Origin of the sequence: Caballeronia sp. LZ003 (assembly GCF_031451465.1) — a bacterium.
Classification (GTDB): Bacteria; Pseudomonadota; Gammaproteobacteria; order Burkholderiales; family Burkholderiaceae; genus Caballeronia.
In genome coordinates this window covers 595397-923917 of record NZ_JARUXJ010000003.1, presented here as the reverse complement: position 1 = coordinate 923917, position 328521 = coordinate 595397, and the positions used below count along the sequence as shown (strand labels likewise).

The 328521-nt window shown below is 60.7% G+C and carries 291 protein-coding genes and 5 pseudogenes; 137 read left to right on the top strand and 159 right to left on the bottom strand.

The window, feature by feature from the left end:
- Positions 1-231, top strand: a pseudogene (locus QCE79_RS21830) (hypothetical protein); the annotation flags it as partial.
- Positions 232-324: 93 nt separating this feature from the next.
- Here the strand turns inward: QCE79_RS21830 and QCE79_RS21825 are convergent.
- Positions 325-443: pseudogene (locus QCE79_RS21825) on the bottom strand (IS3 family transposase); the annotation flags it as partial.
- Between the two features lie 69 nt (positions 444-512).
- Positions 513-1394, bottom strand: coding sequence for an ATP-grasp fold amidoligase family protein (locus QCE79_RS21820; protein ID WP_309847876.1), 882 nt, complete (start codon positions 1392-1394; stop codon positions 513-515).
- A gap of 426 nt (positions 1395-1820) precedes the next feature.
- Here QCE79_RS21820 and QCE79_RS21815 point away from each other — a divergent pair, with 426 nt between their 5' ends.
- Positions 1821-2999 carry a glycosyltransferase family 4 protein gene (locus QCE79_RS21815; RefSeq protein WP_250527296.1) on the top strand — a complete coding sequence of 393 codons (1179 nt, stop codon included), beginning with the start codon at positions 1821-1823 and terminating at the stop codon, positions 2997-2999.
- A 67-nt stretch (positions 3000-3066) separates the two neighbouring features.
- On the opposite strand, the gene QCE79_RS21810 is transcribed toward QCE79_RS21815, so the two are convergent.
- From QCE79_RS21810 to QCE79_RS21800, 3 genes are all read right to left on the bottom strand, one after another.
- Entirely contained in the window at positions 3067-4440 is a 1374-nt protein-coding gene (locus QCE79_RS21810) for a UDP-glucose/GDP-mannose dehydrogenase family protein (RefSeq protein ID WP_250495276.1), read from the bottom strand.
- 65 nt (positions 4441-4505) lie between these two features.
- A complete protein-coding gene (locus QCE79_RS21805; RefSeq protein ID WP_250468029.1) occupies positions 4506-4838 on the bottom strand; it encodes a hypothetical protein in 333 nt (110 codons plus the stop codon).
- Between the two features lie 73 nt (positions 4839-4911).
- Complete coding sequence (locus QCE79_RS21800; RefSeq protein ID WP_244831387.1) at positions 4912-5637, bottom strand: Crp/Fnr family transcriptional regulator; 726 nt, start codon at positions 5635-5637, stop codon at positions 4912-4914.
- A 1282-nt stretch (positions 5638-6919) separates the two neighbouring features.
- Here QCE79_RS21800 and QCE79_RS21795 point away from each other — a divergent pair.
- From QCE79_RS21795 to QCE79_RS21785, 3 genes are all read left to right on the top strand, one after another.
- Complete coding sequence (locus QCE79_RS21795; protein ID WP_309847869.1) at positions 6920-7102, top strand: hypothetical protein; 183 nt, start codon at positions 6920-6922, stop codon at positions 7100-7102.
- Positions 7103-7164: 62 nt separating this feature from the next.
- Positions 7165-8280 (top strand): glycosyltransferase family 1 protein, encoded by a 1116-nt coding sequence (locus tag QCE79_RS21790; RefSeq protein ID WP_309847867.1) that lies wholly within the window; start codon positions 7165-7167, stop codon positions 8278-8280.
- 74 nt (positions 8281-8354) lie between these two features.
- Positions 8355-9572 (top strand): glycosyltransferase family 4 protein, encoded by a 1218-nt coding sequence (locus QCE79_RS21785; RefSeq protein ID WP_250527292.1) that lies wholly within the window; start codon positions 8355-8357, stop codon positions 9570-9572.
- 47 nt (positions 9573-9619) lie between these two features.
- On the opposite strand, the gene QCE79_RS21780 is transcribed toward QCE79_RS21785, so the two are convergent.
- Positions 9620-10879, bottom strand: a complete 1260-nt coding sequence (locus QCE79_RS21780) for an oligosaccharide flippase family protein (RefSeq protein ID WP_250468026.1) — start codon at positions 10877-10879, stop codon at positions 9620-9622.
- 522 nt (positions 10880-11401) lie between these two features.
- Between QCE79_RS21780 and QCE79_RS21775 the strand changes: the two genes are divergently transcribed.
- The 4 genes from QCE79_RS21775 to QCE79_RS21760 all read left to right on the top strand — a co-directional run bounded on the left by QCE79_RS21775 (position 11402) and on the right by QCE79_RS21760 (position 18547).
- On the top strand, positions 11402-12901 hold the full coding sequence (locus QCE79_RS21775) for a tyrosinase family protein (RefSeq protein ID WP_309847862.1): 1500 nt from the start codon (positions 11402-11404) through the stop codon (positions 12899-12901).
- 476 nt (positions 12902-13377) lie between these two features.
- Positions 13378-15687, top strand: a complete 2310-nt coding sequence (locus tag QCE79_RS21770) for a polysaccharide biosynthesis tyrosine autokinase (protein WP_244831382.1) — start codon at positions 13378-13380, stop codon at positions 15685-15687.
- A 71-nt stretch (positions 15688-15758) separates the two neighbouring features.
- Positions 15759-17249 carry a hypothetical protein gene (locus tag QCE79_RS21765; RefSeq protein WP_309847860.1) on the top strand — a complete coding sequence of 497 codons (1491 nt, stop codon included), beginning with the start codon at positions 15759-15761 and terminating at the stop codon, positions 17247-17249.
- A gap of 29 nt (positions 17250-17278) precedes the next feature.
- Positions 17279-18547 (top strand): O-antigen ligase, encoded by a 1269-nt coding sequence (locus QCE79_RS21760; protein WP_244831380.1) that lies wholly within the window; start codon positions 17279-17281, stop codon positions 18545-18547.
- A gap of 37 nt (positions 18548-18584) precedes the next feature.
- Here the strand turns inward: QCE79_RS21760 and QCE79_RS21755 are convergent, their stop codons facing one another.
- The gene (locus QCE79_RS21755; protein WP_250495270.1) at positions 18585-19913 is read right to left on the bottom strand and encodes a hypothetical protein; all 1329 of its coding nucleotides are present in this window, start codon (positions 19911-19913) and stop codon (positions 18585-18587) included.
- An 814-nt stretch (positions 19914-20727) separates the two neighbouring features.
- On the opposite strand from QCE79_RS21755, the gene QCE79_RS21750 reads away from it, so the two are divergent.
- Positions 20728-21741, top strand: coding sequence for an FUSC family protein (locus QCE79_RS21750; protein WP_309847853.1), 1014 nt, complete (start codon positions 20728-20730; stop codon positions 21739-21741).
- Here QCE79_RS21750 and QCE79_RS21745 read toward each other — a convergent pair.
- The 8 genes from QCE79_RS21745 to QCE79_RS21710 all read right to left on the bottom strand — a co-directional run bounded on the left by QCE79_RS21745 (position 21738) and on the right by QCE79_RS21710 (position 30048).
- Positions 21738-23564 carry a sigma 54-interacting transcriptional regulator gene (locus tag QCE79_RS21745; RefSeq protein WP_309848258.1) on the bottom strand — a complete coding sequence of 609 codons (1827 nt, stop codon included), beginning with the start codon at positions 23562-23564 and terminating at the stop codon, positions 21738-21740. The two genes, QCE79_RS21750 and QCE79_RS21745, sit on opposite strands and share 4 nt — an antisense overlap.
- A gap of 86 nt (positions 23565-23650) precedes the next feature.
- On the bottom strand, positions 23651-24793 hold the full coding sequence (locus QCE79_RS21740) for a branched-chain amino acid ABC transporter substrate-binding protein (protein ID WP_309847851.1): 1143 nt from the start codon (positions 24791-24793) through the stop codon (positions 23651-23653).
- Entirely contained in the window at positions 24790-25509 is a 720-nt protein-coding gene (locus QCE79_RS21735) for an HAD family hydrolase (protein ID WP_250495268.1), read from the bottom strand. The genes QCE79_RS21740 and QCE79_RS21735 overlap by 4 nt, the downstream gene beginning before the upstream one ends.
- On the bottom strand, positions 25506-26273 hold the full coding sequence (locus QCE79_RS21730) for an enoyl-CoA hydratase/isomerase family protein (protein ID WP_309847849.1): 768 nt from the start codon (positions 26271-26273) through the stop codon (positions 25506-25508). Before QCE79_RS21730 ends, QCE79_RS21735 begins: the two co-directional genes overlap by 4 nt.
- On the bottom strand, positions 26270-27619 hold the full coding sequence (locus QCE79_RS21725) for a phenylacetate--CoA ligase family protein (RefSeq protein WP_250468017.1): 1350 nt from the start codon (positions 27617-27619) through the stop codon (positions 26270-26272). The genes QCE79_RS21730 and QCE79_RS21725 overlap by 4 nt, the downstream gene beginning before the upstream one ends.
- Positions 27620-27674: 55 nt before the next feature.
- Complete coding sequence (locus QCE79_RS21720) at positions 27675-28076, bottom strand: thioesterase family protein (RefSeq protein WP_250468016.1); 402 nt, start codon at positions 28074-28076, stop codon at positions 27675-27677.
- Between the two features lie 187 nt (positions 28077-28263).
- Entirely contained in the window at positions 28264-28887 is a 624-nt protein-coding gene (locus tag QCE79_RS21715; protein WP_250468015.1) for a LysE family translocator, read from the bottom strand.
- 177 nt (positions 28888-29064) lie between these two features.
- On the bottom strand, positions 29065-30048 hold the full coding sequence (locus QCE79_RS21710) for a DNA-binding protein (protein ID WP_309847845.1): 984 nt from the start codon (positions 30046-30048) through the stop codon (positions 29065-29067).
- Between the two features lie 189 nt (positions 30049-30237).
- Here QCE79_RS21710 and QCE79_RS21705 point away from each other — a divergent pair, with 189 nt between their 5' ends.
- Entirely contained in the window at positions 30238-30963 is a 726-nt protein-coding gene (locus QCE79_RS21705) for a DeoR/GlpR family DNA-binding transcription regulator (protein ID WP_244831370.1), read from the top strand.
- Positions 30964-31017: 54 nt separating this feature from the next.
- Here QCE79_RS21705 and QCE79_RS21700 read toward each other — a convergent pair whose 3' ends face one another.
- From QCE79_RS21700 to deoC, 8 genes are all read right to left on the bottom strand, one after another.
- Positions 31018-32079: an ABC transporter permease gene (locus QCE79_RS21700; protein ID WP_309847837.1), complete on the bottom strand. Its 1062-nt coding sequence runs from the start codon at positions 32077-32079 to the stop codon at positions 31018-31020.
- Complete coding sequence (locus QCE79_RS21695; RefSeq protein ID WP_309847834.1) at positions 32076-33605, bottom strand: sugar ABC transporter ATP-binding protein; 1530 nt, start codon at positions 33603-33605, stop codon at positions 32076-32078. The genes QCE79_RS21700 and QCE79_RS21695 overlap by 4 nt, the downstream gene beginning before the upstream one ends.
- Before the next feature lie 55 nt (positions 33606-33660).
- Positions 33661-34665 carry an autoinducer 2 ABC transporter substrate-binding protein gene (locus QCE79_RS21690; protein ID WP_250468013.1) on the bottom strand — a complete coding sequence of 335 codons (1005 nt, stop codon included), beginning with the start codon at positions 34663-34665 and terminating at the stop codon, positions 33661-33663.
- 63 nt (positions 34666-34728) lie between these two features.
- Positions 34729-35772: an ABC transporter permease gene (locus QCE79_RS21685; RefSeq protein WP_250527283.1), complete on the bottom strand. Its 1044-nt coding sequence runs from the start codon at positions 35770-35772 to the stop codon at positions 34729-34731.
- Positions 35769-36701, bottom strand: coding sequence for a ribokinase (gene rbsK, locus QCE79_RS21680; RefSeq protein ID WP_309847830.1), 933 nt, complete (start codon positions 36699-36701; stop codon positions 35769-35771). Before rbsK ends, QCE79_RS21685 begins: the two co-directional genes overlap by 4 nt.
- Positions 36698-37171 carry an RbsD/FucU family protein gene (locus QCE79_RS21675; RefSeq protein ID WP_309847828.1) on the bottom strand — a complete coding sequence of 158 codons (474 nt, stop codon included), beginning with the start codon at positions 37169-37171 and terminating at the stop codon, positions 36698-36700. Before QCE79_RS21675 ends, rbsK begins: the two co-directional genes overlap by 4 nt.
- A gap of 73 nt (positions 37172-37244) precedes the next feature.
- On the bottom strand, positions 37245-39635 hold the full coding sequence (locus QCE79_RS21670) for an aldehyde dehydrogenase family protein (RefSeq protein ID WP_309847825.1): 2391 nt from the start codon (positions 39633-39635) through the stop codon (positions 37245-37247).
- Between the two features lie 32 nt (positions 39636-39667).
- Entirely contained in the window at positions 39668-40678 is a 1011-nt protein-coding gene (gene deoC, locus QCE79_RS21665; protein ID WP_250468009.1) for a deoxyribose-phosphate aldolase, read from the bottom strand.
- A gap of 170 nt (positions 40679-40848) precedes the next feature.
- Between deoC and QCE79_RS21660 the strand changes: the two genes are divergently transcribed.
- Positions 40849-41529 carry a dihydrofolate reductase family protein gene (locus QCE79_RS21660; protein WP_250468008.1) on the top strand — a complete coding sequence of 227 codons (681 nt, stop codon included), beginning with the start codon at positions 40849-40851 and terminating at the stop codon, positions 41527-41529.
- On the opposite strand, the gene QCE79_RS21655 is transcribed toward QCE79_RS21660, so the two are convergent.
- From QCE79_RS21655 to QCE79_RS21635, 5 genes are all read right to left on the bottom strand, one after another.
- Entirely contained in the window at positions 41526-42389 is an 864-nt protein-coding gene (locus QCE79_RS21655) for an alpha/beta hydrolase (RefSeq protein WP_309847821.1), read from the bottom strand. The genes QCE79_RS21660 and QCE79_RS21655 overlap by 4 nt on opposite strands.
- 113 nt (positions 42390-42502) lie before the next feature.
- Positions 42503-44224: a ubiquinone-dependent pyruvate dehydrogenase gene (gene poxB, locus QCE79_RS21650; protein ID WP_250510572.1), complete on the bottom strand. Its 1722-nt coding sequence runs from the start codon at positions 44222-44224 to the stop codon at positions 42503-42505.
- A gap of 162 nt (positions 44225-44386) precedes the next feature.
- Positions 44387-45658 carry a TRAP transporter large permease gene (locus QCE79_RS21645; RefSeq protein ID WP_244831359.1) on the bottom strand — a complete coding sequence of 424 codons (1272 nt, stop codon included), beginning with the start codon at positions 45656-45658 and terminating at the stop codon, positions 44387-44389.
- A 12-nt stretch (positions 45659-45670) separates the two neighbouring features.
- Entirely contained in the window at positions 45671-46243 is a 573-nt protein-coding gene (locus QCE79_RS21640; protein WP_244831358.1) for a TRAP transporter small permease, read from the bottom strand.
- Positions 46240-47274: a TRAP transporter substrate-binding protein gene (locus tag QCE79_RS21635; protein WP_244831357.1), complete on the bottom strand. Its 1035-nt coding sequence runs from the start codon at positions 47272-47274 to the stop codon at positions 46240-46242. The genes QCE79_RS21640 and QCE79_RS21635 overlap by 4 nt, the downstream gene beginning before the upstream one ends.
- A 328-nt stretch (positions 47275-47602) precedes the next feature.
- Here QCE79_RS21635 and QCE79_RS21630 point away from each other — a divergent pair, with 328 nt between their 5' ends.
- The 7 genes from QCE79_RS21630 to QCE79_RS21600 all read left to right on the top strand — a co-directional run bounded on the left by QCE79_RS21630 (position 47603) and on the right by QCE79_RS21600 (position 54079).
- Positions 47603-48028 (top strand): MaoC family dehydratase, encoded by a 426-nt coding sequence (locus QCE79_RS21630; RefSeq protein ID WP_244831356.1) that lies wholly within the window; start codon positions 47603-47605, stop codon positions 48026-48028.
- A gap of 4 nt (positions 48029-48032) precedes the next feature.
- The gene (locus QCE79_RS21625) at positions 48033-48836 is read left to right on the top strand and encodes an enoyl-CoA hydratase/isomerase family protein (RefSeq protein ID WP_244831355.1); all 804 of its coding nucleotides are present in this window, start codon (positions 48033-48035) and stop codon (positions 48834-48836) included.
- A complete protein-coding gene (locus QCE79_RS21620; RefSeq protein ID WP_250527277.1) occupies positions 48833-49996 on the top strand; it encodes an acyl-CoA dehydrogenase family protein in 1164 nt (387 codons plus the stop codon). Before QCE79_RS21625 ends, QCE79_RS21620 begins: the two co-directional genes overlap by 4 nt.
- Before the next feature lie 25 nt (positions 49997-50021).
- Positions 50022-51215, top strand: coding sequence for a CaiB/BaiF CoA-transferase family protein (locus tag QCE79_RS21615; RefSeq protein ID WP_250510570.1), 1194 nt, complete (start codon positions 50022-50024; stop codon positions 51213-51215).
- The gene (locus tag QCE79_RS21610) at positions 51212-51664 is read left to right on the top strand and encodes a MaoC family dehydratase (protein ID WP_244831352.1); all 453 of its coding nucleotides are present in this window, start codon (positions 51212-51214) and stop codon (positions 51662-51664) included. The genes QCE79_RS21615 and QCE79_RS21610 overlap by 4 nt, the downstream gene beginning before the upstream one ends.
- Positions 51665-51777: 113 nt before the next feature.
- Positions 51778-52674: a helix-turn-helix domain-containing protein gene (locus tag QCE79_RS21605; RefSeq protein WP_244831351.1), complete on the top strand. Its 897-nt coding sequence runs from the start codon at positions 51778-51780 to the stop codon at positions 52672-52674.
- Positions 52675-52846: 172 nt separating this feature from the next.
- The gene (locus tag QCE79_RS21600; protein ID WP_250468003.1) at positions 52847-54079 is read left to right on the top strand and encodes a glycoside hydrolase family 88 protein; all 1233 of its coding nucleotides are present in this window, start codon (positions 52847-52849) and stop codon (positions 54077-54079) included.
- Between the two features lie 40 nt (positions 54080-54119).
- On the opposite strand, the gene QCE79_RS21595 is transcribed toward QCE79_RS21600, so the two are convergent.
- The 5 genes from QCE79_RS21595 to QCE79_RS21575 all read right to left on the bottom strand — a co-directional run bounded on the left by QCE79_RS21595 (position 54120) and on the right by QCE79_RS21575 (position 58011).
- Positions 54120-54914, bottom strand: coding sequence for a transporter substrate-binding domain-containing protein (locus QCE79_RS21595; protein ID WP_244831349.1), 795 nt, complete (start codon positions 54912-54914; stop codon positions 54120-54122).
- 37 nt (positions 54915-54951) lie between these two features.
- Positions 54952-55680, bottom strand: a complete 729-nt coding sequence (locus QCE79_RS21590; RefSeq protein ID WP_244831348.1) for an amino acid ABC transporter ATP-binding protein — start codon at positions 55678-55680, stop codon at positions 54952-54954.
- The gene (locus QCE79_RS21585) at positions 55664-56317 is read right to left on the bottom strand and encodes an amino acid ABC transporter permease (RefSeq protein WP_244831347.1); all 654 of its coding nucleotides are present in this window, start codon (positions 56315-56317) and stop codon (positions 55664-55666) included. Before QCE79_RS21585 ends, QCE79_RS21590 begins: the two co-directional genes overlap by 17 nt.
- Positions 56314-57060: an amino acid ABC transporter permease gene (locus QCE79_RS21580; RefSeq protein ID WP_250468002.1), complete on the bottom strand. Its 747-nt coding sequence runs from the start codon at positions 57058-57060 to the stop codon at positions 56314-56316. Before QCE79_RS21580 ends, QCE79_RS21585 begins: the two co-directional genes overlap by 4 nt.
- 93 nt (positions 57061-57153) lie before the next feature.
- Positions 57154-58011 carry an NAD(P)-dependent oxidoreductase gene (locus QCE79_RS21575; protein WP_250510568.1) on the bottom strand — a complete coding sequence of 286 codons (858 nt, stop codon included), beginning with the start codon at positions 58009-58011 and terminating at the stop codon, positions 57154-57156.
- A gap of 158 nt (positions 58012-58169) precedes the next feature.
- Between QCE79_RS21575 and QCE79_RS21570 the strand changes: the two genes are divergently transcribed.
- Positions 58170-58946 (top strand): FadR/GntR family transcriptional regulator, encoded by a 777-nt coding sequence (locus QCE79_RS21570; RefSeq protein WP_404989398.1) that lies wholly within the window; start codon positions 58170-58172, stop codon positions 58944-58946.
- A 55-nt stretch (positions 58947-59001) separates the two neighbouring features.
- Here QCE79_RS21570 and QCE79_RS21565 read toward each other — a convergent pair whose 3' ends face one another.
- The 3 genes from QCE79_RS21565 to QCE79_RS21555 form a co-directional block, all read right to left on the bottom strand.
- The gene (locus QCE79_RS21565) at positions 59002-60345 is read right to left on the bottom strand and encodes an MFS transporter (RefSeq protein WP_244831343.1); all 1344 of its coding nucleotides are present in this window, start codon (positions 60343-60345) and stop codon (positions 59002-59004) included.
- Between the two features lie 210 nt (positions 60346-60555).
- Positions 60556-61455, bottom strand: a complete 900-nt coding sequence (locus QCE79_RS21560) for an SMP-30/gluconolactonase/LRE family protein (RefSeq protein ID WP_309847800.1) — start codon at positions 61453-61455, stop codon at positions 60556-60558.
- Complete coding sequence (locus QCE79_RS21555) at positions 61455-62282, bottom strand: NAD(P)-dependent oxidoreductase (RefSeq protein ID WP_244831341.1); 828 nt, start codon at positions 62280-62282, stop codon at positions 61455-61457. The genes QCE79_RS21560 and QCE79_RS21555 overlap by 1 nt, the downstream gene beginning before the upstream one ends.
- 185 nt (positions 62283-62467) lie before the next feature.
- Between QCE79_RS21555 and QCE79_RS21550 the strand changes: the two genes are divergently transcribed.
- Entirely contained in the window at positions 62468-63469 is a 1002-nt protein-coding gene (locus QCE79_RS21550) for a LacI family DNA-binding transcriptional regulator (protein ID WP_309847794.1), read from the top strand.
- 61 nt (positions 63470-63530) lie between these two features.
- Here QCE79_RS21550 and QCE79_RS21545 read toward each other — a convergent pair whose 3' ends face one another.
- Positions 63531-64814 (bottom strand): MFS transporter, encoded by a 1284-nt coding sequence (locus QCE79_RS21545; protein WP_244831339.1) that lies wholly within the window; start codon positions 64812-64814, stop codon positions 63531-63533.
- A 425-nt stretch (positions 64815-65239) separates the two neighbouring features.
- Between QCE79_RS21545 and QCE79_RS21540 the strand changes: the two genes are divergently transcribed.
- Positions 65240-67195, top strand: coding sequence for a Cache 3/Cache 2 fusion domain-containing protein (locus QCE79_RS21540; protein ID WP_309847791.1), 1956 nt, complete (start codon positions 65240-65242; stop codon positions 67193-67195).
- A 12-nt stretch (positions 67196-67207) separates the two neighbouring features.
- Here QCE79_RS21540 and QCE79_RS21535 read toward each other — a convergent pair whose 3' ends face one another.
- Positions 67208-67516, bottom strand: a complete 309-nt coding sequence (locus tag QCE79_RS21535; RefSeq protein ID WP_244831337.1) for a non-heme iron oxygenase ferredoxin subunit — start codon at positions 67514-67516, stop codon at positions 67208-67210.
- A 22-nt stretch (positions 67517-67538) separates the two neighbouring features.
- Positions 67539-68597 carry a fatty acid desaturase family protein gene (locus tag QCE79_RS21530; RefSeq protein WP_404989397.1) on the bottom strand — a complete coding sequence of 353 codons (1059 nt, stop codon included), beginning with the start codon at positions 68595-68597 and terminating at the stop codon, positions 67539-67541.
- A gap of 144 nt (positions 68598-68741) precedes the next feature.
- Here QCE79_RS21530 and QCE79_RS21525 point away from each other — a divergent pair, with 144 nt between their 5' ends.
- The 3 genes from QCE79_RS21525 to QCE79_RS21515 all read left to right on the top strand — a co-directional run bounded on the left by QCE79_RS21525 (position 68742) and on the right by QCE79_RS21515 (position 71836).
- Positions 68742-69794 carry a LacI family DNA-binding transcriptional regulator gene (locus tag QCE79_RS21525; protein ID WP_309847788.1) on the top strand — a complete coding sequence of 351 codons (1053 nt, stop codon included), beginning with the start codon at positions 68742-68744 and terminating at the stop codon, positions 69792-69794.
- Between the two features lie 638 nt (positions 69795-70432).
- Complete coding sequence (locus QCE79_RS21520) at positions 70433-71515, top strand: glycosyltransferase family 2 protein (RefSeq protein WP_244831334.1); 1083 nt, start codon at positions 70433-70435, stop codon at positions 71513-71515.
- A gap of 57 nt (positions 71516-71572) precedes the next feature.
- Complete coding sequence (locus QCE79_RS21515) at positions 71573-71836, top strand: hypothetical protein (RefSeq protein ID WP_244831333.1); 264 nt, start codon at positions 71573-71575, stop codon at positions 71834-71836.
- A 3-nt stretch (positions 71837-71839) separates the two neighbouring features.
- Here QCE79_RS21515 and QCE79_RS21510 read toward each other — a convergent pair whose 3' ends face one another.
- Positions 71840-73237 carry a DUF308 domain-containing protein gene (locus QCE79_RS21510; RefSeq protein ID WP_309847784.1) on the bottom strand — a complete coding sequence of 466 codons (1398 nt, stop codon included), beginning with the start codon at positions 73235-73237 and terminating at the stop codon, positions 71840-71842.
- Positions 73238-73408: 171 nt separating this feature from the next.
- Here QCE79_RS21510 and QCE79_RS21505 point away from each other — a divergent pair, with 171 nt between their 5' ends.
- The 5 genes from QCE79_RS21505 (at position 73409) to QCE79_RS21485 (ending at position 79049) form a co-directional block, all read left to right on the top strand.
- Positions 73409-73993 carry a DUF1349 domain-containing protein gene (locus QCE79_RS21505; RefSeq protein WP_244831331.1) on the top strand — a complete coding sequence of 195 codons (585 nt, stop codon included), beginning with the start codon at positions 73409-73411 and terminating at the stop codon, positions 73991-73993.
- A gap of 95 nt (positions 73994-74088) precedes the next feature.
- Positions 74089-75159 carry a LacI family DNA-binding transcriptional regulator gene (locus QCE79_RS21500; RefSeq protein WP_309847779.1) on the top strand — a complete coding sequence of 357 codons (1071 nt, stop codon included), beginning with the start codon at positions 74089-74091 and terminating at the stop codon, positions 75157-75159.
- Positions 75160-75212: 53 nt separating this feature from the next.
- A complete protein-coding gene (locus tag QCE79_RS21495; protein WP_309847776.1) occupies positions 75213-76187 on the top strand; it encodes a substrate-binding domain-containing protein in 975 nt (324 codons plus the stop codon).
- 9 nt (positions 76188-76196) lie between these two features.
- Entirely contained in the window at positions 76197-77714 is a 1518-nt protein-coding gene (locus QCE79_RS21490) for a sugar ABC transporter ATP-binding protein (protein ID WP_309847773.1), read from the top strand.
- A gap of 69 nt (positions 77715-77783) precedes the next feature.
- A complete protein-coding gene (locus tag QCE79_RS21485) occupies positions 77784-79049 on the top strand; it encodes an ABC transporter permease (protein ID WP_244831327.1) in 1266 nt (421 codons plus the stop codon).
- Between the two features lie 9 nt (positions 79050-79058).
- On the opposite strand, the gene QCE79_RS21480 is transcribed toward QCE79_RS21485, so the two are convergent.
- Positions 79059-79844, bottom strand: a complete 786-nt coding sequence (locus QCE79_RS21480) for an aldolase (protein WP_309847770.1) — start codon at positions 79842-79844, stop codon at positions 79059-79061.
- 242 nt (positions 79845-80086) lie between these two features.
- On the opposite strand from QCE79_RS21480, the gene QCE79_RS21475 reads away from it, so the two are divergent.
- Positions 80087-80290 (top strand): cold-shock protein, encoded by a 204-nt coding sequence (locus QCE79_RS21475; protein ID WP_008347993.1) that lies wholly within the window; start codon positions 80087-80089, stop codon positions 80288-80290.
- 180 nt (positions 80291-80470) lie between these two features.
- Positions 80471-80974, top strand: coding sequence for a hypothetical protein (locus QCE79_RS21470; protein WP_244831325.1), 504 nt, complete (start codon positions 80471-80473; stop codon positions 80972-80974).
- 151 nt (positions 80975-81125) lie between these two features.
- Here QCE79_RS21470 and QCE79_RS21465 read toward each other — a convergent pair whose 3' ends face one another.
- Positions 81126-81896, bottom strand: coding sequence for a sulfite exporter TauE/SafE family protein (locus QCE79_RS21465; protein WP_309847765.1), 771 nt, complete (start codon positions 81894-81896; stop codon positions 81126-81128).
- 88 nt (positions 81897-81984) lie between these two features.
- Here QCE79_RS21465 and QCE79_RS21460 point away from each other — a divergent pair, with 88 nt between their 5' ends.
- From QCE79_RS21460 to QCE79_RS21420, 9 genes are all read left to right on the top strand, one after another.
- Complete coding sequence (locus QCE79_RS21460; protein WP_309847762.1) at positions 81985-82866, top strand: LysR substrate-binding domain-containing protein; 882 nt, start codon at positions 81985-81987, stop codon at positions 82864-82866.
- An 82-nt stretch (positions 82867-82948) separates the two neighbouring features.
- Positions 82949-83251, top strand: coding sequence for a hypothetical protein (locus QCE79_RS21455; RefSeq protein ID WP_309847759.1), 303 nt, complete (start codon positions 82949-82951; stop codon positions 83249-83251).
- 94 nt (positions 83252-83345) lie between these two features.
- Positions 83346-84248, top strand: coding sequence for a LysR family transcriptional regulator (locus QCE79_RS21450; RefSeq protein WP_250510556.1), 903 nt, complete (start codon positions 83346-83348; stop codon positions 84246-84248).
- Positions 84249-84385: 137 nt separating this feature from the next.
- Positions 84386-85738 (top strand): MFS transporter, encoded by a 1353-nt coding sequence (locus QCE79_RS21445; protein WP_250467982.1) that lies wholly within the window; start codon positions 84386-84388, stop codon positions 85736-85738.
- Between the two features lie 19 nt (positions 85739-85757).
- On the top strand, positions 85758-86798 hold the full coding sequence (locus QCE79_RS21440) for an amidohydrolase family protein (protein ID WP_309847753.1): 1041 nt from the start codon (positions 85758-85760) through the stop codon (positions 86796-86798).
- Entirely contained in the window at positions 86795-87463 is a 669-nt protein-coding gene (locus QCE79_RS21435) for an RraA family protein (protein ID WP_250467980.1), read from the top strand. Before QCE79_RS21440 ends, QCE79_RS21435 begins: the two co-directional genes overlap by 4 nt.
- A gap of 71 nt (positions 87464-87534) precedes the next feature.
- Positions 87535-88182 (top strand): VC0807 family protein, encoded by a 648-nt coding sequence (locus tag QCE79_RS21430; protein ID WP_309847749.1) that lies wholly within the window; start codon positions 87535-87537, stop codon positions 88180-88182.
- Positions 88183-88462: 280 nt separating this feature from the next.
- A complete protein-coding gene (locus tag QCE79_RS21425; RefSeq protein WP_309847746.1) occupies positions 88463-92413 on the top strand; it encodes a response regulator in 3951 nt (1316 codons plus the stop codon).
- 1 nt (position 92414) lies between these two features.
- Positions 92415-93356 (top strand): diguanylate cyclase domain-containing protein, encoded by a 942-nt coding sequence (locus tag QCE79_RS21420; RefSeq protein ID WP_309847743.1) that lies wholly within the window; start codon positions 92415-92417, stop codon positions 93354-93356.
- 10 nt (positions 93357-93366) lie between these two features.
- Here the strand turns inward: QCE79_RS21420 and QCE79_RS21415 are convergent, their stop codons facing one another.
- Both QCE79_RS21415 and QCE79_RS21410 read right to left on the bottom strand, forming a co-directional pair.
- Positions 93367-93861 carry a two-component system response regulator gene (locus tag QCE79_RS21415; protein WP_250468048.1) on the bottom strand — a complete coding sequence of 165 codons (495 nt, stop codon included), beginning with the start codon at positions 93859-93861 and terminating at the stop codon, positions 93367-93369.
- A gap of 108 nt (positions 93862-93969) precedes the next feature.
- Positions 93970-94197 (bottom strand): annotated as a pseudogene (locus QCE79_RS21410) (response regulator); the annotation flags it as partial.
- A gap of 499 nt (positions 94198-94696) precedes the next feature.
- Here QCE79_RS21410 and QCE79_RS21405 point away from each other — a divergent pair.
- Positions 94697-96082, top strand: a complete 1386-nt coding sequence (locus tag QCE79_RS21405) for a sigma-54 dependent transcriptional regulator (protein WP_250510551.1) — start codon at positions 94697-94699, stop codon at positions 96080-96082.
- A gap of 17 nt (positions 96083-96099) precedes the next feature.
- Here QCE79_RS21405 and QCE79_RS21400 read toward each other — a convergent pair whose 3' ends face one another.
- Positions 96100-97287 carry an acyltransferase gene (locus tag QCE79_RS21400; protein ID WP_309848256.1) on the bottom strand — a complete coding sequence of 396 codons (1188 nt, stop codon included), beginning with the start codon at positions 97285-97287 and terminating at the stop codon, positions 96100-96102.
- A 62-nt stretch (positions 97288-97349) separates the two neighbouring features.
- Entirely contained in the window at positions 97350-97610 is a 261-nt protein-coding gene (locus QCE79_RS21395; protein ID WP_309847738.1) for a hypothetical protein, read from the bottom strand.
- A gap of 410 nt (positions 97611-98020) precedes the next feature.
- Here QCE79_RS21395 and QCE79_RS21390 point away from each other — a divergent pair, with 410 nt between their 5' ends.
- Positions 98021-98920, top strand: coding sequence for a phytanoyl-CoA dioxygenase family protein (locus tag QCE79_RS21390; protein WP_284503899.1), 900 nt, complete (start codon positions 98021-98023; stop codon positions 98918-98920).
- Between the two features lie 39 nt (positions 98921-98959).
- On the opposite strand, the gene QCE79_RS21385 is transcribed toward QCE79_RS21390, so the two are convergent.
- The 4 genes from QCE79_RS21385 to QCE79_RS21370 all read right to left on the bottom strand — a co-directional run bounded on the left by QCE79_RS21385 (position 98960) and on the right by QCE79_RS21370 (position 103141).
- On the bottom strand, positions 98960-100138 hold the full coding sequence (locus tag QCE79_RS21385; RefSeq protein ID WP_309847735.1) for an alpha/beta fold hydrolase: 1179 nt from the start codon (positions 100136-100138) through the stop codon (positions 98960-98962).
- Positions 100139-100203: 65 nt separating this feature from the next.
- The gene (locus QCE79_RS21380) at positions 100204-101559 is read right to left on the bottom strand and encodes an MFS transporter (RefSeq protein WP_309847733.1); all 1356 of its coding nucleotides are present in this window, start codon (positions 101557-101559) and stop codon (positions 100204-100206) included.
- A gap of 35 nt (positions 101560-101594) precedes the next feature.
- Complete coding sequence (locus QCE79_RS21375) at positions 101595-102455, bottom strand: TIM barrel protein (protein ID WP_309847730.1); 861 nt, start codon at positions 102453-102455, stop codon at positions 101595-101597.
- A complete protein-coding gene (locus QCE79_RS21370) occupies positions 102398-103141 on the bottom strand; it encodes an SDR family NAD(P)-dependent oxidoreductase (protein ID WP_309847728.1) in 744 nt (247 codons plus the stop codon). The genes QCE79_RS21375 and QCE79_RS21370 overlap by 58 nt, the downstream gene beginning before the upstream one ends.
- 112 nt (positions 103142-103253) lie before the next feature.
- Between QCE79_RS21370 and QCE79_RS21365 the strand changes: the two genes are divergently transcribed.
- From QCE79_RS21365 to QCE79_RS21355, 3 genes are all read left to right on the top strand, one after another.
- Positions 103254-104168 (top strand): LysR family transcriptional regulator, encoded by a 915-nt coding sequence (locus QCE79_RS21365; protein WP_250467971.1) that lies wholly within the window; start codon positions 103254-103256, stop codon positions 104166-104168.
- Positions 104169-104256: 88 nt separating this feature from the next.
- On the top strand, positions 104257-105138 hold the full coding sequence (locus QCE79_RS21360; protein WP_244831307.1) for an oxaloacetate decarboxylase: 882 nt from the start codon (positions 104257-104259) through the stop codon (positions 105136-105138).
- A 119-nt stretch (positions 105139-105257) separates the two neighbouring features.
- On the top strand, positions 105258-105551 hold the full coding sequence (locus tag QCE79_RS21355; RefSeq protein ID WP_244831306.1) for a DUF1330 domain-containing protein: 294 nt from the start codon (positions 105258-105260) through the stop codon (positions 105549-105551).
- A 59-nt stretch (positions 105552-105610) separates the two neighbouring features.
- Here the strand turns inward: QCE79_RS21355 and QCE79_RS21350 are convergent, their stop codons facing one another.
- The gene (locus QCE79_RS21350; protein WP_309847724.1) at positions 105611-106333 is read right to left on the bottom strand and encodes a haloacid dehalogenase type II; all 723 of its coding nucleotides are present in this window, start codon (positions 106331-106333) and stop codon (positions 105611-105613) included.
- 296 nt (positions 106334-106629) lie between these two features.
- On the opposite strand from QCE79_RS21350, the gene QCE79_RS21345 reads away from it, so the two are divergent.
- The gene (locus QCE79_RS21345) at positions 106630-108006 is read left to right on the top strand and encodes a gluconate:H+ symporter (RefSeq protein ID WP_309847722.1); all 1377 of its coding nucleotides are present in this window, start codon (positions 106630-106632) and stop codon (positions 108004-108006) included.
- A 15-nt stretch (positions 108007-108021) separates the two neighbouring features.
- Here the strand turns inward: QCE79_RS21345 and QCE79_RS21340 are convergent, their stop codons facing one another.
- The 9 genes from QCE79_RS21340 to QCE79_RS21300 all read right to left on the bottom strand — a co-directional run bounded on the left by QCE79_RS21340 (position 108022) and on the right by QCE79_RS21300 (position 116253).
- Positions 108022-108894 carry an oxaloacetate decarboxylase gene (locus tag QCE79_RS21340; RefSeq protein WP_244831303.1) on the bottom strand — a complete coding sequence of 291 codons (873 nt, stop codon included), beginning with the start codon at positions 108892-108894 and terminating at the stop codon, positions 108022-108024.
- 35 nt (positions 108895-108929) lie between these two features.
- Positions 108930-109547, bottom strand: a complete 618-nt coding sequence (leuD, locus tag QCE79_RS21335; RefSeq protein WP_309847719.1) for a 3-isopropylmalate dehydratase small subunit — start codon at positions 109545-109547, stop codon at positions 108930-108932.
- A complete protein-coding gene (gene leuC, locus QCE79_RS21330) occupies positions 109544-110962 on the bottom strand; it encodes a 3-isopropylmalate dehydratase large subunit (protein ID WP_309847717.1) in 1419 nt (472 codons plus the stop codon). The genes leuD and leuC overlap by 4 nt, the downstream gene beginning before the upstream one ends.
- A gap of 2 nt (positions 110963-110964) precedes the next feature.
- Positions 110965-111741, bottom strand: coding sequence for an ABC transporter permease (locus tag QCE79_RS21325; protein ID WP_244831300.1), 777 nt, complete (start codon positions 111739-111741; stop codon positions 110965-110967).
- Positions 111738-112496: an ABC transporter permease gene (locus QCE79_RS21320; RefSeq protein ID WP_250467965.1), complete on the bottom strand. Its 759-nt coding sequence runs from the start codon at positions 112494-112496 to the stop codon at positions 111738-111740. The genes QCE79_RS21325 and QCE79_RS21320 overlap by 4 nt, the downstream gene beginning before the upstream one ends.
- Positions 112493-113281: an ABC transporter ATP-binding protein gene (locus tag QCE79_RS21315; RefSeq protein WP_309847713.1), complete on the bottom strand. Its 789-nt coding sequence runs from the start codon at positions 113279-113281 to the stop codon at positions 112493-112495. Before QCE79_RS21315 ends, QCE79_RS21320 begins: the two co-directional genes overlap by 4 nt.
- 80 nt (positions 113282-113361) lie before the next feature.
- Positions 113362-114312 carry an ABC transporter substrate-binding protein gene (locus QCE79_RS21310; RefSeq protein WP_244831297.1) on the bottom strand — a complete coding sequence of 317 codons (951 nt, stop codon included), beginning with the start codon at positions 114310-114312 and terminating at the stop codon, positions 113362-113364.
- A 283-nt stretch (positions 114313-114595) separates the two neighbouring features.
- Complete coding sequence (locus QCE79_RS21305) at positions 114596-115324, bottom strand: GntR family transcriptional regulator (RefSeq protein ID WP_309847709.1); 729 nt, start codon at positions 115322-115324, stop codon at positions 114596-114598.
- A 41-nt stretch (positions 115325-115365) separates the two neighbouring features.
- Positions 115366-116253 carry a LysR substrate-binding domain-containing protein gene (locus QCE79_RS21300; protein WP_309847706.1) on the bottom strand — a complete coding sequence of 296 codons (888 nt, stop codon included), beginning with the start codon at positions 116251-116253 and terminating at the stop codon, positions 115366-115368.
- 177 nt (positions 116254-116430) lie between these two features.
- Between QCE79_RS21300 and QCE79_RS21295 the strand changes: the two genes are divergently transcribed.
- The 3 genes and pseudogenes from QCE79_RS21295 to QCE79_RS21285 all read left to right on the top strand — a co-directional run bounded on the left by QCE79_RS21295 (position 116431) and on the right by QCE79_RS21285 (position 118120).
- A complete protein-coding gene (locus QCE79_RS21295; RefSeq protein ID WP_309847704.1) occupies positions 116431-117204 on the top strand; it encodes a glutaredoxin domain-containing protein in 774 nt (257 codons plus the stop codon).
- A 211-nt stretch (positions 117205-117415) separates the two neighbouring features.
- Positions 117416-117649: pseudogene (locus QCE79_RS21290) on the top strand (GntR family transcriptional regulator); the annotation flags it as partial.
- A gap of 24 nt (positions 117650-117673) precedes the next feature.
- Positions 117674-118120, top strand: a complete 447-nt coding sequence (locus QCE79_RS21285; RefSeq protein ID WP_250510615.1) for a GntR family transcriptional regulator — start codon at positions 117674-117676, stop codon at positions 118118-118120.
- Between the two features lie 6 nt (positions 118121-118126).
- On the opposite strand, the gene QCE79_RS21280 is transcribed toward QCE79_RS21285, so the two are convergent.
- Entirely contained in the window at positions 118127-118531 is a 405-nt protein-coding gene (locus tag QCE79_RS21280; RefSeq protein WP_309847701.1) for a universal stress protein, read from the bottom strand.
- Between the two features lie 249 nt (positions 118532-118780).
- On the opposite strand from QCE79_RS21280, the gene QCE79_RS21275 reads away from it, so the two are divergent.
- Complete coding sequence (locus QCE79_RS21275; protein WP_250467957.1) at positions 118781-120058, top strand: LysR family transcriptional regulator; 1278 nt, start codon at positions 118781-118783, stop codon at positions 120056-120058.
- An 84-nt stretch (positions 120059-120142) separates the two neighbouring features.
- Positions 120143-120811: an O-methyltransferase gene (locus QCE79_RS21270; RefSeq protein ID WP_309847696.1), complete on the top strand. Its 669-nt coding sequence runs from the start codon at positions 120143-120145 to the stop codon at positions 120809-120811.
- A 17-nt stretch (positions 120812-120828) separates the two neighbouring features.
- Here the strand turns inward: QCE79_RS21270 and QCE79_RS21265 are convergent, their stop codons facing one another.
- The 3 genes from QCE79_RS21265 to QCE79_RS21255 all read right to left on the bottom strand — a co-directional run bounded on the left by QCE79_RS21265 (position 120829) and on the right by QCE79_RS21255 (position 124114).
- On the bottom strand, positions 120829-122397 hold the full coding sequence (locus tag QCE79_RS21265) for a SulP family inorganic anion transporter (protein ID WP_309847693.1): 1569 nt from the start codon (positions 122395-122397) through the stop codon (positions 120829-120831).
- A gap of 70 nt (positions 122398-122467) precedes the next feature.
- Entirely contained in the window at positions 122468-123109 is a 642-nt protein-coding gene (locus tag QCE79_RS21260) for a carbonic anhydrase (protein ID WP_309847691.1), read from the bottom strand.
- Between the two features lie 162 nt (positions 123110-123271).
- Positions 123272-124114 carry an oxidoreductase gene (locus tag QCE79_RS21255; protein WP_309847688.1) on the bottom strand — a complete coding sequence of 281 codons (843 nt, stop codon included), beginning with the start codon at positions 124112-124114 and terminating at the stop codon, positions 123272-123274.
- A 225-nt stretch (positions 124115-124339) separates the two neighbouring features.
- Here QCE79_RS21255 and QCE79_RS21250 point away from each other — a divergent pair, with 225 nt between their 5' ends.
- Both QCE79_RS21250 and QCE79_RS21245 read left to right on the top strand, forming a co-directional pair.
- Positions 124340-125248 (top strand): AraC family transcriptional regulator, encoded by a 909-nt coding sequence (locus QCE79_RS21250; protein ID WP_244831287.1) that lies wholly within the window; start codon positions 124340-124342, stop codon positions 125246-125248.
- A 52-nt stretch (positions 125249-125300) separates the two neighbouring features.
- Positions 125301-126107: an alpha/beta fold hydrolase gene (locus tag QCE79_RS21245; RefSeq protein ID WP_250493998.1), complete on the top strand. Its 807-nt coding sequence runs from the start codon at positions 125301-125303 to the stop codon at positions 126105-126107.
- 216 nt (positions 126108-126323) lie between these two features.
- Here the strand turns inward: QCE79_RS21245 and QCE79_RS21240 are convergent, their stop codons facing one another.
- Complete coding sequence (locus QCE79_RS21240) at positions 126324-127076, bottom strand: FadR/GntR family transcriptional regulator (protein ID WP_309847685.1); 753 nt, start codon at positions 127074-127076, stop codon at positions 126324-126326.
- Between the two features lie 485 nt (positions 127077-127561).
- On the opposite strand from QCE79_RS21240, the gene QCE79_RS21235 reads away from it, so the two are divergent.
- Entirely contained in the window at positions 127562-127966 is a 405-nt protein-coding gene (locus QCE79_RS21235; RefSeq protein ID WP_309847682.1) for a hypothetical protein, read from the top strand.
- Between the two features lie 48 nt (positions 127967-128014).
- On the opposite strand, the gene QCE79_RS21230 is transcribed toward QCE79_RS21235, so the two are convergent.
- A complete protein-coding gene (locus QCE79_RS21230) occupies positions 128015-128260 on the bottom strand; it encodes a hypothetical protein (protein ID WP_250467951.1) in 246 nt (81 codons plus the stop codon).
- A gap of 138 nt (positions 128261-128398) precedes the next feature.
- On the opposite strand from QCE79_RS21230, the gene QCE79_RS21225 reads away from it, so the two are divergent.
- On the top strand, positions 128399-131080 hold the full coding sequence (locus QCE79_RS21225) for an excinuclease ABC subunit UvrA (RefSeq protein WP_309847676.1): 2682 nt from the start codon (positions 128399-128401) through the stop codon (positions 131078-131080).
- A gap of 4 nt (positions 131081-131084) precedes the next feature.
- Here the strand turns inward: QCE79_RS21225 and QCE79_RS21220 are convergent, their stop codons facing one another.
- Positions 131085-131801 carry a YdcF family protein gene (locus tag QCE79_RS21220; protein WP_244831281.1) on the bottom strand — a complete coding sequence of 239 codons (717 nt, stop codon included), beginning with the start codon at positions 131799-131801 and terminating at the stop codon, positions 131085-131087.
- Positions 131802-132206: 405 nt separating this feature from the next.
- Between QCE79_RS21220 and QCE79_RS21215 the strand changes: the two genes are divergently transcribed.
- The 5 genes from QCE79_RS21215 (at position 132207) to QCE79_RS21195 (ending at position 138377) form a co-directional block, all read left to right on the top strand.
- Positions 132207-132458, top strand: a complete 252-nt coding sequence (locus tag QCE79_RS21215; RefSeq protein WP_244831941.1) for an acyl carrier protein — start codon at positions 132207-132209, stop codon at positions 132456-132458.
- The gene (locus tag QCE79_RS21210) at positions 132455-133720 is read left to right on the top strand and encodes an acyl-CoA dehydrogenase family protein (protein WP_309847672.1); all 1266 of its coding nucleotides are present in this window, start codon (positions 132455-132457) and stop codon (positions 133718-133720) included. The genes QCE79_RS21215 and QCE79_RS21210 overlap by 4 nt, the downstream gene beginning before the upstream one ends.
- A 5-nt stretch (positions 133721-133725) precedes the next feature.
- Positions 133726-134793, top strand: coding sequence for an amino acid--[acyl-carrier-protein] ligase (locus tag QCE79_RS21205; RefSeq protein ID WP_370652278.1), 1068 nt, complete (start codon positions 133726-133728; stop codon positions 134791-134793).
- On the top strand, positions 134790-135803 hold the full coding sequence (locus QCE79_RS21200; protein WP_309847669.1) for a DUF1839 family protein: 1014 nt from the start codon (positions 134790-134792) through the stop codon (positions 135801-135803). Before QCE79_RS21205 ends, QCE79_RS21200 begins: the two co-directional genes overlap by 4 nt.
- An 84-nt stretch (positions 135804-135887) precedes the next feature.
- Positions 135888-138377, top strand: coding sequence for a glycosyl hydrolase 2 galactose-binding domain-containing protein (locus tag QCE79_RS21195; protein WP_404989396.1), 2490 nt, complete (start codon positions 135888-135890; stop codon positions 138375-138377).
- A 12-nt stretch (positions 138378-138389) separates the two neighbouring features.
- Here QCE79_RS21195 and QCE79_RS21190 read toward each other — a convergent pair whose 3' ends face one another.
- The 5 genes from QCE79_RS21190 to QCE79_RS21170 form a co-directional block, all read right to left on the bottom strand.
- Entirely contained in the window at positions 138390-139556 is a 1167-nt protein-coding gene (locus QCE79_RS21190) for an ABC transporter permease (RefSeq protein ID WP_244831277.1), read from the bottom strand.
- Between the two features lie 9 nt (positions 139557-139565).
- A complete protein-coding gene (locus QCE79_RS21185; protein WP_309847661.1) occupies positions 139566-140720 on the bottom strand; it encodes an FtsX-like permease family protein in 1155 nt (384 codons plus the stop codon).
- A 3-nt stretch (positions 140721-140723) separates the two neighbouring features.
- Positions 140724-141416 (bottom strand): ABC transporter ATP-binding protein, encoded by a 693-nt coding sequence (locus tag QCE79_RS21180; protein WP_244831275.1) that lies wholly within the window; start codon positions 141414-141416, stop codon positions 140724-140726.
- A 1-nt stretch (position 141417) separates the two neighbouring features.
- Positions 141418-142626: an efflux RND transporter periplasmic adaptor subunit gene (locus QCE79_RS21175; protein WP_309847657.1), complete on the bottom strand. Its 1209-nt coding sequence runs from the start codon at positions 142624-142626 to the stop codon at positions 141418-141420.
- 196 nt (positions 142627-142822) lie between these two features.
- The gene (locus tag QCE79_RS21170; RefSeq protein WP_309847654.1) at positions 142823-143743 is read right to left on the bottom strand and encodes a LysR family transcriptional regulator; all 921 of its coding nucleotides are present in this window, start codon (positions 143741-143743) and stop codon (positions 142823-142825) included.
- A 108-nt stretch (positions 143744-143851) separates the two neighbouring features.
- Between QCE79_RS21170 and QCE79_RS21165 the strand changes: the two genes are divergently transcribed.
- From QCE79_RS21165 to QCE79_RS21155, 3 genes are all read left to right on the top strand, one after another.
- Positions 143852-144937 carry a tartrate dehydrogenase gene (locus QCE79_RS21165; protein ID WP_244831272.1) on the top strand — a complete coding sequence of 362 codons (1086 nt, stop codon included), beginning with the start codon at positions 143852-143854 and terminating at the stop codon, positions 144935-144937.
- Between the two features lie 155 nt (positions 144938-145092).
- The gene (locus tag QCE79_RS21160) at positions 145093-146412 is read left to right on the top strand and encodes an MFS transporter (protein ID WP_250493986.1); all 1320 of its coding nucleotides are present in this window, start codon (positions 145093-145095) and stop codon (positions 146410-146412) included.
- 115 nt (positions 146413-146527) lie between these two features.
- Positions 146528-147319 carry a hypothetical protein gene (locus QCE79_RS21155; protein ID WP_309847649.1) on the top strand — a complete coding sequence of 264 codons (792 nt, stop codon included), beginning with the start codon at positions 146528-146530 and terminating at the stop codon, positions 147317-147319.
- 3 nt (positions 147320-147322) lie between these two features.
- On the opposite strand, the gene QCE79_RS21150 is transcribed toward QCE79_RS21155, so the two are convergent.
- From QCE79_RS21150 to QCE79_RS21120, 7 genes are all read right to left on the bottom strand, one after another.
- Entirely contained in the window at positions 147323-148810 is a 1488-nt protein-coding gene (locus tag QCE79_RS21150) for a M81 family metallopeptidase (RefSeq protein WP_309847646.1), read from the bottom strand.
- Positions 148811-148812: 2 nt separating this feature from the next.
- Positions 148813-150072 carry a Zn-dependent hydrolase gene (locus tag QCE79_RS21145; RefSeq protein ID WP_250510524.1) on the bottom strand — a complete coding sequence of 420 codons (1260 nt, stop codon included), beginning with the start codon at positions 150070-150072 and terminating at the stop codon, positions 148813-148815.
- A gap of 49 nt (positions 150073-150121) precedes the next feature.
- Positions 150122-150820, bottom strand: a complete 699-nt coding sequence (locus QCE79_RS21140) for an ABC transporter ATP-binding protein (protein WP_404989395.1) — start codon at positions 150818-150820, stop codon at positions 150122-150124.
- Positions 150820-151587, bottom strand: a complete 768-nt coding sequence (locus QCE79_RS21135; RefSeq protein ID WP_309847641.1) for an ABC transporter ATP-binding protein — start codon at positions 151585-151587, stop codon at positions 150820-150822. The genes QCE79_RS21140 and QCE79_RS21135 overlap by 1 nt, the downstream gene beginning before the upstream one ends.
- On the bottom strand, positions 151584-152582 hold the full coding sequence (locus tag QCE79_RS21130) for a branched-chain amino acid ABC transporter permease (RefSeq protein ID WP_309848254.1): 999 nt from the start codon (positions 152580-152582) through the stop codon (positions 151584-151586). Before QCE79_RS21130 ends, QCE79_RS21135 begins: the two co-directional genes overlap by 4 nt.
- A 23-nt stretch (positions 152583-152605) precedes the next feature.
- Positions 152606-153466, bottom strand: coding sequence for a branched-chain amino acid ABC transporter permease (locus QCE79_RS21125; protein ID WP_309847638.1), 861 nt, complete (start codon positions 153464-153466; stop codon positions 152606-152608).
- A gap of 73 nt (positions 153467-153539) precedes the next feature.
- On the bottom strand, positions 153540-154748 hold the full coding sequence (locus QCE79_RS21120; RefSeq protein ID WP_250493982.1) for an ABC transporter substrate-binding protein: 1209 nt from the start codon (positions 154746-154748) through the stop codon (positions 153540-153542).
- A gap of 179 nt (positions 154749-154927) precedes the next feature.
- Here QCE79_RS21120 and QCE79_RS21115 point away from each other — a divergent pair, with 179 nt between their 5' ends.
- From QCE79_RS21115 to QCE79_RS21105, 3 genes are all read left to right on the top strand, one after another.
- Complete coding sequence (locus QCE79_RS21115; protein ID WP_250467937.1) at positions 154928-155803, top strand: FadR/GntR family transcriptional regulator; 876 nt, start codon at positions 154928-154930, stop codon at positions 155801-155803.
- A 157-nt stretch (positions 155804-155960) separates the two neighbouring features.
- On the top strand, positions 155961-157538 hold the full coding sequence (locus QCE79_RS21110; RefSeq protein WP_244831264.1) for a sensor domain-containing diguanylate cyclase: 1578 nt from the start codon (positions 155961-155963) through the stop codon (positions 157536-157538).
- A 124-nt stretch (positions 157539-157662) separates the two neighbouring features.
- The gene (locus QCE79_RS21105; protein ID WP_309847633.1) at positions 157663-158673 is read left to right on the top strand and encodes an FUSC family protein; all 1011 of its coding nucleotides are present in this window, start codon (positions 157663-157665) and stop codon (positions 158671-158673) included.
- Here the strand turns inward: QCE79_RS21105 and QCE79_RS21100 are convergent.
- The 5 genes from QCE79_RS21100 to QCE79_RS21080 all read right to left on the bottom strand — a co-directional run bounded on the left by QCE79_RS21100 (position 158670) and on the right by QCE79_RS21080 (position 166658).
- The gene (locus QCE79_RS21100) at positions 158670-159815 is read right to left on the bottom strand and encodes a DSD1 family PLP-dependent enzyme (RefSeq protein ID WP_309847630.1); all 1146 of its coding nucleotides are present in this window, start codon (positions 159813-159815) and stop codon (positions 158670-158672) included. The genes QCE79_RS21105 and QCE79_RS21100 overlap by 4 nt on opposite strands.
- 176 nt (positions 159816-159991) lie before the next feature.
- A complete protein-coding gene (locus QCE79_RS21095; RefSeq protein ID WP_250510517.1) occupies positions 159992-161281 on the bottom strand; it encodes an MFS transporter in 1290 nt (429 codons plus the stop codon).
- A 283-nt stretch (positions 161282-161564) separates the two neighbouring features.
- Positions 161565-164600: an FAD-binding and (Fe-S)-binding domain-containing protein gene (locus tag QCE79_RS21090; protein WP_309847627.1), complete on the bottom strand. Its 3036-nt coding sequence runs from the start codon at positions 164598-164600 to the stop codon at positions 161565-161567.
- A 76-nt stretch (positions 164601-164676) separates the two neighbouring features.
- Entirely contained in the window at positions 164677-165441 is a 765-nt protein-coding gene (locus QCE79_RS21085) for a 2-keto-4-pentenoate hydratase (protein ID WP_309847625.1), read from the bottom strand.
- The gene (locus QCE79_RS21080; RefSeq protein WP_244831258.1) at positions 165438-166658 is read right to left on the bottom strand and encodes an alanine--glyoxylate aminotransferase family protein; all 1221 of its coding nucleotides are present in this window, start codon (positions 166656-166658) and stop codon (positions 165438-165440) included. The genes QCE79_RS21085 and QCE79_RS21080 overlap by 4 nt, the downstream gene beginning before the upstream one ends.
- Before the next feature lie 163 nt (positions 166659-166821).
- On the opposite strand from QCE79_RS21080, the gene QCE79_RS21075 reads away from it, so the two are divergent.
- The 3 genes from QCE79_RS21075 to QCE79_RS21065 all read left to right on the top strand — a co-directional run bounded on the left by QCE79_RS21075 (position 166822) and on the right by QCE79_RS21065 (position 169088).
- Positions 166822-167568 carry a GntR family transcriptional regulator gene (locus QCE79_RS21075; RefSeq protein WP_244831257.1) on the top strand — a complete coding sequence of 249 codons (747 nt, stop codon included), beginning with the start codon at positions 166822-166824 and terminating at the stop codon, positions 167566-167568.
- 119 nt (positions 167569-167687) lie between these two features.
- Positions 167688-168056: a hypothetical protein gene (locus QCE79_RS21070; RefSeq protein ID WP_244831256.1), complete on the top strand. Its 369-nt coding sequence runs from the start codon at positions 167688-167690 to the stop codon at positions 168054-168056.
- Positions 168057-168164: 108 nt separating this feature from the next.
- On the top strand, positions 168165-169088 hold the full coding sequence (locus QCE79_RS21065) for an AlkA N-terminal domain-containing protein (protein ID WP_309847619.1): 924 nt from the start codon (positions 168165-168167) through the stop codon (positions 169086-169088).
- Between the two features lie 220 nt (positions 169089-169308).
- On the opposite strand, the gene QCE79_RS21060 is transcribed toward QCE79_RS21065, so the two are convergent.
- The 9 genes from QCE79_RS21060 to QCE79_RS21020 form a co-directional block, all read right to left on the bottom strand.
- Positions 169309-169692: a response regulator transcription factor gene (locus QCE79_RS21060; protein WP_250493974.1), complete on the bottom strand. Its 384-nt coding sequence runs from the start codon at positions 169690-169692 to the stop codon at positions 169309-169311.
- Between the two features lie 37 nt (positions 169693-169729).
- Entirely contained in the window at positions 169730-171193 is a 1464-nt protein-coding gene (locus tag QCE79_RS21055) for a winged helix-turn-helix domain-containing protein (protein ID WP_309847615.1), read from the bottom strand.
- A 54-nt stretch (positions 171194-171247) separates the two neighbouring features.
- On the bottom strand, positions 171248-171667 hold the full coding sequence (locus QCE79_RS21050; RefSeq protein WP_250493972.1) for a hypothetical protein: 420 nt from the start codon (positions 171665-171667) through the stop codon (positions 171248-171250).
- A 61-nt stretch (positions 171668-171728) separates the two neighbouring features.
- On the bottom strand, positions 171729-172685 hold the full coding sequence (locus tag QCE79_RS21045; RefSeq protein WP_309847612.1) for an AraC family transcriptional regulator: 957 nt from the start codon (positions 172683-172685) through the stop codon (positions 171729-171731).
- Between the two features lie 310 nt (positions 172686-172995).
- Positions 172996-173682, bottom strand: coding sequence for a response regulator transcription factor (locus tag QCE79_RS21040; RefSeq protein WP_244831250.1), 687 nt, complete (start codon positions 173680-173682; stop codon positions 172996-172998).
- Between the two features lie 194 nt (positions 173683-173876).
- Positions 173877-174839: an HlyD family secretion protein gene (locus QCE79_RS21035; protein WP_250467925.1), complete on the bottom strand. Its 963-nt coding sequence runs from the start codon at positions 174837-174839 to the stop codon at positions 173877-173879.
- Positions 174840-174859: 20 nt separating this feature from the next.
- A complete protein-coding gene (locus QCE79_RS21030; RefSeq protein WP_244831248.1) occupies positions 174860-175060 on the bottom strand; it encodes a DUF1656 domain-containing protein in 201 nt (66 codons plus the stop codon).
- Positions 175044-176525, bottom strand: a complete 1482-nt coding sequence (locus QCE79_RS21025) for an efflux transporter outer membrane subunit (RefSeq protein ID WP_309847605.1) — start codon at positions 176523-176525, stop codon at positions 175044-175046. The genes QCE79_RS21030 and QCE79_RS21025 overlap by 17 nt, the downstream gene beginning before the upstream one ends.
- Positions 176522-178699 (bottom strand): FUSC family protein, encoded by a 2178-nt coding sequence (locus tag QCE79_RS21020; RefSeq protein WP_309847601.1) that lies wholly within the window; start codon positions 178697-178699, stop codon positions 176522-176524. Before QCE79_RS21020 ends, QCE79_RS21025 begins: the two co-directional genes overlap by 4 nt.
- 194 nt (positions 178700-178893) lie before the next feature.
- Between QCE79_RS21020 and QCE79_RS21015 the strand changes: the two genes are divergently transcribed.
- The 8 genes and pseudogenes from QCE79_RS21015 to QCE79_RS20980 all read left to right on the top strand — a co-directional run bounded on the left by QCE79_RS21015 (position 178894) and on the right by QCE79_RS20980 (position 187723).
- Entirely contained in the window at positions 178894-179613 is a 720-nt protein-coding gene (locus tag QCE79_RS21015) for a TetR/AcrR family transcriptional regulator (protein ID WP_309847598.1), read from the top strand.
- 179 nt (positions 179614-179792) lie between these two features.
- Positions 179793-180278, top strand: a complete 486-nt coding sequence (locus QCE79_RS21010; protein ID WP_244831244.1) for a VOC family protein — start codon at positions 179793-179795, stop codon at positions 180276-180278.
- Complete coding sequence (locus QCE79_RS21005; protein ID WP_309847597.1) at positions 180275-181504, top strand: FAD binding domain-containing protein; 1230 nt, start codon at positions 180275-180277, stop codon at positions 181502-181504. The genes QCE79_RS21010 and QCE79_RS21005 overlap by 4 nt, the downstream gene beginning before the upstream one ends.
- A 16-nt stretch (positions 181505-181520) precedes the next feature.
- Positions 181521-181886 (top strand): DUF485 domain-containing protein, encoded by a 366-nt coding sequence (locus QCE79_RS21000; protein WP_309847593.1) that lies wholly within the window; start codon positions 181521-181523, stop codon positions 181884-181886.
- A pseudogene (gene actP, locus QCE79_RS20995) lies at positions 181883-183524 on the top strand (cation/acetate symporter ActP). The gene QCE79_RS21000 and the pseudogene actP overlap by 4 nt, the downstream one beginning before the upstream one ends.
- Positions 183525-183561: 37 nt before the next feature.
- Complete coding sequence (locus QCE79_RS20990; protein WP_250467918.1) at positions 183562-184665, top strand: amidohydrolase family protein; 1104 nt, start codon at positions 183562-183564, stop codon at positions 184663-184665.
- 152 nt (positions 184666-184817) lie between these two features.
- Positions 184818-185732 (top strand): helix-turn-helix transcriptional regulator, encoded by a 915-nt coding sequence (locus tag QCE79_RS20985; protein WP_250510506.1) that lies wholly within the window; start codon positions 184818-184820, stop codon positions 185730-185732.
- Positions 185733-185932: 200 nt separating this feature from the next.
- Positions 185933-187723, top strand: a complete 1791-nt coding sequence (locus tag QCE79_RS20980; protein WP_309847588.1) for a winged helix-turn-helix domain-containing protein — start codon at positions 185933-185935, stop codon at positions 187721-187723.
- On the opposite strand, the gene QCE79_RS20975 is transcribed toward QCE79_RS20980, so the two are convergent.
- From QCE79_RS20975 to QCE79_RS20960, 4 genes are all read right to left on the bottom strand, one after another.
- Entirely contained in the window at positions 187710-188531 is an 822-nt protein-coding gene (locus tag QCE79_RS20975) for an alpha/beta hydrolase (protein ID WP_309847585.1), read from the bottom strand. The genes QCE79_RS20980 and QCE79_RS20975 overlap by 14 nt on opposite strands.
- Before the next feature lie 139 nt (positions 188532-188670).
- Positions 188671-194256, bottom strand: coding sequence for an AAA family ATPase (locus QCE79_RS20970; protein ID WP_309847582.1), 5586 nt, complete (start codon positions 194254-194256; stop codon positions 188671-188673).
- Between the two features lie 38 nt (positions 194257-194294).
- Positions 194295-194936: an HD domain-containing protein gene (locus QCE79_RS20965; protein WP_244831936.1), complete on the bottom strand. Its 642-nt coding sequence runs from the start codon at positions 194934-194936 to the stop codon at positions 194295-194297.
- Positions 194937-195341: 405 nt separating this feature from the next.
- Positions 195342-196271 carry a LysR family transcriptional regulator gene (locus QCE79_RS20960; RefSeq protein ID WP_309847577.1) on the bottom strand — a complete coding sequence of 310 codons (930 nt, stop codon included), beginning with the start codon at positions 196269-196271 and terminating at the stop codon, positions 195342-195344.
- Here QCE79_RS20960 and QCE79_RS20955 point away from each other — a divergent pair.
- The 6 genes from QCE79_RS20955 (at position 196270) to QCE79_RS20930 (ending at position 202940) form a co-directional block, all read left to right on the top strand.
- Positions 196270-196428: a hypothetical protein gene (locus QCE79_RS20955; protein WP_309847575.1), complete on the top strand. Its 159-nt coding sequence runs from the start codon at positions 196270-196272 to the stop codon at positions 196426-196428. The two genes, QCE79_RS20960 and QCE79_RS20955, sit on opposite strands and share 2 nt — an antisense overlap.
- On the top strand, positions 196425-197573 hold the full coding sequence (locus QCE79_RS20950) for an FAD binding domain-containing protein (RefSeq protein WP_244831234.1): 1149 nt from the start codon (positions 196425-196427) through the stop codon (positions 197571-197573). The genes QCE79_RS20955 and QCE79_RS20950 overlap by 4 nt, the downstream gene beginning before the upstream one ends.
- A gap of 37 nt (positions 197574-197610) precedes the next feature.
- Positions 197611-198825, top strand: a complete 1215-nt coding sequence (locus tag QCE79_RS20945) for an MFS transporter (protein WP_250527207.1) — start codon at positions 197611-197613, stop codon at positions 198823-198825.
- A 163-nt stretch (positions 198826-198988) separates the two neighbouring features.
- Positions 198989-200209: a c-type cytochrome gene (locus QCE79_RS20940; protein ID WP_404989407.1), complete on the top strand. Its 1221-nt coding sequence runs from the start codon at positions 198989-198991 to the stop codon at positions 200207-200209.
- Positions 200206-200682, top strand: coding sequence for a (2Fe-2S)-binding protein (locus QCE79_RS20935; protein WP_244831231.1), 477 nt, complete (start codon positions 200206-200208; stop codon positions 200680-200682). Before QCE79_RS20940 ends, QCE79_RS20935 begins: the two co-directional genes overlap by 4 nt.
- Positions 200679-202940 (top strand): molybdopterin cofactor-binding domain-containing protein, encoded by a 2262-nt coding sequence (locus QCE79_RS20930; protein ID WP_309847565.1) that lies wholly within the window; start codon positions 200679-200681, stop codon positions 202938-202940. Before QCE79_RS20935 ends, QCE79_RS20930 begins: the two co-directional genes overlap by 4 nt.
- 99 nt (positions 202941-203039) lie before the next feature.
- Here the strand turns inward: QCE79_RS20930 and QCE79_RS20925 are convergent, their stop codons facing one another.
- Complete coding sequence (locus QCE79_RS20925; RefSeq protein ID WP_244831229.1) at positions 203040-203570, bottom strand: DsbA family protein; 531 nt, start codon at positions 203568-203570, stop codon at positions 203040-203042.
- Positions 203567-204076, bottom strand: a complete 510-nt coding sequence (locus QCE79_RS20920) for a redoxin domain-containing protein (protein WP_250467907.1) — start codon at positions 204074-204076, stop codon at positions 203567-203569. Before QCE79_RS20920 ends, QCE79_RS20925 begins: the two co-directional genes overlap by 4 nt.
- A gap of 528 nt (positions 204077-204604) precedes the next feature.
- On the opposite strand from QCE79_RS20920, the gene QCE79_RS20915 reads away from it, so the two are divergent.
- The 4 genes from QCE79_RS20915 (at position 204605) to QCE79_RS20900 (ending at position 208937) form a co-directional block, all read left to right on the top strand.
- Positions 204605-205876, top strand: coding sequence for an MFS transporter (locus QCE79_RS20915; RefSeq protein WP_309847561.1), 1272 nt, complete (start codon positions 204605-204607; stop codon positions 205874-205876).
- Between the two features lie 44 nt (positions 205877-205920).
- The gene (locus QCE79_RS20910) at positions 205921-206619 is read left to right on the top strand and encodes a VOC family protein (RefSeq protein WP_250467905.1); all 699 of its coding nucleotides are present in this window, start codon (positions 205921-205923) and stop codon (positions 206617-206619) included.
- A 171-nt stretch (positions 206620-206790) separates the two neighbouring features.
- Positions 206791-207909: a porin gene (locus QCE79_RS20905; protein WP_309847557.1), complete on the top strand. Its 1119-nt coding sequence runs from the start codon at positions 206791-206793 to the stop codon at positions 207907-207909.
- A 98-nt stretch (positions 207910-208007) separates the two neighbouring features.
- Entirely contained in the window at positions 208008-208937 is a 930-nt protein-coding gene (locus QCE79_RS20900) for a LysR substrate-binding domain-containing protein (RefSeq protein WP_309847554.1), read from the top strand.
- Between the two features lie 15 nt (positions 208938-208952).
- Here the strand turns inward: QCE79_RS20900 and QCE79_RS20895 are convergent, their stop codons facing one another.
- From QCE79_RS20895 to QCE79_RS20880, 4 genes are all read right to left on the bottom strand, one after another.
- On the bottom strand, positions 208953-209687 hold the full coding sequence (locus tag QCE79_RS20895; RefSeq protein ID WP_244831223.1) for an LrgB family protein: 735 nt from the start codon (positions 209685-209687) through the stop codon (positions 208953-208955).
- Positions 209684-210055, bottom strand: coding sequence for a CidA/LrgA family protein (locus QCE79_RS20890; RefSeq protein ID WP_309847550.1), 372 nt, complete (start codon positions 210053-210055; stop codon positions 209684-209686). The genes QCE79_RS20895 and QCE79_RS20890 overlap by 4 nt, the downstream gene beginning before the upstream one ends.
- 105 nt (positions 210056-210160) lie before the next feature.
- Positions 210161-210346: a DUF2934 domain-containing protein gene (locus QCE79_RS20885; RefSeq protein ID WP_250527200.1), complete on the bottom strand. Its 186-nt coding sequence runs from the start codon at positions 210344-210346 to the stop codon at positions 210161-210163.
- 122 nt (positions 210347-210468) lie between these two features.
- Positions 210469-210849, bottom strand: coding sequence for a hypothetical protein (locus QCE79_RS20880; RefSeq protein WP_250493945.1), 381 nt, complete (start codon positions 210847-210849; stop codon positions 210469-210471).
- 268 nt (positions 210850-211117) lie between these two features.
- Between QCE79_RS20880 and QCE79_RS20875 the strand changes: the two genes are divergently transcribed.
- The 4 genes from QCE79_RS20875 to QCE79_RS20860 all read left to right on the top strand — a co-directional run bounded on the left by QCE79_RS20875 (position 211118) and on the right by QCE79_RS20860 (position 215017).
- Entirely contained in the window at positions 211118-212020 is a 903-nt protein-coding gene (locus QCE79_RS20875; RefSeq protein WP_309847545.1) for an SDR family oxidoreductase, read from the top strand.
- Positions 212021-212132: 112 nt separating this feature from the next.
- Positions 212133-212834, top strand: coding sequence for an SDR family NAD(P)-dependent oxidoreductase (locus QCE79_RS20870; RefSeq protein ID WP_309847542.1), 702 nt, complete (start codon positions 212133-212135; stop codon positions 212832-212834).
- Between the two features lie 31 nt (positions 212835-212865).
- Entirely contained in the window at positions 212866-213786 is a 921-nt protein-coding gene (locus tag QCE79_RS20865; RefSeq protein ID WP_309847539.1) for a LysR family transcriptional regulator, read from the top strand.
- Positions 213787-214882: 1096 nt separating this feature from the next.
- The gene (locus QCE79_RS20860; RefSeq protein WP_404989394.1) at positions 214883-215017 is read left to right on the top strand and encodes a hypothetical protein; all 135 of its coding nucleotides are present in this window, start codon (positions 214883-214885) and stop codon (positions 215015-215017) included.
- A 177-nt stretch (positions 215018-215194) separates the two neighbouring features.
- Here QCE79_RS20860 and QCE79_RS20855 read toward each other — a convergent pair whose 3' ends face one another.
- The 11 genes from QCE79_RS20855 to QCE79_RS20805 all read right to left on the bottom strand — a co-directional run bounded on the left by QCE79_RS20855 (position 215195) and on the right by QCE79_RS20805 (position 229119).
- On the bottom strand, positions 215195-218104 hold the full coding sequence (locus tag QCE79_RS20855) for a winged helix-turn-helix domain-containing protein (protein WP_309847536.1): 2910 nt from the start codon (positions 218102-218104) through the stop codon (positions 215195-215197).
- A 179-nt stretch (positions 218105-218283) separates the two neighbouring features.
- A complete protein-coding gene (locus QCE79_RS20850) occupies positions 218284-218727 on the bottom strand; it encodes a DUF3331 domain-containing protein (protein WP_309847535.1) in 444 nt (147 codons plus the stop codon).
- A gap of 33 nt (positions 218728-218760) precedes the next feature.
- Positions 218761-219726 (bottom strand): MBL fold metallo-hydrolase, encoded by a 966-nt coding sequence (locus QCE79_RS20845; protein ID WP_404989393.1) that lies wholly within the window; start codon positions 219724-219726, stop codon positions 218761-218763.
- A gap of 83 nt (positions 219727-219809) precedes the next feature.
- Complete coding sequence (locus tag QCE79_RS20840; RefSeq protein ID WP_309847533.1) at positions 219810-221528, bottom strand: FAD-dependent oxidoreductase; 1719 nt, start codon at positions 221526-221528, stop codon at positions 219810-219812.
- A 22-nt stretch (positions 221529-221550) separates the two neighbouring features.
- Complete coding sequence (locus tag QCE79_RS20835; protein WP_404989392.1) at positions 221551-223089, bottom strand: alginate export family protein; 1539 nt, start codon at positions 223087-223089, stop codon at positions 221551-221553.
- The gene (locus QCE79_RS20830) at positions 223013-223948 is read right to left on the bottom strand and encodes a glyoxalase (protein WP_370652272.1); all 936 of its coding nucleotides are present in this window, start codon (positions 223946-223948) and stop codon (positions 223013-223015) included. Before QCE79_RS20830 ends, QCE79_RS20835 begins: the two co-directional genes overlap by 77 nt.
- Positions 223949-223975: 27 nt before the next feature.
- Positions 223976-224656 carry a YoaK family protein gene (locus QCE79_RS20825; RefSeq protein ID WP_250493938.1) on the bottom strand — a complete coding sequence of 227 codons (681 nt, stop codon included), beginning with the start codon at positions 224654-224656 and terminating at the stop codon, positions 223976-223978.
- 20 nt (positions 224657-224676) lie between these two features.
- Entirely contained in the window at positions 224677-224901 is a 225-nt protein-coding gene (locus QCE79_RS20820; protein ID WP_244831210.1) for a DUF1427 family protein, read from the bottom strand.
- A 111-nt stretch (positions 224902-225012) separates the two neighbouring features.
- Positions 225013-226482, bottom strand: coding sequence for a mechanosensitive ion channel family protein (locus QCE79_RS20815; RefSeq protein WP_309847524.1), 1470 nt, complete (start codon positions 226480-226482; stop codon positions 225013-225015).
- Positions 226483-226500: 18 nt separating this feature from the next.
- Entirely contained in the window at positions 226501-228387 is a 1887-nt protein-coding gene (locus QCE79_RS20810; protein ID WP_309847521.1) for an amidohydrolase, read from the bottom strand.
- A 96-nt stretch (positions 228388-228483) separates the two neighbouring features.
- Complete coding sequence (locus tag QCE79_RS20805) at positions 228484-229119, bottom strand: hydrolase (RefSeq protein WP_244831207.1); 636 nt, start codon at positions 229117-229119, stop codon at positions 228484-228486.
- A 371-nt stretch (positions 229120-229490) separates the two neighbouring features.
- Between QCE79_RS20805 and QCE79_RS20800 the strand changes: the two genes are divergently transcribed.
- On the top strand, positions 229491-230312 hold the full coding sequence (locus tag QCE79_RS20800; RefSeq protein WP_309847520.1) for an alpha/beta hydrolase: 822 nt from the start codon (positions 229491-229493) through the stop codon (positions 230310-230312).
- Between the two features lie 20 nt (positions 230313-230332).
- Here the strand turns inward: QCE79_RS20800 and QCE79_RS20795 are convergent, their stop codons facing one another.
- The 4 genes from QCE79_RS20795 to QCE79_RS20780 are packed head-to-tail and all read right to left on the bottom strand — an operon-like array spanning position 230333 to position 240138.
- The gene (locus QCE79_RS20795; protein ID WP_309847517.1) at positions 230333-231508 is read right to left on the bottom strand and encodes a hybrid sensor histidine kinase/response regulator; all 1176 of its coding nucleotides are present in this window, start codon (positions 231506-231508) and stop codon (positions 230333-230335) included.
- Positions 231505-234447 carry a PAS domain S-box protein gene (locus QCE79_RS20790; RefSeq protein WP_309847515.1) on the bottom strand — a complete coding sequence of 981 codons (2943 nt, stop codon included), beginning with the start codon at positions 234445-234447 and terminating at the stop codon, positions 231505-231507. The genes QCE79_RS20795 and QCE79_RS20790 overlap by 4 nt, the downstream gene beginning before the upstream one ends.
- Before the next feature lie 12 nt (positions 234448-234459).
- Positions 234460-239442 carry an AAA family ATPase gene (locus QCE79_RS20785; protein WP_309847513.1) on the bottom strand — a complete coding sequence of 1661 codons (4983 nt, stop codon included), beginning with the start codon at positions 239440-239442 and terminating at the stop codon, positions 234460-234462.
- 15 nt (positions 239443-239457) lie between these two features.
- On the bottom strand, positions 239458-240138 hold the full coding sequence (locus QCE79_RS20780) for a response regulator transcription factor (RefSeq protein ID WP_244831202.1): 681 nt from the start codon (positions 240136-240138) through the stop codon (positions 239458-239460).
- 265 nt (positions 240139-240403) lie between these two features.
- Here QCE79_RS20780 and QCE79_RS20775 point away from each other — a divergent pair, with 265 nt between their 5' ends.
- Together QCE79_RS20775 and QCE79_RS20770 are read left to right on the top strand one after the other, a co-directional pair.
- Positions 240404-241876 carry a winged helix-turn-helix domain-containing protein gene (locus QCE79_RS20775; protein ID WP_309847511.1) on the top strand — a complete coding sequence of 491 codons (1473 nt, stop codon included), beginning with the start codon at positions 240404-240406 and terminating at the stop codon, positions 241874-241876.
- A 73-nt stretch (positions 241877-241949) separates the two neighbouring features.
- A complete protein-coding gene (locus QCE79_RS20770) occupies positions 241950-242864 on the top strand; it encodes a LysR family transcriptional regulator (RefSeq protein ID WP_250511686.1) in 915 nt (304 codons plus the stop codon).
- Between the two features lie 6 nt (positions 242865-242870).
- Here QCE79_RS20770 and QCE79_RS20765 read toward each other — a convergent pair whose 3' ends face one another.
- Positions 242871-243656 carry an alpha/beta hydrolase gene (locus QCE79_RS20765; protein WP_309847507.1) on the bottom strand — a complete coding sequence of 262 codons (786 nt, stop codon included), beginning with the start codon at positions 243654-243656 and terminating at the stop codon, positions 242871-242873.
- A gap of 236 nt (positions 243657-243892) precedes the next feature.
- On the opposite strand from QCE79_RS20765, the gene QCE79_RS20760 reads away from it, so the two are divergent.
- From QCE79_RS20760 to QCE79_RS20740, 5 genes are all read left to right on the top strand, one after another.
- Entirely contained in the window at positions 243893-244369 is a 477-nt protein-coding gene (locus tag QCE79_RS20760; protein ID WP_309847504.1) for a nuclear transport factor 2 family protein, read from the top strand.
- Between the two features lie 101 nt (positions 244370-244470).
- Positions 244471-244602 carry a hypothetical protein gene (locus QCE79_RS20755; protein WP_255784980.1) on the top strand — a complete coding sequence of 44 codons (132 nt, stop codon included), beginning with the start codon at positions 244471-244473 and terminating at the stop codon, positions 244600-244602.
- Between the two features lie 8 nt (positions 244603-244610).
- Complete coding sequence (locus QCE79_RS20750) at positions 244611-246170, top strand: FAD-binding oxidoreductase (protein ID WP_309847502.1); 1560 nt, start codon at positions 244611-244613, stop codon at positions 246168-246170.
- On the top strand, positions 246167-246565 hold the full coding sequence (locus tag QCE79_RS20745; RefSeq protein WP_309847501.1) for a hypothetical protein: 399 nt from the start codon (positions 246167-246169) through the stop codon (positions 246563-246565). Before QCE79_RS20750 ends, QCE79_RS20745 begins: the two co-directional genes overlap by 4 nt.
- Positions 246566-246790: 225 nt before the next feature.
- Positions 246791-248998 carry a TonB-dependent siderophore receptor gene (locus QCE79_RS20740; RefSeq protein ID WP_309847499.1) on the top strand — a complete coding sequence of 736 codons (2208 nt, stop codon included), beginning with the start codon at positions 246791-246793 and terminating at the stop codon, positions 248996-248998.
- A gap of 44 nt (positions 248999-249042) precedes the next feature.
- Here the strand turns inward: QCE79_RS20740 and QCE79_RS20735 are convergent, their stop codons facing one another.
- Positions 249043-249663 (bottom strand): septal ring lytic transglycosylase RlpA family protein, encoded by a 621-nt coding sequence (locus tag QCE79_RS20735; protein WP_309847497.1) that lies wholly within the window; start codon positions 249661-249663, stop codon positions 249043-249045.
- A 43-nt stretch (positions 249664-249706) separates the two neighbouring features.
- Here QCE79_RS20735 and QCE79_RS20730 point away from each other — a divergent pair, with 43 nt between their 5' ends.
- Positions 249707-249838, top strand: a complete 132-nt coding sequence (locus QCE79_RS20730; RefSeq protein ID WP_255784979.1) for a hypothetical protein — start codon at positions 249707-249709, stop codon at positions 249836-249838.
- A gap of 58 nt (positions 249839-249896) precedes the next feature.
- Positions 249897-250685 (top strand): SDR family NAD(P)-dependent oxidoreductase, encoded by a 789-nt coding sequence (locus QCE79_RS20725; protein ID WP_250467879.1) that lies wholly within the window; start codon positions 249897-249899, stop codon positions 250683-250685.
- Positions 250686-250878: 193 nt separating this feature from the next.
- Here the strand turns inward: QCE79_RS20725 and QCE79_RS20720 are convergent, their stop codons facing one another.
- The gene (locus tag QCE79_RS20720) at positions 250879-254082 is read right to left on the bottom strand and encodes an EAL domain-containing protein (protein ID WP_309847494.1); all 3204 of its coding nucleotides are present in this window, start codon (positions 254080-254082) and stop codon (positions 250879-250881) included.
- A 385-nt stretch (positions 254083-254467) separates the two neighbouring features.
- On the bottom strand, positions 254468-255136 hold the full coding sequence (locus QCE79_RS20715; protein ID WP_244831191.1) for a TetR/AcrR family transcriptional regulator: 669 nt from the start codon (positions 255134-255136) through the stop codon (positions 254468-254470).
- A 141-nt stretch (positions 255137-255277) separates the two neighbouring features.
- Here QCE79_RS20715 and QCE79_RS20710 point away from each other — a divergent pair, with 141 nt between their 5' ends.
- Genes QCE79_RS20710 through QCE79_RS20700 form a run of 3 tightly spaced genes read left to right on the top strand, consistent with a single transcriptional unit; the run spans position 255278 to position 259488 of the window.
- A complete protein-coding gene (locus QCE79_RS20710) occupies positions 255278-256405 on the top strand; it encodes an HlyD family secretion protein (RefSeq protein ID WP_309847492.1) in 1128 nt (375 codons plus the stop codon).
- Positions 256398-257966 (top strand): MDR family MFS transporter, encoded by a 1569-nt coding sequence (locus QCE79_RS20705; protein ID WP_250527184.1) that lies wholly within the window; start codon positions 256398-256400, stop codon positions 257964-257966. Before QCE79_RS20710 ends, QCE79_RS20705 begins: the two co-directional genes overlap by 8 nt.
- Positions 257967-257985: 19 nt before the next feature.
- Entirely contained in the window at positions 257986-259488 is a 1503-nt protein-coding gene (locus tag QCE79_RS20700) for an efflux transporter outer membrane subunit (protein ID WP_309847489.1), read from the top strand.
- A 5-nt stretch (positions 259489-259493) separates the two neighbouring features.
- Here the strand turns inward: QCE79_RS20700 and QCE79_RS20695 are convergent, their stop codons facing one another.
- Positions 259494-260717, bottom strand: coding sequence for a GAF domain-containing sensor histidine kinase (locus QCE79_RS20695; protein ID WP_309847486.1), 1224 nt, complete (start codon positions 260715-260717; stop codon positions 259494-259496).
- A gap of 570 nt (positions 260718-261287) precedes the next feature.
- Between QCE79_RS20695 and QCE79_RS20690 the strand changes: the two genes are divergently transcribed.
- The gene (locus QCE79_RS20690; protein ID WP_250527182.1) at positions 261288-262415 is read left to right on the top strand and encodes a sensor histidine kinase KdpD; all 1128 of its coding nucleotides are present in this window, start codon (positions 261288-261290) and stop codon (positions 262413-262415) included.
- A gap of 14 nt (positions 262416-262429) precedes the next feature.
- Here the strand turns inward: QCE79_RS20690 and QCE79_RS20685 are convergent, their stop codons facing one another.
- The 3 genes from QCE79_RS20685 to QCE79_RS20675 all read right to left on the bottom strand — a co-directional run bounded on the left by QCE79_RS20685 (position 262430) and on the right by QCE79_RS20675 (position 264632).
- On the bottom strand, positions 262430-262822 hold the full coding sequence (locus QCE79_RS20685) for a response regulator (RefSeq protein WP_250467872.1): 393 nt from the start codon (positions 262820-262822) through the stop codon (positions 262430-262432).
- An 85-nt stretch (positions 262823-262907) separates the two neighbouring features.
- Complete coding sequence (locus QCE79_RS20680; RefSeq protein WP_250493917.1) at positions 262908-263720, bottom strand: transglutaminase family protein; 813 nt, start codon at positions 263718-263720, stop codon at positions 262908-262910.
- Between the two features lie 180 nt (positions 263721-263900).
- Complete coding sequence (locus QCE79_RS20675) at positions 263901-264632, bottom strand: GntR family transcriptional regulator (RefSeq protein ID WP_250493916.1); 732 nt, start codon at positions 264630-264632, stop codon at positions 263901-263903.
- Positions 264633-265014: 382 nt separating this feature from the next.
- On the opposite strand from QCE79_RS20675, the gene QCE79_RS20670 reads away from it, so the two are divergent.
- From QCE79_RS20670 to QCE79_RS20590, 17 genes are all read left to right on the top strand, one after another.
- Positions 265015-265902, top strand: coding sequence for an ABC transporter substrate-binding protein (locus QCE79_RS20670; protein WP_309847479.1), 888 nt, complete (start codon positions 265015-265017; stop codon positions 265900-265902).
- Between the two features lie 33 nt (positions 265903-265935).
- Positions 265936-266997 carry an ABC transporter substrate-binding protein gene (locus tag QCE79_RS20665; RefSeq protein WP_244831181.1) on the top strand — a complete coding sequence of 354 codons (1062 nt, stop codon included), beginning with the start codon at positions 265936-265938 and terminating at the stop codon, positions 266995-266997.
- The gene (locus QCE79_RS20660) at positions 266994-267905 is read left to right on the top strand and encodes an ABC transporter permease (protein ID WP_250467868.1); all 912 of its coding nucleotides are present in this window, start codon (positions 266994-266996) and stop codon (positions 267903-267905) included. The genes QCE79_RS20665 and QCE79_RS20660 overlap by 4 nt, the downstream gene beginning before the upstream one ends.
- 1 nt (position 267906) lies before the next feature.
- A complete protein-coding gene (locus tag QCE79_RS20655; RefSeq protein ID WP_309847476.1) occupies positions 267907-268737 on the top strand; it encodes an ABC transporter ATP-binding protein in 831 nt (276 codons plus the stop codon).
- Positions 268734-269609, top strand: coding sequence for a carbon-nitrogen hydrolase family protein (locus tag QCE79_RS20650; RefSeq protein WP_250511701.1), 876 nt, complete (start codon positions 268734-268736; stop codon positions 269607-269609). Before QCE79_RS20655 ends, QCE79_RS20650 begins: the two co-directional genes overlap by 4 nt.
- 35 nt (positions 269610-269644) lie before the next feature.
- On the top strand, positions 269645-271192 hold the full coding sequence (locus QCE79_RS20645; protein ID WP_309847472.1) for an amidohydrolase family protein: 1548 nt from the start codon (positions 269645-269647) through the stop codon (positions 271190-271192).
- Positions 271192-272427, top strand: coding sequence for an ArgE/DapE family deacylase (locus QCE79_RS20640; protein ID WP_404989391.1), 1236 nt, complete (start codon positions 271192-271194; stop codon positions 272425-272427). Before QCE79_RS20645 ends, QCE79_RS20640 begins: the two co-directional genes overlap by 1 nt.
- Positions 272428-272458: 31 nt before the next feature.
- A complete protein-coding gene (locus tag QCE79_RS20635) occupies positions 272459-273193 on the top strand; it encodes an aspartate/glutamate racemase family protein (protein ID WP_309847468.1) in 735 nt (244 codons plus the stop codon).
- 210 nt (positions 273194-273403) lie between these two features.
- Positions 273404-274849: a dihydropyrimidinase gene (gene hydA, locus QCE79_RS20630; RefSeq protein ID WP_309847466.1), complete on the top strand. Its 1446-nt coding sequence runs from the start codon at positions 273404-273406 to the stop codon at positions 274847-274849.
- A gap of 80 nt (positions 274850-274929) precedes the next feature.
- A complete protein-coding gene (locus tag QCE79_RS20625; protein ID WP_250527176.1) occupies positions 274930-276570 on the top strand; it encodes an ABC transporter substrate-binding protein in 1641 nt (546 codons plus the stop codon).
- Positions 276571-276643: 73 nt separating this feature from the next.
- On the top strand, positions 276644-277684 hold the full coding sequence (locus tag QCE79_RS20620) for an ABC transporter permease (protein WP_309847463.1): 1041 nt from the start codon (positions 276644-276646) through the stop codon (positions 277682-277684).
- On the top strand, positions 277681-278532 hold the full coding sequence (locus QCE79_RS20615) for an ABC transporter permease (RefSeq protein ID WP_250511705.1): 852 nt from the start codon (positions 277681-277683) through the stop codon (positions 278530-278532). Before QCE79_RS20620 ends, QCE79_RS20615 begins: the two co-directional genes overlap by 4 nt.
- Positions 278529-280196 carry an ABC transporter ATP-binding protein gene (locus QCE79_RS20610; protein ID WP_309847460.1) on the top strand — a complete coding sequence of 556 codons (1668 nt, stop codon included), beginning with the start codon at positions 278529-278531 and terminating at the stop codon, positions 280194-280196. The genes QCE79_RS20615 and QCE79_RS20610 overlap by 4 nt, the downstream gene beginning before the upstream one ends.
- Positions 280193-281119, top strand: a complete 927-nt coding sequence (locus QCE79_RS20605) for an NAD(P)-dependent oxidoreductase (protein ID WP_309847458.1) — start codon at positions 280193-280195, stop codon at positions 281117-281119. Before QCE79_RS20610 ends, QCE79_RS20605 begins: the two co-directional genes overlap by 4 nt.
- Before the next feature lie 23 nt (positions 281120-281142).
- On the top strand, positions 281143-281901 hold the full coding sequence (locus QCE79_RS20600; RefSeq protein WP_309847456.1) for a 3-oxoacyl-ACP reductase family protein: 759 nt from the start codon (positions 281143-281145) through the stop codon (positions 281899-281901).
- A 47-nt stretch (positions 281902-281948) separates the two neighbouring features.
- A complete protein-coding gene (locus QCE79_RS20595; RefSeq protein WP_309847453.1) occupies positions 281949-282851 on the top strand; it encodes a polysaccharide deacetylase family protein in 903 nt (300 codons plus the stop codon).
- A gap of 71 nt (positions 282852-282922) precedes the next feature.
- Positions 282923-283642, top strand: coding sequence for a GntR family transcriptional regulator (locus QCE79_RS20590; RefSeq protein ID WP_244831166.1), 720 nt, complete (start codon positions 282923-282925; stop codon positions 283640-283642).
- Here the strand turns inward: QCE79_RS20590 and QCE79_RS20585 are convergent.
- From QCE79_RS20585 to QCE79_RS20545, 9 genes are all read right to left on the bottom strand, one after another.
- Entirely contained in the window at positions 283639-284448 is an 810-nt protein-coding gene (locus QCE79_RS20585) for a TIM barrel protein (RefSeq protein ID WP_309847451.1), read from the bottom strand. The genes QCE79_RS20590 and QCE79_RS20585 overlap by 4 nt on opposite strands.
- Positions 284448-284867 carry a RidA family protein gene (locus QCE79_RS20580; RefSeq protein ID WP_244831164.1) on the bottom strand — a complete coding sequence of 140 codons (420 nt, stop codon included), beginning with the start codon at positions 284865-284867 and terminating at the stop codon, positions 284448-284450. Before QCE79_RS20580 ends, QCE79_RS20585 begins: the two co-directional genes overlap by 1 nt.
- A 12-nt stretch (positions 284868-284879) precedes the next feature.
- The gene (locus tag QCE79_RS20575) at positions 284880-285647 is read right to left on the bottom strand and encodes a transporter substrate-binding domain-containing protein (RefSeq protein ID WP_244831163.1); all 768 of its coding nucleotides are present in this window, start codon (positions 285645-285647) and stop codon (positions 284880-284882) included.
- A gap of 75 nt (positions 285648-285722) precedes the next feature.
- Positions 285723-286451, bottom strand: coding sequence for an amino acid ABC transporter ATP-binding protein (locus QCE79_RS20570; RefSeq protein WP_309847444.1), 729 nt, complete (start codon positions 286449-286451; stop codon positions 285723-285725).
- A complete protein-coding gene (locus tag QCE79_RS20565; RefSeq protein ID WP_244831161.1) occupies positions 286448-287122 on the bottom strand; it encodes an amino acid ABC transporter permease in 675 nt (224 codons plus the stop codon). Before QCE79_RS20565 ends, QCE79_RS20570 begins: the two co-directional genes overlap by 4 nt.
- On the bottom strand, positions 287119-287811 hold the full coding sequence (locus tag QCE79_RS20560; RefSeq protein WP_244831160.1) for an amino acid ABC transporter permease: 693 nt from the start codon (positions 287809-287811) through the stop codon (positions 287119-287121). Before QCE79_RS20560 ends, QCE79_RS20565 begins: the two co-directional genes overlap by 4 nt.
- Before the next feature lie 27 nt (positions 287812-287838).
- Positions 287839-288543 (bottom strand): substrate-binding domain-containing protein, encoded by a 705-nt coding sequence (locus QCE79_RS20555; RefSeq protein ID WP_309847440.1) that lies wholly within the window; start codon positions 288541-288543, stop codon positions 287839-287841.
- Positions 288544-288559: 16 nt separating this feature from the next.
- Complete coding sequence (locus QCE79_RS20550) at positions 288560-289222, bottom strand: aspartate/glutamate racemase family protein (protein ID WP_309847437.1); 663 nt, start codon at positions 289220-289222, stop codon at positions 288560-288562.
- An 11-nt stretch (positions 289223-289233) separates the two neighbouring features.
- A complete protein-coding gene (locus QCE79_RS20545; RefSeq protein ID WP_250527166.1) occupies positions 289234-290178 on the bottom strand; it encodes a glutamate cyclase domain-containing protein in 945 nt (314 codons plus the stop codon).
- Between the two features lie 312 nt (positions 290179-290490).
- Here QCE79_RS20545 and QCE79_RS20540 point away from each other — a divergent pair, with 312 nt between their 5' ends.
- Positions 290491-291333 (top strand): GntR family transcriptional regulator, encoded by an 843-nt coding sequence (locus QCE79_RS20540; protein ID WP_309847433.1) that lies wholly within the window; start codon positions 290491-290493, stop codon positions 291331-291333.
- A 15-nt stretch (positions 291334-291348) separates the two neighbouring features.
- On the opposite strand, the gene QCE79_RS20535 is transcribed toward QCE79_RS20540, so the two are convergent.
- A complete protein-coding gene (locus QCE79_RS20535) occupies positions 291349-292683 on the bottom strand; it encodes a PLP-dependent aminotransferase family protein (protein ID WP_309847430.1) in 1335 nt (444 codons plus the stop codon).
- Between the two features lie 93 nt (positions 292684-292776).
- Between QCE79_RS20535 and QCE79_RS20530 the strand changes: the two genes are divergently transcribed.
- On the top strand, positions 292777-293391 hold the full coding sequence (locus tag QCE79_RS20530) for a DJ-1/PfpI family protein (protein ID WP_309847428.1): 615 nt from the start codon (positions 292777-292779) through the stop codon (positions 293389-293391).
- A gap of 25 nt (positions 293392-293416) precedes the next feature.
- On the opposite strand, the gene QCE79_RS20525 is transcribed toward QCE79_RS20530, so the two are convergent.
- The 4 genes from QCE79_RS20525 to QCE79_RS20510 all read right to left on the bottom strand — a co-directional run bounded on the left by QCE79_RS20525 (position 293417) and on the right by QCE79_RS20510 (position 298034).
- The gene (locus QCE79_RS20525) at positions 293417-294646 is read right to left on the bottom strand and encodes a Gfo/Idh/MocA family oxidoreductase (protein WP_309847425.1); all 1230 of its coding nucleotides are present in this window, start codon (positions 294644-294646) and stop codon (positions 293417-293419) included.
- 48 nt (positions 294647-294694) lie between these two features.
- Positions 294695-295354 carry a YoaK family protein gene (locus QCE79_RS20520; RefSeq protein WP_309847422.1) on the bottom strand — a complete coding sequence of 220 codons (660 nt, stop codon included), beginning with the start codon at positions 295352-295354 and terminating at the stop codon, positions 294695-294697.
- A gap of 161 nt (positions 295355-295515) precedes the next feature.
- Entirely contained in the window at positions 295516-296805 is a 1290-nt protein-coding gene (locus tag QCE79_RS20515) for an MFS transporter (RefSeq protein ID WP_309847420.1), read from the bottom strand.
- Between the two features lie 221 nt (positions 296806-297026).
- On the bottom strand, positions 297027-298034 hold the full coding sequence (locus QCE79_RS20510) for an NAD(P)-dependent alcohol dehydrogenase (protein ID WP_309847418.1): 1008 nt from the start codon (positions 298032-298034) through the stop codon (positions 297027-297029).
- Between the two features lie 98 nt (positions 298035-298132).
- On the opposite strand from QCE79_RS20510, the gene QCE79_RS20505 reads away from it, so the two are divergent.
- A complete protein-coding gene (locus QCE79_RS20505; RefSeq protein ID WP_309847415.1) occupies positions 298133-299062 on the top strand; it encodes a LysR family transcriptional regulator in 930 nt (309 codons plus the stop codon).
- 23 nt (positions 299063-299085) lie between these two features.
- On the opposite strand, the gene QCE79_RS20500 is transcribed toward QCE79_RS20505, so the two are convergent.
- The 7 genes from QCE79_RS20500 to QCE79_RS20470 are packed head-to-tail and all read right to left on the bottom strand — an operon-like array spanning position 299086 to position 305216.
- The gene (locus tag QCE79_RS20500) at positions 299086-300336 is read right to left on the bottom strand and encodes an FAD-binding oxidoreductase (RefSeq protein WP_309847412.1); all 1251 of its coding nucleotides are present in this window, start codon (positions 300334-300336) and stop codon (positions 299086-299088) included.
- A gap of 40 nt (positions 300337-300376) precedes the next feature.
- Positions 300377-301633, bottom strand: a complete 1257-nt coding sequence (locus QCE79_RS20495; protein WP_309847409.1) for an FAD-dependent oxidoreductase — start codon at positions 301631-301633, stop codon at positions 300377-300379.
- Entirely contained in the window at positions 301633-302013 is a 381-nt protein-coding gene (locus QCE79_RS20490; RefSeq protein WP_244831146.1) for a RidA family protein, read from the bottom strand. The genes QCE79_RS20495 and QCE79_RS20490 overlap by 1 nt, the downstream gene beginning before the upstream one ends.
- Positions 302014-302068: 55 nt before the next feature.
- Positions 302069-302722 (bottom strand): amino acid ABC transporter permease, encoded by a 654-nt coding sequence (locus QCE79_RS20485; RefSeq protein ID WP_250493891.1) that lies wholly within the window; start codon positions 302720-302722, stop codon positions 302069-302071.
- Entirely contained in the window at positions 302719-303405 is a 687-nt protein-coding gene (locus QCE79_RS20480; RefSeq protein ID WP_244831144.1) for an amino acid ABC transporter permease, read from the bottom strand. Before QCE79_RS20480 ends, QCE79_RS20485 begins: the two co-directional genes overlap by 4 nt.
- Before the next feature lies 1 nt (position 303406).
- The gene (locus tag QCE79_RS20475) at positions 303407-304210 is read right to left on the bottom strand and encodes an amino acid ABC transporter ATP-binding protein (protein ID WP_284507916.1); all 804 of its coding nucleotides are present in this window, start codon (positions 304208-304210) and stop codon (positions 303407-303409) included.
- Positions 304211-304238: 28 nt separating this feature from the next.
- Positions 304239-305216 (bottom strand): transporter substrate-binding domain-containing protein, encoded by a 978-nt coding sequence (locus tag QCE79_RS20470; protein ID WP_244831143.1) that lies wholly within the window; start codon positions 305214-305216, stop codon positions 304239-304241.
- A 280-nt stretch (positions 305217-305496) separates the two neighbouring features.
- Between QCE79_RS20470 and QCE79_RS20465 the strand changes: the two genes are divergently transcribed.
- Positions 305497-306111, top strand: a complete 615-nt coding sequence (locus tag QCE79_RS20465; RefSeq protein WP_244831142.1) for a helix-turn-helix domain-containing protein — start codon at positions 305497-305499, stop codon at positions 306109-306111.
- Here the strand turns inward: QCE79_RS20465 and QCE79_RS20460 are convergent.
- The 5 genes from QCE79_RS20460 to QCE79_RS20440 form a co-directional block, all read right to left on the bottom strand.
- A complete protein-coding gene (locus QCE79_RS20460; RefSeq protein WP_309847402.1) occupies positions 306084-307094 on the bottom strand; it encodes a helix-turn-helix domain-containing protein in 1011 nt (336 codons plus the stop codon). The genes QCE79_RS20465 and QCE79_RS20460 overlap by 28 nt on opposite strands.
- A 36-nt stretch (positions 307095-307130) precedes the next feature.
- Entirely contained in the window at positions 307131-307916 is a 786-nt protein-coding gene (eutC, locus tag QCE79_RS20455; protein ID WP_309847399.1) for an ethanolamine ammonia-lyase subunit EutC, read from the bottom strand.
- Positions 307913-309307, bottom strand: a complete 1395-nt coding sequence (locus QCE79_RS20450; RefSeq protein ID WP_309847397.1) for an ethanolamine ammonia-lyase subunit EutB — start codon at positions 309305-309307, stop codon at positions 307913-307915. The genes eutC and QCE79_RS20450 overlap by 4 nt, the downstream gene beginning before the upstream one ends.
- A 121-nt stretch (positions 309308-309428) precedes the next feature.
- Positions 309429-310091 carry an HAD family hydrolase gene (locus QCE79_RS20445; RefSeq protein ID WP_309847395.1) on the bottom strand — a complete coding sequence of 221 codons (663 nt, stop codon included), beginning with the start codon at positions 310089-310091 and terminating at the stop codon, positions 309429-309431.
- Positions 310092-310107: 16 nt separating this feature from the next.
- A complete protein-coding gene (locus QCE79_RS20440; RefSeq protein WP_244831137.1) occupies positions 310108-310692 on the bottom strand; it encodes a hypothetical protein in 585 nt (194 codons plus the stop codon).
- A gap of 199 nt (positions 310693-310891) precedes the next feature.
- Between QCE79_RS20440 and QCE79_RS20435 the strand changes: the two genes are divergently transcribed.
- The gene (locus QCE79_RS20435; protein ID WP_250467837.1) at positions 310892-311428 is read left to right on the top strand and encodes a YbaK/EbsC family protein; all 537 of its coding nucleotides are present in this window, start codon (positions 310892-310894) and stop codon (positions 311426-311428) included.
- Between the two features lie 13 nt (positions 311429-311441).
- Here the strand turns inward: QCE79_RS20435 and QCE79_RS20430 are convergent, their stop codons facing one another.
- Positions 311442-311807, bottom strand: coding sequence for a glyoxalase superfamily protein (locus tag QCE79_RS20430; RefSeq protein WP_250493881.1), 366 nt, complete (start codon positions 311805-311807; stop codon positions 311442-311444).
- Between the two features lie 7 nt (positions 311808-311814).
- Positions 311815-312555, bottom strand: a complete 741-nt coding sequence (locus QCE79_RS20425) for a DUF2278 family protein (RefSeq protein WP_250493880.1) — start codon at positions 312553-312555, stop codon at positions 311815-311817.
- A 121-nt stretch (positions 312556-312676) separates the two neighbouring features.
- Between QCE79_RS20425 and QCE79_RS20420 the strand changes: the two genes are divergently transcribed.
- The 4 genes from QCE79_RS20420 to QCE79_RS20405 all read left to right on the top strand — a co-directional run bounded on the left by QCE79_RS20420 (position 312677) and on the right by QCE79_RS20405 (position 318080).
- On the top strand, positions 312677-314347 hold the full coding sequence (locus tag QCE79_RS20420) for a metallophosphoesterase family protein (protein ID WP_309847391.1): 1671 nt from the start codon (positions 312677-312679) through the stop codon (positions 314345-314347).
- Positions 314348-314630: 283 nt separating this feature from the next.
- Positions 314631-316853, top strand: coding sequence for a TonB-dependent siderophore receptor (locus QCE79_RS20415; RefSeq protein ID WP_309847389.1), 2223 nt, complete (start codon positions 314631-314633; stop codon positions 316851-316853).
- 60 nt (positions 316854-316913) lie between these two features.
- Positions 316914-317600: a Fe2+-dependent dioxygenase gene (locus QCE79_RS20410; protein ID WP_244831132.1), complete on the top strand. Its 687-nt coding sequence runs from the start codon at positions 316914-316916 to the stop codon at positions 317598-317600.
- A gap of 99 nt (positions 317601-317699) precedes the next feature.
- Positions 317700-318080, top strand: a complete 381-nt coding sequence (locus QCE79_RS20405) for a TraR/DksA C4-type zinc finger protein (protein ID WP_244831131.1) — start codon at positions 317700-317702, stop codon at positions 318078-318080.
- An 11-nt stretch (positions 318081-318091) separates the two neighbouring features.
- On the opposite strand, the gene QCE79_RS20400 is transcribed toward QCE79_RS20405, so the two are convergent.
- Positions 318092-318976 carry a LysR family transcriptional regulator gene (locus QCE79_RS20400; RefSeq protein WP_309847385.1) on the bottom strand — a complete coding sequence of 295 codons (885 nt, stop codon included), beginning with the start codon at positions 318974-318976 and terminating at the stop codon, positions 318092-318094.
- Between the two features lie 144 nt (positions 318977-319120).
- Between QCE79_RS20400 and QCE79_RS20395 the strand changes: the two genes are divergently transcribed.
- The 3 genes from QCE79_RS20395 to QCE79_RS20385 all read left to right on the top strand — a co-directional run bounded on the left by QCE79_RS20395 (position 319121) and on the right by QCE79_RS20385 (position 321296).
- The gene (locus QCE79_RS20395) at positions 319121-319588 is read left to right on the top strand and encodes a cupin domain-containing protein (protein WP_309847383.1); all 468 of its coding nucleotides are present in this window, start codon (positions 319121-319123) and stop codon (positions 319586-319588) included.
- Positions 319589-319759: 171 nt separating this feature from the next.
- Complete coding sequence (locus QCE79_RS20390) at positions 319760-320299, top strand: ester cyclase (RefSeq protein ID WP_309847382.1); 540 nt, start codon at positions 319760-319762, stop codon at positions 320297-320299.
- Between the two features lie 70 nt (positions 320300-320369).
- Positions 320370-321296 (top strand): LysR family transcriptional regulator, encoded by a 927-nt coding sequence (locus tag QCE79_RS20385; RefSeq protein WP_244831127.1) that lies wholly within the window; start codon positions 320370-320372, stop codon positions 321294-321296.
- Between the two features lie 18 nt (positions 321297-321314).
- Here QCE79_RS20385 and QCE79_RS20380 read toward each other — a convergent pair whose 3' ends face one another.
- The 3 genes from QCE79_RS20380 to QCE79_RS20370 all read right to left on the bottom strand — a co-directional run bounded on the left by QCE79_RS20380 (position 321315) and on the right by QCE79_RS20370 (position 324873).
- A complete protein-coding gene (locus QCE79_RS20380; RefSeq protein ID WP_309847379.1) occupies positions 321315-323162 on the bottom strand; it encodes an FUSC family protein in 1848 nt (615 codons plus the stop codon).
- 156 nt (positions 323163-323318) lie between these two features.
- Positions 323319-324107 (bottom strand): hypothetical protein, encoded by a 789-nt coding sequence (locus tag QCE79_RS20375; protein ID WP_309847378.1) that lies wholly within the window; start codon positions 324105-324107, stop codon positions 323319-323321.
- A 76-nt stretch (positions 324108-324183) separates the two neighbouring features.
- Positions 324184-324873, bottom strand: a complete 690-nt coding sequence (locus QCE79_RS20370; protein ID WP_250467827.1) for a hypothetical protein — start codon at positions 324871-324873, stop codon at positions 324184-324186.
- 320 nt (positions 324874-325193) lie between these two features.
- On the opposite strand from QCE79_RS20370, the gene QCE79_RS20365 reads away from it, so the two are divergent.
- Both QCE79_RS20365 and QCE79_RS20360 read left to right on the top strand, forming a co-directional pair.
- The gene (locus QCE79_RS20365; protein WP_244831123.1) at positions 325194-325856 is read left to right on the top strand and encodes a response regulator transcription factor; all 663 of its coding nucleotides are present in this window, start codon (positions 325194-325196) and stop codon (positions 325854-325856) included.
- Positions 325853-327169, top strand: coding sequence for an ATP-binding protein (locus tag QCE79_RS20360; protein WP_309847375.1), 1317 nt, complete (start codon positions 325853-325855; stop codon positions 327167-327169). The genes QCE79_RS20365 and QCE79_RS20360 overlap by 4 nt, the downstream gene beginning before the upstream one ends.
- A gap of 154 nt (positions 327170-327323) precedes the next feature.
- Here QCE79_RS20360 and QCE79_RS20355 read toward each other — a convergent pair.
- On the bottom strand, positions 327324-328521 hold a 1198-nt coding region (locus QCE79_RS20355; RefSeq protein ID WP_309847374.1), incomplete at its 5' end, for a type VI secretion system baseplate subunit TssF.

Sequence of the window (328521 nt, the reverse complement as noted above, 5' to 3'; positions counted from 1 at the left end):
GTGCAGATGGAGCGCGACAATCGCCCTATCAAGTCAGCGCCCTCACGCACCAATCGGGGCGAAGAGGTGCGCCCGAAGATGCGCGCCAACAACACGCGCAAGCAACGCGAACTCAAGCAGATCGACCTGAACGCGATGATGCTCAGAAGTGCCGAAATGCGGGCAGCCTCGGTGGGGAAACTGTCTTCTTTGGAAGCAGGAACCGACCCCAAACCGGACATTTCAATTTAGCCGAATATCGGACATTTCAAATTGGCCTCGACATGCGTGTTGCGGCAGTATCCTAGTGTCGTGTTTGGGATGCGGCGGAATTCTTGGACTGCCTTATATCGTCAGCCCGAGGCTCGCCCGGTATTCAATCGGACTGAGTGCGCCAAGCGAGATCTCGATCCGCTTCTCGTGTACCAGCGAATGTACGAATCAACGGCCTCAATGAATTGATCGGTGCTGCGGTACAAGCAGGCGGCGCATAGCCTTCGCCCGACGCCCGGGCAAAGGCATAAGCGACCGATCTAACCCACCCCCTTAACCTCCATCAACCTCCCCCACTCATAATCGACGATATCCGGATGCATGGGAAACACGCCTGCACCCGGCGTGAAGGTCAACTCGCCGAAGAGGATTCGATCGTCCGGCGCGTAAAGATCTACCCGCACGTATTCGAAGCCTTCCGCAAGGCTAACGGCGACCGAGATCAACTCGTCAAAGCACTGCGGTCGCGGCGCCGCGACCTCACTACGCGGATAGTGGCCGATCGCAATATCGAGCCGGTTCCAGTTCCCGTCATACATGTCGCCACGTGGATGCTCGCCAAACCGGTCCGAAATGAGCGCGATGTAAATCGTGGGCTGGCTGTCTCTTCCGTTAAAAAAGCAATGGATCTTGATGTCAGCAGGAACGGCACCGCTGGAATCGAGTAAAAGCTCTTCAAAGAAAATGCGCGGCTTGATGGTCCGATAGTGACGCTCCCGCGCTATGCGATAGAAGTCGGTGATCAGCCATTCGCGCGCAAGCGCGTCGAGCTCCTCGAAGGACGTCTCGGCCTTGTCGCGAACTAGCTTGACGAAACCACTACCGTGATTCGCCTTCATCACAAAGCTTGTCGGCAGAGAATCGAACTCCTCGCGGGTGAACCTCTCTGGTGTGGCGATTATCTCGGTCAGGTATTGCTCACCGACCTTGCGCTGAACGTAGTCGCGCACGTTGAGCTTGTCCGCAAGGTCCGCATACCGGGGGTCCGGAAAAAGACACCGGTAAAGAATCTTCTCGTTGAACGTCTCGGGAGCGCGCACGTTGGGAAAACGTCCTACCTTGTGACGATGGTAGAGCATGAGATACGCGGTATCAGGGAGCCACCCCTTTGCACCGTTGAACAGTCTCCTCGGAAGCGACATCCCTCTCTCCTTAAGAATTTCTATGTAACGCTTGCTGTGATCCATCCATTCGAGCCCACAAGCCACTGCGTCACCTTACTCGGTGACCTCGTCTTGTGAATGCACGATCATGCAAGGAAGAACTCTCGAAACTTTCGATTGGTTGACGACAGTATGAACAGCTCGAATGCTCGACGTTGTGCGCTAACCAACAGACGTACGATCTGCGTTTTTAAGCACGACGTCCGGTCATTCTTTACTGGAAACGATATACGCGGCAGGGCAAAACGCCCGAAACAATTTCACCTATTTTGAGGATTCCCTTGCAATTCGTTGGCGGCCATCGAAGTGTTAGGTACACCACAAAAATTGGGATTTCTACCTAGGACCATAAGGCCTTAAGCCCAAGAAAGTCTCCTCATTCGTTTCTCTAAACGAGGGAAAACCGTGAAAATTGCGATTGTCCATGATTGGCTCGTGGTGTCTGGAGGCGCGGAAAAAGTTCTGCAGCAAATTATCGAGTGCTTTCCAGGCGCCGAGATTTACACCATCGTTGACTTTCTTAAAGACCGCGCTTGCGTCAAGGATTGCAAAGTACACCCGTCCTTCATTCAAAAAATGCCCTTTGCAAAAAAGCGCTACAGGTCTTATCTGGCGCTAATGCCTATAGCAATCGAACAGCTCGATCTTTCAAGCTACGATCTCATCATTTCCAGCTCTTACGCGGTTGCCAAGGGAGTAATTACCGGACCGGATCAGCTTCATGTCAGCTATGTTCACTCGCCGGTTCGTTATGCCTGGGACTTACAGCATCAATATCTCAACGAAGCGGGCCTGACCAAGGGGTTGAAGTCGGTCATGGCGCGGCTTTTGCTGCACTATATTCGCGTATGGGACGCACGCTCGACCAACGGCGTGGATTATCTGATCGCCAATTCGCACTTCATCGCGCGCCGTATCAGGAAGGCATACCAACGTGACTCGACTGTGATTTATCCTCCGGTCGATGTGCGTTCACTTCCCATGCGAACACAGAAAGATGACTTCTATTTAACCGCATCGCGACTTGTACCGTACAAGCGCATCGACCTTATCGTAAAGGCGTTTTCCCGCACGCCGGAGCGGCGTCTTGTCGTGATCGGGGACGGTCCCGACATGCAAAAGATTCGTGCGTCCGCAGGTCCGAACGTCGAGATCCTCGGCTATCAGTCATTCGAGGTCTTGCGTGACCACATGCAGCGCGCGCGCGCTTTCGTGTATGCGGCCGAGGAGGACTTCGGCATATCGATCATAGAAGCCCAAGCATGCGGCACGCCGGTCGTCACGTTCGGCAAAGGCGGCGCACTGGAGACGGTGATCGGCCTGCCACGCGAACGCCCCACAGGCCTCTTCTTCAAGGAGCCAACGTGTGAGTCGCTTATCGATGCCATCGAGCGCTTTGAGCGCAACGCGCATCTGTTCGATCCGCGCGCATGCCGCGAAAATGCCGAAAGATTTTCGACCGAAAAATTCAAGGCGTCGTTTTCGGCGTTCATCGAAGTCAGGCTTGCTCGTTTCCGTGCCGAAAAAGAAGTGGCTCCTGTGCCAAGTCGAAGCAATGTAGCGGTGACCGAGTCGCAAGTGTGACCGAACACCTCGGATGCGAAAAAGGCGTTGCGAGTAATCAACCCGCAACGCCTTTATCTTTTAGCGATTACTTCGGCTCAACCGTGGGCCGACCGATGGCCTCGTAGACAAAGCCCAGCTCCGCCATATTCTCGGGATCGAACAAGTTGCGCCCATCGAAGATTAACGGCTTCTTCAAACCAGCATGCAGCGCTGCGATATCGGGGCTCTTGAACGCTTTCCATTCGGTGACGATTACAAGCGCGTCGGCGTCCTTCACTCCTTCATACTGGTTGCTACAAAATTTAAGCCTTGCGCCGTACGAAGGGTCGTCTGCCAAGTCGAGCGCGAACACCCGTTGCGCCTCATCCGAAGAAACCGGATCGTATGCACGAACGGTCGCGCCTCGCTTGAGCAACTCGGCAATCAGCCTGCGGCTCGGTGCTTCGCGCATGTCGTCGGTGTTCGGCTTGAAGGCCAGCCCCCAAACCGCAAGTGTTTTCCCCGTCAGGTCCTCGCCAAGCCGCGCGCAGACCTTGCTGACAAGCACGTCCTTTTGCGCATGATTCACCGACTCCACCGAGTTCAGTATCTGCAGATCGCGGCCGTACTCATGCGCTGTTTGAATCAATGCACGCACGTCCTTAGGGAAACACGAGCCACCGTAGCCGCAACCCGCATAAAGAAAATCGTAGCCGATGCGCGGGTCCGATCCTATACCACGCCGCACTGCCTCGATGTCCGCGCCCACCATGTCGGCAAGATTCGCCAACTCGTTCATGAACGAGATACGCGTCGCAAGCATTGCATTAGCAGCGTACTTCGTGAATTCGGCGGAGCGCACGTCCATATACATCGTACGTTCGTGGTTTCGATTGAATGGCGCATAAAGACGCGTGAGCATGGCACGCGCGCGTTCGCCCGAGGTATCGGACGCGCAGCCAAGTACGATCCGGTCCGGGCGCATGAAGTCGACAACGGCTGCGCCTTCCTTCAGAAACTCAGGATTAGACACGACCGAGAATTGATGATTTACGCCCCTGGCATCAAGCGCTTTTCGCACGGTGTCAGTGACTCTATCTGCTGTGCCGACCGGAACGGTCGACTTGTCGACGATCGTCTTGAAACCTTGCGCGTACTTGCCAATCTGCTCGGCAGCCGCTAATACGTATTGAAGGTCTGCGGAACCATCTTCATCAGGTGGCGTACCTACGCAAATGAACTGTACGTCTCCGTGCTCTACCGCCTTGGCGACGCTCGTCGTGAAGCTGATTCGTCCTGCCTTCACGTTGCCCTGAATCAGCTCCTTGAGTCCTGGCTCGTGAATGGGAATGCCGCCCCGGTTAAGCAAATCAATTTTTTCTTGGTCGACATCCATGCAAAGAACGCTGTTGCCCACTTCGGCCAGGCATGCGCCTGTAACAAGGCCAACATAGCCCGTACCAACGACGGTTACTTTCATAAGCCCGCTCACAATAGAAAAGTTAAAAGGGACCGTCTAAGCGGCGCGACGGTCAAAAGGCCTTACTAACCACTTCTTGAGACGTCGAGCATGAAATCGACGGTATGCTGGCTAAAGCGACCAATGAGCATGAGCCGACGCTGTGCTTCTTGACCGCCGTATGTTTTTGTTGCAACGATGATTACGGCCAGGCCGCTAGGCGGCTTTGCCTCATCGGCTGGAACGCCACGCGTTTCGAAGTCGTCCGGCAATTCGACTCTCGTTGGCCACGCCCTCGCGAGTATCACGCGCTTTATTACCGATCCCGCTTCGTTCCGTATCTCGACCGGCATGGTTAGATCGTTGTCGGCGGTGTCCGTCGATGACGCAGCAAGATTGAGAATGAGCACACGGGCCATCACAGCATCTCCTGTTCGGTGTCTGAAGCTCGTTGATGCACCTGCTCTTTTGCAAGCGACAAGCTCATTCTCTTTACGGGGTCGTGATCGTCGCCGGTAGCAAGCGATTGAACTCCGCCTTGATAAGACCGTAGCATTCGCAAGCACGCGCTTCGAGCGCCTTGCGATCAAGAACGCGAATGCAGCCGCGCGTCTGATACACGACGCCGTGCGAGTGCAATCTTCCGACTGCTTCGGTGACGCCTTCGCGACGCACCCCCAGCAAGTCGGCGATGTGCTGCTGCGTGACGCGCAATTGATTCGATGAAGCCCGGTCGAGCCCGACCAGAAGCCATCGACAGAGTTGACTGCTTAGCGAGTGATACCGATTGCATGCCGCGTTCTGCGCGATCTGCGTGAAGAACGCATGGATATAAAGCATGGAAAGGCGATCAAGGAGCCGCGAGCGCTGCAAGTGTTCTCGCAGCAGATGCGCGTCCATGCGGTACGCGGTGCCGCTGCATTCCACTGTGACCATCGTGGGCATGGTGTCACCTTCCGTTAAAACGGGCACGCCAACCATGCCTTCACGCCCTACCGTTGCAATCTCGACCGAGCAATTGCCGTCCAACGCATGTGACAGCGAGATGACCGCGGACGCCGGAAAGTACACATGAAGAAACGAGTCATGTGCATTGCAAAGCACCTGTCCCGCTCGCAACTCGATGATCTCGAGATCGGGTGCGAGCGCCTGCCATTCTTCCAGTGGCAACGCTCGCAACAAATGATTTCCGTGCAGATCCGATTGAAGATTCAGCATAAACTCGCTCTCGTTTTTTTGGGGCGCGTAACAACACGCGCTCTAGAAGGTGAATCAGCTATTCGTTCGAATCTCGTAGCTTTCCGCTAGCGGGCACGGTGGAGGGGTTTGCGCCCATCGGATGACGATTCTTCCGGTCTTGGCGGAATTTCGACAACCTTTCCGATCGCTGCTCCAACTTGCTGAAAAGCGACATGAGAACGACCAAAAAAACAAATGTGCACAACACCCAGACAACTGAAGCCGCACGAGCGATGAGAGCGAAGAATGCGCGCGCTCGGTCGATGATCCACATAGACGACTCCGTGAACGAAGGTTCGTAGTCCAAATCCCTTCAAGTCGAGATTGGCCAACCGCGTGCCTCTGTAGGGAGACCGTCGGCATCTCGCACTGGCGGGACGGCGGACACACGGTGGAGCGTTCGCACCGACGCGTTGTCCAATAGGGCTGTTGACTTTCCGCATGATCGTCCTTAGACGAGCGGCGCCCTACTTTGCTCTAAAGATGTTGTCGAATGCTGCGTATCAGTCGAATGCACCTCCAGAGAACAGGTCCTAGGCCTACTAACTATCGTAGATTGCTTACGAGGTTCAATGTGGTCTAGGGCACCAAAGTCCAAAGCGCTCGAAATTTCAATGCTCACATTCCATCAAAACGAAAAAAGTCTTGTTCAACCAATGAGGAGTACGATAAAACGCGTGCCAGCTGCAAAGTGCTTTATGCGATCAAGTACTCAGGTATCAGGTGCCCAGTCAGCTAGCGGAAATCGGGTCTGCTTACAACAAAAAACAACAAATACGCTCTGCCGCATTCATCAGACTAATTGGCCGACGTGCTTGATCGAGCTACATGCTTTCCGTCTGATGAGTTTCGCGCAAACCTTTGCGCGAAAACGTTAGTTGGGACCACCAATTTTAAGATGTCAAGCACATGTAAGGATGAAGCCGATTTTATCAGGGGATTTCGCCAAGCGTATAGGTAAAGCGCGGAGTCATTAAAGAGTGAACGTACGATCTAAAAAGCGGCAACGTTTTTCAGTTTTGAAACAAAACGATTCTTAGTGCTTGCTTTTTTGTACGGCATGTACGTCAGTGTTTTCCCGCACAGAGCCAAATATAGCGGCAAGAAAAACTTCCTGTGTGTCTTCATCACACCAATGCGCGTGCACCACTGACGCCAACTGCACGTGTCGCTGGGCTGGGCTCCTCCATCTCGGACTATTTTGTCCGGGACTCGCCTTCCTCGTCGTTGAGCAATGGTTATCTTCCTCGGAGAGCTTTCCATGAAAGCAGTGCAATTTGCGCTGGAGCGAATTAGGAAGTCGATTAACACCGCTGATGCCTTGAACATGCGGTCGTCCGCCGTTCTCGTATCGGACTTACGGCTTTTGGTTGAAATAGCTGAGACGGCCGAATTGGAACGTCTGACAAATGCAGGTTCACAAATTCCCGTGGCCGAACGCTAAGCCTTCGTACCACACCGTAGCCGGTGCGCACCGGAATAATTCGCAGTATTGACGGGGGGTCCATGGGGTTTACCATTAATGGCAAATTTGCATCTCAACGCATCACAGGCGTGCAACGCGTTGCATTTGAATTGACGCGGGCGGTGCAGGCGCAGGCTTCGACTCCGAGCGATCTGCCGCTCGTGGTGCCACCCGACGCCAAAGACCTTGGACTAGCCAGCCGCAAAGGGCGTTTGCCGCAGCTGCTAAAGGGAAACCTGTGGGAGCAAGTCGTTTTACCGCTCGAATCGGCGCAGGACACACTGATCAGCTTGTGCAATACCGGGCCGTTGCTCAAACGTCGTCAACTGGTGATGATTCACGATATGGCGGTTTACGACGTCCCTCAAGCATTCTCGAAGAGGTTTTCTTTTTGGTACCGATTCAAGTTTTCAGTTCTCGCTAAGCAGACCCGACTGATTCTCACCGTATCGGACTTCTCGAAACGGCGCATTTGCCACCATCTAGGCTTAGCGGAATCGCATGTCGAGGTTATTCGTCCCGGCGCGGATCACATGGATCGCATAGAGCCTGATCCAGCTATTCTCACTCGTCTATCGCTTGAGAAAGGGAAATTCTGTGTTCTGGTCGGGAGCCTGGATCCTCGCAAGAATCTGCAGCGCGTGCTCGATGCTACGAAGCTGCTCGAAAAAAAATCCGACATCAAGTTCGTCGTGGCGGGAGGAGCAAATCCGCGTGTTTTCGCCGCACAAGACGTGCAGGGCGTCGCGCAATCAGATAAGGTAAGTTGGGCAGGTTTTGTATCGGACGGCGAATTGAAGGCGCTGTATGGAAGCGCTGCCTGCCTCGTTTTCCCATCTTTGTACGAGGGTTATGGACTTCCGCCGCTGGAGGCCATGCGCTGCGGGTGTCCGGTCATTACGTCTTCGGAAGCTTCGCTTCCCGAGGTCTGTGGCGACGCGGCCATGTACTGTGATCCGTTTTCAGCCACTGATATTGCTGCGAAGATCGAAGTGATGACCACACAACACGATGTCCGCGAGTGGCATCGTCAACGCGGATACGCGCGAGCCAACCAGTTCAGGTGGGACCGCGCTGCGTATGCGCTTGCGCAAATTCTCTATGGCGAACGCCACGAAAGTGCGCTTTACTTAAAGACGCAACCTACCAAGGATTAAATAAATACCGTAGTATTACAGATGACTTGCGGAACGCTTCCTGATCAGCGATAACACCAACTACTGCGGATGCCGTGAAAATACTCATCGCGAACACTTTGTATCATCCGGATTCCGTCGGCGGGGCAGAGATATCGACGCGACTCCTTGCAGAGGGTCTCGTCAAGGCCGGAATGGAAGTGTGCGTAGTTTGCGCTACAGGCGCCGGCGTGGATCGGATCAGCAGACTTAACGGCGTAAAGGTCTACCATCTTCGCTCGGTCAATGTTTATTGGCCGCACAAACCGAAGAAGCATTCGTCTGTCGTCAAGCTCATCTGGCACGCCATCGATCTGCACAACGTGATCATGTCGCGCAAGCTCAAGAATATCATTGCGCGGGAAAAGCCCGACATAGTCAACACGAGCAACCTTTCCTGCCTCTCAATTGACATCTGGCGCGTGGCTCGTAATGCCAACGTGCCTATAGTGCATACGGCTCGCGACTACTATCTCATGTGCCCGACGTCCACCATGTTTTCCGGTGCGAAACCTTGTGAGCGTCAATGCGGCATGTGCTCGTTGTATGCGGGACCGAAGCGTGCCGCATCCGCGAGTGTGGACGTGGCCGTCGGCGTAAGCAGATTTGTCTTGCAGAAGCACGTCGATAATGGCTTCTTCCCAAGCGCGATGCGCACCGAGGTCATCAGCAATTGTTATGTTCCGCTGGACGATGCTGTTCCCATGAAGCGCGTTTCAAAGTACGAGAGCGGCCCTGTACGGCTTGGCGTGCTCGGACGCGTTTCGCCGGAAAAAGGACTTGAGGTTTTGTTCGAGCAGCTTCTTGCGGATCATTCGCTCGAATGGACGCTTGCCATCGGTGGTAAGGGCGATGCGGAATATCTCGGGGAGCTGAAAGAGAACTATGCCGACCCGCGCGTCGAATTCCTGGGGCAAGTGAAGCCTGGCGAATTTCTGGAAGCCATCGACATTCTCATCGTGCCATCGAAATGGAATGAGCCCTTTGGACGCGTGACGGTCGAAGCTTATTCACACGGCGTGCCGGTCGTGGCTGCAAACACGGGTGGAATTCCGGAGGTAATCGAGCCGGGCTCCAACCTTCTCTTCGATATGGAGCAGCCGCACACGCTTATAGACAAACTCCGCGATGCCGTGAAGCTCCTGCAGGACACGTCATTGCACGACCGCTTGCGCCAATACGCCGAAGGTTTTAGCGTTGCCGCGATGGTCGATGCCTATATCGACGTCTATCAAACTGCGTTGACTAAGCCTGTTCTCAAGAACGTCGCTTAAAGCAACCCCATCGCACAATCTATCTCGCCGAGGCGGCGCCTGCCGCTTCATTCGGGAACGCCCTGCTTCAAAAAGAACGGAACTCGCTGCATATAGAGCGTTGTCGCCATGGCGATCGCGACGTATGCCTGCACCGTGAGAAGCGCTGTAGCGGCGCCTAGTTCCGCAAAGAACGTGGATAGAACGGTCAGAAGCGCAACGTTGAGAACCGCCGCGCCCAAAAGCACGCGTCCAAACTGCGACTTCATTCCAAGAGGCAGCATGGTCTGCACGCCAAAGACATCTGCAATACCTGACAGGAACGGCACGAACGCCATGAGACGCAATACGTCGACTGTAGGCTGATAGTGCGGACCGTAAAGCAATTTCACCGCCAACGGCGCGGCTGTAAAGATGGTCAAAGAGATCAACGCAACAACCGTCCCTTGGAACGCTAGCATTTTTCTCAAGAAGGAAAAAGCCGCATCGCGCGAATGATGCATGAGATAGCTGATGCGCGGATAAGCGGCGGTTTTGAGCGGGCTCATGATCCCTATGGCGGCGCGGATCAGCTTATCGCCCGCAGCGAAGTAGCCGGCGGCAACGTTCCCGGAGATAAGGGCTAACAGCACCGTGTTGCTCGACGCGCTGTATTCATTGATGGCTGTCGCGAGGAAGACGCTCCAGCCGTCCTTGAGAGACTTTGCAATCGAATCCAGCGATACGGAAACAAAGTCGAGCTCACGACGAAAGTAAAGGTACGTCATGATGGTCAGACCCGACATCAAAGGTACGAGCGAATTGACGCCCATTGCCCAGTAGATGTCGTCTCGACTGTGCACGAGCAAGTACATCGCGGGAACGCTCAGCACGCGACTCGCAAAGACAATGGCGCCGGTGATGCGCAAGTCTTCGATGCCCTGGAAATACCACGTCGGCGTGAGCATCGCGCCAACGGCAAGGCCAAAGCCTAGGAGGAGAAGTTCGCGATCTTGTGCAAGGCGGTCAAACACGAAAGACAGGGTCAGCAAGATGGTAAAGCCGCCAATCGTGACCACACCCTGCGCGCAAAGCGTCGACCAGAAGACTCGAGAGCGCTCTTCGCGATTAGCGCGGTTGACGGAGATTTGCGGCGTAGCAGTTAAGCCAAAGCCGTAGTTCGTCAAGACAATAAAATAATTAATGAAGGCCAGCGCAAACGCGAGGCGCCCGTACCCCTCCGGTGTAAGCACGCGGGTGAGCAGGGGAAGCGTGAGCAGTGGAACCGCGTAGGTCGATACCTGAAGAAGCAACAAAACCGCAAAATTCTTCCGGAACGAAGAAGCCATATATGTACTCGAGCGTGAAGGGTTTCACGTGTCGCATTCCAGTCACGGGCGAGCACACGCGATGAGTGCGGCAAACAGCGACAGACACAGCCGCGCTAAGCAGCGCTCGAAAAATCGCATGAAAGACCATTAAGTCCTTCAAACTATCGCACTGCGTCATTCGCAAAGGTGCGCTTAGCCGGTTAAGAACACAAGTTCGAAAAATTCAAGCCCTACTATGCGGGCTTACGGGCGGGGCTGCGGCGGTATAAATTTGTTCGTGTCGAAAGCTCGGTGAAAACACTTTGTCGTGTGCGAGACCGTACGATCAGAACGGCATCGAATGCAGTAGAACTTCATATCAACACGTCAATTCCTCGGCTACGCGAACGTTCGAAGTCGCCACCCGCCCGAAGCAGGCTGATCGAGCCCTTGGCTCGTCTGATCCGCCCTTGCCTGAACCTCTTCCGACACGAAAAAGCGCACCAAGATCGCGCTTCGACGGACCCGCATTACTTAGGCAAACTACGTTATGGAGCGCTGATGTCGTATCTTAAACTTGATCGTCGCACTTTCCTGGGCGCCTCTGCGTCCGCACTACTAGTGGCTCCCTTTCCACAAGACGCGCTGGCTACCACGACATACGTACGCCTCGAATGGGAGCAATTCAAGCTGACGCCACAATATGGATCGTTCATCAACGCTCTGCAGACCATGATGGCAAACAAGACGGCCAGCAGTCCCAATTCCTGGCTGTACTGGGCGAACGTGCATGCTAATTACTGTCCGCATAAGATGCCATATTTTTTGGCTTGGCATCGCGGATATCTTTATTACCTGGAGAAGCAGTTGCGGATCGTGTCCGGTGACAACGCTCTGACGCTGCCGTACTGGGATTGGTTTCACACACCAAGCATCCCACCAGAATTCACCGATTCAGCTAGCGGCAACCCGCTTTTCTGCCCGCGGCTAAACAACAATGTGTACTCGTCGCTGGACCTGTCGCCATTCGCCGCCACGACCGTGAATTTTCAGCGCGGGACCGCTAACTCCTTCGAGGAAAAATTCGAAACCGCGCCTCACAATCCGGTGCACAACCTGATCGGCAACGTCATGGCAACAATGCAATCGCCGCGCGATCCTATTTTTTACCTGCATCATGCAAACGTGGATCGCCTCTGGCATGCATGGGCCTTGCCTGATGGCAGAACCATGCCTGTTCCGACTGCAGCTTACTGGGCAGGCACGTTCACCTATGCAACGGGATTAACCATCAAAAAGTCCGACTGTTATTCGAACCGTCGCACGCTTGGCTACGATTACGCCAACACCAATCGCCCTACCGCGCTTCCGCCGCAGGCAAATGCAGCGCACATTATTCGCGTCCAGGCGCAAATCACACCGCTTCGCTCGCGCCCGGCACTCGTGAGCCTTGCCGCCACACCCGCACGCACGCTTGCCACCGGACGACGCGCAATAGGCGGCGTGAAAGGCTTGGCACTACGAGAAGCATCGGTCAGCGTTCGCGTAACGACGGAAGCGAGTTCGACGCAAGACCTTCAGGATTTACTATCCGCAACGTCGATTGCCTCGTCCACGGACGCTAAAAGCTCATCGGCAACGCAGGCGCTAGCCGTCCCTGCAAGTCGTTATCGGTCGGTCAAGATTGTCTTCGACGGACTCGCCTTGACGCGCGCAGGCGCTGCTGGCGGATACTTCTATAACGTCTATCTCAACTTGCCAGATAAGGTCGACGCCGAAACCGCCAAATCCACCTATTTTATTGGCACGCTCGGTCCATTCGAGATAGCCGGGGCTGCGCATCATGGCGACGTCGAGCTTGAATTTCCCGCAACCGAGGCGCTTGCCAAGATGGGCGCTGGCGCGACCCGAGAGTATGTCGTTTCCTTAGTGCGCGTGAACGGATCCGAGACGGCAAAAGGCGAGGTCATGACAGTAGGCGAAGTTCGCGTCGAATTAACCAACGACGCGCCGTTTATCGTTCAGCCCGCAGTCTCGCGCAAACCGGGCGATGCCTATTAAATGCTTATGAGGCGTCGTGTTTATCGTTCTATTTTTTTAGATGAAGACGCCTCACTTATCCCTTTTCGGGCCGGTTCAGAACCGCCTGGCATGCGTTTGCCGTATGCGCGCAAATTTTGTCAATGCAACTTGCGCGAAGCGCGCTTCCGTACGTGTGTGAGGAGGACCACATTTCCAAAAAACTCTCCCAAGGTAAATTAGGTTCAGCCTCTTCAAAGGCACGATAGGCGTTAAAGCCTGGCTCTGATGTGACATTTAGAGTTCTTTATTTCGAAGGTCACTAATTTGAAAGAAAGATCGTCTAAGACGCGGCGACCAACCAAGGTCAAACGTGTCTTCGTTTGCGCGGTTCCCCGTGCTTAGCCTCGTCTTGCGATTGATCGCCGCTCACGCGTAGCGCGTTTGTGATAGTGCGGCCCGGTTTTAACCGGGCATTCGTAAGCTTTCTATCCTGTTCCACGCTCCGGGAAATACACGTGAAAGACTCCGTCGCCACACATATGCCTGATTTTAGCCACGAGCGCGGCCAGTTATCTGTGCGCGCCATGTTGGCTCTCATGAGAGATCATTACAAGGAAATTCTCCTTGTGGCGCTTGGCGTCACATTGATCGCGGTCGCGTATGCATTTCTCGCCACGCCTCAATATCAGGGCGATGCGGTGGTCAGAGTCGATCCAACGGAGCCCAATGCGCTTGGCATCGCCCTGCAGAATCAGGATGCGCAAGTATTGATGAACCCGTCTCCTGGCGCCGAAATGGCGGTCATGACGAGCCGATCCGTGCTTCAGCCGGTCATCGAAAAATATCGATTCGATGTCGCCGTGATTCCGAAGCAAATCCCTATTATCGGGTCGCTCGCAAATAAATTGGCTACGCCGGGAAGGCCCGCGTCTCCTTGGCTTGGGCTCAGCTCATTCGCGTGGGGTGGCGAGCAACTGCAGGTTGCTTCGTTCGACGTGCCGCATGAACTGGAAGAAGAGAAATTCACTTTGACGGCAGGTGCTGATGGGCATTATCAGCTTTCGGGTCCCTCCGGCGAATTGCTCATTGCGGGCGTCGCTGGCAAGCCGGCCAGCGCCAACGGTGTATCGCTCGATATCAAGAAGATCGTCGCTCGCCCGGGTACCGACTTCACTTTGATCCGCTATAACTCGCGCGATGCCGTAGCGCGTTTCACCGACCTGCTGCAAGTGCAGGACATGGCTAAAGACACGGGCGTCATCGAATTTACATTCCTCGACAGCAACCCTTGGAAAGCGGCTCAAGTGACGAACTCACTTGTCGATCAGTACATTGCCACCGCGGTGGCCGCGAAGCAACGCTCGGACAGCGCCACGTTGGAGTTCATCAATCAGGAATTGCCGAGATTGAAGGCGGATCTCAAGCGCTCGGAACTGGCGCTCAACGAATACCGTTCCAAAGCCAAGGCATTGCAACCGACCGCAGAGTCGCAAGCGTATCTTCAAGGTGGCATCGAACTGCAAAAGCAATATGCAGCTTTGCAGATGGAGAGGACTCAGCTCCTGAATCGTTTCCAGCCGAGCAGCCGCTGGATAGTGAATATCGACGATCAGCTCAACGATCTCAAGCGCGCAATGTCGACGCTGGACACGCGCTTCTCCGAGATGCCGTCCTCCGAGCGCCAGAGCCTCGATCTTGAACGTGACGCCAAAGTTGCCGAAACGATTTACCTTGGAATGGTGCAGAAGTCGGAGCAGCTCTCCGTGCGGCGTGCGAGCTCGACAGGTGGCGCGCATATTGTCGACTACGCCATCACGCCTTTGCATCAGGTCAAACCTAATCGGCTTCTCGTGATTGGTGGCGGTGTGTTTGTCGGGCTCATCTTTGGCGTGTTCTCGGTCTTCATCCGCAAGCACGTCATGACTGGCGTGACTGACCCGTCATACATCGAAGAGCTTAGCGTACCGCTCATCGGTGCTGTCTATTTCAGCCAGCATCAGATGATGTATTCGAAGAGCGCTGCCCAACGGCTCGCCTTGCCTTCCGGCTCATCGAGAATTCCGGGCAAGCGTTCAACTGGCATTGCGGCGCCCTACCGGTCCAAACGTAGAAGCGCTGATCCGTTCCGTGACGATCATCTGGCGTTGCTTGCCGCGCAATACCCGCAAGACCCGGCGGTCGAAGCGATCAGAGAGGTGTGCTCGCCCCTACTCAATGACCTCAGTCATATCCCAAACAAAGTCATCTGTCTGACCGGACCGACACCAGGCGCTGGCAAGAGCTTTATCGCGGCTAATCTCGCGGCAGTGCTTGCGGAGATCGGTCATCGCGTGCTTCTCATCGATGGCGACATGCGTCGTGGACGTCTTGCATCGCTATTCGGTCAAGGCAACGCTGGCGGCCTACATGAAGTACTGCGCGGCGATCGTGATCTACACTCGGTCGTACGTTCTGTAGGCGTGGATGGCCTTTCATTCATGTCATGCGGATCGCGCGGCGCAAATCCGGCCATGCTCTTGATGAAGACATCGTTCGATGATGTATTGAGGGACTTGAGACCGCTCTTTGACGTGATCGTCATCGACACGCCACCGATGCTCGCGGTGGGCGACGCTTCTATCGTTGCAACCAAGGCCGACGCCACTTTACTCGTGCTGCGTTCGGGCTTGCAGAGTGAGAAGGAAATTTCGGAGACGGTCAAGAAGCTTGAGAGATCCGACGCGCGCGTGCTCGGCGCGGTCTTCAACGCTATTCCGATACGCCGTAGCGACAAGAGCTATAGCTACATCATGGCGGACACCGCGGCGGCGGCACAACCGGGCTAAGCAGCGAAGCACATCGCGTTTCTTCTTGCAGCGAATGCTAGCCGCCTTAGCGACTAGCATTCGTCGCTGCCTTGCGCGGCTTGCCCGCGGCATTACAGTCTCTTTGCCTGAATACCTTGACTAACGATCCTTCGATCCCAGAAAGCGCATTTTCCAAGCTATTTGAAAAGCGACGCACGCTTTTGCGACTGGCGTGCCTTAGCGCAGCGCCGGCGCTAAGCGTTCACGCGTTGAATTCACAAGCGCAAGGCAATTGTCCAGCCCTTAGCACCGGACCGCGACGCATTACGGACCTCATCGGCTCGAATGGTTTTCCTCAGACGCCTACCGACATCTGTATGTGGCGCGAAATGGGATTGACTTGGGGCCGTGACTCGGTGGGACCTGGTCAGCCGAATTCTTCAAGCGACGCGATGAACGTCTCGAAGACGAGTCCGGGTTTCGACGTGGACTTGTCGAGCTGCATTTTAAGGAACAATCAAAACGGCGTGCATACGCTGCTCTATCTTGGCTATACGCCGAAGTGGAACGCGAGCGTTGACGGCGATTCGAAATCCGCGCCTAAGGACGTGAGCTATTGGCAGAAATATGTCGAAGCGGCCGTTAGCAAGTACAGCGCGCCTCCGTACAACGTGAAGTATTTCCAGATCTGGAATGAAGCGGCCGGGCGCTTGTCGGGGGGATCGCCGCAGGCGACTTTCTGGCACGGATCGGGATATAACAAGGACCGTAAGCTCTCGTCCAGCTATGACAGCGCCATGCAGGACTATGTAGACAAGATCCATCTCCCGGCGGCAGCCATCATTAGGAAGTACAAAGGCTATGTTGTTTATGGCGGCTGGCCCGATCAAGGCGGCGTGGATTCGTACGTGAAGTGGCTCGAATATCGCAGCGGCACTTACCAGACTCGCATGATCGACAATGTCGATTATCTCGACACTCACTACATGAGCGTCAAGGATCTGGACAGCCTTTACTCGCGTTACGTGCAGCCTGGGACGGTCCGAGGCATCTGGCAGACGGAGATCGGCGACCGCTACATGATCGATCCACATTACCTGCCTCAGTATTTTTTTTCCTTCGCGGTATGGGCGCTTAAGCGCGGGTGGGACGATCCGAACAAATATGTCTCGATGATTTATCACTGGGACGGCTACGATCCATTCCGACTCACCAAGCGTGGCACGCCACGTACCTATAACGTCCCCGGCCGCACATTGATCGTTCTCTGCTCGACGCTTCGCGGCACGCTTTCGCCCTATACAGGCCAAGTCACGGCAAGCGACGACAAGAGTCCTCAGGCGCTGTACTCGGACAACGATCTGATCCTCCTGGTGGGCTCTTCCCCAGGACAATCGACCGTACAGTTGAGCGATGGTGGCAAGCTTGCAAGCGGCGGATTGGATGCATCGCTGGTAGATGCGGTTACCGGCGCCGTGTCGACGGCTCAGGTCGAAAAGCGTCAGGGCAGTCAGATCAACGTGAGCTTTTCTACGCCTGCCGCACTCGGCACCGGCGAAAAAAAGCATCTCAGCTATCTTGTTCTGCGGCGTAAGGCCTGAGCTCAAGCATTAAATCAAGGGGACTCAGCATGGTCTACATAACGCTGATTGCGTTGTTGCTGACAGTGACGAACTTCGTGCCGTTAAGCGCGATAGGATTTCTGCCGATCCTTCTTTACGGGTGGCGTTTCTTCGGACGCTCTTACCCTTCGTTCGTCACGCCGCTCGTGGCCTTTGCCGCGTTCGCGACGATATCGACCATATTTTATGATCCCGCTTCTCTCGTCGATTTCGAATTCTATCGTCGCGATGGCAACTTTTACATCTCTTACGCGCCGATACTCGCAGGCTTCTTATACACGCACGACCTCGATCTGAACAAGCTTCTACGCCGCTTCTATATCTTCGCGGTCTGCGTCAACGCTCCGCTTTACGCTTATTATCTGGCACACGCCGGACTGCTCTCGATTCTCAAGCATCCGAGCGATAGCTACGGGAGCTTGTTCATCGCACGAAATGCGGCGGGCGGCTTCCTTGCCATGCTGCTTTGCCTGGGCATTGCAAACTACATGCATAAACCCAGCAAGCCAATGCTTGCGCTCATGGGCGCGAACTTCTTGATGCTTTGGTCGACTTACAGCCGCGGCTCGTTGCTCGGCATCGTGATGATCGTGCCTTACATTGTGCTGGGTCGCAAACGCTGGGTGCTGGCGACCATGATCGCAGGGATGATCCTGGCGTCGCTAGCGGTGGCGCAGTGGCATACGTTACCGCACATCAATTACATGGGCTACACGTTCGCGATCAGCGATCCCGACGAGAAAGTGGCGAATCTTAACATCCGCTATGAATGGTTATGGCCTCGTGCGCTGGCGTACTTCGAGCAGAGTCCTATCGTGGGAATGGGCTTTGGATCGTTCGATGATCGAATAGCCTCATACATCAATTACTTTCACCTATTCGCCCAACCGCTGCGGATCACCACGCATCATAGCGACTCGCATGCGCACAACTCGTACCTCAACTTCCTCGCGGAACTCGGGATCGTTGGACTGGTGTTGATGTTGTCGTTCTACTGGAGACTGACGGGTTGGTGTCAGCGGAAGGCACAGGAATCGTTGCTCTTGAGAGGCTCGCGCGACTTCGTTGCACTTCGCTTCGTGGAGCTTTCTTCGGTCTGCCTGATGGTCATGGCGGCCACGGAACACCGCTTGACGTCGCCATCCAACGTGTTACCGCTGGCGCTTGTGCTGTCTCTCGTGGTGTCGTCTCGCGGACTTTCTATGCGCTTTCTTCGCTCGCGCACGGCGAGAGCGCCGGTCAGAAGCGCGCTCGCCGTCCGGCCGGAACCACAGTGAACTCGACCACTGTGTTTCCGGTCACTAGCGCGGGCAATCAAGCACCAGAGCGCGCTCGGGCGAAGTTGGTGTAGCTCGAGTACACCGGGTTGATAGGCACGCCGTTGGTCATGATGCCAAAGGTGTGATCGCCGCTATCGAGCACGTAGTACATGGTCGACTGGATGTTGTGCGTCTTGCGTGCGTTGTAGAACGACTGCAAGCGCGACTGGACAAACGTGGCGCGGTAAGCATCGGTCTGCTCGGGATTCGCGTTCCACTCGGTGATCATGAAAGGAACACCGTAGCGTGCCTTGCAGTACTGCGGTAAATCGAAGTGAGGTCCCGCGCCGTCCGAACCGATGTCAAACAAGTCGCCGTACACCTCGTAGTTGTGCCATGTCGTAATGTCCCAGCGAACCTTGGGATGCCCGCTCGTACCGTCGGGCTGCATGCCGTCCCAAAGTGCATCCGATGCACCGATGTCCGCCACGCAGAAGTTGATGCCGCACTTCGCGTCCGGCTGAATGGCCTTCACACCAGCCATCAGGCCCCGCATGACGCCGCGCATGACGGGCCAGTTCGCGTTGTTGAAATCCACTACGTCCGTACCCGCACGGTTCGAATGCAGCACGGTCTGCGAGCGACGGGTGAGTTCGTTGCCACACTCGTACATGGTCACACCGTGCGGCTTGAGCGCGGCGGCCACAGTCATGCCGGTGTTGTAGGCCGTAGCGTAAGCCGCTGCCTCGCTACCGAACAGATTGCCCGAAGCGTCGGTCAAGCCTTGCTGAACGAGCGCGAGGATTTTGATACCGGTCCCATTCATGGCCGAAGCCATTTTGGCTACGGCGTTGTTCTGCTGCGTGGTGCCGTTACTGCCGAGGCGATACATGGTACAGCCCAAGGCCTTCAGAATAGAGATGGTCTCGGCGGGCGTGTAGCGGTAGTCCCAGTGACCATTCATGCCGAAGAAGGTGCCTGCCGGTGCGGCGACGTCGACGCGCGGGTCGTTACATGCGAGCCACTTGTTCGACCAGACATAGAACTGATTGCTCTTGTTTTTCTGGTAGATCTTGCCGCCCGACCAAAGGAGCATGACGACGTTTGCAATCGACACAGAGGTCTTGTTCTTGTAGACCATACCGCCTGAGAGCGTCCACACGGCTCCCGTCTTATCGATGATCGACGTTCCGTTAGGGATGGTCGTGCCATCCGCTGACGCGTTCGCTGCTGCCTTGGCAGTCGAATCCGGCAAGGCGGAGTCATCCGAAGCCTTTGCCGACGACTCCGGCAGTTCGCCCACGCCTCCGCCACCACAAGCGGACAGCATATAGGTTCCGGGCAGCGCGGTCATGCTAGCTAGAAATTTCCGTCGATTAATCATCGTTTCGCACTTCCGCCAAGTCGGGCGGAAAACTCCCTGAGGTTAGAGATGGATGTCTTCGTGCCCCCTTTAAAGAGGACTGCTAACGGATGAACCAAGGTACTTGCGCTATTTGGCAGCGTGTCGACCTTGGAAGCTCTAAGGATGGTGATCACCGATGCGCGATGCCGGAAATAACGGCCGTTGCGCGGTGACTAACCCTTGCTGCATCAAAAAACTAAGGAACTTCTGACGACTCCGAGAGACACAGTGGTTCCGCGATTTGCAGAAGACATGGCAGATACGCACCTTGTGGAGCGCAAACGCTTGCCTTAGAGGTCATACGATAAGAGGATATTACCTAAAATGACACGCCTCGTGAACCCTCGTTCGGTACTTTCTGGAAGAAAAGCAAGAAAAGGGCTGTTCGAATTAGTCTGAGCGGAACAAATGACGCTAGTCAATCGCCGCTTAAGGGCAAATTGTACCTTTTTTATTTTGATGTCATTGTTGCTAAGTAGATCTTACCTTTTGTGAATTTATTGGGCGTAAGGCCATGTCGGACGGTGGCCTCAGGCGTGAACTCTCATATCGTGGAATCATCGCGTCAAAAAATTTACCCGAGATTCGACTGTTTATACGAACGTGCGTACGCCAAAATCTGCCTTCATAAACGCGGTTTTTTCCGCTTCTATTTTTTTCTTAGCTCAAGCGCTGCATGAGAAATAAAGCGCTCCTCCGTATGGCAAACCCGCATTTCGTTCAATCGAAGCCCTCACGCCCCTAAGTGACCGCCCTATCGAATCGTTACCGACGCATTGATCGGTTCGATGCATTGCGCATCTGTCTCCAGTCTCTGATTGCAAGCGCGCTCGCTTATGCGTGCATGAAGCTGATGGGCTCGACGAGCTTGACTTGGGCCGTCTTCTCTAGTCTGTTCACCCTTCAGGCTAATTTCGACCGCAGTCTCAAACATGGCATCGGTCAGATGATTGGCGCGGTGGCCGGTACGGTTGTCGGCCTGGCGACCCTGCATGTCTTCCCGGATGCCGGCGACGCGATACTGCGGTTAGGCGTCGCCACGCTCGCAACATGCCTGATGTCGTCGATCTTCCCGACGACCAATTACAGCATCGTGGTCGCTGCCGCAATCGCGCTCGAGCCTTCGGCAGGCTTCGCGGGCGCCATGTCGCGTGCGGAGGCCATCGTGTTGGGATCTGCCATCGGCATCGTGGTATCGGTGAGCGTCTGGCCACAACTGGCGCGCTCGCGTGCGTTCGGCATCATGGGGGATCTCATCGACGATTGCCGCGCATTGCTGCATGCCTTGCCGATCTTGAGCGCCGTAGAGAACCGCGCATCCGTCGACGCCTTGCATGAGCGCTTTTTACGTCATCTCGTGGACGCTCGCGCGGTCAGTAGCGATGCTCGCGTCAAGGCGCGCTTTCGTGCAGGACCGACGCTTAGTGCGGCGCTGACAGCGTTCGAAACCTTGTGGCATGGGCTGGTACTGCTCGATCGTGTTGGGGAATCGCAATGCAAGGTGCTTCCCGAAGATGAGCGCAAGCTGCTGCGCGAAAGCGTCAACGCTGTAGGCGAATGCGCGAGCGGCTACTTGGAGCAACTCGCCGCGTACCTGCGCGACGGCGCCGCGCTTCCACCCAGCGAGCATTTTCTAAAGCCGCTCGGCGATGCATCCGCATCCGTCAAAGCGCGCTTCGTAGAGGCCGCCGAACGTCGTGATGAGGCGTCGCAACAACTGCAGGCGCTGGCTACGCTGTTATTCGCTCTCGAGCAAATCGAGGCGAACCTCAGGAACATAGGGTGGCTTTTGGAAACGAGATTCTAGAACGGCTGTCGAAGCGACCGCTCGATACGAATGCCGTGCCGCTTCATCTTCGCGTAAAGCGCGGGCTTCGATACGCGCAGCAACTTCGCGCAGGTCGTAACATTGAAGCGACATGCTTCGAGCGCATTCTCGATCGCAATGCGCTCGGCCTCCTGAAGCGACACTGGCTCTTGACGTGAAGCGTTGCGCGTATCGCTGCCTGGCTGCGCGCTCGTCGTACTGCGCAAAAACGGCGATACATCCGCAATGCAATCGCCTTCGTTCAAATTCACCATCTTCTCGACGAGATTTTCCAGCTCGCGCACGTTACCGGGCCAACCGTGAACTTCGAGCTGTTGCAGCGCGTGCTTCGAGAGCGAGGGCGTCGGCTTGTGCATCCGCGTGCAGTATCGTTCGAGGAAGAATGCCGTCATTGCCGCGATGTCTTCGCGCCGCTCGCGCAACGGCGCAATCGTGATCTCGATTACGTTGCATCGATAAAACAGGTCTTCGCGGAAGGTTTTTTCCCGCACCATGGCCGCAAGATCACGGTTGCTCGCGCAGACGATGCGAACGTCCACCGGAATGCCGCGTGTATCGCCAATACGCGTGACCTCGCGTTCCTGCAACACGCGAAGCAGTTTCGCCTGCACGTCGATAGGCAACTCCGAAATCTCGTCGAGGAATACCGTGCCGCCATCGGCGGATTCGAACTTGCCTGGACGACCATCTCGCGCCGCGCCCGTGAAGCTGCCAGGCGCATGTCCGAAGAGTTCGCTCTCGATGAGCGCATGAGGAAGCGCCGCGCAATTGATTGCGATGAACGGCAGCGTGCTGCGCACACTCGCATTGTGAATGGCCTGCGCGAAAACCTCCTTGCCGACACCGCTTTCGCCCGAGAGTAGGACGTTGGACGCGCCGCGCGCCGCCTTCTTCGCCGCATCGAGCGCGCGCTTCAAAGCGGCACTCGAACCGATCACGCTGTCGAAGGTAAAGCGCGCATGGTTGCCCGCATAGCGTCCCGCCATCTTCCGCACACGACGCATCTCACGGAACGTGTTGACGACAGACACCACTTCCCCGCAGCGGTTCTTGATGGGAATAGCCGTATCCAGTAGATGAAGATGGCGCGCTGGAGAGTCGATGATCAACTCGCGATCCACATAGCCCACGCCGGTGCGAAAGATCGGGCCAATAATCGGCTCGAAGTCGATCACCTCGTTGAGCGTCTTGCCGATACTCGCTTTCGGATCGATGCCGAGAATACGCCCCGCCACCGAGTTGACGTGGCGTAGCACATGGCCCTGCCCGATCACCATCAAGCCATCGCCGATATGGTCGATGATCGCGCGTTGCTCTTCGACGAGCGTGTCGTACACGGCGAGATCAAAGGCGCTTTGGAGAAGCACGTCGAGCGTTGCACCCAGCAGCGTGATGAGGCTTGCAGGCAAGCCCTTGCCGTTGCCGCTTGCGTCAAGCACACGCAATGCAACGAGGAAAACACGTCGCCCATGCGTCTCGACTCGCAGCGCGAACGCTTGCGCAAACGATGCGGCGTGTCCCGCGAGCGTCAGCATCACGCAGCGTCCATCCGACATCGACGTGGCCGCTTCCGCCAACGCGGCAAGCTGCGCGGACGGACAATGCGCAAAGAACGTATCGCGTGTCGCCGCGTCCGCTTTCGTGAATTCGTCGATGCTTTCCAGCACGTGCCCCGCGCGATCCAGCGTGAACAGGCATACCCGTGCTTCGTTTGCGGCAAGCACGCGCGCGCTCGTCCATCTCGTGCTGGCGAGTGCCCCTTCGAGCGTGACGGTATCGGGATCGAGCGCGACGGTGGCCATGTCTTCCTGCAAGCGGTCGGGCAACGTCATCGAATATAGCAGTTCAAAATCCCGCCGCCGCACTGCGATTTTTCAGAGCGGACGCGTCAATCCTTCTGCGCAATCGCAGTGAGCGCGCCGCTGTTCAACTGATACACCGTGACCGGCGCATCGACCCAATCGCCGTTTGCATCGAAGCGCACGGGGCCGAGAATGCTCGTGAACGCCTGCTCGCGCAGCGCTTTGACGTATACCTCGGGCTTCGACGATCCCGTTTTCTGCATCGCGTCCGCGACGACGAGCGTTGCGGCATAGAACGCGGGCGCATAGGTATCGACATCGGCGCTGAACGCACTCTTGAACTTCGTGCGAAAGGTCTTGCCGTCCGGTAACGAGTCGAGCGGCGCGCCGCCTTGCGCACAGAACATGCGCTTGTCGGCGGCTCCGGCCGATAGCTTGTCGAATTCAGGCGAGCAAATACCGTCGCCGCCTACGAGCGTTGCGTTGATGCCGAGTTCGCCCATCTGCCGCGCAAGCGTCGCGGCCTGCGCATAGTAGCCGCCATAAAACACGACCTGCGGATTACGCGACTTGATCTGCGTGAGAATGGCCTTGAAGTCGGTTGCCTTGTCCGTGCTGTATTCACGCGCGACGACCTGCAAGCCCGCCTTCTTTGCGCTGTCGACGAATACATCGGCGACGCCAACGCCATAAGCGGTGCGGTCATCGATTACCGCGGCGCGTTGTGCATTCAACACTTTCGCCGAATAAAGCGCCATGCGGCCACCCATGACGTTGTCGTTGGTCGCGAGCCGGAAGACATAGGGATAGCCGAGGTGCGTGAGTTGCGGGTTCGATGACGCGCCGGTCATCATCACCACGTGCGCATCGTTGTAGATGCGCGCGGCGGGAATGCTCACGCCCGAGTTGTAATGGCCAATGACGGCGGATACGCCATCGTCCACGAGCTTTTGCGCTACGCTCACGCCTACTTTCGGATCGCCCTGGTCGTCCATCGAGATCAGTTCGAAGCGCACGGGCTTGCCTGCAATTGTGAAAGCCTTCGCATTGAGTTCGTCGATGGCAAGCCGTACACCGCGCTCATCGTCCTTGCCGCTTTGCGCCGCGCTGCCGGTGAGCGGCCCTGCCACACCGATCTTAATCACTTCCTGCGCGTATGCCGCGCGCGTTGCGCCGACCACTGTCAATGCGCATGCCATGAACGCCATCGCCAAGTTGAATCGTTTCATATCGTTTCCCCAGTCGCAGTCAATGACAGACCTTCAAGAACGTCCCGTACCGGCGACAGCGTGTCGAATTCGAAATCGGGACGTGGCTGCCACGTTCCGAGCGTCTCTCGCGTGCGATTGATCCAGGCCACCGCCATACCAAGAGGCTTTGCTCCGTCGATATCGGCCCAGCTCGCGAGCGAACAATGCAGCACGTCGTGCGCGTTTACCGCCAGGCGGTCGAGCGCGAGCGCAAAGATCGCCTGCGATGGCTTGTAGGCCTGCGCCATCTCCGCTGTCGTCACATGCTCGAAATAGCGTGTGAGCCGCGTGCGCCGCCATAGATCGCTGTCCATGTTGGTGATCGGCATGAGCGGATAGCGCGCCGCAGCCCAATCGAGGAACGGCTCAGCATCGGCGTGTGCCGGCGATGCTTCGACCAGATGCGAGAGGAACACGTCGTTCAGCGTTTCCATCGCATGGCCTTTACGCGCGCCGGGCCAGTGCGTATCGAGGCAATCGGCGAGTGCTTGTTGCGCAACATCGCGATAGCGCGCGTAGGCCTGGCCTCGATAAAGACGCACGTTGCGGATGTCCCAATCGAGATAGATCTGGGAGACAGGTTCGTCTGCCTCGACCGAGATGCGCCGCAGGACTTCCGCCATGCCGAGCGTGCCGCCTTGATCCACATCGACGAGCGTGCCGAAGTAATCGAACGTAAGGGCTTTGGGACTCATTGCGACGTCTTCCTGTTCGCGAAGGCCTTCACGCGCTCGGCGGCATCCGGCAGCGCGAATGCCTCGATGGTGACGGCACTCTCGAGTTCGAGACTGCGAGCCAGCAAGCCCGACAGGTCGCTCGTCACCAGTTTCTTTAGCTTCGATACGGACGTCGATGAGCGTTGTGCGATACGTGCTGCAAGTTCGAGCGCGGTTTCCAGTACGGCATCGCGCGGAACCACGCGATTGACCAAACCCATCGATAGCAGCGTCTGCGCGCTCTGCCTTTCGCCGAGCAACCAAAGCTCCATCGCGCGTTGATGCCCTATCGCCTGAGGCAGCAGATGCGTGACGCCGCCCGTTACGAATTGTCCCCACTCCATCTCGGGAAAGAAGCACACGAGATCGTCCGATGCGACCACGATGTCGCAATTGAGCATCCACTCGAAGCCGCCGCCGACGGCATAACCATGCACCGCGCCGACCACGGGCTTGGCACCGAACATCAGATCGCGTGTGATGCGCTGAATGCGCCCGATATGACTGCGGATACTTTCATCGCTTTCGCTTTGGGCGTCGAACTCCTTGAGGTCGTCGCCCGCGCAAAACGCGTGTCCCGCACCGGTGAGCACGATGACGCGGCATGATGCATCGCCGAGCGCGCCTTGCAGCGCGTCGTGCAGATCGTCGAGCAATGCACCGCCGATTGCGTTCATGCGCTCTGGTCGATTTAACGTGACGATGGCAAGCGGTCCTTGCATGTGTAGCGTTACGTCGCTCATGCGAGCTCCTTGTCGATCCAGCGCGTCTTGCCTTCGGTACGCGGAAAATGTTCGAATGGCACCATCGTGACCGTTGCGCTCGCGCCTATGCGATTGCGTACGGCCGCCTCGATGTGATGCGCGGCATCGCCCCAGCGAGCGATATCGAGACCGCTCGCCGCTTCCACAGTCATCGCAATGCGGTCGTAAGGGCCATCGCCCTTGAGCACGATGCGAAACTGTCCCGAGGCCCATTGCGGCAGCGCTTCCACAGCGAGCCGGACGGCACCCGGAAAGACGTTGATGCCGCGCACGTTGAACATGTCGTCGGTGCGACCCGTCACGCGAAAACGCCATGCCGTGCGTCCATCCTCGCCGGCATCGACGGCAGTCACCGTCACCACGTCGCGGGTGCGATAACGCACGAGTGGCTGACATTGCTTGCGCAAATGCGTGCACACGAGCTCGCCCGTGACGCCCTCTTCCATGGACAAACGCGCGAGTGTCTCCGGATCGATGATCTCCGCGAACACGACATCCGCCGCATGAAACAAGAGGTCGTTGGTCCAGTCCGTCTGTCCGCCAAGAATGCTCAGAACTTCCGATAAGCCGAAGTTCGCATTGCGCACCTTGAAGCCCCACTTGTCTTCCATCGTCGCGCGTAACTCGGGGTTGTCGAGACCTGCTTCGCCACCGAACAGTCCGAGCTTCAGGCCGAGTTCGCGCGGTGTAGGTCCGCCTGTTTCGCGCAACACTTGCTCGATAAGCGCCGGATACGAAGGCGTACAAGAAATCGCGTTGATGCCAAGACTCAGAATGGAGTCGATCAACATCCGCGTGTTGCCGACGCCGAACGGCGCCACCGTCGCGCCAGTGGCTTCGAGAATGGTGTGATCGGTGAAGCCGCCGGTCCACATGCAATAGTTGAGACAGTGGATCACGCGATCATCGGGGCGCAGACCCGCCGCCCACATCGAGCGTGCGCCGACGCGTGCAATGTCCAATGCATCGCGTGTGCTGTTCGCGAGAATCAAAGGGCGCCCGGTCGTGCCCGACGTGCGATGCAAGCGCGCAATGGCGCTTTCCGCGCAGGCCACGTAATCGCCGAATGGCGACGCACCCTCCTGACTCACGCGCAACTCGTCCTTCTCCGTGAAGGGCAGGTCCTGCAGCGAATCGAGCGTGATGTCGTCGCGTTCGATCCAGCGTGCAAGCTTCGAACGATAGAACGCCGACATTGCACGCAGATACGTCCATTGCGTCGACCAGAGCGCGTCCTGATGACGACGCACGCCGGCTGACGGCAGCGTTTCGATGGCTTCGTCGAAGTACACGCCATGCGTTTGGGCAGTCACAGCCACGTCCATGTCTTTCCTCGGTTGAGCGGCCTTTGCCGCGAATTCTTCGTTATGGCGGGCACGCTCATGACGAACGGCGCTTCGCGGCGCGCGCCTCGATGACGCATCTCTCGACGATGGCCCGTGCATGGCTCGCGCTGCCGACGGGGCCGCCGTTATCGGCTGCGACAACGTCGAACCAGTACAGCGCGCCTTCGATTGCACGAAACGTCGCGGTGGCGGAGACATCGGCGCCATGTGGTGTCGGTGCGAGATGATTGAGATGCGTGGTGACGCCCACGGAGAGCTGCCCGTCGCGCAGGGAGTCGCGCATGAGTTCCGCGCAGGCGCGCTCGATAAGGGACAACAATGCGGGCGTGGATAGCACGTCGGGATAGCGCTCATCCGCTTCATGCGCGTGAGCAGAGGCGAGATCGGCGGATGAGACGGTATGCGTGAGCGTGGCGGTTCGGCCTGCTTCGATCATGGACGGCTCCGGTTTGTTATCGGAGCTATCAATGCAAGGGCTGGGCCAATCATGCGAAAGCCCCGGCTGGCGGGACTCGCCGCAAATCGCTGAATGGTCGAAAGGGCTGACCGTAAAGATTCTTAACGTTGCGAATCGAAACGGTCGTCGGCTTTGCTTAACGGGTTTCGATGCGAGATTGTGCGTATCAACGAAGCGGCAGCATCGTGAGTCCGACGATAACCAACGCAGCACCGCCGCCGCGCCGAATCATCATGAGACGGCTGTGGCTCGTGATACGCCGATGCACGGCATGCGTGACGAACGCGTAAGTCGACATCACAGTGAGCACCACGGTTGTATCGATCGCGATGAGCGTGGCGAGTTGCGGCAGTATCGGCGTATGCAGATCGACTAGCTGTGGCACGGCGGCCGCGAAGAAGCCGAGCGTGTTCGGATTGACGAGCGATACCGTAGCGGCCTCAAGAAAGATGCGCAGACAAGGCTGCCTGACGTGCGGCGTCACATGCGTGACCGCGGCTTGTGGGCCTTGTCCACGCATGGCGCGTATGCCGAGCCAGATTAGATAGAGCGCGCCCGCTAGCCGCAGACCGATGACAAGCCACGGCGATGCGTTGAGCAAGGCGCTCAAGCCGAGCATGACGCCGCTTGCCATGACGAAGCGCGAACACAGATTGCCCGAGACCGTGAAGAGCGCGGCATACAGTCCGTGACGCACGGTATTGCGCACGACGAGCATGGCATTGGGGCCCGGGGAGCCCGTGGCGGCGAGCGTTGCAATGGAGAAGGCAAGCCAGGTGGCGGTAGTCACGGCTAGCTCCCACGCGTGGCGTATGCGTCGACGGAAGAGGCTTGAATGCGTGCTGACATGCTGGCTCCCGAAACGTTTGCGATGGAAGCCATTGTTGTTCATGCGGATGCGCGCAGACACCCTCCTTGCGTTGGCATCGGATTGGCGGGAGCTGACTCACGACGCGCACTGAAGGCTTTAGCCGCCTTTCTTGCGTGCCGCGACGGTCTTTTTAACCGCGGGCTTACGCGTCGTACGCTTGGGCGTCGTCTTATCGATATCACGCATCGACTTGAGCTCGTCTTTCAACGACGCATGCGCCGTTTCCAGCGCTGCCAGTTTGCCTTGGAGCACGCCGGCATGATGACGGCCGTCGCCAACTTGCGCTTGCAAGACATCGACGGCACGGCGATGGTCCACATCGCGCTTGTCGGCCCGTTTGACCGCCTCGGCCAGTTCCTTTTGAAGCTTGGCGGTGGCGCTGCGTTCGCGATCGATTTCGAGCAGCGCGCGTTTCTCCGATGCTCTCAAACGCTCCTCGGCGCGGCTCGCCGTTTCGCGCAGCTTCTCGAGATCGCGCGAAAAGCCTTCGCGCACCTTGTCCAGTTCTCGGGCGCGTGCGCTTGCTTCGTCGTTGAGCCGTTTGATTTCGGCATCGACTGCCTTTCGCGTGGCCGCGTCTTCGGCGCGTTGCCGCTCCAACTCGCGAATCTCCGCCTGTGCGGCCGACAATGCAACCGTGCGCTGTTCCAGCGTCGTTTCCATGCGCCCCAGTTCCTCGCGCGCCGCAACTACCTTCTGCTCGGCCTCGGTGCGTTGCGCGTCAAGCTCTTCGCGTTGCGTGTTGAGTTCGGCCTGTGCCGATGTAGTTGCGCGCGTCCAAAGCGTGCCGATGAGTTCGCCAGCGGCATCGCTCAAATCCGGCGGCAGGTCCGGATGCTCGATGCGTACCCGGCTCTTCTCTCGCAACTCGGCCCAGAACTCGCCCAGCACCGATGCCGGCGTGCTCATGGTGCCGCGCCGAACCAGGCTGTAAAGGCGATTGGCCGTTGGCGGCACGCCGAATCGAAAGAACAGGAGCGTGCAGACTTCCCGGTAGAGCTCGCGCGTTTTCGGGAATTCGACTTTCAGGCGGTCAATGGCGGCGGCCAGTCGTGCGTCTTCGGAGAGCGGTTCGGACATTGCGGTTTGGTCAGTGCTTGGAGGAGCAAGAATATAGCGTAGAGCGCCCGATAATTAACGCTCGCTCGACTGCTTGGCCATATGGACGACCCCGTACTTACCCGCGCCAGCGTTCACACGCCGGTCCGCATTGTTATAATCCTTTCAACCCACGACTAAAACCTAACACCGCGAAATAGCCGTAAGCCGATGGCCAAACCCGAACGCCTGCGCGTGCTTTCAAGCGCGCTCGAAAAGCAGAACGTGATGCGCTTGCGCGATGCAGCCGCCTTGCTCGGCGTCTCCGAGATGACCGTTCGCCGCGATATCGCAGCGCATCCCGGTCAATTCACTTACCTCGGCGGCTATATCGTCAGCGCGGCGGATTTGCCCAATGCAGCAGGCTATACCATCGAGGAAGAAAAGGACCACTTCGCTCAGGCCAAGGCGATTGCATCGAGCCATGCCGCGCATCTGCTTACCGATAGCGAGACCATCTTCATCGATTGCGGCACCACACTCACCACGCTCGCGCGGCAGATTCCCACGGACATGCATCTCACCGTCGTGTGCTATTCGCTCAACGTAGCCGAGATTCTGCGCCGCAAGCCCAATGTCCGGCTGATCCTTCTTGGCGGCGTCTATGTGCCGTCATCCGAATCGTTTGCGAGCGATGAAAGCGTCGAGACGCTGAGGCGCATGGGCATCAACAAGGCGTTCATGTCGGCGGGTGGCGTGGATGAAGCGCGCGGTGTGACGTGCTGGAACTTTCACGAAGTGGCCATCAAGCAGGCGGCCATGGCAAGCGCGGTGGAGCGCCATCTCGTCGTCGATGCAAGCAAGCTCGGCAAGGTCAAGGCCGTGCGCTTCTCGCAGATTTCCGAGTTCGACTCGGTCATCACCGAGGAAGGGCAGCGCAGACGCAAGCACGCATAAAAAAGCCCGCATAACGCTATGCGGGCTCTCTGCGGCTTCTGAACGACCAACCCACTACTGCCGTCGTCCGAGCGCGAACAACGTCCCTGCGACGAGAATGAATGCGCCGATGATCACCTTCTGCCAAGTGCTCGGCACGCCCACCAGAATCAGCACGCTGTTGATGAGCGTCACGAGCACGACGCCGAGCAACGTGCCCACCACCGTTCCCGTACCACCGGTTATGCGTGCGCCGCCCAAAATCACGGCGGCGATCACATCAAGTTCCGTGCCGACCAAGTCGAAAGGATTGGCAAGCCGGTTGGTCGATACATGCAGGATGCCCGCGACGCCCGCAAGCAATCCCGTATAGCCGAACACGAACAGATGGATCGCGCGCAGGTTGTAACCGAGCCGTTCGGCGATGGTGAGACTGCCGCCCATCGCATAGACGCCGCGGCCCATCATCGTGCGATTGAGCAGCCACCATGTGACGAGCGCCGCGATCACGAGCGCGAGCACGGAGACCGGCAACACAGCACGCAAACCATCGGACGTGTGATAGAAGAAGAGCGGCAGGCGTCCGAACGTATCCATGCTGTGCGGAATGTTCATGAAGAACTGCGTGCCCACGAAAGTCAGCAACAAGCCGCGATACAAATACTGCGTGCCGATCGTTACGATCAGCGAAGGCGCCTTCAACCGATGCACGAGCATGCCATTGATGATGCCAAGCACGACGCCGCCCAGCGCGCCCGCAATCAGTATCAACGCGAACGGACACTCCGGCCACCATGCGAAGACGGCCTTGGTGATCGAATACATCGTGAGTGCCGCTATTGCCGTGAACGACACGTCGATACCGCCCGAAGCCAGCACGACGAGCGTACCCAGCGCAAAGAGCGATACGGTGGTCGCCGAATGCAACAAGTCGAACAACGTGGCGAATTGGAAGAACCGCGGGTTCAGGCCACCCACGATCAGACACGTCACGAGAATCAGACCTAGGGTGAACCACTCGGGATTGCGCATCAGCCGCGCATAAAGACTGCCCTTGCGCACGCGCGGCGCGACGTCGCTCACGGCTTGCGGAACCGGCTCGCTTCCCGTGCGGCGGATGGATTCGCTCATACTCATGCTGCCTCTGAAAGTAACGCGTGATAAAGCTCAGCCTCGCTCAGACGATCCGCGCGATACTCGCTCGAGATCCGGCCCTTCTTCATCATCAAGATACGGTCGCAGTTTTGCAGCAGTTCGGGCAAGTCGTCGCTGATCAAAATGATGCCGATGCCCTCCTTGGAAAGCCGCTGCATGATGCGGTAAATGATGTCCTTCGATCCCACGTCGACACCGACAGTCGGCCCGTGCAGGATCAGCACGCGCGGATCGATGGCAAGCCACCGCCCGATCAACACGCGTTGCTGATTGCCGCCCGAAAGAGATTGCACGGGCTTGTCGACGTCGGGCGTGGCGATCTGCAAGTCCTTCACGGTGCGCTCGGCAAGCTCCTGCGCGCGCTTGCGATCGATCTGACCGAAGCGGTCCCGCAAGCTCGAGATCATCGCGGTCACGACGTTATCGCGAATCGGTTTGTCGAGAAAAAGCCCTTCGTTCAGGCGGTCTTCCGGGACATAGCCTATGCGTTGCGTCTTCGCATCCGCCGGCGTTTGCAGGCGCACGCGCATGCCGTCGAGCGTGACCGTGCCCATGTCGGCGGGCGCGACACCTGCCAGTGCACGCGCGAGTTCGTTACGGCCCGAATCGAGCAGCCCCGTCACACCGAGTATCTCGCCCTTGTGCAGCTTGAACGATACATCGGCGAACTGGCCTTTGCGTCCGAGCGCCTGCACGTCGAGCACGATCTGCGATGCGCCTTCTTCCCCTTGCGCGCGATAGCGCTCGGTTGAAAGATGCTTGCCCGTCATGAGCTCGCTGATCTGCGCCTTCGTATAGTTTTCGATAGGACCTTGCGCCATCTTCTGGCCATCGCGCAGCACGATCACTTCGCCGCCGATTGCGTAGCACTCGTCGAGCTTGTGACTCACGAACAGCACGGCGACGCCGTCGGCACGCAAACGCGCGAGGACGGCGATGAGATTGTCCACTTCCTTTTGCGTGAGCGACGTGGTGGGCTCGTCCATGATGACGAACTTCGCTTCGCTGGCGATGGCGCGTGCGATTGCCACGAGCTGCCGCGTGGCGAGCGGCAATTGCTCGATCAAGGTCTTCTGAAAATCCGTATCGCCCGGCAAGCCCACGGCTTCCAGCGCCCGTGCAGCGGTTTCGGCAAGCGCGCGGCGATCGAACGTGCGCGCGAGCTTGCCGTTGTGTTCGGCGAGCTCGGATGTGAGCGCGACGTTCTCCGCCACGTTCATGTTCGGCAGCAGCGACAAGTCTTGATAAACGGTCTCGATACCCGCGGAAAGCGATTCGAGCGGCGATAGCCGCGCATGTCTCACGCCTTCGATCACGAGTTCGCCTTCATCGGGCGGTTGCGCACCCGAGATGATCTTGATGAGCGTGCTCTTGCCGCAGCCGTTCTCGCCGAGCAGATGATAGATCTGCCCGCGTTCAAACGAGAGGCTCACGCCACGCAGCGCATAAACGCCTGTGAAGCGCTTATGAATATCGACGACTTCGAGGAGCGGTGTCTCTTTGGTCATGGCTTATAGAAAGCAGGCAGCGCGCGGCAATGAACCACGCGCCGCGTACGTCACATCAGAACGGATACTGCTTGTAGTTGGTCTTGTCGACATCAACCCAACCGGTACCGCGCACGATCACACCCTTGCCCGGGCCCTTGCTCACGGTGACTTTGTTGTATCCGGTAATGCCGAGGTCCGTACCGTTGTCGATGGTCTTGCCTTCCACCAACATCTGCGCGACCTTGTTCATTGCGAGACCGGCGAGCTTCGGGTCCCAGAACGCGATGCCGTTGACCGCTCCGCTTTCGAGGAACTTGCCTGCTTCAGTCGGCAGGCCCGTGCCATACACGCAGATCTTGCCGACCTTGCCCGCTTCTTCCACTGCACGGCCAATGCCGATCACATCCAGCGACGACGAGCCCTGAAAGCCCGTCAGATCCGGATGCTTGCGCAGCACTTCCTTCGCGACCTGATAAGCACGCTCGCCGTCGTTATTCGTTTCAAGCTTCGGCTCGACCAGATCCATTTTCGGATATTTGGCCTTTGCATTGCCGATACCGCCATCGGCCCATTGCACTTGCGAGCGGCTGCCGAGCGAGCCCACCAGCACGGCCCACTTACCCTGGCTTCCCATGCACTTCGCAAGACGTTCGTTCAAGCCCGCACCGTAGGCGGTGTTATCGAACGCTTCGATATCCACCATGGTGTTCTTCGCGTTGTCCGCTTCATGCGTGACGACCTTGATGCCGCGATCCATCGCCTTCTTGAGCGCGGGTTCGAGCGTCGGCGGATCATACGGCACGACTGCAATCGCCGTGACTTTCTTCGCGATCAAGTCTTCGATGATCTTCAGCTGTTGCGCGGCATCGGCACGCCCCGGACCTGTCTGATACACGGAGATGTTCGGATTGTCCTTGCCGAACTGCTTTACGCCTTCGTCCATGCGATTGAACCAGTTGATGCCGGTCACTTTAACGACCGTCACGATGGTCTCGTTGTTCGCAGCTTGCGCGGCTGCAATGGCTCCTGCCGCAAGCGCGATTGCCGTGAGCGCGGTGGTGATTTTCTTGAGTTTCATAGTGCTGTCTCCTTTGCCTCTGTCACTTGGTCTCTTTATGAATCACGGGGAAATAAAAGCGTTTCAACGTCCGGTCGATGCGGGCGGATGCGGCACCTTGCTGGAAGGCTTCGCGCCGCCTATACCGAAGATTGCGCGCACGCGTTCGCCACCTGCGAATGCAAGCGATGCAAGCAGCAAGAAACCCCACGCGCAGTCACCGAAGAATTGCGACACGCCGAGCAGATTGAACAGGCTCGACAGAAACTGCAAGACGGTCGCGGCAAGAAACACGCAGACTATACGTCCATAGCCGCCAGCGGGATTCACGCCGCCCATGACCGCGATGAGGATTGCGATCAGCAAATACGAATTGCCGTAATCCCATTTCGCGCTCGACGTATGCGTCGCGCTGATGAGTCCGGCAAGCGATGCAAGCACGCCGCAAAGACCATACGTGACGATCAGCATGCGCGTGCGCGGAATGCCCGCATAAAACGCGGCCTTCGGATTCGTGCCCATGAGATACAGCCGCAGACCGAACGGCGTGCGCTTCAATATCCAACCGAGCAACAAGACGGCGGCGACGAAAATCCACAACGATATGGGTACTTGCAGGAAGGTGCCGTTACCGATGTTGGAAAGCGGATCGACATATTCCACCCGCACCGAAGCACCGTTACTCAGCACCACCGCGATACCCGTGAATAGCAGTTGCGTGCCGAGCGTGCAGAGAATGGGCGTGAGTCTCAGCTTCGCGATCACCACGCCATTTAGGATACCGCCAAGCGCACCCATTGCCACGACGATGCATACGAACACGCCGGTATAGAGCGCCGGTGAATCGTCGCCCGAGACCATTTGCGGCAGCAACATTGCCGCGACCATGCCGGACAGATTCGCGAGCCCCACTCCGGACAGGTCGATCCCGCCATTGCCCGACACCATCGACAGCATGATGCCGAGTGCGAGCAGCCCGAGTTCGGGCAACTGTCCGCCCATCGACTGAAGATTGTCGATGTCGAGAAACTGTCCTTTGGAAAGCCATGTCGCGATGATCACGACCAGCAAGTTCACGCCGACCAGAAAGTTCAGCTGGCGATCGGCGAGCCACTTCGATCCCTTCATCGCACCTCGCTCCTTTCGCCGAGCACAGCGTTGATTTCATCGAGACGCGGCATCGACGGAGCGGTGCCCGCGCGCGTCACCGAAAGGCTCGCCAGCGCGCAACCGAAGCGCACGGCAGCCAGCGCCGAATCGCCGCGTGCAAGCGCCGCTGCGAAGCCGCCTGTGAAGCCATCGCCCGCGCCTGCGGTCTCGACTACACGGCCGCAGTCGAAGGCCCGCACGAGTTCGGATTTGCCGCCCGAAGTATGCAGCAATGCGCCCTTTTCTCCGAGCGTGACGATCACCGCACGCGCGCCCTTCTTGAGCAAGACATCCGCTGCGCGGCGAGCGTCATCGACCGATTCGATCGCCACGCCCGTGAGCGCGGTTGCTTCCGTTTCATTGGGCGTGATGTAGTCGCAGAGCGGATAGATGTCGTCGGTGAGCGGAAGCGCCGGCGCGGGATTGAACACCGTTGTCACGCCATGCTTGCGCGCGAGTTCGAGACCACGACGCGCAGCGGGCAGCGGCTGTTCGAGTTGTGTGACGAACACGGATGCACGCGCGATATCCGCTTCGATCGCTTCGACGTCTTCGGGTCCAAGCGTGCCCGCAGCGCCGGCCGCCACGATGATCGCGTTGCCGCCCGTGTTTTCGTCGACGTAAATATGCGCGGCACCCGTGGCGATGTCGTCCAGCACGGTCGCACGCGATGCGATGCCTTCAGCCGCCCACGTTGCCTGTGCGATTTGGCCGAACGCGTCGTTGCCAATGCGCGTGCAGAAGATCACGTCGGCGCCCGCACGCGCGGCCGCCACGGCTTGATTTGAGCCCTTGCCACCCGGACCCATTGCAAACGCCGAGCCTGCCACGGTTTCGCCAAGCAAGGGCATGCGTTGTGCACGGAACGCGAGGTCGGTGACGTAGATGCCGAGAATGACCACGCTCATCGCGCTTCTCCTTCAGACGCGTCGGCGGCGAGCTGCACGCCCTTCTTGAAGATGAAGCAGCCATAACCGCGCGCTTCGCCCGTGGCTATCACGCAATACGCATTCTTGGCGCGTTCGTAGAACGCAAAACGTTCGATCGGCGCGAAAGCCTGTGCACGCCCTTTTGCGTCGTCCACTTCGCGTTGCGCCTCGCGTTGCACAGCAGGCAAAGTAGTTGCATTGCCAACTACTTCCATGCGGCCTGCCGGATCTTCGACGAACGTATCGAGCGGCAACACCGAAAGCACGGCACGCACCGCACGCGGCGCGCTCGCGCCATCCATGCGCAGCACCTTGCCTAACACCGTTTTCCGGGCCACCGAGTCAGCGGGAAAATGAGCGTCGCAGATCACCACTTCGTCGCCATGTCCCATCGCGGCAAGCGCGTACAGGATGTCGGCATTCAATAGTGGATCGATATTCTTCAGCACAGCGTCTCCTCCATGCATGGGCGCGCTTCGTCCCGAAGTCTTCGCCCTTCAATTCTCACATGCGTACCGTCGATCAATCGCCGTACGGCACCCAGATATTCTTCACCTGCACGGCCTGCCGCAAGAACGGCAAGCCTTCGCTCGATGCATCGTGCCAGTCGAACACGCGACCGTTATCGACGAACGTGCGTTTCAGATTACCCACCGACTCACGTTCGGCCAGCGTCGAAAGGGCCGCGCCGTGGAAGCACCAGAGCGCGTCGACATCGTCGTGCTGCGCGAGCGTTTGAGCTAGCGAGCGTACATCGCCCGTGACGATATTGAGCGCACCGCCTGGCACATCCGACGTTTCCGCGATCTGATAGAAGTCCGTCGCCATCAGCGGACACGTCTCGCTCGGCACCGCGACCACGCGATTACCCAGCGCAAGCGCAGGCGCCACCAGCGACACAAAGCCGAGCAACGGCGCTTCGTCGGGACACACCACGCCGATCACGCCGAGCGCTTCGTGCATGGCGAGCGCCACACCGTGCAAAGGCGGCGCATGCACCGCACCGTCGAATTTGTCGGACCATGCCGCATACGTAAAGAAACGCGCAATGGATGCTTCGACTTCGCGCTTCGCATCGCGTTCGCTGGACCCGGCACGCGTGACGAGTTGCCTTGCGAACTCATCGGCGCGCGCACTGAGATTCTCGGCCATGTAATACAGCACCTGCGCGCGATTATGCGCGCTTGCGGCCGTCCACTTCGTCATGCTGCGCGCAGCGGCCACCGCGTTGCGAATGTCCTTGCGATTGCCCTCGCCCACTTCGCCGACAATCTCGCCCGACGGCGAACGCACGAGCCGCGAATAGCCGCTATCGGGCCGCGCTTGCTTGCCGCCGATAAAGAGCTTCGCCGTGCGGTCGATGGTGCTGACATTGCCCGTATCGAGCAACGCATCGGGCTGTGCCGGTGTTGCCTTCGTTTCACCGCGAACCGGCAGCTTCGCCCAGGCACGCGGTTTCAGGTATTCATAGACGCCTTCGCGTCCACCTTCGCGGCCAAAGCCCGACTCGCGATATCCGCCGAAGCCCACGGCTGCGTCGAAGAGATTGGTTGCATTGATCCACACGACGCCGCATTGCAGGCGCGGCGCAACGTCCAGCGCGCGGCTGATGTTCTCGCTCCACACGCTGGCCGCGAGACCATAGCGCGTGTTGTTGGCCAGTGCGACGGCTTCCTCGGGCGTGCGAAAACTCATCGTCACGAGCACCGGACCGAAGATCTCCTCCTGTGCAAGCGTGCTTGCAGGCGCCACGTTGGTCACGAGCGTCGGCGGAAAAAACGCGCCGCCTTCGGGCAACGTGAGACGCGACGGCTGGAAGATGGCGCAGCCTTCGCTTTCGCCCTTGGCGACGAGCGAACGAATACGTTCGAGTTGCACGTCATCGACGATAGCGCTCATGTCGATGCCTTTATCGAGCGACGTCCCGACCCGCAGCGTCTCCATGCGGCGCTTGAGCTTGTCGACGAAAGCCGCTTCGATGCCTTCCTGCACGAGCAAACGCGAACCCGCGCAGCACACTTGTCCTTGATTGAACCAGATGGCGTCGACCACGCCTTCGACCGCGCTATCGAGATCGGCATCGTCGAATACGATGAAGGGCGACTTGCCGCCCAGTTCGAGCGTGAGCGATTTTCCCGAGCCCGCCGTCGTCGCGCGAATCTGCCGACCCACTTCGGTCGATCCCGTGAACGCAATCTTCGCGACACGTGGATGCTCGACGAGCGCCGCACCCGTGCGGCCATCGCCCGTCACGACATTGAGCACGCCTGCCGGCAAGCCCGCGCGATGCGCCAGTTCGGCGAAGAGCAACGCGGTAAGCGGCGTGTATTCGGCCGGCTTGAGCACCACGCAATTGCCGAGCGCGATAGCAGGCGCGATCTTCCAAGAAAGCATCAGCAGCGGAAAATTCCACGGCACGATTTGCCCGATGACACCGAGCGGCGCCCAGTCGGCGAACTCGCGATCCTGCAACTGCGCCCAACCCGCGTGATGCAGAAAATGCCTTGAAACAAGGGGGATATCGATGTCGCGCGACTCGCGAATCGGCTTGCCGTTGTCCAGCGATTCGAGCACGGCGAAGAGCCGCGCATGTCGCTGCACCATGCGCGAAAGCGCATAGAGATGCCGCGCGCGTCCCGCACCGCCAATCGCTTGCCAGCCTTCGAGCGCGGCTTGCGCGGCTGCCACGGCAGCCGCAACATCGGCATCGGTGCCTTGCGCGATGGATGCAAGTACTCGCCCTGTCGCCGGCTCGCGCGATTCGAAACGCTCGGCGTTGTCGTCATCGCGCCATGCGCCGTTGATGAAATGACCGAAACGGCCGGCGTGTTGATCGAGCCACGCGCGCACGGCGCGATCGTCTTCCGGTGCGGGTCCGTATTCCATCGAAGAAAAATATTCGGCTACGCTCATGAGGGCTGTGTGTTGGATGCGTGATGCGTGATTCAGGCGACGGGATGGCGATTGAACGACGAATACCGTCCGCTCACGTGATGTTCGAGTTGCCGCTCGATATCGGCGAGAAGGCTCGACGCGCCGATGCGGAACAACTCCGGTTCGAGCCATTCACGCCCGAGTTCTTCCTTCATGAGGATCTGATATTCGAGCGCGGTCTTGGCCGTCGAAACGCCGCCCGCAGGCTTGAAGCCGATGGCAACGCCGGTGCGCGCCAGATATTCGCGGATCATGCGCACCATGACGAGCGAGACGTCGAGCGTGGCGTTGACGCTTTCCTTCCCCGTCGATGTCTTGATGAAATCCGCGCCGGCCATCATGCAGATCATCGATGCCTTGGCGATGTTCGACAGCGTGCGGATGTCGCCCGTGCCGAGAATCGCCTTGACGTGCGCATTGCCGCAAGCGGCGCGGAAGTCGCGCATCTCGTCGTAGAGCGCCTTCCAGTTACCGGTCAACACGTACTCGCGGGTGACGACGATATCGATCTCTGCTGCGCCGTCCTTCACCGAGGCCTCTATCTCGCGCAACTTGAGTTCGTGCGGATTGAGACCAGCGGGAAAACCCGTGGAGACGGCCGCGACCGGAATGCCGCTCCCTTCGAGCGCGTTCACGGCGGCTTTGACATAGCGGTGATACACGCAAACCGCGCCTGTCCTGATCGATCCAGGCGTCATGCCGAGCGCTTCGAGCAAATCGTCTCGCACCGGGCGACGCGCCTTTGCGCAAAGACGTTCGACGCGCGCGGTGGTGTCGTCGCCGCTCAACGTGGTGAGGTCGATGCAGGTGATCGCCTTGAGCAGCCACGCGGCCTGTGCGTCCTTCTTGACCGCGCGACGCGTGCCAAGCGTGGACGCGCGGCGCAGCACGGCGGACTGATTCACGCGCAGGCCATCGAGCCATGAGAGGTCGAAGGGCACGCCAGGATTACGATCGCTCACATGCCCGGCTTGGACTTTCCCGGGCCACGCGACGACGGACTTCGTTGCAGTTTCCAGCATGAGATCGGGGTGCTGCGGTCTTGTGCGACGCACAACACGTTTTGATAGATTGATCTCATTCTAAATCACGTTTGTGAAGATCGTAACATAGGGAAAGTTCGGAGGCGCTATGGGAGGATTTAGGGCATGGGGCTTGCGGACGGTTTGCTTCCTTATACGCTGGAGTCCCCATGCATATCATTTGCCACATGATGTCCTCGCTCGATGGCCGCAGCCTTACCGACGGCTGGCATCTCGACTTTGCATCGCCGTGTTATGAAGAAACCGCCGCGACCTTCAAGGCCGATGCCTGGGCGTGCGGTCGCGTCACCATGCAAGAAATCTCGCACGGCAAGGACAAAGATTATCCGCGTGGCCTCGCCAAAGATCCTATCGAACGCACGGACCATTTCGCCAAACGCGACGCAAGCCAGTACGCAATTTCAATCGACCCTAAGGGCCGCGTGACGTGGAAGACGAACACGGCACTCGATTCACATATCGTCGAAGTGCTCGCGGAAGATGTCGATGACGACTACCTCGCCTATCTGCAATCCATCGGCGCGTCCTACGTGTTCGGCGGAAAGAAGGATATCGAGCTCGCGCGCGTCGTGGAAACGCTTGAGCGCGAGTTGAAGATTGGCACGTTGATAGTCGAAGGCGGCGGGCATGTATCGGGCGCGTTCGTCAATGCGCAACTCGTCGATGAAGTCAGCGTGCTGATCGTGCCGCTCGTCGACGGCCGCGAGGCGCATCCCTCTTCATTCGAAGTGGCGACGGACAAATGGCAAAAGCCCGCTTATCTCAAGCTCGATTCGGCGAGGACGCTCGATAACGACATGGTGTGGCTGCGTTATAAGCGCAAGGACTAGGCTAACGCATCCACGCGCGCGAGGAACGCCAGCAATTCGCCGACAATCGCTTCGGGCGCATCTTCCTGCATGAGATGCCCCGAGCACGCCACTCGGGTGAACCGCGCGCCCGGAATGCGCGAAGCCAATTCGACGCCGCGTTTCGCTGGAATCCACTGGTCTTCCTCGCCCCAAAGAACCGTCACGGGGCAACGCAAATCGCCAAAGCGTGCTTCGATTTCATCGGTATAACGCTGGTCCATCTGCGCGATCTGTCTGTAGAAAGCCGCCTGTCCGGGTTCGCCGATCCACGGCCGCGTGTAGATGCGCAGCACGTCTTCCGAAAGCGGCCGATGCGCCGCGCCTTGCACATAAGCATCGACCGTGGCGCGGTGTATGTAGGGCGGCACGCCCGCGAACGCACTCTCATGCTCACGAACGTGCAGCACGAAGGGCGATCCCCACGGCGACAGCGCGACAGGGTCGATCAGCATCAAGGAACGATAAACGGAGCCGTTCAGTAACGCGGCCCGCAACGAAGTGGCGCCACCGAAGTCGTGCGCGAGCACGTCGGGCAACGCGCCCTTCCAGTCACGCTTCCAGTGATCGAGCAATGCCGCGAGCACGCGATTCTGCACGCCGAGCGATACGTCCTGCCCCTCGCGCTTGTCCGACTCGCCGTATCCCAGAAGATCGAAGTAATGCACGCGATGCGTCCGCGCCATCACCGGCGCAATCCGCCGCCATACCTGCGATGAGAACGGCGTGCCGTGCACCATCACGAGCGGCGCGCCCTCGCCTATCGCGCCATAACGGATAGCCTGACCTTCGAAGTCGAAAACCTGATCGAGCGGCAATGCGCCCGCTGATGAATCGCTCATGGCTCGCTGTCTGCGTTGGATGTGGTCCGACAGCATAAACCACGAACGCGAAATCGGCCGCAACTCTGTTTGCAACTCGTTTTGATGATACGAGTCGCGGCCGGTTGCCTTGCTTAACGCAGATTCGTGCGCGCCAGCTCGACGATTTCGTCGCCACGGCCGCTCAAAATAGCACGCAGCATGTAGAGACTGAAGCCCTTCGCTTGCGATAGCTCGATGGTTGGCGGCATCGCCAATTCATGCTTGGCGGTGACGACATCGACGAGCGCGGGGCCGTCGTGCGCGAAGGCATCGCGCAATGCGCCTTCCAGTTGCTCCGACTCTTCCACGCGCACCGACCATATGCCCGCGCCCTTCGCAATCTGCGAGAAGTCGGTCTTGCTGAGATCGACATTGGTGTCGAGATAACCGCCCGCCTTGAGCTCCATCGACACGAAGCCGAGCAAGCTGTTATTGAACACGACGACCTTGATCGGCAGCTTCAACTGAATGGCGCTCAAGAGATCGCCTAGCAGCATGGACAAACCGCCATCGCCCGACAGTGAGACCACTTGCCGTTGCGGATGCGCGGCTTGCACGCCGAGCGACTGCGGCATTGCGTTCGCCATGGAACCGTGATTGAACGAGCCATGCAACTGACGCTTGCCATTCATCGTGAGGTAGCGCGCGGCCCACAACGTGGGCGTGCCGACATCGACGGTAAAGATGGCATCCTCGGCGGCGATGTCATCGACCAGCTTCGTGAGATATTGCGGATGAATCGGACGGCCAGGCGCGGAAGGTGTCGCGTAGTGATCGAGATCCTTGCGTGCATCTGCATAGTGCTTGAGCGCGTTGTCGAGGAAGCGTCGTTCCGTCTTGCGCGTGAGCTTGGGCAAGAGCGCCGTGAGCGTCTCCTTGATGGTGCCGACGATACCCATGTCGAGCGGCGTGCGCTTGCCGAGCTGCGCCCCGCGCCAGTCTATCTGCACGACCTTCGCGTGCGGCGGATAGAACGGCCGATAAGGGAAGTCGCAACCGAGCAGCACGAGCGTATCGCAGGACATCATGGCGTGATAGCCCGAGCTGAAGCCGATCAAGCCCGTCATGCCGACATCGAACGGATTGTCGTATTCGATGAATTGCTTGCCGCGCAACGCATGCACGACCGGCGCTCCGAGTGTATCGGCAAGCGCGACCACTTCGTCGTGCGAGCCCGCCACACCGCTGCCGCACATGATGGTCACGGCTTCGCAGCCGTTGAGCATGGCCGCGAGTGTGTCGAGTTGCGATTCGGCTGGAACGATTGCGCTCGGTTCGCTTGCGGTCCACCGTGGTTCGACTCCGGGTCCGTCGCTCAAGGCAACATCGCCCGGCAGCACGATTACCGCGACGCCGCGTTGATCGAGCGCCGCGCGCATCGCACGTTCGAGCACGCGCGGGAACTGCGATGCGTTCGACACCAGTTCGACGAAGTGACTGCATTCCTTGAAGAGCTCTTGCGGATGCGTTTCCTGAAAGTATCCGAGGCCGATTTCCGTCGATGGAATATGCGCGGCAATGGCCAGCACGGGCTGTTGGTTACGATGACAGTCGTAAAGCCCGTTGATGAGATGCAGATTGCCGGGACCGCAACTGCCCGCGCAGACGGCGAGCTTGCCGGAAGAAGCTGCGTCCGCGCCCGCGGCAAAGGCCGCGGCTTCTTCGTGGCGAGTATGCATCCAACGGATAGACCCGACTTTATCGAGGCTGTAGGCAAGCCCGTTGAGGCTGTCGCCCGTCACGCCCCAGATGCGTTCGACGCCCGCAGCGGCAAGCGTCTTTGCCAGATAATCGGCGATGGTGCTTTTGGCCATGTTCACTCCAATGACATACAGGGTTCGTTGGACGGTTGCACGTGTACTTAGACAGAAGAAATATCACAGTGCACGCTGACGCGTCGTAAACCGTGCTGTCATACCAAGGGGCCGGTCCGAAGACCAGGCCCCTGGTGAAGCGTTTTCCAAGGTCGTCGAGCGTTATTTCATCGACATCAGATGCGGCAGAAACTGCGGAATATGCGGGAAGAAAATGATCAGCAGTAAGTCGATCACGAGCGCGAGAATGAAAGGCAGAATCGCACGCGTCGCCTTTTCGACCGATACACCACCAATGGACGCCGCCGTGAAGAGGCAGAAGCCAATAGGTGGAAGATTGATGCCGATAGCCGAATTGATCAGCACGATCACGCCGAATACGACGGGATCGATATGCATCTGCACGACGAGCGGCAGGAACACCGGGATTATCACCGCGATACTCGAAATGGTTTCGAGCACCGTATGCGCCGCGATCAGAAACAGGTTGATGAGAATGAGCAGGATGATCGCGCTCGTCGTGATCGCAAGGAAACTGTTCGCCACATGCAAGGGAATTTGCGCTTCGATCAGATACCGGCCGAGCACGAAGGCAAGACCCAACAGGAACGACACGCGCGTCGTGTTCACCGACGTCTTGACGAGAATCTCCTTGAAATGCGAGAGCTTCAAGGTGCGGAAGATGAACGCGCTCACCAGCGTGACGTACACCGCCGCAACCACGCCTGCCTCGACCGGCGTGAAGATGCCGCCAAGGATGCCGCCCAGAATGATGATCGGCGTGAGCAAGGCCCAGAATGCTTCGCGAAACGTAGTCCACAACTTGCGTGCGCTGAACGGCTCGACCGCGCTGTAGTCGTTGCGCACGGCGGTCACGTAGTTCACGATCATGAACGAAGCGACCACTAGGAGCATCGGCAAGATACCGGCAATAAACATTGTGCCTACCGATACATTCGCCGTGTAAGCATAGACGAGCATGCTCATCGATACCGGCGAAAGCAGCCCGAGCGATCCCGCCGCCGATTGCAATGCCACCGCGAACGCACGCGAATAGCCCTTCTTCACCATGCCCGGAATCATCACGGAGCCGATCGCCGCCGTATCCGCCGTGGCCGATCCCGAGAGGTCCGCGAAGAACATGCTCGCGACAATCGTGACCTGTCCGATACCGCCACGCATGAAGCCGACGAGCGCTTGCGAAAACTCGATGATGCGTCGCGAAACGCCGCCCGAATCCATGATCGCGCCCGTGAGCATGAAGAACGGAATCGCGAGCAGACCCACGTTATTGAGGTTCGAGAAGAGCTGTTGCGGAATGACGAGCAGCGGCGTGCCATTGATCGACAACGCCAGCGTCGCCGCGATACCAATACAGATGGCCACCGGTACACCGAGGCCGAGCAGCCCCGCGCCTAGAGCGATTGCCCACATGATGTCTTTATCCTAGAGATGGTCGGACACGCCTTCGATCAAAGCGGCGTTGGTCTGCGTCTGCGGCGCGAGGTGCGACACGACGATGCGCACCAGCGAATGAAACACGAGCAACGCGCCGCACACGGGAATGGAAAGATACGGATAGACCATCGAGATGGGAATCGATGCGGCTGTCTCCGTGCCCATCAACGCGAGCATGTCCGAGCCATACGCGACGAACACGGCGCCGAGCGCGAGAATCGCGCAGTCCGTGAAGTCCTTGAGCAAGGGCGCGATCGCCGCCGGCACGCGATCGGCCAGCACGCGCACTTCGGGATGTGCGCGCAACTTGACGCCTGCCGCCGCACCCAGGCACGTGAGCCAGACGAAGAGATACGCCGCAGCTTCGTCGGACCACGAAAGCGAGTCGTGCAGCACGAAGCGGAACACGACCCCGAGACCGGCGACGATCACCGCTGCCAGCAAGAGGCAACTGCTGACGAACAGGTTCAGCTTCAGAACCATGTCGTCGATGAACATCAAGCCACGCGCGAGCTTTTCCATACGGGTTTCCTCCGGCACTTCCGGTGACAAAGGTGTCATTTGGATGCCACGGACGAGGCCTGCTTGGCCGCGTTCATCTCGGCGTAGAGCGCGGCGCCATCCGGAATCTTCGCAACGAGTTCGTCACGCGCGGACTTCGTGGCTTCGGCCCACGGCGCAGTGTCGACCATCGTCACTTGAATGCCCTTGGCCTTCATCGTCGCGAGTGCAGCGTCGTATTCGCGCTTGTACTCCTTCAGGTCGAAATCGGCGGCGACCGCGGCTGACTCTTGAAAAGCCTTCTGGTCAGCAGGCGACAGCTTGGTCCAGGCGCTCTTGCTCATCGCGAGCACGACGGGCAGGTAGTTCACGTGCGTCACATAGAAATGCTTGGCGACGTCGGAGAACTTGTCCTGCACGAATTGCTCGGGCGATGTGTCCGCGCCATCGACGAGGCCTTGCGACAGCGCGAGGAACAGCTGGTTATAGGCGAGCGGCGTGGGGTTCGCGCCGAGCGCCTTATAGCCCGCGATATAGCCGGGGCTTTGCATCACGCGCACCTTCAGGTCCTTCATGTCGGCAAGCGACGTGACCGGACGCTTGGTCGTGAAGAGATTGCGTTCGCCGACAGCAAGCCACGTGAGACCGACCATGTTGACCGGCTGCATCATGTCGAGGTACTTGCGGCCGACGGGTCCTTGCAGCACCTTGTTCGCCTCATCCATGCTGCTGAAGAGATAAGGCATGTCGAAAATCTGCCATTGCTTGATCGTATTGTCGATCGGCGCTTGCGCGGAGATCATGAGTTCCTGCGTGCCGGTGCGCAACGCCTGCGCCATCTGCACTTCGCCCCCGAGTTGCGATTGGGGAAAGAGCTGAATCTCGACATGGCCATGCGTGCGTTGCGCGACTTCCTTGGCGAAGACCTGCGCGGTCAGTTGATAGTGATTGTCCGGTGCGAGCGTATGCCCAAGCTTCATCACGACCTTGTCTTGCGCCATCGCACTGCCTGTTGCGGCGACGCACAATGCGGCGAGCACGGCGCTCATCGTCACGCGCAACGAGCGATGCGCCTTGAAAAGCGAATTCATGTTGTCTCCTTCCCACGTTCTTTCACGATATGGACACCGCCTTCTGCCTCTTCTTATGCCTCATGTGTCGTGCATGTCGAAGAGCGACGGGTTGACGCAAGTATTTGTGATCGCGTCAACGGTGCGTTAGGACCAGGCTCCAGATTTCTTGTACTTTTTAACGCTGGTTTCCATGCAAACGCGACGTGACGCTAAAAAGTCCAAAAGATCGCGCGAACCGTCCTACCGCGTGAACCAAGCGCATCTTTAAAGTGACTTCCACGTTGACGGTGTGTCGCTCGCAAGCGATACGCCGTGTTTACCCCACCTAATACACTGGTTCGTCAACATGGCCAAACGCCCGCACATGGACTGTTATGCAATCGGCGATACCGCCGATTTCGCAAAGACCGTATCCGAATACGACATCTATGGATTTGCCGGGATAGTCGGCGACTTTTACGCCGTGCATCTGAACGAAGAGTTCGCCAAGACCACGCGCTTCGAGAAGCGCATTGCGCAAGGCTGTCTCTCGGTCGGCTTTCTTTCGACAGTCATGGGCCATATGGCGGCGAAGGCGCCGAGTCCGGGCGCGGTGTCGTATCGCTATGACATCACGTTCAATGCGCCGGTGTTTATAGGCGATACGGTCACTGCGCGTCTCACGCTCGAAGAGAAGGATGAAGAGCGCAACGTGTGCGTATTCGTCGCCGATGTCACGCGGCAAGACGGCGTGGTCGTGGCATCGGGCAAGACTTACCTCAAGGTGCTGTGACACGATGCTGATGAACACCTCGCCCGTCATAGCGGAACAGCACGGCGCGCTGCGTCTCCTGACGCTCAACCGCGCCGATAAACTCAATGCCTTCACGCCGGAAATGCTCGCGGCGCTCGAAGCAGGACTCGACGATGCACTCGCCGACGATGCAACGCGCGTTATCGCCATCACGGGTAGCGGTCCCAAGGCCTTCGCTGCCGGCAACGATATCGAGCGACTGGTCACGCTCGACAGCGCGGGCGCGTATCGTGACATGGTAGCCGGGCAGCGCGCGTTGTTGCGCCTGCATGAAAGCGCCAAGCCGACCATCGCAATGGTCAATGGCTTCGCGCTAGGCGGCGGTTTCGAATTGGCGCTTGCCTGCGACTTCGTGATTGCATCGACGAAAGCGAGCTTCGGGTTTCCCGAGATCACGCTCAATACCATGCCAGGCTGGGGTGGCACGCAACTCGCCGTCGCCAAGATGGGGCTCGCCTGCGCCAAGCGATTCGTGTTGAGCGGGCGGCGTCATACGGCTCAGGAATGCGCGTCGTTCGGCTTTCTGCACGAGATCGTCGAACACGATGCATTGTTCGATACAGTGCGCGAGTTCGCCGAAACACTCGCCGTCTACGACCCCTTCGCAATGGAAATGGCGAAGCGCGCGCTCAATCGCGCGAACGAAATGCCCTTGTCCGCAGGACTCGACTTTGAAGCAGCGCAATACGCGGTGAATTTCACGAGTGAAGGCGCGCGCGCGGGCTTGAGGCAGTTCATGGAAAAGCGCCTTGCACGGCGCGCCTCGACCGTGACGGTGACTGAATGAGCACGATACATCGTTTGCCTCACTGGCTCGGCGAAGAGCACGCCATGATTCGTGAAGCCGTTCGCCGCTTTGCCGACAAAGAGATTGCACCGCATTCCGAGGAGCTCTGGGAGCAAGAAGCCTTTCCCTACGATATCTGGCGTCAAGCCGGCGAGCTTGGCTTCACCGGCCTGCCTTATGCGGAGCAATGGGGCGGTGGCGGTGGCGACTGGCTTTCGTTTGTCATCGTGCTAGAAGAACTGGCGCGCGTGGATTGCGCGGTCGCGAACGCCTTGATGGCCAATTCGACTGTCGCGAGTCTCTTGTCGAACTACGGCACCTCGACGCAAAAGGACCTTTATTTAAGGCCTATTCTCGAAGGCCGCCAGATCGGTTCGATCGGTTTGTCCGAGCCCGATGCGGGATCGGATGCGGCCAACATCGCCACACGTGCGCGCTTCGATGGCGAGCGCTGGGTCATCGATGGCGCGAAGACTTTCATCAGCAACTCGGGCACTGAACTCGGCGGGCCGGTGGTAATCGCGGCTGTGACCGGTACGCGTGCCGATGGCAAGAAAGAGATTTCGAACTTCATCGTGCCTTCGGACACTACTGGCTATCAAACGGGCCGCAAGCTGCGCAAGATCGGCTGGCGCGCTTCGATCACGCACGAGTTGTTCTTCGAAAACTGCGCGATTCCCGCAGAGAATTTGCTTGGTGAACGCGGCGCGGGTTTGCGTCAGACGCTCGCGCAGATCAGCACAGGCCGCATTTTAATCGGCGCGCTTGCGCTCGGCATCTTGCAAGGCTCGCTCGAACGGTCCGTCGAATACATGAAGACGCGCCGCGCGTTCGGCCGCGCGATAGCGGAGTTTCAAGGCCTGCAATTCAAGGTCGCCGACATGGCGACGCACGCGCATGCCGCACGTCTCATGCTTTACGACGCCGCCACATTGAAGGACAGCGGCGCGCCGTTCGACATGCAGGCATCGCAAGCCAAGCTCTTCGCCTCGGAACAGGCGATGCACGCAGCGCATCAGGCTTTGCAGATACACGGCGGTTACGGCGTGATGGCGGAGTATCCGGTAGCGCGCGCATTCGGCGACGCCAAGGTGCTCGAGATCGTCGAAGGGACATCCGAAATACAACGCATGATCATCGCGCGTGCGGCGCTTGCCTGATAACGCGCGGACGAAGGGGGAGTTTATGCTGGAAGGCATCAAGGTACTGAGTTTCACCCACTTTCTGCAAGGGCCCGCCGCCGTGCAGATGCTCGCCGATGTCGGTGCTGACGTCATCAAGATCGAGCCACCGGGTGGCGCGTTCGAGCGAAGCTGGACCGGCGCGGACGCTTTCGTCGAAGGCGTGAGCGTGTTCTTTCTGCTGGGCAATCGCAATCAGCGCAGCATCTCGCTCGACTTGCGTGAGGAAGCCGCGCGTGAAATCGTGTGGCGTCTGATCCGCGAAGCCGACGTATTGATAGAGAACTACCGCCCCGGTGTGCTCGACAAGATGGGCTTCGGCTATGCGCAAGTGCACGAGGTCAACCCGCGTCTCGTGTATTGCTCGTGCACGGGTTATGGATCGTCGGGTCCCTATCTCAAGCGCCCGGGACAAGACCTGCTATTACAAGCGATGAGCGGCATGACCATGCTTTCAGGTGAAGCCGATTCGCCGCCGACGCCTGTAGGCTCCGCTATTGTCGATCAACATGCAGCGGTGCTGGCAGCGTTTGGCGTGGTTGCTGCACTTCAGTCGCGCGAACGCACGGGTGTGGGTACGCGTGTCGAGAGCAATTTGCTGAACGCGGCACTGGATTTGCAGATCGAGCCTTTCACGTACTACATGAACAAGGGACCGCTCTGGCAGCGCACCCAGCCGCCAACGGGCAGCCGCTTTCATCCTGCGCCCTATGGCGTCTATAAAACGCTCGACGGTTATATCGCGATCTCGCTTACACCGACGCAGAAGCTCTCCAATGCGCTCGATGTCCCCGCGCTCGCCGAGTTCACGCATCCGAAAGACAACGTGCGGCGTCGCGATGAAATCAATCGACTGGTCTATGACGCGTTGACCAGGCGCACGACAGAAACATGGATGCGCGTCTTCGAGGAGCACGATATCTGGTTCGCGCCGGTCAACGACTACGAGCAGGTCGAGGTCGACCCTCAAGTCGCGCATAACCAGATGATCATGTCGTTCGAACACGAAGAGGCGGGACCGATACGCGTACTTGCGCATCCGGTGCGCTATGACGGCGAGGCGCCGCCCATGCGACGGCATCCGCCGCGACAGGGCGAGCACACACGTGAGGTGCTGGCCGAACTGGGTTATGACACTACGCGGATCGACGAACTGGTCGATGCCGGCATCGCGCTGACTTCGAGGAGAAATGCATGAGCGCCCAACTACACGCTGCTCCCGCAGCACCCGAACTGCTGCGCTTCGACGATGTGGAAATCGGCCGCTCGCAGGTGGACGTCCACACCGTGGTCGAATCGGCGGTCAATGCGTTCGGTCATCTGTCGGGCGATCTGAATCCCCTGCACATGGAGCAAGCGTTTGCGGAGCGCTCACCGTTCGGAAGACGCGTCGTGCACGGCCTGTTGACGGCCTCGCTCGTCTCGGCCGCACACACGCGACTGACCGGTCCGGGCTTCGCTTATGTCGGACAAGAACTGCGTTTTCTGGGGCCAGTGTTCATCGACGACACCATCACCATCAACGTGACCGTGGTGGAGAAGAAGGACGCCAAGCGAATTCTCGTGATGGACACCATGGTTCGCAATCAACGCGGCAAGGTCGTGCTGAGCGGGCTTTCCGCGCTAAAAGAACTCAAGTTCGAATGAGACGCGTCGGGGAATCCGCCAGTTACGGGCGGCGCAAGCATTCGTTAGACTTCGATGCAGCGCCGCGAAAACGAGCGCAGCACGAATGAAGCGCCGCCCGCAGGAGACGAAAGTTGAGTACCGCATGTGGTTGCCACGTTCCGGTCATCAAGATCGAGAACTACGAATATGGCGCGCACGTCAAGTCGATGGACTTCCACTTTGCGCCGCTCGAAGTCATGAAGTCGACACTGCCTTATCCGCATCGGCATGACTTCTATCACATCGCCTGGGTGGTGACGGGCACGGGTCATCATGTCATCGACTCGGTGCGTTACGAGGTGCGTCCGCAGTCGCTGTTTTTCATGGCACCAGGCCAGATACACGATTTCGTTTTATCCCCCGATACGGTCGGCTGGTCGATCAGCTTCTCATCCGAGTTCTTTTCGTTTCGCGTGCAGAACCGGCATTCGGAAACCGAAGTGCCGGTGCACGACTTCGATCAGCTTGCCGCAGCGGTCTATCTGAACGACGCGCAAGCGCATGAAATGATGCGTCTCATCGACGGCATGATGGACGAGTATCGCTCGGAACTGCACGGCCATCAGGATGCAATCTGGGCTTATCTGCGTATCTTTTTGCTCAAGGCCGCGCGCATGAGCAGCGCGGCGGCGGTCACGGAGTCGGGCACGTCGCGTAACGTGTTGTTGTCGCGCCGCTTCAAGAGCCTTCTGGAGAAGCATTTTCGCTCGATGAACGATGCCGCCGACTATGCGCGTCTGCTCAACGTGACCGAGCGCGCGCTCAACGAAGCTACGCGCGCGGCGCTCGGCAGCACGGCTGCAAAGCTGATACGCGAACGCGTCATGCTCGAAGCCAAGCGCTTGCTGCTGCATTCCGAAGTGAACGTCGCGGAGATCGCATCGCAACTCTCTTTCGACGACCCCGCTTATTTCAGCCGGTGCTTTCGCAAGCACACAGGCCGCTCACCGATCGACTATCGCCGCAGCCTCGACAAGTTGCATATTTGAACGCGCATTCGGTATTCCATGCAGAAATGTCCAACAGATCCCGCGTTTCATCCTAACGTCGCGTGAGCATGGGTTTTAAAATCGACGTGCGTGTTCAACGTATTCTGCAACCCACTTGCATGAGACAAGCGCGATGCATTAAGCGCGTCCGCTCTCGTCCACAGGAGACAAAGTGTCGAACGCTACAACCCCGCTTTCCGATATCTATTCACTCACGCAGGACCAGACACGGCTCTTTCGCGAAACGCTCGACCGCACGGCTGTAAAAGTCGCGGCCGATGAATTGAGTTTCGGTGTCGAGTTTCCGCAAGTCACGGGTCCCGATGGCGAATGGGTGCGTCTGCCCGCTTCGCTATCCGCCGGCTATGACGGCGACGCCTGGAGTCACGGCAACTGGTTCTGTGGCTTCTGGGTAGGCCTTTTGCTCACGTCGCATCTTCATACCGGCGACGCGAAATTTCTCGAATGGGCGCGTGCGCGCATGCTGCTGGTCGAACAACGCGCGGACGATCCGAACACGCATGACATCGGCTTCATCTTCGACAGCAGCGCGGTGCCCGGCCATCACATCACGGGCGATGCACGCTTTGCCGATATCGCGTTGAAGGCGGCGGACAAACTGCGCGCCCGCCTCGTCACCACGCGCGATGGCGCTTATCTCGCGTCATGGGGACCGCTCGCCGATCCGCGCGGCAGAAGTGCATCCGCAATCGATACGATGGCCAATCTCTCGCTGCTCTACTGGGCGGCGAATCATGCCGATGACGGCAGCTATCGGCATGCAGCGGACGCGCATGCCGCGATGACTGCACGCGCCTTCGTGCGTCCCGACGACTCGACGTATCACGCCGTCGAATACGATCTCGAAACGGGCGCGCGCAAACGTGGCTACACTTTTCAAGGCGCATTCGACGAGTCTGCATGGAGCCGCGGTCAGGCCTGGGCGATCTACGGGTATGCGAATTCCGCGCGCGAAACGGGCAAGCTCGCGTACATTGAACTCGCCGAGCGTCTGGCCGAATACTATCTGCGCCGTCTCGATGGCCGTCAGATTCCCCCTTGGGACTTCGACGCAACCGGCAGCGATGCCGACATCAAGGACACGGCCGCCGCCGCTATCGTCGCATCGGCTTTGCTCGAACTGGCGCGCATTCATCCATCGGCGGATGCCGCGGCAAAATGGAGCCGTCACGGAGTCGCGATGCTCGAAGCGTTGTGCCGCGATGAGTTCACCAAGGACGGCGAACACGGCCTGCTGCACAACTCCTGCTATTCGAAGCCGCACAACATTGGCGTGGATGGCGCGACCATGTTCGGCGACTTCTTCTTTGTCGAAGCCTTGTGTCGTGTCGTGCATCCGGGCAAGCTGCGCCCGCTCGACGCACCGCGCATTCCTCTAGCGTAAAGAACAATGCCGGCGACATACGCATGTCGCCGGCATTCGTTCAGCCCTTGCGGACGGCGTCGGGCAGATCGCGTCCGTGGAACTTCTTGTAGATCGCGTTGAGGTTGCCGTTCTTCTGGTTCGTGCTGACCCACTTGTCCACCCACTCTTTCAGAGCCGGTTGATCCTTGTTCATCGCAATGCCGAGATCGAAGTTCTTCTGTTCGAACTTGAGTTCGATATTGCGTGCGGGCGCACGTTTCTGCATTTCCTGAAGGTTCGACGGCGTGCTGGAGAAGATGTCGATCTGACCCGCGACCATCGACGTGATGAGCGTGGCGTCGTCTTCATAGCGCTGAATTTGCGCGCCCTTCGCTTGCTGCGTCGTCAGCGTGTCGTTGACCGTTGCACGCGTGAGCCCGATGGTCTTGCCATCTAGGTCCGCATAGTCCTTCACCTTGATGCTCTTAAGCCCACCCACGATGATGGTGATCACCGCATAGGGAATCGAGAAATCGACGACCTTTGCGCGCTCCGGCGTGATCGACAAGTCGGCGATCACGAGGTCGGCGCGCTTTGCCTGCAAGGTCGGAATGCGCGCGGCGTTAGTGATCTGCACGAGTTCGAGCTTGACGCCGAGATCTTTTGCGAGCGCGGCGGCGGTATCGACATCCGAGCCTGCGGGCTTGAGGTTCTCGTCGGCGTAGCTGAAGAGCGGCGTGCCCATTGCGATGGCAACGCGCACGACGCCGGCCTTCTTGATGTCATCGAGCTGATCGGCCATTGCGCTGTGAATGGCGCCTGCCATCATCAATGCCGCCACGCATGCGCGTGCAATGTGTTTCTGTGCTTTCAAGTGATGTCTCCGTCTTCTTGGATTGAAAAAATGCCGTTCAAAGGCCGTTGTTCAAAAACGCTCGCAATTCGGGCGTGCGTGGCGCATCGAGCATGCTGCCATCGCCCACTTCCCACACCTTGCCCTGATGCATATAGATGATGCGGTCCGCCACGCGCTTGGCGAACGCCATTTCATGCGTGACTAGCAGCATGGTCATGCCATCGGCCGCGAGGTCTTCCATGACACGCAGCACTTCTCCCGTGAGTTGCGGATCGAGCGCGGAGGTCACTTCGTCGAACAACATGACCTTGGGATTCATCGCGAGCGATCGTGCGATCGCCACGCGTTGCTGTTGTCCGCCCGACAATTGCTCGGGATAGGCATCGGCCTTCTGTCCAAGCCCGACTTGTTCGAGCACGTTGAGCGCGACGCGTCTCGCTTCGTCACGCGATAACTTCTTCACGTGCCGCAATGCGAGCATGATGTTTTCTTCGACCGTTAGGTGGGGAAAGAGGTTATAGCTTTGAAACACGATGCCGACTTCGCGCCTCAAGAGATGCAGATCCACCTTCGGATCGTCCACGCGAATGCCGCATACCTCTATCTGCCCTTGGTCGATGGTTTCCAACCGGTCGATACAGCGTAACGCCGTGCTCTTGCCGGAACCGCTCGCACCGATCACGGCGATCATCTCGCCCTTGTTGACATCGAACGAGACGCCTTTCAGCACCTGATTGGAGCCGAAGCTCTTGTAGACCTCGTCGACCTTAACGATTGCTGACATTGAGCTTATTCTCCATCGATTGGCTCCAGCGCGAAAGCGGATAGCACAGGACGAAATAGAAAGCGCCGACCAGTCCGAAGATGAGGAACGGCTGAAAGATCGAGTTGTTGATGATCTGCCCTGCGCGCGTGAGTTCGATAAAGCCGATCACGGAGGCGAGCGAAGTCATCTTGATGATCTGCACGAGAAAGCCGACCGTGGGCGGCAAGGCGAGCCGCATCGCCTGCGGGATGATGACGAGCCTCAGACTCTGCCAGCGCGACAGCGACAGGCACTCGGCGGCTTCCCATTGCGGCTTGGGCATGGCTTCGACGCAGCCGCGCCAGATGTCGCCGAGATACGCGCTCGAATAAACCATCAGCGCAAGACCCGCCGCAACGAGCGCGGGTACCTGATAGCCATACACGGATAACCCGAAGTACACGATGAACAGCAGGATCAGCAACGGAATGCCCTGAATCGCCTCGATAAACACGATGGCTGTGCGCGCGAGCCAGAGGCGCGGCGAGATGCGCGCCAGCATGACGAGGAATCCACCGATACCGCCGAGCACGAACGCAAGCATGGAGAGCACCAGCGTCCAGCCGATCGATTGCACGAGGTACACAAAATGCGATGCCGTGAATCCGCCGCTCATGCCGCACCTCCGGGAATGACGGTATCGATGCGCGGGGAGTCCGGCGGCGTCTTGCCCGCGCGTTTTGCGGCAAGACGGATGGCGCGGCGCCGCTTGAACAGATGCTCACCGACAGCCCATGCAATGAGCTTAATGATGAGCGACAGCCCGAGATAGAGCAGCGCGACGACGATATAGGTTTCGAGCGAGCGGAAGGTATCCGACTGCACGGTGTTGGCAACGGCGGTCAGTTCCTCGGCGGAGATTTGCGAAGCGATTGCCGAGGCTTGCATCATCAACAGGAACTGGCTCGTGAGCGCCGGATAGACCTTCTCGATAGAGGGCTGCAACATCACGTTCCAGCCGATGCGCCAGCGCGAAAGACCCAGGCACTCTGCTGCTTCGATCTGCCCGCGTGGCACCGATTCCAGACCCGCGCGAATGATCTCGGCGGCATAAGCGCCGATGTTGATGGTCATGGCGAGCGCAGCCGCAGCAAAGGTCGGCATGCGCAAGCCTATACTCGCCAGCCCGAAATACAGCAGGAAGATCTGCACGAGAAACGGCGTGTTGCGCACCGCCTCGATATAGATGATGCAGAGGCGCGTCAGCACCGGCACCTTCGCGCGCTTGGCAAATGCCACGAGCATGCCGAGGATAAGGCCAAAGAACACCGCCACGCACGTCATCTTGAGCGTGAGCCACGCGCCTAAAAGGAACGTCGGCCAGTACGGCAACAACGGAGCAAAGTCGAGAGAGAACATGGCGGTCGTGCCTCAGTTCGAAGGAGCGAGTCAGACACTTCTGGATGTATGACGACTGACTACGCGAGTTCGGCATTCTTCATGCCACATGCATTACACCGGATCGAAAGGACCCGTCACCGTGAACACGCCGCCCTGATACACCGCAACTGGATCGGTCGGTGCGGGCGCCGGCGTGGCTTCGACCTTGTCGCGAAACCGCTCGGACGAGTCGCGCGGCTCGAAGCCGAGTACCGACGCGTCACGGTTGTCCCACCAGGTATGCGCATTTGCCGACATGCCGAAAACGATCGTGTGTCCGACGTCCGGAGTGAACAGCGCGCGGCGCAGCAGATCATGGAAGTCGTCGTAGCTCATCCAGCTCGCCATCATGCGGCGGTCCTTGGCCTCGGGAAAAACGGAGCCGATGCGGATACTCACCGTCTCGATGCCATAGCGGTCGAAGTACAACTGCGCCATGTCCTCGCCGAACGACTTCGACAAGCCGTAGTAGCCATCGGGACGCTTGCGCGCGCTGGCATCGATTCGTTCGTCTTGCCGATAAAAGCCTGTGACGTGATTCGAGCTGGCGAATACGATGCGCTTTACGCCGTTGAGCCGCGCCGCTTCGTAGAGGTTGAAGACGCCCTTGATGTTGGCTTCGAGGATCTCTTCGAACGGACGCTCCACCGATACGCCGCCGAGATGGACAATGGCGTCGCAATCGGCGGCGAGTGCATCGACTGCTTGACGGTCTGCCAGATCGCACGGCGCGATTTCTTCGTGAGGCGCTGCATCGCCCGACAATACGCCGGGCAGATCCGACACTCGCACATGCTCTGCAAACTCCGCGACACGATGCCGAATGGCTTTACCGATACCGCCCGCCGCACCCGTGAGCAGCAAGCGGTCGAAGCGCAATTCGGGTTCGAGGGTGCCCTGCAACGGCAATGCGTCCGTCTGTGATTCCATGAGTTTTGTCTCCTGCGTGCAATGCTAGGGATTACCCTGCGCGCATTTCTTGTACGTTGTCATATCACTCTATGCCGCATATCATCATTTGCAGAATGATTTGTCAACGTGTTGAAAGACCGATTCCCAGAACCTCTGGAAAACACTAAGAGAGCGCTGTGACACTAACGCCCGAACCTTCCGTCGACGTGTTCAATGTATCCGCATCCATGGATGTCGCCGCCCCTTCTCACGGCACACGCCGCAGTCTGACCACACAGCTCGTCGATGCACTGCGCGCACAGATCGACGCGCGGGAATTGCGAGCAGGTTGCCGAATCGCGACCGAGGCGGAGATGGTGCAACGCTTCGGCGTGAGCCGCACCGTGGTGCGCGAGGCGTTATCGCGACTGCAGGCCGCGGGCCTCGTCGAGACGCGTCATGGCATCGGTACGTTCGTGTGCGAAGCGAGTACCTCGTCGCTATTGCAGCTCGATCCCGCCGACGTCGCCGGCTCCATGGATGCACTCGCGATCCTCGAATTGCGTATCAGTCTGGAAACCGAATCGGCGGGCCTTGCTGCCATGCGTTGCGATGCCGGCAGACTAGCGACCATGCGCGCGGCGCTCGCGGAGTTTGCGCGCGGCGTGGGTCAGGAAGATGGCACCGTATCGCCGGACTTTCGCTTTCATCTAGAAATCGCGCATGCCACGGGAAATCGCTATTTCGTCGAGATCATGGAGCATCTTGGTTTAAGGATGTTTCCAAGGACACGGCTAACCGCGACCGCCATTCCACACGACCATTACGCCGATTATCTGGTTCGCGTGAATCGCGAGCACGAGCAGATTGCCGATGCGATCGAACGCGGCGATGCGGACTCGGCGCGCACGGCAATGCGCTTGCACTTGATCAACAGCAGGGAGAGATTGCGAAGAGCTCAGGCCACGGCGTGAATCCAGCCGCAAAATTGAAAAGGGCCGCCGAATATTCAGGCGGCCCTTAAGCGTTTTACCTTGCCAGATTCGGCTCGGCATCGACTTCGTCGTGCGGATCGATACTCTCAAGCGCCGGGTCGTGATGCAGCAGCAATACCGCCGCGACGCCCACCATCCCCGCGCCGGCCAGGCAAAGCAGACCTGCACCAAAGCCGCCCGTGCTGTCCTTGATCCAGCCCATTGCATACGGCCCGAAGAAGCCCGCGAGATTGCCAAGCGAGTTGATTGCGGCAATACCGCCAGCCGCCGCCGCGCCCGAAAGGAACGAAGCGGGCAAGGTCCAGATAATCGGCAGACAGCCGAAAATACCGAAGCCGGCGATGGAAAGCGCAATCATCTTTGCTACCGGATTATCCAGGCCAGCTGAAGCCGCGATACCGCCTGCCGCTACCATCAATGCAATGGCCACGTGCCAGCGACGCTCGAGCTTGCGGTCCGAGTGGCGACCCCACAGCACCATGCTGATCACACCGACCGCGTAAGGCATGGCCGTGACAAAGCCAGTCTGCAAATTCGTCAAGCCGAATGCCTTGACGATCTGCGGCAAGAAGAAGCTCAAGCCGTAATTGGTTGCGTTGGCGCCGAAGTAAATCAAGGCAATGGCAAGCACGCGCGGATTAAAGATCGCTTCCTTCACGCTAAACGCATGAACCGACTCGCGATGCGCGCGCTCATGCGCCTGACGTTCGACGAGCCACTTGCGCTCGTCTTCAGCGAGCCAATGAGCGTCGGAGGGCTTGTCGGTCAGATAGAAGAACACCACGAATGCAAGCACCAATGCGGGCAGCGCTTCGATCAGGTAAAGCCATTGCCAGCCTTGCATGCCGGCCAAGCCATCCATTTGCAGCAAGGCGCCGGAAATGGGTCCGCCGATCACGGTCGAAAGCGGAATCGCGGCCATGAAGTAGCCCACCACTCGCCCGCGATACTTAGCCGGAAACCAAAGCGTTAGCAGGAAAATAATGCCGGGGAAAAAGCCCGCTTCGGCGATGCCAAGCAAAATGCGCAAGCCATAGAACACATAAGCGTTCGACAAGCCCGTTGCTTGAGCGATGTGCGGAATCCACGCCATCAAGGCCGCAAGAATGCCCCACGTGAACATGATGCGCGCGATCCAGCGGCGTGCGCCGAAACGTTCAAGCAGCAGGTTGGAAGGGACCTCGAAGAAAAAATAGGCAATGAAAAAGATACCGGCGCCAAAGCCAAACATACTCGCCGAAAAGCCGAGCGCCTTGTTCATCTGCAAGGCGGCAAAACCGACATTGACGCGATCGAGGTAAGCGATGAAGTAACACAGAATCAGGAACGGCACGAGACGAAACATCACGCGCTTCATGGTGCGAGTTTCAAGCTCCATCTATGTCTCCTCCGAATTGAATAATCGGTAGTTGGCTGGCATACGTTGGGATACTCGCGCAGCCTACTCTTTAAGCGGAGACGACAGAAGTGGTGTTTAGCCTGCCTCACGAACTTTCGTTCGCTTTAGCGCTAAATATTTGCGCGCCATTGCGGTGCGGCGCGCATTGCTAAAGGTGCGGAGCGGACTTGCCGCTCCTTAAGGCCGTCGTTATGCGACCGGTAACATCGCACCGTATGCCGGTTCGGGTAGGCCTTTGACGCCGGGATTCAGCGCGAAGACGCAGCCGTCGTCTTCGGTGGCGTTCGCACCGGGGCGAATCGACGTTACGTAGAGCGTCGAGAGGTCGCTGCCGCCGAACGCGCACATCGACGGCTTGCTGGCCGGCAATGCGATTTCACGGTCGAGTTCGCCTCGCGGCGTGAAGCGCAAAAGGCGGCCGGCGTCGTTGGCACAAGTCCAGTAACAGCCGTCGGCGTCCACGGCCGCGCCGTCGGGACGGCCCGCATAGTCATGCAGATCGGCGAAGACGCGGCGGTTACGCGGTGTGCCCGTGTCGAGATCGAAATCGAATGCCCAGATCACACGCTTGGTTGGATGCGAATCCGACAGATACATCGTGCGGCCATCCGGCGACCAGGCGAGACCGTTCTGTGTGACGAGGCCATCGACGATAGGCTCCGACAGCACGCCGTCCGTATCGAACCGGAACAGCGCGCCAGCCGGACTTGCTAGCGACATGTCCTGCACCATCGTGCCGGCCCAGAAGCGGCCCTGACGGTCGCAGCGGCCGTCGTTGAAGCGCATGCCCGGCGCGGGAAAACTCGGTGCGGCCAGCTTCGATGGTCGAATGTCTTTTGTCGACTGCATGCCGAATGCAAACAGGCCGCTCTCCATGCCCGCCACGACAGTGCCCGTCGGATCGAATGCAAAACACGCGATCTGCTCGGGCAACGTCCACTCGCTGCGCTCGCCGCTCGCGACGACGAGACGCACGAACTTGCGCGCCGGAATATCCACCCAGTAGAGCGCGCCCTCTTCCGCGCGCCACACCGGGCACTCGCCGACCGCCGCGTGTCCCGCCGCTTCGAGGCGCTCCACGCTCGCCATTACTTGCGCTCCAGCGGTTCGCCGAGGACGTATGGACCGCCTTGAAAGCGTTGCGCGGGGTCGTCGCGGTCGGCTGTCGGCGCGGTTGTGGGGAAAAGTCCGTTGAACTGTTCCGAACTGTCTTGCGGACGGAAGCCCAGAAACGCCGCGCCCGAGTTGTCCCACCACTTCACCGGATTGTTGGATGCGCCGTACACCACCGCATGGCCGACGCGGTTGGCGAAGAGCGAGCAACGCACGAGCTCGATGAAGTCGCGGTAGCTCAGATAAGTCACCAGCATGCGCGGATTCTTCGGCTCCTCGAACGACGAGCCAATGCGCAAGTTGACCGTCTCGATGCCGAAGCGATCGAAGTAGTAGCGCGACAGCGACTCGCCGAAACACTTGGTCACGCCATAGAGACTGTCCGGGCGATGCGGCGAATCCGTGTCGAGCACCTCGGTGACCGGATGAAAACCGATCGCATGATTCGAACTCGCGAACACGACGCGCTTCACGCCATGCCGGCGCGCCGCTTCGTAGATGTTGTAAGTGCCGCGAATGTTCGCTTCGATCAGATCGTCGAAGGGCGCGTCGATGGAGATGCCGCCGAGATGCACGATCGCATCGACGCCTTCCACCATGCGCATTACCGCGTCGCGGTCCGCGAGATCGACCGCGCTGACTTCCTCGTGGGAGGCTGCGTCATCGAGCGGTGCGATGTCCGAAACGCGCACGACATCGGCCCACTGCGCAAGCGCGGGCCGCAACTGGCGCCCGAGATTGCCGGCCCCGCCGGTCAGAAGCAGACGCTTGAACGGTTTGCCCGTTGCGGATGGCTGGTTCATCGAAACTCCTTGAGATACGTGAGATAAATTGAAAGCTCTATGGAAGAAAACGTTTTCGGCTTATAGTGATGCCGATACGGCCACAGCGAAGGCGCTCCTCATCGATTTTATCGATGCGACGTTTCCCGAACCGACGTCAAAATCCGTTAACATTGGAAAAAGCCAAAGTAAACGTTACCCTCCGAATGAAGAAAACTTCTACGACCATTCGCGATGTCGCCGCCGCAGCGGGCGTCTCGGTCGCGACGGTGTCCAAATACATCAACGGCGCGCAGCGCTTTTCGGCACCCGTCGAGGCCAAGCTCAAGGCGGCGATCGAAACGCTTGGCTATCGTTCGAACCCGCTTGCGCGCTCGATGATCACCGGCCGCACGCGCACTATCGGCCTCACGATTCTCGACATCAGCAATCCGCACTTCACCAACGTCGTGAAAGGCGCGAACCGCATTGCGCTCCGGCACGACTACACGCTCTTGCTCGTCGATATCGACGAAACCCAGGCCCGCGAACGTCCGCTGATCGAAGCCCTCGCGCAACGCGTGGACGGTCTGATCGTCAGTTCGCGGCTACCCGACGAAGAAGCACACTGGATGCTCGATCTCGGCAAGCCCGTCGTGCTTCTGCGCAACGCGGAAGCGCTGCCGATTCCAAGCGTCGGTATCGACAACCGCCTCGCCGCCCATATGCTCGCGCGGCACCTGCTCAACCTCGGGCACCGGCGCATTGCATACCTCGGCTTCGGCCAGGCGCGCATCAACGACGAGCGGATTCGCGGCGTGCGCGAGTGTCTCGAAGACGTGGGCCTCGAACTCGATGTCCACGACGCCCACGCGCCCACTTCGCTTGCCGGCGAACACGCCTGCTCGCGCGTGATGCTCGGCCCGAGGCGTCCCCAGGCGGTCATCTGCTACAACGACCTGATCGCGCTCGGCTTCATGAAGGAAGCCGCAACCCTCGGCATTCGCGTGCCGGAGGACGTCTCCGTCACCGGCATCGACAACGTGCCGTACGGCGCTTACGCCGCGCCCGGACTCACCACCGTCGATATCCAGAGCGAGAAGATGGGCGAACTCGCAATGCAGAAGCTCATCGATTCCCTCGCCGGTCATCCCGACCCGGGTAATTCCATGTTCGAGCCGCGCCTGATCGTGCGTGAATCGACGGCTGCGGTGACTGCTACTGCATGATGTATTCATAACGCAATATGCCGCCGGCATCTTTCGAGTGTCGGCGGCATTTTGCATGCGATCAGGATTCCAGCTTGGCCGGCGTCATTTTGGGCGTGAGCACGTGCATGATGGCGAACGCGATCAGGTAAGCCGATGCGCCGATGGCGAACAGCGCCCAATACTGACCGGTGCGTTGGAGCACTTGGCCGATCACTTCCGAGAACAGCACGCCGCCGATCGAGCCGGCCATGCCGCCGATACCGACCACTGCACCGACCGCGCGCTTCGGGAACAGGTCCGACGCCGTGGTGAACAGGTTTGCCGACCAGCCCTGGTGCGCCGCTGCAGCGAGACCGACGATAGCGACCGCGACCCACAGATTCTGCGCCAGCGAAACGAATGCAATCGGCAAAACACAACATGCACAGATGAACATGGCCGTCTTGCGCGCCGCGTTCACGCTCCAGCCCGCGCGCATCAGCGCCGATGAAATCCAGCCGCCGCCGATACTGCCCACCGTGGTGATCGCGTAGATCACGACGAGCGGCAGACCGATATGCTGCATGTCCATGCCGCGCGATTCGTTGAGCCACTTCGGCAGCCAGAACAGGTAGAACCACCACACCGGATCGGTCAGGAACTTGCCGATCAGAAACGCCCAGGTTTCACGCTTCTTGATGAGCACCTTGAAGCCGGGAGCGCCTGCATGAGCGTTGGCGGCATCGGCGATTTCGGTGTCGTCGCGTTCGATATCGTCGTCATGCGCGCTCGCGTCCGGTTGGCGATACATCACGAACCACACCACGAGCCACACGAGACCGATCGCACCGATCATCACGAACGCCGCGCGCCAGCCGAAAGCAACGGCGAGCGCCGGGATGATCGCCGGTGCGAACACCGCACCGATGTTCGCGCCGGAATTAAAAATACCAGTAGCGAGCGCGCGTTCGCGACGCGGGAACCATTCGGCCGTCGTCTTGATGGCCGCCGGGAAGTTGCCGCCTTCGCCGATACCGAGCAGCGCGCGCACCATGGCAAAGCCCATGACGGAGCCGACCGCCGCGTGCAGCATGGCAGCGATGCTCCAGACGAACATGGCGAGGCCGTAGGAGATGCGCGTACCGAGCCAGTCGACGATACGCCCGAAGCACAACAGTCCGATTGCATAGAACGCCGAGAACGCGATCACGATGCGCCCGTACTGAACCTGCGTCCAGCCGATGTCATGCTGCAGAACCGGTGCGAGCAGACCGAGAATCTGCCGGTCCATGTAGTTGATGACGGTGGCGAAGAAGAGCAGCGCACACACGGTCCAGCGATAACGGCTGGCTGCGCGCACGACGCCTACGACGGCTGTTTGCATGAATGTCTCCGTACGCGGCGGCGCTCGTCGTGCCGCGTGACTTGTTGCATTGACGGCGACGAGCGCCGTGGGCTTCGGCTCATCGCGTGACTAGAACGCGCTTGCCGGCCAGGTTTTGGAAAACGTTTTTTGAAGAATAATGGCTTCAGTGCGTGTTGCCTATCCCTGTACTTTCCCTAATGCCGCCAGAGCCGCTCCACATAAGGCCCCGCTGCCAAACGAAATGTAGTTGAAAGATTGAGTTAATCGTTTTCTGCGTTGTTTCCAACAAAGCTTGGCTCCCACGCCGGTTGAATCTGGTGTTTTACATTCAGTCATGCGGCATCTTGTCTTTTGCATGCCAAATGCGCCGCGAAACGCTAAAGGCAGGTGGCTTCGCTGCCGATAACCGTCACTTACGTCTTTCACATCGCCCAGTGCTCCCCATGCTTCGTATTCGTCTAGCCCGCTTGAACGTCGGCACCAAATTCGCCGCGCTGGCGTGTTCTCTCGCGGCCGTCGTCGTCGCCACCCTTACACTTGTCGTCACCCGCTCGGCCGGCGAGCAAGTCGATGCGCACGCGCTCGCACGCGTCGAAAGTGAAAATCGCTCGATCGCATCGATGATCGGCCTCTACAACACGGCCGTGAGCGCCGAAGTCTCGCGCTTCATGACGATGTTCTCGAATCGCCTGCCTGCTGCCTTCTCGCTCGACGAATCGCATACGGTCGACATCGGCGGCGTTGCGACGCCTGCGATCAACGCGGGCGACAAGCCACTCAACGGCGATTTCGCCATTCCCGATGCGTTTCTCGCGGAAAGCGGCGCAATCGCGACCGTTTTTGCGCGCACCGGCGACGACTTCGTGCGTGTGACGACCTCGCTCAAGAAGCAGGACGGCACGCGCGCCATCGGCACGCTGCTGGATCGCAAGGGACCGGCTTATGCACCGATTCTCGCGGGCAAGTCGTACATAGGCGTGGCGGCGCTGTTCGGCAAGCAGTACATCACCGAATACAAGCCCGTGACGGATACATCGGGCCGCGTCGTCGGTGCGCTGTTCGTGGGCGTCGATGTTTCCGCGGAAATCGCGGCGTTGCAGGACAACATCCGCAAGCTCACGATCGGTGCGACCGGCTATCACTTCGTCGTCGACGCTTCGAACGGTGCGAACCGCGGCAAGCTTCTGGTGCATCCGGACGCGCAAGGCGAGATGGCCGATGAACGCGTTGCGCCGTTCAAGGCGATGCTCGACAAACAGGAAGGCCAGCTCGATTTCGAAGGCGCCACAATCGCGGGCGCGGATGCGCGCGTGCATGGCGGCGCGAAGGAAATCGTCTTTATGACCGTGCCGCAATGGAACTGGATGATCGGTGGCATTGCGTATCGCGATGAACTGCTCGCCGATGTGCACGCGAGTCGCAACCGCTTCTTGCTGATCGGCCTCGTGGTGATCGCGGCGCTAGTCGGCGTGTTGCTCTATGCCGTGGCGAAGCTCGTCAGCCGGCCGCTCGACGACGTCACGCATGCCTCGGAACATATCGCCGCTGGCGATCTGACCGTTCGTATCGATACCACGCGCGAAGACGATATCGGCCGCCTGATGCGCGCCATCGACGGCGTTGCGCGCGGACTGGCGGGCATCGTCGCGCAGGTTCGCAGCGCATCATCCGACATGAGCGATGGCACCGCTCGCATCGCATCCGGCAGCACGGATATCGCATCGCGCATCGCGACGCAGGCTGCGAGTGTCGAGGAAACGGCCGCGAGCATGGAACAGATCACCTCGACCGTGCAGCAGAACGCGGCAAATACGGCGCAGGCGGGCACGCTGGTCGCGTCGGCATCCGAAGCTGCACGTGCGGGCGGCGAAGCCGTGGGCCGCGTGGTTTCGACGATGGGCGAGATCGATGCATCGTCACGACGTATCGCCGATATCACGGCGACCATCGAAGGCATCGCCTTTCAGACGAATATCCTTGCGCTCAATGCTGCCGTCGAAGCGGCGCGCGCGGGTGAGCATGGCAGAGGCTTCGCCGTGGTGGCATCGGAAGTGCGCGCGCTTGCGCAACGCAGTGCGGGCGCGGTGAAGGAGATCGAAGTGTTGATCAGCGAATCGGCGGGCAAGGTATCGCACGGCTACAGAATCGCCGAGGAAGCCAGTAGCACGATGAACGGCATCGTCGAACAGGTGACGCGCGTGAACGCTATCGTCGATGAGATCGGCGTGGCATCGCGGGAACAGGCGAGCGGCATCGAGCAGGTAAACATGGCCGTTATGCAGATTGGCGAAGCCACACAGCAGAATGCGGCGCTCGTCAGCGAAGCGGAACACTCGACCGTCGAGTTGCGCGATCAGGCCGAGCGCCTTGCACGCGTGGTCAGCATGTTCCGCGTTTGAGGCATCGGCGCTTCAGATCTCCACGAAGATGCGTCCGTCCTGCACTTTCGCGGGGTAAGTCTGCAAGTTGATGCACACGGGCGCACCGAGCGCGCGGCCGTCGCGAATATCGAATTGCCCGTTGTGCTTCGGGCATTCGATCACATGGTCGAACAAGAAGCCCTCGCTCAGATGAACTTGTTCGTGCGTGCACAGGCCGTCGCTTGCAAACACCTCGTCGTTCACTCGATAGATCGCGAACGTGCGGCCATCGTGATCGAAGCGTTTGACGTCTTCATCGTCGATGTCGTCCAACGCGGCGGCGTCGATCCATTGCGTCATGGGGCATGTCTCCTTTCTATACTCAGCTTTGCGTGGCGGTGGGCACCGGCCTCTCGACGTGATACGACGGGTCCCGCGTCTGCCGCATGAGCGCCGGGATGATCTCGGCATAAGCCGCGATGGAACTCGTGTAAGGCGGCGGCATGTCGTGCTTGACGGCATCGTGCAGATCCGGCAGCGCGTGATACGGCACCATCGGGAACATGTGATGTTCGACGTGATAGTTCATGTTCAGATAAAGAAAACGAAACACGTGATTCATCATCACGGTGCGGCAATTCTTGCGATGGTCGAGCACGTTCTCCGGCATGCCTGCGTGTTGCGTGAGCCCGAAGTACAGATAAAGCCATGCGCCGTAAAGACTCGGCAAGCCGATATAAAGCAGCGGCAACACACTGCGAAACGCAATGCATGTCACGATCACTGCTGCATAGATCGCGAGCCAGATGCGCGCCTCGCGCACGACCTTCGGCCATTCCGTCTCAGGCACGAAGGTCTTTTCTTCTTCACCGATATTGCCGAACGCAGACGCCACGACCTTGGGCAATTCGTTCGCTACGTGCTTCAGCGCGAAGACGTTCAGCACCAGCGCAAGCCAATCCGTCGGCAATTGCGCACCGATTTCGGGATCGCGGCCCACTACCAAGGTATCGGTGTGATGGCGCGCATGACTCCAGCGCCATACGGTCGGTCGCCGAAACACCTGAAAGGACGCCACTTGATAAAGCGCCTTGTTCATCCACGCGGTCTTGAATGCGGTGCCGTGTCCGCTCTCATGCCAGCGCGAATCGGCGGGGCCGCAGTAAAGCGTCCCGTAGAGCAGAAACGCGGGGATGGCCCATAGCGAATGCGCCTGCCATGCGAACCAGGCAAGGACGCCGCTCGCGACGATGGCTGCGTACCAAAGAACGGTGTCGCGAATGGCTCTTGCATCACTGCGTTGCGTGAGTTGCTTGAGCACGGGGCGCGGCAAAGGGCATCTATACCAGGTGCCATTGGCAAGGCCCGCGGCTTTCGCCTCTTCGCCTGCCCCGCCTATCAGCCGATAGCGCCGCCGCTGCGTCTCCTCCGATTCCATCATGTCACCCATCCGATGATTGGAATACATCATTTATTTTTATTGAAGTCGATGATATGAGCGAGCCCGTGCGTGCGCAAGGAACGCATGAATTTGCTATCTTTAAGCATCATTGCGTGCCCTCGCAAATCCATCATTTCCATCAAAATGACCAAGCGTCCCACGCTTCAGTCGGTGGCGGAAGCCGCTGGCGTCAGTTCGGCCACGGTGGATCGCGTGTTCAACGGACGCCTGACCGTGCGCGAAGGCACCGCGTTGCGCGTGATAGAAGCGGCAGAGCGCATCGGCTATCACGGTGCTCAACTGATGCGCGAACGCATGCGCGCTCAACTAGGAGCCATCGATGCCCCGCGCACGCTCGGCTTCTGTCTGCAGAAACGCGCCGACCCGTTTTATCAGGCGTTCGCGCGCATTCTGACGGAGACGGTCACGCGTCACGAACCCGAACGTTGCAAGGCAGTGATCGCGTATATGGACGAACTCGATCCCGCGTCCATCGCGCGTACGTTGCTGTCGCTTGGAGAAGAAGCGGATGCGCTCGGCGTCGTGGCGGTCGATCATCCGCATGTGACCGCGGCCATCGAAACCTTGCATGCAGCGGGCAAGCCAACGGTCACGCTATTGTCCGACCTGAGCGCGCCATTGCGTGCAGGTTATATCGGCGTGGACCCACGCAAGAGCGGCCGCACTGCCGCGTGGGCCGTGAGCAGGCTCACGCATCGCAAGGCAGGTACGGTTGGCGTATTCGTCGGCACGCCCCGCTATCTGGGACAAGAAAGCTGCGAAATCAGTTTTCGCTCTTACCTGCGTGAACATGCACCCGGGCTGCGAGTGCTCGACACGCAAATCAACCTGGAAGACAAGCAACTGGCCTATGAAGCGACGCTTGCCATGCTTGCGCGGCATGACGATCTCGCTGGTCTTTACATTCCAGGCGGCGGCGTGGGTGGCGTGATACGCGCACTGCGCGAGGAAGCAATAGGACGACACATAGTCACCGTTTGCTCCGATCTCATGCCCGACCGTCACGACGCGCTCGTGGACGGCATCATCGATCTGGTCATCGATATGCCATTGCAACAGATCGCTCAGACCGCAGTGCTTGCCATGCTTCGCGCGTTGAATACCTTGCCTGAAGAGACAGCGCAAGCAAGCCAATATCCACTTCCGGCGCAACTTTTTACGTCCGAGAACGTCTGACCGTCCTTGCATGGCATTCGCCTTGCTGAAGAGGTCATGCTTAGTGAGCTTCTCAGAGCGTTCGCCAAGCGCCGAATCTTTCAATCTGCTTTAGGTTACTTAAACAAGCGGTATCGCATGGGCGCATACGCGTTTCATAGACGCATCAACTTATATTTTGATGTGCTTAAGCGCACGGAGCGCAGCAATATGAAGGACAAACATCGATGACATTGCAAACGAATGAGATGACTAGCGCTAAAGCGCCTGAACAAAACCGACAGGTAATCGCTGCAGCTTCTTTGAAGAATGCATCGCAAGTCTGTTGGAGTCGCTGCGTCGACTAACCGACATGTCATTGTCATTACATTGTTTTTTTGACCCGGTAATATGCAGCAGAACCCGGTCCGAAACTTGGGCCTTCCTCTCTGCCCAAGCCGACAATCACAGCTTGCGGGAACCTGCTTCAATCAATCTGATCTACTGCGATTGCTCTTCGCATCACGCACAGCAAGCCGAAGCTAATGAGCATCGGCAGTCCGGCCAAACAGGCGTGCAAATCGACACGCCGGCCGCCAGAAGGAGACCGCGTAATCAGGCCAGCGCATTGGCATGCACTGGCACGCCCCTGAGCCCCTTCATCCGACGGAGCATCCGATATGCCGTTTGAAAGTGACTCTTTGCGAGACACAGAACCGCTACTGACCATCGTGGTCGCGGCGTACAACATCGAGGGATACATCGAGGAAGCACTCGAGTCCCTACTGTCGCAGCCCCATATCGACGCCATGCGCATCATCGTGGTGGACGACGGTTCTCGCGACGAGACCTATGCGGCCGCGGAAGCGATCGTGGAGCGCGATGGCGGCCGTCATATTCAGCTCATCAAGCAGCGCAATGGCGGTCTGAGCGCGGCACGCAATACCGGGCTTGCGGCAGTGCGAACGCCCTACGTCGGCTTCCTCGACGGCGACGACATCTATCTCGAGAATTTTTCGAGCAGCGTGATTCCCGCACTCAAGGAACGCGTGTGGGACCTCGTTGAATACAACGTGAAGATTATCGACGACGACGGCCGCCATATCGACGGCATCGATCTCGTCATGCATCACGCAAGCGGCGGTCACGCGATGAACCGCGCCGCGCTTCAGCACTTCGCGGACGGCTTCCATACCTTCGTCTGGGCGCGTATCTATCGCACGGACATGTTCAACGGCACGCAGTTCCCAGTGGGCCGGCACTACGAAGACATGGCGGTCGTGCCGTCCATGTACCTTCGCGCAAGCAGTATCTATCGCATTGCAGACCCGCTGATCGGTTATCGCCGACGTTTTGGGAGCATCACGCAGAAAGCGACACTCACCGACATGAAGGACCTCCGCACGAACGGGCTCGAAGCGCTCGCGCGTTGCGACGGCGGCGAGATGGACGATTACTGGCTCACGATCTTCGACAAGGCGTTTCATCGCGCATGTCATGTGTGCGCGCGGGTGGATCGCGGACAATTCAAGGCGGCATCGGAGACACTGGCGGCAATGGCGGTGGATCATCGCAGAACTCGCGCCAAGCTCTCGGAACGCAACGGTCGCGAAGTCGTAGCACTCAAGCCGTTCGATTTCAACGTGCGCGCCGATCGCTCGATCTACTTCATCAAAGGCCTGCTGAAGAAGATGCTGCGCCGCAGTCTCGACCATCATCAGCGCGAGCGCCGGCATAGTCCGACGAATCAGTTTAGCGGCTAGAAACACGCGCCCAGGCCCGCCCGCGAAGCGCTTTGCGTTTCGCGGTAAACTGTTTGCATGGAAAAATGTCCTTACTGCGAGCGAATTCGCGATGAGTGGGACTGCCATGGACAGACCTGTCGCACGTTCATCGCGCGTGCCCTGCGCCGCCAGCGCCTGGGTCTGCCCATGGTGCCCAAGGTCATTCGCAACGAAATTCCGGCCGGCGCGAGCACGGGCGAGGTCATTACGCAGCTGTCGAAGCAGCGACTGCGTGCACGCCGCGCCAACGAAGCGCGACGCGAACGCAAGGCCGCAGACGATCTCGACGAAGGCGCTTGAATCTCAGGCGTTTGCAGGCGGGTCCATCGACGAAGAGCCTTCATGCCGCCATTGACGCCGCGATTGCCGCATCTTCGCTATCGCCATGCGCGCCACCTTGAGCCAGCCATACGGACGTGGATCGGCAACCATGCTAAGCGCACGCGCATAGTCGAGCGTGAGGCCAGGAGTCCAGGCCATCGTCACTGCACGCTTTCGGATCTGCGCGGCCACCCATAGTTCGGGCGTCACCAGCATACGAAACAGCGCGCCCCAGCCCGCCCGCGCGCCATAGAGCCGCCCAGCCGCCCCTTCGAGCGCCGCCTCCAGTGCGCGCGACACGCTACTCGAACAATTGCGATGCGTGAGGTTGTACGTCGTGTCCTCGCGATACGTGCCCCAGAAGCGCGCTAGCCGCGTTGGATCGTAATTGCGAATGCGCACTCGCGTGGTCGAAGGACACCATGTCTTCGACTCGATCGGGTAGCTCGGCTGAAACACGCCTGGCACGTCGTTATCGCTCGTGGCACGCAAGAGGCGCGCAAAGTCATCGGGCGAGCGGTCGATCTCGACTGCCGGATAGAGGCTCACATATACGCCTTCAGGCGATTCGAGCGCGGCATGTCCCGTCGATATAACGCCATTGCGATCCACCGCCGCAATGTACCGGTCGACGATCAGATGCCGTTGCACCTCCCCCTTCGATGTACCCACGGGCGTCCACACATGCACGGTCAATGCGGGCTCGTTGTCCGCGGGCGGCCCGTCCCATTCGCTTGCCGGCAAGACGACTGGCGTACCGTCTTTCGTATCGCTCGCTGCGCTCGCGGCCTCGGCGCTTGCATCGCCCCAGACTGCCGGATTGCTGTTCAGCTTGCGTACGCGCGACGCGATCATCACGAGATTCCAACCTGCGAACATGAAGAGCACGCCCACGCAATACACCACGGTGCTCTTGTAATGCGTCGGGTACGGTTGAATGACGAAGACCGCCAGCAATATCTCGAAGATCGCAAAACCAAGCGCCACACGCCAACGTCGATATCGCACGACAACAGCGGATGCGGCTTGCAAGAGGCCATCCGAGAGAAAGGCCGCGCCAATGAACAACGAAAGAATGAAGTTCGCGTGATGACGTGGCCCCTGAAGCACCAGCACGGCCGCAAGGACGAACACGATACCCTTCGAATAGCGCAACCTGCGTTGCCCGCCGACGCCGGCCCATGCAACCGCAAGCGTCAGCGCGCCTTCGATCAACAACAACCAGCCAACGAGTGGGATCGGAAAGCCGAGCGAACCGTCGAGTGCATCGATGAATATGCCCAAGCCAACGACAAGCAGCAGCCATCCTGTCACCATCAGACTGCGCCAGCGTCCGCGCAAATAGTCCACGCCCAGCAGGATCATCATTAACTTGACCATGGATTTGCCTTTCGTGTCGTTGCATGAGCGCAGAGAAGCCTCGCGCATTCATGTTAGTGCAGTGCGGGCCTTAAATGAAATCGCACTGTCCGCTTCGTTAAGTACGACCATTCGATTCGGCATGAACGATGTGCCATACTGCCAACGCCCTTTCCATGTAGCGAGGCTGCCATGTTCGACCAATGTCAGTGGATCAACGAGCCCGCGCAATGGCGCATTGAAGACGGTACGCTGTTCGTCACCACGGACGCCAGCACGGACTTCTGGCGCAAGACGCACTACGGTTTCATCCGCGACAACGGCCATGTTTTCGCCGCGAGCGCGAACGGTGACTTCAGCGCCGAAGTCACCGTCGATGGCGATTTCTCCGCGCTCTACGATCAAGCGGGCCTGATGGTGCGCGAGAGCGCCGAGCGCTGGGTCAAGGCAGGCGCGGAGTACAACGACGGCGCGCTCACCTTCAGCACCGTGCTGACCAATGATTTCTCCGACTGGTCGCTTGGTTCGCCCGCCAGCGGCAATCGCTTCAGGCTGCGCATGACCGTCGCCGATGGCGTGCTCAAGATGCAGTGCAGCGCGGACGAGCGTCATTGGACCCTCATGCGTATCGCGCCCTTCGCGTCGACTACCGCGTCGCCGCACTGGCTCGTCGGACCCATGTGTTGCACGCCCGAGCGCGGCGGCCTCACCGTGCGCTTCTCCGACTTCAAGATCGGGCCGCCTATCGTAAAGGACCTGCACGATACCTCTCTGTAGCGCGGTAGCGTGCTCCGTACAAGTACTCACTTGCCCCGTTTGCGAACGCTTTCTAGAATTCTGAAACGTTTCAAAAGAAGACGGCAAAAGCACTCGTGGACTCACGTAAAAAGACTGCCAGCACCTTGAAGGACGTCGCCAGCGCGGCGGGCGTCTCGCTTGGCACGGCGTCGAAAGTGCTGGCAGGCGCCGAAGGCGTAAGCGAACTGCGACGGCAGCAAGTATGGGAAGCGGCGCGAGCGCTGGGTTATCGGCGCAACAGTCTTGCGGCGGAATTGCGCAGCAATCGTTCGACGTCCATCGGCTTCGTCGTGCCGGATCTCACGAACTCGTTCTTTATCGAACTGCTATGCGTGGTGGAGGATCATGCGCTGGCAAGCGGTTATCGGCTGCTGCTCGCGCATGCGCAGGAAGACCCCGAGCGCGAGGCCGAGCGCATACGTTTCGTGTTGTCGCGTCAGGTGGCGGGCATGATCATCATTCCGTGTCATGGCTATGCACATGCCATCGACGAATTGCGCGAGTGCGACGTGCCGCTCGTGATGGCGGACCGCGTGGACAACAGCTTTCCGGCGAACACGGTGACGACGGACAGTCGCCGCGCCGCGAGCGATGGCACGGAACATCTCATCGCGCTCGGGCATCGGCGCATTACATTCATCGTCAATGCGCTCGATCTCGTGAATAGTCGCGAACGCGCGGACGGCTATCTCGACGCCATGAAACGCGCCGGTCTTACGCGACATGCGCGCGTGGTGGTATGCGGCATGACGGATACGGAAAGCCACGCGGCAACGCTCGGGCTCTTGTCTGCAAGCGAGCGCCCTACCGCGCTTTTCACTGGTGCGAACGTGGCCACGCTTGGCGCACTGCGTGCCATACGCGATGCCGAATTGCGCCTGCCTGGAGAGATTTCCTTGCTCTCTCTCGACGACGCCCCGTGGATGTCGGTGCTTCATCCGCGTATCAGTTCGATACATCAGCCGGTAGAAGCTGTGGGGCGTGCGATCTGGCAGTTGCTCCACAAGCAGTTGCAAGGTGAAACCGGCGAGCATGTGCATCTGCGCATGAAGGCCGATCTGCTCGTGCGTGAAAGCACGGCGCCTCCGATGAAAGCCATCGATCAAGCCGCTCGAAAGCGAACGCGCAAATCCGCCACGCTATAACGTTTTATTCGCCATGCAGGGCCCGCAACCATAAGACGAAGGAGAGAGACAAAATGGACAACAAACGACGCATCGTTACCGCAAGTCTTCTCGCTATACCGCTTGCCGGCGCAGTGGGAACGTTCTCCGCACTCTTCACGCAAACCGCATTCGCGCAGCAGAAGAAGTACCGTTTCGGCTTTTCTCAGGTCACGACCGTCGAGCCGTGGCGCGTGCAGTTCAACAAGGACATGCGAGCCGAAGCGGCAAAGCATCCGGAAGTCGAACTCATCATTGCCGACGCGGGGGACCGTACCGATAAGCAAAACGCCGACATGGAGAACTTCATCGCGCAGAAGATGGACGCGATCTTCATTTCGCCCAAGGAGTCCGCGGGGCTGACGGGCGTCGTCGAAAAAGCCTTCAAGGCGGGCATTCCCGTGTTCGTGCTGGACCGCGAAGTGAACGGCGATCAATACACGGAGTTCATCGGTGGCGACAACGTACAGATCGGTCAGGAAGCGGGCAACTTCATCGTCAAGGTGATGGGCGGGTCTGGCAAGGCGCAAGGCAATCTCGTCGAGATATGGGGCGGCTTCGGTGCGCAGCCCGCGCACGATCGTCACGATGGCGCGGACAAGGCCATCGCGCCGGAGAAAGGCATCAAGCGCGTGGGCGAACGCGTGGATTGCGACTGGAAGCAGGACAAGGCCTACGACTACATGAAGACCGTGTTGCGCGTGCAGCCGAAGATCGACGTGGTCTATGCGCATAACGACCCGATGGCCTACGGCGCATATCTCGCCGCGAAGGATGCGGGACGCGAGAAGAACATCAAGTTCGTGGGCATCGACGGCTTGCCGCAAGAAGGCGCGACATGGGTCGAACAAGGCCTGCTCGCGGGCACCTTCATGTATCCGACGCCAGGCGCGGAAGGCATCCGTCAATCGCTCAAGGTGCTGAAAGGCGAGAAGGTGGAAAAGAAGCTTACGTTGCCGACGCAAGGCATCTTCAAGGACAACGCGAAGCAATATATCGCCACTCACTGAGTTCGATCGATGGCCACCGTAGCCACGCCGCTCATCGAAGCCGAAGGCCTGTCGATATCCTTTAACGGCAGCGCCGCGCTGTCGGGCGTCGACTTCGATGTCGCGGCGGGCGAGATACACGCGCTCGTCGGCGAAAATGGCGCGGGCAAGTCGAGCTTGATGAAGATCCTGGGCGGCCTCTATACGCCGGACGCGGGCAGCATCCGCGTGCGCGGCGAAGCAACGCGTCTTGTTAGCGTGAACGATGCGGCGCTCGCGGGCGTCGCCATCATTCATCAGGAATTGAATCTGGTCGACACCTTGTCGGCGGTCGACAACATCTTTCTTGGCAAGGAACTGCGTACACGTTTCGGCTTTCCGGATCGGCGCGCGATGCATGCGGCGGCAACTAAGGTCCTCGCGCAACTCGGCTTTCGTGTGCCGCCGAGTGCGCTCGTGGGCACGCTGCGTGTAGGCGAGAAACAACTCGTCGAGATTGCGAAGGCTTTGCTTGCCGATGCTCGCGTGCTCATCATGGACGAGCCCACGTCCGCGCTATCCGATACCGAGACGCAGGCGCTGCTCACCCTCACACGCGATCTGCGCGAGCGCGGCATGGGTATCGTGCTGACCAGCCATCGGCTTGGCGAAGTATTCGCGGTGGCGGATCGAGTGACCGTATTGCGCGATGGCCGGCGCATCGCGACCTTGCAGATGCCACAGGTCGAATCGTCGGCGGCGCTGGTCTCGACGATGATCGGCAAGGACTTCGCGCCGCCCGAGCGCAGCGAAGCCGAAGCGCCGCGTGAGCGCGCGTGCGCCCTCGATGTGTGCAACCTGACGCTCTGGAATACGGCTCGCGCGCTCGTGGCGGACGTGTCGTTCGCGGTGCAGGAAGGCGAGGTGTTCGGCATCTCGGGGCTGCTCGGCGCGGGCAAGACCGAGATACTGGAAGCGATCTTCGGTGTGTCGCCGTATCGTCGCAATGGAGAGATACGCGCAGCCGGTCATGCTCATGCATTCGATTCACCCGATCGCGCGGCCGCGGCGGGGCTGGCCTTCGTCACCGAAGACCGCAAGAAAGACGGCCTCGTGCTCGATCAGTCGCTCGAGGCGAACCTGCTGTTGCCCTCGCTTTCGCGCGCACCGGGCTTTCCGTTTTATCGACGCGGCAAGCTACATGCATGGGCCGATGCGCAGGCGCACGCTTCGAACGTCAAGCATCGCAGTCTCGCGCAGGATGCGAGCACCTTGTCGGGCGGCAATCAGCAGAAGCTCATCATCGGTAAATGGCTGATGACGAAGCCGCGTCTTCTTTTGCTCGATGAACCGACGCGTGGCGTCGATGTAGCAGCGAAAGCCGAGATCTATCGCCAGATTCTCGCCGCCGCGCGCGAAGGCGTCACGGTGATCGTGGCGAGTTCGGAGATCGACGAACTCATGCTGCTTAGCGACCGCATTCTCGTCATGTGCGAAGGACGCGCTCGCGGAATTTTGCCGCGCGAGCAATTTTCAGTCGATGCACTCGTCAGGATGGCGTCGCCCTGACGGCATTTTGAATGCCAAATGCTGGGATGCCGAATGCAAAACGCAACATGCAAAACGGAGAAGGACACCATGCTGCACGCCCGGGACCAAATCGCCGAGCCGGTGACCACCGCGCGCCAGCGGCGCCTGAGCGCATTGCTGACTTACCTCAAGTATTACCTCGGTTTGATTGTGTTGCTCGTGGTCGGTGCGTTCACGTCGCCTCACGCGGCCGATGGCAGCAATATCTTTTTGTCCAGCGCGAACATCTCCGACGTGTTTCGCCAGGTGGCGAACGTAGGCGTGATTTCCATCGGCATGACGCTCGTCATCATCACGGCGGGAATCGATCTCTCGGTGGGCGCGATCATGGGTCTCGGCAGCGTGCTCACGGCCATGCTGCTCACCACGGACGCCTGGAATCGCGCGGTGTCGGCATCCATAATTTTGAATGCAATCGCGGTCTTTGCGATCGCGCTCGCCGCGATGAACGTCGTCCGCGGCTTCAGGCGTGCTCGCGGCGCGCCCGCCACGCAGGCACCGCTCACGATGGACCTCGGCATAGCGCTCGTCGTGGCGGCTTTTGCATGCGCCTATATTGCGTTACATGGCGGGCATCGCATGCCGCTTATAGCCGTGCTCTGGATCGTGCCGCTTGCGGGCTTCACGCTCGGCGCGCTCAATGGCTGGATTATCACGCGCGGCCGCATGCAGCCGTTCATCGTCACGCTCGCCGCGATGGTCGGTGTGCTAGGCGCGGCGCGGCTTATCGCCGGGCAGGATACCGCCGTGTATTCGATTTACAGCGGCAGCAACGCCACCACCGATATCGAAGCGCTGCGCGCGCTGCTCTTCGACATCGTTCCCGTGCCCGCGCTGTTTTTTTTGGCGATCGCGCTGGTCGTCGGCTTCGTGATGAATCGCACGATCTTCGGCAAGTATCTGTATGCAATCGGCGGCAACGAGAAGTGCGCCGTCGTCTCCGGCCTGAACGTGGGACGCCACAAGATGGCGGCGTATGCCATCTCGGGCATGCTCTCGGCGCTCGTTGGCGTTTTGTATGCAGCGCAGTATCGACAGGGCAAGGCCGATGCCGGAATGGGCTGGGAACTGGATGCAATCGCCGCCGTGGTGATAGGCGGGACGAGTCTTTCCGGCGGCGTAGGACGCGTCTCGGGCACCGTGGCGGGCGTGCTGATCTTCGGCTTTTTGAGCAATATCCTTCTGCTCAATAGCATCGACAGCAACACGCAGCTTGTGCTGAAGGGCTTGATTATCGTGATCGCGGTATTTTTACAACAGACCGACGTCGGGCGGCGGCGCGGCTGGCTTAAGCGCCTCGTGCGCCGGTCTTGAATACTGCGCTCAGATGTCGAACGCGATACCCCGCGCCCGCAACTGCCGCATGCCGCTCGCCAGATGCGCCCGCGCGCTCTGCGCATCGCCCGCGCGCATTTGCTCGTAGGCGGCCTGCGCTACCTCATGCGGCACGGGCTTGATCGGGCGCTGCGTGTTCATCGCACGGAGCTGCACTTCGGCCGCGCGCTCGAGGTAGTAGAGATCGTCCCAGGCCTCGGCGATGCTCGCGCCCGCCACCATCACGCCATGATTCTTGAGGAAGAGTATGTCCGCGTTGCCCATTGCCGCCGCGATACGGTCGCCCTCCGTTGCATCGAGCGCGAGGCCGTTGTAGTGCTCATCCACGGCCGTGCGGCCGTAGAACTTCAGCGCCGTCTGCCCAAGCCACAGGAGCGGGGGCCCTTCGAGCAGGCAGAGCGCGGTCGCGCTCGGCATATGTGTGTGGAATGCGGCCTTCACGCGCGGCATCAGCCGATGCAGCCTCGCATGAATAAAGAATGCAGTTGCCTCGGGCTGGCCTTCACCTTCGATCACGTTGCCGTCGAAGTCGCAGATCAGCAGATGCGACGCCGTGATCTCGCTAAAGGCATAACCATAGGGATTAACCAGAAAAAGGTCGTCGTGCCCTGGCACTGTCGCGGAAAAATGATTGCATACGCCCTCCTCCAGCCCATGCAGCGCGGCTAAGCGGAAACACGCCGCGAGTTCGCAGCGAGCTTCGGCGATAGCGGGTGCATCGAGCCGATGCGCAGACGCTAAAGCGGCTGTACCGGTGACAAGCGTATGAGCCATTGCGTGTGGTCTTCTGTCTGAACGTTTTCTGCCTATAAAAACGGCAGTTCCTTAAGCAACATCGGCAAATTGATCCGTATTCGAAGGGCGATCAGGAAAAATCGCCCGTTATGAAGCGCGTATGACCATAACCTTAGCAAAAACGCGTATTGGAAAAAAACTCTTCGGCGTGGTAAAAATCTATGCCGCTCGAAATTAAGGGCGCATTTTCAACGTAACTTGTCTCAATAGGGTTTGGACAAATGGCAACAGGTACTGTTAAGTGGTTCAACGATGCAAAGGGTTTTGGTTTCATCACGCCGGATGACGGCGGCGAAGACCTGTTTGCACATTTCTCCGAAATCCAGTCAAAGGGTTTCAAGTCGCTCCAGGAGAACCAGAAGGTGAGCTTCGAAGTCAAGCAAGGCCCTAAGGGCAAGCAAGCTTCGACGATCCAGCCGCTGTAATAGCTGCTGATCTCGCCTTAGCGCAGGAACGGCCCTTCGGGGCCGTTTTTCATTGGAAACGCCACAAAATCTTAGGCGCGTCGCCGTCAGTTTTCTTAATAACTCAGTAGAATCAGCGCCAGCCGACGCGAGCCTTGGAAGTTCGCCTCACCTGCCCAAAAATCCATCTTCGTTACTTGCGTGAACTCGCGAAGCAATCGACAAATCGGCCGCGTATCGACGCGGTACACAACAAATGCATTGCTCGCGCTGCTGTGGTTTTTGACCGCAAGCGCCTACGCCGAAGGCTATGTGCCAAACGCTCGCGCCGCGCGCTTCGTCAATGCAATCGTCATGAACGACTTCCATACCGCGCAGGCAGGCGGCGGATATGTGTTTTCTTACGATAAGCAGGACACGGAAGCCACACTCGAAGCGAAGCTCGACCGTTGGCTGTCGGGCGCCGATCCGAATGCCATCGGCATGGAACCGGCCGAGAAGCAGACGCTGTTCAGCTTCTATTGGGCCGCAAGCATGATGCCCGCGAACGGTGCCTGCTTCACCGACATGGCGAACCCCGCCTGCGGCACGGATTTGTCGAAGTGGATGGCGCGCGAACTCGGCGACGATCCGCGCTTCGTGCGTGCCTATGAAGCCGCGAAGAAACCGCTCGGCCTGCCGCCGCTTCAAACTGGCGGGCATTGAGCGGCTTTGACGGCGCTGATTGCAGAGCGTGCGCGCGCGCGTCACCCGCCCACGCGATTTTTGCCGCCACGCTGGCCAGCACCGAAAGCGCACCGAGGGTTTCGAGCAAGGCATCGATCATGGCGGCTCTCCCATCGAGTAAACGGACGCATCAGGCCCGATGCGCCAACATCGGGCCGTACGTTCGTATAAAGAATGCGATCGTGATGCCAGCGCTCACCAGCATCGTACCGGCGCGAATCACAGCGGGCGGCGCGCGGCGTCCCACTTGCGCGCCGCCGTATCCACCTGCAATGGCAGCGACGAGCATCGCGATCGTTTCCGGCCAACGCACCGCTTGTGCCGCCGCGAAGGTCAGCACCGCGACCGAATTCGCCGCACTCACGAGCAAAGTGCGTGGCGCGTTGAGGCTTTTGAGGTCGCGCGAGTCGAAAAGGCCCCACACAGCCATCATCATGATCCCCACTGCGCCGCCAAAGTAGCCACCATAAACGCCAAGCACGAATTGAATCGACAACACCGCACCCGCGCCGATACGAAACCGCTGCCGCAATACCTCACCGAATTTGCGGCCGAATGCCAGCGCAAGGCTCGCGCACAACAAGAGCCACGGCAGGACAAACGAAAAGGTTCTGGATGAGGTACAGAGCAAGAGCGCCGCGCCCGCCAAGCCGCCGATAAGCGTCACGACGAGCATCTTGCGGATCGCGACCGAGCCGACTGGCGCGAGGCCATCGCGATAGGCCCACGCGCTCACCAGGCCGCCTGGAAACAGCGCGACCGTGGACGACGCATTCGCCTGAACCGGTGGCAAGCCCGCGGCGATCAGGGCGGGCAGACTGACGAACGAGCCGCCACCGGCAAGCGCGTTCATCGCTCCCGCCAGAAAGCCCGCACCGATGACGATGAGAAGAGGTTCCATCGCCCGATGCTAGCGTCGCGTGAGCGCGCATACAATCTGGCTTTTCCAATGCGAGACTTCGGCTCAACCGAAGCGACCGGAGACAAACATGCGCTTCGACCTGACCGACATGCGGCTATTTCTGACCGTGATCGAGCGTGGCAGCATTACGGCGGGCGCACAGGCCATGCATCTCGCGCTGGCATCGGCGAGTGAGCGCATCGCGGGCATGGAGTCCGCGCTCGGCGCGTCACTCTTCGAACGCAATCGACGCGGCGTGCAGACCACTGCCGCAGGCGATGCCTTCGCGCGCCATGCACGGATGATCCTTGCTCAAGTCGAGCAGATGCGCGGCGAGTTGCGCACTTATGCAACAGGTCTCAAAGGACGCATCAGGTTGCTGTCGAATACCGCTGCGCTCGCGGCGTTTCTGCCGCCGCGGCTTGCGCGCTTCCTTGCGGCTTATCCCGATCTCTCCATCGATCTCGATGAACGGCCTAGCGCCGAAATCGTGCAAGCCGTAGCGGAAGGACGTGCGGATTTAGGCATCGTCGCGGACTTCACGGACCTCGGCAATCTGCAGACGCATCTCGTGGCGGAAGATCAGCTTGTGGTGATGATGAACCGTGCGCATCGCATGGCGAATGAGCACGCAGTGGCCTTTGCGGAGATTGTCGGCGATGCATTTGTCGGTCTTACCGATGCCGCGCTCGAAATGCATCTTGCCGAACGCGCGTCGCGGCTCGGACGCCAGCTTGAATACCGCATTCATATGCGCAGTATCGACAACGTGGCGACGCTAGTGGAAGCGGGCATTGGCTTGGCGATTCTGTCGCAAGCATCCGCAGAGCTCGTTCGAAGGCCGGGTCTTGCCGTCGTGCCGCTTTCCGAACCGTGGGCAACGCGGCGCCTGCATCTGTGCGCACGCGCCTTCGATGCGCTCACGCCGCACGCGTCACTTCTCGCGCAGCAACTGATGTTGCATACGTAATGCATCATGCTGGGCGCAATCCTTGCGCATGCTAGCAGTAGGTTGTCTGATTCTTGCAGACAGCCGCTTGAAGGAGGTCATCATGAGAAATCATCGCAACGGTATGCCATGGCGCATTGCAATGGCGTTTGTCGTCGGCACGGCAAGCCTTGCCGTCACCACAGCCGCGCAGGCCGACAATCGCGCGGCGCAGAAGCTCGGGCAGATCGGCGTTATCAATCAGTCGCTTCAGCCGAAGCAGCCGAAGTCGTCGCCGGGATACTCGAACGGGCAAGCGAATTCCGCGAATGCCGCAAACGCGGCAAATACCGCTAATACGCCCACTCCTGTCACAGGCGGACCACATGTTCTGCCGGGTACGGGTGGCACGCCGCCGTCCAGATAATTGCAAGGCACATTTCCCGGGCCCTCAATGCGGCTCCCCTTTATCATGAGCGATGCCATCAATCGGAAGCGGGAGCCTGGGGAGCCTTTTTGCAATGAATCTACGGGGACTGCAATGCTTCATCGTGCTGGCTGAAGAACTGAACTTCAGCCGCGCGGCCGAGCGTTTGCATATCGCGCAGCCTGCGTTAAGCCAGCAGATTCGCGCGCTAGAGGAACGCCTTGGCAGTCAGCTCGTCGATCGTGGAAGCCGTCCCTTGCGGCTTACCGAAGCGGGCAGTTATTTTTATACCGAAGCGCGCCAAATTCTCGACCATTGCGAACAAGCGACGCAAGGCGTGCGGGCGATCGATGCCGGCACGCATGGCTGGCTCTCCGTCGGCTTTACGCGTTCGGCGATGTACAGCGTCTTGCCGCCCGCGTTGAAGGCCTTCCATGCGGCTTATCCGAAAGTCGAACTCAAGCTCTTCGAGATGCTCACCGAGGAGCAAGCCGATGCACTGCGCGATGCACGCATTCATATCGGCATTGGCAGACAAGCACCCGAACGTCCTGGCTGCACGAGACGCATCCTGCTGCATGAGCGCGTGATGGCGGTTCTGCCCGTCGATCATGCGTTCGCCGAACGTGATAGCGTGCGCGTGGATGACCTCGCGACATCGCCGCTCATTGTCTATCCGAAGCATCCGGCTGCGCAGTTTCCGCGCTTCATCGCCACGCTCTATCGCGACGCCGGCATCACGCCCATTGTCGGACATGAAGCCTACGAGATACAGACCGCGATTGCACTCGTGGCCGCGGGCCTTGGCGTAACGTATGTCGGTGAATCGGTGGCGCGGCATGGGCGCGCCGACGTCGTCTGCAAGCATCTCACGGGACCGGGCGCGAGTCAGATCACATCGTTGACAGCGAGCTTTCGTGAAGATGACAGCTCGCCGCATCTGCAAGCGTTTCTCGCTTGCCTGCCGAACGAAGCTCACGCTGACAGCGCGCTATAAGCTAAAACGCATAGAAGCATGCGCAATCCGTGTTGGACGGAGGACGGCTCACGTCCCTATCATGTCCCTTGCGTTCTGCAAACAGGAGCGCGGATTGCAAAGACGCCTGCATCGAGCAAGCGCGGCATGGAGACGACATGATTCAGCCAACGAACGCAGCAATAGCCACGAGCGACTCCCCTATAGCGAAAGCGACCATGGCCAAGGTGTATCGCCGCCTGATGCCGTTGCTCTTCGCGATGATGTTCTTCAACTATCTCGACCGCATCAACATCGGCTTTGCAGCGCTCGATATGAATCGCGCGCTGAACTTCAGTCCAGCGGTTTTCGGCTTTGCGGGCAGCGTGTTCTTCGTCGGCTACATGCTGCTCGAAGTGCCAAGCAACTTGCTCCTGCATAAGGTCGGCGCGCGACGCTGGCTTGCACGTATTCTGATCACATGGGGCGCGGTCGCGGCGGCCACTGCGTTCGTCTTCAACGATACGACCTTCTACACCGTACGTTTTCTGCTCGGCGTGATGGAAGCAGGTTTTTTGCCGGGCGTCGCCGTGTATTTGACCAAGTGGTTCCCCGAACGTTATCGGGCGCGTGCAGTGGGCGGCTATATCATCGCAGGCTCGTTTTCAGCGGTGCTGGGTGGACCGATCTCGACGACGCTCATGACCTACGGCAACGACATTCTCGGTCTGCAAGGCTGGCAGTGGATGTTCATTTGCGAAGGCGTGCCCGCCATTCTTCTCGGCATCATCACGTTGCGCGTGATGCAGGAACGTCCCGCCGATGCCGACTGGCTCACCGCTGAAGAAAAGCACTGGCTCGAAGGCACGCTCGAAACGGAACGCGCGGCGCTTGGTGGCAGCGGTCATGTTTCGATGTGGCGTGTAGCCGCCGATATTCGCGTGTGGAGCCTTGCATGTCTCTTTGGCTGCGCGCTCGTTGGCATCTATGGACTCTTTCTTTGGCTGCCGCAAATCGTGAAGAGCCTCGGCCATCTGTCGAATATCGAAGTGGGCTTTCTTTCTGCTGCACCTCCGCTCTTCGGCGTGCTCGGCACCTTTCTCATCAGCCGCAGTTCTGACCGCACGGGCGACCGCAAGAAGCATCTGGCCTTCGTCTATGGCATGAGCGCCATCGCTATTGCAGGGAGCGCTTATGCGCCCTCGCCGATCATTGCTTATGCGCTTCTGTGCGTGACTGGCCTCTTCATCTATGCGGGCAATCCGTTGTTCTGGAGTCTTGCTGCCTCGTTTCGCACGGGTGCGGCAGGCGCGGCGACCATTGCGCTCATCAATACCATCGCGCAGTTTGGCGGTCTCGTGGGACCGTGGAGCATAGGGCTCGTGCGCAACGCAACGGGCAGCTTCAAGTTCGCGCTCGTCACCATCGCCGCGTTTCTCGTGGTCGCGACGATCATCGCGCTCGTGATGCGTGTACGTCCGCCAGAAGACGAAGCCAGTACCACGCCTCGCCGCGCCCAACAAACGCTTTAAACATCGCGAGACTCATTCCATGATCATCGATTGTCACGGTCACTACACCACGTCACCGCCAGAACACGAAGCCTGGCGTACGAAGCAGATCGCCGCGCTGAAGGACGGCGTGCCCGTGCCGCCTCGTCCATCGATCAGCGACGACCAAATACGCGAGACCATCCAAAACGGGCAATTACGCGTGCAGGGCGGACGCGGTATAGACCTCACGATCTTCTCGCCGCGTGCGGCCGGCATGGGCCACCATCTCGGCGATGCAAGCGCCAACGAAGCATGGTCGAAGGAATGCAACGACCTCATTCATCGCGTGGTGTCGCTGTTCCCGCGGCAATTCATCGGCGTATGTCAGTTGCCTCAAGCACGGGGCGTCGATCCTGCAAATTGCCTTGCCGAGTTGCGACGCTGTGTCGAAGAGATGGGCTTCATCGGCTGCAATCTCAATCCCGATCCTTCGGGCGGCCACTGGTCCGGTTTGCCGATGACCGACCGCCACTGGTATCCGCTCTACGAAGCGCTCGTCGAACTCGACGTGCCTGCGATGATCCACGTGTCGTCATCGTGCAATCCCAACTTTCATGCGACGGGCGCGCACTACATCAACGGCGATACCTCGGTGTTCATGCAGTTGCTGGCGGGTAATCTCTTCAAGGACTTTCCGACGCTGAAGTTCATCATTCCGCACGGCGGCGGCGCGGTGCCGTATCACTGGGGACGTTATCGCGGGCTGGCGCAAGACATGAAGCAGCCGCGTCTCGATGAGCATTTGCTCAACAACGTGTTCTTCGATACCTGCGTTTATCACCAGCCTGGCGCCGAGTTGCTTGCCAAGGTCATTCCGGCGAAGAACATCCTTTTCGCTTCGGAGACGATCGGCGCGGTGCAGGGTATCGATCCAGAAACGGGTCATCACTACGACGATACGCGCCGCTATATCGACGGCATTACATGGCTCGCGGATGAAGACCGGCAGCGTATCTTCGAGCACAACGCGCGCATTGTTTATGCGCGTCTCGATTCACAAATCGCACGTCAAAGCTCACGGCAAGGAGTCTCGCAATGAACGCCCCCGGATGGCGGCAGAATGAATCTGCTGCGCAGGCAAGTCCCGAAGTGCTCGCGGCATTGAAGTCGCTTGCGGTATCGCTTCTCTCCGACAGCATGGCTCGCAGTTCGGGCACGATAGGACTCACGCCTTATCATCGGCCAAACACGCTGGCGGGCACGGCTGTCACGGTGCGCACGCGGCCCGGCGACAATCTGATGATTCATCGCGCGTTCGACTTTTGCCGCCCCGGCGACGTCCTCGTGATCGACGGCGGCGGAGAACTCACGCAAGCGTTGATGGGCGACATCATGTCGAGCTATGCAGAGAGCATCGGCATTGTGGGCCTCGTCATCGACGGCGCGATCCGCGATGTCGCTTCATTGCGTTCGCGCGATTTTCCGGTGTATGCACGCGGCGTGACGCATCGTGGGCCTTATAAGAACGGACCCGGTGAGATCAACGTGCCGGTGACGGTGGGCGGCATGGTCGTGTATCCGGGCGATATCATCGTCGGCGATGAAGACGGCGTGCTCGCCATCGCACAAGCCGATGCAGCCGATGTGATCGAGCGCGCGCGTCAGACCGAGCAAAAAGAAGCACAGGCTTTGCGATCCATCGCTGAAGGCACGTTCGACCGAAGCTGGATTGCCGCGCAACTCGAACGGTCGATGAAGGGCTGAAACAGCCGGTCGCGATCTTCTATACTCGGGCTCAAGGCCGCCTCATCGCGAAGGCGTCACGTCATGAGTCCATGAAAAAGATCAAACCTGCACTGGCACTGGAACTCGTCGCCAACCTGCTGCTGCCGTGGGTTGCATATCGCCTCGCCCTGCCGCATTGGGGTAACGTCGGCGCGCTCTATGCGTCCGCCGCGCCACCACTTGCATGGAGCCTATTCGAGTTCACGCGCTCACGGCGCGTCGATGCTGTCTCCGCGCTGGTGCTGTTCGGCATTGCTCTCTCTATCGTTTTGCTCGCGCTCGGCGGTAGTCCGCGCATCCTGCTCGTGCGCGAATCGCTTGCGTCGGGCGCGACGGGCGTCGTATTTCTCGTGTCGATGCTGTTCGAGCGTCCACTGATCTTCTATCTCGCGCGCGCGACCGTCGCTCGCCAACAGAAAGGCGGCGCCGTACGTTTCGAGAGTTACTGGCGCGACAGCGCAGCGCTGCGCGACTCATTGCGACTCATGACGCTCGTCTGGGGCGTTGGACTGTCCATCGAAACGGCGTTGCGGTTCTGGTTAGCGTGGAACTGGCCCGTCGAACGCTACCTCGTCGTCTCGCCTTTCATCAGCTACGCAATCTATGGCGGTCTGCTCGCATGGACGTTCTGGTTTCGGGGACGACTCGTCAACCGGCAGCGCGGAGGCGATCCGTCGCGGGATGGCTTGCTTGGCTGAACGTGCTCGCGCCTGGAATTTTGCATGCCGCATGCAGCATGTCGGCACCGTGCATGCTGCATGCAAAACACGATTCCTTCTTTTTACCGATACCCGGACAAACCGCCATCAAGATTTTTCCTGTGGCTGCCGTAAACATGTCGGATAACCGCGCACGACCCCGTACACGCCAGGCCCGCCCCTCGACGGTCTCCTCCGAAATGGCACGATAAGATACGGCAGCGTTCAGAACAGAACCCCGGCCTGCGCCATTGGCACTCGCTTAAACGGAGATTCCGGCGTGTCCAGTCGCCAATCCCTCACTTTCAGGATGACGGCCTTCATCGTGGCCGTCTGTGTCCTGCTGATCGGCACCGACGTGTGGCGCAGCGTTGCCGCACGGCGCGTGCAGCTCGAAGAAATGACCACGGCCACGGCCAACCTCGCGCGCGCCATGGCGCAGCATGCAAACGACACCTTCAAGGAAGCCGATACCACGCTCATTGGCATGGTCGAACGTGTCGAGCAGGAAGGCACCGAACCGGCCGCGCTCGAACGGCTGCATCGCTCGCTCGTGACGCGGGTCGAACAGTTGCCTCAACTCAACGGTCTTTTCATCTACGACAAAAACGGCGCGTGGCTCGTCAACTCGCGCCCGGCGCTCAGCCAACGTTTCAACAATGCCGACCGCGAGTATTTTGAATACCATCGCACGCACACCGGGCGCGGGCCGCATATCGGCTTGCCGGTGAAGAGCCGCTCGTCCGGCAAGTGGATCGTGCCGATATCGCGGCGCATCGATGCGCCCGACGGCAGCTTCGCCGGCGTGGCGCTCGCCACCATCGACGTGGCCTTCTTCTCGCGCTTCTACGACAGTCTCGACCTCGGCCAGGGCGGCGCGGCGGCGCTGGTTTCGAATGACGGCGCGATGATCGTGCGCCGACCGTTCGAGGACCGTTTCGTCGGTAAGAGCATGGTCGACACGACGCTCTTTCGCATGCATCGCGCCGATAGCCGCTCAGGAAGCTTCATAACCAGTTCGTCGCAGGATGGCGTCACGCGTCTGAACAGTTACCGCGAGCTCGAGGATTACCCGCTTTTCGTGGCGGCGGCGCTCTCACGCGACGAGATCATCGCGCCGTGGTGGCGCGACACGCTTTGGCACGCGGCGGTCACCGCATTGCTGGCACTTGCGCTCGCGCTGTTCGGCTTCAAGATCGTGCGGCAGATTACGAGCCGCATCAAGATCGAGCAGGAGCTCGCGCGCAGTCTTGCCACTACCCGCACCGTACTCGATACGGCGATCAACCCGATCATCACCGTCGACGAACGCGGCGCGATTCGCTCGTTCAACACGGCGGGAGAGAAGGTCTTCGGCTATGCCGCGAGCGAACTGATCGGACAGAACATCCGCCTGCTCGTGCCGCCGGCCTGGCTCGAAACGTATAACGAATACATAACGCAATTCACTACGGGCACCGGCGTGCCCACGGCGAATGGCGAACTCGCCGGGCTTCGCAAGGACGGCACGTCGTTCCCCGCTCATGTCTCCACGGGCGCGATGCAACTAGATGGCGCTTTGCATTTTGTATGCGTCATTACGGACATCTCGCGGCAAAAGAAGGAACGCAGTGAACTCGCCGATGCGCGCGACCAACTGTTGCTCGCGGCCGATATCGCCGAACTCGGTATCTGGTCTTGGGACATCGTTACCGGGCGGCTGCACTGGACGCCGCGCATGTTCGAGATTTACGGCTATCCGCCCGAACTACTCGACCATGGATTGAATATCGAGCACTGGCAGCAGCGCATCCACCCTGACGATCGCGACGCGACGCTGCAAAGTCTGCAGGCGGCCATCGACGGAGCGCCTGTCGTCATGCCGCCCTTTCGCATCGTTCTGGCGAATGGCGCGATCCGGCGCATTCAGAGCGGACTGCGCATTCAACGCGATGCGAGCGGCCGCGCCGTCTCGATGACCGGCGTGAATTACGACGTCACCGATCAATACGAACTCGAATACCACCTGCGTCACGCGAAGGAACAGGCCGATGCAGCGAGCGCGGCCAAATCCACCTTCCTCGCCAACATGAGCCACGAGATCCGTACGCCGATGAATGCGGTCCTCGGCATGCTGCATCTGGTGCAACTGACTTCGCTCAATCGTCGTCAGCAAGACTACGTGAGCAAAGCCGAAACCGCGGCCAAGTCGCTCCTCAACCTGCTCAACGACATTCTCGATTATTCGAAGATCGAAGCAGGCAAGCTGCAACTCGACAGTCATCCGTTCGAGCCTGAAAAGCTGATGGAAGAACTCGGCGTCGTACTCTCCGGTAATCAAGGCACGAAGGACGTGGAAGTACTGTTCGACCTCGACCCGGAATTGCCCGACACGCTCTTGGGCGACGGCTTTCGCCTGCAGCAGGTGCTCATCAACCTTGCGGGCAACGCGCTCAAGTTCACGACGGCCGGGCAGATCGTCGTGAGCGTGCACGGCATCGAAGCGGTCAAAGACGCGTCGGTGCGCGTGCGCGTGGCGGTTAGCGATAGCGGCATCGGCATCAGCGCGCTTCAGCTCGAACGCATTTTCGAAGGCTTCACGCAAGCGGAAGCATCGACTACACGCCGTTTCGGCGGCTCCGGGCTCGGACTCGTGATCTGCAAACGGCTCGTCGCGATGATGGGCGGCGAACTGCAGGTAGAGAGCGAAGTGGGCGTGGGCAGCCGCTTCTGGTTCGATATTGAATTCGGCATTCAATCAGCGGTACACAAAATACAAACGGATGACATCGACTTCGATCATCCGGTGCGCCTCCTGATCGCCGACGACAACCCCATCGCGGGCGAAATCCTGTTGCGCACGGTGCGCTCGCTGGGATGGCACGCCGATGTGGTCGAGAGCGGCATCGAAGCCGTGGAACGCATCGGCGATGCGGCACGCGACAACCAGCCTTACGACATCGCCCTGATGGATTGGCGCATGCCAGGGCTCGACGGTTTGAATGCCGCACGCCTGATCCACACGATGAAAGGCCGCGCCGCGCCGCCGCTCGTGTTGCTCGTCACCGCTTTCGGACGCGAAGTGCTGAGGGAAACGCAAGAAGGCGGCGCGCCGCCCTTCGCCGGCTTTTTGACCAAGCCGGTCACGCCCAAGCAACTCGTCGCCGCGATTCGCGTGGCAAGATCGAATGCAAACGACAAAGAGGCACTGCCTGTCCCGGCAAGCGCGCCGCGCAAGCGGCGTCTCGCCGGACTCGAACTGCTCGTAGTCGAAGACAATGCGCTCAACCGGCAAGTCGCGGAAGGTTTGTTGCGAGCGGAAGGCGCCACCGTGACGCTTGCGGAAAGCGGACGTGAAGGCGTGCATGCCGTGCTCCAGGGCAACGCGCGCTTCGACGCCGTTCTGATGGACGTGCAGATGCCCGACCTCGATGGACTCGAAGCCACCCGACTGATACGTGCGGATGGCCGCTTCGGCGCGTTGCCGATCATCGCGATGACGGCGAATGCATCGAATGCGGATCGCGACACCTGTCTCGCTGCGGGCATGAACGATCACGTCGGCAAGCCGATCGATGTCGAGCGGCTGGTGGCAGTGCTCAGTGCACGAGCCGTCGTGGAAGACGCGGCATCGAGTCATGCGGAAGACGATGACATCGTCGAGCCATCCGCGTCGCTGCTCGCGCGATTCGGCGGCAATCATGATCTGATTCGTAACGCGATTGATGGCTTTGGACCACAGACCGCCAAGCATTTGACGCGGCTTGTTGCACGGCTTGCCGCGCGCGATGTTCAGGGCGTGGCATCGGTACTGCATACGCTTAAGGGTAGCGCGGGCACTGTTGGCGCATCGGCATTGGCGAAGCTCGCTGCGCGGCTCGAAAACGATCTCAAAGCCTCGGACGATACGGCGCGCGCGCTCGCCTCCATCGACGCACAACTCGCGCGCATGCAGCAGTTGCTTGCAACGAGCGTCGAGCGCCTCACGCAGGCATTCCCGCAAAGGCATGCAAGTACGCAAGAGAAGCCGCAAATACAGCCTCTTGCCGACGAAGACTGGCGCGCGCGCCTCAACGACATTGTTGCGTTGCTCGATTCATCGAATCTTCAAGCGATTGCAATGTCCGAGAGTTTGTGGCCGCAAGCGCCGGATGACCAGCGCGTTGCCTTCGAACAATTGCTTGCGCGTGTACGCGCTCTCGACTTTGAGCGCGCATCAAGACTTGCGCGCGACATGCTGGAGCAAAACTGATATGGAAGAGCTTGAGCAATGGCTCATGCATGTGCACCGTCGTCCCAAGCTTGTAATCGCGGACGATCAGCCTGTCAATATTCGCGTGCTGTATGAACTCTTTCGCGACACGTGCGACATCTTCATGGCGACGAGCGGCGCGCAAGCTATTCAAGTCGCGCAAAACGAACTGCCCGATTTGATTCTGCTCGATGTCGTGATGGACGATCTCGACGGACACGAAGTATGCCGCCGCCTCAAGTCCGATCCGTTGACGCGCGATACACCCATCATCTTCATCACCTCGCAGGATCACGAAGACGACGAAGTCAAAGCGCTCGAACTCGGCGCCGTTGATTTCATCACTAAGCCGATCAATCCTGTCATCACGCGAGCACGCGTGCGCACGCATCTGACGCTCAAGCTGCAAGGCGACCGCTTGCGCGCAAGCGCCCTGCTGGACGGTCTTACCGGTGTCGCTAATCGACGCAAGTTCGATGAAGACTTGCTTGCGGACTGGCGGCATTGCGCACGTGAGAATTCGCCGCTTTCGTTGATCCTGTTGGATGTGGATTACTTCAAGCGCTTCAACGATCACTATGGCCATCAGGCCGGCGATGCTTGTTTAAAGACGATTGCCAAGACTTTGGGGAAGAGTCTGCGCAGGCCCTATGACAAGCTTGCGCGCTATGGCGGCGAAGAGTTCGCGTGCCTCTTGCCGAATACGAATGTCGATGGTGCCAAACTGGTCGCGCAGAACATGCTGGACGCCGTGCGTGCGTTGGCCATTGCGCATCGCCTTTCGGACGTCGATGAGCATGTGACCTTGTCGGCGGGTGTGGCCGCGGTTTCGCCATCGCGCGAACTGCTGACCTCCGCTGTGCTCATCAAGGCCGCAGACGACGCTCTTTACGAAGCAAAGCGCGCCGGACGTGCGCGCTTCGCTCTTGCACCTTTAAAATAAATCGCAGCGCTCACGCATCACGGCCTTCGCGCGAAGCCGCTGGAAACGAATGCACGCTCGCGCCGCCCGGCGATTCACGAAGCGCATTGATTTCCTCTTCGACTTTGCGCGCCGCCGTCAATGCGTTGAGCACGCGAGCCTGCAATACTGCGGGCTTTGCCGGCTTGGCGATGACATCCGCCGCACCGCTATCCAGCGTGCGCTGCTCGATTGCGACATCGCATGCTTCGACGAGTACGACTATCGGCACATGCGGATGCGAGGCTTCCAATTGGCTCAAAGTTTCGTCGATACCATTTTCGCAGCAACGTGAATCGAGCACGATCGCGGCGGGCGCATGGCGGCTTGCAAGAGCCAGCGCGGCTTTGCAATCGGCCACGATGTCCAGCGCGCCGATCGCTTCGAGCGCGTCGCGATGCGCATCGGCTGTATCGTCCGCAAGAATGCCCACGACATAGATGCTCGCTGCCTTGCGTTGAACCTGCGGCGTTGTGTCTGCGTTCACAGCTTGCGTCCGTGCTTCCGTGACTCGGCGGCGCAAGCGCAGTTGAGCACGCACACGTGCCTGCAGTCGTGCAGCAACCAGCGGCTTGATAACGTAGTCGGCCGCGCCCATGCGAAAAGCGTCGACCTCTAACGCGGGCGCGTCATGACTCGTCACGAAGATGACGGGCACGTGTGCAAGCTTAGGGTCGCGCTTAAGAACCTCGCAAACGTCGAAGCCCGTCATGTTTGGCAGATTCGCGTCGAGCAAAATCAGGTCGGGGATCGATTGGCGAGCGAGCGTCAAGGCCGCTTCCCCTGTCATGGCAAAGCGCTGATCAGGAAATTCCGCAAGCATTTCGCCCACGATGCGAATCATGGCCGGATCGTCCTCGACGAACAGCAAACGCGGCTGGCGAGAGGATGCAAGGGTGCTGAGCTGATCCATTTTCTGACTGGTATTCATCGGGCGGGCACACTCCACGACGTTACGCCTTGCCTTCAAAAATTCTGGTGTCTGGCAGACGAGTTCATTTGAGAATACAAATTATCCGATATTTCCGCCAAGGCTCAAACCAGCGCTAAAAATTCGTTCACCCGATGCGGTTCCTGAAACCAGCAAGTAAAATGTACGGCGTGTTTTCAACGTTTGCCCTTGCTCCGACAGGGCCGATCGGCAGTGCGCAAGCGTACAGACACAGATCGCAAATCGCATCCGCAAATTCTTCTCTTTCGTTTTTAATCGATTTGTACAGATCAATGCAAACATTCAAAAACGCGTTATCGTTTGCGGGGCGTTTAAGCTCTTAGGAATAAAGCGCATACTAGCGGCATATACAAATAAGATGAGAAAAGCCATGCACGGGGAAAACAGGACGCTTTATTATGCCGGGCGCACCGTATCGGAAGAACTTTCCGAGCGTTTGCATGCTCGCGGCTGGACGATTGAGCAAATCGATCCCGCCAAGCCACCTAAAGCCGCCCGTCATGGCAAGCGCGCTGCCGCCGGCATTGTCGACCTGACTAAACGCGGGCTCGCAAAAGATACGGCCGTTGTTGCCGAATTGCTTGCACTCTGCCAGATTGGCTGGGTTGCAACGGTCGACGCCGAGCATGTCGAGAATCCCGAGATCTGTCGGCTTATCCGCGACTTCTGCTTCGATTACGTGACCGTGCCTTCATCGGCGGATCGCATAGTCGATGCAGTCGGTCATGCGTATGGCATGGTCGCCTTGCACGATACGGCAAGCAGCGCGACCGGCAACGAGTCGCGTAAGGACGATGGCAAGGAAGGCAGCATGGTCGGTTCATGTGACGCCATGCAGGCGCTTTATCGATCAATCCGCAAAGTCGCCATGACGGATGCACCAGTGTTCATTTCCGGCGAATCAGGCACCGGCAAGGAATTAACGGCGGTTGCAATTCATGAACGCTCGGTACGTCGCGATCAACCATTCGTCGCAATCAACTGCGGCGCCATACCACCGCATCTGCTTCAATCCGAATTGTTCGGCTACGAGCGCGGCGCATTTACGGGCGCAAATCAACGCAAGATCGGCCGTGTGGAAGCCGCGGATGGCGGTACGCTCTTTCTCGATGAAATCGGCGATCTGCCGCTCGAGAGTCAAGCGAGTCTCTTGCGCTTTCTTCAAGAACGCAAAATTGAACGTCTTGGCGGCCAGACCTCTACGGACGTGGATGTGCGCATCATTTCGGCCACGCACGTCGATATGCAAACCGCGATGATCGAAGGCCGTTTTCGCGCGGACCTATACCACCGTTTGTGCGTCTTGCAGATCGACGAGCCCCCTTTGCGCGTACGCGGCAAGGATATCGAACTGCTCGCCAATCATATGCTCGATCGCTATAGAAAAGATGCGAGCCGACGCTTGCGTGGCTTTTCGCCGTGCGCCATCGCGGCGCTTCACAATTACGGCTGGCCGGGCAATGTGCGTGAATTGATCAATCGCGTGCGTCGCGCCATTGTCATGGCGGAAGGACGTCAGATTCTCGCTAGCGATCTCGAACTCGGCGAATACGCCGAAGCTGCGCCGACGACGCTTGCGCAAGCACGCGAAGCCGCAGAGCGGCAAGCCATTGAAGTCGCACTCTTGCGTCATCGCGGCCGCCTGGGTGAAGCGGCCGATGAGCTGGGCATTTCGCGAGTCACGCTTTATCGTATGTTGACGGCTTATGGTCTGCGCGCTAAAGCAGATCGCACGCTTGAGGCATCGAGCGCTTAAGACGCACGAGGCGATGACTAATTAAAGTGTCGGTCGAGCGCTGCCAGTAAGTGCTGCGAGAGCCGCGTCGCGCGGCCCTGAATCGCTCGATCCGATAATCTCGACAACGCATACGACGCCGCCAGCACCGCCGTCAGCGTGGCGCCGTATAGCGCCAAGGCTGTCTCGTTGCTTGTCTCCTTGAACCTTCCCTCAAAGAAATGGAAGGTCACGTAGACACAAATGAAATGCCAAAGATAAATGCCGTAGCTCTCACGGCCTAACGCGGCGGCACAGCGGCGGATCATCGACAGACTTTGTGTCTTGCGCATGATAGGCCGCGTACTTGCTTTGTGCGCGCTGCGCGTGCAAACGAACAGCAGGAAAGCTACGGCGCTACATGCCGCGAACAACGGTGCGAGAGCATGAGCTTTAGCGAGCCATACGCCGAGCATCGCGGTCACGATGGCAAAGCCAAGCGCCAGCGAAGCGTAGAGGTAAGACTTAAGTCGCGTCACTCTTTCGTCGCCCGTCAAGTGCGACCGAAAGGCATACCACGCCCACATGCCAACGATGAAGCACGGTCCCTGCACGGGCGGCCAGAAGTAACTGTACGAGTTGTTTGTCACATCGCAATCTAGCACGCCGTGGCATTCGCTCATCGATGTAATGGCAAAGGAAAGCGCTAGCAGTATTACGGTGGCGAGGAGCAGACGCTTGCGATTCATCGCCAGGAAAAACAATAGCGGTGCAATCAAGTAGAAGAGCATTTCGACGCCAATAGACCATCCTCCCGGGACCACGTTATTGATGGCCGTTGGCGAGAGCGCATGCAGGAAAAGCATGTTGAGGAGGATATCGACCGGACCATGCACGCCGAGCACCCAGGCGTGTTCGTAACCGGAGCGCGTCGCCCCGTAACTGATAAGGCCGTAAATGACGATGGCCGCATAGTAAAGCGGAGCGATGCGAAAAAAGCGCTTGATATAAAAGCGTAGCGCGACGTGGCGCGCGTCGACACATCGCGCATGGTCCATCTCGAGGGTCATGAAGATCGTGATTGCGCTGATGACGAAGAACAACTGCACGCCGTACTGCCCCATGTGCGTCAGCAGCGTCACCGCTTCCGGCAGATTGGGGAACTGAAACGATAGATGTACTGCGACAACCCCGACAATCGCGAGCGCACGACCAGCGTCGAGTGCGGCAACGCGTCCTTGCTGCATCGATATCCTCCTTGCATGCATAGCGGCCTTCACAGCCGCGAGGTGCGTGGACATAGATGACTTCAACGAGTTCCCTGATTTCTCCAGCGCGCGCAATTCGATACATGCCGAAACACCTTTGCGTAAATGTGGCCGGTGTCGTTGTTGGCGGAAAATTGTTCGAGTTGAATATGTCTTAGCGGCATGTCTGCGATTCGCAACGATACTAAAAAAATCATCGAGATTACATCGCGATTAAATCGTTGCAACCGCTTGACAGTAAAACGTTTAAGCGGGAAATGTTGCTTGCTGATTGCCGCTTTCAGCCAGGCTTTGTCCGCCAATGCCGCTCGAATCCGCCAGATGGGTGCGTTGAAAGTGCCTGTAACGCGCCAACGAATGAAAGCATGATGTATGCTCCACCGCTTAGACTAAGGTTGGCGGCTAGCACATTTGATGGACCTCGGCGCGATTGCTAGCAATTTCTTCAAGATTAGCCTCAATTTGGTATCGCTTGTTGTTCCCTCAGTAAGCGGCAGCGAACAAAGGTGAAAGCACCTTTCGCGTAAAGTTCAACCGTGTGCTGCGTGCTAAAGACTTCAAAAAATTAAAGTCGGCAAATTCAGCCAGACGTCGAGGGCCATGGGGGCGCTTTGTGCGAGACCGTACAGAACGCTGTTTTGTGTGCTGTTTCACTGTTGAAGCTTTATTCCAGTGATATGCATTTCTTTCTTTGAGCGGGGCGACAAGGGAGATGACATCGTTATCCCAAGCGCAATGCGAGGGCTTTTGGAAGGACGGATTTCTTCGTCTTGAGAAAGTTGCGGAGCATGCGGAAATTAAGACCTTGCGTACAATTGGCGACCGCCTGCTGCGCGAAAAGGCGGGATTCAAGCAAGGCATGCTGTTCGACTTTTATCCGGAAGGTGAGGGTCCGGACAAGCCTAAGCTCGCGCAATTGCATGGTCCGTCGCATTTCGAGCGAAGCCTCATGGAGAGTGAGCTGAATCGGCGCGTGCAACGTGTCGCCATGCAACTGCTCGGCCCCAAGGCACGCTTCGTGAGCGACAGCTTTTTTCATAAGCCCGCTCATACCGAGGCCGTGACACCCTGGCATCAGGATGAAGCATTCACCGACCCGCGCATCGAACATCGAGAGGTGAACTTCTGGTTCCCCTTGCAGCCGGTGTCGCTGACCAACGGGTGCATGCAGTTCATCGCCGGCTCGCATATTGGACCCGTGCTTCCGCATGGCCCCATTGGCGGCGATCCGAGCACGCATGGCCTTGAATGCGTCACGGGCTTCAATGCTGGCGAGGCGGTCGTTTGTCCGCTCGAACTCGGCGACTGCACCATTCATGCGGGACGTACGCTGCATTTCGCGGGTCCGAATCATTCGGATGCACCGCGTTATGCGTATTCGATGGTGTTTGGCTTGCCGCGACGGGCATCGAAAGAAGTCCGCAGCTTTCCCTGGAACGACAATCGCCGTCTCTCACGGCAGGCGCGTGTGAACGACTCCAGGACGCGAGACAGCTTTTGGCCATATTTGTCCCGCAAGGTGCGCGAGTTCGACTACACGAATCCTTATGAATGGCGGCTCGGCGCCGAACGCGTAGCGCGTCTTATCAAGGGTAAGCGCACCGCCGGTTGAGTATTAGAAGCATCAGGGAAAGAGGACGCGTGCGGCAGTCTAAAAGCCGAACGCGTCCTGCCTGAGAAATCGCAGAATTCGGTTAGCCACCGTGACCGGCTGTTCTTGCTGCACCCAATGCCCGGCACCTTCAATCATATGCACCGCGCGGAAATTGCTGCATGCGCGCATGCGCATCGCTTCGTATTGGCCAGGCCGCTGATACACGCCCCAGTCGCTACTTCCAGCAATGAAACATGCAGGCACGTCTATCGTGCTGCCTGACCATGTCTTAAGCGCGGCCGTGTGAGCGTCGCTAGTCGCGCAGCGATACCAGTTAAGCCCGCCTTGAAAACCGGTGCGCGAATATTCCCCCGCATAGACGTCGAGATCGCGTTCCGGCATCCATGCGCATGATGCGATCTGCTCCTCCGAAGGCATATGCGGTGCGACCGTCTCATGCATGCTCTTATCTTTCTCCATCACATAGTAAGTCGGCAACGTAGCGAGTTCTTCCGCGCTCAACGCCGCTAAAGGATGAGGATGATTTTCCGGCCAGTCCGCACTCTTCACGTGAAAATAAGCGCGCAGTAATGCGGCCATGCCTTGCGGCGCGTGCCACATGTCTTCATTCGCATCGGCACCCGAGTAATACCATTGATAGTGCTTACGGGGCGGGTCGAGCGCGTCTAGCGCCGCCAAGACAGTGGCCATCTCGTTCAATGCCGTATCGCCCGCCTCATGCAGCGCATGTTCCGATGCGGTGCCAAATGGAAATGTCGGCGGCCCCGCAAACGGCGCGCTAAGCATGACCACCGACCTGAAGACATCCGGCCTGATCAACGCGCACCAAGCTGCTACGGGCGAACCAAAATCATGGCCGATGACCGCTGCCACGCTGTGATAGCCCAAGGCACTTATAAGCCCAAGCACGTCCCGCACGAGATTTGGAAAATTGAAGTCGTCGAGATCCGTATTGAACATAGCAGCCGCGCCCGTGGTACGCCCGTAGCCGCGCTGATCGGGCGCGACGACATGATAGCCGCCATTGGCAAGCGCCGGCATCACCTTGCGCCAGCTAAAAGCAAGCTCCGGAAAGCCATGCAAGAGCACGATGCATGGTCTGCCCGGCGTTTCGAAACCTGCTTCCAGCACGTGCATGGAGAGGCCATTGCCGTTGTCGATCAGACGTGAGCGGATGCCATCGGGCAAAGGCAGATCCTTCAACGTTTCGGTCATGCATGGCTCCTGTCGAGTTCGGAGCCATTATGCTTCATGCCGCGAGGGCTGCGTTGGCGTCAGCGCTAGAGGATCGAATTACGTTTGCCGAGCTGCTCGAGCGGAACGTCATAAGTTTCCCGCATAGAAAAGATGGACACTGCGGACAACAGACACACCAGCACCGCGAATGCAGCCGGCATGACCCACGACGCCGTATTGTATTTACCTATGAGCGCGGATTCCACTAGCGGCGCAAACCCGGCCACGGCGAAGCCAAACTGCGTGCCGATCGCCATGCCGGAAAGGCGGACTTGCGTCGGAAAGCGTTCCGCGTATGTCGCCGGCCACACGGCATTCGTGATGCTATAAGCGAAGCCGCCGAGCACTACTCCCGCTGCAAAGACGAGCGCATTGCTCCCCGTCGTGATCGACCACAAAAAGATCACGACGCTAACTGCGCACAGCAAGTTTCCCGCGATAAATACAGGTCGTCGGCCGATACGGTCGGATAGCGTGGCCCATAACGGAATGGTGAAGACCGCGATGAAGTTAGCGACGATAGCCGTCCACAGCATGACCGAAGTGCTGATGGGTTGCGCCTGTGCGCGCGAAAACGAAAGCGCAAACACGGCGAACGTCGTGCCTATAGACGCAATGAGCGCGGCAAAGAAAACCTGTAGCAATTCCTTGCGATAACCCGTAAGCAGCGTCTTGAGCGGCATATTCGGCACCTCGCCATGCGAGGCTTCGCTTTCGAAGGCGGGCGTCTCTTCGAGTCGGCTACGCACGATAAAGCCGACGATCACCACCGCCACACTCAACCAGAAAGGCAAGCGCCAGCCCCACGACAGCAATTGGTCTTCAGGTAACAAAGCCGCAAGCGGCAAGACTACAGCGGGCGCAAGCACCTGACCGCCCTGCGTCCCGCTTAAAGTCCAACTCGTGTAATAACCCCGACGATGCGCTGGCGCGTGCTCGAACGACATTGAATTTGCCCCGGCTTGTTCCCCTGCTGCGGAGATGCCCTGCAAGATTCGCATCAACACGAGTAGCGCAGGTGAGAGCAGTCCCGCGGTCTGATAAGTCGGCAAGCATCCCACTAAGAACGTCGAGAGCCCCATCAAGAGCAAGGTGCCGACCATCACGACCTTTCTGCCGAGCCTGTCACCGTAGTGGCCCATGAGGAACGAGCCTAAAGGACGTGCGGCATAAGCCACGCCAAAGGTCGCCATCGATGCAAGCGTCGCGGCGGTCATGTCGCCGGGCGGGAAGAATATCTTTGGAAAGACGAGCGCGGCGACAGTGCCGTAGATAAAGAAGTCGTAGTATTCGAGCGCGCTGCCGATCCACGCCGCGATTGCGGCCTTTCTGGCATGCTTGCCGCCTGACACGCTCGATGATGTCGTCTCCGAGGTTCGACCAATCGTTTCTGTCGTCATATTGTCTCCGTGTTTTTTTATGGAAGTCGAAGCTTCTATCGTGTTACGCGAGCGCTCGTCTCAAGAAGGCTTTGACTAGCATGTTGTACGAGTATCGCGCGTTTAAGCGGATTGGTTTCGCGCTTAAGCGGCACTTCGACTGCTAGCGGAAGGTTATCGGGCAACACGGCAAGCAGCGCGCGTAAGGGCAACTCCCCTTCCCCGGGCAACAACCGATCTCCACGTGCCTCTGCAACGATGTCAGCGGGAGACGCCATTGGCGCATCACAAAGCTGAACGCTGCCGATGATTTGCGGATCAAGCGCCGCGACCTCTTCCACCGTTCCGCCTGAACGAATGAGATGAAGCGCGTCTATCAGAACAAACGCATTGGGCTTACCAGAGGACAGCACGATGTTCACAGCATCGGCTAGACGCGCGACAGGACGCCATAGCATGAACTCGACATCGAGCGACAAACCGAATGGCGCCGCGAGATCGCATAATGCGCTGAAGCGATCGATGACGCGTGCGCGGTCGGTATCGTCGATATTCACGCATGCACGGTGTGCTCCAAGTTCCGCGCCTGCCTCGAATGTGTTTTCATAGTCACCAATGGAAGTGTTGGCCGCAAGAGTAATCACTTCGATATCGGTCACCTTCACGTCGAGCTCATGCAGCAAGCGCTTGGTCGAACGCAATTCAGGTGACCTCGCAAGCAATGGATACTCGATACCGCCGTGCACGGGTGAGCAAAGACGAATGCTGATTGCTCGAAAGCCAGCGCTCGCCGCCAGTTCGATAAGATCTGGAGGACCTACGTCCAGTACCGTGAGATGAGCGAGCGACAGAGGTTTCATCAATACGTTGCCCTTCCACCCGTCAAATCGAACGCCGCGCCGGTGGAAAACGAGCATTCCTCCGTGGCGAGCCATGTCACCATCGACGCAACTTCGTCTGGACGGCCCGCGCGTCCTAGCGGAATCTTGGCGAGCACGAAGTTGCGTGCATCCTCGGTCATGCCGCGCAGCATGTCGGATTCGATTGCCGCGGGCGTCACGCAGTTGACGCGAATCTCGGTATCCGCGAGCTCCTTGCCAAGCGACTTCGTCAATGCGATCACGCCTGCCTTCGACGCGCCATAAGCACCCTGGTTCGGGTTGCCCTCCTTGCCCCCGACCGACGACAGACTCACGATACGTCCATGCCGCGCGCGACGCAGGTAAGGCAGCACTTCGCGGCAACAAATAAAAACGCCCGTAAGATTGATGTCGAGTACGCGCCGCCATGCGTCGATCGAATATGTCTCTACTGGACCGATATCTCCATTGATACCCGCAGCGTTGATCAACACATCGATTGATCCTAAGCGCTTGTGTGCTTCCTGCGCCGCGTTGGCTACACTGGCGGCATTCGTCACATCTACTTGAGAAGCGAAAGCCGCGTGAGCCTGCTCGGCCTTGGAAAAGGCAGCCTCGCTGTCGATATCCCAAAGCACGACCTTCGCACCCGACGCAACGAAGCGCTCAGCAATCGCATATCCGATACCACCAGAGCCGCCGGTGATGACACATACACGGTCCTGCAAATCCAGTTTGTTCATGGTCCCTTTGCGATAGAAATCACTCGAACCGATACTAAGGACAAACGCTGGCTTTGTCGTATGCTGAATTTCCTTTAAGCTATAACTTTTAGTTAAGCTGTACGGCGAACCGATGCGCTTCAAACTCCGCCATATGGAAGTCTTTCGTGCGGTCATGCTCACAGGCTCCATCAACGCGGCAGCCAAGTTGCTCTACGTATCGCAGCCTGCGGTGAGCAAGCTCGTGTCTCACATCGAGACGACATTGGACCTGCGCCTATTCGAGCGCTCCAAGAGCCGCCTCATTCCCACGGCCGAGGCACATGCGTTATTCAGGGAAATCGAGCAGGTTTATCAGGCTGCCGTGCGCGTGGATGAATTCGCGCGCGCGCTTTCGCTAGGGCCGTCGAGCCTTTTGCGCGTCACTTGCAGTGCATCGCTCGCAATGAGCGTCGTGGCTCCCGCGCTCGTCGATATCAAGGCCAAGCTGCCTGCACTGACCGTAGGCTGGCAGACCACACTAATGGCGGACATGCCGATGGAAATCTTGAGCAAGGAAGCAGAGGTCGCCGTTGCCGCAATGCCGGTCACGCACGAACATCTGGAAAACGTTTCGTTCATGTACGGCAGCATGGTTTGCGCCTTGCCAAGGGGGCACAGACTTGAAGCGGCATCGGTCGTGTCGCTTGCCGATCTGGTAAGCGAACCCGTGGTGCTGTTCAAGCGAGACATTCCGTTTGGAACCGTGATCGCACAGACGTGCCAGCAAGCGGGCGTCGAACTCAAGTCGACGATCGACGTGATGCGCGCCGATCAGGCACTGGCGCTCGTCGAAGGCGGGCTCGGCGTGACCATCGTCGATGATTTCGCCACGGCAGGCACAGCTCTCACCATACGCCCGCTACGCGAACACATACATTTGACGGCAAGCTTCGTTTATTCGCGCTTTGCGCCGCCATCGCGCAACGCGGTTCTATTCATGCAGGCAGTCTATAAGAATGCGCAGCGCCTAGGCCGCGCCATTCCCGATGCGCGTGTTCCCGGTTAAGCGACGACGCGCTTGACGCCAAGCGCCAAACCGCTGCACGCTTTAACATGAACCAAACGCAAAAATCTCTTACTTACGGAATCAAGCCATGACCACGTCATCCTCTCGCCGCCGCGCCGCCTTTCGCGAACTGGTCAACGCGCGCCGCGCACTGCTGTTACCGGGCGCTTTCAACGCGATGAGCGCACGCGTGGCCGTCGACCTCGGCTTCGAAGCAATTTATATAACCGGCGCAGGCGTTACGAATATGTCGCTAGGACTGCCCGATCTTGGCTTCATCAGCCTCGCGGAAGTCGCGGAACATACCTCTCGTATTCGCGATGCCGTCGATGTTCCGCTCATCGTCGATGCGGATACCGGCTTCGGCAATGCACTCAATGTGCGCCACACCGTACGCACGCTCGAGCGCGCGGGCGCGGACGCCATTCAACTCGAAGATCAGGTGATGCCTAAGAAATGCGGCCATTTCGCGGGTAAGAACGTGGTCTCGACCAGCGAAATGGTCGGCAAGATCCACGCCGCGGTCGACGCACGCGAGGACGCGAATTTCCAGATCATTGCACGCACGGATGCCTGCGCGGTGGAAGGCTTCGACCGCGCCATAGAGCGGGCGCGCGCATTTGTCGAAGCCGGGGCCGACATTCTTTTCATCGAGGCCATCGAGACGCCAGAGCAAATTGCCTCGCTAACCGAACTCGTCGAAGCGCCGCAACTCATCAATCTCGTCATCGGCGGAAAGACGCCGGTAACAGCGCGAGAGGACCTCGAGCGCCTTGGCTTTAGCCTCGTCCTTTATGCCAACGCTGCGCTGCAAGGCGCCGTGCGTGGTATGCAGACGGCGTTGTCGGCACTAAAGACACAAGGCCGTCTCGATGAAGATCCAGGCGTAGTTGCACCTTTTTCGGAACGTCAGCGGCTCGTGAACAAGCCGCTGTACGACGAGCTGGACCGCAAATACGCAGCCGATTAAAGGCTGCTCTTAGCGCTCGCATGCCTCAAGCGAGAGTTTGCTATGCTGCCTTCGACCCGGACGAGTCGCATGTGACGAAGTCGGCGCTCAATCACTCAGGTAACAAAACGGAGATAGAGATGGCAAAGGGATATTGGGTCAGCGCATACCGCAAGATCATCAACGCTGATCAGGCCGCGGAGTACGCGAAGCAGGCGACGGTTGCGATCAAGGAAGGCGGCGGACGCCCTCTCGCGCGCGGCGTGGCGTCGTTCATCCAGGGCGATGGCGTTAAGGAACGCACGGTAATCATCGAGTTCGACTCACTCGATGCTGCTAAAGCCGCTTACGACAGCAAGACCTATCAGGACGCGCTCGTTACGTTAGGCGATTCAGTGGAGCGTGATTTCCGCATTGTCGAAGGCGTTGAATAACGTCCTGCGCTTTGTTCGAAAGGCGATGACGTCCCCTCGTCATCGCCTTGAGTCGCCATTCAAGCGCCGGCTGCATCAGCCAGTTCGTTCAAGTCGTTCACGATGAAGTCCCAATCGCTTTCTGCTTTGAGGTCTGTGGTTTGTCCCGCACCGTGCTCATAAGGCCGAGCGATAAACGCAGTCTTCAGACCGCACGCTCTTGCCGCGACGAGATCGCTATTATGGGCCGCCGCCATGCACACCTCTTCAGGCTTGAGCATGAGCGCATCGACCGCACGCAGATAAGCCTGCGGCGTTGGCTTATAAGCCTGCGCTGTTTCCGCGCCGAGAATCGCATCCCATGGCAGACCACCGTGTTTCGCCATGTCCACCATTAACTTGATATTGCCGTTCGATAACGGCGCAATGATGTAGCGCGTCTTGAGGCGCGCAAGTCCTTTTATGGAATCGGGCCAAGGGTCCAGACGATGCCACGCGAGATTCAACTCATCGAGCACATGCGTTGGAACGGCATCTTTGTCGATGCCGAATTCGGGCAACACGTCGTCCAGATTTTCTCGATGCAAGACATCCAGCCTTACGAACGGTCTTTCGCCACTGCGGACTTTCTGCATTGCGGGTGCATAGCGACTGCGCCATGCATCGGCAAACGCTTCCGGCGATGCGTTCGCTTGACCGAGAGCGTTTAGAAACGACGCAGCTTCCCGCGCTATGCCGCCGCGCCAGTCCACCACGGTACCGAAAACGTCGAATACGAAAGCCTTTACTAAGGGCTGGGTCACGAGACTTCTCCGTTGGCTTTAGTTCTCAAAGCTAGTCTAGCAAGGCCACAGCTCCCTGCGCTTGGTTCTACCGCGTAAGACTGTTCGCAGTATGGCCAAAGCGCGTTGAATGAAACTGCATTCTGTCGATTGCATGCATCATGCAAGACACCGAATGCAAAACGTGACGACGCCATATTTTGACCATCGCGAAAAAAAATGCTATTACGACGAAGCCTCGCGTCTGCTCAAGAGCGGACGAAAGCAAACCGTAAGCGCTCCGGCATGCCGCCGCCGCGCGCCAGCACAAAGTCACTGTGAACCCAACGACAACTCTTGCTTCGTGGTCAGCCCACGATACTCAGCTTCTGATCGCCTGCGCGCTCGGCCTTGCGGTCATCATCCTCTCAATCGGCGTTCTCAAGCTCGCGCCGTTCCTGTCTATCCTAGTGGGTACATTCGTTGCCGGTTTCGCTGCGCATCAACCGTTGGAAGCCATTGCGCAGGCCTTTAGCAAGGGTGCGGGGGCGTTGCTCGGCGATGTCGGCATCATCATCGCGCTCGGCGCCATGCTCGGTGCGCTGATGGCCGAGTCGGGGGCAGCGGATCGGTTGGTGACGACCCTGCTCGATCTTTCCACGCCCCGCAGTCTGCCGTGGATGATGGCGCTCGTCGCGATCATCGTGGGCCTGCCGCTCTTCTTCGAAGTGGGCCTTGTAATGATGGTGCCGATCATCTTCGTGATGGCACGGCGCTCCAAGCAGCCGATCCTGCGCATCGCGATCCCCGCGCTCGCCGGCATGACGACTTTGCATGCATTATTACCGCCGCATCCAGGGCCGCTCATTGCCGTGAGCGCATTGCATGCAGATCTTGGACTAACGCTCGGGCTCGGTTTGATCGTTGCGCTGCCGGCCGTGATTCTGGCGGGTCCGCTCTACGGCATCTGGCTTTCGAAGCGCATGCACGTCGAAGAGCCAGAAGAGATGGGCAAACTCTTTACCGAGCATGCGGATGGCGCAGCGACACCGGGCTTCGCAATCTCGCTTATCACGATACTTCTACCCGTCGTGATGATGCTCGGCCGCACTATCGCCAAGCTCGCGCTTACCAAGGACACGCTGCTTTACGACACGCTCGACTTCGTAGGCGAACCGTTGATTGCGCTTGCTCTAACGGTACTCTTCGCCATCGTGATGCTCGGTTGGTCGCGCGGCATGGCGCGCGATCGCGTAGGCGGCATCTTGCGCAAGAGCCTGCCGCCAATCGCGGCGCTTCTGCTCACCATCGGCGCAGGCGGTGGACTCAAGCAGACACTCGTCGCCGCAGGCATCAGCACGACCATCGGCAAGATCGCCGTGGGCGCGCATCTGCCGCTGGTCTTGCTTGCGTGGCTGATCGCAGTGGCGCTCAGGCAAGCCACCGGATCGGCAACGGTCGCCACGACGACGACAGCCGGTATCGTGGCGCCCGTGGTTATCGGCTTGTCTGCCACGCACAACTCGTTGATGGCGCTTGCCATCGGCGCCGGCTCCGTGTTCTTCTGTCACGTCAACGACGCGGGCTTCTGGATGGTGCGCGAATATTTCGGCTTAACGCTCAAGCGCACGGTAGCCGTTTGGTCGGTCTTGCAGACCATCGTGTCGGTCGTCGGACTCGTGCTGACCCTCGCCTTGTGGACGCTGCTCAACTAGCGATGGCTTTTATCTTTACGAGGTCGCAAAGTGCTTCTCGACTTCCATCGCTTTGTCGAGCCCGACAAAGCGGTTGTATTCCTCGAAGGTCGTGAGCCGGTCTGCAATGGCATCTGTCGTGCCTTCGCGCATGAAGTCGATCATGACTTCCTTGACAGCTTTATGCATGGCAAGCATCGACTCGATTGGGGCGAGGGTGTAATCGAAGCCTATTTCGTAGGCCTCTTTCATCGAGACGAACGGACTCTTTCCCGTTCGCGCCTGATTGAAAAGAATCGGCTTGCCTAACGGCTTGAGACGACGCGTGAGCTCGCGCATGTGTTCGAGGCTTTCGGGCGCATCGGCATAGAGGCCATCCGCGCCTGCTTCGGCGTAGGCTTCGAGCCGCGCGATCGCATCGTCGATTCCGGTTACTGCAATCGCATCCGTACGGGCCACGATGAAGAAGTCCGGATCGGTGCGCGCCTCGATCATTGCGCGCAACTTGAGCACCATCTCGTCTTTCGATACGAGCTGCTTGCCCGCATAGTGTCCACATTTCTTGGGCAATGCTTGATCCTCGAGATGCAGCACCGATGCGCCCGCTTCTTCCCATAGACGGATCGTGCGCTGCACGTCGAGGATGCCGCCGTAGCCTGTATCTGCATCCGCGAATATGGGCACCGTCGTCACGCGGCAAATGCGGCGGATATGCTCGAACATTTCCGTCTGCGAGAGTACGCCGATATCCGCCTGCCCTGCAATCACGCCGGATGCAACGAAACCGCTAACGTATAGCGACTTGGCGCCGGCCTGTTCCGCTAGCATCGCGGTCAACGCATCGTGCGCGCCCATGCAAACGAATGGGCCCTCTTTGAATAATTCGCGAAAACGGGCTGAACGGGTCAAGATGATTCTCCGGCAAGTTGAATGATGTCGATGTGTCAAGCGAAGTAAGCCCAACTGCGTGCTTTTCGATCCTTCAAAAGAAAGCGCGCAATATCATCTGCAAGAAGGCGCGTCTGATCGATCTCGTCGAGTCCTTCCAGAAGCGCTCGCTGCTGTGCCGGATCGAATTCGAAGTGAATCGTTTCCAACCCATGGGCGCGAATTTCGAGCACACCGAGATCGACCTCGATGGGCGTTCCATCGCTAGCAGCAACCGCTATGCGCTCGATCTCGGCAGCGTCGAGTCGCACAGGAAGCAGTCCGTTCTGAAGACAGTTGTTATAGAAGATGTCGCCGAACGATGAAGCGATGACGCATCGAATGCCCGCTTCCTCAAGCGCCCACACCGCCATTTCGCGCGAGCTGCCACAACCGAAGTTGCTACCACCGAGGACTGTGCATGCACTTCTGAATGCGGGCTGATTGAGAACGAAGTCCTCACGTTCACCACTTTGCGGACCGTCGCCGCGATAACGCAAGGTCTCGAGCAGATAAGGTCCCAACTGTCCGCGCACGAGTTGCGAAATTCTTTCGATGCGGATGATGAGATCCGTATCGACGTTATCTCGCATGAGCGGAGCCGCTGCTCCGGAGATGATCGTCACCGCTTTCATTGCGACGCCCCTTCCGTTTGACGCACACGTGGCGCGGCGATATGCCCCGCAATGGCGCTAGCTGCGGCAACTGCAGGGCTAGCCAGATGCGTACGCGCACCGGGACCTTGCCTGCCAATGAAATTGCGATTCGAGGTCGATACGCAACGTTCGCCACGCCCAACCACGTCGCCATTTGCGCCCACGCACATCGAACAGCCCGGCTCGCGCCATTCGAAGCCAGCGGCACGGAAGATCGCATCGAGCCCTTCCTGCTCGGCTTGACGCGCCACCGTGAGCGATCCCGGCACGACCCAAGCCTTCACGTTGCTGGCGACATGCTGACCATCGACCACATGTGCTGCCGCACGCAAGTCTTCGATGCGGCTATTCGTACACGAGCCTATGAATACGCGGTCCACGCTTAGTTCATCCAGATGCTGTCCGGCACGCACGCCCATGTAGTCGATCGCATTTTCGGCGGCATGACGGCGCGATTCATCATCGAGCGATGCGGGGTCGGGTATGACATCGTCCAGCGCAATCACGTGTTCGGGACTCGTGCCCCACGTGACCTGTACGCCGATGGACGACGCATCGATACCGATTTCGCGATCGAACTGTGCCTCCGAATCGCTTGCAAGCATCCTCCAGTCGGCGACAGCCTGGTCGAACTGCTCGCCTTGCGGTGCATAAGGCTTGTCGCGCAGATAAGTGAACGTAATTTCATCGGGCGCGACGAGGCCAAACTTGGACCCCAGCTCGATGCTTAGATTGCACAGTGTGAGGCGGCCTTCCATGCTCAATGCTTCGACCGCATCGCCCGCGTATTCGACGGCATAGCCCGTGCCGCCAGCCGCGCCGATCTTTCCGATGAGATACAGAATCATGTCCTTCGCGGTCACGCCTTCGCGCAGCTTGCCATTGAAGCGCACACGCATCGTCTTTGGGCGCTTCTGTCGAATGGTTTGCGTCGCAAGCACATGCACGACCTCCGTCGAACCGATACCGAAGGCAAGCGCGCCCATTGCACCATGCGTGCATGTATGACTATCCGCGCAAACGATGGACGTTCCTGGCAAAGAAAGGCCGAGCTCCGGTCCGATCACATGCACGATGCCCTGAAGGCCTGCCTGGCCTATGTCAAAGATGGGAATCGCGTGATGCGTCATCTGCGTGCGCATCGATTCGACCATCTCGGTGCTCCAGTCGGCATCGCCTGCGCGGCGTCCTGGGGCCGTCGAAATCACATGATCGACGGTGGCGAAGGTAAGCGCGGGACTATCCACGCCAAGGCCGCGCTTTTCAAGCACGCGGACCGCTTCCACGCCGGTGAGCTCGTGCATCAGATGACGATCCACGTGCAGCAGATCGGCGCCTCCTGCGAGATGGGAAATAGTATGGCTGTCCCACAACTTGTCGAAGAGCGTGTGCATGATCAATCGCTATGCGTGAGATGACGCTGCCATTTGAGGAACATGAGATTCACCAGTGTGGCGAACACGAAAAGCATGAGCGCAAGCGCCATGATCGTGCTCGTTTCGTTGCGGTTCATGGCGATCATCAACATGCGGCCGATACCGCTTTGCGACGCGAACATCTCGCCGATAAGCGTGCCAAGCAAGGTAAGCGAAAAGCCGATGCGCAGTCCCGCTACGACTTCAGGCACGCATGCGGGCAGCAACACATGACGCGCGAAATCCATCGGGTTCATGCGGTAAGTGCGGGCCGCGCGTGCGTATATAGGCGGCATATTCTTTACCGCGTTCATGGTGAAGAGCGTAATCGGAACGATCCCGTGTATCACACCGAATACGATCTTGGCCCATAACCCGAGACCGCAAGCGAGCAGCACGACCGGATAAAGCGTGACCTTGGGAATGGAATAAAAGCCCATCATTAGCGGCTCCATCACCTCACCGGCCAAGCGTCGCACGCCAAGAAACAGACCGAGAAAAACGCCTGCTACGGCAGAGATGGCGAACGCCGAAGCAAAGGCAAGCGATGTGACATAGAGGCTTTCCGGAAAATCCGGGTCGCTGACTATATGCATTGCACGTTGGACGGTATGCAGCGGCGTGGTCAGCACATCGGGGCCAAGCCACCCGCTTGCGCCTTGCCAAAGCCCGACCAGCACCACGACGAGCACGAGCGCGTCCATCCATCGCCGCGTGTGTCGCGGCCTTGCCGTATGCGTGACGACGACAGTGCTCATGCGGCCTCCCTTCTGATGCGCCGATAGAGACGCGTTTCCGCTGTGCGTAAAAGGGCGTTGAGCGTGGCAACGAAGATCAGCATCAGGAGCATGAGGCCGTACATCGTCGAATTGTCGAACGCGTTGTAGGCGAATGCGATTTGATAACCGAAGCCCGACCCGGACAACACGAATTCACCCGCTACCACCGCGATGAACGCGTAGACCACGGTGAGCTTAATGCCTGTAAATACGAACGGAAGACTCGCGGGCAAGGTGATGAGGCGCACCTCGTCTAGCGTATTTAAGCGGCATACGCGCGCCGTGCGCAACAGCACACGAGGCACACGTTCAAGACCATTCAAAGTATTTACGGCCATGGCGACGACCGCAAAGAGAAACCCGATGCCAACCAGAGGCCAGCGGTTCAAGCCGAAGATCACGATCAAGATCGGATACAGCACGAAGACGGGCACCGCATAGTAGGAAAGCAGCAAGGGGTCCAGCACACGCCTTGCGCGCGGCAATCTGAACAGCAACACGCCGCCGATAAAGCCCACTACCACCGCAAGCGCGACAGCCAGCAATGCGCTGCTAAGCGTCTGCACGATATCCACGGTGTATTGCCCTGACGCGAGAATGTCCCAGGCGCTCACCGCCATACGCGAAGGCGGAATGAATGAGACAGGATTGATCCATGCAAAACGAGTCGCTATCTCCAGCAACAAAATGAAGCCGATGACTATTCCCACGCGCCAGCGTGCGGCAACGCTCATGACTGGCTCCCTAGCGCTTTCATGGCCTCTTCGCGCAACAGCCCCCACACTTGCGCGGTCAGTTCGCCGAAGCGCGCATCGAGTGCGATCTTGCTGTCGCGAAGACGTGGCCAGCCGGTTTCAATGGTCGATATGAAGCGTCCCGGACACGCCGACATCACACCAATGCGATCGGACAGCAGCACCGCTTCGTCGATCGAATGCGTAATGAGCATGATGGTCGCTCCCGTATCGCGCCAAAGCTTGAGCATCTCATCGCCCATGAGGAGACGTGTCTGCTGATCTAATGCGCCGAATGGTTCGTCGAGCAACATGAGACGCGGACGCACGACCATGGCGCGCGCAATGCAAACGCGTTGCCGCATTCCGCCTGAGAGTTGCGCGGGATAAACACGCGCGAAAGACTTGAGACCCATGAAAGACAATGCATGATCGACGCGCGCCTTTACTTCGTTCTCTGCCACGCCTGCGCGACGCGCGGCAAAGGCTGCGTTGTCAAAGACGTTGAGCCATGGAAAGCTCGCGTCTTCCTGAAACACGACGGCCACGCCATCTGGAACCTCGCGTCCCACTGCATGCCCTTCGAATTCGACAGTGCCGCCGCTTGCGGGATTAAGGCCTGCGAGCACATCCAGCAAAGTGGACTTACCGCAACCGGAAGGGCCGACAACCGAAAAGAATTCACCCGCGCGCAATTCCAAACTTACGGGGCCGAGCGCATGAAAAGGAGGCTTGCCTGCAATGCCGGGATAAATGCGCGTGACATCGGTCACGCGCGCTTGCACACGATCCCCCGCCTGTGTCGCAGCGTCTGTGGAAACAACGGAAATTCGCGTGCGACGTGACAATACGCTCATCGCGTGCCTCACTTTTTCGTTTGCAGATCGGCGGGAAGCAGAGACTCGTCGACGATCTTCGACCAATCGAACGGGCCTTCCGGAATGGCCTTGACGAGTATCAGGCCCTTGAGCACTTCTTCCATGCCTTTGCGATCGAAGCTTCCTTCGCTCCAGTACTTCGGATCGGACTCGAGCACGTTATTGACCGCCGACGTCGCGACAGCGGGGTCCATCTTGTATTGCTTCGCCAGAATCTGCGCCGATTCTTCACGGTGCGCGGCAATGTACTGCACCGCCTTGCGACGCGCATTGATAATTCCGCGTATCACCTCGGGATGCGACTTGAGATAGTCGGTGCGCACGATGCCCACGGTCTGTGTCTCGTTAGGCACGATATCGGAAGAGCGAAAAGCTATGCGCAACTGATCTTTTTTCCCGCTATAGGAAGGCTCCGTCATGTAAGCGACATCGACAGCGCCTTGTTGCAGCGAAGTCAGCATACCGCTAGAACTACCGACCGGCTTGCGCTGCACTTGGCCCGCGAGACCTGCACGGTCTAACGCAATCGTCACGACCGTATCCGTAGTCGACTTCGGGCTGCTATAGCCGATAGTCTTGCCCTTCATTTGTTTGATGTTGGTGATGGTGCCGTTCTTTAGTTCCACCCAGACAAGGTCGGCGAGACTCTGCACGCCGCCATGCACAATTGTCAGGTCGACACCTTGTTTGACTGCGGAAATAGCGGCCGGCAGGGCGACCTCGCCATAAGGAATCTCGGAAGCCATCGCATTGCGCACGGTGGTGCCGCCGCCTTCCGATGTGATGAAGCCCGTTACGTCCACGTTGGCTTCCTTGAAGAAGCCTTTTTCCATGGCGACCGCAAAAGGCACGCCATACATGCCGTCACCCCAATGCGTCACGGTAAGCGGCGCGGCCTGCACATGCGTCGCGCAAACGGACGCAGCAGCGAGAGACATTAAAAGAACACTACGGGCGATTCTCCGTATTCCAGACATGTAGGCGTCTCCATCCATGTTGGGCGGTCTCGCATCGTGCTTGGCGCATGCGGCCGCACTATGTTTTTAAGGTTCCTGACTAAGCGGACTATTCAGCCGCGCGCGAAATCGAGCTCGCACGTCTGCCTTAACCGTGCAAGTTAATGTATGCATTAAATTCTTTAAAGTCCAGAAATGCCGGGGGCGGACATACCCGTGTTCGAGCTGGCTCGACTCTTGTCGCGTGCCTTAGGAAGGCGCTGCTTCAAGCCTGTTGAATGCCGAATTGTTGCAGTACGCTCGTTTGGTCGCGCCAGCCGCGCTCTCGATGTGCACGATATAGCGCGCTTGCCTTTGCCGCATCGCCGCATTGAATCGCGTTGATGATGCCGTAATGCTCTTGCACGGATTTCACGGGTTGCGGATGCGGTTTGACCATTTGCGTAAAGCGTCGCACGCGATGCACTTGATCGCGACAATTCATGACCACGCTTTGCAATCGGGCATTCCCGCTAAGCGCGACAAGCGTTTCGTGAAAGACTTCGTCGGCGGCAGCCCAAGCCAACATGTCGCCGCGTTCGTATGCCGCGCTCATCGCCTCGCACGCGGTGACAAGGGGTGTGATGTCCACGCCCTTGTTCGACGCAATAAGGCTGGCAGCCGTCGATTCCAGGCTGATGAGGACCTGGTAGATGTTCCTGATGTCGGAGATGGAAGTTGGCACGATACGAATGCCATGCCTAGGCACGATCTGCACGAGTCCCTCGCCCTGCAGACGAATTGCGGCTTCGCGAATCGGCGTGCGGCTGAAGCCCAGCATCAAACCGAGTTCCTGTTCGAGCATGTAGGAACCAGGCGTCAATTCGCTTTCGATGATTCTGCGGCGTAATTCGGCGTATGCAAGCTCGGTCGTGTTGCGCTTGACGGGTTTCGTTCCGTTAGCGGTTGCGACCGGTGGCTCGTCTTGCACGATCTTTACGCGCGTGGCGCTCATGGTTTGCGTCTCCTTAGCCGATGTTAGCACCGGCAAAGACGTTATACGGCTGCCAGGTGCGCGACGAGTTTTCTGCAGGCTTCGGGCAGGGCATCGAGCGAGCGCATTCCTATCAGGAGTTCACGCACGGCCCATTTATCCGTTAAAGCGACGACGCAGAGTCCCGAAGACCTTGCATGTTGGCGTGCGACTGCATCGGGCATGACACCAAGACCAAGGCCTGCACCGATCATCAGACATTGGGCATCGTAGCCTGTCACCTGAATGCGCACGTTGACGGCGCGGCCATCTTCGTTCGCGGCTCGCGTAAGACATTGGCTTATAGCGGTACCGGCTGGCAAGACGACGAATTCGAAGTCTAGTGCTTCGGCGAAAGCTACCGAATTTCTTAGCGAAAGCGCGTGACCCGGCGGCGTGACGAGCACGAGATTGTCGGTACGATAGGGAAGCGTCTGAATAGCACGACCATGCGGCACGGCTGTAAAGACGCCTATGTCGGCCGCGTTATCGGCGATCGCGCGCACGACTTGCATACTGGGCTTTTCGTCCACTTGCAAGCGAACATTGGGATGACTGGCCGCGAAAGACTGAATATCCTGAGGCAGGAATTGCACGATGGACGAGTTGTTCGCCGCGATGCGCACCATACCGCTAAGGCCATTAGTGAAGTCGCGCATTTGCAGGGCAATATCGTCGAAATGATGCAGCGCGCTAAGCGCCAAAGCGACGAGGCGTTCACCCGCTTCGGTCGGCACTACGCCCTTATTCGTGCGATGCAATAAAGGCACGCCGAACATGGCTTCAATCTCGCTGATACGTCGACTTACCGCAGCTGCCGCAATGTGTTCACGTTCAGCCGCGGCGGCAATGGTGCCTGCCTCGGCAACCGCGACGAAGAGTCTCAGCGAAAGCGGATCGATCGAATGCATAGGGCTTGTTCAGGCCGTTGATGATCGTTAAGAGCGGCAATCGCAGTGTACTGAAAATTGACTCGTCATCGCATATCGCGATGGCGGCATGACGAAGCGTTGCTTTGCGACACTCACCGCATCAAACAGAATTAGCTCCAGGACGTCGTTGAAGGCCTTGACCTTAGGAGCATGAAAATGGAAGCCGAAGTCGCTCAAGCCACGCGTATTCGCGTGTTCTGGCAACCGGGATGTTCGTCGTGTCTGCGGACCAAGGAATTTCTCACGCGTCAAGGCATCGAATACGAATCGATTGACGTGCATAACGATCCGGAAGGCCGCGCGGCGCTCTTGGCGCTTGGTGCACGTAGCGTTCCGGTGGTCGCGCTCGGGCAGAAATACACGTTTTGCCAATCCATCAACGACGTCATCCGTTTTCTCGATCTCAAGACCACGGCAGCGCCGCCGTTGCCTCCCGAACAGCTCATCGCAAAGCTCGCGCACGTACTCGAGTCGAACGCGCGTTATGCGAGGCAGTTCGGTCTTGAGCACTTTCGAAAGCCGTTTCGTAATCGCAGCCGCACGCCGGCTGGTTTGACGTTTCACGTCTTTCGCGTCGCCGAAATGGGTGTGCGAGCCGCGCATCAGATTGAATTGCGCTTCGAGGGCTTTGACGATGTGCCGCCTGACAATTGGACCGCAGAAGACATCGCGCGTTGGGGAGAAAGCGTGCGCGTCGAACTACTAAAGTGGTGGGAACAGGAAACCGATCGCACGCTTGCCTATGACGTGCCGACTTACTACGGCCGCCGCTCAATGCACGAAGTGCTTGAACGCACCGCATGGCATAGCGCGCAACACACCCGGCAGGTAATGCTCATGCTTGAAAGCGAAGGAGTCACTGTGGACCGACCCTTGAGCGCGGACGACCTCGGGGGCCTGCCTTTGCCGGACGAAGTCTGGGACAGATAACTTCAGGCCAAGACGGAAGCGAGCAGGCCCATTCAGCCGCCCGCCTAGGGCGGCTTTTTTTAGTCTGATGCTAAGCAAATCATCCGCCTTTTCGCTGCGGCATAACGTATACGTTGAGCGATACAAGGCGCTTCTTCTCTTATAATGTAAGGCATTCCGTCCGTCTTCCAAGGCGGATTTTCGTCCATGCCCGGGCGATAACGCATCTGGAATGCCCATCATGGCTGAAGCCCGGACCGCCGAAGCGATCAGCAAGCCGCGAGAAAAATCGACCGCTACGGTCTATCAGAGAATTCGCGAGATGATCCTGCGCAACGAGCTGCGCCCGGGTACGCAATTGCTCGAGCAAGAACTGGTGCAGATGTTCGGCGTAAGCCGCACACCCGTTCGCGAGGCGCTCATCAGACTGCAAAACGAACATCTCGTACAGATCATTCCACGTCACGGTGTGCGCGTGCGCAATGTGTCGATGGCGGATCTCGAAGAAGTTTTCCAGGTGCAGACAAGTCTCGAAGCAACTGCGGTTGCAGCAGTAGCTTCGCGCAAACCAAGCGCGCGTGATATCAAACTACTCGAAAAATCCTGCGCGGATATGGAGCGCGCTTTTGCTAAAGACGATCGCGATGCGTGGGCGGCGGCATGCGAGCTTTTCTATGCGCACCTCGTCGAAATGAGCGACAACCCGAGGCTGGCGCAAATAGTCGGTGAATGTGCCGATCAAGTGCGCCGCGTGCGCGAACTCACGCTAAAGCTCATCAAGCTTGACGACGCAAGCACCAGCGTCCTGCGCGATGTCATCACCGCGTTGCGAAATGGCGATGCCACGAATGCCGAAATGCTTTGCCGTGAACATCGCGCACGGAGCCTTCAAACGCAGATCGAAGCCCTGCAACGCTACCGGATTCTCGACGTGTGAGACCGATTACGCGTGACTTGCTTCCCACACCGTGCGTGACAGAGTTTCAGTGCAAGCCCGCTCATTCGCGCGCTCCGACGCAATCAGCACTTCACGGTCGGTATGACGGCACACCACATGGCTTACGCGTCGCACGCCGATGCCAAAGAGACTGCGCTTGCCGCCACCGAGCACGATGAGATCCGCGTCGAGCTCGTCTGCAGCCTCTGCGATGATACGTCCGACGTTGTGACCATCGACGGGCGTTCTGCGCGTCTCCCAGTGAGCTTCGACCCCTGCCTCCTCCAGCATCTTGGTGCTACTGCGATAGACGACGAGCGCAAGCTGGTTGACGAGATCGACCGTATCGCAGCAAATCACATCTGCTTGCGATGCCGTCCACCACGGAGCGCTGTCGATGACATGCAGCATGGTCAGCCGGGCATTGCTTTCACGTGAACGCGCGATCGCGACGGCAACGCGGCTTCGCTGAAGCCAGGACCCACGGCGACGAGAATATGTTGGTACATGGCGCTAGCTCCTGTCGATACGTTTGTTGGTTGGTGCATGTCGTCATCATCGTCGTCAAGAATTAGCAAACAGTGAGGAAATTGCATTCTGCATGCACCACGTCGGGGCGATAAATTAAACTGATAGGCTTCTACCCTCATTGCGGCTCGAATGGACCATCGCGAACTGCTCAATCTCGCCTATCTGCGTGCTTTCCGGCTCGTTGCGCAGACGGGCAGCGCCACGCGCGCCGCCGTCGCTTTGTTCCGCGCTCAGTCAGCGGTCACGCGCTCGCTACAGGAACTCGAAGCCTCCGTTGGCGAGACGCTGCTCGAACGCCGGTCATCGGGCATGCTTCCTACGCCGGCCGGCCGCGCCGTTCTTCTGCGTTGCGAACGCATCTTCACGGAGCTGGAAACCCTTGCACAGTGGTGTGCAGCGCGCCAGTCACGGCGCCGCGCCAGCAGCGGCGACGGCCTGCCGGCGTTTCTGCTGAACACGCGGCGCCTCCAGTTGTTTTCCGCGCTGGCGCGTCATCGACATATGCCGAGCGCGGCGCAGACGCTCGGACTTAGTCAGCCCGCGGTGTCTAGCGCCATTCGCATCATGGAAACGGGCGCGGGCATGCAGCTTTTTTATCGCAGCCCGCGCGGCTTGCTGCTCACGAGCGAAGGCGAAACTTTTGTCTTGCACGTGCGTCGCGCGCTTAACGAACTGCGCCATATTCCCGACGATATCGCCGCATTGCGCGGGACGATTCAGGGCTTCGTCACGGTCGGTTCGCTGCCGCTCGGGCGTACGTTGATCCTGCCGGGCGCGATAGCGAGAGTGGCCGCGCAATATCCGGGCGTGCGCATCATCACCGACGAAAGCGCCTATGAGACGCTCGTTGCCGGCCTGCGGGCGGGCGATATCGATTTCGTGCTCGGCGCGCTTCGGCAGAACGATGCATCGAGCGGTTTGACCAACGAACGTTTCATGTCGGAGGACATGGTCGTGATCGGGCGGCGTGGTCATCCGCTTGCCGAAATCGACGGACTCACTCTTAAGGAACTCGTCTCGGCACAATGGATTTTGCCGCGCAGCCACGCCCCCGCGCGTGGCATGTTCGAGGCGCAGTTCAAGCGATGGAAAATGAAGCCGCCCATGCCGACCGTCGAAACCGCCGACCTCGCGGTCATTCGCGGTTTGCTGATGAACACCGATATGCTCGCAGCGGTCTCAGCGCAGCAATTGCATTATGAATGCGAGTCGGGCCAACTCATGGTGCTCGACATAGCGATGCAAAATACAAAACGCGATATCGGTCTGACCTTGCGCGCCGGTAGCACTCCCTCGCCAGCTGCCCGAGCGCTGATCGACGCCATTCGGCTGACGGTGGACGAGGTCGGCCATACGTTGCGGCGTGAAACGGCTCGGAAAGAGACCGGCACGACGCATCGTGTTTGAAATTTTGAATGCCACCGCGTGGTTTTTTGCATGCATGTCGGCGGGCGGAGTATCGTGGCAGTTCGCTCAAGACGAGGATTTCGGATGGACCAGCAGCAATGGGATGCGATGGACGCCTACCTGTGCCAGCAAACCCAGGCACACGACGAGGTACTCGAAGCAGCGCTCGCGGCGAGCAATGCGTCGGGACTGCCTCCCATCAATGTCGCACCGAATCAGGGCAAGCTGCTGAACCTGCTCGCACGCCTGCGTGGCGCACGCCATATCCTTGAAATAGGCACGCTAGGCGGCTACAGCACCATATGGCTCGCACGCGCCCTGCCGCCTGACGGCACGCTGCTTTCGCTTGAGGCCAATCCCGACTACGCCGAGGTGGCGCGCAAGAATCTCGAACGCGCGGGACTTGCTTCGGTTGCAACAGTCGTGGTCGGCGCGGCGGCCGCATCGCTTGAAGGGTTCCTGCGAAAAAGCATGCGCCCTTTCGACTTCATATTCATCGATGCCGACAAGAAAAGCTATCCCGAGTATCTGCGTCTCGCGTTGAGCCTTAGCAAGCCGGGCACGGCGATCGTTGGCGACAACATCATCCGTCGTGGCCGTATCGCCGATGCTGACAGCACCGAGCCCGATGTGATCGGATTGCGCGCCTATTTCGACATGCTCGCAACCGATCCACGGCTCTCCTCCACCGCCGTGCAAACGGTGGGCAGCAAGGGATGGGACGGATTCTCGCTTTCCATCGTAACGAGCTAGCAAGCGTGATTAGAAGCTCAAGCCGGGCGCCTTCTCCACTGCTGCCAGCGTGAACGCATGCGCGGCATGGCAAGCCGCGCTTCTGCAAGCGGCATTTGCCTGCACTCGACATGCATGCCTCTGGCGGGTGCTTCGCTCACGAAGTCATCGATGATCTCGCGTACGTCCGGGTCGATATGGTCCGCACGCGAAGCATCGAAAATGACAGTCGCGTTGTCAGGAATGGAGCGCAGAAGATGCTTTAGCGTGACCTTGCCGAGAAACGACACGTCCTTTCGAAACGAGAGCAGGTAATGATCGTCGTGCTGCGTCATCGTGATCGGCCGCTTGAGATTTGCGCGCACGGCAAGCACGAGACTACATGCGATGCCAAGCACAATACCCATGAGCAGATCGGTCAGCAACACGCCAGCAATTGTCACGACGAAGGGTGCAAATCGCTCGAAGCCTTGTCTGGCGATGGCGACAAACAGCGACGGCTTAACAAGCTTGAGCCCGGTGAAAATCAATATCGCAGCCAGACATGCAAGCGGGATGAGGTTGATCACGCTCGTCAACGCAAAGACGCTTGCAAGCAGCAAGACACCATGTACGAATGAAGACCAGCGACTTTGCGCGCCCGCGTGAACGTTTGCCGAGCTACGCACGATGACCGATGTAATTGGCAATGCGCCGATAGCGCCCGCCATCATGTTGCCAATGCCTTGCGCTTTCAATTCGCGATCGGGATGTGCACTACGTCTCTTGGGATCGAGTTGCTCGACCGCCTCCAGGCTCAACAAAGTTTCAAGGCTCGCGACGATGGCAAGCGTGAATGCGAGACGCCAGACATCCGGGTTGACGAATTGCGAGAAGTTGGGCAATTCAAGCGCATTCGTGAATGCTGCGAACGTTTCAAGCGAAGGCAATGCCACGCGATGTTGCGCGGGCGGCGCCAAGCCCGGCGCGAACATGTCGAGTAAAAGCGTTACGCCAATACCGAACGTCACCACGGCAAGCGGCGCGGGCACGGCGCGCACCACGGCAAAACGTCGCATGGCGCGCGTTTCCCAGCCAGCGAGCATGGCAAGGGACATCACGGCTACGGCACAAGCAGCGAAAGATACCGGACCGAAAGGCGTATCGAGCAAGCCCGGTCCGCTCGCGGCTGGTGCGCCTGCATTGGCGAAGCCCGCGGCCAGGGGTATCTGCTTGATGACGAGCAATAGGCCAATGGCCGCAAGCATGCCCTTGATCACCGACGACGGCACATACGCTGCAAAACGTCCCGCCTTGAGCAAGCCAAAGCCGAATTGAATTGCGCCCGACAAAAGCACCGCTAGTAGAAATGCAGAAAAACTGCCTAGTCCCGCGATGCCATCGACCACGATGACGATAAGCCCCGCTGCCGGTCCGCTTACGCTCAATTGCGAGCCGCTAAGCAATGCCACGACAACGCCGCCTATGATTCCGGACAAAAGCCCCGCAAAAGGCTCCACGCCCGATGCATTGGCAATGCCAAGACACAGAGGCATCGCTACGAGAAATACGACTGTGCCGGCAAACAGGTCGCGCGGGAACTGGCTTAGACGATTGCTAAGGTTCATAAGGATTTAGCCATGTGGGTGCCTGCTACGTTTAACGAATTCACGCAGCATGAAATGAGCGACGATCGAATCAGCGTCCGGCGGCTTCGACGAGTTCCGCGTACAACGGCACCATACGGGGCGCGTCATAGCCGGAAGCAAGCACTTTGATAAGCCCGTCGTGCAGGCCGAAAATCCAGCCGTGCACGAGCGGAGGCTCATCGCGATCGATTACGATCCGCGTCTGACGCAGAAGCCGCACTTGTTCGAGCACATTGAGTTCCGCAAGGCGATCAGCGCGCGCATCGAACTCTTCCAAGTCGTCGAGTTCACATCGATGCCGCTCGCCTAAAGCGCACACCGGGGCAATACGGCGGTTGACGTGCGGTATTTCATTCGAGAGCGGCAACAACGATGCTCGCACACCGCCGCATCCATAATGCCCGCATACGATCACATGATCGACCTTCAGCACTCGCACCGCATATTCAAGGACGCTCATGGTGTTGTCGTCCGACGGCGAGAACAAGTTCGCGATGTTGCGATGAACGAAAAGATCGCCGGGGTTAGCGTTCGTGATCGTTTCGGCAGGCACGCGACTATCAGAACACCCGATCCACAACACCTTGGGGCTTTGCCCCTCTGCAAGGCGTGGGAAAAATTGCGTGTCCGCCTGCGCGGTTTCGCGAGCCCAGGCAATGTTTTCCAGAAGCATGCGTTTCGGTCGATTCATGGCGTTCTCATGACGAGCATTCGATGGATTGCACCCGCGTTGCAGTGCAGCGAATCCTTACGAATCACTTTCGCCGAGAAAGTTCAGCGCCGTCCAAGAGAAAATAATTCGCCTCGCTATTTATTTCTCTTGAGATTTTCCTTGGACGACGCTAACACACGCTCAAGAAAAATCGGTCGAGCGCGACAAATGCTCCCACTTGTCGATTTCTTCGTTGAGCGCCACTAGCTTCGTTTTGACAAGAGAGATTGCATCGCTCCCAAGAAGAAGATGCGCAGGTGCATCATGGGCTTCGATGAGGCTTAGCAAGGCTTGGCCGGCCTTGGCTGGATCGCCCAATTGCTTGCCGCTCTTGGCCTCACGCGCCGCGCGGATCGGGTCGAACAGCGCGTCATAGTCTGCGATGCTGCGCTCCGTTCTGATCATCGAGCGGCCAGCCCAATCGGTACGAAACGATCCGGGCGCAACGGCCGTTACTCTTACGTTGAAGTCCTTGACCTCTTTGGCCAACGTCTCTGAAATGCCTTCCAGCGCGAATTTGCTGCCGCAATAGTATGCAATGCCCGGCATCGTGATGAAGCCGCCCATGGACGTGATGTTGATGATGTGGCCGGCACGGCGCTCCCGCATGGAAGGCAATACGGCTTTGATCATGGCGACCGCACCGAATACGTTGACATCGAACTGCCGGCGCATTTCCTCCAGCGGCGATTCTTCAAGTGTGCCTTCGTGGCCATAGCCAGCGTTATTGACGAGCACATCGATCGGGCCGTATGTGCGCATTACTTCCTCGACAACCGGGCCTATGCGGTCAAACGCCGTCACGTCGAGCACGACTCCATGTGCCGATCGGGGATTGATGGCCTCGAATTCCTTGAGGGCGTCACCATTGCGAACTGTGCCGATAACCGTGTGTCCTGCATCCAGCGCGCTTTGCGCGAAAGCGCGTCCAAAACCCGAACTCACGCCGGTGATGATAAACGTCTTGCCGTTTGTGTTTTCCATGTGAATCTCTCCTATTCGACTCGTCGCGCGCACCATGCCGCAACACCTGTCCAATATTAGAGAGCGCGCATCGTTCTTGATACGCCGGTTCTTCTCGCATGTTTGCCTAAAGCTATTGGCGTATGGATTCGCGGCTGCAAAGCTGGCAAATTAAGGGCTGTCGACACATCTTGCGGAGCCACCGTGATCACCCGCCGAACGCTAGCCACCGAAACTAGACGCCGCATGATCGAGCTGCTGATGCGGCTTGCACCTTTGGAAGGCTATAACCTCACAGCATTGCCAGACGTGCGTTTTCTGCGTTCAAACAGACCACTGCGTCGCACGCCGGTACTTTATGATCCGGGCATCGTCATCGTCTGTCAGGGCCGCAAGCGTGGCTATTTCGGCGAGCAAGTTTATCTATACGATGAGCAGCATTACCTGGCCGTGTCGGTGCCCGTACCCTTTTCCATGGAGACGGATGCCAGCGCGCAAAAACCTTTGCTTGCCATCTATTTCCGGCTCGATCTCAACGTTGCAGCAGAGTTGATCATGCAACTCGATGAACACGGCGCAACCGTAACGTCCGAACCTCACGGCATGATCTCAACGCCGCTGGACAAACAACTCGGCGCGACGGTTCTGCGCTTTCTCGAAACCATGAGTGACCCGCTCGAAGGTCCGGTTCTTGGGCCGGCTCTCGTGCGCGAGATTTATTTTCGAGTGTTGACGGGCGAACAAGGTCCTTCGGTGCGCGCGGCTTTGACACGGCAAGGTCAGTTCGGGAAAGTCGCGCGAGCATTGCGCAAGATCCATCAAAGTTTCGATGAGCCGCTCGATGTTGCGCTGCTTGCAAGCGAAGCCAACATGAGCGTGCCCGCGTTCCATTTGCATTTCAAGACCGTGACCAACACGTCACCAATGCAATATTTGAAGTCGACCCGGCTGCATCAGGCGCGGCTGCTCATGGTGCGGAACGATGTCACGGCAGCCGTCGCATCAGCGCAAGTGGGCTACGAAAGTGCTTCGCAATTCAGCCGCGAATTCAAGCGTTTGTTTGGGCGCAGTCCCGTCGATGAAGCCCAGCGTCTCAAAGACAGTTTCGCGCTGCCAGATCCCGGACCGGGTTCGGGCTACGTGTCATCGCATTGATGCGTGGATCGTCTGTTAATCTTCCACGCAGATCAATCCTGCTACCAAACGCATGAACGAAGCCTTCGTCGAACTGAACTGCGGACCCTATCCGTTGCGCATCGAATATAAGTGGATCAATCCTTCGCGCATCGATGCTCCAATCGCGGTATTTGTGCATGAGGGGCTGGGTTCAGTTGCATTGTGGAAAGACTGGCCGCAGCGGCTATGCGACCGATTGAACTGCCGTGGTCTCGTCTATTCGCGTCCTGGCTATGGACGGTCGACGCCGCGCCCTCCGCATGAAAAGTGGCCTGTGACCTTCATGCATCGTCAGGCGACGAAGATATTGCCTGCGCTTCTAGATGCGCTCAAGGTAAATGCGTTCGAACGTTCTCGCATGTGGCTCGTAGGCCATAGCGATGGCGGGACAATCGCACTGCTTTACGCAAGCACCTTTCTCGAAGCGCTTGCCGGACTGATCGTGCTTGCACCACATGTGTTCGTGGAAGCGATCACAGTCAAAGCCATAAAGGAAGTGCGAAGCGCCTATGAGCACGGTGCGTTGCGAGCGAAACTCGCTGGCTACCATGAGGACGCAGATTCCGCCTTTTATGGCTGGAACGACGCATGGCTCAATCCGGAATTTCTGCGTTGGGACATTACAGACGAAATTCGCTCGATCAAACGGCCATTGCTCGCAATACAAGGCCACGACGATGAATACGCGTCGATGCTTCAGATCGACAAGATCAAGGCGTCCGTGAATCACACTCATCTCGTCAAGCTAGCGGCTTGCGGACATTCACCGCATAGGGATGCCACTCAGGCGGTCAATGATGCAATTGCAGATTTCGTTACCCGCTCGTCTCTGCCGTGAACTCGAGCGATCAATCGAAAGGCCGTCTGCGCCATGATGCCATCGCGCAAGCCCGCACGGCGATTAAGTGACCGTGCCGCGCGTTTGGACAGATGATCGCAGTCGGTCCAATGCATCTTTTATTGCGGTTAAATCGACGTTGTTCGTCTCGAGCCAGCGAACCCTCAGGGGCTCTAACTGCTTAAACAAACCACTCGCCCGAAGCATGAATGCGGCTCAAGCCTCCGCAGGCTTAACCGCTGTTTCTTGTGACCGCCGCAAGCGTTCGCGGCTGTTCGACAAATGCATGCGCATGGCGGCGCGGGCAGCTTCCGGATCACGCCGCTCGATGGCGTCGTAGATATCCTCGTGTTCGCGGTTCACGCGATCGAGGTAACTGCCGGGGTCGTTATGCGCAAGCGCAGCGGAATTTACACGCGTGCGTGGAATGATCGTGTTGCCCAACTGGCTAAGGATGCTGTGGAAATAACGGTTGCCCGTAGCCTTGGCAAGCTCGAGGTGAAATGCGACGTCCGCGGCAACCGCGTTGCCCGTGCCTTCTGCAATGTGCCGCTCGAACTCGTCCAGAGCATGACGCATGTGCTTCAGATTCTCTTCGCTTCGCCGCATTGCCGCGAGACCTGCGGCCTCGGCTTCGAGACTGATGCGTAGTTCGAGGATGGCCATGACGTCGCGCACGGTGAGATCGCCCGCAGCTTCGATCTGGAAGCGATCGTGATCGGTCGCTGCGAGTACAAAAGTGCCAATGCCATGACGCGTTTGAACCAGGCGCCCCGCCTGAAGGCGCGATATCGATTCTCGTACGACCGTACGGCTAACGCCCAGTTGCGCCATGATCTCCGATTCGGTCGGAAGCTTGTCGCCAGGCTGAAGCGCGCCGCTGCGAATCCGTTCCGAAAGTTCGGCGACAACTTCCTCGGTCAGATTGCGAGAGCGGCGAAGACCGCCGGCTGCGAGAGCTGGTGACATAGGGCGATTGAAAAAAGTAGACGAGCCATTATAGGGGCGCAGACTCGCTTGTACGACGACTGATGCCTGATCGAATACAAAATGCCTTAAGCCCTCAATGCAAAACACAAAAAACCGTTATGGTTCAGGCAACTAAAAATGTAACAAACTGTTGATCAACCATTTCACCGAGCGTAAAGTTCAAGTACCGCTTGAAGTCAAAGCGCGTGTGTCATGTTTTGCAAGGCATGTAAGCATTCAAGGCGCGCGCCTCGCTTTCAAGAGGTCGACTTCCGATCGAAGGCTCGCGAATCCTCGTCCGCATCCGTTGGATTCGCCATCACCTCGCGCACTCGCGAGCCTCCCTGAAGCGGTTCACCGGCTTACCGCGTCGCGCCTCTCACTCTCCGATTACGCGGCAAACCGGTGTGCTTAGAGCCTCCAAGTTGCGTTCATGCGAACGCCTTCGTGGAGCGCGGCACCACGTGGCAGCAAGGAGACAAGCAATGATGCGTGAAGTGACCGGAGCTTTTTTTGGCTCCCGCAAGTTGGACGAAGCACTGGAAGACCTCAAGGCGGAGGGCATCACGAGCGACCGCGTTCGCGTCGCGAGCATGTCCGGGTTCGCCGATTTCACCGCCAGCATGGAACTGAGCACCAGTTCACCGACACAGTGGATCACCGCCGAATTTGCAGGCTATGCCGATCTAGCCGCCACCGACGGCGAGTATGGGATTGCATCGACCGGCAGCGATGACATCCTACCTGGCTTCGATAACGATGAATCCGCTGCATACGGTATAACCCGAGTATTCGTCAGCATTCGCGACGAAGCCGAAATGCGCGCCGTATGCGATATCTTCTCGCGCCTGGGCACTGATGATATCGACGCGGAAGTCGCGGCGGCCTAACCCGCCGCGATTGCATTCAATCGTTTGTATGCAATAAACGTTGCTGGATTACTGCGCTGGTGTGGTCACGGGCTTCGCTTTCTTCTTGTGCTTGAAGTGAAAACCCTTGCTCGTACCAGTGGCAGCAGAGGTATTGTCACCGCCTGCCGTCGGCGCGGCCGTCGCTGCGCCGTGCGCGTTGCCGCCGCCAGCGCCGCCATTACCGTTGCCACCTTGCGCCATCGCCGCGCCCGACGCGCCCAGCATCAAACCCGCAGTGAGGGCGATGAGTGCTGCCAGTCCATTCGTCTTCATGTCGTTCCTTTTTGCGTAGAGTCAGTCGAGTGTGTATTCACCGTGCAGGCTTTTGAATGCCGAATGCAATCGGCGAGCGGCTTGGCATGAGACCTGCTCGCCAGACATATTCGCCTGCAAAAGTCCAAAAGCCATAAGATGGATGCGCCCAAAACCAAAAGCCCAGCCAAGCCGCCTCGGCGCAATAAAGCCGAAACGCCGACTGTCTCTTCAGCAGGTTTCGTGCGCGTTCGCGGCGCGCGGGAGCATAACCTCAAAAATGTCGATGTAGACGTCCCGCGCGATGCGCTGGTCGTGTTCACAGGCGTGTCCGGATCGGGAAAGTCGTCACTTGCATTCGGAACTTTGTATGCAGAAGCGCAGCGGCGGTATTTTGAATCCGTTGCGCCCTACGCGCGGCGCCTGATCGAGCAGGTCGGCGTACCGGAAGTCGATTCCATCGAAGGATTGCCGCCCGCCGTCGCCTTGCAGCAGCAGCGTGGCACGCCCAACGCACGTTCGTCGGTGGGAAGCGTGACCACGCTTTCCAGTCTCGTTCGCATGCTGTATTCACGCACGGGTAGCTATCCGCCGAAGCAGCCCATGCTCTACGCGGAAGACTTTTCTCCCAACACGGTTCAGGGCGCGTGCCCCGTCTGCCATGGTCTCGGCCGCGTCTACGAAGTGACCGAGAAGTCGATGGTCCCCGACGACTCACTCACCATCCGCGAACGCGCCATCGCCGCATGGCCGCCAGCGTGGCACGGTCAGAATCTGCGCGACATACTCGTCACGCTGGGCTACGACGTCGACACGCCCTGGCGCGATCTGCCGAAGAAAGACCGCGACTGGATTCTCTTCACCGACGATACGCCCACCGTGCCGGTCTATGCGGGCCTCACACCCGCCGAGACACGTGCCGCACTCAAGCGTCGCGCGGAGCCGAGTTATCAGGGCACTTTCACGGGCGCGCGCCGTTATGTGCTTCATACCTTCGCCCACACGCAAAGCGCGCTCATGAAGAAGCGCGTGTCGCGCTATATGGTCGGCAGCGACTGTTCGTCGTGTCACGGCAAGCGACTGAAGCAGGAAGCGTTATCGGTGACCTTCGCGGGACTGGATATCGCGGAGTTCTCGCGTCTGCCGCTTACGCGGCTTGCGCAGATGCTCGCGCCCATTGCGCGCGGCGAATGGCCCGATCATGAAGAAGCACGCGAGCAAGACGTGCTTGCCAGGGACGTGCGGCAGGCGGCGATTGCGAAGCGTGTCGCGGCGGGTGGATCGGCGCATAAAGCATCGCCCGATGTACGGCGCACGCCCAACTTGTCCAATGAGAAGCGCGCCGCCGCCGAGCGCATAGCAGCCGATCTCGAAGAACGTCTTGCCACGTTGATCGATCTCGGCCTCGGCTATCTTGCTTTGGATCGCGCGACGCCCACCTTGTCGTCAGGCGAATTGCAGCGCTTGCGGCTAGCCACGCAACTGGCCTCGCAACTCTTCGGCGTGGTGTATGTACTCGATGAACCCTCCGCCGGTTTGCATCCCGCTGACAACGAAGCGCTCTTTGCCGCGCTGCAACGGCTCAAGGCTGCCGGTAATTCGCTTTTCGTGATCGAGCATGACATGGAGACGATGCGTCGCGCAGACTGGCTCGTCGATGTCGGTCCCGCTGCGGGCGAAGCCGGTGGACATGTGCTTTATAGCGGACCGCCCGCGGGTCTCGCATCGGTGGAGGCGTCACAAACGCGTCTGCATCTGTTCGCGTCCCATTCGAACACCGACCGCGCGCCACGCACGCCGCGCGGCTGGCTGAAGCTCGCGGGCATCACGCGAAACAATCTGCATGAGATCGACGCTGCATTTCCGCTCGGTTGCTTCACGGCGGTGACGGGTATATCGGGCTCGGGCAAGTCGAGTCTCGTCAGTCAGGCATTGCCCGAACTCGTGGCGCAACATCTGGGAAGAGCGCTCGATGAGCCCGATGAAGACGAAGCCGATCCGCTCTTCACGGTCGCCGAAGCGCCTGCGGAAGGCTCCATCGTCGAAGGCATGGACACCATACGGCGCCTCGTGCGCGTCGATCAGAAGCCGATTGGCCGCACCCCACGTTCGAATCTTGCGACTTACACGGGACTTTTCGATCACGTGCGCAAGCACTACGCCGATACGCCGCTCGCGCGCAAACGCCGTTACAGTGCCGGCCGATTTTCCTTCAATGTCGCGCAGGGGCGTTGCCCGACTTGCGAAGGCGAAGGCTTCGTGAGCGTCGAACTGTTATTTTTGCCGAGCGTGTACACGTCGTGTTCGACGTGTCACGGTTCGCGTTATAACGCCGAGACACTCGAAGTCACGTGGAATGGCAAAAACATCGCCGAGGTGCTGGCGATGAGCGTCGATGACGCCTGTCTCTTCTTCGCGGATGAGCCCAATGTGATGCGCGCGCTTGCCGTGCTGCGCGATATCGGCCTCGGTTATCTGCGGCTCGGTCAGCCTGCCACCGAACTCTCGGGCGGCGAAGCGCAGCGCATCAAGCTGGCAACCGAACTGCAGCGCGCGCATCGCGGCGACACGCTCTATATCCTCGACGAGCCCACGACCGGACTACATCCCGCCGATGTCGATCGTCTGATGGCGCAACTTCAAGGACTCGTCGACGCAGGCAATACGGTCGTGGTCGTCGAACACGACATGCGCGTCGCGGCCCAGAGCGACTGGGTCATCGATATCGGTCCGGGCGCGGGAGAAGATGGCGGCAAGATAGTCGCGGCCGGCGTGCCTGCGAGTGTGGCGACGCTGGCCGCAAGCCGCACGGCGCCTTATCTGCAAGACGCATTGACCTGAGCAATCAATACAAGCCTAGCCAGCGCCACACGTGAAACTTCAACGTGCCGAGCATCTCGTGCAATCCGCTGTCGGAATCGATCCATCCTTCCGGGTGCGGCACGAGCCATGACTTTGGATTGCGCACGAATGCAACCGCAGGCTGCGGGTGTAGGTCGAAAGCATCGAATGCGAGCAACGCGCGGCGCATATGCAGTGAGGACGTGATGAGGATGGTCGTGTCGTATTGACGCGAGCGTAGGATTTTGTACGTATTGCGCGCGTTCTCGTAAGTGTCGAGACTCTGATCTTCGAGGATGAGATCCGCAGGCTTCACGCCACGATCCACGAGCAGACCGCCGTATAGTTGCGCTTCGGTTTGTTCGTGATGCTGCGGATTTCCGCCGCTCATGATGACCTGACACTGCTTGTCCGTTTCGACACAGGTTTTGTACAGGGCGGCAGCAAGGTCGACGCGATAGATGGAATCGGCCAGTGGAACGAGATGTTTGTTGCGATCGTATTCGGTCCCACCGCCCAGCACGATGATCGCCGTACGGTCCGCGAGCCGGGGCGCCTGCTTCGACCCATAGCCGATCTGCGCGAGGCTTATCATCGGCCCTGCAAGCCAGCTACCGAAGAGCCAGAACACGGTTCCGGCCACGAGGAAGATCACGAGGCGGCGTTTGCGCCACACGATGAACAAGGCGACGAAGACAAGCAGCAGGCAGAGTAGATCCAATTACGTTTCCCGTCGTTTTAAGGTTTCAAATACCTTGCATCATGCGCATGAAACTTGCAAGGCGAGGCTATGCAGTACGAATACCGTCGTAACGCCGCGACAAGTATCAGTCTGAACGATTTGCGTGACATCAAGCGTGGTCGATATCGCACACGCAACGCGTTGTCTTCCGGGCCTCACCGTGCGCCATCGCACGGACGATCACCCCCCGTAATTCGTTAAATACGATCAAACAAGATTCGACGGTGTTGCGAGTGCTCTTGAGTCGTTTGACCAGCGATTCACCGAGTGCACCACCGCCCGTTAGCAACGGGACTGAGCACGGTCCAAAAAATCGAATATTCGTTTGATACCCGCTTCAGTCCGTTTGCACCGTTGGCCATGGTTCAAGGGAAACCAGAGAAAATGAAAACTGAATTGCGCCGCATCCTTGCCGAGTCCGCACGCCTCGACGTGTCGATCGACACTCTCTCCGACAGCGACGACCTGTACGCAGCCGGCCTCTCCTCGCTTGCAACCGTGCACGTCATGCTCGCGATCGAAGACGAGTTCGGCATCGAAATTCCGGATCAAATGCTTACGCGACGTCTGTTCTCGAGCGTCGATTCGCTCGCGGCCGCCGTCAAGGAGCTGCAAGGTTCGCAGGCGGACGCATGAACGCCGCCACGCAAGAACTCGAAGCAGCAGGACACGTTGAAGGCGACGGCGTGATCGCGCCGCGCAGCGAAAGCGAGCTGCTCGAAGCCGCGCGTCGCGTCTCGGCCATCGCCGGCAAGCATGCGGCAGCGGTCGACAAGGATGCACGCTTCCCCGTTGAAGCCGTGGCCGCAATGCGTACGGAGCGTCTCTTCTCTGCAATGGTGCCGGCAAGCTTCGGCGGCGACGGGCTCTCGCTCACGGGCGTGGCCCGCTTGTGCGAAACGCTCGCGCAAGGCTGCGCATCCGCCGCGATGATCTACGCCATGCATCAGAGTCAGGTCGTCTGCATCGTCGATCACGGCGCGAATGTGCCCTGGCAGCGCGCGTTTCTCACGCGCATGGTGAACGAGCAACTGCTGTTGGCATCGGCGACATCGGAAGAAAATATCGGCGGCAACATGCGCACGAGCGCATGTGCGGTCGATCTTGCCGATGACGTCTTCAACATCGAAAAGCTCGCGCCGACGATTTCGTATGGCACATATGCCGATTGCATTCTCGTAACCGCACGCCGTCATCCCGACGCGCCGCCGTCCGATCAGGTGCTGATCGTCGCGCCTCGTTCGACGTGCACGCTCGAATCGCGCGGTACGTGGGACACGCTCGGCATGCGCGGCACCTGCAGTCAGGGGCATCGTCTCACTGCAAGCGGCAAGGCCGAACAGATTCTGCCCTCGCCTTTCTCGAAGATCGCCGATGAAAGCATGCTGCCGGTTTCGCATACCTTGTGGTCCGCGGTGTGGATCGGTATTGCGTCGGATGCCGTGAATCGCGCGCATCAGTTCTTCCGTAATCAGGCGCGTGGCAAGCCTGGCGCATTGCCGCCTTCGGCCGCGCGTCTTTCGCAAGCCGTCACGCTCGTGCGCATGATGCAGGCGCGTCTGCGCGAATCGCTCGCCTCGGTCGAGGCTGCGCAAGCGGAACGGCTCGCAAGGCAGGCATTGCAAACCGACGACAGCGACGCACCGTTGACCGCGTCTATCGGCATTGCCTCCGATCTGAACATGCTGAAGCTCGCCATTTCGCAATCGGCCGTGCACGTCGTGCAAGAGACGCTGATGATCTGCGGCATGGCGGGTTACAAGAACGATACGCCCTTCAGCGTGGGGCGGCACTTGCGCGATCTGCACTCGGCGCCGCTCATGATCAGCAATGACCGCATTGAACTGAACACCGCGAATCTGCTGCTCGCGCAGCGTTCCGCAACCGGGACCCTATAACGATTATGAACATGCCGAACGAACAGGCCGCGCTCATGCAGGCCGAAGAACAAGCACATAACGAGACCAGTCAAGTGCCCTACGATAAATCGGATTTGACCTTGCGCGACCGGCTGATGGCCGCCGGCATTCTCATCGATACGGGCGAAGACGGCCTCTATGGCCGCAGCGCGGTGTTCGAGGATGTGGTGGACCGTCTCAACAACGCGATCACGTTGCTCGGCGCCGACCAGCACGCGGAATCGTTGCGCTTTCCGCCGGCCATGCGCCGCCGCGACTTCGAAGACAGTGAGTACCTGAAGAGCTTCCCGAACCTTGCCGGCACGATTCACTCGTTCCAGGGCAATGATCGCGGACATCATCGTCTGCTCGAAGCGCTCGACAAGATCGTGCATATCGGCGAAGAAGAAGAGCGTTCCGATGACTGGATGGATCAGCAAAAGCCGACGCGTCTCGTGCTCACGCCCGCGGCCTGTTATCCGATCTATCCGCTCGTTGCCAAGCGCGGCAACCTCGCCGAAGACGGCGCGATCTTCGATGCGTTCTCGTATTGCTTCCGTCACGAACCGTCCATCGATCCGGGCCGCATGCAGATGTTCCGCATGCGCGAATACATTCGCGTGGGCAGCCCCGAGCAAGTAATGGCATTCCGTCAGAAGTGGATCGAGCGTGGCTCGCTGCTCGTGAATCTGCTGCAACTGCCGTTCGAAATCGATCTGGCTAACGACCCGTTCTTCGGACGCGGCGGCAAGATCGTGGCCGACAGCCAGCGTGCGCAAGAACTCAAGTTCGAACTGCTCGTGCCGGTTGCAACGCCCGACCGTCCGACCGCATGTTTGTCGTTCAACTATCACATGGACCACTTCGGCGAGTTGTGGAACATCCGTCAGGGCAATGGCGAAGTGGCGCATACCGCATGCGTGGGCTTCGGCATGGAACGTACGACGCTTGCGCTCTTCCGTCATCACGGTCTCGACGTGAACGCGTGGCCTGCCGCAGTGCGTGAACTGCTGTGGGGCAATGCGGCGCCGCTCGTCGCCGATGGCCTCGGCACACTGGGCAAAGACGCATGAACGCACGCTCGCCCGAGCACGCCGTGACTGGCGCGTCCAACGAACAGTCTGCCGCTCAAGACGAAGCGAGCCGCCATGCGTTGCATCGCGGCGAGCGCGTCTGGCTGGAGACCAACTGTTACGTCGATCTGTGGATCGAGCTCTTGCACCACTACGGCTGCGATCCGCACGCCGCATTGAGCTTCACCGTGACGCAGGCGTTCGAAGGCGATCAGTTCACGTTCCCCAAGTTCTCGCTCGACGATATCTCGCGGCTTTACGGCTTGCAGGCCCAGGAGCTCGCGATTTTCGACACGCTCGAAGCTCACGTGCGCGAGCAGACCAAACGCGGTCACGTAGTGGTCGCCGAAGTGGATGCGTTCTATCTGCCCGACACGCGTGCAACCGCGTACAAGCAGTCGCATTCGAAGACGACCATTGCAGTCGACTCCATCGATGCAGCGGCAAAGCGCATCACGTACTTCCATAACGCGGGCTATTTCGCGTTATCGGGCGAGGACTATGACGGCGTGTTTCGCCTGATGCCAGACCTTGCAAGCGACGTGCATGCGCTCTTTCCGTACGTGGAGTTCGTCAAGCGCGCGCGTGCGCCGCTCGAAAGTCAGGCGCTGGTGCAACGTTCGGTCGATCTGCTCAAGCTGCGCTTGCTCGATCGTCCGACATCGAACCCCGTCTCGCAGTGGCGCGCGGAGTTTCCCGAGCATCTACGTGCATTGCTCGAACGGGATGTGTCTTACTACCATCTCTACACGTTCAACGTGATGCGCCAGCTCGGTTCGAACTTCGAGTTGCTGTCGAAGTATCTGGTGTGGCTCAATGCGCACGGCGTCGAAGTGCCTGACGCAATCCAGACGAGCGCGCAATCCATGGCGAACGAAGCGATGGTCATGCAGTTCCGCCTTGCGCGGGCGCGCATGCGTTCACGGCTCGACCCGTGTACCGACTGCCTCGATTCGCTCGAAGCATCTTACGAGAAGGTCATCGAACCGCTCGCCGCGCGTTTTCTTTGAAGCACCGGGGCCACGCTGCTCGCGTGGCCCGTGCTTCGTTCATCATGTTCATCTTCGCCCATAGAAGGAAGGAACATGCATTCCATGTCCGATATGTCCAACGCTTGCCTGCCGCAACGCCTCTCCGAAGGGTGGACGTGCACGAGCACGGCTGCGGGCGCTTGTGCGACGCCTGCATCGCTCGATGAAAGCGCGCATTGGATCGATGCGCCCGTGCCCGGCACGATTGCATCGGCGCAACGTGCAAACGGCGTTGGCGAAGATGCGCTCGCGCAGCCCTACGCGATGTCGGATCACTGGTATCGCGTGCGCTTGCAGGGTGAAGGCAAGCGGCGCGTGCGCTTCAATGGCCTCGCGACAATTGCCGAAGTGTGGCTCGATAACGACAAGCTGCTCGACTCCGATTCTATGTTCGTCGCGCACGATGTCGATCTGAATCTGCAAGGCGACGCGACGCTTTATCTGTGCTTTCGTTCCATTCAGCCTGCACTTGCCGCAAAACGCGGCCGTGCGCGCTGGCGTCCGAAGCTCGCGCAGCCAGCGACGCTGCGCAACGTACGCACGACCTTGCTTGGACACATGCCCGGATGGTGCCCGCCGATTCAGCCAGTCGGTCCGTGGCGCGCAGTGGAACTGATCGGCGAAGCGCGCAATGGCATCGAGCGTATCGAGCTTGCGCCTTCAGTCGATCGTGCCGATGGTCTGCTCGACGTCACTGTACATTTCTATCATCCGCAAGATCCGGAGAAAATGCACGTCGAATGTGGCGATGGCGAGGCCACGGCGCCGCTGCAATGGCGTGACGCGCATACGCTCACGGGACAAGTGCGCGTGCCGCAAGCGCGGCTCTGGTGGCCGCATACGCATGGCGCGCCATCGCTCTATGCCGTGACCTTGACGAGCGAAACGCTTGGTCGTATCGCGCTTGGGCAAATCGGTTTTCGACATATCGAGGTGGATCGCGGTGCGGACAAGACGGGCTTTCAGATCATCGTCAACGGCGTGCCGGTGTTCGCGCGCGGCGCATGCTGGACTTCCGCCGATATCGTCGCGCTCGACGCATCGCGCGACAAGCTCGCGGCCATCTTCACCCTGTGCCGCGATGCGGGGCTCAACATCATTCGCGTGAGCGGCATCACGCTTTATGAATCCGATACCTTTTACGAACTCGCGGACGAATTCGGCATTCTGATCTGGCAAGACTTTGCGTTTGCCAACTTCGACTATCCCTCGGACGAGGCATTCAACCGAAGCGTGCAACTCGAAGCAGAACAGTTTCTTGCGCGCACGCAGCGTTTTGCATCGCTTGCAGTGCTATGCGGCGGCAGCGAAGTGCATCAGCAAGCGGCCATGCTGGGTCTGCCGTTCGATGCCTATCAACAAGGCCTTTTCACGCAACTGCTTCCGGAAGTCATCGCCAAGCATCGCGCCGATGTGGCGTATGTCGTGAACTCACCGAGCGCCGCGCCCGGCGACAGCGTCTCGATGCCCTTCGGCACGCGCGGCGGCATCACGCATTACTACGGCGTCGGCGCATATCAGCGCCCCTTCGACGACGCGCGTCGTGCGCAAGTACGTTTCGCTTCCGAATGCCTTGCGTTCGCGAATGTCCCCGACGATGTCACGCTGCGCTCTGTACCCAATGCGGCGCGCGCGCATGAGCCCCGCTGGAAGACAAGCGTGCCACGCGATCCCGGTTCCGCATGGGACTTCGACGATGTGCGCGAGCACTATCTGCGCGAACTGTATCGCGTCGACGTGGCGCGTCTGCGTTATGAAGACCCCGAGCGCTATCTCGAACTGTCTCGCGCCGTCGTCGCCGATGTGATCGGCGCTGTGTTTTCCGAATGGCGTCGCGAAGGTTCGACCTGCGCGGGCGGCATCGTATGGAATCTGCTGGATCTGCGTCCGGGCGCGGGCTGGGGTGTGATCGATGCGCGTCACAAGCCCAAAAGCGCGCTGCATGGGCTTGCGCGCGTGCTTCAACCTATTCAGGCGCTGATTACCGACGAAGGCCTCGACGGCCTCGATGTGCATCTCGTCAACGAGACGGCTCGCGAGATACGCGCACGCGTCGAACTGTCGTGCTTGCGCGATGGCGCGGTGAAGGTCGCAGGCGGCGCGAGCGATGTCGTGCTATCTCCGCGCAGCGTGCAGCGCGTCAAATCGGCTTCGCTGCTGGGCGCGTTCTTCGACATCACCTATGCATATCGCTTCGGTCCTCGCGCGCACGATGTCACGCATGTGCTTCTGCGCGATCAGGATACCGGCGCGGTATTGTCAGAAGCTTTCCATTTTCCCGATCCTTCCATTGGCGAGCGACGTGATGTCGGGTTGAACGCGACCATCGGTCAGGATGACAAAGGCTGGTTCCTCGACGTTGCAACGACACAGCTTGCACGATGGGTGCACGTGGTCGATCCGGACTATTACGCGAGCATCGACTGGTTCCATCTTGCGCCCGGCGTGCCGCGTCGCGTGCCGCTCGTTGCGCGAAGCGCACATGTTCGCGCGGCGCCCGAAGGCGATGTGTTCGCGGTCAATGGATCGAAAGGTGCGGTGTATCGCGGTTGAGCAGTCTCGCGATTATCGGGCTCGCAGCGCATCGACGATACTCAGCCTCGCAGCACGTACGGCAGGCAGAAAGCCACCGACGAACCCCATGATCATCGAGAATAAAACCGTTTGAATAACGACCGATGGCGTGAGCACGAACCGGAACGACAGGTCCGCGAACGTCTGAAAATTGGTCGTCGAAAACGAAGCGAACTGCATGAGTGCCGCGCAGCCGAGGCCGACGAGTCCACCGGCAAGTCCCAAAAGCAGCGCTTCGAGCAGAAACGCAATCAACACATCGAAGCGCTTGAAACCTAACGCGCGAAGCGTTCCAATCTCCGCGACCCGGTTCGCGACCGAGGCATACATGGTGATCATCGCGCCGATCATCGCTGCTATCGAAAAGATAATCGAAAGCGTGATGCCGAGAATATTGATGAACGTGGATAGCGCCTTCGACTGATCGCCGTAGAACACTTGCTCGCGCTTGGCTTCATCGGCAAGACGAGGATCGACGTCGATATCCGCGCGAAAGCGGTCGAAGGCATCGCTGCGGGCAAGCCTCACGACCATCGACGAATAACTCGTGCGGCGAAACGACTGCATGAGTTGATCGACATCGCCCCATATCTCCGAATCGAAGCCGCTGCCGCCTGCATCGAAGTGGCCCACCACGGTCCAATCGCGCTGAGCGAAGCGCAAATGATCGCCAATGCGCGTGCCCGCAAAGCCCTTGGCGATACTGCTGCCGACGATGATCTCCGATGACCCGTGACTGAACATGCGCCCCGCCGTAAGCCTCACTTGCGGCCGCAGTTCGACGCCAGTCGGCGATACGCCGCGTATCACCACATTCGCTGGCGTATTCGAACCGAGCTTATAGAGCGAGATGAGCACCACGGTCTCTTTGGATGCGAAGGGCTCACCCTCGCCATTCATCGCGACAGACGGATGCATCTCCATCACGTTCGCCTGACTGCGGTCGATCGAGCTTTGAATCTCCGTTTCCGCGCCTTTGCGAATGACCACGACGTTATCGCGTTCGCCCGTGGATACGAGCGTTTTCTTGAGTCCCGCATCGAGCATGAGCACGGTCGAGAACACGAAGACGACGAGCGCGAGACCGCCGGCGGTCAACATCGTCGTGAGACGGCGAGCCCATAGATTGCGCGCGATGTATGAAACGGGAATGGCCATATGCTCGCCTTATCCGATCGCTCGCAAGCCTTCGACGATCCGCACGCGGCTCGCCTGCACCGCCGGTACGATCGCCGCCGCCAGCGCGATGACGAACGCGCAGGCAGCTTGCAGCATCATCGTTTCGTGCGAGACGCGAAAGACCGGAAACACGCCACCTGTCGCATTCTTGAAGAAATCGGCGACCGGCGGTGTCGCGAGTATACCGATTGCACCGCCCATCGTGCATATCGCCAGCGACTCGCCGAAGACGAGCACGCTAAGAAACGTGGGTCCAAATCCAAGCGCCTTGAGCGTGGCGTATTCGACGGTGCGTTCGCGTGCGCTCATGGCCATTGCATTGGCCATCACGGCCATGATGATGAGAATCACCACGTAAGAGACGACACGTATGGCCGCAATGATCTGATTAGACATCGCGACGAAGCCCAGCTGAAACGCTTGCTCGGTTTCGGTAAGCGTCTCCGCAAGCGAGTTCTTGAAGACGTTATCGACATTGCGCGTTACGGTGGCCGCCTGATCCGGATTTCCGATGCCCACGACATACACGCCGACCTGATCCACTTGACGCTTGGTGGTCTTGCGAATCGTCTCGTTGAGATACTCCCAGTGAAAGATGAGTTGCCGCGTGATGGTCGATTCGTCGCGCCCTTCCATGATGCCGCGCACCACGAAGTCCCACGTTCCTGGATAGATCGTCCCCTTGAGAGGAATGACGTCGCCCACTTTGAAGCCGTATTGCGTCGCAAGCTGTCGCCCGATGAGCACGCCCTTGCGATCGCGCTGGTAATCGGAGCGCGCTTGCGGCGTGACGATGTACTCGGGATAGAGATCCAGATAGTTGTCCGATACCGCGAATTGCGCGAAAAAATTCTTGGGGTCGCGATAGATGCCGCCGAACCAGTTCGAGCGTGCAACCAGCGTCACACCATCCACGCCGCGAATGCGATTCTCGTATGCAAGAGGCAGCGGAAACACCAGCGAGATCGCATTGCGAGTGACCAGGCGCGCGTTGGATGCCGCAGCCGCGCCCGCGTACCATGCATCAACGACCGTATGCAGCAGGCCGTATGCAAGCACCGCAATCGTGAGGCCCAGCACGGTCAGCGCCGTGCGGAGCTTGTGACGCGTGGCATTGCGCAGAATGAGCTTGAAGACGAACATGATTCAGCGCACCGCGCCGTCGATCAACTCGCCCTTCTCAAGATGCACCAGCGCCTTCGCGGCATTGGCGGCATGCGCGTCGTGCGTGACCATGATGATGGTCTTGCCAACGCGTTCATTCAGGCGTTGCAGCATCGTTAGGACTTCGGCCGCAGAGGTGCGGTCGAGATCGCCCGTGGGTTCATCGGCGACGATCAGCTTCGGGTCGGTAATCAAGGCGCGTGCAATCGCCACGCGCTGCTGCTGGCCGCCGGATAGCTCCGACGGATAGTGAGTCGTGCGCTCGCTCATGTTGACCATGTCCAGCACCATCGCGACACGTTCACGCCGTTCGGCGCGCGAGAGGCGCGTGAGCATCAGCGGCAATTCGACGTTCTCGAATGCGGTGAGCACCGGCATCAGGTTATAGAACTGGAAGATGAAGCCAACGTGAGCCGCGCGCCAGTCGGCAAGCGCGGACTCCGGCAAACGCGTGATATCGAGCCCGCCGACAAGAAGCTCGCCGCTGTCCGGCCGGTCGATGCCCGCGATCAGATTGAGCAACGTGCTCTTGCCCGAGCCGGACGGTCCCATCAACGCGACGAAGTCCCCTTCGGCGATGGACAACGAGATGTCGGTCAGCACGGGCACCGTCTGCACGCCGCGCCGGTATGACTTCACGACGTGACTGATCTGGACCAGAGGTGCAGTGCTCACGTTACTTCTTCGCCAGCGTAACGCTGGTGCCGTCTTTGATCTTGTCGTTTGGCGCGAGTACCAGCGTATCGCCTGGCTTGACGCCTTGCACCGCGAGCAGGTCGCCGATATGTTCGCCCGTTGTCACGGGCCTCTGAAGCGCCTTGTCGTTCTCGACGATGAACACGACCTGCTTGCCATCGCGCGTGACCACTGCTGCGGGCTGAACGGCCACCAGCGCCTTCTTCTGTTCGGGCGGTACGGGCTTCGAAAGGAACGCGACCTTCGCGCTCATGTCGGGCAGCACGCGTGGATCGTGTTCGACGAAGCGCACTTTCACGAGGACCGTGGCCTTCGAACGATCGACCGTTGGCACGATGCGCGATACACGTCCCGAGAAGCGAACATCGGGCAGCGCGTCGAGCTGCATTTCGCATGGTTGATCGACCATGATCTTGCCAATGTTCGACTCCGCGACATCCGCCTCGACTTCGAGCGTCTTCATGTCCGCAATCGTCACGACCGCACCCTTGCTGTCCGATGCCGACGAGAACGGCGTGATGTTATCGCCCACGTTCGCATGCTTTTCGAGCACGACGCCATCGAAAGGCGCACGAATGATGGTCTGGTCGACGGCTACGCGCGCCGCGAGCGCATTGGCTTGTGCCGACACGATCGTGGCTGCGTCGCTATTCACGGCTGCCTTGGCTTTGTCGAAGCGGGCGCGGTCGCTGTCGTGCTGAGACGCGGGAATCGCGCCTTGGGGAGCGAGGATATCGGAGCGCTTGAGACTGATCTCTGCGTCCCTCAACTCGGCGCGTTGCAACTCGAGGTTGGCTTGAGCAACTTTAACTTGCGCCTCGGCTTGTGCAAGCGAAGCGGACACATCATCGCGTTCGAGCCGCGCAATCACCTGGCCTTCCTTTACAGGCGTACCTTCGAGTACACCAAGCCATTCCACGCGGCCCTGTCCCTTCGATGCGACCGCCGCCTTGCGTTGCGGCACGACGTAGCCGGTCGCGTTGAGAAGCGTATAGCTTTGCGATGGATAAACCGACGTGACCGTAGCGGTCTCTACCGTTTGCGGCCCGGCAAAACGCAAGCCGATGCCCACGAGTACGAGAATGATCGCTGCGACGAGCACATAGCGAAGCCACGGACGCCTGCGTCGCGGGACGACGGCAGCGGAACTGCGGTCGATCTTGAGTTTGTCTAAATCGTGTTCAGCCAATTTATCTGGAGTCGCGCCGCGGGTGACCTTGGAGCCGCTTGAGGACGGCTATCCGGTCGTGGGTCGTCATGCAATGGACAGGCAACCAGTATAGCGCCCACAGGCCGCCCGCTTTCATTGCCTTTACTGGGTCGACGGAATTTTGCATGCGGTATGCCGACTACAAAATGCCATGCATTTAACGATAGTCGGAAATTCAAGTGCCGCGCGCATGCTTGAGATCGAGCGCAATGAAATCGACGAAAGCCCTTATGCGCGCGGACATCTGATGCCGTCCGGAGTACACGGCGTAGATGTCCGCATTGGGCGTCTCGTAATCGGGCAATACGGCGACGAGCCGGCCATCCGCCAGATAGTCTGCAATGTCCCATTCAGCTCGCATCAGAATGCCGTGTCCTTCGAGCGCCCATTTGACGGCGATTTCGCCATCGTTGGTCGTGAGATTGCCCTTGATGCGCACCGCCTCCGTCTTCTGCGCAGCACCCCGCACGCTCGTCAGCCGCCAAACGCCGTACGCTTCGTCGCCCTGCCGGATGCCGATGCAGTTATGCCGCGTGAGATCGTGCGGCGTCGCAGGCAAACCGTGCGTGGCGATATAGCCCGGCGCCGCGCATAGCAGCCGACGATTCGACGCGAGACGCCGCGCGACTACACGCGTATCCGGTGGCTCGCCAAAGCGAATGCAAACGTCGAATGTGTCGTCCGTGAGCGGCGGCGGCGCGACCGACAACTGCAATTGCACCGACACTTGGCGGTGCCGCGCAACGAATCGAGAAATGGCGGGCGCCACATGACTGCGCCCGAAGCCGAGCGTCGCATTCACGCGAAGCAGACCCTTTGGACTCTTCTTCGCGCTGCCAAGCAGCTCCGCAAGTTCGTCGATTTCGTCGAGAATGCGCCGCGCACGCTCCAGATAAAGCTCGCCCTCTGGCGTGAGCATCATGCGGCGCGTCGTGCGATTGACGAGTGGCACGCCTGCCCGCGCCTCCATTTGTGTCAGGCGCTTGCTTACTGCCGCTGCCGTGAGGCCCAGTTCCCGCGCCGCTGCGCTCAGGCTGCCCGATGTCGCGAGCGTCGAGAAAAAGCTCAGATCGGCCGGCTGAACGGTCTCGGCCATGCGCCCTCACTTTTGAATCAAAGTTAAAGATGCTTTGAGTTTAGCACCGGTTTCTTATCCTTAAGTTGGGTAGAGTGAGCTCACACACCCACATCGAGGAACGGAGACATGAAAACTTATCGCATCGCAACCATCCCCGGCGACGGCATCGGCAAGGAAGTCATCCCCGCTGGCCAGCAAGTGCTCGAAGCGCTTGCAAAGACGTCGCGTAATTTTGCATTCGAATTCGAGAGCTTCGACTGGGGCGCGGACTATTACCGTCAGCACGGTTCGATGATGCCCGCCGATGGCCTCGATGCCATCCGCGACAAGGACGCAATTCTCTTCGGTTCGGCAGGCGACCCCGGCGTGCCCGATCACATCACGCTGTGGGGCCTGCGCCTGAAGATCTGCCAGGGCTTCGATCAATACGCCAACGTGCGCCCGACGCGCATTCTTCCCGGCATTGACGGGCCGCTCAAGCGTTGCAAGCCCGAGGACCTCAATTGGGTGATCGTGCGCGAGAATTCCGAGGGCGAATATGCGGGTGTGGGTGGCCGCGTGCATCAGGGTCATCCGATCGAGGCGGCAACCGACGTCTCCATCCTCACGCGTGCCGGTGTCGAACGCATTATGCGTTTTGCATTCAAACTCGCGCAGTCGCGTCCGCGCAAACTGCTTACGGTCATCACCAAGAGCAATGCGCAGCGCCATGCCATGGTGATGTGGGACGAAATCGCGCTGCAGATTTCAAAGGAATTCCCGGACGTGAAGTGGGACAAGGAACTGGTCGATGCCGCCACCGCGCGCATGGTCAACCGTCCCGCCACGCTCGATACGATCGTCGCGACCAATCTGCATGCCGACATCCTGAGCGACCTGGCCGCCGCGCTCGCGGGCAGCCTCGGCATTGCACCGACCGGCAACATCGACCCGGAACGCCGCTATCCGTCGATGTTCGAGCCGATCCACGGTTCCGCTTTCGACATCATGGGCAAGGGGCTTGCCAACCCGATCGGCACTTTCTGGTCGCTCGTCATGTTGCTCGAACATCTGGGCGAAACGGAAGCCGCCAAGCGTGTCATGGATGCCGTCGAAGCCGTGACAGCCGATGAATCGCTGCATACCGGCGATCTCGGCGGCAAGGCGACGACAGCGCAAGTGACGGCTGCCGTGTGCGCGTTTGTCGAACGCGTGGAAGCCGCAGCCGCCTGAATCCGCATTTTGTATGCGATGGACCCCGGCCGCGTGCCGGGGCGCTTGACCGCGATGCAACGCACATCGCGGCAACAGGACGCTCGCGCCTAACGCCTGAGTCTTTCCGCACCGTTCCTTAGAAGAGCACCGCTCGCCTCCCAAGGAGGAGACACATGCATACCCCATCCGAGTCCGGCGTGGAAGCCCGCGTCAATCGCAAGCTGGCATTGCGCATCATTCCGTTCGTGATGCTGCTTTACTTCATCAGCTTTCTCGACCGCGTCAACGTCGGTTTTGCCGCCATGACGATGAACAAGGCCATCGGCCTCTCGCCCACCGCCTTCGGACTGGGCGGCGGATTGTTTTTCATCGGCTACTTTCTGTTCGAAGTTCCGTCGAATCTAATCTTGCATAAAGTCGGCGCGCGCATCTGGATTGCACGCGTGATGGTCACGTGGGGCATCGTCTCCGTTGCATCCGCATTCGTGGCAGGTCCGACGAGCTTCTACGTCCTGCGCTTCCTGCTCGGCGTCGCGGAGGCCGGATTCTTCCCCGGCGTGATTCTTTATCTCAGCCTCTGGTTTCCGGCCAAGCAGCGCGCCGTGGCCGCCGCATGGTTCATGGCAGCCGCGCCGATCTCGACCGCCATCGGCTCGCCGTTGTCTGGCGCGATCATGCAGATGCCGCCGATCTTCGGGCTCGCAGACTGGCAGTTGCTCTACATCATCGAAGCGATTCCGGCTATCGTGCTCGGCTTCGTCGTCCTCAAATATCTGACCGACACGCCCGCCCAGGCACATTGGCTCGCGAGCGAAGAGCGCGAATGGCTCATTGCAAGGCTGAAAAGCGAAGCCGACGCGAAGCAAGCGAATGCGGGGCATACGGAAGGCGCTTTGAATGCATTACGCGATCCGCGTGTGCTGGCGCTAGCGCTCATTTATTTCGGCACGTCGGCGGGTCTTTATACGCTCGGATTGTGGGCGCCGCTCATCATCCGTCAGTACGGTTTCAGCGCGCTGGAGACGGGGCTCATCAACGGCATTCCGAGCGTGATCGCCGTCATCGCGATGATCCTGTGGGCCCGGCATTCGGACCGCACGCAGGAACGCACGTGGCACGTGGTCATTCCATGTGCGCTGGCTTGCGTCGGCTTCTTCTTTGCAGGTCAGGCGACGACGGCGCTCTTTATCGTACTCGCGCTCATCGTGGTCAACGTGGGCATCAGCGCCGCCAAGGCTCCGCTCTGGGCCATGCCGAGCATGTTCCTCTCCGGTGCAGGCGCGGCGGCAGGCATTGCGATGATCAACTCCATCGGCAACTTGGGTGGCTTCGTGGGACCGTTCGCCATCGGCTGGCTAAAGAATTCAACCGGTAGCTATGCCGCGGGCCTGTACGTCGTGGGCGCGACGCTCGCCATGTCGGCGGTCATCACGCTAATGTTGAGCCGCAAGGCGAAGAGCGAGCGGGAGCATGCGGCGGCCGCGCGAATGTGAAGCTGCGCGGCTTTTATTTTAAGATAGCCGCTTCATCAGACTCAGCGCGTGCGCCAGAGGAAGCGAAGTGCTTTTATCGAAGAGAAAGAGTAAGACGGCTATCGGCGCGGCTGGCATGCTGCTAAGTGTATTCATTATTTTGCATGCACCTTGCGCGTGGAGTGCTTCGGCCGATGCAGGCGTTGCGAGCGGCGCGGGCATTTTGTCGGCGGACGCACTCCCTGCCGACTTCACCGGCGACGATCCTCAACACGTCAGAGACGCGCTTAGCGGCAAGCCGTCGGCCAGCCAGCCGCCTTCCATTACTAGCCGCCTGCGCGGCTTTCTGGACCGTCCGCTGCAACGCTTGCGCAAGTCCACGCAATCCGCATCCGCGACGCAGACAGCGGCGCAAGCACAGGCAAATGCGCAAGCCGATCCCACTTTTGCATTCGTTATTCCAGCGTCTTACGGCGTCCGATACCAGACGAAAAAGAAGCTGCTTAGTGTGAACGTCTCCCTTGCCGCGCCCACGCAACCGGACGCCATCCTGCTCAAGGAGACGGTGAAGGGCCAGAGCGGTCGCAAACTGGTCGTGGCGCCCGAGGCCAAGGCCAAGGGCTTCGTCCAGACTTTCGACGTGATACAGCTTGGCGTTGAAGGCCGCGCAAGAACGAACGTGCGCGGCGGTGCAATCCTGGCCGACTTCGATAAGACGCACGGCGACGGCGACTTTGCGATTCTGCTGATCTGCACGCTAGAGCCGCCGTATCTGATCGACCGCGTCGAGCATAACGACCCCACGGACGAAGAGCCGACCGACATCACGCGTAGGACATCCACGCTGCATGGTCGCGTCGATGCCGTCTGGCTCATCGATCGAAAGACAGGAACCATCGTCACCAAGCGGCTCAATCTCGTGAAATAACGCTCAAGCGACGAACGTCGCGTTCGAATCCAATGGATAAACCGGCCGCTTGAGATTGCTGAACGAGAAGAGCTCATAGTCCGAGCTCGTGACGCCCCGGCTGTCGCACTCCACCAGACCACCGGCAATCGGCACGAACACCGGCCGGCAATACATGCGCGACTTGAGGATAAGAAAGCGCGCACCGCGCGGATCGATACCGACGCTCTCGAATACACCGAGATCCCAAGGCTCATGCGTGCGTTCGGTGACAAGAATCCGCGCGGCCGGTGTCTCGATGACGGCGGCGCGGCCCATATAAGCGCGTTGGCCGGTATAAGTCGGACCGCTGATGATGTACTCGCCATTCGTCAGGGCACGCACCACGCCTGTCACCTCGAGCGGAGGCTTGCCGCGCGATGCGACGCTCGGGAGCTTGTTGCCTATGCCGACTGTGACCGTCGCGCCGATGCCAGCATCGAATAAGGTTGCCACTGCTTGCGGGTCGCATAGCGGGCCGACGACGATGCCATCGAGCCCTTGTACAAGGGCTTCTTCGAATGCGTCGGTGGTGTCGCACGTGCCGCCCGACATGCAATTGTCGCCGTGATCGAGCAGCAAGACGGGCTTGTCGGCTTCTTGCGCCAGCTTCACGCCTTCCGCGATAGATGCTGCAAGCGGTGCGCTGCGATAAACGAAGGCCTCGCGTTCATTCCAGATCTGCTGCGCGATCTGGTTCGCGACTTTTTGCGCTTTGTCGATGTCGCCATTTGTAACCACGACTACGCTAATGCAAGGCGACGCGATATCCGCGAGAGAAAAGCCCGACAGCACCGAGACTGCGAGCACTCCTTCCTCTCCCTCCGCTGCGCGTGCCGCTTCGATGGCGCGCTTCATCGCACCGCTTGCCGTCGCGCTTCTCAACGTATGCGTGAGGAGCGGCGGTTGCGCCCACGCGATGACCGGGGTCACCTTTTCATCGATGAGATTGAAAAGCAGGCGGGCCGCGTGCTCGCCGCTTTCATACATATCCACGTGCGGATAGGTCTTGAAGCTCACGATCACATTTGCATTGTCGATGATCTTCTGCGTGACGTTCGCGTGCAGATCGAGCGAGACCGCAATGGGCGCGTGCGGCACCGCCTTGCGTACACGTTCGAGCAAATCGCCTTCGCCGTCCGGCGAATTTTCCGCAACCATGGCGCCGTGCAGGTCGAGCATCACTGCGTCGCATCCTTGCGCGGCTTGGACGATAGATGCGCATATCGCGTCGTAAGCTGCTGCGGCGACCGGGCCGCTAGGATTCGCCGATGCGGAGATAGGCGTGACGATCTCCGCTTCTACGCGTTCAGCGGCGTCGATGAAAGCAGACATCGCGGTGCGCATACCCGCGTTTTTCTGATATGCGGCTTCGTTATAGCAAGGGCCGTCGTGCCCGAATGCTTCGAGCGGTGTCGCCACAGGCGAGAAAGTATTGGTCTCATGATTCATCCGGGCGATCAGAATTTTCATGCTTACGCTCCTTCTTGAGCCGGTGCATTTGCGGCACGCAGCATGACTTGAAGCAGCACGTTACAGCCTGCTTCGAGATGATCGGCCTGCGCATCCTCTATTTCATTGTGGCTGATGCCATCCTTGCACGGCACGAAGATCATGGCAGCGGGCGCGACGCGCGCAAGGTACACTGCATCGTGACCCGCGCCGCTTACCGCATCCATCGACGTATAGGCTAGTGCGTTGGCGCTGTCACGCACCGAATCGACCAGCGATGCATCGAACGGTTGCGGTGCAAAGTAGACCACTTCGTCTACCGCTACAGGCAACGACGACTTGGCGCACATGTCACGCAGGGCGGCATCCATCTCATCGAGCGTGGCGTCGTCGGCAGCGCGGAAGTCGACGGTTAGCTTCACACGGCCCGGGATCACATTGCGCGAATTCGGATGTACGTCCACCCAACCGACCGTACCGCGTCCATGCGGAGCATGCGAGATCGCAATGCGATTGACCTCGCGGATAAGATCGGCTGCCACGAGCAACGCGTCACGGCGCAGTTCCATCGGCGTAGGTCCTGCATGCGCCTCCATCCCCTCAATGGTCACGTCGTACCATCGTTGACCGAGCGCTCCCTGCACCACGCCAATCACTTTGTCATTCGCTTCGAGCACTGGCCCTTGCTCGATATGCGCTTCGAAATAAGCACCGACGCGATGCGCCGCGACGTGTTCACCCTCATAACCGATCGACGCGAGCGCATCGCGCACGGAGATGCCCTCGCGATCCTTTTGCATCAGCGCGTAATCGAGCGTGAACGCGCCAGCAAAGACGCCTGAGCCCATCATGACTGGAACGAAGCGCGACCCTTCCTCATTGGTCCAGACCGCGACTTCGAGCGGCGCGACAGTGCGTACATCGTTGTCGTTCAAGGTGCGCAGGACTTCGAGGCCGGCGAGTACGCCATAGTTGCCATCGAACTTTCCGCCTGTCGGTTGTGTGTCGATATGACTGCCGGTCATAACAGGAGGCAAGTCGTCACGCAAGCCCGCACGACGCGCGAAGATGTTGCCGATTGCATCGATGCGCACCGTACATCCAACTCCCTTCGCCCAAGCGACGAAGAGATCGCGCCCCTTCTTGTCGAGTCCGGTTAGCGCCAGGCGACACACGCCACCTTTATGCGTCGCGCCGATGCGCGCGAGTTCCATCAGGCTGTTCCAAAGTCGCGCGCCGTCGACGCGCAAGCCAGCATGCGCTGGCAGATCGAGCACTTGCATCGGAATTCCTTCGATAGTTGCAGATGAAAATTGTCAGCCTTCGATGCACTCAAACGACGCCGACACCTAGATAGCGGTCTTTAACGGAGTCGTCGGAAATGAAGACGTCGTTGCTGGCTTCGTACACGATACGGCCTTGCTCGATGATGTAATGTCGATCCGCAAGCTGAGTACAGACCTCGAGATTCTGTTCGACCAGCAGGATTGCCACGCCCGCTTCTCGAATCAGCTTGAGTTGCGCCACGATCTCTTCGACGATCACGGGTGCAAGGCCTTCCACGGGTTCATCGAGCATCAGAAGCCGCGGATGATTCATGAGCGCACGGCCGATCGCCAGCATCTGCTGCTCACCACCCGACAGTTGACCACCGCCATTCGTGCGGCGTTCCTTCAGACGAGGAAAGATGCGATAGATGTCCGTCAACTGCCAAGGCGATTGCTTACGGGCGCCAAGACGAAGATTCTCTTCCACTGAAAGCAGCTTGAAGATACCGCGATGCTCCGGAACAAAACATATCCCGCGCGCGGCAATCTTGTGCGGCTGCATTTTCGCTACTTCAATGCCTTTGAATTTCACACTGCCCTGTTGCGGGGTTACGACGCCGGCAATACTCTTTAACGTCGTCGACTTTCCCGCGCCATTGCGGCCAAGCAAAGTGACAGTCTCGCCGTCCCGAACGCTAAGCGTCACGCCTTGCAAGACGTGACTTTTCCCATAGTATCCGTGGATATTCTGTGCTTCGAGCATCAGGCACGGCCTCCGGTAATCATGTTGCCGAGATATGCGGTACGCACGCGCTCGTCGCCGCGAATATCGCCAGGCTTGCCTTCGACCAGTACCCGCCCCTGCTGCATGACCGTGATCGTGTCGGAGATATCCATCACGATATCCATGTTGTGCTCGATGAGAACGACGGTATAGTCGTCGCGCAAACTGCGGATCAGTTGCTTCATGTCGTCGAGATCGTCGATTCCCATCCCGGAAGTCGGCTCATCGAGAAAAATTGCCTTAGGACGAGCCGCGAGCGCCATGCCTACTTCAAGTCGCCGCTGCTGACCATGCGAAAGCGCGCTTGCGAACGTCGACGCGAAACGTTGCAAAGAAAGGCGCTCAAGCACGGCATCCACTGTCTCGCGATGCTCAAGCGCACCACGCGGCGGCGTCCACGCATTGAGCGCGCGCTTTGCGTCCACGCCTTGAGCCGCGAGGCGAAGATTTTCGCGCACGGTCAGATTGGCGAAGAGACTCGTTACCTGGAACGATCGCGCGATGCCACGCTTCACGCGCCGATGATCGGGCTCATGTGTGACATCGTGTCCGTCGAACATGATATTGCCTGCCGTGATGGGCACGGTGCCCGTGAGCACGTGGAATAGCGTTGTCTTGCCCGCGCCATTCGGACCGATGACCGAATGGACCGTATGGCTCGCTATACGCAAGTTCACCTCGGTCAAGGCGGCGAATTTCCCATAACGCTTGACGACATTCCTTGCTTCGAGAAGGGCCGTGCTCATGTTGCCTCTCCCTGATTGCGCCTGACGGCGCGCCAGACGCGTTCGCCAAGGCCCCACAAGCCACGCTGCATGAAAAGACTTACAGCGATCAACACGAGCCCAAGCAGGAGCAGCCAGCGCGGCCAAAGCGTGCTCAACCAATCAGCGAACAGCACATAGAAGGCCGCACCGAGAATCGATGAGAACAGATTGCCCGTACCGCCGATCACCGTCATCACGAGAATCATCTCGCTCGTGTGATAGTCGATGTTAGACAGCGGCGCGATACCGGTCATCATGGCGTGCAGCGCGCCCGCCAAACCCGTGACCGCACCGGAGATGACAAAGGCCGCGAGCTTGAAGCGCCTGACGTCGTACCCAACCGCGGCCGCTCGGGCTTCGTTGTCGCGAATAGCCAGCAATGTGCGACCGAATATCGAATGCGAGACACGCATCATCAGCCAGAATGCGAGCAAGAAAAGCACCGCCACGAACGCGTAATACTGCCAGGGTGAGGTTATCGAAAAGAGCGTCTTGCCGAAGATGGACAAAGCGGGACGGGGGATATCGAGAAGACCGTTGTCACCGCCAGTTAGATCGGGCGTCGTGTAGGCGAGAAAGTAAAACATCTGGCCGAATGCGAGCGTCAACATCACGAAATAGGCACCGCGCTGACGGATGGAAAACCATCCGACGATGGCTGCGGCAACCGCTCCGGCAAGCACCGCCCCTAATAAGGCGACGGGAGCCTGTAGACCGAATTTCGTCAGGATGAGACCCGCGCTATAGCTGCCTAGTCCAAAGAAAATGCCTTGTCCAAAAGAGAGCAACCCTGTGTGTCCCAGGAGCAGATTGCACCCCAAGGCCGCAAGCGCGCAGACAAGTACTTCGGTCGCAAGCGAACCCGAACGTATCGTCATGGGCAATATGCAAACGACCAATAAGGCAAGGAGCAAGAAGCGATAGCGATGAAGCGCTTGCCGGGGCGACGAGCTTTGCGGCGCGTCGACGTCCAGCGCGTTCGAATCCTGTTTGGAAATCAAACTGCCCTCCCGAGCAATCCATTCGGACGCAGCAATAGGACAGCGGCCATCGCGACATAGATCATGAGCCGCGCGCCTTCGGGCCATAACGTGCTCATCACGCTCTGAACAATACCGACCAACAAGCCGCCAACAAGCGCGCCAAGGAAATTACCCATGCCGCCCACCACGACAACCACGAAGGCCACGCCCAAAGCTTCGATACCCATGAATGGATCGACGCCGCGTATGGGTGCGGCAAGGACGCCTGCAAGCGCTGCCGTGCCCGCGCCGAGCGCGAACACGAGACTGAAGACCCGCGTCACATTGATACCGAGCAAGGACACCATCTCACTGGATTCACTGCCCGCGCGAACGGCGCTACCGAGCCGCGTGCCTTCGAGTACCCACCAGAGAATGGCCGCGAGCACAGCCGTGAATCCGATCACGAAAAGGCGGTATTTCGGATAGACGAAGCTGCCCCAGATCACGACGCCATTCAGCACATCCGGCACCGCTACGTTGTCGCCGAGCGGTCCCCATAGGATGATTGCGCACTCCTGCAGCACGAGTGCGAGGCCCACTGTCGCGAGAATATGAAACTCGTGCTGCTGCGCATAGACGTGCCGCAATACCATCTTTTCTACTATCCACGCAAGCACGCCTACTACAACCGGCACGACGATGAGCGCCATCCAGAAGCTCATTGACCACTGCATCGCCTGATAGCAAAAATACGCACCAAGAAGGTAGAACGCGCCGTGCGCGAAATTCACGAAGCGCAGGAGCCCGAATACGATCGACAAGCCGACCGCAAGCAGAAAATACAGCATCCCCACGCCGATGCCGTTCACGACCTGCAACAGATAAACGTTCATGGCCTTGGCTCAAAAGAGAAACGGCGCGAACGCGCTTCAGGCGCATTCGCTTCCAGCTTGTGCCTAAGCATTGTCAAGCCATCTTGCATTGCGTCTTGTCGAGCGGAAGGAACGATTGTCCTGAACTGACGATATCGGCGTAGTCGTCCTTGTCTTTCATCTTGCTCTTTGGCTTACCCTTGAGCAAATAATAATTCTTGAGCACCTGATGGTCGCCTGCGCGGATTTCCTCAGGGCCCGTCAGACCTGAATACTTCATTCCTTCCAGCGTCGCGATGACTTTCTTGGGGTCTGCCGTACCTGCCTTCACGATGCCGTCCAGCAAAATCTTGGTACAGATATACGATCCCGCAAGACTGTAGTTCGGGTTCGCCTTGAAGGCCGCATTGGCGCGCTTGACGAGATCCTGATTGAGCGGGGAATCAATTGCGTGCCAGTACTGCGCGCCGAAATACACCCCTTCGCAGATGTCCGGACCCAGCGCTTCGAACTGCTCCAGACCGGACGCCCAGGCCATGAGAATCGTGCAGTTGTTCTTCATGCCGAAGCTCACGGCTTGTCGCAACGTATCCGACGACTGTGAGCCAAAGTTCAGAATAAGCAGGACGTCCGGCTTGGCCGCGACAGCGTTGGTCAGATATCCGCTGAATTCTTTTTCGTTTAGCGAGTGATAGCTGTTGCCCACATGCTCGATGCCCTTTTCCTTGAAGATGGCTTTAGCAGCGGATAAAAGACCATCGCCAAAGACGTATTGTGGCGTGATGGTGTACCAACGCTTGGCCTTGGGGAACGTCTGAATGAGCGGTCGAACCGTCTGCTCTATTGCGCCGAAGGTCGGCACCGACCACCGAAACGTCGCGCTATTGCAGTCTTTCCCCGTGAGCTCGTCGGCGCCCGCCGTAGTGATGAAAACGCCGCCGGCCTTCTCCACTTCCTTACCCATTGCAAGCGCTTCGGACGAAAGAATGCCGCCTGCAAAATAGCGCGCGTTTTTCTGTTGGGCTATTTCCTGAACGCGACGCACCGCGGTCGCGGGCTTGCCTTCGGTATCGAGCGTGGTATATGCGAGCGGCTGACCGAGCACCTTGCCATACTGTTCGATCGCGAGCTTCATGCCGAGATCGGCGTATTTGCCGTTTGCCGCAAAGGGTCCGGACATCGGCACCGGGCAGGCAAACTGAATCGGCGAACCTTGAGCGAGCGCGCTGCGCGACATGAGCGCCTCAAACGATCCGGGAACGGCCGACAGCGCGGCCAGCTTCAACATATTTCGGCGATTCAAAATTGACGCTCCTTGAGAAGAAGACCTGCGCGGCCACCTTGCGTTTTTTTCGTGGTACGTTCATGCGTCGGTTTAGCTTCATCCTATTTATCATGATAAATAGAACGAATCCGATGCTAGGTACAATAAATTCGGGTGTCAATAAGGCAATATTCCGGGGTGTGTAAAGGAGCATCGATATGGTGATGGACCGTGCTAAGCGCGCCAGCGCGGCGGCCGGAGTCGACCCGACTCAACAGGAAGTCTCAAGGCAGCCGCTTGCCAAGCCCATCAAGCAGCCCAAGCGCGCAGACCTCGTCGCTGAGGAAATCAAACGGCTCATTACGGAAAAAGATCTCAAGCCGGGCGACAAGCTGCCGCGCGAAGTCGAGTTGCAGCAGTTGTTTTCCGTTAGCAAGAGCACGATTCGCGAAGCGCTCAAGTCTCTGGAAGTGCAAGGGCTTATCAAGGTCACGACCGGTCCTTCGGGCGGCGGCACCATCGTTGAAGTGCCGCTAGATAGAACCCTTCAGCTCTTGCAAAATTATTTGTTCTTTAAGGACGTAAGCATCGACGACATCTATACGGTGCGTCAGTTACTCGAACCCGAACTTGCTGCAGGGGCAGTGCCGCATTTGACGGAAGAGGATTTGGCCGCGCTCGAAGAAAATATAGCGAGTTGCGACGAACCCGCTTGCGCGCACGAGAGCCGGGATATTGTCAGGCAACGTCAGGAAGACGTGAATTTCCACGACATTCTCGCTGCGGCCAATCCCAATCCGTTCTTGCGGTTTAGCTGCGAGCTGATCAACGAGATGATCCGGCAACTGATCGAATTTCGAAACGATACACCGCAAGCGGAGCACGAACGTTTCGGCCGTGCAAACGTCAAGATTCACAAGGCCATCACCGAAGCAGCACGTGCGCGCGACGCTGAAAAAGTACGCGAACTGATGGTGATACACATGACGGAAGCGCCGCGCTACGTCAAACGCATGAAGGGCAAAATTCGCGGCAGGCTCATACTCGATTCAGAGATTCGCAAGCGCGTTATTAAGCGCGGCGGTAAAGCTTAAGCGAATTTCTTCTTCCGATTACAATCCTGTTGACGAGCGCGCCGCTCTCCAAGCGCGCATTTGAACCCTGTTTTTGTGGGGTTTTCGAAAGTTTCACGCTTGCAGCGTCGTGCTAATGGCGTCGCCTGAGCGAAGCGTGTCTCACGCGGAGAGATGAATGTCCCCGAGATTCGACGTCGTGCGCAAAACGGGCCGTGTGGTCCGGCGTCGGCTAGTCCGACGCAATAGCACCGCCACGATGCGCGTGGCAGATGCCTTCTCGCGCTTTCCCTTGCTTGCCGGCCTAATCGGCACGGCTATCGCTATTTCCATGGCGGTGCTTTCCTTTGCCGCGCTTTGGCAAGGCCGTGCGCAGGCGTTGCAGAACGCACATGAGGCGTCCGCCAATGTTGTTGCGACGCTCACTGCCGATATTTCACGCAATATCGAATCCATCGATCTTTCGTTGCGCACCATCGTAAGTGGAATGGAAAATCCGGCCGTGATGGCCTTGTCCGACGACTTGCGCAAGCTCGTCCTATTCGATGGCGCAACCGCAACGAATTACATAGGCGGCGCATTCGTGATGGACGGGCAAGGACGTATCGTAGTCGAGCGCGATGCATCCGTTCCTAACGAATTGCGCTTTAAAGACCGCGACTATTTCACGGCGCACGCAGCAAGAGCCGACGTCGGGCTCTATATTTCAAAGCCGTATCAATCGCGCTTGCGCAACGGCGCATATTCGCTCGCGCTAAGCCGCCGCATTAACGCACCGGATGGCTCGTTTGCGGGCGTGGCGGTGATCGCGCTCAATATCGACTATCTCAAGGCATTACTCTCGCGCGTCAATGTCGGCCGAGCGGGCTCCGTTTTCATCGTGCAGCCAGACGGCCTGATGCTTGCCCGCAAGCCTCCCTTGCCCGCTGGCGCCTCCAGCACCGTGGTTCGCTCGCCTACCTTTTCGTCGATGACGGATCAACTCAACGGCTCTTATATTTCGACTTCGCCCCTGGACGGCGTGCGCCGCATCTATACCTTTGCGCATGTGCCGGGCACGCAACTCATCGCAGCGGTCGCGCCTGCGGAAGATGATGTACTTCAAGGCTGGCGCGAACGCAGCACGATGATCGGCGGCCTGACTCTCATGTTCGGCGCTGGCTTCATCGTTCTGTCGTGGCTGCTTGCAATCTCGCTGCGTTCGCGCGCCATCGCTCAGGAAAAGTTGCAAAGGCTCGCAGGGACCGATTCACTCACCGGTCTCGCTAACCGGCGTGCGTTGGATCGCCGTCTCGACGAGGAATGGCGACGTGCGCGGCGCGCGGATCAGCCGCTTTCCGCATTGTTCGTCGATGTCGACCACTTCAAGCTCTACAACGACACCTACGGTCATGCGATGGGCGACGATGCGCTCGTCGCCGTGGCCGATTGCATACAGCATTCAGTCAAGCGACCGGGCGATATCGTCGCGCGCTACGGCGGTGAGGAATTCGTGATCGTGCTGCCTTCAGCGGCGGAGGAAGGCGCAGTGACTTTTGCTGAACGTCTTCGGATGATGGTCGAAGCGCTCGAGATTCCGAACAGCGGTTCGCCGAGAGGCTTCCTTACCGTGAGCATTGGCTGCGCGACGGCCCATCCGCGTCATAGCGATGACGCGCTCAAGTTGCTGAACAACGCGGATGCGGCGCTCTACCGTGCGAAACGCGCAGGCCGGAACCGGGCTGTCCACGAAAATAGCGCAGCGGGCGGCGGCTGACGCGCTCGAATCCTCTCTCGAGATCAATCGACCAGTCGCGCTCCATTGGCATAATGCATACAAAATATCGTCGTCCAGGGACCGCATGAACGCGTTGACCTTCATCCGTCGCGGACCTCGCGGCATGTTCAGCGTCCCCGAGGGGCGCCGGCTTGCACGTACGCTCCTGGGCTGCGCGATTAGTTACGGCGCCGCAAAACTGATCGCGCTTCCCGAAGGTTATTGGGCGCTCATCACCACGCTCGTCGTGGTCACTCAGCCCAGCCTCACGCAGGCGCTGGGAGCCGCGCGCGATCAGATCGTCGGCGCTTGCATCGGCGCGGTGGCGGGGGTGATCGGGCTCATCGCCATCGAGCATGGCGCCGCGCCGCTCGCCGTATTCGCGATCGAACTCGTGCCGCTCGCCGCGCTTGCTGCGGCGCGGCCCGCGTTGCGGCTTGCATGCATCACGCTTGTCATTGTCGTGCTGATTCCGACAGGCGGCGGGCCCTTGTTTCAGCGGCCGCTGCATCGCGTGCTGGAGATTCTCATCGGCGCGGCGTCCGCGTTCATCGTCGCGGCTATCTTGCCGAACCGCTCGCTTACGACCGCGCATCGCTGCGTGGCCGACACGCTGAGGTGTCTTGGCCAGTTAGTCGCCTTGCATCTTTCCGACGACGCAGACGACCATGAAGCCCGAGCGGCGCAGCTCGAAAAGAAGAGCGCTCAGGCGCAGCAAGCGCTCGACGATGCCCTCGAGGAAGCGGAGCGCGAGCACATCATCGTGCCCCTGCAAAGCCGCCGCGCGGATGCCATCGACAAGGCCGCGCCCTTTCTGCGGCGACTGCACAGCGACACCCTCTTTCTCGCCAAGGCAGTCTCGCGTGACCCGCAAGCGGCACGAAGCGATCATCTGCAAGAAAGCGCTGCCGCGCTGCAGACCCTCTTCGACAAGCTCGCGCAAGTGCTCGGCAACGTGCATCGGGATGACGCCGAACTCGACCACGTGCGTGCAACGTTGGAGTCGCTGAAGGACGCGTGCATGAGAAGCGAAGGCTCGCACGATGTCGCGCAGTTCGTCATCAAGCTGATCGTGTCGGATGTCGATGCGTTGATCTCGGCCATCTATCCCGCCGCGCCGTCCGCGCCGGCTTAGCGCGAAAGGCCGCGGGCATCCACCGGCCACAGGTCGACGACGCGATCACCGCGATAGCACACGTATTGATCGTAGAGGTTCACGGTGGGATCGCAATGGCCGGGCGGCAGAAGCAGACGCGCGCCGATAGCATCGCTTATGTTCACAGTCGTGCCGGCTTCCAGCATGCCGTGCTCGTCGTTGGCCGATGTGTATGCCAAAGCGGGTGCATCGTCCGATGCATGCAACCAACGCACGCTGCGCGGTAAGCCAGAATCGACCGCCAGCCCCTTCAGGCCGACATCGCAGACAGCCATGCCGGGCCGCGTCGCGCTCATGATGGTCGACAAAATGAATAATGCATGCCGCCAGCGAAGTGCGCCGTCCCAATCGAGGCGCCCATAATCCCCGTCGATGAAGAGGTAGGAACCGGGCTGCACTTCGGTATAGACGCCGCTGGCCGCGTCGAACTCGACTGTACCGGTGCCTCCGCCGGTCACGATGCCGCATGCGATTCCGCGCGCTTCGATGGCATGAACATAGGCTGCCGTGCGCTCGGCGGCGCGCTGCGCTTCTTCCTTGCGGGCGCTCCACTGCACAATGTGCTGAGCGCCGCCGTGGTATGCCTGAATGCCAGTGAAGCACAGCGCGGCTTGCGCATGAATCGCGTCGATGAGCGCGAGAAGGGCATCTTCATTGGTGACGCCGCACCGATGCTGGCCTGCATCGACTTCCGGCAGCACGTCGATCTCGACGCCCGCGCGTGCGGCGGCATCGCCGAGCGCTGCGACTTGCGGCAACGCGTCGACGCAAACGGAAAGCCGTACATGCGCGGCGAGTTCCACTGCCATCGCCAGTTTGTCGGCGCCCACGAATTCGTTGCTGATATGAATGCTTCGAACGCCCGCCGCCGCGAAGGGATAAGCCTCGGAGAGCTTCTGGCAGCATACGCCAACGGCACCCGCCTCGATCTGCTTGCGGGCAATGACGCTCGATTTATGCGCCTTCGCATGCGGTCGGAGCGCGACACCCTTCTGTTTTGCAAACGCCGCCATGGCGGCGAGATTGACGTCGAAAGCATCCAGGTCGAGAAGCAACGACGGCGTGGCAACGGCGTCGAGCGTATCGCCCGGACGGGCAGCGGGAGGAGGAGCGAACGTCATGCGGTGATCGGCCGGATTGGTAGACAAAATGCATGATAGCGCCCGACGGTGCTTTGCATATTGCATGCAAGCAGTACACACCCGCCTTCTGCCGCTTCGAAACATGCAAACGCGAAACCCGGCCACCGTGAATGCGCACGGCACCAGGTTTCACTTACAAGGTCGGCCCGGCGCGCTCAAACGTACTTTCGCGCCGGTGTTGTGCCCGGCTTCTCCTCGTCGACTTCGAGCGCTCGGTCCGGACGCATCGTGAACGAGAGGATGATGCCCGCCGCCATCAGAATCATCGACACGGTGAACGGCAGATTCCAGTTGCCGGTGCGGTCGATCAGCCAGCCGCCCACCACCGGACTGATGATCGCCGCGAGCGCCGAACCTGAATTCATAATGCCGGATGCAGTTCCCGAGTGCTTCGGCGCGATGTCCATCGGCACGGACCACATTGGACCGATCGTCATCTCATTGAAGAAGAAGCCGGCCGAGAGGCAGACCGCGGCAAGCGTGATCGAGATGTCGGACACAAGCATGATCGGCGCAAGCGAAAGAAGCGTGAGCAGCATGCAGACGCCGACCATCACGTTACGAGCCATGCGCACGTTGCCGCTCTTGCGAAGGATACGGTCCGTGAGAGAGCCGCCGAGCCAGTCGCCCAGCACGCCCGCAAAGAACACGCCTGACGCGAATAGCGCCGACTTGCCGAGTTGCATGTGATAGCTGTGCAGGAAGTATTGCGGAATCCAGCCAAGGAAGAGCCAGAGCACCCATCCATAGCAAAAGTAGACGGCGGTCACGGGTGCCATGCGGCCGAGCAGAATGCGCCACGGCACCGGCGAGCGCTGTTTCACGCCGGAATAGCTCGAAAGCGTCGCACACTCCCCTTCGGTGATACGCGGATGATCGCGCGGATTATCGCGGAAGTAGAAGACCCACACGAGCGCCCAGATGAAGCTGATGATCCCCGTGATGATGAACGCGCCGCGCCAGCTGGTCGCGACCATGAGCCACACGATCAATGGCGGCGCGACTGCATTACCAATGCGTGATGCTGCATGCGTAATACCTTGTGCAAACCCGCGCTGATCGGCCGGCATCCAGTTGGACATGGCACGCGTTGCGGTGGGAAAGGTCGCGCCTTCGCCGAGGCCGAGCAGCACGCGCGCGACGATCAGCGAAAGAAAGCCGCCGGACAAGCCGGTGAGCACTGTCGCTCCCGCCCAGATGATCGCGCAGAGCGTGAGCGTGCGGCGCGGACCGAAGCGGTCGCCCACCCATCCGCCGATGATCTGAAACACGAGATACGGATAGGCGAATGCCGAAAACACGAAGCCTACCTGCGTGTGCGACAAGCCCAGTTCGGCGCCGAACTGGCTTGCCGCGGTGCTTACATTGACACGGTCGATATAGGTGATGAAATACATCGCGCATAGCAGCAACAGCACGCGTGTGGTGGCTCGACGGAACATCATCGTCTCCTTGAGTAGTGGCGAGCGTGTCCGAGGCGTGTGGCACGATGCCAGATGCCCTTGAACGTGGCCTGCAAATCTGATCTCGGTACGTCTATGAACTGCTTCGATCGATGGCGAACGGATACGCCATGAGCGTGTTATTCCGTGCGGTCATGGAACCGTCGGATGCGTGGCTTACGCGGCGTTGTCATTGCGTGTCTCCTTTCGCGGGTCGTCGATGGCCCGTTGTCATGTTGTCGATGGTTCAACTCATATGCACGTCGTTTTGCGGGCTCAGGCGACCTCATGCAAGCGCATTGGCAAGCACCCGCGCCACGTGCAACGCTTCGGTCTGTGCACCATCCGCGATCTGATGACGGCAGCTCGTGCCATCCGCGACGATCACGGCATCGCGTGCATCTCTTGCCTTGCGTACCGCCGGCAGCGACAGTTCCGCCATCGCCTGCGAGGCTTCGTAATGCTCCGCTTCGTAACCGAAGCTGCCCGCCATGCCGCAGCATGACGATTCGATCGTCTTCACTTCCAGACCGGGAATCCACTTGAGCACGGTTTCGACCGGACGCACGGCATCGAATGCCTTTTGATGGCAATGGCCATGCAGCAACGCGCGACTGTGATCTAGCGGCTTGAGGTCGATATCGAGTCGTCCCGCAACGCGCTCGCGAACCAAAAATTCCTCGAAGAGAAAGGATGCCTCCGCGAGCTTGCGCGCGGCATCGCCGTAGCCGTAGCCGAGGAACTCGTCGCGCAGCGAGAGAAGACACGAAGGCTCGAGGCCGACAATTGCCACGCCGCGTTCGACATATGGCAGAAGCGTATCGAGCGTGCGCCGTGCTTCAGTCTTGGCTTCGTCGACGAGCCCGGCGGAAAGAAACGTCCGTCCGCAACACAACGGCCGTTCTCCCGCTTTCGTATTGAGATGAACCGTGTAGCCCGCCGCCTCGAGCACGCGCTGTGCGGCACGCGCATTGGCCGGCTCCATGTAGTTGTTGAAGGTATCGACGAAGAGCAAAACCTCCTTAGTTGCATTTGCAACTATTGTCGTCGACGCATCCGACAGAAAGGCTTTTTCAAAACGGGGAAATGCGCGTTGCGGCGCCAGGCCGAGTTTTGTCTTTAGCCAGCGCGCCAAGACCGGCATACGCGCTTCGATAGCGCCGCTCATGAACGGCCAGCGGCTTGCATAGGGCGCATAACGCGGCAGATAAGCGACAAGACGTTCACGCACGCTCACACCGTGACGTGCGGTGCGCGCAGCACGCGTTTCGATCTTGATGCGCGCCATATCGACGCCTGTCGGACAATCGCGTTTGCAGCCCTTGCACGACACGCACAGATCGAGCACGTCCTTCACGTCCTGACTCGCAAGGCCCTCTTCACCCAATTGTCCCGAGAGCGCGAGACGCAAAGTGTTGGCACGTCCACGCGTGACATGTTGCTCGTCTTTCGTAATGCGATAGCTCGGGCACATGGTTCCCGCATCGAACTTGCGGCAATGGCCATTGTTATTGCACATCTCGACTGCCTTGGCCAGTCCGTTCGAAAGATCATTGCCAGAGCCCGGCGCACCCTCCAGGCCTGTCAACGGATCACGCGTCACGTTCCAAGCCGACCAGTCGAGTTGCGGCTCGAATGCACGTTCACGATACGACGGCGGAAAGCGGAAATTCACCGTATCGTCCATTTTCGGGGGCGCCACGATTCGGTCCGGGCTCAGGCGATTGTCCGGATCGAAGAGCTGCTTGATCTCGCGAAACGCCTCGTTGGTGCGCGGCCCATATTGCCACGCAACCCATTCACCACGGCATAGTCCATCGCCGTGCTCGCCCGAGAATGCGCCTTTGTATTCGCGCACCATCGCAGCGGCTTCTTCGGCGATAGCTCGCATCTTTGATCCGCCATCGCGACGCATATCGAGGATCGGACGCACATGCAACGTGCCGACGCTCGCGTGGGCATACCAAGTGCCTTCGGTGCCATGCTTTCTGAAGACATCGGTAAGACGGCTCGTGTATTGCGCCAGATGTTCGAGCGGCACCGCGCAGTCTTCGATAAAGGACACGGGCTTGCCATCGCCCTTCATGCTCATCATGATGTTGAGGCCGGCCTTACGCACTTCCCACAGCGCTTTCTGCGGGCCGGCGTCGGGCATCTGCACGACCGAATCGGGCAGGCCGAGATCGCTCATCAGATCGACAAGGCTTGCAAGTTTCGTCACTTGTTCAGCGCGATCGGCGCCCGCGAACTCGACCAGCAAGACTGCTTCCGGCTCACCCACCAGCGCCTTTTCGATGACAGGGCGAAACGCCTGATTCGACATTGCTAGATCGATCATGGTGCGATCGACCAGTTCCACGGCAACAGGTCCGAGCTTGACGATGTGTTGCGTCATCTCCATTGCATCGTAGAAGCTCGGAAAGTTCACCACGCCAAGCGTCTTGTGTTCGGGCAAAGGCGCGAGCTTCAACGTAAGTTGCCGGCTAAAGGCAAGCGTGCCTTCCGATCCCACCAGCAGGTTCGCCAGATTCGGCTCGCCGTCTTCGCTGAAGGGCAACGGGCTTTGGCAATCGAACAGATCGAGGTTATAACCAGCCACGCGGCGCAGAACCTTGGGTATGCGTTCACGCATCTCATCGCGTTCGCGCAATGCAACGTCGCGCACGCTTTCTACGAGCTCACGCATGCGGGCATCGAGCTTCATTGCCGAGAGCTTACCGAAGCTGCCCTCGTATCCGTCAGCAAGAATCGCGTCGATGGCGAGCACGTTATGCACCATGATGCCGTATGCCATGGAGCGCGAACCGCACGAGTTATTGCCCGCCATGCCACCGATCGTGCATTGCGCGCTCGTCGAGACATCGACAGGAAACCACAAGCCATGCGGCTTGAGCCATGCATTCAAGTGATCGAGCACGACGCCCGGCTCGACTGTCACCGTTCGAGCGTCCTTGTCGAAGTGCACGATGTTGTTGAGCCACTTGCTCGTGTCGATGACGAGCGCCTCGCCTATCGTCTGACCGCACTGACTCGTCCCGGCGCCGCGCGCGAGCACGCTTGCCTTTGCCTCGCGCGCGATCTCCAAAGCAAGCCGCAAGTCTTCCTGATCCCTCGGCACGACCACACCTTGCGGCATGATCTGATAGATCGACGCGTCGGTTGCATAGCGTCCACGCGACGCGCGATCGAACAGTACATCACCCTTCAGCTCGCGTTGCAGACGCATCTGCAAAGGGGTCGGCGCCGCTGCGCGACCGGCGCGCGCGGACGCTGGCATCAGATGGATCGGCTTGACGAGTCGGTCTGTGGGGGTATTGAGCATCGTCGCTATCGGTTAGTGCTGGAGGCCTGCTTGGGCTTTTGCATGCTGAATGCTTTATGCCGGCACACCGCATGCATCATTCGAAATGCAGTTCGACGGTAGGCAGGCCGTCGATCGAGCCCACGGCGTGGCCCGCCCCATCCCGGAAGGCAAGTCCGGTGTAAGAGCCCGCCGTGATCACCGTGCCCGCGGCGAACGCGATGCCATGCGAGACCGCGTGATTGACCGTCCACGCAAGCAGACGACGCGGATCGCCCGCCGGGTTCGCCGGTGGGCCTTCGAAGAGCGGCTTGCCGTCGAATTCGAAGCTCATCGTCGGGGCGACGAACGGGAACGCTTCGTCGTAAGGCTCGCCCGCGCCGACGAGTAGCGCGCCGTGATTCTGCAGATCCGCGAGTTGCCACGGCTTCTCGACGTCGGGCCACGCAGCGAAGCGACTCGCCACCACTTCGATCGCCGCATGCACGGAACCGATCGCGCCGATGATTTCGGTATCGCTATACGGTCCGCTGCCTGCCTCGAATGCGCGATTGAATACAAAAGCCACTTCGAGTTCGAGCCCTGCTCGTCCGAAAGCCGACATCGATAGCCGCGCGCCCGAGGCATGCACGCCATCGGCCGGGAGCAACGCAGCCTGGATCGGACCATCGGGCGTCTTCGCGCCGACCTTCCACCCGCCGACGCTCGCGCCGAGTGCATGCAAAGTCGCCTTTTGCGCGGCGTAGGCTTCTTCCGCGTTCGATGGCCGCGCGTCTTCCGGCAATGCTTCGAGTTTCGCGCGATGCGCACGCGCTTCCACGAAGAGCCGCGCGAGCGCGTCGGCGTCGAAGGCCGCGCTCATGCCGCCGCCTTGAGTTCGGGTTTCGCGACGTGGCTCGTCAGATAGTCCATCGCCGCGGCCACGCCGCTCCCTTCGAGTTTGATGCCCGCGAGCTTCAGTCCCATCTCGCAGCCGGTGAGCGCGGCCATCAACGTGAGATCGTTGCAATCGCCCAGATGCCCGATGCGGAACATGCGGCCCTTCACCTTGCCGAGACCCGTGCCCAGCGACATATCGAAGTGCTCGTAGATGAGCTTGCGTACCGCATCCGCATCGACACCTTCGGGCGTCATCACACCGGTCAGCACCGGCGAATACACGGACGAATCCGCGCACTGGATTTCGAGCCCCCACGCGGTGACTGCCGCACGGCAGGCGGCCGCGAGCCGCTGATGGCGCGCGAACACGTTGTCGAGCCCTTCGCCGAGAATCATGTCGAGCGCTTCGGACAGGCCGTACAGCAGGTTGGTGTTCGGCGTGTAGGGCCAGTAGCCCTGTTTGTTCATTTCGATGATCTCTTTCCAGTCCCAGAAAGCACGCGGCAGCTTCGCCTCTTTCGATGCCTCGATCGCCTTCTGCGACACCGCGTTGAAGCTGATTCCCGGCGGCAGCATCAAGCCCTTCTGCGAGCCGGACACGGTCACGTCCACGCCCCATTCGTCATGACGATAGTCGGCGGATGCGAGACCGGAGATCGTGTCGACCATCAGAAGCGCCGGGTGGCCAGCCGCGTCGATGGCGCGCCGCACCGCCGCGATGTCCGAGGTCACGCCCGTGGACGTCTCGTTGTGAACGACGCATACCGCCTTGATCGTGCGCTGCTTGTCTTCGGCAAGGCGCGCTTCGATCATGTCGGCCTGCACGCCGCGGCGCCAGCCCTCGATGCCGGGCAAGCCCAGAAACTCCGGCTTCAGTCCGAGGTTGACCGCCATCTTTTGCCATAGGGTCGCGAAGTGGCCGGTTTCGTACATGAGGACCGTGTCGCCGGGGCTGAGCGTATTGGCGAGCGCCGCTTCCCATGCACCGGTGCCGGAAGCCGGATAAATCACCACCGGCTGGCTCGTCTTAAAGATTTTCTTGATGCCATCGAGCACCTTCAGGCCGAGTGCACCGAACTCCGGCCCGCGATGGTCGATGGTCGGATAACTCATCGCACGCAAAATGCGATCGGGCACCGGGCTGGGTCCCGGAATCTGCAGGAAGTGACGGCCAGCGGGGTGGTAATCGAGTTTCAGCATGGATGCGCATCCTCTTAAATTGAATTTTGCATGCAAAATACTGTAGCGCAGCGATGCGGCCGCGGAAAGGCTTAAATAGGCCAAATGACCTAGGGATAACCCGCTGGAGGTTTTTTCCGGCGAGCTAGGGTTAAAATTGCCGCAAACGAATTCGAGGTATTGAATGCAAAATCGCGACTTGCCTGACGCCAGTCTTTCGCCGCTCCTACAGAAGGTCGAGCGCATGCGTTTGCACGACACGGTGGTGGATCACTTACGGGAATTCATCGTGGAAGGCCTGCTTGCGCCGGGCGTGAAGCTAAACGAGCGCAAGCTTTGCGAGACGCTCGGCATTTCGCGCACGCCCTTGCGTGAAGCGCTGAAGGTGCTGGCCGCGGAAGGGTTGATCGAGATATCGCCGAACAGGGGTGCATCGGTCTCGCAGATGAGCGAACTCGAAATCCGCGAGATGTTCGAACTGATGAGCGGACTGGAGGCGTTCTCCGGCGAACTGGCTTGCGAGCGAATCACGCCGCAGGAGATCGCGGACATCAAGGCGCTTCACGCGGTCATGCTGGAATGCCGCGCGCGCAATGATTTGTCGGGCTATTACAGCCGGAATCAGGCTATTCACGACAAGATCAATGAAGCCGCGCGCAACACGGCGCTACGGCAAACCTACGTGTCGATCAACCGGCGCTTGCAGGCCATGCGCTTTCGATCGAACTTCCAGACGCCCAAGTGGGATAGCGCGATACGAGAGCACGAAGAGATGATCGAAGCGCTGGAAACGCGCGATGGCAGGCGCATGTCGACCATTCTTCGTCATCACCTGCTCGGCAAACGCGATGCCGTTCTCGCCGAGCGCACGTTGACCACGGTGAAGGCGCCGGTTGCCAGGAAGCGGACGCACACCGGTGACGCTGGCTGAAAACGCCATACTCAAGCGCATCGAACGCTGCGTTCCCCCGCGCACAGTTCGATCGGCCGAATCCTCGCAAGCTTCGCTACGATTCGCGCCAATGGCCGAAGAGCCTGACATCGGGGGACATGTTGAACACAATAAGAGGTACATGCCTGGCGCTTGGGGCGGCGCTCGTCGTTGGCGGCTTCACGCTCTATTACGACGATCAGGACGTGAGCGTCGCGCAAGCCGATACGGACCGCGCAACGGTCGATTGCCTCACGCAGCAGCTCACGCATGATGAGAAGGTCAGCATTGCCCGCCTGACCGTCGATCACGATAACGCGAACATGCGTCGCGTCTACACCGATGTTCTGTCGCGCTGCGTACTACGCGCCGATCAGTGGGACCGGCGCTCGCAACTCGTCGCGAGCGCGCGTCAAACTCTCGCCTACGATACCGAGTTCCGGCGCATGCTCAGCGAAAGCACGATGCGCATTGCACAGCGACCCTGACATCGCCTTCTCGAAGCACGACGTTGGTCGAACGACATAGGCCGCCAGGCGATGGAGTAACATCGGCAGCCATTGCGCGGCAATCGCATGCATCATTCGGCATTCAGAATGCAATCCACATCTCACGGCAATTCGACGACGATCGAGTTGCCCTTCAAGCGGCCCTTCGACTGGACTCGCCTGCTCGCCTTCATAGGCGGCCGGGCGGCGGCGGGCGTCGAGTCGGTGGAAGGCGGCGTTTATCGACGCGCGATCGAATGGCATGGCGATGAAGGCACCGTCGAAGTCAGGCCGCATGAGCGCAAACATCGCCTTGTCGTGACCGTCGACGGCAATGCGCAGCGGCATGCCGATGAACTTGCCGAACCGCTCGCTCGTATGTTCGATCTGCATGCCGATCCCCGCCGGATTGCAAGCGTGTTGTCACGCGACCCGTTGTTGGCGCCGCTACTCGATGCCTCGCCGGGGCTACGCGTGCCGGGCGCATGGTCCGGGTTCGAGTTGGTGGTCAGAACCATCGTGGGCCAGCAAGTGAGCGTGAAAGGCGCTTCGACGATCATGGGACGAATCGTGCAGCGCGCGGGACGAATGATCGATGGGCATTCGCACGAGGCCACTGCCTGGCGGTTCCCGACGCCCGCCGAGCTTGCCGCCGCGGACCTGGATAAGATCGGCATGCCCACGAAACGTGTCGAAGCCGTGCAGCGGTTTGCGAATGCGGTGTCAACAGGCGCGTTGCCGCTCGACGAACCGGACGCTGATGCCGAGGCGTTGAAGCGCGATCTGCTGGCGCTGCCGGGTATCGGTCCGTGGACAGTCGGTTATGTCGCGATGCGCGCCCTGCGCGATCCAGACGCATGGCCCGATGCCGATCTCGTGTTGATGCAGGCCATCGCGCGGCGCAATCCGGCCCTGCTCAAGCCCGCGCAGCAACGAGCGCATATCGAGCGTTGGCGGCCTTGGCGCGCTTATGCCGCAGTACATCTGTGGAATGGAGTGGCGATGGAGACTGGGGCAGCGCGAGGCGGGTAGATCGAATACCAGACGAATGTATGCGGTCGACTGCATGCAATGCCACCGGCCAAACGAAGCTCCAGGGAACCTGAATTTCGCCAAGCCACCAGACGCCATCAGGTTTGAACAAGATCGCATTCGGTCGATTGAATACCACGCAAAGGCATACGGTCGACTGCATGCAAAAGTCGCGTGCGAGCCAGATTTCAAGAAACTGATCCGCCTTCGACCGAAAGGCTTAAGCCCCTGCCGCACCCCTTCTTCCCGCAGCAATCGCAAGCTCGATCGAAACCAGCAACCCCTCTTCATCGAAAGGCTTGCGCAGAAAACCCACCGCGCCACGCTGCATGGCTCGCTGAACCGTATCGTCGTCACCGTGCGCGGACATGAACACCACCGGAATGTCCCGATGCTCGGCGTTCAATCGACGTTGCACATCGAGCCCCTGCATCCCTCGCATTTTGATATCGAGCAGAACGCACATGGCATCGTCGACGGCCGACGATGCAAGGAACTCCTCGCCCGACGAGAACATCGCGGTCGCGTAGCCAACGGCCTTGAGCAAATTGCCGACGCCGCGTCTTACCGAGGCGTCGTCATCGACGATGCAGACAAAGCTCATGTATGCCAATGCTCCCGTGGCTCGCGTCGCGGCAGATTCATCGGGAAGCGGCCGATACCAACACGAGCCTGCCGCCGCGCGCCGCAGCACCTAGCGTTCGCATGCGCGGCTCAGTGCGTGCAGACGTCACGACGCTAGCATCGTCGGACTCGCCCGACTTGCGCAACGCATAGTCGCGCGTCGTCTCCAGCAGGAAATAGTCACGAGTCGTGCTGTCGAACGAAGTCATCAGAAGACACTTCGAGGCGAGGCCGACGATCGCCTCCATGACCTCGTTTCGCGATAACCATTCGCACGCGGCGACTGTACAAGCCTCATCCAGCGAAAAGCGGTCGGGGAATACGGCGAGCCGTCGCAGCACTACGCGTTCGGCCGCGCCGAGCAGTTTGTAGCTCCAGTCGAGCGAAGCGGCCAAGGTCTGCTGCCGAGGCGGCGCAGTCCTGCGCCCGCCCGTCAGCGACTGGAACCGATCATCGAGTTCCGCGGCCAGCCTGCGTATGCCGAACACAGCCGCCCGCGCCGCGGCGAGTTCGAGTGCCAACGGAATGCCGTCGAGCCGGCGGCAGATCGTCGCGAGCATGTCGAGACTGCCGCGGTCCCGTTCGACCGACACATTTAGCGCGCTCATCTGCGCGAGAAACATCCGCACCGAGGCGCTGGCGAGAATCGCTTGCGAGGTGGACTCGACATCGGGCATGTCGAGCGGCGCGACCCGGTAGCACTTTTCGTCGTGCGTGCGCAGTGGCTCACGGCTCGTCGCCAAAATTCGCAGCGCCGCGCATGCTTCCACGAGTTGTTGGGCGAGCGACGCGGCTGCCTCGATTACATGCTCGCAGTTGTCCAGCAACAGCAGTATCTTGCGGCTCTGAAGAACCGTGATGAGCGCTTTGATCGAACCATCGCTCATGGAACGGTCGATGCCAAGTGCTTCGGCGATGGTGTCCGCGACCATGCGCGCATCGTTCACGGCCGCGAGCGAGACGAAGCACACATCGATCTGTGCGTTAGCCGCAATCGAACGCGCCGCCGCGATGCCAAGCTGCGTCTTGCCAATACCGCCCGAGCCCAGCAACGTGACGAGATGCGCTTCCTGCAAGGCACCGACGATCTCCGCAAGCGCGCTCTCGCGTCCGATCAAAGCCGCGCGATGATGCGGCAGGGCATCGAGATGCATCGCTTTCGGATCAATTGAATCGGCAGGCGCAGACACGTCGACCGCATTCGCCAGCCGATAACCTCGACCGGACACGGTATGGATAGCCTGACCGTCAGCGCCGAGGACACGCCTGAGCGTCGAAAGCTGCACATGGATGTTGTTCTCGCCGACCACCGATTTCGGCCACACGTGGCGCAGAATCTCATCCTTCGTAACCGTTTTGCCATTTGCGCGAATCAGCAATTCGAGGATGTCGAACGCGCGCGAGCCGACCTCGAGCAGTCGCCCATCCAGACGCGCCTCGCGAATTTCCAGCGACACTACGATTCGACCGATCTTGATCATGCCGCACTCACGCCTGGTTGAATAACGGAACCGCCACGTTGCGCGCATGCGCGATCAATCCTCGTACGGACGAGCATCCGCGGATACGAGACACACGAAGGCGCTCGCCTTCAGCACGCATTCCACCGAAGACAGCAAAAACAGCAGCGGCGATACGCGGAACTCGACCGGCAGCCCGAATGACATTGCCATCAGACCGATCGTGCAGAGCAACGCATAGACGATGCGCGCGACGCGGCTGCCGGTCAGCACGAACCCGACGAGCGCCAGCCACAAGAGTTTGCCGACGATGCATGCAAGCGCATCGCGCGCCGAGAGACTGATCCATAACTCGAACGGCAACTCGACGAGCGCCCATAGACCGGTCGCGAGAATCAAGCGGCGCGTCCACGCCCCAAGCGCGATGCGGCCGCTCAAGAACGTATCGGCAGAACTGGCTCGTCGTGAGGAGACTGGATCGTCGAGAAAGCGCATGACAGTGGTTCCTTGGCGGACTTCCGCGCGTAACGACGCGGCCTTTATCGAACAACACGCATTACCCGGCGACGTTCGTCTTCGTCTTCCAGCAGTACGGGGTATCGCCGACCATTCGCTTGAATACGGTCGTGAAGTGAGCCTGCGAGCGGAAGCCGCAACTCAGGGCGACATCGAGCATGTTTTGCTTCGACTCGCGCAGCAGGCGCTGCGCGTATTCCACGCGGCGGCGCAGGAGAAACTCGTGCGGCGGCATGCCCGTCGCGCGGCGAAACTGCGAGGCGAAATGCATGCGCGTGAGCCCTGTGCTGCCGGCGATATCCGCGAGGCCGATCGAATCGGCGAGATGGGCATCGATAAATTCGATCGCGCGATTGAGCCGCCACGCGGGCAAGGCGCTGGCCTCGCGCTTTTGCCGGTCGGCCAGCGTGAAGTGCCGTGCAACCAGGCGCGACACGATGGCGAAGCTGACGCTATCGGTGAACACCTTGCCCACCGCCGCGTCCTCCGATTGCGATACCGCGAGCGCCTGTCCGAGCCGTTCCAGCGCGGGGTCGCGCACGAGCTTGGGGTCGTCGATACGAATATCGCCTGCATGCGGCCGCCCGAACATGTCCTCGAAGCATTCGCTCAAGACCTGTTGCCCGACGAAAAGATGCAGCACGTCGGCAGGCGACTCGAACACGGCGCTGCAGCGCACGTCGGGCGCCGTGATCTGCACGGCCCCGGCGGCGACGCGTCCGCGCACGAGCGTCTTGCCTGCATGAGAGAACGTGAGTGACGTGCACTTGAGACTCAGTGCAATGCAATGATGCGTCGCGCTCTCGACACTCGCGACTTCCACCGGCGACTTGTCGTTGCAGGTCCATCGCGAGAGGAGAATGCCGCCGCGCGGACGGCTGCTGGCAGCGTCGTCGGGAGGTGTGCGCCATGCATGTTCCATTCCGATTCCGTTCGCCCGGCTCTTCTGCGCGACCTCGATTACGGGGTCGGGATACGACATCGACGAAATGGTCATGACCGGTCATCCAGTGAAGTTGTTTGAGCGACTTTGCATGGACTCCACGGTATCGCACGGCAATTCGTACAGCCAGTCGTACGTTGGGGTGGCTTGAATGACCGATGGTTGGTTCAGATCATACGGAGGTTTAGTCGGGGTTCGATGCGGCGCGGGCGGGTTGACTAGCGCGAGGTCTAACGCGGTGCGGTTGTTCAGACGGAGGCGGCAGGTGAGTTATACGTGGGTATAGGGTGTGAGCGGTTCGTCGTCGCGTGATTCAATAAGCACGCTGCGCAGTGCCAATCGCCCTCGCCCAAGGCCAACCATCTCAAACCCCACCCCGCGCGCGCCTCACCGGCAATGCGACTCCCAACGCCTCCGCCTTCCTCACGAAATCAGCAAGGGAGCGCGCCCCCATCTTCCGCATGGCCTGCCCGCGATAGATTTTCACGGTGATCTCGCTCAGGCCCATCTCCGCCGCGATCTGCTTGTTCATGAGGCCCGAGGCGACGAATGCCATGACCTCACGCTCACGTGCCGTCAACGTGTCGTAGCAATGCCGCAAATCCGCTACCGAACGGTTCGTCGCGCGACGCTGCGCATCGTTGGCCAGCGCCTGTTCCACTGCATCGAGCATGTCCTGATCGCGGAACGGCTTGGCCAGGAAGTCCTGCGCGCCGGCCTTCATCGCCTTGACCGTCATCGCGATATCGCCATGCCCCGTCATGAAGATGATCGGCAGACTCAGTTCGCTCGATGCAATCTGCTCCTGCACCGCAAGTCCGCTTTGTCCCTTGAGACGCACGTCGAGGATCAGGCAACTCGGCACATCCGGCATGTCGAACGCCAGAAACTCCTGCGCGGAGCCGAAGGTTTCGACCTTGAGGCCCACCGAACGCAGGAGATTGCTGACGGCTTGGCGCATCGATTCGTCGTCGTCCACCACGTACACCATGGCGCTCGCGGTGTTGTTGCTGGCGTCAGCGCTCGCATCGCTGCGCGGATGACTGCTCATCACATCTCCCTTCGTGAGCGGACAGAAGAAGATGCAAAGGCGCGCGGCCTTTTACATCGCCGAAAGCGCGCTGGAAGGAGCGGTCGAAGTGACGCGCTCCAGGAAAAGCGTGCTTCCCAAGCGATGATGCGCGAGGCCATCCACGCGACGGTACTTATTTTTCCTTAATCGTTCAAAAGGCGGCGCCGCGACGCTCACCCACGACCGCTCCCATGCGGCTGCAATGTCACCGTGCAAGTCATCCCCATCGCGAGCCTCATTCCCTCGGGAACACGATCGATATGAATCCGCACCGGCACTCGCTGCGCGAGCCGCACCCACGTAAAAATCGGGTTGACGTCGGCGAGCAAATCGCCGCTCGTCGGATTGTCACGGTCGGCGATCCCGCTTGCGAGACTATCCACGTGACCTTGAATGTCTTCGCCGCCCGATAGCAGTCTGATCGTCGCCCGATCGCCCACTTGCACGTGCGGCAGCTTCGTTTCCTCGAAGTAACCGTAGACCCAGAACGAGTGCGAGTCGATCAGCGCCATGCGCGCGGTCCCGGCCGTGGCGAAATCGCCCGGATAAAGGTTCAGGTTCGTGATGAAACCATCGGACGGCGCGCGCACCTCGCTGCGCGTCAGGTTCAGCGCGGCCGTCTCCTGCGCCACTACCGCTGCCTTCACGGCCGCCTCGGCCGCGTTGTAGGCGGCGACATCGGCGGCATGATCCGACGCCGATTGCCTCGCGAGCGATGCCGAATCCAGCCGGCTTTCGTCCGATATCACGTCGCCCGCAAGATTGGCGCGGCGCGCCGCCTGAGCGCGTTTCATCGCAAAACCGGATTCGCTCGCGGCCATGCGCGCCTTCGCCTGCGCCATTTGCGCCTGCGCACGCGCGAGATCGGCATCGGCCTGCGCCACGGCGTAATGGAAGCGAGCCGGATCGAGCACGAACAGAATGTCGCCCTTGCGCACGAGCTGGTTGTCCTTCACGCGCACGTCGCTGACGAGGCCGGAAACATCCGTCGCGACTTGCACGACCTGCGCGCGCACGCGTCCGTCGCGCGTCCAAGGCGAGTACATGTAGTCGAGCCACAGCATGCGAACCAGCACGATCGCCACGACCAGTATCGTGAGCGTGAATCCTGCGCGCAGGATGGATTGCGTTTTCATCTTGATGTCAGTGGGTGGTTTCATCGCCATGAGAGCAGCGAAGCGCCGCTGAACATCGCAGCGAAGAGCGCGACGCGAAAGAGGCTCGCGTGCCACGTAAAGCGATAAAACCCGAGCCGCGCCAGCACGAGATCGAGAACGACGAACAGCAGCACGCAGCCAGCAAGTATCGGCAGCAAGCCGGGCATGAGAAGCGAGAAGACGTCAATCTCGCGTGGCATCGGCGACTCCTTGCGTTGCTTCCCGCGGCATGGACGATGCAAAGCCGCCGCCCAGTTCCTTCATCAATAACGCCCAGGCATCGAGACGTTTCGCCCGAATCGTCGCGAGGCTTTGTTCCTGCTGCAACTGCGCATCCTGCGCGGCCAGCACGTTCAAAAACTCGGTGATGCCGCTGCGATACCCCGTGTCGGCAAGCTGAAACGACTTGCGCGCCGAATCGAGCGTGTCCTCGATCGACGCCTGCTGCTCGCCGAGCGAACGCAAGGTTACGACTTGCGTGGCAACGCCCTGCATCGCGCCGATCACGCTCTGGTTGTAGGCGTCGACGGCGGCATCGCGCGACGACACCGCGACGCCGTAGTTGCCGCGCCGCCGTCCGCCGTCGAAGATCGGCAGCGAGATCGCCGCGCCCACGCCGTGGCCCATGCCGTTGCTATCGACGAAGTTGAAGAAGCCGCCGAAAGTCGCCGCCGATCCCAGCGATGCCGTCGCCAGCAAGTTGATGTCCGGATAGAAATCCGCATGCGCCGCGTCGATGCCCTTGTCCGCTTGCAACACGCGCCAGCGCCCGGCCACCACGTCCGCGCGATGCCCGACGAGCTCGGCCGGCAGCGTCGCCGGCAGATCGACCGGCACGCTCAGCGCGAGGCCGGGACGGCGCAAGGCATCGGCATAACCCGGCCCCTTGCCCGCCAGCCCCGCAATGCCGATGCGCGAAAGCGCGAGTTGTTGCTGCGCTTCCTGCACGCGTGTCGTGCTCATGGCAAGTTGCGTCTGCGCCTGACTGACTTCGAGACCGCTGCCGACGCCCGCATGCCAGCGGCGCGTGGCGATATCGAGCGTGCGCTGCTGTTCGTTCTGCACGTCGCGATAGACATCGAGCAATGCGTATTGCAGCGACAACTGCACATAGCTGCGCACCACGGCCGTCTGCAGCTCGACTTCGGCGAAGCGCGCGTCGGCCGCCACCGCTTGCACGTTGTCGAGCGCGGCTTCGCGGATCGCGCGATTCTTGCCCCACAGATCGAGATCGTATGAAAGGTCAGCCTCGACATTGTTGCTCCACACGGTCGTGCCGCCAGGCGGCGCGGGCGTGGTGTAGCGGGCATAACGTCTGCGCTCGAAGCTGCCGTTCGCGCTGACTTGCGGCAATTCGGCCGCGCCTGCGATCTGCGCCTGAAAACGCGCCGCGTCGATCCGCTCTTGCACCGCGCGCAGCCCGGGATTGCCTGCGGTCGCGTCCTGCACCAGCGTATTCAACTGCGGGTCGTTCCATTGACGCCACCAGGCGTCGGCGGGCCATTTCGCATCGGCTTGGGTCGCGCGCAGAGCGGCACCGGCATCGAGCGTGGCGGGGTCGATCATCGACTCGTGTGGGTGGATGCCGCCGCTCGTGATGCAGGCGGAAAGAAGCAGCGCGCAGCCGCTCGACGACAAGAACCACGACAGGCGGCGCGTGTTCATGCCGGCGTCTCCTTCGTTTGCCATAACGCAAGGCTGTCATCGCGCAAGGTCAGCTCGGTGAAATGCAGCAACGCGCGCATGCGATACCGCTTGAGCGTCGCCGTATCGGTCGCGATGTTGTCTCCGAGCGGCAGCATGTCGAGCGCCCGGCGCGTCGCTATGAGCGCGTTCTGCGCGGCTTCGGGCGTCGTGTTCGAGAACACGCTCGCCAGCGCCGCAAGCCATGCGTCCTGTTCCGCCGCCCAGCCTTCCGGCAAGGTCGCGCCGAGTTGCTCGGTGTCGAGACGAATCTGAATCATCGAGCGGCCGATCTCGAGCGCCGCGAACGCCCAGCCGATCAGGCGGTCACGATTCACGCGGGCGTCGACCGGCGCGGATGCAATCTGCAAGATGAAATCGCGCAAGCTCAGTTCGAATGTATAGAGCAGGTCGGCGAGGTCGCCATTGCGCGCGTCATGCACGATCAACCCGCGAATCTGCTTCATGTACTGCGCGGAGATCCAGTCGCCCGCGCGCGGAACGAGCACCGAGAACGCGACCGCCGCCACCGCGATTCCGCCTAGCAGCGCGAAGCCGGTGTCGAGATAAGCGCTTGGGTTATAGATGGTCGGGTTCGTAATACCGACGATGAAGCAGAAGTACAAGCTGAAGCCGAGCCCGAGAATCGCCGTTTTCGGAAACGTGTTCAGATAGCTGCCGATCATCACCACGATCGCCATCGACGCCGCCAGCAACTCGAACGTCTCGATGCGCGGCAGCACGAAGAAATTAAACGCGAAGCCTGCAAGCCATCCTCCAAGACAGCCGCCGAAAATTTGCCAGCTCGCGACCGTCGGGTTCGGTGCAAGCGCGAACAACGCGCTCGTAATCGCCACCGCGACGATGGCGGTTGCGCCTCCGACCCAGCCCGAGGCGATCCACGCCGCGCCGACCGCGAGCACGGCGACGGCGGCGCGCGCACCGGCGATGGTCGCGGCCGTGCGATTAGCCGTGGCCCGCGTCCTGCCGATGCGGCCGATTGCCTGCAGCACCGACTGCGACCACGGCAAGCGGCCGATGGTGCGCGCGTCGATATAGCTTCGGCACATCAGCCGCAGATCGGCCATCGAAAAGAACAGTGCCGCGCCCGTCGTCGACACGAACTGACGATGATGCGCCGACAGATCCACGAGCGCCTGCAACAGCTTGCCGAGGCGCGTGGGCAAGGCATCCTCGAAGGCATCGAGATCGCGCATCAGCGTTTCCACCGCTTCGAGCGTGACGAGTTGCGCGTCTGCCTCGTTCGGCACGACGGCGAGCAGCGCGTCGATGAGATCGTAGACGGCCGCAAGCGCGCGCGGGTCAGCTTCGGCGGCGACCCGTACCTTCAGTTGATGCAGCGCGTGAATCCACGCGACGGTATCGAGAAAACCGCGGTCGAGATCGAGATAGACATGGTTGTGAAGACGGATAGCCGGGTCTTCGAACACGGCGCCGCTGCGCAGGCTTTCCACTTCCACACGCTCGCGAATCAGCGAGAGGAAGGTGTCGAAACCGGTAAGCGTCGCGGTGCGGTCGAGCATCGCGTGCATGGCGTTGAGCAAGTCCGTGAAGTTCTTGCGGCTGGCCGCATAGAGCGCGGGCGTGACAGAGCGCGGAAAGATCACCGCGCTGACCACGCTCGCGCAGACCACGCCGATCACCACCTCGCTCACGGTGAATACGACGTTGTCGTACACGCCATAAGGATTGGACCACGCCGGTATGGCCGTGATGGCGGTGCCGTATCCTGTCAGCACGAAACCATACGACTGAAAATTGCGGTAGTAGGACGCGCCGAACACGCACACGCCGATCCACACCGCGAGCGCGATCAAAAAAAGCCACGGCTGCTGCGGAAACAGCGCGATGAGCACGAGCCCCGCAAAGCTGCCGCACACCATGCCGAGCCCGCGATAGAAGCCACGCGCGATCACCATGCCGCTTTGCTGATGCATCATCACGATGATGCACGAGACCATGGCGGTGGCCGGCGTGCGCAGTTCGAGCCGCATGCACACGCCCATTGCAAGCGACATGGCAAGCGCCACTTTCGCGATATGCCTGAAGCGGGGTCCGTCGTCGTTCCAGTATGTCTTCAGCTCTTCCCGCCATCGAGGCAGGGCCGCGCTGCCGGCATCGGCTTGCAGGGTCATGGGGCGCTCGTCGCTTGTTCGTGCGGATATTCGCGTGGTATGGAGTCTGCTGCGAACGCGGACCAGGCAATTGCACAATCGCACGCTTTTTGCGCATGCGCTGCATGAAATGACCGGCCATGAGACGTGCTCGCGTAGTCAGGTCCGGCTAATCTTTGTATGATGCGTCCCAACACAACAGGTACCAGCCAGCCATGCCGAGAAAAGCGCGGAACAGCGAAACCCCGCCGAAGATCGAAGACGTCGAACAGGAAAAGCTCGTCACGCGCCGCTTGGCGCCGGAGGTTCGCGAACGGCAGATCGTGCTCAAGGCCGTCGATCATTTCGCCACGCATGGATTCTCCGGCAGCACGCGTGAACTCGCGCGTCAACTCGACATCACGCAGCCGCTTCTGTACCGCTATTTTCCGAGCAAGGAAGCGTTGATCGACCGCGTGTACGAAGAGGTCTATCAGTGGGACACGAGCTGGGAGAACCTCATCAAGGACCGCGACCTGCCCATTCAGGAACGCATGGTGCGGTTCTATTCGGCGTATTCGGTGGTGATCCTGCGGCGCGAGTGGATTCGCATCTTCATCTTCGCGGGACTGACGCGCGAAGGCATCAACTCGAAATATCTGACGCGTCTGCGTGAGCGCGTGTTTCTTCCGGTGATGGCGGAGATTCGTCTTGCCTATGGACTGCCCGCGCCCGCCAGCGCGCGTCAGCGGGAGATCGACCTCGAACTGATCTGGAGCCTGCACGCCAGCATTTTCTATCTCGGCGTGCGCAAGTGGATCTACGGTCTGCCCGTCACCGGCGACGTCGAGGATCACATCGCGCGTCAGGTCGACGCCTTCTTGAACGGCGTGCCCGCCGCGCTCAAACACGCAACCAAGCAGCCCGCGCGCATCAAACCGGGCGCCAAAGCCTGAGTCCGCTTCCAGGCCGGCAAACGCGCCGGCCGTTCGTCTTATTCCCATCGCATCACTCCCGCCTCGTGGTTTTTCAGGGTAAACACCGGCGATGCGCCGCTTTATCCCGCTCCCCGCTTCACCTACAATTTATCAAACGATCACTAATCGATCGATAAATAATTTGTCAGGAGCCGATGATGCCTGTTACGAAACTTGCCCACTACTCGATCCGCACGACCGATCTCGAACAGTCATGCCACTTTTACGAACGCATCCTCGGCTTCAAGCGCGGCTATCGTCCGCCCTTCGACTTTCCCGGCGCGTGGCTCTACAAAGGCGGCGACGAAGTGGACTTCGGCACGGTTCATATCATTGGCGTGGATCCGAACAATCCCGAAGGACTCACCGCATATCTCGGCGACAAGGCCTTGCCCGCGAGCGGAACGGGCACGGTCGATCACATTGCGTTTCTCGCGACGGGCGTCGAAGAGATGTGGCAGACGCTGACAAGCGAAGGCATCGCGTGGCGCGATCGCACGGTGCCAAGCCTCGGCTTGCATCAAGTGTTCATCGAAGATCCGTCGGGCGTGACTATCGAACTCAACTTCCCCGCCGAAGAACTGAGCCGCCTCACGCATGCACGACCGTCGAGCAAGCAAAACCCCGTCAGCGAAGGAGAATGAGCATGGTCCAGAGTTCCAAACGATCCAGAGCGATCATCGTCGGCGGTTCGCTCGGCGGGCTTTTCGCAGCGAACCTGCTGGTGCGTAACGGCTGGGATGTAGACGTGTTCGAGCGCGTGCCGGATGAACTCGCCGGACGCGGCGCGGGCATCGTGACGCATCCCGAACTTTTCGATGCACTCGGCGCAGCCGGCATTCAAATCGACGATGGCATCGGCGTGAAGGTGCGTTCACGCGTGACCTTCGCGCAGGACGGCGCGGTGCTGTCCGAACGCGATCTGCCGCAAACGCTGACCGCGTGGGGCAAGATGTATCACGTGCTGCGCGCTGCGCTTCCCGACGTGCACTATCACGCTGGAGTAACGGTGGCATCGGTGGAAGATGACGGCGATCGTGCAACCGTCACGCTCGGCGACGGGGCGATATTGCACGCCGATCTCGTCATCGCGGCGGATGGCTTCAAATCGGCTATTCGCGAGCGCTTGATGCCCGAAGTGAAGCTGCAATATGCCGGTTATATTGCGTGGCGCGGTCTTGTCGATGAAGCCTCGCTGTCGCGTGAAACCCGCGACGCGCTCTTCGACAAGTTCGCGTTCTGCCTGCCGCCGCGCGAGCAGATTCTCGGCTATCCCGTGGCCGGTCACGGCAATAGCACGACGCCCGGCGAGCGCCGCTACAACTTCGTGTGGTATCGCGCAACGAGCGAAGATGTCCAGCTTCCCGATCTGCTGACCGATGCATCGGGCAAGCGCTGGACCGGCGGCATTCCGCCGACGCTCATTCGCGCCGACGTGCTCGCCGACATGGAAGACGCCGCGCTCACGCTGCTCGCACCGCAATTCGGCGAAGTCGTGACGCGCGCGACGCAACCGCTCTTTCAGCCTATCTTCGATCTCGAAGTGCCGCGCATGGCCATCGGCCGCATCGCGCTGCTGGGCGATGCCGCGTTCGTTGCGCGTCCGCATTGCGGAATGGGCGTGACCAAGGCAGCCAGCGACGCCATGACACTCGTCAAGGCACTGAAGACGCACGGCGACGTGCAAGACGCGCTTGCCGGCTACAGCCTCGAACGCACGCAAGTGGGCACGGCTATCGTGCAGCACGCGCGCCATCTCGGCGCATACATGCAGGCGCAGTTGAAGACGGAAGTCGATCGCGAGATGGCCGAGCGCTACCGCACGCCCGATGCCGTCATGCGCGAGACCGCCGTTCCCGCGCGGTTCTGATGACAAAGGAGACGACGTGGATCACAGCGCCCCAACCTATGCGATGAACGCGCACATCATCGCCGAAGAACCGCCGCCGCACATGGCGAACCCATTGCTCGACGACCCGCGCTTTCAGGCGCTCGTGCAAAAACGCCGCGCCTTCTCGTGGATGCTCACGCTCCTCATGGTCACGGTGTACTTTGCCTTCATCCTCACGCTGGCATTCGCGCCCGCGTTGCTCGGCCGGCCGATTGTCGCCGGTTATCCCGCGACGTGGGGCATTCCAGTCGGCTTCGGCATGTTCGTCTTCACGTTCGGCATCGTGGCGGTGTATGTCGCGCGAGCCAACACTTTCCATGACCGCGCCGTGAACGAAATCCGGCAAGGAGCACGGCAATGAAACGTATCTCTCTTTCGCTCGGCGCGTTGATGGGCGCTGTCACTTCGATCTCTGCCGATGCCGCCGAAGTCACGTCGGCGTCACGCTCGCATAATCCGATAGCGATCGGCATGTTCCTCGTTTTCGTCGCATCGACATTGTTCATCACGCGCTGGGCGGCAAGAAAGAACCACAGCGTGTCCGATCACTACGCTGCGGGCGGCAAGATCACCGCGTTCCAGAATGGCTGGGCAATAGCGGGCGATTACATGTCGGCCGCGTCGCTGCTAGGCATCTCCGCGCTGGTCTTCACGAGCGGCTACGACGGCCTCATCTATTCCATCGGCTTTCTCGCGAGCTGGCCGATCATCCTCTTTCTGATCGCCGAACCGTTGCGCAACCTCGGCCGTTATACGCTCGCCGACGTGGTGTCCTATCGCCTGCAACAACGGCCGATTCGTGCGTTCGCCGCGTCGAGCTCCATCGTGATCGTGCTGCTATACCTCGTCTCGCAGATGGTCGGCGCGGGCAAACTCGTCGAATTGCTGTTCGGCTTCGACTACACGGCGGCGGTCGTGCTGGTCGGCGTGCTGATGGTGGTGTACGTGTTCTTCGGCGGCATGCTCGCCACCACATGGATTCAGATCATCAAGGCAGCGCTTCTGCTGGCGGGCGCGGCTTTCATGGCGTTCATGGTGTTGAGCCGCTGGCTTCAGCATGAACGCGCTCTTTGCACAGGCGATCCTCGCGCATCCGAAACACGCCGCGATCATGAGCCCTGGCGGTTTGGTATCCGATCCCGTCTCCGCCGTTTCGCTCGGCCTCGCGCTGATCTTCGGCACGGCCGGACTGCCGCATATTCTGATGCGCTTCTTCACGGTCGGCGACGCCCGCGCCGCGCGCAAGAGCATTCTGTACGCGACGGGCATCGTAGGAATCGGCTATGCGCTCATCATCGTCATCGGCTTCGGCACGATTGCGCTCGTAGCGACCGATCCGCTCTATCACAGCGCATCCGGCGGCGTGATCGGCGGCGTGAACATGGTGGCCCTGCATCTGGCGCATGCGGTGGGCGGCAACGTGTTCCTCGGCTTCATGTGCGCGGTCGCGTTCTCGACGATCCTGGCCGTGGTCGCGGGCCTGACGCTCGCCGGTTCCTCGGCGGTATCGCACGACCTGTATGCGAACGTGCTGCGCCGCGGACGCGCGACGGACCGCGAGGAAATGCGCGTGTCGCGGCTCACCACGCTCGTGCTCGGCGTGCTGGCCATCTTGCTTGGTATTGCGTTCGAGAAGCAGAACATCGCGTTTATCGTGAGTCTCACGTTCTCGATCGCGGCAAGCTCCAATTTTCCGGTGCTGTTGCTGTCGATCTACTGGCGCGGCCTTACCACGCGCGGCGCGGTGATAGGCGGTTCGCTCGGTCTGATCTCGGCCGTCACGCTCACCATCCTGAGCCCGACCGTCTGGGTCCAGGTGCTTGGTCACGCGCACGCCATCTATCCGTACGAATATCCCGCGCTCTTTTCCATGCTCGTCGCCTTCGCGAGCGTGGTCTTCTTCTCGATCACCGATCACTCGGCGCGCGCCGTGCGCGAACGTGCGCTCTATGGCAATCAGCTCGTGGACTGCGAGCTCGGCATGATCAAAAACGGCTGAGACAGGCCGATCGAAATCCATCACGGAGACATGACTCATGGATTGCACTTGCTGCATCTCGCCGAAGCGCCGTCGTCTGCTTGGAACCATGGCCGCGCTCGCGGGCGGCTTCGCTTCGGGCCTTCCGAACGCATCCGCCCGAGCCAATGCGACAGTGAAAGGCAAATCGATCGACATTCACGCGCACTATTACCCCGAAAGCTATTGCGAACTCGTCGGCAGCGACGGCGATAAATTCGGCGGCAAGTTCACCTGCGATGCGAGCACCTTCAGCTTTCAGACGCCTGCTGGCGGCCTCGGTCCGCTGCCGCTCAAATTCATCCGTATCGACGAACGGCTTGCCGATATGGACGCGTCCGGCGTCGACGTACAGGCGCTCTCGCTCAGCGTGCCGATGGCCTATTGGGCCGACCGCGCCTTCAACGCGAAGCTGGCAACGACATGGAACACGGCGGCATCCGCGGTGCACGTGCAGCATCCGACGCGCTTCGTCGTCCTCGCGACGCTGCCGATGCTGAACGCGCACGACGCCATCGACGAACTCGAACGTGCGTCCGAATTGCCGGGCGTACGCGGCGTCTATATGGGCACGAACATCAACAACCGCGATCTCGACGATCCGTTGTTCGAGCCGGTCTTCGCGCGCATCGAACAACTCGATTTGCCGGTGTTCCTGCATCCGCAACAGACGGTCGGCGGCGCGCGGCTCACCGACTTCTATCTGAGCAATCTGCTCGGCAATCCATTCGATACCGCCATTGCCGGATCGCATTTGATTCTCGGTGGCGTCATGGACAGGCATCCGCGACTCAACGTCACCTTGCCGCACGCGGGCGGCGCGTTGCCTATCCTCATGGGCCGTATCGATGCGGGCTGGAACGTGCGGCCCGAAACGCGGAGGCTTGCGCAGAAGCCGAGCAGCTATCTGCGCCGCTTCAATTACGACACGGTGTCGCATTCCGGGCCGGTGCTCGATTTCCTGATACAGAACATCGGCATAGACAGGCTCGTGCTCGGCAGCGACTACTGCTTCGATATGGGTTATGAACAGCCGGTGACGTTTCTGGACCGCCTCGAGCTGCCGCCCGAGCAGAAGAACCTGATCCTCGGCGGCAACGCGGCGCAATTGCTCAAGATATGAGATTGGCGCCCGGCGACTGAACGAAAATTAATATTTGTCGCGGACAATTTCCAAGATAATCCACGGATTCCGCCGGTTATGACCATCGCTTGATTATGGCAACGCAAACGCCGCATGCGTGAGTGCAGCGTGACGAGCAAGGGTGACGGACCATGTTCAACCAGACAGATATTTCCAGCACCACGGCGCCGCGTCAGAAAGACTCGCTCGGCTGTCTTTCGACGCAGTTGCACAAGGACCTCGAACTGCGCGCGGGCGACTTCACGTTCTATCGGAAATGCAGGCGCGAGGAAAAGACGAGCGAAGTCGTCACGCCCGCGTCCGATCGCGGCTTTCTCATCGGCGTCTCGCTCGCGGCGGGACATCGCCGGCGCATCATCACGGGTAGCCGTTCGGCGCTGCACGAGTTCAGGAAGGACTCGGTCTACATCCGCAATTTCGAGGACGACTACCGCGCCGATCTGCATGGCGCGTTCGACTTCGTGCTGATGGAATTTTCGCGGTCGTTCATCGTGAACACGGGCTATGAGCGAAACGGCACGACCATTTCCGGCTTCTCGGCGCCGCCCGGACGCGAGGACGCCATCTTCGGCCAGCTCGCGCAGGTGCTCGCGCTGACGCTGGATCGTTCGTCCGAGACCAGTGCGCTTTTCCTCGAACAACTCGGCGTCACCATCGGCACGCATCTCGTGGATCGATACGGCGACGCGACCGCGAAAGCGCTCAAGCCGGGGCCGCGTCTTTCGAGTATTCAGGAAGCGCGCGCCAAGGAGATGCTGCTCGCCAAAACCGATGACAACGTATCGCTCGAAGCCATCGCGAGTGCATGCAACTTGTCGCGCAGCTACTTCATCCGCGCGTTTCGCGAGACCACGCAGCGCACGCCGCATCAATGGGTGCTGGAGCAACGCATCGAACATGCGCGCATGCTGCTTCGCAAATCGACGTGGTCGCTTGCGGAGATCGCCATTGCATGCGGCTTCTCCGATCAAAGCCACTTCAGCCGCACGTTCTCGCAACTGGTCGGCACGCCGCCCGGAAACTGGCGCAGGCAAGCGGGTAATTGACACAGCCTTTCTTCAGTCGATACCTCGCGTCGTCACATCCATAGACTTTCATACAAAGCATCGCACTTACGTGCAATACGCATGAACGGCGCTGCGCTAACTTGATCGTGCCGAGGCTGCGCACGCCACTTTCTTATCCCGCGCCGACCTTAGCTTCTCCCTCGCGTTTCGCTCCCTTTCCCCAACCTGGAAACGTCACGATGCAAATAGGCGGATTTCAGATCGATCTGGAGATGCGCGCCTTATGGCGAAACGGCGAACTCGTGCGTCTCGGCTCGCGCGCTTTCGATATCCTCGCCGTGGTCGCGGCGGCTGGCGGCCGTCTCGTCTCGAAGGACGAGGTGATGAACGCCGTATGGCCCGACACCGTCGTCGAGGAAAACAATATTCACGTTCATCTCTCGGCGTTGCGCAAGGTGCTCGGCGCGGACCGCGACCTGATTCTCACCGTGCCCGGCCGTGGCTATCAACTCCTGCAACGCAATCCGAGCACGCCATCCGATGAAGCGCGGCTCAAGCCCGCTTGCGGCCGCCGTCTTCCGCCGCAAAAATCTGCGTTGCTCGGACGCGATACGGAAATCGCCACGATCCGCGCCATGCTGCGCAACTCGCACGTGTTGACGGTGACGGGCGCGGGCGGCATCGGCAAGACGCGGCTCGCGATCGAGGCGGCCCGTCATAGTGCCGAAGACTTTCCAGAACCGGTGTGCTTCGTCGAACTCGCCGCGTTGACGACGCGCGAGGGCGTGCTGTGTGCCATCGCGGAGAGTTGCGGCATTGCCTTGCCCGATACGCATATCGATGTAGCGCGCGTGGCCGCGACACTCGCCGGCCAGTCGAAACTCCTGCTGCTCGATAACGCCGAACATGTGGTCGGCGCCGTGGCGCAGATCGTCGATGCACTCGTCGCCGGCAACGAAAAGCTGCGCGTGCTGGTGACGAGCCGTGAGCCGTTGCGCGTGATGGCAGAGAGCATCTTCCGAGTGGAACCGCTCGACGTGCCTCCCGCCGATGCCGCGGACGCCGATATTCTCCGATGCTCCGCCGTGAGCCTCTTCATCCTGCGCGCCGATTCGTTGCAGGAAAGCGTGGCGACCGACAGCGCGGAGATCCGGCTCGTCGGTGAAATCTGCCGGCGTCTGGACGGCCTCCCGCTTGCCATCGAACTGGCCGCCGCGCGCGTCGCCGCGCTCGGCGTGGAAGGCGTCTGCCGCAGGCTGGACGACCGCATGGCGATTCTCGCGGGCGGTTACCGCACCGCGCTGCCGCGTCATCAAACCTTGCGCGCCACTTTCGACTGGAGCTTCGCGCTGCTGGACCGCGACACGCAATCCGTGTTCTGGCGGCTCGCGCTTTTTAGCGGCAGGTTCTCTTTCGAGTCGATGTGCGCGGCAGTCTGCGACGAAGAGCACACGACAGCGGACGCCATCGGCGGCATCACCGAACTGGTCGCGAAGTCGCTCGTGAGCGTCGAATTCGAGCGCGCCACCGCGCGCTATCGTCTGTCGGAATCGACGCGCGCCTATGCGCTGGAAAAGCTGCGCGCCAACGGCGAATTGCGCGAGATCATCCGCCGCAATGCGCGTCATGTTGCACGACAGATCGCGGCCACAGCCTGCGGCCTCGACGACCATCCGGCCGCCTTCCAGCACACGCTGGACGATGCGCGCGTCGCGCTCGGCTGGGCGATGTCCGTGGACGGCGATGTCCGCGTGGGTATCGAACTGGCGTCGCATCTCGTCGGCGCACTAAGCGACGCGCATCTGTTCGACGAGTGCCGCATGCGCGCCGCGCTCGCCGTCGATGCCATCGCGAAGCTGCCGGCGGGAACGGCAGACGCAGCGATCGAGAAGCGGCTGCGCGCGGCATTGACAGCGGCGGCGCCCGTGGTCCACGAGACGGCTCCGCTTCCTGCGCGACCTGCCCGCTGGCCGCTTTCCAGGCGCTTGCACAAGCCTGCGCTGACCGCCACGCCGCTTACGACTGGATGAACTCCAGCAGGTCCGCGTTGACGCGATCCGCGTGCGTGGTGCACATGCCATGCGGCGCGCCTTCGTAAATCTTCAGCTTCGCGTTCGGCATGAGCTTCGACGAGAGCTTGCCGGAATCGTCGAGCGGAACGATCTGATCGGCGTCGCCTTGCAGCACGAGCGCGGGCACCGTGACCTGCTTCAGGTCTTCGGTGAAGTCCGTCTCCGAGAACGCCTTGATGCAGTCGTACATGCCTTTGATCGAACCCAGCATGCCGAGCAGCCAGAACGAATCGATCGTGCCTTGCGACACTTTCGCGCCGGGCTTGTTGAAGCTGTAGAACGGCATCGCGAGGTCCTTGAAGAACTGCGCGCGGTTATCGTGCACGCCTTTGCGAATATCGTCGAACACGGATAGCGGCAGGCCGCCCGGGTTCGCTTCGGTCTTGAGCATGATCGGCGGCACGGCCGAGACCAGCACGACCTTCGACACGCGCTTTGCGCCATGACGCGCGATATAGCGCACCACTTCTCCGCCGCCGGTCGAATGGCCGACCATCATGATGTCTTGCAGATCCAGCGCTTCGATCAGCTCGGCAAGATCGTCGGCATAAGTGTTCATCTCGTTGCCGTTCCACGGTTGCGATGAACGGCCGTGGCCGCGACGGTCATGCGCGATCACGCGATAACCGCGTTCGGCGAGGAACATCATCTGCGCGTCCCACGCGTCGGCATCGAGCGGCCAGCCGTGAGAAAACGTGATCGCCGGGCCCGTGCCCCAGTCCTTGTAATAGATTTCCGTGCCGTCCTTGGTCGTGATGTAAGCCATGTCCGCTACTCCTTCTCGATTGATTGACCGGCCCGTGCCGGTGTGTCATGCGTGAAGGGAGTATTCGCGATTCGTGGCACGGCACGCTTGGTTATCGCCCGGCTTTTGTGGATTTGCACGATAGCTTCACGCAACGACTTCAAGCGACCGCCGACAGCGTGAAGACGAACACCGTCCCACGCGGATACGCCGGTCCCGCGGTGAGCGTCCCGCCATGCGCCTCGATGATCGACCTGCAAATGGCGAGCCCCATGCCCATGCCGGTGTCCTTCGTGGTGAAGAACGCGTCGAAGATGCGCTCGGCAATGTCTTCGCGAATGCCATCGCCGTTGTCCTGCACGGACACGATCACGGTGCCCCTGTCGTCGATGCAGGACGTGACGGCGAGCAGGCGCTGACGCGCATCGAGATGGCTCATGGCATCGGCGGCGTTCATGACGAGATTGAACAGCACCTGTTGCAGCTGCACGCGATCAGCCGTTACCGAACAACGCGCAGCCAGATCGAGCCGCACGAGGACACCGCGTTGTTCTATTTCCGCCGCCGCCAGTTCGAACACTTCGCGCACGACGTAATCGATATAGACCGGCGCGAAAATAGGCTTGGTTTCCTTCGCAAGCGTCTGCAATGCGCGGATGATATCGCCCGCCCGCTTGCCGTCCTTGACGATCTCGCGCAGGCCGCTCGATGCCTCGGCCAGATCCGGCTCGGGCCGGTTGAGCCAGCGCACGGACGCACTCGCGTTCGACACGATGGAAGCCAGCGGCTGATTGATCTCGTGCGCGATCGAAGCGGCGAGTTCGCCCATCGTCGATGCGCGCGATGCCTTCGCCAGTTCGCTCTTCGCGTTCTGCAAGGCGAGTTCGGTCATGTGCCTTTCGGTCAGGTCGGTGACCACGCCGACGAAGCTGCTCACGCCGGACGGTTCGCCCAGCACTTCGAGATGCTTGATGGCGCCGTCCGGCGCGACCACGCGAAACTTCTGCCGGAAGGGCACGCGCTTGTGCGCGGCACGCTCGACCATCTCCCGATAAAACGCGACGTCCTCGGGATGAATGCGCTCCATGATCGCGCGTGTCGCGGGACCGCTCGCTTCTATTGGCAAGCAAAACACGTTGTAGAGTTCTTTCGACCAATAGCGTTCGCCCGTCAGCGTGTTCCAGATATAGCTTCCCGAGCGGCCTATCCGCTGCCCGAGCGCGAGCGCTTCCTCGCTCATGCGCAGGGCCGCTTCCGTTTCCTTGCGACGCTTGTTTTCTTCGAGCAACTCGGCATAAAGACGCGCCGTTTCGAGCGATATGGCCGCCTGCGACGCGAGCAATTCGAGCACCGACGTGCGGCTCTCCGTGAACACGCCCGTCGTCAGATCGTTTTCCAGGTAAAGCGCGCCGACGGCATGCCCTTGCTTCACGAGCGGCAGACAGCATACGGAACGAACCGGCCTGCTGGACAAGGCTGCATCGAAGGAAAATCGCGGATCGTGCTGCGCGTCTTCCACCACCACGGGCTTACGCGTGCGCAGCGCCGTGTACAGGACCGAAGCGGGCAAATCCTCGCGCACGGGCGCTTCGCCGGCCAGCTGAACCTGTACGCCCTCGGGCGTCTCCTGTCCGCGCGCTTCGGCCACGGGCACGTTGCCTTGCATGAGAATCAGGATGCCGCTGCGCGCGCCGGCGTGAACGATGGCGAGCGTGACGAGCGTGCGGATCAGCTTGTCGAGCACGATCTCCTCGGAGAGCGCCTGCGACGACTTCAGCGCCGACAGCAAATCGAAGCGATGCTGCGCATCCTCGATTTCGACCGATGGACGGGACGCCACCGGAACCTCGGGGAGCGCTTGACGCACGGCCGTCGCGCGTGCCGGACCCGCATCGCGTTCGAGTCGGCCGACGAGCGCATGCGCGCCCCAGCGCGCATAACCGTCGATCGCGCGCCGCCGATGTTCCCGCGCGGCCGTAAAGAGCCCGTTCGCTTCGCAGCACGCGCACGCCAGCCGATGCGCGAGTGCATCGATATGACTGAAGCCGCTTTCGGACGCTGCGGCTGCCGCTTCCTCATAACGCGCCAGCGCTTCGAGCGGCTTGGCGAGCAGACGAGCGATTTCGGCTTCGACCAGCAACAGCTTGTCGAGAAACGTCGCCGGATTGAGTTTCGCCCAGACCGTAAGCTTCGCGAGATGCGGTTCGATGCGCGCAATGGCTTCGTCCGCTTCGTACATTTGCGCGAGATTGAGCGCCGAATAGAAGTGATAGTCCAGTTGATGCACGTGCGCGGGCGTCGCCCACGTCAGCTCGCCGGCTTCAGCGAGGCAATACGACGCGTTGCGGTAATCGCCATGAAAGTAGCAGGACATGCCCTTTAGCAGCCAGATCCAGAAACGCAGCGTCGTCATCTGCGTGTCGAGCAGATCGGCGTCGAAGGTCATGCGTCCGTCCACCACCGAGCCGAGATTGCCCGGCAGTCCCGGCCCGCCCGTCAGGCTGTGTACGTATCGCTTTTGCAGTTCCAGGATGTCCTCGACATCCCGGAATCTCACGCGTCGCGCGAACGACAAACCCAGGTCGATTTCGCGATCGACCTGTTCGAGCGGTGCGCCCATCGTCAGCAGATCGGAGACGATGTGATTGCATGCGTAACAACTCATCGTGAGGTCGCCGCTCGGCCTGGCGGATTCGAACGCATCGCGCGCGCAGGCCAGCACGTAGGGCAGCGGCTGGGTCCAGACGGCGACCGTATCGAGCGCCACCAGCGTGCTCGTGGCGACCGTGTTGAAGCCGCGCGATTCGACCAGCGTGCGCGCCAGCCGCGAGAACTCGAAGCCTTCCTCGTAGCGCCCGAAGAACTCGGCGACATAAACGCCGAACCACGACAGACAGTGCGCCGATGCTGCCGTGATGCCGTGGTCGATGGTCATCTGCACCATGTGGCACAGATGCAGAAAACCGAGCCGTTCATCGACGAACGATGCGGGCGCGTAGACGCTCGCGAGCAGGTTCATCTCGGACTCGATCTTCTCGTCGCGCAACGTCGGCAGGTTCGCGAGCGAGGCGATGCTTCGCGATGCAAGCGACGCGTTGAGCTTGCCATACGCGGCTTCGACATCGGCGGCTTGCGGAAAGCGCGGCAGAACCGTGCCGAACAGCCGAACGCCTTCGAGCGCGGTTTCGACGGCGGCTTCATAGTCCGACAGATGCTGCTGCATGTCGACCTTGAGCTTGTAGACCGACGCGCGCGCGACGACAGACAGGTCCTCGCGCAAGAGCGTGGCGATCTCTTTACCGGCAGCGTCGAAATCGGCGTTCAGGATGTGACACTGCACGCGCAACACGCCCATTTCATAGCTTGCGGCGTGGGCCTGCGCCGCGCCGTTCGCGTGCAGCAGCGCCTGCACGACGTCCAGATAATTCAGCGCGGAACGGATAGCGATCGCTTCTTTCGCCTGACGCGCCGCTTGCAAACAAACCGTGGCGAACACGTCGGTCTCGTCTGCATCGAGTTCGAGAAGCGCGCCCGCCGCCTGAGCGCGTTCGATATGGTGCGCCACGTCGAACGCCGATTGCAGCGTCCGCGCATTGAAGTCTCGCAGCAAAATGCGCGCGATGCGGGCGTGTTCGACACCGCGCTCGTGTTCGGGCGTCAACGCATACGCCGCCTCTTGCACGCGGTCGTGAGCGAAGGCAAAGCCCGTGCGGTCGGATACGACGAGCCCTGCTTCGAGCGCGGGTTGCAGACGCCGCGCCGACTCGACGCCATCGCCGGGATCGATCAGCATGAGTGTCGAACGGTCGAGCCGTCGTCCCATGAACGCGAGCAGCCTGAGCACCGCCTGCGCCGCTGGCGGCAGGCGCGAAAGCCGCGTCACCATCAGATCGACGACGTTATCCGACGATTCGTACTCGCCGATACGTTCCAGGTCCCACGTCCAGCGACGCGCCTCGCCGTCGTAGACGATCATCCGATGTTCCGCCAGCACGAGCAGCAGTTGCTTGATGAAGAACGGGTTGCCGCCGGTTTTTTCGTGCACCACCGCCGCGAGCGGAAAGACATGCGCGGCATCGGAATGAAGTGCGTCGGCGAGCAAGGCCACGACATTCGCCGGATCGAGCGGCCCGACAGCCAGCGAACTCACGCGCGCGCCGGCATCGGGCAACGAATCGAGGAACGCCTTGAACCGTGGCGAGCGATCCACTTCGTTATCGCGATACGCGCAGATTAGAAGCATATGACGCATATCGGCATGCGCCACGAAAGCGGCGATGAAGTTCAGCGTGGCCTCGTCGAACCAGTGAACGTCGTCGAAGAAGAGAATCAGCGGATGCGCTTCTGTCGCGAACACGGACAAGAGCCGCGAGATCAACGCCTGAAAGCGCAACTGCGCTTCCACGGGCGGCAACTCCGCTACGTCGGGCGGCTCGCCGAGCACGAGTTCCAGCTCGGGAATGAAGTTCACGATGAGTTTTCCCTGCAAACCGACCGCCTCGCAAAGCACGGCGCGCCAGCGGTCGAGTTTGCTGTCGCTCTCACCGAGAATGCGCTGAAAGAGCGAACGGATGGCCTGCATCAACGGCGCATAAGGCGCGTTCTGACCGTACTGTTCGAGCTTGCCGGAGGCGAAGAGCGCGGCACTCTGCGCGGTCGCGCGATGCACGCTGCGCACGAGTTCCGACTTGCCCGCGCCCGAATAGCCGGACACGAGGATGAGTTCGGCGGCGCCCTGTCGCGCGTTACGATCGAAGGCGTCCCGCAGCGCCTGATATTCATGCACACGTCCGAACAGACGATGCGTAAAGGCGAGATTCTTGACGTTGTCTTTCGCGGCCGGTTCGAACGGGACGATATGCTGCATCTCGTTCCAGTCGGCAAGACAGTGCCGCAGATCGGCTTCGAGACTCGACGCACTTTGATATCGTTCCGCAGGACTCTTGGCAAGCAACTTGAGTACGATTGAACCCAGCACATCGGGCAATGACGCGCGGTAGCTGCGCGGATCGGCGGGTTGCCGCGCGACGTGATTGAAGATCCATTCAACCGCATCCGCCGCTTCGAACGGCAAGTGGCCGGTCAATAGCTCGTACAGGGTCACGCCGAGAGAATAGAGATCGCTGCGCTCGTCGGCCTGTTCTTCCGCGCGTCTCGCCTGCTCCGGCGACATATACGCCAGCGTGCCGCTCAAGGTATCGGCGTGGTCGATAGACTCTGCAGCTTCGCTCGTCGAAGCGCGAAAGCCGAGCAAGCGCACCGTGCCATCGGCGCCTTCCAGCAGGTTCGAAGGCTTGATGTCGCCGTGCAGAACGCCGCGTTCGTGCGCGAGCGCGAGCGACTGCGCCGCGCCCACGGCAATACGCAGGAAACGGCCGAGTGCAATCGTGCCATCGGCGCGTGGAAGAATCGGCGCGCCACCCTGGTCTTCATAGACGAGCACCGGCCCGCGTTCGAGCCTCAAGAGCGCGAGCGGCCGCACGGCCCACGCGGAATCGAGCTTCCCGGCCGGCGCAAACTCTTGCCTGAGACGCCGCAACACGGCATCGGAAGAAGGACCAGCAGGCGCCGCGACGAGCCAGGACCGCGCGCCGTCTTGCGTTCTCGCGCGATGCCGCACGATCTCGCCATCCACGAGCAGCGCTTCGAGTACGAGCTGATCGAACCAGAGCTGATCGAAATGCACGGCGATGCCGGAGCCAAACGACGCCTTGCGCGTCCCGTCGATGAATGCCTCGGTGCTCAATTCATCTCTCCTTCGGCCATGTGCAATAGCCTTCGATTTCAGTTCGGCCAGTCCGATCCCAACACCAGCCCGCAGAAGTTCAGTCGCCGGTAGTTCGGGTCCCAGCGATCGAGCACGTCGGCGTTCACCGTGCCGAAGGTCGTATCCGGCCGATGCTCCATGCCGCGCGCATACGCTTCGATCAACTTCTTCTTGAAGCCGGTTTCCCGCGGATACGCCTGCACGATCTCATCTCGCTCAGGCTCGCTGAACTGGTCGTAACGCGCGCCCGTCACGTCCATCTGCACGCCGGCGGCGATGAGCGCGACCAGCGTCGAAAGATGTTCCGGAATGCCGGGCGTCGTATGCAGCGCGATGCCGAGCCACACCTCTTCGATCTGACGCTCGGCCACGCCGTGCTGACGCATGAAGTCGCGCGCGGCATCGGCGCTGTCCACTTCGAAACGGTTCGGCGAGTGCTGGAAGCGCGTGTTCAGTCCGACATCGTGAAACAGCGCGCCGAGGTAGAGCAGTTCGGCATCGAAGGGCCTGTTCTCGCGGTGGCCGGTCAGTGCGCCGAACAGGAACGAGCGAAGCGCGTGATGAAACATCAGGACGGATTGCGTGGCGCTGATCAGATTCGTGGCGGCCTGCGCCATCGCGGTATCGGGAATCGCCACGCCTGCAATCGTCAGCTTCATGCCCGCTCCTGTGTGTCGAGACATGGCGAGCGGTCCGTCACGACGCGCTGCATTCGCATGACGTCGAGGACCGTTCGCAGTCCGCGTTCTTTGTCAGAGGGTAGCGAAACGAATCTTTAAAGGCTTTGGCGGGTTCTAAAAAAGCCTTAAGCGCTGCGATGCGGATTGGCGCCAAGAACCGTGAACGACGGTGAATACGCGAGATGCCAGGCAGTCTCAACGCACCACGCCCGAACCACGCGCCAACTAAGCGCCAACTAGGCGCGACGGTCCTTAAAACTTCTTAATCCGATGCGCGGCGAAGCATGTCGTTCAAGCGTCTTTCCCGCGCCCACGCGCCGCCTCAGAACATTTCACGTTTTTTGCAGGACTTTAGCCGCGCTGCGTTCCTACACTGCACTCAGTTCAAGAGCCTCGGTCTTCGCCCGAAGCGCGCAGACGCGTTTCGAGAAACTGCACGAGCGCGCGCACCTTGCTGGATTGCCGGCGATTGGACAGATACGCGGCGTAGACCACGGCATCGCCCGAGTGAGGACTGGCGTCGAACTGTTCGAAGAGACGCACCACGCGGCCCGCGCGAATGTCGGGCGCGACTTGCCATTCGGGCAGCAACGCAATGCCTCGTCCGGATACGACGCTTTCGAGAAGGATGTCGAGATTATTCGACAGCAGATGACCGCGCACATCGACACGCTGTTCGTCGCCATCGCGCCGGAAGGTCCAGACCTGGCGCGTGCGATAGCCGCCGCCGTACGCGAAGCGCAGGCACTCGTGCGCGTCGAGGTCCTGCGGTGTCTGCGGCGTGCCGTTGCGGGCGAGATACGCGTGGCTTGCCACGACATGGCGCGGATTGTCCGCGAGCTTTTTGACGATGAGATTGGCGTCGCGGTCGGCGCGGCCGATGCGGATCGCAACATCGATTCGATCGAGCGCGAGGTCCGTGAAGTGATCGGCGATGACGACATCGAGAAACACGCGCGGATGCTCCGCGAGGAACGTCGCAAGATGCGGTGCGAGGCACAGGCGGCTGTACGTGGACGGCGCCGAGATCCTAAGTGTGCCCACGGGCGCCGCGCCGCTGTCGAATACGCTTTCGTCGGCTTCGGCGAGGTCGTCGAGCACTTTCGAAACCTGCTCGACATACGCGATTCCGGCATCCGTGAGGCTGACTTTGCGCGGCGTGCGCGTGAGCAGCGCGGCACCGAGCGAGTCTTCGAGCGAATCCATGAGACGCGTGACCGATGACGTGGCTACGCCCAGACGTTGCGCTGCCTTCGAGAAGCCGCCAGCGTCCGCGACTTCCAGCAGCGTCCTGACCGCGAGGAGCTTGTCCATGTTCGCCCTCAATCCACATTTCGTTGCGCCCGACGCAACGCGAACTTGCATTCTATCCATATTCAACAATCGCGACGCAACGCATAAGCTGCGTTCATCGGCTCCAGAAGGGTTCATCACCGCGCGGCGTTTAGCGGCGCAAAGGAAAGCAGCATGAACGCGTTCGATAAACCGCGTGCCGTCGTCATCGGCGGATCGCTTGGCGGCTTGCTCACGGCCAACGCCCTGCGCGCGGCAGGCTGGCATGCCGATGTTTTCGAAACTTCGCCGAACCAGCTCGAAAGCCGGGGCGGCGGAGTCGTGTTGCAGCCGGATGTGCTGGAAGCGCTCGCATTTGCGGGCGTCGCGGTGCCGAATCCGCCGGGCGTGAATTCGGGTGATCGCATCTATCTGGATCGCGAAGACCGCGTGCTCGAACAGTTCCACATGCCGCAGATGCAGACGTCGTGGAGCCTGCTCTATCGCGCGATGAAAAACGCCTTGCCCGCGCAGGCGCTTCATGCGGGCGAGACCTTCGTCGATTTCGATCAGGACGGCGAGCGCGTCGTCGCGCGCTTCGAAAGCGGCCGCAGCGTCGAGGCCGATCTGCTGATCGGCGCGGACGGTATCCGCTCGACACTCAGGCGGCGGCTCTTGCCCGAGATCGTGCCGGTCTATGCAGGTTACGTGGCGTGGCGCGGACTCGTCGAGGAACCCGACCTGCCGATTTTCGCCGCGAACATGCTGCGCGACCGCTTCGCGTTTCAGGACGGCGACGGGCACTCGGGACTTTCATACCTCATTCCCGGCGATGACGATTCGACCGTGCCCGGCGAGCGTCGCTGGAACTGGGTCTGGTATCGCAAGTACGGCGCCGAACGGCTCGGTGAACTGCTCGTCGATCGTCATGGCGAGAAGCGCGCGTTTTCGTTGCCGCCGGGTTCGACCAAGAACGCCGACATCGTTCAGTTGCGCGACGAAGCGCGGACCATGCTTGGCCCGACTTTCCGCGCACTCGTCGAATCCACGGACGATCCGTTCATGCAGCCGATCGTCGATCTGCGCTCGCCGCAAATGGTGTTCGGCCGTGCGCTGCTGCTGGGCGATGCGGCGTCCGTGCCACGGCCGCATACGGCGGGCAGCACCGCCAAGGCGGCGGCCAACGCACATGCGCTGGCGCTGGCGTTGTCGGCGGTGGCGGATGGCGGCGAGACCATCGATACCGCTTTGCGACGCTGGGAGCATCAGCAATTGCAACTCGGCCGGCGCATGACCGATCTAGGAATTTCGCTCGGCAACCGCCTGATGAAGGTCGGGCATTGAGCGCGCCGCTTTCTTCTTTTTGATTCGAGGAGTCGTCATGTCGACCCAGGCATCCACCACGACGGGCAGTAGCAGCCCCGTCAAGCTGACACGCGGGCTCATTGCGTTGTTCGCGTTCTGTTGCGGCGCTATCGTCGCGAATCTTTACTATGCGCAGCCGATCACCGAGCTAATTGCACCGGACATCCATATGTCGGGCGGCGCGGCGAGCATGATCGTGTCGCTCACGCAGATCGGCTATGCAATCGGCCTGTTCTTTCTCGTACCGCTCGGCGATCTGCTGGAAAACCGCAAGTTGATGATTATCACCGCGCTGGTGTCGATCGCGAGCCTTGCCGCCGCGGCGTTCACGCATCAGGCGGGCTTGTTTCTCGGCGTCTCGCTCCTGGTCGGCTTCAGTTCGGTTGCCGTGCAGATTCTGATTCCGCTTGCCGCGCATCTCGCGCCCGACGAGTCGCGCGGCAAGGTGGTCGGCACCATCATGAGCGGACTCTTGCTCGGGATTTTGCTGTCGCGCCCCATATCGAGCGTGGTCGCCGGTCACTTCGGCTGGCGCGCGGTATTCGGCTGTGCGGCCGTGTTGATGGCGGTCGTCACGAGCGTGCTCGCGTTGACCATTCCGCGTCGCCAGCCGGATCACAAGGCCACGTATTTCGAACTCATCGGCTCGCTTGGACACTTGATTCGCACGATGCCCGTCTTGCGGCATCGTTCGTTTTATCAGGCGCTGATGTTCGCTTCGTTCAGCCTTTTCTGGACCGCGATTCCCGTCGAGTTGACGCGTCACTTCGGACTGTCGCAAACGCAGATCGGCATCTTCGCGCTGGTCGGCGCGATAGGCGCGACGTCGGCACCGGTAGCGGGACGGCTCGCGGATGCGGGCCACACGGTGCGCGCGACGCTCATCGCGCTGGTGGTGGGCGCGCTGGCATACGCGCCGGCGTTGATTCATCCGGCATGGGGCGTGATCGGATTGGTGGCGACAGGCATCGTGCTCGACTTCGGCGTGCAGATGAACATGGTGCTCGGCCAGCGCGAGATCTATGCGCTGCACGCGGCGAGCCGCAATCGTCTCAACGCGCTTTACATGACGAGCATCTTCGTGGGCGGCGCGGTCGGATCGGCGCTGGCGAGTCCGCTTTACGAGCATGGCGGCTGGCCGCTGGTGGCAACGGTGGCAACGGCGTTTCCGTTGATCGCGCTCACGCACTATCTCGCCATCGGACGGGGACATGCGGCTCGTCACGCTTAATGAAAGCTCGTTTGCCTTAACAAGATTTCAGCGCCGCTTCAGGACATTTTCGCGGGCGGTCGATACTTTGACCGGTAGTTGCATGACCACTTCCAAAGGTGCGTGAATGACTCGCAAGTCCCGATTGCTGGCGGGCGTAAGCGTGGTGGTCGCCGCCGCGCTGATGATCGCCGCATGGCTGATGTGGCAACCGGCCATCGCACCGGTCACGCCACCCGCGCCGGCGTCGTTCGACGCAAACACGCGGCTCGCGGGCGCGCGCGTCGTCGCGTTGGGCGACTGCATCGTGTGTCACACGGCCAAGGGCGGCAAGCCGTTCGCGGGCGGCCTGCCGCTCGCCACGCCCTTCGGCACGATCTACGCGACCAACATCACGCCGGACGTTGCGACAGGCATCGGCGACTGGTCGCTCGAAGCCTTCACGCGCGCGTTGCGCCATGGAATCGCGCGCGACGGGCACCTGCTGTATCCCGCGTTTCCGTATATCCACTTCACGCGCATGCCTGACAGCGATATCGCGGCAGCCTATGCCTACCTGATGACGCGCGAACCCGTGAAAGCAAGCGCGCCCGCCAATCGGCTCATCTTTCCGTTGAACTTCCGGCCCTTGCTCGCCTTCTGGAACGTGCTCTTTTTGCGGCCGGGCCCGGAGCATCCGGATGCATCCAAAGATGCCGAATGGAATCGCGGCAAGCTGCTCGTAGATGGCCTCGGTCACTGTGCATCGTGTCATTCGCCGCTCAATCCGATCGGCGGAGAAAAGGCCGGGCATGCGTTCGATGGCGGCATCGTCGACGGCTGGGAAGCGCCCGCGCTCAACGCACTGTATGCAGCGCCGAAGCCGTGGACGCGCGAGCAACTCGTGACGTATCTGCGTACCGGTCGCGCGAGCGAACACGGCGCGGCCGCCGGCCCCATGCTGCCCGTCACGCGCGATCTCGCAACCGTGCCCGAAGAAGACGTGCAGGCAATCGCCGCGTATCTCATGTCGATACAGAAAGCACGGCCCGCCATCGCCAATGGCGTCGCGCCGGAAGGCACATCGCCCGCGATACGACGTGGCGCGACGCTCTTCGCCGCATCGTGCGCGCAATGCCACGGCCCGGCCGCGCCGATGCAGTCTATCGGCGAGCGCCCCACGCTCGCGTTCAGCAGCGCCGTCGATGCCGCGACGCCGCGCAACGCAATCCAGATGATGTTGAGCGGCAACGGCTGGCATGGCGAAGACAGCACGAACTACATGCCCGGCTTCGGCCAGATCTACGACGACCGGCAGATCGCCGATCTCGCGTCCTACATTCGGGCGACGTACTCGCAACGCGATCCGTGGACCGGCATCGACGCCATGGCGGCCAGCATCAGAAAGGAGAATCACGCGCGATGATCAACCTCACCGTCAACGGCGCGCAGCACGCGCTCGACATCGATCCTTCGACACCGCTGCTCTATGCCCTGCGCGAGAACCTGCAACTGCATGGCGCGAAGTTCGGCTGCGGCCTCGGGCAATGCGGCGCTTGCACCGTGATCGTGGATGGCGAAGCCGTGTTCTCATGCCTGATTCCTGTCGCGGCCATCGGCAAGCGGCCCGTGCGGACCATCGAGAGTCTCGGCACGATCCAGCATCCCGGCGCGCTGCAAAAAGCGTTCATCGATCATCAGGCCGCGCAGTGCGGCTACTGCATCGCCGGCATGATCATGCGCGCGCAGGCGCTCATCGACCGCAATCCGCATCCGACCGAGAGCGAACTGCTCGAACACATGGAGCCGAACCTTTGCCGGTGCGGCACGCACATGCGGATTCTCGCCGCGATCCGCGAAGTCGCGCATCTGAGCGCACCGAACGGAGGCGCGCAATGAGCGTCGCGGAAGACAGGATCGACGAGAAACGGCGGCGCTTTCTCATGTCCGGCGCGCTCGTCGTGAGCTTCAGCATGCTTCCCGGCGTGAGCGCCATGGCTCAGGAAGTGATTGCCGACGAAGGCGCCGAAGTGCACATCGGCCGGGCGACGCAGGCGCTCGCGGGCAGCCTCAAGACCAATCCGTATCTCGATTCGTGGATCAAGATCGACCGTACGGGCAAGGTTACCGTCTACACCGGCAAGGTCGAGCTAGGCACGGGCGTGCGCACCGCGCTCCTGCAGATCGCCGCCGAGGAATTGGACATGGCGCCCGCGCTCATCGACTTCCTCACCGCCGATACGGGCGCCTCGCCGGACGAAGGCCTCACCGCGGGCAGTCACACCATTGCCGATAGCGGCAGCGCGTTGCTGAACGCATCGGCACAAGTGCGCGGGCTTCTCGTCGATGCGTCCGCTCGTCATTTCGGCGTCGCCAGCAATGTGCTCCGCACGCACGATGCAGTCATCGAAGCGCCAGACGGACGACGCATGACGTACGGCGAAGCGGTCGGCATGATCGATCTGCATCGCGTGGCGTCGGCGGTCTCGCCGCTCAAGAATCCCGCGAGCTTCGACATGATCGGCACGTCGTTGCCGCGCGTGGATATTCCGCGCAAGGTCACGGGCGGCGTGAGCTATGTTCAGGACATGACGATGCCCGGCATGGTCCACGCCCGCGTGGTGATGCCGCCCGTGTACGAGGCGCGGCTCATGGAAACCGACACGCCCGCCATCATGAAGATGCCGGGCGTCATCAAGGTCATCAGAAACGGCAGCATGCTTGCCGTGGTGGCCAAAGGCGAATGGCAAGCGGTGCAGGCGCAACGCGCGCTCGCTGCGGGAAGCCAGTGGAGCGCGGGGCGTGCGTTACCTGATCCGGCCACCGTGCATCGCGATTTGAAGACGATCTCGACGCAGCATATCGAGATCGCCGATACACACGGCGCGGCCGGCGCGCCGGCAAAGACGCTCGACGCTCGCTACACGCGCCGCTACATGATGCACGGCTCGATCGGACCATCCTGCGCCGTCGCTATGTTCGAGCACGGCGCGATGACTGTATGGACGCATTCGCAAGGCGTGTATCCGTTACGCGACGGCCTCGCCGAGATGCTGTCCATGCCGAAGGAAAAGGTACGTTGCATCCATGTCGAAGGATCGGGCTGCTACGGTCACAACGGCGCGGACGATGTCGCCGCGCACGCCGCGCTCATCGCACGGGAACTGGAAGGCCAGCCCGTGCGCGTGCAATGGATGCGCGAACAGGAGCACACGTGGGACCACTACACGCCCGCGATGGTCACTGAAGTGAGCGCGTCGCTCGACGCTGGCGGGAATATCGTCGACTGGAATTATGCGCTTTGGAGCAGCTCGCATAACGAACGGATCGTGAACGCGGGCCGGTTGATTCCGGCGCAGATGCTGGAACATCCGTTCGCGCCCGCGCCTTCGACGCCGATGGTGCAGCCTGAAGGCGGCGGCGACCGCAACGCCATTCCGCTCTACACGTTCCCCAATCTTCACGTGATGAACAACTTCTCGCCGACGATGCCGCTGCATACGTCAGCCATGCGTTCGCTCGGCGCGCATATGAACGTGTTCACCATCGAGATGTTCATGGACGAACTGGCGGCGGCCGCGAACGCGGACACCGTCGCGTTCCGGCTGAAGCATATGCACGACCCGCGCGCCCGCGATGTCATCGCGCTTGCGGCGGAGAAGTTCGGCTGGCCGCGTGCGCCGCGCAAGCGCAATCACGGCGTCGGCTTCGCATTCGCCAAATACAAGAATCTGATGGCTTATGTGGCGATAGCGGTCGAGGTGTCCGTGGTCCCCGAAACCGGTCAGGTGGTGCTGGAACATGCCGAGGTCGCGGTGGATTCCGGGCAGATCGTGAATCCCGACGGTATTCGCAATCAGATCGAGGGCGGCGTGCTGCAGTCGGCGAGCTGGACGCTGTACGAGGAATTGCAGTTCGACACGAAGCGCATCCGCAGCTTCGACTGGAGCAGTTACCCGATCCTGCGATTTTCCGCCGTGCCGCGCGCGGTCAACGTGCATCTGATCGATAGACCGGGCGCGCCGTTTCTCGGTGCAGCGGAAGCGTCGATGGGACCGACCGCGGGCGCGCTCGGCAACGCGCTCTTCGACGCCACGGGGAAGCGGCTGCGCGACATGCCGCTAGCGGGCGACGGGCTGCGGCGGCGGTTGGACTAGCCGCCGCGCACGAATGCAGCGGGTTGGAACACATGCCGCTGGCTGACGAGAACTCACGCGAGGCAGCGCCCCTGGAGACTTGAGGCGCTCGTGCTTCGGTTATTGCACGCGATCGAGCACCGCCCGCAACGCTTCGAGCAAGCTCGCCGCATCGCGCTCGCCGTCATAGCGATGCCCGTTGATGAACAACGTCGGCGTGCCATTCACGCCGCTTCGCAAGCCGCCATCGAAGTCTTGCTGGATGCGCGCGTCGAAGGCGCCATCGAACGCATTCGAAAGCGCGTGCGCGGGCACGCCGAGTTGCGCCGCGTATTGCGCGAGCGCGCGATCGCCAAGCGACGCCTGGTGCTCATACAACACATCGTGCGCTTCCCAGAACTTGCCGATGCTCGCCGCGGCTTCCGCGAACTCGGCCGCATGAAGCGCATGCGCGTGCATGTCGGTCAACGGAAAATGCCGGAAGACGAACCGCAATTGCGCGCCCATGGCCGCCTGCACGGCCTTGATTACGCCGTACTCGGCGCCGCAATAGGGGCATTCGAAATCGCCGTATTCGACGAGCGTCACGGGTGCTTCGGCGTCGCCCTGAATGTGATCGAGCGGGCCGACCGGCGGAGAAAGATGGCTCATTGCGCGTCCTGTTTCGTGGATGAGTTCAATTGCTCGAGCGCGTCGAGAATTCCATCGACGCCCGGATTCACGGTGATCGGAGAAACGTAGGCCCAGCGCACCACGCCGTTGGCATCGAGCACGAACAACGCGCGCTCGGCGACGCCTTCGGCCACGCGATACACGCCGTAGCGTCGCGCCACTTCGCCTTTCGGCTCGAAGTCGGCGAGCAGCGGAAAGTGCAGCTTGCGTTGCGATGCGAACGCCGCGTGCGACCACGCGCTATCCACGGAGATGCCGACGAGCTGCGCACGCAGCCGATGGATCGACGATAGCGCGGCGTTGAAGAGACCGAGTTCATCGCCGCAAACTGGACTCCAGTCCGCCGGATAGAACGCGATGACTACCGGCGTGCCGCGCAATTCGGAGAGCGAGATTTTCTGATCCGGCGTGGCCTGCAAGGTGAAGTCCGGCGCGCTCGTGCCAATCTGAATGATGGGTGCCGCGTGAGAAAGCGAGGTGGTCATGGCCGGCTTGTTTCCTCCGATGTGGGTGAACCGCCCTGCCGCAGCGGTCGTCGTGTAAACGAGGATAGGCCGGATGGCGCTGCGTAAAAAGCTATCCGTGGGGATTGCCGGATCACGACCGAGGTGGATTTTTATAGACCTTCGTATAGTCGGCGACGCTGCCGTGCGTTTTCGGAACAGTTTTTCAAAGAATGGGTGAGTGGGCGATGCTTGAGTTGCCGCCGCAACTCCGTCTTTCTTCTTCACGTCCCTATTCTGCCGGCATTGGCGCGCCTGCTTCCGCGCCGCTTCAACCCCTCTGCATGGCAGCGAATGCAATGCTGCGTTGCCTTGAAGCCCCGTTTATCAATTTTTTTGGCATCAATAAGCTACATAACAAGTGGAGATACACCGGTGTCCTCCGGTTCAAGTGGAATCGTGAGTTCTGTTCCATCTTGAGCTGTCTGCCTTGCTGAACGCTCAACGCTGCGCACATTTACGCGTCGTGCCGAACTTCTATTGATCAACCGATAATTGGCGATTGCTTCCATGAATGTTTCAACGAACACACCAGGCGAATTCAGACGCGGATGGGCGCAGCTGATCGGCTCGACCGTCGGCCTTGGAATTGGCGTAATCGGCCTGGGCTCCTACAATCTCGGCCTGTTCGCCAGAGACCTGCAAAGTGCGGTCGGCCTGACGAAGACGCAATACGGCGCGGGCTATCTGGCATTCACGCTCGGACTCGCCATTGGCCTGCAAATGTGGGGACGGCTGCTTTCGCGTTTCGGCGCCGCCCGCACCGCAGCAGGCAGCGCCCTCGCTCTGGCTGCGTGCTTTGCAGGGATGGCGGCGTTCATCTCCACGCCCATCGCGTATATCGTGCTCGTGGGCCTGGCCGGATTCTTCGGCGGCGGCACGAGCGGCCTCACGTTCACACGGGTAATCAGCGGCTGGTTCGACCGCAGTCGCGGATTCGCGCTGGGTCTGACACAAGTCGGGCTGGGACTGTGCGGAGCCGTTTTGCCGCCGATCATCGCCATGACGATCGCCCGATCCGGCTGGCATGCCGGTTATCTGATGCTCGCGGCGATCGCGGCTATTGGTGCACCCGTCTCGCTCCTGATCCTCCGGGACAATCAGCAAGACATCTCGGGCGCTTCAAACAATCCCGAAGTCGCCGATCCGAAAGCGCTGGCGAAGGAGTTTGCCGCGGTCAAGCGAAGCCGGACTTTTTGGCTCATGTTCGTGGCCTTCACGTTGTCGACGCTATTCGTTGCAGGCAGCGCGCAGCACATGGCGCCGATGCTTCGTGAACTCGGTGCGACACCGACCTCGGCGGCGAAGTATATGAGCCTGATCGGCGTGGGCACGATCTGCGTGCGCCTGATCGTCGGTTGGCTCTCCGACCACGTGCATGCGCCGCGCCTCATGGCGTTCTCCTGCCTCGTCGGGATGGGCGGCGTCCTGTCGCTCAAACTGGGCGGCCTCGCCTTTGCACCGCTCTATGCCTTCACGGTCGGCTGGGCATTCGGCGGAGAGATCGATTTGGTCGCTTATATGTGCACTCGCTACTTCGGGTTGCGCATGTTTCCACGCGCTTATGCATGGCAGTACGGCTCGCTGTGCATCGCGGCCGGTGTGGGCCCGCTTGGTATCGGCTGGCTCGCGGATCGTCTCGGCAGCTATCAACCGGCGCTCGTGCTGTGCGCTGCGCTCGCAGCTGGCGCCGCCTTCACTTTCCTCTTGCTGCCACGTTACGACGGCACCGCTGGCGACGCGCACCGGCAAGAGAACTTCGGACTGACCTCGACCGATTGAGCAGTCACATAACGAGTACGTATTACTTCATCAGGAATGACGCAATGATCCACTTCGACCATGTCTGCCTTGCAGCGCTCAACGTCTATGAAGCCACGTTCCGGCTCAGCCGTGAAACCGGCTTAGGCAACTACGACGGCGGCTTCTTTCCACTCTACGGCATCGGCCATAAAGTCGTACCGCTCGCGCCGGATATCTATATCGAAGTGGAAGGAATCGTCGATCACACCGTTCTCCAGCGCGATCAACCTCTGCCAAGGTTTTTCGAGCAACAAACACGAAATGGCGACTGTTTCGTCGGCTGGTGCCTGCGGACCGATTCGCTCGATGAACTGAAAGCGTTCGCCCGGCATCACGGAACAGTGATCGATGAAAGCACGACCGGCAAGGATGCCGGGCGCCAGATGATGAACGGCAATCGCGGCTTTGCGCTGCAAACGCCCAGCGCGATGACAGCGTGGCCTATCGGCAAGCCAAATTTGTACTTCAAGCCCGGTAACGCTCCGCATACCGCGAGTCTGCCCGTGGAACCGGGAACTGGAAGCGTACGCGGCGAAGGTCTCGACTGGATCGAGATCGGCGAAGACGAAAGCGCGCTGGCCAACTGGCTCGGCGAGATTGCACGACCTTCCGATTTCCCGTTCGAGATTCGTTACAACGGCAAGACCTCGGGACTCTATGCGCTCGGTGTGAGAACGAGCGACGGAGAACGGGAGATCCGCCGCGCGTCCGTGCAGCTTTGAGCTTCCCGACATCGCAAACCGCGCAAAGGCAGTGACCGGCCTTTAGCCCGACGCCCACGTCCGTCTCACCGTGACGGGTGGGACAACCGCATCGACCCATTTCGTATTGCCGATATCGATCGTCGCGACCATGACGAGCCCGTTTGTCGCGCCAAAATCATGGAGTATCACGTGAAGTTCAAGCACCTCGCTGTTGCTGCAGGACTTTTGACTGGCCTGCAAGTCCCGATTGCGCATGCGCAAAGCAGCGTTACGTTGTACGGGTTGATATCGGTGGGCGTCGCTTATTCGCCGAATCAATCCGGTCATCATACGTATCAGGCCATCACCGGACAAAATCAGAGCCCGCGCTGGGGACTGCGTGGGATCGAAGATCTCGGCTCGGGCCTTAAGGCAGTATTCACGCAAGAAAACGGCTTCAATGCGTTGAACGGCGCATTGAGCAACAACGGCCGCGAGTTCGGCAGACAGGCTTTTGTCGGCCTTTCGAGCGACGCGTGGGGTACGCTTACCGCTGGCCGTCAGTACGATGCCGTCGTCGACTATCTGGGACCCAATACGGCATGGAGCTGGCTCGGGAGTATTGGCGATAGCGACAACACCTTCAACAATATTCGCATCCAGAATTCGTTGAAGTATGCGAGCCCGGACTTCCACGGTATCAAGGCCACTGCCTTGTATGGCTTCAGCAACTCATCCGGCGGCTTTGCGGACAATCGTGCCTTCAGCCTCGGCCTTCGATACGACCACGGTCCCTTCAACTGGAACGTTGCGTATGCGGAGTACGACTCGCCGTACAGCAACACCAATCAAACGGGCGCCGTCGACAACGATTACTCGCCCACGTACCTGCTATTCACGCACAGCGCGTTGCCTTCGAAGGCCTATGCCAGCAAACAAAGAATTCTCGGCACCGGCGGCTTTTATGTAGCAGGCCCGCTTCGCTTAGGCGCAATGTTCACGAACGTGGATTACAGCTATCTCGATCAGAGTCACCTGAATCTGAAAAACTTCAACGTGAGCGTCAACTACAACATTCGGCCCGACTTGCTGATCGGCACCGCTTACGTTTTCACGCGCGGAAAATACGACAATCCCGACCAGTCGCCGATGTGGCACGAGCTGAACGTCACGGTCGATTACATTCTTTCGAAGCGCACGGATATCGCCATGCTCGCCTTCGCCCAGCAAGCTGCGGGCGATGCCACGCACGCCACCGTGCTCGGCTACGGACCGTCGAGCAGCAAGCGTCAGCTCGTGGTGACGCTCGGCATTCGTCACAAGTTCTGAACGCGATCATTCGATGCACCGAGTCTGCCCTCCTCTTTCTGGATGAGTACACTGTCAGCGACGCTCGAAGGTCGCGGCGTCGAACTCATAGAGAGCACATGGACAAGCTGTTGGCATTGAGAACCTTGCTGGCGGTAGCGGAATCCGGCGGCTTCACGGCAGCCGCGCATGAACTCGGCAAGACGACGTCTTCCGTCATGCGACTGATGGACGGACTCGAAGCGTCGCTCGGCACGTCGCTTTTGACACGCACGACGCGCAGCGTCACGCTCACCGACGCCGGTGTGACCTACGTCGAGCAAGTGCGCCAGGTGCTGGCCGATCTGGCGGGCGCCGACGATAGCGTCATCGACACCGGTATCGATCCCATGGGCTCGCTGCGCGTGAGCGTATCGGCAACTTATAGCCGGCTGCATATCGCCCCGCATATCGCGACGTTTCTACGGCAGCATCCGCGCGTGAATCTGGAACTGGTCGTGTCTGACAGTCACATGGATCTGGTCAGCGAGAAGATCGATCTGGCCTTGCGCGTTGGCGTGCCGACCGCCGACCCTCGTCTCATCGTGAAGCGGCTCGGCCACAGTGCGCGATGCGTCGTGGCAAGTCCGGCGTACTTGCAGAGGCGAGGCCATCCGCACGCAGCTTCGGAACTCGTTGCACACGACTGTCTGCGGTTTGCGTATAAGCCCGGCAACCGGCAGAAGTGGGTATTCCGCTACCCTGACAGAAGCGAATCCGTCGATGTCGGCGGTCAATTGTTGACGAACAATCTCGACATGCTCGCGGGCGCGGCGCTCGGCGGGCTGGGCATCGCTCTGCTGCCGCAATGGCTCATCGGGGCGTCGGTACGCGACGGATCGTTGACTGCCTTGTTCGACGACGCCCAGGTCACGCCGGAGGGCGGCGACGCTTTCGTCTATGCGACTTACCTGCCTAACCGGCGTCATTCGCGAAAGGTGCATGCGTTCATAGACTTCGCACAGCGCGCGATTGCGGCGCCGGGTCATGCGGTCAGAACCGGGCCTTAGTCCGTCGATACCGCATCAAACAAACCGCGCCAGCATCGGCAACAACACCGGCACGACGAACGCCGTGAACACACCGTTCAGCCCCATTCCAAGCCCGGCAAACGCGCCCATCTCCTCGCTCACCTGAAACGCGCGCGCCGTTCCGATGCCGTGCGACGCCACGCCGAGCGCAAACCCGCGCGCTTCGACTTCGTTCACACGGAGAAGGTTGAGGATGCCCCGCGCGGCAACCGCACCGAAGACGCCCGTCGATATCACCAGCACCGCCGTAAGCGACGGCACACCGCCGACCTGTTTGGCAACCGCCATGGCGATAGGCGTCGTAGCCGACTTCGGCGCAAGCGATGCCACCGTCTGGCGCGATGCGCCCATGAGCGCGCCCACCGACACCGCCGAGACGATCGCCGTCAACGAGCCCGCCGCAAGGCTCACGATGATCGGCAACGCGAGCCGCCGCAGATTCGCGAGCTGCCGGTAAAGCGGCAACGCGAGCGCGACGGTCGCGGGTCCGAGCAGAAAATGCACAAACTGCGCGCCGTCGAAGTACGTGTCGTACGGCGTGTTGCTGGTCTTTAGCACGACGACGACGATCGCCACCGCGATCAACACCGGGTTTGCCAGCGGATTGAATTTGAAGGCTGCGTAGATGCGCTGCGCAATGAGGTAAGCGAGCAGCGTGATCGTGAGCCCGAGCAGCGGCGTGGCCGCCAGATAGACCCAAATACCTCCGAGGCGTGGGATCGCGGTCATGCGGCGCCTTTCGTATCGTTGGAGAGGCGGCGCTGTCGGCGCAACATCGCGCGCATGACGAGCGCGGTGACCGCAATCGCCAGCGTCGTGCTAACCGCGATGGCCACGACGACCGCGACGAGGTCTCCACTCAGCGCTTTCGCCGACACCATGATGCCGACGCCTGCAGGCACGAACAGTAGCGAAAGATGACGGAGTATTTCGAGCGCGGTGGGTTCGAGCGCGTTGGCTACCTGCGGACGTATCGCGAGAAAGCCAAGCAGCATGAGCATGCCGACGACAGGTCCAGGAACGGGAATGCTGAACAAATAGGAGACGCCTTCGCCCAGACACTGGAAGACGAGCAAGGTGGCTAGCGCTGCGAGCATGGAGTCTGTGTGGTCCGATTGAGAGAACGCGTTGCGCCCGTATTCTAGTCAATCGAACTCCGATGCGCCGCGTGACGCATCGGATGCCTTGCCTGCGAAGAGACGTTACTTGCCTTGCGTGGCGCTGGCCGTGGCAGGTTCTTCGCTCGTGGAACTCTCCGGGTCCTCGGCTTCCAGTTGAGTGCGTGCCTGCTCCCAGAATTCTTCGGCACGTCCATCGGGGCTGCCTTCTCGCTCCCATAGTTCATAGGCGCGGCGGCGAATGCGGTCCTGTTCCTTATGATCTTCCATGTCTTCTCCATGATTGGCTACGAACCGGCGCCGACGCGCTACCTAAAGTCGAAGCCCCGGCAATTGTGATTAACCTCAACAACGCTTATTGCCGCGATACCAGTCCGACCAACGAGGTCTTGTCATAGATCGCCACTTTCCAGCACGACGAAGCCGGATCGGCTGCGCGCCTGCTTGATCATCGCCGCCCGGCCGATTGCCGGCGCATGCCTGATGAACAGAGCGAGTTCGGGCTCGGATACACCTGGCACGCCGTGACGATCGCGCAAGGCGTCGTGCGTGACGGCCCCGCGGTGTTCCACGCCACGCACATTGAAGCGAAAGTTGACCGCTTCGGAAAAGCTGTCGTCGACCGCGCCGAATACGTCGGCGGAATCGATGTTCCTTTGGGCAGCGCTTTCCTCATCGACCAGACCTTTTCCCTTCAGAAACTGGGAAAACTGGCGACCCATGTCGAAGGACACGCGTTCGAAGTCCACGTTCTGAAGAAATGCGAATCTCATGGCTCTCTCCGTTGCAGCATTTGAGTTACGACAAGCAGGCGGCGTGCCGGGACGGACTTTCTCTCCGACGACTGTGCGCAAGCGCACGGCCGCAGTGCGTTTCACATGCATCGGAAGACTGTGGATCGGGCTGCGAGCGACTACCGCTGTCGGTAGGCATGGCCATTGCAGAGCCGAGCCGTAACCGTCGCGTACGCTAAATCCAGAATCAGCGCCCTGAAATGACGCCGCGAACACTCATCCCTTTTTGCAAGTAAGGAACGAAACGATGACCGCAACGAAGAACCAGTACACGATGCAGGACCCGCTCAAGCAGTACCCCGGTCCCGACTTCGAGCGCCAGCCGCAGTCCGCGCCCGGCCTCGCTCGGGACATGAAGCCGCGTCCCGATCACGGCGAGGACAGCTATCAAGGGTTCGGCCGTCTCAAGGGCCGCCGCGCACTGATCACGGGCGCCGACAGCGGCATTGGCCGCGCCGTGGCGATTGCCTTTGCGCGTGAGGGCGCGGACCTCGTCCTCAATTATTTGCCGTCCGAGGAGCCGGACGCGCGCGAAGTGCTTGAACTCGTGCAAGCCGCAGGCGTGAAGGCCGTGGCGCTGCCAGGCGACATCGGCAGCGAAGCCTTCTGCGGCGATCTCGTCAGCCGCACGGTTGCCGAACTGGGTGGACTGGATATTCTCGTCAACGTGGCGGGCAAGCAAACGTCGGTGGAAACCATCGCTGATCTGACGACGGAGCAATTCGAAGCCGCTTTCCGCACGAACGTCTTCGCGATGTTCTGGCTGTGCAAGGCGGCGCTCCCGCATTTGCCGCCGGGCGGGACCATCATCAATACGACGTCCATCCAGAGCTATCAGCCGAGCCCGTCCTTGCTGGATTATGCGCCTTCGAAGGCCGCGATCACTGCGTTCACGCATGCGCTCGCCAAACAGGTCGCATCGAAGGGCGTGCGCGTGAATGCGGTGGCGCCGGGCCCGGTGTGGACGCCGTTGCAATCGAGCGGCGGCCAGCCGCAGGACAAGATCGAGGTATTCGGTTCCGAAGTGCCGATGAAGCGGCCCGGTCAGCCCGCCGAACTCGCGCCCATTTACGTGCTGCTTGCATCGCAAGAGTCTAGTTTCGTGACTGGAGAAGTCTATGGTGTGACAGGCGGCAATCACTTGCCTTGATGCCTCGGTGCGGGCGGGCGCGATTGGCGATCAACATTTATGATGCTCGTCATGGCTCTGGCGCCTCGACGCCAGAACCGAACCGAACCATGCTCTCTTAGGCGAAGAAACCATGACCGAGATGCCCTACCGCAACGCGTTGATCATCGGAGCGGGCTCCGGCATCAGCGGATCGCTCACCCGGCTTTTGCGCGACGCCGGTCTGCCGGTCGTGATTGCCGCGCGCAACATCGACAAGCTGAAGCCGCTCGTCGATGAAACCGGCGCCATCGCCCTGACCGTCGATGCCGCCGATCCCGCTCAGGTCGAGCGGCTCTTTGCGGAAACCGAAGCGCGCATCGGCGCGCCGGAGATCGTCGTGTACAACGCGAGCGGGCGAGTGCGCGGTCCCATTGCGGAACTCGATCCGGCGGAGGTCGGGAAAGCGCTCGGCGTCACGGCGTTGGGCGCGTTCTACGCGGTGCAGGCAGCGGCGAAGCGCATGACGCCGGCGGGCAAAGGCGCCATTCTGCTGACGGGCGCGACAGCGGGCATCAAGGGCTTTGCGCTCTCCGCGCCTTTCGCGATGGGCAAGTTCGCGCTACGCGGTCTTGCGCAGAGCGCGGCGCGCGAGCTGGCGCCGAAGGGCATTCATGTCGCGCATATCGTCGTCGATGGCGGCGTGCGGGCGGAGCATCGGCCTGATCCCGTGGACAAGCCCGACAGCACGCTCGATCCGGATGCCATCGCGCAAACTTATATGGATCTGCTGCGACAGCATCGCAGTGCGTGGTCCTGGGAGATCGAGGTTCGGCCTTGGGTGGAGACGTTTTGAGGGGATTTTCCTTTCGATACCGACGCTCCCCATGAACCTCTCCTTCGAAGTCCTCCAGGCCCTCGACGCCATCGACCGCACCGGAACCTTCGCAAAAGCGGCGGAAGCGCTTCACAAAGTCCCCTCGTCGCTGACGTATCTCGTTCAGAAGCTGGAACTCGATCTCGGTGTGACGCTCTTCGACCGCACCGGGCGGCGCGCGACGCTCACGCAGGCAGGACGCCTCGTCGTCGATGAAGGCCGCCGTTTGCTCGAAGCCGCCGCCGATCTCGAACGCAAAGCCAAACGCGTGCAGCACGGCTGGGAAACGGAACTGCGGCTCGGCATCGACGAAATCATTCCATTCGACATGTTGTGGAAGCCCGTCAGCGCCTTCTACAGTCTCAAGCTCGACACGCGCCTCGTGCTCTCCAAGGAAGTGCTCGGCGGTTCGTGGGACGCGCTGCTCACGCGCCGCGCGGATCTCGTCGTCGGCGCGGCAGGCGAGCCGCCGCTCATTCCCGATCTCATCGCCAAGCCAATCGGCTCGCTCAAGCATGTGTTCGTGGTCGCGCCTAATCATCCGCTCGCGTCGGCAAAAGCGCCGCTTTCCGCCGATACCGTCGCGCAGCACCGCGCCGTTGCCATCGGCGATACCTCGCGTGAACTCGCGCCGCGCACCATCGCCATCGGGCCGAATCAGGAAGTGCTCACCGTGCCGTCGCTCGAAGCCAAACTGCACGCGCAGTTGCAAGGCATCGCGGCCGGCACCATTCCCGAATGTCTCGCCGATGAACATCTCCGGCGCGGCACGCTCGTCAGCAAGGAAGTCATCGGCATGCGAGATATCACGTACTTCTATCTCGCGTGGCGCAGCGATCGCGTCGGACGCGCGCTGCAATGGTGGGTCGATCAGCTCGATCGCCCGGACCTGATCGATGAAGCCGCGCATCAACGCATCGCGGCCGCGTGATGGCGATGCACGGCTTCCTTTCGTGCGAGGTAGCGGGTTAAAAACAGTTGCATACAGACCCGCGCTGCGATCAAACGGTATAACCCTTTAGCGGCATACAGGTGGTCGCGGAGATCGTCTGATGCGCCTATAAAACCATACACATAGATTGATCACCAGCCCAATGCTTCCCCACGCGGCCCCGATAGTGGCAACGGCAATTCCTAATGCTGCAATGACATTGAGTTCAGGCGCTTCAACCGCCGTCCAAGCGGTCAATGTCCCGCCCGCAATTACGAGCGATGCCGCGGCCGCCCATACCAGAATCATTCGCCGCGTCTTTTGGCGCCGTAGGTAGATTATCTGAAGCACTGGATACATCAATCCGACGGCGTAAAAAGTTACCCAGATGAAGTTCATATCGAATTCGGTGACATTAGCGACCGTTCTGACGTGTTCCGGAAATTGAAACCGACTGAGATCCCACGAAATTGATGATATAGGTTTTGGCGTCGAAGAGGTTGCCAATTGCCCTGAGGAAGGTAGTGAGAGCCTCTTGGGGAAATGGCCGGTGTAAGATTATTGCCGTATTCATTTCATTCCGAAGAATTGAACATTTAAAATCACTACGCATGTGCGTGGGTCGTGTTGCTCGTCAAAACAACACGACAAAACGGCTTTACTTATGTCGATTAAAACCGCGTAATCCGAAGTGTGCTCTCCTGCGACTTAATCATCTTCAGCCAGCTGGATTAAGAGGGCTTTTTAATGATTCGTTGTTTCGAATTTTATGATGTCAGCATCTACAATCTTTGTATGCGCCAATGCTAAGGCAAAAAAATAATAAAGCACAAACTCCAATCTCCACCATGAGGTTTGTCTTATTTTTTTAGTCAAAGTATTTCCCGCTTAATTGATGGCGCTCATTGAATGCAAGCGAATTTGTTGGTTAAAACATTAGTATGTATATCGGGTGTCAGCGTCTAATTGGAAAGAGCCGCTTTAAGGCCAACAAATCGATCTTTTACTTGTCAGTTAGCGTGCGTGCGTCGATCCCGAATGTCTCGCCGATGAACATCTCCGGCGCGGCACGCTCGTCAGCAAGGAAGTCATCGGCATGCGAGATATCACGTACTTCTATCTCGCGTGGCGCAGCGATCGCGTCGGACGCGCGCTGCAATGGTGGGTCGATCAGCTCGATCGCCCGGACCTGATCGATGAAGCCGCGCATCAACGCATCGCGGCCGCGTGATGGCGATGCGGTTCTGAAAGGCGTGCGGCGGACGCATCGCCGCATGGCGCTCGCGTGAGATCGGCTCAACGCCGCCTTCCATCGAATGCGCCGAATCGAACGCGTTCTTAGCGTATTCAGAGGGCACGGAGCCGCGCACAAGTTTGTCCAACTCGCGCGCCAGAGCAAGCAAGTAACTCAGCGCCTCGCTTCCCTCGAATCCGCGGAATCCGCCGAATCCGCGGAATCGCACGCGGTCTTGAGCGTGTTCAAAAGGCGCAACGCCGCGCGAAAATCGTCCCACTCGCGCCATTGCGAAAAGCGCGCGCACGCCGTTTCCAGCACCGTCATCGCCTGCGCGTTGCGCCCGCTCACATGCAAGTGACGCGCGTAGCTCGTGGCCGCGGTCAGATAGAACGAATCGCTACCCTGCATCGACGCCGTTTCCAGCGCGGACGCAAAGCAGACTTCCGCATCGAGCGACACGGCCTCGCCCGGCGGCCCCATCAGCAGAAGTTCGCCCTGCGTGCGCAAGAGTTCGCTCGCATACCACGCGTCGCCATTGTCGTTGCAACGCTTGAGCGCGCGCACGGTCGTGTCGATGGCTTCGCCGTGCCGTCCCGCCTGCCCGAGCGCACGCGCATATTGCGCGGCAAGCATGGAGCGCGGCGCGTTGAAGCCGAGCGTATCGAGTTCCTTCAACGCCGCGTCGAACGCTTGAAGGACGTCGGGCGTGATGTCATCGAGCGAAATCAGGTACGCGTCGAATGCCGCGCCGCACGCCTGCGCAACGTTCAAACCCGTGCGCATCGAAATCCCAAGCAGCATGTCGATAGCCTGCCGCGCCGCCTCCCGTTCGCGCGAGAGCAACGCCAGCGGGATGCGCGCTTCGATCAGCACATAAGCGGTCACGATAGCCTGCTCGGCGGCGCATGCATCCACGACGCACGCGTCGGCCAACCGCCGCGCCTCGTCGCGCGCGCCTTGCAGCCAGAGCACGCGCGCAAGCGTGGCCTCCCCGACGATCCGCTGATCGACCGATCTCCCAAGCGGCATACGCGTCTGCAAGCGCGCCGCATGCTGCAGAAAGTGTTCGAGCGATGCCCGCGCCTTCGCCTGTTCGCCCGCATAGTGGGAAGCAATGCCGAGCAGCCGATAGCCGAGCAGCACATCGGTCGATTCCGGCTCGGCGTCGGTGGTCTGCGAATCGGCGGCGAGTGCCGCAAAGCGCCGGGCGAACGACAACGCGCTGCGCACTTCGCCCGCGCTTTGGCTCGCGTTCCACATGCCCCAGAGCGCGCGCGCCTCGAAGACGCGATCCGCCAGCGCCAGCGACAACGCCAGCACTTCCGACCACAACGCGCGAGTCTCCTTGTCCGGACCATGCACATAGACGAGCGCGGCAGCAAGCGCCGCCTGCAGACGCATCCGCACGCGCATGCAGCGATGCGAGAAAGCTTCCGCCTCGCGTCCGGTTTGCAGCGCGGCAAGCGAGCGCCGCGCCCACACGCAGCATTCCTCGACGAGCGAGAGTTCGAACAGCAGCGAGACGAATTTCACGCACAGCGTTTCCGCCAAAATGGCATCGCCTTTGGGCGAAAGCGTCCATGTCAGCGCGGCGCGCAGGTCGCCGAGCATGTCGCGCATGCGCCGTTGCCAACCTTCGGAGTGATGTCCGCCGCCATGCTGCGCGTCGTCGTTCAAAAGGCTCGCGAAATGATTGGCGTGACCGAGCGCTACGCGTTGCCGCTCGCCGTTGTCATCGAGTTTTTGCAAAGCATAGGCGCGTGTCGATTCCAGCAGACGATACGCCGCTCGGCCGTTACCCGTCTGCCGTGCGACGAGCGATTTCTCCACGAGTCCCGATACCGCCGCGATCACATCGAACTCGCGCAATGCATCGTCGCCGACGATGGCGACCGCCGCTTCCATCGAAAAGTCCGCCACGAAAATGCCGAGGCGGCGCAGGGTCGTGCGTTCGGCGTCATCGAGTAAGGCGTGGCTCCAGTCGAGCGTCGCGCGCAAGGTCTGATGCCGTGGCAGCGCCGTGCGATTGCCGCCGGTGAGCATGCGAAAGCGGTCATCGAGATGCGCCGCAAGCGTTTCGACACCGAGTATCGTGGCGCGCGATGCAGCCAGTTCGATGGCGAGCGGTATGCCGTCCAGCCGCCGGCAAACGGTGCCGATGAGTTCCATACTGCGTTCATCGCACGAAAAGCGCAGGTCGATGGCGCGCGCGCGAGCCAGAAACAGTTGCACGGCGCTGCATCGCTTTATGTCGACGCCCGAGGCGCTTGGCGCGGGCACGCTGAGTGGCGCGACCCAGTAAAGATGCTCGCTCACCACCTTGAGCGGTTCGCGGCTCGTGGCCAGCACGCGAATGGAATCGCTCACCGTGCAAAGCGCATCGGCGAGACTCGCCGCAGGCGTGAGAACGTGTTCGCAGTTATCGAGCAGGACGAGCATGCGGCGCTCCCGCAATTCCTGCGCGATGACGGCAAGCGAGCGCGACCCCGCCGCCGGATTGATGCCGAGCGTGCCGGTGAACGCCGCCAGCACGCTTGGCAAATCTTGCGCGGGCGAAAGCGAAACGAGATACACGCCGTCGGGGAAGCGGTCGAGCGAACGCCGTCCGGCTTCGATGGCAAGCCGCGTCTTGCCGATCCCGCCCGCGCCGATCAGCGTCACATGCCGCGCCGCTTCGAGCGCGAGCAGGATATCGGCGATGGCGGTATCGCGTCCGACGAGCGGGGAGGTATTCGAAGGCAGGTTGTGTGCAACGCCGGCGTTGGCGACGCTCGTGGGCGCATCGGCCGGTTGCCTCGTCCTGACGAGCCGGTAACCGCGTCCCGAGACGGTCTGGATCAGCACGCGGTTCGCGCCCAGCACCTTGCGCAGCGCCGACATGTGCACCTGCAGATTGTTCTCTTCGACGAGCGTATCCGGCCATACCGCCGCGAGCAGGTCGTTCTTCGAGACGAGCGCGCCGTCGGCGGCCACGAGCACGGCGAGAATATCGAACGCACGGCTTCCGAGTCGAACAGGTTCGTCATCGAGCAGCAATTGCCGACGCTCGAGATCCACCTGAAGCGGTCCGATGCGAATCATGCGCAATGGTCCAGCATATGAAGGTTTGAACGTAGCCCCGGCGCCGCACCCAAAATTCTGGCGCCCGGAAAGTGCCCCCGAAGCATAGAGCACCCGCCTTCTCCCATGTTTGGAAAAAACCGGGCTTATCGTTCAATAATTTTGCACATGCGTTTTGCACATGCGGCGCAGCGTCGAACCTAGTCGGGCAACGCGGAAGCCAAGATCATGGCGCGTGCATTGCCCAACGAAGCGTTGCGCCGTTGCGGCTTGTAGACGATATCGCCACGCACGATCCCCGCGCCCGTGAGCGCGCAACGGCCAATCTTGCGCGCCTGGCAACGCACCCAGACCTGATCCGCATAGCGGCAACGCGTCGCGTCCTGCCAGAGAATCGCGATGGTTCTCGACGACAGCCGCTCCAGCACCTCGATGCGCGCATGGTCCGCAAACGGCTGCGTCTCGCGTCCGCGCATGCGCTTCAAAGCTTCCAGCGCCGCACGATGCGCCATGTCGTTGCCGCCTTGCAGCGCATCGATCACATGCGTCCAGACCGCGCCGAGCGTGAGATTCGCGATCACCTCAGCCCCTCTTGCGGCACGCGGCGGCAGGGTTCTACGTTCTGCTACGAGGGCTTCTGGCATCGCGCATCTCCGCGTGGTCAGGCGCCGGGCGCGTCAATGGCCCGGATCGCCTTCGTAGTTGACGGGCACCCACTCGTAGCGGGCGCCCTCCTTTCTCACATGTCCCAAACCCGGAAACGCGATGTGCGCCGCCGCCACGAGATCGCCCTCGCGCGCCACGAGATCGAGCGCGGCGCGACGCGAACGGCGCGCGGCCGGTGCATCGGTGTCGTACTCGACGGACGCCTGCGGATTGCGCAACTGAATGCTCGCCACGTGGATCACGTCGCCCCACGCGAGCATCGTCTTGCCGCCGCTTTCGATGCGATACGTCGTGTGTCCCGGCGTATGACCCGGCGTCGCGATGGCGCGAATGCCGGGTTCGAGTTCGACATCGCCCGAGAACGGCACGAAACGGCCCGCCGCCACGTAAGGCGCGACGGATGCGCTCGCGGCATCGAAGAAAGTCGAGAGGAACGCAGGCGCCTTCGGCTTGTTCGCGGCATCGAGCCAGTAGTCCGCCTCGGTCCGGTTCACGCGCAGCACGGCGTTTGGAAACGCCATCGCGCCATCGACGATGACGCCGCCCACGTGATCCTTATGCAGATGCGTGAGCAGAATCTCATCTACGTCTTCCGGCCGATACCCCGCCGCCCGCAGGTTCGCCATCATCCGGCCGCAGCACGCGCCGTACAACACGCCCGCGCCGGAGTCGATCAGAATCAGCTTCGCGCCCGTGTTGACGAGGAACGCGTTGATCGAGCCTTGAACCGGCGCATCGAGAAAATCGCGCTGCAAGTCCTCGGCGATTTCCTTCTTCGATACACCCTCCACCACCGTATCGATGGGAAACGGATGCGTGCCGTCGGACAGCGCCGTGACTTCGAATCGCCCGAGCATCAGGCGATAAAAGCCCGGCCCTTGCGTGCCGACCATCGGCGCGCGGGCGAATGCCGCGTCCGTCGTCATGAAGGCGCTGACGCAAAGCACGAGGCATCCGAGACTTCTCCACTTCGACATGAGCGTTTCCCTTGCACGCACCGGTTCTCACGAAGCATAGCCACGCATAAATCGGCAGACGCGCCAATCGTCCTTAAATGTTATTAATCGGCGGTGACCGACAAGCTCAGATACGCATGAATCTGACTGACCACCGCCGCGCCGTCGCCGACCGCGGAAGCCACGCGCTTGGCCGATTCCGAGCGCACGTCGCCAACCGCGAAGATGCCCGGCACGCTCGTCTCCAGCGCGAAGCGCAGCCGCGTGCCGTGTTCCGTGCGCCCCGATCCCGTCATCACGAAGCCGCGGTTGTCGAGCGCGACGCCGCTCGCCGCGAGCCAGCGCGTCTCCGGGTCCGCGCCGATGAAGAGGAACAGATGCCGCGTCGCGATGGCCTCGTCACGCGCCTCGTCCGCATGATGGACGCGAACGTGCGTGAGGCCCGCCTCGTCGCCTTCGAGGCCGCTCAACGTGCAGCGCGTGCAGAGCATCACGTTCGGCAGGGAAGCAATGCGGTCGACCAGATACCGCGACATGCTCGCGCTCAGGCTTTCGCCGCGCACGAGCACCCGCACGCTGCGCGCGAAGTTGGCAAGAAAGACGATCGCCTGACCGGCCGAATTGCCGCCGCCGATCAACACGATGTCCTGCCCCTTGACGAGCCGCGCCTCGATGGTCGACGCCCAGTAGTACGTGCCGCGCCCTTCGAAGCGGTCGAAGTCCTCGACGTCCGGCTTGCGATACGCCGCGCCGCTCGCCGCCACGATCGTGCGTGCGCTCACGCGCTGGCCATCGGTGAGCGTGACGACGAAGACGTCGTTCTCGGGCGTGACGCACGTCACCTTGCCCGGAATGGCGAGGTGCGCGCCGAACTTGAGCGCCTGCTGAAACGCGCGGGCCGCCAACGCCTGGCCCGAGATGCCGGTGGGAAAGCCGAGATAGTTTTCGATCCGCGCGCTCGCGCCCGCCTGACCGCCCGGTGCGCGCTGATCGAAGACGGCCACCGAAAGCCCTTCGGTGGCCGCATACACCGACGCCGCGAGCCCGGCCGGTCCCGCGCCGACGATAGCGACATCGTAGATATGCGAAGGCTCGAACGCCGGCACGAGTCCCAGGCACGACGCGAGTTGCGCCTCGTCCGGCGCGCGCAACACGTAGCCGTTCGGGCAGAAGACGAGCGGGAAGTCGTCCGGACCGGTCGTCATGCCGGAGAGCAGCGTCACCGCTTCGGGATCGGTGCGGGCATCGACCACGGTTGCCGGGTGCGCGTTGCGGCGCAGGAAGCCTTGCAGACGGATCAGCCGCGCATCGTCTCCATTGCCGACGATGATCGGCCCGAGCCCCTGCTCGATCAATCCGAGCCGCCGCAGGATCAGCGCACGCATGATGTGCTCGCCGAGTTGCGCGTCGGCGACGATCAGCGCGCGCAGCTTGTCGGGTTCGATGACGAGCGTTTCGGCGTCGGTGGGCGCGACGCCGTCGATCAGCGCGGGCTTGCCCGAGAGTTGCGCCATCTCGGCCATGAAATGCCCGTCGTCGTGTTCGGTGACGAGCGTGGAGCGCCCGAAGCTGTCGCGCGAAGAGATACGCACGCGCCCCTTCAGCAACACGAAAAGACCGAGCGCCACCTTGCCCGTTTCGAAGATCATGTCGCCTTTTTTGAACGACATGGGCCGCGCGAAACGCCGCACGCTTTCGATCTCGGTATCCGAGAGACGCGGAAACATTTGATGCTGACGAAATTCAAGCGAGGAAAAAGGCACTTCGAGTTCGGATGGCGTCGCGGCACGCCCGAACGGTCTCGGTAGATCGGAATCGCTCATGACTCAGGCTCCATCGAATGCTTTACCAGCCGAACTTGAGTTCGGCGCCCACGTAGTCGGCATTGCTCGCGCCGAGATCGCGCAAGGACGAGCCGACTTGAAAGTGCACGGCCTCGACCGAGGCCACGAGATTCGCCGCGACGTTATAGTCCGCGCGCACTTGCGTATAAAAGCCGGTCCAGCGCGAGCCGCGCCCGGCTGTTCCCGGCACGACCGCCGAGCCTTGTCCATAGACGGCGTCCGCGGTGGTCTCACGCCATTGCAAGCCGACGCCCGCGAGCAGCGAGAGCTTGCTGTTGGGCTTGAGCGTGAGCGACGGCTTGATATGAATCAGGTTGGTGTATCCCGTGTAGCCCGCGAGCGTGAAGTAATAGCCGTTCGGAAAGAGCGGATTGAACGTGCCGACGCGCCCATCGCCCGGATGACGATCGCCCGAGGCGGCATCGATCTGAATGCCCAGACGCGGGGTCCAGGGCGCCGCCGCCAACGTGTAACCGGCGAGCGAACCCACGGCCCATGCGCTGATCGTCTTCTCGCCGACATGACCGCTTTGATACATGCCTTCCACGTCCCAGTCGATATGCGAGACGTTGCCCGCGTATCGCATGTCGAAGACATCGCGATGCTCGTCGCCGCTGGCATCGAGAAAGCGCGCATTGCTGCGGTTATAGCGCGAGTAATACGCGGACAGATCACCCGGCCCCACGCCCTGACGTTCGACGCGCGCGCCGCTGAAGGTGAGATGACGATTGGAGACATCGTCGAAATCCGTGTTGAAGCGATACTGCACCGGCTGCGTTGCATAGGCGATCCAGCGCCACGGACCGGTCTCGTAGTCGCCCCAGAAACCGTCGAAAGCCTGCCGCACGTTCGGGCCGTCGCGCACCGATACGAAGCGCTGCAAGTCGAACGCCATCTCCTGCCGCCCCGCGCGAAACTTGACGAGCCCGCCCGCGAGCGGATGCGTGAACGTAATGAACGCCTGACGCAGATCGAGCGGATTCTTGTCGACGGAGGTCACGTTGTCCTTGCCATACGGACGCGCGTCTTCCAGTTGCGTGAACACTTGCACATAGGGGCCGAGATGCACATCGGCGTGGACTTCGAGACGTTGCAGCACGTAGGTATCGTCGCGGCCGGAGCCTAAGCCGAAGAGCGGCGCGTCGTTCATCTCGACGCGTTCTCGCAGCACCGCTCCGAGAGACACATACGCGTCCGGATTGCCGAACAGCGGAATGTACTTGAGCGCGTCGAGCGGGCGTTTCGGCACGCAAGGCAGACCGAGCACGGACCAGTCTTCCTGCCAGCGATTGAACTTGATCGCCGGGCGAGCGCACGATGCCCCTGGCGCGGCGCTGGCGTTGGTATCGTCGCCTGCGCTGCCGAGCGCCGTATCCGCCGCCGATACGGGCAGCGCCGCCGCGATCCCCGTGCCGATCAAGAACATACGCAGCGAACGCAGCGCACGGCAGCGTCTGGAACGATCAGCGGCCATCGTGGATTTCGGCGATATATCCGCCCGGGAACTCGACCATCGCCGTCTTGTAGCTTGCGCTCGCATAAGCCGGGACCAGCACCTTCGCGCCTGCCGCTTGCGCACGTTGCAGGGTCGCGGCGAGGTCATCGACGCCATAGCCGGTCGTTTCCTTGCCGAACGGAAACGGCAGCTTGCCATCGGTTACGAAGACGACCATGCGCCCAAAGTTCGAGTCGATGCGAATCTGCCGGAACGTCTCGCCCGGTTTGCCGATCACGCCCGCATCGGCACGCGCATTGTCCGAGACCACCTTGCCGTGAGAAAAGCGCAGCCAGCGGCGCACGAAGTTATTCGCTTCGTAACGCGAGACATAGACGCGGTTGTCGGGCACGCTTTGCAGCGGCGCGTAGTTCGGCGCCTTGGTGTGCCAGTAGAGCTGCATGACGAGGCCGCCCGGCCACTGGATGATCGCGTCCTTGCCGATGGGGTCGTCGAACGGTTCGACGATCACGTCCGCGCCCGCCGCGCGCGCGGCCTTCACGGCGTCGTCGATATCGGTCACGAGATAGCCCGTGCGCTCGTTGCCGAACGGATAAGGCACGGGCGTTTCGAAGCCGAACACGGACAGCATGCCCACGGGCGTCTGCACGTATTGCGAAGCCGTCTTGCTCGGCGTGGGCGTCACGGTGAAAACCGCCTTCTGCGATGCCTTGCCGCCGAAGGTCGCGAGAAAGCTCTGCACGAAGGTATCGACATCGGCGGATGCGACGTAGACGTGGGTCGTATCGTATTGCGGACCGACCGCGACTCGACCCTTGATGGCGGACGCGGCGGTAGCGTCATGCGGACCGGCATCCGCGAACGATGCGAGAGGCGCAATGCCGATGAGAAATGCCGCCGCGATGGCGCTTGAGCGAACGAGCTTGATCATATCGATACTCATTGATGTTTGAAGTGAGCGAACCATAAGTCACGCCGCCCGGGCAACGCGCGGCGGCCATGCGAGCAACAGAAGCAGCGCGATGGGCAAGATCAGGCCGTAGAACGAGAGATGCACGAAGGCGAGCGCGCCGCCCACCGCGCCGATAGCAAAGGCAAGCATGGCCGTGAGCGTGGCGCGCAAACGCGCAAGCACTTGCGGCCCTTCTGCATGATGCGAACCGCGATGCGCGAGATCGACCAGATCGAGCACGATCTGCGTGACATTGCCGGTCATCACTGTGTTGGGCAGCCCGGGCTTCTGCAAGACTTTGGGGCGCGCGTTCTGCACGCCCATTGCGGTGGCGCCCAACACGCCGCAGAGCAGCACCATGCCCGATGAAGCGTCATCGATAGGCAACGCGAGCAGTCCTGTGCCGAAGAACGCGAACAACAGCAACGCTTGCCACAGATGCAATGCTGCGGCGATGTAGGCGTCGCCACGTGCCTTCATGATCTTTGCCGCCACGCTCGCCGATCCCACGCCGACGATGAACGCCGGAAACGCCAGCAGCTTGAGCAGCACGCCTTGCCCCACGCCCGCGACCTCCGCGCCGATCAGCACGAAGTTGCCCGTCACATGCGCCGTGAAGAGGCCGAACAACGCGACGAATCCCAGCGTATCGACGTATCCCGCTATGAACGCGAGCACCGTCTCTTCATGCTCTTTCAAGGGACTTCTCCGGTGAAACCTCAGCCGCCTTCACGCGACGTGCCTGCCTTGTCCTTCGATACGACGTTCACGCTTTCGGTTTGCGCGAAGAACTGCGACTTCACGACCGGTATTGCGTGTTCGCCGAGTACCATGCCGAGCAGTCCCGCTAGCGCGATCAAAGGCGGCGCAGGTGACTGCACGCGCAAGAGCCAATAGAGCAGGCCGACCGCGAAGCCCACACCGAGTGAAATGACATAGCCCATGTTCTCTGTTCCATCCTTTCCTAAAGAAGAAACGCTGTCTCTCCCTTAAGGGAAAGCCTAGCAAGCCGATTGATAATTGGCCTTGGATAAAGCTTAAAAAACCTTAAGACCTCAAAAGGTCAATTGATGAAAACGCTTCACGCTCTCGCGAATCCATCCGAAAAGACTGCTATGTTCCGATGCCTGCCCGGCAGGCACCGCGCGCAACATCTGGTCGCTCGCACGATGCTCGGAAAGCAGCCTGCACATCTCGCTCGTGACCTCGGGACGTCGCGCGAGGATGGGCGTGAGCGCCTCCTTGTCGAGCCGGTACACGACGACGCGCGTCGTCGCACGCACGGTCACATCGCTTTGCACGCCCGCGAGAATGCCGGATTGACCGATGGAATCGCCGGGTGCAAGTCTTCGCACTTCGAGATCGTGCGATGCTTTCGGCACCGTCACGCTTGCCACGCCACGCGCAATGATGTGCAACGCCTGACCTTCGTCGCTGCCCGCTGCAAACACCGTTTCGCCCACTTCGAAAACATGACGTGTGAGGCGTTTGGAGAGCTCGTTCAGTTCGTCCGCATCGAGCGTATGAAAGATTGTCACGTCGCGCAACAACACGAGCTTCTCGTCGATGGCTTGCGTCGTTTGCCGTGGCGCCGACAACGGACGCAACACGACCGCACGCGAACCTAGATGCCGATGCGCCAGATCGAAGAGATCGCTGCGCACCGAAACTTTCTTGTCGAGCGAATCGACGTAACAAAGAATCTCGTATTCGATGGCGTCTTCGGTCGCGCGCCGCACACTTACGACCGGCGCGGGACGGCCGATAACGTCGATGCAACTCGCTGCGGCATCGCCGAGCGCATCGAGCACGACAGCGGGACGCACCGATGGATCCACCGAGAGCACGACGCTGATGCCGTTCGTATCGAACGGCTGATTCGAATTAACGATGTTCGTGCGCGCCGCGACGCTGTTCGGGATCACGACGATGTTGCCCTGCCCGTTGAGCAGGCTCGTCGCGCGCCAGTTGCTCTCGACGACCTTGCCTTCGGCATCGCCGATAGTGATCCAGTCGCCCAGACGAAACGGCTGCGTGGCGTTGAGCACGATGCCCGAGAACACATCGTTGAGCGTGCTCTGAATTGCAAGGCCGATGACAATGGCCACCGCGCCCGAGGTCGCCAGCAACCCGCGCACGGGCAACTGCAACACGAACGCGACGGCCGCGACCGCGGCAGCCAGATAGACGAGCGCACCGAGCACGTCCTGAAAGAGCCGCTCCTTGTGCCACGCCTCGGGCAGCACGATGCGGTCGAGCATGATCGTGACGAGCCGCGCGCCTTGCAGCCACCACATCAACTCCAGCACTTGCGCAAGAAGATGCCGCAGCGGTTCGTTGGGCCAGGGCGCCGCAAAGAGCGGATTCATGCCGTGCGCGAACAACACCCACGTCGATAACGCGAACATGGACGCACGAAACGCAAGCCGCATGGGCTCGCTTCTTCGGTCCATGAAGCGCCACGCGAGGAAGTCTACGACGAGTATCGCGATGCCGAAGAGCAGGCCGTCGGTCAGGGTCGGCATCGCGTCACTCGCCCTTGTTCAAAACGCGAAACAACTGCATCCCAGCGCGCCCCAGAAGCCGTTCGAGTCGCTGACAGGTATGTTCTTGCGCCACGCGAAACCGTGCGCATGCGCATGCACGTTGCAAAGATTCGCGCAACCGTCCACGCAGGCAACCGCGGTCGGCTTGTAACGGCTATAACCGCCGAACTCCGCCACCGGCGACCATGACGGACTCACCGGCAAGTCCGGGGGACCGTATGGGGTGAACTCGTCGCTCGCATAGACGACCTTGCCGCCCACCACGGTCATGACCGAATCGAGAAACTTGATGCGGCTTTCATCGACGGTGAAGAAGTCTTCCGATAGCACCGCGAAGTCCGCGAACTGCCCCGCGACGAGCGCGCCCTTGCGATCGTCCTCGCTTGAAAACCACGCGCTGCCAACGGTATAACGGCGCAATGCTTCCATGCGGTCGAGTTTGTTCGCGCCGTCGTACATGGCCGTGCCGCCGACCGTCTTGCCCGACACCATCCAATAAAGCGAGACGAACGGGTTGAAGCTCGCCACGCGCGTGGCATCGGTGCCCGCGCCCACGGGCAGACCGGCATCGAGCATGTGGCGGATTGGCGGCGTGCGCTTCACGGCTTCCTCGCCGTATCGTGCGATGAAATACTCGCCCTGATAAGCCATGCGATGCTGGATTGCGATACCGCCGCCAAGCGCCTTTACACGGTCGATATTTTTCTGCGTGATGGTCTCGCAATGATCGAAAAACCAGCGCAAGCCATCGAAGGGAATGTCGGCATTCACACGTTCGAACACATTGAGGAAGCGTTCGATCGATTCGTTATAAGTGGCATGCAGACGGAACGGCCAGCGGTTTGCAACGAGCAGACGCACTACCGCTTCGAGTTCGGTTTCGAGCGTGTCGGGCAGGTCGGGGCGCGGTTCCAGAAAGTCTTCGAAATCAGCCGCCGAGAACACCAGCATTTCGCCTGCGCCGTTCACGCGCAGGAAGTCGTCGCCTTCGCCGGGCTTCGTCATCTTCACCCACTTCGCGAAGTCTTCAATCTCCTTCTTCGCGTTCTGCGTGAAGAGGTTATACGCGATACGCACGGTCAATTCGTTGTGCTTCGCCAAGTCCATGATGACCGCGTAATCGTCGGGATAAGCCTGATATCCGCCGCCTGCATCGATCGCGCTCGTCACGCCAAGACGATTCAACTCGCGCATGAAGTGGCGCGTGGAATTGCGCTGCTCGTCGGGCGGCAGCTTCGGACCCTTGGCGAGCGTCGCGTAAAGAAGGCCCGCGTTGGGCCGCGCAATCAGCATGCCGGTCGGATTGCCGCGCTTGTCGCGCTGAATTTCGCCGCCGGGCGGATCGGCTGTTTCCTTCGTATAGCCGACCGCGCGCAACGCCGCCGCGTTGAGCAATGCGCTGTCATACAGATGCAGGATGAACACCGGCGTGTCCGGTGCAATCGCGTTGATCTCTTCGAGCGTCGGACCACGGCGCTCCGCAAACTGAAATTCGTTCCAGCCGCCGACCACGCGCACCCATTGCGGGGCGGGCGTGCGTGCAACCTGCTTCCTCAGCATGTCGAGCGCGTCCGCAAGCGACGGAACGCCATCCCAACGCAACTCCATGTTGAAGTTGAGGCCGCCGCGTATGACATGCAGATGCGAATCGTTGAGGCCGGGAATCACGGTGCGCCCGTTGAGATCAATGAGGCGCGTCGCGTCGTTCGCATGACGCATCACGACTTCACGCGATCCTGCTTCGATGACCTTGCCATCGGCAACCGCGAGTGCATCCGCGAACGAACGCTTGTCGTCCTGCGTGGCAATCTTGCCGTTGAAGAATACGGTATCGGCGCGCGCGGGCGTGCCTGAACCCGTGCCTGAGCTCGTGCTTGAATTCATGGGCGTTCTCGTGTGAGGCGTGCCGCGACGCGGCGCTTGCTGGAAGCCGGCGCGATGAACTTCGCGCCAGCCTTTTCGATACGATTGCGAGCTGAATCAGCCCGCTTCGCTTGCGTGTTCGCCGAGAATCGATTTCGCATAACGCACGCCGATGCCATACGCGCTATGCGACTTGAGAATGTCCATGCAACCTTCGTAAGTCTCGGTGCGGCCCCAGTCGCGTTGCAGTTCGAACATGAACTGAAGCGACGTCATTGGCACCGCGCCGGCCTGGATGATTCGCTGCACGGCGCGTTCGTGCGCTTCGTGCGTGATGTCGCCACAAGCATCGGTCGGGACGTAGATTTGATAGCCTTCCGCGATCATCTGCACGGTCGGAAACGTCACGCATACTTCCGTCCAAAGACCCGCGAGCACGATCTTCTTGCGGCCCGTCGCTTCGATTGCTCGGCGAAAGCCCGCGTCTTCCCACGAGTTCATCGAGGTACGGTCAACCGGCTGCTGCTCCGGAAACACGCCTTGCACTTCGGGCACCATGTCGCCGCTAAAGGTTTTGGCGGCAACGGTAGTGAGAATGGTCGGCACCTTGAACAACTTCGCCGCCTTGGCGATAGCCTGCACGTTATGCAGGATGGTGGTGCGTTCATGCGAGGTCGTGCCAAAAAACATCTGCGGCTGATAGTCGATCAGCGCAACCGCGCAGGTATCCGGGGTCAATAGTTCTTGCGGCATTTGCAGGCTCCGTTGGAAAAGATGCGGCAGTCAGGACGAACATGCCGTGCTCGGGTGAGCGGCTGGAAGGATTGAGATGGATGATAGCCACGCGTCTTCGCCGAGTCCTTGAAAAATGCCTTAATTGTTCTTAACGAATATTCGCTAAGAAAATGCACTTCGATTTTTAGCGCGTGGGATTTTCAGGAAATGAATTTCAGGACTTCGCCTTTCGCTGGCGGGAGCATGCACCGCGATTAAACCGCCTTAAGAACAATTAATCTTTTCTCAAGTTCAGGCGTCTTCCACGCGGCTAAGATGCGGTCCACGCGTCGCGCTCAAGGAATGATTCTTAGCGCACGCGCTCGACCAACATCGCTAAAGGACACGCCATGAGCACCGTAAAGACCAAGGACGGCACGAATATTTTTTATAAGGACTGGGGCAGCGGCAAGCCGGTGGTCTTCTCGCATGGCTGGCCGCTTTGCGCGGATGCATGGGACCCGCAAATGCTGTTTCTGGCGCAGAAGGGATACCGCGTCATTGCGCATGACCGTCGCGGTCATGGCCGCTCCGACCAGACTTCGGAAGGCAACGACATGGACACGTATGCGGACGATCTCGCCGCCGTGCTCGACGCGCTCGATCTGAGGGACGCCATGCTCGTCGGCCATTCGACGGGCGGCGGCGAGGTCGCGCATTACATCGGACGTCATGGCAGCGCGCGCGTCTCGAAGGCCGTGCTGATCGGAGCGGTGCCGCCGATGATGCTCAAGTCCGAGAGTAATCCGCTCGGCTTGCCGATGTCGGTGTTCGACGGCATCCGCGACAATACGGCTTCGAATCGCTCGCAATTCTTCAAGGATCTGGCCGTACCGTTTCTGGGCTACAACCGTGACGGCGCGAAGGTCATACAAGGCAACATCGACGAGTTCTGGCGGCAGGGCATGATGGGCTCGATCAAAGGCCAGTACGAGTGCATCAAGCAATTCTCGGAAGTGAACTACACCGATGATCTGAAGAAAATCGACATTCCCACGCTCGTTTTGCATGGCGACGACGATCAAATCGTGCCGATAGAAGCGTCGGGACGACGCACGGCGGAGATCGTGATGAACGCGACGCTAAAGGTTTATGCTGGCGCGCCGCACGGCATGTGCACGACGGAAGCCGATCGCGTGAATGCGGATCTACTGGCGTTCTTGCAAAGCTGATGCTGCACGTGACATGCTCGCTACGAAGCGAGCATGTCAGCCGACCGAATAGTCAGTACCGCACTTAATCCCGGATGCTTATCGGCGAATTCGAGTTTGCCGTGATGCAACGTCGCCACCGCCTTGACGAGCGCGAGCCCAAGTCCTACACCGGGCGTGCCACGGCTCGCGTCGCCGCGATAGAACCGCTCGGTGACCTTGTGCTTTTCCGCGTCGGGAATACCGGGGCCATCGTCGGATACGGATAACTCTATGCCGTCATCGCGCGCCAGGAGCGACACTTCGACCTCGCCATTTTCACGCGCGAACTTGATAGCGTTATCGATCAGATTGCCGATAGCCTGCGCCAGCAGCAAGGGATCGACCACAGCGTACAGTTCGTCCGCCTGCGTCATGGAAAGCGTCACGCCACGCAGTTCCGCCACGGGCTGATAGAACTCGACTGCATCCGAGACAATGGCGAGCAAATCGCTGGACTCGAAACCCGAGCGACGCACGCCCGCATCGATTTCGGCGAGCCGCAAGAGCGCATTGAAGATGCCGATCACGCGATCGACATCCGCAAGCGCGGGCTCCAGTTGCGCGAGCGTGGCTTCATTCCCTTCCTTGCGCAAGCCGATCATCAGCACTTCGAGACGCGAACGCAGTTCGGCAAGCGGCGTACGCAAATCATGCGCGATGGCATTCGACACATTGCGCACGCCGTTGATGACTTCGATCAGCGCTTCCTGCGCCTGCTTGCGCGTGTTGACCTCTTCCTGAAGCCGCAAATTCTGCTCGCGCTGCAACTTCTGCAAAGCCCGCAACTTGAGATGCGTATGCACTCTCGCGGCCACTTCCTCCATGTGCAATGGCTTGGTGACGAAGTCCACGGCGCCAGCGCTGAAGCCCGTGATCTTGTCCTCGGTCTGCGTGAGTGAGGTCATGAAGATGACCGGAATGTCGCGCGTGTTCGGGTTGGCCTTGAGCTGACGGCAGGTCTCGAATCCGTCGAGACCGGGCATCATCACGTCGAGCAGAATCAGATCGGGCTGCACGAGTTCGGCGCGGCCCAGCGCCTCGCGGCCATCGCGCGCAACGGTCACGCGCAGGTTGTTTCCTTCGAGCGCATCGACCACGAGGCCGAGATTCGTTGCGGTATCGTCGACAACGAGAACGACTGGCGTGGCGGTATCGGGTAAGTCTTGCGTACTCACGTGCTTGGGTCCAGATGTTCTTCGATCAGGGACAACAGCGCTTGCGATTCGTACCCGGCGGCAAGACATCGCAGACGCGTTGCGAAAATTTCATAGCGCTTGTCGAGTACCGTCAGATGCTCGGCCCGCTCGATGATGTCGCGCATCGAACCGAGCAGCGCAAAGCGATGCAGCAGCGCCATTTCCTCGGGCGGTGGCACGACGAGCGCTTCGTCGGCCCGAGCATGTCTTCCCGTGCGCGGCGCCCATTGCAACGCCAGAAGGCCGGTGATTTCCTTGAGCAGCACATGCAGGTTCAGCGGCTTTTCGATGAACACATTGGCGCCCGCCGCGAGATTGGCCTGCGCATTGCCGCGCGATGCATCGGCCGATACGGCGATCACCGGCACGTCGCGTAACGCTTCCAGCGCGCGCAGACGCTCCAGCATCTCGATGCCACCCATCACCGGCATGAGCGTATCGACGACGATCAGATCGGGCCGGTCCTCGCTCGCCATCGCGAGTCCTTCGCGGCCATTCTCTCCTTGCGATACGCGAAAGCCGCTACGTTGCAAGGTATCGACGAGCAGGATGCGATTGGCCGCGACATCGTCGAGCACGAGTATGTGACGCTCGCGGCCTTCATAGCGCGTGACACCCACCGGCAGAATCGCGGGCACGGGTTGCGCCGTGGCGCCGGGCGCGTCGAGTTCGAACCAGAACGCGCTGCCTCGGCCAAGCGAACTCGCGACGTGGATATCGCTTCCCATCATGCGCACGAGTTGCCGGCTGATGGCAAGACCGAGTCCCGCGCCGCCGCTCCGACGCGTGAGTTCGCCCGCCTGCTCGAAGGGCTGAAAGATCACATCGAGCCGGTCGGGGCTGATACCTATTCCCGTGTCCTTCACTTCGAAGCGCAGACGTCCGGGCCATATTTCCGAAACCGCGAGACTGACTTCGCCCTGATCCGTGAACTTCACTGCATTGACGAGCAGATTGAGCAACACCTGACGCAAGCGCTTTTCATCGACGCTGATCGCGCGCGGCAGATTCGGCGCCGCATGATAGTGGAGTTGCAGGCCCTTTTGCTGGGCGCGCACGCCGACGATCTCCGCGATGACATCGAGAAACGGACCGAGTGGCACATCGCGCACCTGCATTTCGAGCTTGCCCGCACCGATGCGCGCGAAGTCCAGCAAATCGTTGATGAGCATGAGAAGATGCTCGCCACTCTGTTCGATCACGCCAAGACTAGACAACTGTCTGCGGCTCAACGTTTCATCGCGTCGCAAGATTTGCGCATAGCCGAGGATGCCGTTGAGCGGCGTGCGCAATTCGTGGCTGATATTCGCGAGAAACTGATCCTTCGCCTTGTTGGCCGCTTCGGCGGCGTCGCGCGCCACGCGCACCGCATCTTCCAGTGCCTTGCGCGCCGAGATGTCCTGAATGATGGCGATGGTGTGACTCGTGTGCCCAGCAGAGTCGTATTGCAGCGCCACCGATAAATTGACCCACACGCGCTGACCGTCGCGTCTCACGAGCGGTTTCTCTTCCGAGTAATGCGAAACGCCGCCCTCGGTCAACATGAAATAGCGTTGCAGGCTTCCGGTCACGAAGTCGTCGTCGGTGACATCGCGCAGGCGCTTGCCGAGCAACGCATCGCGTTCGTATCCGACGATCTCGCAAGCACGCTGATTCACGCGCAAAAAGCGGCCTTCGAGGTCGCAATGCGCAATACCCACGGCCGCGTTCTCGAAGGTGCCGCGAAAGCGTTCCTCGCTCGCGCGTAGTTCGTTCTCGGCGTGCTTGAGCTCGGTGATGTCCACCAGACTCCCGACGAAGCGCACGGGCTTACCGTTCGCATCGCGCCTTGCCATGCCGCGTACCAGCACCTTGCGATCGCTGCCATCGCTATGCAAGAGGCGGTTCTCCATCTCGAACACGCCATCCGCATGTTCGAGGTAACGCTCGACGGCCGCTTCGGTCGCGGCCCGTTCCTGCGGATGCACCACGCTCATGTACGACTCGTAGTCGAGCAATGGCTCCTTGCCGCCATAGCCGAGCCATTCCCAAATGTTCGAGAAGCGTGCCTTGCCGTGGCGAAAATCGCCGTCGGGCATGTCGATTTCCCATACGCCGACATTCGATCCGCACATCGCCGCTTCGAATCGTGCATTGGTCTCACGCAAAATCTCCGCTTCTTCCGCGCGCCGCCGTTGCGTGACATCGCGGAACACGAACACGATGCCGAGCCCTTCGCCGCGTTCATCGACGATAGGCGAACCGCTCGCTTCCACCGGCACTTCCTGGCCGTGACGCGCGATCAGCAGATTGCGGCTCGGCAAGCCGATGTCTTCATCCGCGCGCAAGAACGACGACACCGGCTCGCGCGTGATTTCATCGACGACGCAAAAGACCTCGCCCAGCAAGCGGCCGCGTGCTTCATTGCGTGGCCAGCCCGTCAACCGTTCGGCCACCGCGTTCATGAAGTCGATGCGCCCTTCCGGGTCCGTTGCGATCACGCCATCGCCGATACTCGACAGCGTCACCGCATAGCGCTCATCGCTTTCGCGCATGCGCCGCTCGGCCGCGTATTTGTAGAGCGCCATCTCGACCACGGTGCGCAATTGCGTGTCGTCGAATGGCTTGAGCACATAACCGAACGGCTCGGCCGTGGTGGCGCGCTGCACGGTTTCCTCGTCGGCATAAGCGGTCAGGAACACGACTGGCAGCCTGAATTGCTCGCGCAGAAGCCGCGCCGCGTCGATACCGTCGAGCTCGCCTTCGAGCCGCACATCCATGAGCACGAGATCGGGACGCACTTCCTTCGCCAGCAGGAGCGCATCTTCGCCGCGCGCGGTCGAGCCGACCACCGTATGACCGTTGCGGATCATTTGCTGGGCGATATCGCGGGCGACCACTCGGTCGTCTTCCACAATCAGGATGCGTGCAGGTGCCATCGTTCGTTGAGGTCAGCTTGCTTCGGCTTCGAAGGCTATGGTGAAGACCGTGCCGCCTGCGCGGTTCACATCGACATTGCCGTGCAATTGATGCGCGAGATCATGCACGAGTTGCAGCCCGAGCGTGTCGGCCTGATCGAGCGAAAACGCGGGCGACAGTCCCACGCCATCGTCAGCGATCACGAGGCGGCAACGGTCCTTGTCCGTGATACGAAGCTCGATACGCAACAGTCCGCCGCGTCCCTCCGGAAACGCATGTTTGAGCGCATTGGACACGAGCTCGTTGATGATGAGCCCGCACGACACCGCGCGATTCATGTCGAGCTGGATATCGTCGACGACCACGTCCATGTCCACGCCGAGGCGCCGCATGTCGTAAGCCTGCGCGAGATGCTTGCACAGGTTCCTCACGTGCGGCGCCATCATGATGCGAGCGAAATTGCCAGCACGATAAAGGTTTTCGTGCACCATCGCCATCGATCGCACACGGTTGCGGCTTTCGGCGAAGAGTTCGGCTACCGCCTTGTCTTCTACACGCGAAGCCTGCAGATTGAGCAGGCTGCTGATGAGTTGCAGATTGTTCTTCACGCGATGATGCACTTCGTGAAGCAACGCTTCCTTCTCTTCGAGCATGGCCTCCTTCTGTTCGAGCGATGCGTTCTCGAGCGAAATAGCCGCCTGCGACGCAAGCAGTGTCAGCACCGTGATACGCGCTGCCGTGAACACGCCGGGCGCGAGATCGTTCTCGAGATACAGCACGCCCTTGAGCTTGGCCTGCTTGATGATGGGCACGACGAGCACCGAGCGCGCGCCGCTCGAACGCAGATACTCGTCGGCGGAGAATTCATTGGGCAACGTGGCGTCGTCGATATGCACGCGCTCCCGCATGCGCATGGCGAAGTGCACGATGGATACCGGCAATTCACGCGGCGTCATCGGAGCGCTTTCCATGCGGACCTGCACACCGTCCCTGCCGGATACAGCCTGCGCCTCGATCCAAAGTTTCTCTTCGCGCGGCAAGACGAGCACCGCGCGACGCGCGCCCGCATGTTCGAGCACGATGGTCATGAGCGTGCGCAAGAGCCGTTCGAGCACGATCTCGCCTGAGATTGCTTGCGACGCCTGCACGACGGTTTCCACATCGAAGCGTTCCGCCACGACATTCCTTGCCGTCAGGCTTTCGGCAGGGCTTTCGACGAGTTCCGGATAAAGCCGCTCCAGCGCGTGAACCTTCGCCATCGCGCCCCAGCGCAGATACGCGCGCCGTGCATGGCCCAGATAGACATGAGCGATAGTCGTGAATTCGCGTTCGATGTAAAAGCGCGCGGCCGTTTCATGGGCCAGCGCTTCGATCTGCACAAAGCGATTTTCGCGTGCGAGCGCGATAGCGTCTTCGTAATGACGCATCGCGTCGAACGGCCGGTTCTCGATGCGCGCGACTTCGCCTTCCACGAGCGCCGCCCGGCAGCCGAAATTCGCCGGACCGTGATAGGCCCAGACCTGCAACTTGCCGTGATACTCCGCCAGTGTCGCCGACACATCGTGTTTGCGCGGATCGTGCATGCGTGCAAGCACCAGCGCCGCATGAAAATAGTATTCGGCCATTTCGAAGTGGCCGGCGGAGGTCCACAAGAGCGGTCTGGCTTTATCGCCCGCGGCGGCGGCGCCCGCTATGTCATCGGCGAAATGGAGCCATTGCTGCTTGCGAATCCAGTACCAGCATGCGGCAATCGCGAGACTGGCATCGGCTTCGAGGCGGCGCTCGAACTCGGCTTCGTCGAACCCCGCGAGAAGCACGCTGTCGCCACGCAAGTGACCGATCAGCCGCAACTGCGAAGTAACGATATCGACGATAAGCCCGAACTTCGCGCTCTTCACGATCGACAGCCGCTCTTGTGCCTCGCGCTCCACGTCTGCAAGCGGTTCGCCCGCAGCCAGCAGACTCGTGATCAACGTGCAACTGCTGAAGCCCGTATAAGTCAGATCGCCGCTCTCCGTCGCGGCATCGAACGCGCGGCGCAACAAGGGCAGATTCGTGCGAATGTGCCGCGTCCACGGCGTGACGTGATACGCGAAGCACATGTAGACGCGCGCCTTGAAGCGGTCGAGCGCGCGTTCGTCGACGAGCGCAAGTCCCAGGCGCCCAAAGCCGAACCCCGCCTGATAGTCGCCGAAGATAGGACCCGTCACCATGCCGAGATAGGCATAGCCGAGCGACGATGCATCGCTGTTGCCGTGCGCCACGCTCAGATTCGCCATGCGGCACAGCACCAGGCAGACGAGGTCTTCGTCGCTGAAGAACGCGGGCGGCAGCACGGCCGTGAGCACATCGAGCGTGGCGGCGAGATCGGACGCTTCGAGCAAGGGCAGGTCGATCAGGCGTTCGATCGGCTTCGAGCCGATCTGCCGAAGCAGCGCGTCGTATTCGAGGCGCGCGGCGGCGCGTCCCGGATGCGGCTCCCACTCGATACCGACGTGCCGCAAATACTCCAGACACGTTTGCACGGCAAGCTGCATCTGATCGAGCGCGGTGTAGAGCGTGACGCGCAGGAACGTCACAGTGGCGCGATCCGGCAGCGTGTTTGCCCGCTCGGCGAGTTCGGTCAGTCGCTTGCACGCTGCTTGGGTATCGCCTGTCAGGAACTCGCACTCGGCGCGGTTGCTTTCCAGCGTGAACTTGCGCGCATAGTCGTCGTGCCATCGAGCGGTATCGAGAAGATCGCTTCCCGTCGAGAAGTACGTCAAGGCGGAACCGAACGCCGACGAAGCCTTCGCGCGCTTGCCCGCCTGCAAATTGAGCTCGACGATTCGCTCGCGCTCCGCCGCGTTATCGACCAATGCGACCGCGCGATCGTACTGGTTGACGATCTCGAAGATGTCGGCCTCGGCGTCATGCGCTTCGGTCGCATCGAACATTCGCGCGATTCGCAAGTGCGCGAGCGCGCGCTCGCCCGGCGGAATCATCGCGTAGGCTGCTTCCTGCACGCGGTCGTGAACGAATGCATAACCGTTCTCGCGCCTATACACGAGACCTGCTTCGACCGCATTGCCGAGCGCGGCGTCGATGTCGCCTACGGCATCGGCACACACTTGCGCGAGCGTCGCATCCGTTGCCGCGTTGCCGAGACACGCGAACCACTTCAGCATGTCTTGCGTCGCTTGCGGCGCGCGCGTAATGCGCTCCACCATCAGATCGACGACGCTTTCCGCAAAACGCGCCGCACGAATGCGGTCGATGTCCCAGCGCCAGACGCGTGTATCGCGGTCGAAATGCAACAGCCGTTCTTCTTCGAGAATGCGCAGGAACTGCACCACGAAAAAGGGATTGCCACCGGTCTTGTCGAATAGCAGGCTGGCGAGCGGTTCTGCTTCAGCGGCGTCGGCATGCAGCGTGTCGGTCAGCAGATTCGATACATCGCCGGGCGCAAGAGGCGCCAGCAGAATGAGATGCAGCGGCGTGCTGGTTTCGCGCACCGTCGCGAGCACGCGTGAGAGCGTGTGCGTGGGGCCCACTTCGTTGTCCCGATACGCGCCGATGAAGAGCACGTGACGCGTATCCGCGGACGCCGCCATATATTCGATCCAGCTGCTCGTGCCGGAATCGAGCCATTGGAGATCGTCGAGAAAGAGCACGAGCGTCTCGCCTGGACCACAGAACGTGCCGATGAAACGCGCGAGCACCGCTTGCAGACGCACATGTGCCTCGCGTGGCCCGAGCGCCGGCACAGCGGGTTGCGGACCGATCACACGTTCCAGGTCCGGCACGAGATCGACGATGAGTTGCGCATGCGCGCCAAGCGCATCGGCAAGACGCGCCTGCCATGACGGCAGGTCGAAGGCTTTATCGTCGAGCAGTTGGCGGATCAATTGCTGAAAAGATTGCGCGAGGGTGGCGTAGGGAATGTCGCGCTTGTATTGATCGAACTTGCCTGATGCGAAGCGCCCGTTACCGGCCACGAGCCTCTTTTGCAGGTCGCCAACGAGCGCCGATTTGCCGATACCCGAGTAGCCCGACACCAGCACGAATTCCGAGCGACCTTGCTGCGCCACGCGCTGAAATGCGTTCGCGAGCGCCGCGCTTTCGACTTCGCGTCCGTAAAGGCGTTCGGGAATGAGCAAATGTTCGGGCGCGTCGTGCTCGCCCGGCGTGAACGCTTCGATACGCTCGCTGCGTTGCCATGAATCGAGACAGCGGCGCAAATCGTGTTCGAGCCCGAGCGCGGTCTGATAGCGTTCCTCGGCGGCTTTCGCGAGAAGCCGCGCGACGATGGCGGCCAACTGTCGCGGGACGTGAGGCGCTTGTTCAACAAGTGGAATCGGCTGACGCGCGATATGACAATGCAGCCATTCGGCGGGCGACGCGGCGCGATACGGCAGCTTGCCCGCGAGCATCTCATAGAAAACGACGCCGAGCGAATACAAGTCACAGCGCGAGTCCACACCGCGATTCGTGAGCCCCGTTTGCTCGGGCGAAAGGTAAGCGAGCGCGTCCATGGTCACGGGCGCGAGTTCCGTTGCGGGACGTTCGCGCGTTGCTCTCGATGCGCGTCCGAAACCCGTGAGCGCCACTTCGCCGCTCGCTACATCGACGAGTATGTTGGCCGGTCGCAAGTCCTTGTGCATGACGCCACGCGCATGCAGCACCTTGAGCGCCGCTGCAAGATTCACCGCGATGCGCAAGCTCTCATGCACGCCGACTGTTCCCGCAGATATCGATGCAAGCGAAACACCGCCGCGATCTTCGAGCAGAAGCGTGGCCGCGCCACGCAACTCCACCAGCGCATGCGGCCGCGTGAGAACCGGGCTGTCGAGTAGCGCGCGCAGCTCGAACGCACGCGTGAGCCGCGCCTGACTCTCCACGACTTGCGCCACGTGCGCCACAGGCAGCGCCACGGCAAGCCAAGTCTGCGCGTCTTCGCGACGCCACAGCCGCGACAGGACGAACTCGCCGTCATCGCACAGGGTTCGCCGCTCGAAGTTCCGCAGTTCCAGCATGCTCGCGCCCTCCCGCTACGCTTCTGCGGTCAGCATATAGCCGGCATTGCGGACGGTCAGGAGCAGCGACTTGTCGAAGCCGGTATCGATCTTCTGACGCAGTTTGCTCACGTGCACGTCGATCACGTTGGTCTGCGGATCGAAGTGATATTCCCAGATATTTTCCAGCAGCATGGTGCGCGTCACAACTTGTTCCGCGTGGCGCATGAGATATTCGAGCAGCTTGAATTCGCGCGGCTTGAGCACGATAGCCTTGCCCGCGCGCACGACCTTGCGCGAAAGCAGGTCTATGCTCAGATCGCCTACCTTCAACGCCGTGTCCACGAGGTTTTCTTGCGAGCGTCGCGTCAATGCGTCGAGCCTCGCCGCGACTTCGCCCAGCGCAAAGGGCTTGACGACGTAATCGTCACCGCCGGCCTTGAGGCCGCGAATGCGTTCATCCACTTCGCCAAGCGCGCTCAGAATGAGGATAGGCACCTTGTTGCCGGTCGCGCGCAACGCCGAGATGATGCCGAGGCCGTCGATACCGCCCGGCAGCATGCGGTCCAAGATGATCGAATCGTAGGTCTCGCCGGCCGCGAGAAACATGCCGTCGCGGCCATTGTCCGCGCAATCGATGACATGGCCCATTTCGGCCAGACCCTTGCGCAAGAATCCGGCGACTTGCTCGTTGTCTTCGATGACCAGGATTTTCATTTTATGGCTCGTAACAGGCTCGAAGCGCACTCTGATTTTCGAGTACAGGGCTTCCCGCCGTGCATTATGCGCCCGCATGGTCCGCGCATAAATCCGGTCATTATTAAATTAAGTTAACGTGCGCGCGGAAAATGGCAAGGCATTCACGAATTACAAATGAAGGCGCGGAGTTAACTAAGCTTAATGATTTTCTCATCGGGCGCAAAGGCTGGGAAGCATAGGATCGGTTATGTGATCGGACATCCATCGCAAACGGAACGACACCATGAACGCCATTGCCGAGTTGCCCTTACCCGGATCGCACAGCGGCATTATCGATCTGGGCGGCATACGGATCGACCTCGAAGCGCGTACCTTGCACCGTCAAGGCGAGATCATGTCCGTGGGCTCGCGCGCATTCGATATTCTCGTCGTGCTGGCTAAAGCGGAAGGGCGCCTCGTCACCAAGGACGAATTGATGAGCGCGGTCTGGCCGCGCACCGTCGTCGAAGAAAACAATATCCAGGTTCACTTATCCAGCCTGCGTAAAAACCTGGGCAGCGATCGCGACATTATCGTGACCGTGCCGGGCCGTGGGTACAGACTGACAAGGCGAACTGTCAGACCTTCGTGTCCGCATGCCGAGGCGCGTTTCGCTCGACCGGAACTCATCGGGCGAGAAGACGCGCTTGCCCGTATTGCCACGATGCTCGCCGCGACGCAAGTGCTCACGCTCGTGGGCGCGGGCGGCATCGGCAAATCGGCGCTCGCGCTCGAAGCGGCGCGTTTATGGACAGCGGCGCGCGCAGAGCCGATCTTCTTCGCCGATCTCGCGCGACTCGACCACCCGCGCTCGGTGCAAGAAGCCATCGCGCGCGCATGCGGTTTGCCGGAACACGAGCCGCTCGACTTCTCGTCGCTGCCCGAGCGTGGACTGGTGTTCATCGACAATGCCGAGCATGTGATCGCGCATGCCGCGCAAATAGTCGATGCGCTCGCCGCCGCCAATGACGGCATCCGCGTTCTGGTTACGAGCCGCGAGCCATTGCGCATCATGTCCGAGACGCTCTATCGCGTCGATCCGCTCGACGTGCCGCACGCCGGATCGACGGATGCGCAAACGCTCGAACATGCTTCCGTGCGGCTCTTTCTCCGCCGTGGCCGCGCCGTGCAGCGCAATCTCGGCGACGACAGCGCGCAGATCGGCCGCATAGGGACGATATGCCGGCGGCTCGACGGCAATCCGCTTGCCATCGAACTGGCGACGGCGCGTCTTGCCGCGCTCGGCCTCGAAGATATTCATCGGCGGCTGGACGACCGCCTGTCCATGCTTGCTGGCGGATACCGCACCGCGCTGCCGCGTCATCAGACGTTGCGTGCGAATTTCGACTGGAGCTACGGGCCGCTCGCCGCGCAGGAGAAGACCTTGCTGCGCAGGATGGCCGTTTTCGAAGACTCGTTTTCGTTCGAAGCCCTGTGCGCTGTCGCATGCGATGACGGACTTGCGCTCGCAACCGTGATCGACGCCGCGAGCGAACTCGCCGCGAAATCGCTGTTGATCGTCGAATATGACGGCCCCGTTGTGCGCTACCGGTTATCGGAATCGATGCGTGCGTATGCGCTGGAAAGGCTCGCGGCGGAGGGCGACAGCACGGCAATCGCCGGGCGTCTCGCGCATTATGTGGAACATTGCGCCGACTTTTCCGGTGCCGACGAAGCGAATGAGCCCTACACCCCGCGAGGTCTCGTTGTCGAGTAAGGTTAGACGTTAAGCGAAGCGTGAGAAGATCACGCGGCACCAGGTCAATCCCGCCACGAAAGCCGAGGAACGCATGGACCGCCTGACCGGCATCGAAGTATTCGTCGCGACCGTCGATGGCGGCAGTTTCGCCGCTGCCGCGCGACGTTTCGGGTTATCGCCCGCGATGGCCGGCAAGTACGTGAGCGCAATCGAAGCCGAACTGAACGCGCGGCTTCTGCATCGCACGACGCGCAAGCTGAGTCTGACCGAGGTCGGCCAACACTATTACGAGCGATGCAAACGCATCCTCGAAGCCTACGAAGAGGCCAATCGCGAGGCGAGCGACGCACAGGACACGCCGCGTGGCGTGTTGCGAATCGCGGCGCCCGTCACGTTCGGAGCGATGCATCTCGGCGATGTCCTCGCTGCATATCTTGAGCAGCATCCGCATGTCACGATAGAAGTGTCGTTGAACGACCGCTATGTCGATCTGCTCGAAGCCGGCGTGGACGTGGCGATACGTATCGGTCGCCTCAACGACTCCGGCCTCGTCGCGCGCAGGCTCGCGCCGTGTCGAATGGTCATCTGCGCATCGCCCGGCTATGTCGAACGACACGGCACGCCGCGCAACCCCGACGACTTGCGGCAAGCGCCGCGACTCGCGTTCAGCGAAGCGGTGTCGGTGGGAGACTGGACGCTCGCCGATACGAAAGGCCGCGCACATGTCATCGACGGGCCATGCCGCATGGCCGCGAACAACACGCAGATGCTGTTGGCTGCGGCGCTTGCGGGCGCGGGTATCGCGTATGGGCCGACCTTCGTGTTCGGCGAACACATCGCGCGGGGGAATCTTGTCGCGCTGTTGCCGGACTATCGGACGCCGGAGTTGGCGATTCAGGCGGTTTATCCGAGCGCACGACATATGCCGCTGAAAGTGCGGCTTCTGCTCGATAGTTTGGTCGCCGCGTTCGGCGACGAGCCGCCTTGGGACCGCACGTCACGCTGATTCCGTTCAACGCGCTTGCAGTTCGTCGATGAACTTTTCGATAAGCGCAGCCACGGCTGCTGGCGCTTCGAGTGGCGATAAGTGCCCGATGCCGGGCAAGACATGAAGGCGCGCGTCCGCTATGCGAGGCAACAGTTCCTTCCGCAAGGTCTCGACGCGGTCCACCTGGTCGAGTTCGCCTGAGATCACCGTGACGGGAACACTGATCGACCCGACTTCATTCGTGATGTCTTCGAGCATGGCGGCGTTCGGCCACGCCGCCTTGGCTTGCGGCGCGCCACGCAAGCTGTCGGCAATCACTTGCTCGCGCAACTCGGGTGCAAGCGGACTTGCGGTGAGCACGTTATCCATGACCCATTCGACCGATTCGCGCGAGTCGTAGGCTGCGGCCATCGCGGCTCGCTGGGCATCGGGAAGCTGCATCGGCGAGGGCGGCGAGGGCGCGATAAGCACGACGCCCTGCAATCCGCGAGGCCTGCGCGATGCGAGCAATTGCGCGACCTTGCCGCCCATCGAATGGCCGATCAGGATGTAGCGATGCAAGTGCAGTGCTTCGACGACGTCTGCTGCGTCGTTTGCAAGATCGGCTATTGCGTAGGCTTGCTCGGTCGCGCTGGATTCGCCCCATCCACGATGATCGAGCGCGATGGCGTGTCGAGCGTTCGACAATGCGCCGACAACGCCGTCCCATGTCCGCGACGACCCGCCCCAGTAGTGGAGAAACACGAGTGCCGGCTCGCTGCTTCCTTGTTCCTTGACGTGAATCCTCGCTCCGCGTGTTTCGATGTTCATGGCGATGCTCCTTGGGTTAGTGACGAAAGAGCATCTTAGGTGCGATCGTCTGGATTGATAATTCGCTCAACATGATCGGCACTCGATCACGCCGGGATCGAATTCGATGCCTTGGCAAAGCGCCGGACAGCGCGAACCGTGGAAGTAAGGGAAGAAGCAGAGCACCCCGGATGCCGCTCGACACCATGCATCTCACTTAGAATCGCCATCTGGTCTTGTCGACTTGGAGCGTTTTCATGATCAAGAGAGTGCTGACGACCGGTGCAATGCTCGCGAGTATTGTCGTGACGACGCCTGCTCACGCCGATGCAATCGCCGACAAGGCCGCGATCGCGCAAAGGCTGCAAGCATGGTCAAAGGCTTTCAACGCGCGCGATGCCGAAGGCGTCTGCGATATCTTCGCGCCCGACCTGGTCTCGACCGTCCCGGAAGCGCTCGATGGCAATCGCGACACGATCTGCAAGAAGCTCGCGGTGCTGTTTGCAAAGCCCGGACTAAGCTTGAAATACGACAGCCCAGACATTCGCGAGATCATCGTTTCCGGCGATATCGCCATCGTGCGATTGTTCTGGACGCTCACCGCCCGCATGGGTGACAAAGAGAGCGTGACCGAAGAAGCAGGCATGGACATTTTCCAGCGGCAACCGGACGGTCAATGGTCCATCGCCCGCTTCATGTCGTTCAGCGCGACGCCTAACACCGTACTCGAATAAGCGAGAGCAGAACCAAGGGAATATTCCGCGCGCCCGGTTCGTTTAGATGGAGGATGCCGTGTTTTGCGGCCGCCTCGTAGCTATTCGACCTGGAGTGACCTATGAAACTCGTTCGTGCGTTTTCGCTATTGCTTGCCGTGCTTGCCCTATCCCTCGCTGGCTGTCAGACCGACGGCGCCGGTGCAAGCTCGTCGGGCACGTCATCGAGCAGCGGCAGCAGCGGCGGCTATTGACCCGCGCGGTGGCGACGCCGCCTCCGCGCGACTTTAAAAGCGCGCTGACTGCGTTCATCGACATAGTTGGCCGCGCCGCCGTGCTTTCGTCGAATGAGGCGCAGCCTGCTTATCTCGATCCTTTCGCTCCCGGCGATGCCCGTATGTGGCAAGCGTCAGCGGTCGTCATGCCATCGAGCGTGGAGCAGATCCGCGCGGTCCTGCAAGTGGCGAACCGATTCAAAGTGCCGCTGTGGAGCGTATCGACGGGACGCAACTTCGCTTACGGCGGCGCGGCGCCAAGGCTTGCGGGCAGCGTCGTGCTCGATCTGCAACGCATGAACCGCATACTCGAGATCGACGAAAAGCTGGCTTATGCGCTCGTCGAACCCGGCGTGAGTTACTACGACCTGTATCGTGAATTGAAGGCGCGTGGCACGCGTTTATGGCTCGATCCGCCAGCGGCGGGCTGGGGCAGCGTCATCGGCAACACGCTCGAGCGCGGTTATGGCACGACGTCGTATGGCGACCACGCCGCGATGCAATGCGGCATGGAAGTGGTGCTTGCAAACGGCGATGTCGTGCGCACCGGCATGGGCGCCATGAACGCGAGCCGCGACTGGCAAGTGTTCAAGCCCGGTTTCGGTCCTTCTTATGACACCATGTTCGCGCAGTCGAATCTGGGCATCGTGACCAAGCTCGGCGTGTGGCTCATGCCCGAGCCCGAGGGCTACATGATCGCGCGCTATGCCTTCGAACGCGATACCGACCTCGAACGGATCGTCGAAACGCTGCGGCCATTGAAGCTGGACGACACGATACAGAGCAGCGCTGTCATCGAAAGCGCGGTGCGCTGGGCGGCGGGCGTATCGACACGCAAGCGGTGGTACGACGGCCCCGGTGCGATGCCCGAAGCGACCATCGACGCAATGGCGCGCGACATCGACATCGGCCGCTGGAACCTGCGCTTCTGTCTTTATGGACCGCGCGAACTGGTCAACGTGCGGCGCGACATCATCCATCGGCGCTTTGCATCGATTGCCGATGCACGCCTCTTCGACATGCCCTATCGCGACGCATCCGATGAACCGACAGGCGGCGGCGATCGCAGTCAGGTCGGCATTCCCGGACTCGATGCGTTCAACATGCTGAACTGGCGTGGCGGTTCGAGCGCGCATGTCGACTTCTCGCCGATATGCCCGCCAACCGGCGCCGATGCAACCAAGCAATACATGATGGTGCGTGACCGCGCCGCACAGTTCGGCTTCGATTACTACGGCGGCTTCACGGCGGAACGGCGACACATGCATCACATCTTCGCGGCCATTTTCGACCGCGACGACAGCGCTCGAACAAATGCTGCGGGCACGCTGGTGCGCACGCTGATCGAGGATGCGGGCCAGGCCGGCTATGGCCAATATCGCACGCATCTCGCGTATATGGACCTTGCGGCTTCGCAATACGACTTCAACGACCACGCGTTGATGCGGCTCACGAACACGCTGAAAACCGCGCTCGATCCGAATGGCATTCTGTCGCCCGGCAAGCAGGGTATCTGGCCTGCCGCTTGGTCGAAGGATGCTCGATGAGACGCGCCCGCCGCGAATTCTTGACTGGCGTATCCCTGGCGGCGGCGTATGCGTGGGCCGTCGAAAGCATCGGCGATACGAAGGCGGCACGCATGCGTCTCCTCGTCGTATGCGATGAACGTTGCTCGGATAGCCGCGCGTTTGCGCATCGCGCGAGCTTGAACGGTGCGCGCGTCGTTGCATGGCGAAACGATGCCGGCTTGCTATGGCACGAACGCTTGCTTCCGGATGCATCGCTCGGCGTACCCCTTGCCGGTCTGACGACATACGCGGATGCCTTCGTTCTCTCGCGTCTTGCATGGACGTGCGGCCTGCGCATGACGAAGCTTGCATGCAATGCCGAGGCGCTCGTCGCATGGCGCATGGAGCAACTGAACCAATCCTCTGTTGATTGAAACACCGTCTATCTGCCGATCGATCGACGCAAACGCTTTCGGTTGTCGACCTGCAACACCGCTCGACGCGTTTGAAAAAACGTATATGCGAATCGTTCGCATTTCACTAAAATCGCAGCACGCATGCATCCGTCCTCTCGCGACGACCGCATTGCATCTTCTCAGCACCACACGTGGCAACGCATAGCACCTCTAACAGCGGTTCTCCTTCGGATTTTCTTCGCTATGTCAGCAACTGCTCTGTCGCGCCCGCGCGTTCGCAAAGTTTATGCGGCGGTTCTTCGACTTTTTGTCTGCGCCGTGTTGCCCGCCTCTTTGAGTATCACCGCACGAGCGCAAACGGAGCCGCAGGCATCGCCGGCCAATGCAGACACCGCGCTGCCCGCCGTAAACGTGCGCGGCGTCGCCGAAACGCTTCCCGGCGATTTCGAACCCGCATACGCGGGCGGACAGGTTGCGCGCGGCGCCCAGTTCGGCGTGCTGGGCAGTCAGAAGCTCATCGATGTTCCGTTCAGCATGACGAGTTATACGGCGAAAGCGATCGAGGATTCGCAAGCGCGCACCATCGGCGATCTGCTGGCGCACGATCCCGCCGTTCGTCCCGCATATGGCTTCGGCAACTTCTCTGAAGTATTCGTGATTCGCGGCTTCCAGCTCAACGGCGACGACATCTCGCTCAACGGCCTATACGGCATCACGCCGCGTCAGCTCGTCTCGCCTGATGTATTGGAACGCGTCGACGTATTCAAAGGCGCCAACGCGTTCCTGAACGGCGCGTCGCCGACTGGCTCGGCAATCGGCGGCGGCATCAATCTCGAACTCAAGCGCGCCGACGATAAACCGCTCACGCGCGTCACCGTCGATGGCAGCGCGTCCGGTCAGATCGGCACGCACGTCGACGTGGGTCGGCGCTTCGGCAGCGAAGGACAATTCGGCATTCGCGTGAACGGATCGATAGACGGCGGCGAAACGAGCATCGACGACGAGTTCCGCCATAACCAGACCACCGCCGTTTCGCTCGACTGGCGCGGCGACAAGCTGAGGCTGTATGGCGATTTCCTTTATCAGCGCAAGAACATCGACCAGGGCCGCTCGACGGTTTCCGTCACGGGCGACGTAGTGCCCGAGCCGCTGTCCGCCACGCACAACTTCGCGCAGCCGTGGACGCATAGCACGCTGGAAGACACGGTAGGCATCGCGCGCGCGGAATACGACTTCTTGCCTGGATGGACCGCATACGCGAGTGGCGGCATCCGGCGCACACACGAGGACGGCACGTATTCGTCACCGACCTTCAACGCGCTCACGGGCACCACGAGCACGCGCGGCGACGTATTGCGCACCACCGACGCGCTGTCCGGTGAAGCCGGCGTGCGCGGCCGCTTCGTGACGGGTCCGGTCTCGCATCTCGTCTCGGCGGGTTTTGCCATCACGAGCGTCGAAGACCGTGAGGCATTCGCCTTCAGCGGGCCCTTCCCGACGACGCTCTATGGCGGCGGCGTCGTGCCGGAACCGGCGGCGACGAGCTTCGTCGCGGGCAGTTTCTCCGATCCGGGTCTCGCGGACCGCATCCTCACGCGCAGTTTCGCAGTATCCGATACGCTCGGCTTTCTCAACGACCGCGTGCTCTTCACCATCGGCGCGCGTCATCAGCAACTGCATCAGAACAACTATACTGTCGGCACGGACGCGATCTCGAACACCTATGATCAGTCGATCAACACGCCGATCTTCGGTCTCGTCGTGAAGCCGACCAACACGATCTCCCTGTTCGCGAATCGCGCCGAGTCGCTCGCGGCAGGACAGACGGCGCCGTTCGGTGCCGCCAATGTCGGGCAGACGCTCTCGCCGAACCGCACGAAGCAATACGAAGTGGGCACGAAGTACGACACGAATCGGTTTGGCGCGGAGCTCGCGCTGTTCCAGATCGAGCAGCCCACGGCGTACACGGACAGCACGAACAACATCTTCGCCACGAACGGAACGCAACGGCATCGCGGAATCGAAATGTCGGTGTATGGCGAACCGCTCAAGGGCGTGCGCGTGCTCGCGGGCGCGACGTTGCTGAACGCGAAGCAACTCGACACGAACGGCGGCGCAACCGATGGTTATCGGCCCATTGGTGTGCCGAGTTATCTCTTCAATTTGGGCGGCGAATACGATCTGCCTTGGGTGCCCGGCCTGACGTTCAACGCGGCGTGGATCCACACGAGCAATCAGTATCTGGACGCGGCCAACCATTTATCGATACCCGCGTGGGACCGCTTCGATCTCGGCGCGCGCTATACGACGACCGTGTTCAAGCACGTAACGACGCTGCGCGCCACGGTTGAAAACGTGACGAACAAATCGTACTGGTCGTCGACGACGGGCGCCTATCTGACAATGGGAAAACCGCGTACGTTGCTGATGTCGGTGACTGCGGACTTTTGATGCCGCGCGCGCGATCTTCGTTACGCCGATAATCGCGCGCCGGTTCAGTTAGAGGAAGTCGCGCCTGCGCCCGGCTTCACCGTACCATCGGCCTGTGGAACTTCCACGGGTTTGACTTCGACGGGCGCGGTGCCGTTTTCCTTCAAGCCGAGCTTATCGGCGGTTTTCGGCGATACATCCACGATCCGGTCTTTCACGTAAGGACCGCGATCCCTGATCTCGACTACGTCGCTATTGCCGTTCTCCAGATTCGTCACGCGCGCTTTCGTACCGAGCGGAAGCGTCTTGCTTGCCGCCGAATTGGACTGCGGATTCATCGGTGTACCGTCGGCCATTTTCTTCGTGTAGAAGTTTCGGCCGTAATACGAAGCCTTGCCCTTGCGTTCCTTGCCGGAGCGGTCGAGATTCACGGGTTCCGCGGCTGCCGCTTTTGCTGTCGCATTCACGTTTGCCTGGCTATGACGCGCATGCTTCTGCGCGCGCTTATGCGCGTGTGTGTGCGTTTGCGTTTGCGTTTGCGTTTTTTCCTGCGCCGCCGGGAATGCGGCATTGAGCCAGCACGTCAGCGTGACGAAGACAAGCGCTCGAATCTTCGATCCGCTTTGCGCTCGTTCCTTCAGATGTATCGTGCTAAGGGTGTCATTCCCCATCGTACGAAGTCGCATTCGTCTCTTCTCCTTGGGCTTTGTGCAGCCATTGACGCCTCGTATGTTTGATTTTGATTATTCGTACGACGAGCATGCGATGCTCTACGTGCTTTCCATCCATTCGCTACGCGTGCCGTGGATGCACGAATCGCTCCCGAACGACAAGTTGACGCTCGATGGGACCACGCTCTAACGTAAGATCTTTGGTGCGCGATACGCGCGACCTAGATAACGATGACGGAGTCCACGCAATGAGCCATGATCTCGACAACAAAATCGCCCTCGTCACGGGAACATCGGGAATAGGTGCGTCTGTCGTCTTGCGAATGGCTGCGGGAGGCGCGCACGTCGCGGCGTTAGGCATCGATGAAACGTTGAATGCCGCCTTGCGTCGACGCGCCGAGGATGCGGGGCTGAAAGTGACCGTGCTCAAGGCGGATGTGTCGGACCCGGCGCAAGTCGAAGCGGCGATGCGCGAGACGGTCGAACTATTTGGCGGGCTCGATATCATCGTCAATTCGGCGGCCATTCATCCTTATGGCGATCTCGTCGAGACATCGCACGAGACGTTTGCGCGCTGCATGAACGTGAACGTAGGCTCGATTCATCTGACCGCACACTTCGGCGTGCCCGAAATGCGCAAGCGCGGCGGTGGCGCGATCGTCAATATATCGAGCGTTCAGGGCTTTAGTTGTCAGGCAGGCGTCGCGGCCTACGTGGCATCTAAAGGCGCGATCCATGCAATGACGCGAGCGATGGCAATCGACTTCGCACCCGACAAGATTCGCGTCACGTCGGTGAGCCCCGCATCGGTACGCACGCCGATTCTCGAACTCGCCGCGCGAACCTTCGACGGACCGGACGCGAACGTCGAGGAAGCCTTCGCGCGATTCGGCGCAGCGCATCCGCTCGGGCGGATCGGCGAACCCGAAGAAGTGGCCGAACTGGTCGCGTTCCTCGTGTCGGATCGCGCGCTTTTCATCAGCGGCTCGGATCACAAGATCGATGGCGCGTTGCTCGCGGGGCTTGGAGTTCGGTAGATGAATGGCACGTTCGCGGCTTTATGGAATCGCTGTATCAAGCGGTGGAGGTGTATAGCGGATCACGTTGCGATGAAGTTTTCGCGAAGCTTCCTCACCGCCTGACAGTGAGGCCGGCAATACGCCGGCTTCCGATGGTCGATCATCATGTCAACCGTCTACCAACTCGACGACAAGTCGCCCGGACGCGCCTTCAGGGCTCCATCGAAAGTACAGGCGTTGCGTCCAGCGCGCTGGCCCATGCAAGCAACTCGTTCGCTGGCAATGCTTGCGAGAAGAGAAAGCCTTGCAGTTCATCGCAACCGATGCCGCGCAGCGTATCCGCCTGATGTTCGCTCTCCACGCCTTCCGCAACCACACGTAAGCCCAATTCGTGCCCGAGATCGATGATCGCCTTCACGATAGCGAGATCGGCTGGCGCATCGAGCATGTCGTGCACGAACGCTCGATCTATCTTGAGACGGTCAAGCGGAAAGCGATTGAGGTAACTGAGGCTCGAATAACCGGTGCCGAAGTCATCGAGCGAGAGCTTCACGCCGAGCGCACGAATCGCGCGGATGGCCGCGACGTAGCTCTCGGCGTTATCCATGAGCACCGTTTCGGTGATCTCGAGTTCGAGAAACTGCGGCAACACGCGATACTTCGTGAGACTGCGCGCGAGCACGCCCACGAGTTCGGGATCGCGCAATTGAATCGCCGATACGTTCACGGAAGCGCTTATTTCCAGACCATCGCGCTCGCGCCACGTTGCAACCTGACGACATGCTTCGTCGATGACCCACGCGCCCATCGGAATGATGAGCCGCGTCTCTTCGGCCACGGGAATGAACTGCGAAGGCATGACGGAGCCAAGCGTCGGACTATCCCAGCGTAACAGGCCTTCGACGCTCGTCAGCATTCCGGTGCGCGCATCGAGACAAGGCTGCCACGCAATGCGCAATTCGTTGCGTTCTATCGCGGTACGCAGACATGCTTCGAGCGAGAGCCGATAACGCACGTGCTCTGCCATGTCGGCCGAAAAGAACTTCACGAGATTGCGCCCCGCCGCTTTGGCCTGATACATCGCGGAGTCGGCGTTTTGCATGAGCGTGTCGATGTCCGCGCCATCTTCCGGATACAGCGCGACGCCCACGCTGCACGATACCTGCAACGTCACGCCGCTCACTTCATGCGGCTCACGCAAGAGCGCGAAGAAACGCTCTTCGACGGTACGCAGCACATCGGCTGCGTTGGTCACGCCGTTGAGAATGACGGTGAACTCGTCGCCGCCAAGACGGCTGACCGTATCGTTGCTGCGCACGGCCTTGAGGAGACGCCGCGACACCGAACGCAGCAGACCATCGCCGATATGATGACCCAGCGAATCGTTGATATTCTTGAAGCGGTCGAGATCGATGAACAGCACCGCTACGCGTTGCCGCGTGCGTTGAGCTTGCGCGATCGCCACTTCGAGACGCGTGCCGAACAACGCGCGATTCGGCAGTTCCGTGAGCACGTCATGCTCCGCCAGAAACTGGATGCGCGCCTCACTCTTCTTGCGGTCCGTGATGTCGATCAACGTGCAGATATAGTGCGACACGCTGCTATGCTTGTCGCGCACGGTGCTGACCATGAGCCACGCTGGATAATCGCCGCCTTGCCTGCGTCGCACCTGCGCTTCGCCGTTCCACGTACCGCTGCGTTCGATTCGATTCGCAAGCCGCGCGATGATGCCGCGCTCATCGCTTGCGTCGTGTGCCGCGATAAACGCGGGCGGCTTGCCGACCACGTCATCGCTGCGATATCCGGTTGCACGATAGAACGAGGGATTCGCGGTGACGAGCCGCGCGTCGGCATCGAGAATGACGATCGCCTCCGACGATGCCTCGAACACCCTGCCCCAAAGCTCAAGACGTTGCTCCATCAGCTTGATCTGGTTGATCGGCGTAAAGGCCGTGAGAATGGCGTCGCGGCCCTGGAAATTGAGGCGGCGCGCGGAGAGCATCGCCCACGTGGGTTGCGCCGTGGCTTTCCAGTGAACCTCGAATTCGTCGATAGCCTCGCGGTCGGACAGTTGCTGGAAAAAGCGTGCACGCGTCGATGAATCGAGACCGAAGGCCCACGGGTCTGTTGCGCAACCGTTGAGCCAGAAGAGGCCGGGCGTATTCGCGTGCAGCACTTCGTGGCCAGGAACGGCGGTGACGACCATCGGCACGGGCGTGGCTTCGACGAGTGCGTATTGCGCGGCGGATGCGCGCGTCGTGGCCGCGAGTTCCTTCTGCACGTCGCGTTCGTGGTCGAGTTGCGCAAGCATCTCGTTGAAGCCACGCACCAGTTGACCGATTTCGTCCTGACTATGCCAGCTTGCACGTTGCGAATGGTCGCCCGTTCGCCGCACGATATCCATCACGCGCGCGAGCTTGCGCAAGGGCGACGAAATCTGCTGCGCGACGCAATACACCATCGCCAGAATGCCGCATAAGAGAAAGAGCGCGGTGCCCAGATGCAGCCACATGCGTGAGAACAGCATATGTACACGCACATGCAGCAGCTCGTCGAGTTGCGTGCCTGTCACGCGCCAGCTCGTGCTTGCGCTTGCGACGAGCGCTTGCTGCGCGGTATCGACGATGGATACGACAGCGGGATCGGGCGCGGCGTTGCCATCCACGACGATGCGCGCCGCGTGACGAAACGCTTCGACCGAGGTACGCATGCGTGCAAACGAAGGCGTGAGCGCTGCATCGAGTTCGTGATTCGCGGCGCCTGCTTCAGCGAAGTCGGAGCGCAGACCTTGCATGACGCCATCGAGTTGTCCTTCGAGCACGAGATAGCGCGTGCGTACTTCCTCGCGCGAGCGCGCCGGATCGAGCCCTTCGTGCAGATGTTTGCCGATGCCATCGACTGCATCGATCAGCGCCGGATAGCGCAGAATCGATTGCGACATTGCGTAGTAGCTGTCGAGGTCGGGATCGAGAATCAGGTTCGATTGATTGCCGATGCGTGTGATGAGTTCGCGGCAGGCATCGAGCGCGGCGCTGGTCGTCGCGGGCTTGGGCGGCGTTTCGTGAGAGAGCGCGTCGAGCGCTTCGCGCAAGGTCCCGTTGAGCTCGGCGCTCTTCATGTGCTCGCCGTATTGCGCTTCCGCGTTCGCGAGATCGTCGATGGACTTGCGCCATGCACCCGATGGCAGACGTTGCCCCGCGCCCGCGAATGCGACTTCGACGAGCGCGTCTTTCACCACATGCACATAGGCGTTGCCGACGATCTCCTTGTTCGAGAAATCGATGGCGAGATACTTTTCGTGGATCAGGATACCGCTGATGTAGATCACCGCGCTCAGGTCGAGCAGATAGATGAGCAGCAGCTTGTGCCCGACCCGCAGGCGCGCGAGCAGCCGGAAGAAAGGATTGCGCTTCATGGAGCGCTTCGCTTCGCGCGACTCAGCGGGATCAAGTGAACCTCGTGCAATGGTTGGCGCGCCGGCACTCGATGTGAGCCGGACCGATATCACGCGCTAACGGCCGGAGCTTATTGAACTTTAGTTATTGATCGAAGTTCACTGTTCGGGTGCTGGAGTGGGCGATTGAGGTGCGTAAAATGCGCTAAAGATGCGCGGAAATTTGCGTTTCGAGGTGCTTAGTGTCGGTTCACGAACCTCAATCTAACTCGTGTACGCCATCCCATCGGCCGCCGGCCACACTCGACGACGCCCTCCTCAATCGCAAGGCTTCCGGCGTTTCGTTCAGCTCTTCGTCGCGCCCTTCTACTCCCGCGAAGACAACATCGACGAATAACGAACGACCTCACCCCGCAATCGACGCCTCCACCGCCGCGAGATACGCCGACAAAGCGCGCCTCACTTCACGCAGATAACGGCCGGCAAGCTGCACATCGCCCATGGCGGGACGCAGCTTGATGGCAAGCGCGCCCGTCGCGAGCGCATGCAGCATGTCCACATACAACGCGCGCTCGGACGCTTTCACGCCAGGAATGCGCGCGTCGAGGACCTTGCGCAACGTGCCCGCCTTGCGCTTGTTCTTGTGATCGTCGTCGTGCGGCATGATCGACATGAGAATCAGGCAGTCGGGATGCTGCTCAAGGTACGTGATATACGGCGTCATGAAGCGGTCGATCACCGCTTCCGCCGAAATACCGCGCCAGTAATCCGTATCGAGTCCGACTAGCTCGGCTTCGATCTCGTCGGTCGCCGCCATATGGCGGTCCCACAGCGCGTTCAAGAGACTGTCGCGGTCCGGAAAGAAGTGATACATCGAGCCGATCGGCGTGCGTGCCTGCCGCGCAACGCCGTGCATGGTCACGCCAGTCAGCCCCTTTTCGACGATCAGTTCAGCCGCCGCATCGAGCACCGTCTCGATGCGCGCGCGGCCACGCGCCTGCAATGGCGCACGCGCGCTGCTGCCGCGATCGCTCGCTGTCGTGGCTTCTTCCCGTGGCGACGATGGCTTCTTCATTGTCAATCCTTTCCATGATGAAACTGGACGCGTCCGTCTAGTTTGCGTCATACTAGACGATATCGTCTAGTATCAGCGGCCCCGATTGCGTGCCTTACACGCGTAATTATCTCGCGGTCGCGTTAAACGTTGGAGAGAAACATGGCAGCAGAAGCGCCCGCCGATAGCGGCAAGATCAACGACACCACCACGCGCAAGCCTTCGCGCAAGGGCGTGCTTATCGTCGTCGGTATCGTCGCGGTGGTAGTCGGCATCGCATGGGGCGTGCGCTGGTGGACGGTCGGCCGCTTCATCGAAACCACGGACGACGCCTATCTCAAGGCCGACAGCGTGACCGTCGCGCCGAAGGTGAGCGGCTACGTCACCGAAGTGCTCGTCGCGGACAATCAGACGGTCGCCGCCGGCGCGCCGGTCGCGCGGTTGGACACGCGGCAGTATCAGGCGCAACTCGATCAGGCCAAGGCTACGCTCGACGCCCGCGCCGCCGACATCCTCCGTGCCGAGGCCGAAGTCAAACAGCAGCAGGCCAACGCAGAACAGGCGAAGGCGCAAGCGGAGGTATCGCGCGTGAGTTTGCGGCAAGCCGAAGCCGAGGTGCGCCGCTACGAGCCACTTGCCGCGAGCGGCGCGGAAACCGCCGAACGTCTTGCCAATCTCGTCAGCACGCGCGATCAGGCGCGCGCCACGCTCGCCGCGAATCTCGCGGCGGCGCGTTCGGCCAGCACGCAGATCGGTGCGACCGAAGCGCAAATCGTGCAGGCGAAGGCACAGATGGAAGCCGCACAGGCGCAACTGGATCAGTCCAGCCTCGACGTGCACGACACCACGCTTTATAGCCCGCTCGCGGGGCGCGTAGGCGACCGCAGCGTGCGCGTCGGTCAGTATGTGCAGCCGGGCACGCGGCTCATGACCATCGTCCCGGTCGAAGCGCTCTATCTCGAAGCGAACTTCAAGGAAACTCAAGTGGGCCGCATGCGCGTAGGCCAGCCGGCCACGCTGCATGTCGACGCCATCAAGGGCGCCGATCTGCATGGCGTGGTCGAGAGTTTCTCGCCGGGCACTGGCGCGCAGTTCGCGCTCTTGCCGCCGGAAAATGCCACCGGCAACTTCACGAAGATCGTGCAGCGCGTGCCGGTGCGTATTCGCGTGGATACGGGTCCGCAAACGCGCAAGGTGCTGTTGCCGGGTCTGTCCGTCACCGTCGATGTCGACACGCGCTCCGCCACCGACGACAGCCGCCATATCGCCGAAGAGAACAGTCATGACTGAGGCCCGTGCCGCGCGCGCGAGCGCCGGCGACTGGATCGCCGTCACGGCAGGCGCGCTCGGCGCGCTGATGGCCACGCTCGACATCTCCATCACCAACTCGGCGTTGCCGCAAATTCAGGGCGAAATCGGTGCGACGGGCACCGAAGGCACGTGGATCTCGACGGGCTATCTGATGTCCGAAATCGTGATGATTCCACTCGCCGCGTGGCTCACGCGCGTTTTCGGCCTGCGCAACTTCCTCCTGAGCAACGCAACGCTCTTCACCGTGTTCTCGGTGATGTGCGGTTTCTCGCACTCGTTGCCCATGATGATCGCTGGCCGCATCGGCCAAGGCTTCACCGGCGGCGCGATGATTCCCACGGCGCAGACCATCATCCGCACGCGGCTGCCGCGCGAGCAGATGCCCGTGGGCATGACCATCTTCGGGCTGATCGTGCTGCTCGGGCCGTTGCTCGGTCCCGTGCTCGGCGGCTGGCTCGCGGAGAACATTTCATGGTCGTGGTGCTTCTTTCTCAACATCCCCGTGGGCGTCGCGCTGATCGCGTTGCTGATCACCGGTCTGCCGCAGGAAAAGCCGCAGTGGGACGCCTTTTTCAAGGCGGACTGGCTCGGCATCGCGGGACTCGCCATCGGGCTGAGTTCGCTTACCGTCGTGCTCGAAGAAGGTCAGCGCAATCAGTGGTTCGAGTCGAGCGAGATCGTCTTGCTCACGTGCGTCACGGCATTCGGCTTTTTGCTGATCGCGCTGTCGCAAGTCTTCGCGAAGCGGCCTATCGTGCGGCTGTCTCTGTTGCGCAATCCGCGCTATGCAAGCGTGATTCTCATTGTCTTCGCGGTCGGCGCGGGGCTTTACTGCGTGTCGTTTCTGCTGCCGCAGTTCCTGAGCATCGTCGCGGGATACAACGCGTTGCAGTCCGGCTCGATCATGCTGGTGTCAGGCGTGCCGGCGTTTCTCATCATGCCCGTGTTGCCGCGTCTGCTCGGCAAGTTCGATTTCCGCGTGCTCGTCATCACCGGCTTGCTGTTCTTCGCGGCGAGCTGTCTGCTCGACATATCGCTGACGGCGCAAAGCGTCGGACACGACTTCTACGCCTCGCAAATTTTGCGCGGCTTCGGCCAGATGCTCGCAATGATGCCGCTCAATCAAGCCTCCATGGCCGCGGTCTCGCGCGAGGAATCCGGCGATGCCGCGGGCCTCTACAACATGGCGCGCAACCTCGGCGGATCGGTCGGGCTCGCGATCATCGGGACGGTCATCGACCGGCGTAATGACTTTCACGGCGAGGCCATCCGCGAGACGCTCACGGCCAATTCGGTGCTCGGCCAGGACCGGCTCGCGGCCAACGCGGCGGGATTTTTCGCGCAAGGCGGCGACATGGCGCACGCCAAGATGCAGGCGCTCGGGCAATTGTCCGTGCAGATCGGCCAGCAAGCCATCGTCATGACCTACTCCGAAACCTTCTTCATCCTCGCGATCGCGTTGCTGGCCTGCGTGCCGCTCGCCCTTCTGCTCAAAACGCCGCGTCATCAGGCTGGCGAAACGCCATCCGCCGGCCACTAATGTCATGAACGATTCAACGATGTCTCTCAACTCCTTCCGCAGCCGGCGCGCCGTGCCGTTCGTGCTTGCGCTCATTTGCTCCGCGTGCACGGTGGGCCCGGATTACCGTGGCGCGCCGGATATCGCGGCGGAATCGCTCAAAAGCGGGACGTTCGTGCGTACGCCGCAGCAGGGCGTCGACGTCTCGCATGCACCCGCCAAGTGGTGGCTCGCGCTGAACGACCCGAAACTGAACGATCTTGTCGATGCGGCGCTTTCCAGCAATCCCGATGTGAAAATCGCGCAGGCGAAACTGCGGCAAGCGCGCTCGCAATTGCGCGGGCAAGAGGCCAACGGCATGCCGAAGGCGTCGGCATCGGCGGCGGCGTTGCGTATGCGCTCGCCCGATCTCGGCAGCTTCGCGGCATCCAATGCGGGAGGTTCGGATCAGGGCACGGCGACATCCAGCGGGCGTGGTCCGCTCGACTTCTACACCGCCGGCTTCGACGCCTCGTGGGAACTCGATCTCTTCGGCGGCACGCGTCGCGCGGTCGAAGCGGCATCCGACGAAGCCGACGCTGTCAAAGCGGATCTCGCCGACACGCAGGTGTCGCTCGCGGCGGAAGTCGCGTCCGCCTACGTCGGCTTGCGCGACCAGCAACGACGTCTCGCGCTCGGCCGCAGCACCGCCGAATATCAGCAGCAAATGCTCACGCTCACCGAGCAGCGCCGCGCGCGCGGCACGGCGGCCGACGTGGATGTCGAGCGCCTCACGACGCAAGTGGATACCACGCGCGCGACGCTCGTGCCGTTGCAGGTGCAGATCACCGATTCGCTGGATCAACTCGCCGTGCTCACGGGCCGCGCGCCCGGCGCGCTGGACGCGCAACTCGGTGAGGCCGCGCCCTTGCCCGACCTGCCAGCTTCGGTGGCTATTGGCGAGCCATCGGCGATGCTGCAACAGCGCCCGGACATCCGCGCGGCGGAACGGCGCCTCGCATCGAGCAATGCGCAGATCGGCGAGCATGTCGCGGACTATTTTCCGAAGGTGACGTTGCTCGGCGATATCGGTTTCACGGCGTCGGACCCGGGACATTTGCTGCGCAAGCAGAATTTCTCGTGGCTCGGCGTGCCGTATCTGCAATGGAACGTGCTGGACTTCGGCCGCACGGCGGCGAGCGTGGATACCGCGAAGGCTTCGCGCGACGAAGCCGAGGCGCGTTATGAAAAGACCGTGCTGGCCGCGCTCAAGGACGCCAATTCGGCGCTCGCGCGCTACGGCTATCAGCGCGAGCATCTAGTGCGGCTCGAAGAGGTCAATGCGTCGTCGGAGCGCGCCGCCATCCTCGTGCGTCAGCGCTACAAGGCGGGCGTGTCGACCTTGATCGATCTGCTCGATGCCCAGCGCACGCAGTTCGCCGCGCAGCAGGACGTGGTTGCGGCGCAGGGCGAATTGCTCAAAGACTTCGTGTCGCTACAAAAGAGTCTTGGCCTCGGCTGGCAACAGGGCGATGACGCGAACCAGCTTGCGGCGGCGCATTGAGCCGTTTAGAAGCCAGCGTCTCGTGCGCGAACCGGAATGCGCGCGGTGAATCTCGTGCCGATCTCGGCGCTCGATTCCACTCCGAGCGTTCCGCCGTGCGCCGAGACGATCTGCTTGCAGATATAGAGCCCGAGTCCGAGCCCGCCGCCCGGTGCGCTCGTCGCGGGACGCCAATAAGGCTCGAACACTTTTGAGAGCGTCTCCGGCGCGATAGGCTCGCCGCCATTGGTCACCGACAGCGTGAGGTGATCGCGCTCTACCGCAATCTCCACCGTGACGGGCGTATCGGCGCCGCCGTGAGTCATCGCGTTGCCGAGCAGGTTTGAAAGCAACTGCTGAATGCGGACGAGATCGCAACTGACCGCGGAATCGACCTGTATGGCGCGATTCACCGCGCGCGACGGGTTCGCCACGCAAAGCTCGTCGACGACCGCGCGCAGGTAAGGCGCGATGTCATCCACCGCGACGATGCTAACCGACATGCCCGAGCCGAGACGGCCGCGCGCGAGATCGAGCACGTCGTCGATCAGCCGCGCCATGCGCGCCGCCGTCGCCTTGAGCCGATTGCCGATACCGACGAGATCCGGCTCGCTCTTGCGCCGGCTCAACAATTCGCCATTCGCGCTCACGGCGCTCAACGGATTGCGCAAATCGTGACCCAATACCGCGATGAACTGCTCCCGAAGATGCGCCGTCTCGCGCTCGTCGAACAGTTGCGCTTCAGTGGACCATTGCCGCTTTTCGCTGGCGAGCTGCATGCCGATGAGATTTGCGAACACCTCGAACATGCGCACGACGCGCGGCTCGGATACCTTCGCCGGACGCGGATCGACTGCGCAGAGGTTGCCGAAATACTCGCCGTCCGGCAAAACGATAGGCACGGAAATATAGCTTTCGAGACCGTAAATGGCGGGTGTGTGATGATCGCGATACGTGGTGTCGCTGCTGAACCGATCGACGATGATCGGCGCACGCGAGGCCCGCGATTCCGAGCAGAGCGTGGTGCGCAGTTCGAGTTGTCCGCCCGGCACCAGTCCGAAATTGATGTTGTCCTGAACGGCGCACGCCGTCCAGGTCGAGTCGGTGACGCGCGCGACGGCCGCGAAACCCATTCCAGTTTCGTCGCAGATCATCTTGAGTATCGACGGCACCGCGCCGATTCCAGCCACGGCGCCCATGTCGCGCGCCAATGCCTCTCGCGAATCCGCCGGTAAAAGTGGTCTATTCACGGCTTCCCTCCTCATCCGCGACATTGTGACAGAGCACGCTCATGCGGTACCAAAGTTTTACGGATAACCGTGCGGCAAATAGCCGATCGATCTGCGCTGCCATGCACCGCAAAGGTTTGCGCATCGCGGGTTAAACGTTATTCAGCGGGTTTGAACGTGCAAGCCGTTAATAAATACGCTGTGAGCCCGATAACAGGTGATTCCCGCTTATTTAAAGGATGCGAGGGACGTGGTGCGCGGCTCGCGTGCGAGTTGCATGATAATGAATCTTCATGCATAGAACTAAAACGATCTGGGGCCGACGAAATGCCGGCTGCGGTTATCAATCTCGCAAAGTGCACGGTGAATCCACTCACGGATTTGCAACATTGGACGCGCGGAATCAAATAACTTTTTCTCGGGAACCGGCTGCGTAGCATTGCAGCGCGAGCGCGCAAGGCGCTCTTTGGTTCGGCTCGGATCGCTCGGTCTTGTTCGAGCAATCGCGCCTTTTGACTCTCACTCTCACTGGCATAGCTGCTTCCTCCACATGGCCGGCCGGTCACGCGCGTGGCGCCAAGGACATAGGCCATGATGCACAACTTCCTCTCCAATAATCGCTCAGAGCTGGTGGAGCGGTGTCGAGCCAAGGTCGCGAGCCGCCCGACGCGCGCAGCCTCCGATGCGCAGCTCGAAAACGGCGTACCGATGTTTCTCGACCAATTGATCAAGACGCTGCGCATCGAGCAAGGCAGCGATCCGCTCGCGAGTCGCGCGGTATCGGGTGCGGCCGGCGGCATCATGACGGAATCGGAGATGGGCGCAACGGCCGGACAGCATGGTCACGCGCTGCATTTGCTCGGTTATACGATCGCTCAGGTCGTGCACGATTACGGCGATCTTTGTCAGGCCATTACCGATTTGGCGCACGAGCGCGATGTGCCATTCCAGATCAATGAATATCGGACGTTAAACCGCTGTCTCGATAACGCTATTGCGAAGGCTGTCACCGAATTCAGTTATCAACGCGCGCAAAGCACAAATCAGGAACAACAGCGCGCCGCTCAGGAACGGGCGGGTGAACTTGCACACGAACTGAGAAACGCGCTGTCCATCGCGACAACGGCCTTCGAAGCCGCAAGAACCGGAAGTCTGAGCCTGACGGGCGCCACGGGAACGGTACTTCAGCGTGGCCTGGCTTCGCTGCGCACGCTAATCGACGGCTCCATTGCGGACGTCAAGGAATTGGCGGACGGCGGGACGTCGGCGGCGACGTTTTCGTTGGCCGACTTCATTACCGAGGTAGCGCACGCGGCTGAACTGGCAGCGCAAGTGCGAGGCGTGAAATTCACGGTGTCTCCCGTCGACAGCACGCTTGCCGTCAGCGCCGACCGCGATGCGCTTTATTCGGCACTCGGCAATCTGCTGCAAAACGCGTTCAAGTTCACGCGCCCGCAAAGCGAAGTGTCGCTCAACGCTTATGCCGTGGCCGGCCGCATTCTAATGGACGTGAAAGACCATTGCGGCGGACTTCCGCCCGACTCCACGCTCACCATGTTCGAACCTTTCACGCAGCAGTCCGCCGACAAGAGCGGCCTGGGCCTGGGCTTGTCGATTTCCAAAAAGATCGTCGAGACATATGGCGGCGTGTTGAGCGTGGCGAACCTTCCGGGCGTCGGGTGCATCTTCACCATCAACCTGGCGCGCCATTCGGTTTGACGACGGCGCTCGAATCAGCGGGCGCTTTTTAGCGAACTGGCGTGAAGCGCCAGCGTTTCGAGTAGCGCGCTCAACCTGAGCGGCTTCGTGAAGTGGTAATTGAAACCGGCGCGTATCGATGCCGCGCGTTCCGCCATCGAAGACAACGCGGTCACGGCGATCAGAAGCGTCAGTTTGTGCTCGTCGGCCTGGCGCAACTGACGCGCAACCTCGCGCCCGTCCATGAGCGGCATTTCGACATCGATCAGGGCAATCTCGGGGCGCCACCGGCGAATCTCGGCCAGCGCGGCGCAACCGTTTTGGGCCGTATGGACATCGTAGCCTTCGAGCGATAGTGCTGAAGCGCAGGCCGCACGAATGGCGGCATCGTCGTCCGCAACAAGGAGACGGGGCAGGTGCTTGCGCATGATGGTGCTCGCTTTTTTAATGGCTAATACATCTATTCGAGCATTGAGCATTCCCGACCATGCAGACTATTCGTGCGGCGCGCCTCTAATAGCCCTGCTCGGGCTCGCAAACGACATGAAAATTGACGAGCGTGGTCTGCCCGAACGTGTTGCTGAGCGCGACATCGGCGGCATCGCGGCCGTACGCCATCAGCACGCGGCCAACGCGCGGCGCGTTATTGCGCGGGTCGAAGACCTGCCACGTGCCGCCGACATAGGCCTCGAACCATGCCGCGAAATCCATCGGCGCATAAGGCGGCGGCAGGCCGACATCGCTGATATAGCCGGTGCAGTAACGTGCCGGAATATTCAGCGCGCGGCACAGCGTCACCGCGAGATGCGCGAAGTCGCGGCACACGCCCACGCGCTCCTGGTAAGCCTCCCAGGCCGTCTTGGTCGGGCGCGCATGGTGATAGCCGAACGTAATGTGATGATGCGCGAAGTCGCAGATTGCCTGCACGCGGGCCGCGCCCGGCGCGGAATTGCCGAAGAGTTGCCAGGCGGCTTCCGATAGCAGATCGGTTTCGCAGTACCGGCTGCCGAGGAGAAAGACAAGGCACTCGTCGGGCAGTTCTTCCACCGCGTGTTGCCGGCCATCCACGGGACGCGTTTCGAACTCGCCCGATACATTGAGCAATGCGGAAGTCGACAGTTCGAAACGCCCCGGCGGCGCCACGATCCGGCTGCACAAATTACCGAAACCATCGCGATACTGAGTAATCGGCACCGGCGGATTGGTGGCAAGCACGTCCGCCACGATCACATCGTTGGCATGCGAGTAATGCGTGTTGAGCATCAGCATCATGGGTGTCGGCTGCGGACACTCATAGGCAAGATCGTAGCCAACGCGGAGTCTCATCGGACGTCCTTTGCTGTGATGATTCGTGTGGGGCGTCTCGACGGACGCCGCAAGCGAGGCGCTTGCAGCCACACTATACTGCGCCGCCCTGAAGTCATTAAAGCCGGAAAATTAATGTGGAGCGTGCGGTATCGCGCGGTTCAAAAGCGCGCGCCCGGCACGCATCGCACACATCGCACGCTACGCGCCACGCAGCAGGATAGCTTCGAGATCGTCCTCCTCTTCTTCCGCCGTATGCAGCCGCAGAGTAGCTTCGATGTGCGCGAGATGCTCGACCATGAGCTTTTGCGCCAGCTTGACGTTGCCGGCTTCGAGCGCATCGATCAGGCGCGCGTGCTCGTCGTGCGGACACGCCTCCGAGGTCGGCGCGTTGTAGAGCAGGATGGTCAGACACGTGAGCATCTGCAGACCGCGCATGGTGCGCTCGATGAAGCGATTGCCGCCAAGCTGCGCCAGCAACACATGAAACTCCCCCGAGAGCCGTACAGCGGTGCGCCGGTCATTGCGCTTGCGTGCATCTTCCTCGCGCGCGACATGCGCCCTCAATGACGCAATGTCCTTCTTCGTCGCGGACCGGCAAACCTTCTCGACCACGGGCAGTTCTATCTGCCGCCGCGCCTCGAAAAGTTCGCGCGCTTCTTCCACCGTCGGGCTCGCGATAAACGCGCCCCGGTTCGGCACGATAGTCACCACCAGTTCATGCGAAAGCTGTTGCAGCACCGCGCGCACCACCGTGCGGCTCACGCCGAAGATGGCGGCGAGCCGGTCTTCCGCGAGCTTCGTCCCCGGATGCAGGCGATGTTCGGCGATGGCGTTCATCAACCGTTCGTAGATGGGATTGCGTTGAACGCCATCGAATGACCCTTTGACGTCGAGTTCATTCGATGCGCTTCGTTTCTTGTCTGTGGGCATGAGGTCTTCCTGAGTCCTGCGGTATTCCTGGCGCGATTATCCGCTTAGATTGCATACGATTCAAATCGGGATTGTATGTATCAGCACTGTGAAGCGCCGAACAAACCAAGCAAAAAGCAGCATTGTTGGTGCCAAAAAGCATCGCGAAGGTGCAGCGTTACACGCCGATGGTGCGAAATGGTCCAATTGAACCGCAGCAAGTCTCGTATACAAACGTAGCTGATTTTGTAGTCAATAATCTGCATCGCTAGTAAACAAAGGCAGTCGCGGTTAACGTCAACTTACGTATGCAAAAGTGGCACGGTCTTCGCTAAAGCTCTCGGGCGATGCCTCTAAGCGCTGCGCGACGTCTCACGGAACGAACCCGACCACTGGGAACACGATGCGAAAGTTGTTGCTGGCGCACGGCGGTGCGCTTTCCAATCTGCCGCTCTTCGTCGCCATCGACGCGGGCTTGCTCGAAGCGCGCGGACTTCACGCCGAAGCACCAGAGCTGGCCGAATTCAAATCGACGGCCGCGCTGTTGCGTACCGGTGCGGCGCAACTCGGCACCACGGGCTTCACGCAAGCGTTAGTCGATCACGCGTTGCCCGATCCGCTGCGCATCGTCGGCGGCAGCGGCAAGCTCGGCATGGCGCTGGTCGGGCAAGGCGGTTTGACCGTCGAGGCACTGCGCGGCCAGCGCGTGGGCACCTTCGCCGACGACCCCATGGAAGCCCTGCTCTACGACGCCTTGCGCATTTACGGCGTCGGCATGCGCGAGGTCGAGTGTGTGCACTTCGGCTCGCTGACCGCCGCCGCCGGCGATCTGCTCGCCGGCCGCATTGCCGCGTTGACGCTGGTGGAACCGTATATCTCGCGCCTCGTGGCGCAAGGCTTCGATGTGCTCTGCGACGGCATAGAAGCATGGGGCGGCGACTATCCCGACACACTGCTCGTCGCGCGTGAAAGTTTTCTCGTGGCACAGCCGGACATCGTGCGCGAAGTGCTCGCCGGCATGCTCGAAGCGCAAGCGCTCATCGAGCGCGATCCGCACGCCGCGTTGCGCGCGAGTGCGCATCGATGGCCCGAGTTTTCGCATGACGAGTTGCTCGCCGGCATGGCGCGTCAGCCATCCGATGTCGACATTCGGCCGTTACGCGCCAGCGTGCTCGCGCGGGCATCGGCACTCGAAGCGCTTGGACGCATGCGTATCACGCCGCGCTTGAGCGACATCTTCGCCCTCGATCTGCTCGACGGCTTGCTCAAGTCCGGACCGATTTTCCAATGAAACGCCTTTGTTCAATTTGACGGGGATATCACGATGTTCAGGAAATTCATCGATAAAAACGCGGCATCGCTGCGTCTTAGCGCAATCAGCCACGAGCGGCGCGACTTTCTTGCGCGCAGTGCCTGCATGGCGGGCGGCGCGATGCTCGGCGGCGCATGGCTCACCAACGCCAGCGCGGCCGGCGGTCTCACGCTCAAGGCGACGCACGGCACGGGCCTCTGTAATTGCCCGTTCTTTCTCGTGAAGGAGCGCAATCTGGCGCAAGGCGTGACGCTCGATTTCGTGACCACGCCGACCAACGCCGACATCGCGGCGCTCTTCGGCGCGGGCGTGGTGGATGTGAGCGTCGTGCCGTACACCAACTTCATGACGCTCTACGATGCGGGCGCGCCCATCAAGGTCGTCGCGGGATCGGGCGTGCAGGGCTGCGTGATCGTCGCGCAGCCGGGCATCACGTCGGCGGAGCAGTTGCGCGGCAAGACCATCGGTACGTTCCAGGCCGATACGCTCGAAATGCTGCCCTACGACTATCTGAAGAAAGCGGGCATGAGCTTCAAGGACGTCAAGGTGCGCTACTTCGGCACGTCGCCGGAACTGGCGCAGGCGTTCATCGCGGGCAATATCGATGCGATGTGCCATATCGAGCCGTACGCCACGCAGGCGCTGAAGTCGCGCGCGGGTTCGGTCATGCTTTCCAATGGCGTCGATGTGTACGGCGCGAACTATTCCGACTGCGTGCTCGCGGTGCGCGAGAAGTTGCTGCACGAGAATCGCGATGCCGTGAAGTCGCTCATCAAGGCCATGATGGTCGCGCAGCATCAGGAAGAACAGGATCGCGCGACCGCCGTGAAGGACACCGTCGGCAAATACTTCAAGACGAGCTACGACGCCACGCTCGACGCCGCCACCAAGCAGCCGCCGATGATCGATCAGCGTGGCAACGAAGCGTTCATCCTCGGCCGCGCGGAAAATCTGAAGGAGCTTCGCTACATCAAGAAGCTGCCAGGCAAGGACATGTTCGACTGGGGGCCGCTCACCGAAGTCATCAAGGAAAACGGCGACCTGTACGCGCAATTGCAGCGAAAGACCGCATGAGCAGCCTCATGGGATACGCCACTTCCCGCCTGAAGCGCGCGAGCGACAAGACCGCCGATGGACGCGCGCGGGCGCGGCGCGCGCCGCTCCTTGCGCGCATCGTGCCGCTTCTGTGGGGCATCGCTTCGCTTGCGTGCTTCATCGCCGTGTGGGAAGCGGCCTGGGCGCTGCACTGGGCCGATCCACTCTTGCTGCCGCCGCCGCATATCTTTTTGCGCAACTTCGGCTCGCAGGCGCAGTACTTTTTGTCGAGCGATGTGATCGGCGAGCAGTCGAGCGGCACGGCCTTCGGCGCGCTGGCGATGACCATCGTCGCGACTACCTTGCGCGTGCTCGCCGGTCTCACGCTCGGCTTCGTTTGCGCGGTGGCGATGGGCGTGGCCATCCGTTACTTTCGTCTCTTCGGCAATCTCACGCTGCCCACCATCACGCTGCTTGCGCCGATCTCGCCCATTGCGTGGCTGCCTGTCGCGATCTTTCTGTTCGGCATCGGCAATGGGCCAGCGGTGTTCATGGTCTTCATCTCGCTCTTTTTCGTGATGACGGTATCGACCATCGGACAAATAGACAGCGTGAGCCGCACGCAGCTGAACGTGGCCGCCGTAATGGGCGCCACGCGCGCGCAGACGTTTCGCCATGTGATCCTGCCCGCGATTCTGCCGTCGCTTTTCATGGTGCTGCGCATGAACCTGTTCGGCGCGTGGATGGTCGTGCTGATTGCGGAGGCGACCGGCGTGGGCAGCGGGCTCGGACAAGTGGTGATGCTCTCGCGCAATACCTTCAACGCGAGCCTTTCGTTCTTCACGATGACGCTGATCGGCGTGCTCGGTTTCGCGTTCGATTACCTGTTGCGCATCGTGCAGCGCAAAGTGCTGTTTTGGGTGCCGGAAAGCGGCCTGAGGAAATGACATGACCGAACAAGCCTTTGCCGACGTTGCACCGAAGCGCCGCGGCCAGCCGCCGCTCGTGACCTGCACGGGCGTCGGCAAGACGTGGCAGACGGACGGCGAACCGTTCGTGGCTTTACGCGACATCGACCTCGAAGTAGCGCGCGGCGAGTTCGTCGTCTTTCTGGGTCCGAGCGGATGCGGCAAGAGCACGCTGCTCTTTCTCATGGCGGGACTCGAACAGGCGACCGAAGGCCGCATTGTGTGCGGCGGCGCGGAAGTGCATGCGCCGGGCACGGATCGCGGGCTCGTGTTTCAGGAGGCGTCGCTTTATCCATGGCTCACGGTTGGCGAGAACGTCACGTTCGGCTTGAAGATGCAGCATGTGCCGAAGGATCGCCGCCGCCAGGTCGCGCAGGAGATTCTCGAACGCGTGGGACTTTCCGAAGCCATCGACAAGCGGCCGGATCAGTTGTCGGGCGGCATGCGGCAGCGCGCGGCCGTGGCGCGCGCGCTTGCGCTCAAGCCGGAAATCCTGCTGCTCGATGAACCCTTCGCCGCACTCGATGTGCAAACGCGCGCCCGCATGCAGGACTTTCTGATTCAGGTGTGGCGGCAAGCGGGCGTATCGATGGTCTTCGTCACGCATCATATCGACGAAGCCATTGCGCTCGCGGATCGTATCGTCGTGTTCACGGCGCGGCCCGGGCGGATTAAGACGATCATTCCCGTCGACATGCCGCGTCCACGCGATTCGCGCAGCCCGGCCTTTCACGCGCTCGCCGATCGATTGACCGACCTGTTGCGCGACGAAGTTGACCGCGCGTTCGCGGAGCAGGAGCGCATCAAGTGACCGACGACGTGCTTCGCGTAGCCGCGATTCAATCGCCGCCCTGCACCACCGATCTCGCGCACAACGCGGCCATCGCTTTCGATGCCGTCCGCCGCGCCGCAAACGAAGGCGCGCGTCTCATCGCGCTGCCGGAACTCGCGACGGTGCCGTATTTCGCGGGCTCGCCTGCGGGACGTTATCGCGAATGGGCGAATCCCGCGCAAGGCGCTTTCGCAGATAAGTGGGCCGCGCTCGCAAAGGAATGCGATGCCGCGCTCATCGTGCCGTTCTACGAGCACGATCCCGCGAGCGGTTGCTATCACAACGCTGTGCTTGGCTTCGATGCCAAAGGCTTATCGTTGCGTGCGAATGCAAGCCCGGTTGCCCGCAAGCTGCACTTGCCCGTCGGCGACGATCCCCCGCCCGGCTATGACGAGCCCGCGCATTTCACGCCCGGCTCGGGTCTGCATGTGGTGAACGTCGGTGTCTGGCGCGTGGGCGTGCTGGTTTGCTACGACCGGCGTTTTCCCGAGTGCTGGCGCGCGCTGCGGGCACAAGGCGCGGACCTCGTGATCGTGCCGGTGGCGGGCAGCGGCGGCGACGACATGGACTTCTTCGTCGGCGAAATGCGCACGCATGCCCGCGAAAACGGCCTCGCCGTGCTGTGCGCGAACAAGGCCGGCGACGAGTTTCTCGATGACGCGCGTATCGACAACTTCGGCGAATCGTGTGTGATCGCGGCCGATGGAGCGGTGCTCGCGCGAAGGTCCGGCATGCTCGGCGCAGGCATCGTGAGCGCGACGCTCGTGCACACGGATATCGCGCGCACGCGGGGTCGGCTCAATTATTACGCGCATCGGCGGACCGATCTATACGGCACGCCGTCGTTCTGATTTTCCCCATTCACTTCGAGAGAGCAGAGAACGCGATGTCCGAATCATTGATCGTGGCAGGATGGATTGTGAAAGGCGCGGCCGACCGGCATGCGGCCGAGGTGGTGCGCGACGCGGCGCTGTATCAACGCGATGGCGTGATCGTCGAGATCGGCCCGCGCGATGCGATGGTGCAGAAGTATCCGCACGCGCTGCGCCTCGGTTCGCCCGACACGGTGCTGATGCCGGGCTTCGTCAACAGCCACCATCATGTCGGGCTCACGCCGGTGCAACTCGGCTCGCCGGACCATGCGCTCGAACTCTGGTTCGCGAGCCGCATGGGGGCACGCGATATCGACTTGTATCTGGACACGCTCTACTCCGCCTTCGAGATGATCGCCTCGGGCATCACGACCGTGCAGCATATTCACGGCTGGCGTCCCGGTCCGCTCGATGCCATCCATCGGGCCGCGTCGCGCGTGCTCGATGCGTATCGCGATCTCGGCATGCGCGCGTCGTACAGCTTCGCGGTGCGCGATCAGAACCTGCTCGTCTACGAAGCCGACGACGACTTTTGCAGCCGCCTGCCGTCCGAAACCGGCGATAAGCTGCGGGCGCATCTGCGGCGTTTTCGCATTCCGCTCGCGGATTACCTGCAACTCTTCGATACCCTCACGCGCGAGAACGAAGGCCATGCGCTAACGGCCATTCAGCTCGCGCCGGCCAACCTTCACTGGTGCAGCGACGACACGCTGCTCGCGCTCAAGGAGAAGTCGGCACGGCACGGCGTGCCCATGCACATGCATCTGGTCGAAACCGCGTATCAAAAGGAATATGCGCGGCGTCGCTCGGGCAAGACGGCAGTCGGCCATCTGAACGATCTGGGCCTGCTCGGTCCTTCGCTCACGCTCGGCCACGGTGTCTGGCTCACCGAGGCGGACATCGAGACCATCGCGCATACGGGCACCTGCATCTGCCATAACTGCAGTTCGAACTTCCGGCTGCGCAGCGGCGTCGCGCCGCTTAACGCGTTTGCGCGGCATGGCGTGACGGTCGGCATGGGGCTCGACGAAGCGGGCATCAACGAAGATCGCGACATACTTCAGGAGATGCGTCTTGCGCTCAACGTTCACCGCACGCCGGGCATGGACGACGACGTGCCGACATGCCCGCAGATTCTCAAGATGGCAAGCGAGGACGGCGCGCGTACGACGCCGTTCGGTGCGCGTATCGGCAGGCTCGAAGAGGGGCGTCTCGCCGATCTCGTGCTGATGAACTACAAGACCGCGACGTGGCCGTATCAGGACGACGACATTCCCATGCTCGACGCGTTGATGATGCGCGCCAAGACCAATGCCGTCGATGCCGTGATGATCGGTGGCGAAGTGGTGTATCGCGAAGGCCGCTTCACGCGTATGGATCGCGATGCGGTGCTCGAAGACATCGCGCGTACGCTCTCGCAGCCGCGCAGCCCTGAAGAGACCGCGCGCCGCGAATTGGGGCGCGCCGTGTTTCCGCACGTCAAGGCGTTCTATGATGGCTATCTGACCGGCGAAAGCGAGACGCCGCGCGAGCCGTTTTACGCGCCGTCGTCGCGCATCTGATGCGGAGACCGAACGTGCAGGCGCTTTTACAATCGATCGATACGCGCTTCGAAGCGCAAGTGGAATTTCTCGCGGCGCTCGTGCGCAAGCCTTCCGACAATCCGCCCGGCGACTGCGCGCAGCACGCGCACATGACTGCCGGGCTGCTCGAAGCGCTCGGCTTCGAAGTCGAACGTCACGCGGTGCCGCAAACGCTCGTCGAGGCGGCGGGCATGCAGAGCGTCACGAATCTCGTCGTGCGGCAACGCTTTGGCGTTGGACCTGTCATCGCGCTCAACGCGCATGGCGATGTGGTACCGCCCGGCGAGGGGTGGTCGAGCGACCCGTACGGCGCGCAGATTCGCGAGGGCGCGTTATACGGGCGCGGCGCGGCGGTATCGAAGTCGGATTTCGCCACGTATGCGTTCGCGTTGAAGGCGCTGGTCGAAAGCGGCGTTGACCTCAAAGGCACGATCGAGCTGCATCTCACCTACGACGAGGAAACCGGCGGTCTGCTCGGGCCGGGATGGTTGCTTGCCGAAGGCATCGTCAAGCCGGATTACGCCATCTGCGCGGGCTTCAGCTACGCCATCACGGTTGCGCACAACGGCTGCCTGCATCTGGAAGTCACGGTGAGCGGCAAGTCGGCGCATGCGGCGCGGCCCGATACCGGACACGACGCGCTCGAAGCCGCAACCGTCGTGCTGAACACGCTGTATGTGCATCGGCGCGAGTTGCAGGAGATTCGCTCGGCCACGCCCGGTATCGAGCATCCGACGCTCGTCGTCGGACTGATCGAAGGCGGCATCAACACCAATGTCGTGCCCGACCGCGTGAGGCTGCGGCTCGACCGGCGCATCGTGCCCGAGGAAGATCCGACGCGCGCGCGTGAACGCCTGGAAAGCGTCGTGCGCGATGCGGCGCGCGAACTGCCGGGCATCACCATCACCACGCGCGAAGTGCTGGCCGCGACGCCCATGCGCACGCTGCCGGGCGCGGAACGTCTCACGCACGCGTTGCAGGACGCGGCGCTCACGATCATGGGCATCGACATACCGGCCGAAGGCGTGCCGCTCTATACCGACGCGCGTCTTTATTGCGAAGCGGGCGTGCCGACCGTGATCTATGGCGCGGGGCCGCGCACGCTGCTGGAAGCGAACGGACATCGCGCGGACGAGCACGTCAAGCTCGAAGACATGCGTATTGCGACGAAGACCGTCGCGCTCGCGCTGACCCGGCTTTTGGGCGGCGCTTGAGTTCAGGCCACGAATCGAACGAAAGGAAGTCATGCGCATCAAGCTCATCAATCCCAACACGACGCAAGGCATGACCGACGCGATGGCCCGCTGCGCGCGCGCGGTCGCTTCGCCCGGCACGGAAGTCGTGGCGGTCAGTCCGACAATGGGCCCGCCTTCGATCGAAGGCCATTACGACGATGCGCTCGCCACGCCCGGCCTCCTCCTGGAAGTGGCGCGGGGCGAGCAAGAAGGCTGCGACGCGTACGTGATCGCCTGCTTCGGCGACCCCGGCCTCTACGCCGCACGCGAACTCGCGCGCGGACCGGTGATAGGCATCGCGGAAGCGGCGATGCATGCCGCGAGCGTGCTTGCGCCGGGCTTTTCCGTGGTGACGACGCTCGGACGCACGCGTGGACTTGCCTGGCATCTCGCGCAGCGCTACGGCATGGAGCGCTTTTGCCGCAACGTGCGCGCAACCGAACTCGCCGTGCTCGAACTCGAAACGCCCGGTTCGGCCGCGCGCGCCACGATCCTCGAAGAATGCCGGCGCGCACTCGACGAAGACGGCAGCGAGGCGATCGTGCTGGGCTGCGCGGGCATGGCCGATCTGTGCGCGGAGTTGCAGGACACGCTGGGCGTGCCCGTCATCGACGGTGTGACGGCCGCGCTCAAGTGGTGCGAGGCGCTCGTCACGTTGAAGCTCAATACCGCCAAGCGCGGGGAATTCGCACGGCCGCTGGCCAAGCGTTACGTCGGGGAACTCGCGGCATTCAGTCCGCTTTGATCTGGTAAGACTCAACGCCCTCCGCTTCAAACCCTTCCTTCCTCACAAAACCACGCGCGCCCGGACCGTTGAACGTCCCGGCGCGCGTTGCCGCTGATCGGCTGGAAATCTAGTCAACAACGTTGTTGACAACAAAAGTATTTTTGACACGCTATTTTTCGGTGTAGTTTACTTGAACATGTCAACAACGCCCGCTACACCGGAGCATGCATGGACGCAGAATTCGACCTCGTGATTCGCAACGCCCAAGTCGCCACCGCAAGCGATACGTTCCTCTCCAACATAGGTGTGAAGGACGGCCGCATCGTGCAGATGGGTTTGTCGCTCGGCGCGGGCAAGCGTGAAGTGGACGCGCAAGGCCGCATCACCACGCCCGGCGGCATCGACGCGCATTGCCATCTGGATCAGCCCATCGCGCCGCCCGCCCGCATGACCGACGACTTCGAGTCCGGCACGCGCTCGGCGGCCTGCGGGGGCACCACGACGATCATCCCGTTCGCGGCGCAGCAAAAAGGGCAAACGCTGCGCGCGGCCGTGGACGACTATCACCGGCGCGCGGAGGGACGGGCGAGCATCGACTACGGCTTTCACCTGATCGTCTCGGACCCGACGCCGGACGTCATGGCGAATGAGTTGCCGCAGCTCATCGCGGAGGGCTACACGTCGTTCAAGATCTACATGACCTACGACGACATGAAGCTCGACGACGGCCAGATTCTGCGGCTGCTCGCGCTGGCCCGCGCGCACGGCGCCATGGCGATGATCCACGCGGAAAACAGCGAGTGCATTGCGTGGCTCACCGAAAGCCTGCTCGACGCGGGTCTCACCGCGCCGCGCTATCACGCCGCCTCGCGTCCCATGCTCGTGGAGCGCGAAGCCACGCATCGCGCCATCAGCCTGGCCGAACTCGTCAACGTGCCAATGCTGCTCGTGCATGTCTCCGCGCGCGACGCGGTCGAGCAGATTCAATGGGCGCGAAGCCGCGGCCTCAAGGTGCTGTCCGAGACCTGCCCGCAATATCTGTTTCTCACGGCCGAGGACCTCGGCATGGACGACGGCTACGAAGGCGCGCGCTGTGTGTGCAGTCCGCCGCCGCGCGACAGCGATAGTCAGGAAGCGATCTGGAGCGCGCTCGCGGACGGCACGTTCACCGTGTTCTCGTCCGACCACGCACCCTTCTCGTTCGAAAGTCCCACGGGCAAGAAGCCGGGCGGCGAGGAAGTCGCGTTCCCGTATATTCCGAATGGCATTCCGGGCATTGAAACGAGACTGCCGCTGCTCTATTCCGAAGGCGTGATGACCGGGCGCATCTCGATCAACCGCTTCGTCGAACTCACCGCGACCAACCCCGCGAAGACCTACGGGCTGCATCCGCGCAAAGGCACCATCGCGATCGGTTCGGATGCCGATCTCGTGATCTGGGACGAGCATCCCGACGACCCCGTGCGCCTGACCAACGCCATGCTGCATCACGCCGTCGATTACACGCCATACGAAGGCCGCTCGCTCGATTGCTGGCCGGCCTACACCATCGCGGGCGGCGAAGTCGTGTGGGACGGAAGGCGCTACTTCGGCACGCCGGGACGCGGACGCTTCTTGCCGCGCGGCCTGCCCACCATCGTTCCGGCCAAACCTGCCGGCCGCGCGGCGCGATGAAGCGCGACGCGTCTGTTTCGAGTTCGCATCAACGGTTCCATCCGATTCCACCGGTCTCATCTTCACGCAAGGAGCGTGTCATGTCGCAAACCTACGACGCCAAGCCCGCGTCCGCATTGACGCGAGCGGGTTCCATCCAGCTTGCGCGGCTTATCGCGGCGGCCGCCGCGCTCGGCATCGGCGCGCTTGCCATGCCCGCCTTCGCGCAGAACAACAATTCGGTTCTGGTCGTGGCCGGGCCGCGCACGCCGGAGTCGCTGGATCAGGAATATCCGCCGACCGAAGCCAGTCACGAGGCGCGCCGCAACGTGTTCGAACGCTTGCTCACCTATGAGATGAAGCCGGGTGAAAACGGCGTGACCGTCGAGGACTTCAGCAAGCTCAAGGGTGCGCTCGCCGAAAGCTGGGAGACTTCGCCCGACAAGACTTCGATCACCTTCCATCTGCGCCCCGGCGTCAAGAGCTATGCGGGCAACACGCTCACCGCCGACGACGTCATGTGGACCTTCCAGCGCGGCTGGAATCTGAAGGCCACGTTTCGCTGGTACATGACGCAGGTGCTGAAGATCACCGACTTCGACACGGCCTTCAAGAAAATAGACGACCACACGGTGAAGGTCACGCTGCCGGGTTCGTCGCCGCTGATCGAACGGCTGTGGGTGAACAACGATCTCGGCATTATCGATTCGGTCGAGATCAAGAAGCACATCACGCCGGACGACCCGTGGGGATCGCGCTGGCTCGCGAGCCATTCGGCATCGTTCGCGCCGTATCAGGTCACGAAGTATTCGCCCGGCCAGGAAGTGGTCTACGAGAGCAACAAGAACTACTATCGCGGCGCGCCGAAGCTCACGCGTATCGTGTTCCGCGAGATGCCGACGTCGGCCAACCGCCTCGCGGCGTTGCAGGCGGGCGCCGTCGATGTGGCCGAATGGCTCGCGCCGCGCGAACAGGCCACGCTCGAAAAAATGCCCGGCGTGAAAGTGTGGAAGGTCTACGGCAACTACATTCAGCGCGTGGAAATGAACAACGCCGTTGCGCCCTTCAACAACGACAAGGTGCGTCAGGCGCTGAACTACGCGGTGCCGCGCGAGCAGATCCTCAAGTCCGTGTTCTACGGCACGGCGCGGCCCACCAAGAGCCCGGTATCGGAGATCTATCCCGCGTACACGGATCAGTACTACCACTACACCGAGGACCTCGACAAAGCGCGTGCTTTGCTGAAGGAAGCGGGTTATGAGAAGGGCTTCAAAACGCAGTTGGGCTATCCCACCGGCGACCAGACCGAGGAAGAACTGGCGATCATCCTGAAGACGGCTTTCTCGAAGATCGGCGTGGACGTGGAATTGCAGAAGCTGCCTGCATCGACGCTCGTCGAGCGCTATTCGAAGGGCACCATTCCCATGTACTTCTTCCGCGACATGGCTATCGTGCCGGATGCCGCGTACGTGACGAATCTCTGGCTCAACAGCGCGTCGCTCATCAACTATTCGCATTACAAGAATGCGGAAGTCGACAAGCTCATCAACGACAGTCTTTCGATGACCGACGAAGCCAAGCGCAAGACTTCGATGGAGCGCGTGCAGCAACTCGTGATGGGCGAAGCACCGTGGGTGTTCCTCATCAATCCGGGTTATCAGCTTGCCACGCGCGCCAACATCAAGGGCTATAGCTGGAACACGACCAACGGCAATACCTGGTACGACTTTTCCAAGAACTGAGGTCCTGACGCCGTGACGCCGCCGCGCAAGCCGGCGGCGTCTTCGCGGCGCGATCCTCCTGAAGGAGTTCGCGATGTCCCTCTTCACCGCGTGGCGTTCGGCGCCGCGACCGCTTCGCATCGTCGTCGCGCGGATCGGCATTCTCATCCCGCAGATGTTCGGCGTGATGTTCGCGACCTTCCTGCTGATCCGCCTCCTGCCGGGCGACCCCGCGTTGCTCATGCTCGGCAACATGGCGACGCCAGACGCCATTGCATCGTTGCGCGAGAAGCTGCATCTCAACGGCACGGTATGGTCGCAATTCGGCGGCTATCTCGTCGCGCTGATGCACGGCGACCTCGGCACCTCGATGTTCACCTCGAACCCCGTCACCGTGGATCTGCTGCAACGCGTGCCCGCCACCCTCGAACTCATCACCTATTCGATGATCCTCACCGTCGTGCTCGGCGTTGGAATCGCCGTGACCTCGGCGGTGCGGCCGGGCGGACTGGTGGATCGCGCGAGCCGCGTCTACGGACTTGCCGCCGGCGCGATACCGGACTTCTGGGTCGGGCTCCTCCTCATCTACGCGCTCTTTCATATGGCGGGCATTGCGCCCGCGCCGTTCGGACGCGTCGATTCATTCGTCACGCCGCCGCCCACCGTCACCGGCTTCTACACCATCGACAGCGTGATTGCCGGCGACTGGGAAGCGTGGCGCTCGGCGGTTGCGCATCTGTGGCTGCCGGTGCTCACGCTCACCATCGTCAACATGGGCGGCCTGATGAAGCTCACGCGTTCGACTTTCGACGGCATCTATCGCAGCGAGTTCATCCGCCATGCGCGCGCGTCCGGGCTTTCCGAGCCCATGCTCGTGCGAAGCGCGCTGCGCAACAGCTTGCCGCCCATCATCACCATGATCGGTTTTCTGTTCGGCTTCCTGCTTGGCGCGGCCGTGCTCGTGGAGACCATCTTCGCGTGGGGCGGCCTCGGGCAATACGCGGTGCAGGCCGTCATGAACAGCGACTATCCCGCGTTGCAGGGTTTCGTGCTCGTCGCGGCGGCCTTCATTCTGCTCGTCTACACGGCGGTGGACGTCCTCTACGGACTCGCCGATCCGAGGATCGAAATATGAAACCGATGAATGCGCTCTCCGCTTTTCGCCAGCGTCTCGACAAAGCGCTGATCTTCGGGCTTGCGCTGCTCGTGCTGCAGATCGTGCTGATCGTGTTTGCGCCGCTCATCGCGCCGCATTCGCCAATAGAAGCGGACCCGTCCAACATTCTGAAGGCGCCTTCGTGGCACTACTGGTTCGGCACCGATGTATCGGGCATGGACATTCTCTCGCGCGTGATCTACGCAACGCGCATCAACCTGCTGATCAGCGTGACGGCGGTGGCGATTGCCTTCGTGATCGGCGTGCCGATTGGTCTTTTCATCGGCTACTACCGGAATATGTTGAGCACACTCGTGATGCGCGTGTTCGACTTCATTCAGTCGTTTCCGGTGTTCGTTATCGGCATGGCGCTGGTGTCGGTCATGGGCCAGGAAATCTGGAACGTGGCGATCGTGCTCGCCGTGCTTTTCATTCCGATGTTCGCGCGCCTGATCCGCGCCGAAGTGCTCTCGTTGCGCGACCGCCCGTTCATCAGCGCGGCGCGTTGCAGCGGCGCGACGGACGCGGGCATCATGTTCCGCCACATTCTGCCGAACGCGATCACGCCAGCCATCGTGCAGGTTTCGATCAGCATCGGCATGGCGATTCTTCTAACCGCGGGTCTTTCGTTCGTCGGCGCGGGCGTGCGCATGCCGACGCCCGAATGGGGCTTGATGGTCGCCAACGGCGCGCAGCAAATGATTCTCGGCGTGTGGTGGGCGGCGCTCTTTCCGGGCCTTGCCATCATCGTGTCCGTGCTGACCTTCGCCATTCTCGGCGACGCCGTCAAACGTATTGCAGAACCCGTTTCGCGAGGTGAGCAATGAACGCGTCTTCGCGACCCGTGCTGCTGGAAGTCGAACGGCTCACCGTCTCGTTCGGCGAGACTCCCGCCCGCCGCGTTCTCGATGAAGTGAGCTTCACGCTGCGCCAGGGCGAGATTCTCGGCATCGTCGGCGAAACCGGCGCGGGCAAGTCGGTGCTGGCTCGCTCGATCATCGACCTGTTGCCGGAGGGCGGACACATCGACGGCGGGCGGGTGATGCTCGCGGGGCAATCCGTGCTCGACATGCCCGCGCGCGAGAAGCGGCGCTTTCGCGGCGGCGAGGTCGCGCTGATCGGCACCAATGCAAAGATGCTGCTCGATCCGGTGGAGACGGTCGGCGCGCAGATCGTGCGCGTGTTGCGCGTGCATGAACGCATTGGACGGCAGGCGGCGTGGCGCGAGGCGATCGAACTCTTTAAGCAAGTGGGGATCGTGAATCCGGAAGCGCGCGCGCATGCTTATCCGCACGAACTATCGGGCGGCATGGCGCAGCGCGTGGTCATTGCGATGGCGTTGATCGCCCAGCCCAAGGTCTTGCTCGCCGACGACGCCACGCTCGGTCTCGACGCGACAATCCAGTTGCAGGTGCTCGATCTGCTCGCGCAGAAGGGCCGTGATCTGGGCCTCGGCGTCGTGATGGTCACGCACGATCTCGGCGTTGTCGCCAACTATTGCGACCGCGTGGCGATCATGAAAGACGGCCGGCTGATCGAGCTCGCTTCGGTCGGACCTTTTCTGCGCAGCCCGCAAGAACCGTACAGCCGCGAGTTGCTCGATGCCGCGAAAGCGCGCCCCGCGCCGCGCGAACCCGATCTGCGCACGGACGCCGACAAGGCCGCCGCGCGCCGTCCTTTGCTCGAAGTCGAACACCTGGTGAAGACCTTCGTCTCGGACCGCAATCATGCCGTCGTGCGCGCGATCGACGATGTGTCCTTCGCCATCGCGAAGGGCGAAACCCTCGCGCTCGTCGGCGAAAGCGGCTCGGGCAAGACGACGACCGGCCAATGCTTGTTGCGTCTGCTCGATGCGGACTCCGGCGTGATTCGCTTCGATGGCGTGAACACGCTCGATCTGTCGGAGCGCGCGTTCCGGGCCGTGCGGCGGCGCATGCAGATGGTCTTCCAGGAGCCTTATGTATCGCTCAATCCGCGCTGGCAGGTCCGCGATCTGATTGCAGAGCCGTTCGCGCTCGGCGAGAAGCTCACGCGCGCCGACCGCGAGGCGCGCGTGCTGCATCTGCTCGATCTCGTGAATCTGTCGCGACGGCGCGCGACTGCGTATCCGCATGAGTTGACGGCGGGCGAACAGAAACGCGTGGGCATTGCGCGGGCGCTCGCGGCCAATCCCGACTTCGTCGTCTTCGATGAATGCACGACCGCGCTCGATATTCGCGTGCGTGCGCAGATCATCGACCTCGTGCGTAATCTGCAGGCAGAGATGGGCTTGTCCGCCTTGTTCATCACGCACGATCTGAACTCCGTGCGCTCGCTCGCGCACTATGTCGCGGTCATGCGCAACGGCAGGATCATCGAAACTGGCGAGGCTGAAACCGTATTCGAGCGGCCGGTCGAAGAGTACACGCGCAAGCTCCTGAAGGCCGAGTTGCCGATAGAGGAAGTCGCAAAGACGGTTCACCATCTCGATGTCGCGGGAGAAAGACAATGAGCGTGCCGCAGAGAATCATCGTAACGGGCGCGGCGGGGCTCGTGGGCCGCGCGGTGGTCCGGCTTTTAAACGCGCGTGGCGATGAAGTCGTCGCGATGGATCGCAGCGGCGGGTTGCGCATAGACGATGTCACCGTCGCCGAGTGCGATCTGCGCAACGTGCACGGACTGCATGCGCTGGCGCGCGGCGGCGTGTCGGGCGTCATTCATTGCGGTGCGTTTTCCGGGCCGATGGTCGCGCGCGATAACCCCGCCGCCATGTTCGACGTGAACATCGGCGGCACGGCCAACATGCTGGAAATAGCGCGCATACATGGCGCGCGCCGCTTCGTGTATTGCTCGTCGACGAGCGCTTATGGCGATACGCCGCCTGGTCCCGTCCCCGAAGACGTCGTGCTCGCGCCCGCCAGTCTTTACGGCGCAAGCAAGGTCTGCGGCGAGCAACTCGTCAGCGCCTACGCGCGGCAATACGGCGTGGATGGCGTGAGTCTGCGGCTGTCGTGGGTGTACGGCCCGCATCGCACGACCGACTGCATGATCCGCCGCATGCTTACCGACGCCATGGCGAAGCAGCCGACGCGCGTGCCGTTCGGCTTCGACTTTCATCGCCAGTACATTCATGTCGACGATGCCGCCGCCGCGCTCGTCGCCGCGCTCGATGCGCCGTCGCTGCCGCGCCGCACCTACAACATCACCGGTGGCGTGCGCGCGACGCTCGGCGAAGTGGCGGATATCGTACGCCGCGTGATGCCCGGCGCGGATATCGAACTCGCGCCCGGTCCCGATCCGCTCGACGAGAATCAGGAACGCTTCGACATTTCGGCGGCGGCCACGGACTTGGGTTACAGGCCGCGCCTCGACCTCGAAGCGGGCATTCGCGCTTACGCGCAATGGCTCGCCGAAACATCGGCCGAAACCGCATGATCGAATCAAGGAGGAGCATCAGCATGGAATCGTTCTCGCTGAAGGGCCGCACGGCGTTCGTGACCGGCGGCAACACGGGTATCGGCCGCGCCATCGTGCAACTGTTCGCGGCTCAGGGCGCGAAGGTCGGCATTTCGCATATCGGCGATGCAGCCGGCGCGCAAGCACTCGCCGACGAACTCGCCGCCAGCGGTGCAGAAGCCGCCGTGACCGAATGCGACGTCACCGATGCCAATGCCGTCGCGCGCCTGAACGCATGGAGCCGCGAGCATCTCGGCCCCGTCGATATTCTCGTGAATGCGGCGGGAATCAGCGGCGAGACGCCGTTCGTCGATCTGTCCATCGACGAATGGGACCGCATGATGGCCGTGAATCTGCGCGGCACGTTCCTCGTCACCAAGCAGTTTTTCGCGGACATGATCGCGCGGAAGTACGGCCGCGTCATCAACATCGCCTCGCAACTCGCGTACAAGGGCACGTACGACATGAGCCACTATTGCGCGTCGAAGGCGGGCGTGGTCGGCCTCACGCGCGCGCTGTCCTACGAAGGCGCGCCGCACGGCGTGACCGTCAACGCCATTGCGCCGGGCCCCGTCGAAACCGCGATGCTCGCGAGCTTCACAAACGAATGGCGCGCGATGAAGTTCGCGCAGCTTCCCGTCGGCCGCTTCGGTGAAACCGGCGAGATCGCCCCCACCGCGCTCTTGCTCGCATCGGAAACGGGCGGCGCGTATTTCATCGGTCAGACGCTCTCGCCCAATGGCGGCGACGTGATGCTTTGAGCCCGCTCATCCTTTCGAAACACCACGACACGACACAGGAGTGCAGCATGGATCTCGATCGCGATTTCATCGGTTATGGCGCGCATCCACCCCACGCGCGATGGCCGGGCAACGCGCGTATCGCCATCAACTTCGTGATGAATTACGAGGAAGGCTCGGAGCCTTCCATCGGCGATGGCGAAGCCGCCACCGAGACCTGGTTCACCGAATCGCACGGCTTGAACTCCGGCGTGCGCGGCCGCGATCTTGCAGCCGAAGGTCTCTTCGAATACGGCAGCCGCGTGGGGTTCTGGCGCCTCATGCGGCTTTTTCGGGAGCGCGGCCTGCCGCTCACCGTGTATGGCTGCGCGCTGGCGCTCGAACGCAATCCGCAGGCAGCGGAAGCCATACGCCATTCAGGCTTCGACGTGTGCAGTCACGGCTGGCGCTGGATCAAGCATTACGACCTGAGCGAGGAAGAGGAACGCGAGCATATTCGCCGCGTGATCGAGTCGCTTGAGCGCACGACGGGCGAGCGTCCGTACGGCTGGTATTGCCGCTATTCGCCTTCGGTAAACACGAGAAGGCTGCTCGTCGAGGAAGGCGGCTTTCTCTACGATTCCGACTACTACGGCGATGAATTGCCCTTCTGGAAGGTGGTTCAGGGCCAGCCGCATTTGGTGATACCCTACTCGCTGACCACGAACGACGGTCAGTTCGCCGGGTCGGTAGGCACGGCCAATCAGTGGTTCGAATTCATGCGCGACAGCTTCGACATGTTGTATAGCGAAGGCGCGACACAACCGAAGATGATGTCGGTCGGGCTGCATATGCGGCTCATCGGTCATCCGGCGCGCGCGGCGGGTCTCCAGCGTTTCCTCGATCATGTGATGAAGCACGAGGACGTGTGGGTCACGCGGCGTATCGACATTGCGAACCACTGGATCAAGGAACATCCGTTCGTGCGGTAAGCGGTCGGGCGAAGCGAGCCTGACCATCGGCATGTCTCTTTCGACATGCGCCAATCCATCAGACGCGGCACATGCTAAAAACCGTCGGCGAAACGCAGAAACTCAAGCCCCGCAAGACAGGCGACGGCGACAACACCAGCGAAGAGATTTACGAACAGATCTACGTCGCACTACTGGAGCATCGGCTCGTGCCCGGCACGAAGCTCGCCGAAGAACGTCTGGCCAGTATCTTCGGCGTGAACCGGGCACGTGTGCGCGACGCGTTGAGCCGGCTTGCATATGAACAGATCGTCGAGGTGTATCCGAAGAAAGGCTGGTTCGTCGCGAAGCCTTCGGTGGACCAGGCGCGCGATGTTTTCGAAGCGCGCAGGGTGATCGAACCCGCAGTCATTGCGCGGCTCACGCGCAGCATCACGCCTGACAAGCTCGCGCAAATGCGCGAGCACTTGCGGCTCGAAATGGACGCGCGCGAGCGTTCGGACAAGCGCGCGGTCATCCGGCTCTCGGGCGAATTTCACAATCTCGTGGCGACGCTCGCGGGTAACTCGTCGTTCACGCGCAGCGTGCGCGAACTATCGACACTGACGTGCCTCGTCATCCTGCTTTATAACGCGCCGATAACGTCGAGTTGCCGCGCCGATGAACACACCGCTATCGTCGATGCCATCGCCAAGGGCGACGGCGACAAGGCGGCGGAGTTGATGCTGCATCACCTCGATCACATTCAAAGCGCGCTCAATCTGGATGTGGTCGAGGAGGAAGTGGACCTGGAAGCGATATTCAAGCGCTAGGGTGCTTCTTTGAAGGCATTGAGCCACCCGAGCCCCGCGACCGTCGATTCACGAGGCCGATACTCGCAGCCAATCCAGCCTTCGTAACCCTGCGCCCGGATACTCGCGATCAACTCGTTCCACGGCATGTCGCCGGTGCCGGGTTCGTGGCGGCCGGGTGCGTCGGCGAATTGAATGTGCGCGACGTCGGGCGCATACAAGGCGAATTGCTCGACCACATCGAGACCGCTCATGCGGCAATGATAGGCATCGAAAAGCAGGCGCAACTTAGGTTGCGCGATCTCCTTCATCAACGCATGCGCCTCTTCGAGGCTGCGCAGAGCATAGCCCGGTACGTCGATCTGATTGAGGCATTCGAGCAGCAGCGTGACGCCGCTATCGCGCGCCGCATCCGCAGCCCACGCGAGATTTTCACGCAACGTATCGCGCACCTGTTCAACGGGCACGCCGCCTGGCGCAAGTCCAGCCATCACGTGAATGAGCCCGCACTTCAGCGCCGACGCGTAATGCAGCGCACGCAACACGCCATCGCGATACCGCGCCCGTTCGCCGGGAATGCATCCGAACCCGCTACTGCCGATACTTCCAGGCGGCGCGGCGGGCGTGTTGATCAGCACTTGCCGAAGCCCCGTGGCATCGAGCGTCGCCTTGAGAATCGCAGGCTCGAACTCATAAGGCGACGCGTACTCGACCGCGCTAAAGCCCTGCTTTGCGGCCGCCTCGAAGCGTTCGAGAAAGGGCAGCTCCGTAAAGAGCCACTTGAGGTTCGCGCAGAACCTGAGCGAAGTACCGTTCGATGTCTGCATCACTTCAGTCCGACGATCAGCTCGACTTCCACCGGCGCGCCATGCGGAAGCTGCTGCACGCCGATCGCGCTGCGTGCGTGGCCGCCGACTTCGCTGCCCAGCGCGTCGATGAGTACGCGCGAGGCCGCGTCGATCACCTTGCCCTGCGCCGTGAAGTCCGGCGAGCAGGCAACGAAGCCGGTCAACTTGAGCACGGCCGCGATTTTCTCGCGCGAGCCGAGCGCGCGCTCCAGCGCCGCGAGACACGCATGCGCGCAAAGCGCGGCCGCGGCTTCGGCGTCGGGCATCGCAATCTCTTCGCCTACCTTGCCGCGATACTTCAGTTCGCCCGCCTCGCGCGGAAGCTGTCCGCTTACGAACGCAAGATTGCCGAATAGCCGTACCGGCGTGAGCAGGGTGGAAGCATTCGATGAATTCATGTCACCGCCCGTTCAATAAACGCTGCGCGAAATGTCGATTCCGAAGTACTTCTTCCAGACCGCGTTGAGCTTGCCGTTCTGAAGATTGCTCGCAACCCACGTATCGAGCCAGCCTTGCATGGCGGCATCGTTTCGCTTGAGGCCGATGGCGAGCGGGTCTTCGGCCACCTGGAACTGATACTCGAAGTTGGATGCGGGGCTCGTCTCTTTGACGGCAAGCGCATCGGCGAGCGCAGCCACGAAGATGCTCTGCTGACCCGACGACACCGCCGTACGCTCGGTGGCCTCGTCCAGATAGCGGACGATGTTCACGTCCTTCACGCCCTTGTCCTTGATCGCCGCAACGAGATCCAGATCGGCCGTGGTGCCGCGCGCCGTAGCCACCGTCTTGCCGGCAAGACTCTCGACATCCTTCAGCGTGTTCTTGCCCGGCGCGACGACGAAGATCGGCTCGGTGGCATACGGGCGGCTGAAGCCGATCACCTTCTTGCGTTCATCGGTGACCGAGAACGACGCAACGACGATATCCGCCTTGCCCGTCAGCAAGAACGGAATGCGGTTGGGTCCGTTCACGGGGACGATATTCAGCTTCACGCCGAGGTCGTTCGCAATCAGGCGCGCGATATCGAGGTCGGTGCCGGTCTGCACGGCGTTCGCGTCGATCATGCCGTAAGGAGGATGTGTGAAGTCGATACCCACGTTGATGCTGCCGCGCGACTTGATGTCGGCGAGCGTGTCGGCGCTGGCCGCGCTATTAAGCGCGCATAAGGTCAAGGTCATTGCAAGGAATCGGGTCCAGCCGCGCTTCAGGTTCATTTCGCGTGCCTCTGGTTCAAAGGTTGATGAGTAAAAGGGTTACAGCCCGTTGCCTACGAAAATTTGAAGCTCGGCGGTTCTGGGCGCTTCGAGCATCGCGCCGCTACCCGCTTCCCAAACCACGCCGTCGTTCATAAACACCACTTTCTGCGCGACCGAACGCGCAAACGCCATCTCGTGCGTGACGATCAGCATGGTCATGCCATCGCGCGCAAGCCGTTCCATCACGCGCAGCACTTCGCCGGTGAGTTCGGGATCGAGCGCGGATGTCACTTCGTCGAACAGCATCACGGCAGGTTGCATGGCGAGCGAACGCGCAATCGCCACGCGTTGCTGCTGACCGCCCGAGAGTTCATGCGGATACGCCGATGCACGCGCGCCGAGTCCCACCTGATCGAGCACGTGTGCCGCGAGTTCTTCAGCGGCGGCGCGCGCGAGACGGCGCACCTTGAGCGGCGCGAGCGTGATGTTCTGCTTGACGGTCAGATGCGGAAACAGGTTGTAGCTCTGGAACACGATGCCCACGTCGAGCCGCAATGCGCGCAGGTCCACTTCCGTATCGCCGAGCTTGTGCCCGCATACTTCCAGCGTTCCGCCAGTGATGCGTTCGAGGCCGTTCACGCAGCGTAGCGCCGTGCTCTTGCCGGACCCCGAGCGGCCGATGAGCGCGACGACTTCGCCCTTGCGCACATCGAGATCGATACCCTTCAGCACTTCGGTCGAACCGTAAGCCTTGCGCACGCCCTTGAAAGTGACGATGTTGTTCATTGCGTCGAATCCTTGCCGAGTCTCGCACCGAAGCGGCCCATGCGTTCCAGCCGGACACTCATGCGCGCCACGGGATAACAGAGAATGAAATACACGCCAGCCGCGAGCGTGAAGATGACGAACGGCTCGAACGTGGTGTTGTTGACCATGCGCGACGTGTAGGTCAGCTCGCTCATGCCGATGACCACCGCATACGACGTGTTCTTGATGAGCGCGACGACGAAGCCAACTGTCGGTGGCACCGAAATGCGCAGCGCTTGCGGGAGGATCACGTGCACCATGCGCTGCAGATACGAGAGCGCGAGCGACTCTCCCGCTTCCCATTGCGTGGCGGGCACGGCGAGAATCGCGCCTTTCCAGATCTCGGCGAGATAGGCGCCCGCGTTGACCGCGAGCGCGACGGATGCGGCAATGACCGGCAACACGTCGAAGCCGAAGAGTCCGATGCCGAAGTACACGACGAACATCGCGACAGGCAGCGGAATGCCCTGCATCACGGTGACGTAGGCGCGGCCGAGCCTCAACGCAATGCCGCGTCCCGACACGAGCAAGAGCGCCACGGGCAAGCCGATGATCGCGCCACCCACCGCTCCCGCGACCGACAATTCGACGGTGGCGAGCGTACCCTTGAGCATGTAGGCGAGCTGGGCGTCCGTGAGGTTGAAGATCATGAACGTCCTCCGCGCGCACCCGCAAGACCCAGACGCGGAAACATGAACGCGCCTGCCGCAAGCAACGCCCAGCGCAACGCGCTGGCGAGCGCCAGATAAGCGAGCGCGATCACCATGTACGCCTCGAAACCACGAAACGTGATCGACTGAATCAGATCGGCAATGCCCGTGAGTTCCTCCGCCGATATCTGCGACATGATGGAAGTGGCGAGCATCATCAGGATGAACTGGCTCACGAGTGCGGGATACATCTTCTCCACCGCCTGCGGAATCTCGACATGCCACAACACTTGCCGCCGCGACATCGCGAGACACGACGCCGCTTCGATCTGGCCTTGCGGCACCGCTTCCAGCCCCGCGCGCATGATCTCCGCCGTGTAGGCGCTGACGTTGACCACGAGCGCTGCAATGGCTGCCTCGAACGCGGGTACGTGCAACTTGATCGCCGCGAGCCCGAAGAAAATCCAGAACACTTGCAGCACGAGCGGCGTGTTGCGGATGACCTCGACATACGCGCGAATGGCACGCGAAAGACCGGCGCCGCCATGCAGACGGCCCACGGCGAGCGCCACGCCCAAGGCGAACCCTGGCACGGTCGCGACGATGGTCATGCGTATCGTCAGCCAGATGCCGTAGAGCAGATCGCCCCAGTACTGCTGCAGGAAGCTGAAATCGAATTGATAGTTCATGGCCGGCGGAAGGCTGTGGCTGCTGAATTAATCGAGACACTCGAGGCCGAACTTCTCGTAGGCATCGCGTGCGGCGGGCGAATCGAGTGTGAGGAGCAAGGCTTCGGTTTCAGGCGTTTCGTCGGCACCCGCGAAGGCGGCGATGGAGAAGCACGTGTACGACTGCACTTCCTCGGGCAGCGGACCGGCGATCTTTACGCCCGACACCATCGCAAGTTCGCTGAGTTGTTGAATGGCCACATCCGCATCGCCGCGCGTCACGCATTCGCCCGTGAATCCCTTGGGGATGACGGTCGCGTTCGTGTCGATCTGCTGCGCGATTCCGAGCCGCCCGAGCAAGGTCGCGAAGTAGACGCCGCTCGCGCCGCTACGCGAATACGCAACGGACTTGGCCGCTAGCAGACAGCGCTTCAACTCGTCGACGGTGCGAAGCGGCGGCGCAGACGCATTGCTCGCGACCGCCACGCCTATCCCGGTGCGCACGATTGCACGCGCCCCGCGCGGGCTCAGAACACGTTGCGCGATGAGATCGTCGATGGCGGAGGTCACCGCGACCATCACGCTCGCACGCTCGCCACGCACGATGCGTTCGAGCAGCACGTTGGTGGGATCGAACGTCGCGTTCACAGCCAAGCCGTGGTGCCTCTCGAAGGCGGGCAGCACGCTTTCTGTAAGCGCGCCTTTCACGGCCAGCGTGCTCATGAGCGTAAGCGGCCTTGTCTCGTGGATCATCGGTTAGCTCCTTCTCTCAAAGACCAAGGCGGCTTTTGAGCCGCCGCACCGCGCTTTGCGGAGCGGCGAACACGGGAACACGCACCGCTTCTGTCACGAGCGCCTGCGCACGCGAAGTGGAGAAATGCGCGAGCAGGATCGCGTCGTAGCCATGCAGCTTCGCGGCTTCCTGGGCCACGAGCGCGTTGTGTGCCGATGCATCGCCCGCACGCAGCTTCGTCATGGCTTCGGCGGCCACGAACGTATCGAGCGTCGCTTGCAGATTGATGCGCGCGGCTTCCTCGGCGAACTCGGCTTCCATCGTCGGCACAGCCGGGGCGAAGGTCGCGATCATCGCGAGACGGCTGCCGCAGGCAAGCGCGTCCTGAAACATCGCGTCGTTCGGCTTGCAGACCGGCACCGGCAACTCGCGATCCGCTTTCTCTATGGCCGGACCAAACGCCGAACAGGTCGCGAGAATCGCGTCCGCGCCCGCTTCGTAGCCATAGCGCACGAGATTCACGAAGCGCTGCATCAGCGCCGGCGTGAGTTGCTCGTCCGCTGCGCGCGCGGCCGTGAGACCGTCGTCGAGCAGATTGCTCAAGCGCGCTTCGGGCCAGTCCGCTGCGAACGCGCGATGGATAGGCTCCATCGCGACCGGCGTGGCATGCAGCAATACGATCGAAAGATCCTGTCTCATGGCACGTGCCCCTAGCGCGCCACGCCCGGCGAAGACGAACGCGCGACCAGCGCCTGAATGCCGTCGATGATCGCAACGTGGTCTTCCAGCGGCAACCGGTCGATGGTCATCTGCAGCTTGCCGGGACGATCCACGCGGCTGTCGTCGATGGCCTGACCGATCTCCACGGCCGCCGCCAGCACCTTTTTCTCGAACGCGCCGTTGAAATGCGCGAGAAGCGGCTGTGCCAGCTCCGGCTTCAGCTCCGCGACCGCGCCGAGCAAGCCATACGCGCCCCAGTTGGCGACGCCAGACACGATCAGATAGTCGGCCGGCGTGCGCGCGGCGATGAGCGGCCCGTTCGGGATGTCTGTTTCGACGATCTCTTTCGGCAACACGCCCATGCCGATCTCATTGCCGCCGTCGCCGATCCCGATGGTCTTCCACGGCGCCTGCCATCCTTCGTCGGCGAAGAGGTAGTCGAGCGCGGCGGTGTCGTCGGAGATATCCCAGCCATGCTCGCGATGCGCGCGCCCGTCGGAGCCCAGCGAACAACGTTCGATGGCGATCAGATGCGTAATCGGATGCTCCGCCGTTTCGAGGCGCTTGCGCAGATCGCGCACGGCGGTGTCGTCGACATCGACCACTTCGAGCGCGACCTTGCCCGGCAACACGCGCGTCACGGCCCATGCGGCCTTGGCGCAAGGCGCATCGGTAATGACAGTCACGCGCATGCCCGCTTCGACAAAACCCGCTGCCAGTTGCGCCATGCCGTTGAGCCCGTCCGTTTCGGGCGAAGGCGGCTCGGCATGACGCACGAAAAATCCGCAGACGATGCCGATATGCGGCTCACGTTGTCCCGCAATGCTCGCGGCGGCGCGCGCCAGATTGCCCTTCGCGAAGGCGACCAGACGGCTGATGTCGCGCCGTACTTTCTGGCCGACGAGCGTTTCGATTCCTTCTATTGCGTCGCTCAACTCGTTCTCCTTTATTGGTGTGTCGTGCACGAACGGCCTGTTCGCAGGCGTGCCAGGGTCCTTCCGGGTCAGCGCCAGAATGTGTTTGGAACCTGGGTCGTCAGTGAAGAAGCCGGGTGCTTCGAATTGCTCGTCGATGAGCAACGACCCAACCTTAGCATGTGAATATACGTCGCGTATACTTTTCAAAAAAATAGTTGTTCATGTGCGCAAGAGCGTTATTGAGCAAGGCGAAGGCGTAATAGCCGACATCCTATATACTTCGCATATACGAAATTGAACGCCTGCGCCAGGGCGGGAAAACGAGAGACTATGCCGAAGCTGAAAACCGCCGCCGCGAAGACCGCCGGCAGAACCGTGTCGCGCAAGACGTCGGCGAAAGCCGCGCTCGTGTCATCCGACGATCCATCGCAATCGATACTCGATGCAGCCGAACCCGTCGCCGCCGAAAGCTCGATGAGCCAAACCGATTCGGCCGTGAACGCCATTCGCTCGCGCATCATCGATCTGACGATTTCGCCGGGCAGCCGTATAGACGAACCCATGCTGCTGAACGACTTCATGCTCGGACGCACGCCTGCGCGCGAGGCCATCAACAGGCTGGTCGCGGAAGGCTTCGTGAATATCGTGCCCAACCGCGGCGGGACCTTCGTGCGCCGGCTCGACTTCGAGGAGATCGGCGAGATTCTCGTCGCGCATCAGCTAGCCGAGAATATCCTCGCGCAGATGATGCGGTTCGAACCGGGACTGGCGGAAGACCTGACGACGATTCAGACGCAATACGTCACGCAAGTTCAGGCGCGCGCGTTTCTGAACATCACCGCGCTCAACGAGAAGTTCCACATGCGAATGAATCAGGCCGTGGGCAATGGCTTTTTCTATGAGTTTGCGCAATCGACGCACCGCCATGTCCGGCGGCTTTTGGTGCATCTCTACAAGATGGAAGCCGAATCGACGCCCGAAGAGCAGGACCTGCAGTTCGACAGGAACCTGCGTGAGCACGACAAGATCATCGAGATCGTGAAGCGCAAGGACCGCGCGGCGCTCGTGAAGTATCTGCCCGCGCATGCGCGAGCGACACAGGACAGGTTCGTGCATCTGCTCAAGAGTCGCAATGCCCCGCCGTTCGATCTCAACGTCAAGCAGTTTCCCTGACGCGCCGGTGCATCTTCAATACGCGTACTCGCCGATCACCCGCCTCACTGTCTCGAGCGAATCGCGCAGCACATCGCGCTCGACGGAACCCAGCGCCAGCCGAATGGCATGCGGCACATGCGGCGAAACCGAATAAGGTTCAGCGGTCGCCACCGAAATGCCCTCGCGCATGAGTGACGCTGCGACCTGATCGGCGCGAACCTCTTCCGCGAGCGGCAGCCACACGAAATACGACGCAGGATGACGGACGCATCGCATGCCCGCGAGGATGTCGGCGGCCATTGCCTGACGATGCTTCGCGTCGCGACGCTTCTCCGCTTCGAGCCGGCGCACGGTGCCATCGGTGAGCCATCCGCAAGCAATTGCCGTCATCACGCCCGGCGTGTTCCAAGTGGTCGCTCTTACAGCGCGTTCGATCGCTTTCATGGCGTCGGCGAATGCCACCACGAAACCCACGCGCAAGCCCGTCGCGACGCTCTTCGAAAGCCCGGAGACATAGACGGTCGACTCGGGTGCGAGCGCGGCCAGCGGTGTGGGAGGATCGTCGACGAGGAAGGCGTATGCGGCGTCCTCGATGATCAAAAGCCCGTGCTTTCTTGCAATCGCCACGAGTTGCTTGCGACGATGCGCGCTCATCACCCAGCCAAGCGGATTGTGCAGCGTGGGCATGGCGTAGACCGCCCGCACGCGGCGCCTTCTGCATAAGTGGTCCAGCGCATCCAGATCAGGCCCGGAGCCGGCCGTTGGAATCGGCGCGAGTTCGAGCCCGTGCGCCTCGGCCAGTACCTTGAAGCCGGGATACGTCAATGCATCGGCCGCGACGACATCGCCGGGACGAAGCAAGCCCACGACGGTCGCCGCGAGCCCCGCTTGCGCGCCGTTGACGATGGACACTTCGTTCGCGCTCACCGCAAGCCCGCGCGCCTTCAAATGTCGCGCCACGATTGCCCGTTCATGCGGACGGCCACCGTGAGGCTGGTAACGAAGCAGACTTTCGAGATCGCCCGAAGCGGCGAGCTGGCGCAAGGCGTTGCGCAGCAACTCGGCCTGACCCGGCAGCGACGGATAATTGAAGTTGAGATCGATCATGTCCGATCCCAACACGTGCTGATCGACACCCAGGCCCGGCGGCAGCGAGATTTCCCGCACGAAAGTGCCGCGCCCGGTCTCGCCGCGCACGAGGCCCATCGCTTCGAGTTCCGCATAGACGCGCGACGCCGTGACGAGAGCGAGGCCCTTCGTGGCCGCAAGCTGGCGATGCGTGGGCAGGCGCGTGCCCGCGCGCAAACGGCCCGCGCGGATATCGGCGGCCAAGGAATCGACGAGCGTCTTGTAGCGGGGCTGGGCCATGCGAAATGTATCCATGACAATTATTTGATTGTAATGGACTCCAGGTTTAGCATCGGCTCATTCGATCATTCAATCGCTCAACGGTGCGCCATCATGCATATCGCCATTCTCACGTTCGAAGGCTTCAACGAACTCGATTCGTTCATCGCGCTGGGCATTCTCAATCGCATCAAAAAGCCACACTGGCGCGTGTCGATTGCGACACCCGAAACGCGCGTGAAGTCGATGAACGGCGTGGTAATCGAAGGCCACATTTCCCTGCGCGAGGCGAGTGACGCGGATGCGGTCATCGTCGGAAGCGGATTGCTGACGCGCGAAGTCGTCGCCAATGCAGCGCTCATGGCGCAGATGCGGTTCGATCCGGCGCGGCAGTTACTCGGCGCGCAGTGTTCGGGCACGCTCGTGCTGGCAAAGCTCGGGTTGCTTGGGGGTGTTCCCGCTTGTACCGATCTGACGACGAAGCCGTGGGTCGAGGCAGCCGGCGTCGATGTGTTGAATCAGCCGTTTTTCGCCAACGGCAATGTGGCAACCGCTGGCGGCTGTCTTGCTTCGCAGTATCTGGCAGCTTGGGTTATTGCGCGATTCGAAGGCGTGGAAGCGGCCGAAAGCGCGCTGCATTATGTGGCGCCTGTGGCCGAGAAAGAGGACTACGTTGCGCGCGCCATGCGCAATATCACGCCGTACCTGGCGCTCTCGCCTACGCGTTGATGTGCGGCGAGAGCGCTTTGAATCTTCAAGCGCTCTCGGCCACCGCAATCGGCCGCCCTTCTCGCGCCGACCGATAAATCGCCTCCATCAACACCTGATCGCGCAGACCTTCTTCACCCGGTGTGTCGGGCTGGCGATCATCGCGCACGCACTGCGCGAAGTGGTCGATTTCGAGCATGAACTGATCCTTGAATTCGAGCCGCTGCTCTTCGACCACTTCGAAATCGTCCTTGCGTCGCGCAATGCGCATGCGCTGTCCCTTGTACGCAAACGCGTTCTCGATATCGATCCAGCCTCTCTCAAGACGGATACGCATATCCTTCGATTCATGCGCGCCGTAACTGCTTGCGCATTGCGCAATCGCGCCCGAGGGAAAGCGTAACGTGAACGCGATGGTTTCCTCCACTTCCCGATAGCGTTCGTCATCGGCGGGATTCACGATCTGCGCATAGACCTCGACGGGTTCCTCGCCGAGCACATGACGCACGCCATTCAAACAGTACAAGCCGATATCCGGCAAGGCGCCGCCGCCCGCCAGGGCCGACCTCAAACGCCATTGACCGCCGGGACCTTGCACCTGCGCATTGGTCGCCTCGATGATGCGCGCCCTTCCCAGCTCGCCCGATTGCACGAGCTTCATCGCTGCACTGTTGAAGACTTCGAATTGGCAACGGTAAGCCACCATGAGCTTGACGTTCGCCTTCGCGCAGGCGTCGATCATCTGGCGCGCCTCGTCGGCGGTGTTGGCCATCGGCTTTTCGCATAGCACATGCTTGCCGGCCTTCGCTGCTGCAATGACGTGCGGCAGATGCAAGCCGTTAGGCGTGACGACGTATACCGCTTGAATGTCGGGATTGTCGGCGAGACGCGATATGTCATCGTAGTCATGGACGGCCGCTTCGTTCACGCCGTATTGCGCGGCAACCGCCCGCGCCTTGTCTGGACTGCCCGACACCAGCCCCGCAACCCGCGCGTGCTTACTGTTCACGAACGCCGGCAAAATCTGTTCGAGCGCCAAACGTCCTAGACCGACGATTGCAAAGCCAACACGTTTGTCCGGCGACGTCGGTGCTGGCGGCGGAGGCGATGGCTTGTCCGCATCGCCCTTCCAGTTCGGGAACTCGACCTTGCCGTCCTCGACGCTGCCCACGTCGATCTCCGCGGGCGCTTGCCATTCGCCGGATGCGGGCAGCTTCGGGCCATCGGCGGTGCCGGGGCCGGTGACGGAATAGGGAGTCGTATCGTTGCCAGACATGAGTAGTTTCTCCATCGTTGAACGATTGCTGGACGAATCGAACAGCAATCAATGCGCGAGCCGTTCCGCGTGCATGGCGCTGCCATACACGGTCGCAGTGAGTGCGCAGACGAGTGCGGCAAGCGCAATGGCCGCCAGCGCACCAGGGCCGAACAGAATATTCAGCACCGTGCCCGCAGCTGCGCCGACGATCCACAATATCCAGCGCAGCATGCCGAGCGCAGCCGCGCCGAACTTGCGGCTAGCGAGTTGCCTGCCGACGCTAATGAACGTACCCGTAATGAACGTGACGCCCGGCTGATCGGCGAGCGCCTGATTGATCGCGCCCATGCCTGCCGCGACGAGACACGTCGTGAGCGGCGAGAACTGCTCGCCCGTGAGCGGCACGGCGCAAGCGAGAAGGATTGCGGTGAGCGTGAGGGACAGGGCGGCGCGCCATCGGGGAAAGCGCGTTCCAAGCCACGCGGCAAGCGTCGTGAAGGCAAGAAAGCACGCGATGACGCAGATGAGCGGAATCGTCTTTTCGAACGCGCCTTGAACAAGCGACTGACTCAGCTTGGTGGAATTGCCGGTCATATAGACCGCGAGCCATTCCTTGCTGTGAAGCATGACGAGCGCATCCGTGCCGCCAGCGATAGCAACGAGCACGAAGACCGGAAGAGGCGAACGAGCGAGCCGTTCGAGTATCGAAGAATTGGGTGAAGGCAAGGCGATGCTCCGTGACTGGCGGCATGGCGAAAGCGGTGCTCCGCGATGCAGGTGCGCGTGACGAACATCGTTCGCCAGGACCCTTTGCCTCGAGCATCGGGCGCAAGATCGATGCCCGACGCTTACCAGTCAGCTTGGCTTCTACCTTCGTTGTTACTTCTTCAGACTGGCGCGCCACGCAGCCGCATGACTTGCGTTTCACGCACGGCGACCCACAAGATCACCATGCCGAGTGCCGACAACGCGCTCGCGAGAATGAAAGCCGACGAGTAACCCGCGCCGTACTGAATCAGAAAGCCGGTAATGCTCGGCGAGAGAATGCCCGCGAGATTCGCGAGCAAATGTACGAAGCCGCCCGTTGCGCCAATGCGATCACGCGGCACGATGTCCTGCAACAGCGACCAGCACGCTTGCGGCGTCATGAAAGCGAAGAGACTCGCCACCGCGATCAACGCGACGGCAGGCGCAAGCGAACTCACGCGCGACACCAGCAACACGCAGATTGCCGCCACGCCAAGTCCCAGGATGATGACCGTCTTGCGCGCGAAGAGCACGTTGCCGGTCTTCTTGTAGAGCGCGTCGGAGATGATGCCGCCGAGCACGAAGCCCGCCGTCGCGCCGAGCCACGGCAGGATGCCGATCACGCTCATGTGCTTGATGTCGAGATGCTGATAGTCCGTGAAGTAGCTCGGCAACCAGGACAAGAAGAAGTACAGCACGTAGTTGAACGCGAAGAACGCGGCAGCCACGCCGAGCACCGGCAAAGACAGCAAATAGTGCATCACGCCCGCTTGCGAGCCTGCTTCAGCGGAACCCTCCGCGTGATGCGGCACGAGCCTGTCGCTCGCGATATGCGCGGCTTCCTCGCGCGTCACGGCAGGATGATCTTCCGGATGATCGCGAAAGCACCGCAACCAGAACGCAATCCACACGAAGCCGAGCACCGCGATCACGACGAAGGAAATGCGCCAGCCGAACTGCAAAGCGACCAGCCCGACGATCGGTGCGGCAATGGCGGCGCCCAACGGCTGACCGGCGTTCGTGAGACCCACGGCGCGGCCCGCTTCACTGCGCGGGAACCAGTTCGAGATCGACTTGTTGGTCGTCGTGCCCATTGGGCCTTCGGCGACACCGAACGCGACGCGCGCCACCATCAGCGTGGCGAAGTTACCCGCGAATGCCGTGGCGCCGCAGAACAGCGACCAGAACGCGGCAGCAATGGCGAACACCTTGCGCGGACCAAACTTGTCGGCCGCCCATCCGCCGATAAAGCAGAACACGCAGTATCCGATGAAGAAACTGCTGAACAGCACGCCGAGTTGCGCGTCGTTGATATGCAGTTCGCTCTTGACGAGCGGTGCGACCACGGAGAGCGCCGCGCGGTCCAGATAGTTGAGCATGCCGGCAAAGAACAGCAGCGCGGCGACTATCCAGCGGTAGCGGAATCGCATGTCTTCTCCTTTGGGTGCTATCGAAGCGCGTGAGGAATGCGCGCACGCGAGACCTGACGACGAATCTGTAAAGATACGTCATCATACAAGTCAGTTGCTTGCCTCGCGTCCGTGAAAACCCTACGAACCGCCGGTTTCATGCGGTCCTTCACACACAGAATGCTTTCCTTACATAGCGCCAAAAGGTGCATTACGATTGACTAGTTGTACGACAACCGGCATCAAGTGGCGTCTATCACCACTTTGCCAAAGTGGCCACCCGATTCGAGATAGGCATAGGCTTCCTGCGCGGCATCGAAGGGAAAGACGCGATCGATCACCGGTTCGATTCGGGACTGTGCGATGGCCTTGACCGCATCGGCGAGATTGGCCGTCGAGCCAGTCTGATTACCGACAATGCGCAAGGTCTTCACCATGACCTTGAGCAAGGGCATCTTCGTTTCCTCGCCGCCTATCAGCCCGACGACGAAGATCGTTCCACCGATTGCCGCCGCGTTCACCGAGCGCTCGAAAGTCGCCACGCCGACGGTTTCCACGACGAGATCCGCGCCACGCCCTTCCGTGGCTTCGAGCAACGCGACGTCCCATGCGGGCGTGGTCCGGTAGTTGATGGTGACGTCCGCGCCCAGCTTGCGCGCGCGGGCGAGCTTCTCGTCCGATGAAGACGCGATGATCACGCGCGCGCCCGCCGCCTTGGCAAGCGGCAGCGCAAACAGACTTACACCGCCCGTACCCAGCAACGCCACGGTGGACCCCGGCCGCACATTGCCCGCGACGATGGCGTTCCATGCGGTCGTCGCGGCGACCGGCAAACTTGCGGCCTGCACGAACGGCATGGCAGCGGGAATGGCGACGAGCGCGGTAGCGGGCACGACCGCATATTCCGCGAGCGAGCCTGGCATGGTGACGCCGCGAAGACGCTCGCCGTTCGCTACCGTGAGCGGTCCTGCGGCCCAATCCACGATCATTCCGGCGATCACGCGATCGCCCGCCTTCCAGCCTTTCACGCGCGATCCGACCTCGACGATCTCGCCCGCGCCATCCGCACCCGGCACGAAGCTCGCGTCCACGTTGCCGAAGCGCGCGTTCGCCACCATGAGATCGAGATAGTTGAGTCCCGCCGCGCGAATGCGGATGAGCACTTCGTCGCTTTCCGGTACGGGCTCGAGTGCGTTATCGGTCAACGTCAATTCGTAGGGCTTGCCTGCCTTCAGTCGATACGCTTTCACGGTGCGCTCCTTTTTCGTTAAGCACAGAGGTCATGCTAACGAAGACGCGCCTCTATAATCGACCCACATGGCATAACATTCGTGCATGGGGTGCATCAATGAACGGCGTCGAAACGGATCAGGTTCAGGCGTTTCTCGCGGTGCTCGCGACCGGGAGTTTCACGGCGGCAGGCCGCCAGTTGGGGCGCGACGGCTCGGTCATTTCCCGACGTATCGCGGAACTGGAAACGCGTCTTGGCATTCGTTTGCTCGAACGGTCGACACGCCGCGTATCGGCGACGGAAGCAGGCACGCGTTATCGCGATCGCGTGCGCGAAGCGTGGGACATCATGCGCGATGCGGAAGACGAAGCGCGCTCGCAAGCTGCGACGCCGCGCGGGCTCTTGCGCATCAGCTTGCCCGCAGGGTTCGGGCGCATGTGGATTGCGCCGCGCATGCCGGAGTTCCTTGCGCGCTATCCCTCGCTCGATGTCGAATGCACGTACACGGACCGTTATGTCGATCTGATCGAAGAACGTTTCGATGTAGGCGTGCGTATCGGCAAACTGGAAGACAGCCGGCTTGTCGCGCGGCCGCTTGCGACCATGCGGCGCTTACTGTGCGCATCGCCGGATTATCTCGCCGCACGCGGACGTCCCACGAAGCCCGAAGACCTGATGCGCCATGAATGCATCGGCTTTTCGCGGCTCTCCACGCATCCGGTATGGCATCTGAAACGCGACGACATGCACCGCGCCATTCGCATCAACGCGAGAATGACGACCGATGAGATCGATGCCGTGCTGCATGCGGCACGCGCGGGCGTCGGCATCATGTATGGGACGGACTGGCTCGTCGGCCGCGAATTGCAGAGCGGGGAACTGGTGCAAGTGCTGCCCGGCTGGAAGGTGGACGCGGGCGAACAACTCAGCGTGGTGCGCGCGTCTTCCAAGCATGCGGCCGCGAAAACGCGTGCGTTCATCGACTGGGTGGTGCAATCGTTCGAGACGCCGCCGTGGGGGACTACGCGCAGGCGTCGAGCGAAGTAAGACGCGCGCGGCGGCAGTATCGATTATTTAAAGCGGTCCGCGGAGAAGCGCTCGATTGCGCCGGGACTCTTGCCGTGAATCAATCGCGCGACCATGTCGCCCGTGGTTCCCGCCAGCGTGATGCCGAGATGCTGATGCCCGAACGCGTAGATCACGCGCTTGTCCGCCGAAGATGGTCCGATCACCGGCAAGTAGTCCGGCATGGTCGGCCGGATACCGAGCCAGCTACTGGACACGGGCGCTTCGATATCCACGTTGCGGCGGATGCTTCGTTCGATGAACGCCGTGCGCGAAGGGTTCAACGGTGACTTGATCCCGCTCAACTCGATAGTCCCCGCAGCACGCAGCCGCAGGTCCCGCAACGGCGTCATATAGAAGCTCGACTCAACGACGCAAGTCGGCCGCGTGAACATCGGCTTATCCAGTTGGAACTCGACATGATAACCGCGCTCCGCGCCAAGCTGGATGGAATCGCCCATTTGCGCCGCGAGCTTCGCGGACCATGCGCCGCCCGCAATCACCACTCTGTCGGCGTGTAGCGTTTCGCCGGCAGCGGAACGCAGGCAGATGCCCGCGGTGCTGCTTGAAATATCGCTGACCTCCATGCGTGCGTAACGCTTCTCGTCGATCAGCGGTTTGGCCAGCGCCTGCACGAAGCCTTGCGGATCGACGAGATGGTATGCGGCAGGAAATAGCACGCCGCCCACCGTGCGCTGCTGCATGGCGGGTTCCAGTTGCGTGAGTTCGGCCGCGCTTATCACCTCTTGACGAATGCCCAGCAAGCCACGCAGTTTGATATCGCCCGCGGCGCGCTCGAACGCTCCTTGCGTGCGATAAGAGTAGAGACAACCATCGCGCCGAATGAACGACTCAGCGTGTGGATTGTCTTCGAGAAGCGGCGCATATCCCTCGTGCGTACCATGCAGCAACGACGCAAGCGCTTCGCTATTGGCGACATAAGCGCGCCGGTTGCATTGCCCGAGAAACGCAGCGAGCCATCCCGCATAGCTTCCCAGGCGCGACCAGCGAATGGAAAGCGGCGAGTCCGCGCCGAACAGCAAGCCGGGAATGTCGCCCCAGATTTTCGGCTGCGGCACGGGCGTGCATGCGTAGTCCGCAATGGTGGCCGCATTGCCGAACGAAGCGCCGCCCGCTATCTCGCCCTTATCGACGAGCAACACGTCGAGACCCGTTCTTCGCAACCACAACGCGCACGCAACGCCGACCACGCCCGCACCGATCACGATGACTTCGCGTCTTCCCTCACCCGACATGACTTGCCCTCTTGCATTGACTTGATTATCGCGCTTCGTTTCACCAGAAGCTGCGCGTGAGACTGAACGGCGTGCCGCGCGCATCGCTCCGGCTCGTGATCATCGACGTGATGAGATCGGCCGAGCCGCACGCAAGCGTCCAGCCGAGCGCGCCGTGTCCCGTGTTGACGAAAAGACGCGGCACCGCCGTCGGTGAAATGATCGGCAATCCATCTGCCGCCATGGGCCGCAGCCCGCACCAGGGCTGCACTTCGGCAGGCATCCGGATCTGCGGAAAAAGCCGCGTCAGCGCGCGTTTCAGGTTCTCCACGCGACCGGGCCGCAGCGTCCTGTCGAAGCCATCGAATTCGACGGTGCCCGCCACGCGCAGCATGTCCTTGAGCGGCGTTACGCCGATATGCTCGTAATCGTCGACGATAGGCCGTTGCGGCAGAAATCCCAGTTCGTCGGCACGGAGCGTAAGCGAATAGCCTTTGACGGGCGCCATCGGCAGGCGCACGCCGAGCGGGCCGACGAGCGACGGAGACATCGCGCCCGCGCATATCACGACGCTATCCGCGCTCAGATAATCGTCGGCGAGACGAACGCCGGCAACAGAACCGCGCTGCAGGTCGATACCGCTCACCGCGCTTCCCCACCGAAACGTCACGCCTTCGTGTTCGGCTGCGGCGGCGGTCGCGACGCTGAACGCATGCGCGTCGCCCCACGCATCGGATTCGAGCAGGAGCGCCGTGCCAATGCTATGTGCAATGCCTCCGAGCGATGGTTCGAGCGCCACGCTTTGCGCTGCATCGAGTCGCCTGACCTTTGCGCCCATGCGCTCGAGCATGCGCGCGAACGATTCCGCGCGCCGCTCGGCGTCCTTGCCGCGAATCAGTTCAAGCAGGCCGCCACGCTGGATGCCCGCGTCTATGCGCTTCTGGCCGAGCAGACGCTCCATGGCCGCGAGGCTTTGCTGACCGAACGCGGTGAGCGTCGCAGCCGTCTTGTAGTACTTGGCAGCGCGGCAGTTGGCCAGAAAGCGCACACCCCACATGCCGAGACCGGGGATTGCGCGAGGCCGCAGCAGAAGCGGCGCATCTTCGCGGCCGAGCCATTTAAGCAATTGCATCGGCGTGCCGGGTGAAGACCACGGCAACGCGCTGTTGGCCGCGAGCAAGCCGCCGTTGGCGAAGCTGGTTTCCAGGCCTGCTTCACGGCGGCTGTCTATCACGGTGACGCGGCAGCCCGCGCCCGCAAGCGCGAGCGCGGTCGTCGTCCCGATGATGCCCGCACCGATGACGATCACATGCTTCATCAGGCAACCTTGCTCACATCGGCATGAGCCAGGATTTCGATCTTGCCGCCTTGCACCATGAGATCGGCGATGATGGTCGCGCGGTTCGGATACGGCTTCGTGAAGAAGCGGCGATAGACCTCGTTCATGCCTTCGAAATAGCTCTTGTCCGTGAGAAAGACCTGCACCTGCGTGACGTCGTCCATGGTCGCGCCCGCCGACTCGACAATCTGCTTGAGATTCGCGAACGTCAGTTCGGCTTGCGTGGCGATGTCGCCATCCTCGATCGAACCGTCCGCGCGAATGGGAATGCTCGCCGTGTAGAGCGTGCCGTTCGAGACGGTCGCCCATTCGACCGGCGCGCTTCCGTTGGGCAAGCCGGTTTCGATGACCTTGCGCATACACTTACTCCTTCTGTTCTGTCTTGAGAGACTCTGGTTGGGAAAGACCGCTGTATCAGCCGTGAGCAGGCTGACGTCGCTCGATATGACGCATCAATTGCGACAGCGGATAACACAGCACGAAATAGAACGCCCCTACGGTGACGTAGATTTCGAACGGCATGAAATACTGCGAGCTCAAGTCCTGAGCGCGCAGCATGAGGTCGGGCGCGGCGATGAGCGAGGCCACCGACGTGTCCTTCAAAAGCGAGATGGCGACATTGCCCGAAGGCGCGAGCACCAGCCGAATGGCTTGCGGCAGCACGACCCAGCGCATGGCCGCGCCGCTCGTCATGCCGATGCTCGCGGCTGCTTCGCTTTGTCCGCGTGGCACCGCTTCGATGCCCGCGCGAAAGATCTCCGCGAAATACGCGGCGGCGTTCATGCCGAGACCAAGCACGGCGGCCTGATACGAATCGAAGCGAATGCCAATGGCAACGAAGCCGAAGTACACGAGAAAGAGTTGCACGAGCGCGGGCGTGCCGCGAAACACTTCGATATAGACACGTGCTATACGCGCGGCCATGCCACGACTGCCCATCCTGACGATGGCGAGCACAATCCCGAGCACGACGCCAATAGCGATGGCGCCAAGCGCCAGACGCAGCGTTGCCCATGCCGCCTGAAACAACTCGTCGTGCATGGAAGACCAGAGTTCGGAATAGTTCATGACAGCGCCGCCCTCGGTTTGCCGAGTCCGCGCTCGGTCGCCGTCGAAAGACGCGACAACGCCAGACTCAGCAGCAGATAGATGATCGCCACGATGAAGTAGATGAGGTTGGTCTGATACGTCTCGCTCACGAGCATCCTTGCGCGGAACACGAGTTCCGGCACCGCCACGGCGGAAGCGAGCGACGTATCCTTCAATAGCCCGATGGCGAAGTTGGCGAGCGCGGGCAAGGCGAGCCGCATCGATTGCGGCAGCACGACGGTTGCGAGCGCCATTGGCCATGTCATGCCGATGGCAAGCGCCGCCTCGCGTTGGCCTCGGTCGACGCCGTTGATCGACGAACGGAACACCTCGGAGAGAATCGCCGCGCCGTTGAGACCGAAGCCGAGCGTTGCGGCCACGAATGCGGGCAGCGTGACGCCGATCCGTTCGAGCCCGAAGTACAGCACGAACAACTGCGTCAGCAAGGGCACGTTGCGGAACAGTTCGAGATAGACGTTCGCCACCGCCTTCAACACGACACTGCGCGACAACCGCATGAGCGCGATCACGAAGCCCAGCAAGAAGGCCACGCAGAACGCGCTCGCGGTCAGCACCACGGTGGTCACCGCGCTCACGCACAACACGCGCACGAAATACGGCAGAAAATGCAGGCTGTGAGCCCACGCGGTGAGAAGCGCCATGTCAGTGCTCCAGCACCGCGCGCAAAAACGCGCGCGTGCGTTCGACCTTTGCATCGTGAAAGATCTGCCGTGGCGGTCCTTCCTCGACGATCTTGCCATCGGCCATGAACACGACCTTGTCGGACACGCTTTCAGCGAAGCGCATCTCGTGCGTCACGATGATCATCGTCATGCCTTCGTCCGCGAGCTTGCGCATGACGCCGAGCACTTCGCCCACGAGCTCGGGATCGAGCGCGGAAGTCGCTTCATCGAAAAGCATGAGCCGCGGCTTCATGGCGAGCGCGCGCGCAATGGCCACGCGTTGTTGCTGGCCGCCCGACAATTGATCGGGAAACGCGTTGCGCTTCTCGTCCATGCCCACTTTCGTCAGCAACGCACGCGCTTCGTCGATCAACTCGCGGCCGCTGCGCTTCTGCACCTTGCGCGGTCCGAGCAGGACGTTGTCGATCACACTCAGGTGCGGAAACAGGTTGAAGCGTTGGAACACCATGCCGATATTCGCGCGCATGGCGGCGAGTTCGCGGCCCGACATCGCTTGCCAGCCGTCACCGTGACGACGCTCGCCGATAGCCGCGCCGTCGATGAAGATATGCCCCGCGCTCGGCGTCTCGAGAAAGTTCACGCAGCGCAACAGCGTGGTCTTGCCCGAGCCGCTCGGTCCGATCAGCGACACCTTTTGCCCCGGCATCACATCGAGGTCGATGCCCTTCAACACATGATGCGTGCCGAAGGACTTGTGCAGGCGGTCGATACGCACGAGCATGCGCGTATCGACCGAAGGAGTGGCGCTTAGCGTCGCAGACATATCGCGGTGTCCCATGATGATCCGGCCTTCAGGCGAAGGCTTTGCTGAAGTCCCGCGAATCGTGCGCGAACGGGCCAATCAGCGCGCCCTTCGCGTCGCGGTCCACGCCGGTGCGCGGGTCGGTCGGCAACGGCTGCAAGTAGTCGGGATTGTCGATCCCGTACTTCGCGAGAATCGGCTTGATCTGGTTGGTGCGCCAGAGCCAGCGCACGCCTTCGTTGATGCCGTCGAACAGGTCCTTCTTGTCCGGACTCACGCCCCAGATCGACGCGAACTTGCCCGTGAGGCTGGGGTACGCTGCGTCGAAACCGATGGGAATCTGTTTCAGTCCCCACGACGGATTCTGCTGGATCATGTAGTCCACGGTCGGCGCGTCGAGCACGGCGAAGTCGAGACGCCCCGCGACGACATCGCGCAAGCACGAGTCGATACCGTCATACAGTTTCACTTCGACGATGCCCGGAACCTTCTTCATGTCGGGCACGACCGAATAACCCGTCGCCGTGCCGATGGTGTGCCCGCTCAAGTCCGCGATGGCAAGCGAACTCTTCTGCGTCTGGTTTTGCCGCATGATGACGTAGGCGCCCGTGTAGAAAACGGGATCGGTGAGCAACAACAGCTTGGCGCGGATCGGCGTCCACGCGAAGTTGCCGCCGAACCAGTCCACGCGGCCCGACTTTACCGCTTCGATCACAGCGGAAAAGGTCATCTGCTGCACGTCGATCTTCAGTTGCAGACGCTCGGCGATCAACTGCAGCATGTCGAAGTCCGTTCCCACGAGCTTGCCGTCGCGCACGGATGCAATCGGCATGTCGCCGAGGCACGCAGCGGTCAGATAGCCGGGACGCACGGTTTTGATCGGCGCGAGCGTCGGTGCGGCGAGTGCCGCGCGACCGAGCGTGCTTGCGCCGAGTCCCGCGACGACCCCGTAGCCCGCCGTCTTGAGAAAGCCTCGCCGGGATGACTTGAGTGCGTCGATGGCGTGGGTGAGAGGATCGTCGAACATGGTGGTCAGCCCTTCCTGAATGGATTGATCGGGTAACGTCGGCGGTTTTTGCGTATATGCAAAACCATGAAAACCATCGTATTGAGCTAAAATTTGATGGTCAAGAAAAACTTTTGCATATACGCAAAAACATGCAAACGCCGGGCGCTTATGTCACCATGTCGTGATGGCGAAGTGGCGGCTCCCCGCATATCGAACGAATACAAGAGACACCATGCAAACAGAAAATCGCCCGCGGAAGGCGGCGCAGAGAACGAGCCCTGCGGCAAAGGCGGCGGTCGTGCGCAAGCCCAAGCGCAAGCCGGAAGCCGAGGCGGCGCCCGCACCCGCGCCTGTTGAAGAAACAAGCGAAGCGAGTCCCGGGGAGACCATCGCGCATCATCGGCACGCGCGGGGCATGACGCTCGCGGCGTTGTCGGAGTTGTCGTCGGTGGCGATCTCGACCATCTCGCGTATCGAGAATGGCCGTATATCGCCGACTTATTCGGTGTTGTCGCGGCTAGCGAAGGCGCTCGATATCCGTTGGCCCGACATGGTCGGCGGCAACGAAAAGTCCTTTGCGCAAGGCTGTCGGGCAGTAAGCCGCGCGGGTCATGGCGTGAAGCATCCGACCTCCACCGGTATCTTTGAATGGCTCGGCGCGGACCTCGTGACGAAGTCGATGGAGCCGACGCTCATCGAAGCCAGTGCCGATACCGGCAAGCATGTGCTCTCGGCGCATGACGGACAGGAGTTCATCTACGTCACCGATGGCTCGTTGATATTCATGATGCGCGACTACGCACCGCTCATGCTCGAAAAAGGCGACAGCGTGTATTTCGATGCAGCCACGCCGCACGCATGCTATGGCGTCAAGATGCCGGCGCGCTATCTGTCGATCGTGGCAAAGCCGTGAGCTCGCGCGGTTGCGGTGTTGAGCGTTTCCGAAGGACGCATGCCGAAAAGCTTGCGATAGTCGAGCGCGAACTGGCTGAGGTGCCAGAAACCCCATGCAGCGGCAGCGTCCTGAACGGTTTGCGTCTTTTGCGCGGCACCGGCATGTCGTAGCTGACGTCGCGCACCGTTGAGGCGTATGGCGCGCAAATAGACATTCGGCGCCATGCCGAATGCTTCCTGAAAACAGTATTGAAGCGTGCGGCGGCTCACATGCAGATGCGTGCACAGTTCGGGCACGTTCACGGCGCGGTCGTGATTTTCGAGCACATAGTGACGCGCTTGCGTTGCGATCGCATGACGACGCGAGGCCACGGGCAGCGCGGCCGGCTCGCCGCATTGCAGCGCGCCGCACTCGAAGAGCCACGACAACAAGGACGAGCGCATCGACTCGGTCGGTGTGATTTCGCTTCGTAACATGGTCATGAGCGATGCCGCGAGTCGCGCACGTTCTCCCGCACCCACGACGACGATCTCACCGCGCGACGTGGCGCATTCGAGATCGATATGCTCGACGTCTTCGGCATGACGGCGCAGCGCATCATGCGTTGCAACCACGCCGAGAATTTCGTAGCCGGACGGCGTCAGCAGTTCGAACTCGACGCCGCCCGGGCGAACCGCAAGCGCGTTTTCATCGATGGCGCGCGACTGTATGCGCCCGGCGCCATCGCGCAAGAGCGGGATGCCGAACCAGCACGCATCGACCGGCACTTCGCAGCTTTGGCGCAAGGTCTGGCTCGTCGTCTCGCGAAACAACTGCACGTCGTCGAAGTCGATCTCGGCAAGCGTGCCGACGAAGCGTCCGGCGCTCAACTGATCGTAGACCTGCCGCCAGCCGCGCAGATTGCCCGCCTGCTCGTCCGCATCGTGCGAGACGAGCCGATGCACGCACGGACCGCGCGGCGCGTCAGCATTCGGCTTGGATGGTCTCGCTGCGCTTCTCATGGGACGAATATAGATCGCCAAAATGAAGTATGTCGTTCAGGCGTGGCACGCAATCGACGTCAGTGGTTCTTTCGCGGCGATAGCCGCGTCGCTGTCGTCCTTGAGCGCGACGCCAGTAAGGCCCAGACGACGCGCATGCGTCAGCAGATAATGCAGCTTGTACGCGGCCGCGTCGTGGTTCAAACCTTCCGGACGCACGTTGGATATGCAGTTGCGCTCGGCGTCGCTGCGGCCTACCGCTGGCGCGTAAGTCACGTAGATGCCGAGACTGTCCGGCGAGCTCAGGCCCGGCCGTTCGCCGATCAACATCACGACGATACGCGCGCGCATTACTTCGCCGATCTCGTCGGCGAGCGCGACGCGTCCTTGCCGGGCGATCACGACAGGTCCGATGTTCCAGTCGTCGAGTCTCGAAAGAATCGCCTGCAAGAAAGGCACGGCCTGCTTCGATGCGGCAAACGCCGACAAGCCGTCCGCGATCACGAAGAGCACGTCATGGTCTCGTGCACACGTTGCGTCGAGCAATGCGCGGCTTTCATCGGCGAGACGGCGGCCAAGGTCGGGGCGACGCAGATAATGCGCGCGATCCGGCGCCGCGCTATGCACATCGACGACGTTCGCAAAGCCGGCATCGGCAAGACGCGCGCGAAGTGCGTCGACATCGAGGGGATGATGCACGGCGTCGCGCGCCTGCGCATGCGCGAGATTGAACGCAAGCAACGGTTCGGTCGGCATGCCACTGCCCGCGCGGCCGAGCGCAATGCGCGCGTTCGTGAATTGCCGCAACGACTGCCACGGGTTCTTGACGAGTGTATCGCTCATGCGGCCCCCATCCATTCGCGCGATGCTTCGAGCAAGGGCTGACGCGTCGCCGAATCGATCAATGCGCCGCGCGCATTGGCTATCTGCATCGTTTCGAGCCAGGTTTCGAACTCGGGCGAGCGGCGCAGGCCGAGCACTTCGCGCGCATAGAGCGCGTCGTGAAACGAGGTGCTTTGATAGTTGAGCATGACATCGTCCGCGCCTGGCACGCCGATGATGAAGTTGATGCCCGCGACACCGAGCAACGTGAGCAGGCTGTCCATGTCGTCCTGGTCCGCTTCGGCGTGATTGGTGTAGCAAATGTCGCAGCCCATCGGCACGCCGAGCAGCTTGCCGCAAAAGTGATCTTCGAGACCGGCGCGCATGATCTGCTTGCCATCGTAAAGATACTCGGGACCGATGAACCCAACCACCGTGTTGACGAGCAGCGGTTCGAACTTGCGCGCGACGGCATACGCGCGCACTTCGCAGGTCTGTTGATCGACGCAATGATGCGCGTTCGCCGACAGCGCGCTGCCTTGTCCCGTCTCGAAGTACATCACATTGTCGCCCACGGTGCCGCGTTTGAGCGAGCGCGCGGCTTCGAACGATTCCTGCAGCAACGCGAGCGAAATGCCGAAGCTCGTATTGGCCTTTTCGGTGCCCGCAATCGACTGAAACACGAGATCGACAGGCGCGCCCTTCTCGATGGCCGTGATCGTGTTGGTCACATGCGTGAGAACGCAGGACTGCGTCGGTACGCCGAAACGCTCGCAAAATTCGTCGATCATCACGAGCAGGGTCGTGATCGCGGCAAGATTGTCGCTGGCGGGATTGATGCCGATGACGGCATCGCCGCAACCGTACATCAGGCCATCGAGCATGGATGCCGCGATGCCCTTCACGTCATCGGTCGGATGATTCGGTTGCAGACGCACCGACATGCGCCCCGGCAAACCAATGGTATTGCGAAAGCGCGTCACGACCGGCCGCTTGCGTGCAACCGCGATGAGGTCCTGATTGCGCATCAGCTTCGACACGGCCGCGATCATTTCAGGCGTGAGACCAAAGGTGATGCGTTCGAGCGCGGCGGTATCGGTCGTGTGGCTCAAGAGCCAGTTGCGGAAATCGCCGACGGTGAGATGCGCGATGTCCGCGAAGGCCTCGCGCGAGTGTTCATCGACGATCAGCCGCGTGACTTCGTCCTGCTCGTAGGGAATGAGCGGTTCTTCGAGGAACCTTTGCAAGGGCACGTTCGCCAGCGCTAGTTTAGCGGCGACACGTTCTTCCTCGCTCGTTGCGGCCACGCCCGCAAGTTGGTCGCCCGAGCGCAAAGGGCTTGCCTTTGCCAGCAGGGTTTTAAGGTCGGCGAAGCGGTAGGTGCGCACGCCGATCGTTTCGGTAAAGCTCATGGGCGGCTCGCTCTTGGAAGGCCTCGTCGAAGGCCATCCTAGCGGCTCAAAAACCGGGGAGTTATCGAAAATCGGCAAACTTGGGCGATGCGCGCGGCTTCGCCCGAGGTTCATCGCGCGCTTAAGCTTTCAGCTTCTCAACCAGTTCACCGAAGCCCTGCAATACGATATCCGGCTCCATCGCCGTGCAACGCGCCTTGTCGCCGTAGCCATACGCGGCCCAGCAAGCAATGGCGCCGATGTTGCGCGCAAGGCCCAGATCCGCTTGCGTGTCGCCGACGACGGCAATCTCACCGCGGGGAACATGCGGATAGCGAGGCGCGATAAGTTGCTCGTAACACGCTGCATCCGGCTTCTTCGGCAAGCCGGGCGGGTCGCATACGAGCATGTCGAAGAAGTGGGTAATACCGTAATGATCGATTGCCTTCTTCACCGACGCTTCCGCCTTGTTGCTCGTGATCACCAGGGCAACGCCCAAGGTCTGCAACTCCGTGAGCACGCGTTCGACATCGGCGAAAAGCTGCGTATGTTGCAGTCCACGTTCGACGTAATACGCGCGATACGTGGCCGCCCATTCATCCGCCTGAGCCACGCTCAGGCGCGAGCCCATGAGCTGCTGCATAGCCTCGGACATGACCACGCCCGCTTCGATCACGTGCTCTATGCGCGCGGCATCGGGCCGCTCCACACCGTAATGATCGAAGGTCAATTCGATGCAGGTGCGAATTGCATCATGCGTGGCGCACAACGTTCCGTCGAAATCGAGCAGGCAGAGTTTGATCATGCTTGGGTCATGTGCCTCAGGCCTTCACGATGCCCAATGCGACCAGCGCTTGTGCGACTGCCGCGCGCATTGGCCAACTCCATTCGGCTTCGTGCTCTTCGGTATAGCCTTCGAGCACGCTGCCAGCCGCCACCGCGCCGGGATCGGCTATGGCATACGTAAAGATGAGCGAGTTGTCGCGCGGACGGCGCGGCAGGTCCACCGGATGCTGCTCGTAAATGAGCTTGCCCAGATTGCCGTATTGCACATTGGCGCCGCGATAGCTGGCATAGCCCGCGGCCTTGGCCAACTGCATGGCGGTGATGGTGCGCGCGGGCGCCTGATAGTGCGCGACGAGCATCTTCCGCTGCCCTTCGCTGACGGGCAAGATAGCCTTGAACGCCGCGATGTAGGCGTCCACTGCCGCATCTCCCGCGCCGGTCGCCGGTCCCATTTCCGCATCGATCGCCGCACGCACGGTGCGTTCGGCGTCGTCGAGCGTCTCTCCGGTTTCCTTGAACGCGGCCTTCTGATCCTTCCACGCCCAACATTGCGCCACACCGTTGGACGCGTTCTTGATAACCAGCTCATAGCCCCGGTACGTGACCGTCGATCGACTCATTCCAGCCCCTGAACAAAGATATCTTTTCGAGCGCGAACGCGGCTTGCTTGCCTGTTCGCATTCGATTCCACGAGGGACAAGTATATCCGGTCGATGCTTCCAGCATGGTTGCAGCGCTGCGCGGCTCACTGGATTCGGTTACGCTTGGCTTTTTTTCGGCACTTCGGGCCTTTGCCTGAAGCCTCTTTATCGAACGCTCATGAACACGCCACAAGCCGATTACGCTCTGAATCTCGACATCATGTCCGCCGACGAAGCGGCCGCGCGCCTGCCCGCATCCGTGCTCGCGTCGCTGAACGGCGCAAACGTCGATGTGTTTCGCGTGCCCGACGACGCCTCCGATACCGCCGCCTGCAGCGCGCGCTTCGGTATCGATCTCGACGACTGCGCGAACACCATCGTCGTGCGCTTCAAGAAGGACGGAGGCGAACAGTTCGCCGCTATCGTCACGCTGGCGACGCGCCGGCTCGACGTGAACGGTGCGGTCAAACGCGAACTCGGCGCGCAACGTATTTCGTTCGCGTCGCGCGAAGCGGCCACGGAGTTGTCGGGCATGGAGTACGGCGGCATCACCGCGTTTGGCTTGCCTGAGTCGATGACCGTGCTCGTGGAAGCGTCCGTGATGGAGCGCGAGCGCATCGTGATGGGCGCAGGCATCCGCGAGGCAAAGCTGCTGCTCGCGCCGCAGCGTTTGCTCGCACTGCCGCAAGTGATCGTGGCGGCGTTGGCCGTGTAGCCTGGGATTGCCGTCAGTTCTTCGCCAGTTCGCAGAACCGAATGCGATTGCCGAACGGATCGGCGACTTCCATCACGCGTCCCCAGTCCACCGTTTCGACGCCGGGCTTCGCATATCGATACGCCTTCGCTTCCAGCTCGCGATGCAACGTATCGATATCTTCCATCGGCACGAAGATGGTCGAACCGGGTGTTGCATCGCCATGATGCTCGCTCAAGTGCAACGTGAGGTCCGAGCGCCTGATCTGCGCGTAGAGGGGAAAGTTCTCGCCGAACGTATGCTCCCATTCGAGCGTGAAGCCGAGGAAGTCAAGATAGAACTCCTTGGCCCGATCGACGGCAAAGATGCGGATGATCGGTATGGCAGGATGAATTCGCATGCTGAGTTCAGTCGAGTATAGGATGCGACTCGCCCGGAATCGGAAAGCCGCGATTATCTGTCGGCACGAGTTGCGTTTGAAACGCCACGAAGAGCGCCTGATACTTGCCATCCACTTCGACGATCACGGCACCATCCTGCGACACACCGTTTTCATTCGAATGATCCTTCACGTGGCTACCCTTCATGGGCTTTGGATTGCCTTGATTCATATGCGTCTCGTGAAGCCCGTCTTCTCCCGGCTGAAAGAGAAAGCCGAAACCATAAACCGTGACGTCCTTCGTTGGTTTCCAGCCGCGCCGTTCATCCTTGTAGCTCGGCGTCGGATAAACATAGTTCACCGGATCGGCTGACATATCGAGCTGCAGCATCTCGTTGACGAGCGCGTTGATGTCGTTGTGCTCGCTTGCCGTGTCGAGCGGAATAGGACGCATGGCGCTTAGATCGACGAGGCCTTCTTCGTGCACGTAGTCGAGTTTAGGAAAGCTCGATGTGGTGACGCCCGCATTCAGTTTCGCGAGGTCTGCCGTGATCGCGTTGTCGAAGTTCTGATTCAGCACATACAACACGAGGTACCCCGCAGGACCCGTCAGCGAGCTATCCGACTTCACGTTCGTGACGATGCGAAACTCGTTGCCCTTCTCGTCGTCGCTTACGATCACATAGTGCGGGTCGCCTTTGTAACCGTCCAGAAAGGGAACGCCAAGCCTTACCTTTCCCTTGAACACCACGTACTCGTTGCTTGCCATTCTTCGCTCCTGTTTTCACCTAAGCCGGTCGTGCAGGCCGTTTGTCATAGCCGGGTCATACCGATAGTAATAATGTCTCCGGACACATCGCGTCCTGATCAAACGAGGAGACGGCCCGTCCATGGTAACGAAGAACCCGCAAGACTCCGCATCTATTGCATCGCGCAGAGGCTTTCTCAAGCTCGCCGGTGCGTCCGGCATAGCCACCGCGGCCAATGTCATGAGCGCGACGGCGAACGCGGCATCGCCCGGCCCGGATGGCACGCCCGAACAAGTGCATCTGACTTGGGGCCAAGACCCGACGCGCGAAGTCGTCGTGAGCTGGGCATCGCTTGCGCAGGCCGTGCATCCGCGTGTTCGCATCAGAACGCACGAAGGTCATGCAAGCGTGATTCACGGCGTACAACGCACTTATACCGATGGTCTGAACGGCGAGATTGTCTGCACGTATCATGCGCGTCTTGGCGACCTTCATCCGGACACGACGTATCACTACGAAGTCACCGCCGATAACGACAGCAACGCGGCCCAGCCTTTCAGCGCGAGCTTTCGCACGGCGCCGCGCGGCCGTCGCAAGTTCCGCTTCACGAGTTATGGCGACCTCGCGACGCCGAACACGGGCTGGGTGTTGTCGTCGCCGCAAAGCCGTTTCGCGGTGCAAGCTGTGGAACGTTTCGACCCGCTCTTTCACTTGCTCAACGGCGATCTCTGCTACGCGAATCTCAACGCCGCTCATCAGCCTGAAGTGTGGCGCGACTTCGGCAATAACGCGCAGGTCTCTGCCGCGAATCGTCCGTGGATGCCTTGTCCGGGCAATCACGAAGTCGAGTTCAACAACGGCCGCCAGGGCTTCGATTCCTATCTCACGCGCTACACGTTGCCCGACAACGGCACGCAGTTTCCGGGGCGCTGGTATAGCTTCCGCGTCAGTTCGGTGCTGTTCGTTTCGCTCGATGCCGACGACGTCGTGTATCAGGATGCCGCCGCATTCGTCGCCGGTCCCGCTCCGCTCGTTCCGGCCGCGAGCACGGGCAATCCGGCCATCGAACCAGGCACGTCGTTCTACATTCGCGGCTATAGTCAGGGCATGCAGACGCGCTGGCTCGAAAAGACGCTGCGCGATGCGTCGCGCGACGACGACATCGACTGGATCATCGTGCAGATGCATCAGGACGCGCTGAGTTCGTCGAAGACGGGCAATGGCTCCGACAAGGGCATTCGCGAAGCATGGCTGCCCTTGTTCGACCGATACGGCGTGGACCTCGTGCTGTGCGGCCACGATCACGATTACGAGCGCAGCCATCCCGTGCGCGGTTGCAATCATCACGCAGGCCGCGATGCGACGACCGGCGAACGCGTCGACACCTTGCAACCGCGTCCGGTGATGACAGCGCATCGCGCGAACGATCCTATCGATACTTCGCACGGCACGGTCCATCTGATTCTCGGCGGCGGCGGCACCAGCGCGCCGCTCGACGTCTACGGCACGGACGCGGGCACGGGCAATCCGCAAGCGCAGGTCTTCACGAAACGCAACCGGCCCATTCCGGGCGCGACGGCGGGCACGTTCGTGCGTCCTGTCGCGGATGCGGTGGAAGACGCCATCTGGTCCGCGCAACGCGATACGGGCACGGGCTACGGCATCGCCGTTTTCGATTGCGATCCGGGCGAGCATGGCGGCAAGACATCGATCACGATGAACTACTACCACGCGCCGGGCGCGGACCAAACGCCCACCGCGGACTACGAGTTGTTCGAAACCATCGTTCTCGAAAAAGGATGCCGTCGCTGATTAGCCCGCATTCATGCCCGCAGCGCCGCGCGTTGCGGGCGTTTTGCTTCTTACGCATCTAGTACAGGCACTGTACGCACCCTTACATTCGCCTGACCATTTCGGAAAAAGTTCCCTGGAATTGTGAAATTCTTTCCAAATATTTCGGCCTTTGTGTAATGATAGTGATTCGCATTCACCTGAATTAAGGGCTTATTTCTGATTCGTGGATGCCGAGCCAAGAACAAGTCAATTGCGCATGCGTCAGCGACACGCATGCGGTCGAAAAAATTTGAGGAACGACATGTTGAGGAAAACACCGCTTGCCGCGGCGTTGGCCGCGTTTACCGTTGCGCCGATTGCGGCGCCGCTTTACGCGCAAACCGCCCCGCAAGTGACGCAGACGACCCAGGCCGATGCCCCGGTGAGCAACGCATCCGCACCGGAAACCGCCACGCTGCCGGCGGTCAAGGTCACGGGACAGGCCGATCAGCAAGCCGACTTCCAGCCGGAAGTCTCGAGCGTCGGCGCCAAGGTTCCGACAGCGCTGCGCGACATTCCGCAGGCCGTCGTGGTCGTGCCGAAAGCAGTGCTGCAATCGCAAGCGGTGAGTTCGTTTTCCGACGCCTTGCGCAATGTGCCGGGCGTAACCCTCGGCGCGGCCGAAGGCGGCCAGATCGGCAACAACATCAACCTGCGCGGCTTCACGGCGCGCACCGACATCTATCTCGACGGCTTCCGCGACCGCGGCCAGTACTATCGCGATACCTTCAATCTCGAATCCATCGACGTGCTGTATGGCCCGTCGTCGCTGTACTTCGGGCGCGGTTCCACAGGCGGCGTCATCAATCAGGTCAGCAAGCAGCCGAACCTGAAGCCTCGCGCCGATGTTTCCGTGCAAGCGGGCACGCACGACCGCTATCGCAGCACGGTCGACATCAACCAGCCGCTCACGGATACCTCCGCGTTCCGTATCAACGCGTTCGGACAGGATCTCGGTTCGACCCGCGATCAGATGAAGAACAAGGATTACGGCGTGGCCCCGGAAGTGAAGTTCGGCATCGGTACGCCCACGCAGGTGACCTTGTCCGCGCTGATCCAGCATAACTACGATCAGCCCGACTATGGCATTCCGCCGCTGAACGGCCATCCCGCGCCGGTCGATAGGAAAACCTTCTACGGCTTCACGGACGACCGCACGATCCAGGACGTGCAGACGGTGAACGCGCGTGTGGAACATCGCTTCAACGACATGTTCACGCTGCGCAACCAGACGCAGTTCAGCCACTACAGCACCGAGGCGCGCGCGACCAACGCAGCGGCCGTGCTGACGGGTCCGCTCGGAACCTCGACCGCGCTTGCGAACGGCAACTACACGGCACTGCCGCTGTCGTCGCTCTTCGTGCGGCTGCAGGGCAAGGACCGCAACATCAACGATCACTCGGTCTATAACACGACCGATCTTCAGGGCAAGTTCGCAACCGGCTTCCTGAAGCACGACATGCTCGTCGGCGTCGATCTGAGTCACGAGACCTACAGCAACCAGAGCTTCACGGCGACCACGCCCGGCCTGCCTTCGAATACGCTCGCCATCGTGCCGCTCGTCGATCCGGCATACGTGCCGCGCCCGGCGAATTATCGTGAAGTCGCGACGAATCTGGCCGAATCGAGCGCGAACGGCATTGGTCTTTATTTGAACGATACGGTGTCCATCGGCGAGAACTGGAAGTGGATTGGCGGTGTGCGCTGGGACCGCTATGAAGCGTCGATCAACAATTCGATCAACGCGCCCGGTTACGCCACGCAGACCAACTTCTTCACGAGCGTGCGTACCGGCGTGGTGTGGCAGCCGGCCGACTGGCAATCGTATTACGTGTCGTACGGGACGTCGTTCAACCCGTCGCTCGAAGCACTGACGCTCACCAACAATCAGCAGAACACGCCGCCTGAAAAGAACCGTTCTTACGAGGTCGGCTCGAAGTGGGACTTGCTGAACGGCGGCCTTTCGCTGACGCAGTCGCTCTTCAACATTGAGAAGACCAACGCTCGCACGCAGGTTTCGACCGGCGAATACACGCTCGATGGCGACGTCCGCGTGCGCGGTTATCAGTTGGGCGTCGCGGGCCACATCACGAAGCAGTGGCAGATGTTCGGCGGCTACACCTACATGGACGGCACCGTGCAGAAGGCGCTCGACGGCACGACCGGCAACACGCTCGCCAACACGCCGCATCACATGCTCAACTTCTGGACGACCTACGACTTCACGCCGGCATGGCAGATCGGCGGCGGGCCTTCGTATGTGTCCTCGCGCTATGCAGCGAACAACAATCTCGTTCAGGTGGGCGGATACGTGCGCTGGGACGCGATGGCCGCCTATCATCAGAAGCGTTACGATATCCAGTTCAACGTGCTGAATCTGACGGACAAGCGTTACTACGACGCGCTGATCCCGTCGGATGGCGGACGCGCGGTGCCGGGCTACGGCCGCACCTTCCTCGCGACGTTGAATTACCGCTTCCGTTGATGTGCCTGCGCGCGCCACGCCGAATCAAGGCGCGGCGCGCGCAGTTGAAAAGTCAGAACGATGATCCTCTCCATACCCGGCGTTCTCACGCCCGAAGATGCCGCCGCCATGCGCGCACGGCTTGAAGCCGCCACGGACTCATGGGTCGACGGCCGCGCAACCGCTGGCTATCAGGGCGCGCCGGTCAAACATAACCGGCAGATCGCGGAAGGCTCGCCCATTGCGCATGAAATGGGCGACGCCATCGTCGGCGCGCTCGAACGGCATCCGCTCTTCATCAGCGCGGTGCTGCCCAATCGCGTGTATCCACCGCTCTTCAATCGCTACGAAGGCGGCATGCACTTCGGCAGTCATGTCGATGGCGCAATCCGTATCGTGCCGGGTCATGGCGCACGCGTGCGTACCGACGTCTCCGTCACGCTCTTCCTGTCCCGTCCCGAAGACTACGATGGCGGCGAACTCGTCATAGAAGACACGTATGGCGTGCAGGAAGTGAAATTGCCCGCGGGACATGCGATCGTTTATCCCGCGACGAGCCTGCATCAAGTACGGCCCGTGACGCGCGGCGCACGCGTGTCGAGCTTCTTCTGGGCGCAAAGCCTCGTGCGCGACGACGCTCAACGCGCCCTCCTCTTCGATCTCGACAACTCCATTCAACGCCTGAACGCCACGCAAGGCGATGAAGCCGCAAAGCGAACGCTGGTCGGCTGCTATCACAATCTGCTGCGCATGTGGAGCGAGACCTGAGCGGCCCTGCTTTTGTAGGAGCACGGCCACGAACAAGTTGCCTTGACAATGCCGACTGCCGAAGCGTACGTTTGATGAACACTTACTCGAGGCACCATCATGGCCACCGACGAAAACGGCTTGAGTGACGAGTTCATCGCAAAGCAGCGCGAACGTCTGGAAGCATTGCAGCGCGAATTGCTCGGCAACGAAGAAGGCACGATTGCGAGCGAGCGAAATCTACAGGAAGAACAAGGCGCCGAAGCCGAGGAATACGAAGACGACGCACAGCGACGCGAGCAATACGTATCGAATCAGGCACTGCGCAACGTGAACGACTTGCGTATCGCCGACATCCAGCGCGCGCTGCAAAAAATCGAGGAAGGCAGCTACGGTCTTTCCGACGAAAGCGGCGACCCCATTCCCAAGGCGCGCCTCGAGGTCATGCCCGAAGCCATTCTCACCGTCGCCGAGCAGAGCAAGCGCGAAACGGGCCATTGAGGCTTTGCGCGTCAGGCACTTGCCGTGAATGCTTCGATCAACGCGCGTACCCGCGCGGGCCGCACACGCGAGCCCGGCAGCACGAGATTCACGGCAAGCGGCGCGGGGCGGAAATTCGCCAGCACTTCGACGAGCGCGCCCGCCGCGAGATACTGACGCGCGAAAAACTCGGGCATCTGCGCAAGACCGATACCGAGCAACGCGGCCTCCGCCAGCGCCTCGCCGTGACTGATGCGAAACGGCGCTTGCGGTTCCACCGATACCTTTTCTCCGTTCTCGATGAATTCGAGCGGCCGGTCGCGCCCGTTCGTCGGCAGACGAAACGCAATCAACGTGTGATGTTCGAGGTCCCTCACCGCGCGAATTCTTGCGTGCCGCGAGAGATACGTCGGGCTCGCACACAACACGAGCGCCTGCTCGTCGATCTTTTGCGCAATCAGCGACGAGTCTTCGAGTTCGCCGAAGCGGATCGACGCATCGAGTCCTTCGTCGGTGAGACTCACGCGTCCATCGGAAAGACGCAGATCGAATTCGAGTAGCGGATAACGTTCGCGCAGACGCGCGAGCACCGGCAACACGACACGCACGCCATAGCCTATCGGTGCGCCAATGCGCAGCACGCCTGCGGGCTCGTCGTTGTCGCTGACAGAGTCCAGATCGAGCGCTTCGATTTCTTCGAGCAAGCGCGCGCTTTTCGCAAACAGCGCGCGTCCTTCTTCGGTGAGCGTGACAGCGCGCGTGGTCCGGTGAAACAGCCGCGCGCCGAGATCCTTTTCTAAGCGTGCGACGCTTTTCGCCACGGATGAAGGCGCAAGCCCGAGTTCACGTGCTGCTTGCGCAAAGCTGCCGTGGCGCGCGACAGCAGAAAAATTAACGAACTGGCTGAGATTCTTCATGGCGTCATTCGCGACAGATTAGCATGAAAGACGTGGCACGGCTGCCCCCAATGCATGGCCGATATTCGCTTAGAGTAGCGCGGTGAGAGCGATTTCGGCCCATGTCTCATTAGTACGTCATACGAACTATATGGAGAATTTTTCATGTTCATGTTGAACGATAACCCGGTCGAATACGATTTCGGCGGTTCCCGCGCTCGCCTGCTCGTGTCCGGCAATCATACGGACGATGCTTACTGCATGCTGGAAATGTTCTCGCCTGCCGGACGCGCCACGCCCATGCATCGTCACGAGAATGAGGAAGAGACGCTGCTGATGCTGGAAGGCGAACTGGAGGCCATCGTCGATGGTACGCGGCATCGCTTGCTGGCTGGCTCGACCGCGGTGCTGCCGCGTGGCTCGCGGCATCAGCTCATCAATTCCGGCGCGCAGACAGCCCGTTATCTCGTGATCTGCACGCCCGCAGGCTTCGACCGCTTCGTCGATGCTTGTGCCGATGCGCAAAGCGGCCAGGTCGTCCCGCACGACCCGACCGACGCGGACAAGGCCCGCATGCGCGAGGCCGCGTCGCGCTTCGGCATCACGCTTTATCCGCCGGCCGCGAAGGCTTGAAGACGCGCGGCACTTTTTGGTTTCGCAGAAGAATCATTCAAGAGGCAGACCCATTATCAAGCGACATCGATGAACGCAGAATGGCTTTCATGCAAGGCGCATTGCAAGCAATAACCGAGTCCGCGTTGCGCCGCTTAAACCTCATACGAACAGCCATTCACGGAGAACATCATGTCGCTCTTACGTATCGTGTCCGCTGCCCTTGGTGCAGCACTTGTTGCAAGTGCGCTGCCGGCGTCCGCTGCCGATAACCTCGTCGAGCCGCAGACGCTTATCGTCGACAAAACGCTGTCGAAGCAGCAGGCGGCGCGGCAGATTCACGCGGCCCGCACCTACGACACGTTCTGGACCACCGGTGACGAAGCGCAGGCACGCGCCGCGCTCGCCGACGACTTCACGGACCGCACGCTGCCGCCCGGCCGCCCGCAGGGCATTGCCGGGCCGCTGACTGCATCGAAAACGTTTCATGCAGCCGTGCCGGACGTCCACGCTTCGGTCGAACAGATGATCGTCACGGGCGACCGCGTCGTCACGCATCTGCACTTCACGGGGCATTTCACCGGCACGTTCAACGGCGTGCAGGGCAACGGACAACCGGTGGATTTCATCGCGACCGATATCTACCGTATCCGCGACGGCAAGATTACCGACAATTGGCATCTCGAAGACAACCTCGCTTTCCTGCAGCAACTCGGCGTGGTGAGCAAATAAGGGCGCGGGTATGATACCCACGCGCACCTCGGCGCGATCGTCCCACCTACCAAACCTGGAGCGGCAGCGCGTGGATAATCTGGGTGACATCCGGCTCTTCGTCGAAGCAGCGGCGCTTGGCAGTCTTTCGGCGGCCGGGCGCAAGCTCGATCTATCGCCGGCTGCGGCCAGCGCGCGGCTCGTGCGACTCGAAAGCGCGCTCGGCGTGCAACTCTTCGAGCGCACCACGCGCAGTCTGAGACTGACCGACGAAGGCCGCACATACCTGTCGCACTGCCAGCACGCGCTGCAAACACTCGACGACGCCCACGCCGCGCTGCACGCCGGACGCGCCGTGGTGAGCGGCAAGTTGCGCGTCTCGGCCACGTCGGATTTCGGCCGCCATGTCCTCACGCAATGGCTCGACGCCTTCAACGAGATGCATCCCGAGGTGAGCATTGCGTTGGTGTTGTCGGACTCGCTGTCGCATTTGCTACTCGACGATATCGACCTCGCGATCCGTTTCGGCGTGCCCGCCGACAGCACGATGATCGCCAAGCGCATGGCTCCGAACCGTCGCACGCTATGCGCGTCACCGGCTTATATCGAGGCGCATGGCAGGCCAGAGAACGTCGCGGCGCTCGCTCGGCATCGCTTCATTTTGCTGAGTTCAGCTGCTGGCGTGGCGAACGAATGGCGTTTCATGCGCGACGCCCACAGCGAGAATTTCACCGCGCCGCTCACGCATGCACGCGAGACGAACGATGGCGCACTCGCGCGGCAATGGGCGCTCGAAGGACACGGTGTGGCGATGAAGTCCATATGGGACATCGGCGCGGATCTGCAGGCTGGCAGGCTCGAGGTTCTGCTGCCCGAATGGCGTTGCCCCGACACGCCCGTGCATGCGTTGTTTCAGCGGCGTCAGTACATGGCGCCGCGCGTGCGTGCGCTGCTCGATTATCTGAGCGCCAAATTCGCGGATGCGACGCGAGACCTCGCGCCTTATCTCGACAATTAACCGCACGTGCCGTCTGCCTCAATGGAAGCCGATTCGCGCCCGTAACGAAGCAAGCGTGCGCCACGTGACGGAGATATCGCGGCTGGCTTGCGCATCGCGAATGCGTGACGCAAGCATCGCGACGGCGCCATCGAGCGAGACGAGCGCATCGCTGGTGCGGGTATCGATAGGAAGCGTGTTGCGTATCGGCCGTGCATAACGCGCGCGTACGCTTTCCAGCCGCGCCATCACCGAGCCGAAGCTGTGTTCGCTGCCAGCATCCTGTCGCGTATCGGAGCGCTCGCTGAGCATGGCGCGCACGTTGTGGACGCAGCACTGCAAGGCTCCGGCGATCTGCTCGTAACGCGGCTCCCAAACAAAGACGCGCTGAGGACGCAATGCAACGCGGAAGTCGTGCCATTGACGATCCAGCGCTCTGACTGCGGCGGCGGCACGTCCCTGGTTTTCATCCGCATTGGCTGAAGCCGCGCTCACGCCTTCGATCAAGGCATCGACCACGCCGACGAAGCGCGCCTCGATATGGCTCGTGGTATCGAGCGGCTTGACGGTGAACGCGGCGATCAAGGCGGCGAGGCATCCTATGGCCACTTCTTCGATCCGCAGTTCGACGAGCGGTTGCACGGCAAGGCCGAGACCGCCATAGACCAGACCCACGAGCACGGTGATGAAGAACACGCCCGGCCCGTATGCGCTCATGATGAAGTACGCCCAACCGAAAACGCAGAGCAGCATGGCGGCTGCAATCGCGGCGGGCTGATCGTGCAGACTCGTCACCAGAAGCGCGCTGACCAGTCCGCCCGCGAGTGTTCCGGCAATGCGCTGCATGGCGCGATACAGCGTGTCGCCGCGCGAACGCGTACCGAGGAACACGACGAACACCGTGATGACGGCCCAGAACCAGCGCTCCGACGACAGCACGTGACCCGCGAGCATGGCCATCAGCGCTGCCGCGCCCGTGCGCAAGGCGGGCAGCCACGAAAGGCTCGTGCGTAGCTGGCTCATGTCGATTCTCTTGCGCGGCGGCGGCGCGTTCCTGCGCTTCGAATCCGTCGTTTCGATGCCTTCGAGCTTCGCAATCGCCGAGCGGAAGGCGCTTTCGCGTGCGGGGCGGCTCGTTGCATCGAAGACATATTGGCCTGCGGCGACTTCGAGTTCCACGAGCGCTTCGCGCAGCGCGCCGGCGTCGTCCGGGTCTAGAAGCGCGAGCCGGTCTTCGAAGGCGATGGCCGCTTCGTTCATCGAGGACAACGCCGTGTGCGTGCGCCCCACGCGGTGCGTTTCGCGGAGCACGTCTCTTGCGCGCAAGGCGACGGTGCGAATCGCCAGTTGTATCGCGGCAATCCGGCGTTGCGGCACGATTCCGCGAGCGACGCACACGATCACGCACGGCGCCACCATCGACAGCGCGAGGATCAAACCAGCCTCGTTCGACGATGGATGCAGATACACGCCAAAGTAAAAAGCCACGATGCCGATCAGCGCGCTGCCAAGCGCTCGAGGTCCGCAAGCCTGCACCAGCATGCCGGCGAAGAGCAGCGCGATGAACACCGCATCGGCGACGAACGGCACGACATCGAGCGCGGCCGCCGTGGCGAAGCTCGACACGGCGACGAGATAGAGGGAAGAGAGGGAGACTAACCAGCCGTGCAGCGTGTGATCGCGCAAGAACAGCGGGGCGATCATGCAGAACAGCACGGCTAGTCCGGCGACCACCGGCGGTGACCCGAATCGCGCGGCCACTTCGGTGCAGATGAAGACGCTAATCAACGTGGCGAGCGTCGCACGAAGCGCCGTGACGAAGCGCGCGAGGCCGGGATCTGCTACGAGCAGGCGGTCAGCCGCTCGTCGAAAGACGATCGCAATCATGGGTCGACATCCGGTCGGAGATCGGACACGGCTTTTGGCCGGCGCCGATGCAAAGGGACAATGCCGATTCGTCGTCGGCCGGGATCGCCGGCACTCGGACAAATACGGGTTTTCCCGGATGATAGCGCGTCAAAATTCTTTTTTGCGTGACTCACGTCACGGATACGCCGCTGCCTTGCGCTTATCGACTCGATCCGTGATCCACACAGCCGCGACCATGGCCACGATGAGAACGACCGAAGCCGTGAAGCGGCTGAAAGCGAGTCCACCCTGGTCGACGGGTTTATCGAAGAAATCGCCCAGCGTGGCGCCGAGCGGCCGCGTCAGCACGAACGCGAGCCAGAAGAGCAGCGTGTGGGAAATCTGCGTAAAGAAGTACATTAGGCACACGGCAAGCAGCAGCGTGCCGAAAATCAGCGCGCTCACTTCGTAGCCGAGGCCGAGACCGCCGCGATCGTCGCCTGCGAGCCAGTCGCCGACGGCGGTGCCCAGCGTTTGCGAGAACAGGATCGTGATCCAGTAGAACCATTCGGCGCACGGTGTGGTCACGCTCGACACCGCGACCGTTCCTTCCACGCGATACCAAAGAAAGATGCACAGCACCAGGCACACGACGATCAACGAGACGCCGCCCGGATAACCGAGCCCAACGGAGCGATCGGCAAAGTCGGCGAGCGTGGTTCCGAGCGTCGTGGTCGCGACGATGGTGATCCAGTAGAACGACGGATGGAAGCCCTTCGCTCGCACCTGCGCCATGACGAAGCCGACGAACAGGATCGCGAAAATCGCGGAGCCCACCAGATAGCCGAGATTCAGCGACATCGTGACCCAATCGCCGCCCGTCTCGCCGAGCGTCGTCGCCGCGATCTTGATGAGCCAGAAGCCGAGCGTGACGGCCGGCACCTTGAGGTCGTGTCGGTCCTGCGTTTCCGTATTGATTTGCATGTCGAAGTATTCCGTGAGAGCCGTGAGTCTCCGCAGAATAACAATCGATTCCTTAGCGGACGCTTAGCCCCGATGATCAGATTGCATCGAACGGACGCTCCCAGCCAAACGCTCGCACGCGTTCGAACGGTCTTTCGAGCACGACAGCGCCACGCGCTTCGCCCGGCAAGAGCAGCGGAAGCGTATGCCATGTCGTCTCCTGCGCGGCCCGCTCTTGCAGCGATCGCACCTCACCGCGTTCCGCGCGCGCTCGTGCGGCTGCGAACAAATCCTTCGTATCGCGCGGCGCGAACAGATTCGGCGCTATCTTCAGCCCTACTCTGTCAGCCGCCATCGCAATGACGATCCAGATACCGCAATAAGCGATGTCGACGCCGACCGACTGGCCATCGCGCAGATTCGCCACCACGATGCGTTCCTCGGGCCCTTCCTCCAGCTTCACTTCGTGTTGCCGGCACGCGAGTACCCCGGAAAGCAGCAGCCGAAGCGTCGCCCGTCCGACGCCGAAGCGCCGTCCCACCGCCGCGTTTGGATGAATGCGCGCGCGTTTGCGCTCGGCGACCGTGAGCCAAAGACCGACGTTCGATGCGGACACGAAGCGGAATTCGGTAGGCACGAGCCAGAGCGCGAGTTCGCCCGGCGCGGGGAGCCGTTCGAACATGACATTCGACTGCGAGAGATCGTAATGTTCCCAGGCCAACGGGCGGGCGAGAACGGCGGACGGCGGCCGTCGCGGGGCTTTTTTCGTGGGCGCGGTGGTGGTCATGTCTGTCTTATGGGCGAACGGGCGGGCGATGATTCCGTGCAGAGCGACACCGTTGCAGCCGAGACTTAGCTCAAGCTTAGGATTTGGCGGCGATGCGGGTTTTCGCGGATGGCATGACCCATCGAGCAAACGATTCGCCTGGTCTTTTATTCCTAAGCACCAGCTAAGTCTACGCTTCGAGACTTCAGACTCAGTCAAGAAGACGCATCCTCCATGCCGATGTCCCCATCCCCCTTCTCACTCGGTGTAAAGTCGCTTTTGCCGCCCTTTTCGCAGATGTTTTGCGCGCGGGGGGGAAGGTGAGCCCACGGAGAAATGGCATGAGGGTGTTGCTGGTCGAGGACGACCGCATGATCGGCGAAGCTGTGCAAGACACCCTCAAGGACGGCAGCTACGCTGTCGACTGGGTGCGTGACGGCCGGCTTGCGTTGACGAGCCTGGAAACGCACAGCTACGACGTTGCCCTGCTCGATCTGGGCTTGCCGGGCAAGGACGGCATCGACGTGTTGCGCGCGGTGCGGGCCGGCGGCAATCTCGTTCCGTTACTTATCATCACCGCGCGCGATGCGGTGGAAGAGCGTATTCGTGGCCTCGATGCAGGCGCGGACGATTACATCCTCAAGCCCTTCGAGATGTCCGAACTGCTCGCGCGGATGCGCGCCGTGGTGCGGCGGCGCAGCGGTCAGGCGGCGCCCGTCATGTCGAACGGCATCATCTCGCTCGATCCCGCCACGCGCGAAGTCACGGCCGCGGGCAACGTCACGCGTCTGTCGAGCCGCGAGTTTGCGTTGCTTCAGGCGCTCATGCTGCGCCCCGGCGCCATTCTCTCGCGCACGGAACTCGAAGACCGCATCTACGGCTGGAATGAGGAAGTCGAAAGCAACGCCGTCGAATTCCTGATTCATTCGCTGCGCAAGAAGCTCGGCGCGCAGGCGATCAAGAATGTGCGCGGCGTGGGCTGGATGGTCTCGAAGCAGACATGAACCGTTCGCTCCAGTTTCGTTTGTCGGCATGGCTGTCGGTGTTGATCGTGGCGATTGCGCTCATCGGCGGCTTCATCGCGTTCAAGACGGCTTTTCACGAGGCGAACGAGTTGCAGGACGGGCAGCTCAAGCAGATCACCGCGCTCGTGACGCCGCGCAGTCTCGCCGTCATGCGGCGCGAAACGCTTGCCGATGTGCCGGGTGTGGACTTCGCATCGAAGATCGTGATTCAGACACTCGATGAACGCGCGCCGCTCGCGCTCTCCGCCGACCTGCGGGACGGCCTTCAGTATGCGAACGTGGCTGGCCTGCGCTGGCGGATCATCGTGAAGACGCTCGAAGACGGCGTGCGTGTCGTGGTCGGACAGAAGACCACGGGGCGCGACGAGATTGCGCGCAACAGTGCGCTTGCCACCGTCATTCCGTTCGGCACGCTCGCGGTGGTTTTGCTCATCACGCTTCATTGGCTCGTGCGCCGCATGTTTCGTCCGCTCGCGCTTTTGGCGGGCGATCTCGATCAGCGTCCCGAGCACGATCTCTCGGCGCTCACGGAAGATACGGTTCCTTCCGAGATCACGCCGTTCGTCGTGGCGATCAATCGCCTGCTGATCCGCGTGGACATTTCGCTGGCGATGCAACGCCGCTTCGTCGCCGATGCCGCGCATGAACTGCGCTCGCCGCTAACGGCGCTTTCGTTGCAGGCCGAGCGCCTCGACGCCTCGGAGATGCCCGCCGCCGCGCGCGAACGATTGTTCTCGTTGCGGCGAGGTCTCGCGCGCACGCGTGCGCTGCTCAATCAGTTGCTCACGCTCGCGCGCGTGCAGGACAAGACCGTGGGCAAGCCGAGCCGGCTGCGTGTACAGGAAGTTTTTCGCAACGTGCTCGAGGATTTGATGCCGCTTGCCGAGGCGAAGCGTCTGGACATCGGCGTGTCGAGTACGGAGGATGACGTGGTGATCGACGTGCCCGAGGCCGAGCTTTCGATCTTGCTGAAGAACCTCGTCGATAACGCCATCCGCTATACGCCGGAAGATGGGCGCGTGGATTTATCGGCCGGCGTGATCGATGGCCGCGCGTTCATTCGCGTGGAGGACTCCGGCGCCGGCATTGCGGCGGAAGAAAGGGAGCGTGTGTTCGATCCGTTCTATCGCGTGCTCGGCACGGATACCGAAGGCTCGGGTCTTGGTTTGTCGATCGTCGCCACGGTGGCGGCGCGGATCGGCGCGGAGGTTGTGTTAAGGGATGCGGAACCGCATGGGCTGGTTGTGGTGGTCAGGTTCGCGGCGGAAAGGGAAGTGCGGAGAGCGGCTTGAAGCGGTCTCTCACGCAAGTACGGACAGTGTGCGACGAAGCCGTCGTCTACCGGCAGCGCCACGCCACAATTCCAGACAACACAGGTATTGTGCAAGCCGCCGGCAGACGACGCGGGCGACGACCGTAGTGATTGACGCGCTGCGGTATCGCGAATCAAAATGCCGCCCCCTCGAACTCCATCACCGGATACACGGTCTGCTTACCCTCGACGTCCAGCACCAACCGCATCGCATGATGAAAACTTGCATAGCGGCCCACGAACCGGCTTAGCACATCACCGAACAGCGCTGCGTCACCCGGCCCGTCGAATGCCCTAGCGTCGAGGCGCACGTACACGCGAACCTCGCGTCGCATATGTCCTTTGCCCACCGACTCATGCTCGGCCAACCACACATCTTCGATAGCATCGATGCGCCGCTGAGTACTGTCGTCAGGCGACCAGTCGTAAAGCTCCAGCGCCTCGCGAAATGCCGGTGCGCCCACCATCCCGATCATGTTCAATTCATTCGCGCCGCCCGCCGTGAAATGGCCGAGCAAGCGCCAGTCGTACTCCGGGTGATGGCGCGGCGGATACAACGGCAGCGTCGGCGCGCTCAGGTTGCGCACCGACGCGATACCGGTAAAGCCCGACACTGTCTCGGTGATCGTCGCCTCGGAAAGCGCCATGCGCGGCAAGCGTCCATTGTTCGCCAGTGCCCTCACCGTCAGATGGCGATCCGGTTGCGGACGGTTCTCATCGTGCGCAGCGTCCGCGTGGAGACGCTCCCACAACTGCCCGGAGAGCGTCAGCCAAAGCTCCCGGCCCGTCACGCCCAAACGCATCGAGGTATGGAAATAGCGCTCTGGCTTCTCGTACTGCAGCGTCCAGCCGCGATGGCGAAAGCTCGTGAAGGCGCTATATGCGTGACGTGCGCTGTCCTCCGGATCTGCGGCGGTCACTGCGAGCACGTGATACGGCTCGACGTGCCCCGCCACGCCGGGTTGAACGCGATGTTCGCGATCATGCCAGTCCGTGGGTCGCAGCGGCAGCGCATCCACTTCGAACAGGTTGATCACTGGTGTGCAGAACAGACGGAAGCTCTCGCGACACACCGGATAATCGCCCGGTACGCGCCCGCTCAGTTCGATTTCAAACGTCATCTGCGATTCGCCCGCCGGCAGCATCGAGGCGTCGAAGCCGCACAGATCGACGAAGTGAAATTTTTGCGGAAACACGAAGTATTCCAGCAGCGTCTGCTCGCGATCCAGCGTGCGGTCGCGCTCGGGCTCGGTGACCGGCCACAGCCGCGTAGTCGGGCCAAAGCCCGCCCCTTCGAATTGAACGCCCTCGAGCGGCTGCAACTCGCCATTG

Bases quoted from the DNA above. Each gene is read 5' to 3' on its own strand.
- QCE79_RS21820 (WP_309847876.1), bottom strand. From the start codon at position 1,394: ATGTCGCTTCCGAGGAGACTGTTCAACGGTGCAAAGGGGTGGCTCCCT.
- QCE79_RS21810 (WP_250495276.1), bottom strand. From the start codon at position 4,440: ATGAAAGTAACCGTCGTTGGTACGGGCTATGTTGGCCTTGTTACAGGC.
- QCE79_RS21805 (WP_250468029.1), bottom strand. From the start codon at position 4,838: ATGGCCCGTGTGCTCATTCTCAATCTTGCTGCGTCATCGACGGACACC.
- QCE79_RS21800 (WP_244831387.1), bottom strand. From the start codon at position 5,637: ATGCTGAATCTTCAATCGGATCTGCACGGAAATCATTTGTTGCGAGCG.
- QCE79_RS21795 (WP_309847869.1), top strand. From the start codon at position 6,920: ATGAAAGCAGTGCAATTTGCGCTGGAGCGAATTAGGAAGTCGATTAAC.
- QCE79_RS21790 (WP_309847867.1), top strand. From the start codon at position 7,165: ATGGGGTTTACCATTAATGGCAAATTTGCATCTCAACGCATCACAGGC.
- QCE79_RS21780 (WP_250468026.1), bottom strand. From the start codon at position 10,879: ATGGCTTCTTCGTTCCGGAAGAATTTTGCGGTTTTGTTGCTTCTTCAG.
- QCE79_RS21775 (WP_309847862.1), top strand. From the start codon at position 11,402: ATGTCGTATCTTAAACTTGATCGTCGCACTTTCCTGGGCGCCTCTGCG.
- QCE79_RS21760 (WP_244831380.1), top strand. From the start codon at position 17,279: ATGGTCTACATAACGCTGATTGCGTTGTTGCTGACAGTGACGAACTTC.
- QCE79_RS21755 (WP_250495270.1), bottom strand. From the start codon at position 19,913: ATGATTAATCGACGGAAATTTCTAGCTAGCATGACCGCGCTGCCCGGA.
- QCE79_RS21745 (WP_309848258.1), bottom strand. From the start codon at position 23,564: ATGGCCACCGTCGCGCTCGATCCCGATACCGTCACGCTCGAAGGGGCA.
- QCE79_RS21740 (WP_309847851.1), bottom strand. From the start codon at position 24,793: ATGAAACGATTCAACTTGGCGATGGCGTTCATGGCATGCGCATTGACA.
- QCE79_RS21735 (WP_250495268.1), bottom strand. From the start codon at position 25,509: ATGAGTCCCAAAGCCCTTACGTTCGATTACTTCGGCACGCTCGTCGAT.
- QCE79_RS21730 (WP_309847849.1), bottom strand. From the start codon at position 26,273: ATGAGCGACGTAACGCTACACATGCAAGGACCGCTTGCCATCGTCACG.
- QCE79_RS21725 (WP_250468017.1), bottom strand. From the start codon at position 27,619: ATGGACGTGGCTGTGACTGCCCAAACGCATGGCGTGTACTTCGACGAA.
- QCE79_RS21720 (WP_250468016.1), bottom strand. From the start codon at position 28,076: ATGATCGAAGCAGGCCGAACCGCCACGCTCACGCATACCGTCTCATCC.
- QCE79_RS21710 (WP_309847845.1), bottom strand. From the start codon at position 30,048: ATGTCCGAACCGCTCTCCGAAGACGCACGACTGGCCGCCGCCATTGAC.
- QCE79_RS21705 (WP_244831370.1), top strand. From the start codon at position 30,238: ATGGCCAAACCCGAACGCCTGCGCGTGCTTTCAAGCGCGCTCGAAAAG.
- QCE79_RS21700 (WP_309847837.1), bottom strand. From the start codon at position 32,079: ATGAGTATGAGCGAATCCATCCGCCGCACGGGAAGCGAGCCGGTTCCG.
- QCE79_RS21695 (WP_309847834.1), bottom strand. From the start codon at position 33,605: ATGACCAAAGAGACACCGCTCCTCGAAGTCGTCGATATTCATAAGCGC.
- QCE79_RS21690 (WP_250468013.1), bottom strand. From the start codon at position 34,665: ATGAAACTCAAGAAAATCACCACCGCGCTCACGGCAATCGCGCTTGCG.
- QCE79_RS21685 (WP_250527283.1), bottom strand. From the start codon at position 35,772: ATGAAGGGATCGAAGTGGCTCGCCGATCGCCAGCTGAACTTTCTGGTC.
- rbsK (WP_309847830.1), bottom strand. From the start codon at position 36,701: ATGAGCGTGGTCATTCTCGGCATCTACGTCACCGACCTCGCGTTCCGT.
- QCE79_RS21670 (WP_309847825.1), bottom strand. From the start codon at position 39,635: ATGAGCGTAGCCGAATATTTTTCTTCGATGGAATACGGACCCGCACCG.
- deoC (WP_250468009.1), bottom strand. From the start codon at position 40,678: ATGCTGGAAACTGCAACGAAGTCCGTCGTCGCGTGGCCCGGGAAAGTC.
- QCE79_RS21660 (WP_250468008.1), top strand. From the start codon at position 40,849: ATGCATATCATTTGCCACATGATGTCCTCGCTCGATGGCCGCAGCCTT.
- QCE79_RS21655 (WP_309847821.1), bottom strand. From the start codon at position 42,389: ATGAGCGATTCATCAGCGGGCGCATTGCCGCTCGATCAGGTTTTCGAC.
- poxB (WP_250510572.1), bottom strand. From the start codon at position 44,224: ATGGCCAAAAGCACCATCGCCGATTATCTGGCAAAGACGCTTGCCGCT.
- QCE79_RS21645 (WP_244831359.1), bottom strand. From the start codon at position 45,658: ATGTGGGCAATCGCTCTAGGCGCGGGGCTGCTCGGCCTCGGTGTACCG.
- QCE79_RS21640 (WP_244831358.1), bottom strand. From the start codon at position 46,243: ATGACACCTTTGTCACCGGAAGTGCCGGAGGAAACCCGTATGGAAAAG.
- QCE79_RS21635 (WP_244831357.1), bottom strand. From the start codon at position 47,274: ATGAATTCGCTTTTCAAGGCGCATCGCTCGTTGCGCGTGACGATGAGC.
- QCE79_RS21630 (WP_244831356.1), top strand. From the start codon at position 47,603: ATGGCCAAACGCCCGCACATGGACTGTTATGCAATCGGCGATACCGCC.
- QCE79_RS21625 (WP_244831355.1), top strand. From the start codon at position 48,033: ATGCTGATGAACACCTCGCCCGTCATAGCGGAACAGCACGGCGCGCTG.
- QCE79_RS21620 (WP_250527277.1), top strand. From the start codon at position 48,833: ATGAGCACGATACATCGTTTGCCTCACTGGCTCGGCGAAGAGCACGCC.
- QCE79_RS21615 (WP_250510570.1), top strand. From the start codon at position 50,022: ATGCTGGAAGGCATCAAGGTACTGAGTTTCACCCACTTTCTGCAAGGG.
- QCE79_RS21610 (WP_244831352.1), top strand. From the start codon at position 51,212: ATGAGCGCCCAACTACACGCTGCTCCCGCAGCACCCGAACTGCTGCGC.
- QCE79_RS21590 (WP_244831348.1), bottom strand. From the start codon at position 55,680: ATGTCAGCAATCGTTAAGGTCGACGAGGTCTACAAGAGCTTCGGCTCC.
- QCE79_RS21585 (WP_244831347.1), bottom strand. From the start codon at position 56,317: ATGAGCGGCGGATTCACGGCATCGCATTTTGTGTACCTCGTGCAATCG.
- QCE79_RS21580 (WP_250468002.1), bottom strand. From the start codon at position 57,060: ATGTTCTCTCTCGACTTTGCTCCGTTGTTGCCGTACTGGCCGACGTTC.
- QCE79_RS21575 (WP_250510568.1), bottom strand. From the start codon at position 58,011: ATGGAATCACAGACGGACGCATTGCCGTTGCAGGGCACCCTCGAACCC.
- QCE79_RS21565 (WP_244831343.1), bottom strand. From the start codon at position 60,345: ATGGAGCTTGAAACTCGCACCATGAAGCGCGTGATGTTTCGTCTCGTG.
- QCE79_RS21560 (WP_309847800.1), bottom strand. From the start codon at position 61,455: ATGGCGAGCGTGGAGCGCCTCGAAGCGGCGGGACACGCGGCGGTCGGC.
- QCE79_RS21555 (WP_244831341.1), bottom strand. From the start codon at position 62,282: ATGAACCAGCCATCCGCAACGGGCAAACCGTTCAAGCGTCTGCTTCTG.
- QCE79_RS21550 (WP_309847794.1), top strand. From the start codon at position 62,468: ATGAAGAAAACTTCTACGACCATTCGCGATGTCGCCGCCGCAGCGGGC.
- QCE79_RS21545 (WP_244831339.1), bottom strand. From the start codon at position 64,814: ATGCAAACAGCCGTCGTAGGCGTCGTGCGCGCAGCCAGCCGTTATCGC.
- QCE79_RS21540 (WP_309847791.1), top strand. From the start codon at position 65,240: ATGCTTCGTATTCGTCTAGCCCGCTTGAACGTCGGCACCAAATTCGCC.
- QCE79_RS21535 (WP_244831337.1), bottom strand. From the start codon at position 67,516: ATGACGCAATGGATCGACGCCGCCGCGTTGGACGACATCGACGATGAA.
- QCE79_RS21530 (WP_404989397.1), bottom strand. From the start codon at position 68,597: ATGATGGAATCGGAGGAGACGCAGCGGCGGCGCTATCGGCTGATAGGC.
- QCE79_RS21525 (WP_309847788.1), top strand. From the start codon at position 68,742: ATGACCAAGCGTCCCACGCTTCAGTCGGTGGCGGAAGCCGCTGGCGTC.
- QCE79_RS21520 (WP_244831334.1), top strand. From the start codon at position 70,433: ATGCCGTTTGAAAGTGACTCTTTGCGAGACACAGAACCGCTACTGACC.
- QCE79_RS21515 (WP_244831333.1), top strand. From the start codon at position 71,573: ATGGAAAAATGTCCTTACTGCGAGCGAATTCGCGATGAGTGGGACTGC.
- QCE79_RS21510 (WP_309847784.1), bottom strand. From the start codon at position 73,237: ATGGTCAAGTTAATGATGATCCTGCTGGGCGTGGACTATTTGCGCGGA.
- QCE79_RS21505 (WP_244831331.1), top strand. From the start codon at position 73,409: ATGTTCGACCAATGTCAGTGGATCAACGAGCCCGCGCAATGGCGCATT.
- QCE79_RS21495 (WP_309847776.1), top strand. From the start codon at position 75,213: ATGGACAACAAACGACGCATCGTTACCGCAAGTCTTCTCGCTATACCG.
- QCE79_RS21490 (WP_309847773.1), top strand. From the start codon at position 76,197: ATGGCCACCGTAGCCACGCCGCTCATCGAAGCCGAAGGCCTGTCGATA.
- QCE79_RS21485 (WP_244831327.1), top strand. From the start codon at position 77,784: ATGCTGCACGCCCGGGACCAAATCGCCGAGCCGGTGACCACCGCGCGC.
- QCE79_RS21480 (WP_309847770.1), bottom strand. From the start codon at position 79,844: ATGGCTCATACGCTTGTCACCGGTACAGCCGCTTTAGCGTCTGCGCAT.
- QCE79_RS21475 (WP_008347993.1), top strand. From the start codon at position 80,087: ATGGCAACAGGTACTGTTAAGTGGTTCAACGATGCAAAGGGTTTTGGT.
- QCE79_RS21465 (WP_309847765.1), bottom strand. From the start codon at position 81,896: ATGGAACCTCTTCTCATCGTCATCGGTGCGGGCTTTCTGGCGGGAGCG.
- QCE79_RS21460 (WP_309847762.1), top strand. From the start codon at position 81,985: ATGCGCTTCGACCTGACCGACATGCGGCTATTTCTGACCGTGATCGAG.
- QCE79_RS21455 (WP_309847759.1), top strand. From the start codon at position 82,949: ATGAGAAATCATCGCAACGGTATGCCATGGCGCATTGCAATGGCGTTT.
- QCE79_RS21450 (WP_250510556.1), top strand. From the start codon at position 83,346: ATGAATCTACGGGGACTGCAATGCTTCATCGTGCTGGCTGAAGAACTG.
- QCE79_RS21445 (WP_250467982.1), top strand. From the start codon at position 84,386: ATGATTCAGCCAACGAACGCAGCAATAGCCACGAGCGACTCCCCTATA.
- QCE79_RS21440 (WP_309847753.1), top strand. From the start codon at position 85,758: ATGATCATCGATTGTCACGGTCACTACACCACGTCACCGCCAGAACAC.
- QCE79_RS21435 (WP_250467980.1), top strand. From the start codon at position 86,795: ATGAACGCCCCCGGATGGCGGCAGAATGAATCTGCTGCGCAGGCAAGT.
- QCE79_RS21430 (WP_309847749.1), top strand. From the start codon at position 87,535: ATGAAAAAGATCAAACCTGCACTGGCACTGGAACTCGTCGCCAACCTG.
- QCE79_RS21420 (WP_309847743.1), top strand. From the start codon at position 92,415: ATGGAAGAGCTTGAGCAATGGCTCATGCATGTGCACCGTCGTCCCAAG.
- QCE79_RS21405 (WP_250510551.1), top strand. From the start codon at position 94,697: ATGCACGGGGAAAACAGGACGCTTTATTATGCCGGGCGCACCGTATCG.
- QCE79_RS21400 (WP_309848256.1), bottom strand. From the start codon at position 97,287: ATGCAGCAAGGACGCGTTGCCGCACTCGACGCTGGTCGTGCGCTCGCG.
- QCE79_RS21390 (WP_284503899.1), top strand. From the start codon at position 98,021: ATGACATCGTTATCCCAAGCGCAATGCGAGGGCTTTTGGAAGGACGGA.
- QCE79_RS21385 (WP_309847735.1), bottom strand. From the start codon at position 100,138: ATGACCGAAACGTTGAAGGATCTGCCTTTGCCCGATGGCATCCGCTCA.
- QCE79_RS21380 (WP_309847733.1), bottom strand. From the start codon at position 101,559: ATGACGACAGAAACGATTGGTCGAACCTCGGAGACGACATCATCGAGC.
- QCE79_RS21375 (WP_309847730.1), bottom strand. From the start codon at position 102,455: ATGCTCGTTTTCCACCGGCGCGGCGTTCGATTTGACGGGTGGAAGGGC.
- QCE79_RS21370 (WP_309847728.1), bottom strand. From the start codon at position 103,141: ATGAACAAACTGGATTTGCAGGACCGTGTATGTGTCATCACCGGCGGC.
- QCE79_RS21365 (WP_250467971.1), top strand. From the start codon at position 103,254: ATGCGCTTCAAACTCCGCCATATGGAAGTCTTTCGTGCGGTCATGCTC.
- QCE79_RS21360 (WP_244831307.1), top strand. From the start codon at position 104,257: ATGACCACGTCATCCTCTCGCCGCCGCGCCGCCTTTCGCGAACTGGTC.
- QCE79_RS21355 (WP_244831306.1), top strand. From the start codon at position 105,258: ATGGCAAAGGGATATTGGGTCAGCGCATACCGCAAGATCATCAACGCT.
- leuD (WP_309847719.1), bottom strand. From the start codon at position 109,547: ATGAAAGCGGTGACGATCATCTCCGGAGCAGCGGCTCCGCTCATGCGA.
- leuC (WP_309847717.1), bottom strand. From the start codon at position 110,962: ATGCACACGCTCTTCGACAAGTTGTGGGACAGCCATACTATTTCCCAT.
- QCE79_RS21325 (WP_244831300.1), bottom strand. From the start codon at position 111,741: ATGAGCACTGTCGTCGTCACGCATACGGCAAGGCCGCGACACACGCGG.
- QCE79_RS21320 (WP_250467965.1), bottom strand. From the start codon at position 112,496: ATGAGCGTTGCCGCACGCTGGCGCGTGGGAATAGTCATCGGCTTCATT.
- QCE79_RS21310 (WP_244831297.1), bottom strand. From the start codon at position 114,312: ATGTCTCTCGCTGCTGCGTCCGTTTGCGCGACGCATGTGCAGGCCGCG.
- QCE79_RS21305 (WP_309847709.1), bottom strand. From the start codon at position 115,324: ATGAGCGCCACGCGCGTAAAGATCGTGCAAGACGAGCCACCGGTCGCA.
- QCE79_RS21300 (WP_309847706.1), bottom strand. From the start codon at position 116,253: ATGCATTCGATCGATCCGCTTTCGCTGAGACTCTTCGTCGCGGTTGCC.
- QCE79_RS21295 (WP_309847704.1), top strand. From the start codon at position 116,431: ATGGAAGCCGAAGTCGCTCAAGCCACGCGTATTCGCGTGTTCTGGCAA.
- QCE79_RS21285 (WP_250510615.1), top strand. From the start codon at position 117,674: ATGGCGGATCTCGAAGAAGTTTTCCAGGTGCAGACAAGTCTCGAAGCA.
- QCE79_RS21280 (WP_309847701.1), bottom strand. From the start codon at position 118,531: ATGCTGCATGTCATCGACAGCGCTCCGTGGTGGACGGCATCGCAAGCA.
- QCE79_RS21275 (WP_250467957.1), top strand. From the start codon at position 118,781: ATGGACCATCGCGAACTGCTCAATCTCGCCTATCTGCGTGCTTTCCGG.
- QCE79_RS21270 (WP_309847696.1), top strand. From the start codon at position 120,143: ATGGACCAGCAGCAATGGGATGCGATGGACGCCTACCTGTGCCAGCAA.
- QCE79_RS21265 (WP_309847693.1), bottom strand. From the start codon at position 122,397: ATGAACCTTAGCAATCGTCTAAGCCAGTTCCCGCGCGACCTGTTTGCC.
- QCE79_RS21260 (WP_309847691.1), bottom strand. From the start codon at position 123,109: ATGAATCGACCGAAACGCATGCTTCTGGAAAACATTGCCTGGGCTCGC.
- QCE79_RS21255 (WP_309847688.1), bottom strand. From the start codon at position 124,114: ATGGAAAACACAAACGGCAAGACGTTTATCATCACCGGCGTGAGTTCG.
- QCE79_RS21250 (WP_244831287.1), top strand. From the start codon at position 124,340: ATGATCGAGCTGCTGATGCGGCTTGCACCTTTGGAAGGCTATAACCTC.
- QCE79_RS21245 (WP_250493998.1), top strand. From the start codon at position 125,301: ATGAACGAAGCCTTCGTCGAACTGAACTGCGGACCCTATCCGTTGCGC.
- QCE79_RS21240 (WP_309847685.1), bottom strand. From the start codon at position 127,076: ATGTCACCAGCTCTCGCAGCCGGCGGTCTTCGCCGCTCTCGCAATCTG.
- QCE79_RS21235 (WP_309847682.1), top strand. From the start codon at position 127,562: ATGATGCGTGAAGTGACCGGAGCTTTTTTTGGCTCCCGCAAGTTGGAC.
- QCE79_RS21230 (WP_250467951.1), bottom strand. From the start codon at position 128,260: ATGAAGACGAATGGACTGGCAGCACTCATCGCCCTCACTGCGGGTTTG.
- QCE79_RS21225 (WP_309847676.1), top strand. From the start codon at position 128,399: ATGGATGCGCCCAAAACCAAAAGCCCAGCCAAGCCGCCTCGGCGCAAT.
- QCE79_RS21215 (WP_244831941.1), top strand. From the start codon at position 132,207: ATGAAAACTGAATTGCGCCGCATCCTTGCCGAGTCCGCACGCCTCGAC.
- QCE79_RS21210 (WP_309847672.1), top strand. From the start codon at position 132,455: ATGAACGCCGCCACGCAAGAACTCGAAGCAGCAGGACACGTTGAAGGC.
- QCE79_RS21205 (WP_370652278.1), top strand. From the start codon at position 133,726: ATGAACATGCCGAACGAACAGGCCGCGCTCATGCAGGCCGAAGAACAA.
- QCE79_RS21200 (WP_309847669.1), top strand. From the start codon at position 134,790: ATGAACGCACGCTCGCCCGAGCACGCCGTGACTGGCGCGTCCAACGAA.
- QCE79_RS21195 (WP_404989396.1), top strand. From the start codon at position 135,888: ATGTCCGATATGTCCAACGCTTGCCTGCCGCAACGCCTCTCCGAAGGG.
- QCE79_RS21190 (WP_244831277.1), bottom strand. From the start codon at position 139,556: ATGGCCATTCCCGTTTCATACATCGCGCGCAATCTATGGGCTCGCCGT.
- QCE79_RS21185 (WP_309847661.1), bottom strand. From the start codon at position 140,720: ATGTTCGTCTTCAAGCTCATTCTGCGCAATGCCACGCGTCACAAGCTC.
- QCE79_RS21170 (WP_309847654.1), bottom strand. From the start codon at position 143,743: ATGGCCGAGACCGTTCAGCCGGCCGATCTGAGCTTTTTCTCGACGCTC.
- QCE79_RS21165 (WP_244831272.1), top strand. From the start codon at position 143,852: ATGAAAACTTATCGCATCGCAACCATCCCCGGCGACGGCATCGGCAAG.
- QCE79_RS21160 (WP_250493986.1), top strand. From the start codon at position 145,093: ATGCATACCCCATCCGAGTCCGGCGTGGAAGCCCGCGTCAATCGCAAG.
- QCE79_RS21155 (WP_309847649.1), top strand. From the start codon at position 146,528: ATGCTGCTAAGTGTATTCATTATTTTGCATGCACCTTGCGCGTGGAGT.
- QCE79_RS21150 (WP_309847646.1), bottom strand. From the start codon at position 148,810: ATGAAAATTCTGATCGCCCGGATGAATCATGAGACCAATACTTTCTCG.
- QCE79_RS21145 (WP_250510524.1), bottom strand. From the start codon at position 150,072: ATGCAAGTGCTCGATCTGCCAGCGCATGCTGGCTTGCGCGTCGACGGC.
- QCE79_RS21140 (WP_404989395.1), bottom strand. From the start codon at position 150,820: ATGCTCGAAGCACAGAATATCCACGGATACTATGGGAAAAGTCACGTC.
- QCE79_RS21135 (WP_309847641.1), bottom strand. From the start codon at position 151,587: ATGAGCACGGCCCTTCTCGAAGCAAGGAATGTCGTCAAGCGTTATGGG.
- QCE79_RS21125 (WP_309847638.1), bottom strand. From the start codon at position 153,466: ATGAACGTTTATCTGTTGCAGGTCGTGAACGGCATCGGCGTGGGGATG.
- QCE79_RS21115 (WP_250467937.1), top strand. From the start codon at position 154,928: ATGGTGATGGACCGTGCTAAGCGCGCCAGCGCGGCGGCCGGAGTCGAC.
- QCE79_RS21110 (WP_244831264.1), top strand. From the start codon at position 155,961: ATGTCCCCGAGATTCGACGTCGTGCGCAAAACGGGCCGTGTGGTCCGG.
- QCE79_RS21105 (WP_309847633.1), top strand. From the start codon at position 157,663: ATGTTCAGCGTCCCCGAGGGGCGCCGGCTTGCACGTACGCTCCTGGGC.
- QCE79_RS21100 (WP_309847630.1), bottom strand. From the start codon at position 159,815: ATGACGTTCGCTCCTCCTCCCGCTGCCCGTCCGGGCGATACGCTCGAC.
- QCE79_RS21095 (WP_250510517.1), bottom strand. From the start codon at position 161,281: ATGATGTTCCGTCGAGCCACCACACGCGTGCTGTTGCTGCTATGCGCG.
- QCE79_RS21090 (WP_309847627.1), bottom strand. From the start codon at position 164,600: ATGCTCAATACCCCCACAGACCGACTCGTCAAGCCGATCCATCTGATG.
- QCE79_RS21085 (WP_309847625.1), bottom strand. From the start codon at position 165,441: ATGAGCGCGGCCTTCGACGCCGACGCGCTCGCGCGGCTCTTCGTGGAA.
- QCE79_RS21080 (WP_244831258.1), bottom strand. From the start codon at position 166,658: ATGCTGAAACTCGATTACCACCCCGCTGGCCGTCACTTCCTGCAGATT.
- QCE79_RS21075 (WP_244831257.1), top strand. From the start codon at position 166,822: ATGCAAAATCGCGACTTGCCTGACGCCAGTCTTTCGCCGCTCCTACAG.
- QCE79_RS21070 (WP_244831256.1), top strand. From the start codon at position 167,688: ATGTTGAACACAATAAGAGGTACATGCCTGGCGCTTGGGGCGGCGCTC.
- QCE79_RS21065 (WP_309847619.1), top strand. From the start codon at position 168,165: ATGCAATCCACATCTCACGGCAATTCGACGACGATCGAGTTGCCCTTC.
- QCE79_RS21060 (WP_250493974.1), bottom strand. From the start codon at position 169,692: ATGAGCTTTGTCTGCATCGTCGATGACGACGCCTCGGTAAGACGCGGC.
- QCE79_RS21055 (WP_309847615.1), bottom strand. From the start codon at position 171,193: ATGATCAAGATCGGTCGAATCGTAGTGTCGCTGGAAATTCGCGAGGCG.
- QCE79_RS21050 (WP_250493972.1), bottom strand. From the start codon at position 171,667: ATGCGCTTTCTCGACGATCCAGTCTCCTCACGACGAGCCAGTTCTGCC.
- QCE79_RS21045 (WP_309847612.1), bottom strand. From the start codon at position 172,685: ATGACCATTTCGTCGATGTCGTATCCCGACCCCGTAATCGAGGTCGCG.
- QCE79_RS21040 (WP_244831250.1), bottom strand. From the start codon at position 173,682: ATGAGCAGTCATCCGCGCAGCGATGCGAGCGCTGACGCCAGCAACAAC.
- QCE79_RS21035 (WP_250467925.1), bottom strand. From the start codon at position 174,839: ATGAAAACGCAATCCATCCTGCGCGCAGGATTCACGCTCACGATACTG.
- QCE79_RS21030 (WP_244831248.1), bottom strand. From the start codon at position 175,060: ATGCCACGCGAGATTGACGTCTTCTCGCTTCTCATGCCCGGCTTGCTG.
- QCE79_RS21025 (WP_309847605.1), bottom strand. From the start codon at position 176,525: ATGAACACGCGCCGCCTGTCGTGGTTCTTGTCGTCGAGCGGCTGCGCG.
- QCE79_RS21020 (WP_309847601.1), bottom strand. From the start codon at position 178,699: ATGACCCTGCAAGCCGATGCCGGCAGCGCGGCCCTGCCTCGATGGCGG.
- QCE79_RS21015 (WP_309847598.1), top strand. From the start codon at position 178,894: ATGCCGAGAAAAGCGCGGAACAGCGAAACCCCGCCGAAGATCGAAGAC.
- QCE79_RS21010 (WP_244831244.1), top strand. From the start codon at position 179,793: ATGCCTGTTACGAAACTTGCCCACTACTCGATCCGCACGACCGATCTC.
- QCE79_RS21005 (WP_309847597.1), top strand. From the start codon at position 180,275: ATGAGCATGGTCCAGAGTTCCAAACGATCCAGAGCGATCATCGTCGGC.
- QCE79_RS20990 (WP_250467918.1), top strand. From the start codon at position 183,562: ATGGATTGCACTTGCTGCATCTCGCCGAAGCGCCGTCGTCTGCTTGGA.
- QCE79_RS20985 (WP_250510506.1), top strand. From the start codon at position 184,818: ATGTTCAACCAGACAGATATTTCCAGCACCACGGCGCCGCGTCAGAAA.
- QCE79_RS20980 (WP_309847588.1), top strand. From the start codon at position 185,933: ATGCAAATAGGCGGATTTCAGATCGATCTGGAGATGCGCGCCTTATGG.
- QCE79_RS20975 (WP_309847585.1), bottom strand. From the start codon at position 188,531: ATGGCTTACATCACGACCAAGGACGGCACGGAAATCTATTACAAGGAC.
- QCE79_RS20965 (WP_244831936.1), bottom strand. From the start codon at position 194,936: ATGAAGCTGACGATTGCAGGCGTGGCGATTCCCGATACCGCGATGGCG.
- QCE79_RS20955 (WP_309847575.1), top strand. From the start codon at position 196,270: ATGTTCGCCCTCAATCCACATTTCGTTGCGCCCGACGCAACGCGAACT.
- QCE79_RS20960 (WP_309847577.1), bottom strand. From the start codon at position 196,271: ATGGACAAGCTCCTCGCGGTCAGGACGCTGCTGGAAGTCGCGGACGCT.
- QCE79_RS20950 (WP_244831234.1), top strand. From the start codon at position 196,425: ATGAACGCGTTCGATAAACCGCGTGCCGTCGTCATCGGCGGATCGCTT.
- QCE79_RS20945 (WP_250527207.1), top strand. From the start codon at position 197,611: ATGTCGACCCAGGCATCCACCACGACGGGCAGTAGCAGCCCCGTCAAG.
- QCE79_RS20940 (WP_404989407.1), top strand. From the start codon at position 198,989: ATGATCGCCGCATGGCTGATGTGGCAACCGGCCATCGCACCGGTCACG.
- QCE79_RS20935 (WP_244831231.1), top strand. From the start codon at position 200,206: ATGATCAACCTCACCGTCAACGGCGCGCAGCACGCGCTCGACATCGAT.
- QCE79_RS20930 (WP_309847565.1), top strand. From the start codon at position 200,679: ATGAGCGTCGCGGAAGACAGGATCGACGAGAAACGGCGGCGCTTTCTC.
- QCE79_RS20925 (WP_244831229.1), bottom strand. From the start codon at position 203,570: ATGAGCCATCTTTCTCCGCCGGTCGGCCCGCTCGATCACATTCAGGGC.
- QCE79_RS20920 (WP_250467907.1), bottom strand. From the start codon at position 204,076: ATGACCACCTCGCTTTCTCACGCGGCACCCATCATTCAGATTGGCACG.
- QCE79_RS20915 (WP_309847561.1), top strand. From the start codon at position 204,605: ATGAATGTTTCAACGAACACACCAGGCGAATTCAGACGCGGATGGGCG.
- QCE79_RS20910 (WP_250467905.1), top strand. From the start codon at position 205,921: ATGATCCACTTCGACCATGTCTGCCTTGCAGCGCTCAACGTCTATGAA.
- QCE79_RS20900 (WP_309847554.1), top strand. From the start codon at position 208,008: ATGGACAAGCTGTTGGCATTGAGAACCTTGCTGGCGGTAGCGGAATCC.
- QCE79_RS20895 (WP_244831223.1), bottom strand. From the start codon at position 209,687: ATGACCGCGATCCCACGCCTCGGAGGTATTTGGGTCTATCTGGCGGCC.
- QCE79_RS20890 (WP_309847550.1), bottom strand. From the start codon at position 210,055: ATGCTCGCAGCGCTAGCCACCTTGCTCGTCTTCCAGTGTCTGGGCGAA.
- QCE79_RS20885 (WP_250527200.1), bottom strand. From the start codon at position 210,346: ATGGAAGATCATAAGGAACAGGACCGCATTCGCCGCCGCGCCTATGAA.
- QCE79_RS20880 (WP_250493945.1), bottom strand. From the start codon at position 210,849: ATGAGATTCGCATTTCTTCAGAACGTGGACTTCGAACGCGTGTCCTTC.
- QCE79_RS20875 (WP_309847545.1), top strand. From the start codon at position 211,118: ATGACCGCAACGAAGAACCAGTACACGATGCAGGACCCGCTCAAGCAG.
- QCE79_RS20870 (WP_309847542.1), top strand. From the start codon at position 212,133: ATGACCGAGATGCCCTACCGCAACGCGTTGATCATCGGAGCGGGCTCC.
- QCE79_RS20865 (WP_309847539.1), top strand. From the start codon at position 212,866: ATGAACCTCTCCTTCGAAGTCCTCCAGGCCCTCGACGCCATCGACCGC.
- QCE79_RS20860 (WP_404989394.1), top strand. From the start codon at position 214,883: ATGCGAGATATCACGTACTTCTATCTCGCGTGGCGCAGCGATCGCGTC.
- QCE79_RS20855 (WP_309847536.1), bottom strand. From the start codon at position 218,104: ATGATTCGCATCGGACCGCTTCAGGTGGATCTCGAGCGTCGGCAATTG.
- QCE79_RS20850 (WP_309847535.1), bottom strand. From the start codon at position 218,727: ATGCCAGAAGCCCTCGTAGCAGAACGTAGAACCCTGCCGCCGCGTGCC.
- QCE79_RS20845 (WP_404989393.1), bottom strand. From the start codon at position 219,726: ATGTCGAAGTGGAGAAGTCTCGGATGCCTCGTGCTTTGCGTCAGCGCC.
- QCE79_RS20840 (WP_309847533.1), bottom strand. From the start codon at position 221,528: ATGAGCGATTCCGATCTACCGAGACCGTTCGGGCGTGCCGCGACGCCA.
- QCE79_RS20835 (WP_404989392.1), bottom strand. From the start codon at position 223,089: ATGCGAGCGCAAGCTACAAGACGGCGATGGTCGAGTTCCCGGGCGGAT.
- QCE79_RS20830 (WP_370652272.1), bottom strand. From the start codon at position 223,948: ATGAGTATCGATATGATCAAGCTCGTTCGCTCAAGCGCCATCGCGGCG.
- QCE79_RS20820 (WP_244831210.1), bottom strand. From the start codon at position 224,901: ATGGGCTATGTCATTTCACTCGGTGTGGGCTTCGCGGTCGGCCTGCTC.
- QCE79_RS20815 (WP_309847524.1), bottom strand. From the start codon at position 226,482: ATGCCGACCCTGACCGACGGCCTGCTCTTCGGCATCGCGATACTCGTC.
- QCE79_RS20810 (WP_309847521.1), bottom strand. From the start codon at position 228,387: ATGAATTCAAGCACGAGCTCAGGCACGGGTTCAGGCACGCCCGCGCGC.
- QCE79_RS20805 (WP_244831207.1), bottom strand. From the start codon at position 229,119: ATGCCGCAAGAACTATTGACCCCGGATACCTGCGCGGTTGCGCTGATC.
- QCE79_RS20800 (WP_309847520.1), top strand. From the start codon at position 229,491: ATGAGCACCGTAAAGACCAAGGACGGCACGAATATTTTTTATAAGGAC.
- QCE79_RS20790 (WP_309847515.1), bottom strand. From the start codon at position 234,447: ATGGCACCTGCACGCATCCTGATTGTGGAAGACGACCGAGTGGTCGCC.
- QCE79_RS20785 (WP_309847513.1), bottom strand. From the start codon at position 239,442: ATGCTGGAACTGCGGAACTTCGAGCGGCGAACCCTGTGCGATGACGGC.
- QCE79_RS20780 (WP_244831202.1), bottom strand. From the start codon at position 240,138: ATGAAAATCCTGGTCATCGAAGACAACGAGCAAGTCGCCGGATTCTTG.
- QCE79_RS20775 (WP_309847511.1), top strand. From the start codon at position 240,404: ATGAACGCCATTGCCGAGTTGCCCTTACCCGGATCGCACAGCGGCATT.
- QCE79_RS20770 (WP_250511686.1), top strand. From the start codon at position 241,950: ATGGACCGCCTGACCGGCATCGAAGTATTCGTCGCGACCGTCGATGGC.
- QCE79_RS20765 (WP_309847507.1), bottom strand. From the start codon at position 243,656: ATGAACATCGAAACACGCGGAGCGAGGATTCACGTCAAGGAACAAGGA.
- QCE79_RS20760 (WP_309847504.1), top strand. From the start codon at position 243,893: ATGATCAAGAGAGTGCTGACGACCGGTGCAATGCTCGCGAGTATTGTC.
- QCE79_RS20755 (WP_255784980.1), top strand. From the start codon at position 244,471: ATGAAACTCGTTCGTGCGTTTTCGCTATTGCTTGCCGTGCTTGCCCTA.
- QCE79_RS20745 (WP_309847501.1), top strand. From the start codon at position 246,167: ATGAGACGCGCCCGCCGCGAATTCTTGACTGGCGTATCCCTGGCGGCG.
- QCE79_RS20740 (WP_309847499.1), top strand. From the start codon at position 246,791: ATGTCAGCAACTGCTCTGTCGCGCCCGCGCGTTCGCAAAGTTTATGCG.
- QCE79_RS20735 (WP_309847497.1), bottom strand. From the start codon at position 249,663: ATGCGACTTCGTACGATGGGGAATGACACCCTTAGCACGATACATCTG.
- QCE79_RS20730 (WP_255784979.1), top strand. From the start codon at position 249,707: ATGTTTGATTTTGATTATTCGTACGACGAGCATGCGATGCTCTACGTG.
- QCE79_RS20725 (WP_250467879.1), top strand. From the start codon at position 249,897: ATGAGCCATGATCTCGACAACAAAATCGCCCTCGTCACGGGAACATCG.
- QCE79_RS20720 (WP_309847494.1), bottom strand. From the start codon at position 254,082: ATGAAGCGCAATCCTTTCTTCCGGCTGCTCGCGCGCCTGCGGGTCGGG.
- QCE79_RS20715 (WP_244831191.1), bottom strand. From the start codon at position 255,136: ATGAAGAAGCCATCGTCGCCACGGGAAGAAGCCACGACAGCGAGCGAT.
- QCE79_RS20710 (WP_309847492.1), top strand. From the start codon at position 255,278: ATGGCAGCAGAAGCGCCCGCCGATAGCGGCAAGATCAACGACACCACC.
- QCE79_RS20705 (WP_250527184.1), top strand. From the start codon at position 256,398: ATGACTGAGGCCCGTGCCGCGCGCGCGAGCGCCGGCGACTGGATCGCC.
- QCE79_RS20700 (WP_309847489.1), top strand. From the start codon at position 257,986: ATGTCTCTCAACTCCTTCCGCAGCCGGCGCGCCGTGCCGTTCGTGCTT.
- QCE79_RS20690 (WP_250527182.1), top strand. From the start codon at position 261,288: ATGATGCACAACTTCCTCTCCAATAATCGCTCAGAGCTGGTGGAGCGG.
- QCE79_RS20685 (WP_250467872.1), bottom strand. From the start codon at position 262,822: ATGCGCAAGCACCTGCCCCGTCTCCTTGTTGCGGACGACGATGCCGCC.
- QCE79_RS20680 (WP_250493917.1), bottom strand. From the start codon at position 263,720: ATGAGACTCCGCGTTGGCTACGATCTTGCCTATGAGTGTCCGCAGCCG.
- QCE79_RS20675 (WP_250493916.1), bottom strand. From the start codon at position 264,632: ATGCCCACAGACAAGAAACGAAGCGCATCGAATGAACTCGACGTCAAA.
- QCE79_RS20670 (WP_309847479.1), top strand. From the start codon at position 265,015: ATGCGAAAGTTGTTGCTGGCGCACGGCGGTGCGCTTTCCAATCTGCCG.
- QCE79_RS20665 (WP_244831181.1), top strand. From the start codon at position 265,936: ATGTTCAGGAAATTCATCGATAAAAACGCGGCATCGCTGCGTCTTAGC.
- QCE79_RS20660 (WP_250467868.1), top strand. From the start codon at position 266,994: ATGAGCAGCCTCATGGGATACGCCACTTCCCGCCTGAAGCGCGCGAGC.
- QCE79_RS20655 (WP_309847476.1), top strand. From the start codon at position 267,907: ATGACCGAACAAGCCTTTGCCGACGTTGCACCGAAGCGCCGCGGCCAG.
- QCE79_RS20645 (WP_309847472.1), top strand. From the start codon at position 269,645: ATGTCCGAATCATTGATCGTGGCAGGATGGATTGTGAAAGGCGCGGCC.
- QCE79_RS20640 (WP_404989391.1), top strand. From the start codon at position 271,192: ATGCGGAGACCGAACGTGCAGGCGCTTTTACAATCGATCGATACGCGC.
- QCE79_RS20635 (WP_309847468.1), top strand. From the start codon at position 272,459: ATGCGCATCAAGCTCATCAATCCCAACACGACGCAAGGCATGACCGAC.
- hydA (WP_309847466.1), top strand. From the start codon at position 273,404: ATGGACGCAGAATTCGACCTCGTGATTCGCAACGCCCAAGTCGCCACC.
- QCE79_RS20625 (WP_250527176.1), top strand. From the start codon at position 274,930: ATGTCGCAAACCTACGACGCCAAGCCCGCGTCCGCATTGACGCGAGCG.
- QCE79_RS20620 (WP_309847463.1), top strand. From the start codon at position 276,644: ATGTCCCTCTTCACCGCGTGGCGTTCGGCGCCGCGACCGCTTCGCATC.
- QCE79_RS20615 (WP_250511705.1), top strand. From the start codon at position 277,681: ATGAAACCGATGAATGCGCTCTCCGCTTTTCGCCAGCGTCTCGACAAA.
- QCE79_RS20610 (WP_309847460.1), top strand. From the start codon at position 278,529: ATGAACGCGTCTTCGCGACCCGTGCTGCTGGAAGTCGAACGGCTCACC.
- QCE79_RS20605 (WP_309847458.1), top strand. From the start codon at position 280,193: ATGAGCGTGCCGCAGAGAATCATCGTAACGGGCGCGGCGGGGCTCGTG.
- QCE79_RS20600 (WP_309847456.1), top strand. From the start codon at position 281,143: ATGGAATCGTTCTCGCTGAAGGGCCGCACGGCGTTCGTGACCGGCGGC.
- QCE79_RS20595 (WP_309847453.1), top strand. From the start codon at position 281,949: ATGGATCTCGATCGCGATTTCATCGGTTATGGCGCGCATCCACCCCAC.
- QCE79_RS20590 (WP_244831166.1), top strand. From the start codon at position 282,923: ATGCTAAAAACCGTCGGCGAAACGCAGAAACTCAAGCCCCGCAAGACA.
- QCE79_RS20585 (WP_309847451.1), bottom strand. From the start codon at position 284,448: ATGCAGACATCGAACGGTACTTCGCTCAGGTTCTGCGCGAACCTCAAG.
- QCE79_RS20580 (WP_244831164.1), bottom strand. From the start codon at position 284,867: ATGAATTCATCGAATGCTTCCACCCTGCTCACGCCGGTACGGCTATTC.
- QCE79_RS20575 (WP_244831163.1), bottom strand. From the start codon at position 285,647: ATGACCTTGACCTTATGCGCGCTTAATAGCGCGGCCAGCGCCGACACG.
- QCE79_RS20570 (WP_309847444.1), bottom strand. From the start codon at position 286,451: ATGAACAACATCGTCACTTTCAAGGGCGTGCGCAAGGCTTACGGTTCG.
- QCE79_RS20565 (WP_244831161.1), bottom strand. From the start codon at position 287,122: ATGATCTTCAACCTCACGGACGCCCAGCTCGCCTACATGCTCAAGGGT.
- QCE79_RS20560 (WP_244831160.1), bottom strand. From the start codon at position 287,811: ATGAACTATCAATTCGATTTCAGCTTCCTGCAGCAGTACTGGGGCGAT.
- QCE79_RS20555 (WP_309847440.1), bottom strand. From the start codon at position 288,543: ATGATCCACGAGACAAGGCCGCTTACGCTCATGAGCACGCTGGCCGTG.
- QCE79_RS20550 (WP_309847437.1), bottom strand. From the start codon at position 289,222: ATGAGACAGGATCTTTCGATCGTATTGCTGCATGCCACGCCGGTCGCG.
- QCE79_RS20540 (WP_309847433.1), top strand. From the start codon at position 290,491: ATGCCGAAGCTGAAAACCGCCGCCGCGAAGACCGCCGGCAGAACCGTG.
- QCE79_RS20535 (WP_309847430.1), bottom strand. From the start codon at position 292,683: ATGGCCCAGCCCCGCTACAAGACGCTCGTCGATTCCTTGGCCGCCGAT.
- QCE79_RS20530 (WP_309847428.1), top strand. From the start codon at position 292,777: ATGCATATCGCCATTCTCACGTTCGAAGGCTTCAACGAACTCGATTCG.
- QCE79_RS20525 (WP_309847425.1), bottom strand. From the start codon at position 294,646: ATGTCTGGCAACGATACGACTCCCTATTCCGTCACCGGCCCCGGCACC.
- QCE79_RS20515 (WP_309847420.1), bottom strand. From the start codon at position 296,805: ATGCGATTCCGCTACCGCTGGATAGTCGCCGCGCTGCTGTTCTTTGCC.
- QCE79_RS20505 (WP_309847415.1), top strand. From the start codon at position 298,133: ATGAACGGCGTCGAAACGGATCAGGTTCAGGCGTTTCTCGCGGTGCTC.
- QCE79_RS20500 (WP_309847412.1), bottom strand. From the start codon at position 300,336: ATGTCGGGTGAGGGAAGACGCGAAGTCATCGTGATCGGTGCGGGCGTG.
- QCE79_RS20495 (WP_309847409.1), bottom strand. From the start codon at position 301,633: ATGAAGCATGTGATCGTCATCGGTGCGGGCATCATCGGGACGACGACC.
- QCE79_RS20490 (WP_244831146.1), bottom strand. From the start codon at position 302,013: ATGCGCAAGGTCATCGAAACCGGCTTGCCCAACGGAAGCGCGCCGGTC.
- QCE79_RS20485 (WP_250493891.1), bottom strand. From the start codon at position 302,722: ATGAACTATTCCGAACTCTGGTCTTCCATGCACGACGAGTTGTTTCAG.
- QCE79_RS20480 (WP_244831144.1), bottom strand. From the start codon at position 303,405: ATGGCGCTTCTCACCGCGTGGGCTCACAGCCTGCATTTTCTGCCGTAT.
- QCE79_RS20475 (WP_284507916.1), bottom strand. From the start codon at position 304,210: ATGTCTGCGACGCTAAGCGCCACTCCTTCGGTCGATACGCGCATGCTC.
- QCE79_RS20470 (WP_244831143.1), bottom strand. From the start codon at position 305,216: ATGTTCGACGATCCTCTCACCCACGCCATCGACGCACTCAAGTCATCC.
- QCE79_RS20460 (WP_309847402.1), bottom strand. From the start codon at position 307,094: ATGAGAAGCGCAGCGAGACCATCCAAGCCGAATGCTGACGCGCCGCGC.
- eutC (WP_309847399.1), bottom strand. From the start codon at position 307,916: ATGAGCGATACACTCGTCAAGAACCCGTGGCAGTCGTTGCGGCAATTC.
- QCE79_RS20450 (WP_309847397.1), bottom strand. From the start codon at position 309,307: ATGAGCTTTACCGAAACGATCGGCGTGCGCACCTACCGCTTCGCCGAC.
- QCE79_RS20445 (WP_309847395.1), bottom strand. From the start codon at position 310,091: ATGATCAAACTCTGCCTGCTCGATTTCGACGGAACGTTGTGCGCCACG.
- QCE79_RS20440 (WP_244831137.1), bottom strand. From the start codon at position 310,692: ATGAGTCGATCGACGGTCACGTACCGGGGCTATGAGCTGGTTATCAAG.
- QCE79_RS20435 (WP_250467837.1), top strand. From the start codon at position 310,892: ATGAACACGCCACAAGCCGATTACGCTCTGAATCTCGACATCATGTCC.
- QCE79_RS20430 (WP_250493881.1), bottom strand. From the start codon at position 311,807: ATGCGAATTCATCCTGCCATACCGATCATCCGCATCTTTGCCGTCGAT.
- QCE79_RS20425 (WP_250493880.1), bottom strand. From the start codon at position 312,555: ATGGCAAGCAACGAGTACGTGGTGTTCAAGGGAAAGGTAAGGCTTGGC.
- QCE79_RS20420 (WP_309847391.1), top strand. From the start codon at position 312,677: ATGGTAACGAAGAACCCGCAAGACTCCGCATCTATTGCATCGCGCAGA.
- QCE79_RS20415 (WP_309847389.1), top strand. From the start codon at position 314,631: ATGTTGAGGAAAACACCGCTTGCCGCGGCGTTGGCCGCGTTTACCGTT.
- QCE79_RS20410 (WP_244831132.1), top strand. From the start codon at position 316,914: ATGATCCTCTCCATACCCGGCGTTCTCACGCCCGAAGATGCCGCCGCC.
- QCE79_RS20405 (WP_244831131.1), top strand. From the start codon at position 317,700: ATGGCCACCGACGAAAACGGCTTGAGTGACGAGTTCATCGCAAAGCAG.
- QCE79_RS20400 (WP_309847385.1), bottom strand. From the start codon at position 318,976: ATGAAGAATCTCAGCCAGTTCGTTAATTTTTCTGCTGTCGCGCGCCAC.
- QCE79_RS20395 (WP_309847383.1), top strand. From the start codon at position 319,121: ATGTTCATGTTGAACGATAACCCGGTCGAATACGATTTCGGCGGTTCC.
- QCE79_RS20390 (WP_309847382.1), top strand. From the start codon at position 319,760: ATGTCGCTCTTACGTATCGTGTCCGCTGCCCTTGGTGCAGCACTTGTT.
- QCE79_RS20380 (WP_309847379.1), bottom strand. From the start codon at position 323,162: ATGATTGCGATCGTCTTTCGACGAGCGGCTGACCGCCTGCTCGTAGCA.
- QCE79_RS20375 (WP_309847378.1), bottom strand. From the start codon at position 324,107: ATGCAAATCAATACGGAAACGCAGGACCGACACGACCTCAAGGTGCCG.
- QCE79_RS20370 (WP_250467827.1), bottom strand. From the start codon at position 324,873: ATGACCACCACCGCGCCCACGAAAAAAGCCCCGCGACGGCCGCCGTCC.
- QCE79_RS20365 (WP_244831123.1), top strand. From the start codon at position 325,194: ATGAGGGTGTTGCTGGTCGAGGACGACCGCATGATCGGCGAAGCTGTG.
- QCE79_RS20360 (WP_309847375.1), top strand. From the start codon at position 325,853: ATGAACCGTTCGCTCCAGTTTCGTTTGTCGGCATGGCTGTCGGTGTTG.